The organism is Brevibacterium marinum (assembly GCF_011927955.1).
In the GTDB taxonomy this organism is placed as follows: Bacteria; Actinomycetota; Actinomycetes; order Actinomycetales; family Brevibacteriaceae; genus Brevibacterium; species Brevibacterium marinum.
This window is the reverse complement of sequence record NZ_JAATJN010000001.1, coordinates 2,016,457-2,477,829: the sequence shown is the minus strand read 5'-3', so window position 1 is coordinate 2,477,829 and position 461,373 is coordinate 2,016,457. Positions and strand designations below refer to the sequence as shown.

Annotated in this window: 400 protein-coding genes, 6 tRNA genes, 3 rRNA genes and 7 pseudogenes (2 of these 416 cut by a window edge); 128 read left to right on the top strand and 288 right to left on the bottom strand. The window is 64.0% G+C overall.

Annotated features, from left to right (window positions below; genetic code table 11):
- Both BKA07_RS10915 and ftsW read right to left on the bottom strand, forming a co-directional pair.
- A protein-coding gene (locus BKA07_RS10915) for a UDP-N-acetylglucosamine--N-acetylmuramyl-(pentapeptide) pyrophosphoryl-undecaprenol N-acetylglucosamine transferase (RefSeq protein WP_167950921.1) crosses the window boundary here: on the bottom strand, positions 1-547 show its 5' portion. It extends 554 nt beyond the left edge of the window; the window shows 547 of its 1,101 coding nt (coding positions 1-547); its start codon is at positions 545-547; its stop codon lies off the left edge, out of view.
- Position 548: 1 nt separating this feature from the next.
- A complete protein-coding gene (ftsW, locus tag BKA07_RS10910; RefSeq protein ID WP_342449035.1) occupies positions 549-1,775 on the bottom strand; it encodes a putative lipid II flippase FtsW in 1,227 nt (408 codons plus the stop codon).
- A gap of 118 nt (positions 1,776-1,893) precedes the next feature.
- Here ftsW and BKA07_RS19345 point away from each other — a divergent pair, with 118 nt between their 5' ends.
- Complete coding sequence (locus BKA07_RS19345) at positions 1,894-2,127, top strand: hypothetical protein (RefSeq protein WP_245161926.1); 234 nt, start codon at positions 1,894-1,896, stop codon at positions 2,125-2,127.
- Between the two features lie 78 nt (positions 2,128-2,205).
- Here the strand turns inward: BKA07_RS19345 and murD are convergent, their stop codons facing one another.
- The 8 genes from murD to mraZ all read right to left on the bottom strand — a co-directional run bounded on the left by murD (position 2,206) and on the right by mraZ (position 11,804).
- Complete coding sequence (murD, locus tag BKA07_RS10905) at positions 2,206-3,684, bottom strand: UDP-N-acetylmuramoyl-L-alanine--D-glutamate ligase (protein ID WP_167953129.1); 1,479 nt, start codon at positions 3,682-3,684, stop codon at positions 2,206-2,208.
- Positions 3,685-3,733: 49 nt separating this feature from the next.
- Positions 3,734-4,822 carry a phospho-N-acetylmuramoyl-pentapeptide-transferase gene (gene mraY / locus BKA07_RS10900; RefSeq protein ID WP_167950919.1) on the bottom strand — a complete coding sequence of 363 codons (1,089 nt, stop codon included), beginning with the start codon at positions 4,820-4,822 and terminating at the stop codon, positions 3,734-3,736.
- Complete coding sequence (locus tag BKA07_RS10895) at positions 4,819-6,285, bottom strand: UDP-N-acetylmuramoyl-tripeptide--D-alanyl-D-alanine ligase (RefSeq protein ID WP_167950918.1); 1,467 nt, start codon at positions 6,283-6,285, stop codon at positions 4,819-4,821. The genes mraY and BKA07_RS10895 overlap by 4 nt, the downstream gene beginning before the upstream one ends.
- A 1-nt stretch (position 6,286) precedes the next feature.
- Positions 6,287-7,849, bottom strand: a complete 1,563-nt coding sequence (locus BKA07_RS10890; RefSeq protein ID WP_167950917.1) for a UDP-N-acetylmuramoyl-L-alanyl-D-glutamate--2,6-diaminopimelate ligase — start codon at positions 7,847-7,849, stop codon at positions 6,287-6,289.
- The gene (locus tag BKA07_RS10885) at positions 7,849-9,630 is read right to left on the bottom strand and encodes a peptidoglycan D,D-transpeptidase FtsI family protein (protein ID WP_167950916.1); all 1,782 of its coding nucleotides are present in this window, start codon (positions 9,628-9,630) and stop codon (positions 7,849-7,851) included. Before BKA07_RS10885 ends, BKA07_RS10890 begins: the two co-directional genes overlap by 1 nt.
- 49 nt (positions 9,631-9,679) lie before the next feature.
- Positions 9,680-10,132 (bottom strand): cell division protein FtsL, encoded by a 453-nt coding sequence (gene ftsL, locus BKA07_RS10880; protein ID WP_245161925.1) that lies wholly within the window; start codon positions 10,130-10,132, stop codon positions 9,680-9,682.
- 110 nt (positions 10,133-10,242) lie between these two features.
- Positions 10,243-11,205, bottom strand: a complete 963-nt coding sequence (gene rsmH / locus BKA07_RS10875) for a 16S rRNA (cytosine(1402)-N(4))-methyltransferase RsmH (RefSeq protein ID WP_167950914.1) — start codon at positions 11,203-11,205, stop codon at positions 10,243-10,245.
- Between the two features lie 167 nt (positions 11,206-11,372).
- Positions 11,373-11,804, bottom strand: coding sequence for a division/cell wall cluster transcriptional repressor MraZ (gene mraZ / locus BKA07_RS10870; protein WP_167950913.1), 432 nt, complete (start codon positions 11,802-11,804; stop codon positions 11,373-11,375).
- Between the two features lie 485 nt (positions 11,805-12,289).
- Here mraZ and BKA07_RS10865 point away from each other — a divergent pair, with 485 nt between their 5' ends.
- From BKA07_RS10865 to BKA07_RS10855, 3 genes are read left to right on the top strand one after another with little or no spacing between them, the layout of a single operon-like run.
- A complete protein-coding gene (locus tag BKA07_RS10865) occupies positions 12,290-13,279 on the top strand; it encodes an AAA family ATPase (protein WP_167950912.1) in 990 nt (329 codons plus the stop codon).
- A gap of 4 nt (positions 13,280-13,283) precedes the next feature.
- Entirely contained in the window at positions 13,284-14,432 is a 1,149-nt protein-coding gene (locus tag BKA07_RS10860; protein WP_167950911.1) for a DUF58 domain-containing protein, read from the top strand.
- Positions 14,396-16,783 carry a transglutaminase TgpA family protein gene (locus BKA07_RS10855; protein WP_167950910.1) on the top strand — a complete coding sequence of 796 codons (2,388 nt, stop codon included), beginning with the start codon at positions 14,396-14,398 and terminating at the stop codon, positions 16,781-16,783. The genes BKA07_RS10860 and BKA07_RS10855 overlap by 37 nt, the downstream gene beginning before the upstream one ends.
- A gap of 509 nt (positions 16,784-17,292) precedes the next feature.
- On the opposite strand, the gene BKA07_RS10850 is transcribed toward BKA07_RS10855, so the two are convergent.
- Both BKA07_RS10850 and dinB read right to left on the bottom strand, forming a co-directional pair.
- Positions 17,293-17,703: a DUF3040 domain-containing protein gene (locus BKA07_RS10850; RefSeq protein WP_167950909.1), complete on the bottom strand. Its 411-nt coding sequence runs from the start codon at positions 17,701-17,703 to the stop codon at positions 17,293-17,295.
- A gap of 129 nt (positions 17,704-17,832) precedes the next feature.
- Positions 17,833-19,071, bottom strand: a complete 1,239-nt coding sequence (dinB, locus tag BKA07_RS10845) for a DNA polymerase IV (RefSeq protein ID WP_167950908.1) — start codon at positions 19,069-19,071, stop codon at positions 17,833-17,835.
- A gap of 87 nt (positions 19,072-19,158) precedes the next feature.
- On the opposite strand from dinB, the gene BKA07_RS10840 reads away from it, so the two are divergent.
- Both BKA07_RS10840 and BKA07_RS10835 read left to right on the top strand, forming a co-directional pair.
- On the top strand, positions 19,159-19,680 hold the full coding sequence (locus BKA07_RS10840) for a hypothetical protein (protein WP_167950907.1): 522 nt from the start codon (positions 19,159-19,161) through the stop codon (positions 19,678-19,680).
- Complete coding sequence (locus BKA07_RS10835; RefSeq protein ID WP_167950906.1) at positions 19,677-20,816, top strand: polyprenyl synthetase family protein; 1,140 nt, start codon at positions 19,677-19,679, stop codon at positions 20,814-20,816. Before BKA07_RS10840 ends, BKA07_RS10835 begins: the two co-directional genes overlap by 4 nt.
- 75 nt (positions 20,817-20,891) lie before the next feature.
- Here the strand turns inward: BKA07_RS10835 and BKA07_RS10830 are convergent, their stop codons facing one another.
- Positions 20,892-21,242: an Rv2175c family DNA-binding protein gene (locus BKA07_RS10830; protein ID WP_167950905.1), complete on the bottom strand. Its 351-nt coding sequence runs from the start codon at positions 21,240-21,242 to the stop codon at positions 20,892-20,894.
- Between the two features lie 128 nt (positions 21,243-21,370).
- On the opposite strand from BKA07_RS10830, the gene BKA07_RS10825 reads away from it, so the two are divergent.
- Together BKA07_RS10825 and pknB are read left to right on the top strand one after the other, a co-directional pair.
- Entirely contained in the window at positions 21,371-22,597 is a 1,227-nt protein-coding gene (locus tag BKA07_RS10825; protein ID WP_167950904.1) for a LysM peptidoglycan-binding domain-containing protein, read from the top strand.
- The gene (gene pknB, locus BKA07_RS10820) at positions 22,594-24,609 is read left to right on the top strand and encodes a Stk1 family PASTA domain-containing Ser/Thr kinase (protein ID WP_167950903.1); all 2,016 of its coding nucleotides are present in this window, start codon (positions 22,594-22,596) and stop codon (positions 24,607-24,609) included. Before BKA07_RS10825 ends, pknB begins: the two co-directional genes overlap by 4 nt.
- A gap of 85 nt (positions 24,610-24,694) precedes the next feature.
- On the opposite strand, the gene BKA07_RS10815 is transcribed toward pknB, so the two are convergent.
- Genes BKA07_RS10815 through gcvH form a run of 4 tightly spaced genes read right to left on the bottom strand, consistent with a single transcriptional unit; the run spans position 24,695 to position 27,944 of the window.
- Positions 24,695-26,089 (bottom strand): class II 3-deoxy-7-phosphoheptulonate synthase, encoded by a 1,395-nt coding sequence (locus BKA07_RS10815; RefSeq protein ID WP_167950902.1) that lies wholly within the window; start codon positions 26,087-26,089, stop codon positions 24,695-24,697.
- Between the two features lie 10 nt (positions 26,090-26,099).
- On the bottom strand, positions 26,100-26,543 hold the full coding sequence (locus tag BKA07_RS10810; protein WP_245161924.1) for a bifunctional nuclease family protein: 444 nt from the start codon (positions 26,541-26,543) through the stop codon (positions 26,100-26,102).
- 52 nt (positions 26,544-26,595) lie between these two features.
- Positions 26,596-27,540 (bottom strand): FHA domain-containing protein, encoded by a 945-nt coding sequence (locus BKA07_RS19805; protein WP_342449034.1) that lies wholly within the window; start codon positions 27,538-27,540, stop codon positions 26,596-26,598.
- A complete protein-coding gene (gcvH, locus tag BKA07_RS10800) occupies positions 27,540-27,944 on the bottom strand; it encodes a glycine cleavage system protein GcvH (protein ID WP_167950900.1) in 405 nt (134 codons plus the stop codon). The genes BKA07_RS19805 and gcvH overlap by 1 nt, the downstream gene beginning before the upstream one ends.
- A 232-nt stretch (positions 27,945-28,176) precedes the next feature.
- Between gcvH and BKA07_RS10795 the strand changes: the two genes are divergently transcribed.
- A tRNA-Pro gene (locus BKA07_RS10795) sits at positions 28,177-28,250 on the top strand.
- A 121-nt stretch (positions 28,251-28,371) separates the two neighbouring features.
- On the opposite strand, the gene BKA07_RS10790 is transcribed toward BKA07_RS10795, so the two are convergent.
- Positions 28,372-29,625, bottom strand: coding sequence for an MFS transporter (locus BKA07_RS10790; RefSeq protein ID WP_167950899.1), 1,254 nt, complete (start codon positions 29,623-29,625; stop codon positions 28,372-28,374).
- Positions 29,622-29,996: a hypothetical protein gene (locus tag BKA07_RS19020; protein WP_209043942.1), complete on the bottom strand. Its 375-nt coding sequence runs from the start codon at positions 29,994-29,996 to the stop codon at positions 29,622-29,624. Before BKA07_RS19020 ends, BKA07_RS10790 begins: the two co-directional genes overlap by 4 nt.
- Before the next feature lie 277 nt (positions 29,997-30,273).
- On the opposite strand from BKA07_RS19020, the gene BKA07_RS10780 reads away from it, so the two are divergent.
- Complete coding sequence (locus tag BKA07_RS10780; protein WP_167953127.1) at positions 30,274-31,674, top strand: sugar porter family MFS transporter; 1,401 nt, start codon at positions 30,274-30,276, stop codon at positions 31,672-31,674.
- A gap of 69 nt (positions 31,675-31,743) precedes the next feature.
- Here the strand turns inward: BKA07_RS10780 and BKA07_RS10775 are convergent, their stop codons facing one another.
- From BKA07_RS10775 to BKA07_RS10760, 4 genes are all read right to left on the bottom strand, one after another.
- Entirely contained in the window at positions 31,744-32,244 is a 501-nt protein-coding gene (locus BKA07_RS10775; RefSeq protein ID WP_167950898.1) for a DedA family protein, read from the bottom strand.
- A 154-nt stretch (positions 32,245-32,398) separates the two neighbouring features.
- Positions 32,399-33,613: a metal-dependent hydrolase family protein gene (locus BKA07_RS10770; protein ID WP_167950897.1), complete on the bottom strand. Its 1,215-nt coding sequence runs from the start codon at positions 33,611-33,613 to the stop codon at positions 32,399-32,401.
- 125 nt (positions 33,614-33,738) lie between these two features.
- Positions 33,739-34,419 carry a GNAT family N-acetyltransferase gene (locus BKA07_RS10765; protein ID WP_167950896.1) on the bottom strand — a complete coding sequence of 227 codons (681 nt, stop codon included), beginning with the start codon at positions 34,417-34,419 and terminating at the stop codon, positions 33,739-33,741.
- Positions 34,416-35,732 carry an MATE family efflux transporter gene (locus BKA07_RS10760; RefSeq protein ID WP_167950895.1) on the bottom strand — a complete coding sequence of 439 codons (1,317 nt, stop codon included), beginning with the start codon at positions 35,730-35,732 and terminating at the stop codon, positions 34,416-34,418. The genes BKA07_RS10765 and BKA07_RS10760 overlap by 4 nt, the downstream gene beginning before the upstream one ends.
- Before the next feature lie 321 nt (positions 35,733-36,053).
- On the opposite strand from BKA07_RS10760, the gene BKA07_RS10755 reads away from it, so the two are divergent.
- Positions 36,054-38,507: an HNH endonuclease signature motif containing protein gene (locus BKA07_RS10755; protein ID WP_245161922.1), complete on the top strand. Its 2,454-nt coding sequence runs from the start codon at positions 36,054-36,056 to the stop codon at positions 38,505-38,507.
- A 4-nt stretch (positions 38,508-38,511) separates the two neighbouring features.
- On the opposite strand, the gene BKA07_RS10750 is transcribed toward BKA07_RS10755, so the two are convergent.
- On the bottom strand, positions 38,512-39,711 hold the full coding sequence (locus BKA07_RS10750) for an acetyl-CoA C-acyltransferase (protein ID WP_167950894.1): 1,200 nt from the start codon (positions 39,709-39,711) through the stop codon (positions 38,512-38,514).
- Positions 39,712-39,789: 78 nt separating this feature from the next.
- Positions 39,790-40,533, bottom strand: coding sequence for an SDR family oxidoreductase (locus BKA07_RS10745; RefSeq protein WP_167950893.1), 744 nt, complete (start codon positions 40,531-40,533; stop codon positions 39,790-39,792).
- Between the two features lie 360 nt (positions 40,534-40,893).
- Between BKA07_RS10745 and BKA07_RS10740 the strand changes: the two genes are divergently transcribed.
- Positions 40,894-42,108: an ABC transporter substrate-binding protein gene (locus tag BKA07_RS10740; RefSeq protein ID WP_167950892.1), complete on the top strand. Its 1,215-nt coding sequence runs from the start codon at positions 40,894-40,896 to the stop codon at positions 42,106-42,108.
- Here the strand turns inward: BKA07_RS10740 and BKA07_RS10735 are convergent.
- Positions 42,101-42,244, bottom strand: coding sequence for a hypothetical protein (locus BKA07_RS10735; protein ID WP_167950891.1), 144 nt, complete (start codon positions 42,242-42,244; stop codon positions 42,101-42,103). The genes BKA07_RS10740 and BKA07_RS10735 overlap by 8 nt on opposite strands.
- A gap of 41 nt (positions 42,245-42,285) precedes the next feature.
- Between BKA07_RS10735 and BKA07_RS10730 the strand changes: the two genes are divergently transcribed.
- From BKA07_RS10730 to BKA07_RS10715, 4 genes are read left to right on the top strand one after another with little or no spacing between them, the layout of a single operon-like run.
- Positions 42,286-43,152 (top strand): branched-chain amino acid ABC transporter permease, encoded by an 867-nt coding sequence (locus BKA07_RS10730; RefSeq protein WP_167950890.1) that lies wholly within the window; start codon positions 42,286-42,288, stop codon positions 43,150-43,152.
- On the top strand, positions 43,149-44,165 hold the full coding sequence (locus tag BKA07_RS10725) for a branched-chain amino acid ABC transporter permease (protein WP_167950889.1): 1,017 nt from the start codon (positions 43,149-43,151) through the stop codon (positions 44,163-44,165). Before BKA07_RS10730 ends, BKA07_RS10725 begins: the two co-directional genes overlap by 4 nt.
- The gene (locus BKA07_RS10720; RefSeq protein WP_167950888.1) at positions 44,165-44,935 is read left to right on the top strand and encodes an ABC transporter ATP-binding protein; all 771 of its coding nucleotides are present in this window, start codon (positions 44,165-44,167) and stop codon (positions 44,933-44,935) included. The genes BKA07_RS10725 and BKA07_RS10720 overlap by 1 nt, the downstream gene beginning before the upstream one ends.
- Positions 44,935-45,639 carry an ABC transporter ATP-binding protein gene (locus tag BKA07_RS10715; RefSeq protein WP_167950887.1) on the top strand — a complete coding sequence of 235 codons (705 nt, stop codon included), beginning with the start codon at positions 44,935-44,937 and terminating at the stop codon, positions 45,637-45,639. Before BKA07_RS10720 ends, BKA07_RS10715 begins: the two co-directional genes overlap by 1 nt.
- A gap of 26 nt (positions 45,640-45,665) precedes the next feature.
- On the opposite strand, the gene BKA07_RS10710 is transcribed toward BKA07_RS10715, so the two are convergent.
- The 24 genes from BKA07_RS10710 to BKA07_RS19340 all read right to left on the bottom strand — a co-directional run bounded on the left by BKA07_RS10710 (position 45,666) and on the right by BKA07_RS19340 (position 71,471).
- Positions 45,666-46,286, bottom strand: coding sequence for an L-threonylcarbamoyladenylate synthase (locus BKA07_RS10710; protein WP_167950886.1), 621 nt, complete (start codon positions 46,284-46,286; stop codon positions 45,666-45,668).
- A 92-nt stretch (positions 46,287-46,378) separates the two neighbouring features.
- Complete coding sequence (locus BKA07_RS10705) at positions 46,379-47,809, bottom strand: AI-2E family transporter (protein WP_342449033.1); 1,431 nt, start codon at positions 47,807-47,809, stop codon at positions 46,379-46,381.
- On the bottom strand, positions 47,810-49,321 hold the full coding sequence (gene der / locus BKA07_RS10700) for a ribosome biogenesis GTPase Der (RefSeq protein ID WP_167950885.1): 1,512 nt from the start codon (positions 49,319-49,321) through the stop codon (positions 47,810-47,812).
- Entirely contained in the window at positions 49,318-49,977 is a 660-nt protein-coding gene (gene cmk / locus BKA07_RS10695; RefSeq protein ID WP_167950884.1) for a (d)CMP kinase, read from the bottom strand. Before cmk ends, der begins: the two co-directional genes overlap by 4 nt.
- Positions 49,974-51,074, bottom strand: coding sequence for a prephenate dehydrogenase (locus tag BKA07_RS10690; protein ID WP_167950883.1), 1,101 nt, complete (start codon positions 51,072-51,074; stop codon positions 49,974-49,976). Before BKA07_RS10690 ends, cmk begins: the two co-directional genes overlap by 4 nt.
- The gene (locus tag BKA07_RS10685) at positions 51,071-51,787 is read right to left on the bottom strand and encodes a pseudouridine synthase (RefSeq protein WP_342449032.1); all 717 of its coding nucleotides are present in this window, start codon (positions 51,785-51,787) and stop codon (positions 51,071-51,073) included. The genes BKA07_RS10690 and BKA07_RS10685 overlap by 4 nt, the downstream gene beginning before the upstream one ends.
- Before the next feature lie 162 nt (positions 51,788-51,949).
- Positions 51,950-52,582, bottom strand: a complete 633-nt coding sequence (gene scpB / locus BKA07_RS10680) for an SMC-Scp complex subunit ScpB (RefSeq protein WP_167950881.1) — start codon at positions 52,580-52,582, stop codon at positions 51,950-51,952.
- Positions 52,579-53,361, bottom strand: a complete 783-nt coding sequence (locus BKA07_RS10675) for a segregation and condensation protein A (RefSeq protein WP_342449144.1) — start codon at positions 53,359-53,361, stop codon at positions 52,579-52,581. The genes scpB and BKA07_RS10675 overlap by 4 nt, the downstream gene beginning before the upstream one ends.
- A 74-nt stretch (positions 53,362-53,435) precedes the next feature.
- Positions 53,436-54,305, bottom strand: a complete 870-nt coding sequence (locus tag BKA07_RS10670; protein ID WP_167950880.1) for a ParA family protein — start codon at positions 54,303-54,305, stop codon at positions 53,436-53,438.
- A gap of 39 nt (positions 54,306-54,344) precedes the next feature.
- On the bottom strand, positions 54,345-55,292 hold the full coding sequence (xerD, locus tag BKA07_RS10665; protein WP_167950879.1) for a site-specific tyrosine recombinase XerD: 948 nt from the start codon (positions 55,290-55,292) through the stop codon (positions 54,345-54,347).
- A gap of 10 nt (positions 55,293-55,302) precedes the next feature.
- Positions 55,303-56,022, bottom strand: a complete 720-nt coding sequence (locus BKA07_RS10660) for an NUDIX domain-containing protein (protein WP_167950878.1) — start codon at positions 56,020-56,022, stop codon at positions 55,303-55,305.
- Positions 56,023-56,066: 44 nt separating this feature from the next.
- Positions 56,067-57,749: a CTP synthase gene (locus BKA07_RS10655; RefSeq protein WP_209044211.1), complete on the bottom strand. Its 1,683-nt coding sequence runs from the start codon at positions 57,747-57,749 to the stop codon at positions 56,067-56,069.
- A gap of 8 nt (positions 57,750-57,757) precedes the next feature.
- Entirely contained in the window at positions 57,758-58,894 is a 1,137-nt protein-coding gene (locus BKA07_RS10650; protein ID WP_167950876.1) for a group 1 glycosyl transferase, read from the bottom strand.
- A gap of 33 nt (positions 58,895-58,927) precedes the next feature.
- Positions 58,928-60,160 carry a glycosyltransferase family 4 protein gene (locus BKA07_RS10645; protein WP_167950875.1) on the bottom strand — a complete coding sequence of 411 codons (1,233 nt, stop codon included), beginning with the start codon at positions 60,158-60,160 and terminating at the stop codon, positions 58,928-58,930.
- The gene (gene murJ / locus BKA07_RS10640; RefSeq protein WP_167950874.1) at positions 60,157-61,911 is read right to left on the bottom strand and encodes a lipid II flippase MurJ; all 1,755 of its coding nucleotides are present in this window, start codon (positions 61,909-61,911) and stop codon (positions 60,157-60,159) included. The genes BKA07_RS10645 and murJ overlap by 4 nt, the downstream gene beginning before the upstream one ends.
- Entirely contained in the window at positions 61,908-62,777 is an 870-nt protein-coding gene (locus tag BKA07_RS10635) for a hypothetical protein (RefSeq protein WP_167950873.1), read from the bottom strand. The genes murJ and BKA07_RS10635 overlap by 4 nt, the downstream gene beginning before the upstream one ends.
- A 1-nt stretch (position 62,778) precedes the next feature.
- On the bottom strand, positions 62,779-63,729 hold the full coding sequence (locus BKA07_RS10630; RefSeq protein WP_167950872.1) for a copper transporter: 951 nt from the start codon (positions 63,727-63,729) through the stop codon (positions 62,779-62,781).
- On the bottom strand, positions 63,722-64,960 hold the full coding sequence (gene steA / locus BKA07_RS10625; RefSeq protein WP_167950871.1) for a putative cytokinetic ring protein SteA: 1,239 nt from the start codon (positions 64,958-64,960) through the stop codon (positions 63,722-63,724). Before steA ends, BKA07_RS10630 begins: the two co-directional genes overlap by 8 nt.
- Before the next feature lie 15 nt (positions 64,961-64,975).
- A complete protein-coding gene (recN, locus tag BKA07_RS10620) occupies positions 64,976-66,679 on the bottom strand; it encodes a DNA repair protein RecN (protein ID WP_167950870.1) in 1,704 nt (567 codons plus the stop codon).
- Positions 66,680-67,621: an NAD kinase gene (locus tag BKA07_RS10615; RefSeq protein WP_342449031.1), complete on the bottom strand. Its 942-nt coding sequence runs from the start codon at positions 67,619-67,621 to the stop codon at positions 66,680-66,682.
- Positions 67,618-68,421, bottom strand: coding sequence for an SAM-dependent methyltransferase (locus BKA07_RS10610; RefSeq protein WP_167950869.1), 804 nt, complete (start codon positions 68,419-68,421; stop codon positions 67,618-67,620). The genes BKA07_RS10615 and BKA07_RS10610 overlap by 4 nt, the downstream gene beginning before the upstream one ends.
- The gene (locus BKA07_RS10605; protein ID WP_167949060.1) at positions 68,418-68,675 is read right to left on the bottom strand and encodes a hypothetical protein; all 258 of its coding nucleotides are present in this window, start codon (positions 68,673-68,675) and stop codon (positions 68,418-68,420) included. Before BKA07_RS10605 ends, BKA07_RS10610 begins: the two co-directional genes overlap by 4 nt.
- The gene (locus BKA07_RS10600) at positions 68,668-69,732 is read right to left on the bottom strand and encodes an HAD-IIA family hydrolase (RefSeq protein ID WP_167950868.1); all 1,065 of its coding nucleotides are present in this window, start codon (positions 69,730-69,732) and stop codon (positions 68,668-68,670) included. The genes BKA07_RS10605 and BKA07_RS10600 overlap by 8 nt, the downstream gene beginning before the upstream one ends.
- Positions 69,729-71,471: a hypothetical protein gene (locus BKA07_RS19340; RefSeq protein WP_245161920.1), complete on the bottom strand. Its 1,743-nt coding sequence runs from the start codon at positions 71,469-71,471 to the stop codon at positions 69,729-69,731. The genes BKA07_RS10600 and BKA07_RS19340 overlap by 4 nt, the downstream gene beginning before the upstream one ends.
- Positions 71,472-72,261: 790 nt before the next feature.
- Here BKA07_RS19340 and BKA07_RS10590 point away from each other — a divergent pair.
- Both BKA07_RS10590 and BKA07_RS10585 read left to right on the top strand, forming a co-directional pair.
- Complete coding sequence (locus tag BKA07_RS10590) at positions 72,262-73,740, top strand: aldehyde dehydrogenase family protein (RefSeq protein WP_167950867.1); 1,479 nt, start codon at positions 72,262-72,264, stop codon at positions 73,738-73,740.
- Between the two features lie 4 nt (positions 73,741-73,744).
- Positions 73,745-75,316, top strand: coding sequence for a GMC family oxidoreductase (locus BKA07_RS10585; RefSeq protein WP_167950866.1), 1,572 nt, complete (start codon positions 73,745-73,747; stop codon positions 75,314-75,316).
- A 91-nt stretch (positions 75,317-75,407) separates the two neighbouring features.
- Here the strand turns inward: BKA07_RS10585 and BKA07_RS10580 are convergent, their stop codons facing one another.
- The 5 genes from BKA07_RS10580 to BKA07_RS10560 all read right to left on the bottom strand — a co-directional run bounded on the left by BKA07_RS10580 (position 75,408) and on the right by BKA07_RS10560 (position 82,040).
- Complete coding sequence (locus tag BKA07_RS10580; protein ID WP_167950865.1) at positions 75,408-77,216, bottom strand: BCCT family transporter; 1,809 nt, start codon at positions 77,214-77,216, stop codon at positions 75,408-75,410.
- A 106-nt stretch (positions 77,217-77,322) separates the two neighbouring features.
- Entirely contained in the window at positions 77,323-78,108 is a 786-nt protein-coding gene (locus BKA07_RS10575) for an enoyl-CoA hydratase-related protein (RefSeq protein ID WP_167950864.1), read from the bottom strand.
- Positions 78,105-80,273, bottom strand: a complete 2,169-nt coding sequence (locus BKA07_RS10570; protein ID WP_209043941.1) for an acetate--CoA ligase family protein — start codon at positions 80,271-80,273, stop codon at positions 78,105-78,107. Before BKA07_RS10570 ends, BKA07_RS10575 begins: the two co-directional genes overlap by 4 nt.
- Entirely contained in the window at positions 80,270-81,430 is a 1,161-nt protein-coding gene (locus BKA07_RS10565; RefSeq protein WP_167950863.1) for an acyl-CoA dehydrogenase family protein, read from the bottom strand. Before BKA07_RS10565 ends, BKA07_RS10570 begins: the two co-directional genes overlap by 4 nt.
- 64 nt (positions 81,431-81,494) lie before the next feature.
- Positions 81,495-82,040 carry a thioesterase family protein gene (locus tag BKA07_RS10560; RefSeq protein WP_209043940.1) on the bottom strand — a complete coding sequence of 182 codons (546 nt, stop codon included), beginning with the start codon at positions 82,038-82,040 and terminating at the stop codon, positions 81,495-81,497.
- Positions 82,041-82,177: 137 nt separating this feature from the next.
- Between BKA07_RS10560 and BKA07_RS10555 the strand changes: the two genes are divergently transcribed.
- Positions 82,178-82,960: an IclR family transcriptional regulator gene (locus tag BKA07_RS10555; RefSeq protein WP_167950862.1), complete on the top strand. Its 783-nt coding sequence runs from the start codon at positions 82,178-82,180 to the stop codon at positions 82,958-82,960.
- Positions 82,961-83,068: 108 nt separating this feature from the next.
- Here the strand turns inward: BKA07_RS10555 and rrf are convergent.
- The 5 genes from rrf to tyrS all read right to left on the bottom strand — a co-directional run bounded on the left by rrf (position 83,069) and on the right by tyrS (position 90,919).
- A 5S ribosomal RNA gene (rrf, locus tag BKA07_RS10550) occupies positions 83,069-83,187 on the bottom strand.
- 172 nt (positions 83,188-83,359) lie between these two features.
- A 23S ribosomal RNA gene (locus BKA07_RS10545) occupies positions 83,360-86,475 on the bottom strand.
- Between the two features lie 405 nt (positions 86,476-86,880).
- Positions 86,881-88,410, bottom strand: a 16S ribosomal RNA gene (locus BKA07_RS10540).
- Together the 16S, 23S and 5S rRNA genes form the textbook arrangement of a ribosomal RNA operon.
- Positions 88,411-88,930: 520 nt before the next feature.
- Positions 88,931-89,332, bottom strand: a complete 402-nt coding sequence (locus tag BKA07_RS10535) for a YccF domain-containing protein (RefSeq protein ID WP_167950861.1) — start codon at positions 89,330-89,332, stop codon at positions 88,931-88,933.
- A 300-nt stretch (positions 89,333-89,632) separates the two neighbouring features.
- The gene (gene tyrS, locus BKA07_RS10530; RefSeq protein WP_167950860.1) at positions 89,633-90,919 is read right to left on the bottom strand and encodes a tyrosine--tRNA ligase; all 1,287 of its coding nucleotides are present in this window, start codon (positions 90,917-90,919) and stop codon (positions 89,633-89,635) included.
- Positions 90,920-91,113: 194 nt separating this feature from the next.
- Here tyrS and BKA07_RS10525 point away from each other — a divergent pair, with 194 nt between their 5' ends.
- Entirely contained in the window at positions 91,114-94,743 is a 3,630-nt protein-coding gene (locus BKA07_RS10525) for a DEAD/DEAH box helicase (protein WP_245161919.1), read from the top strand.
- Between the two features lie 50 nt (positions 94,744-94,793).
- Here BKA07_RS10525 and argH read toward each other — a convergent pair whose 3' ends face one another.
- The 7 genes from argH to argC form a co-directional block, all read right to left on the bottom strand.
- Complete coding sequence (argH, locus tag BKA07_RS10520; protein WP_167950859.1) at positions 94,794-96,215, bottom strand: argininosuccinate lyase; 1,422 nt, start codon at positions 96,213-96,215, stop codon at positions 94,794-94,796.
- Between the two features lie 120 nt (positions 96,216-96,335).
- On the bottom strand, positions 96,336-96,857 hold the full coding sequence (locus BKA07_RS10515; protein WP_167950858.1) for an arginine repressor: 522 nt from the start codon (positions 96,855-96,857) through the stop codon (positions 96,336-96,338).
- The gene (gene argF / locus BKA07_RS10510) at positions 96,854-97,777 is read right to left on the bottom strand and encodes an ornithine carbamoyltransferase (protein ID WP_167950857.1); all 924 of its coding nucleotides are present in this window, start codon (positions 97,775-97,777) and stop codon (positions 96,854-96,856) included. The genes BKA07_RS10515 and argF overlap by 4 nt, the downstream gene beginning before the upstream one ends.
- A gap of 27 nt (positions 97,778-97,804) precedes the next feature.
- Positions 97,805-99,085, bottom strand: coding sequence for an acetylornithine transaminase (locus BKA07_RS10505; protein WP_167950856.1), 1,281 nt, complete (start codon positions 99,083-99,085; stop codon positions 97,805-97,807).
- Positions 99,078-100,082: an acetylglutamate kinase gene (gene argB / locus BKA07_RS10500; protein ID WP_245161918.1), complete on the bottom strand. Its 1,005-nt coding sequence runs from the start codon at positions 100,080-100,082 to the stop codon at positions 99,078-99,080. Before argB ends, BKA07_RS10505 begins: the two co-directional genes overlap by 8 nt.
- Positions 100,079-101,257 (bottom strand): bifunctional glutamate N-acetyltransferase/amino-acid acetyltransferase ArgJ, encoded by a 1,179-nt coding sequence (gene argJ / locus BKA07_RS10495; RefSeq protein ID WP_167950855.1) that lies wholly within the window; start codon positions 101,255-101,257, stop codon positions 100,079-100,081. Before argJ ends, argB begins: the two co-directional genes overlap by 4 nt.
- Positions 101,254-102,363: an N-acetyl-gamma-glutamyl-phosphate reductase gene (gene argC, locus BKA07_RS10490; protein WP_167950854.1), complete on the bottom strand. Its 1,110-nt coding sequence runs from the start codon at positions 102,361-102,363 to the stop codon at positions 101,254-101,256. Before argC ends, argJ begins: the two co-directional genes overlap by 4 nt.
- A 44-nt stretch (positions 102,364-102,407) precedes the next feature.
- Here argC and BKA07_RS10485 point away from each other — a divergent pair, with 44 nt between their 5' ends.
- The 6 genes from BKA07_RS10485 (at position 102,408) to BKA07_RS10460 (ending at position 108,898) form a co-directional block, all read left to right on the top strand.
- Complete coding sequence (locus BKA07_RS10485; protein WP_167950853.1) at positions 102,408-103,385, top strand: quinone oxidoreductase family protein; 978 nt, start codon at positions 102,408-102,410, stop codon at positions 103,383-103,385.
- Between the two features lie 177 nt (positions 103,386-103,562).
- Entirely contained in the window at positions 103,563-103,880 is a 318-nt protein-coding gene (locus BKA07_RS10480) for a nucleotide pyrophosphohydrolase (protein WP_167950852.1), read from the top strand.
- Positions 103,867-105,585 carry a DUF2075 domain-containing protein gene (locus tag BKA07_RS10475; protein ID WP_167950851.1) on the top strand — a complete coding sequence of 573 codons (1,719 nt, stop codon included), beginning with the start codon at positions 103,867-103,869 and terminating at the stop codon, positions 105,583-105,585. Before BKA07_RS10480 ends, BKA07_RS10475 begins: the two co-directional genes overlap by 14 nt.
- Positions 105,586-105,630: 45 nt before the next feature.
- A complete protein-coding gene (locus BKA07_RS19950; RefSeq protein WP_425339330.1) occupies positions 105,631-105,885 on the top strand; it encodes a transposase in 255 nt (84 codons plus the stop codon).
- 734 nt (positions 105,886-106,619) lie between these two features.
- A complete protein-coding gene (locus BKA07_RS10465; RefSeq protein WP_167950850.1) occupies positions 106,620-108,224 on the top strand; it encodes an RNA-directed DNA polymerase in 1,605 nt (534 codons plus the stop codon).
- Complete coding sequence (locus tag BKA07_RS10460) at positions 108,221-108,898, top strand: hypothetical protein (protein ID WP_167950849.1); 678 nt, start codon at positions 108,221-108,223, stop codon at positions 108,896-108,898. The genes BKA07_RS10465 and BKA07_RS10460 overlap by 4 nt, the downstream gene beginning before the upstream one ends.
- Before the next feature lie 410 nt (positions 108,899-109,308).
- Here the strand turns inward: BKA07_RS10460 and BKA07_RS10455 are convergent, their stop codons facing one another.
- The 4 genes and pseudogenes from BKA07_RS10455 to BKA07_RS10440 all read right to left on the bottom strand — a co-directional run bounded on the left by BKA07_RS10455 (position 109,309) and on the right by BKA07_RS10440 (position 113,407).
- A complete protein-coding gene (locus BKA07_RS10455) occupies positions 109,309-110,613 on the bottom strand; it encodes an MFS transporter (RefSeq protein ID WP_167950848.1) in 1,305 nt (434 codons plus the stop codon).
- A 10-nt stretch (positions 110,614-110,623) separates the two neighbouring features.
- Positions 110,624-111,775: pseudogene (dgoD, locus tag BKA07_RS10450) on the bottom strand (galactonate dehydratase); the annotation flags it as partial.
- A 44-nt stretch (positions 111,776-111,819) separates the two neighbouring features.
- Positions 111,820-112,434 (bottom strand): 2-dehydro-3-deoxy-6-phosphogalactonate aldolase, encoded by a 615-nt coding sequence (locus BKA07_RS10445; RefSeq protein WP_167950846.1) that lies wholly within the window; start codon positions 112,432-112,434, stop codon positions 111,820-111,822.
- Positions 112,427-113,407 carry a 2-dehydro-3-deoxygalactonokinase gene (locus tag BKA07_RS10440; protein WP_167950845.1) on the bottom strand — a complete coding sequence of 327 codons (981 nt, stop codon included), beginning with the start codon at positions 113,405-113,407 and terminating at the stop codon, positions 112,427-112,429. The genes BKA07_RS10445 and BKA07_RS10440 overlap by 8 nt, the downstream gene beginning before the upstream one ends.
- Before the next feature lie 76 nt (positions 113,408-113,483).
- Between BKA07_RS10440 and BKA07_RS10435 the strand changes: the two genes are divergently transcribed.
- Entirely contained in the window at positions 113,484-114,257 is a 774-nt protein-coding gene (locus tag BKA07_RS10435) for an IclR family transcriptional regulator (protein ID WP_167950844.1), read from the top strand.
- Between the two features lie 27 nt (positions 114,258-114,284).
- Here BKA07_RS10435 and BKA07_RS10430 read toward each other — a convergent pair whose 3' ends face one another.
- Positions 114,285-114,593, bottom strand: a complete 309-nt coding sequence (locus BKA07_RS10430; protein WP_209043938.1) for a nucleotidyltransferase domain-containing protein — start codon at positions 114,591-114,593, stop codon at positions 114,285-114,287.
- Between the two features lie 111 nt (positions 114,594-114,704).
- On the opposite strand from BKA07_RS10430, the gene BKA07_RS19945 reads away from it, so the two are divergent.
- Together BKA07_RS19945 and BKA07_RS10420 are read left to right on the top strand one after the other, a co-directional pair.
- Positions 114,705-115,094, top strand: a complete 390-nt coding sequence (locus BKA07_RS19945) for an FAD-dependent oxidoreductase (RefSeq protein WP_167953113.1) — start codon at positions 114,705-114,707, stop codon at positions 115,092-115,094.
- Between the two features lie 23 nt (positions 115,095-115,117).
- Positions 115,118-115,426: a hypothetical protein gene (locus BKA07_RS10420; RefSeq protein WP_167950843.1), complete on the top strand. Its 309-nt coding sequence runs from the start codon at positions 115,118-115,120 to the stop codon at positions 115,424-115,426.
- A 199-nt stretch (positions 115,427-115,625) separates the two neighbouring features.
- On the opposite strand, the gene BKA07_RS10415 is transcribed toward BKA07_RS10420, so the two are convergent.
- From BKA07_RS10415 to BKA07_RS10360, 13 genes and pseudogenes are all read right to left on the bottom strand, one after another.
- Complete coding sequence (locus BKA07_RS10415; RefSeq protein WP_167950842.1) at positions 115,626-117,221, bottom strand: AbgT family transporter; 1,596 nt, start codon at positions 117,219-117,221, stop codon at positions 115,626-115,628.
- Between the two features lie 30 nt (positions 117,222-117,251).
- Complete coding sequence (locus tag BKA07_RS10410) at positions 117,252-118,412, bottom strand: NAD(P)/FAD-dependent oxidoreductase (RefSeq protein WP_167950841.1); 1,161 nt, start codon at positions 118,410-118,412, stop codon at positions 117,252-117,254.
- A 26-nt stretch (positions 118,413-118,438) separates the two neighbouring features.
- A complete protein-coding gene (locus BKA07_RS10405) occupies positions 118,439-119,143 on the bottom strand; it encodes a GntR family transcriptional regulator (protein WP_167950840.1) in 705 nt (234 codons plus the stop codon).
- Between the two features lie 416 nt (positions 119,144-119,559).
- Positions 119,560-120,828, bottom strand: a complete 1,269-nt coding sequence (locus BKA07_RS10400) for a PucR family transcriptional regulator (RefSeq protein WP_167950839.1) — start codon at positions 120,826-120,828, stop codon at positions 119,560-119,562.
- A 12-nt stretch (positions 120,829-120,840) separates the two neighbouring features.
- The gene (locus tag BKA07_RS10395; RefSeq protein WP_209043937.1) at positions 120,841-121,998 is read right to left on the bottom strand and encodes an acetyl-CoA C-acyltransferase; all 1,158 of its coding nucleotides are present in this window, start codon (positions 121,996-121,998) and stop codon (positions 120,841-120,843) included.
- Between the two features lie 70 nt (positions 121,999-122,068).
- Positions 122,069-122,479: a MaoC family dehydratase gene (locus BKA07_RS10390; RefSeq protein WP_167950838.1), complete on the bottom strand. Its 411-nt coding sequence runs from the start codon at positions 122,477-122,479 to the stop codon at positions 122,069-122,071.
- An 11-nt stretch (positions 122,480-122,490) separates the two neighbouring features.
- Positions 122,491-123,762 carry an MFS transporter gene (locus tag BKA07_RS10385; protein ID WP_209043936.1) on the bottom strand — a complete coding sequence of 424 codons (1,272 nt, stop codon included), beginning with the start codon at positions 123,760-123,762 and terminating at the stop codon, positions 122,491-122,493.
- Positions 123,759-125,198 carry an MFS transporter gene (locus BKA07_RS10380; protein WP_167950837.1) on the bottom strand — a complete coding sequence of 480 codons (1,440 nt, stop codon included), beginning with the start codon at positions 125,196-125,198 and terminating at the stop codon, positions 123,759-123,761. The genes BKA07_RS10385 and BKA07_RS10380 overlap by 4 nt, the downstream gene beginning before the upstream one ends.
- Positions 125,199-125,249: 51 nt before the next feature.
- A complete protein-coding gene (locus tag BKA07_RS19330) occupies positions 125,250-125,498 on the bottom strand; it encodes a Zn-ribbon domain-containing OB-fold protein (RefSeq protein ID WP_245161916.1) in 249 nt (82 codons plus the stop codon).
- An 18-nt stretch (positions 125,499-125,516) separates the two neighbouring features.
- Positions 125,517-125,708: pseudogene (locus BKA07_RS19940) on the bottom strand (zinc ribbon domain-containing protein); the annotation flags it as partial.
- 35 nt (positions 125,709-125,743) lie between these two features.
- Positions 125,744-126,823, bottom strand: a complete 1,080-nt coding sequence (locus tag BKA07_RS10370) for a thiolase family protein (RefSeq protein WP_209043934.1) — start codon at positions 126,821-126,823, stop codon at positions 125,744-125,746.
- Positions 126,824-126,894: 71 nt separating this feature from the next.
- Complete coding sequence (locus BKA07_RS10365) at positions 126,895-127,599, bottom strand: 3-oxoacid CoA-transferase subunit B (RefSeq protein ID WP_167950835.1); 705 nt, start codon at positions 127,597-127,599, stop codon at positions 126,895-126,897.
- Between the two features lie 29 nt (positions 127,600-127,628).
- Positions 127,629-128,408: a CoA transferase subunit A gene (locus tag BKA07_RS10360; protein WP_167950834.1), complete on the bottom strand. Its 780-nt coding sequence runs from the start codon at positions 128,406-128,408 to the stop codon at positions 127,629-127,631.
- 363 nt (positions 128,409-128,771) lie between these two features.
- Between BKA07_RS10360 and BKA07_RS10355 the strand changes: the two genes are divergently transcribed.
- The 7 genes from BKA07_RS10355 (at position 128,772) to BKA07_RS10325 (ending at position 137,321) form a co-directional block, all read left to right on the top strand.
- Entirely contained in the window at positions 128,772-130,199 is a 1,428-nt protein-coding gene (locus BKA07_RS10355; protein WP_167950833.1) for an MFS transporter, read from the top strand.
- Positions 130,200-130,271: 72 nt separating this feature from the next.
- The gene (locus BKA07_RS19800; protein ID WP_167950832.1) at positions 130,272-131,846 is read left to right on the top strand and encodes an FGGY family carbohydrate kinase; all 1,575 of its coding nucleotides are present in this window, start codon (positions 130,272-130,274) and stop codon (positions 131,844-131,846) included.
- A gap of 50 nt (positions 131,847-131,896) precedes the next feature.
- Positions 131,897-133,588 (top strand): glycerol-3-phosphate dehydrogenase/oxidase, encoded by a 1,692-nt coding sequence (locus BKA07_RS10345; RefSeq protein ID WP_167950831.1) that lies wholly within the window; start codon positions 131,897-131,899, stop codon positions 133,586-133,588.
- Positions 133,588-135,108 carry an FAD-binding oxidoreductase gene (locus tag BKA07_RS10340; RefSeq protein WP_167950830.1) on the top strand — a complete coding sequence of 507 codons (1,521 nt, stop codon included), beginning with the start codon at positions 133,588-133,590 and terminating at the stop codon, positions 135,106-135,108. The genes BKA07_RS10345 and BKA07_RS10340 overlap by 1 nt, the downstream gene beginning before the upstream one ends.
- A gap of 50 nt (positions 135,109-135,158) precedes the next feature.
- Positions 135,159-135,773 (top strand): glycerol-3-phosphate responsive antiterminator, encoded by a 615-nt coding sequence (locus tag BKA07_RS10335; protein ID WP_167950829.1) that lies wholly within the window; start codon positions 135,159-135,161, stop codon positions 135,771-135,773.
- Positions 135,774-135,787: 14 nt separating this feature from the next.
- Positions 135,788-136,108: a putative quinol monooxygenase gene (locus BKA07_RS10330; RefSeq protein ID WP_167950828.1), complete on the top strand. Its 321-nt coding sequence runs from the start codon at positions 135,788-135,790 to the stop codon at positions 136,106-136,108.
- 37 nt (positions 136,109-136,145) lie between these two features.
- Positions 136,146-137,321: an alcohol dehydrogenase catalytic domain-containing protein gene (locus tag BKA07_RS10325; RefSeq protein WP_167950827.1), complete on the top strand. Its 1,176-nt coding sequence runs from the start codon at positions 136,146-136,148 to the stop codon at positions 137,319-137,321.
- A 175-nt stretch (positions 137,322-137,496) separates the two neighbouring features.
- On the opposite strand, the gene BKA07_RS10320 is transcribed toward BKA07_RS10325, so the two are convergent.
- From BKA07_RS10320 to BKA07_RS10295, 6 genes are all read right to left on the bottom strand, one after another.
- Entirely contained in the window at positions 137,497-138,600 is a 1,104-nt protein-coding gene (locus BKA07_RS10320; RefSeq protein ID WP_245161915.1) for an S-methyl thiohydantoin desulfurase family protein, read from the bottom strand.
- Positions 138,597-140,147, bottom strand: coding sequence for a hydantoinase/oxoprolinase N-terminal domain-containing protein (locus tag BKA07_RS10315; RefSeq protein ID WP_167950826.1), 1,551 nt, complete (start codon positions 140,145-140,147; stop codon positions 138,597-138,599). Before BKA07_RS10315 ends, BKA07_RS10320 begins: the two co-directional genes overlap by 4 nt.
- Positions 140,148-140,293: 146 nt before the next feature.
- Positions 140,294-141,496, bottom strand: a complete 1,203-nt coding sequence (locus BKA07_RS10310; protein WP_342449030.1) for a purine-cytosine permease family protein — start codon at positions 141,494-141,496, stop codon at positions 140,294-140,296.
- 90 nt (positions 141,497-141,586) lie between these two features.
- Entirely contained in the window at positions 141,587-142,306 is a 720-nt protein-coding gene (locus tag BKA07_RS10305) for an aspartate/glutamate racemase family protein (protein ID WP_167950825.1), read from the bottom strand.
- 185 nt (positions 142,307-142,491) lie between these two features.
- Complete coding sequence (locus BKA07_RS10300; protein ID WP_167950824.1) at positions 142,492-143,997, bottom strand: helix-turn-helix domain-containing protein; 1,506 nt, start codon at positions 143,995-143,997, stop codon at positions 142,492-142,494.
- Between the two features lie 3 nt (positions 143,998-144,000).
- Positions 144,001-145,044, bottom strand: a complete 1,044-nt coding sequence (locus tag BKA07_RS10295) for an S-methyl thiohydantoin desulfurase domain-containing protein (protein WP_167950823.1) — start codon at positions 145,042-145,044, stop codon at positions 144,001-144,003.
- A gap of 298 nt (positions 145,045-145,342) precedes the next feature.
- On the opposite strand from BKA07_RS10295, the gene BKA07_RS10290 reads away from it, so the two are divergent.
- From BKA07_RS10290 to BKA07_RS10280, 3 genes are all read left to right on the top strand, one after another.
- A complete protein-coding gene (locus BKA07_RS10290; protein WP_167950822.1) occupies positions 145,343-146,434 on the top strand; it encodes a LacI family DNA-binding transcriptional regulator in 1,092 nt (363 codons plus the stop codon).
- A 343-nt stretch (positions 146,435-146,777) separates the two neighbouring features.
- A complete protein-coding gene (locus tag BKA07_RS10285) occupies positions 146,778-148,166 on the top strand; it encodes an MFS transporter (RefSeq protein ID WP_167950821.1) in 1,389 nt (462 codons plus the stop codon).
- A gap of 61 nt (positions 148,167-148,227) precedes the next feature.
- Positions 148,228-149,214, top strand: a complete 987-nt coding sequence (locus tag BKA07_RS10280; RefSeq protein ID WP_167950820.1) for a DUF2804 domain-containing protein — start codon at positions 148,228-148,230, stop codon at positions 149,212-149,214.
- Positions 149,215-149,315: 101 nt separating this feature from the next.
- On the opposite strand, the gene BKA07_RS10275 is transcribed toward BKA07_RS10280, so the two are convergent.
- Genes BKA07_RS10275 through BKA07_RS10265 form a run of 3 tightly spaced genes read right to left on the bottom strand, consistent with a single transcriptional unit; the run spans position 149,316 to position 152,147 of the window.
- Positions 149,316-150,575: an NAD(P)/FAD-dependent oxidoreductase gene (locus BKA07_RS10275; RefSeq protein WP_167950819.1), complete on the bottom strand. Its 1,260-nt coding sequence runs from the start codon at positions 150,573-150,575 to the stop codon at positions 149,316-149,318.
- Positions 150,568-150,732 (bottom strand): hypothetical protein, encoded by a 165-nt coding sequence (locus tag BKA07_RS10270; protein WP_167950818.1) that lies wholly within the window; start codon positions 150,730-150,732, stop codon positions 150,568-150,570. The genes BKA07_RS10275 and BKA07_RS10270 overlap by 8 nt, the downstream gene beginning before the upstream one ends.
- The gene (locus BKA07_RS10265) at positions 150,729-152,147 is read right to left on the bottom strand and encodes a sodium:solute symporter family protein (protein WP_167950817.1); all 1,419 of its coding nucleotides are present in this window, start codon (positions 152,145-152,147) and stop codon (positions 150,729-150,731) included. The genes BKA07_RS10270 and BKA07_RS10265 overlap by 4 nt, the downstream gene beginning before the upstream one ends.
- Positions 152,148-152,254: 107 nt before the next feature.
- Here BKA07_RS10265 and BKA07_RS10260 point away from each other — a divergent pair, with 107 nt between their 5' ends.
- The 6 genes from BKA07_RS10260 (at position 152,255) to BKA07_RS10235 (ending at position 160,167) form a co-directional block, all read left to right on the top strand.
- Positions 152,255-153,202: a LysR family transcriptional regulator gene (locus BKA07_RS10260; protein WP_167950816.1), complete on the top strand. Its 948-nt coding sequence runs from the start codon at positions 152,255-152,257 to the stop codon at positions 153,200-153,202.
- 272 nt (positions 153,203-153,474) lie between these two features.
- On the top strand, positions 153,475-154,371 hold the full coding sequence (locus tag BKA07_RS10255; RefSeq protein WP_167950815.1) for a universal stress protein: 897 nt from the start codon (positions 153,475-153,477) through the stop codon (positions 154,369-154,371).
- Between the two features lie 10 nt (positions 154,372-154,381).
- Positions 154,382-155,890: a MocR-like pyridoxine biosynthesis transcription factor PdxR gene (pdxR, locus tag BKA07_RS10250; protein WP_167950814.1), complete on the top strand. Its 1,509-nt coding sequence runs from the start codon at positions 154,382-154,384 to the stop codon at positions 155,888-155,890.
- A 157-nt stretch (positions 155,891-156,047) separates the two neighbouring features.
- Complete coding sequence (locus BKA07_RS10245; protein ID WP_167950813.1) at positions 156,048-157,439, top strand: aspartate aminotransferase family protein; 1,392 nt, start codon at positions 156,048-156,050, stop codon at positions 157,437-157,439.
- A 10-nt stretch (positions 157,440-157,449) separates the two neighbouring features.
- On the top strand, positions 157,450-158,568 hold the full coding sequence (locus BKA07_RS10240; protein WP_167950812.1) for a phosphotransacetylase: 1,119 nt from the start codon (positions 157,450-157,452) through the stop codon (positions 158,566-158,568).
- Between the two features lie 18 nt (positions 158,569-158,586).
- Positions 158,587-160,167 carry an APC family permease gene (locus BKA07_RS10235; RefSeq protein ID WP_167950811.1) on the top strand — a complete coding sequence of 527 codons (1,581 nt, stop codon included), beginning with the start codon at positions 158,587-158,589 and terminating at the stop codon, positions 160,165-160,167.
- Positions 160,168-160,272: 105 nt separating this feature from the next.
- On the opposite strand, the gene BKA07_RS10230 is transcribed toward BKA07_RS10235, so the two are convergent.
- Genes BKA07_RS10230 through BKA07_RS10220 form a run of 3 tightly spaced genes read right to left on the bottom strand, consistent with a single transcriptional unit; the run spans position 160,273 to position 163,803 of the window.
- Positions 160,273-161,937 carry a cobaltochelatase CobT-related protein gene (locus BKA07_RS10230; RefSeq protein ID WP_167950810.1) on the bottom strand — a complete coding sequence of 555 codons (1,665 nt, stop codon included), beginning with the start codon at positions 161,935-161,937 and terminating at the stop codon, positions 160,273-160,275.
- 53 nt (positions 161,938-161,990) lie between these two features.
- Positions 161,991-162,941 carry an AAA family ATPase gene (locus BKA07_RS10225; protein WP_167950809.1) on the bottom strand — a complete coding sequence of 317 codons (951 nt, stop codon included), beginning with the start codon at positions 162,939-162,941 and terminating at the stop codon, positions 161,991-161,993.
- Positions 162,942-162,978: 37 nt separating this feature from the next.
- Entirely contained in the window at positions 162,979-163,803 is an 825-nt protein-coding gene (locus BKA07_RS10220; protein ID WP_167950808.1) for an IclR family transcriptional regulator, read from the bottom strand.
- A gap of 239 nt (positions 163,804-164,042) precedes the next feature.
- On the opposite strand from BKA07_RS10220, the gene xsc reads away from it, so the two are divergent.
- The 8 genes from xsc to BKA07_RS19310 are packed head-to-tail and all read left to right on the top strand — an operon-like array spanning position 164,043 to position 174,151.
- Positions 164,043-165,863, top strand: coding sequence for a sulfoacetaldehyde acetyltransferase (xsc, locus tag BKA07_RS10215; protein ID WP_167950807.1), 1,821 nt, complete (start codon positions 164,043-164,045; stop codon positions 165,861-165,863).
- A gap of 30 nt (positions 165,864-165,893) precedes the next feature.
- Entirely contained in the window at positions 165,894-167,663 is a 1,770-nt protein-coding gene (locus BKA07_RS10210; protein ID WP_245161913.1) for an amidohydrolase, read from the top strand.
- A 3-nt stretch (positions 167,664-167,666) separates the two neighbouring features.
- The gene (locus BKA07_RS10205) at positions 167,667-168,707 is read left to right on the top strand and encodes a GTP-binding protein (protein WP_167950806.1); all 1,041 of its coding nucleotides are present in this window, start codon (positions 167,667-167,669) and stop codon (positions 168,705-168,707) included.
- A gap of 27 nt (positions 168,708-168,734) precedes the next feature.
- A complete protein-coding gene (locus BKA07_RS10200; RefSeq protein WP_167950805.1) occupies positions 168,735-170,384 on the top strand; it encodes an ABC transporter substrate-binding protein in 1,650 nt (549 codons plus the stop codon).
- 2 nt (positions 170,385-170,386) lie between these two features.
- Positions 170,387-171,427 carry an ABC transporter permease gene (locus BKA07_RS10195; RefSeq protein ID WP_209043933.1) on the top strand — a complete coding sequence of 347 codons (1,041 nt, stop codon included), beginning with the start codon at positions 170,387-170,389 and terminating at the stop codon, positions 171,425-171,427.
- Positions 171,424-172,332 (top strand): ABC transporter permease, encoded by a 909-nt coding sequence (locus BKA07_RS10190; protein ID WP_209043932.1) that lies wholly within the window; start codon positions 171,424-171,426, stop codon positions 172,330-172,332. The genes BKA07_RS10195 and BKA07_RS10190 overlap by 4 nt, the downstream gene beginning before the upstream one ends.
- Positions 172,329-173,255 carry an ATP-binding cassette domain-containing protein gene (locus BKA07_RS19315; protein ID WP_167950804.1) on the top strand — a complete coding sequence of 309 codons (927 nt, stop codon included), beginning with the start codon at positions 172,329-172,331 and terminating at the stop codon, positions 173,253-173,255. Before BKA07_RS10190 ends, BKA07_RS19315 begins: the two co-directional genes overlap by 4 nt.
- Positions 173,255-174,151 (top strand): ABC transporter ATP-binding protein, encoded by an 897-nt coding sequence (locus tag BKA07_RS19310; protein ID WP_167950803.1) that lies wholly within the window; start codon positions 173,255-173,257, stop codon positions 174,149-174,151. Before BKA07_RS19315 ends, BKA07_RS19310 begins: the two co-directional genes overlap by 1 nt.
- Positions 174,152-174,412: 261 nt before the next feature.
- On the opposite strand, the gene BKA07_RS10175 is transcribed toward BKA07_RS19310, so the two are convergent.
- Both BKA07_RS10175 and BKA07_RS10170 read right to left on the bottom strand, forming a co-directional pair.
- Positions 174,413-175,333, bottom strand: a complete 921-nt coding sequence (locus BKA07_RS10175; RefSeq protein WP_167950802.1) for a patatin-like phospholipase family protein — start codon at positions 175,331-175,333, stop codon at positions 174,413-174,415.
- 302 nt (positions 175,334-175,635) lie between these two features.
- Positions 175,636-177,651 carry an AarF/UbiB family protein gene (locus tag BKA07_RS10170; RefSeq protein ID WP_167950801.1) on the bottom strand — a complete coding sequence of 672 codons (2,016 nt, stop codon included), beginning with the start codon at positions 177,649-177,651 and terminating at the stop codon, positions 175,636-175,638.
- A gap of 175 nt (positions 177,652-177,826) precedes the next feature.
- Between BKA07_RS10170 and BKA07_RS10165 the strand changes: the two genes are divergently transcribed.
- Entirely contained in the window at positions 177,827-178,018 is a 192-nt protein-coding gene (locus BKA07_RS10165; protein WP_167950800.1) for a FitA-like ribbon-helix-helix domain-containing protein, read from the top strand.
- Positions 178,019-178,042: 24 nt separating this feature from the next.
- Here the strand turns inward: BKA07_RS10165 and BKA07_RS10160 are convergent.
- Positions 178,043-178,908: pseudogene (locus tag BKA07_RS10160) on the bottom strand (IS5 family transposase).
- Between the two features lie 104 nt (positions 178,909-179,012).
- On the opposite strand from BKA07_RS10160, the gene BKA07_RS10155 reads away from it, so the two are divergent.
- The gene (locus tag BKA07_RS10155) at positions 179,013-179,432 is read left to right on the top strand and encodes a type II toxin-antitoxin system VapC family toxin (protein WP_167950799.1); all 420 of its coding nucleotides are present in this window, start codon (positions 179,013-179,015) and stop codon (positions 179,430-179,432) included.
- Between the two features lie 135 nt (positions 179,433-179,567).
- Here BKA07_RS10155 and BKA07_RS10150 read toward each other — a convergent pair whose 3' ends face one another.
- Positions 179,568-180,518 carry a sugar-binding transcriptional regulator gene (locus BKA07_RS10150; RefSeq protein ID WP_167950798.1) on the bottom strand — a complete coding sequence of 317 codons (951 nt, stop codon included), beginning with the start codon at positions 180,516-180,518 and terminating at the stop codon, positions 179,568-179,570.
- Positions 180,519-180,637: 119 nt separating this feature from the next.
- On the opposite strand from BKA07_RS10150, the gene BKA07_RS10145 reads away from it, so the two are divergent.
- The 6 genes from BKA07_RS10145 to BKA07_RS10120 all read left to right on the top strand — a co-directional run bounded on the left by BKA07_RS10145 (position 180,638) and on the right by BKA07_RS10120 (position 187,094).
- Complete coding sequence (locus BKA07_RS10145) at positions 180,638-181,972, top strand: MFS transporter (RefSeq protein ID WP_167950797.1); 1,335 nt, start codon at positions 180,638-180,640, stop codon at positions 181,970-181,972.
- Between the two features lie 5 nt (positions 181,973-181,977).
- Positions 181,978-183,522, top strand: a complete 1,545-nt coding sequence (locus tag BKA07_RS10140) for an FGGY family carbohydrate kinase (protein ID WP_167950796.1) — start codon at positions 181,978-181,980, stop codon at positions 183,520-183,522.
- Between the two features lie 44 nt (positions 183,523-183,566).
- A complete protein-coding gene (locus BKA07_RS10135) occupies positions 183,567-184,565 on the top strand; it encodes an NAD(P)-dependent oxidoreductase (RefSeq protein WP_167950795.1) in 999 nt (332 codons plus the stop codon).
- Between the two features lie 38 nt (positions 184,566-184,603).
- Positions 184,604-185,239, top strand: a complete 636-nt coding sequence (locus BKA07_RS10130; protein ID WP_167950794.1) for a class II aldolase/adducin family protein — start codon at positions 184,604-184,606, stop codon at positions 185,237-185,239.
- Between the two features lie 65 nt (positions 185,240-185,304).
- Positions 185,305-186,237 carry a carbohydrate kinase family protein gene (locus BKA07_RS10125; RefSeq protein ID WP_167950793.1) on the top strand — a complete coding sequence of 311 codons (933 nt, stop codon included), beginning with the start codon at positions 185,305-185,307 and terminating at the stop codon, positions 186,235-186,237.
- Between the two features lie 89 nt (positions 186,238-186,326).
- Entirely contained in the window at positions 186,327-187,094 is a 768-nt protein-coding gene (locus tag BKA07_RS10120) for an SDR family oxidoreductase (RefSeq protein ID WP_167950792.1), read from the top strand.
- A 79-nt stretch (positions 187,095-187,173) separates the two neighbouring features.
- On the opposite strand, the gene dctP is transcribed toward BKA07_RS10120, so the two are convergent.
- From dctP to BKA07_RS19305, 5 genes are all read right to left on the bottom strand, one after another.
- Complete coding sequence (dctP, locus tag BKA07_RS10115) at positions 187,174-188,454, bottom strand: TRAP transporter substrate-binding protein DctP (protein WP_167950791.1); 1,281 nt, start codon at positions 188,452-188,454, stop codon at positions 187,174-187,176.
- Positions 188,455-188,593: 139 nt separating this feature from the next.
- Positions 188,594-190,108: a TRAP transporter large permease gene (locus BKA07_RS10110; protein ID WP_167950790.1), complete on the bottom strand. Its 1,515-nt coding sequence runs from the start codon at positions 190,106-190,108 to the stop codon at positions 188,594-188,596.
- Positions 190,108-190,644 carry a TRAP transporter small permease gene (locus BKA07_RS10105; RefSeq protein ID WP_167950789.1) on the bottom strand — a complete coding sequence of 179 codons (537 nt, stop codon included), beginning with the start codon at positions 190,642-190,644 and terminating at the stop codon, positions 190,108-190,110. The genes BKA07_RS10110 and BKA07_RS10105 overlap by 1 nt, the downstream gene beginning before the upstream one ends.
- The gene (locus BKA07_RS10100; RefSeq protein WP_245162163.1) at positions 190,638-191,558 is read right to left on the bottom strand and encodes a LysR family transcriptional regulator; all 921 of its coding nucleotides are present in this window, start codon (positions 191,556-191,558) and stop codon (positions 190,638-190,640) included. The genes BKA07_RS10105 and BKA07_RS10100 overlap by 7 nt, the downstream gene beginning before the upstream one ends.
- Complete coding sequence (locus BKA07_RS19305) at positions 191,522-191,662, bottom strand: hypothetical protein (RefSeq protein WP_245161912.1); 141 nt, start codon at positions 191,660-191,662, stop codon at positions 191,522-191,524. The genes BKA07_RS10100 and BKA07_RS19305 overlap by 37 nt, the downstream gene beginning before the upstream one ends.
- A gap of 114 nt (positions 191,663-191,776) precedes the next feature.
- Here BKA07_RS19305 and BKA07_RS19300 point away from each other — a divergent pair, with 114 nt between their 5' ends.
- Entirely contained in the window at positions 191,777-191,929 is a 153-nt protein-coding gene (locus BKA07_RS19300) for a hypothetical protein (RefSeq protein WP_245161911.1), read from the top strand.
- Between the two features lie 412 nt (positions 191,930-192,341).
- Here the strand turns inward: BKA07_RS19300 and BKA07_RS10090 are convergent, their stop codons facing one another.
- Positions 192,342-192,611 (bottom strand): MFS transporter, encoded by a 270-nt coding sequence (locus BKA07_RS10090; RefSeq protein ID WP_167950788.1) that lies wholly within the window; start codon positions 192,609-192,611, stop codon positions 192,342-192,344.
- 204 nt (positions 192,612-192,815) lie between these two features.
- Here BKA07_RS10090 and BKA07_RS10085 point away from each other — a divergent pair, with 204 nt between their 5' ends.
- Positions 192,816-193,586: a hypothetical protein gene (locus BKA07_RS10085; protein ID WP_167950787.1), complete on the top strand. Its 771-nt coding sequence runs from the start codon at positions 192,816-192,818 to the stop codon at positions 193,584-193,586.
- 654 nt (positions 193,587-194,240) lie between these two features.
- Entirely contained in the window at positions 194,241-194,516 is a 276-nt protein-coding gene (locus BKA07_RS10080) for a LysR substrate-binding domain-containing protein (RefSeq protein WP_167953078.1), read from the top strand.
- A 691-nt stretch (positions 194,517-195,207) separates the two neighbouring features.
- Here the strand turns inward: BKA07_RS10080 and BKA07_RS10075 are convergent.
- The 4 genes from BKA07_RS10075 to pheS form a co-directional block, all read right to left on the bottom strand.
- Positions 195,208-196,392, bottom strand: a complete 1,185-nt coding sequence (locus BKA07_RS10075) for an ATP-binding protein (protein WP_342449029.1) — start codon at positions 196,390-196,392, stop codon at positions 195,208-195,210.
- 355 nt (positions 196,393-196,747) lie between these two features.
- The gene (locus tag BKA07_RS10070) at positions 196,748-197,629 is read right to left on the bottom strand and encodes an SDR family NAD(P)-dependent oxidoreductase (RefSeq protein ID WP_167950785.1); all 882 of its coding nucleotides are present in this window, start codon (positions 197,627-197,629) and stop codon (positions 196,748-196,750) included.
- 10 nt (positions 197,630-197,639) lie between these two features.
- Positions 197,640-200,228, bottom strand: a complete 2,589-nt coding sequence (gene pheT, locus BKA07_RS10065) for a phenylalanine--tRNA ligase subunit beta (protein ID WP_167950784.1) — start codon at positions 200,226-200,228, stop codon at positions 197,640-197,642.
- 1 nt (position 200,229) lies between these two features.
- Entirely contained in the window at positions 200,230-201,273 is a 1,044-nt protein-coding gene (gene pheS / locus BKA07_RS10060) for a phenylalanine--tRNA ligase subunit alpha (protein WP_167950783.1), read from the bottom strand.
- A gap of 231 nt (positions 201,274-201,504) precedes the next feature.
- Between pheS and BKA07_RS10055 the strand changes: the two genes are divergently transcribed.
- Positions 201,505-203,160, top strand: a complete 1,656-nt coding sequence (locus tag BKA07_RS10055; RefSeq protein ID WP_167950782.1) for an acetolactate synthase large subunit — start codon at positions 201,505-201,507, stop codon at positions 203,158-203,160.
- Positions 203,161-203,216: 56 nt separating this feature from the next.
- Positions 203,217-204,239: a homoserine dehydrogenase gene (locus tag BKA07_RS10050; protein WP_167950781.1), complete on the top strand. Its 1,023-nt coding sequence runs from the start codon at positions 203,217-203,219 to the stop codon at positions 204,237-204,239.
- Between the two features lie 19 nt (positions 204,240-204,258).
- Here the strand turns inward: BKA07_RS10050 and BKA07_RS10045 are convergent, their stop codons facing one another.
- Together BKA07_RS10045 and BKA07_RS10040 are read right to left on the bottom strand one after the other, a co-directional pair.
- Complete coding sequence (locus BKA07_RS10045) at positions 204,259-204,918, bottom strand: pentapeptide repeat-containing protein (RefSeq protein ID WP_167950780.1); 660 nt, start codon at positions 204,916-204,918, stop codon at positions 204,259-204,261.
- 159 nt (positions 204,919-205,077) lie between these two features.
- Positions 205,078-205,614 carry a hypothetical protein gene (locus BKA07_RS10040; RefSeq protein WP_167950779.1) on the bottom strand — a complete coding sequence of 179 codons (537 nt, stop codon included), beginning with the start codon at positions 205,612-205,614 and terminating at the stop codon, positions 205,078-205,080.
- 449 nt (positions 205,615-206,063) lie between these two features.
- On the opposite strand from BKA07_RS10040, the gene istA reads away from it, so the two are divergent.
- The gene (gene istA / locus BKA07_RS10035) at positions 206,064-207,590 is read left to right on the top strand and encodes an IS21 family transposase (protein ID WP_167950410.1); all 1,527 of its coding nucleotides are present in this window, start codon (positions 206,064-206,066) and stop codon (positions 207,588-207,590) included.
- Positions 207,590-208,366 (top strand): IS21-like element helper ATPase IstB, encoded by a 777-nt coding sequence (gene istB / locus BKA07_RS10030; RefSeq protein ID WP_167950409.1) that lies wholly within the window; start codon positions 207,590-207,592, stop codon positions 208,364-208,366. The genes istA and istB overlap by 1 nt, the downstream gene beginning before the upstream one ends.
- Before the next feature lie 528 nt (positions 208,367-208,894).
- Here istB and BKA07_RS10025 read toward each other — a convergent pair.
- The 8 genes and pseudogenes from BKA07_RS10025 to infC form a co-directional block, all read right to left on the bottom strand.
- A pseudogene (locus tag BKA07_RS10025) lies at positions 208,895-209,107 on the bottom strand (TrmH family RNA methyltransferase); the annotation flags it as partial.
- A 49-nt stretch (positions 209,108-209,156) separates the two neighbouring features.
- A complete protein-coding gene (locus BKA07_RS10020) occupies positions 209,157-209,603 on the bottom strand; it encodes a MarR family transcriptional regulator (RefSeq protein ID WP_167950778.1) in 447 nt (148 codons plus the stop codon).
- Complete coding sequence (locus BKA07_RS10015; protein ID WP_167950777.1) at positions 209,600-210,493, bottom strand: alpha/beta hydrolase family protein; 894 nt, start codon at positions 210,491-210,493, stop codon at positions 209,600-209,602. Before BKA07_RS10015 ends, BKA07_RS10020 begins: the two co-directional genes overlap by 4 nt.
- A gap of 123 nt (positions 210,494-210,616) precedes the next feature.
- On the bottom strand, positions 210,617-210,886 hold the full coding sequence (locus BKA07_RS10010) for a hypothetical protein (RefSeq protein WP_167950776.1): 270 nt from the start codon (positions 210,884-210,886) through the stop codon (positions 210,617-210,619).
- 216 nt (positions 210,887-211,102) lie between these two features.
- Entirely contained in the window at positions 211,103-211,993 is an 891-nt protein-coding gene (locus BKA07_RS10005; protein ID WP_167950775.1) for a TrmH family RNA methyltransferase, read from the bottom strand.
- 128 nt (positions 211,994-212,121) lie between these two features.
- On the bottom strand, positions 212,122-212,511 hold the full coding sequence (rplT, locus tag BKA07_RS10000) for a 50S ribosomal protein L20 (RefSeq protein WP_167950774.1): 390 nt from the start codon (positions 212,509-212,511) through the stop codon (positions 212,122-212,124).
- 110 nt (positions 212,512-212,621) lie between these two features.
- Entirely contained in the window at positions 212,622-212,825 is a 204-nt protein-coding gene (rpmI, locus tag BKA07_RS09995) for a 50S ribosomal protein L35 (protein WP_167950773.1), read from the bottom strand.
- A 97-nt stretch (positions 212,826-212,922) separates the two neighbouring features.
- Entirely contained in the window at positions 212,923-213,552 is a 630-nt protein-coding gene (infC, locus tag BKA07_RS09990) for a translation initiation factor IF-3 (RefSeq protein WP_425339353.1), read from the bottom strand.
- Between the two features lie 324 nt (positions 213,553-213,876).
- Here infC and BKA07_RS09985 point away from each other — a divergent pair, with 324 nt between their 5' ends.
- Complete coding sequence (locus tag BKA07_RS09985; protein ID WP_167950771.1) at positions 213,877-214,248, top strand: DUF1844 domain-containing protein; 372 nt, start codon at positions 213,877-213,879, stop codon at positions 214,246-214,248.
- A gap of 222 nt (positions 214,249-214,470) precedes the next feature.
- Here BKA07_RS09985 and BKA07_RS09980 read toward each other — a convergent pair whose 3' ends face one another.
- The gene (locus BKA07_RS09980; RefSeq protein WP_167950770.1) at positions 214,471-215,124 is read right to left on the bottom strand and encodes a TetR/AcrR family transcriptional regulator; all 654 of its coding nucleotides are present in this window, start codon (positions 215,122-215,124) and stop codon (positions 214,471-214,473) included.
- 168 nt (positions 215,125-215,292) lie between these two features.
- On the opposite strand from BKA07_RS09980, the gene BKA07_RS09975 reads away from it, so the two are divergent.
- Positions 215,293-216,300: an NAD(P)-binding domain-containing protein gene (locus BKA07_RS09975; protein ID WP_167950769.1), complete on the top strand. Its 1,008-nt coding sequence runs from the start codon at positions 215,293-215,295 to the stop codon at positions 216,298-216,300.
- Between the two features lie 53 nt (positions 216,301-216,353).
- On the opposite strand, the gene BKA07_RS09970 is transcribed toward BKA07_RS09975, so the two are convergent.
- From BKA07_RS09970 to BKA07_RS09930, 9 genes are all read right to left on the bottom strand, one after another.
- Positions 216,354-217,991 carry an AbgT family transporter gene (locus tag BKA07_RS09970; RefSeq protein WP_167950768.1) on the bottom strand — a complete coding sequence of 546 codons (1,638 nt, stop codon included), beginning with the start codon at positions 217,989-217,991 and terminating at the stop codon, positions 216,354-216,356.
- Between the two features lie 105 nt (positions 217,992-218,096).
- Positions 218,097-219,443 carry a M20 family metallopeptidase gene (locus BKA07_RS09965; protein WP_167950767.1) on the bottom strand — a complete coding sequence of 449 codons (1,347 nt, stop codon included), beginning with the start codon at positions 219,441-219,443 and terminating at the stop codon, positions 218,097-218,099.
- An 84-nt stretch (positions 219,444-219,527) separates the two neighbouring features.
- Positions 219,528-220,337 carry an SseB family protein gene (locus BKA07_RS09960; RefSeq protein ID WP_167950766.1) on the bottom strand — a complete coding sequence of 270 codons (810 nt, stop codon included), beginning with the start codon at positions 220,335-220,337 and terminating at the stop codon, positions 219,528-219,530.
- A 3-nt stretch (positions 220,338-220,340) separates the two neighbouring features.
- Positions 220,341-221,078 (bottom strand): bifunctional 1-(5-phosphoribosyl)-5-((5-phosphoribosylamino)methylideneamino)imidazole-4-carboxamide isomerase/phosphoribosylanthranilate isomerase PriA, encoded by a 738-nt coding sequence (priA, locus tag BKA07_RS09955; protein WP_167950765.1) that lies wholly within the window; start codon positions 221,076-221,078, stop codon positions 220,341-220,343.
- A gap of 75 nt (positions 221,079-221,153) precedes the next feature.
- On the bottom strand, positions 221,154-221,783 hold the full coding sequence (gene hisH / locus BKA07_RS09950) for an imidazole glycerol phosphate synthase subunit HisH (RefSeq protein ID WP_167950764.1): 630 nt from the start codon (positions 221,781-221,783) through the stop codon (positions 221,154-221,156).
- Positions 221,780-222,382, bottom strand: coding sequence for a hypothetical protein (locus BKA07_RS09945; RefSeq protein ID WP_167950763.1), 603 nt, complete (start codon positions 222,380-222,382; stop codon positions 221,780-221,782). Before BKA07_RS09945 ends, hisH begins: the two co-directional genes overlap by 4 nt.
- Positions 222,379-222,975: an imidazoleglycerol-phosphate dehydratase HisB gene (gene hisB, locus BKA07_RS09940; protein ID WP_167950762.1), complete on the bottom strand. Its 597-nt coding sequence runs from the start codon at positions 222,973-222,975 to the stop codon at positions 222,379-222,381. The genes BKA07_RS09945 and hisB overlap by 4 nt, the downstream gene beginning before the upstream one ends.
- A 108-nt stretch (positions 222,976-223,083) precedes the next feature.
- Entirely contained in the window at positions 223,084-224,217 is a 1,134-nt protein-coding gene (locus BKA07_RS09935; protein ID WP_167950761.1) for a histidinol-phosphate transaminase, read from the bottom strand.
- Between the two features lie 9 nt (positions 224,218-224,226).
- Positions 224,227-224,559, bottom strand: a complete 333-nt coding sequence (locus tag BKA07_RS09930; RefSeq protein WP_167950760.1) for a LysM peptidoglycan-binding domain-containing protein — start codon at positions 224,557-224,559, stop codon at positions 224,227-224,229.
- 234 nt (positions 224,560-224,793) lie between these two features.
- On the opposite strand from BKA07_RS09930, the gene lexA reads away from it, so the two are divergent.
- Positions 224,794-225,549: a transcriptional repressor LexA gene (gene lexA, locus BKA07_RS09925; protein ID WP_167950759.1), complete on the top strand. Its 756-nt coding sequence runs from the start codon at positions 224,794-224,796 to the stop codon at positions 225,547-225,549.
- Between the two features lie 135 nt (positions 225,550-225,684).
- On the opposite strand, the gene BKA07_RS09920 is transcribed toward lexA, so the two are convergent.
- Both BKA07_RS09920 and hflX read right to left on the bottom strand, forming a co-directional pair.
- Positions 225,685-227,652 carry a helicase C-terminal domain-containing protein gene (locus tag BKA07_RS09920; RefSeq protein WP_167950758.1) on the bottom strand — a complete coding sequence of 656 codons (1,968 nt, stop codon included), beginning with the start codon at positions 227,650-227,652 and terminating at the stop codon, positions 225,685-225,687.
- Positions 227,649-229,124, bottom strand: a complete 1,476-nt coding sequence (gene hflX / locus BKA07_RS09915) for a GTPase HflX (RefSeq protein WP_167950757.1) — start codon at positions 229,122-229,124, stop codon at positions 227,649-227,651. Before hflX ends, BKA07_RS09920 begins: the two co-directional genes overlap by 4 nt.
- Before the next feature lie 110 nt (positions 229,125-229,234).
- Between hflX and BKA07_RS09910 the strand changes: the two genes are divergently transcribed.
- Entirely contained in the window at positions 229,235-229,849 is a 615-nt protein-coding gene (locus tag BKA07_RS09910; protein WP_167950756.1) for a methyltransferase, read from the top strand.
- Between the two features lie 8 nt (positions 229,850-229,857).
- On the opposite strand, the gene dapF is transcribed toward BKA07_RS09910, so the two are convergent.
- The 12 genes from dapF to BKA07_RS09850 form a co-directional block, all read right to left on the bottom strand.
- Positions 229,858-230,847 (bottom strand): diaminopimelate epimerase, encoded by a 990-nt coding sequence (gene dapF / locus BKA07_RS09905; protein ID WP_167950755.1) that lies wholly within the window; start codon positions 230,845-230,847, stop codon positions 229,858-229,860.
- Positions 230,848-230,893: 46 nt separating this feature from the next.
- Positions 230,894-231,826, bottom strand: coding sequence for a tRNA (adenosine(37)-N6)-dimethylallyltransferase MiaA (gene miaA / locus BKA07_RS09900; RefSeq protein ID WP_167950754.1), 933 nt, complete (start codon positions 231,824-231,826; stop codon positions 230,894-230,896).
- Positions 231,827-231,838: 12 nt separating this feature from the next.
- A complete protein-coding gene (locus BKA07_RS09895) occupies positions 231,839-232,357 on the bottom strand; it encodes a hypothetical protein (protein ID WP_167950753.1) in 519 nt (172 codons plus the stop codon).
- 136 nt (positions 232,358-232,493) lie between these two features.
- Complete coding sequence (gene miaB, locus BKA07_RS09890; RefSeq protein ID WP_167950752.1) at positions 232,494-233,990, bottom strand: tRNA (N6-isopentenyl adenosine(37)-C2)-methylthiotransferase MiaB; 1,497 nt, start codon at positions 233,988-233,990, stop codon at positions 232,494-232,496.
- Positions 233,991-234,066: 76 nt separating this feature from the next.
- A complete protein-coding gene (locus BKA07_RS09885; protein ID WP_245161910.1) occupies positions 234,067-234,867 on the bottom strand; it encodes a regulatory protein RecX in 801 nt (266 codons plus the stop codon).
- Positions 234,851-235,957 carry a recombinase RecA gene (gene recA, locus BKA07_RS09880; RefSeq protein WP_167950750.1) on the bottom strand — a complete coding sequence of 369 codons (1,107 nt, stop codon included), beginning with the start codon at positions 235,955-235,957 and terminating at the stop codon, positions 234,851-234,853. The genes BKA07_RS09885 and recA overlap by 17 nt, the downstream gene beginning before the upstream one ends.
- A 337-nt stretch (positions 235,958-236,294) precedes the next feature.
- On the bottom strand, positions 236,295-236,522 hold the full coding sequence (locus tag BKA07_RS09875) for a DUF3046 domain-containing protein (protein ID WP_167950749.1): 228 nt from the start codon (positions 236,520-236,522) through the stop codon (positions 236,295-236,297).
- Entirely contained in the window at positions 236,522-236,851 is a 330-nt protein-coding gene (locus tag BKA07_RS09870; protein WP_167950748.1) for a helix-turn-helix domain-containing protein, read from the bottom strand. Before BKA07_RS09870 ends, BKA07_RS09875 begins: the two co-directional genes overlap by 1 nt.
- 263 nt (positions 236,852-237,114) lie before the next feature.
- Positions 237,115-237,639 (bottom strand): CinA family protein, encoded by a 525-nt coding sequence (locus tag BKA07_RS09865; RefSeq protein ID WP_342449028.1) that lies wholly within the window; start codon positions 237,637-237,639, stop codon positions 237,115-237,117.
- A gap of 4 nt (positions 237,640-237,643) precedes the next feature.
- Positions 237,644-238,294 carry a CDP-diacylglycerol--glycerol-3-phosphate 3-phosphatidyltransferase gene (gene pgsA / locus BKA07_RS09860; protein ID WP_167950746.1) on the bottom strand — a complete coding sequence of 217 codons (651 nt, stop codon included), beginning with the start codon at positions 238,292-238,294 and terminating at the stop codon, positions 237,644-237,646.
- 106 nt (positions 238,295-238,400) lie between these two features.
- Complete coding sequence (locus BKA07_RS09855) at positions 238,401-241,169, bottom strand: DNA translocase FtsK (RefSeq protein WP_167950745.1); 2,769 nt, start codon at positions 241,167-241,169, stop codon at positions 238,401-238,403.
- A 256-nt stretch (positions 241,170-241,425) separates the two neighbouring features.
- Entirely contained in the window at positions 241,426-241,779 is a 354-nt protein-coding gene (locus tag BKA07_RS09850) for a hypothetical protein (protein ID WP_209043930.1), read from the bottom strand.
- A 44-nt stretch (positions 241,780-241,823) separates the two neighbouring features.
- On the opposite strand from BKA07_RS09850, the gene BKA07_RS09845 reads away from it, so the two are divergent.
- Positions 241,824-242,600 carry an MFS transporter gene (locus tag BKA07_RS09845; RefSeq protein ID WP_209043929.1) on the top strand — a complete coding sequence of 259 codons (777 nt, stop codon included), beginning with the start codon at positions 241,824-241,826 and terminating at the stop codon, positions 242,598-242,600.
- Here BKA07_RS09845 and BKA07_RS09840 read toward each other — a convergent pair.
- On the bottom strand, positions 242,547-243,203 hold the full coding sequence (locus BKA07_RS09840) for a response regulator (RefSeq protein ID WP_167953076.1): 657 nt from the start codon (positions 243,201-243,203) through the stop codon (positions 242,547-242,549). The genes BKA07_RS09845 and BKA07_RS09840 overlap by 54 nt on opposite strands.
- Complete coding sequence (locus BKA07_RS09835) at positions 243,203-245,008, bottom strand: ATP-binding protein (protein ID WP_167950744.1); 1,806 nt, start codon at positions 245,006-245,008, stop codon at positions 243,203-243,205. The genes BKA07_RS09840 and BKA07_RS09835 overlap by 1 nt, the downstream gene beginning before the upstream one ends.
- 142 nt (positions 245,009-245,150) lie before the next feature.
- Here BKA07_RS09835 and BKA07_RS09830 point away from each other — a divergent pair, with 142 nt between their 5' ends.
- Together BKA07_RS09830 and BKA07_RS09825 are read left to right on the top strand one after the other, a co-directional pair.
- Positions 245,151-246,653, top strand: a complete 1,503-nt coding sequence (locus BKA07_RS09830; protein ID WP_342449027.1) for a CitMHS family transporter — start codon at positions 245,151-245,153, stop codon at positions 246,651-246,653.
- Between the two features lie 13 nt (positions 246,654-246,666).
- A complete protein-coding gene (locus BKA07_RS09825; protein ID WP_167950743.1) occupies positions 246,667-247,128 on the top strand; it encodes a universal stress protein in 462 nt (153 codons plus the stop codon).
- A 127-nt stretch (positions 247,129-247,255) separates the two neighbouring features.
- On the opposite strand, the gene BKA07_RS09820 is transcribed toward BKA07_RS09825, so the two are convergent.
- The 4 genes from BKA07_RS09820 to aceB form a co-directional block, all read right to left on the bottom strand.
- On the bottom strand, positions 247,256-248,779 hold the full coding sequence (locus BKA07_RS09820; RefSeq protein ID WP_209043927.1) for a (Fe-S)-binding protein: 1,524 nt from the start codon (positions 248,777-248,779) through the stop codon (positions 247,256-247,258).
- Entirely contained in the window at positions 248,779-249,930 is a 1,152-nt protein-coding gene (locus tag BKA07_RS09815) for an FAD-binding oxidoreductase (protein ID WP_167950742.1), read from the bottom strand. The genes BKA07_RS09820 and BKA07_RS09815 overlap by 1 nt, the downstream gene beginning before the upstream one ends.
- On the bottom strand, positions 249,927-251,387 hold the full coding sequence (locus tag BKA07_RS09810) for an FAD-linked oxidase C-terminal domain-containing protein (RefSeq protein ID WP_167950741.1): 1,461 nt from the start codon (positions 251,385-251,387) through the stop codon (positions 249,927-249,929). The genes BKA07_RS09815 and BKA07_RS09810 overlap by 4 nt, the downstream gene beginning before the upstream one ends.
- A gap of 122 nt (positions 251,388-251,509) precedes the next feature.
- Positions 251,510-253,114: a malate synthase A gene (gene aceB / locus BKA07_RS09805; protein ID WP_167950740.1), complete on the bottom strand. Its 1,605-nt coding sequence runs from the start codon at positions 253,112-253,114 to the stop codon at positions 251,510-251,512.
- A gap of 222 nt (positions 253,115-253,336) precedes the next feature.
- Here aceB and BKA07_RS09800 point away from each other — a divergent pair, with 222 nt between their 5' ends.
- Positions 253,337-255,307, top strand: coding sequence for an L-lactate permease (locus tag BKA07_RS09800; RefSeq protein WP_342449026.1), 1,971 nt, complete (start codon positions 253,337-253,339; stop codon positions 255,305-255,307).
- A 168-nt stretch (positions 255,308-255,475) separates the two neighbouring features.
- Here the strand turns inward: BKA07_RS09800 and BKA07_RS09795 are convergent, their stop codons facing one another.
- From BKA07_RS09795 to BKA07_RS09775, 5 genes are all read right to left on the bottom strand, one after another.
- Positions 255,476-257,122, bottom strand: coding sequence for a ribonuclease J (locus BKA07_RS09795; protein WP_167953068.1), 1,647 nt, complete (start codon positions 257,120-257,122; stop codon positions 255,476-255,478).
- 34 nt (positions 257,123-257,156) lie between these two features.
- Positions 257,157-258,080, bottom strand: a complete 924-nt coding sequence (dapA, locus tag BKA07_RS09790; RefSeq protein WP_167950739.1) for a 4-hydroxy-tetrahydrodipicolinate synthase — start codon at positions 258,078-258,080, stop codon at positions 257,157-257,159.
- Between the two features lie 244 nt (positions 258,081-258,324).
- On the bottom strand, positions 258,325-260,067 hold the full coding sequence (locus tag BKA07_RS09785) for a sodium:solute symporter family protein (protein WP_167950738.1): 1,743 nt from the start codon (positions 260,065-260,067) through the stop codon (positions 258,325-258,327).
- 330 nt (positions 260,068-260,397) lie between these two features.
- Positions 260,398-261,042, bottom strand: a complete 645-nt coding sequence (locus BKA07_RS19795; RefSeq protein WP_167950737.1) for a TetR family transcriptional regulator — start codon at positions 261,040-261,042, stop codon at positions 260,398-260,400.
- Positions 261,039-263,042 carry an oxidoreductase gene (locus BKA07_RS09775; protein WP_167950736.1) on the bottom strand — a complete coding sequence of 668 codons (2,004 nt, stop codon included), beginning with the start codon at positions 263,040-263,042 and terminating at the stop codon, positions 261,039-261,041. Before BKA07_RS09775 ends, BKA07_RS19795 begins: the two co-directional genes overlap by 4 nt.
- A 147-nt stretch (positions 263,043-263,189) precedes the next feature.
- On the opposite strand from BKA07_RS09775, the gene BKA07_RS09770 reads away from it, so the two are divergent.
- On the top strand, positions 263,190-264,497 hold the full coding sequence (locus BKA07_RS09770; RefSeq protein ID WP_167950735.1) for a heparan-alpha-glucosaminide N-acetyltransferase domain-containing protein: 1,308 nt from the start codon (positions 263,190-263,192) through the stop codon (positions 264,495-264,497).
- Here BKA07_RS09770 and BKA07_RS09765 read toward each other — a convergent pair.
- The 7 genes from BKA07_RS09765 to BKA07_RS09735 form a co-directional block, all read right to left on the bottom strand.
- Complete coding sequence (locus BKA07_RS09765; protein ID WP_167950734.1) at positions 264,490-264,948, bottom strand: hypothetical protein; 459 nt, start codon at positions 264,946-264,948, stop codon at positions 264,490-264,492. The genes BKA07_RS09770 and BKA07_RS09765 overlap by 8 nt on opposite strands.
- On the bottom strand, positions 264,948-265,697 hold the full coding sequence (gene dapB, locus BKA07_RS09760) for a 4-hydroxy-tetrahydrodipicolinate reductase (RefSeq protein ID WP_167950733.1): 750 nt from the start codon (positions 265,695-265,697) through the stop codon (positions 264,948-264,950). The genes BKA07_RS09765 and dapB overlap by 1 nt, the downstream gene beginning before the upstream one ends.
- 320 nt (positions 265,698-266,017) lie before the next feature.
- Complete coding sequence (locus BKA07_RS09755; protein WP_135539373.1) at positions 266,018-266,644, bottom strand: superoxide dismutase; 627 nt, start codon at positions 266,642-266,644, stop codon at positions 266,018-266,020.
- Between the two features lie 243 nt (positions 266,645-266,887).
- Positions 266,888-268,054, bottom strand: a complete 1,167-nt coding sequence (locus BKA07_RS09750; RefSeq protein ID WP_167950732.1) for an acyl-CoA dehydrogenase family protein — start codon at positions 268,052-268,054, stop codon at positions 266,888-266,890.
- On the bottom strand, positions 268,051-269,781 hold the full coding sequence (locus BKA07_RS09745; RefSeq protein WP_167950731.1) for a thiamine pyrophosphate-binding protein: 1,731 nt from the start codon (positions 269,779-269,781) through the stop codon (positions 268,051-268,053). The genes BKA07_RS09750 and BKA07_RS09745 overlap by 4 nt, the downstream gene beginning before the upstream one ends.
- Entirely contained in the window at positions 269,778-271,916 is a 2,139-nt protein-coding gene (locus tag BKA07_RS09740) for an acetate--CoA ligase family protein (RefSeq protein ID WP_167950730.1), read from the bottom strand. Before BKA07_RS09740 ends, BKA07_RS09745 begins: the two co-directional genes overlap by 4 nt.
- Positions 271,917-271,920: 4 nt before the next feature.
- Positions 271,921-273,129 carry a glutamate dehydrogenase gene (locus tag BKA07_RS09735; protein WP_167950729.1) on the bottom strand — a complete coding sequence of 403 codons (1,209 nt, stop codon included), beginning with the start codon at positions 273,127-273,129 and terminating at the stop codon, positions 271,921-271,923.
- Between the two features lie 186 nt (positions 273,130-273,315).
- On the opposite strand from BKA07_RS09735, the gene BKA07_RS09730 reads away from it, so the two are divergent.
- Entirely contained in the window at positions 273,316-274,572 is a 1,257-nt protein-coding gene (locus tag BKA07_RS09730; RefSeq protein WP_209043926.1) for an integrase catalytic domain-containing protein, read from the top strand.
- Between the two features lie 92 nt (positions 274,573-274,664).
- On the opposite strand, the gene BKA07_RS09725 is transcribed toward BKA07_RS09730, so the two are convergent.
- The 14 genes from BKA07_RS09725 to BKA07_RS09660 form a co-directional block, all read right to left on the bottom strand.
- On the bottom strand, positions 274,665-275,297 hold the full coding sequence (locus tag BKA07_RS09725; protein ID WP_167950728.1) for a TetR/AcrR family transcriptional regulator: 633 nt from the start codon (positions 275,295-275,297) through the stop codon (positions 274,665-274,667).
- 178 nt (positions 275,298-275,475) lie between these two features.
- Entirely contained in the window at positions 275,476-276,738 is a 1,263-nt protein-coding gene (locus BKA07_RS09720; RefSeq protein WP_342449025.1) for a M16 family metallopeptidase, read from the bottom strand.
- Between the two features lie 68 nt (positions 276,739-276,806).
- The gene (locus BKA07_RS09715) at positions 276,807-279,020 is read right to left on the bottom strand and encodes a polyribonucleotide nucleotidyltransferase (RefSeq protein WP_167950727.1); all 2,214 of its coding nucleotides are present in this window, start codon (positions 279,018-279,020) and stop codon (positions 276,807-276,809) included.
- Between the two features lie 474 nt (positions 279,021-279,494).
- Positions 279,495-279,764 (bottom strand): 30S ribosomal protein S15, encoded by a 270-nt coding sequence (gene rpsO / locus BKA07_RS09710; protein ID WP_167950726.1) that lies wholly within the window; start codon positions 279,762-279,764, stop codon positions 279,495-279,497.
- 93 nt (positions 279,765-279,857) lie between these two features.
- Positions 279,858-280,796 (bottom strand): bifunctional riboflavin kinase/FAD synthetase, encoded by a 939-nt coding sequence (locus tag BKA07_RS09705; protein ID WP_167950725.1) that lies wholly within the window; start codon positions 280,794-280,796, stop codon positions 279,858-279,860.
- A 73-nt stretch (positions 280,797-280,869) separates the two neighbouring features.
- Entirely contained in the window at positions 280,870-281,241 is a 372-nt protein-coding gene (locus tag BKA07_RS09700) for a hypothetical protein (RefSeq protein ID WP_167950724.1), read from the bottom strand.
- Between the two features lie 2 nt (positions 281,242-281,243).
- Positions 281,244-281,825 (bottom strand): hypothetical protein, encoded by a 582-nt coding sequence (locus tag BKA07_RS09695; RefSeq protein WP_167950723.1) that lies wholly within the window; start codon positions 281,823-281,825, stop codon positions 281,244-281,246.
- An 80-nt stretch (positions 281,826-281,905) separates the two neighbouring features.
- Positions 281,906-282,823, bottom strand: coding sequence for a tRNA pseudouridine(55) synthase TruB (truB, locus tag BKA07_RS09690; protein ID WP_167950722.1), 918 nt, complete (start codon positions 282,821-282,823; stop codon positions 281,906-281,908).
- A 13-nt stretch (positions 282,824-282,836) separates the two neighbouring features.
- Complete coding sequence (locus tag BKA07_RS09685) at positions 282,837-283,703, bottom strand: VldE C-terminal domain-containing protein (RefSeq protein WP_167950721.1); 867 nt, start codon at positions 283,701-283,703, stop codon at positions 282,837-282,839.
- 210 nt (positions 283,704-283,913) lie between these two features.
- A complete protein-coding gene (rbfA, locus tag BKA07_RS09680; protein ID WP_167950720.1) occupies positions 283,914-284,339 on the bottom strand; it encodes a 30S ribosome-binding factor RbfA in 426 nt (141 codons plus the stop codon).
- Between the two features lie 222 nt (positions 284,340-284,561).
- Positions 284,562-287,582, bottom strand: a complete 3,021-nt coding sequence (gene infB / locus BKA07_RS09675) for a translation initiation factor IF-2 (protein WP_167950719.1) — start codon at positions 287,580-287,582, stop codon at positions 284,562-284,564.
- A gap of 132 nt (positions 287,583-287,714) precedes the next feature.
- Positions 287,715-287,990 carry a DUF448 domain-containing protein gene (locus BKA07_RS09670; protein WP_167950718.1) on the bottom strand — a complete coding sequence of 92 codons (276 nt, stop codon included), beginning with the start codon at positions 287,988-287,990 and terminating at the stop codon, positions 287,715-287,717.
- Between the two features lie 72 nt (positions 287,991-288,062).
- Entirely contained in the window at positions 288,063-289,025 is a 963-nt protein-coding gene (gene nusA / locus BKA07_RS09665; RefSeq protein WP_167950717.1) for a transcription termination factor NusA, read from the bottom strand.
- An 83-nt stretch (positions 289,026-289,108) separates the two neighbouring features.
- Positions 289,109-289,573: a ribosome maturation factor RimP gene (locus tag BKA07_RS09660; RefSeq protein ID WP_167950716.1), complete on the bottom strand. Its 465-nt coding sequence runs from the start codon at positions 289,571-289,573 to the stop codon at positions 289,109-289,111.
- A gap of 134 nt (positions 289,574-289,707) precedes the next feature.
- Here BKA07_RS09660 and BKA07_RS09655 point away from each other — a divergent pair, with 134 nt between their 5' ends.
- Positions 289,708-290,685, top strand: coding sequence for a hypothetical protein (locus BKA07_RS09655; RefSeq protein WP_167950715.1), 978 nt, complete (start codon positions 289,708-289,710; stop codon positions 290,683-290,685).
- Positions 290,682-291,701: an aminoglycoside phosphotransferase family protein gene (locus tag BKA07_RS09650; RefSeq protein ID WP_167950714.1), complete on the top strand. Its 1,020-nt coding sequence runs from the start codon at positions 290,682-290,684 to the stop codon at positions 291,699-291,701. Before BKA07_RS09655 ends, BKA07_RS09650 begins: the two co-directional genes overlap by 4 nt.
- Before the next feature lie 300 nt (positions 291,702-292,001).
- On the opposite strand, the gene BKA07_RS09645 is transcribed toward BKA07_RS09650, so the two are convergent.
- Together BKA07_RS09645 and BKA07_RS09640 are read right to left on the bottom strand one after the other, a co-directional pair.
- Positions 292,002-292,808 carry a TSUP family transporter gene (locus tag BKA07_RS09645; protein ID WP_167953062.1) on the bottom strand — a complete coding sequence of 269 codons (807 nt, stop codon included), beginning with the start codon at positions 292,806-292,808 and terminating at the stop codon, positions 292,002-292,004.
- Between the two features lie 13 nt (positions 292,809-292,821).
- Entirely contained in the window at positions 292,822-294,738 is a 1,917-nt protein-coding gene (locus BKA07_RS09640) for a proline--tRNA ligase (RefSeq protein WP_167950713.1), read from the bottom strand.
- A 198-nt stretch (positions 294,739-294,936) separates the two neighbouring features.
- On the opposite strand from BKA07_RS09640, the gene BKA07_RS09635 reads away from it, so the two are divergent.
- Both BKA07_RS09635 and BKA07_RS09630 read left to right on the top strand, forming a co-directional pair.
- On the top strand, positions 294,937-295,746 hold the full coding sequence (locus BKA07_RS09635; protein WP_245161909.1) for an NUDIX hydrolase: 810 nt from the start codon (positions 294,937-294,939) through the stop codon (positions 295,744-295,746).
- 112 nt (positions 295,747-295,858) lie between these two features.
- Entirely contained in the window at positions 295,859-296,275 is a 417-nt protein-coding gene (locus BKA07_RS09630) for an RNA-binding S4 domain-containing protein (protein ID WP_342449024.1), read from the top strand.
- A 169-nt stretch (positions 296,276-296,444) separates the two neighbouring features.
- Here BKA07_RS09630 and BKA07_RS09625 read toward each other — a convergent pair whose 3' ends face one another.
- On the bottom strand, positions 296,445-297,323 hold the full coding sequence (locus BKA07_RS09625) for a GNAT family N-acetyltransferase (protein WP_167950712.1): 879 nt from the start codon (positions 297,321-297,323) through the stop codon (positions 296,445-296,447).
- A gap of 59 nt (positions 297,324-297,382) precedes the next feature.
- Complete coding sequence (ispG, locus tag BKA07_RS09620; protein ID WP_209044190.1) at positions 297,383-298,510, bottom strand: flavodoxin-dependent (E)-4-hydroxy-3-methylbut-2-enyl-diphosphate synthase; 1,128 nt, start codon at positions 298,508-298,510, stop codon at positions 297,383-297,385.
- A 191-nt stretch (positions 298,511-298,701) separates the two neighbouring features.
- On the opposite strand from ispG, the gene BKA07_RS09615 reads away from it, so the two are divergent.
- A complete protein-coding gene (locus tag BKA07_RS09615; protein ID WP_167950710.1) occupies positions 298,702-300,159 on the top strand; it encodes a serine hydrolase in 1,458 nt (485 codons plus the stop codon).
- Positions 300,160-300,296: 137 nt separating this feature from the next.
- On the opposite strand, the gene BKA07_RS09610 is transcribed toward BKA07_RS09615, so the two are convergent.
- Together BKA07_RS09610 and dxr are read right to left on the bottom strand one after the other, a co-directional pair.
- Positions 300,297-301,850: a M50 family metallopeptidase gene (locus BKA07_RS09610; protein WP_167950709.1), complete on the bottom strand. Its 1,554-nt coding sequence runs from the start codon at positions 301,848-301,850 to the stop codon at positions 300,297-300,299.
- Position 301,851: 1 nt separating this feature from the next.
- Positions 301,852-303,105 (bottom strand): 1-deoxy-D-xylulose-5-phosphate reductoisomerase, encoded by a 1,254-nt coding sequence (gene dxr / locus BKA07_RS09605; RefSeq protein ID WP_167950708.1) that lies wholly within the window; start codon positions 303,103-303,105, stop codon positions 301,852-301,854.
- A 112-nt stretch (positions 303,106-303,217) separates the two neighbouring features.
- Here dxr and BKA07_RS09600 point away from each other — a divergent pair, with 112 nt between their 5' ends.
- Positions 303,218-304,405, top strand: coding sequence for an acyl-CoA dehydrogenase family protein (locus BKA07_RS09600; protein ID WP_245161906.1), 1,188 nt, complete (start codon positions 303,218-303,220; stop codon positions 304,403-304,405).
- Between the two features lie 400 nt (positions 304,406-304,805).
- Here BKA07_RS09600 and BKA07_RS09595 read toward each other — a convergent pair whose 3' ends face one another.
- The 10 genes from BKA07_RS09595 to BKA07_RS19295 all read right to left on the bottom strand — a co-directional run bounded on the left by BKA07_RS09595 (position 304,806) and on the right by BKA07_RS19295 (position 313,978).
- Complete coding sequence (locus BKA07_RS09595; protein WP_167950706.1) at positions 304,806-305,762, bottom strand: N5-glutamine methyltransferase family protein; 957 nt, start codon at positions 305,760-305,762, stop codon at positions 304,806-304,808.
- Positions 305,763-305,790: 28 nt separating this feature from the next.
- Positions 305,791-306,507, bottom strand: coding sequence for a hypothetical protein (locus BKA07_RS09590; protein ID WP_167950705.1), 717 nt, complete (start codon positions 306,505-306,507; stop codon positions 305,791-305,793).
- Positions 306,500-307,060 carry a DivIVA domain-containing protein gene (locus tag BKA07_RS09585; RefSeq protein ID WP_092107286.1) on the bottom strand — a complete coding sequence of 187 codons (561 nt, stop codon included), beginning with the start codon at positions 307,058-307,060 and terminating at the stop codon, positions 306,500-306,502. The genes BKA07_RS09590 and BKA07_RS09585 overlap by 8 nt, the downstream gene beginning before the upstream one ends.
- 83 nt (positions 307,061-307,143) lie before the next feature.
- On the bottom strand, positions 307,144-308,451 hold the full coding sequence (rlmN, locus tag BKA07_RS09580) for a 23S rRNA (adenine(2503)-C(2))-methyltransferase RlmN (protein WP_167950704.1): 1,308 nt from the start codon (positions 308,449-308,451) through the stop codon (positions 307,144-307,146).
- Positions 308,452-308,552: 101 nt separating this feature from the next.
- The gene (locus BKA07_RS09575; protein ID WP_167950703.1) at positions 308,553-309,575 is read right to left on the bottom strand and encodes a phosphatidate cytidylyltransferase; all 1,023 of its coding nucleotides are present in this window, start codon (positions 309,573-309,575) and stop codon (positions 308,553-308,555) included.
- Entirely contained in the window at positions 309,575-310,132 is a 558-nt protein-coding gene (gene frr / locus BKA07_RS09570) for a ribosome recycling factor (RefSeq protein WP_167950702.1), read from the bottom strand. Before frr ends, BKA07_RS09575 begins: the two co-directional genes overlap by 1 nt.
- Before the next feature lie 150 nt (positions 310,133-310,282).
- Positions 310,283-311,035: a UMP kinase gene (gene pyrH / locus BKA07_RS09565; protein ID WP_167950701.1), complete on the bottom strand. Its 753-nt coding sequence runs from the start codon at positions 311,033-311,035 to the stop codon at positions 310,283-310,285.
- A 175-nt stretch (positions 311,036-311,210) separates the two neighbouring features.
- A complete protein-coding gene (gene tsf / locus BKA07_RS09560; RefSeq protein WP_167950700.1) occupies positions 311,211-312,038 on the bottom strand; it encodes a translation elongation factor Ts in 828 nt (275 codons plus the stop codon).
- Between the two features lie 33 nt (positions 312,039-312,071).
- The gene (gene rpsB / locus BKA07_RS09555; protein ID WP_167950699.1) at positions 312,072-313,037 is read right to left on the bottom strand and encodes a 30S ribosomal protein S2; all 966 of its coding nucleotides are present in this window, start codon (positions 313,035-313,037) and stop codon (positions 312,072-312,074) included.
- Positions 313,038-313,591: 554 nt separating this feature from the next.
- Positions 313,592-313,978, bottom strand: coding sequence for a hypothetical protein (locus tag BKA07_RS19295; protein WP_245161905.1), 387 nt, complete (start codon positions 313,976-313,978; stop codon positions 313,592-313,594).
- Here BKA07_RS19295 and BKA07_RS09550 point away from each other — a divergent pair.
- Complete coding sequence (locus tag BKA07_RS09550) at positions 313,968-314,804, top strand: D-alanyl-D-alanine carboxypeptidase family protein (RefSeq protein WP_245161904.1); 837 nt, start codon at positions 313,968-313,970, stop codon at positions 314,802-314,804. The two genes, BKA07_RS19295 and BKA07_RS09550, sit on opposite strands and share 11 nt — an antisense overlap.
- A gap of 70 nt (positions 314,805-314,874) precedes the next feature.
- Here the strand turns inward: BKA07_RS09550 and BKA07_RS09545 are convergent, their stop codons facing one another.
- The 17 genes from BKA07_RS09545 to smc all read right to left on the bottom strand — a co-directional run bounded on the left by BKA07_RS09545 (position 314,875) and on the right by smc (position 332,194).
- The gene (locus BKA07_RS09545) at positions 314,875-315,837 is read right to left on the bottom strand and encodes a tyrosine recombinase XerC (protein WP_167950698.1); all 963 of its coding nucleotides are present in this window, start codon (positions 315,835-315,837) and stop codon (positions 314,875-314,877) included.
- 148 nt (positions 315,838-315,985) lie between these two features.
- Positions 315,986-317,221: a DNA-processing protein DprA gene (gene dprA / locus BKA07_RS09540; protein ID WP_167950697.1), complete on the bottom strand. Its 1,236-nt coding sequence runs from the start codon at positions 317,219-317,221 to the stop codon at positions 315,986-315,988.
- On the bottom strand, positions 317,218-318,768 hold the full coding sequence (locus tag BKA07_RS09535; RefSeq protein ID WP_167950696.1) for a YifB family Mg chelatase-like AAA ATPase: 1,551 nt from the start codon (positions 318,766-318,768) through the stop codon (positions 317,218-317,220). Before BKA07_RS09535 ends, dprA begins: the two co-directional genes overlap by 4 nt.
- Positions 318,765-319,163 carry a YraN family protein gene (locus tag BKA07_RS09530; protein WP_167950695.1) on the bottom strand — a complete coding sequence of 133 codons (399 nt, stop codon included), beginning with the start codon at positions 319,161-319,163 and terminating at the stop codon, positions 318,765-318,767. Before BKA07_RS09530 ends, BKA07_RS09535 begins: the two co-directional genes overlap by 4 nt.
- Before the next feature lie 212 nt (positions 319,164-319,375).
- The gene (locus tag BKA07_RS09525; protein WP_167950694.1) at positions 319,376-319,693 is read right to left on the bottom strand and encodes a DUF2469 domain-containing protein; all 318 of its coding nucleotides are present in this window, start codon (positions 319,691-319,693) and stop codon (positions 319,376-319,378) included.
- Positions 319,690-320,421: a ribonuclease HII gene (locus BKA07_RS09520; RefSeq protein ID WP_167950693.1), complete on the bottom strand. Its 732-nt coding sequence runs from the start codon at positions 320,419-320,421 to the stop codon at positions 319,690-319,692. The genes BKA07_RS09525 and BKA07_RS09520 overlap by 4 nt, the downstream gene beginning before the upstream one ends.
- Complete coding sequence (lepB, locus tag BKA07_RS09515) at positions 320,421-321,125, bottom strand: signal peptidase I (protein ID WP_167950692.1); 705 nt, start codon at positions 321,123-321,125, stop codon at positions 320,421-320,423. The genes BKA07_RS09520 and lepB (BKA07_RS09515) overlap by 1 nt, the downstream gene beginning before the upstream one ends.
- 106 nt (positions 321,126-321,231) lie before the next feature.
- Positions 321,232-321,855 carry a signal peptidase I gene (lepB, locus tag BKA07_RS09510; protein WP_167950691.1) on the bottom strand — a complete coding sequence of 208 codons (624 nt, stop codon included), beginning with the start codon at positions 321,853-321,855 and terminating at the stop codon, positions 321,232-321,234.
- A 34-nt stretch (positions 321,856-321,889) separates the two neighbouring features.
- On the bottom strand, positions 321,890-322,231 hold the full coding sequence (rplS, locus tag BKA07_RS09505; RefSeq protein ID WP_167950690.1) for a 50S ribosomal protein L19: 342 nt from the start codon (positions 322,229-322,231) through the stop codon (positions 321,890-321,892).
- Between the two features lie 174 nt (positions 322,232-322,405).
- Positions 322,406-323,209, bottom strand: coding sequence for a tRNA (guanosine(37)-N1)-methyltransferase TrmD (gene trmD / locus BKA07_RS09500; protein WP_167950689.1), 804 nt, complete (start codon positions 323,207-323,209; stop codon positions 322,406-322,408).
- 8 nt (positions 323,210-323,217) lie between these two features.
- On the bottom strand, positions 323,218-323,715 hold the full coding sequence (gene rimM, locus BKA07_RS09495; protein WP_167950688.1) for a ribosome maturation factor RimM: 498 nt from the start codon (positions 323,713-323,715) through the stop codon (positions 323,218-323,220).
- A gap of 416 nt (positions 323,716-324,131) precedes the next feature.
- Positions 324,132-324,362, bottom strand: coding sequence for an RNA-binding protein (locus BKA07_RS09490; RefSeq protein ID WP_167950687.1), 231 nt, complete (start codon positions 324,360-324,362; stop codon positions 324,132-324,134).
- 1 nt (position 324,363) lies between these two features.
- Entirely contained in the window at positions 324,364-324,777 is a 414-nt protein-coding gene (gene rpsP, locus BKA07_RS09485; RefSeq protein ID WP_167950686.1) for a 30S ribosomal protein S16, read from the bottom strand.
- A gap of 160 nt (positions 324,778-324,937) precedes the next feature.
- The gene (ffh, locus tag BKA07_RS09480; RefSeq protein WP_167950685.1) at positions 324,938-326,554 is read right to left on the bottom strand and encodes a signal recognition particle protein; all 1,617 of its coding nucleotides are present in this window, start codon (positions 326,552-326,554) and stop codon (positions 324,938-324,940) included.
- A 121-nt stretch (positions 326,555-326,675) separates the two neighbouring features.
- Positions 326,676-327,818: a signal recognition particle-docking protein FtsY gene (gene ftsY, locus BKA07_RS09475; protein WP_167950684.1), complete on the bottom strand. Its 1,143-nt coding sequence runs from the start codon at positions 327,816-327,818 to the stop codon at positions 326,676-326,678.
- A 190-nt stretch (positions 327,819-328,008) separates the two neighbouring features.
- Positions 328,009-328,410: a hypothetical protein gene (locus tag BKA07_RS09470; RefSeq protein WP_167950683.1), complete on the bottom strand. Its 402-nt coding sequence runs from the start codon at positions 328,408-328,410 to the stop codon at positions 328,009-328,011.
- A gap of 199 nt (positions 328,411-328,609) precedes the next feature.
- Positions 328,610-332,194, bottom strand: a complete 3,585-nt coding sequence (gene smc, locus BKA07_RS09465; protein ID WP_167950682.1) for a chromosome segregation protein SMC — start codon at positions 332,192-332,194, stop codon at positions 328,610-328,612.
- 86 nt (positions 332,195-332,280) lie between these two features.
- Between smc and BKA07_RS09460 the strand changes: the two genes are divergently transcribed.
- From BKA07_RS09460 to BKA07_RS19935, 3 genes and pseudogenes are all read left to right on the top strand, one after another.
- A tRNA-Asn gene (locus BKA07_RS09460) sits at positions 332,281-332,353 on the top strand.
- A 253-nt stretch (positions 332,354-332,606) separates the two neighbouring features.
- On the top strand, positions 332,607-334,379 hold the full coding sequence (locus BKA07_RS09455; protein ID WP_245161903.1) for a BCCT family transporter: 1,773 nt from the start codon (positions 332,607-332,609) through the stop codon (positions 334,377-334,379).
- A 572-nt stretch (positions 334,380-334,951) separates the two neighbouring features.
- Positions 334,952-335,415, top strand: a pseudogene (locus BKA07_RS19935) (multicopper oxidase domain-containing protein).
- A gap of 123 nt (positions 335,416-335,538) precedes the next feature.
- Here the strand turns inward: BKA07_RS19935 and mutM are convergent.
- From mutM to BKA07_RS09415, 7 genes are all read right to left on the bottom strand, one after another.
- A complete protein-coding gene (gene mutM, locus BKA07_RS09445; protein ID WP_167950681.1) occupies positions 335,539-336,441 on the bottom strand; it encodes a bifunctional DNA-formamidopyrimidine glycosylase/DNA-(apurinic or apyrimidinic site) lyase in 903 nt (300 codons plus the stop codon).
- Between the two features lie 43 nt (positions 336,442-336,484).
- On the bottom strand, positions 336,485-337,189 hold the full coding sequence (rnc, locus tag BKA07_RS09440) for a ribonuclease III (RefSeq protein ID WP_167950680.1): 705 nt from the start codon (positions 337,187-337,189) through the stop codon (positions 336,485-336,487).
- Between the two features lie 3 nt (positions 337,190-337,192).
- A complete protein-coding gene (gene rpmF, locus BKA07_RS09435; RefSeq protein WP_167950679.1) occupies positions 337,193-337,396 on the bottom strand; it encodes a 50S ribosomal protein L32 in 204 nt (67 codons plus the stop codon).
- A 2-nt stretch (positions 337,397-337,398) separates the two neighbouring features.
- On the bottom strand, positions 337,399-337,917 hold the full coding sequence (locus BKA07_RS09430; RefSeq protein ID WP_167950678.1) for a YceD family protein: 519 nt from the start codon (positions 337,915-337,917) through the stop codon (positions 337,399-337,401).
- A gap of 119 nt (positions 337,918-338,036) precedes the next feature.
- Positions 338,037-339,224: an MFS transporter gene (locus BKA07_RS09425; protein ID WP_167950677.1), complete on the bottom strand. Its 1,188-nt coding sequence runs from the start codon at positions 339,222-339,224 to the stop codon at positions 338,037-338,039.
- A 3-nt stretch (positions 339,225-339,227) separates the two neighbouring features.
- The gene (coaD, locus tag BKA07_RS09420) at positions 339,228-339,716 is read right to left on the bottom strand and encodes a pantetheine-phosphate adenylyltransferase (RefSeq protein WP_167950676.1); all 489 of its coding nucleotides are present in this window, start codon (positions 339,714-339,716) and stop codon (positions 339,228-339,230) included.
- Complete coding sequence (locus BKA07_RS09415) at positions 339,713-340,474, bottom strand: GntR family transcriptional regulator (RefSeq protein WP_167950675.1); 762 nt, start codon at positions 340,472-340,474, stop codon at positions 339,713-339,715. The genes coaD and BKA07_RS09415 overlap by 4 nt, the downstream gene beginning before the upstream one ends.
- Positions 340,475-340,589: 115 nt before the next feature.
- Here BKA07_RS09415 and BKA07_RS09410 point away from each other — a divergent pair, with 115 nt between their 5' ends.
- From BKA07_RS09410 to ehuA, 4 genes are read left to right on the top strand one after another with little or no spacing between them, the layout of a single operon-like run.
- Positions 340,590-341,474, top strand: coding sequence for a transporter substrate-binding domain-containing protein (locus BKA07_RS09410; protein WP_209043922.1), 885 nt, complete (start codon positions 340,590-340,592; stop codon positions 341,472-341,474).
- A 23-nt stretch (positions 341,475-341,497) separates the two neighbouring features.
- On the top strand, positions 341,498-342,289 hold the full coding sequence (gene ehuC, locus BKA07_RS09405) for an ectoine/hydroxyectoine ABC transporter permease subunit EhuC (protein ID WP_167950673.1): 792 nt from the start codon (positions 341,498-341,500) through the stop codon (positions 342,287-342,289).
- Entirely contained in the window at positions 342,286-342,945 is a 660-nt protein-coding gene (gene ehuD, locus BKA07_RS09400) for an ectoine/hydroxyectoine ABC transporter permease subunit EhuD (RefSeq protein ID WP_342449023.1), read from the top strand. Before ehuC ends, ehuD begins: the two co-directional genes overlap by 4 nt.
- Complete coding sequence (ehuA, locus tag BKA07_RS09395; protein ID WP_209043921.1) at positions 342,932-343,750, top strand: ectoine/hydroxyectoine ABC transporter ATP-binding protein EhuA; 819 nt, start codon at positions 342,932-342,934, stop codon at positions 343,748-343,750. Before ehuD ends, ehuA begins: the two co-directional genes overlap by 14 nt.
- 32 nt (positions 343,751-343,782) lie before the next feature.
- Here ehuA and BKA07_RS09390 read toward each other — a convergent pair whose 3' ends face one another.
- The 4 genes from BKA07_RS09390 to thiL are packed head-to-tail and all read right to left on the bottom strand — an operon-like array spanning position 343,783 to position 349,377.
- Positions 343,783-344,538, bottom strand: a complete 756-nt coding sequence (locus BKA07_RS09390) for an RsmD family RNA methyltransferase (protein WP_167950672.1) — start codon at positions 344,536-344,538, stop codon at positions 343,783-343,785.
- A 12-nt stretch (positions 344,539-344,550) separates the two neighbouring features.
- Positions 344,551-346,695 (bottom strand): ATP-dependent DNA helicase RecG, encoded by a 2,145-nt coding sequence (locus BKA07_RS09385; protein ID WP_167950671.1) that lies wholly within the window; start codon positions 346,693-346,695, stop codon positions 344,551-344,553.
- On the bottom strand, positions 346,692-348,332 hold the full coding sequence (locus BKA07_RS09380; protein ID WP_167950670.1) for a DAK2 domain-containing protein: 1,641 nt from the start codon (positions 348,330-348,332) through the stop codon (positions 346,692-346,694). The genes BKA07_RS09385 and BKA07_RS09380 overlap by 4 nt, the downstream gene beginning before the upstream one ends.
- Before the next feature lies 1 nt (position 348,333).
- Complete coding sequence (gene thiL / locus BKA07_RS09375; RefSeq protein WP_167950669.1) at positions 348,334-349,377, bottom strand: thiamine-phosphate kinase; 1,044 nt, start codon at positions 349,375-349,377, stop codon at positions 348,334-348,336.
- A 32-nt stretch (positions 349,378-349,409) separates the two neighbouring features.
- Here thiL and BKA07_RS09370 point away from each other — a divergent pair, with 32 nt between their 5' ends.
- On the top strand, positions 349,410-349,928 hold the full coding sequence (locus BKA07_RS09370) for a DUF3515 domain-containing protein (protein ID WP_167950668.1): 519 nt from the start codon (positions 349,410-349,412) through the stop codon (positions 349,926-349,928).
- 16 nt (positions 349,929-349,944) lie between these two features.
- Here the strand turns inward: BKA07_RS09370 and BKA07_RS09365 are convergent, their stop codons facing one another.
- The 7 genes from BKA07_RS09365 to leuC form a co-directional block, all read right to left on the bottom strand.
- Positions 349,945-351,060 carry a D-alanine--D-alanine ligase family protein gene (locus tag BKA07_RS09365; protein WP_167950667.1) on the bottom strand — a complete coding sequence of 372 codons (1,116 nt, stop codon included), beginning with the start codon at positions 351,058-351,060 and terminating at the stop codon, positions 349,945-349,947.
- Between the two features lie 54 nt (positions 351,061-351,114).
- Entirely contained in the window at positions 351,115-351,648 is a 534-nt protein-coding gene (locus tag BKA07_RS09360; protein WP_167950666.1) for a YbhB/YbcL family Raf kinase inhibitor-like protein, read from the bottom strand.
- Between the two features lie 44 nt (positions 351,649-351,692).
- Positions 351,693-352,706 carry an NAD(P)H-dependent glycerol-3-phosphate dehydrogenase gene (locus BKA07_RS09355; RefSeq protein WP_167950665.1) on the bottom strand — a complete coding sequence of 338 codons (1,014 nt, stop codon included), beginning with the start codon at positions 352,704-352,706 and terminating at the stop codon, positions 351,693-351,695.
- Positions 352,703-353,458 carry a lysophospholipid acyltransferase family protein gene (locus BKA07_RS09350; RefSeq protein WP_167950664.1) on the bottom strand — a complete coding sequence of 252 codons (756 nt, stop codon included), beginning with the start codon at positions 353,456-353,458 and terminating at the stop codon, positions 352,703-352,705. The genes BKA07_RS09355 and BKA07_RS09350 overlap by 4 nt, the downstream gene beginning before the upstream one ends.
- Positions 353,455-354,771, bottom strand: coding sequence for a UDP-N-acetylglucosamine 1-carboxyvinyltransferase (gene murA, locus BKA07_RS09345; protein WP_167950663.1), 1,317 nt, complete (start codon positions 354,769-354,771; stop codon positions 353,455-353,457). The genes BKA07_RS09350 and murA overlap by 4 nt, the downstream gene beginning before the upstream one ends.
- A 129-nt stretch (positions 354,772-354,900) precedes the next feature.
- Positions 354,901-355,500: a 3-isopropylmalate dehydratase small subunit gene (leuD, locus tag BKA07_RS09340; protein WP_167950662.1), complete on the bottom strand. Its 600-nt coding sequence runs from the start codon at positions 355,498-355,500 to the stop codon at positions 354,901-354,903.
- A 12-nt stretch (positions 355,501-355,512) separates the two neighbouring features.
- On the bottom strand, positions 355,513-357,003 hold the full coding sequence (gene leuC, locus BKA07_RS09335) for a 3-isopropylmalate dehydratase large subunit (protein WP_167950661.1): 1,491 nt from the start codon (positions 357,001-357,003) through the stop codon (positions 355,513-355,515).
- Between the two features lie 194 nt (positions 357,004-357,197).
- On the opposite strand from leuC, the gene BKA07_RS09330 reads away from it, so the two are divergent.
- The 4 genes from BKA07_RS09330 to BKA07_RS09315 all read left to right on the top strand — a co-directional run bounded on the left by BKA07_RS09330 (position 357,198) and on the right by BKA07_RS09315 (position 360,844).
- Entirely contained in the window at positions 357,198-357,914 is a 717-nt protein-coding gene (locus tag BKA07_RS09330) for an IclR family transcriptional regulator (RefSeq protein WP_167950660.1), read from the top strand.
- A 34-nt stretch (positions 357,915-357,948) separates the two neighbouring features.
- Positions 357,949-358,683, top strand: coding sequence for a DeoR family transcriptional regulator (locus tag BKA07_RS09325; RefSeq protein ID WP_167950659.1), 735 nt, complete (start codon positions 357,949-357,951; stop codon positions 358,681-358,683).
- A 164-nt stretch (positions 358,684-358,847) separates the two neighbouring features.
- On the top strand, positions 358,848-360,545 hold the full coding sequence (locus tag BKA07_RS09320) for a sodium:solute symporter family transporter (RefSeq protein ID WP_167950658.1): 1,698 nt from the start codon (positions 358,848-358,850) through the stop codon (positions 360,543-360,545).
- A gap of 17 nt (positions 360,546-360,562) precedes the next feature.
- Entirely contained in the window at positions 360,563-360,844 is a 282-nt protein-coding gene (locus BKA07_RS09315; RefSeq protein ID WP_167950657.1) for a hypothetical protein, read from the top strand.
- A 58-nt stretch (positions 360,845-360,902) separates the two neighbouring features.
- Here BKA07_RS09315 and galK read toward each other — a convergent pair whose 3' ends face one another.
- Together galK and galT are read right to left on the bottom strand one after the other, a co-directional pair.
- Positions 360,903-362,129 carry a galactokinase gene (gene galK, locus BKA07_RS09310; RefSeq protein ID WP_167950656.1) on the bottom strand — a complete coding sequence of 409 codons (1,227 nt, stop codon included), beginning with the start codon at positions 362,127-362,129 and terminating at the stop codon, positions 360,903-360,905.
- The gene (gene galT / locus BKA07_RS09305; protein WP_167950655.1) at positions 362,126-363,262 is read right to left on the bottom strand and encodes a galactose-1-phosphate uridylyltransferase; all 1,137 of its coding nucleotides are present in this window, start codon (positions 363,260-363,262) and stop codon (positions 362,126-362,128) included. The genes galK and galT overlap by 4 nt, the downstream gene beginning before the upstream one ends.
- Positions 363,263-363,443: 181 nt before the next feature.
- Between galT and BKA07_RS09300 the strand changes: the two genes are divergently transcribed.
- Both BKA07_RS09300 and BKA07_RS09295 read left to right on the top strand, forming a co-directional pair.
- Positions 363,444-364,370, top strand: a complete 927-nt coding sequence (locus BKA07_RS09300; RefSeq protein ID WP_167950654.1) for an aldose 1-epimerase family protein — start codon at positions 363,444-363,446, stop codon at positions 364,368-364,370.
- A 75-nt stretch (positions 364,371-364,445) separates the two neighbouring features.
- Positions 364,446-365,327: a DUF4282 domain-containing protein gene (locus tag BKA07_RS09295; RefSeq protein ID WP_167950653.1), complete on the top strand. Its 882-nt coding sequence runs from the start codon at positions 364,446-364,448 to the stop codon at positions 365,325-365,327.
- A gap of 231 nt (positions 365,328-365,558) precedes the next feature.
- Here the strand turns inward: BKA07_RS09295 and BKA07_RS09290 are convergent.
- The 5 genes from BKA07_RS09290 to BKA07_RS09270 all read right to left on the bottom strand — a co-directional run bounded on the left by BKA07_RS09290 (position 365,559) and on the right by BKA07_RS09270 (position 369,633).
- Positions 365,559-365,631: transfer RNA gene (locus BKA07_RS09290), tRNA-Glu, on the bottom strand.
- A 37-nt stretch (positions 365,632-365,668) separates the two neighbouring features.
- Positions 365,669-365,740 (bottom strand) — tRNA-Gln (locus BKA07_RS09285).
- 179 nt (positions 365,741-365,919) lie between these two features.
- On the bottom strand, positions 365,920-367,251 hold the full coding sequence (locus BKA07_RS09280; RefSeq protein ID WP_167950652.1) for an alpha/beta fold hydrolase: 1,332 nt from the start codon (positions 367,249-367,251) through the stop codon (positions 365,920-365,922).
- Entirely contained in the window at positions 367,248-368,660 is a 1,413-nt protein-coding gene (gene gltX, locus BKA07_RS09275) for a glutamate--tRNA ligase (RefSeq protein WP_245162155.1), read from the bottom strand. The genes BKA07_RS09280 and gltX overlap by 4 nt, the downstream gene beginning before the upstream one ends.
- A 166-nt stretch (positions 368,661-368,826) precedes the next feature.
- Positions 368,827-369,633 carry a fumarylacetoacetate hydrolase family protein gene (locus BKA07_RS09270; protein WP_167950650.1) on the bottom strand — a complete coding sequence of 269 codons (807 nt, stop codon included), beginning with the start codon at positions 369,631-369,633 and terminating at the stop codon, positions 368,827-368,829.
- A gap of 73 nt (positions 369,634-369,706) precedes the next feature.
- On the opposite strand from BKA07_RS09270, the gene hrpB reads away from it, so the two are divergent.
- The 3 genes from hrpB to BKA07_RS09255 all read left to right on the top strand — a co-directional run bounded on the left by hrpB (position 369,707) and on the right by BKA07_RS09255 (position 374,481).
- The gene (hrpB, locus tag BKA07_RS09265; protein WP_167950649.1) at positions 369,707-372,478 is read left to right on the top strand and encodes an ATP-dependent helicase HrpB; all 2,772 of its coding nucleotides are present in this window, start codon (positions 369,707-369,709) and stop codon (positions 372,476-372,478) included.
- The gene (locus tag BKA07_RS09260; protein WP_342449022.1) at positions 372,475-373,362 is read left to right on the top strand and encodes a 3-methyladenine DNA glycosylase; all 888 of its coding nucleotides are present in this window, start codon (positions 372,475-372,477) and stop codon (positions 373,360-373,362) included. Before hrpB ends, BKA07_RS09260 begins: the two co-directional genes overlap by 4 nt.
- Positions 373,363-373,428: 66 nt before the next feature.
- Entirely contained in the window at positions 373,429-374,481 is a 1,053-nt protein-coding gene (locus BKA07_RS09255) for a zinc-binding dehydrogenase (protein WP_167950648.1), read from the top strand.
- 51 nt (positions 374,482-374,532) lie between these two features.
- Here BKA07_RS09255 and BKA07_RS09250 read toward each other — a convergent pair whose 3' ends face one another.
- The 12 genes and pseudogenes from BKA07_RS09250 to BKA07_RS09195 all read right to left on the bottom strand — a co-directional run bounded on the left by BKA07_RS09250 (position 374,533) and on the right by BKA07_RS09195 (position 387,437).
- On the bottom strand, positions 374,533-374,985 hold the full coding sequence (locus BKA07_RS09250; RefSeq protein ID WP_245161900.1) for an HIT family protein: 453 nt from the start codon (positions 374,983-374,985) through the stop codon (positions 374,533-374,535).
- A complete protein-coding gene (locus tag BKA07_RS09245) occupies positions 374,985-375,563 on the bottom strand; it encodes a maltokinase N-terminal cap-like domain-containing protein (RefSeq protein ID WP_167950647.1) in 579 nt (192 codons plus the stop codon). The genes BKA07_RS09250 and BKA07_RS09245 overlap by 1 nt, the downstream gene beginning before the upstream one ends.
- Position 375,564: 1 nt before the next feature.
- Positions 375,565-376,350 carry an FAD-dependent thymidylate synthase gene (thyX, locus tag BKA07_RS09240; RefSeq protein ID WP_167950646.1) on the bottom strand — a complete coding sequence of 262 codons (786 nt, stop codon included), beginning with the start codon at positions 376,348-376,350 and terminating at the stop codon, positions 375,565-375,567.
- 100 nt (positions 376,351-376,450) lie between these two features.
- Positions 376,451-376,864: a hypothetical protein gene (locus tag BKA07_RS09235; RefSeq protein ID WP_167950645.1), complete on the bottom strand. Its 414-nt coding sequence runs from the start codon at positions 376,862-376,864 to the stop codon at positions 376,451-376,453.
- Between the two features lie 16 nt (positions 376,865-376,880).
- Positions 376,881-377,759: a Type 1 glutamine amidotransferase-like domain-containing protein gene (locus BKA07_RS09230; RefSeq protein WP_245161899.1), complete on the bottom strand. Its 879-nt coding sequence runs from the start codon at positions 377,757-377,759 to the stop codon at positions 376,881-376,883.
- Positions 377,760-377,805: 46 nt separating this feature from the next.
- A complete protein-coding gene (gene lplB, locus BKA07_RS09225; protein ID WP_167950643.1) occupies positions 377,806-378,894 on the bottom strand; it encodes a lipoate-protein ligase small subunit in 1,089 nt (362 codons plus the stop codon).
- Positions 378,895-378,988: 94 nt separating this feature from the next.
- Positions 378,989-381,208 (bottom strand): prolyl oligopeptidase family serine peptidase, encoded by a 2,220-nt coding sequence (locus BKA07_RS09220; protein WP_167950642.1) that lies wholly within the window; start codon positions 381,206-381,208, stop codon positions 378,989-378,991.
- A gap of 103 nt (positions 381,209-381,311) precedes the next feature.
- Positions 381,312-381,818: a GNAT family protein gene (locus BKA07_RS09215; protein ID WP_209043920.1), complete on the bottom strand. Its 507-nt coding sequence runs from the start codon at positions 381,816-381,818 to the stop codon at positions 381,312-381,314.
- Between the two features lie 6 nt (positions 381,819-381,824).
- Positions 381,825-383,372, bottom strand: a complete 1,548-nt coding sequence (locus BKA07_RS09210; protein WP_167950641.1) for an HNH endonuclease — start codon at positions 383,370-383,372, stop codon at positions 381,825-381,827.
- A gap of 131 nt (positions 383,373-383,503) precedes the next feature.
- Positions 383,504-385,023: pseudogene (locus BKA07_RS19930) on the bottom strand (MFS transporter).
- 180 nt (positions 385,024-385,203) lie between these two features.
- Positions 385,204-386,295 carry a branched-chain amino acid aminotransferase gene (locus BKA07_RS09200; RefSeq protein WP_167950640.1) on the bottom strand — a complete coding sequence of 364 codons (1,092 nt, stop codon included), beginning with the start codon at positions 386,293-386,295 and terminating at the stop codon, positions 385,204-385,206.
- Between the two features lie 104 nt (positions 386,296-386,399).
- Positions 386,400-387,437, bottom strand: a complete 1,038-nt coding sequence (locus BKA07_RS09195) for a 3-isopropylmalate dehydrogenase (RefSeq protein ID WP_167950639.1) — start codon at positions 387,435-387,437, stop codon at positions 386,400-386,402.
- Positions 387,438-387,626: 189 nt separating this feature from the next.
- On the opposite strand from BKA07_RS09195, the gene BKA07_RS09190 reads away from it, so the two are divergent.
- Positions 387,627-388,478, top strand: a complete 852-nt coding sequence (locus tag BKA07_RS09190) for an HpcH/HpaI aldolase/citrate lyase family protein (RefSeq protein ID WP_167950638.1) — start codon at positions 387,627-387,629, stop codon at positions 388,476-388,478.
- A 28-nt stretch (positions 388,479-388,506) separates the two neighbouring features.
- Positions 388,507-389,274: a phosphatase PAP2 family protein gene (locus BKA07_RS19790; RefSeq protein WP_167950637.1), complete on the top strand. Its 768-nt coding sequence runs from the start codon at positions 388,507-388,509 to the stop codon at positions 389,272-389,274.
- Positions 389,275-389,368: 94 nt separating this feature from the next.
- Here the strand turns inward: BKA07_RS19790 and serA are convergent, their stop codons facing one another.
- The 5 genes from serA to BKA07_RS09160 form a co-directional block, all read right to left on the bottom strand.
- Complete coding sequence (serA, locus tag BKA07_RS09180) at positions 389,369-390,961, bottom strand: phosphoglycerate dehydrogenase (protein WP_167950636.1); 1,593 nt, start codon at positions 390,959-390,961, stop codon at positions 389,369-389,371.
- 166 nt (positions 390,962-391,127) lie between these two features.
- Positions 391,128-392,420: a GNAT family N-acetyltransferase gene (locus BKA07_RS09175; RefSeq protein ID WP_167950635.1), complete on the bottom strand. Its 1,293-nt coding sequence runs from the start codon at positions 392,418-392,420 to the stop codon at positions 391,128-391,130.
- A gap of 197 nt (positions 392,421-392,617) precedes the next feature.
- Positions 392,618-393,649 carry a ketol-acid reductoisomerase gene (gene ilvC / locus BKA07_RS09170; protein ID WP_167950634.1) on the bottom strand — a complete coding sequence of 344 codons (1,032 nt, stop codon included), beginning with the start codon at positions 393,647-393,649 and terminating at the stop codon, positions 392,618-392,620.
- Positions 393,650-393,840: 191 nt separating this feature from the next.
- The gene (ilvN, locus tag BKA07_RS09165) at positions 393,841-394,353 is read right to left on the bottom strand and encodes an acetolactate synthase small subunit (RefSeq protein ID WP_167950633.1); all 513 of its coding nucleotides are present in this window, start codon (positions 394,351-394,353) and stop codon (positions 393,841-393,843) included.
- Positions 394,350-396,287, bottom strand: a complete 1,938-nt coding sequence (locus tag BKA07_RS09160; protein WP_209043919.1) for an acetolactate synthase large subunit — start codon at positions 396,285-396,287, stop codon at positions 394,350-394,352. Before BKA07_RS09160 ends, ilvN begins: the two co-directional genes overlap by 4 nt.
- 310 nt (positions 396,288-396,597) lie before the next feature.
- Between BKA07_RS09160 and BKA07_RS09155 the strand changes: the two genes are divergently transcribed.
- Together BKA07_RS09155 and BKA07_RS09150 are read left to right on the top strand one after the other, a co-directional pair.
- On the top strand, positions 396,598-398,418 hold the full coding sequence (locus BKA07_RS09155; RefSeq protein WP_342449143.1) for an ABC transporter ATP-binding protein: 1,821 nt from the start codon (positions 396,598-396,600) through the stop codon (positions 398,416-398,418).
- Positions 398,415-400,250: an ABC transporter transmembrane domain-containing protein gene (locus BKA07_RS09150; protein WP_167950632.1), complete on the top strand. Its 1,836-nt coding sequence runs from the start codon at positions 398,415-398,417 to the stop codon at positions 400,248-400,250. Before BKA07_RS09155 ends, BKA07_RS09150 begins: the two co-directional genes overlap by 4 nt.
- A gap of 76 nt (positions 400,251-400,326) precedes the next feature.
- Here the strand turns inward: BKA07_RS09150 and BKA07_RS09145 are convergent, their stop codons facing one another.
- Both BKA07_RS09145 and BKA07_RS09140 read right to left on the bottom strand, forming a co-directional pair.
- A complete protein-coding gene (locus tag BKA07_RS09145; protein ID WP_167950631.1) occupies positions 400,327-401,337 on the bottom strand; it encodes a DUF559 domain-containing protein in 1,011 nt (336 codons plus the stop codon).
- 148 nt (positions 401,338-401,485) lie between these two features.
- Complete coding sequence (locus BKA07_RS09140; RefSeq protein WP_167950630.1) at positions 401,486-402,091, bottom strand: protein-L-isoaspartate O-methyltransferase family protein; 606 nt, start codon at positions 402,089-402,091, stop codon at positions 401,486-401,488.
- A 54-nt stretch (positions 402,092-402,145) separates the two neighbouring features.
- On the opposite strand from BKA07_RS09140, the gene BKA07_RS09135 reads away from it, so the two are divergent.
- On the top strand, positions 402,146-402,664 hold the full coding sequence (locus tag BKA07_RS09135) for an adenine phosphoribosyltransferase (protein WP_167950629.1): 519 nt from the start codon (positions 402,146-402,148) through the stop codon (positions 402,662-402,664).
- Between the two features lie 724 nt (positions 402,665-403,388).
- Complete coding sequence (locus tag BKA07_RS09130) at positions 403,389-404,210, top strand: aldo/keto reductase (protein WP_167950628.1); 822 nt, start codon at positions 403,389-403,391, stop codon at positions 404,208-404,210.
- 135 nt (positions 404,211-404,345) lie between these two features.
- Here the strand turns inward: BKA07_RS09130 and BKA07_RS09125 are convergent, their stop codons facing one another.
- The 13 genes from BKA07_RS09125 to cysK all read right to left on the bottom strand — a co-directional run bounded on the left by BKA07_RS09125 (position 404,346) and on the right by cysK (position 419,762).
- On the bottom strand, positions 404,346-405,287 hold the full coding sequence (locus tag BKA07_RS09125) for a D-2-hydroxyacid dehydrogenase family protein (RefSeq protein WP_167953046.1): 942 nt from the start codon (positions 405,285-405,287) through the stop codon (positions 404,346-404,348).
- 35 nt (positions 405,288-405,322) lie between these two features.
- Positions 405,323-405,859, bottom strand: coding sequence for a hypothetical protein (locus tag BKA07_RS09120; RefSeq protein WP_167950627.1), 537 nt, complete (start codon positions 405,857-405,859; stop codon positions 405,323-405,325).
- A gap of 325 nt (positions 405,860-406,184) precedes the next feature.
- Positions 406,185-407,882, bottom strand: coding sequence for an ABC transporter family substrate-binding protein (locus BKA07_RS09115; RefSeq protein WP_167950626.1), 1,698 nt, complete (start codon positions 407,880-407,882; stop codon positions 406,185-406,187).
- A gap of 85 nt (positions 407,883-407,967) precedes the next feature.
- Positions 407,968-410,073 (bottom strand): dipeptide ABC transporter ATP-binding protein, encoded by a 2,106-nt coding sequence (locus BKA07_RS09110; protein WP_167950625.1) that lies wholly within the window; start codon positions 410,071-410,073, stop codon positions 407,968-407,970.
- Positions 410,066-410,983: an ABC transporter permease gene (locus tag BKA07_RS09105; RefSeq protein WP_167950624.1), complete on the bottom strand. Its 918-nt coding sequence runs from the start codon at positions 410,981-410,983 to the stop codon at positions 410,066-410,068. Before BKA07_RS09105 ends, BKA07_RS09110 begins: the two co-directional genes overlap by 8 nt.
- Before the next feature lies 1 nt (position 410,984).
- A complete protein-coding gene (locus BKA07_RS09100) occupies positions 410,985-411,968 on the bottom strand; it encodes an ABC transporter permease (protein WP_167950623.1) in 984 nt (327 codons plus the stop codon).
- A 600-nt stretch (positions 411,969-412,568) separates the two neighbouring features.
- Positions 412,569-414,281 carry a dihydroxy-acid dehydratase gene (gene ilvD, locus BKA07_RS09095; protein ID WP_167950622.1) on the bottom strand — a complete coding sequence of 571 codons (1,713 nt, stop codon included), beginning with the start codon at positions 414,279-414,281 and terminating at the stop codon, positions 412,569-412,571.
- A 138-nt stretch (positions 414,282-414,419) separates the two neighbouring features.
- Positions 414,420-415,367: a 2-hydroxyacid dehydrogenase gene (locus BKA07_RS09090; protein WP_167950621.1), complete on the bottom strand. Its 948-nt coding sequence runs from the start codon at positions 415,365-415,367 to the stop codon at positions 414,420-414,422.
- Between the two features lie 24 nt (positions 415,368-415,391).
- Entirely contained in the window at positions 415,392-415,856 is a 465-nt protein-coding gene (locus BKA07_RS09085) for a MarR family winged helix-turn-helix transcriptional regulator (protein ID WP_167950620.1), read from the bottom strand.
- A 2-nt stretch (positions 415,857-415,858) separates the two neighbouring features.
- Complete coding sequence (locus BKA07_RS09080; RefSeq protein WP_245161897.1) at positions 415,859-416,593, bottom strand: NAD(P)H-dependent oxidoreductase; 735 nt, start codon at positions 416,591-416,593, stop codon at positions 415,859-415,861.
- A complete protein-coding gene (locus BKA07_RS09075; protein ID WP_167950619.1) occupies positions 416,590-417,768 on the bottom strand; it encodes an LLM class flavin-dependent oxidoreductase in 1,179 nt (392 codons plus the stop codon). The genes BKA07_RS09080 and BKA07_RS09075 overlap by 4 nt, the downstream gene beginning before the upstream one ends.
- A 240-nt stretch (positions 417,769-418,008) precedes the next feature.
- Complete coding sequence (gene epsC, locus BKA07_RS09070; protein WP_167950618.1) at positions 418,009-418,692, bottom strand: serine O-acetyltransferase EpsC; 684 nt, start codon at positions 418,690-418,692, stop codon at positions 418,009-418,011.
- A 143-nt stretch (positions 418,693-418,835) separates the two neighbouring features.
- A complete protein-coding gene (gene cysK / locus BKA07_RS09065) occupies positions 418,836-419,762 on the bottom strand; it encodes a cysteine synthase A (protein ID WP_209043917.1) in 927 nt (308 codons plus the stop codon).
- A gap of 467 nt (positions 419,763-420,229) precedes the next feature.
- Here cysK and def point away from each other — a divergent pair, with 467 nt between their 5' ends.
- Positions 420,230-420,799, top strand: coding sequence for a peptide deformylase (def, locus tag BKA07_RS09060; protein WP_167950616.1), 570 nt, complete (start codon positions 420,230-420,232; stop codon positions 420,797-420,799).
- A gap of 76 nt (positions 420,800-420,875) precedes the next feature.
- Here def and BKA07_RS09055 read toward each other — a convergent pair whose 3' ends face one another.
- The 10 genes and pseudogenes from BKA07_RS09055 to BKA07_RS09010 all read right to left on the bottom strand — a co-directional run bounded on the left by BKA07_RS09055 (position 420,876) and on the right by BKA07_RS09010 (position 434,052).
- Positions 420,876-421,961 carry a hypothetical protein gene (locus tag BKA07_RS09055; protein ID WP_167950615.1) on the bottom strand — a complete coding sequence of 362 codons (1,086 nt, stop codon included), beginning with the start codon at positions 421,959-421,961 and terminating at the stop codon, positions 420,876-420,878.
- Positions 421,962-422,136: 175 nt separating this feature from the next.
- Entirely contained in the window at positions 422,137-423,618 is a 1,482-nt protein-coding gene (gatB, locus tag BKA07_RS09050; RefSeq protein WP_167950614.1) for an Asp-tRNA(Asn)/Glu-tRNA(Gln) amidotransferase subunit GatB, read from the bottom strand.
- Positions 423,615-425,117, bottom strand: a complete 1,503-nt coding sequence (gene gatA, locus BKA07_RS09045) for an Asp-tRNA(Asn)/Glu-tRNA(Gln) amidotransferase subunit GatA (RefSeq protein WP_167950613.1) — start codon at positions 425,115-425,117, stop codon at positions 423,615-423,617. The genes gatB and gatA overlap by 4 nt, the downstream gene beginning before the upstream one ends.
- On the bottom strand, positions 425,117-425,422 hold the full coding sequence (gene gatC, locus BKA07_RS09040) for an Asp-tRNA(Asn)/Glu-tRNA(Gln) amidotransferase subunit GatC (RefSeq protein WP_167950612.1): 306 nt from the start codon (positions 425,420-425,422) through the stop codon (positions 425,117-425,119). The genes gatA and gatC overlap by 1 nt, the downstream gene beginning before the upstream one ends.
- A 101-nt stretch (positions 425,423-425,523) precedes the next feature.
- On the bottom strand, positions 425,524-426,093 hold the full coding sequence (locus BKA07_RS09035; protein WP_167950611.1) for a hypothetical protein: 570 nt from the start codon (positions 426,091-426,093) through the stop codon (positions 425,524-425,526).
- Between the two features lie 128 nt (positions 426,094-426,221).
- Positions 426,222-428,435: pseudogene (gene ligA / locus BKA07_RS09030) on the bottom strand (NAD-dependent DNA ligase LigA); the annotation flags it as partial.
- Positions 428,432-429,658 (bottom strand): uroporphyrinogen decarboxylase/cobalamine-independent methonine synthase family protein, encoded by a 1,227-nt coding sequence (locus BKA07_RS09025; RefSeq protein ID WP_167950609.1) that lies wholly within the window; start codon positions 429,656-429,658, stop codon positions 428,432-428,434. The pseudogene ligA and the gene BKA07_RS09025, both read right to left, overlap by 4 nt.
- On the bottom strand, positions 429,651-431,636 hold the full coding sequence (locus BKA07_RS09020; RefSeq protein ID WP_167950608.1) for a prolyl oligopeptidase family serine peptidase: 1,986 nt from the start codon (positions 431,634-431,636) through the stop codon (positions 429,651-429,653). Before BKA07_RS09020 ends, BKA07_RS09025 begins: the two co-directional genes overlap by 8 nt.
- Positions 431,637-431,650: 14 nt before the next feature.
- Positions 431,651-432,844 (bottom strand): tRNA 2-thiouridine(34) synthase MnmA, encoded by a 1,194-nt coding sequence (mnmA, locus tag BKA07_RS09015; RefSeq protein WP_167950607.1) that lies wholly within the window; start codon positions 432,842-432,844, stop codon positions 431,651-431,653.
- Positions 432,841-434,052 (bottom strand): aminotransferase class V-fold PLP-dependent enzyme, encoded by a 1,212-nt coding sequence (locus tag BKA07_RS09010; RefSeq protein WP_167950606.1) that lies wholly within the window; start codon positions 434,050-434,052, stop codon positions 432,841-432,843. Before BKA07_RS09010 ends, mnmA begins: the two co-directional genes overlap by 4 nt.
- A gap of 124 nt (positions 434,053-434,176) precedes the next feature.
- Here BKA07_RS09010 and BKA07_RS09005 point away from each other — a divergent pair, with 124 nt between their 5' ends.
- On the top strand, positions 434,177-434,527 hold the full coding sequence (locus tag BKA07_RS09005; RefSeq protein WP_167950605.1) for a hypothetical protein: 351 nt from the start codon (positions 434,177-434,179) through the stop codon (positions 434,525-434,527).
- Complete coding sequence (locus BKA07_RS09000) at positions 434,524-435,003, top strand: hypothetical protein (protein WP_167953044.1); 480 nt, start codon at positions 434,524-434,526, stop codon at positions 435,001-435,003. Before BKA07_RS09005 ends, BKA07_RS09000 begins: the two co-directional genes overlap by 4 nt.
- Positions 435,004-435,009: 6 nt before the next feature.
- On the opposite strand, the gene BKA07_RS08995 is transcribed toward BKA07_RS09000, so the two are convergent.
- The 3 genes from BKA07_RS08995 to BKA07_RS08985 all read right to left on the bottom strand — a co-directional run bounded on the left by BKA07_RS08995 (position 435,010) and on the right by BKA07_RS08985 (position 439,413).
- A complete protein-coding gene (locus tag BKA07_RS08995) occupies positions 435,010-436,698 on the bottom strand; it encodes a hypothetical protein (protein ID WP_167950604.1) in 1,689 nt (562 codons plus the stop codon).
- Positions 436,699-436,751: 53 nt separating this feature from the next.
- Positions 436,752-437,696: a tetratricopeptide repeat protein gene (locus BKA07_RS08990; protein ID WP_167953043.1), complete on the bottom strand. Its 945-nt coding sequence runs from the start codon at positions 437,694-437,696 to the stop codon at positions 436,752-436,754.
- A gap of 124 nt (positions 437,697-437,820) precedes the next feature.
- Positions 437,821-439,413 (bottom strand): DUF8094 domain-containing protein, encoded by a 1,593-nt coding sequence (locus tag BKA07_RS08985; RefSeq protein ID WP_167953042.1) that lies wholly within the window; start codon positions 439,411-439,413, stop codon positions 437,821-437,823.
- 232 nt (positions 439,414-439,645) lie between these two features.
- On the opposite strand from BKA07_RS08985, the gene orn reads away from it, so the two are divergent.
- A complete protein-coding gene (gene orn / locus BKA07_RS08980; protein ID WP_209044170.1) occupies positions 439,646-440,215 on the top strand; it encodes an oligoribonuclease in 570 nt (189 codons plus the stop codon).
- Position 440,216: 1 nt separating this feature from the next.
- Here orn and BKA07_RS08975 read toward each other — a convergent pair whose 3' ends face one another.
- Positions 440,217-441,137 (bottom strand): SCO6745 family protein, encoded by a 921-nt coding sequence (locus BKA07_RS08975; RefSeq protein WP_167950602.1) that lies wholly within the window; start codon positions 441,135-441,137, stop codon positions 440,217-440,219.
- A gap of 10 nt (positions 441,138-441,147) precedes the next feature.
- Positions 441,148-442,023 (bottom strand): FadR/GntR family transcriptional regulator, encoded by an 876-nt coding sequence (locus BKA07_RS08970; protein ID WP_167950601.1) that lies wholly within the window; start codon positions 442,021-442,023, stop codon positions 441,148-441,150.
- A gap of 221 nt (positions 442,024-442,244) precedes the next feature.
- Between BKA07_RS08970 and BKA07_RS08965 the strand changes: the two genes are divergently transcribed.
- The 8 genes from BKA07_RS08965 to BKA07_RS08930 all read left to right on the top strand — a co-directional run bounded on the left by BKA07_RS08965 (position 442,245) and on the right by BKA07_RS08930 (position 449,648).
- Complete coding sequence (locus tag BKA07_RS08965; protein WP_167953040.1) at positions 442,245-443,240, top strand: (Fe-S)-binding protein; 996 nt, start codon at positions 442,245-442,247, stop codon at positions 443,238-443,240.
- Positions 443,237-444,766 (top strand): LutB/LldF family L-lactate oxidation iron-sulfur protein, encoded by a 1,530-nt coding sequence (locus tag BKA07_RS08960; RefSeq protein ID WP_425339324.1) that lies wholly within the window; start codon positions 443,237-443,239, stop codon positions 444,764-444,766. Before BKA07_RS08965 ends, BKA07_RS08960 begins: the two co-directional genes overlap by 4 nt.
- Complete coding sequence (locus tag BKA07_RS08955) at positions 444,763-445,521, top strand: LutC/YkgG family protein (protein WP_167950600.1); 759 nt, start codon at positions 444,763-444,765, stop codon at positions 445,519-445,521. The genes BKA07_RS08960 and BKA07_RS08955 overlap by 4 nt, the downstream gene beginning before the upstream one ends.
- Positions 445,522-445,570: 49 nt before the next feature.
- A complete protein-coding gene (locus BKA07_RS08950) occupies positions 445,571-446,299 on the top strand; it encodes an LmeA family phospholipid-binding protein (protein WP_167950599.1) in 729 nt (242 codons plus the stop codon).
- Positions 446,300-446,375: 76 nt separating this feature from the next.
- On the top strand, positions 446,376-446,525 hold the full coding sequence (locus tag BKA07_RS08945) for a hypothetical protein (RefSeq protein ID WP_167950598.1): 150 nt from the start codon (positions 446,376-446,378) through the stop codon (positions 446,523-446,525).
- A 113-nt stretch (positions 446,526-446,638) separates the two neighbouring features.
- Complete coding sequence (gene nhaA, locus BKA07_RS08940; protein ID WP_167950597.1) at positions 446,639-447,943, top strand: Na+/H+ antiporter NhaA; 1,305 nt, start codon at positions 446,639-446,641, stop codon at positions 447,941-447,943.
- Between the two features lie 46 nt (positions 447,944-447,989).
- Positions 447,990-449,249 carry a Zn-dependent hydrolase gene (locus tag BKA07_RS08935; RefSeq protein WP_167950596.1) on the top strand — a complete coding sequence of 420 codons (1,260 nt, stop codon included), beginning with the start codon at positions 447,990-447,992 and terminating at the stop codon, positions 449,247-449,249.
- A 66-nt stretch (positions 449,250-449,315) separates the two neighbouring features.
- Positions 449,316-449,648, top strand: a complete 333-nt coding sequence (locus BKA07_RS08930; protein WP_167950595.1) for an antitoxin — start codon at positions 449,316-449,318, stop codon at positions 449,646-449,648.
- Between the two features lie 32 nt (positions 449,649-449,680).
- On the opposite strand, the gene BKA07_RS08925 is transcribed toward BKA07_RS08930, so the two are convergent.
- Entirely contained in the window at positions 449,681-449,971 is a 291-nt protein-coding gene (locus BKA07_RS08925) for a hypothetical protein (protein ID WP_167950594.1), read from the bottom strand.
- A 175-nt stretch (positions 449,972-450,146) separates the two neighbouring features.
- Here BKA07_RS08925 and BKA07_RS08920 point away from each other — a divergent pair, with 175 nt between their 5' ends.
- Positions 450,147-451,466 carry a glutaminase gene (locus BKA07_RS08920; RefSeq protein ID WP_167950593.1) on the top strand — a complete coding sequence of 440 codons (1,320 nt, stop codon included), beginning with the start codon at positions 450,147-450,149 and terminating at the stop codon, positions 451,464-451,466.
- 160 nt (positions 451,467-451,626) lie between these two features.
- Positions 451,627-452,445: a siderophore-interacting protein gene (locus tag BKA07_RS08915; protein WP_167950592.1), complete on the top strand. Its 819-nt coding sequence runs from the start codon at positions 451,627-451,629 to the stop codon at positions 452,443-452,445.
- A 63-nt stretch (positions 452,446-452,508) separates the two neighbouring features.
- On the opposite strand, the gene BKA07_RS08910 is transcribed toward BKA07_RS08915, so the two are convergent.
- The 4 genes from BKA07_RS08910 to BKA07_RS08895 all read right to left on the bottom strand — a co-directional run bounded on the left by BKA07_RS08910 (position 452,509) and on the right by BKA07_RS08895 (position 455,086).
- Positions 452,509-453,432 (bottom strand): dihydrodipicolinate synthase family protein, encoded by a 924-nt coding sequence (locus BKA07_RS08910; RefSeq protein WP_209043916.1) that lies wholly within the window; start codon positions 453,430-453,432, stop codon positions 452,509-452,511.
- Positions 453,429-454,292 carry a ribokinase gene (locus BKA07_RS08905; protein WP_167950591.1) on the bottom strand — a complete coding sequence of 288 codons (864 nt, stop codon included), beginning with the start codon at positions 454,290-454,292 and terminating at the stop codon, positions 453,429-453,431. Before BKA07_RS08905 ends, BKA07_RS08910 begins: the two co-directional genes overlap by 4 nt.
- Before the next feature lie 98 nt (positions 454,293-454,390).
- A complete protein-coding gene (locus tag BKA07_RS08900; protein ID WP_167950590.1) occupies positions 454,391-454,819 on the bottom strand; it encodes an organic hydroperoxide resistance protein in 429 nt (142 codons plus the stop codon).
- Between the two features lie 194 nt (positions 454,820-455,013).
- Positions 455,014-455,086: transfer RNA gene (locus BKA07_RS08895), tRNA-His, on the bottom strand.
- A gap of 224 nt (positions 455,087-455,310) precedes the next feature.
- On the opposite strand from BKA07_RS08895, the gene BKA07_RS08890 reads away from it, so the two are divergent.
- The 5 genes from BKA07_RS08890 to BKA07_RS08870 all read left to right on the top strand — a co-directional run bounded on the left by BKA07_RS08890 (position 455,311) and on the right by BKA07_RS08870 (position 459,815).
- Entirely contained in the window at positions 455,311-456,960 is a 1,650-nt protein-coding gene (locus tag BKA07_RS08890; protein ID WP_167950589.1) for a hypothetical protein, read from the top strand.
- A 109-nt stretch (positions 456,961-457,069) separates the two neighbouring features.
- A complete protein-coding gene (locus BKA07_RS19785) occupies positions 457,070-458,683 on the top strand; it encodes a hypothetical protein (RefSeq protein WP_342449020.1) in 1,614 nt (537 codons plus the stop codon).
- Positions 458,684-458,693: 10 nt separating this feature from the next.
- Entirely contained in the window at positions 458,694-459,041 is a 348-nt protein-coding gene (locus BKA07_RS19780; protein WP_342449142.1) for an ASCH domain-containing protein, read from the top strand.
- A gap of 93 nt (positions 459,042-459,134) precedes the next feature.
- Positions 459,135-459,425 carry a DUF3618 domain-containing protein gene (locus tag BKA07_RS08880; protein WP_167950587.1) on the top strand — a complete coding sequence of 97 codons (291 nt, stop codon included), beginning with the start codon at positions 459,135-459,137 and terminating at the stop codon, positions 459,423-459,425.
- A 317-nt stretch (positions 459,426-459,742) separates the two neighbouring features.
- Positions 459,743-459,815: transfer RNA gene (locus BKA07_RS08870), tRNA-Lys, on the top strand.
- Positions 459,816-459,892: 77 nt separating this feature from the next.
- Here the strand turns inward: BKA07_RS08870 and BKA07_RS08865 are convergent.
- Positions 459,893-460,531 (bottom strand): GntR family transcriptional regulator, encoded by a 639-nt coding sequence (locus tag BKA07_RS08865; RefSeq protein ID WP_167950586.1) that lies wholly within the window; start codon positions 460,529-460,531, stop codon positions 459,893-459,895.
- Positions 460,532-460,734: 203 nt separating this feature from the next.
- Here BKA07_RS08865 and BKA07_RS08860 point away from each other — a divergent pair, with 203 nt between their 5' ends.
- Positions 460,735-461,373, top strand: the 5' portion of a protein-coding gene (locus BKA07_RS08860; RefSeq protein ID WP_167950585.1) for an NRAMP family divalent metal transporter. Its footprint extends 612 nt past the window's final position; 639 of the gene's 1,251 nt are visible here — the first part of the coding sequence; it begins with the start codon at positions 460,735-460,737; its stop codon lies beyond the right edge, outside the window.

Sequence of the window (461,373 nt, the reverse complement as noted above, 5' to 3'; positions counted from 1 at the left end):
CTCGCCACGCCTGCCGTTGGGTGGAGTCGCTGCGGTCGAGCGCGGTGATCTCCGTCGGCATCGGCATGCCGACAAGCGTCGAGTTGCGCAGCTTCGTGTCCGGGAAGGTGACGCCGACCATCCCCGGTTTCGTCAGGACCGCGCCGAGGCGGTTGGCCATCCCGGGCTTCGCGTTGGCTTCGTGGACGATCAGTGGGATCTTCGCCTGTTTGGCTGCGATGAAGGCCGGCGGGCAGACATAGCCGCCGACGCCGACGACGGCTTCGACGTCCCTGTCTGCGATGATCCGTTTGACGTCCGAAATGGTGTCGGCGAAGCGCTTGGGAAACTTCAGGGCCGAGGCACCGATCGATCGCGGCATGGGCACCTTGTCGATCGTGAGCAGTTCGAAGCCGGCCCTCGGGACGATATCGGCCTCGAGTCCGTCGGCGGTGCCGAGCGCGATGACGTCCCGGTCGAGGTGGGTCTCGCGCAGCTCGCGACCGATCGCCAACATCGGCGAGATATGGCCGGTGGTTCCTCCACCGGCAAGGAGGATGCTCGTCATCTCACTTCTTTCTCTTTCTGGCCAGTACTGCGAATGAAGATCTCATTCTGTCCTTGTGCACCCTGATGGCTGCCGCGGCACCATCCTCGGTTCTCGCGAAGGACAGGACGATCCCGATCGCCAACAGCGAGGCGATGATCGATGACCCACCATAGGATACGAACGGCAATGGCACCCCGATGACCGGCAGCAGTCCGGTCACCACACAGATGTTGATGGCGGCCTGTCCGATGATCCACGCGAACAGCCCGGTCGTCGCGACCTGGATGAACATGGATTCCGAGCGCATAATCACCCGGATCATCCCGTAGGCCAGGGCGGCGAACAACAGGATCACTGCCAGGGAACCGACCAGTCCGAGCTCTTCTCCGATGATGGCGAATATGAAGTCATTGTGCGCTTCCGGCAGCCAGGACCATTTCTCGCGACTCGCCCCCAGCCCGACTCCCAGCCAGCCGCCGGAGGCCAGTGAGAACAGACCATGGTTCGACTGCCAGGCTTGGCCGGTGATGTCGGAGGCGGTCTGGTCCGCATGACCGGTGAGTGCGGCCGTGATGCGTCTGAGGCGGTTCTCGGAGCTGAGGACGAAGAACACGGTGATCGCAGCGAGCGAACCGAAGAGCAGGAGGAAGTATCTCCACGGGAAGAAACCGATGAACAGACAGGCGAGAGCCATTGCCATGAGAACCAGCGCCGTGCCGAGGTCATTGCCGCCCACGATGAGGCCGATGGCGAGGGCGATGCCGGGGACGACGGGGATCATGGCATGGCCGAAGGTCGTCATCTTCCCGTATTTTTTGGCCAGGACGTACCCCAGCCACACGGCCAGTGCGATCTTGAGGAACTCGGAGGGCTGGACCTGGAAGCCTCCGAGCTGGATCCAGTTGGCGTTGCCCTTGATCGACCGACCGAGTCCGGGAACGAAGACGGCAGCCTGCATCGCCACGCCGATCCCCAGTCCCCACCATGCAAGCCTGCCCCACATGTACAGTGAGACGAATGTAGCTGCGACCATGAGGATGGCGCCCGCCGCCACGAACCCCGCCTGCTTGTTGAAGTAGGCGAACGAGGAGCCCTCGCCCCCGTCGTATGAAGTGATCGAGGACGCCGAGAGGACCATGACGAGCCCCAACGCAGTCAGCGCGAGGACGGAGACCAGAATCAGATAGTACGTCGTCAGCGGATAGTCGGAGACGCGGACGAGCTCTCGCCGCACCGACGACAGCACAGCCCGCGCACCGCCGGTGCCGGGCCGCCTACCGCCGGTGCCGCCTCGGGGCCGGGTTCGTGTCCCCGAGTTCCGGGGTGCACTCGTCGTCTTCTTCCGGCGGGATTCGCTACGCGCCGTGGCAGCAGTCCTCTTCGACGTGCTCGTCTTCGTCCTGGGCTTCTTCGTGCCGGGTCTCTTCGAGGTGCTCGTCTTCGTCGCCGACTTCGCTGTGCCGGGCTTCTTCTGCCCAGGTTTCTTCTGCCCGGTCTTGTTCGGCTCTGGTTTCTTCGGCCCGGTTTTGTTCGACTCGGGCTCCTCTTCACCGGTCTTCGACGCCGGAGTCCTCTTCGGTGCCGTGGTCTGCGCGTGACCGACGGCCGGTTCGGCCGATCTGGTCGAGCTCGGACGACGGCGTGATTGAGACCTCGCGGTTGTCTGCCGTCCCATCTCAGCTCTCCAGGTGGGAGTGGACAGCCTGAGTGAAGAGTTCACCTCGAGTGTTGTAGTTGAGGAACTGGTCCATGCTGGCCGCGGCGGGGGCCAGCAGCACGGTGTCTCCGGAGACTGCGATGCTCGCGGCCGCGTCCACCGCTGCCGCGACCACGGCTTCACCTCGGCGTCGGGGCACACCCGAGTCCACGGCGAGTGCGGGTTCGATCCTGATCACGTCAAGATCGGGCACGGTCGCCGCGACGGCCTCTCGGAACGCGGTGTCGTCGGCCCCGATGAGTACGAGCGCCCGCAGCCGATGGCCGTGATCGGAGAACAGCGGTGTGAAGTCAGCACCCTTCGGCAGCCCACCGGCGATCCAGATGATCGGATCGAAGCTGTTCAGCGAGGCATTGGCAGCGTGGGTGTTCGTCGCTTTGGAGTCGTCGACCCAACGGATCCCGTCGCGTTCGGCGACGGTGACCATGCGGTGGGCACCGAGCGAGTGGTTCTTCAGACCCTCGGCGATCGCTGGGCCGGGCACTCCGACACTGCGTGCCAGCGCGGCCGCGGCGAGGGCATTCGAGATCTGGTGGTCGGCCGGCCTCTGCCCGGCCACTCCGGTCGCGGTCGCCACATCGTCGAGGGAGGCGAGTTCGGCGGCCGAGGAATAGCGCTGCGGAATGAATGCGCGATCGACCAGCAGGTCCTCGACGACGCCCAGCTCCCCCGGTCGCGGGATTCCCGTGGTGAAGCCGATCGCCTTGGCGCCATCGACGACGTCGGCGTCCTCGACCATCCGCAGGGTCACCTCGTCGGCGGCGTTGTAGACGCACGCAGTCTTGGTCTGGTGATAGATCTTGGCTTTGTCGGCTTCGTAGGCGTCAGCGCTTCCGTGCCAGTCCAGATGGTCGGGTGCGATGTTGAGCACTGCCGAGGCATCCGCGCTCAGCGAGTCCTGCCAGTGCAGCTGGAAGCTCGAGAGCTCGATCGCGAGGACCTCGAGGCCGGGTTCGAGCACTGCCTCGAGCAGCGGTGCGCCGATGTTGCCGCAGGCCTTCGCCTTCAGACCGTGGGCCAGGAGCATGGATTCGAGCATCGTCGTGGTCGTGGTCTTGCCGTTGGTGCCGGTGATCGTCAGCCACTGGGCATCGTTGGTGCCCCGGATCCGCCACGCGAGTTCGACCTCGCCGATCACGGGAACTCCCGCCTGCATGGCGGCCAGCAGCAGCGGGTGGTCGGGCCGCCAGCCCGGGGAGGTCACAACCAGGTCGAGCGACTCTTCGGGCAGCGTCTCCACATGTTCGGGGCCGCGTCGGATGTCGACGTCGAAGACTTCGAGGATCTGCGCCTTCTCACTCACATCCGCTTGATCGTCGCCGTCGACGACGATCACGTCTGCTCCGCGTTCGCCGAGGTGGACGGCAGCGGGGAACCCCGTCACACCGAGTCCGGTGACGAGGATCCGCAGGCCGTCCAGAGACGAACTGGGTCCCATCAGCGCGGCCGGGATCGCATCGGCGTTCGGGTAGTCGGTGACGGGGTTCTCAGCCAATACGGGACACCCATTCCGCGTAGAAGAGGCAGATTCCGGCGATGACGAAGAGAGCCGCGATGATCCAGAAGCGGACCACAATGGTCACCTCGGCCCACCCCTTCAGTTCGAAGTGGTGCTGCAGCGGCGCCATGCGGAAGACCCGTTTGCCGGTGGTCTTGAACGAGACGACCTGGATGATCACGGACAGGGTGATGATGACGAAGAGTCCGCCGAGGACGAGGAGCAGAAGCTCTGTCCGGGACATGATGGCCAGTCCGGCGATCGCTCCGCCGATGGCCAGAGAGCCGGTGTCGCCCATGAAGATCTTCGCGGGCGAGGTGTTGAACCACAGGAAGCCGAAGCAGGCGGCGGCCATCGCGCCGGCGACCATGGCCAGGTCGCGTGGGTCGCGCATGTAGTAGCAGGCGCTGGTGGCCTCGGACATCAGGTTGCAGTTCTGCGTCGACTGCCAGGTGCCGATGACGACGTAGGCGGCGAACACGACCACGGATGCGCCCGCGGCCAGACCGTCGAGTCCGTCGGTGAGGTTCACGGCGTTGGACACCGCAGTGACGATGAGGTTGGCCCAGATGACGAACAGGACCAGACCGAGCACGGCGGACCCGAAGGCCAGGTCGAGGTTGGTGTCGCGGATGAAGGAGATCTTCGTCGACGCCGGGGTCTCTCCGAACGAGTTCGGGAACTGGAGACCGAGCACGGCGAAGGAGATGCCGACGAACGCCTGACCGATGAGCTTGGGCACCGGCCGCAGCCCGAGGGAGCGCTGCTTCTTGATTTTGATGAAGTCGTCGAGGAATCCGACCACGCCCAGTCCTGCGGCCAACCACAGGACGAGCAGGCCCGAGGCGGTCGGAACGGACCCGGTGAACAGGTGTCCCAGCAGGTAGGCGAGCAAGGCGGCACCGATGATGACGACGCCGCCCATCGTCGGGGTGCCGCGCTTCGTCGCATGCGAGGTGGGCCCGTCGTCACGGACGAACTGTCCGTAGCCGCGTTTGACGAGGACGCGGATGAACAGCGGTGTGCCGACCAGGGCGAAGATCAGTGCCAGGCATGCGGCAAGCAGTACGGCGATCATTGGCCCCCCGATACACCGGCGATGTCATCCCCGAGGTGCCGCAGGCCGGCGTCTCGGGAGGATTTGAACAGGACGATGTCGCCTGTGGTCAGTTCGGCGGTCAGCAGGTCCTTCGCCTCGGCGGCGGTAGCGACCCAGCTCGCCTCGTTGCCCCAGGAGCCTTCGAGGTTCGCCGCGTTGAAGATGGGCTTCGCGCCCTCGCCGACGACGATGGTGCGGGTGATGTTCAGACGCACGACGAGTTCGCCGATGTCGGAGTGTGCGGAGATCGAATCGTCGCCGAGCTCGAGCATCTCGCCGAGGACGGCGAAGGTCCGGCGCGGCCGGCTCTCCTCGTCGCCGCGGCCCATCGACGCCAGCGTCTTCAGGGAGGCGCGCATCGATTCGGGATTGGCGTTGTAGGCATCGTTGAGGACCGTCACACCAGACGGCGAGTCGATGAGTTCCATCCGCCAGCGGCTTGCCGCCGATGACGTCGAGAGTGTGGTCACGATGGACTTCACGCCCACACCGCAGGCGTGGGCGATGGCCGCCGACGCGAGAGCATTGCCGACGTGATGCTCGCCGATCAGCGCCAAGCGCACATCGCGTGCTTCCTGTCCCGGCAGGTTCAAGGTGAACGCCGCATGTCCCGAGGAGTCGGTGGTGATCGACGTTCCTTGGACCACGGAGTCCTCGGTCGTCACCCACTCGGGCAGCGATTCCCGCTGGGAGAACCACAGCGTGTCGACCCCGGGTGAGAGCACCTCGCGCATCGCGGACACCCGGGAGTCATCGGCGTTGAGGATCGCAACGGATCCTGCAGAAAGGGATTCGACGAGTTCCGCTTTGGCCCGGGCCGTGTTCTCGATCGAACCGAAGACACCCGAGTGGGCCGTGCCGACGGCGAGTTCGACGGCGATGTCCGGCCTCACGAGGCTCGTCAGGTAGGCCAGGTTGCCGATCGAGCGGGCGCCCATCTCGAGCACGAGGAAGCGTGTGGACTCTCCGGCCCGCAGCGCGGTCAGCGGGACGCCGACCTCATTGTTGTAGGAGTTCGGTGGCCACACCGTCTCGGCCTCACCTGCGAGCAGGTCGGCGGCGAGATCCTTCACGGTGGTCTTGCCGACCGAGCCGGTGATCGCAATGACCGTGATCTCACCGGCCTCGCGCAGCGCCTCGATGCTGTGCTTGGCCAATTGGCCAAGTGCCTCTGTGGCGTCGGAGACGAGGACGGTGGGCAGCGTCGCATCGTCGAGGGTGGGCACGGATTCGCCGATGATCAGCGCCGCACCCGCCTCCACGGCCGCCGCCGCGAATTCGATGCCGTCGAAGGACTCCCCTCGGCGGGCGATGTAGATATCGCCGGGGCCGATTTCTCGCGAATCGGTTACCACTCCGGCGGACAATTTGGTCTCGGGGTCGACGCCGTACAACTCGCCGGAGACGGCGGTTGCGATTTCGGCTGCACTCAGTTGCTTCATATCAACTGTGAACTTTACCTGTTTGTGTGCCGTCGAGTCGCGTCCTCAGCGCTGAGCGTGTCCTCGACCGGTCGTCGAAGTCCGTCACGGCACCTCCCGCTGACTGTCCCGTCTCGTGGCCCTTGCCTGCGATCAGCACGGTTGTGGAGGCTGCCGCGGACGCGATCGCCTCGTCGATGGCGGCCCCGCGTTCGGCCACTTCGATGACTTTCTTCACACGTGCACCGCCGGCCGCGCGCTCCGCATCGATGCCCTGACGAATCGCGGCCCGGATCGTGCTGGGGTCCTCGGTGCGCGGATTGTCGTCGGTGAGAACGATCACATCTGCTCCCCGAGCGGCCGCTCGGCCCATGCCGAAGCGCTTTCCCCGGTCGCGGTCGCCGCCGGCACCGAAGACGATGACCAGTTCGTCGCTGTCGGCGTCGAGTGACTCCAGGGCCTTCTCGAGCGCGTCGGGAGTGTGCGAATAGTCGACGATCGCACGCGGCAGCTGCTCCGGATGCGATTGACCCTCGGCGCGCGGGCCGCTGACGTCGATGATCTCCATCCGGCCGGGCACCGACGCCGTGAAGGAGCGCCCGATTGCGTTGATATCGGAAGCCGCGATCCCGGCCTCCAGCAGCATGGCCGCGGCCAGCGCGGTGTTCGTGACGTTGAAATCACCCGGCAGCGGAGAGCGCAGGGCGATGCCCTCGTCATCGGGTCCGTCGAGGTGGAGGATGAAATCGGACTCACCTGGAGTGTGTTCGATCCTCCAATCGCTGCGGTCATCGCGTCCGAGTGTGCGCACCGGCACCTGAGCAGCTTCGACCATCTTCTCGCCCCAATGGTCCTCGACGACGACGACCGCCGTGTCGGAGAAGGCCCGAGTGAACAGCATGGCCTTGGCCGCGAAGTACTCCTCCATCGAATTGTGGAAGTCGAGATGGTCCTGGGACAGGTTCGTGAAGCCGGAGACTGCGAAATGGGCGCCGTCGACGCGGTGCTGGCTCAGGGCATGCGAGGACACCTCCATGGCACAGGCATCGACATCGGCGGCGCGCATCTTCGCGAACAGCGCATGCAGCTCGGGGGCTTCGGGTGTCGTGCGCACACTCGGCTCGGTGACACCGGCGATGAGCGTCGCGACCGTGCCGATGACAGCTGTGCGGCGGCCGAGTGCCTCGAGCATCCCATCGGCGAGGTAGGTCGTCGTCGTCTTCCCGTTCGTTCCCGTCACGCCGATCAGCTGCGGGCTGCCCGAGGTCCCGTACACGGCGGCGGAGACGTAGCCGAGCACGGACCGGGGGTGCTCCACGATCAGCCCGGTCACCTCGGCGAGGTCCCGCTCATCGACCTGTGCCGAGATCATGTCCCAGCCGACCGCGTCCGTGAGGATCGCGTCGACGCCGCGCCCGATGAGATCGGCAGCGAACTGCGCCCCGTGGACGTTCGAGCCCGGAAGCGCAGCATAGAGCTGGCCGGGCGTGACCGTGCGCGAATCGTGAGAGACCCCGCTGACCTCGCGATCCGGATCTCCGTGGACGGTTCCTGGGGCTGCCGGCAGCAGCTGTGAGATACGCATTATTTCCATTCTCGAGCAGGTAGCTGGGGTTCCGCCGTCGACGGAGGGATCTTGAGGTGGCGCATGGCGAAGCCGGCGACGTCGGAGAAGACCGGGGCTGCGGCGCTACCACCGTAATAGCCGTTTCTGGGCCGCTGCAATGTCACGGAGATCGCGATCTGCGGGTCTTCTGCGGGGAGAACTCCGACGAATGAGGCGGTGTATCCATCGTAGCCTCCGCCCTCGGCGGCCGGAGCCTGGGCAGTACCGGTCTTGCCGGCGACCCGGTACCCGGAGACGGCCGCGGATTTTCCCGTGCCCTCGGCGACGACGCCTTCGAGCATGGTCAGTGTCTGGTCCGCCGCCTTCTCGCTGATGACTCGCTGCGGTTCGTCCGCCGGCTTCGGAATCGTCTTGCCCGACGGTGAGACCGTTCCGTCGACGAGCCTCGAGGGAACGTGGACTCCGCCGTTGGCGATGGTCGCGATGACGTCGGTGGTCTGTAGGGCATTCGCAGCCATGCCCTGTCCGAACATCACCGTGTATTTGGTTCGCCCGTCCCAGTCTTCGTAGCTGTTGAGGATGCCGGCCGTCTCCGCAGGGAAGTCGATGCCCGAAGTCGAGCCGAAGCCGAATTTGTCCAGGTACCCGTAGCGCTGCTTCACGCTGAGTGCGTTGCCGGCCAGGAGGGTCCCTGTGTTGGAGGATTCGGCGAGGATTCCGGCGAAGGTCAGCTTCTCGTCTGGGTGCGGGGCCGAGTCCCGAAATTCCTCACCATTGGGTGCCTTCCATTTGTCCGGGACGGTGAATTCCTGTTCCGGAGTGACAAGCCCCTGGTCGAGCAGAGCGGCAGCCGTGACCATCTTCGCCGTTGAGCCGGGTTCGAACACATCGGTGAAGATGCGGGACCCACGGTCGGTCCCATCCACCTTGCCCGGCGAGTTCGGGTCGACGCTGGGGGCGTCGGCCGCGGTGAGGATCTTGCCTGTCTTGATGTCTTTGACCACGATCGACGCGGATTCCGCCTCATGTTCTACCCGCTGTTCCTCGATCGCCTGCTGGGCGTAGTACTGCAGTGCGGGGTCGATCGTCGTCTGCACGCCCTGACCGTCGACGGCTTCGCGCATGTTGTTGTCGCCCAGGGGGATGATCTCACCGCGTGCCCCGCGCTCGTACTGCTGCTGGCCGTCGCGCCCACTCAGCTGTTCGTTGTAGGCCTTCTCCAGGCCCGCCTGCGCCTTTCCGTCCGAACTGATGAAGCCCACGAGGTTGCCCGCCACTCCTCCCGCAGGGTAGGAGCGCACAGCGTATTCCTCGGCTGAGATGCCGAGGATGTTGAGATCCTTCACGGCCCGCCAGGTCTCCGAGGTCACGCCCTCGGCAACAGGGTTCCACCGTTTGTCGCCGACGAGCTTCGGGTACAGGACTCCGGGGTCGGTGTGCAGCGGCTTCGCCAGTGCTTCGGCGGCACCCCAGGCGCCGACCAGTTCTCCGTCGACCTCGTACTGGGCCACGTTCTGCTGGTCGACGACGAGTCGGTATCGAGAGACGCTGTCGGCGAGGACGGTGCCGTCGTCGGCCAGGATCTGCCCTCGTGCGGCAGGCAGCGTCTTCGTCACCAGCCGATTCGACAGTGCCTTCTCGGCCAGTTTCATCGAGTCCATTCCCTGGATCGAGACCAGTCGTCCCGCGGTGACGAGGAGAACCAGGATGGACAGACTCGCGATCACTGCCATCCGCAGGCGGAGGTTGGGTTTGCCTCGTTCGCCCTTTTTCTTCACCCGAGTGGCTCGTGGGCCCATGTCACTGTCCTTGCTCTATGCTGATCGGCGAGCGGCTGGTGGATTCGCCCTATTCCGGAGCTTCCTGAGCCGGTGGGGCGATGTCCTCGCTGGGACTGCCGCCGACCACCGGAAGCTTCTCATCCGATCGTAGGTTGGGGCGCAGGTCTTCACGGGTATCGGCACGCGGGCCGGGCACAACTGTCGGCTTCTTTTCCCCGCTCACGTCGATCGGGGGCGCATCGATGATCTTGCCGGTCTTCGCATCGAGGAACTCGGGCGAGGAGTCGCGGACCAGACCAAGCTCTTCGGCTGCGATTGAGATGTTCTGCGGGGATTCGCGATAGGAGTTGTCCTCCACCAGTTGGTCCTTCTGCTCTGCCAGCTGCTGCTTCTCGGAGTTGAGCTGATCGATCTGGTAGGACGTGTGGGAGATGAAGATGTTGAGCAGCAGCACCGCGACGAGCGTGGCGACGAGGATCGCCACGCAGAGCATCGAGAACGGGACTCTGGCCTTCGGCAACTCGAATTTGAGGAGTCTGAGTCTCGGCGGCGCCTGCCGACCGCTGCTTTCGTCGAGGCGTCGCGTCCGTTCTGTGGCGCGGGGTTGGCGGACAGCTGCTTGAGCGTTCCTCACGATCTTGCCTCCCTGATCTTCTGTACTGCACGCAATCGCACGCTCTGGGCGCGTGGGTTCCTGTCTGCTTCGTCGCCGTCAGCCCGCTCCGCCCCGCGGATGATCTCGGACAGCCACGGCTGGAGCTCTTCGGGGACGACCGGCATGTCCGGCGGCGCCGAGGTGGTGGCCGCCGTGCGGAAGATCTTCTTCACGATCGTGTCCTCGAGGGACTGGTACGACTCGACGACCGCCACTCCCCCGAGATGCAGTGCCCTCAATGCCTCCGGGAGCGCGGTTCGCAGCACCCCGAGTTCGTCGTTGACTTCGATGCGCAGGGCTTGGAACGTCCGCTTGGCGGGGTGGGACCTCTTCTTCGTCTGGGGAAGGACCCGTTCCAGCATCGCTGCGAGCTGCTGCGAGGTCTCCCACGGTGCGTGCCCACGGTCGGCGACGATGATCTTCGCGATTCGGCCCGCCATCTTCTCCTCGCCGTACTCTCGCAGGATCCGGCGAAGTTCGGCTTCGGAGTAGGTGGCCAGCACCTCGGCGGCGGTCAGCGTCTGGGTCCGGTCCATCCTCATGTCCAGCGGCGCAGGTCGGGAATAGGAGAAACCGCGTTCGTCCTCGTCGAGCTGCAGGGACGAGACGCCGAGGTCGAGCAGCACTGCACTGATCGATTCGACTCCGAGGTCGTCGAGGATCCCGGGAATCTCGTCATCGACGGCGTGGACGATGTCCGTGCGATCGGAGAAGGGAGCCAATCTCCTGGTGGCGATGTCAATGGCCTGGGTGTCGCGGTCGACGCCGATGAGATGAGCATCGGGGAAGGCTGAGAGGACGGCTTCCGAATGTCCGCCCATGCCCAGGGTGCCGTCCACGACGATCGGTGTGTGGCCTCTGTCTCTGGCCGCCTGGACTCCGACTCCGATGAGCTCGACCACGCGCTCCAGGAGCACTGGCACATGCTGCTCGTTCATGGGGTGAGTCCTTCGTGGGTGGTTGTCGTGGGGTTGAACTGCTGGAGCCAGAACCTTGTCCGCCGCTGCCCTGGCACCGGGGAAGTGTGTCAGGACTGCCGAGCTTCGGAAACGGGGAAGTTCCCCGAAACTCGAACACGGCGGGCAAGGATCAAACCCGAGCAGAATCAGATCACTCCGGGGATCACCTCGCTCTCACGCTCAGCGAATGCCTGCTGAGCGCCGACCAGGTAGTTCTCCCATGTCGGTGAGTCCCAGATCTCAACGCGGTTGCCCATGCCGATCACTGCGACTTCCCGGTCAAGTGATGCGTACTGCCGCAATATGTTCGGGACCGTGATGCGCCCCTGTTTGTCCGGCTGATCCGCAAAGGCCGCCGACAGGAACACACGCTGGTAGTCGCGGGCTTCCTTATTCGTCTTCGGCGCGTTCTGGATTCGCTCGTGCTCGGCTTCGAACTCCGTGGTGGGGAACAGGGTGAGGCAGTTCTCCTGTCCACGGGTCAGTACGAGACCGGGCGAAAGCTCCTCCCGGAACTTTGCGGGCAGGATGAGCCGACCCTTGTCGTCGAGCTTCTGCATATGAGTGCCCAAGAACATGTCGTCTCACCCCTTTCGAAACCCGATCGGCTCCGATAGCAACCACAGTACTCCACTTCCCTCCACACAAGCTAGTACTTCGACTATCGGTCTCCCCTCAAGGCTATATAAGACCAGGTCAGATAGGTGGAGGAAAGTGGGGAAAATTTGCGTTCGGCGAGTCGCAAGCGGGATTCCGCGTCTTGTTTCGCGTCCTCCGTAAGGCGCCGTGCCACGTGCAGTCAGGGACGAACAGATGCCGAGAACCCCGAGTTTCCGGGCGAGAGCCCACTCGGAGAGCCGCATGGAGAAGAAGCTGGGGAGGAGAGTGGGGAGGGAAGTGGGGAGGGAAGTGGGGGTTTCCGGTGGAGCGATGTGGGGAGCGAAGTGGATGGGGTCCGCTGGCCGGGGCCGACAGGTGCCGGGGAGGCGAATGGGGGCGGGCTCGGAAGAGGCTGAACACGTCCTATGTGGATGCCGAGCGCGCGATAGGAGACAATGGGTTCATGTCGATCAGCCAAGAAGGTACTCAGACCAATTCCGTGATCGGTTCCGAGCACATCGAATGGGTGCAGCAACTGACCTCACGGGCACGTACGGCGATGAACGCCGTCCTCGAAGGCAAGGACGATGCAGTCGGCCTGTCGCTGATAGCACTCCTGGCAGGGGGCCATGTCCTCCTCGAAGATGTGCCCGGAGTCGGAAAGACCCTGTTGGCACGCGCCATGGGCAAGGTCGTGGACGGTTCGGTGAGACGGATCCAGTTCACCCCCGACCTGTTGCCCACAGATGTCGTCGGAGTCAACCTGTTCAACCAGGAGACCAAGCACTTCGAGTTCCGACAGGGTCCGGTATTCGCCAACATCGTCATCGCCGACGAGATCAACCGCGCCTCCCCCAAGACGCAGTCCGCGATGCTCGAGTGCATGGCAGAGGGGCAGGCCACAATCGACGGTGCGACGTATCAGATGCCCTCACCGTTCATCGTCGTCGCCACTCAGAACCCGATCGACATGGAAGGCACCTATGCGCTTCCTGAGGCACAGCGAGATCGCTTCATGACTCGCATCTCGCTGGGCTATCCCCACACTGCGGACGAGATCGACCTCCTGGACAACCAGATCGAGCACGATCCGCTCTCCAGTGCGACCCCGGTGACCAGCCTCGAGCAGATCAACCAGGCACGTGAGATCGTCCGACACGTCAGCGCGGCCCGGCAGCTGCGCGAATACATCGTCTCCATCCTCCACGCCACCCGCAACGACCAGACGATCCTCCTCGGCTGTTCGCCCAGGGGCGGCGTCCACCTCCTCCGGGCGGCCAAGGCCCGTGCCGCACTGTCCGGTCGGACCTTCGTGACTCCGGACGACATTCAGGCGCTCGCGCCCTCCATCCTGGCTCATCGCATCATTCCTCGCGACGGTGACGACTCCGAACTCGCGGCCGAGCTCATCGGCCGAGTGTTGGCCCGAATTCCCATCTCCACGGGTCAGTGACCACATGCGTCTGAGCACCTCAGGAATCATCTTCGTCCTCGCCGGGGCAGCGCTGATCGTCACGGCATACCGATTCGCGCTGCCCGGACTGCTGCCTGCCGGGCTCCTGCTGCTGGCCCTGGTGCTCCTGTCTGCATTGCTGATCACCTGGGGCACACGTCGCGTTTCGATCACACTGCGGACGGTCCTGCCGACGGTCGCCCTGCCTCAGTCCCGGGAGCGCTACCCCCTTGCCCCCGAAGGCAAGGAAGTCGAAATCGAGGCTCTCGTGACCAACACCGGACGTCTGCCGATCCCGGCGTCGACGATCGACTTCCTCGCCGCGGACGGATTCGGCGACTCGACCGTCGGCGAAGTGCCGCCGCTGGCCCACGGAGCGTCACAGACTGTGATGACGTCGTTCACTCCCAATCGTCGTGGCCTCAGCGGAGTGGAATCGGTGCTCATCACGGTGTCGGGACCGTTCGGCCTGGTGACGAGGAAGAAGAAGGTTCTCGCCGGTTACCCCATTGCGGTCTCCGTGCCGATCCTGCCCGCACGCATCCCCTCCGACTCGGCGGCCAGACCGGCGCGCCTGGACGACGGGAGAATCCGAGCGGGCCACACCTCACGGGACTTCCACACTCGTGAGTACGTTCCCGGCGACGATCTCCGGCACGTCCATTGGCCGAGCACCGCGAAGTCCGGTGAGCTCATGGTCCGGCACGAAGCGGATGAGGAGACGCTCTACGCGCTCATCGTCGTCGATCTCCACGGCGATGATGACCATCCGGACTCCGTCGAGGTGGAATTCCTACTGGCCGCGGCTGCCGCTGCGGCAACGGCATTCCTGCGTTCCGACTACGAGGTCTTCGTCGTCGCCCCCGGACATCACATCAGATTCAAAGGACAACGCGATATCGACAGACTGCGCCTGCTCACCGCCCTCGTCGAGGCCGGTCGAGTTCAGCTGCCCTCTCATGACAACCCCAACACCATCGTCATCTGCGCCGTCGACGAGGCTCGCGGCAAGGAACTGGCCGCCCAGTTCTCTCGGCGCGTGCCGGTGACCATCCGCAGCCTCGACGAGATCAACGACATGACGATGCTGGGGCTCAGCGAGGATCTGCCCGAATCATGGACGACCTTCGATTCGAAGCGGGTGAAGCGATGAGCGCGGACACACGCGAGGCCCCTGACGGGCGGTCACCGGTTTGGCTCGAGGCCTGCGCCGTATTCGTGGCAATGGTCCTGTCCGCCGTGGGACTGTCCGCCGTGTTCTCCGACTTCGCGTGGCTTCCATCCGTCCTCATCTCGATTCTGGTGATCGTGGTCGTGGGCGCGATCTTCCGCAGCGTGCCCACCCTCAGGGCCACCGGAGCCGCAGTGATCGCTCAATGCGTGGTCGGTCTCATCACGGTCCTCCTCCTGTGCGCACCGAGCACGCTGATCCTCGGTTTCGTTCCCACCGCAAGTTCATTCACGACGGTCATCGACCTTCTCTCGGAGGGCGTCAGCGACCTCTACGCCACGACTCCACCGGCACCGAGCACACCCGGTTTCACCGCGATGCTGACGATCGCGTTCACCCTCATCACCATCCTCATCGACGGGCTCGTCGCTGACCTCAAGGCTCCGAAGGTCAGCGGTGTTCTGCTCCTCATCCTGTGGATGATTCCCGTCTTCTTCGCTCCCACCCAGGTGCAGTGGTGGCACGTCGTCGCAATCTTGGCGGCCTTCCTCCTCCTCATACTCAGCCCGTACTTCCCGGCGGCGAAGTGGCGCAGTGGTCTCACCGCGACCGCGGCGGGGGCACTCGCCGTCGCCATCGGCATCGGCGCGCCCGTGCTGCTTCCGGAGGTGCCCACTCTTCCCGACCGCGCTGCCAGCGACAAAGGCGATCTCACGGTGACGAACCCGTTCCTCGACCTGCGAGCCGACCTCGGCGATCGTGACGATTCGGTCCTATTCGACTATTCCACCACCGATGACGAGGGACAGCCGATCAGGCTGACCTCGATCAATTCCTTCGACGGACAGACCTGGGCTCCGACTCCGTTCCCCCTCGACGCGTTCGCGATCGCGAACGAGGGCCTGCCCTGGCCCGAGGGGCTGCCACGGGACAAGAACTACAGTGAAGAGCGGATCAACGTCACTGTCAGCGATGAATACGATCAGCAGTACCTGCCGACCCCGTACGCACCTCAGCAGCCGACCGGACTGGACCGTCGGTGGATCTACGACGAGAAGTCGCTGACGATCGTCGGCAACGGTGAGAAGTCCGGTGGCCAGGACTATTCGATGGACTACCTGTCGGTGAATCCGAACGTCAGCGATCTGCAGAACTCGACACCCGTGGATTCCAGTGACTTCGAAACCGAGCTCGAGGTTCCTGAGAGCCTGCCGAACAGTGTGCAGGAGACCGCCGAGGAGGTCACCGCCGGCGCGGAGAATCAGTGGGAGGCCGCCGTTATGCTCCAGGCGTACTTCCGCGGCGGCGACTTCGAATATTCTCTCGACGCCCCGGAAAAGGCCAGCGGCGACGCGATCTCGGATTTCCTCGCCGATAAGCAGGGCTACTGTGTTCAGTTCTCCTCGGCGATGACGGTCATGGCCAGAACGATGGGCATTCCGGCACGCATCGGCGTGGGCTTCGGCGAAGGCACCGAGAACGGAGACCGGTTCGACGTCAGCATGCAGGACTCTCACGCCTGGCCGGAGCTGTACTTCGAAGATGCCGGCTGGGTCCGCTTCGAACCGACTCCCGGCGGACCCGCCGGCGAACCGCCGAAATGGACCGTCGCCAGCGGCAGCACCGGAGAGGACTCCGAAGAGGAGTCCGAGGAGACCTCCTCACCGTCCGATGAGCCCACAGAAGGCTCCGAGGAATCCGATGCCGGGGAATCCGAAAGCCCCTCCGAGGAAGAGACGACGGCGGCCGCCGAGCCTGCCGGGACGAACATCGGCACATATCTGTGGTCCGGGCTCATCGTCCTCGTCATACTCCTGCTTGCGGCCATCCCTGCCCTGTGGAGGCTCATCCTGCGTCGCCGTCGCACCCGAGATCCGGAGAATCTGGAAGCAGTGTGGACGGAAGTCAGGGCGCTGTCTACGGACTATGGGCAGAGTCTCGACCCGAGCAGAACGCTGCGGTTCAATGAACTCGTACTGGCGAACAAGGCCGGAGGCGCAACGGAGGAGTCGGAGGCTCCGTCCGAGGCTCCGTCCGGGGAGTCCGCGCCCGAGACGTCCGGGGCTGCTCGTGACACCGGTGACGGATTCACCGCGTTGCGCAGCCCGGCACCCTCGTCATCGTCGCACAGCGCGGACCGGGACACGCCCCTGGCCGCATTCATCGACGCCCTTGAGAACCGGCGGTACGGAGCCAGCGAGAAGGGGATCTCCGCGGTCGAGGTCAGCGCCCTCATCGACGAGGTGAGAACCGACCTCGCGGAGGACGCCTCCCCCGGGGCCCGCATCACCGCGAGGATCTGGCCGGCCAGCATCTTCAATCCGCCTCGCTGACGGCAGAACCACTCGGCCGACCTGGGCGTGTGCGTGTGCCCGGCGCATCTGCGCGTGCCCGGGGCGGTCTGCGCGTGCCCGGCTCAGCTGCGCCTGTCCGGCGCAACTGCGCGTGCCCCTGGCGCCCCGTTGTAAGGCTGGCCGTTCTCTGGTGCAGCTGACCTGAGCCTCGAGCCTCTTGTGTGCCGAATCTCGCCCTCGGGGCCGCTGCCGGTACTCGGCTGCATCGGATGTTCGCATTGCGTGGCGTCCCTCATCGCACCTGCAGAAGGGGGCCGCACAGATGGGACACGGGTTCGCAGCCGGCACGGCCGCGGAGCGGAAGGCGCTTGCCCAGCCGGCTCGCCGCTACCGGGGCTGCAAGGCCGAAGGCACCTGCCCGGCGGGCAGGTTCGGAGAGATCCTGGCAACGAAAAAGCGCCCTCAATGATGAGGACGCTTGGCTCCCGGGCGGGTGCAATGACAGAAGAATTCCTACTGCCACGGCGCAGACGCGGCTCAGGGTCAAATCATTCGCCGCGTTGGCGCTTCTCCCACCGGTCTTCGAGGCGGTTCATGAAACCGGACGGACCCTTCGCCTCGGACTTGGAACCGTTCGCGGACTGAGTGCGCTTCGACTTGTCGCCGATCTGGCGTGGGCGGCTGAACGCCCAGTACATCCCGACAACCATGAGACCGAAGCCGACGACGCCGAGGGCGATCCACCAGGCGCTGTTCGCCACCATCCAGATGGCGAAGATCGTCGCTGCAAGCCCCACCAGCGTGAGCAGAATTCCCACCACGAATCGCTTCGCGGAGAACCCCGGTCCAGTGGCTGCGGCCTGGGTTTCCGAGATATTGCGTGCGAAACGTGGGTCTTCACTGCGAAGCTGCTTCTCCAACTGATCGAGCAGCTGCTGTTCGTGATCGGAGAGTGGCATTTCGAACCCCCGTTTCCTTACTCTGGCCTGATGACACAATCATAGTCTCTGAACACTGAAAAAACATCTCGGGAGCCTGGCATCGCCCGGATTCCCACTGCGTCCTCAGACTATGGCGCACCTCACCGGCTATTCGGAATTCGGGTGCCTGCTGAGCAGTGAGGCCTGTGAGATCGCGGCCGTCCCGAATTTTCTCCGCACATCGTCGAGAGCCACCTCGGCCTCCCTGCCCGAATGTTCGGCCTCATCCAATCTCGCCTGTCTGCCGCTGACCGTGAAATCCATCAGACCGGCGGCTCGCACGCCCAGCAGGCGCACGCCCTTCGACCTCTGCGCCCGCAGATCCCTCATCGCCGGGCGCAGTGCCTCGTACATCTCCTGAGCCAGATCGGTCGGAGCCTCCAGGGTGACCGATCGCGACAACGTTGTGAAATCCCCCAACCTGTATTTGAGTCCCAGGGTCGTAGCGACCTTGCCGTCGGCTCTGACCCGGTGTGCGACCTTGTCGGTCAATCGCAGCAGTTCGTGCTCGAGCTGGCTCAGATCCCACACGTCTTCGCCGAAGGTGTGTTCGGCGCTGATCGATCGGTCCTTGACCTGTCTGTCCATCCCGTGCGAATCCCACCCGTGGGCGCCGCGCCACAGGTGATGGCCGTGTGCGCCGAAGACCCGCCCGGCCCAGGCCTCGTCGACGGCTGCCAGATCCCCGATGAGGCGGATCCCGTATCTGAAGAACGCCTCTCGGGTCTTCTCCCCGACCCCGGGAAGAGCCTCAATCGGCATCGGATCGAGGAACTCCTGAGTCGAGGCCAACGGAACCAGCAGCTGCCCATTCGGTTTGGCACGGGTCGAGGCGAGTTTCGCAACGACTCGACTCCCGGCGATTCCGACCGAGGCTCGCAAACCGGTCCGGGCAGCGATCTCCGCTCTCAGCTCGGATGTGATCAGGGCCGGAGACCCCAGCCTGCGCACGGCACCGGAGACGTCGATATAGGCTTCGTCGACGCTGACCTGCCAGAAGTCCGGAGTCACCTGCGCCACGAGGTCGAATACCGTCTGTGAAAATGTGGAGTAGAGACCGTGCGAAGGAGGGATCACCTCGGCGAAGGGACACAGATTCATCGCCCGCGCCATCGGCATGGCGGCATGGACTCCGAACTCGCGAGCCTCGTAGCTGGCCGACACCACGACTCCGCGTCCGCTCCGACCACCCACGATCACGGGACGACCGAGGAGTTCCGGACGGCTGAGAAGCTCGACCGAGACGAAGAATGAGTCCATGTCGAGGTGGAGCATAGTGGCACCGGTGTCATCCGCGCCGAGACGGCTCAGATCCCCTCCGGATCGTGCCAGCTGTTTACGACTCATCGAGCCCCCATCCGTTCGCGTTGGCCCCTTTCGGCTCCCGCCGGTCAGTCCGGGTAGTCTGTAGACATGGTATCGCGCGCCACTGTCATGACATTTCCACTCGCCGCAGCTCTCATCCTCGCCGGATGTTCGGGGCCGGGAGACGACACGGCAGGGGAAACACCTGCGGCCGAGCAGGCTCAGTCCTCGGCCGCTGCGTCGTCGTCCGCGCAATCGGAATCCGAAGACGGCGAACAGCCGAGCGAGAAGTCCGCGGCGGCCTCCACCGACGTCGAGGACCTGCCGAAGTACCTCAAGCCCTACCCGGACTCGACCGTACTGTCCAGCTCGCGTGCAAAGGCCGAGAACGGAGCCGATTCGGGCAAGCTCGAGCAGGTGAGCCTGGTCATGAGCGCCGAGGCCGAACCGAAGGACATCTTCGAGTACTACACGAAGGCCCTGAAGAAGGCCGGCTTCGAGTCGTACGGCGACGAGGTCAAGACGAAGAGCGCGCAGGTCGTGAACTTCCGCAACAAGGACGATGAAGGACTGCTCGTCGTCACGATTGCGAACGACCCCTCCGAGAAGAAGACCTCGATCGTCACTGTCGGCGGGAACATCGTTCCATGACGCACCTCATCGACGCTCTCGACTCACCGAGGACCATCGCTTCCACGGTATCGAGCAGGATCGAAGGGTTCCTCGACACGAAGGCAGACGAGTTCGCCGCGATCTCCCCCGACGCCGACGACATCGGTCAGGCCCTGTTCGAATTCACCAGGGGCGGGAAGATGGTGCGGCCGGTGCTCCTGTGGTGGGGTTTCCAGCTGGCCGTCGGCGACGACCCCGATTGGGAACGCCTCAAGCCAGGAGTCGCCGAGGCGGCCGGCTCCCTGGAGCTGCTCCACGCCGCCGCGCTCATCCACGACGACGTCATCGACCACTCCGACACGCGTCGCGGCCGACTCGCTCTGCACAGACAGTTCGAAGCACTTCACGGTCGACATCGCTACCAAGGCGACGACGAATCGTTCGGCGTCTCAGCCGCCATCGTCATCGGAGACATCTGCCTCGCACTCAGCGAAGAGCTGTTCGAGACATCGCAGTCGACGTTGGGCATCACTGCCCTGACACGGGAGCTTCGGGCCACACTCAGACGAGATGTCATGGTCGGACAGTACCTCGATGTCCTCGCCGAGGTCATCCCGCTCGAGGACGAACGCCTCGCTGAACGGGCATGGGAGGTGCTGAGCTTCAAATCGGCGAAGTACTCGGTCGAACAGCCACTCCTCCTCGGCGCAGCACTGGGCGGAGCAGACGAAGAACAGCTGAAGGAGATCTCCCGGTTCGGACTGCCCCTCGGCCAGGCCTTCCAACTGCGCGATGACGTCCTCGGCGTATTCGGCGACCCCGCTGCCACGGGAAAACCCGCCGGGGATGACATCCGAGAAGGCAAACGCACGGTTCTCATCGCGGAGAGCGTGAAGAACCTCTCGCGCGCTCAGGCACACATTCTGGCGAAGCGTCTGGGAGATCCGAACCTCTCGGACACCGAGGTCAGTGAATGCATGGCGATGCTCACAGACGCCGGTGGCCTCGAGGCCGTCGAGTCCTCAATTCGGGCCAAGCACGAAGAGGCCCTGTCGATCGTGCGGGAGTGGGCGACAGACGGGGCCGGCGCCCAAGCGAGCAGAACCAGGATCGGTCCCGCGGTGCAGCAGCAGCTCACGGAATTCGCGGAGACCCTGAGCTACCGCAAGAGCTGAAGCCCCTCGCAAGAGCCGAGGGGCCCGCACCTTCCGCCAGGCTCGAAGCCGAAAGGCGACAAGCGATAAGGTGATTCAGAACGCTAGTGCCTGTGCCCGACGCCTGACCTCTTTGCGATTGCCGACCCGCAGCAGATCGATGGGGCGACCTGGCAGCGATTCGTCCGGGGTGAACAGCCAGGCGATGGCCTCTTGGTCGTCGAAGCCGGCATCGCGCAATGTGCTCAGAGTCCCCTTCAGCGGAGTCAGCACCTCACCATCGACGAAGAACGCCGTCGGCACGCGCATGACCTTCGGCTCCCCGTGCTTGTAGCCGCAGATCGCACCATCCTCCATGAGTCTGCGCACCTGCGTGATGCTCAGACCTGTCGATTCCGCGATATCTGGCAGTGTGGCCCAATCCTGGACGAGTTCTTCCGTATTCACACCCTCAAGCGTAGCAATCTCTGAGAGAAACACCCCGCCATGCGGAGGTGAATGCTCGGGTGTGAGCCGGGCACTCGATACTCTGGGTGTGAAACTTCCCCATCCGATATGAAGCCAACAGGTGACAGATGACACGTACGCGACGGAATTCTCAGGTGCCCATCACCGCCGCTCCTGACATCCGTGCTGCTTCGAAGGTGAACTCCACCGGGCCCATTCCGGGCTTCGCCGACTCCGTCCCCACGGAACTCGACGACGCCGACTCCGGCGTCCCCGGGACCGCCTCCACTTCTTCGTCAACTGACCCTGTGACCGATGACGCGGATGGCAGCGGTCTCGTCGACTCCCTCCAGGCCGGACAGGATCCATCGCAGGCCGGCGAAAACCCACCGCGGGCCGGACAGTCCCCGCAGGCCGGACAGGTCCCACCGCGGGCCGAACAATCGGGACCGCAGTGGACGTCCGGCACCAATGGCGAAACCGTTCCGGTCACCCACGGGGGCCGAACCTACAAGACCCGGGATGGTGACACCCTGTACGGAGTCGCCAGCAGACACGGCGTCTCAGTGCCGGCACTGGCCGAACTCAACCGGATCTCGCCCCGGCAGAACCTGCATCAGGGCCAGGTGCTGTCCCTGCCGGAGAAGAACGACCTGCCCGACACCGATCCCTCCCATGTGGTGGCGCCGGGCGAAACGCTGCAGGGGATCGCGGCCCGGCATCAGATGTCGCCCGGAACCCTTCGCCGCGCGAACTCGATGGGAGACGATTCGCTCCTCAGAGTCGGCGAGCTTCTGCTCCTCCGGGACTCGACCGCACGCCCCCATCGCACTGCCCCCGAGCCTCCGGACAACATTCCACACGTGGCCACCAGCGCCCAGGTCGAAGACGTCCGGCCCGATGTGCTCAGGGCTGCCCGACTGAACAAATTCACTCTGCTCCAAAGACGTCACCAGGCTCCGGCACAGGCACGCCTGCTCGTCGCCTCGATCGCTGAGGATCTCGGTGCCGATCCTGGACTCATGCAGGCAGTCGCCGCGCAGGAGTCGGGGTTCCAGCACACAACGGTCTCTGCGGGAAACGCCGTCGGCATCATGCAGGTCGCTCCTCGGTCGGGACGGTGGGCCAGCGACATCGTCGGCCGCGCCCTCGACCTCCTCGACCTCTCCGACAACATCGTGGCCGGCACCGTCATCCTGGGATGGCTCGTCGAGACAGCCGAATCCGAGAACGAAGCACTGGCCGGCTACTATCAGGATCTGCGCTCGGTCAGATCTCAGGGTATGCTGCCCGAGACGAAGGCCTTCGTCCGTGCCGTGCAGATGCAGCGGCAGCGAATGCAGGACGCACCATGAGTGCCCGCAAGGACCCGCTCATCGGCACCGTCCTCAACGACAGGTACCGCATCGACGCGAAGATCGCTCGCGGCGGCATGGCGATGGTCTATCGGGGAACGGATCTGAGACTCGACCGTGAGATCGCGATCAAGGTCATGCATGAGCACCTGATCGGCGATGAGACCTTCGTCGAACGGTTCCGACGCGAAGCGATCAATGCCGGGCGGCTGACCCACCCGAACCTCGTCGCCATCCACGACCAGGCTCGCGACGGCGACACCGTCTACCTGGTGATGGAGTACCTGCCCTCGGTGACTCTGCGCCGCGAGCTCAAGCATCGGGCAACGTTCACTCCGAGACAGGCGATCGTCGTCCTCGATGCGATCCTCGCCGCTCTCGAGGCCGTCCATTCCACGGGAATCATCCACCGCGACCTCAAGCCCGACAACGTGCTCCTCGGCACCGACGGGCAGGTCAAGCTCGCGGACTTCGGTCTGGCGCGCGCCGTGACGACGGCGACCACGACGAAGACGCTGATCGGCACGGTCGGGTACGTGGCACCGGAGCTCGTCACTCGTACCGGGGCAGACGCCCGCACCGACCTCTACACCGTCGGCATCATGTTCTACGAGATGCTCACCGGGATGCAGCCGTACACGGACGACGTCCCCATCCAGGTCGCCTACCGGCATGTCCACGACTCCGTTCCTCCTCCCTCGGAACAGGTCACCGGCCTCAGCCCCCTCCTCGACGCCCTGGTCCTGTGGGCGACGTCGAAGGATCCCGAGGATCGCCCCGACGACGCCTCTCAGTTCCGCAATGCCCTCGCCGAGGCACACGCGGAGATGAACGAAAGCGAGCTCGATTTCGGCGACCCCGACGCGGAACCGGGTAAGCACTCCTCCGCGCTGACCGCGAGCATCGCCCTCGGAGCCGATGCTCCCAAGGAGAAGCGATCACGCACCGACGAGATCCCCTATCTCGATGATGACGATGAGGAGGAGGCGGCGGAAGAGGAGTCCGGCACAGCGGAGGAAACCGACGTGGTCGACGACGACACGGACGACGGTGCCGCGGCTGCAGGTGCCGGTGCTGGTGTCGGCCCGAACTCCGACCATGACACCGACGACGGACAGGACCACGACGAGGGCGACGAGAAACACAGCCACGACGACAAGTCTGCGACCGCGGCTGCCGCCGGCGCCGCCTCGGCGAGTTCGGCACCAGTGCGCAGGCGCCGACGGCGACTGGCGACGACCATCGGCGCGGGGCTGCTCGTCCTGGTCCTCATCGCCTGGCTGGTCATCGCGAATCTGCCGGCTCCCACGTCGATCGTGCCTGCAGAGCTTGCGGGCAAAGACTTGGACGAGGTGACCTCGCAGATCGAGGAGACCGGACTCGAGACGCAACCGAAGAAGGTCTACGACGACAGCGTCCCGGCCGGCACCGTCATCGGCACACAACCGGTCGGCGGGTCCGAACTCGCACCGGATTCGACCGTCACGGTCGTCGTGTCCAAGGGCGAAGAGATGTTCGAGGTGCCCAAACTCGAAGGCCTCAACACAGAAGACGCCGAGGCGGCGCTGAAAAAGGCCGATCTGGCAGTCGGGAAGGTCGATGAGCAGTACAGCGACTCGGTCGACCAGGACGTCGTCATTTCGGCTTCAAAGAAGTCCGGTGAGGAGCTGTCGAAGGACAGCGAGGTCGATCTCGTCGTCTCCAGGGGCGAAAAGCCCATCCCCGTTCCCAATGTCGAAGGGCTGACCTTCGACGCGGCCTATGCCACCCTGGCCAAGCGCGGATTCCGTGTCGGCAAGGACGAGGTCTTCTCCGACGACGTCCCGAAGGGGAAGATCGTCTCGCAGTGGCCGACGAGCTCGAAGTCGAAGCCGGACAACTCCCTCATCATCGTCCGCGTCTCCAAGGGCGAGGAGAAAAAGGACGAGGACAACGACGACAAGAAGGACGAGAAGAAGAAGGACGACGGCAAGGACAGCAAGAAGGACGAGGACAAGAAGAAGGACGACTGAGTCCCTCCGAGTCCGGAACGAACCGATGGCCCTGCGATCAGATCGCAGGGCCATCGGTTTCGGATCAGCCGGTGGTCATTTCGCCTCAGCTGCGGCGGGTGAGGTATTCGGCGACCTGGAAGGCCATCTCCAGTGACTGGTCGTGATTGAGCCGGGGGTCGACGAGGGTCTCGTAGCGGCGGCGAAGCCCCTCATCGTCGATCTCCGTCGCTCCGCCCATGATCTCCGTGACGTCATCGCCGGTGAGTTCGATGTGGAGTCCGCCGGGAACGGTTCCGGCATCCTGATGCGCGTTGAAGAATCCTTCGACTTCGGCCATGACGTCTTCGAACCGGCGCGTCTTGTACCCCGTGTTCGACGTGATGGTGTTGCCGTGCATGGGATCGCAGACCCAGGTCACATGCGGAAGACGATCCCCGATCCCGGAGAGCAGCTCCGGCAGCGCCTCGGTGATCTTTCCCGCGCCCATGCGAGTCACGAACGTCAGTCGCCCCGGCTCGGCGTCAGGGTCGAGCTTCTCGGCCAGAGTCAGAGCCTCATCCGCGGTGGCCGTCGGGCCGAGCTTGACGCCGATGGGGTTGCGGACCTTCGACAGGAAGTCCACGTGCGCACCATCGATGTCGCGGGTGCGCTCCCCGATCCACAGGAAGTGTCCGGACACATCGTAGGCCTGACCGGTGCGCGAATCGATACGTGTCAGCGCCCGCTCGTATTCGAGCAGAAGAGCCTCGTGTGCGGCATAGAACTCGGTCGTCTTCAGGGCGTCGAAGTCGGCCCCGCATGCGTCCATGAAGCGAATCGCACGATCGATCTCGCGCGCGGTCTGCTCATAGCGCTGGTAGCCGGGGTTGGATGTCAGGAACCCACGGTTCCACTCGTGGACGAGTCGCAGGTCTGCGAACCCGCCCTGGGTGAAGGCACGGATCAGATTGAGCGTGGAAGCGGAGACGTGGTATGCCTGCAGCAGTCGCGCGGGATCGTGACGGCGTGACGCCTCGGTGAATTCATAGCCGTTGACGATGTCGCCTCGGTACGAAGGAAGTGTGACACCCTCGCGGGTCTCCATGTCCGCGGACCGCGGCTTGGCGAACTGGCCCGCCATACGACCGAGCTTGACGACCGGCATCGAACCGCCGTAGGTGAGCACCGCTGCCATCTGCAGCACGGTCTGAACCCTGGCACGGATCTTATCGGCTTGAGCGTCGGCGAAGGACTCGGCGCAGTCACCGCCGGCGAGGACGAAGGCCTCACCGCGGGAAGCGGCAGCAATGCGCTGCTTGAGCACGTCGGCCTCACCGGCGAAGATCAGTGGTGGAGAGTCGCTCAGGCTGCTCAGCGCATCATCGAGCGCCGGCCCATCGAGATAGGTCGGCTGCTGTTGCGGATCCATCTCACGCCAGTCATCAAGACCGGTGAGATTGTTCGTGCCTGCCGGGGCACTGTCACTGTTGGCGAATACCGGATCGATATGAAGGCTCACAATCGTACTTTCATGGTGTTTCGGGGCCGCTTTCGAAGTCTTCGGCCGACACGTTGTCGAGGAAGTCCCTGAACTGGGCGACTTCCTCCTCGTCGGCTTCGGGCGCTTCGATTCCGGCTTCTTCGAGAAGTTCCGAGTCGACGTATACAGGACACGACGCCGTCAGCGCCAGTGTCACCGCGTCCGAGGGCCGAGCGGAGATCGACTTCCCATCGTTCGTATGCAGCTCGGCCAGGAAGATCTGCCCGTCCCGACCGGTGATCGTGACATCGGCCAATGACGCCTCATAGGCTTCGAGCGTATCGAGCAGAAGGGCATGAGCCATCGGACGCGGCGGGGTCAGGCCCCGCTGTGCGATCGAGAGTGCATTCGCTTCGATGGCTCCCACCCAGATCGGCAGGTAGTAGGCAGGCTCTGTTGCTTTGAGCAAAAGGATCGGCTGATTGGCGGGCATTTCGATGCGGACACCAACAACCTCAACTTCGACGTTTGACATTATCCCCCGGTCAGGAGCGCGGACGCTGCTGGAAAATCATCCGGAACTTGCCGATCTGCACATCGGCTCCGTTCTGCAGTTCAATGGAATCGATCAGCTGCCGGCCCACATATGTTCCGTTGAGTGAGCCCGTGTCGCGCAGCGTGAATCCGCTCGGAGTCCGAATGAATTCCGCATGCTTGCGCGAGACCGTGACATCGTCGAGGAAGATGTCGGCGTTCGGGCTGCGCCCCACTGTCACCACATCGGTGTCGAGCAGGATCTGCGAACCGGAGTCCGGTCCGGAGACGACGACGAGAAGCGCGTCGGTGTCCTGCAGACCTTCGAGGTCGGGAACCGGGTGGATCTCACCGGTGTGGGGGTCCAGAATGCCTTGGAACTGCTGGCTGCCGGAGTCGCTGGTGTTCGCCCCGTCATTGCCCTGCTGCTGACCCTGGCTGTTCGCTCCCTGCGGCGTCTGCGGCTGGTTGCCGTACTGCGGCTGACCACCCTGACCGTTCGCCCCCTGCGGGCCGTAGCCGCCTTGGGGCTGACCGTTCAGCGGGTAGCCGCCCTGTGGGCGTCCTCCCTGCTGCTGCGGATACTGGCCCTGAGGCTGCTGATGCCCTCGCTGATCACCGTTGAACGGCGCCTGTTGACCACCCGACTGCTGTGGGGCATTGGGGTACTGCGGCGCCTGCGGTCCGTTGTTGACCTGCTGCTGACCGTAGGGCGGTGTCTGCTGAGGGCTCGGTGCACCCTGCTGGCCAGGCGAGGCGAAGCTGTGCTGACCGTTGTCCTGACTGCCGCCATTATGCCCATAGGGGTCGACGATAGGATTGTGCCGCGTTTCGGGGCCGGTGCTTCCCTCGCCCGCGTCGGCGCCGAACGGGAACTTCTTCGACTGCGGCACCTCGCCATTGTCATACCAAGTCTGCGAGGGGTTGGGACGACCTTGATCGTTGTTCTGGGACATCATGCCTCCTCGCTCTGAATGAACTCTTCGTACTGCTCGCTGCTCAACATGGTTCCGACCTGCTCGGGGTCGCTGAGCTCGACGAGATACATCCAACCGTCCTCGTACGGGGAGGTATTCACGGTCTCCGGGGCGTCATCAAGCGCCTCATTGACCTCTGTGATCGAACCGGACACAGGTGAGACGAGGTCGGACACGCTCTTCGTGCTCTCAACCTCGCCACAGGATTCTCCAGCGGTGATCGCATCGCCGACGGCAGGAAGATCGACATAGACGACATCGCCCAGCTGCTCCTGGGCGAAATCGGTGATACCCACACGGACAACCGCCTTGTTCTCCGTCGTCTCGACCCATTCGTGGTCGCGCGAGTATCGCAAGGACGCTGGATTGCCCAGGTTTGCCATGTCGACTCCTCTTTGCTTGTTGGTCCTCCAAGCATAGCCGCCTGGGGTGCTTTCATAACAATCACGAAACAGAAATGTTACCGATCCTCGGACCTGACCCGGATTCGCGCTCGTCTTTCACGTGACTACCTGGGATGATACCTGTTTTTTCGAGGTCACGAAACGCAGTTTTGGTACTTGGCCGAGGATCGTTATAGGCTGGGTCTCGTTGCTCGACGATGCAGCAAGGCAACGGGCTATAGCGCAGCTTGGTAGCGCGCTTCACTGGGGGTGAAGAGGTCGTGGGTTCAAATCCCGCTAGCCCGACATTTGTGATGTCTCACGTCATCGTTCACTCGATGACGTGGGACATTTCTTATTTCTGACGCGGCCAGTTTCTGACCCGTGCATGTCGCTTTCTGATCCGGTTATGCAGCACGAGATCCGGTTAGGCGCAACGGCCGGCCGGACGGTCCAGCCGGCCCGAGAAGATCATCGTGACCACTCCGATGAGGATGAGCAATGACAGCCCCCAGCGCAGGTTCGCTGTGCTCGCGATGACTCCGATGAGAGGGCTCGTTCCCAGGAACCCGACCCTCATGATCCAGTTGACGAGCGTAACCCCTCCGGCCCTGCCCACTCCGGGAATGTGCGCCGCGGCACCGAGCGCACCTGGAACGAGTGTCGCCGATCCGTACCCCATCAGCGCCAGGCCCGCCAGCAGCACAAACGGCTCGCTCGCCGTGACGACGCCCACCCCGCCGAGAGCGATGCAGCCTCCACCGATGCGAGCGATTCGACTCGCGCCGAACCGCTGCACCAGGAGGTCCCCGCTGAACCGGCCGAGGCACTGACTGCCGATGACCACGCTGAAGGCGATTCCGGCCGCTGCTGCGCGAACACCGCCGAATTCGACGGCGGCGATCGCCGACCAGTTGTTGGCGATGTCCTCGACTGCAGTTCCGCAGATGGCCACTACGGCCAATGGCAGGGCCATCAGAACGACGGCGCGCTTCGAACGATGCTTCGCCCGATCCGAACTCGACTCACCGGAGGTCGTCTCGGTGTCGGTCCGCCCACCGGCCGCCGCCTCGGCGTCGGAATCGGTTCCGGAGTCCGCCAGTCGTCTGGCTCTCGCCGTGTCTCCGACCATTCGGCGGGCGAGAAGGATCACGATGATCGAGATCACCGCGATCAGCGCCAGGTGCACTCTCATATCCATTCCCTCGGCTGCCGCCGCGGTGGCGGCCGCACCGCTGACCAGCCCGCCCAGACTCCACAGTGCGTGCATGGACGAGAGAACGGTGCGGGACAGGCTCTCCTGCACCGAGATGCCGACCACGTTCTGCGCCACATCCACGATGGCATCGAAGAACCCCACGAAGAACAGGCAGGCTGCCATCATCCATCCGTTGACGGACCACGCCGTGGCGGCGGCTGCGAGTCCGAGGAGGACGGTGCCTGCCACGACGACGGCATTGGCTCCGAATCGGGAGATGAGGCGGGCCGGCACAACGGAGGAGACGATCGCACCGAAAGCGAATGAGGCCACGATGAGGCCGAATTGCCAATCGCTGAGGCCCAGTCGTTCGACCAAGAGCGGATACCAGGGAAGCAGCGCCGCGAACACGAGTCCGTTGCAGCTGAAGTAGAGTCCGACGCCGGCCACCGCACGGAAACCGGACCTCGGTGCCGCCGTCATTCGCCGCGCTCGCTCGCCCGATCGCCCGAGGCAGCTGCCATCTTCGCTTCGGCTCGCCCCGCGCGTACGTTCATACCTGCCTTCCCTAGCACGAGCAGGGCGGCGAGGACTCCGAGCTGCTTCCACCACACGCCTTCGGTCATGAACAGCAGCACCATCGACGCCAGTATCGAAACGAGGTGGGTCAATGACCACACGACATAGCCGCCGATGACGAACCACACGGCGATGGGAACACCGAGCACGAGGGCCACGACGAGCTTGACGAGATTGCGGTCCCAGATCTTCTCGGTCGCCGGGATCAACGGCAGAACCGCGATGCAGGCCAGCAGCAGGGCGAACGGGAGAATGCTCCACCAGGCAACAGCCATCCGGCGGTCCCTTTCTCACGATGGTGATGACGAGTTCCATCGAGCTCGTCGGCGTTGATGTGGGACCACTCTACTGACAATCGGGACCGAACCGCGCGGCGACTCGTCTGAGGGACGGTCGCGTGCTCAGCACTGCCGTGGTGGAATACGCTTGGTTCACATCGACATCACATTCGCGCCTCGCGCCGAATGGCACCCACTGGAGGAGACACCCTTGGCCCAGAACGACCCCTCGCCCGACGGCAGGCTGCACGGCAGGGAGCGGGTGAATTCCCGCATCGTGGGAATCTCGCTGGCCGCAGCACTCGGCGGTTTCCTCTTCGGCTTCGACACTTCCGTCATCAACGGTGCCGTTGACGCACTGGCCGAAGAATTCGCCCTCAACGCAGGCCTGAAGGGCTTCGCGGTCTCCTCGGCGCTGCTCGCGTGCGCACTCGGAGCCTGGTTCGCGGGCTCCCTGGCCAACCGGTACGGGCGGCTCCCGGTCATGGTCGTCGCCGCGATTCTGTTCTTCGTCTCTGCCGTCGGATCGGGCCTGGCGTTCGGAGTCACCGACCTCATCATCTGGCGGATGGTCGGCGGGCTCGGCGTCGGTGCCGCTTCCGTCATCGCTCCCGCCTATATCGCCGAGGTGTCCCCCGCCAGAGTCCGCGGACGCCTCGGTTCGCTGCAGCAGCTGGCGATCGTCACCGGCATCTTCGTCGCGCTCCTGTCGAATGCGCTTCTCGCCTCGATCTCCGGAGGAGCCGCAGATCCGCTGTGGTTCGGGATCGAGACCTGGCGTTGGATGTTCATGGTCGAGGCGCTCCCGGCTCTGGTCTACGGGCTCATGGCGCTGGGGCTCCCCGAATCGCCGAGGTTCCTCGTCGCCCGCGGCAGGGAGGAAGAGGCCGCACGGATTCTGCATGTCTTCACCGGTGTCACGGACACCGATTCCCTCATCGAACGGATCCGCGATTCGATCCGACGGGAAGACAAGGAGTCGTTCAGAGACCTCATCGGCAGACGGTTCGGCCTCAAACCGATAGTCTGGATCGGAATCCTCCTGTCGGTATTCCAGCAGTTCGTCGGCATCAACGTCATCTTCTACTACTCGACGACGCTGTGGAAGTCGGTCGGATTCGACGAATCCAGTGCCCTCCTGACGTCGGTCATCACCTCGGTGACGAACATCATCGTCACGATCCTGGCGATCCTCCTCGTCGACAAGGTCGGACGCCGGAAGATGCTGTTGGCAGGCTCGTTCCTGATGGGGATCTCCCTGGCGATGATGGCGGTCGCATTCTCGTTCGCGCAGCTGACCACACTCGCCGACGGCACGACGGATGCCCAGCTTGATGCTCCATGGTCGATCATCGCCTTGATCTCGGCGAACGTGTTCGTCGTCGGTTTCGGCACCACGTGGGGACCTTTGGTGTGGGTGCTCCTGGGCGAGATGTTCCCCAACCGCATCCGCGCCGGAGCCCTCGCCGTGGCCGCCGCGGCGCAGTGGATCGCGAACTTCGCCATCTCGACGACGTTCCCGGTCTTCTCCGATATCAGCCTGACCTTCGCCTATGGCTTCTATGCGTTCTTCGCAGTGCTGTCGTTCTTCTTCGTCTGGTGGAAGGTGCCCGAGACGAAGGGAATCGAGCTCGAGGACATGACCGAAGATCTCGAGACCCGTCCTCGGATCTGAGTCCGCCGAGGCGGCGCGTCGTCCGTTTCTGCCCCGAGGCGGTGCGTCGTTCGTTCCTGCCGAGGCGGTTCAGGCCCGGGGATTGACGACCGGTTCGGGCTGGTCGTCCTTCTTCTTCAGTCCGATGACCAGCCCGACGATCGCCAGCACGAAGCAGGCTCCGACTCCGACGGTCAGACCGGGGGCCGCTGCATAGGCCGTGACCAGTGCCTTGAATCCGATGAGTCCGACGGTCGAGTAGATGAGGGCCCACAGTGACCCGCCGACGGCGAGCGCGGGAATGTAGCGACGGTAGCTCATCCCGGTCGTGCCCGCAGCCAGGTTCAGCACGGTCTGCACTCCGACCATGAGGAAGCTGACGACGATCACCGGTGCACCCCATCGCTCGATCATGGCTTCAGCCTTGCGGTACTTCGGTCCGGACATGATCGTGTCGATGCGGTCGATCTTCCGGAACCCCCTGCGCGCCAACCGTCCCAGCAGGAAGGTTCCGCCCGCGCGGGCCAGAATGATGCCGAAGAGGATCAACCATGTGACGGCGATGGGAAACGACCAGTCCAGAGGATTCATCCCGAATCACTGACTCCGCCCTGGTACGGATGGCTTCTGATGCTCACACCGCAATTGTACGCCAGGTGAGGCCAGCCTTCCCTCACCTGGTTCTCGCGCAGCCGTGCACGTCGGCCTGCACAGACTCACGTACACGGCTGCGCGGCTGTCCGTCTCAGACGAGTTCTCCGCCCTGATACACGGAGTTCACGCGGTCCTCGATTCCTCTGACGTCCTCGGTGCTGAGATCGCCGTCGACCACAACGAGGTCGGCGAGCGCGCCCTCACCGATGCGACCGACCATGTCGTGACCGAGCAGATCGGCAGCGACGGAGGTGCCCGCCGCCAGTGCCTCTCCGGTGGACAGGCCGACCCCGGCCAGGAGGCTGATCTCCTCGAGGTTCTCACCGTGCGGCCCGACGCCGGCATCGGTGCCCAGAGCAATCCTGATGCCGGCCTCATGGGCCTTCGCGATCGACGCATAGTGCGCCTCGATGACGGCGTGGGCCTTGTCGACCACGGACTGGGGCAGCGCCGAACCCGCCTCGGCGGACTTGATCACTGCCTGGGGAGCCTGCAGGGTCGGGACCAGGTACGTGCCGTTATCGAGCATCAGGTCGATGGCTTCGTCGTCGAGGTAGATGCCGTGTTCGATCGAGCGCACACCGGCGCGGACCGCATTCTTGATTCCCGGTGCACCCTGGGCATGGGACATGACGTGGGCGCCCTGGGCCGCCGCCTCGGCGACGATGACGGCGATCTCCGCCTCGGTGAACTGGGAGTGCCGAGGATCGTCCCGGGGCGAGAGCACGCCTCCGGTCGAACAGATCTTGATGTGATCGGCACCTGCCCGCAGCAGTTCACGGGTTTTGCGCTGCACGCCCTCGAGTCCGTCCGCAACACCCGAGGGCCTGCCCGGGTGTGGGGCCATGAACGGTGAGTCCGCTCCCGAGACCAGGTGGAAATCTCCGTGACCGCCGGTCTGGGACATGATGTTGACCGCGATCGACATGCGTGGCCCGCGGACGACTCCCGTCTCGATCGCGACCTTGGCGCCGAGATCGGTGCCGCCCGCATCGCGGACGGTGGTCACACCGCCTTTGAGCGTCCTCTCCATCTGGGCCACGGAGTTGTAGAACTGCAGGGAGAACGGGTCGTGGAACGACGAGGAGTCGCTGGCGCCTGTGCTCATCAGATGCACATGGCAGTCGATGACGCCGGGGATGAGGGTCTTGCCTGCACAGTCGACGTAGTCTGCGCTGGCGTCGTGCGAGCCCTGACCACCTTCGGTGACCGCAGTGACCTCTCCCCCGTCGACGACGACGTCTCGCAGGCCCACCAGGAACCGGGTTCCGTCGAAGACCTTGGCATTCTTGAAAACTGTGACCATTGGCTCTCTCCTCGTCATTGAAAATCGTTCGGACCACGTGCGCGATGCCCGTGGCTCACCTCTATCACGGACGTCTGCGTCGCGTCATTCTGCCTCGGATGGTTCCCTCGGGCACCAACAGTCTTTCATCCGAGTCTTCTGACGAGCACGTCGGAGTCCCCGTTGCGCCCGACTGCGACGAAGCCGTGGTCGGCGTAGAGGCGCGCCGCCTCGTTGCCGTCCTCGACCGAGAGGCTGATCGCCTGGAAGCCGCTCATCCTCGCCAGGGTGCTCACGACGTCGAGGAGCATGCCGCCGATCCCCTGGGACTGATACCCGGGCAGGACCGCCAGCGACAGCTCGGGGATGTCCGCCGCCACCCAGCCGTAGCCGGTGAAACGCAATCCCGCCTCGGAGTCGGTGTCATCCGACTTCTCGATCACGCCCTCGATCGCTGCCAGACGCAGCCAGGCGAGGCCGACGACCTCCGGGCCTGATCTCGAGTCCGAGTCCGGTCCGGCGCTGTCGGCGGAGTTCGCGTCGCCGGGCCCCGGCCCGTCGGATGTGTCTGCACTCGGGTCAGGAGCATAGGCGGCCACGGCGATGTCGCCGTTGCGTCCCCAGTCCTTGAAGTAGAAGGCGGCGTCATCGCGCTCGATGAGTTCGGAGATTTCGACGCGCGGCTTGTCCATCGACCAGTTGAAGCACAGATCGAGGAACGGCAGGAACACCTCGTCGGGGGTCTCATCGCCCAGTGGACGGATCCGGGACCTGAGCTCGCTCCGGCGATCCGCTTCGGCGGCAGTATGGTTCTGACGTTCGTTCATGAGATTCCTTTCTCGACCGCACGATCGATCCAGTCGTGGTTGCGCACTCTCCATCCCAATGTCAGCGCCCGGAGACCGACGAAGCCGATGCAGAACGCGGCCCACAGCCACAGTGCACCGGGCAGGTACACAACGACGGGAATCAGCAGGACCGCGTATCCGCCGACTGCCGCCAATTGTGCCAGAGCGAGATATCGCGCATCTTCGGCGCCCATGAGGACTCCGTCGAGGACGAAGACGTAGCCGGCGATGGGCATGCTCAGCGCGAGGACGGGAAGGAGACTCGTCAACTGCGCGACGACGTCCGGAGCCGATGAGAATCCGCGTGGGATGATTCCGGCACCGGCGAAGAGAATGATCCCGATCGCGACCCCGAAGACGATTCCCCAGAGGCACAGCCGTCGGTTGATGGCGCCCACTGCGGTGACGTTCCGTGCTCCCAACTGCAGCCCGATCAGGGCCTGGCCTGCGATGGCCAGGGAGTCGAGGGCGAGCGCCAGAGCGAAGAAGAGGCTCTGGGCGACCTGGATCGCGGCGAGCTCGGTCGTGCCCATCGCCGTGGCGAGGAAGACGAGGATGATCAGGGCCGCGCGCAGGGAGGCGTTGCGGACCAACAGCCATCCGGAGGTCTTCGCCGAGGAGAGCACACCGGACCAGTCGGGGCGCAAAGTGGCGTGGAATCGCCGCGCCGCCCTGACCGAGATCAGCACGTAGACGGAGCACATGCCGGCTTGGGCGATGACTGTGCCGAGCGCCGACCCGGCGACTCCCATGCCGAGGCCGTAGATGAAGATCGCGTTGAGCCCGATGTTGGCGATGCATCCGACAGCCGCCACCACAAGTGGCGTCCGAGTGTCTTGGAGTCCACGCAGAAGTCCGGTGGCGGCGATGACGACGAGCATGAACGGCAGGCCCCACCAGGAGATGGCGAGGTAGGACTGCGCGCCCTGGGCGATGTCCGCACCGGGGTCGAACGCGGCGATGAGTGGCTTGAGCAGAGGCAGGCCGACGACGAGCAGCAGCGCCGAGGTGCACAGAGCGAGCCAGATCCCGTCGAAACCGGCGTTGATGGCACCCGACCGGTCCCCCGCTCCGATCCGCTTGGCCACTCGTGGGGTCGTGGCGTAGGCGAGGAAGATCATCAGGCCCAACACCGTCTGCAGAATCGTCGATGCGATAGCCAGCGATCCGAGCGCACCGGCGCCGAGGTGGCCCACCATGGCCGTGTCCGAGAGCAGGAAGACGGGTTCGGCGATCAGCGCCCCGAGAGCCGGAAGTGCCAACCAGAGGATGTCCTTGTCGATCGCTGCCACGAATCGAGTCTAACGAATCGTGCGCTGCGAGTCGCATGCCCCGTGTCATACCACTTGGTGGGCGCGTCGTGTCAGTGGCGAATGAGAGCATCTGAGAACAAACGAATTCGGACTATTCAAACTCGAATGGACATGCATTCAATGGGACTCGACGATACTCAATCGATCGATTGATTCGAGCTTTAGTACTATTTCAGTACTATTTGTATTCGGATTGTTATCAACTTAAGTCTACTTACCAGGTATGATTGGTCTAAGAGCAGGCACGATCGAGCAGAGCCACAGAACAGATCCACAGGGCAGTGGAGAGGAGGCCGAACGATGAAGCGAATGGACGATGGCAATGACGACAATTCACGTTCAGTTCCGCCTCCGGATGGATCCGCCTCGGCGGCACCCAACGGCCGTCGCCTCGACATCGACGAGGACTCTCCATTCGGCGATCTTCTGGCAGCCTACTCACACAGCGACCAGGCACAGCTCGCGGCTCTGGACGCCACCAGTGCGATCTTCGTCCGAGAAGTTGCGCATTACCTCGGCCTCGCAAGCCCCGACCTGACCGTTCCCTATGACTTCGCTACCGTCGCAGAGACTCTCCGTCGACACAGCGAAGGCGACAACCCCAGGCCCATTCCCCGCCCGAAGACCAGCCGCACGTCGAATGCGACTGACACGGCTGCAAAGCCCACCGTCGGACACTCCCCCAAATCGAAGCGGAAGAAGGACCGCGGAGCGGGACGCAGGCTGCGTCGTCAGCGGCGGCAGGCCAGTGAGAGTCGTCAGCGGCCAGCACCCCTGCCCGACTTCCCCGCTTTCGTTCCCACGTCGACCTTCAACGGCTGGACGCATCAATACGCGTGGCCCGACGACATCAGTGAGTACTCCGCGCTCCTCGGCGCCACCACTTCCGGGGCTTACAAACACATCACCTCCGCGATGACCTTGGTCCACGGCCTGCCCAAGTTCCATCAGCGCTGCAGCGACGGCGATTTCACCATCGAACACGTCGCGTTCGTCACCCGCCGCTGCCGCGACGTCGAATTCAGGCATCTGCCGAGCATCGACGACTATCTGGCCGACAGACGCGCAGACATCACCATCGAAACCTTCAAACGCTCGCTCGCCCTCAAGATCGAGTCGATCCAACCGGCACAGGCGACCCTGGAAAAGGTCGCAGTCCGTCGCCGAGTCGACATCAGCACGGGGGATGACGGTACCGCCTACCTCACCCTCACGGGTCCCTCGCCCGAGCTCCACGCATGCTACAGGCGGGTCGAAGCGTTCGCCCGCGCCGTCTACACCGGAAACGTCGGAGCATTCGGCGACCAGCTGCGTCCCAGCGACAGATTCGATGACGATCGCGGCATCGATGCGCTCATGCTCGACATACTCACTCGAACCCGACCCCAGCTGAAGCTTCGGATCACCAGCAACAACACCACGACCGGCGCCTCCTCGAGCACCGACTTCCCCATTGACGGCCTCTTCGTCGACCCGGACGGCGTTCCGGTGAGTCCGGAGGAGTCCCTGTCCGACTACATCGAACGGACATTCGGGCAACTGCACGACGAAGAGAAGCCGGCGGTCGCCTCCGAAGGTCAGGGGCGGGCAGTGTCCGAAGGTCAGATGCACGACCGTCGATTCGCTGATGCCATCATGAACAGCCACCCCTCACCCGGCAGCTCGTTCTATGGAAGTCCCGAAACCGATTCTTCATGCACAGACGACGGTGCGATGACCACAGTCGATTACGAGATCCTCCTCGACATGCCCACGAATGAGGCGTGGTTGTCCCGGCAGGCCCGAACGACCATCACCGTTCCGATGCTGAGCTTGCTCAATCAGACCCCGGGAGAGAACAACGACGATGTCGGCCCAGCCGATGCCGTCGGGCCTCAGACAGAGACGAAAGACGCTGCCGGTATCAACAATCTGGCCGAAACGGCCGCGGGATCGACAGCGAACCGGGCAGAAGAGGCGTCGACAGCGGCCAATGTGTGCGACTTGGCAGGCATGCTGCCTGACGGCTCACCCCTCCCAGCGGACATGGCCCGCAGGCTCGCCGGCTTTTCATCGACCTGGACGCGGATCCTCACCGATCCCGCAACCGGCACGCCCCTGGATGCGAAGGCGACCAGCTACACGATCCCGAACAGCATTCGACAGACCCTCGCCGCGCAGTGGATGAACTGCACGGCACCCGGATGCACCCGGCGTGCCGATGTCACCGAGGTCGACCACATCGTTCCCTTCGACCACGACAATCCTGACCAGGGCGGACCGACCCGGTTCGGCAACCTCCACAATCTCTGCCGACTCCACCACCAGGCGAAGACGGACCGAAAATTCTCGGTCAGAATGGCCGAACCCGGCCGGCTCGAGTACATCTTCAAGCACGGAGTCACCACCGAGGTGCTGCCACCCGACAATCCGATCAACGTCGAACATGCCAGGCTCTTCCTCAAATACTTCGCGACGTCACCGCCGGCTGCTCCCCCTGCCGACAGTCAGAAATATCTTCCGACCGCACCGACGAGACAAGAGAAGCAACCGACCGAACAGTCTCAAACCGGGCAGCCTACGACCGAACAGTCTCAGACCGCTCCGTCACCGACCGAACAGTCTCAAGCCGAGCGGCGACAGACAGCACCGCCGATGGTTGCTCCTGCCGAAGGCGCCCGGGCCCCCGGCTGGGTCGAATACATCGACCCCTTCTCCGGGCGCCCCGACCGGAAACGGTGGTTCTGGGACTCGGGCGAACCACCACCGTTCTGACGGCTCAGCAGACTTCGAACAGACCTGCCGCGCCCTGCCCGCCGCCGATGCACATCGTCACGACGACGTATTTGACTCCACGACGACGTCCCTCGATGAGTGCGTGACCGACCAAGCGGGCGCCGGTCATTCCGTACGGGTGTCCGACCGAGATGCCGCCGCCGTCGACGTTGTACTTCTCGGGATCGATTCCCAGACGTTCCCGGCAGTACAGTGCCTGAACAGCGAACGCTTCGTTGAGCTCCCAGAGTCCGATGTCATCGATCGACAGCCCCTGAGCCTTGAGCAGTTTGGGAATCGCGAAGACCGGGCCGATTCCCATTTCGTCGGGATCACAGCCGGCGACCGCCATGCCGCGATAGATGCCCAGGGGTTCCAGGCCACGTCGGCTCGCCTCCTCACCCGACATCAGAACCGAGGCCGAGGCACCATCGGACAGCTGTGAAGCATTGCCGGCCGTGATGCTCGGCACCTGCGAGGCGTCGCCGGGCTTGAGCACCGGGTTCAACCCCGCCAGGCTCTCCAGCGTCGTCGACGGACGGTTCCCCTCGTCACGGTCGAGCCTCACCTCCTCCTGTGACGTCGCCTTCGTCTCCTTGTCGACGACGATCTTCGTCGTCGGCAGGGGCACGATCTCATCATCGAATCGACCGGCCTCCTGTGCGGCTGCAGTCCGCTGCTGGGAGGACAGCGAATACTCGTCCTGCGCTTCGCGGCTGACGCTGTAGCGCTCGGCGACCACCTCGGCGGTGGCGAGCATCGGATAGTAGATCCCGGGAACACGCTCGACCAGCCATGGGTCCTGTGCCCGGTACATGTTCATCTTGTCGTTCTGCACCAGCGACACCGATTCGACGCCGCCGCCGACCGCGACCTCCTGACCATCGAAGAGGATCTGCTTGGCAGCGGTCGCGATTCCCATCAGGCCCGAGGAGCACTGTCGGTCGATCGTCATTCCTGGAACCGTCGTGGGAAGACCGGCCCGCAGTGCTGCCTGCCGACCGATGTTGGTCGACTGGCTGCCCTGCTGCAGGGCGGCACCGAGGATGACATCTTCGACTTCGCTTCCTTCAAGGCCCGCTCGGGAGACGGCGTTGGCAACGGCATGACCCGCCAATTCCTGAGCCTGGGTATCGTTGAAGGCCCCCTTGTAAGCTTTTCCGATCGGGGTTCTGGCTGTGGAGACGATGACTGCTTCGCGCATGACGAGCCTTTCTTCAGTGATGTGCGCCGGACCTGAGTTCGCCGCAGGAGTGGTAATGGGAGCAGTGAGTCGGACCGGTCAGGCCTTCGGCCCTCCGGCCACGTAGATGACCTGTCCCGAGACGAATCCGGCCCCCTCGGAGGCGAGGAAGGAAGCCGTATGGGCGATGTCATCGGGCTTGCCGGTGCGCGCCACCGGAATCTGGCCGACGCCGGCAGCGATGAAGTCCTCGTAGTTCACGCCCACTCGCTCGGCAGTAGCCTTGGTCATGTCGGTTTCGATGAGGCCGGGTGCGATCGCGTTGGCAGTGACGCCGAATTTGCCGAGCTCGATCGCCCAGGTCTTCGTGATTCCCTGGATCCCGGCCTTGGCCGCAGAGTAGTTGGTCTGCCCGCGGTTGCCCAGCGCCGAGGTCGAGGACATCGACACGATTCGTCCGTACTTCGCCTCGACCATGTAGGACTGGACGGCCTTGGTCATCAGGAACGCTCCGCCGAGGTGGACGGAGAGGACCTTCTGAAATTCCTCATGAGTCATCTTGAAGAGCAGGTTGTCTCGCAGAATTCCGGCATTGTTGACGAGGACGGTGGGAGCGCCGAGGGTGTCGGCAACGGTTTTCACGGCAGATTCGACGGAGGCTTCGTCTGAGACGTCCGTGTCGACGCCCAGCCCCTTGACGCCGGCGGCTTCAATCGCCCTGACGGTTTCGTCTGTCGAGCCCATATCGAGGATGGCAACGTTCATTCCATCACGGGCCAGGCGCTGGGCGATGGCGGCTCCGATGCCGCGGCCGCCTCCGGTGACGATTGCTGTCCGAGTCATGACGATGATCCTCCGAAACGGTGGTTCGTGGTGTGGTTGCGATCAGGTGGTGTGTTTGCGATCAGTGAGCTTGCAATCTCAGTGACTTGGATCTCACTCTCTACAGGTCCACCTTAGACCACAAATGCCGCTGAACGATTGTTTGCTCAGAAGCTGGACTAGCCGATCGATGCCGAACATACCCGAAGACGGCCGCCGCGGAATTCGCAAAAAAGCGATTGACATCACATTTGATGATGGATAGGTTCCTTCCTAAGCCTCAATCGAATATTCGTTCAGATGGTCTTCGGGCTCGCGCCTCGGCGCCCCGATAATCTCGAGGAGCAATGTTGCTCCGTCTCACTTTTCAAAGGAGAAAAGATGATCTCGTTCTCGCGAAGGGTCAGCCGACCCGTGCTGGCTGCGGCCGTCATCGGCACATTCGCACTGACTTTGGGTGCCTGCGGTTCAAGCGGTGATTCCGGCGGCGATGACTCAGTGGTCATCGGCTATACCGGTCCGTTGAGCGGCGGCGGGGCGGCCTACGGTGAGAACGTCCAGACCGGACTGCAGATGGCTGTCGACGATCTCAATGAGGACGGCCTCGAAGTCGATGGGAAGAAGGTCACCATCGAACTCGAGTCCCTCGACGACAAGTACGCACCCTCCACCGCAGCCAGCAATGCGCAGCGGTTGGCAGATCAGGACGAAGCCCCAGTCGTCGTGTCCCCCAACGCCGGTGCGATCAAAGCGATCCAGCAGATCAACAACGGGCGGTCGAAATTCCTGATCGCGGCCTACACATCGGATCCCGCGATCATGCAGGTCGACAATCCGCTGACGATGATGATCCCACCCAACTTCGAGTCCTATGCCGCGCCCTACACCGAGCAGGGCATGAAGCATGGCGGCGAGAAGTTGGCCCTGCTCGGGACTCAGAGCGAGTACGGTCAGCAGTGGACGGAGGCGATCACGGACGAATGGGAGAAGGCCGGAGGCGAGATCGGGTCGGACAACAGCGTCGACTACGCCACTGTCTCGGACTTCGCCGGCCCCGTGTCCAAAGCGCTGGCGGAGAAGCCGGACTCGATATTCGTCGGCGGCCCTTCACAGCCGACGGCTCTGATCATGGAACAAGCCCGGAAACAGGGCTTCGAAGGCAGTTTCCTCGTCATGGATCAGGCAAAGCTCGACGAGATGGCGACCGTGACCGAGATCGAGAACCTGACGAACTCCATCGGGGTGCTTCCGGTCAAAGAATACGATGACCCCGGTAATAGGGACTTCCTGAAGAAGTACGCGGACGTCGCGGGTGATGACAAGGTCGCAACCAGCGAGACCGCGCTGAACTATCAGAGTGTGGCCGTCATCGCCAAGGCGATGGAGGTGGCCGGCACAACCAGTGAGCCCGAGAAGATCCGCGCGGCGATCCCGGATGCGTTGAGCCAGGTCGATGACAAATACAAAGTCAATGGGTTCCCGACCGAGATCACCGGTCAGGGGCATCTGATGAACCCCGAATTGGAAGTCACCCACTTGGACGAAAACGAGAAGTACGTGAAGGTTCCTGTCGACCAGGTTTCCGACGTCAAGTGATCGCCACCGTCGGCACTTCCGGGGCCGCCACCGTCGGCACTCCGGGGCCGCCGCCGTCGGCGCTCCGGGGCCGCCGCCGTCGGCGCTCCGGGGCCGCCGCCGTCGGCGCTTCCTCGGGGTGGGGCCTGAGCGTCATGCCCCGCTCGCACCGTCCGACCCCCTGTGAGGATTCTCTTCATGACACTTTTCACCCAACAGCTCTTCAACGGTGTTGCGCTGGGCGGGGTCTATTGCCTCGCCGCGATCGGCCTGACCTTGGTCTTCGGAGTGCTGCGCATTCCCAACCTCGCACACGGTTCGCTGTACATGCTCGGCGCCTATGTCACCTACTTCTTTCTCACGACGATCGGAGTGCCCTACGTCGCGGCAATCGGCCTCGCGGCGCTCATTCTCTTCGTCATCGGTGTCCTGCTCGAACGCCTGGTCTTCCATCCGCTGCGCAATTCCCCGCACACCCACCATATGATCGCGGCGATCGGAGCGATGTTCTTCTTCCAGTCCGTCGCACAGGCGGTCTGGGGCGCTGATTTCAGACGGATGGAGACTCCCATCTCCGGGAGCCTGCACATTCTGGGCGCTGAGATCTCGACGCAGCGCATCGTGATCATCGTCACGGCACTCATCGTTCTCGGACTGCTGACGTGGTTCATCAAACGCTCGATCCATGGTCAGACCGTCGAGGCGATCGAACAGGATCGGACTGGCTCTGCCCTGGTCGGAATCAATCCTGCCATGGTCTCGATGCTGACCCTGGGACTGTCCGCTCTGTTGGCGACCATTGCTGCGGGACTCGTCGCCCCCATCAATCTCCTCTCCCCCACCATGGGCGAATCACTCAACCTCAAGGTGTTCGCGATCATCATCCTCGGTGGACTCGGGTCCCTGCCCGGTGCCATCGTCGGCGGCTTCGCTCTGGCGATCGCGGAGACGATGACCTCAACGTACATCTCTTCGGGCGTGGGCGAAGCCGTGGCCTTCATCGTGCTGGTGGCGGTGTTGGCGATCAAACCCACGGGTCTGTTTGCAAAGGCGGTGCAGCGATGAGCGCGCTGAAGAACCCCCGCGTCCTCGGAACTCTCGCCGTACTGGTCTTCGTCGCCCTGACACCGGTGGCCTTCGGCGACGAGAACTACATCATGCGAGTCATCACGGTCGGCCTGTGTTCGGCGATCGCGGTCTACGGGATGAACATCATCCTCGGCTTCACCGGTCAGCTGTCCCTGGCTCAGGGCGGCTTCTTCGGCATCGGAGCATATGCGGTCGGACTGCTGACCACCGACTTCGACTGGTCGTTCTGGCAGGCCTTCCTCGTCGCCGTCGTCGGCACGTCCGCGATCGGCTACCTCTCCGGACTGATCGCCCTTCGCACGAAGGACGAGTACTTCGCGATCTTCACCATGGCCATCGGCTTCATCATCTATCTGACCATCAGCCGCTGGGAATCGGTGACGCATGCTCACTCGGGGGTCAACAATGTGAAGTTCCCCGAAGCAGGCGACGTCATCGACTTCAGCAACCCGACTGCGATGTTCTATCTCGTCTTCGTCATCCTGCTGATCTGCGTCTACGTCACCTACGCGGTTCGCCGTTCCAGTGTCGGTCGCGCCCTGCTGACGATCAGAACGAGCGAAGACCTCGCCGACGCCATCGGCGTCAGTGTGGGACTGAACAAACAGCTCGCCTTCGCCGCATCAGCCTTCTTCGGCGGCATCGGCGGTGGGCTCTACGCCTCGGTGGTGGGATTCATCGGTCCCGACGCCGCTGCCGTGGACAAGACGTTCGAGTTTCTCATGTTCATCCTGGTCGGCGGCATGGGCACAGTCGCAGGCCCCCTGGTGGGCACCATGATCGTGACGTTCCTGTTCGAGCTCTTTCAAGACTTCCAGGCGTACCGGTTCATCGTCCTCGGACCCATCATCATCGCTCTCGTGATCTTCGCACCTCGTGGCATCGTGGGATACCTGGGCGGGTTCGTCGACAAGCGGAGACGGAAGCGACGGAAGCCTTCATCCCGCAGGGATACGGCGACCGTCACCACCACAGAGGAGGTGAAGTGATGCTGCTCGAGATTCGCGGCCTCGGGAAACGCTTCGGTGGGCTCGACGCCGTCAAGGACATCGATCTGGATGTGCGGGAGGGAAAGGTCACCGCCGTCATCGGTCCCAATGGTGCCGGCAAGTCGACACTGTTCAATCTCATCCACGGGTTCTACCGCCCGACCTCCGGGACTGTGGCCTTCAACGGCCGTGACATCACCCAATCGTCTCCACACAGTTCAGTGGTCGAAGGGATCGCCCGAACCTTTCAGACGACCCATCTCTTCGACGAGTCCACGCTGTTGGAAAACGTCTTGGCCGGTCGCATCGTCCGCTCGAAATCCAACGTCTTCGACGCCATCTTCCATTCTCCTCGTCATCGACGCGAGTCCAAGGTCAACCAGGATGCGGCCCTCGAGGCGCTCGAATTCTGCGGCGTCGCGGAGCATCGCCACGATCTCGCCTCCAATGTGCCTCAGGAAGTGCAGAAGCGCACCGCGGTGGCCATGGCGTTGGCGACACAGCCAGAGCTGATACTCCTCGACGAACCTGCTGGAGGGATCCCTGAGGAGGAGACCACAGACTTCGGCGATCTCATCCGATCGCTTCCCGGCCGAGGAGTGTCCGTGCTTCTGGTCGAGCATAAGATGTCGATGATCATGGACCTGGCCGATACGATCCTCGTCCTCGACCACGGCCAGAAACTGGCGGTCGGTTCGCCCGCGGAGATTCAGAGCAATCCCGCGGTGATACGCGCGTATCTCGGTTCGACCACATATGAGGAGGACTGATGCTCTCGCTGCAGAACATCAGCGTCGGCTATGACGTCGCAGACGTCCTGCACGGCGTCAGCATCGCGGCCAAACCCGGCGAGCTGACCGTGGTTCTCGGAGCCAACGGATCAGGCAAGACGACACTGTTCAAGACCATCAGCGGTCTGCTTCGTGCGCGCTCGGGAACGATCGAGTACAACGGTCGGGCGATACAGAGAGTCCGACCGAACACCATCGTCAAACGCGGCATCGCACAGTGTCCCGAGGGGCGACACCTGTTCGGGAAGATGTCGGTGGAGAAGAACCTGCGTCTGGGTACCTACCCGCACAGGAACAAGACCCGCAAAGAGGAGATCCTCGCCGAGGTGTTCGACCTGTTCCCTGTTCTGAAGGAGAAGTCTGCCCAGCCGGCAGGTTCGTTGTCGGGTGGACAGCAGCAGATGGTCGCGATCGGTCGAGCTCTGATGTCCGACCCCGACCTGCTGATCATGGACGAGCCATCCATGGGGCTGGCACCTCTGGTGGTCGAGCAGGTGCTCGATTCGATCGCCCAGATCAACAGAAACGGCATCGGCGTGTTGCTCAGTGAGCAGAATGCGAAGGCCTCACTGGCGATCGCCCACCGCGGCTATGTGCTCGCCGAGGGACGTGTGGTCCTCGAAGACGATGCCGACAGGCTCTTGGACGATCCCCAGGTGCAGGCCGCATATCTCGGCCTGTGACGATCGGGTGGGTGCACCACCTGTGCTCATTCGAACCGCGACACGTCTCCGGCTCCGACGCGTGCGACTTCCGGTTCCTTGCCGGTGAAGTCGATGACGGAGGTGGGAACGAGACCGGGCACTCCGGACTCGATGACGACGTCGAGGTCCTGACCGATCTCATCGACCACGTCTTCGGCCTGGTTCAGCGGATCCTCCGCACCGGGCAACAGCAGAGTCGAGGACAGAATGGGCTCGCCCATCGCCTCGACGAGGGCCAGAGCCGTCACATTCTGTGGGATCCTCGCGCCGACGGAGTGCTTCTTGGCGTGCATCATCCGACGCGGCACCTCCTTCGTCGCCTTCATGATGAAGGTATATGGTCCCGGAGTCATCGATTTGATGACCCGGAAGTCGGAGTTGTCGACGATGACGAATTGTCCCAATTGCGCGAAGTCGCGGCACATCAGTGTGAAGTGGTGCTTCGAGTCCAGCTGACGGATTCGAGTGATCCGCTCGATCCCCGCCTTGTTGTCCAACGCGCAGCCCAGTGCGTAGCACGAGTCGGTGGGATAGGCGATCAGTCCCCCATCCCGCAGGGTCTGCGCGGCTTTCTCGATCAGTCGGTTCTGTGGGTTCTCAGGATGAATATTCAGTAGTGTCACCATACCTCATGCTAACCACTCACAGCACCCGGTGGCGAGAGGTCGCTGTAAGTCCGCGGCGGAGGACCATCAGTTCGTCGCCGAGGAGAGAATCATCAGTTCGCCGCCGAGGCGGGGGCCTGCGCATCCGTCTTCATCCGCGCATTCGCCGTGTCAGGGTCCGAGGCGAGAATTATGTTCACCCATCTCGCTTTGGGATCCGCGTCGATGAGCAGCGCCTTGAGCAGAAGCGTCGCCGGCAGAGCAAGAAGCGCCCCGAGCCAGCCGAGGATCCAGACCCAGAACAGCAGCGACAGGAAGGACACCAAGGGGGTGACACCGACCGATTCGCCGGTGAACTTCGGTTGGATGATCGCCTGGATGACGAAGTTGAGCACGCTGTAGGCGACGACGACCCAGACGGCCGACTGCCATCCGCCGTCGACGAGTGCCAGGAGTGCCGGAGGCACGAGGCCGATGACGAACCCGATATTGGGGATGTAGTTCGTCAGAAATGCCAGCACGCCCCATACCCAGATCAGCGGCACGCCTATGATCGACAGGGCGATGACATCGAGTAAGGCGACGATGAGCCCGAAGATCGTCGCGACGATCCAATAGCGTCGCACACCGCTGGCGAATCCTCCCAGCGATGCCGACAGGGTGGGCTTGACGTCGAGGAGCATCCGCATCCGTCTGTCGATGCCCATGGAGTCCATCGCCACGAAGAAGACGGCCATCACCACTGTGGTCAGCAGGCCCGCGACCATCGACACGTTGGTCAGCAGCGGGTAGACGGCATCGATGATGGACCTGACGTTGAATTGCTGGAACTGCTCTTGGAGCACCGAGGAGGTCACCCCGATGTCGGAGAGGAACGCCAGAGCGTTCTGGTACATCGAGACCAGCTGTTCGCCGTAGCTGGGGATGAGGATGACGAGTTCGGCCAGCGACCACGCCGTGAGCCCGAAGAATCCCACGATCATGCACAGCACGAGGACGACCGAGACGCAGGCCCCGATGGCCCGCGGGATCTTCAGCCTGGTCAGATACTTCTGCAGCGGATAGACGACGATGTAGAAATTGAGCGCCAAGAACACGGGGGCGACGATGTCCTGCAGGCTCCTGAAGAACATGAGCGCATAGGTCAGTCCTGCGATCGTCAGTGCCACGACGAGCACCCTGGCAGGCGGTTTCGCATACCACGGTCGTGGTTCCGGGCTCAGTCCCGTGTCTCCGCCGGCAGACTCCGGGACCGCCTGTTCCCGAGCTGCATCTTCCGGCGGTGCCTGTTCCCCGACTGCTTGGTCCCGGACTGCCTGATTCTGAGGTGGCTGCCCCTGAGCTGCCTGCTCCTGGGCGGCTCTGTCCCGAACGGCGTATTCTTCGGCAGTCTGTTCCCGAACGGCGTCTTCCTCGGCAGTCTGTTCCCGAGCAGCGTAATCCTGGGCAGCCCGTTCCCGGGCGGCCCGTTCCTCGGCGGTCTGTTCAGATCGCTCATCGACTTCTCGCCTGGCCGCCCTGGGGATCTGACCGTCATCGCTCACTCAGCGTCCTCGCCGTTTCTCCCTGATCCGCATCGACACCTCGATGGGGGTTCCCGCGAACCCGAACGTCTCTCGCAGACGCCTGATGATGAAACGACGATACCCCGGATCGAGGAATCCGGAGGTGAAGAGCACGAACTTCGGTGGTCGGGACTGTGCCTGAGTGCCGAACAGGATCCTCGGCTGTTTGCCGCCGCGCACCGGGTGCGGGTTCGCCGCGACCAGTTCGCCGAGGAAGGCGTTGAGTCGCCCGGTGGGGATCCGCGTGTCCCATCCGGCCAGTGCGGTCTCCATCGCCGGGACGAGTTTCTCGGCGTGGCGTCCCGTCCTTGCAGAGATATTCACCCGCGGTGCCCAGGACACGTGTGCCAGATCCCGTTCGATCTCACGTTCGAGGTAGAAGCGGCGTTCATCATCGAGCAGGTCCCACTTGTTGAACGCCAGGACCACGGCGCGACCGGCCTCGGCAGCCGTCGTCACGATGCGCACGTCCTGTTCGCTCAACGGCTCCTGAACTTCGAGGAGGACGATGGCCACCTCGGCGCGTTCGAGTGCGGTCTGCGTGCGCAGCGCCGCATAGAAGTCGGCGCCGCTGGCCTGATGGGCACGGCGGCGGATACCGGCGGTGTCGACGAACCGCCACTGCTTCTCGCCGAGTTCGATGAGTTCGTCGACGGGGTCACGCGTGGTGCCGGCGACATTGTCGACGAGCACTCGGTCGGTGCCGATCAGCTGGTTGAGCAGTGAGGATTTGCCGACATTGGGTCGGCCCACCAGCGCCACGCGACGCGGTCCGCCCTCTTCCACTCGGGTTTCGACGGCGGAGACCTCGGGCAGGATGTCGAGGACCTCGTCAAGGAGGTCGGCGACTCCGCGACCGTGAAGCGCAGACACCGTCCAGGGCTGTCCCAGGCCCAGCCCCCAGAGCTCGGCGGCCATGAGTTCGCCGCGTTCGTCGTCGACCTTGTTCGCGGCCAGCAGGACCGGCTTCTTCTTGCGCCGGAGCATCTTCACGATCATCTCATCGGTCGAGGTCGGGCCGGTCGTCGCGTCGACGACGAGGACCACCGCATCGGCCATGTCGACGGCGACCTCCGATTGGATCGCAATACGGGAGGCCATGCCCTTCGTATCCGAGTCCCAGCCGCCGGTGTCGACGATGGTGAATTCCTTCGTGTTCCATTCCGCCCGGTAGCTCACACGGTCGCGGGTGACTCCGGGGACGTCCTCGACGACCGCTTCGCGGCGACCGAGGATCCTGTTGACCAGGGTCGATTTGCCCACATTGGGCCGACCGACGACGGCGAGGACGGGATCGGCCCCGCGGGCCTCCTCGGCCTGGTATTCGAAGCCGTAGGCGTCGAGCAGCGCCCGGTCCTCGTCCTCGAGGTCATAGCTGGCGAGGCCGGCTTCGAGAGCTGTCGCCCTCTTCTCCGCCTCCTCGTCGCTGATGCTCTCGAGACGTTCGCTCAGGTGTTCGTCCGGAGTCTCGTGGAATTCTGATTCAGTCATTGTGAGTCCTTCACCAGCTTCAGCACCGTCTCGACCACCTGGTCGAAATCGATGTCACTGGTATCGAGTGTGTACACGCCCTCGGAGGCTTCCAGGAAGCTAGTCGTCGCCGAGTCCTTGACGTCACGGCCGGTGACCTGGGTCTGGGTGGCGGCGACAGCCTCGGCGTCGGCGTTTCCGTGGAGCTCCTTGGCCCGGCGGGCCACACGGACCTCGTCCCGGGCGGTCATCAGGATGCGGACCTCGGCGTCAGGGGCCACGACGGTCGTGATGTCCCGGCCCTCGACGACGATCCCGTCCGCGGCCGCGACGATGATGTCGCGCTGCATGCCGATGAGCTCCTCACGGGCGTCGACGACGGCGGAGACGGTCTGCACGTTCTCGGACACCTCGGCCTCGCGGATCTCCTCGCTGACGTCGATTCCGTCGACGGAGACGAAGAACTCGTCCGGGTCGGTCGAGATCTCCAGGTCGACTCCCCGCACCTGTTCGAGGACGTCGACCGGATCGGTCACTCCCCGGTTGAGGCACAGCCAGGCCATCGCACGGTACATGGCACCCGTATCGAGGTAGTGGTAGCCCAATCGACGGGCCGTCTCCTTCGCGGTGCTCGACTTGCCGACTCCGCTCGGTCCGTCAATGGCGACGACGCTCATGCAATTCCCTCTTTCTCGATGGCGGATTCGGGAATCTGCCATCCCTTCGACAACAAACCGATTTCAAGTTCCTGCTGGGTGGCCGGCACCACGGAGACATCGACGATGCCGAGCTTCTGTCCCGGCGCATGGTCCATCCGGAAGTCCTCGACGTTGATGTCGAGGTCGCCGATGTCCTTGAACAGTGTGGCCAGGGTCCCCGGGGTGTCCGGGACCAGGATCGTGACCACAGCATATTTGGTCGGAGCCTGACCGTGCTTGCCGGGGATCCGATCGTGGCCCTCATTGCCCAGCGCAATGGCCTTGGCCAGGACACCGGTCGACCCCGCCCCCAGCTCCAAGGCCGTGATCACATCGTCGAGTTCGGTCCGCAGCTCCACGAGCACCGAACGGACCTCCTCGGAGTTGCCGGTCAGGATCTGCGTCCACAGACGAGGGTCGGAGGCGGCGATGCGGGTCACGTCCCGCAGTCCTTGACCCGCCAGCGCGACCTCTTCCAACGGAGCGTGACGCAGCTGCGAGGCGACGAGGGAGGAGATCACCTGCGGCACGTGCGAGACCCGTGCGACCGCGGCATCGTGGATGCGCGGGTCGAGATGGATGACCGACGCCCCGGTGGCCTCCGCCATCTCCACAACTTCGCCGAGGCGGTCCGACGGTGTGTCCTCGTCCGAGCAGACCACCCACGGCCGAGCCGTGAACAGATCCGAACGTGCCGCGATCGCCCCTGACTTCTCCCGCCCTGCCATCGGATGGCACCCGATGTAGCGGTCGAGGTCCGAGCCGTGGACCAGTTCGCGCACTGCTTCGAGCAGGCGGGTCTTGACGCTCGCGACATCCGTGACAGTGGCGTTCGGGTAGGTCACCAGGGCCGAGGCGATGACCGGGGCGGCGACGTCTGGCGGGGTGGCCACGACCACGATCTGCGGGTCGTTCGCCTGGTCACCGGTGGGCATGACCTCGCCGGCTCCCAGATCGGCGGCCAGCTGCTGGGCCGTCGGTGAGGTGTCTTCGAGGCTGACCCGGTGGTCCTGTTCGCTCAGTGCCAGTCCGAGGCTCGCGCCCAGCAGACCGGTGCCGATGATGTGGATTCTCACAAGCCGACGGCCTCGAAGAGTTCGCCGGTCTCGTCCGAGCGCAGGGGGCGGATCTTGCCCTGCTTCTGTTCGTCGAGCGTGATCGGACCGAATTTCGTCCGCACGAGGCGCTCGACGGGGTTGCCGATCTCTTTGAGCAGGCGACGGACCACCCTGTTGCGGCCCGAGTGCAGGGTCAGTTCGACCACCGACTTGCCGGGAGTCGAATCCACGAGCCTGAAGTCATCGACCTTGACGAAGCCGTCGTCGAGATCGATGCCGGCCTTGAGGCGGGCGCCGGCGTCCTTGGCCAGCTGTCCCTTGACCTGCGCCAGGTAGGTCTTGGGGATCTCGTAGCGCGGGTGGGCCAGCCGGTTGCTCAGTTCACCGTCATTGGTCAGGAGGATGAGTCCCTCGGTCTCGGTGTCGAGTCTCCCGACGTGGAAGAGACGGTCGACGCGATTCTTGACATAGTCGGCCAGGCAGGGACGCCCGTCCGGATCACTCATCGTCGACACGACTCCGGCGGGCTTGTTGAGCACCAGGTAGACCTTCTGGGTCTGTGTCGAAATTCTCATCGTATCCACGTACACGGACTGCGTCTCGGGGTCGATCCGCGTGCCCAGCTCGGTGACGACGGAACCATCGACTTCGACCCGTCCGTCGAGGATGAGCTGCTCACATGCCCGACGCGAGCCCAGGCCCGCCTCGGCGAGGATCTTCTGCAGTCGCACACCCCCGCTGACATGGGCATCCGATGTTCTCCCTGTCCCTGACTGCGCCCTTTGGGAGGCCTTTGCAGAGGTACTGGAACGCTGTTTTCGGGTCGGACGATTGTGGCGCCCGCCAGGCGCTCGGGGATCACGGTATGGACTCATGGAGTCCATTCTCTCAAATCAATCGTCAACTCGTGACATCTCGTCGTCGAGTTCGCCCATCTCGTCGTCGCCGGAGGCCAGAACCTCGGCACTGTCGCTGCCCAGCTCGGCGACATCGGCGTCCTCAGGCAGGTACGGAGCGATCTCCGGAAGATCGTCGAGGCTGTTCATGCCGAGCGCGTCGAGGAACTGGTGTGTGGTCGTGTAGAGCAGCGCCGAGGTGGTCGCTTCCTTGCCTGCTTCGACGATGAGTCCGCGCAGGAGCAGGGTGCGGATGACGCCGTCGACGCTGACTCCGCGGATGGCGGCTATGCGCGGTCGTGAGATCGGCTGTCGGTAGGCGATGACGGCGAGCGTCTCGAGCGCGGCCTGAGACAGCTTCGCGCTCTGTCCCGAGGTCAGGAAGTCCTTGACGATCTCGTGGTAGTCCCCGCGAGAGAAGATGCGGAACCCTCCGGCGACGAGGCGGATCTCGAACCCGCGCTGGCGTCTGTCCTCAGCGCCGTCGTAGTCGGCCTTGAGCTCGGCGATGGCCTCGGAGACCGTCTCCTCGTCGAGGCCGAGCGCGGTGGCCAGCTCACCGGCCGACACCGCAGAGTCGCTGATCATGAGGACCGCCTCGATGCCGGCCAGGATCTCGTCGTCGATCATTCGGGCCCCTCTCCCCTGTCGGTGCCGCTGTCGTCCTCGATGGTGCCGCCGTCCCACTCCCCCTCGGTGCGCAGGTCCACGCCGTCCTCGGTGGATTCGGTCCGGACGATGAGCAGCGGGCCCAGCGGCTCCTCCTGATCGAAGTCGCAGAGTCCGACCTTGAACAGCTCCAGCAGCGCCAGGAACCGGGCCACGACGACCAGCGAGTTCTCGGCCGTGTCGAGGAGTTTCTGGAAGTCGAGGTCCCCTGCCCTGAGCAGCCCGAGGATGTGCCCGCGCTGTTCGGAGACGCTGACCAGCGGCAGGTGGATGTGGTCGACGGCGACGCTCGGGGGCGTGTGGTCGCGTTGGAGCACCGTGGCATACAGGCCGGCCAGCTCGCCGGGGCCGATGTGCATCTCCAACGGCGGCAGCACGTCCTGGAACTCCGCCTCCAAGCCGACGCTGCGTGGCACCCTGACCGAACCGGCGGCCATCGCATCGGCGAAGTACCGGCTCACGGACTTGTAGGCCCGGTACTGCAGGAGCCGGGCGAAGAGCAGGTCGCGAGCCTCGAGGAGTTCGAGGTCGAGCTCCTCCTCCCCGTCCTCGTTGGGCAGCAGACGTGCCGTCTTGAGGTCGAGCAGGGTCGCGGCCACCAGCAGGAACTGGGAGATCTCGGCGAGGCCGGAACCGGCCTTGGCACCGACGCGCTCGCTCAGATCGGTCGTGTACGCGATGAACTCATCGGTCACCTCGGCGAGGGCGATCTCCGTGACGTCGAGACGACGCTTCGAGATCAGCCCGAGGAGCAGGTCGAAGGGACCGGAGAAGTTCTCCAGCTCGACCTGGAACCCTTCGCTGACGGACTCGCTCAGGGCGCGCCTCCACGGGCGATGAGCTCCCTGGCCAGACGGCGGTAGGCCTCGGACCCTGCGTGCTTGGGGGCGAAGCTCGTGATCGGTTCGGCAGCGACCGAGGCGTCGGGGAACTTCACGGTGCGGTTGATGACCGTGTCGAAGACCCTGTCGTCGAAGGCCTCCATCACACGCGACATGACCTCTTTGGAGTGCAGGGTTCGCGAGTCGAACATCGTGGCCAGGATTCCGTCGACGACGAGCGAGGGGTTGAGCCGGTCCTGGATCTTCTCGATGGTCTCGACCAGGAGGGCGACACCGCGGAGGGCGAAGAACTCGGTCTCGAGCGGAATGATGACACCGTGTGAGGCGGTCAGAGCGTTGACGGTGAGCAGGCCCAGGGAGGGCTGGCAGTCGATGAGGATGACATCGTACTCGTCGGCGACCTTGGACAGAACGCGCGAGAGGATCTGCTCCCGGGCGACCTCACCGACGAGCTGGACCTCGGCGGCCGAGAGGTCGATGTTGGCGGGAAGGACGTCGATGTCGTCGAAATCGGTGCCGACGATGACCTCATGCGGGTCCATGCGGGGGTTCATCAGCAGGTTGTAGACGCTGGTGTCGAGGTCGTAGGGGTTGATGCCGAGGCCCACGGACAGCGCACCCTGCGGGTCGAAGTCGACGAGGAGCATCTTGCGTCCGTAGGCGGCCAGGGAGGCGCCGAGGTTGATCGACGACGTCGTCTTGCCGACGCCGCCCTTCTGGTTGACCATGGCGATGATGCGGGCGGGCCCATGAGTGTCCAGCGGTGCCGGTTCGTCGAAGTCCCGCTGCTCGGGGTCAGCGGAAGTCGACTTGGGAATATCCAACGCCTGTTGCGTATTCATCACTCGGATGGCCACCTTTCGTTGCTCTTGGCTCCAACCCTACCGCGCCCGGGGGTGCGAGGTCGCGTACACTTCACGCAATGTTTCCTCCGACACCTTCGTATAGATCTGCGTGGTCGTGACCGAGGCGTGTCCCAGCAGTTCCTGGACGACCCGGATGTCCGCTCCGCCCTCGAGCAGGTGTGTCGCGAAGGAGTGTCGGAACGTGTGCGGTGAGACCTCCGCCTCCAGCCCTGCCAGCTCGCCCGCGTCCTTGACGATCTGCCAGGCGGTCTGGCGCGACAGGCGTGTGCCCCGCGCATTGAGGAAGAGCGCACCGGCGGGGGACGAACTTCTGGCCTTGGCCGCCATCGCGGGCCGCACCCGAGACACCCAGGCGCCCAGCGCCGCGGAGGCATGCGATCCGAAGGGAACGATGCGTTCCTTCCCACCCTTGCCGTAGAGACGGACGAGGCCGGTGTCGAGGTCGACATCGTCGAGGTCCACCCCCACGGCCTCGGAGATGCGTGCACCGCTGGCGTAGAGGAGTTCGAGCAGCGCCGCCGCACGGATCTGCGTCGGTTCCTCGCCGGCCGTCGTGGCCAGCATCGACTCGATGTCGGCCAGGGACAGGGCCTTCGGCAGGCGCAGTCCCTCCTGCGGTGGGCTGACTTCCGAGGCCGGGTCGCTCCCGCTCAGTCCCTCGCCGAGGGCGAAGCTGTGGAAGCGGCGGAGAGCGACCAGGGCTCGTGCACGCGTCCGCGGCGCCAGGTCCTCGTCGAGCAGGTGCAGGGCGAAGGCTTCGACATGTGATCGTTCGACCTCGCCGAGGTGGCCGATCCCCTCCGCGCTCAGCCAGGTCCCGTACCTGGCCAGGTCGCGGGCGTAGGCGTCGATGGAGTTCCGGGACAGTCCGCGTTCGAACCGCAGCGAGTTCAGGTAGGTCTCGATGGCCCGCGCCAGGGACTGCGGCAGCTCGGGAAGAAGTTCGGCACCGTGCCGGGCCATGCGCCGGTCCTCAGTCCTGCGGGTTGCCGGACGAGCCCGAGGAATCGGTGCGTGCGCCGCCGGCAGAGGCGGGTTCGCCGGAGGCAGCGTCCCCACGCCCGTCGATCAGCAGCCTCGGCGCATCGACGCTGCGGGTCAGGACGGGGCCCCCGGCGGCCTCAGCCCGCAGGATCCGAGCGACCTGCAGAATCGCCAACTGGGCGATGGAGTTCGTGATCTCACCGGCACCCACGGCGTCGAGCGCCTCGTCGAGACCGGCCCACCGGAATCTGAACCCGGCTTCCTCTTCGCTGCGTGCGTGACGGTCCTCGTCGGCGATGAGTTCGAGGTCTCTCGCCAGGTAGAGGCGGATCGATTCGCTGCTGCCGCCGGGAGTCAGACAGGAGTCGGTGAGGACCTCCCAGCGACCGGCCCGCAGATCGGCTTCCTCGGCCAGTTCGCGCTCGGCCGCATCGATCGGGGCCTCGCCGGGCACGTCGAGCAGACCAGCCGGGACTTCCCACAGCCTGGCTCGCACGGGGTGTCGGTACTGCTGGATGAGCAGGATCCTCTCCTGCTCATCCACGCAGGCGATGGCGACGGCGCCGTTGTGGGCCATCATGTCGCGCACCAGTCCGGGGGCTTCGGGCAGATCGAAGGTCTCGCGCCGAATGTTCCACACCGCCCCGTGGTAGACCACGTCGGATTCGGTGATTCTCGGTGTGTACGCCTCGTCTCGCAGATCGCTCATGCGAGTCCTCCCGTCGGTCGAACTGGTTGATCCCGAACTGCTGCCTAGTTCTCGGTGCGCAGTGCCGCGGCCACGAGTCCGGCGAAGAGCGGGTGCGGCTTCGTCGGACGTGACTTGAGCTCGGGGTGAGCCTGCGTCGCCACATAGTAGGGATGGACGGATTCCGGCAGCTCCACGAACTCGACGAGCTCGCCGCTGGGTGAGGTGCCCGAAAACCGGAGCCCGGCTTCGGCCAGGTCCTCGCGGTAGGAGTTGTTGACCTCGTAGCGGTGCCGGTGGCGTTCCGTGATGAGGTTCGAACTGTAGACGCCGGCGACGACGCTTCCTTCATCCAGCTTCGCTTCGTAGGTGCCCAAGCGCATGGTTCCGCCCAGGTCGCCCTCGCCGTCGACGATGGAGAGCTGTTCGGCCATGGTCGCGATGACGGGAACCTGCGTGTCGGGGTCGAATTCGGAGGACGAGGCGTCACCGATTCCGACGACGTGGCGTGCGTATTCGATGACCATGCACTGCAGCCCCAGGCACAGGCCCAGGGTCGGAATGCCATTGGTCCGGGCGTAGGCGAGTGCGCCGAGCTTGCCGTCGATGCCGCGGATGCCGAAACCGCCGGGCACGCACATCGCGTCGAGGCCCGACAGCCGCTCGCGCGCCCCGTCCTCCGTGTCACAGTCGTCGGACTGGATCCATTCGACCTTCACCCGGGCGTCATTGGCGAATCCGCCGTGACGCAGCGCTTCGGTGACCGAAAGGTAGGCGTCGGGGAGGTCGATGTACTTGCCGACGATGCCGATGCGCACCTGATGTTCGGGGTTGTGGACCCGCTCGAGCACCCAGTCCCACTTCGTCCAGTCGACGTCGCGGAAGGGGAGGTTGAGTCGACGGATGACAAAGACGTCGAGGCCCCCGTCGTGGAGGACCTTCGGGATGTCGTAGATGCTGGGCGCGTCGACGCAGGAGACCACGGCATCGGATTCGACGTCACACGAGGAGGCGATCTTCGTCCGGATGGCATCCGGCAGCTCACGGTCGGAGCGCAGCACGATCGCGTCGGGCTGGATGCCGATCGAGCGCAGCGCGGCCACCGAGTGCTGGGTCGGCTTCGTCTTCAGCTCACCCGAGGGCCCGAGGTACGGGACGAGGGACACGTGGATGAAGAACACGTTGTCGCGGCCGATGTCATGACGGACCTGCCGCGCGGCTTCGAGGAAGGGCTGGGATTCGATGTCACCGACGGTGCCGCCGATCTCGGTGATGATGACATCGGGTCGGTCCTCGACGGGGCGCTCGGCCTGGGCCCGCATCCGCGATTTGATCTCATCGGTGATGTGCGGGATGACCTGAACGGTGTCGCCGAGGTAGGCGCCGCGGCGTTCCTTGGCGATGACCGAGGAGTAGACCTGTCCGGTCGTCACATTGGCCGCGCCGTCGAGGTCGACGTCGAGGAAGCGCTCGTAGTGGCCGATGTCGAGGTCGGTCTCGGCACCGTCTTCGGTGACGAAGACCTCACCGTGCTGGAAGGGATTCATCGTTCCCGGATCCACATTGAGGTAGGGATCCAGCTTCTGCATCGCCACGGACAGACCGCGCTGAGTGAGCAGATGGCCGAGGCTCGATGCCGTCAGTCCTTTGCCCAGCGAAGAGGCGACGCCTCCCATGACGAAGATGTGCTTTGCCGTATTTGTGCCGTCTGGGCCAGTTCTGTTCACCACGGGATTCGATTCTATCAAAGCCGGGCTCACGAATCCGACGATTCGGCGACCTCGGCATAGAGATCGAGCAGCGTCGCCGAGATCGCGGCGCCGTTGCTCACGTCGATGACGCGCTTCTTCGCGGCCACCGCCTGCGAGCCGCGACCGGCGGGGTCGTCGAGAAGATGATTGATCTCACTCAGAAGCGCATCCGTGTCGTCGGCCGCAACGGGCTTCGCCGCCGCGCCCCAGATGCCTGCGCGTCGGGCGTTGCCGATGAAGACAGCCGGCTTCGACAGCTGCATGAGGTCTTCGTGGCTGAGCCCGGTCATGGATTCACTGGCGATGACGACGTCTGCGGCGGCTGCGACGTCGACGAGGTCGCCGGCCGGGGCGACGATGACGCCGCGGTCCGCGAATGCCTTCTCAATCGTGTTCCGGTCCTTGCCGGTGCCGGTGAGCACCGTGACCACGGGGCGCCCGGGCCTCCTCGTGTTGATCTGGTCGGCGGCGTCGAGGACCGTGGCCAGTGCGGTGTGGTCGCGCAGGGCGATGGGGCTGGCGATCATCCACGTGCCCTCATCGACTCCCAGCTCGCGGCGAACCTCGGCGCGCGGGGTCCTGACGGTGAGGTCGACGTCGATGTCGGGGTGGACCAGTTCGGCACGTTCGACGACGGGGACCTTCTCGCCGAAGTAGTCGACGACCGGTTCGGTGGTGCCCAGTATCGCCGTCGCGGTCCGGCCCACGATCTCGGCTCCGGTCTTCTCGATGACGTTGGCGGCGTCGAAGGATTCGATCGTCGCGACGACCTTCGGGTGGAATCGGGCAGGCAGACCGGTGAAGGCGAGTCCGGCCAGCGTTGCCGCGTGCAGTCCGTGGGCGTGGACGACGTCGACGTGCTGGTAGTACTTGTGCAGGGTGAACGCGGTGTTGGGATCGGCCAGGGTGAAGCGTCGTCGGGCCGCCAGCTCGATCTCGCGGAAGTTGTCCGCCAGTTCCTCCGGCACGCCGAACGTGCCCAGCAGCGACCGGTGGGCGGCGACTGCGACCTTGAACCCGGCGCGCAGATGACCGAGGACTGCGAGTTTCGCCACTTCGACGACGGGCCCCGTGGTTTCGGCGAGTACGTGCAGAATCCTCGTGTCTGCGCTGAGTGGGTGGACCTCGCCGGATTCGCTCATTTCCTCATCCTTTTCATTTGATCGACGCTGCTTCTACCCTACCTGGGAGGGCATGAGTTCCGTGTATATGCTCACCAGTTCTTTGCCCACATCTCTCTCATCGGGAAGTTGGGCACCGCGGGCCCGGGCGCGCCCGGCCAGCTCCTCCCGCCGAGGCGGATCGGCGGCCAGTTCGCCTATGGCTGCTGCCAGCGCCGAGTCGTCATCGTCGGCGATGAGAATGCCCGCGTCGCCGACGAGTTCCGTCGTCCCGCCGGTGCTGGTGGCGATGATGGCGCGACCGGTGATGAGCGCCTCCTGCAGCACCAGCGCACGGGCCTCCCACACGCTGGTGAGGATGTAGAGGTCGGCCGCCGCATTGAGTTCGGCGATGTCGTCGCGCGGACCGAGGAAATGCAGAGCCGGCACCGGCGAGGTGGCCGCCAGGTCCTGGTACTGTGCCCTCACCTCGGCGAGGACGTCCTCATCCGCGGCTCCGGCGATGAGGAAGACGAGTTCCGGTGGTCGTCGGTCCGCAGTCCGGGAATCGTCGAGGTGACCGGCCCCGCCGAGTCGGCCCGCCGCGCCCAGGTGCCCCGCCCCGCCGCGGTGGCCCGCCGCGCCGAGGTGGCCGAGGGCACGAATGAGCATCGGGTAGTTCTTCTGGGGTGCGACTCGACCCACGGCCAGCACGATGACGGCCTCGTCTCCGAAGCCGAACTCCTCGGCCAGGCTCGCGCGAGTGGCACGGGCCGCCTCGGCGGGAACGGGGTAGACCTCCGGGGCCGCGGCGGGCAGGAACCGGGCATCGGCGGCACCGAGGCCACGAGCTCGTGCCACCAGGTCGGTGCTCGCGCCCAGTGTGAGGTCGGCGCCCTTGGCCAGCAGGGTCTCGATGCCGACCTCGACACTGCCGCGCATTCCTTGGCCGCTGGCCCGATTGTGCAGGCTGACGACGAGGCGGGGACGGTGCCTGCTTGTGCGCACGGCCAACAGTGCGATGAGTCCGGCCCGGAAACCGTGGGCGTGGACGATATCGGGGCCGAAGCTGCGGATCAGTCCGCGCAGCCGGATGACCAGGGCCGCGTCCCGAGGCCCGAGTCCGGTTCCCATGTCGAGGGCCGCGAACCGGACCCCGGGCAATGTGGAGAAGCCGAAGTGTTCGTCGGTCCGGGCGGGGCCGATGATCCCGAGTTCGTGCCCTGCCGCGGCGAGGTCCCGGGCCAGCGCCCGCACATGCGTGCCGACTCCCCCTGTCGACGTTGCCAAAACATAGACGATTCTCATCTGTCGTCCTCATTCTCTGTCGAGCTTGGCTTCCCTGACGAAGTCGGATCCGCCCGGTCATCGGGTTCGGCTCGGTCATCGGGTTCGGCCCTGACATCTGGTCCGGGGCCGCCTCGGCGACTCGACAGCAGTCCGCGCACCTCGGTGAGATAGCTGCGGTCGAGGGCGAGGACGCCGACGAAGATCGCAACTCCGACGAGCGCGGAGACCACACCGTTGATCACGGAGGGCACGGCAGAGGTCCCCAGCGGATCGATCAGCCACCCGGACACGAGGACACCGGCGACCGAGGCGAGGGCCGCGCCCAGCAGGGACATCAGACCGCGGCGGACGACGCCGCGCAGACTTGCCGGTCCCACGACCCGACGCATCGAGATGAGCAGTGTCAGGCCTGCGACGCTCATTCCGAGGACATAGCCCGCACAGATTGCCACGAGGGTCAGACCGGGATCGCCGTCAGCGTTCGTCACCGCGATCGCGAGCACCATGCCGACGATGACGAAAAGCCAGCCGAGGGTGGTCGCCACGGCCGCGTAGCGGGAGCGTTCCATGGCATAGAAGACGCGTGTGCCCCAGGCGACGAATGACCAGCCGGGGACTGCCAGGGCCATGACCATGATCGCCTGGCTCATGGATCCGAAGGGCGCTGAGGCATCTTCGTCGGCGGCATCGATGGCTGTGAAGAACGTCTCCAGCGGACCGGCGGCAGACATCAGGATCACCGTGCCCAGCAGCCCGATGCTGACCATGACCGCCGAGGTCGTCGCGGTCAGTCGGTGCAACTGCAGCGTGGCGGCCCCTCTGTCCTCCACATTCGAATCGGGGTCCTTGGACCGGCCCGCCCAGCCAGACAGTGAGGGGAACATGACCGTGACCACGGGGATCGCCAGCACCCCATAGGGCAGAAGGTAGACCGCATTGATGTAGCTGAAGAGGACGTAGGTGCCTTCCCCGCCGGAGTAGTTCGCCAACCTCAGGGTCATCAGCACAGCGGCCTGCTGAGCGAGCAGCGCAGCCATTCCCGCGCCGGCCAACCGCAGTGCGCGGTGGGCGACTCCGGGTGGGAACGTCCACCTCGGCGAGATCTTGAGACCGGTCGAACGCATCGGCAGGGCCAAGGGCAGCGCCAGGGCCGCGACGCCGACCGTGGTGCCCCAGCCCAACCATCCGATGTGGGACTGCCAGGTGTCATCGGTGCCGCCGACCAGTCTGTACGAGACGTAGCAGCCGATGACGACGAGACTCGAGAGCAGCGGCGCGAAGGCCGGCCAGACGAACTTGCGGTGGGCCTGGAGCACACCGGTGAGCACGGCGCCGATGCCGTAGAGGACGAGCTGGGGCGCGAACATGAGCAGGAAGATCGCGGTGGCCTCGTGTTGCTCGCCCCCGTTCCTGATGAGCAGGTGGGCCAGCGGGTCGGCGAAGACCGCGAGGATGATGCTCAGCGGCAGAGTCACGGAGACCGCCCAGGTCAGCAGCGCCGAGGCGATCCGTCCCGCCGTTTCCCTGTCCGAACGGGCCAGTGGAATCGCCAGGAGCGGGATGACGGCTCCGGCCAGTGCGCCCCCGGCGACGACCTCGAAGAGGATGTTGGGAACCTGGTTCGCCGACTGGTAGGCCGTTCCGACGGTGCCCGCGCCCACCGTGGGTGAGAACACCATCCACCTGAGGAACCCGACGAGCCGGGTGAAGAGGGTGATGACCGAGACGAGCAGCGCCGCGGAGGCGAAGACCCGAACCAGCTTATTCACACGGCCTCGCGACCGAAGGCGTCGATCTCACGCAGTCCGGGGGTGGATTCGATGACCGAGGTGAAGGAGACCTTCTCACTCAGCAGGGTGAGGCCGACCAGGCCGGACAGGACCAGTGCACGCTGTGTGGCCGTCGAATTCTCGGCCAGGATCGTGCCCAGACCGGCACCGAGAGCGTTGGCGCCGGTATCGCCGAGCATCACTTCGCCGCCCAGATCGTCTGGCCATGCGGCCGCGCTGCTGCCGGCGATGGCCGCACCGGGTGCCCAAGTCAGACCGTGCTCGTGAGGCATGAAGGCCAATGTCAGCAGTCCCGCCTTGAGGGCGCGTCCTGGTCGCAGATCGAGCAGATTGAACAGGTTCGCCGTGCCGGCGATGACTCCCCCGGTGACGACGACGTCGACCGTGGAGGCACACCAGGTCTTCTCGGCCGCTGTTCGGTTCGAAGGGAACAGACCCTGGCTGCTTCTGCCGGTCCGCAGAATCGTCGCGGCGGCGATCGAGGCCAGGGGGATGCCGACGACCTTGATCCCACCGGTCGTGATCTGCCCTTGCGCCAGCGCGCTGAGGTGGCCGCGCAAGCCCTTCGAATCGCCGGATTCGAGGAAGTCGTCGACCGCACCCAGACCGCCGGCGACGGTGGTCACGAGCAGGGTCGCCGCACGCTGTCGCGGTGCTTCGATCAGGAGGCCGCCGGCGACCAGCCCTGCGGTGACCGCCGGGCCTTCGACGAGGGAGACGTCTCGGCCCGCATGGTTCGTGCGCACGACCTTCTCGTGGCTGCGCAGCTTCGAAGTCATCACGATCTTCGTCGTCGTGTACCCGACGAGGCCGGCGACGGCGGCGCTGATGAGTGAGCGGATCATCTCAGTCCTTCCCGGGCATGATCTCTTCGGCATCGTCGGAGAAGCCGTAGTGGCCGTGGATGCCGGCCTCACCGGCGGCGAGTGCACGAACGGTGATGACGGCGCCCGCTCCGAGGCCGAGGCCGTCCACCGTGCTGGCTCTCGACTTCTCCGTGCGGAGGACGGATACGAGCCCGTTCTGGGCGGAGCCGGCGTCTCCGGCCACGACGACGGACTTCGACTCCGAGGTCAGCGAATTGATGAAGTCGGTGATCAGGGTGCGGTTGCCCTTGTCGTCGCTGGCCTCCGGGCTGGGCTCGGTCTCATCGGCGAGAGTCGAGTTCTCGTTGTCGATGACGACGAAGAGGGAGGTCGGTTTGTGGTCGGTGTCAGTGCGCAGCCGACCCGCATCGACGAAGGCGTCGAAGATGTCGGAGGACTTCTTCTCCGCGGCGTCCCTGCTCTGGCCGCCTTCGAGCATCGAGGCTTCGCCCGTCAGGGCGATGACGAGCGCGGCGCGCAGTGCCGTCGAGTCGTCCGCGGGCAGGCTGGGCACGAGGTCCCGAAGAGTCGAGAGGAAGTCCGCGGCATCCGTCAGAGCCAGGGTGCCGTCGACGAACGAGACGTCGCCGCCGATCTTCCCACCGGCTTCCTTGATCCGATTGGTGACCTCTTCGACCTGCTCGGGGTCGGACTGGGGGGCGCCGATGATGCTGACGTCCTCGTTCTTCAGAGAGTCGCCGATGAGTTCGGGAGCGGCGGCGGTCACGAAGTCGTTCTGCTTGTCGATGTTGCCGCTGGCCGCGTCGATCTTCACACGCAGGTCGTCGCGGTCGGCACGCAGGGCGTCGACCTGGCTCTGCAGGGACTCGCCGATCGGCTCCTTCAGCGGTCCCGCGCCGAGGACGATGCCCACTGCCAGCGCGAGGAACACCGAGACGAGCGAGACGAGATGGTAGCGGAAATCAATCACTGGTCAGTCCTTGAATGATGCTGGAAGATTCTGAGGTTGCGGCAGGGTCGCCGCCGAACAGGGAACCGATCCAGCCGAAGAGCCCGTCGAGCTGGGCGCCGATGAGTCCGATGAGGGTCTGCCCGGCGGCGGTCGCGAACAGAGCCACGCCGAGGGCGACGAGTCCCGCGATGATCAGCACGCTCAGCTGCAAGCTGGAGATCCGCTGCCGATACAGCAGCGAGACGCCCTTGGCGTCGATGAGCTTCGAGCCCACGCGCAGTCGCGTGATGAATGTCGAGGCCATGCCCTTGCGTCCCTTGTCGAGGAATTCCATCACGGTGTCATGGGTGCCCACGGCCACGATCAGACTCGCCCCTTTGTCGTCGGCGAGGAGCATCGCGATGTCCTCACTGGTGCCCGAGGCGGGGAAGGCGACGCATTCGACGCCGAGCGAGTGGACGCGCTCGGTTCCGGGAGCATTTCCGTCCCGGTACGCGTGGACGACGATCTCGGCGCCCGAGGTCAGAGCCGTGTCGGAGACCGAGTCCATATCGCCGACGATCATGTCCGGCCTGTATCCGGCCTCGAGGATGGCATCGGCTCCGCCGTCGACGCCGACGAGGAGCGGTCGGTACTCCCTGATGTAGGAGGCGAGGATCGCGAGGTCCTCCTTGTAGTGGTACCCCCGGACGACGATGAGGGCGTGTCGCCCGTCGAACTTCGTGGCCACCTCGGGGACGACGAGTTCGGACGAGAGCAGGTCGGAGTCCTTGCGGATGTATTCGATGGTGTTGTCGACGAAGTCCACGAGCACCGAATTCATTCCGGCCTCGGCTTCGTGCATGTCCTCGGCGATGGATTCGGAGGTTTGGACGGTTCCGCTGGCGACTTCCCTGTCTCCGAGGAAGACGGTGTCGTCGACGAGGCTGATCTCGGCGTTCTCCTCGACGAGGTCGAAGATCTCAGGGCCGGTGCCGTCGATGAGGGGGATTCCGGCTTCGACGATGATCCCCGGGCCCAGGTTCGGGTACCGACCGGAGATCGACTTGTCGGCGTTGATGACGGCGATGGGACGGCAGGCGACCAGCGCCTCGGCGGAGACCCGATCGATGTCGGAGTGCTTGATGATCGCAATGTCACCGTCGTTCAGACGCTTCGTGAGGTCTTTCGTCCGCCGGTCGAGCCTGGCCGGAGCCGGCCCCCACCGGTTCGGAGCCGTGGGCTTCTCCCGACTTCTACGAACTTTCATGGTCCGCCCATTCTCTCATGTCAGCGCCGCCGCACCGGTCTTGACCTGCCGTGCCGAGTCGAGGAGTTCGGCGGCATGGGCCCTCGCGGAGGCGGAGTCCTCCATTCCGGCGAGCATCCGTGAGAGTTCGCCGACTCGTTCGTCTTCGCCCAGCTCTCGGACTCCGGACTTGACCGTCGCCGCCTCGTCGTCCTTGACGATCGTGACGTGGGTGTCGGCCCAGGCGGCGACCTGCGGCAGGTGGGTGACGACGATGACCTGAGCGTTCTGCGCCAGTTTCGCCAGCCGTCGTCCGATCTCGATGGCGGCCTTGCCTCCGACGCCCGCGTCGACTTCGTCGAAGACGTAAGTGGGGATCGACTCCCCTGCGGCGCGGACGACCTCGATGGCGAGCATGACCCGGGAGAGCTCACCGCCGCTGGCGACCTTTCCGATGTCATCACCGACCGAGGAATCGTGCGGGGCGAAGGTGAGACGGACGTCGTCGCAGCCGTGGGCCGCCGGCTCCCGTTCGGTCAGTTCGAACGTCACCTGCGCCTTGGGCATCGACAGCGCGGCAAGCTCTGCGCTGACGGCCTGAGAGAAGGACTCGGCCGTGGCGGTTCGGATCTCGGTCAGCTCCCGGCCGGCCGATTCCATGGTGGCGCGGGCCTCCTCCAGATCGGCGTCGAGCTGCCCGAGGTCGCGGTCCTCGGCTTCGAGCTCCGCCAGCTCCTGAGCGGATCGTGTTTCGAAGTCGAGGACCTCGCTCACGTCCTCACCGTAGGGGGCCAAGGATCCGAGTTCGGCCCGGCGGGCTTCGGTCTCCTCGAGCGAGGTCTCCCCCAGCTCGTCGAATCCGGTCAGATAGGAGCTGAGTTCGGCGGCCGAATCGGACAGTCGCAGCACGGCGTCATTGAGGGCGTCCTTGATCCGAGCCAGTTCGGGGTCGGCCGTGTCGACATCGGACAGGGCGCTGATGGCCTGGTGGACGTGGTCGACCGCGGCGCCGGCATCGTCGAGTTCACCACCGAGGAGGAGGTCGTGGGCGCTGCCGACGGCCTGGGTGATCTCGGCCGCGGCACCGAGCTTCGCGGCCTGCGCGGTCAGGGCCTCGTCCTCGCCCGGGATCGGGCGGACCTTGTCGATGGCCTCCAAGCATCCGTTCAGCCACAGGATCCGTTCGCGCCTGGCTGCGGTGCTGTCCTTGATCCGGGCGACTCGGGTCTCGGTCTCGCGCCAGTTCTCGAAGGCCTCGTGGTAGCGGGCCGCCGCGGCCTCGAGCTCGGGTCCGCCCGCACTGTCGAGGAGCTGCCGCTGCTGGGCCGCGCCCTTGAGGCGCAGCTGCTCGGACTGTCCGTGCAGGGTGATGAGGTCATCGGAGATCTCGGTCAGCACCGAGATGGGGACCGTGCGCCCGCCTGCGGTTGCCCGTGCCCGCCCCTTCTGAGCCACGGTGCGGGAGATGATCGCCTCGTCCTCGGCGCTGCCACCGGCCTCCTCGATGCGGGAGCGCACGGTGTCGGTGACGGACGAGAAGATGCCCTCGACCTCGGCCTTCTCGGCCCCTTTGCGGACCACTCCCGCCCCGACCTTGCGGCCCATGAGCAGACTCAGGGCGGACACGAACATCGTCTTGCCGGCACCGGTCTCGCCGGTGACGACGGTGAAGCCGGTGGAGAGCTCGACCTCTGCTTCGGCGATCACGCCGAGGTGGGAGATCCTCAGTTCGGAAATCATCTACGCCTCCTCGATCGGGCCCCGCCAACCGGAGACGGGCAGTCTGAACTTCGCCACCAATCGGTCGGTGAAGGGTCCGGTGTGCAGTCGGGCCAGTTTGATCGGGGACTGTGAGCGTCTGGCTTCGATCCGTGCCCCCGCCGGCAGTTCCATCGCCCGGCGTCCGTCGCACCACAGGACCGCTGAGAAGTCGGGGTTGCGCGGTGAGATCTCGACGCCGAGGCGGGAGTCGGGGTTGACCACGAGCGGTTCGGTGAACAGCGCGTGGGCGGAGATGGGGATGAGCAGCAGGGCTTCGACCTCCGGCCAGACGATCGGGCCGCCGGCGGAGAACGCGTATGCCGTCGATCCGGTCGGTGTCGCCAGAATGACGCCGTCGCAGCCGAACGATGACACCGGTCGGGCGTCGACGCCGAGGACGACGTCGATCATGCGGGATTTGGATGTCTTCTCGACCGTGGCCTCGTTGAGCGCCCAGGCATTGAAGATGGGTTCACCTTCGTGCCAGACGGTCACGTCGAGGGCGAGTCGCTCCTCGACGAGGTAGTCGCGCTGGGAGGCTCGGTGGACCGCCTCGGCGAGGTCCTCGCGTTCGCTTTCGGCGAGGAAGCCCACATGCCCGAGGTTGACGCCCATGAGCGGGACGCCGGAACCGTGGAAGCGTTCGGCAGCGCGCAGGATCGTCCCGTCGCCGCCGAGTACGATGACGAGTTCGCACTTGGATTTCCAGGCCGCGAGCTGAGCCGGGTCGATGACCTCGCAGCGCCCGAGCAGGTCCTGTTGGACAGCGGGGTAGGAGCTGCGTGCGGCGATGTCGATGACCTCTTCGTCGAGGACGACCGGGGTGACTCCGTCGTCGAGGAGCGCCTTCCACACGCTCACTGCTGCTACTGCTGAGTCCTCGCGCTGTGGATGCAGAAGCACCATGATGTGTCGGCTCACGGCTCTCCTCTCATGATCTGGTCCAACTGGTCTGCGATGTCCGCCTCGTTGAGCCTATCGGACTCGGTCCGTGATCTGCCTGGTCGAACACGCAGGAAATACTCCCTGTTCCCGCTCGGACCCGGCAGGACCGATGCCGCGATGTCGACCACGCGCGCGTCGTGTTCGGCAACGCCTGCGAGCACGGAGTCGAGGGCTCGGCGCCGCGTGCTCGCGCTGGTGACGACACCGTGTTTGTCCAGCGCGCTGCGGGCGAGTTCGAACTGCGGTTTGACCATGAGCAGCAGCTCACCGCTCGGGACTGTCGCCGCGAGCAGCGGGGCCAGAAGCAGTCGCAGGGAGATGAAGGACACATCGGCGACGACGAGGTCGACCTTCGGCACGTCCGAGCTCTCCAGATCACGCAGGTTGAGTCCCTCCCTGACGTGGACCCGTGGGTCGCGGCGGAGCCCGGCGTCGAACTGGTCGTGTCCGACGTCGACGGCCCACACCTGGCTGGCGCCCTCGTGCAGGAGCACTTGGGTGAATCCTCCGGTGGAGGCTCCTGCGTCGAGTGCGGTGCGGCCCGTGCAGTCATCGATGGAGAAGTTCTCGAGTGCCCCGATGAGTTTGTGTGCGCTGCGGGCAACCCAGGGGTCGGGTTCTGAGACCGTGAGCTCGTCTGCTTCGGCCACATTCTGTGCGGCCTTCGACGCGGTTCTGCCGTTGACGCTGACTCGGCCGGCCGCGATCTCGCGCACCGCGCGGGAACGCGATGCGATGAGGTCTCGGTCGACCAGTTCGCGGTCGAGTCGACTCACAATGAGCTCACCTGTGAGTCGAGCTCGTCGAGCAGGGGGGACAGGCGTGAGTGCCGTTCGGTGCTCGAGGCTGCGCTGATCTCGGCGAGGCTGGAGCGCCAGGTCTCGACCGGAACGTCGCCGTTGACCGAGGCCGGCGTCGGTGTGGGGCTCGGTTCCGCGGACTCGTTCGGTTCGGGCGTCGTCGGCGGCTGCGGTTCCGTCGGCTGTTGCGGTTCCGTCGGCTGCTGCGATTCGGGCGTCGTCTCAGTCATGGATCCTCCGTGGCAGGTTCCCCGGGCCCACGTCGTGTCCGCGGTCCATCGACTCCCATGCCGTGCGGAGTGCAGTGTGCACGGCGGAGGGCCCAGCGTGGTCGGCATCGTCGAGCCGCAGTTCACCGTCGACGATCCGGCAGTCTGCGGATGCGGCTGCAGAGTAAGCGCCCGAAGACTCGTCGGTGTCACGGGATTCGTGGGTGCTGCCGGATTCGTGGGTGGTACCGGAGATGAGTGCCGGCAGGCTGCGCAGGCTGGGCAGGATGTAGGTCGGGCGCAGTCCGGGGCGTGCGCGGAGGGCGTCGTGGATGTCGTGGATGCCGGTGAGGACGAGGGCGGTCTCGTATCCGGCGGCGTTGCCGCCCTCGATGTCCGTGTCGAGTCGATCGCCGATCATGAGGGGGCGTCCGGCACCGAGCCTGTGTGCCGCGTATTCCATCATGTGCGGAGAGGGTTTGCCCACGATGGTCGGCTGTGCGCCGGTGAGGCGGGAGAGCATGTCGATGAATGCGCCGTTGCCGGGGACCCTGCTTCGTGCTCCGACCATCGAGTAGTCGGGGTTGCTCGCCCACCATTCGAGTCCGGAGGTGATCGCTTCGGCGGCGCGCACGATCATCTGATAGGTGATGTCCGGGTCGAGACCCTGGGCGATGGCGACGGGGTTGTCCTCGAGGGTGTCGGTGACGGTCAGCCCCTCGGCCTGCAGCGCCGTGATCAGGCCGCGGGCGCCGACGACGTAGATCGGTGCCCCGGTTCCGAACTTCGCTGCCAGCCGTCCGGCGAGCACCTGCGCCGAGGTGGTCACCTCTGCCGGGGTCGTGCTGATTCCCAGCGTGGAGATGCGGTCGGCGACCGCCTCGGGGGTGCGCGTGGCATTGTTCGTCACATAGTTGACCGGGATGGATTGCTCGTACAGGAACTCGATGCTCTCGAGCGCACCCGGAATCGGCTCCGACCCGTGGTAGACGACGCCGTCGAGGTCGAACAGCACACAGTCGATCGGCGCGGTCTCACGCCGATCGATCGGTGCTGCTGCGTTCGCGGCTGATGTCACTGATTTCCGCTCAGCCGATACGAGGCGTCTACTTCGTCCAATGTCATGTCGCCGGACTCATGGTTCGACTCCGACGACTCCGCGGAGTCTCCCGCTGAGGGTGTGTCGGAATCGTCGGCGGTGTCGGCGTCGCCGGCGTCGGCGTCCTCGAGCAGTTCGTCGAGCTCGGCCTCGATCTCCTCATCGGAGACCTTGACCTTCTTCAGCTCCTTCTCCGAGACATGCGTCTTCGACTTCGCTGGAGCCCGATCCTCGACCGCGCCATCCTCAGCGACTTCATCCGCACCGACGCCAGCGGTTTCATCCGCAGAGACGTCGGCGGCCCCATCATCTGCTTCGTCGGCCTCTGCCTCTGGTTCGGCCGGCTCTTCGTCGGAGTGCTCTTCATCGGGGATCTCCTCGTCGGGGATCTCCTCGATGGTCTCGATCTCCACGCCGAGGTTGGGGTCCGGTTCCTCATCGCCGAAGAGGGTCCCCGTGGCCTTGGCGGTGCGTCGTGAGAGCTCCTCGTACTTGTCGGCCAACTCGGTCTCGCCGTGCAGGCGCAGCACCTCGGAGTAGGCAGCCATCAGTCGAACCAGGGCACCGCTGGGCTTCTGCGTGAAGTCTTCGGCTTCGATCAGCGCGCGTGCCGCATTGAGATCGCCGAGATCCGATTTCGCTCCGGCGGCGACGATGACCATTTCGGTGCGGGCGGCATTGTCGAGGTCGAGCTCTCCGGACGACTCGAACAGTTCGAGGGCCTTCTGCGGTTTCCCGCGCCCGCGCTCGGCGTCGGCGATGAGGGCGATGTTGTCATGCGAACCGGAGATGCGGCGATGTGTGCGCAGCTCGCGCACCGCCTCGTCGTACTTCTCCACGTGATACGCCGCGATGCCGAGGGCTTCGCGGACGAGGCCGACACGCCCCGCGCGGGCCATGGCCGCCTTCGCATGCTCGTAGGCACGTTCGGGGTCGAGGTCGAGGAAGCCTCCTGCTGCGACGAGGTGCTTCGCGACCGATGCGGCGTTCTCCTTGTCGAGGGAACGCAGCTGACCGCGCAGGTCCTTGTCGAGCTCCTGGCCGGTGACTCCTTCGGGAATCGGCGGCTCCTGGATTCGGGGACGACGCGCCCGCTGCTCGCGTGCGTAGTCACCGGTGTCGGTCGATCGTGTGGCTCTGCGGTCGTTGCTGTTCCGGCCCGCGCCACCACGGCCGCGGCCGCCGTCCTCACGACGCCCGCGCCCTCCGCGGTCATCACGACGATCACCCTTGAAGTTTCCCCGACGGTCATCACGACGGTCCCCACCGAAGCCCCGACGCTCACCATCGCTGCGGCGGTCTCCGTCCTGGCGAGGTCTGCCGTCATTGGGGCGGCCACTCCGGGACCCACCACGACGATCGTCGTCGCTGCGCCTGTTGCCCTGGTACCCACCACGACGATCGTCGCGTCGATCCCCGCCGAAGCTCCGACGCCCACCATCCTCGGGGCGCCTGCCCTGGTACCCGCCGCGGCCCTCACCGCCGCTGCCGCGACGCTCGCCGCCGTCGCCGTCACGACGATTGCCCTGGTAGCCGCCTCGGCGATCATTGCTGTTTCCGCCTCGGCGGTCATCGCGACGATCGGAGTTGCGTGACCCGCGCTCGTCCCGGGACCGGTGGGAGTCCTGTCGACGATTGTGATTGCTGCCGCGGTCTGAGCCTCGACCGCCGTCCGCGCGGCGGTTGTGCTGGCTGTCTCGCGAATCCCCTTGGGCCACGATTCTCCCTATAAAGTCATTTCAATGATTCGACCCCATTCTAGTCCACTCGAATGCGATGAGCCCTGTGTGCGAGAGCACGTCCGAACAGCGACGAGCCGAACGCGATGGCCGACGGCCCCGGTCAGTCATCGCCGTCAGGACAGAAACCGGGTTTGCCCTCCTGCCGGAACAGCCTCACTGAAACCCCTGAGGGATACCGCACAGGAACATCAGCGCCAGCCTCGGCCGCTCAGGAGAACCCTCAGTCAGCGATTAGGACGCGCTCTTCGCCATTGCTCGAATCGCAATCCGGAAGCGCATTCAACCGCTCTGTTAGAATCATGGCGGATCGTCTCCGCAGGCCATGGCCCGGCGAGACGGGAGGTCACCTCATCGCGGTCAGTAGGGGATTCATGAAACCTGGTGCGGAAGAATCGAGCGACGTGGTCAAATCCTCCTGCTTAACCGCATCGGTGATTCCATCGATCATTGTCACAACATCTGACGTTTCCCATAGCGTGAAATCGCATGGTGACATTCGCATGCCCACCCGACGGAGTCGTGGACTGTATCGCAGACAGCGCAATTGCACGGACTGTGCCCAGTCTCACCGCGCATACTTCGGCCGGCATTCTGTGATGTGCTTCATCCGATTGAGCATCGAGACACCGGGTTCGCATATCGTGGATTTCGGAAGCGTCGCCTTCGGCGGAATGGGAGGGCTCCTGACGACGAGCCCTGATCCGATGTGGACCGACCGGACAATCTCAACCTCAACGACGTTCACCAGCAACGAATAGGAGACAACGTGCCCAACACGCTTTTCATCGACGGACAGTGGGTGTCGGCCCAGAACGGCGGGACCAGAGAGATCCGCAATCCTGCAGACGGCAGCTTCGTCGCCGAGGTGGACGAAGCGAGTCCAGCCGACACCGAACTGGCGATCGCCGCCGCTCGCCGCGTCCATGATTCCGGTGTCTGGTCGAGTGTCCCCGCCGGCGAGCGGGGCGACCTCCTCCTCAAGTTCGCCGCCGTCCTGCGAGCACGCAAGGCCGAATTCGCTCGCGCCGAGTCCCTGGACACGGGCAAGCGCTATGTCGAGTCCGAGATCGACTTGGACGACATCGCTAACTGCTTCGACTACTTCGGCAAGCTCGCAGCCAACAACGCGGGCCGCGTCGTCGACGCCGGAACGGACACGGTCGTCAGCCGCATCGACCATGAGCCCGTCGGTGTCTGCGCCCTGATCACCCCGTGGAACTACCCGCTGCTGCAGGCCGCCTGGAAGATCGCACCGTGCCTGGCCGCCGGCAACACCTTCATCCTCAAGCCCGCCGAGCTCACCCCGCACACGGCGATCCTCACACTGCAGGTCCTGGAGGAGCTGGGGCTTCCGGCAGGCGTGGGCAACCTGATCCTCGGTGCCGGTGCAGACGCGGGGGCGCCGCTGTCGACCCATGACGACGTCGACATGGTCTCCTTCACGGGCGGACTGGTCACAGGGCGTCTGCTCGCGGCCAATGCGGCAGCGACCGTGAAGAAGATCGCCCTCGAGCTCGGCGGTAAGAACCCGAACGTCGTCTTCGCCGATGCCGACTTCGATGCTGCCCTCGACAATGCGCTCAATGCGGCGTTCGTCCACTCCGGCCAGGTCTGCTCCGCCGGTGCCAGGCTGATCGTCGAGGAATCGATCGCGGAGAAGTTCGTCGACCGCCTCGTCGAGCGTGCCCAGCAGATCCGCCTCGGCGGACCTTTCGATGACGAAGCCGAATCGGGCCCGCTCATCTCCGCAGCCCATCGCGACAAGGTCACCGCCTATGTCGAGAAGGGCATCGCCGAAGGCGCCCGCCTGCGCTGCGGCGGCACCTGGGGCGAAGGCGATCTGGCTGACGGCTTCTACTATCTGCCGACCGTCCTCGACCAGGTCGAGCGCGGAATGTCGGTCGTCACTGACGAGGCATTCGGCCCCGTCGTCACCGTCGAGACCTTCTCCACGGTCGATGAGGCAGTCGCCATCGCCAATGACACGCACTACGGCCTCGCCGGCGCCGTCTGGACGCAGCACGCGGGCAAGTCCCAGCAGGTGGCCCAGCGGCTGCGCCATGGAACCATCTGGATCAACGACTTCCACCCCTACCTGCCGCAGGCCGAATGGGGCGGATACAAGCAGTCCGGCTTCGGACGCGAGCTGGGTCCGACAGGGTTGGCCGAGTACCAGGAGGCCAAGCACATCTATCAGAACCTCGAGCCCGCCGTCACCGGTTGGTTCCCCGACCACAGTAAATAAGGAGATGTCGAACGTGGAAACTACTCATAGCTTTGACTATGTCGTCGTGGGTGGCGGCTCTGCCGGAGCTGCCGTCGCGGCTCGGCTCAGCGAGGACCCCGGCACCAGCGTCGGACTCCTCGAAGCGGGCCCGAGCGACGTCGGCGAAGACGTCGTTCTGCGCCTCAACCGCTGGATGGAGCTGCTCGAATCCGGTTTCGACTGGGACTATCCCATCGAGAAGCAGGAGCATGGAAATTCCTTCATGCGCCACGCCCGAGCGAAGGTCCTCGGCGGCTGCTCCTCGCACAACTCGTGCATCGCCTTCTGGGCGCCCCGGGAGGATCTCGACGGCTGGGAGTCGAAGTTCGGTGCCACCGGGTGGGGGTCGAAGGACACCTTCGGCCTGTACAAGAAGCTCGAGACCAATGAGCTGGCCGGCGACCACCACGGCCATGACGGTCCCGTGCACCTGATGAATGTTCCGCCGGTCGACCCCTGCGGCGTCGCCCTGCTCGATGCCTGTGAGCAGGAGGGCATCCCCCGCGTCCAGTTCAACGAGGGCGAGACCATCGTCAACGGGGCGAACTTCTTCCAGGTCAACCGCAGGGCCGACGGCACCCGTTCGTCCTCCTCGGTGTCCTATCTGCACCCGATCCTCGACCGTGAGAACCTCACGGTCCTCACCGACACTCAGGCCAAGGAGCTCGAGTTCGATGACGAGGAGAACTGCACGGGTGTCTTCGTCGTCAACAACGCCTTCGGTCACACCAAGCGCATCGAGGCGAAGCGGGAAGTCATCGTCTCCTCCGGTGCGATCAACACTCCGCAGCTGCTGATGCTGTCGGGCATCGGCCCGAAGGATCACCTCGCCGAGGTGGGTGTCGATGTTCGCGTCGATTCGCCGGGTGTCGGTGAGCACCTCCAGGACCACCCGGAAGGTGTCATCGCCTGGGATGCGAAGAAGCCGATGGTCGACGATTCCACCCAGTGGTGGGAGGCCGGCATCTTCACTCCCACCGAGGAGGGCCTGGATCGTCCCGACCTGATGATGCACTACGGTTCAGTGCCGTTCGACATGCATACTCTGCGTCAGGGCTACCCGACCTCGGAGAACACGTTCTGCCTGACGCCGAACGTCACGCATGCCCGATCGCGGGGAACCGTGCGTCTGCGCTCGCGTGACTTCCGCGACAAGCCGCACGTCGACCCCAGGTACTTCACCGATCCCGAGGGCCACGACATGCGTGTCATGATCGCCGGCATCCGCAAGGCCCGTTCAATCGTGTCCCAGGACGCCATGTCCGAGTGGGCCGGCGACGAGCTGTTCCCCGGCAAGGACGTCCAGACCGACGAGCAGATCGCCGACTACATCACCCGCACCCACAACACGGTCTACCACCCGGTGGGAACGTCGCGCATGGGAGCTGCCGATGATGAGTCTTCACCGTTGGACCCTCAGCTGCGGGTCAAGGGTGTCAATCGTCTCCGCGTCGTCGATGCCTCCGCGATGCCGGAGATCACGACGGTCAACCCGAACATCACGGTGATGATGATGGGTGAGAAGTGCGCCGAGATGATCAAATCGGGCAGCTGATCTCAAGCGGCTGACTTCTCAAGCTGCCGCCGAGAACGACCGAGGAAGGGGCTGATGCGGATTCGCATCAGCCCCTTCCTCGGCTCTGTCTTCAATGATGTCGAGGCAACGGGTCGGTCCCGGGATCGCCGACCTTCCCTTTGCTGCCTGTGCGGCTGGCGAGGGTGCCATGCCTCCGCGACTTGTGCCCTCCCTCTTCGACATAGGGGTCACGGAATTCCGGTGCCGGTTCGACCGCCTCGGGGGCGGTGACGACTTCCTCTTCATCATCGTAGGCGTGGGCGAACTCGTCGCCGTCGCCGTCACGACGTTCGACTTCTTCGGGCGGAAGCACCTTCTTCCACCGGCGCATCCGAACCCGCGGCAACTCTCCGGCGTCTTCTCTCAGTGCCCGCATGAGTGCGTAGATCTGGAAGTAGGCGATGATGAAGAAGGGCAGTCCGACGAGGATGATGGTCGACTGCAGTGCTTCGAGGCCGCCCGAGCCGGAGAACACCAGCAATGCCGCGGTGACCAGCGCCACGGCCAGAGCCCAGAAGATGCGCTGAGGCAGAGGGTTGAAGTCCTCGTGCCCGTTGTTCATCGTGTCGACGACGAGGGCCGCGGAGTCCACGGAGGTCACGAAGAAGATGATCACGAGCACGATCGCGATGACCGACATGGGCCCGGACAGCGGATAGTGTTCCAGGAATGCGAACAGGGCTCCTGGAATGTCGCCCTCCCCGACCACGCGATCGACGAGTCCCCCACCTTGGTTGAATTCGATGTCGAACGAGGCGAAGCCGAAGACGCCGAACCAGAGAACGGAGAACGCCGAGGGGATGGCCAGGACGCCGATGACGAACTGTCGGATGGTCCGTCCCCGGGAGATGCGGGCGATGAAGATCCCGACGAAGGGCGACCAGGTGATCGTCCAGGCCCAGTAGAAGACGGTCCACGTGTTCTGCCAGCCGGTGTCGGCGAAGGTGTCGTTCCACAGGGCCAGCTCCGGCAGCGACTGGATGTAGGAACCGAGAGACTCGAAGATGCCGCGGAACATGAACAGGGTCGGGCCGAGTGCGACGATGAAGATGAGCAGCAGCACGGCGATGACGATGTTGATGTTCGAGAGCACCTTGATGCCCTTGTCGAGCCCCAGGGAGACCGAGACCGTTGCGAGTCCGCAGACGACGCCTATGATGATCAGCTGCCACAGCGCGTTCTCGGGAATGCCGATGACCTGGGCCAGACCGCCGTTGATCTGGAGCGTTCCGAGACCGATGGAGACGGCGATTCCGAAGACGGTGCCGATGATCGCGACCACGTCGATGGTCTTGCCGATGGGTCCGTGGATCTTCTCACCGAGGATGGGCTGGAAGATCGAACTCACGCGTGGCGGCAGATTGCGCTTGTGGATGAAGTAGGCGAAGCACAGTGCCGGGAGAGTGAAGATCGTCCACGTGTGCAGGGTAAAGTGGTAGTAGGTGAAGTTCATCGCATCGGCGGCGGCTTCGACCGTGCCGGGTTCGATGCCCATGGATCCGCGAGGAGGATCGCCGAGGTGGCTGACGGGTTCCGCGACGCCCCAGAACATGAGGATGGATCCGATGCCGGCGGCGAAGAGCATCGCGAACCACGCACCGTTGGAGTGTTCGGGCGCTTCGTCTTCGGGTCCGAGCTTGGCCCGACCGTATCGGGATGCCGCAATGTAGATGAGGAAGACGAGGAAGACCGTCACGCCGAGGATGTAGAACCACCCGAGGTTCGTCAGCAGCCAGTCCGATGCCACCGAGACACCGGCGTCCAGGGCATCGGTGAAGAAGATCGTCCCGAGGACGAAGAGAATGATGACAGCAGCCGACGAGAAGAAGATGGCCGGGTTCGTGCGAAGCCTCAGCGCATCGTGCAGTCGATCAAGCATTTGCGGAACCTTCCGTAGTGATGTTCCGCCCACCATACCCACGAGCGACGCGGTTTGGTGCGATTTCAGTCAAGAAACATGGTGTATGGTCAGCTGAGCTGCACCCTCAGCGGCCCTGCCAGACCGGCTCGCGCTTCTCTGCGAAGGCGCGTGAGCCCTCGAGCGAATCGGCCGACTCCAACATCGCTCGGTAGCCCTCCAGCCGACCTGAGCGCATGAGGGCGAAACCGTCCTCGACGCTGAGGGTCTGTGTCGCAGACACGACTTCCTTGATCGCGCGCAGAGACAGGGGCGCACCGCGTCCGATCTGCTCCGCCAACTGAAGAGCAGCGCTGACGACGTCTGCCGGCTCGGCCGTCCGGTTCGTCAGGCCCCAGCGTTCGGCCTCGGCAGCGGTCATTCTGCGTCCGGACATGAGCATCTCCATGGCCACGGCCTGCGGCAGGAGCCCGGGCAGGCGCAGGACTCCCCCGGAGTCGGCGATCATGCCCAGCTGCACCTCGGGCAGAGCGAATTCCGCCTCCGAGGAGGCGACGATCAGGTCGGCTGCCAGAGCGAGTTCGAACCCACCACCGAGCGCCAGACCGTTGACCGCGGCGATGACCGGCTTCGTTCGGTCGAAGTACTCGGTGAGACCGGCGAAGCCTCCCGGTCCGTGATCGGCGTCGACTGATTCGCCCTCGGCGGCGGCCTTGAGATCCCATCCGGCGCTGAAGAAGCGAGTGCCGGCGCCGGTGAGCACTGCCACCCGCAGCTGGGGGTCCGATTCGAACTCGGAGAACGCTGCGAACAGCGCTTGGCTGGTGGCCACGTCCACGGCGTTGGCTTTCGGTCGGTCGAGCGTGATGAGCGCTGTCGTGCCGATGGTCTCCATGTTCACTGCTTCTGTCATCTCAGCTCCTTCACTGGTTTCTCGGCTGGTTTCTGTGCTGCTCCGGCGTATCGCAGGAGCACGTCGACCGCCACCGCTCCGCGCGCGTCGACGGCTTCGGTCGGTTCGCCGTCGGCGGTCCCGGGCGGGGCTGCGCGGAGGATGAGCGGGTTGATTTCGAGTTCGGACACCGTGGCCTCTGCGGTCGCCCAGTCGATGATGGCGGTGATCGCTCGCACGGCGGCATCGACATCGGCTCGGGGTCTGCCGCGGGCGCCGTCGAGCACGGGCCACAGCTGCAGCGTTCGGAGTGCCTCATAGAGTTCTTCCGGTCGCACCGGCAGCAGCAGGGAGACGAAGTCTCGGACCACTTCGACGAGAGTTCCGCCCACACCGAGGGTGAGCACCGGGCCGAAAGTCGCATCCGTGCGCAGCCCGACGACGAGTTCGGCCACCCCATCGGTGACCATGTGCTCGATGAGGAACTGGGTGCCGGTGCCCTCCATCGCACTGACGGCCCCGATGACCTCGTCTTCGGTCATCAGCCCCACGCGCACTCCGCCGTGGTCGGACTTGTGGGCCAGGACCGGTTGGACGACCTTCGCGACGACCGGGAAGCCGAGCGCCCCGGCCGCGTCACCGGCATCGAACGCGCTGTCGACGACTCGACCGGCGGGAACCGACACACCGAATTCGGCGAGCATCCGCTTCGCACTGTCCTCATCGGTCTGAGCCACTCGCGCAGACTTCCGGTCCGCATGATCGGGCGAGGTATCGGATTCGCGGTCCGGCAGCAGCGGCAGCGCAGGTCTGGCACGGGCTTCGGCGATGCTTGCTGCGATGCGTATGGCCGCCATGGCTTCCCGGACTCCGTGCAGTGGCGCGATGTCGTGTTCGACGAGTTCGATGGCATGCTCTTCCGGCAGGCCCTCGGACAGAGAGGTGATCACGGCCGCCGGTGCAGGGTGTTCGGTGTGGGCGGCGATGAACGCCCGCAGAGTCCCCCGCCAGATCTCCGGATCGGCACGGTCCTCGCGAGGAACGTCCACGGCGAGTGCGTGCAGGTCCGAGCCGGCGGTGAGCAGCTGGGCGAAGCATTGCTGCTGTGACAGCTCATCGCCCCAGATGAAGGTCTGGTAATCCAAGGGGTTGCGGACGTGCACGCGAGGTCCCAAGGCCTCCCGCAGCCCCAGAGCAGTGGACCCGGGAAGTTCGGGCATGCTCACTCCGGCGGCCCCGGCCGCATCGGCCAGCAGCGCCGCTTCGCCTCCCGAACAGCTGGCCGAGGTCAGAGTCGGCGCGGCCAGCGGACCGTGGACGTGGAGCAGGGTGAGGGTTTCGACGAATGTGGGCAGGTCGTGGGCCCGGCCGATTCCGAGTCGGGTGAAGAGAGCGTCGACGAGCACATCGGGACTGCCGAAGGAATTCGTATGGCTGAGATTCGCCTGCTCACCGAGGACCGAGGTGCCGGACTTGAACGCGAGGATCGGCACATTGCGCTCACGGGCTTTCCTCGCCAGAGCTTCGAGTTCGTGGACGTCGCCCAGAGCCTCGAGGTGGAGACCGATGGCGCTGATGCGCTCATCGGCGAGCAGGCCCGAGGCCAGGTCGGCAGCGGACAGCGCCGCGCTGTTGCCCAGCGTGGCCAGAAATGCCACCGGCAGGCCCCGACGCTGCATGCTGATGTTCTGTGCGATGTTCCCACTCTGGGTGATCACGGCGACACCGGTCTCGACACGGCGTCCACCGTGTTCATCGGGCCACAGGGCGGCCCCGTCGAGATAGTCGATGATTCCGATGCAGTTGGGCCCGATCAACGGCATATCGCCGGCGGCGGCAATCAGCTCGGTCTGCAGCCGGGCGCCGGCATCGTTGTCCTCGGCGAATCCGGACGCGTGGCAGATCGCGCCTCCGGCGCCAGCCTCGGCGAGTTCACGCACGATCGTCGGTGCGGCGGCTGCGGGCACGGCGACCAGGGCGGCGTCGGGCGCACCGGGCAGATCTGCCACGGAAGGATAGCAGGGCAGTCCGCCGAGGGTCTCTCGGCCGGGGTTGACCGCCCAGATCGGTCCGTCGAAACCGATCTGCAAGCTCTGTTCGATCGCTGTGGCGGCGGTCTGCCCGCCGATGACGGCGATGCTGCGTGGTTTGAGGCAGCGTTCGAGTCTGCTGTGGTCGACCATCATGCGCCCAGAGGCCGCAGCAGGGACCGGGAGATGATGTGCCGTTGGATCTCGCTGGTGCCGTCCCAGATCCGTTCGACGCGCGCATCGCGCCAGAAGCGTTCGATGGGAAGCTCGTTCATCAGGCCCATGCCGCCGAAGATCTGCACCGCCTGATCCGTAATCCGCCCGAGTGCTTCTGAGGCGAAGAGCTTGGCCATGGCGGCATCCCTGTTCGACATGCGGCCGTGCTGGAGGCGGCTGGCGGCCTGCATCGTCAGCAGCTCCGCGGCTTCGACGTCGGTGGCCATGTCGGCCAGCTGGAATCCGACGCCCTGGAACCGTCCGATCGTTTGTCCGAACTGTTCGCGTTCGGCCGCCCAGCGGACGGCCATGTCGAGGACCCGGCGGCTGCGGCCGACGCTGGTGGCGGCCACGCTGAGTCTGCTGGCTCCCAACCATTCGTCCATGAGGTCGAAGCCGTGCCCTTCCTCACCGAGACGCTGAGCCGCCGGGATGCGGCAGTCGACGAATGAGAGTTCGCATTGGTGGTAACCGCGATGGGACACGCTCGCAGAACCGCGGGTGATCTCGAAACCGGGGGTGTCCTTGTCGACGAGGAATGCTGTGATCAGATTGCGCGGTCCCCGCGGAGTCTCCTCGGTGCCGGTGGCGGCGAAGAGGATGACGAAGTCGGCGGCATCGGCGTGGCTGATGAAGTGCTTGGTGCCGTTGATGATGTAGTCGTCGCCGTCGCGTACGGCGCGTGTGCTCATCGAGCGCACATCCGATCCCGCACCCGGTTCGGTCATGGCCAGGCAGTCGTGGCGTTCACCGCGGACCGTGGGCAGCAGGTAGCGTTCGCGCTGTTCGCCCTCGCAGGCTTCGAGGATGTTGCTCGGTCTGGCCACGAGCATCTGCAGGGCGAAGCTCGTCTTGCCGAACTCGCGTTCGGCGAATGTGAGGCTGATGGGGTCGAGCCCACCGCCTCCGAGCTCCTCGGGCATGTTCGCCGCATAGAGCCCTGCGTCCAGCGCCCGCGTGCGGATCTGTTCGGTCAGTCCTTCGGGCAGTTCGTCGAGTCGTTCGACTTCGTCTTCATAGGGCATGAGTTCGCGTTCGACGAACTGTCGGACGGTGTCTGCCACCGCTTGCTGTTCGATGTCGAGTGAGAAGTCCATTCTCTTGTTCTCCTGGCAGTGTGGTCGGTGGTTGCTGTCTCTGCAGCCGGGGGCCGAAATCGGGTCAGCCTCGGCGTATCCCCATAGCTCGTCCGACGAAGGCGGGGCGGTCGAGGTGGGCATGTGCTTCGCACAGCCGGCTCAGACGCTCGCCCAGCCAGTCGGGCACGGCTGAAGAGCGGCCGACCTCGGTGTCCACGTGGACGAGCAGCTGCTCGCCGGCGGCCACGATCTCTCCGCTCACGGAGTTCCGCATTGTGTGCAGGATGTGCACCCGTTTGGCGTCACGGTCGAGAACCGCCAATGACAGCTCGAGTGGATCGTCCTTGCGGGCCTGGGCGATGTTGTGGATATGGGTTTCGACGGTGAAGAGCGAATGACCGGCGTCCCGGTAGTCCTCGTCGATGCCGATGAAGCGGAAGAAGGCATCGGCGCTGTGGCCGAACGCGAGCAGGTAGCTCGATTCGCTCATGTGGTCGTTGTAGTCGACCCAGGACTCGGGAACCTGGGTGCGGTAGAGGACGAGCGGGACCGGCAGTTCCCGGTCCTCTCGCCATACCGGACTCCCCGTCCCTTCGAATGGTGTTCTGATTCTGGCCTCATCAACCACGGCACGCTCCCCCTACTGCACATCCTGCAATTGCATTACATATTCTGCAAACACAGCGCGAGAGTTGTCAATCCCCATACGAACAGGCAATCCTGATACGGTGCTAGAGCGCGAGGCGCGGAACCAAGGGAGTGTGAATGGCTCAGCAAGCAGGTGCGGGCACCCCGGAGCCCACCGGTCGAATCCAGTCCGTGGAGCGGGCGATCGGCCTCATGGAGGCCATCGCCGCCGGTCCCGAGCACGGATCCACCGTCGCCGAGGTGGCCGATGCCTGCGGTCTCAATCGAGCGACAGCCTGGCGCCTGCTGGCCACGCTTGAGTACAGCCATTTCGTCGATAAGGATCCCTTCACGCACCGCTACACCATCGGCTTTGCCGTGAATCGACTGGCCAGGAGCGCCGGCATCGACCAGCTGATCAACCGCTGTCATCCGATCCTCACCAGATTGAGTCAGGAGACAGGTGAGACAGCCAGCCTCGCCGTGCCCAGGGAGCTCGGGCTCACCTACGTCGACGAAGTCGTTCCGCCCAGTCTGATGACCGTCCGCTGGATCGGCCGCCAGGTCTCTCTCCATGCAACGTCAGCAGGCAAGGCGATGCTGGCGTGGCTGCCGGAGAACGAGGTCCACTCGGTTCTCTCTGCGCCGTTGCCCGGTCACACCGAAGCCACACACACGGAGACCCGAGAACTCGAAGCAGAACTCGAGGAGATTCGTGCCCTCGGGTACAGCATCGCCGCGGGGGAGCTCGAACACGGAGTGCACGGCGTCTCGGCTGCCATCCGCGATCGTCAGCGCTCCCCCATCGGAGTCATCAGCATTTGGGGACCACAGGAGCGCATCCCCGATGAGCGTTTCGCGGAACTCGGCGAACTCGCCGGTTCGGCCGCGCTGGAGGCAATGGGAAATCCAGCGGACTGACGATGCGCAGAAGTGCCCGGCTCGCCGGCCTCCGCCAGTGTGCGGAATAAGAAACCAAAGAAGGAGGGGCCCCGTCCATACGGACAGAGCCCCTCCTTCACAAATTTATTGCGGCGGCAACCTACTCTCCCACAACCACCAAGTTGCAGTACCATCAGCGCGCATGGGCTTAGCTACCGGGATCGGAACGGTTAACCGGGCGTTTCCCCACCACTATCACCACCGCAAAACCACCAGACCACCACTCATCCGAACAACCACATGCTCAAAGAATGAAAGTAGCAGTCCAAGAACCGCACAGCGAACGCGAACACCACCATGCAACATGACCGTCACACATGACTCTCGTACAAACCTCAAAGCATTACCCGCACACACCACCCCCACAAAAGAAAAGGGTTATGTGAGTGATCGGCGTATTAGTACCAGTCAACTCCACACCTCACAGTGCTTCCATACCCGGCCTATCAACCCCATCATCTATGGGACACCTCACCCCAACAAAGGGCTGGAAATCTCATCTCGAAGCAGGCTTCCCGCTTAGATGCTTTCAGCGGTTATCCATCCCGAACGTAGCCAACCAGCCATGCACCTGGCGGTACAACTGGCACACCAGAGGTTCGTCCGTCCCGGTCCTCTCGTACTAAGGACAGGCCTCCACAAATTTCCTACGCACGCAGCGGATAGGGACCGAACTGTCTCACGACGTTCTAAACCCAGCTCGCGTACCGCTTTAATGGGCGAACAGCCCAACCCTTGGGACCGACTACAGCCCCAGGATGCGACGAGCCGACATCGAGGTGCCAAACCATGCCGTCGATATGGACTCTTGGGCAAGATCAGCCTGTTATCCCCGAGGTACCTTTTATCCGTTGAGCGACCACGCTTCCACAAGCCATGGCCGGGTCACTAGTCCCAGCTTTCGCTCCTGCTCGACACGTCCGTCTCACAGTCAAGCTCCCTTGTGCACTTACACTCGACACCTGATTGCCAACCAGGCTGAGGGAACCTTTGGGCGCCTCCGTTACTCTTTAGGAGGCAACCGCCCCAGTTAAACTACCCATCAGGCACTGTCCCTGAACCCGATCAGGGTCCGAAGTTAAGGAATCCAGAATGGTCAGAGTGGTATTTCACCGATCGACTCCACCCCAACTAGCGTCGGAGCCTCATAGTCTTCCACCTATCCTACACAAACCACACCGAAGCCCAATACCAAACTATAGTGAAGGTCTCGGGGTCTTTCCGTCCTGCTGCGCGTAACGAGCATCTTTACTCGTAATGCAATTTCGCCGAGTTCGTGGTTGAGACAGCAGAGAAGTCGTTACGCCATTCGTGCAGGTCGGAACTTACCCGACAAGGAATTTCGCTACCTTAGGATGGTTATAGTTACCACCGCCGTTTACTGGGGCTTAAATTCTCCGCTTCACAGGAAACCTGTTAACGGGTCCTCTTAACCTTCCAGCACCGGGCAGGCGTCAGTCCGTATACATCGACTTACATCTTCGCACGGACCTGTGTTTTTAATAAACAGTCGCTTCTCTCTGGCCTCTGCGACCACCACCAGCACATCCCACCGCTCAGGGTGGTTCACCGGGATGGTCCCCCTTCTCCCGAAGTTACGGGGGCATTTTGCCGAGTTCCTTAACCACGATTCTCTCGATCACCTTAGTATTCTCTACCTGACCACCTGTGTCGGTTATAGGGTACGGGCAACACACACCCTCACGCCGATGCTTTTCTCGGCAGCATAGGATCACCAGATCACCCCACCACTGTGGGGCGCCCATCAGCTCTCACACCACATGCGGGGACGGATTTGCCTACCCCCACGTGCTACAACCTTAGACCACGACTACCATCGCGTGGCCTGGCTACCTTCCTGCGTCACACCTCGCGCTTACCGACTCCACACTCAGGTCCCACCCCACACACCAACCAGACATCCGAAGACGCCACGGGTGAGTGAGGAAGTTAGTTTCGTGTGTTTTGGTATTGTCGGTTGTGTGTCGGTACCAGAATATCAACTGGTTGTCCATCGACTACGCCTGTCGGCCTCGCCTTAGGTCCCGACTTACCCAGGGCGGATTAGCCTAGCCCTGGAACCCTTGGTCATCCGGTGGACGGGTTTCTCACCCGTCTTTCGCTACTCATGCCTGCATTCTCACTCGTACCGGCTCCACCACTCGTTCACACGGCAACTTCACAGCCAGCACGACGCTCCCCTACCCAACACCCCACCATTACGGCTTATTCGGGATGCTGCCACAACTTCGGCGGTGTACTTAGCCCCGCTACATTATCGGCGCTCAATCACTTGACCAGTGAGCTATTACGCACTCTTTCAAGGATGGCTGCTTCTAAGCCAACCTCCTGGTTGTCTTCGCAACTGAACATCCTTTCCCACTCAGCACACGCTTAGGGGCCTTAGTTGATGGTCTGGGCTGTTTCCCTCTCGACAATGAAGCTTATCCCCCACTGTCTCACTGCCACGCTGAACCTTACCGGCATTCGGAGTTTAGTTGACGTCAGTAACCCGGTGGGGCCCATCAGCCATCCAGTAGCTCTACCTCCGGCAAGAACCACGCAACGCTGCACCTAAATGCATTTCGGGGAGAACCAGCTATCACAGAGTTTGATTGGCCTTTCACCCCTAACCACAGGTCATCCCCTCCATTTTCAACTGAAGTGGGTACGGGCCTCCACGCGCTCTTACACACGCTTCACCCTGCCCATGGCTAGATCACTCCGCTTCGGGTCTAGGACACGCGACTATACCGCCCTGTTCGGACTCGCTTTCGCTACGACTACCCCACAACGGGTTAATCTCGCCACGCACCGCTAACTCGCAGGCTCATTCTTCAAAAGGCACGCCATCACCCCAACAACGGGGGCTCTGACGGATTGTAAGCACATGGTTTCAGGTACTCTTTCACTCCCCTCCCGGGGTACTTTTCACCATTCCCTCACGGTACTATCCGCTATCGGTCATCAGGAAGTATTTAGCCTTACCAGGTGGTCCTGGCAGATTCACACGACATTCCACGAGTACCGTGCTACTCGGGCACGCACGCAACGCCGGCGCCACATGTTTCGCCTACGGGACTCTCACCCACTCCGGTCCTGGATCCCACCAGATTCGACTACACGCACCACACTCAACGTCTCGGCCATGCTGGACCGAACCACGCACACCCCTACAACACCCAGCCAGCAACACCAGCACGCTTGACACTGACAAGGTTTAGGCTCATCCGGTTTCGCTCGCCACTACTCCCGGAATCATTCTTATTTTCTCTTCCTACGGGTACTGAGATGTTTCACTTCCCCGCGTTCCCTCCACACATCCTATACATTCAGATGCGGGTCACCACCCTCACGAGTGGCGGGGTTTCCCCATTCGGACACCCTCGGATCACAGCCCGTTTATCGGCTCCCCGAGGCTTATCGCAGATTTCCACGTCCTTCATCGGCTCCTGATGCCAAGGCATCCACCATGCGCTCTTACACACTCACACACCCCCTCTAGAGGGTTGTATGCGTATGCGCGAAAAAACACTCTAAGATTTCACAAGAAAAATCACATTACATCACAACCCACGAATGGGTTGTGGATGCTCGCGTCCACTATACGATTCTCAAACCACTACCAAACACCACCCCAGACCACACAACCATCGGCTGCCGGACCAGGACGGGTCGGTCCTGTTGGAAGAAACCACACCCACACACACAGTGCGGGGCTTGTGATTCCAGGACCCAATAACGTATCTGCTCTAGCCCACCCCCGAAACCTCGTCGACAGGGCAGGTACCCCAACGACGCTGGTAGGTGTGAGCGATAATAGTGATGTTCCACCCATGAGCTCCCACCAGACAACACGAACGGCTGCCTCGATGGGGTTCTAAATGTGCGCTCCTTAGAAAGGAGGTGATCCAGCCGCACCTTCCGGTACGGCTACCTTGTTACGACTTAGTCCCAATTGCCAGTCCCACCTTAGACGGCCCCCTCCACAAGGGTTGGGCCACCGGCTTCGGGTGTTACCGACTTTCGTGACTTGACGGGCGGTGTGTACAAGGCCCGGGAACGTATTCACCGCAGCGTTGCTGATCTGCGATTACTAGCGACTCCGACTTCACGTAGTCGAATTGCAGACTACGATCCGAACTGAGACTGGCTTTAAGGGATTCGCTCAAACCTCACGGTCTCGCATCTCTCTGTACCAGCCATTGTAGCATGCGTGAAGCCCAAGACATAAAGGGCATGATGATTTGACGTCATCCCCACCTTCCTCCGAGTTGACCCCGGCAGTCTCCTATGAGTTCCCACCATCACGTGCTGGCAACATAGAACGAGGGTTGCGCTCGTTGCGGGACTTAACCCAACATCTCACGACACGAGCTGACGACAACCATGCACCACCTGTACACCAGCCCAAAAGGGAAAGACTGTTTCCAGCCCAATCCGGTGTATGTCAAGCCTTGGTAAGGTTCTTCGCGTTGCATCGAATTAATCCGCATGCTCCGCCGCTTGTGCGGGCCCCCGTCAATTCCTTTGAGTTTTAGCCTTGCGACCGTACTCCCCAGGCGGGGCACTTAATGCGTTAGCTACGGCGCGGAGAACGTGGAATGTCCCCCACACCTAGTGCCCAACGTTTACGGCATGGACTACCAGGGTATCTAATCCTGTTCGCTCCCCATGCTTTCGCTCCTCAGTGTCAGTTACAGCCCAGAGTCCCGCCTTCGCCACCGGTGTTCCTCCTGATATCTGCGCATTTCACCGCTACACCAGGAATTCCAGACTCCCCTACTGCACTCTAGTCAGCCCGTACCCACTGCACGCGCAACGTTAAGCGTTGCGTTTCCACAGCAGACGCGACCAACCACCTACGAGCTCTTTACGCCCAATAATTCCGGACAACGCTTGTACCCTACGTATTACCGCGGCTGCTGGCACGTAGTTAGCCGGTACTTCTTCTGCAGGTACCGTCACCGTCAGGCTTCTTCCCTGCTGAAAGCGGTTTACAACCCGAAGGCCGTCATCCCGCACGCTGCGTCGCTGCATCAGGGTTTCCCCCATTGTGCAATATTCCCCACTGCTGCCTCCCGTAGGAGTCTGGGCCGTGTCTCAGTCCCAGTGTGGCCGGTCGCCCTCTCAGGCCGGCTACCCGTCGTCGCCATGGTAGGCCATTACCCCACCATCAAGCTGATAGGCCGCGAGCCCATCCCCAACCGAAAAACTTTCCAGCACCACCCATGCGGGCCATGCTCATATCCGGTATTAGACCCAGTTTCCCGGGCTTATCCCGAAGTCAGGGGCAGGTTACTCACGTGTTACTCACCCGTTCGCCACTCATCCACCCCGGTGCAAGCACCAGGGCTTCAGCGTTCGACTTGCATGTGTTAAGCACGCAGCCAGCGTTCGTCCTGAGCCAGGATCAAACTCTCCATAAAAAATATGTTCCAGTACTAATCCCAGCAAGACAGCCAACCAAGCCACGGGGTGACCCAGCTGACCACAAACCACGACCCAACCCACGAACCAACCCCACCACAAAAGACGGGGACCAGGCTCACCAGGTTGAACCGTGTGATTGTCTCACCAGAAAACAAATCATTCTGGCATCACTATCTGTTCAAACAAATACGCTATTGGATTCTCAAACCACAAACACACACCCATCACCACAACCGCACAAACGATCACGTTCACTGGGGGCGCCAGTTTCAAATTATCGCTCCCCGACCGCGTGTAAACCAGTCAACCAAAACCCTGTTTGTGCTGGTCACACCCGGTGAAAACCAATCTCGAAGAACTCGTTTTCTGCGGGGCAACGAGATACAACTCTAGACCAGACGAACAGCCACGTGCAACTCCAAACCGACTCTTACGCTGTGACGCCCGTCACTAAGGCTGCAGTTACGCGATTTCGCCCCGGATTTCCGGGGCTCGCGGATGTTTGACGGTGGCAGATCAGGCTCCGCGGTAGCCGGGCATCAGGGAGTCGCTGTTGACGATGTCCTTGCCCAGAGGCATGAGGGAGACGGGGATGAGTTTGATGTTCGCCCACCCCAGTGGGATGCCGATGATCGACACGAACAGCGGGATCGAGGTGACCACATGTCCGATCGCCAACCAGATTCCCGCCACGATGACCCAGATGATGTTGCCCAGCGTGGTCGCGATTCCTGCCGGCCTCGTCTCGATGACCTCGCGTCCGAAGGGCCAGAGGGCGTAGTTGCCGATGCGGAATGAGGCGATTCCCCACGGGATGGTGACGATGAGGATGCAGCAGATGATGCCGGCGAGGTAATAGCCGAGCGCCAGCCACAGTCCGCTGAAGATGAACCAGATGATGTTGAGCAGTGTTCTCATTGTTGTGACCTCATTTCGTCGGATCGTTCATTCCAGTCTGGGCCATGGCGACTGTCAACACCATGAGGCTTGCCGGAACCATGGTGTCGGTCAGCACCATGACCTCGTTCGGTACAGCCGTACACACTCTGCCCGTGTAATCGGCCAATACAAGCCCCTCGCTTGTCCTTCGACGCAGACCATTCGCGCGGGGCCGCCCGTCTCCGCTGTCGCCCCGCATCCGACGACACTCGCCCCGGATACAACGACACCGTGCCCTCGAACTGGTCAAGGACACGGTGTCGGCGGAATTCACGGAGCTCAGCTGACGATGTCAACTGCTCCCAGTGTTTTCTTTCCCCGGCGCAGGAGGATCACTCCCCCACTCTCGGTGGGAAGCACCTCGGCGGGGGTGAGGGTTGGGTCTTCACCGGAGACTTTCACGTTGTTGACATAGGCGCCACCGTCCTTGATGGCACGCCGAGCTTCACCCTTGGATTTCACGATGCCGGCGGCGACGAACGCATCGGCCACGGGGAGTCCCTCGGACAGCTGGGTGGTGCTGACATCGCCACGGGGCAGTTCGGCAGTGGCTGCTCCGAGGGTTCCGGAGTCGAGGCTGACGAGTTCTCCCCCGCCGAAGAGCGCTGCTGCGGCGGCGATCGCCTGGTCGTAGTTCTCCTTGCCGTGGACGAGCGTCGTGACGTCCTCGGCGAGAGTCTTCTGAGCCATTCGCGTGTGCGGAGCCGCAGTGAACTCCGCCTCGATCGCAGCGATCTCCTCGAGAGAACGGAGTGAGAACACCTTGAGGTACTTCACGGCGTCACGGTCGTCGGCATTGAGCCAGAACTGGCAGAACGCGTACGGACTGGTCAGGTCGGCGTCCAACCAAACGGTGCCGGATTCGGTCTTGCCGAACTTTGTGCCGTCGGCCTTCGTGATCAGCGGAGTCGCCAGCGCGTGGACGCTCTGTGATTCGACGCGCCGAATGAGGTCGACGCCGGAGGTGAGGTTGCCCCACTGGTCCGAACCGCCGGTCTGCAGGGTGCAGCCGTATCGGCGGTAGAGCTCGAGGTAGTCGTTGCCCTGCAGCACCTGGTAGGAGAACTCGGTGAAAGAAAGACCGCTCTCGTTGCTCAGCCGTGCCGAGACCGACTCCTTGGCCAGCATCCGGTTGACCGGGAAGTGCTTGCCGACGTCGCGGAGGAAGTCGATGGCCGAGAGCTCGGAGGTCCAGTCGTAGTTGTTGACGACCTGGGCCGCATGCGGGCCGTCGAAGTCGAGGAACTTCTCGACCTGAGTGCGGATCTTCGCCAGCCACTCTTCGACGACCTCGCGCGGGTTGAGCGTCCGCTCCCCCGACATCCGCGGGTCACCGATGAGTCCGGTGGCACCCCCGACGAGGGCCAAGGGGTTGTGTCCGGCCTGCTGCAGGCGAGCGGCCGTGATGAGCTGGACCAGGTTGCCCATGTGCAGGCTCGGCGCCGTCGGATCGAAACCGACATAATAGGTCAGCGATTCTTCGTTCAGAGCCTTTCGCAGCGCGGCTTCATCGGTCGATACCGCGATGAGCCCGCGGGCCGTGAGATCGCTGAATATGTCGGTCACAGTATTCCTTTCAAATGTGTTGTCAATGTCGACGCTTGGCCGACTGAAGCAATTCTACGTGCTCGCCGAGGTGGGTGTGCCATTGGCCGCGGCAGCGAAGATGTGGGCTGTCTCCGACACTTCCTCAGATTCTCAGTGTCGTCAGTTGCTCAGCTTCGAGTGAAGCTCGGGGGAGAACTCGGTGAGGTACGGCAATGCCTTCAACTCATCCGCGCTCACCGCTGTCCCAACTCGCGGTCACTCCCCGATCCCAGCGCATCGAGACCCGCGAGCCATCCGATAAATCCGGGAACTCGTCAATGAGTCAATCGGGCGCGCTCACACACAGCATTGCTTCTTCGGAGATACGCCGCAACTCATCAAGGTTTGTTGCTAACGCTACGTTCTCACTATCAGAACACGATGTCGACTTTCATCTATATCGATTACCGACAAGTGAGGAGAGGTGTCGCGGTGCCGAAAGCTCTCTCCGGATGCCGAAACGGACAAGACCGGATGTCAATAATGTGCAGAATGGAGGCATGAGGAGTCGACGGGCAACGGACGAACAGCTGCGAATACTCAAGTTCTGGTGGCTGCTGGAACTTTTCAGTCCACAGAAGGTGCCGGCTGCGAAATCGTTGACGCTCGACTCGCCACACGAACAAGTCGTGTCCTGGCGTCCAGGCAATGACTTGCCCTGGAACAGCCTCCAGCCGCCACCGAAATTCGGCAGTACGAAGATGGTCTGGGCGCATACGGTCTACCTCGGAGTATATTCACTGGCCGACATTTACGAGTCCTTGCACAAGGTCTTTCACGATGATGCTGATGTCTACGACGAACGACAGCCGGGAAAAAGCGCGTGCGCGGGCCTCCTCATCGACGACCGCGGGCAGCTCATCAATGAGTCTCAGATATTGTCATCGGCGCTCTGGGCTACCGGACGTGCCACCAACCGAGGTCCGTCCGACCCGAACTGGGCAGAGGGATTCGACACCGCGCGCACTTCTTTTGCCAAGACTGTTGAGAACCGAGAAGAACAGCGAATCGAAGAATTCACGAGGACCCTAGATCACCATCACCCGACTGCGGAGAATGAAACTCCTCCCCCGCCGCCCATCGGCGGAGACTTCATCCAGGAGCTCCTCAAGGTGGCTCATCGATGTTCGGGAATCAACGGACTCAATGATCTGGCAACCGACGAGATCGTCATCGAAAGCAGAGCAGTCTCGGCGAAGAGAGCCGAGGAAACCGCCGAGACAGACTTCCTCAACAGCTTCTTCCTCGAGGACCTCAGTCGCGTTCGCAAGCAGACTGCCCAAGGCGAACTGGGCGCGGCATTGAATAGCTATCTCACCCAAGATGAAGCACTTCCATTGAGCCACCGCATCGACGTCAGGGATTCTCCGTCCACGGTTGACGCTGCGGCTTCGGTGAGACATCTGCCGAAGGGCCGTTGGCCATCCGATCCGTCGCACCACCTCGCACTCAGTCAGCAGTTCGCTGTGAATCAGGCTCTGGGAAGCTTCTCGACCACGCAGGGGATCATGGGAGTCAACGGACCTCCGGGAACCGGGAAGACAACCATGCTCCGCGATGTGCTGGCTGGAAACATCGTAGAACGCGCACGCCGACTCGCGGCCCTGCCAAAAGCCGCGGACGCGTTCACCGACACGGTCCATACCTGGAACGTCGGTGAGAAATATGAGTCCAAAGTTCCCCAGTTGAGGCCCGAACTCACCGGGTTCGAAATGATTGTTGCCTCAGCGAACAACTCTGCCGTGGAAAACATCTCGTTCGAGGTACCGGCGACAGAGGCCATCGCGAAACAATGGCACGACACAGCCGACTATTTTTCCGACATCGCTACTTTTCTCCTGCAGCGCGATTCAAAGAAGAAGGCTTCAGAGACCGAGACCTCTGCCTGGGGCACAATTGCGGCCCGTCTGGGGAACAAGAGCAACCGCAAGGGCTTCCGCAGTGACTTCTGGTTCGGCGAACGCGACCCCAAAACATGGAAGCTCGTCGAAGGCGGCTGTCTCGGCCTCGATGAGACTCTGCGTCAGCGCCACGAAGACAGGACACAATGGCCGTCCTGGGCCGACGCGAAGAACTCGTTCTTCCAGGCCGAAAGACGGGTCGATGACCTCATCGCGCAAGCAGAGGCTGCACAAGAACGTTTGGAAGCCTTGGAATCGACCCACTTCAATGTTCAGCGTCTCGAACAGCGGTTGGAGCACAATCAGGTCCAATTGGACCAGGTTCAGCAGTCGCTGAGTCAAAGCCTGCGAAGCGAACGTGAGGCCGCGGGACGGCGCGACCATGCATTCTCTGGATACAGCCAGCACATAGAAGCGAAACCGGGGGTTTTCGAGATCATCTTCTCTTGGGGACGGGCACTGCGTCCCTGGAGAGAGACTCTGGATGAGTTCTCTCGCACGCTTCTTGCCGCCGAAGAACAGCTGTCAGAGATCAGTCGGCAACGTGAACAGCTTCAGATCACGTTTCATGACAAGGCAGAGAATCTGACTCGCACGGAGTCCGAGCTCAACCGTGCCAGGGCCGAGTGTCAGCGACTCACTGCTCACTGTGGTGATGACGAGGCAAGCTATGGCAATTCGTATCCGGGCGACGGCTGGACTGGCGAGACGCGAGAACTGCAGGCTCCGTGGCTCAACGAAAAGCTGGATGAGGCACGGTCCGAACTCTTCTTCGAGGCACTGAAGCTCCATGAGAACTTCATGGTCTCTGCCGGCAAGAAGTTGCGCAACGGACTTCGTGCCGCCGTGTCAGTCGTCGGTGCCGAGCATCCTGCCAAGCTCGAGCCCGAGAAGATACTTGCGGCGTGGCAGCTGTTCTTCCTCGCGGTCCCCCTCGTGTCGACGACCTTTGCTTCTGCCGGTCGCATGTTCGATGCTCTCGGCAAAGACTCCCTTGGTTGGCTGTTCATCGACGAGGCCGGACAAGCAGCCCCACAGTACGCAGTCGGTACAGTCTGGAGAGCACAACGAGTCGTTGCTGTCGGCGATCCGCTGCAACTGCAGCCAGTCGTGACCATCCCCAATAAGGTCCAGGGGGACATCGCGACAACGCTCGGGGTCTCAGACTCATGGCGCCCGCCGGCAGCTTCCGTCCAGACGCTCGCAGATCGCATTTCCATCCATGGGACAACACTCGTTCAAGAGGGCGAAGACGTTTGGGTGAGTGCGCCCCTTCGTGCGCACCGTCGGTGCGATGACCCGATGTTCAGCATCAGCAATCAGATTGCGTACGAAGAGATCATGGTCAATGGAGTCCACCGCAACATCAATGATCCGGAAGAACTCGACCTTTTCGACCGTCCTGATGGTTATCGCATCTATCCCAGCTTCTGGGCCCATGAAGCCGCGCCGGTGTCCGGGAATCACCTTCAGCCCAATCAGGTCGATCGGTTGCGAAACGCCCTCGATCATCTGCAGAAGATGGGGGTCGACTGTTCCGAAGTCATTGCCATCTCACCGTTCAGAGCAGTCGCCGATAAACTCAGCACTCTCAAGTATCACTATCCCGGTCTCACGGCAGGAACCATCCATACCGCGCAAGGTCGAGAGGCATCAGTGGTGTTCTTCGTCCTTGGAGGAGACCCCAGCAAACCGGGTGCACGGTCCTGGGCCGCGAAGTCGGTCAACCTCGTCAACGTGGCGGTCAGCCGAGCCCAACGACGACTTTATGTCATCGGTGACGAAGCAGCGTGGGCGAAGAACAACTATTTCAAGCAGTTGTCCCACAGCCTCGGCCAGCACAAGGACCACGCCCGGAAATCATCCGCCGCCCAGATCACTGAAAGAACCGAGCGGCGCTGATTGGTTCCCCGGCGAATAACCGGAGCAATGCTTTCGTTAAGCCTTGAGCTTCACACGCTCCGAGCCGAATCGGCGAACTCGCGCAGGCGGGCCACCTCGGCGCGGGCGTTGTCGATCTGCTGACCCACAGCGGACCGGGCGGTGCCGCCCTTGGCGTTGCGGGAGTCGATGGAACCGAGCGTGGTGAGCACTTCGCGCACGTCCGGGGTGAGGTGCTCGGAGATCGAGGCGAAATCCTCATCGGACAGATCCCAGAGCTCGACATCACGGGATTCGGCGAGCTGCACGCACTCACCGGCAACCTCATGGGCCACCCGGAACGGCACACCGGATCGCACCAGCCATTCGGCGATGTCCGTGGCCAGGGCGAATCCGCGCGGGGCGAGGTAGGCCATGCGATCGGTGTTGAATTCAAGGGTCGCGATCATGCCGGTGAACGCCGGGAGCAGCAGCTCGAGGGTGTCGGTGGCGTCGAAGATCGGTTCCTTGTCTTCCTGCAGGTCGCGGTTGTAGGCCAGGGGCAGTGCCTTGAGCGTCGAGAGCAGACCGGTGAGGTCCCCGATGAGGCGGCCGGACTTGCCGCGGGTGAGTTCGGCGATGTCGGGGTTCTTCTTCTGCGGCATGATCGACGAGCCGGTCGAATAGGAGTCGTGCAGGGTGACGAAGGAGAATTCCTTGGTCGCCCAGGCGATGACCTCTTCGGACAGGCGTGAGAGGTTGATGCCGATCATCGTGGTGATGAACTGGTATTCGGCGAAGACATCCCGGCTGGCGGTCCCGTCGATGGAGTTCTCGACCGAGTCGTTGAAGCCCAGGTCCGCGGCCACGGCCTGTGGGTCGAGGCCCAGCGATGATCCTGCCAGTGCGCCGGAGCCGTAGGCAGACACCCCTGCCCGTGAGTCGAAGTCGACGAACCTACCCACGTCGCGCAGCAGCGGCCAGGCGTGGGCGAGCAGGTGGTGGGCCAGCAGCACGGGCTGGGCGTGCTGGAGGTGGGTCCGACCGGGCATCGGCGCCTCACGGTGGGCGTCGGCCTGGGCGATGAGGACGTCGACGGTGTCGAGGACGAGTCCGGCGACCTCGCGGGCATGGTCGCGCAGGTACATCCGCCCCATGGTCGCGATCTGGTCATTGCGGGACCGGCCGGCGCGCAGTTTGCCGCCGAGCTCGGGACCGGCGATCTCGATGAGGCCGCGTTCGAGTGAGGAGTGGACGTCCTCGTCGGATTCGGCTGCGACGTATTCGCCCGTTTCGACGCGGCGGGCGAGTTCGGTCAGGGCATCGGTCATGCCGGCCAGCTCATCGTCGCTGAGCAGCTGCGATCGGTGGAGGACCTTTGCGTGTGCCTTCGAACCGGCGATGTCGTAGTGGGCCAGTCGCCAGTCGAAGTCGGTGGACTTGCTCAACGCGGCCAGGGCATCGGCCGGGCCGTCCGAGAATCGTCCGCCCCACAGGCTCAGTCGTTCGCTCACAGATCGTCCTTTCCCACCGTCATCGCGTGCGCTCTGGCGGTCAGTTCTTCGTGGTTCGTTGATTTTCGTTTCATTGTTGCAGGTCTCGACCCGCGCCGAGGTGGATTCCACCGAGGCGGCTCACCCCTCGGTCAGCCCGCCGGCCGCGTATTCGAGAAACGTCCCCGCCAGGGCCGCGCCACCGACGGTGGAGTCGGCGAGGACGAGGACCGTGTCGTCGCCGGCGATGGTGCCGAAGATCCCGGTCATCGAGGAGCGGTCGATGGCCGAGGCCAGGTATTGGGCGGCGCCGGGTGGGGTGCGCAGGACCACCATGTCCTTCTGCGCGGCCGCGGAGACGAGGAGCTCTTCGAGCAGTCGGGGCAGTTTTGCATCGAGGCTGTCGCCGGTGGACTGCTGCAGGCTGCGGTCGCCTCCCTCACCGGGGACGGCGTACACGGATCCGGAGGTGGACCGGATCTTCACGGCACCCACCTCGGCGAGGTCGCGCGACAGGGTCGCCTGGGTGACGGTGATGCCCATCGTCGCCAGCGCATCGGCCAACTCGATCTGCGAATGCACGGACCGGCGGGTGATGAGATCGATGATCTTCTGCTGCCGGGCCGTCTTCGTCAGCGGGGCCGAGTTCGTGTTCTCGCTCATCGGTTCTCCAGGAGGAAGGCCATGAGCGCCTTCTGCGCGTGGAGACGGTTCTCTGCTTCGTCGAAGACCGCCGAGGCGGGGCCGTCGATGACCTCGGCCGTGACCTCTTTGCCGCGGTAGGCGGGCAGGCAGTGGAGGAACATCGGATCGTTGCCCAAGTCCATGAGCTCCTGGCTGACCTGGTATTTCACGAAGGGTGATGCCTCGTCGTCGCGGCCGGTCGAGTCCTGTCCCATGGACACCCAGGTGTCGGTGACGAGGACGTCGGCGCCGTGCGCGGCGGCCACCGGGTCGTCGGTGACAGTGACGGATCCGCCGGTGGTCTTCGCGAGTTCGTTGGCCTCGGCGACGATCGCGGAAGCCGGCTGGTAGTCGGCCGGTGCTGCGATGCGCACGTGCATGCCGGCAGTGACGCCGCCGAGGAGGTAGGAGTTCGCCATATTGTTCGCGCCGTCGCCGTAGTAGGTCATGGTCTGGCCGGCCACGTCGCCGCGGTGTTCGCGGATGGTGAGCAGGTCGGCCAGGATCTGGCAGGGGTGGAAGTCGTCGGAGAGCGAGTTGATGACCGGCACCGTTGAGTGTTCGGCCATCTCTTCGAGACCTGATTGGGCGTAGGTGCGCCAGATGATCGCCGAGACCATGCGCGACATCACCTGGGCGGTGTCGGCGATGGATTCCTTGTGTCCCAGCTGCGCCTCACCGGGGTTGATGATGAGCGGCTGTCCGCCCAATGCTGCGATGCCTGCGGCGAAGGAGACACGGGTCCGCGTCGAGGTCTTGTCGAAGATGACGGCCGCGGTCTGCGGTCCGGCCAGCGGGGTCCGCGCATACGGGGCGGCCTTGAGGTCGAGTGCGAGGTCGAGGACCTGAGCCTGTTCGGCCGGGCTGAGGTCGGTGTCCTTGAGGAAATGGCGGGTCATGGTGGGTCCTTGGGATCGGTGGAGGGTTCAGCCGGCGATGAGCCCGGGCAGTGCGTCGAGGAACGGGACGAGGTCCTCACGCGTGACGATCAGCGGCGGGGCCAGGCGCAGACGGTCGGGCGTGACGGGGTTGATGATGAACCCGGCCTCGAGTGCCCGGGCGGCGACCGCCTTGGCGTCGTGTCCTTCGGAGAGCTCGATGCCCAGCAGCAGGCCCGTGCCGGTGACGGCCTTGACGCCGTCGACAGCGGTGAGCTGTTCGGCCAACCATGATCCGGTCTCCCGAGTGTGGGTGAGCAGGTTCTCGGTCTCGATGGTCTCGAGCACGGCCAGTCCTGCCGCGCAGGCGATCGGGTTGCCGCCGAAGGTCGTCCCGTGCTGTCCGGCTTCGAGGAGTTTCGTGTTCGCATCGCCGACGGTGATGGTCGCCCCGATCGGCATGCCTCCGCCCAGGCCCTTCGCCGAGGTGATGATGTCCGGGACGACTCCCTCGCCGATCTCCGGGTCCTGGTGGGCGAACCAGGAGCCGGTGCGGGCGACACCTGATTGAACTTCGTCGAGGACGAGGAGTGCCCCGGCGTCGCGGGTGAGTTCGCGGGCGGCGGTGAGGTAGCCGGCCGGATGGGAGCGCACGCCCACTTCGCCCTGGATGGGTTCGATGAACACGGCTGCGGTGGTGTCGTTGATGGCTGCGGCGAGAGCGTCGACGTCCCCATAGGGTACGTGGACGACTCCGGGCACACCGGGGGCGAAGGGTTCGCGGTAGGCGGCCTTCGCCGTCAGCGCCAGGGACCCCATGGTCCTGCCGTGGAAGGCGCCCTCGACGGCGATGATGATCGGGCGGCCTCCACCGGCGGCGCGGCGGGCCATTTTGAAGGCGGCCTCGTTGGCCTCAGTGCCGGAGTTCGAGAAGAACACGGCGGACCCGGCCGGCAGGTCGAGGACCTCGTGGAGTTTCGTGGCGAGGTTGATCTGTGGCGGTGAGGTGAAGAAGTTCGAGATGTGTCCGAGCGTCGCCGCCTGTTCGGAGAGGGCTTTGACCCAGTTGGGGTGGCAGTGGCCGAGTGCGTTGACGGCGATGCCGGCGAGGAGGTCGAGGTACTTCTTGCCCGAGGCGTCCCAGGCGTGCACGCCCTCTCCGCGGACGAGGTCGAGCTGAGGTGAGCCGAAGACCGGCGAGAGGACACGGGAGAAGTCATCGCGCCAGGTCTGGGCCTGGGCGTTCTGGGGCTGGGCGTTCTGGGGCTGGTCGCTCTGGGGCTGGTCGCTCTGCACGGCCGGTGTCTGGCTTGCCTGTGTGTCACTCATCGTTGTCGTCCTCCTGTGGTGTTTCGTGTCCCTCGCCCTTGTGTCCGTCACCCAGAGGTGCGGGTTCGACGACGGTGTCTTCGACCATGGTGCCGATGCCCTCCGAGGTGAAGACCTCGAGCAGGAGCGAATGCGCCATGCGGCCGTCGATGATGTGGGCCTGCTGCACCCCGTGTTCGATCGCTTCGAGGGCCGCGGTCATCTTCGGGATCATGCCCGCGTCGAGGCTGGGCAGCAGTTCGCGCAGCTTCTTAGGTCCTATGCGCGAGATCAGCGAGGACGTGTCGGGCCAGTTCGCGTAGAGGCCGGGCACGTCGGTGAGCATGATGAGTTTGTCGGCCTTCAGCGCTTTCGCCACCGCGGAGGCGGCGAGGTCGGCGTTGATGTTGAGTGGTTTGCCGGCCTCTCCGTCGATCTCCGAGGCGATCGAGCAGATGATGGGCACCCGCCCGGCGTCGAGGAGTTCGGTGAGCACGGTGGTGTTGACCTGGGCGATCTCGCCCACCCGGCCGAGGTCGATGAGTTCGCCGTCGGCCTCGGCGTGGGTCTTGTGCGCCAACAGCAGGTCCGCGTCCTCACCGGAGAGCCCGATGGCGGCGTTGCCGTTGCGGTTGATGCGGGAGACGATGTCGCGGTTGACCTGGCCGGACAGGACCATGCGGATGACCTCGGCGGCCTCCTCGGTGGTCACGCGCTGCCCGGCCTTGAACTCGGACTCGATGCCCAAGCGGGCCAGCATCGAGGTGATCTGCGGTCCTCCGCCGTGGACGACGACGGGGCGGATGCCGGCGAAGCGGAGGAACGCGATGTCATCGGCGAACGACTGCTGCAGCTCCTGGGAGATCATCGCGTTGCCGCCGTACTTGATGACGATCGTGGCACCGGCGAAGGTCTTGATCCACGGCAACGCCTCGGTCAGGGCCTCGGCCTTGACCTGGGCGGCGGCGAGCCGGGCGGCCGTGGACTTCGTGGACATGTCGTGGGGGTTGCTGCTCATGTGGAGTAGGCGCTGTTCTCTTCGACGTAATCGTGGGTGAGGTCCGAGGTCCAGACCGTGGCGGTGTGCTCGCCCGCATGGAGGTCGATGACGACGTCGACCTCTCGGCCGAACTGCACCTTCTCCGGGTGTTCGTAGGGTCCGGAAGCTCGGCAGACCTCGACGCCGTTGATGCTCACGTCGATCTGTGTGGGATCGAAGGTCGCCGAGGTGGTCCCCACTTGAGCGACGACGCGTCCCCAGTTCGGGTCCTGGCCGAAGATCGCGGCCTTGAACAGGGCGGAGCGGGAGACCGAGCGGGAGACTTCGACTGCCTCGGCCTCGCTTGCCGCACCCTGGGTGGTGATGGCGATGTCGTGGTGGGCGCCTTCGGCGTCGATGTGGAGCTGGTGCATGAGGTCGAGGCAGACTTCACGCAGCAGGCTGGTGAATTCCTCGGTATCCACGGTTGCTTCGTGGGCTCCGGAGGACATGAGGATGACGGTGTCGTTCGTCGACATGCAGCCGTCGGTGTCGAGACGGTCGAAGCTGCGGCTCGTGCCACCGCGCAGTGTTTGGTCGAGTACGGTCTGGTCGACCTTCGCGTCGGTGGTAATGACGACGAGCATGGTCGCCAAGCCAGGGGCGAGCATGCCCGCGCCCTTCGCCATGCCGCCGATCGTGTACCCGGAGCTGCCCTCACGGGTCGCGGTCTTGGCGACGGTGTCGGTGGTCATGATCGCCTCAGCGGCGTGTTCGCCGCCCTCCACCGAGTCCTCTGCCGCGGCCACGAGTGCGGGGAGGTTGTCGACGATGGAATCGCGGAAGTCCTGACCGCCGACGCCGATGAGTCCGGTCGAGCAGACGAGGACGTCTTCGGCGGCGGCATCAGTACCGTTCTCGGTGAGGGCCTCGGCGGTGGTCTGGGCCGTCAAGGTCGTCGTCTCGTACCCGAAGTCACCGGTGTAGCAGTTCGCTCCCCCGGAGTTGAGGACGACGGCGCGGGCCTGCCCGTTGGCCGAGGCTTTCTGGGACCACAGGACGGGGTTGGCCTTGCAGCGGTTGGAGGTGTAGACGGCGGCGACAGCAGCGTCGGGGCCGGTGTTGACGACGAGCGAGAGGTCCTTGGTGCCGGACGGTTTGAGTCCGGCGGTCAATCCTGCTGCACTGAAGCCGAGTGGTGCGGTCACGCTCATGGGGCGACTCCTTCGAGGGGAAGTGCGGTGGTCTCGTCGAGACCAAGCGCCAGGTGGATGGATTGGAGGGCCTGGCCGGCGGTGCCGCGGACGAGGTTGTCCAGTGCCACGACGACGAGGATCTTCTCGGCCCGTTCATCGACGGTGTATTGGATGTGGGCCATGTTCGACCCGGTCGTCGCCGAGGTGCGCGGCCATTGGCCCTCGGGCAGGACGCGGACGAAGGGTTCATCAGCGTAGGCCTGCGCGTAGGCCTCGGTTAGTTGCCTCTTGAGCGCTTCCGCGTCGAGGAGCCCTTCGGCGGTTTTCGGAGCGGCTTCCCCTGCATCGGTCGTGATGGTCGCGAGGATTCCGCGGGCCATGGGCACGAGTGTCGGGGTGAAGGAGATCCGGGTGGGACCTTCTGCGGCATCGGCGCCGAGGACGCCGTTGAGATTCTGTTCGATCTCGGGCACATGCCGGTGTGTGCCGCCGGTGCCATAGGGCGAGGCGTCGCCGAGGACTTCGGCGGCGGTCAGGTGCGGCTTGAGCGCCTTGCCGGCCCCGGAAACTCCGTTGGCGAGGACTGCGTTGAGCCCGGCCGGTGCGGCAAGGCCTGCCTGAATGAGTGGGGCGAGCCCAAGCGTCACAGCGGTGACGTTGCAACCGGGCACGGCGATGCGCATTGTGTCCTTGAGTTCCACTCGCTGCTTCGTGCCATCGGCAGTCAGCAACTCGGGCAGACCGTAGGTCCAGGTGCCCTGGTGGTCGGAGCCGTAGAACTTCTCCCAAGCGGAGACGCTGATGAGGCGGTGGTCAGCGGCCAGGTCGACGATGAGGGTGCCCGGGCTCGTGGATTCGAGTTCGGCGGCAATCTGTCCGGACTGGCCGTGTGGGAGGGCGAGGATGACGACATCGTGGCCGGCGAGCACCTCGGCGGTGGACTCCTGGACCACGAAATCGGAATATCGGGCAAGATGGGGTTGATGTCGGCCGAGCTTCTCACCCGCGGTGGAATGTCCGCACACCGTTGTGACGTTCAAGTGGGGGTGAGTGCTCAGCAGCCGGAGGACCTCTCCCCCGGCGTATCCGGTGGCACCGGAGACGGCAACCGTAAGATCATTCATATGTATAACTATACCAGCGCATTAAATTATATGCAGGAGGCGTGATGAGCCAGGCTATTCAGGCGATGCGAGCAGGTGGACCAGAGGTTCTCGAGTTCAATGAGATCGACACTCCTCGGCCCGGTCCTGGCGAGGTCCTCGTCGACGTCGCGGCCGCGGGTGTGAACTTCATCGACACGTACCGTCGTTCGGGCACGTATCCCATGAGCTACCCGCACATCGTCGGATCTGAGGGCACCGGGCGCATCGCCGAGGTGGGCGAAGGTGTGGCGAGTTGGTCCGTCGGCGATCGCGTCGCCTGGCACGAGGGCCCGGGTTCCTATGCGACCCAGGTCGTCGTCAAGACCGACAATCTGCTGCGGGTGCCCGAGGGCGTGAGTACCGAGGTCGCTGCCGCCATGCCGCTGCAGGGGCTGACAGCCCAGTACCTGGCCACGAGCTCGCACGAGATCAAGCCCGGCCACACCGCACTCGTCCATGCCGGTGCCGGCGGCGTCGGGCTGCTGCTCACCCAGATCATCAAGCACCTGGGCGGCAACGTCATCTCGACGGTGAGCACCGAGGAGAAGGCAGAGCTGGCCCGCAAAGCCGGAGCCGATGAGGTCTTCCTCTACGGCGAGGGTGTCGACGTGACCGCGAAGGTGCGCGAGTTGACCGATGGAGAGGGCGTCGAGGTCGCCTATGACGGCGTCGGCAATGACACCTTCGATGCCTCGCTGGCGTCACTGAAGCCGCTGGGCTCGATGGTGCTCTTCGGCGGAGCCTCCGGTCAGGTGCCGCCTTTTGATATTCAGCGCCTCAATGCTTCCGGCGGAATCTTCCTGTCACGCCCATCGCTGGCGTGGTTCGTCCGCTCGTCGGAGGAACTGGCGAAGCGCTCGTCAATGCTTTTCAACGGCATCGAGCACGGCTGGCTGAACTTCCGGGTAGGTGCGACATTTGCGTTGGCTGATGCTGCTGATGCACATCGTGCACTTGAGGGACGTGAGACCACGGGCAAAGTAGTGCTGACGACAGCCTGACTTAGCGAACACAGCTTGAGCCCGGAGTTCCTGTCTATAGTTGGGAACTTCGGGCCCAAACTGTTGTGGCGCTGACGTCGGCCAGGACTCTCCCAGATTTCCACTCACTTGGTCCTCGAGTATTTGAGTTGAGCCCCATTCCGTCCCGTCGCCGTAAGTCGCTGATACCTTAAAGTCATGTACGAAGATTCTGTTCCCGACACAGTGCGCCAGTTCATGGCCGAACGAGATTGGCAACAGTTCCACACCCCCGAGAATCTCGCAAAGAGTATTTCCATAGAAGCAGCAGAGTTGCTCGAATGTTTCCAATGGGGAGATGCAGACCTCGAATCCGCGAAGGACGAGCTGGCAGATGTGCTGACGTATTGCATGCTGCTCGCCGATAAATTGGAACTGGATCCCGACACCATCATTCTTGAAAAGCTTGCGAAGACTCGCGAGAAGTATCCAGTGGACAAGGCGCGAGGCACGAGCGTGAAATATGACCAGCTTTAAGGTCGAACGCTTCCCACTCGAGCCAGACAGGGTCAAGGCGTGGGGATCCGTCGACCCGCGTCACCGGAACTGGCCAGTCGTTTACGTCATGAACAATAAGAATGAGGTCTACGTCGGCGAATCCCTCAACGTCGAGGGACGCATGAGGCAGCACCTCGAGTCCGACTCAAAACGAAGTCTCCAGTCGGTGAGAGTCGTTCTCGACGACACGTTCAACAAATCGGCGTGTCTGGATCTGGAGTCGTTCCTCATCCGAATGTTCCATGGTGACGGCAGTCGGCAAGTTCTCAACCTCAATGCAGGTATCACTGATGCGGACTATTACGACCGCGAAAACTACAATAAAACATTTCGGCAGATCTTCGAGGAACTGCGATCTCAGGAAGAACTATTCCAGCGCACCGTCCCAGAGATCATCAACAGCGATCTCTTCAAGCTCTCACCCTTCAAGGCGCTGAACCATGATCAGGCCATCGCGGTCGATGACATACTCGAAGGCTTCTTCGCGGATCTCGAAAGTGGCGTCGACAACACTGCCGTAGTCGAAGGAAACCCTGGTACCGGCAAGACCGTTGTTGCCATATATATGCTCAAGTTGCTCGAAGACATCCGGCGGCATAATTCGGAAGAGCCGCTGGACATCGATTCCATCTTCAGCGACTACTTCACAGCTGGACATGCCGAGCTGCTAGAGAATCTAAAATTCGCGATCGTAGTCCCCCAGCAATCGTTGCGAGACTCAATCGCCAAGGTGTTTAAGCTGACGCCCGGACTACGCAAAGACATGGTCTTGACGCCGTTCCAGGTGGGCGAGAGCTCAGAACCGTTCGATCTTCTTGTAGTTGATGAAGCTCATAGGCTTAACCAGCGCGCGAATCAGGCGGCGGGGCCGCTCAACAAGAAATTCACTGAGATCAACGAGAAGCTCTTCGGCTGGGACGATCCGCAGAAGACGCAGTTGGATTGGATCAAGAAGCAAAGTAGACAATCGATCCTCATGCTTGACGTCGGCCAGACTGTTAGGCCAGCCGATCTACCGGCAACCAAAACAAAGGAGCTCGCAACGCAAGCCAGAACCGCTGGCAGGCTCTATCCTCTTCAAACCCAGATGCGAATCTCGGCCGACAAGGACTACGTTGGGTACATCAGATCGATTCTCAGCGACAATCCGCCGACCACCCGGGAGGACTTCGGCGACTACGATCTCCGCATGTTTACAGATCTCGGCGAGATGCGGCGAGAGCTAAGCAAGCGTGAAACAGACCATGGCCTCTCTCGACTCGTCGCAGGATACGCCTGGCCATGGAAGAGCAAGAACGACAAGACTGCGTACGACATCGAACTCGATGGACAGCGGATGCGCTGGAATTCGACCACGACAGATTGGATCAACTCACCGAAATCAACCGACGAGGTTGGATCGATTCACACTGTGCAGGGCTACGACCTCAACTACGTCGGAGTCATCATCGGCAAGGATCTCCGCTATGATCCCGACGCTGGAAAGCTGGTCTTCGACCGAGAAAACTATCACGATAAAAAGGGACGCGAGAATAATCCCAAGCTCGGTATCACCTACTCAGATGCAGATCTTCTCCGATACGTAGAGAACATTTACAGCGTGCTGCTCACACGAGGAATTCGGGGCACTTATGTTTACACCTGCGACCCTGCTCTGCGAGAACGTCTGAAAGAGTTCTTCTGAATCGCTCGGCGTCTCGATTCCTCACCGACATCTCACAAACTATTATTGAGAGCCCGACAGCGAGAATGGCGCGAAAGTATCGACGTTTTCCTCATTGACGGGTTCTCCGGTTTCAAGACCGCGGCGCCCGAGCAACCGTCCGATGCCGTGGAAGTCAGCGACCCCTTCCACGTCTTCAAACTCGCCGGTGATGCGCTCGGCGAGGCGCGTCGCGGTTTTCATCAGGAGTACACAGGCCGCCCACCCCAGTCGGGTAAAGCGCCCGTTGTATCGGGCGCGGCGGACCCCGCATACAGTTAGCATTCTGCTCATGAGAAAGCAGCAGGAGAGGATCGCGAAACTCGACGACAGCAGATCCGAATTTCACCGAAGTCGAAGTCACCTGGACTATCTGCCAAGACATCGTGATCGCCTATTGAACCGCCGAACGCGGCGAAGGCAAGAAGAAACTATTGCGAACGGCCGTTGACACCCTGACAACCAACCTGGCGACCGAGCTGGTCGAGCTCAAACGGCTGGGAGGGCCGCTGAAGCAAGGCACCGCCGAAGTAGCGGGCCTTCTTCACCCGACTGGGAACCTCGAACGGCCCGATTGAGACCAACGACAGACCTGGACAACTACATAGATCAGTGCTGGGCATTCGCAACCGCACAGACTAAAGCGCCAGGTCCCCCTCGGGCGAGCAGCGCGCGAGTTCCGACTCGCCCATAGAGACTGCCGCACACCCCCATCACCAGATCCAGTGAAAGCCCGGACAGGACCAGCGCAGTGTCGAAGTATGGCGGGGACAAGTTGCGCAAGAACGACTCTGAGTCGCAACGGTGTATTCAACAGTTACATCGCGTTAGCCACTGACCTGAAATCTCTCGACTTCGGCAAAAGGCTACTACACGCCCAATCCACGCAGGCCCCACACGAAAGCACAGAGTAGACGCACGTGGGTAATATCATTGTAGTATGATTAAATCTATAGTGGACAGCAAGTATCGAACAGTTGAGTCAATTGAAACTTATGAAAACGAGCGGAGAGAAGATGCCCGAAGTAACGAGATCTACAATAGAACGAGCACTAAATAATATAAAAGTTCATTCTGATACTGACGTTTTCCCGAGAAGCTTCGACTACAGATTGGCCGAATATTCCGAAAATAGCCGGAACAAAATGATCGATAAAGTAACAGAAATTCTGTCATCAAAAGAATCATTCGAGAGTGCCCTAAATACCGTTCCTCCGGTGAATCAATCTTGCATTTCACCGGCAGGCTATCACGGATATCGGTGGGTTACAAAGATTGATCCGCTTTGGAACCTAGTCTATCTTTCGTTGGCAATCCATATCGGCAACCACGCGGAACAGCAACGCCTCACCTGCGACGAGAAGATAGTATTCTCGCATCGATTTGTCCAGGACGATAGCCACCATGATCTATTTTTAGTCGGAGGTTGGGGGCAGTTTCTTGATGCGGCGAGAAGCAGCGCGAATGACCATAAATATGTTCTGATGCTAGATCTCGCTGATTTTTACTCACGAATATACCTACATCGCATGGAAAATGAAATTAAATATGTTTTGCCGGGTTCTTCAATACCGGGCATGCTGAACTCGATGCTAATGCAATTCAACACAGGCAGATCTTTCGGGATACCAATCGGTGGCCCTGCTTCCCGGATTCTGTCCGAAGTTCTGCTGATGGCCGCAGATCAATACATGCTTAACCATTTGAATTTGAAGTTTACTCGGTATGCCGATGATTACCGAGTATTCGTAGATTCCGTGGACGAAGCCAATCACATTACCGCGATTTTGTCAGAATACTTTTTTGAAACCGAAGGCTTAAGTCTACAAAAACATAAAACTAATCTCGTTCCAGCACGTGAGTTTATTGATTCGTTGGACTATTCCGGGGCAGAGACGGGGTCCGCCCAACATTTTCTAGGAATTAGACTATACTATGATCCCTATGCTCCAGACGCTGAAGAAGATTATGAAAAGCTGAGAAGCGCACTTGACCAGTTCAATCTGATGGAACTGCTAGCAACAGAACTGTCTAAGGGTCGTTCTGACCTAAGTGTTGTGGCTAAAATCGCAAGATCGTTACACGCGATGCCGGCAAACGTTCAAGTTCAAGCTTGTCAAACTATGCTATCGCACACGAATAAATTGTATCCAGTTCTTCCCAAAGTGCTCAGATCGCTACTTTACGTCGTCGAGAAGCTTGTAGCTGATGGAGATCGAGATCAGGTGGTGCAATTAGTCGATCAAGTACGTTCTTTGGTCGATCGTGACCGATATATTTCCGACTCTGAAATCAACATGGTATATTGCATTCGTATCATCGGTGCGTGCAAATCGAGGGCGAATGAGCAGTTGTTAAACCACATATACACACGAACCTATGGAGCATCAGGCGGGCCCTCGGCTTTAGTTCAGGCCGAAACTATGAAGGTTTTCTCTAGTTGGGGGCTTGCATACTGGCTACGGGTCAAGAAGACTCATTTTGGTTCCATGCATCCGAGATTGCAAGAGGAATTCGTCCGAGCGTCTTATGTGTTGGGCGATGAGGGTAAACACTGGCGAAAAAGTGCGCTAAAGACGCTTCCAAGAGTGCGCCATCCATTTGTCCAGGAATCGCCATGAAATTCACTGTCGAGAAAATCGCCTCCATGCCGATGTTCTGGCGGACTCTAACTCCGTTTGAATCCGCATTTATCGGACAGCAGCAAATCGGAAGTGTCGATGAGGAGAGTGGCGGTCCTAGCGAGGGCTGGGATCTGATTTCTGAAACTGCTTTCATGCTCGCGACCGAAACCCTGCCGGACGATCAAGCGTTCGCAGTTGCTAAGGAGAAGATTGCTCGGCTCGACAACGTGAAGAACTCGCCGATTTCGAGCGCTAATAGGCGTGTTGTTTACCAGCTACGGGACGCAATCTTGTCTAGTATTGAATCTTTCGATCAAGAAACCCGCAAGTGGATGCCCGTTGTTCCGGGCTTTGCGGCGCTGAGAGCGTCTGAGGCTGATCTATTGTGCGGCGATCTGCTCGTCGAGTTCAAATGCGTATCTAGAAACTTTTCACCGAGAGATGTGAGGCAAGTCCTACTGTATTCCGCGATCTTGGCAGAGACCGGGAAGGATGTATCATCGTTCGCGATACTGAACCCGCGAATGGGTTGCTCGATTCGAGCAAAACTTCAAGATGCAAGTCTTCAGCTGAGCGGACGTCCGTGGGTTGATACTCGCCTGGAAATTCTCAGTAGTATCGAATCGTATAGCCGAATTTTTGTGCCTAACAGATTCGAATCACCAAATTGACTTCGTAAATTGCGGATTGCCACATCATTTATGCGTGTCGTTTGATAACGCGACTAATCCCGCTCCTGCGTTGCTCAGGTGAGATGAACTTTACTACTAATAGGCTATGGTGCCGGCGAAGCCAACTGAACCTGGTCACAGGCCGCGAAGGTCCTCGTGATGTGTGGCAAAGTCATACGGATTGCCAACGACTCCGCGGTATCATCTCAGCGGCCTGGATCGACGACAATATCGACCTCGTTAAAGAAGCCATTTTCGATATTAAACAAAATGAAACGGAACCAGGGGTGATGCTAATCACCTCTGTGGCGAAGGCGGATCGTAACCACGGGTAACCCAAAGGCAGCGCGAAGCTCACAAAGCTGCTCAGCCCAGGGGGTTGACTAACTTGTAGCTTTCAAATTAGCCAGTCATTCCTCCACACGTTCAACCTTCCCAACGAGGAACACGTATGACAGCACACCGACAATGGTGATCGCAGCCATGTATATAAACGCAGGCGCGAAGTCGATGTCGGTGACGAGGAAGCCGATGACGATCGGGGTCGCAATCGAGGACAGGTTGCCGATGAAATTGAACATGCCTCCAGTCAGACCCAACAGTCGCTCGGGAGCGAGAGCGGACACCAGCGACCAAGTGATCGAAGCAAAGCCATTGCCGAAGAAGGCGATTGACATGAACACGATGACCAACGCAGTCGAATCCGTGTAGTTCGCGCCGAGCATGAACACCGTCATCGCCAAGCCGATGATGATCGGCAGCTTCCGCGCGGTGCCCAGTGACAGTCCCTTTTTCACCATTAAGTCGGAGACCCACCCCGAAAGCAGTACCCCGACGAGGGCGGCGATGAACGGTAGTGAGGCCATGAAGCCCGACTCGATGTAGTCCATCCCTCGGTAGTCGACGAGGTAGGTCGGGAACCATGTGAGGAAGAACCACAGGGTCGAAGTCAGGCAGAACTGGCCGAGGTAGATGCCCCACAGCTTCCGTCTGGAGAGCACTACCTTCACATCCGACCATTTGAGCTTCGGCTTGGTTTCCTTCGTCGCACCGGATTCAATATCGACTAGTCCCCCGCCCGAGGCGATGAGGTCGATCTCGGGCTGGTTGACTCCCGACTTGTCACGCGGCTCGCGGTAGACGAACCACCAGATGGACGCCCAGATGATGCCGACGACCCCGGTGAGGATGAAGACCCAGTGCCACGTGAGCACCGTCTGCAGCCAGGACAGTACGGGGGTGAGCAGCGCGAGGCCGATGAACTGCCCCGAAGTGTAGAAGGCGATGACCCGTCCGCGCTCACGCTCGGGGAACCACGCGGTGGCCACCTTGTTGTTGATCGGGTAGGCGGGCGCTTCGAATCCGCCGACCAGGAGCCGGAGGATGATGAGGGCAATGAACCCGCCGGAGATTCCCATGAACAGTGTGGCCAGGGACCACAGCACCAAGCAGGAGGCATAGAGTACTCGAGGTCGCACTCGGTCGACGAGCCATCCGCCGGGCAGCTGCATCGCGGCGTAGGTCCACCCGAATGCCGAGAGCAGAAGTCCCTGCTGGCCCGTGGTGAGATCGAACTCTTGGGACAGCGCCGGCATCGCAATGGACAGGTTGGCCCGGTCCATGTAGTTGATGACGACGGTGATGAAGAGCAGGAGCGCGATGATGTAGCGCATCCGAGTCGGGCGCGTGGTCATCTGCGTTTTCAGCTGAGTCATTGTTAGCTCCTCACCATTCCGCAAACGAGCCGTCGTCGTGACGCCAGATGGGATTGCGCCACCGGTGCCCCTCGGCCGAGCGTTCGATGACGTAGTCCTCATTGACCTCAATGCCGAGCCCGGGCCCGGACGGGATGTCGATCATGCCGTCGTCGTAGTTGAACACGGAAGCGTCGGTGACGTAGTCGAGCAGGTCGTTGCTCGTGTTGTAATGGATGCCCAGGCTCTGTTCCTGGATGAACGCGTTGTAGCTGCCGGCATCGACCTGCAGACAGGAGGCGAGCGCGATCGGCCCCAGGGGACAGTGCAGCGCCAGCGCCACATCGTAGGCTTCGGCCATCATCGCGATCTTCCGCGTCTCGGTGATACCGCCGGCGTGGGAGACGTCGGGCTGGATGATGTCGACCGCACCGGAGGCGATCACTTCGCGGAAGTCCCAGCGGGAGAACAGTCGCTCCCCCAGTGCTATCGGCGTCGGGGTGTTCGCCATGACGTCACGCAGCGATCCGAAGTGTTCGGAGAGCACAGGTTCTTCGATGAAGAGAAGTCGATAGGGTTCGAGTTCCTTGATGAGGACCTTGGCCATCGGCTTGTGCACGCGACCGTGGAAGTCGATGCCGATGCCGAAGTCGTCGCCTGTGGCTTCCCGTACAGCCTGCACGTTTTCGATGACCTGGTCGACTTTGGTGTAGGAATCGATGAACTGCAGCTCTTCGGTCGCGTTCATCTTCACGGCGGTGAACCCGCGGTTCTTCGTCTCCAGTGCTGCCGCAGCTGTGTCGCCGGGTCGGTCGCCGCCGATCCACGAGTACGTGCGGATCCGATCCCTGACCTTCCCACCGAGCAGCTGGTGCACTGGCTGGCCGAGTGACTTGCCTTTGATGTCCCACAGCGCTTGGTCGATACCTGAGATCGCACTCATGAGGATCGGCCCACCGCGATAGAAGCCGCCGCGATACATGATCGTCCACAAATCCTCGATGTTCGCGGGGTCCTTGCCGATGATCAGGTCGGAGAGTTCATCGACGGCGGCGGCAACCGTGGCGGCCTTGCCTTCGATGATCGGCTCGCCCCAGCCGACGATCCCTTCATCCGTCTCGATCTTGAGGAACAGCCACCTCGGCGGCACCGTGTACGTCGTCATCGACGTGATCTTCATTGGTCTGGCCTTTCGTCTGGTGTAGTCATCTGCTTGTCATCGTTGGGTCAGTGGGCCTGGGCCCACGCCGAGGCGATCGCCTCGGCCCGGTCATGTACGACTTCAGGGCGGTCGCCTCGGCGATAGAGCGAGGAACCGAGGCCCAGGCCGGCAGCACCGGCGTTGCGCCATTCGGCAGCGTTGTCGGCTCCCACTCCCCCGACGGGGAAGAGTTCGGTGCCGGCAGGAAGAACCTCGCTCCACGCCTTCATCCCGCTGATTCCGACCGCCGAGGATGGGAAGAGTTTGACCTTGGTGGCGCCTGCTTTGATGGCAGCGAACGCCTCGGTCGGGGTCGCGGCTCCCGGGTACGGGGTGAGCCCCATCCCGAGCGCGGTCTGGATGACTTCGGTATCGGTGTCGGGGGCGACGATGATGCGGGCACCGGCTTGCTTGCAGTCGCGGACCTGCCGGGCGGTGAGAACCGTGCCGGCACCGATCTCCACCTCATCACCGAATCGGTTGACCAATGCCTCGATCGAAGCCACGGGGTCCGGTGAGTTGAGCGGGACTTCGATGGCGGAGAACCCTGCAGCGACGATCCCCTCGGCGATGTCGAGGACCTCGTCAGAGCGAACCCCGCGGAGGATGGCGATGAGGCCGGTGGGAACAGTGTCAGTCATTTGTGGTCTCCTTGGTCGGCACGAGGCCGGATTGTTCGGCGATGCGGAAGAGTCCGGTGGCAGCGGCCCGCGGATCCGCTTCTGTCGTCTCTCGCCCGTGTCGGCGGAGGGCGCGTGAGTATCGCATCGTGAGGTCCGCGGTTCCACAGACGATGAAGGGGGCGGCAGAGTCGGCTTTGGTCGTGAGTTGGCTGGCGACCTCGGCGCCGATGAGCATTCCCGAGAGGTAGTCGTTGATTGCCTCGGCGTGCAGTCGTCCGTCGAGGGCCCAGGTGCGTGCGGAGAAGATCGAGGAGGTGAGTGCGGCGGGATCGTCAGCGCCGACGCTCAGCCCCCAGTCGAAGGCGTCAAGGTGGAAGTCATCGGTGGGTTCGGCCAGACGGCTGAGGATCGACGAGGTGCTCAACAGTCCGAAGACTTCTCCGCTCATGGAAGTGGAGAAGTCGGTGACCCGAGTTCCTTCACAGCTCACCCATTTGGTGTGCGTACCGGGGAGGACTACCGTTGTCGGTTCTGTCTGGCCGGCGGAGAGCAGACCGAGCAGTTCGGTCTCTTCACCCCGGATGACATCGGGGGCGGTCGCGTCTGTCGAAGTCTTCTGCAGTCCGGGAACGATGTGGAGTTCGCCGATGGTCAGTTCAACCGTCATCAGTTGGCCGCCAACGGCACCGAGGTCGGTGGGCAGATCGAGGTATCCCGCCTCGGCGATTCCCTGGGTCGAACCGATCATTCCGCATGCCAGGAGCGGAAGAGAACCGTGGGCAGGCAGCCAGTCACCGATAGCGGTCTGAGCGATACGAGAGAATTCACCTCGGAGGTCGGCTGCGTCCGGGCTGACGGCCATGATCCCGTCGGAGCCGTTGCGTTCGGCGAGAACCGTTCCGTCACTGCCGATGAGGAAGGCTCGCAGCGAGCTCGTTCCCCAGTCGAGGCCGATCATCTGCGGGTCCCCGGGTGGTGCCTGTTTTGCCATAAGTGCCACTATGGGCAGAGGTTCCATTATGCGCCACCACTGTCCCTATATGTGGGATTCATGACATAGTGGTGCCATGCCTGACGACGACACATTTGCGAATTCCGCTATCCCTCAGGGCACTCAGACGCTGGCTCGTGGGCTGCAGATCGTCAGCGCTGTCGCTGGTGGATCGACGACGCTGAGAGCGATCGTTGAGACCACGGGCGTGGGTCGGTCAAGTGCCCACCGGATGATTCAGCTGCTGGTACAGATGGGGTACCTGCGCCACGGTTCGCCTGGAGAGTTTCGACTCGGGCCCACGCTCATCGAATATGGTTTCACCGCGCTCAATCAAGACCCGCTGCCGGTGGTCGCCAGGGATAGCCTCGAGGCGCTGGCCGAACGGACTCAGGACACCATCCACCTCTCGGTCGAGGACGGCGAGTCCGTACTCTACCTCCACAAGATTCCCGGCACGCGAGGGGCCGAGATGCGCTCGCGTATCGGTCACCGTATGCCAATGACCCGCACCGGAGTCGGAAAGGCGTTGCTGTTGGGGCAGGAAGAGCGTTGGGAACAGCTGTTCGTTACAGAGAGTCCAGGGGCAGATGCCTCAGCGGTGGAGGCATTCGTCAAACGGATGGTCGGCTACACGCAAGATGGGGCGACATTCGACCTGGAAGAGAATGAACCAGGAATCAGGTGCGTAGCCGCGCCGGTTCAAGACGGCAGCGGGGAGATTGTCGCCGGCATCTCACTGTCGGCCACGCGCCCCTACATGCCGAAGGATCGAATGCAGGCACTGGTGCCAGTAATGAAAGCGACGGCACGGGAGATTTCAACGAAGCTCGGGTACAAGCAGTCGTAGGCAAAAGCTGGTCAGGTAAGAGGATAGCTAAAGTCGGTATTCGTCCAACAACGCAGCTTCCAACACCTCAGCTTTTAAGTCGCGCCGAGGAATTACGTCGACTTTACGCCCCAGTATCTGTTCAGCAACAGCCCGCATTTCCAGCAGTCGGAAAAGCCCGACAGACTCGTCCAGGTCGACCAACAGATCGACATCGCTGTCGGGACCGTCTTCGCCGCGCGCTACGCTGCCGAACACTGAGATATCGCGACCACCCAGTTCGGCAAGACTGTCGATGAGCTCGGATGCGTGAGAACGCACCAAGCGCAGCATTTCCGATTCCGCCTCGGATCTCACTCTGCGACCATAGCGCTTCCTCGCTCCTTGCGACAGCCTTCGGCCTCGGGACGTGCAATTTGCGGTCGAAGAATATTCGCTCTCAGATATGGACTCTCCGTTTGATGTCGAATTCGGTTTCCGCACCGGCACTCCTCCGGGCAAAGACGCCGACTTGTTGAGTCCTACGCTGCGCGAATATCACCCGCGGCGCTGAAGACCGGAGTCGAACTCGATGTCCTCGTCGTCGGGGCCGGTGGAGCGGGGCTGTCAGCGGCGAACTTCGCTGCGATCGCAGGTCTGCGGATTGCCGTCGTCGAACGCTCCGAGCACGTCGGAGGAACGGCCGCCTTCACCGCCGGAACCACGTGGGTGCCGGGCACCCATCGGGCAGAGGAGATCGGAGCCGTCGACACGCGGGCCGAGGCGCTGGCTTTCCTCGACGCCTCGATCGGCTCCCATTCACCCACTCACCCACGCGCCTGCGGGCGAGATTCCTCGACCTCGGCCCCGAAGCGGTAACCGTCCTCGAGACCGGATCCCGAGTGACCTATCGCGCGCGGGCGATGCACCCCGATTATCACACCCAGCTGCCGGGCTCGCGTCTGTCCGGCCCCGCCCTCGAACCATATCCCTTCGACGGGCGGCTGCTGGGCGAACGGCACGCTCTCGTCCGTGCCCCGCTGCACGAATTCACGATGTTCAACGGAATGTTGATGGGCGCGGTCTATCACGCCCCCGGGATCACAATCGGGCCCGGGCTCGTCTTCGCCTACGCCGCCGTACGCGATATTCTCGGCCGTGCGCTGCCCGGAGCCGAAGCGACACGCACCCTCACCGGCTGGAGTCAGTAGAGACGCAGCGGTCCGAGTACTCTCGGAATTTGGCCTCCCACAATTGTGCGGCCGCCGCCACGGATCTTCCTTGGCCACCGCGCAGGGGACCTGAGCGACGAAGCCACCGGCGATCACCTCGGCGACGGGATTGCCCTTAGACACCAGCTAGTTCCTGACTACTGTGGCAAGAACCGGGCACTCATCAGTCACACGGCTGTCAATGAAGCACGACACCAGGGCCAAGCGGAATGCCCAGCAGGTACCAAAGGCAGAAGAACAGGCCCCAGCCGATGAGGATCGCGACCGAGAGCGGAACCGTGAAGGCCATGAGTGTGCCGATCCCCGCGTCCTTGCGATATCGCTGTACGTATCCGAGCGCGAGGACGAAATAGGCGCTCATCGGTGTCACGGCGTTCGTCACGGAATCTCCGATCATGAACGACACCATGGCGGCCTCGGGACGAACACCGTAGTACATCATCATCGGCACGAGAATGGGTGCGAAGATCGCCCACATCGCCGAACCGCTCGTCACGATCATGTTGATGAACGCCACTCCGACGATGATGACGATGAGCACGACCAGGTGCGGAGCCTCGAGTCTCTGGAGCAGATCTGCGCCGTTGACTGTGAGCACGGAGCCGATTCCCGTCCAGCTGAAGTATGCGAGGAATTGGGCCACGGCAAAGAAGAGGACGATGACAGGCGCAAGATTGACCACACCAGCGATCATCGCCTCCGGAACAGCTCTGACAGTGGTGAAGGCCCTGGTGCTGTACCCGTAGACCATTCCTGTCAGAGTGAAGAACAGCGAGATGAAGATCGCGATGTTGTCGAGGACCATCGATTCGACCAGGGACTGGCCGGGTTCGATGAACGGTGAATCCGGCAACAGCAGGATGACGACGACTGCGACGATGAAGACCACTCCGGCCGCCGTTGCCCGGAGCAAACCGCGAGTCTGACTGTCGTCGAGTGTCATCGACTCGGCGACGTCGGTGTCGTCCTCCCCAGGTCGACCGGGTGGGGTGACTCCGCTGGCGTTGGCCGATTCTTCAGCAGGAACCTTGAAATCCTCTCGCCGAGCGAGCACGAGTTCCACCACCAACGTGATGATCACGGCCAGGAGCATCGACGAGGTGGCCGAGAAGAAATAGGTTGCCACCGGTGTGATCGAAGCGCTCGAGTCCACCGTCTGGGCCGCAGCCGATGCCAGCGAAGAGCGGATCGCATCGGAGGGAGTGACGAGCGGACTCGCATTGAACCCCGCGGATACCGAAGCGTAAGCCACCATTACACCGAGAACGGGACTCCGCCCCGCAGCTTTGAAGGACATCGCTCCCAGCGGGATCATCACCAAGTAGGCCGCGTCGCCCATGATGTGGGCGATCATTCCGCTGAAGGCGATCGCGAAGGTCACCCACCGTTTCGGCAATCTGATGATCGTCAGCCGGATGAGGGCTTCCAGCACGCCGCTCTTCTCAGCGACGCTCACACCGAGCAAGACGACGAGCACGACCGCCAGGGGCGGAAAGGATGCGAAGTTGTCCAACGCCGATTCGATGGCGTACTTGAGACCATCGGTCGACAGCAGGTTCTTGACCTCGACGACCTCATCGGACTCGGGCAGCGTCACAGAGACGCCGGCTGCTGAGAGCACCCAGCTGATGACGCCGAGCAGCCCAGCCATGATCCAGAACAGCCAAAACGGGTGCGGAAGCAGATTGCCGATCCGCTCGATGAAACCGATCGCCCGGTACAGCAGTGGGAGCCGTTCGGGAGCAACGGGGCCGGCGGTGGTTCGTGTAGTCATCGGTCTCCTTTGATCGACGTGAGAGTCGTGTTACTGATCGCCGAGCTGCAATGGCAGGTCTACGCCGCCAGCTGTTGCCGTGGCATGTTCGAATCGGGTCGGCCGGAATTTGTCGAGCAAGTCCTGCTGGCTGTCGGCGATGAGCTCCTCGGCAACCAGCCGGCCGAGAAGTGGGCCAAGCGTGATTCCGCTGTGTGTGACGAGGCAGTAAGTTCGAGATAGGCCCGCAGCGAATCCGGCGATCGTGAAACCGTCCGCAGGCAGCGACCGATAGCTCACGCGCAGGTCGATCAGGTCCGGCGGTGCGTCCTTCGTCACTGCAGTGAATCTCGTCGCCATCTCCTGGGCAAATGAACCTTCGTTCGTTGGTGGGGCCGCGGGATCGACTCGCGGGTTGAGGTCGAGAGCCTGAACGACGATCGCTCCGTCCTCCCCCGGTCGCAGATTCAGCTCGGGCGTGTGCACGACCGACTTCACCTGCGTCGAATTCGTCCTCACATAGCCGAGAAGACCCGTCACCGCAGACCCCAGACCGATCTCGTCGTTCATCGGAGTCTCGAATCCTGAGGCTTGAGCGAGCGCCTGAGTCCAGCGTCCCGTGGCGAGCACGACACGATCTGCAGAGAGCACACGTCCATCGCCGAGGTGGACCGCGACCTGAGCGCCACCTTCTTCCACCTCCGTGACAGTCCCCCTGATCAGCTTCGCGCCATGTTCGACAGCGTGTGCACGAAGGTTGCGCAGCAGCTGTTCGGTGAGCACATATCCTTCTGATGGAAAATGCGCGATCAGTTCGATGTTCTCGGGAACTGAGATGTCTCCGGCGATCTCGCCTACGCGGTCGGCTGAGAGCAGCTCGGATGGATATCCGAGCTCGCTGAGGCGAGCGATCCTTTCCTCCAGTTGCGGTGCCTGGTGCACATCGGCCATCTGCAGTCCGCCCGATCGATGGTACGTGCGCGGCCCCGGCAGAGTGCTAGCGAGTCTGGAGTGCTCGTTCATCCCGGCGATGTTGAGTTCGTGATACGCAGGGTCGAGCTTTCCATTGGCGTTCGTCCAGGCGAAGCTCGTGCCGGAAGTGCCGGCGCCCAGGTCTCGGGCATCGACGAGCGTGACGTCGGCTCCTGACATGACCAGACTGTCGGCGGTGCTGAGCCCGAGCATCCCTGAGCCGATGACGATGATGTGCATATGAGGTCCTCTGTGGTCGTTCGTTGTCAGTTGGCGGGCAGTTCGATGTAGAACTCGGAGGTCCCTGGTCGGACCAAGGTTGCTGTCGTCTCCAGTACCTGGTCGTCCGGTGCACGTAGCTCACGGCGACGCCTCAGCGCTGGTGTGCCCGTCTCGCACGTGAGCAGTTGGGCTTCACGGTCACTGACGAGTGTCGGCTCCAAATAGACGCGAATGGTATCCACATCGACATCATTGGACTTCAGATGGTCGAGGATGACGAGGTCTTCGAGCTTCTGGCGGAGGATCGTCGGTGCGGTGGAGAACAGGATGACGTGTGTCTCGAGCGCATGCGGACGATCGAGAGCATCGAACTTCAGACGGACGATTTCGGTGACGGCGGTCTCGGCGGCAGCTCCAGGGAGCGGTAACAGGGCGTCGGAAGCGACAGTCACCTGGGCCGAGAGCACTTCGTGCCGCCCAGGACCGCCGTGACGGGCTACGGCCGGGTTGGTGAATGACAGAAGGTTGATCTGCTGCCGCGAGGTTGCCACGAATGTCCCGCGGCCCTTCTGGCGCACGACGGCCCCCTCGGCGGCAAGCTCGTTGAGTGCGCGTTGTGCCGTCGGCCGACTCACCGAGTACCGCGCGCAGAGTTCATTCTCGCTGGGGAGTTTCGCTCCTTCGGGAAGTTCTCCTGAGCGGATCTGCCGTTGAAGGTCGCGCTGGATGCTCCGAAACAAATCGTCCATAGGTTGACAGTACAGCTGCCCACTTGTCCTATCAAGTTGGAAATTTGAGACGTAGTGAGGTTCGGTCGGACAAATATGAGCTGCTCAAGGCCCACCACTGGCATCGGTTGACATGGCGGCGTGACAGCAATTGGTTACGAGCAGGCGTGGAACGTCGCAGATCGGTCTTCTGAGAGCAGATCGATCACTTTGAAGGGAGCATGGTCGCTTCACTTGGCGCCGTTCGCATCGTAGTACGCGCTGAGGCAAACTTAGTTCAGGACAGCCGACGGCTAGCAGACCAGTGCGATTAAGATAAACGCACTCGAAATGATCGCCTCAATACCTGCCTCGACCATCGACACGAACGTGTTCTTGATCTCGGAGATGTTGAATCCACTCGTCTCGATTCTCAGGAGATCTGAACGCTGTAACTCTCACTCGAATATCCGGTCATGCGTCTCTCCTGCAGTGCGGCTCGTGATTTTCGCACCGAGCGCTAAAAGAACCAAGTCATCCGACTGGTTCGCGTCTCTGCCCGAGACCTCCTTGATTCGCTCAAGGCGGTAGCGAACGGTATTCGGTCTCACATTGAGCTGTTCAGCGGTCCTCGTGAGATTGAAACGATGGGAAATATAGGTCTGCAGTGTCTGCACAAGGTCCGAGCTATGTCGACGGTCATACTCAGCAAGCGGATCAAATGTCTCGCTGAGAATCGCACCACTGAGTCCAGACTTTTCAATCACAGTTTGCAGCAGGACATCGGTATAAAAGAACGCTCGACGCTCGCTCTGAAAGTCAGCTACGCGCACAGCATCCGCAGCTTCACCATAGGCCAGCGAGATGCCCTGCTCGCCACCACGCACCCGGCTGACCCCGACCACTAGACCTTCAAGTTCTGCCGCCAAAGTGTTGGCCACTTCGCGAATATCGGTTCCATGTGGACCTGAAGCATGAAGGACGACCACGATTTCTTCCTCCCGCATTCCGACCAATGGGCGCTGTGACGGTGCGTTCGGGAGCAAACGACGCACGGCGGATAGGCTATCGCGAGTCGAATGCGGTTCGGCAACAGCCGAATGACGCCTACGCAGAAGGACAACGCAATGCTGTTGGCCCAACCTCATCCCGAGACGTGAAAGGTAACTGTTCACCCGTGCCGATAGCGGAGATCCGGAAATGAGTTCTTCGAGCACATCACGCTCGGCCAACTGCCGGTCTTGGATGACGTTCTCCGATTCCTCGAGATAGGAATTCGCCACCGCCAGCGACACGCTATTGACGTAGCGCATTATTTCCCCAGCGACGGCGAATCCGGTTGAGGGAGAAGCCTGACATTCTGGCAACTGAGAGATTTCGCTCCAAACCACCTGCCCCCATACTCGATATGCATGGAGAAGTGATTGGACCGACACACCCTGACGGAAGCGGCGCACCGCGCTATTGCGAAACTCTTCTAGGCTGCGCTTCTCGTCAACCTCTCCCGACAGCCAGCTCAGAAGAGTGAGCAGATTCCGGCGCGCCATCTCGGCCACGTCTCTATCGATGAACCCCTCCGGGAGAGATCGATAGTCGACGATCTCTGCCTTGTAGGCGTCAACCAGGAGCGCGCCTATCTTCTCGGCCTGAGTCTGCAGGTAGTCGACGACAGTAGCCGTCAATGAGTCATCAGCCAATTGCCATGAAGCACCTTCCCCTTCAGTCATAGAATCATCTTCTCATCGCAGTCGCAATAGGATCGCCTGCCCCTGACCACCTCCGCCGCACATCGTCGCGATACCGTGATCGACGCCTCTCCTTCGCATCTCAAATGCCAAGCTCATCGTGATGCGGAACCCTGACGCGCCCAGCGGATGACCGATCGAGATGGCGCCTCCATTGACGTTAACGATGCCCAAGTCGACCTCGAGGTCATGTGCGGTGGCGAGGGCGACACCGGCGAAGGCTTCATTGACCTCCCAGAGTCCGATATCGCTCACGTGCAGTCCGGTCTTCTCAAGAAGCTTCCGAGCAGCAGATGCCGGTTTGAGGTGCAATGACGGATCCGGCCCTGCCACCGTGCTGGTGCCCACGAATTCGACAATGGGTTCGAGTCCGTGAGCTTGGGCGAGTGCTTCGGTCATGATCAAACCTGCAGAACCGGCATCCGACATCTGCGATGCGTTTCCCGCCGTGACTGTGCCGCCCTCAGTGAAAGCCGGCCGCAGCCGTTGCAGGCGGTCTGTTGATGAGTCGTGACGAATTCCCTCGTCTGTCGCAAGTTCGTTTAACGCCACGATCTCATCGGCAAGACGTCCGGCTTCAGTCGCAGAGTGGGCACGACGATGACTCTCGACGGCGTACTCGTCCTGGGCAGCTCGTGAAATGCCGATATCGGCATTGGCCCGGTCCGCGATCGGTCCCATCCCGGAGTCGGATACGGCACACCACAGCCCGTCCTTCATCAACAGATCGACAGCAGGCTCATCGCCTACCGCTCGTGCTTGCCGCAGCTGCACAGCATGTGGAGCGCGGCTCATGGAGTCGAAACCGCCGACGATTGCCGCGTCCATCTCACCGGACTTGATCAGATTGGACGCCATACCAGCCGCATACATGCTCGCCAAGCACACATTGTTCAGTGTGATCGCAGGAACCGTCGTCTCCACGCCTCCTCGCAGCCCTGCTGAACGAGCCGGGTTCTGACCATTTCCGGCCTGAACGATGTTGGCCATGATGACATGGTCGAGGACGATTTCTCCGGAGCTTCTCATCACCTCGGCGACGGCGGCGCCCCCGAGGTCCAGCGGGTCGACGGTCTTCAGTGCACCGTTGAATTTTCCCACAGGTGTCCGTGCGGCGCTGACGAGCACAGGTTTACGTGCTGTTGTGGACAATATCTGCTCCTTGTTCGTGTCCTGGCCAATTGATCTGGCCTAGTAGTGCGGTGGTTAACGCTCGAGTCACTCAGTCGAAAGACATCGTGTAGCACACGGCCGTACCGTCAAGGGCGATCGTTCCGTCGCCGCGGACGACCTGGGTCTTGAGCTTCGTCACGGGCTTATCGGACCGTGCTTCGATGACCTCGACTCGTCCGGTGATGGTGTCGCCGGGGCGCACCGGGGCTTTGAAGTCCCAATTGACGCTGAGGAAGACGGTTCCGGGACCAGGCAGTTCCTCTGCTACAACGGCGTTGAGGATGGCACTGGTGATTCCGCCTTGGACGACGATCTCGCCGAACTTCGAGGATTTGGCGGCGTTATCGTCGTAGTGGAGGGGGTTCCTGTCCCCGCTGATGTCGGTGAATTTCACGATATCGTCACGGGTGACGGTCCGAGTGAGTTCGGCAGTCTGTCCGGCTACTGGGTTGTTCGTCATGAGTGGTTCTCCTATTCGTTCTGCTTAATACTTCTTCTGGTGGTGCCGACGATTTCGCCGACGGGTTCGTCTTCTGTACGGCTATCGGGCTGTTCGCGACGTCGCATATGCATGGCAATCGCACCGACTATCGGGCCCGGCAGCAGAATGAGGAACGCAAACTGCCAACTGGAGAGGTTCGCCGTCAGCGGTACAAGTTGGATAGTGATGACGGTGATGAGGTAACCGATGGTGGTCTGGGCAGTCAGGGAGGTACCGACGTAGTTCGGATCGACGCTCTCACTCAACGCAGTGGAGAAGACACCGGAATCGGCGATGACCGAGGCGCCCCAGACGATGAGGAACACGAGCAGCAACGGCTCGGCGACGGAGAACATGACCGGTGAGAGCAGGCAGCACATGCCGCTGACGACCAACGCAGACACCGCCGCCGCGCTGCGGCCGAATCTGTCGGCGATCCACCCTCCGATCAGACAGCCGGCCAGTCCTGCTGCTCCGATTGCGATGAATGCCCACAGGCCGATCTGACCGGAATTCGTTGCCTCGCCCATGTTCTTCTGGCTGAAGAGCAGGTAGGTCGGCAACCAGGTCCATAATGCGTACAGCTCCCACATGTGTCCGAAGTAGCCGAGATTGGCCAACAGCGGAGCCCGTGTTCTGAAACCCTCCCAGGCATATCGAATCTTCGGTCGTGCAGTCGTCCCGCCTCCATGCTCTCCTGGACGAATCCACATCACCGCGATGAAGCCAGCGACGATGGCAATGCAAGCTGCGATGACCATGATCATTCTCCATGGCAATCGGTCACCCAGCCCGGAGATCAAGTGAGGCAGTCCCGATCCCACGGTCAGTGCTCCCAATAGGAGCCCGAACGCGATGCCACGCTGACGCGGCGAAGCCCATGTCGACATCACTTTCATACCAATCGGATACACCCCGGCCAAGAACATCCCGGTGAGGAAACGCAGTACGATCGCGGGCCACAACCCGTCTGCCGCAATCGCGAGCATGACTGTGGACAGACCGGCACCGAAAGCGGCTGAGCCGATGACGAAGTGCGGTGGAAACCTATCACCCAGCGTCAGCAGGGCGGAGGTGACCCCGCCCGCGACGAATCCCAGCTGAACGGAGGCCGTGAACCAAACTGCGCCAAGCGAATCGATCGACCATTCGTCCTGGAGTGACGGCGATACTGCTGTGGCAGAGAACCACACTGTCAGCCCCATGACTTCAACAGCCGCCAGCAGCAGCATCTGTCGCCACTTCCGCGCTGCGGTCGTCACTGCGGCTCAGTTATCTTCTGCTCGGTTGAACGGACTGCCGAACGTGCAGTTGAAGCAGTTCGCCCCAGTGCGGCCGAGTTATCTGAGTGATCGGCAGTGGCCCCATTAGACGCATCGCCCGTTTGCGGCTTGCGTCGGTTGCCCCGGTGAGTTTCTGGAGCCATCAGTGTCGCAAGGACACTGATGATGCTGGCACCGATCATGTAGACGGCCACCAGCCATGGACGCCCACCGGCGACCTGCAGCAGATACACTGCCAACACTGGTGAGACGGCACCGGCAATGGTGGACGCCAGCTGGTAACCCAACGAGGTACCGGTGTAACGGACTTTCGTGTCGAACATCTCTGACATGAATGCCGCCTGCGGACCGTACATCGAGTCATGGAACACGAATCCGATGACAATCGCCAACGCGATGAGAATGACGTTGCGAGTGTCGAGCAGAGCAAACATCGGGAAGGCGAAGAGGCCGGAGGCCACCGCACCAAACAGATAGGTCCGGCGGCGACCGAACTGGTCCGAGACCCAACCGAACAGCATGAGCGTGAACACGCTGATTACGCAGGCGACCATCACTCCGCCGAGGGCCACGTCGTCAGACATTCCCAGCGATTCGCCGACATAGGTAAGGGTAAAGACCGTGAGGATGTAGAAGATAGCGTTCTGGGAGATCTTCACTCCGGTTGCCAGGAGCAGCCGACGCCATTGGCTGCGAAGCATATCCGCGACAGGGAACTTCGCGATGTCGTCTTTCTCTTTAGCCTGGGCAAAATCAGGAGTCTCTTCCATCTTGAGCCGGATGATGAGCCCGGTAGCGATGAGCAGTGCCGAGCCGAGAAAGCCGATTCGCCACCCCCAAGCGACGAATGCCTCGGAACCGATAATGAAGTTTGTGATCATGAAGACGGCGTTGGCCATGAAGAGCCCGACGGGCACTCCGACCTGCGGCCAGGACCCGGCGACCCCCTTCTTCGTCTTGGGCGCGTGTTCGACAGCGACCAATACTGCGCCACCCCATTCGCCCCCGACTCCGAACCCTTGGATGACACGAAGGACGACAAGCAGGATGGGTGCCCAAACACCGATCGTCGCGTATGTCGGCAGGAAACCAATCAGCGTAGTTGCGCTGCCCATCATCATCAGCGAAAGAACGAGCATCGATTTGCGTCCGATGCGATCACCGAAGTGACCCATGACGATGCCGCCCAGTGGGCGTGCGACGAATCCGGCTGAGAATGTCATGAGAGACAGCAGCGTTCCGGTGGGGCCGTTGAAGTCTGTGAAGAAGACTTGGCTGAAGACGAGTGCCGCGGCAGTTCCGTACAGGTAGAAGTCGTACCACTCGATAGCCGTGCCGATGAAACTACCCCATTTGGCGCGCCGCACCATTTCCGGGGATTGTGCTGGCAGGTTTGATGAACTCGCATTTGTCATTTCCTGACCTCCTTGTCAGTCGGGAGCTCGTAGTCCCTGTCGGATGAGCTTCTACACAGCAGTGGGTGCGAAATTGAGGAGCGTCTGATTGAGCTGGTCGTCCCAGGTGGGACGGAGCGAGACTGCCATTCCCACAGCCACCTCATTGGTGGGGCAGTCGAGGATCCGGGCCGTAAGTCGCGGACCTTCTTCAAGTTCGACCAGAGCGATCACATACGGGGTCTCGGCCGCCCACGCCGGATGCCCGGGCTTTTCGACGACAGTGAACGTCCACACTGTTCCCCTGCCGGATGCAATCATCCAGGTGAGATTCTCCGACCAGCAAATGGTGCAGAGATTTCGCGGATAATGCTGCCGATGTCCGCAGTCGAGGCAGCTCTGCATGAGGAGCTCACCGTCGTTCGCCCGATCCCAGAACGGCTTCGTTAGGGGCGTCGTGACGAGTCCTGGTCGCGGGATCTCAGGGGTAGTGTATCTAGTCGTTGTGGTTACCGGACGGTTGCCCGTCATCGTCGTATCTGGTGGCATATCATTTGCTCCAATAGTCATGATTTCGAGCTGCTGAGAATCAGTGCGACTTCTTCACTGAGGGTCGCGCCGTTGCCTGTGACCAGAGCCAGTTCGGGGTCTGCGATCTGACGCCCGGTGGCGCTTCCGCGCAGCTGGAGAACAGCCTCGACGACGTGGCCCATACCCCCTGCCAGGTCAGACTGCCCGGTCGAGAGCTGTCCCCCGTGAGGATTGATCGGCAGTTCGGATCGGATCGAGAAATCGGCCTGCTCAAGCCAGGGGCCGGCCTCACCCTTCGGGCAGATCCCAGCGTCTTCGAGGGTCTCTGCGACAACGATTGAATAGCAGTCGTAGATCGATAGGAAATCGAGATCCGAGGCGGAGACAGAAGCCATGCGGTAGGCATGGCTGATTGCCGGTGCCAGGGGCGAAGTTGTCAGCTGTGGTGCCTGAGAAAGCGCCCGATGCGTCACCATCTCACCTGCGCCGAGCAGGTGGACCGGATCGTGGGGTAGGTCAACCGCCCGTTCGGTCGAAGTGACGACGACTGCCGCTCCGCCACCACAGGGCATAACCACCTCGAGCAGGTGGAGGGGCGACATCACCATTGGTGAGTCCATCACATCATCGACAGTGATCTCCTTTCCATGGAAGACAGCGTGCGGGTTGAGCATCGCGTTCGCCCGCTGTTTGACCGGAACCTGTGCCAACTGCTCGGCAGTGGTGCCGAATTCAGCAATATGAGCCTGGGCAACCATCGCATACGCCTGGTTGGCGCCACTGGCACCGTATGGCACGTCGAACTCGCGGATCGGATTGCGATTTGGCGAGCGGGGCGGACGTTCGGGATCTCGGGCATTACCGAGGACGCATAGCACCGTGTCTGCCATCCCGGCGGAGACGGCCGCTGCCGCTCGCCAGACCATGCCCGGCCCCGTGGCTCCACCCAGGTCTGTGATATCGGCGAATCGAGGCTGGAGGCCGAGGTACTCGGAGAGTGCGGCCGGGGCATGTTGGGGAGTCTCTCCCACTTGAGGACCGATCATCAGTCCATCGATGTCTTGAGGAGTCAGACCGGCATCGAAGACAGCTGCCCGACTGACGCGTGCGATCATCTCGAGGGTTGTCACACCTGGCGTAGTGCGTTGGGGCGGGAGCTCGTGCGCGCCTACGATCGCCGCGCCCCTCATACCAGCTCACCGTCGCGGTCCATTGTGACGTCCGCAGCACGATCACCGTTGGCGATGCCCAGGAGTTCAGGGGCAATAGTCAAAGGCGCACCGGTGGCGTCGACGACTTCGTCGACGGTCAGTCCTTCAGCGATCTCACGCAGGATGAGCCCTTCGCGAGAAACGTCCATGACGCCGAAGTTGGTGATGAGCATGGACACCACCCCGCAGCCGGTCAGCGGCAAAGTGCATTCCTCCAGGACGCGGTGGTCCCCGTCCTTGGTCAGATGTTCCATTAGAATGATGACTCGTTTGGCGCCGTGCACCAGATCCATCGCTCCACCGGGTCCCTTGATCATCTTTCCGGGAACGGTCCAGTTGGCCAGGTCTCCATGAGCGGAGACCTGCATACCGCCGAGAACCGTAACATCGAGTTTGCCGCCGCGCACCATGCCGAAACTCATCGACGAATCGAAGTAGGCCGCTCCGGGCAACACCGTCACAGTCTCCTTACCCGCGTTGATGAGTTTGGGGTCCGCCTCCCCCTCATACGGATAGGGTCCGACACCGACAATTCCGTTCTCGGAATGCATAATGATTTCACGGCCATCGGGCAGGAAGTTCGGAATGAGGGTAGGCAATCCGATTCCGAGATTGACATACCCGCCTGCAGGAAGTTCCTTCGCCGCACGCGCGGCCATATCGTTGCGTGTCCAAACCATGGTGAGTCCTTTCTGTGATCGGTGGAGTGTCAAGCAGCCGTGCGCGGACGAGTTCTGAGCTTCTCTATCGGAAGCTCATTGCGTACCTCTGCCGTTTGGGCGATAACCCGATGCACGTAGATTCCTGGAACGTCGACTTCATCGGGATCGATCTCTCCCGGTTCGACAAGTTCTTCTACTTCGGCAATCGTGGTCCGGCCGCATGTGGCGACGACTGGGCTGAAAGATCGTTCCGCCTTCTCGAACACAAGATTGCCGTGTCGGTCACCCTTCGCCGCGCGCACAAGCGAGAAATCGGGGACGATAGCTTCTTCGAGCACGTAGGTGAGGCCCCGACCGAAATGATCGAATTTCCGAGTTTCCTTCGCCGGCGACTCGACGATGACGTTCCCCCGCGAGTCGTATCTCCAGGGCAGGCCGCCATCAGCCACAACAGTGCCTACTCCGGATGCGGTGTAGAAGCCGGGGATGCCAGCGCCTCCGCAGCGCATCCGCTCCGCCAGCGTTCCCTGCGGAGCGAACTCGAGTTCGAGCTCACCACCGAGATAACGACGCGCGAACTCGTGGTTCTCGCCCACGTACGAGGCAATCATTCTTGTGATCTGACCAGTGCTGAGCAGCTCTCCGAGCCCCCAGTCGTCAACTCCACAGTTATTGGAGATGACTTCAAGATCTCCGACGCCGTGGTCCCGCAGTGCCCTAATAAGGGTTACGGGGACGCCGACCAGTCCGAAACCTCCGACGGCGATTGAGGCACCAGCGAGAATGTCACCAATGGCCTCAGCCGACGAAGTGTGCACCTTATCCATTGCGTATGATCTCCTTTTGTCATCGTCTTTGATTCGACTGGAGACGACACTACGAACTTGGAATGCCCTAGGTCACTACGCAGAAACGCAGTCTTCACCACAGGCGGTTTGCAAAAAATGCAAACTCGCAGGTAAAGCCGATAAGACGCTTTCACTCCTTGGACTTAACCATCTGTGCGAACCAGGCCGACCGCAGTCAGGAGAGGCGAGGCACGCCGCGAGGTTTACAGTAAGTCACGCTTCCTTTACAGTGGCTTCTTGTAGGGCAAGAATCTTAGACCTCCTACCTGTGGTCGGATTCTGTCCTTTTTTGTTTCCTCTGTCCTTGTCCGGCCCTGTGGAGGTCCGACAAGGAGGTCATTTATGGAGGTTCCAGTCCGTGGGGTCGGCGATGTTGCCGACTATATTGATTCACGACCCGGCATTCGGGGTCGCGCAGGGATCATCTGGTGGTTGCTGCTGGGCGGCTTGTTCCTCGAGGCACTCGCCAATTCGGCGATGAGTGCGGGCTTGAACCCGATGACTGAAGACTTAAGTCTCAGCGCGGGAGAGGTGGCATTGCTGACCTCACTGTCATCTTGGGTCGCATTGTTCTTCAACCCGATCGGCGGCGCGATCGCCGATCGTATCGGCCGCGTGCCGCCGCTGATCGCGGCAAAGGTCCTTGCAGTGCTGGGAGCCGTGCTGGCCTGCACGGCCACCGGCGTAATCCAGGTGGCGTTCGGTCGCGCGTTCGTAGGAATGGCCTATGGAATCGACTTCGCGATCGCCATGGCGATGCTGGCAGAGTTCACTCCCAAACGTTACGCGGCACGGCTCAATACGTGGCAGGGCATCTGGTACACAGCAGTCTCGCTCAACCTGGTGTTGGCCATAATCTTCTATCAGCTCGGCACTGGTGACTCGATCTGGCGGTATCTGTTGGGGGCCTGCGGCGTTGTCGCCCTGGTCCTGCTCATTCTGCAGTCGCGGTACCTCGTGGAATCACCGACGTGGCAGGCCCGCAAGGGGCGCCTGGTCGGCGCGGCGAAGTCGATGTCGCGGATCTACAGTGAGAAATTCGTCGCCGAGGAGACTCCCACCGACGAGGCGCAGGGGCCGGCCACCGCGAACAAGGGTGTGAAGAACCTGGGTCTGATCTTCCGGGGCACATACCTCCCGCGCACGATTCTCGCCTCCACCGTGCAGCTGGTTCAATCGATCCAGTACTTCGGCGTGGGCTGGTACCTCCCGATCATCGCGGTAGCCCTGTTCGGGACCGACTTCGTCTTCAACACAGTCGGTTCACTGGTATTCAACGTGTTCGGCATCATCGGCGGCTTCGCCTCCGCCTGGCTGTCGACCAAGATCGGTCAGCGCATCGCCTCGAAGTGGGGCTTCCTGATTGTCTTCGTCGTGCTGGTGGTGTTCGGTCTCGCCTATGACAAACTGCCGCTGTGGTTGGGCTTCTTACTGCCGTCACTGTTCATCCTGTGTCACTCCGTCGGCCCGGCCGCGAACGGGAAGAGCTTGTCGTCTCTGTCGTTCCGATCCGAGTTGCGCGCCACGGCCAATGGATTCATCGGCGCGATCGGAGCGTTCGGCGCGGCCCTCGGCCTGCTGATCTTCCCGTTGCTTCAGGATGCCGTCGGTCTGGGGCCCACGTTCCTCATCGTCGCGATCTTCCCATTCGCCGCGTTCATCGTGTGCACCGTCATCAAATGGGAACCGACCCGCGCCGAGGTGAATGTCGATGAGGAGACCGACGCGCCACAGTTCGCATCGCCGCCGCAACAGGCTCCACTGCACTAATCCAGCACACTCCACCTAGTGAACCCGGTTCCGGAGGAAGGTCTCCGGAACGGGAGGAAGTCAGGTCAGACCGTGACAACCGCACCGATCCAGCGCGGGATCCTCGCGATCGACGAAGGCACAACAAGCACCCGAGCCGCCATCGTCACCGAATCCGGAGACGTTCCTTTCATCTCCTACCGGGAGTTGGAGACTTGCAGCCCGACTCCAGGCGTGGTCGAGCAGTCCTTCGAACTGCTGTGGGAATTCACTCTCGAGGTTCTGCGGGAGGCCCATGCTAACGCTCGCGAACTCGGCATCACGACGGTGGCGGTGGCGATCGCAACCCAGCGGGCAACAGCCGGACTGTGGGAATCTGCGACCGGCCGACCATACGGCCGCGGCATGGTCTGGCAGGACACCCGCTACGCGGAACAATTGTGCCGACTGTCCGGCGACTGGGACACACGACTGCGAACTCACACCGGTCGGACCGCCGGCGTCCGCTCCCCCTACCTCTGGGCAGCCGAGCGCATCGCAGCCGAAGCCGATGTGTCCCAGGCCCACGAACGAGGCACCCTGAGGTTCGGCACCGTCGACACATGGCTGGCTTGGAAGCTTACCGGTGGCCGCACCCACATCACCTCACCTACGAATGTCGCAGCCTGCGGCGGCTACGACGTGGAGACTGGCGGATACTATGCCGAGTGGATCCGCACGCTCGGATTCCCTGAGGAACTGCTGGCCGAGATCCGAGACGATGGCGGCGAGGATCTGGCCGTCCTCGATCCTGACATCCTCGGCGTCGAGCTCCCGATCCGGGCTCTCATCGGCGACCAACATGGGGCGATTCTGGGGCTGGGGTGCTTCGACGCCGGCCAATCCACCTGCATCCACGGCACTGGCAGCTTCATCGATCAGATCCTCAGCGATCGGATCCCGATGGACACGACGGTTCCCGAAGCCGTCACCGGCACGGTGGCCTGGCGCAGCGGCACGACCGTGCACGCGGTCGAGAACTTCACCGCCGCGACAGGGTCGGCCCTCGGCTGGCTGTGCCGACAGATGCGGATGTTTGCCGATCCTGTCGAGATCACGGAACTCGCATCGCACGAGACGCTGTGGTCAGGGCCCGTACCGCGTTTCGTCCCGGCTTTGACAGGAACTCGCCTCCCGGTCATCGATACACGCGTGCGAGCATCGATCTCCGGCATGGGCCTGTCGACTACACGTGGACAGGTCGCCGTCGGGATGCTCGAGGGGATCGCCCAATCCGTCGCCCAGAGCGTCGACGCCAACATCGCGGTAGCCGGAGACCGGCCCGCACAGTTGTGTGTGGGCGGCGGTCTGTCCAAGTCGGACCCGTTGGTTCAGATGCAAGCGGACCTGACAGGGGTGCCGATGCTCCGATATTCGGACACCGATAAGGCCACATTGCGCGGCACGTCATACCTGGCAGGACTGGGCCTGCTCTGGGGCTCCCTACAGGAGGCAGCGCAGACCATGGGCACCCCGGAGGTCTTCGAACCAAAGCTCACCCAGAGACAAGCCTCCGAACATACGGGAGCCTGGCGGGCGGCGGTGGCTGCCGAGCTGAGGGACCTCGATACGTCGGAACCTCCCGTTCGCAGGCAACCGGACGCAACCTCGGCGGTCAGCTCGACATGATCGCGTGCCCACCAATCCAGAACCACATCAGCAAGAGTTAGGAGACTCGGATGGTTTCCCTTCCGGGCAGAAAGATCAATGACGCGCGGGCCACGATGGTCTTGGAGAACCCGCAGGGCTTCTCGCGACGCGAGATGCTGGACGAACTGGACTCGACCGTCTACGACCTTGTGATCGTCGGCGGCGGCATCACCGGTAGTTATGCGGCTCTCGACGCCGCTCAGCGAGGATTCAGAGTCGCGCTCATCGAAAAAGACGACTTCGCTTCCGGCACCTCTTCCAAGTCATCGAAGATGGTCCACGGCGGACTGCGCTACATCGAACAGGGGAACCTGCCGCTCGTGAGGCATTCGCTTCTGGAACGCCAGAGGCTTCGCAAGAACGCTCCGCACCTCATCCAACGGCTGCCGTTCCTGTTCCCCGTGCTCAGTGAGAACGGAGTGTTCGATCCGCGCCTTGCGGCCGGCTTCGAAGCACTGCTGTGGACCTATGATCTGGCAGGCGGCTGGCGCGAAGGCGTGCTGCACCAGAAGCTGGCCCCCAACGAGGTGCTCTCCCACTGCCCGACATTCAAGACTGAGCGACTCAAGTACGGCCTCATGTACTACGACGCCAGAGTCGACGACGCACGCCTGACTCTGACCATCGCGCGTACGGCGGCCCACTTCGGGGCAACGGTCGTGAACCACACGAAGGTGGCTGACATCCGCCGGGACAGCGGCCGAGTCTCCGGTGTCGAGGCGGAGACGGTCGAGGGACGCTCGCTGAGCATACGTGCCAAGTCCGTGGTCATGGCGACGGGTTCGTGGCTGCGCGACTGGCACGGCGCCCACCCCGATGCAGACGTGCCGCCGATCCGTCCTGCCAAAGGTGTGCACATCGCCGTACCGTGGTCCAAAATCCGCAATGACTGCACCGTGACGATCCCCGTGCCGGGCCGTTCGCGCCGAGCCACCATCACCCGCTGGGGTGACATCGCGCTGCTGGGCACGACCGACGACGACTATCAGGCCGATCTGGACGAGGTCCACTGCACGGCTGACGAGCGGGACTTCCTCATCGACGGCACACGCACCGCGCTCAACACCGACCTGGACGAGAACGACGTGCTGGGGTCCATCGCAGGGACTCGTCCGCTGACGGCAGCTCCGGGCGGGAAGTCAGTGGACGTCAAACGCAACCACGAGATCCGCGTGGATGCAGATGGCCTGGTGACTGTGGTCGGCGGAAAACTCACGACCTCGCGTCACATGGCCGAGCAGACCATCGACGCCGCCGCCCAGGTGCTGGGTTCGAAGTCACGATGCGCGACAGCTAAGCAGTCGCTGCTCGGCGGTGCCGGATACGATGCCCAATCGACCACTGCCACAGGCGGTCTCGTCGCGCATCTGGGCGAGCGTTACGGCAACGAGAGCCACTTCGTCGCCGACATCATCGAGAACGAGCAGAGCGCCGACGAACCCCTGGTCGACGGCCTCCCCTATCTGACCGGCGAGGCCGTGTACTCGATCCGCCGGGAGATGGCCACAACGATCTCGGATGTCCTGGACCGCCGGACCCGATCGCGTCTGCACGCCCGTGAAGCAGCAGCCGCTGCAGCCCCCAAGGTCGCCGATCTGCTGGTAGCGGAGGGAACGACCGACCGGGCCGCCGCAGATGCCCAGCTCGCGGACTACCTCGACGACATCGCCAAGGAAACCACAGCTCTGAACACCTACACCAACGACAAGGAGTACGTCTGATGCTCAGCAAGGAAGCCCTCAAACGCAAGTACAACCGCGGTGACTACACCGTGGGAGGCCACACCATACCGAAGTTCGCGAAAGCCGGCGCTCCGGAGGCCCGCGAGCCACGCTTCCCCGGCGCAACAGCACTGCCGACAGGGTTCGCCGATTCGTTTGCCGGGATCGCCGGGATCGACGAGATCATCACCGACCAGCAAGCCGTGACCGAAGGCGTGCGCGACTGGTGGGCGGACACGATGATCGCTGAGACGGACCATCGCGGTCAGTATCCTGAGACGCTCATCGTCAGAGTTTCGACCGTCGCAGCCGTTCAGGCTGTGATGGCCGCCTGCAACGCAGCGAATGTCCCGGTGACGACCTCCGCAGCCCGTTCGAACGTCACGGGATCCGCGCTTCCCACTGCCGGTGGCGTCGTCCTCGACGTGCTCAGTCTGCAGGGGGTGCTCGACTTCGATGCGGACAGTCAGATCATCACTGTCGAGCCGGGCATCTTCGGCGACGTGTTCGAGCAGTGGCTCCAGGACCGTGGGTTCACTGCAGGAAATTGGCCCTCCTCATTCGGCATCTCGACCGTCGGAGGCTGGGTGGCCTGCCGTGGAGCCGGACAGCTCTCCACACGCTATGGAAAGATCGAAGACATGGTCGTCGGTCTCGACGTGGTACTCTCCGACGGAACCCTCGTCACGACCGGTGGCAGCCCACGTGCGGCCGTGGGGCCCGACCTCAATCAGGTGTTCGTCGGTTCCGAAGGCACCCTCGGTGTCATCACCTCGATCAGCCTGCGCGTGCATCGGCTGCCCGACTACACGAAGGCGCAGGCGTTCGGATTCCCCAGTTTCGCCGCCGGCCTCGAGGCCTGTCGAGAGATCCTGCAGCGCGGGGCGAATCCTGCCGTGCTCCGTCTGTACGACGAACTCGAGTCCGGGGTGCAGTTCGACCACGGAGAAACGAACGTGCTCCTGATCGCCGACGAAGGCAATCCGGTGATGGTCGACGCGGTCATGACCGTGGTCGCCGAAGTCTGCCAGGATGCTGTCGAACTCGACCAGGATGCAATCCTCGAGCGGTGGCTCGACACCCGTTATCTCACAGGCAAATCGGCCGAAGGGTTCAAAACCGGTGCCGGATTCGTCGCCGACACCCTGGAGATGGTCGCGCCCTGGTCCGTGCTCCCCCAGGTGTACGAGCGAGTGGTCAAGGCCATCAATTCGGTGCCCGGAACCAACGCGGGATCGGCACACCAGTCGCACGCATACGTGGATGGCGCGTGCCTGTACTTCTCGCTTCGCGGCACCGTCGAGGTCGACGCGAGGCAGGGCTGGTACGACCAAGTGTGGCAGACAGTCAACAGTGTGCTGATCGAAGAGAATGCGACCATCAGCCACCACCATGGGTGCGGTTTGCTGCGGGCACCGTACGTGGCAAACTCACTGGGGACGGGCTTCAGGGTGCTCAAAGATCTCAAGCAGTCGCTGGACCCGAAGTCGATCCTCAACCCGGGCAAACTCGGACTCTGAGACAACCACGGCAGAAGGCAGTTGGCGGCGAGGCCAACGAGGGAGATGTGATGACACTCGAGAGCACTTTGCGGGACAATCCCGTGATCGGCACGCTGTTCGGCGAGGACGACATGAAACAGTTCTGCGCACGTCCGACTCGATTCAGCTTCGTCGCCAATCTGCCGTTGGTCCGCGTCGGCGCCGTCATCGAACGATTGTCGGCGGCCACTACGCTGCCGATGCTGAACGTGGACTCGGTGCAGGGGCTGACCGCCAATGCTGACGGCCTCGAGTATCTCAAAGGCATCGGAGTGCCCGGCATCGTCTCCACACACACCCAGGCTGTGAGCCGCGCAGCGGACTTGGGACTCTTAGCCGTGCAGAAGGTGTTCGTCACCGACCGATCGAACCTGCGACGGGCGGCAGCAACGGTCAAGTCCAGCCACGCCCACTTCGTCCAGCTCATGCCCTGGCCGGTGGTGCCTCACCTGTCCCCTGAGTTCCTTCGTGAGCTGGGCCCGTTCATCGTCGCCGGATTCGTGAGCACCGAGGACGATATCCGTTCCGCGCTCAGCCTGGGTGCGCTGGCCGTGTCGAGCAGTCAAAAGGAACTCTGGGACTACCGACCGTTGAACCGACATACCGGCCGAAACGTTTCACCGCGAACCACACAATCCCGCTGAGGAGCAGAACGCAGATGACCCAACAGACGAATTCCGATTCCGCCCAGTGCGCGCATCATCTGGTGCTCGCCCATTACCACCCTGCGCAGGGAAACGAAGCCAGAGTACTGGAGTTGCTCCGCGATTTGACCACCGCCAGCCGGAGCGAAGAGGGCAATGTCGGCTATGACTTCTACGCACCCGGTTTGATCCCTGGGGAGATCCTCATTGTGGAGCGCTATGTCTCGGCCGAGGCATTCGCCGTGCACCGAGAGTCCGAGCACTTTCGAACCATCGGCAAGGAGCAGATCATTCCACTGCTCGATGACCGCAGGATCGAAGAGTTCGAGATCTGAGAACTGTGTATCTGAAGACGAAAGAAGGGGACATCGCATGAGGATTCGCGGAGCAGTGCTGCGCACGATGGAGCCATCTCGCCCGTATGCGGAGTCCAAGCCGTTGGACATCGTCGACATCGAGCTGGACGAACCCGGTCCAGGCGAGGTGCTCATCAGAATGACTGCTGCCGGTCTATGCCATTCCGACCTGTCGGTCGTCGACGGCAATCGCCCACGACCACTGCCCATGCTGCTGGGGCACGAAGGCACCGGCATCGTCGAACAGGTGGGCCCAAACGTTGACGGCCTGGAGCTCGGCGACCATGTCGTGACCGTCTTCCTACCGCGGTGCGGCAAATGCGACCACTGCCGAACGAACGGCAAGTTGCCATGTATTCCCGGAAGCACGAGCAACAATGCCGGATACCTCCCCGGATTCGACATTCCGGAGACGTCATCTGTTCCGCGGACAGACGAAGGTGTTGCCAGGCTATCCCGCCTCCACGAGGTCGATGCCGATGGTCAGAATTCCGGCGAACTGTTCCACCACCTCGGCGTTTCCGTGTTCGCCGATCATGCTGTGGTCAATCAGGCCTCGGTGATCAAGATCGGTGACGATGTACCTCCCGAGGTGGCCGCGCCCCTGGGATGTGCAGTGCTCACCGGTGGCGGTGGCGTCATCAACGCCGGCAAGCCGCAGCCGGGTCAGGACGTGTTGATCGTGGGCCTCGGAGGTGTCGGCATGGCCGCGCTCATGACTGCGCTGGGGCTGGAGACCGGCAGAGTGATCGGTGTGGACGCCAATCCGGAGAAGCTGAACCGAGCCAGAGAGCTCGGTGCGTCAGAGGCCTACACCCCGGCCGAGGTCGAGGAGCGCGGCATCAGCGCTCCGATCGTCATCGAGGCGGCCGGCCACCCGCGCGCATTCGAGACGGCATTCTCCGCGACAGCTCCGGGAGGGACGACCGTGACGGTGGGCCTCCCGGCACCGACCGCGGAGTCCACGATCCATCCTGTCGTGCTCACCAGCGAGGCGCGCACGGTAATGGGGTCGTACCTGGGGTCTGCCGTCCCAACCCGCGACATTCCGACCTATGCCCGACTGTGGCGCGAAGGCAAGCTGCCAGTCAGTGAACTCGTCTCATCGACCATGCCGCTCAAGCAGATCAACAAAGCACTCGACACCCTCGCTGAGGGCAAAGCCGTCCGGCAGATCATCCTGTTCGACTGATCAGTAGACGGTTTTGTCAAAGAGACATGGTGAAGCGGCCGTTTCCGAGCCAAGGCCACAGCTGGCTCGGTCGCCACCACTTTGTTTCCGGCCCTCACGCAAAAACATCTTACCGTTCGGCTTCACCAGCGTGAGCACATTGCTCTCGGGAACAAGCTGAGACTCAACCGAGTCATCACCGTCTGAACTCGACCGGACGGACTGGATCGGTGTCGTACCCGAAATACCGGGGGCCAGCCAATTCCAAGCCGCCCGCTGAATGCCAGCGCTCATCGGCCGGGGAAACAATCAGACTGATCCGAGTGCCGAAGCGCAGCTGCTCCGTCGTCACCGCCTCACCGGTATCGGTATCGAGCCCGATGATGAGGTCAGGAGTCGTCGCCACCACGTCGCCACCTCGGCGAACGAGAAGGTTTTCGTTCTGAAACTCGATCTCAACAGTCCCCTCCGCCGTCGTCAGTTCGGCCCGGCCACGGGCGAATCCCGATGTCGTCCGGCGTTCGACGTCGCTGATCTTGCCCTCGGCAATCTGCACCGCGCCAAGTCGTGAGATCACAGCATCCTTCGCGGAACCCGCATGATGTCGAGAATAGGAGATGCACGCACCGAGTTCTCGGCACAGACTCAATGTTCCCGGGACGAAGGCGTTCTTCACCTGTGCGCCGGTCATCGCGTAGAGACTGACGATCGTCGAACATCCCATCTCCACAGTGGCGGTACGCGCCAAACGCTCGGCCCACTTGTTGCTCACAGTCTCCAGGACTATCGAATTGCCCTTCTCGTCACTGATCGACATCGGCGCCGCTTGCACTCCGCACAAGGTTGCAAGCACCATCTGGAGCTCAGGGAAAGCTCTCCCCATGCCGTCAGCGTCGATCAGCGGCAGCCCGAGCTCAGCGGCCGCGGCCATCGGGATCATCGAGTTGACCCCGCCGGCCTCCATACAGGCAATGTGAGTAGGTTCGACACCGAGATACTTTGCGATGGATCGAATCGACTCGACGAATTGCTCGGCCGACGCGAGCTTCTCCACCATCACCGTCGGAGCTCCCATCATCGCAATGGGAAGAACGACAGCATCATCGGGAACATCCTCGAGCTTCACCAAGTCGGCCGGACCGTGCTTGTCCAAAGCGGCTTGAGCCATGAGCATTCCAATGTGCGGGTCTCCTCCGCCTCCCGTGCCGAGGATTGCAGCACCGGCTGCGAAGTCTGGGCAGTCTTCCGGCCGGACCATGAGAGTCTGTGGACCTGGTGTGTCAGTTGCAACTGTGCTCATCGTGCCATCTCCTTGATACCGAGATCTCCTACTGCCTTGGCTCGTATCCGCGTCGCGTTTCCCGGCAGATACGGAATCGGGAACTCATCGAACTCGACAACCTCGACGTTCTCCGCCGATGCACCGGCCGCAATCGCCTTCTCCGTCGCTTCAGCTTTCGCCTCATCGATGACGGATGAGCGGCTTCGCGTCGCCAGAGAATAGACTTTGTCAACCTCACCGCTGACCTGTGCGATCGCAGCTCCGATTGCGTTGGCAACTCCGGAATTCTGCGGCAGGTGGATCTCGGCGAGGCCCGGCAGCGCCTTCGGCAGAATGACCGAACCGCCTCCGACTGCCACGACCGGCAGAGGAGCCGAGGACGTGCGCATTCGCTCCACAGTATCCGCGACGCGTGTTCCGATCTGATCGACCATGGCTTTGACCATCCCGCTATCCAGGTGAGCCACCGCAGAGGCGTCTCCCAGGTCGACGAGACCCGCTGCCACAGCGATGTCGGTTGCAGTGACGGTTGCGCCGCCGAAGACCAGCGCGTCCGAGGTGAGACGGTAGCCGACGGAGGCCGGACCAACGTATCCATCGTGGACGATCGACCCGCCGCCTATTCCCATGGACAGGACATCGGGCATACGGAAATTGGTGCGCACTCCCGCCACGTCGACGACGGTGGTCGCTTCGCGGGGAAATCCGTTGGTGAGGACTCCGACGTCCGACGTGGTGCCCCCGACGTCGACGACTGCACATGTTTCCAAGCCCGATGTGATTGCCGCGCCCCGCATCGAGTTCGTAGGGCCCGAGGCGAACGTCGCAACCGGATACTTTCGGGCGTACTCGACGTCCATCAGCGTTCCGTCGTTCTGGCTCAGGAAGAGTGGACAGCTGTAACCCTCGGCATGGATCACCTCGACGAGTCGCCCGATGATCTTATCCGCCAACTCTCGAAGCGCGGCATTGATGATCGTCGCGTTCTCCCGCTCAAGCAAACCAACTCGGCCGATCTCGTGCGACAGTGACACAGCAACACCCGACCCCAGCTCAGCGCGGATGATTTCTGCCGCGCTCTCCTCGAATTCATCGTTGATCGGCGAGAACACCGAGGAGATTGCAATCGAGCGTGTTCCTGCAGCTTCCATATCATGAGCGATCCCGCGAATCTCGTCGGGTCGCAGGGGCGATATCTCCTGTCCATCGAACTCATGTCCGCCATGCGCAAGATACGACTTTCCTCGGGCCGCGGTCGTGAGACGTTCGGGCCACCCCACCATGGGTGGCAGCGACGCAGTGGCTGGCAGCCCCAGGCGCAGCGCCGCCGTGGGGGCAAGATCTCGCCCCTCGACGAGCGCGTTGATGAAATGTGTGGTGCCGAGCATGATTGCTTCGACATCGGCAGGCGCGAAATCATGCTGTGCCTTCAACGACTTCAGGGCTTGCACGATGCCAGTCGTCACATCCTCGCTTGTCGTCTGCTTGACGCTAGCAAGAACGGTCCTGCCCTCCAGTGCCACAGCATCGGTGTTTGTACCACCGACGTCGATTCCAATTCTCATACCTGACCTTCCAAGTGGTGTGTGCTGGCGTCTGTGTTGTCGGATGCATTGACATGGTGGGTGCCATAGCCGCGGATGAGGCCCAATTTTCCCAGAATCAGGTAAAGGAGAAAGGCCGAAGCCACGGCATTGATCGACGGGATCCCTCAGGTCACAAAGTACGCTCCGACCGACGCCACGACCCAAATGATCAGGGTTACCGGCACGAAGCGCGGCGCTGTACGAGGGAACTCGTCACCCTTCGTGGACTCAAGGTCGTTCCGCCACCTCTTCACAAAGAAGTATTCGGCAATCATGATCCCAGCGACCGGCGGGAATGCGACACCGAGAATGGTCAGGAACCCGACAAGCTTGCCGAGAATACCGGCGGCAGCCAAAAGCGAACCGGCCACGCCGAGGACTCCGGTGACCACTGCACGATTCATCTTCCGCCCAAATATCGTGTCGATGAAGTTCACGACGCCCAAGCCGGAGCTGTAGAGGTTCCAGTCGTTGATCTTGAAGGTGCCCAACACAATGATGAGCACACCGACCCATCCAACCGAGGAGATGATGATCTGTGTGATGTCAGCGGTTTTGAGCGCGTGAGCGAGCAGAACGCCGGACATTCCGATGACGTACTCGCCGAGAGTGAATCCGAGAATTGTCTGCTTGACGACGTCGCCGATGGTGCGATTGAACCGGCTCATGTCGGGACAGATGACGGCACCGACCATGAAGCTGCCCGCCACAATGGTGGTGCCAGCCACGAGACTGATCGGTTCGCCGGCCGGAGCAGCGGCGATCATGTCGGATATCGCATGCGTACTCAGCTCAGAGATCACAGCCCATCCGACGAGTGCCATAAAGATCGGCACTGTGATGTTCGCGATCCACTGCATCGATCCGATACCGCGCACGACGACGAGAGTGATGAGGATTCCGAAGATCAGCGACCAGGCCCAGCTCGGAAGGAAGGGCATGATGAGGGCGAGACCATCGGCAGAGACCCCTGACTGGATACCGAACCATCCGACGGCACTGACACCGATGGCAAGGCCGATGATCGCAGAGCCCACAGTTCCGAAGCCAGTCCAACGAGTGACCACCGAGGTGCTCATTCCCTGCTTCATACCGATGACGCCGGTGAAGATCGTCACCAGTTCCAGAATTACAGCGCCGAAGGTGAAAGCCAGGAATGCGTTCCAGAATGACATTCCAAAACCGAGTGTGGCACCGATCAAAAACTGGGACAGTGCGGACAGTTGACCGAAGCGTTGCACCGCAATGAGAAACCAATGGTATCGGGCGGACCGTGGGACTCTGCTCAACGAGTAGTCGTCGGCATCTCGGGATGTCGTCTTTGACATAGTATTTTTTCCTTCTGATGATCAGCAAGTCCTGCTGAAGCCTTTGCGCATGCGGGGGTGGGCGAATGTATTGCAGCGGCCAATCTGTGATCAGATTGAGCGTTCTTTCGCCGGCGGCGGCATGTAGGTGCTCCGGCTCGGGAAAATGCCCAGTCGGTGACTGCCTTCAAGCCACGTGATCGCCGCACCGGTGGGGTCGACAACCGGAACCCTGTGACCGGCTTCGGTAAGTCTGTTCATCAGTTCCTGCACCACTCCCAGCATTCCCGTGCAGCCGAGGACAAGTACATCAGCATCGTTCGATTCGATGGCGTCGAGTGACTGTTCGTACAGCCGATCGACCATCGTCTGTCGATCTTCTAGGCCCAGCACCGGCAGATCGATGACACGTATAGCACCAACACGGTTGTCGATGCCGTATCGGCGGGAGAGACTGTGAAGCATGGGAAGGACATTCGGCAGCACTGTGACGATGCCGATCTTCTCGCCGAAGCTCATTGCGGTGAGCATGGCCGGCTCATATCCGCCCACCACTGGAACATCGATGATCTCCCGGGCCGCGTGGACGCCGGGATCGCCGAAGCAGGTGACGAAGACTCCGTCGACTCCATCAACCTTGGCCTCGACGATGCGGTCGAGAATTCCGGGTGCGGCAAGTGCCTCATCGTACTCGGATTCGATGCTGGCCGTGCCTCGTTTCAGAGAAACCGCATCAACGGTAGTTCCTGGGCCTGCCCAGCCTTGAACCTCCTCGATGACGCGGTCCAGGAGGTCATCGCCGATGACAGGAACGATCACTCGAATATGCATGTCTGCTCCATTGCTCGCTTGCGTACTTTCCTCATCACGCTACGACCAGATGTTCACCCGAGCTATGTGCAGTTTGCCTTCGTTGACCACCTTCATCGTGCAAAGTGCCCAGAACTGAACAATGAGGATGCCTGATTTATCGAAGAGCTTTCCCTGTCCGTCTCAATCAACCATTCGCTCCGACATCAGTATGCCAAGGCACGGCAGGCGAGCTGGAACGCCAAGCGCTGACTGGGATCGTCGAGGTCCACATCCAACCGAGCACGAATCTGCTGCACACGAGCAGCTACGGTATTGCGATGAATTCCCAGGGCACTTGCGGTTGTCGACGTCGATCCCCCGCTTTCCAAGTAGGCCTGCAGAGTTTCCAGCAGCTGCGGTGAGTCCATGAGAGGGGCGAGAGCGGACTCGGCAAAAGCTCGGGTGACCTCTGAGCGCTGCCACGTGGCGAGCAGACGAGCGACGCCCAACTCGTCGACGTGTTCAACAGCAGGTCGAAATCTATGGCTGGCAGCCAAGTCGGACGCGTCTCTCGCCTCATGCACCGTGTCGGAGAGGCCCCCGGGACCCTTGCGGGGTCGTCCGATCCCTGCGATCACGCACTCTCGACGGTCCAGCTGCAGGACCGCCTGCCGCACGTGGCGGAGCATTTCTCGGCCGTCTTCAGCGCTCGGCTCCGCAGCTGTCGTCACCCACATCACGTGACCGTCGCCGCGAGGGATGCTGGTGGTGACCCCGATACCCCGGTTCGCCAGCTCGCTTCGCAGCTGGTCCGCCGTCAACTGCGATTCATCGACCTGATCCCCCGCCCAGATATGCAGTCCGGTGTGCCAGTCCTGCAGTCGCCAACCGAGGGACAGAGCCGATTCGACGTAGTCGCGGCTGATCGTGTCCCTGGCCGCCACGATCTCGGAGAACAGCTGAGCTCTGATCACCTGACTCTTCTCCGTCTTAGCCCGTTGAGTCGACAGCCACGAACGAAGGAAGGGTTCGACGATCAGCAGCCCAAATTCAAGGATGTCAAGACGAGCAGAGGACGTCTGGCCGAAAGGAGCGATCAGCCAAGCGGCCGGACGGGTATCGTCCGGGTCGAGCACGGGATGAATCAGCGTGCGTCGGCCCCGCTGTGTGACAGCCCGGTCAAGGTGCAGATCCTCGTCGAGGATCAAATGCGCGCCGAGAATGCTCGACCCGTCGGGCGCGGCCAGGCCGAGATTCGTCTGCAGCACCGAATTCGCCGCTGTGAGGATCTCCTCCCCTGTGCGTCGTGAACTCAGCTGTCGCGACAGGCTCACCACGGTCGCAGACTGCACCAGTTGAGGCGCCCGGACCATAGTGATCAGCTGCGGCACCACCACTGCCGGGTCCGCCTGCATCGTCTGCATGACGGGGAACCTCAAACGGTCAGCCAACCGGACCGTCGACAATAGCGGCGAACGATCATCGGCGAAGATGAGCAGTCCGGAGGCGCCGGCATCGTGAGCCTTCCTGACCAAGGAGTCGAGCTTGTATGAGGGAACGCTGAATTCTCGAGCGCAGACCAACACCGCACGGTCCACGGCGCTCAGGTCCCCGGCGAACCAGACGACATCGTCCATGTCATCGTCGAGTCCCTCCTCACCGGCAACGACTCGAGCACCATGCAACACCGGGTAGGACAACAGATCTCGGACCTGCACTGATTCGACCATGTCTCAGTCCTCCCCCATGTCCATGCCGAAGGCTTCCGGACCCACCAGTGACAGCGCGCCCTCGGGCCACTCGTGAATAGTTGGCAGTGTCGACACCACCACCGACAGTCCACGGGTGACCTCGTCGCATCTCAATGGGCGGTTCGTCGTCCGGTCCACGACGATGATGATCTTCGGGGTACTCGCCACCGACGTACCATCGACAGTGACTGCAAGGAACTCATCCATGAAGTCGATTCTCGCCGCACTCCGTCGCAGATCATTCACTACTGTCAGAGAGCTGAGATCCCCATTGCGCACCTCTTCAACGACTCCTTCAGCAACGAGCTGACCGCCGATGAGTTCAGTCAACTCAGTGGTCTTGCGGTGCATATTTCTCCGGAATGCTCGACCGATGTCCAAACAGTGGCTCAGGCTCGATCCCATTCCGATCTGCCGGAGCTCCGCCGCGAGTACGGGATAGACGGCCAGTGCGGCTGCTCCACCCATCGAACTCACGATCGCCGACAGCATCGCCTCGAGCCGCCGAGGTGACCCGTCCTTGAGAACTGCAACATCCCTACTGGGACTCACCAGAGACAAGGGGGTGCTCCTTCGTCCATGGGCTGACAACAACGTCATGTGGATTCGCGGAAAGGCACGGCCCATCAGATCACCGTCGACGATGGGCACGCCGATGTGCGCGGACACCAACACACTGATGAGTGTGTTGAGACCACCGATTTCAATACAGCCGATCGCGTCAATGTCACGTCCCACCAGGTCAGCGACTGTTTCGGCGGCTCGAGCAAAGTCTGCAGGATCGAGCAGACGTTCGCTGACGACGTCCGGCGAACCGACCGTACCCACGTGGACAACACCGGCATCGCATGGAAGCTCTTCGGCCGACACCACAGTGACGCGAGTTTCGGGTGGGAGGATGCTCAGAAGATTCTGGCCGATTCGGCCATCGCCTCCGCCTCCCGAGCCGAGGAGCGCAGCCCCGGCGGCGAGAGAATCGAAGTCATCCGGAGACAGGCTCCACGATGAAGGTCTAGAAGAGTTCACAGCACCATGATCTCGCACCAAGTGCCCATTTCACCGCTGTGATCAGATCTCGAGCCATCTGACCGAGAGTCAACACCCAGCACGAAGCCCCACACCACGCTGCTGTTCCCATGAAAACACCCCGCACACACTGCGGGACGGCGATCGAAACAATGGGCCGCCCCACCTCGGCGATGGGGGGCGAATAGCACAATGACCAGGCGGATGGATCTGGAAGTCAATCGGTCGCATGTTTTCCGATTGCCTGAACCCTGTGAAACTATGATGGCTTGAGGAGCGCACACGGAGAAGTGGTTTTATGACGGATGAGGCTGGGACCAGACGTGACAAGCCCCGCCCCAGCATCAAGGACGTGGCAGCCTTGGCCGGAGTGTCATGGCGCACGGTTTCCAACGTCATCCACGGGCATCGTTACCTGAGGCCGGAGACCAAGGCCAAAGTGGAGAACGCGATCGCCGAACTGGGCTACAAGCCCCAGACGGCGGCACGGCAACTGCGCACTGGACGCAGCAATCTCATCACTCTCGCGATCCCGTACATCGATCATCCGTACTTCGCCAGCCTGGCGCATGCCGTCGTCGAAGCGGCCAAGGCGTATGACTACACCGTGCTGATCGACGAGACACGTGGACTGCCGGAGAAGGAAGAGCAGGTGGCCCACGGATACCAGAACAGCCACGCGGACGGCATCATCTTCAGTCCCTTGGCTCTGCCCGTCGACTCAATCCTCGCCGCCCGCGACAAAACACCGCTCGTGCTGCTCGGGGAGCATACGCTCGATCCCAGAATCGACCATGTCACCGCCGACAACGTCGAATCGACACGCGAAGCGACCGAACACCTCATCTCACTCGGTCATCGCCGAATCGCATTCCTCGGTTACCTCACCGAAGGCACGCTCGGCACAGGCGATCTCCGGCTCGAAGGCTACCGTCGCGCCCTCACCGCTGCCGAGATCGACGAGGACCCGGAGCTCATCATCGGCGCCGTCACCCAGACCGCCACTTCCGCTCCCGTCAGTGCAGAGAGCGACTACTCCCGCGAGGAGGGCTACGCCCGCGCCCAACAGATTCTGCAGCTGCGGCAGACGTCTCAGATCGATGCGGTGGTTTGTGCGAATGATCTTCTGGCAATCGGCCTGCTCCGGGCGTTCAGGGAGGCCGATGTGAACGTACCGGGCGACATTGCCGTCACCGGCTGGGACAACACCCCGGAAGGCGGCTTCTCAACCCCCACCCTCACGACGGTCGCGCCGGATATGAATGCAATCGCGCGGTTCGCCGTCGAGGCGGTACATCGACGCATCCTGGGCTCAACGGAGGCCCCGGTCGGACGGGTCGCTCCTCATCGTTTGATGGTCCGCGAGTCGACAGCGGGCGGTTTGCCCTAGCCGCTCATACCCCGAACGAGCCGCTGTTTTGTCCCCGACAGTTCGGGGCTGACTACCTCGCGTTGCCTGACTTCGCCTCGACGACGACTCCACATCTTGCCGACGGCTCCCCCTCTCACCGCCTTTATGATCTGAGTATTGCAACGTTGCAATACTCTCGGTGATCTGTTTAGATTTCTCTACAGAGCACCTTCGTAGGGCCCCATAGACTCGCCGACTCTGCTCAGACTTGTCTGCCTGTCTTCACGATCGGCGAGCACATCGTGTGGATCGTGAACAGCACAACCGCCGAAAAGTGCGTCAGAAGTGAGAGCGCTGACGCCTGGAATGACCGAGGAAGCTCATGCCTGTGAACAGCACCGACACACCGATCAAGCAGCAGGATCCGGAGAAGCCGGGTTTCGTCGAGAAGCTCGGCTACGGAATGGCAGGAGGCGCCAACAACGTCGTCTGGACCGGGATCTCGACGTTCCTCGTGTACTTCTACACCGATGTCGTCGGCGTCGCCGCAGGACTGATCGGAACGATCTTCCTCTTCTCCCGCCTCATCGACGGCGCCAGTGACGTGGCGATGGGTGTCGTCCTCGACAAAACTCGCACACGCTTCGGCAAGGCACGACCCTGGCTGCTGTGGTTGGCGCTGCCCTTCGCTGTGGTCGCCACCGCTCTCTTCGCAGTCCCCGATGCCAGCACCACCGTGCAGATCATCTACATCATCATCACATACAACATTGCGCTGCTCGTCTACACCGCTGTGGAGATTCCGCATGGCACGCTCGGTGCGCTGATCACCTACGACCAGCACCAACGTTCGGTGCTCAACGTAGCGAAAATGGTCGGCGCATATGTTGCCATCATTGCGATCACCAACATCACTCTGCCGATCGTCGACTTCCTCGGTGGCGGCCAGACCGGCTGGGTCTACACATTCATCGTCTTCGGACTCGTTGCCGCAGCCACGTACTTCTTCACGTTCTGGTCCACGAAGGAGCGGACGGACCCGGTCGGTACCAAGCAGGGCAAGGACAGGCCGACGGTCAAAGCCAGTCTGATCTCACTGATGCGCAACAAGTATTGGTTCATCGCGACCCTGGTGCTGCTGCTCATGTACATCTACAACGCGATCACCGCCGGAGTCGCGATCTTTTACTCCGAGTACGTGCTCGGGAATCCTGCTCTCGTCGGCCTCGTCGCTACTGCGCTGACGCTGGCCACCTTGGGCGGAATGCTCATCGTCGTGCCCATCACCCGCCGATTCGGCAAGCGCAACACCGCAATCGTCGGCTGCCTGATCGCAGTCTTCGGATCTCTCATCATCTTCCTGGTTCCCGACAGCACTGCCGTCGTCGTCATCGGACAGATCGTCCGCGGGATCGGCAAGGCTGCGATCATGGGCGTCATCTTCGCCATGCTCGCCGACACGATGGAATACGGAGAGTGGAAGACCGGCATCCGCATCGAAGGACTCATCTACAGCGGAGCCAGCATGGGGATCAAGGTCGGCACCGGACTCGGCAGCGCACTCATCGGATGGGGTCTTGCTGCCAGCGGATACCTCGGCGGCCAGGATACGCAGTCCGCGGAAGCCGTCACGATGATCTCGAACCTCTTCATCTGGGTTCCGACTCTCGTCAGCGTCCTCATGGCAGTGCTCCTCTATTTCTTCAAGCTCGACAAGCAGTATCCGCAGATCCTTGAGGAGCTTCAGGCCATGAAGAGTGCGAAGGCCTGAGACAGTCATCGCCGATGAGCGACCGGAAACAATCACCAATCAGCCAGATCAAAGGAAACAAATGGAGAAGGAACTTCACCAGCCCGTCGACATGTGCCTGAAGAACGGGACACTCAACCAGGCCGCCGTCGGATGGAGCCGATTCCCGCTGCACCGGGCCAACCTCAAGGGGTGGGGACGCCGGAAGCGATTCGACTACTGGTGCATCGTGTCACCCGAAATGATCCTGGCATTTTCCATCTCGGATACGGACTACAAATCCGCCACGTCCCTCTTCTTCCTCGACAGAAGGACACAGACCGAGACCACGGCGAGCGCCATGGACTGGTTCAAATCCAATCCCACCTCGCGCGCGCCGTGGGGCACACAGCAGATTCGCTCCGGCGACAAGAACGTCGACATCTCAATCACCTTCGGCAATCAGATCGTCGCACTCAACGTCGTTACGGCGAATGTGAACGCCGAGGTGGAGGTCAGCGTTCCCAACGATCACCAGTCGATGGGCGTGCTGGTTCCGTGGAGCAGCCGACGCTTCCAATACACCAGGAAAGACAACTGCCTGACCGCAAGCGGACGTGTTCGGGCCAATGGTGTCACCTACCGATTGGATGAGAAGACAACGACGGCAACGATGGACCATGGTCGTGGCAAGTGGCCCTACGACACCCTGTGGAATTGGGCCTCTGGCAGCGGGACGACTGACGGGGAAGAGATCGGCCTGCAGTTCGGTGCCAAGTGGACGGCGGGGACTCCGTCGACCGAGAATGCGCTGCGCTTCAATGGTCAGATCGAAAAGATCAGCGAAGAGCTCGAGTGGACTTACGACACTGAGGACTGGATGGCACCGTGGACGATCAAGGGCGAACGAGTCGACCTGATCTTCACCCCCGAGTACCATCGCCATTCCGGGTTCGACAAGAAGATCGTCAGCAGTCGCGAGGAACAGGTCTTCGGCCATTTCTCCGGGACCGTCTGGTCCCTCGAAGGCCGCGCGTATCGAGTGACAGAGGTCTTCGGATGGGCCGAGGAAGTTCATCGGCGGTGGTGACCTGACTGCGATTTCCAAGGCGGGGAGGCGTGATGGCTATTGTAGAAGTGCCTCCCGACTCACGGCACGACAGACCGGGCTATGAACAGTCTGGCGTGACTTCAGCGCTTTCGGAACCGTTCCGGACTGATTGCATGGGGGTCGACCCCGGCTGGTGTCCCCGGTTGCCCCTGCAGCTGGGCTTGGACAATTGCCGAAGTGATGGGCGCCAGAACCAGACCTTGCTGGCCGTGACCGGTTGCCACCGATAGTCCAGGATCGTGGGTGCGTCCAACAGCAGGCAGACCGTCGGCAATGCACGGGCGAAGTCCCGCCCAAGATTCCAGGATGTCGCGCGAGGAGAGCCCGGGGAACACGCTTTCGCCCGCTGTGATCATCGCACCCACCCGCGTGGCATCGACAGAGTCGTCAGATCCGGTCAGCTCCATGACTCCGGCGAGCCTGAGGCGATCGGGATAGGGGGTTGCGACGATCATCTCGTCTTTGATGCCGATGGGGAATCCCGGGTCACTCGAGCTCTTGGCCAGGTCCACGACATAACCTTTTCCATTGATCATCGGCAGGTGCAGACCAGTCGGTTTGAGCAGACGCTTCGATGGTTCGGCTGCCGCTACGACCGTATGATTCGCACTCAGGTCTCCAACAGAGGTGCTCACACCTCGTGTGACAGCGTTGCGGCGGAGCAGAGCCCCGGCGGGTGCATTGAAGCGGAAATCGACTCCGAGCTCGGCTGCGCGCTCTGCCACGGCATGTACATATCGGTATCCGTCACAGTGCGCGTCATCTGTGGTGAACACTCCGGCTTCCAGACCGGCTGCCGTCGGAATCTTCTCCATGATCTGTGCTGCGCTCAGAAGGGAAAATGCAGGGCGCAACGGGTGGTTCTCGAGGTCGTCAGTCGTCGCCTGTGCGGCCGTGAGGTTCCGATAGACATCGAGCAATCCGTTCTGTCGAAAGCCTGTGTCGAGCCCCGATCTGGCCATAGAACGGTGCATCGCGGTGCTCGCCCCGCTCAGTCGTCGTTGAGTGTCGATCGCTTTGTCGTGCTCCCGCGGCAAAGACGCAAGCAGAAAGCGAGGTATCCAGCTGATGTTCTCCGCACTGGGATCGAGCTTGAAGGGTCCGTAGGGGTTTGCGATATTTCGCAGTCCGGCCCTGACGTTGCCGAACCCTGTCAGCGGATGCGCATGGCTGGGAGCGAGAAGACCGGCATTGGCGTAGGAGCAGCCCATCCCAGGTTCGGCACGCGCTTCCACGACGGCTGTTGAAAGTCCTCGCTCGGCAGCATTCATAGCGATTGTGACGCCGATGGCACCTGCCCCGATGACCATGAGGTCGTAGTCCACGGATCGCTCACTCATCGGCTGGGCTCTCGGTGCTGGCAGTCTCCGCGAGCTCCATTTCGGAATATCTGAAGAGCATGTTCCAACAGAACCGGAGACCGAGGACCCCCACGTATGCCACCCAGATGATGATGGCGATAGGGATGACGATGAATGCTGCTGCGAGGACGATCATGATGTGACTACCTTTCCAACCTGAGTCTGCAAGTTCTTCGGCCTGTCGATCAGCATGTAGGCGCAAGCCAGGACAGCGATGTTCACAGGCAGAGCCACGATGATGGCGTTGATGTCATTCGGTGTGCCGAGTACGAAGGTCCACACGATCGCGACCGTGACTCCGGCCAGCATCGAGGCGACGATTGCTACGGGGGCTCGGCGCCTCGACATGATGGCGAAGACGAATGGCGCGACGACGGTCGGACCCCACAGCCCGTAGGTGAGCATAAGGGCATCGACGATGGTCTCTGCATTGAGAGCGAAGAGCAGGGCCCCGAAGCCGATGAGGAAGTTGCTGGACCGTTCGACCCACAGCAGCTGTCGTCCACTGATGTTGCGCGCGATGAAGCCTTTGACGAGATCGTTGGACAAGATCACCGACGCTGAGTTGAGCAGCGAATCAGCCGTGGACATGATGACTGCGACGAGTGAGGCGGCAACCAAGCCAGCGATGCCGAGGGGAAGCATATCGATGATGATCGTCGGAATCGCATCGTCGGGCCTGATGTTCGGGTAGAAGACGAGGGCGACGACGCCGAGGCTGGCGCTGACGAAGTAGAAGACCAGGCCGAAGGCACCGGCACGTGCGTACCCCTTTCTGGCCGACAGCGGGTTCTGTGCAGCCAGCGCCCGCTGCGCATAAGGCGGAATGAGAGCCTCCCCGAGAGCGAAAGCGATGAAGATGGCAGCGAATTCCCAAAAGCCGTACGTGCCGAAGAAATCGAGGTGGGTGTCCGGGATCCTCTCGATGAGGTCCATCGGACCGCCGGCACGGAAGACGCCGATGAGAAGTGCTACCGGCAAAAACAGGCCCAGGAGCACGAATTGGAACACGTCGGTCTGCACATCTGCCCAGATGCCGCCGGCAGTCGAGTAGACGAGCACGACACCCATGCCGATGACAATCCCCACGGTGGAATCGATGCCGAAGACAACCTGGAAGATCGATCCCAGTGCGAGACCCTGAGCCCCAAGAATGCCCACTGTCACCAGCAGTCCGAGGACGCCGACGATGAGCCGAGCGAGCTTTCCCGAATGAAGGTCGAACACGTCGCCGATCGTCACAGACGTGGTGTAGCTGTTGAGTCGCGGAGCGATGAACCAGCCGGTGATCACCGTCTGTACGGGAAAGGCGATGGCGGCAACCATGAACGCATATCCGACCTCATAGGATTCGCCGGCCCGTCCGAGTGTGGCTCCGCCGCCGAGGAAGGTTGCAGCCAGGGTAGAGAAGACGACCGGCCAGATCAGGCGACGACCGGCGACCGAGAAGTCATCGGCACTCTTGATGCGGCGTGCGGTCTGGAAACCGATGAAGAGTATTACTAGAAAATAGAGGCTGACGATGATCAGGTCGAGGGGCGAGAGGTTCATGTGTCGCCTTTCTTGCAACGCTGGAAGATTCGACTTGCTCACCACTCTCGAACGACGACTATGATAAGTCCAATACCGTTTTTTGATGATTCTCATAGGAGAGAGTTATGTCGGAACTGACGCTGAAGCGCCTTGAATACTTCTCCACGGTCGCCGACGAGGGGAACGTCACTCGCGCTGCGCGGCGACTGCACATCTCACAGCCGGCCTTGAGTCTTCAACTCAAGATGCTTGAGGAAGCGATCGGTCGCCCCCTGATGACGCGCACTCCCCGAGGCATCATGCTCACATCGGCCGGGTCCGCGCTCAGAAGCGAAGCGGAGATCTTGCTCCATCAGGCCCAGTTGCTGCGAAGCAAGGTGGATACCGCTGGAGAACGGGGGCGCGGGACCCTGACGGTCGGAGCGAGTCCGGTGGCATGTGAGCGATTCCTCCCCTTTGTCCTCGGACGTTTTCGTCGCAGGTTTCCAGGTATCGATGTCCGTGTATTGGAAGGTGATGCGGCCACTCTTGCCGACCAGCTCGACGCGAAGACGATCGACCTCGCACTGACAAGGCAGCGTCACGAGATCGTAGGAGGGAAAAACGACTCCGACCTTGAGACGACGGTGTTGCTCGAAGAGAAACTCATCCTCGCTGTGCCTCAGAACAACCGTCTGGCAGCCAGACAACGGGTGCATCTTGCTGACCTGGCTGACGAACGGTTGATTATGTACGGTCGCAGGCGAGGCGCTCGGTACTTCGATGCTCTGGTGACTGCCTGTCGCGACAAGGGAGGCTTTGATCCGACCGATATCGTTGAGGCTGATTCCATTGGGGCTCAGATCGCACTCATCGCGGCAGGCTACGGTATCGGGTTCGTCACCGATCTCAGCGCCCTTCGAACTGGCGAAGACGTGGCTTTCATCGACTGTCACGATCTCAATATCGAGTCACCGACCGTGATGATCTCGCGAAGAACAGTATCGACAGCCAGCGCCTTCGGCGAGGTCGCCCTTGGCGCTTCATCAGACTTCACCGACGCATTCGGCCCACAATTGATCGGCGATCTCTGACACGCTCAATGCCACGAGACTAAGCTGCCTCTCGTTTACGAACCCCCGCTGGACTACGACATACTCGACCCACGCTCGTCGAGAAAGCGGGATCCAGCTCCCAGCAGCACACCGAAGCCAGCAGCAAACAGAACGAAATGCTGGAGATTTCGACCATTTCCGAGATCGCCGACAACGGCGGTCTCGCAAATGAACCAGTCTTTGTTCGCCTTCGTCCGACTGTCCTATAGTCAACGGGAAGCCCCAGTCAGCCGCAGGTCAAAGGAGACTGTATGCGCTACGTCGTCGGAATCACCATGGACAAACGCGGACGCGACGCCGTGTCACTTGCGCTCACGCTTGCCCAATCGACGCTGACGTCCCACCCTGTCGAACTCGACCTGGTCCATGTGATCCGCGGTGTCCCGCCGGAACAGGCAGTGTCGAAACCGGAACGCGAATTCCAGAAGCTCTGCCTCGAGGAGGCTCAGCAATGGATGGCGAAGACACACGATCTCATTCCGAAGACCATCCATTCGACGACATCGGTCCACTTCTCCGATTCCATGGCAACGGGGCTGATCGACAAGGCCACGGAACGTCCCTGCGACCTCATCGTCGTCGGCGCGGCCAGCCACGGTCCGCTGCGACGCTTCACCGTAGGATCGGTGGCCAACGCACTCCTCCATTCTTCCCCCGTTTCGGTCGCTTTGGCCCCGTCCGGTTATCTGCCGCCCAGTCGTCTGACCCGGCTGACATGTGCTCTGGGCATGCGCCCCGGCGCCGAGGTGGCCCTCAACGTCGCGACCCAATCCTCAGTTCTCCATGACGTACCCCTGCGGCTGATCTCGCTCATCGCTTTCGACGCACGCTCTGGGGCCGCTGAGACGACCGACGCTGCCAGCGACCATGCGAAGAAGCTGCTCGTGCGCGCCTCCCAGTCGGTCGACAACGCCACCGAGGTCATGGTCGACGTCGCGCATGGCCGATCCATCGAATCCGCCATCGACACACTCACCTGGGATGAGGGCGAGATCGTCCTCATCGGTTCGAACAGACTGGCCCGCAGACAGTCGATCTTCCTCGGGACTACGGCCAACAAGATGCTCCGCAGTCTGCCGGTTCCGATGGTCGTCGTCCCCCGCTTTCCCGCGCCCGAGTCCACCGCTGACGACGATATATCGATCTGAAGGTGCAGACATGACGTCCCACGACGACCACTCAGAATCCACACTCAGCCCACCGGCCCTGTCCCCGATCGAGATCTCGATGGACTCGAGCGAACCGCTCTATCGGCAGCTGCGTCGGGCCCTGGAACATCAGATCCTCTCCGGTGTGATGAATCCGGATGTCGCCCTGCCTTCGTCACGCGCTCTGTCACACGAACTCGGGCTCTCACGCAATACGGTCAATGCCGCAATCCAAGAGCTCGTCGCCACCGGTCTCATCGAAGCGCGCGCTCGCAGCGGACACTTCATCAACACCAATCTGCTCGACAACGGATCGGAGAAGCACCACAGTGCCCGACTCTCCGACGGGTCCATCGATTGGGAATCCAAAATCCGTGCGATCCCGGATAGGAATCTTCCAGAGATCACCAAGACGAAGAACTGGCAGTCGTACCCCTACCCATTCGTCGCCGGCCAGATCGACCCTGACGAGTTCCCCAGGCTCGCCTGGGCCCGGGCCTTGCGCACGGCCATGGATCCTAAGCACCTGCCGTTCTCCGTCCGCGACGCCATCGACGAGGACGACCCGCTGCTCACAGATCTGCTGTGCCAACGCGTGCTCCCGAGCCGCGGCATTCACGTGAGCCCTGAGAATGTGCTCATCACCGCAGGATCCCAACAGGGACTCGACCTTCTGGCCCAACTGCTCGTCGGCCCCGACACCACCGTCGGCGTGGAGGACCCAGGCTATGTCGATGCCAAACACGCCTTCACCCGTGTCGGCGGACAACTGATTCCCCTGCCCGTCGACTCTCAGGGAATGATCCCACCCGATGATCAGCTCGACATCGTCTACGTCACCCCCAGCCATCACAGCCCCACCAATGTCACACTCGACCCCTCACGCAGACTGCAGCTGCTGACACGCATGCGAGAGACCAATTCCCTCATCATCGAAGACGACTACGATTCAGAGTTCCGATACCGGGGCAAACCCACCCCTGCGCTCAAGGCCCTCCCCCACTCCGATCACGTCATCTACCTGGGTTCGTTCAGCAAATTCCTCGCCCCCGGACTCCGGCTGGGCTACATCGTTGCGGAGCCCGAACTCATCGAGCGCATGCGCACCCACCGCCGCTATTCCATCCGCCACGTCCCGGGCCACACCCAACGCGCCATGGCGCTGCTCATCGACTCCGGACAGTTCCATCGCACGATCTCACGCCGACGAACCCAGCTGCGGAAGAAATGGGAGACACTGACCAGCGCGCTCGAGGAGCACCTGCCCTGGAGAGTGCCGTTCCCGGCCGGAGGTGTCAGCGTGTGGATCCAGGCCCCACCGGAACTCGACTGCCGCGAACTGGCCGAAGAATGCCTGCGCCGAGGCGTCGTCATCGAACCCGGAGACCCGTTCTTCCTCTCGCCCGAAACCAATCGCAACTTCTTCCGCCTCGGCTTCGCCGTCATCGACCTCGACTCCATCACCCCCGGAGTCCGCCACCTCAGCGAAGCCATCGACTCGGTCCTCTCCCAAGCCTGACCGCTCGAACCCTCTGGTACCAAAGAACTCGTAACGGACTGGGACTTCAGCGGGAACCAGATTGCCGAGAGAGTGATGACAAGCACACCAAAGACGGAGTGCCGGAGTCGGGACGCCTCGACGTACCGACCCCAGAAAGACCGATTGGAGGGTTCGCGTGACGATCTCGGATTATGCAAATCGTGCCCAGCAGCACCTTTTTCCCCACTTCACAACGGGCAAGGTGTGGAATGACGAAGATCTGCCGATCATCGTCGAAGGCAAGGGCAGTTACCTCATCGACGAGCGAGGCGATCAGCACCTCGACGGTCTGGCCGGGCTGTTCTGCGCGAACATCGGTCACGGACGGCAGGACATCCCCAAAGCCGCCTACGAACAGATGAGCAAACTCGCGTACTGGACGAACTGGGGCTCCGCTCATCCGGCGGCCGTGGACGCGGCTACTCTCATCGCCGGCCACGCTCCCGGTGACCTCGACACGGTGTTCTTCGTGAACTCCGGTTCGGAGGCCGTCGAATCGGCCGTCAAGTTCGCCCGCCAGTACCACCGATCGCAGGGGCAGCCGCAGCGCACGAAGATCATCGCCCGGGATATGGCCTATCACGGGACCACACTCGGTGCTCTCGCAGTCACCGGCATCCCGGCCTACAAAGAGCCCTTCGGCGACCTCATGCCGGGAGTCTTCCACGTTCCCAATACGCTCGGCGAAGCGGTCCCGGCAGGCGGAACCGCTGCGGATCTGCCCTCGATCCAGGCCATCAGGGAACTCATCGAACGCGAAGGCGGCGACACCTTCGCAGCCCTGTTCGCCGAACCCGTCCAGAACTCCCGCGGCGCCCTTGTGCCTCCGGAAGGCTACTGGCAGGAACTGCGGAAGATCTGCGACGAGCACGGAATCCTCCTCGTCGCAGACGAAGTCATCACCGGCTTCGGACGGTTGGGCGAATGGTTCGGCTCGATCAAGTTCGATGTCGTCCCCGACCTCATCACCTTCGCCAAGGGCTCCACCTCGGGCTACCTGCCCCTCGGCGGAGTCATCATCCGCAAGCCCCTGGCCGAAGCCCTGCTCGACTCCCCCGACGCAGGAGCGTTCACCCATGGTGCCACCTGGGGCGGCCATCCCGTGGCGACTGCAGTGGCCACAGCGAACCTCACGGCTCTCGCCGACGAGAACGTGCCGGGCAATGTCCGCAGCCTCGAACCCTATTTCCAGAACGGGCTCGATCGGATCACCGACTCCTACCGGTGCATCAAGGAATACCGCGGTGCCGGGTTCTTCTACGCCATCGAGATGATGGCCGACCGGGACACCGGAACCGAGCTGTCTCCCGAAGCGTCCAAGGCAGTCCTCACCGAGGTGCTCCCCCAAGCGATGAAGGAAGTCGGACTCATCACCCGTCCGGACAACCGCGGAGCGACGATGCTCGTCCTCTCCCCGCCGCTGGTGGCCGACCAGGCCGTCCTCGACGACCTGCTCGACAAGGTCGATCACGTCATGGGAGCTGTCGACGAGCGCGTCGGCGTCTCGGCACTGTCGGCGGCAGTCTGAGGATCGGCCCATGTTGAAGACACCGGCAGCACGCAGTCAGACGAACACTCTCACGGCCCAGCCCGTGCCCTTTCCCGACGAGGTCGAGGTCGACCCGATGCTGCTCGAGCGGGTGCTCGGGTTGTGTGGACGCGGAATGCGTCCCAGAGTGGTTCTCGCGGAATCCCACGATGACCGCATCCTTCGTGCTGCCGGTGTCCTCGCCGAGGCTGGACTGAGTCCCGTCCTCATCGGCGACCGGGAAGAGGTCCTGCGTCGCGGTGAGAGGCTCAGCATCGCGGGAGTCGACGAGTGGAGTGTGGAAAATCCCTCAGATCTCGCAGCCGGAGCCACTGGTGCACGGATTCGACGCAGAGCGGAGAGAAAGCATCGCCATCTCACCGAACAGTGGCTGAAAGATCCCGTCTGCCTCGCCGCCGCAGCAGTCGCAGAAGGTGCCGCCGACGCAGCCGTCGCCGGTGCGGATCGCCCGACCGCCGATGTCATCCGGGCAGCCCTGAAGATCGTCGGGCTGGCTGCGGATTCGACCGTGCTCAGTTCATCGTTCCTCATGAAGCTGGCCGATGGGCGGTATCTGGGGTTCGGCGACTGTGCCGTCATCCCCGTCCCCGATGACGAACAGCTCGCCGCCATCGCCGTGGCCACAGCGCGGACCTTCGCCGCGATCACCGGAACCTCTCCCTCGGTGGCGATGCTCTCCTTCTCCACGGCCGGATCCGCACAACACACAGACATCGACACGGTCAGGCTCGCAACACAGCGGATCCGCAACACTCGCCCCGAACTCGATGTCGACGGCGAGCTGCAGTTCGATGCCGCGATCGTCGAATCGGTGGCGAAGTCGAAGGCTCCGGACTCTGAGGTCGCAGGGCACGCCAATGTGCTCGTCTTCCCGAACCTGGCCGCCGGCAACATCGGATACAAGATCGCCGAGCGCCTCGCCGGAGCCCACGCCTTCGGGCCGCTGCTCCAAGGTCTGGCGGCTCCGATCAACGACCTCTCCCGCGGGGCGAGTGTGTCCGACATCGTCAACGTCGCCCTCATCACGTGCCTGCAGGCGCTCACCCCGACCACGGCGACTCAGCAGCCGCTCCGAGAACCCACCACTGAACCCACGTTCACAGAGTAGTGACGAAAGTTAGGTGCCATGTCGAAATCAATAGAGAACCCAACTCCGAACGTCGCGACCACACCGTCAGATCCCGGTCACGGCGAACAACCCGAGAGGATGGCGAAGACGCTCAAACCGCGTTGGGTCTTCGCCATCGCACTCGGCTCCGCAGTCGGCTGGGGTGCCTTCATCCTCCCGACCGATTGGCTGGCGATGGGAGGCCCGCTGGGAACCCTTCTCGGATTCTCCATCGGCGCCTGGCTGATGCTCATCATCGCCGTCAGCTACGGATTCCTCGTCCGCACGTTCCCGGTCTCCGGAGGCGAACTGGCCTATGCCCTCATCGGCTACGGACGAGTCCATGCGTTCTTCGCCGGGTGGTTTCTCACACTCGGCTACGTCTGCATCGTCGCGCTCAACGCCTCGGCGCTGGCATTGCTGTTCCGCAAGATCATGCCCTCGGTCATCGAACAGGGCTATCTCTACTCCGTGGCCGGCTGGGACGTGTATCTGCCAGAGATCCTCATCTCGGTCACGGCGCTCGTCGTCTTCGCAGTCCTCAACATCCGCGGCACCGCACTGTCCGGACGGATCCAGTTCTGGGCCTGCGTGCTCATGATCATCGCCGTCGTCGCAATCATCATCTCAGTCATCGCCAGCCCGACGACGCATTTCGGCAATATGTCACCAGCGCTGCCCGACGGGGTCAACCCGGTGGCTGCGATCATCGCGATCGTCGCAATCGCTCCCTGGGCCTTCATCGGCTTCGACAATGTCCCGCAGGCCGCCGAGGAGTTCGACTTCTCCCCTGCCAAAGCACTCCGCCTCATCGTGCTCGCGATCGTCACCGCCGCAGCCCTCTACATGGCGATGCTCGTCTCGGTGTCGATGGCCGAACCTTGGCAGGCACTGGCGAACTCGGGGTCGGCATGGGGCACGGCCGATGCAGTCACCGGCGTCATCGGTGGCTCAGGACTCTTCCTGCTTGCCATCGCTATCACAATGGGAGTGAGCACCGGCCTCAACGGCTTCTACGTCTCCGCCAGCCGAGTCCTCATGGCCATGGGCCGTGCACAGATGATCCCACCCATCTTCGCTCGGCTGCATCCGAAGTACAAGACACCGCATATCGGGATCATCGCCGTCCTCATCGTCTGCCTCATCAGCCCGTGGTTCGGGCGTGCGGCACTGACCTGGGTCGTCGACATGTCGTCGATCGGTGTGACCATCGCCTACCTCTACACCTGCCTGTGTGCGTTCAGGATCTTTCGTCCCACCCGTGAAGCGCAGGATCCTGAGGCTCTGCCGGGCATGTACTCGACGACGAAGAAGGTTCTGTCCGGTGTGGGCGCGGTGATTGCGATCATCTTCATGCTCCTCTTGCTCATTCCGGGCTCTCCCGGTGCGCTGGGCAAAGAATCGCTCATCGCCCTGGCCGTGTGGATCGTCATCGGTGTCGTCTTCTTCCTCTCACGCATTCGCCACAACAGGAAGCTCACCGACCACCAGGTCGATCGCCTAGTCCTCGGTGACATCCGTCCAGCAGTCACCCGGTTCAGCGAGCGCGCAGAGATGCGACGCGATGGGACGCTGACAACCGAGAACCGAGGCTTCTGAAGGGATAGACACCCCAGCAATTAGAGATCGGCCCGCTGCTGACGGCAGCGGGCCGATCAGCTCAACGCCCGAAGACTCTGAGCTCAGCGGTCGAGAGCTCCGCGCTCAGCGCCCGAGGACCCTGCGGAGCGCGTCTACGAGTGCGCGCACCGATGCCGCGTCTCCCACGTCCTCGGGGGCAACCTCGACGCCGACGGGATAGATGAGGCTCGGATCCGTGTCAACACCGATTCCGATCACTCCGATGTCCCCGGCTCGGCGCAGACTGGCCACCGTCGCCTGGAGGTCGCGGGCCAGGAAGTGCTCGTCGTTGGCCTCACCGGTGGCTGAATCGGCAGGCAGTCCGTCGCTGATGACGACCACAGCCGACTTCGCCGCTTGCTGGCTGCGCAGCCGGTCGACGGCCCACCGCAGGCCCTCGGCATCGATGCCTTCGCGGAACAGCGAGGTCTTGAGGATCCCGCCCAGGTGGGTCCGCGAGCGGCGCCATGAGGAGTGTGCGGCCTTGAGCACGATGTGATGAACCTCGTTGAGGCGGCCGGGACCGGCGGGAGATCCCGCCTTCTTCCAGTTCTGTCGCAGGCGACCGCCGTTCCACGCATTCGTGGTGAACCCGAGGATCTCCGTGCTCACGTCCAGCCGGTCGAGGGCCGTGACGATGACGTCGAGGAGCGCACCGAGCCGGGACGCATACGGTTTCATCGACCCTGAGAGGTCGAGCAGGAAGGTCACGGCGCAGTCCGTCTGAGCCCTCTGCGAGCGTCCGCGGAACACCCGGGGGTCTCCGGGAGAGGTGAGCAGCCGTGTCAGTCGTGAGGAATCCAGAATGCCTTCATCGGCATCGACGGCCTCGTGGACATCGGTGTCATCGTCGATGACGCTGTGCAGGCGGGTGACGACGGGAGCCAGCGGCACCGCGAGTCGGGCAGTCTCCTCGGCGATCGTGCGACGCCCGCTGCTCAGGCTATCGGCCCTGACCAGGTCGGTGATATGGGATGTCCTGTCGAAGCTCGTGTCCCAAATGCGATATCCCTGGGCGAGGTGGAGGCGTCCACCCATCGAATCCGAGACGGGGGCGAACAAGTCCTCGCTGACGTCGAAGACCAGAGGCAGGCTCGCCGTTGCTCGACGTTGGCGGGCTCCGGTCCGTGTGCTCTCCCGATCTTCGAGCGCAGTGATGCGACCGGCGATCGTGCGCGCAAGGTCACGGGCCACCTCGGCGAAGGCATGCTGATCGTGCCGTGCCGCTTTCAGGAACGGCAAGAACGGACCCAGATCGGCAGAGATCTCGAAGCGGGCCTCTTCGATCAGATCGGACTCGGCGGGGGTGATCGGCTCGCGGGTCAGTGCGGCCCGGGTGACGAGGATGACCGTGAACAACAGCATGCCCAGATGCGTCTCATGGAGTCGGCTGCGAAGGTATTCGCTGCGCCAGTCGGCATGGCGCAGCGACAGATTGGCCCGGACTCCCGCGTGCGGGGCCAAGGACTCGCACCGGCACTGTTCGAGGATCTCGACGAGGAGTCGTTCCTCTCTGGCCTCGGGCAGCATTACACGGTGCACCTCCAGGTCGCTGAACTTGCGGCGCATGGCCATCGCATCCGTGGCTCCTCGCAGCGAACCGAGACCGGATGTGCGGGGGTTCGGGTAGAGGTGAGGGGCGTTCATCGGCAATGTCCCGCGGGAGTCGATGGGCCGGTGCGCCCACAGGTCGACTCCGGGATCGCCGCTCAGTGCCCTGAATACCGAGGCCAGACGCCTCTCCAGCATAGCCTCCTCTCGGTGGGAAGAGTGCTGCGATGACAGCGATCCGAGGCCGGTCATCAGCTTGCCTTCACGATCTCACTGACGCTGAGTTCATCGCCGAAGCAGCGCTGATAGTATTCCGCGACGAGAGGATGCTCGGAGGGATCACAGCGGTTGAGGAAGGAGAATCTGAAGGCGAGTTCGACGTCGCCGAAGATCACCGAGTTCTGGGCCCAGGAGATGACCGTGCGCGGCGACATGAGTGCAGAGACGTCACCGGCAGCGAATCCGCTCCTCGTCAGCGCCGCTACCTCGATCATCGTCCGTACTCCGTCGGTGCCGACGGTATCCGCGGCTTCGGGCACTTGCCCGGTGACGACGAGGAATTCCTCTTCGGGGTCGAGGTAGTCGAGTGAGGCGATGATGTTCCAGCGGTCGAGTTGAGCTTGGTTGAGCCGGTTGACTCCGTGGTAGAGACCGTTGATGTTGCCCAGCCCGACGGTGTTGGCCGTGGCGAAGAGGCGGAAGTTCGGATGCGGGCGGATCACCCGGTTCTGCTCTGTGAGGGTGAAGTGCCCATCGCGTTCGAGCAGGCGCTGGATGATGAACATGACCTCCGGTCGGCCCGCATCGTATTCGTCGAAGACCAGAGCCATCGGTCGGCTCAGGGCATAGGGGATGACTCCCTCTTCGAAGGCTGTGCGGGGCTGACCGTCTTCGATGACGACCTGGTCCTTGCCCACGAGATCGGCGCGTGAGATCTGGCCGTCGAGGTTGACGCGCATGACCGGCCAGTTCAGACGGGCCGCGATCTGCTCGATATGAGTCGACTTCCCCGTCCCGTGCAGTCCCTGGACCAGCACTCGCGAGCCATGGGCGAACCCGGCCAGGACGGCTCGGGTCACCTGCGGATCGAACCGATAGTTCTCATCGATGGTCGGGATCAGGTCACTGTCGTCGTCGAGAACGGGCACCGGCATGTCTGCATCGATGCCGAACATGTCTCGAATCGTTGTATCGTCGGCCATTTGCGCCGTCCTTTCGCAGTCTGTGTGAGTCGGTGGTTCAGGCCGAGGATGCGGTCGCATCGTCGCGATCGATCTCGTTGAGAACGGCCATGCGCTTCGCGGCGGCGCGAACCACTGGCAGGAGTTCGACGAGGTCGTCGATCGACTTGCGGATCACGGGAGCCTGGACCGCCAGAGCTTGGTTCGAGCGGCCGATGTCCGTGGGGATGAGCACCGCCAAGCAGACGAGTCCCTCGAGGTACTCCTGCCGGTCCAGGGCATAACCGACCTGACGGACGGAACCGAGTTCTTCATCCAGCACATCCGGGTCAGTGACGGTGTTCGAGGTGAAGGCTCTCAGCTGCGCACTGGTGAGCAGCCGACGACGGGGGGTGTCTCCGTACTGCGAGGCGATCATCTTCCCGCTCGCCGAGGCATGGATGGGCACACGGCTGCCGGCCTCGAGATGCACTCGCAGCGGGTGGGAGGTCTCGACGCGATCGAGGTAGATGACGTCATTGCCGGAGACTGCGGTGAGGTTGCAGCTCTCGCCGACCTCTTCGGCCAGCTGCGCCAGGGTCATCCTCCTTGCCCCCTGCCGAGAATCATTGAGCAGAACGTCCTCGGCCATCCGTCTCAAACGGGCTCCCGTGCCGTAGTGGCGTCCATCGCTGTGCCGAGTGAGCAGACCCGCACCCTCGAGCTGCTGGAGCATGCGATGCAGGGTGGGTTTCGGCAGGCCCGTCTGCACGACCAGGGACTGCAGCGTGAAGATCTGGTCTCGGGTGGAGATGAACTCCAATAGAGACACCATCCTCAGTGCAGGAGTCTCACCAGCAAGCGAGAGACCCTCGTCGGTTGTCGGCTCTGCTGCATCGTCCATGATCCTCGTCCTCCCATCCCCCGCGGGCATCGTTGTCTTGGAATCGTCATCGAATCCGGGCATCGCCGCCCGGAATCTCAGTGTTCCGAATTATCGTATCAAATGAAATCTTTTTCGGAACTCTGTTGACACGACGAGGCCCGCTCACTAACGTCAAACATGTTCCGCTTTTCAAAGTGATATGAACACAAATCCGAGACCACAAAGCAGTGGTCGCACGACGAACAGGAGACGTTGCAATGACGGAACTGGCCGATCGAACCGAAAAGACGGCACTCAGCGATGCTGCGAAACCACAGAAGATCACATCGTCCGAAGCATTCGTCGAAACGATGGTCGCCAACGGCGTCACCGACATCTTCGGCATCATGGGTTCGGCATTCATGGACGCGATGGACATATTCGCCCCCGCAGGCATCGACTTCATTCCCGTGGTCCATGAACAGGGTGCGGCGCACATGGCGGACGGCTACGCCCGCGCTTCGGGCCGACACGGTGTCGTCACCGGACAGAACGGACCGGGCATCTCGAACTGCGTGACGGCCATCGCGGCCGCCTTCTGGGCGCACTCACCGGTGGTCGTCGTCACCCCGGAAGCGGGGACGGGCTCCATCGGACTGGGCGGATTCCAAGAGGCCAATCAGCTGCCGATGTTCCAGGAGTTCACGAAGTACCAGGGACACGTCAGCAACGCGACCCGCATGTCCGAGTTCACCGCCCGCTGCTTCGACCGGGCGAAGTCCGAGATGGGCCCGACCCAGCTGAATATCCCCCGCGACTACTTCTATGGGGAATGCTCTCCCGAGATTCCCCAGCCGCAGAAGATCGATCGCGGCACAGGCGGAACCGAAAGCCTGGAGGAAGCGGCAGCGCTGCTCGCCTCGGCGAAGAATCCCGTCATCGTCTCCGGAGGCGGCGTCGTCATGGCCGATGGAGTGGATGAGTGCATCTCCTTGGCAGAGCGCCTCGGATCCCCGGTGGTCAACAGCTATCAGCACAACGACTCGTTCCCGGCCAGCCACCCGCTGTGGGCAGGACCGCTGGGCTACCAGGGGTCGAAGGCCGGGATGACCCTGATCAATCAGGCCGATGTGGTCCTCGCACTCGGCACCCGCCTCGGGCCATTCGGCACACTGCCCCAGTACGAATTCGACTACTGGCCCACGAATGCCAAGATCATCCAGGTCGACGCCGATCAGAAGATGCTCGGTCTGGTCAAGAAGATCGATGTCGGCATCTGCGGCGATGCCAAGGCCGTCGCCCAGGAGCTCCTCGCCCGGCTCAACGATCGCGACGTCGCCGGCGATGCGACGAAGGAGCAGCGCGCAGAGCTCATCCGTGCCGAGAAGGAGGCCTGGGAGGCCGAGCTCGATTCGTGGACCCATGAGCGCGACGAGTTCTCCCTCGACACCATCGACGAGGCGGCGAAGGAAGAGGGCAACTGGCTCCATCCGCGACAGGTTCTCCGGGAACTCGAGAAGGCGATGCCCGCCGATGTCATGGTCTCGACCGATATCGGCAACATCAACTCGGTCGCACACAGCTATCTGAGGTTCGAACGCCCCCGCAGCTTCTTCGCCCCGATGAGCTTCGGCAACTGCGGCTACGCTCTGCCGACGATGATCGGAGCCAAGCGCGCCGCTCCGGAACGTCCCGCCATCGCCTACGCCGGCGACGGCGCTTGGGCCATGAGCATGGTCGAGGTCCTCACCGCAGTCCGACACGACATCCCGGTCACCGCCGTCGTCTTCCGCAACCGGCAGTGGGGAGCGGAGAAGAAGAACCAGGTGGAATTCTACGGCCGTCGCTTCATCGCTGGTGAACTGGACAACGGTGAGAGCTTCGCCGCGATGGCCGAGTCGATGGGTGCCGACGGACTCGTCGTCGACCAGCTCGACGAGGTCGCGCCCGCCCTCCAGAAGGCCGTGGAGGCCCAGATGACCGATGGCAAGACCACCGTCATCGAAGTCATGTGCACCAAGGAGCTGGGGGATCCCTTCCGCCGAGATGCTCTGCGCAAGCCGGTTCGCACACTCGATAAGTACAAGGACTTCGTGTGAGTCCTCGATACTGGTGAACGCCGGTCGCCGATGGTGGTCGGGTCCGTCCCGACCACCATCGCCGGCGACTCCGGTGTCGCCTCACGCACGACACAATCGAACAGCGGCCCGTCGACGACGACACTGCCGCAGAAAGCTGGCGCTCACGCGATGAACTCGCCCGAACAGATCATCTACCCAGCCCGAACCGTGAGGACCCTCGATCCCGCACGACCCTCCGCCGAGGCGGTCATGGTCCGCGGATCACGGATCCGAGCCGTCGGTTCTCTCGACGAGCTCAAAGCCTACGGTCCCTCCCGCATCGACGACCGCTACGCCGAGGCCGTGATCTTCCCCGGAATGGTCGAAGCCCACGCGCATGCGGGCAGCGGAGGGATGTGGGAGAACACCTACGTCGGCTTCTATACGCGCAAGGATCCCGACGGCCGAATCTGGCCCGGCTGCACGAGCATCGACGAAGTGCTCGATCGGCTGCGGGACGCCGACGCCCGCCTCGGCGACGGTGAGCTCCTCATCGCCTGGGGACTCGACCCGATCTTCTTCCCCGGCGAGCGCCTCGACAAACGCCACCTCGACTCGGTGTCGACGACTCGGCCGATCTTCGTCAGCCACCAGAGCGGGCACCTGGCCACCGTGAACTCGGCGATGCTGGCCCATGAGGGCATCGATCGCGACTGCCCTGTCGAAGGCGTCGTCCGCGGTCCTGACGGCGAACCCAACGGCGAACTGCGGGAGCCTCCGGCGATCGCGCTGATCTCCAGCGCTTCCTCCCTCCTCGGCGGTCCATTCGATCCGGCCGCCCTGCGCGGTTTCGCCGCCGACGCTCGCAACCACGGGGTGACCACCTCGGCGGATCTCGGCAATCCCTACATCATGACCAATGCCCTCGACGAGCATCGAAGCATCATCGACGACGATGACTTCCCGGTCCGGCTCTCGCTCTTCCACCTCGGCGGAGGTATGGGTGCCGGCGGCGACCCGGACACAGCGTCGCGGACTCTGGCGGATCTGGCCGAGACCGGCAGCGAGAAGATGCACCTCGGCGGGGTCAAACTCTTCCTCGACGGGTCCATCCAGGGCTTCACCGCCCGGCTTCAGGCCCCCGGCTATCTGTCCGAGGACGGCAACGGCATCTGGCTGTCCTCACCCGAGGAGTTCTATCGGGCCTTCCGCGCTTACCATTCGGCCGGGTCGGTCATCCATGTCCACTGCAACGGCGACGAAGCCACCGAGCTCTTCCTCGACACAGTCGAGCGGGTGCTGGCCGAGGTCCCCCGTTGGGACCACCGGCACACGGTTACCCACAGTCAGCTGACCACTCCGGCGCAGTACCGGAGGATGAAGGCTCTGGGCATGTGCGCGAACATCTTCTCCAACCACATCTGGTACTGGGGCGACCAGCACCGCGATGTCATCCTCGGGCCTGATCGCGCCGAGCGGATGAACGCCGCGGCCACCGCCCTGCGCATCGGGGTGCCGATCTCGCTGCACTGCGATACACCCGTGACTCCTCTCGACGCGCTGGCCACGGCTTCGTACGCGGCCGAACGGGCCACACCCAGCGGCCGCGTGCTCGGCGTCCACGAGAGGATCAGTGTGCCGGAGGCTCTCGACGCGGTCACCCTGGGAGCGGCCTATATGCTCAAGCTCGACCATCTCGTCGGGTCGCTGGAATCGGGGAAGTTCGCCGACTTCGCGATCCTCGACCGGGATCCCTACGACTGCGAACCCGCCGAATTGCGAGACATCACCGTGCACGGATCGGTCGTGGCCGGAAGGCACTTCCGGGCGGCAGGCTGAGCGATGATCGAGCTGACTGTGATCGGCGGCTACCTCGGGGCGGGCAAGACCACTCTGCTCAACGAGATCCTCGATCGGACCGACGGTGAACGCGTGGCGGTCATCGTCAATGACTTCGGTACGGTCAACATCGACGCGGAGATCATCTCCAGCGATGACGGCCGAACGTGGGACATCGCCAATGGGTGCATCTGCTGCGATCTCTCGGACGGGATGGCCGCCGCGATCGAGAGCATTCGGACCACTTCTCCCCCGGTCTCGCGCATCTTCGTCGAGGTCAGTGGGGTCGGTCAGCCCGAGGTCGTCGCCCGTTGGGGCGATCATCCCGGCTTCGTCCGTGGTGGAGCGCTCGTCTGCGCCGATGCCACCTCCATCCGCCGGGACGTCAACCGGAAATGGGTGGGAGAGACGGTGCTGTCGCAGCTGCGCGGTGCCGACCGGATTCTGTTGACGAAGACGGATCTGGTCGATGGCCAGCAGAGGCGTGAGGTCCTCAATTGGCTGGCTGCGCACCCGGGCATCGACGCGGAGATCATCAACCGGGACGACGTTCTGGCCGGTGGTCAGGTGGAGCGATCGGAAACGGCGACGCCCAGTGCGGATGACGCCGTCGCCGAGCCCGTGCCATCTGTCGACGACGGCACAGCCTCCCGTGCCCCCGCACGAGTTCACAGCTCGTGGTCGATCACGGCCACCTCGGCGATCGACCCGGAGCAGCTGTGCAATCTCATATTCGACCTGCCGGAGACCGTCGTCCGCGCCAAAGGGATCCTGCCCGACAGTCGGAAGTCCGGCCGCCGGTTCCTCGTCCAATATGACGGAAAGAGGTGCAAGACCAGCGAACTCGAATCGGACGGAGAGACCGTCACGGAGGGCAGCACCGTCGCAGACGGCGGGGTCGCACGAGAGTCCACGGCCTCGGACGGCGTGACGGTCTCGGACGGCGTCGGCCGCCTCGTCATCATCGCGGCCGGCGACCATGCCGGAACTCCCGAGGCCGTGGCCTCACTGGCCCAGGCACTTCACGGGTGGGTCGGCGACTAGCCGGCCCCGATCTTCGGAAAGGGAACAATGAAGTTCACCCGCAGAAAGAACGACGCGGACCGTCCGCGACCGCCCAAGCGGCAGACGGTCCGCCTGCTCACCCCGGTCATCGCGATCGCAGCTGCACTGGGTCTGGTGCTCAGCGGATGCGCGGCACCGTCCGCGCTCGTCGGCAGCAGCGATGACACACTCATCTTCGGCACGGGTTCGGTCCCTCGCGTGCTCAATCCTGCGGTCCAGTCAGGGCTCGCGACGGCGACGCCAGGCGCACAGCTCTTCGCCAGCCCGGTCCGTCTCAACAGCGATATGGAACCGGAACCCTACCTTGCGAAGTCATGGGACGAGTCGAAGGACGGGAAGACAGTGACCCTTCACCTCGCCGATGATGCGAAGTTCCACGACGGCCGACCCGTCACTTCCGAGGACGTGGCGTTCTCACTCGGAGTCGTGAAGCGGGAGCATCCGTTCGGAGCCAATCTCTTCGGCCCTGTCACCAGCGTCGACACGCCCGATGACCAGACCGTGGTGATCAATATGTCCCGCAGGCATCCGGCACTCATGACCGCGATGAGTCCGCCGTTCCTGCCAGTCATGCCCAAACACGTCTACGGCACCGACGACTCCGTGGTCGACCATCCGCAGAATGCGCACGACGTCGTCGGTTCGGGGCCGTACAAACTGAGCAGCAATCTTGAAGGAAAGCGGATCGTGCTCGACAAGGTCGATGACTTCTTCATGCCCAACCAGGAGGCACCGCAGCAGGTGCTCATCGAGATCATCTCGGATGAGAACACCCTGGCTCTGGCCACGGAGAAGGGCGAGATCGACATGATGCTCTCGAACACTCCGTCGATCCTCTCGCGTATGGAAGCCGTCGACGGAGTCACGGTCGCCGACGAGGGCTACGAAGGGCTGGGAGCCCTCACCTGGCTCGGATTCAACGTCAAGAGCGACAACGTCTCGGACAAGCGGGTGCGACAGGCGATCGCCTATGCGATCGATCGCGACTACCTCGTCAACAAGCTCCACCGCGGGCAGATCGAGCCGGCGACGAGCCCGATCGCCAACGGCAGCCCTTACTTCGACGATTCGCTGCCGCGCTACGACCGCGATCTCGACAAGGCCGCGGATCTGCTCGACGACGCCGGGTACCCGGTCGACGAGCAGGGCAACCGCTTCACCGTCCAACTCGACTATGATCCGCTCAGCGCCGAGATGTCGTCGAGCATCGCAGAGACCATCAAAGCCAACCTCAAGGATGTCGGCATCACCGTGCGGATCCGCAGCTCCGCCGACGAACCGACCTGGGGCAATCGAGTGGCGAACTACGACTACGACATGACCCTGGACAACGTCTGGAACTGGGGCGATCCAGCCGTCGGAGTCGAACGCACCTATCTCTGCGACAACATCAAGAAGGGCGTGCTCTGGGCGAACATGTCCCAGTACTGCAATGAGGACGTCGATCGACTCTTCAAGAAGGCGGCTGCTGCTCCCGACGAGAAGACGCGGACAGCCGATTATGCGAAGGTCCAGAAGATCCTCACCGATGAGCTGCCCGTGTTGCCGCTGGAGAACCAGCAGTACCGCAACATCTATTCGGACTCCGTGAAGAACGCCTCCAACGGCCCGTTCGGCATCATGTCGCCGCTGCTGGACACCTCGATGGAAGGTTGACCATGTCACTGACAGCTCCACCGAAGATCAAGCTCAAAGGGCGCAGGAGCATGGCCCTGGCGAGGATCCGCTCGATCGCCTCACGCATCGCCCAGGCTGTCCTCCTCCTGCTCGCCGTCATCATCTTCAATTTCGTGCTCATACACCTCGCCCCCGGAGACCCGGCGACGGTCATCGCCGGTGAGTCGGGCGGCACCACCCCCGAGCAGCTCGAATCGATCAGGGAGGCCTACGGACTCAACGACCCGCTCCTCGTCCAGCTCTGGCACTACCTCGTCAAGATCGCACATTTCGACCTCGGTTACTCGTTCTACTTCGGTCAGGACGTCACAGCGCTCATCGGCGAGCGCCTGTATCCGACCGTTCTTCTCGCCGGGACCGGCATGCTCGCCGGGCTCGTCCTCGGCACGCTGCTCGGAGTCGTCGCCGCTATCAAGCCGAAGGGGCTGCTGAGCTACGTCGTCACGGTCATCGCGCTGGTCGGCTTCGCCGCACCGGTGTTCTGGACCTCGGTGCTGCTGCTCCTGGCGCTGTCGATCACCCTTCCGATCTTCCCCGTTCAGGGGATGAATTCGATCATCGTCTCTCCTCACACGCTCCCGCAGATGTGGGACACGGTGATGCATCTCGTCCTCCCGGCCACGGCCTTGGCACTCATCTACGTCGCGCTCTACAGTCGCACCGCGCGGACGAGCATGCTCGAGGTCCTCGACTCCGACTACATCCGCACAGCGTGGGCGAAGGGTCTCGGAGGCAAGGTCGTGATCTTCAAGCACGCGCTGCGCAATGCAGTGCTTCCCGTCGTCACGCTCTTCGGCCTCCACGTCGGCGCCCTGCTGTCGTCCGTCGTGCTCATCGAGGTCGTCTTCAACTGGCCTGGGCTCGGTTCGCTGCTGCTCGAGTCGATCCTCCGCAGGGACACTCCCGTGATCCTCGGGATCCTCTTGGCCAGTTCCGTACTCGTCATCATCGCCAATCTGGTCACCGATGTGGCCTACCGCATCATCGATCCGCGGATCGCCATCTCAGGAGGGCAGCAATGACCGACACCATGTCACTTTCGGGCGCCGGACAGGAGCGGGCCGAGCCAGGACGTAGGAAGGCCCCGAGAGAGCGCCCGACGACCGCGTGGACGCTGTTCCGCCGCAACCGGGTCGCCCTCATCGGACTGTCGCTGCTCGTGGCGATCCTGCTCGCCATCACCTTTGGCCCAATGCTCTATCCGAACAATCCCTTCGAGATCGTCGGCATCCCGATGGAGGCACCCGAAGAGTCCTCGGTGCTTCTGGGCACGGATGCCCTCGGCCGGGACCTATTCGCCGAGCTTCTCTACGGCGGGCGGGCGACGATGCTCGTCGGTGTGGTCGCGGCCATTCTGTCCACGGCGATCGGCATCATGCTCGGAGGACTGGCCGGGTACCACCGGGGCTGGGCCGACTCAGTGGCCGTGCGGATCACGGAGTTCTTCCAGGTGCTGCCGCCCCTGCTGCTGGCCATGGTGCTGGTCACCCTGTTCACTCCTAGCCTGATGACGATCACGATCGCCATCGGCGTCGTCAGCTGGCCCGCGACGATGCGCATCACCCGAGCCGAGTTCCTCCGCATCCGCGAGCTCGACTACGTGAAGAACGATCGTGCCGCCGGCGCCGGCGACTTCTGGATCATCATGAAGACGATCCTGCCGAACGCTCTACCGCCGATCGTCGTCATGTCGACCCTGGTCATCGGTCAGGCGATGCTCTTCGAGGCAGGACTGAGCTTTCTCGGCCTCGGCGACCCCAACACGATGAGCTGGGGCCTGATCCTCGGCAACAATCGCGAGCAGATGCTCACTGCCTGGTGGCCCGTGGCCTTCCCGGGATTGGCCATCTTCCTGGCCGTGCTCAGCGTCAGCCTCTCCGGCGACGGACTCAACGACGCCCTCAACCCCAAAGGTCGTGAACGATGAACACTGCAACGATCAATTCGACTGCCACCGACGAAGCCGAGCGAGGACCGGAGCCTGTGGGAGCCGACGAGTCCCCGATCCTGTCGGTGAAGAACCTGTCGGTGAAGTTCCAGGACAACACCGCTGTCGATGACGTCTCCTTCGACGTCAGCCCGAGAGAGGTCCTTGCGATCGTCGGGGAGTCCGGGTCGGGGAAGTCGGTGACCTCTTTGGCGATCATGCGCCTGGTCGAACTCTCATCCTCAGGCAAGGTCACCGACGGTCAGATGCGCTTCACTCGCGCAGGCGGAGAGGTCGTCGACCTGCGCACGGCCCCGGAGGCGAAGATGCGCACGATTCGGGGCAATGACATCTCGATGATCTTCCAGGAGCCGCTGACCTCGCTCAACCCGGTGTATTCGGTGGGCAATCAGCTCGCCGAGGTGCTGCGCGTGCACAAGGGGATGTCCCGCCGTGAGGCGAAGAAGGGCGTTATCGAACTCATGGAGAGGGTGCGCATCCCCGAACCCGAACGCCGTGCCAGACAGTACCCGCACCAGATGTCCGGTGGCATGCGGCAGCGAGTCGTCATCGCCATGGCTCTGGCCTGCCAGCCGCGGATCCTCATTGCCGACGAGCCCACCACGGCACTGGATGTGACGATCCAGGCGCAGATACTGGCACTGCTGCGAGAACTGAAGAACGACCTCGACGCCGGCATCATCTTCATCACCCACGACATGGGCGTCGTCGCCGAGATCGCCGATCGGGTCCTCGTCATGCGGAAATCGCAGGCGATCGAGACGGGCCAGGTCGGCGACATCTTCGCCCGCCCCAGACAGCCCTATACGAAGAATCTGCTCAGCGCGGTGCCGAAACTGGGGGCGATGAACGGCACCGACTCACCCGCACTGTTCCACCTCGATAGGGAAGAGGCCTCCTGATGACGAGAATTCTCGATGTCGAGCACATGGTGAAAGGGTTCTCCCTCTCGGGCGGGATGAGAGTGCATGCCGTCGAGGATGTGACTTTCCATGTCGACAGGGCAGAGACTCTCGCACTCGTCGGCGAGAGCGGATGCGGCAAGACCACGGTGGCGAACCTGGCCATGCGACTGCAGAAACCCGACAGCGGAACGATCAGACTGCTCGACACCGATATCACAGAGCTGAGAACTCGCGAGCTGCGAGCCCATCGCCGGCACCTGCAGATGATCTTCCAGGACCCGTTCGCCAGCCTCAACCCGCGCAAGACCGTGGGAAAGATCGTCGGCGATCCGATGCGACTCAATCGCACGGCCTCGAACAGCGTCATCGACAGCCGTGTTGCCGATCTGTTCGAGCTCGTGGGCTTGAGCGCTGACGACATGAGGAAGTATCCCCATCAGTTCTCCGGCGGACAGCGACAGCGCATCTGCATCGCCCGCGCGCTCACGCTCAACCCGAGCCTCATCGTCGCAGACGAGGCCGTATCTGCCCTCGACGTGTCCGTGCGCGCCACGGTACTCAATCTGATGATCGAACTGCAGCAGGAGCTCGAACTGTCGTATCTCTTCGTCAGCCATGACCTGGCCGTCGTCGAGAGGATCGCGCATCGGGTGGCCGTGATGTACCTGGGACAGATCGTCGAGATGGGCCCGAGGCGTCAGGTGTTCGAGAACCCGCAGCACTCATATACGCAGCGCCTCATGGACGCGGCTCCGATCGCGGATCCGGGGCAGAGACGCGAACGGGTCCTCATCGCCGGTGAGATCCCCAGTCCGGTCTGGCCCGAGGACGAGGGGCCTCAGCGGGTGAGGCTGCGCGACCTCGGCGACGATCATCTGGTCGCGGTCGAGTAGGAAACTACTTGCTGCATCGCCAGCTGTTCGACGGTTGACTTGAGCTGGTTCTTTTTCATCGAAGTGTTCAGCCCACTTGTGCCGACATCGACTGTGACGGCCTGCAAATGTCCGCCGATGGGTGAAAGCTAACAGGAAAGGGCGCGGGCTTCGAAGGCACTGCCGCTCCTTAGAGTGCTATCTGCCGATCGACGTCCGTTCCCCGGCTTGGACGAACACAATCAACCTGACAACCCAGTTCGTCAGACCCGGTGCACCTCATTACGTTGAGTCAACTCCGAGGAACTCCCGAATCATCGGCAGCTCGCGTCGCGACTGTGACAGCCCCAGCCGGTGAGCGGCCGCGAGGCGAGAAAGGTCGCGGGTGCCGTTGTCGACCGGCATGCGCTCCGGAGCGAACACGTGTGCCTTCCCCTCCGCTTCGAGAGCGAAAATGCGTTCCCGCGTCTCGTTGTAGCGCTTCCACCTGGTCAACAGCGCATCGGCCAACGCCGGGTAGCGGCGGAAGATGCTGCGGTAGACGGCAGGGAACCTCTGCGGCACCTTTCGATATGACCGCTCCTGCGTGAGTACGATGACGAACTTCTCGAAGCCCTCGCGCTGAGCCTGACTCAGTGCGATTCCGCCATCTTCGCCCATGGCCCCGTCGACGTACACGTGCCCGTCCAGGTGAACAGGCGGCATGAGTCCAGGCATCGTCGAGGACGCACGAACGCGAACCATCAGATCCTCGATATTCGGAGTGTCTTTCCGCGACCACACGACCTCATCACCGGAAACCGCATCGAACGCGACGACCCTCATGTCTGCGGGAGAAGACTGGAACGAATCCCAATCGAATGGCAGAGCTTCCTCGGGCCCTCCCGCCTGCTGGTAGATGTACTCCGCGTTGAACATTCCCTGCCCGCGAACGAAGTAGCGCAGACCGCCGAACTGCTCATCGGCGGCGAAGTCGACGAACGACCGGCGAGCCCGACGCGCGTCGCCGGACAGATAGTTCACCGCGTTCGACGCACCGGCGCTGATGCCGGCGACCCAGTCGAAGTCCAGATCGGCACCGAGCAACGTGATGACCATCCCGCTCGTCAGGGAGGCCCGCATACCGCCGCCTTCGAAGATGAGAGCAGTGTCGCTGATTCGTGTCGAGTTCGCTGTCGTCGTCACCTGGTCTGCATCTGTCATGTTTGCCATCTTATCGATTGGCCTTCGCCCCTCTGACAATGCGACTCCTCTTCGCAGCATCAGCAACACCGCTTGTAGCGTTGACTCGATGACAGATCCCCAATTGCCCTCACCATCGACGGTATAGAACACCTGCAGATCGCGCTGATCACATTACCCGCGTTCTCGATCAGCCGGTCGAATCTCGAGCGTCGAAAGAGACATCTCGAGCGCTCGGAATCGGGATCGATTGACCACGACGAAGCGAACTGAGCGCTGATGCTCTACGCACTCCGGGCAGCGCCAAGGTCGCAGCTTTGCGCCTACTCCAGCCCTTCCCACGCCATGCGTTGCCGTAGAGCAGGTGCCAACACCAGTGCGGCGATGACGCTGCCGACCAGCAGCACCCACGCCCCGAAGTAGGTGAATAGTTTCAGCTCGGGAGCCAATGCCGGACCGAAGTCGGCGGCCATGAGGATGACTCCACCGAGGATGAGGGCCGTCGCCACGATCACCTGGATGAACTGGTCCACCGTCGACACGAGCAGATTCTTGATCATCGAAATATTCAGACCACTCGTCCCGACGTCGAGGGTTCCGTCCTGCAGGTGCCCGGCGATGCGGGAGAGTTGGCCGGGAAGCTCCGCGATCTGTGGGGCTGTTGCCGCGGCGTAGAGAGTCAGCTCCTGCCTGTCGACGCCGAGCCCCCCGATCTCCCGCAGCAATGTCTTGCCGTTGTGGGTGACCAGAGTCAGCAGGTCCATCTCCGGATCGAGCCGCATAATCGAGCCCTCCAGCGTGCTGATCGCACGGAACGCCGTGGCCACCGACGCCGGCATGGGGAATCCGAAGTCGACGACGAAGTCGATGAGCTCACCGAACAGCGCCGCCGAGGTCGACCCTGGCAGGCCGTCTCCGTATTTGAGCATGATCTGCCCGATCTCCCGCTGAAGCTCGCGCAGATTGACGTCACTGGGGTTGCCCAACAGTTCGAGGATCGCCGCTGTCGCGGCCTGTGAGTTCTGGGAGTCGAATGCCATGAGCAGCAGAGCGATCGCTCGGCGATCACGTTTGTCGATGCGACCCACAGCACCGAAGTCGACCAGGCCCGCACGGCCCGCCTTCGAGACCACGATGTTGCCCGGGTGCAGGTCGGCGTGGAAGATGCCCTTGCCAAGCACCTGCCGCACAACCATGAGGAAGAGATCCTCGGCGATCTCTGTGCGCGCCAGCTGTGACAGACCGTCGACCACCTCGGGGGCGTGGGACAGCGGCGCCCCTTCCACGAGGTCCATCACGATGACGTACTCCCCCGAGTACTCCCGGTACACACCCGGAATGCTCACCATGGAGTCCGTACCGGCGGCCTTCCGACCGGACTCATCGGCAGTGCGCAGAGCCTCGATCTGGGCCAGCTCACCGCGGTAGTCGAGCTCGCCCTGCAGAGAGGAGACAAAGCTGTGGGCCAGCTTGCCGATGCCGACCTTCTTCGCCCAATCCGTGGACCGTTCGAGTCTCGCAGCCAGCGTAATGACGATGTCGCAATCGGCCTTGACCTGCTTACGGATCTTCGGGCGCTGCACCTTGACGGCGACCTCACGACCTTCCCAGGTCACGGCCCGATGGACCTGGGCGACCGAGGCGCCCGCGAAGGGGACCTCGTCGAACTCCGCGAACACCTCGGCGACGGGCTTGCCCCATTCGTGCTCGAGCTGGTCCCGGACCTCACTGAACGGCACGGGTGCCACACCGGCTTGCAGGGTCGAGAACTCCTCAACGAACTCGTGCGGAATCATGTCCCCGCGGGTGGCGATGAACTGCCCGAGCTTGATGAATGTGACGCCGGAGGCGGCGAGTGCATCACGCGTGGTTGCCGCGATCTCCCGCAGAGATACCCTCAGGGTGGGGATCCGGGGTTTGAGGTACCGGGAGAGCCCGAATTTGATGAGGATCTTCTGGATCTGGGCCAGCCTGCTGACTCGGCGATACCAGGTGGGAATCTTGGGCGCCGAGCGGATGAGTGCGCTGAGTGTGCCTGAGGGCATGATGAGTTCGATGGCCAGCAGGATGAACATCTGGATGACGATGAACCAGGCAAAGAGCAGCAGGAAGACCATGATGGCTGGGAAGCTCATGTCCAGGCTCGGGTACTGATCCGATTCGGAGATGCCGAGGAGTCTGTAGGCCTGGAGGGTGATCGGCCAGATCGAGAGTCCCATGATGAGGGAGACGACTGTGTTGCGGGCGGCGCCGGTGCCGGTGAACATCATCCGCCGGACAAGGAAACCCACGATGAGCGCATTGATGAGACCCAAGCCGATGGAATAGAGGATTGTCACCCGTCAAGCCCTTCTGTCGTTCGATCAGATACGCAGATCGGCGCTGGCGTGCGCCGTGTCCAGCCTAATTGATCTGACCGGTGCTGCGAGTGAAAGTTCGCAGTGCCAGGAGGGAGCAGTCTTCCTCTCTGGCTCAATTATAGATTTCATCGTATTGATATCACTGGAGACCGTGATGGAACAGATTCTCATCCGAAACTTGCCTGAAGGAACGAAAGCGATCCTGCGTCAGCGGGCCGCCGAGCATGACTCGAGCATCGAGGCAGAAGCCCGCGCGATACTCGCTGCGGGACTTGCAGTCGACACGCCCACGCTCGTCGATCTGATTTCAATGAGGGCGGATGCCGATGTCGACTTTGAGCCATAGCGACTAGCGCGTGTCCTGTAAGTGTCATCTGAGGCGGAGGACGAGGCTGGCGATGATGATCTCACTGGTGTAATAAGCGGCACGTTTGGCATAACGAGTCGCCAGGTCACGGAACTGCTTGAACCGGTTGAAGCACCTCTCAACCAGGTTCCGACGCTTGTATTCCTCCCGGTCGAAGGCAGGTGGGCGGCCACCGGCCGGGCCTTTCGCCTGACGACGGCCGATCTGATCCGACCGCTCCGGACAGGTGAACCTCACTCTCTTTGCCCGCATCGCCGCTCTGGTCGACGGGTGCGAATACGCCTTATCGGCCAGTACCGCATCCGGGACAGTGCGTGCCCGGCCCGGACCTTGGCGGCGAACACTGATCTTGTTCAGCAACGGCAGCAGTTGCGGGTTGTCTCCGACTTGGCCGTCGGTGAGGATGATGCTCAGCGGTATCCCCGCTCCATCAACGGCCAGGTGGATCTTCGAGGTCAGTCCTCCGCGGGATCGGCCGAGGCATTCTCCGGCCACAGCGAGGGCCTCGACCGGATCAGTGCAGCCCCCTTTTTCCGGGCACCAGCCGCGTGCTGGTGTGCCCGAACGGAGGTCGAGTCCACTGACAGCACCCACTCGAGGTCGCCGGTAGCGTCGTCCTTGACGACGGCTTCGTCGAGGATCTTTGCCCAGGTGCCGTTCATGGTCCAGATCCTCAACCGCTCGTGACAGGTCTTCCACGGCCCGTACCTGTCGGGGACATCTCGCCACGGTGCTCCGGTGCGCAGTTTCCACAGGATTCCATTGATCACCTGGCGGTGGTCGCGCCACCTGCGGCCTCTACCGTTGGCCGGTAGCAGTGGAGCGATGGCCTCCCATGCCTTGTCCGTGAGTTCTCCGCGTCCAACCATGTCCTCTAGGTGAGCAGAAATCAGGACCCATGAATAGCAGCCACGCCGCCGGTCCGAACACTTACAGGACACGCGCTAGGCCTGCAGGCACGTACGCCTGAACTGTGAACTTCCTGCTGGACACAAACACGGTCTCTGCACTTCGCATTCGCGGTCGTCACCCCGAAGTCGAGAAGCGGTCCGAAACTGTGCCACTCACCGCGCAGTTCATTTCCGCACCAACCCTTGCCGAGATCGAACGCGGAGTTACGTCGAAAGAGCGGCAGGGCTCGTGTCAACGATTGGTTCTCCGTGGGTGGCTCGAGGAGCGATTGCTTCCAGGGTTTGCCGGCCGTATTCACGTTTTCGACGTTTGGGCCGCGCGCGTCTTGGGCTTGTTCCGAGTTCCTGAGCACGTTCCGCTCGACGACGTGCTGATCGCATCGATTGCGGTAGCCAAGGGCATGACCGTCGCTACCCGCAACACGAGACATTTCGAGCCTCTTGAGGGCGTTCGGCTGGTCAATCCATGGGTCAGTCACTGACAGTTCTGTGCTGTCAGACTCCGGTTGGCACCGGCCACCTGGGAATCGTCAGACTCGTGGAATTCTGCCACCTTGGTGCTCGGGTCGGATTCATGACGAAAGTTCAACTGCCAAGGCGAACTCGTGTCGTGTGACCTATTCCGGGTCTCGGAGCAGAGCCTGAGCACATGCCAAGTCAGTTACCAGATAGTTGATGAGCCCGGACACAACTGCCCCACGTACGGCATCGACCTTGGCTAGGCCGCCCGCGATCCCCAACCTATGGGAGATCCGTCCCATCTGGGCCAGAGACAGACCGATCACCCGGCTGTCCAGATCTTCCTCCAGGGCTTGTCCTGCAGCATCGAAGAACCGGGCGGATATGTCTCCGACCGCGGCAGAATGGGCGATCTCCTCGAGATCAGTCTGACTGACCTGTTGACGGAACACAGGAGCCACCTTCTGAGAAGTGCCCACACCGACGATGAGAAGGTCCGCCTGTGCCGCCTCATCAAGGACAGCTGCGCAGCCCGCCATGTCCATGAGCGCCTCATAGACACGGGAATCTGCGGCGATCAAAGGGGCTGGCAGCTGAAACCCCTGACCTCCAGTCGCAGTTGCCACTGTGGCTACCAGTTCCTGGGGGTTCGAGCCGCTTGCTCGACCTGCTCGTCCACCGGCCAACGGGAATATCTCCAATTCAGGAGCCGCGAACTCCGGCAGATGCTGTGCACTCGAGCTCACTGCGGCACTCAGCCCGATCACCACCCGTTTGGCTTGCCCGAGCATAGTCTGCATTGCTTCGGCACCGGTAACGCCGAGCACTCGCCCGTCAAGAGGCTGATTGCTGCTATCCGCCGACTCGATTGGAGGCGAGACCCAGACACCTTTGAGCCCAAACCGATCTGCCAACGCCTTCTCGACTTCAAAAAAGGGACGTTCATCAGAATGGACCGTGATCTCCACGATGCCTGTTTGCCTCGCTTCCGCCAACAGTCGGGTGACTTTGACTCTGGAGAGGTTGAATAGCTTGGCGATCTCCTGGTGAGTGAGACCATTCTCGAAATGCAGCCGGGCCACTCTCCCGACTACCCGCCTGTCACTCATCTGCGAACCACTCCTTCGAAACGACGCGTCCACAGTCTTGACATCGCGCCGGCAATGCCTATCCTACCCTTACGATTGTTCATCTAGTCGAACAAATGTTCACGCTCAAAGGAGAGACGATGTCCGGACCCACTGCCGCACCACAGACAAGCGGCTTCTCCCGATTCCTCACCAGTCAGGGAATCTCGGCAAAGATCGCCTGGGGTTTCCTCGCGCTGATGCTCTTCATGGTCGGCGACGGCATCGAGCTGAGCTTTTTGTCGAATTACCTCACCGGCCAAGGGTTCGGAGCCGGAAGTATCGCCACCCTATTCTCCGTCTACGGCTTCATCGTCGCCATCGCAGCATGGTTGGCCGGCGCCTTGGCAGAATCGTGGGGGCCCCGCCGGGTAATGATCATCGGAGGCTCTATCTGGATCGTCCTCGAGGTCGTCTTCCTCGTCGGTGGTGTTATACCCGGCAACTATACGATCATGATCATCTCTTACGCGGTCAGAGCGATCGGCTACCCCTTCTTCGCCTATGGCTTCCTTGTCTGGGTGACCATGGAGACTCCGAACGAGGTCATGGGCAAGGCAGTCGGCTGGTATTGGTTCTTCAACGCCATGGGCCTCGGGGTCATCAGCGGCTACTTCGTCTCTGCAGTCGTCGAGCCCTTCGGCGCTCTAGGTACGCTATGGTCCGCCATAGTCTTCGTCATCGTGGCGACCGTCATGGTGGCAGTCCTCGTCAAATCTCAGAAGAGTGCGCGACGGCCGACCAGGAAGGAGACTCTCGACGGACTCGTCAAGTCCGTGTCGATCATGGCTGAAAAACCCAAAGTCGCCGTCGGTGGCATCCTCCGCCTGATCAACACCATGTCGTACTATTCCTTCGCTGTATTCCTCAACGTCTACATGGTGCAGACCATCGGCTTCAGCCAGTCCGAATGGTCATCGATCTGGGGCACCATGCTCTTCGCGAACGTGCTTGCCAACCTCATCTCGGGTTATGCGTCCGACCTTTTCGGTCGGCTCAACGTGATCGCCTGGGGCGGAGGTCTCGCCACTGCCATCACAATTCTCGGCTTCTACTATGTTCCACAGGGCGTCGGTGCGAACTATCTGATCGTCATAATCATTGGCATCATCTACGGCCTCGCCCTCGGTATGTACGTTCCGCTGTCGGCAGTCGTGCCGCTCCTCGCCACAGAGCACAAGGCAGCTGCCGTCGCGGTGCTCAATCTCGGAGCCGGAGCGTCGAACTTCGTCGGCCCGGTGATCGCAGGATTGGTCCCCATTATGGGGGTCGCACCGGTGATATGGGTGCTCGCAGCTATCTACATCATCGGACTGTTCCTCACCTACCTGCTTCGCGCACCGGGAATCGAACCAGAGAAGATCGAAACACGCAGAATTGCACGCGCTGCCAGGCAGACTGAGCTAAACGGCGCAACCGCGGCCGAGGAGAGCTGATTGTTTTGAAGACACAGGCAGTATTGGGTATTGACGCCGGCACCACCGCCGTGAAGTCCGTCGTCCTATCGACGACCGGGACGGTGTTAGGCTCCGCACGGGCCGAACTGTCGGTCCAGCGCGCTACACATACGTACGCAGAACAGGACATGATCGACGTATGGGAATCTGTCTGCCGCACTGCCATCGCCGCTCTCAACCAAGCCGCCTCAGCCGAAGTCATCGCCGTATCCGTCACCGGTCAGGGCGACGGCGCATGGCTGGTTGACGCGAACGGTCGCCCGACAGGTCCGGCACTGCTCTGGTTGGACGGTCGAGCGAGCGATCGGGTCGACAAATGGCAGCTCGACGGCCGCGCCGATTCTGTCCGGCGAATCACGGGTTCGGCCCTCTTCCCCGGGGCACTACAGGTCCTGTTGGAGGAGATCGAAACGACTGAACCCGAGAAGATCGAGGCCTCTGCACACCATCTCAACTGCAAAGATTGGATCCGCTTTCGCCTGACGGGCGACATCGCTACGGATCCGACCGAGGCAAGCCGAACCTACCTCGACGTCGGTACCGGGAACTACTCGGGAGACCTCATCAAAGAACTCGGCCACGAACGCTTCCAACGGTTGTTGCCTCCGATCAAACCCTCGACTGACATCGCAGGTACAGTCACCGCCGAAGCCGCTGCCGCCACCGGCCTCCCAGTCGGTCTGCCCGTCGTGACTGGCATGGTCGACACTCCGTTAGGTGGAATCGGACTGGGTACCGCGAAGCCAGGACAGGCTTATGCGATTATGGGCACAACAAGTTTCGTGGGAGCTATTCACGACCACCGGATCGCGGCGTACCACCAGCCGGTCATCACTCTTTCATTCGATGGCAAGGGCAAAGTGCTCGAGTGCTTCGCCCCAATGAATGGAACCCCCAATCTCGACTGGGCTCGCACAGTGCTGGGGCTGGCCGATCTGGATTGGGACGACATCGAAGCCCTCGCACACACGGCACTGCCAGGTGCTGGCGGCGTCATCTACCTCCCTTACACCAGCACCAGCGGGGAGCGCGCGCCCTTCGTTGCCCCCGCCGCCTCCGCGAGTTGGATGAACCTCTCGGTTAGCACAACGGTCGCCGAGATGATCCGAGCGGTGTACGAAGGACTCGCACAATCATTGTGCGAGTGCATGGACGAGCTTGGCATCGGGTCCTCCTCCGTCGTACGACTCAGCGGCGGCGGTGCTCGATCTGACACCATCTGCCAAGTTCTCGCCGATGTCTCCGGCAGGGCGATCGAACGGTCGGACGACGCTGAGCTCGGCGCACGCGGTTGCGCGGCTCTGGCGCTTGTGGCCACCGGTACCGTCGAAAGCATCGACGTTGCGATGAATGTGCTCTCCATGCCGGTTCGGCGGTTTGAACCCGATGATGACCTCTACAAATTCTATTCCACGCAAGCGACGACGTTCCGACAGGTGCGAGATGCGCTGAGACCACAATGGCCGGGACTGCGTCAGCTTCGGGCCGATTCGCATCGACAGGTCACAGCACCCGCCCCCTCGATTTGACCCACTGTTCCAGCTTCAAACCGACACCCATCAGAAGGGACCTCATGAGCATCAAACCCCACCTCGTCATCACAGCAGCGTTCGACCGCACTCGGGTCGAGGAGCTTCGTGGCCACTTCACCGTCCACATGGTCGTACCCTCGATCGCCGGCGAATCTCTGAGCGACAGAGGTATCGACGAACTCCTGGATATCGCGGAAGTGATCATCACCGAACTCGACAGAGTCGATGAGGCGACTTTGGCCAAGACGGCCAACCTTCGCGCTGTCGTCTCGTGCCGGGCAAATCCGGTCAACGTCGACGTCGCGGCGTGCACCTCCAGAAGCATCCCAGTGCTGACCACCCCTGCCAGAAATGCGGAAGTCACAGCGGATCTCGCGTTTACGCTCCTGCTCATGACAGTGAGGCAGTCAAGCCAGGCTGAACGTTGGCTGCGCGCCGGAAATTGGAGTGCCGACGATGTCTTCGCTCCATATTCACTCTTCCGAGGAATTCAGCTCTCCGGGCGGACGCTGGGCATTCTGGGCGGCGGAGCAGTCGGACGGGGAGTTCTCAAACGTGCCCGCGGGTTCGGAATGTCTGTCATCGTCTACGACCCTTTCCTGCCCGAAGACGCCTTCGGCGACGAGGCACGGGTCGCGCCTCTCGATGAAGTACTCGCCAGTTCCGACATCATCACTCTCCATGTGCCTCTCATGGACGAGACCGTCGGCCTGCTGGGGGCACGTGAGCTGTCCCTAATCCGACCGGATGCCTATCTCATCAATGCCGCTCGCGCCGCGTTGATCGATGAAGAGGCTCTTGTAAAGGCTGTGACCAATCATGAACTCGCCGGTGTTGGACTCGACGTCTTTTGGCAGGAGCCGGTGTCATCCGACCATCCGCTGTTCAGCTCGGACATCGTCACTGCCACTCCGCACATTGCCGGGGCTTCCGACGATGTGATCAGAGAACACTCTCGAATCGCTGCGGAAGGAATAGCGGAATGGCGAGAGGGCCGACGACCGGAGACCTTGAAGAACCCTGAAGTCTGGTCCGCCTGACTCACAAAGCCGCCGATCTACGAACAGAAAGAGCACTCATGAACGATCAGCTGCTTAAACTCGTCTCCGAACTCAGCCGAATCGGCCAGGACGCCGTGCAGAAAGGACTCGCCCTCGCCAGCGGAGGCAATCTATCGGTACGGGTACCGGGAGCCGACGAATTCGCCGTCACCGGAGCAGGGACCTTCCTCGACCGTCTGACAGTCGACACGTACGCTGTCGTCGACCTCGAAGGAAACGTCTCCGACGACGAATCGTCCACTCGCCCTTCCTCCGAGTGGAAACTCCATCAGCGCACGTACCAAGCACGACCCGATGTCAATTGCATCATCCATCTCCACCCTCAGTATGCCGTGCTGCTCGACGCCTTGGGACATAGAGTCCGCCTCTTTACGCTCGATCATGCGTTCTATGTGAAGTCGATCGGTCGAACAGATTTCTACCCGAATGGTTCTGAGGAACTCGCCGACACCGCAGCGACACAAGCGGCGAGCCACAACTGCATCATCATGGGCCATCATGGTTCATCGGCGATCGGCCCAGACATCGAAATGGCCTACCGCAGAGCGGTCAACATGGAACAGGCTGCAGAAGCAACGTATCGAGCCCTGCTCCTGGGAGACACGGACAGCGAGTTTCCACGCGCTCATTGGGAGGAGCTACATCACGCCTGAGTTGCTACCAGACACCACCACGCAGGAAGGGAATACCCCGGATGCCACGTGTACTCACTGTTGGAATGCACCTCGCCGATGTACTTGGACGGTACGTAGAATCCATTCCGGACGGACAAGGAATTCAGCTCCTCGAAGAGATCCGCCTGACCGTCGCGGGCACCGCGGCGGCAACCGCCGTGAACCTTGCCCACCTCGGCGAGGATGTATCGACAGTGGGAGTCGTCGGCGATGACGCACTCGGCACATTCATCACGACCCGTATGAACGATGCCGGTGTGACGACGAATCATCTGCGCGTCGATCGAGGCCTTCCCACATCTGCGACGATGCTTCCAATTCGGCGAGACGGGAGTCGACCTGCGCTGCACGTCGTCAGCACTAACGGTCGGTTGGACCATCAGGATCTCCAGGCCGAGTTGCTCGACGAAGTGTCGCTTGTCCATCTTGGTGGCACCTGCCTCCTCCCCGGAATCGACGGGAGGCCCAGCGTGGACTTCCTTCGAACAGCCAAAGAGCGAGGACTCACGGTGGCAATGGACTTCATTCCCAGCAGAACATCTCTAGACCGTGATCGTCAGGCCATTGAACCGTGTCTGCCTTTCGTTGACTACTTGCTTCCAAGTGACGACGACGCCTACTACATCGCCGATGCCGGGGGCGATCGCCAGAAGGCGATTGACTACTACCTCGAATCTGGGGTCCAGAACGTGCTGATCACTATGGGAGCCCAGGGGGTGAGTATCAGCAACACGAGGGAATGTGACGTGCGACTGTCTGCCTTCGACGTCGAAGTTGTTGACACGACAGGGTGCGGAGATGCCTTCTCGGCAGGATTCATTTCCGCGCTCCTACGCAGTGCTGATGTACGCGAAGCGGCCGAGTTCGCATTGGCTTGCGGGAGTCTCATGGCCACCGGCCTGGGCTCCGATGCCGTCGATCTCACGCGAACTCAAGTTGAGACCTTCCGCACAGCCAAGAGTCGGCTCTTGCTCTAGCGCGATTGCGCCTGAGGATTCAGATCCGTCATTGCGCGGGGACCAGACAACCTACCCAACACCAGATCAGAAATCAGAAAGGAACAATCATGAGCAGTCTGTTCGATCTCAAGGGAAAGACCGGCCTCATCACCGGCGCAGGCCAGGGAATTGGTCACGCGGTCGCCCTGGCGTGGGCGAGGGCCGGGGCAAACGTGGCAGTTCTGGATGCGAACGCTGAGAATGCCGCTCGCACCGCCGATGAGCTCGATTCCATCGGCGTGCGGAGTCTCGCGATTGCCGTCGACGTCAGCGACGAGATCGCTGTCCACGAGGCTGTGCAACAGGTGGACTCCGAGCTCGGAGATTTGGACATCGCTTTCAACAACGCCGGAATCGCCCGAGGCGAGGTGCCCTCGGTCGATATGCCGGCCGAGTGGTGGAGGAGCGTCATCGATGTCAACCTCTCTGGCGTCTTCTACAGTGCACAGGCGGAAGCCAGAGTTATGTTGCCACGCGGACGTGGTGCCGTCCTCAACATGGCATCGATGTCAGGAATCATCGCCAATAGAGGCCTACTCCAGCCCAACTACAACGCGTCGAAGGCAGGGGTCGCCCATCTGACACGTTCGTTGGCCGTCGAATGGGGGCTCCAGGGTGTCCGTGTGAATTCGCTGTCCCCTGGGTACATACTCACTCCCCTCACGGAACGAGACGAAGTCGCGGATAAGCGAGCAGAGTGGATTTCGGGCATCCCGCTGGGCCGTATGGGTACGGTCGACGATCTCACGGGTCCGGCGACATTCGCGGTCAGCGACTCGTCGGCCTACATGAACGGACATGATCTCGTCGTCGACGGTGGCTTCGTCTGTTGGTGACGACGAGGATGCCACCGAATTCGAACCGGATCGGCTCAGCCTTCGAGCTCGGGCTGCCGAACTCTGACCTCTCCCCCACTCACTCCGGCCGGTGCTCAGCCATGACCTTGTCGAAGAGCTCGTCGCCCAGCTCGTCGTAGTTCACGTCCTCCGGATACCACTCATCAAGCTCGGCGAAGTCGCCCTTATCGTCGAAGCCGAGGTCGGTCACGCTTGTCTGCCAATCGCTCGCCGCAGCATTCAGCGTCTTCGGGGCATCAGGCACCCCGGCTTTCTCAGCAGTCTTGTCCGACAGCGTGTTCGCGTAGGTCGCCATCTGCTTCTGCACGTCGTCATCGAAGGGTTCGACCGAACCATCGTTGTCCTTCGCCTGCTCGACTGCCATCGCCTTGGCACCGATGACGACCTCCATCATCGTGCTGAACGTCGTCGACATCGAGTCGAAGATGACCTGCTGGTAGGCCACCGGCAGCTCGGAGTACTCCTTTCCGGCGGTGATCGCACCGGCAGACCGCGCGATTCCTGCGTCGGCGGCGACTCCGATGTTCGGAGCGACCTCGAACGTTCCGGCCTCGACGTTCGGAGCAAGCTGGCCGAGGTCGCAGTCGACGGTTCCGCGCTGCAGCGCCTCATAGGTCTCCGGGAACGACAGTGACACCGGGGTGGCCCCGAGATCCGTCACCTGTTTGCCGGCGGCAGCCGAACCGACGCGGATCTGATTGCCCTTCCAATCCTTAGCCGAGCTCATCGGCTCGGAGCACATCGTGGAGTACCCACCGGCCGCGAGCATCGGGATGAGCGGAACCAGACCCTTGTCGTCGAACTCGGCGAGCACCTCGGGCGTCTCCCACGCCGCCTGCACACCGGCCGCATTTGCTGCCAGATCACTGGCCACCGGTGAGGAGGGCAGTGTCGACATGGCCGTACCGAGCGCATCGAAGGCCGGGTATTCGGCAGGCGTGTAGGACGGCAGAGTGAATGCGAGGTCGACTCGTCCGTCGGCCAGAGCATCATCGACGTCGGCGTAGCTGGCGATCGCCTGGCCCCACACGATGTCAACGGTGATCTTCCCGCCCGAACGTTCCTCGATCGCCTTCTTCACATCGAGCCCGTTCGGCGCGAGGATCGACTGCTCCGACATCGCCGACGGTTGGAACTTCAAAGTGATCGGGTCGAGATCGGCCAGAGCCTCATCGATCTCATCCTGCGAGGACTCATGAGCGAACCCCTCCCCTGCGGAGGCGTCCGAGTCCGAACCGCTGCCGCCGATGGACCCCGCACACCCGGCGAGCAACGCCAGAGAGGTGAACACTGCGGCGGCTTGCGCCGGGCGGACTGCCGCCGTAGGGATGCGATTCATGGGACTCCTTTGAACAACGGCTGAGAGTTTCCTTCGATCATAGATCCGAATGAGCCCACCCTGTTATGACTCCCCTCACACCGCGCAGAAGCCACGCGACGGCACAATCGACGGAAAAGCGGGGCCACCTCGGCGAGGGTCAGCCGGACATTCCTCCGCTGGTGCGTTCGATGAGATCGGGCAGCCATTCGGTCATGCCGGGGACGGCGACCATGAGGACGAGGAAGACCACGGCGACAGGCAGGAACCACAGGAGTGAGATGAAGATGTCGCGCAGGGTGATGGTGTGCCCGAGGTTGACGTTCTGGTCCTTGACGATGCTGTGGATGATGTAGGGAATGATGCCGACCGGCGGGGTGATCATCCCGAATTCGCCGAGGAGGACGACGAAGACACCGAACCAGAGTGGGCTGACCCCCATCGTCTCCAGCGTCGGTAGGAGGATCGGAATGGTCAGCAGCATCATCGACATGGTGTCGAAGAACATGCCCATGACGATGTAAAGGACGATGAGCACGAGCAGGAAGCCGATCGTGGACAGCCCCAGGTCGGTGATGAGCCCGGTGAGGATCGGGGCGAGCCCCGTGATGGCGAGCAAGCTGGTGAGCATCGTCGCGCCGATCATGATGAAGAAGATCGCCGAGGTGGCCGAGACCGTGGCCATGGCTGAGTCCGCGACATTGCGCCACGGATGGTCGTCCCTCTTCTCCCACAGGCACAGCAGTACCGAGCAGAGAGCTGCGGCGGCCCCGGACTCGGTGGGGGTGAAGATTCCGGAGAACATGCCGCCGAAGAGCACGACGAGGATGATCAGGAAGCCCCAGACGCCGGCAAGCGAGCTGAAGCGCTGACGCCAGGTTGGGGTAGAGCGTGCGGCGGCGGCCGGTCTGCTTGTGGCCTGGCCTCGGCCGACGAGCTTCGGGGCGATGACACCGATCCCGACGATGAAGGCGGCGAAGCAGAAGGCCAGCAGGATCCCTGGCAGGGCGCCGGCCATGAGAGCCGGGCCCACGGGCACCGAGGCGATGCCGGCGTAGATGACCATGAGGATCGACGGTGGGATGAGGTTGCCGGTCATCCCGGAGACCATGATCGTGCCGACGGCCATGCGTTTGTCGTAGCCGGCCTTGAGCATCTCGGGGATGCCGGCACGGCCGAGCGCATAGGTCATGCCGATGGTCGAACCGGTCACTGCGGAGAGGCCGGCCCCGGCGAAGTTCGTGCCGATGCCGATGCCGCCGGGCAGCCAGGAGAACCAATGATCGGCCACCCGGTAGATCTTCGTCGAGAGTCCGGATTGCGTCAGCAGCATGCCCATGAAGATGAACATCGGCAGCACGCTCAGCGTCCAGTCCGAGACGGCGCTGAATGGTGCCGTCGAGAGGATGTTCATGGTCGCGGGAATGCCGCTGACCGCGTAGACGCCGATGATCGAGGGCACGGACAGTGCGATGGCCACGGGGACTGAGAGGAACAGCAGGACGAGCATCATCGCGATGCACCAGGTTCCACCGACGGCCGCCGAGGGGCTGGTGAAGAGCCCGATGAGGCAGACGGCGACGAGTCCGAAGCCGATAGTCAGAGCGCGAGCACTAGGCCTTTGGCGTCGGGAGCCGGATGGGAAGAGCGTGTTGGTGTGAGTCGGCTGGCTCATCAGTATGTGCGGTCTTCCCAGTCGGTTTCGGTCGGTTCACCGGGGTCGAGATCCGGGTCGGGCCGTCCTGTGCGGGCGATGACGACGGCGTCGAGGATGTAAAGCACGGCGAGCAGCACGAAGACGATGGGTACGAGGTAGTACACGGGCCAGGTGATGATGGCGGAGACGTCGGCGGTCGAGCCGATCGCTGTGTTCTCAAGTGCCTTCATGAGACCGAACCAGGCGAAGGCGAGTGACACGAGTGCCCCGAGGATGCACGCGAAGATCTTCAACACTGCGGCGGTGGCCGACCGGGCTCGGTCGACGACCATGGTCACGGTGATGTGTTCCTTTTGCAGTTGGCCAGCCGGGATGCCGAGCAGTGCCACGATCGGCAGATACCAGTATTCGACGATCTCGTTGGTGCCGTAGATCGGAGCGTCGAAGAGGGAACGTGCGAGAGCGTGCACGACGATGTGGACCATCATGACGATGATCGCCGCGGCCGTGGTGATCGTCAGCCACCGGTCGAGCACGCGGTTGAATCTCAGCATTCCGCGTCACCTACGCTCTGGTACCGGTTGATGTCGTCTGCTTCCGGCGGGTTCATCGGCGCGTCAGCAACCGAAGTCTCTGTCATGCCCTCCCCTAGCCGCAGCGCAGCGAGTAGGTCCTCGACCTCCGAGGCGGTTCTCAATCCGTCCGGGACCATCGCGGTGACTCGGCGGGCTCCAGCTTCGGCGACGACGATCGAATCGATGCCGGCGACCTGAGAGTAACGCCGGGCGCTGCGCAGCAGCAGGGCGACACCGAGTCCGTTGGAGACGAGAGATTGGATAGCTCCCGGGTTGTCGGTGATATGCCGAGTGCGCGGCTCGAACCCGGCACGCCGGCAGAGACGCTCGGCGGTCGAGCGACACCTCACGCATCCCATGATCCATGGCAGGTCAGCGACGTCGTCGAGGTGGGTGATCTGTCCGGTACGGTTCCTCCGTTCGGGGACCAGGAGGTCAAGGTGGTCGGCCCCGAGGTCGACAGTGTCGTGAGCCGACAGTCTCGGGGCTTCTTCGTCTTCGTGATGGAACAAGAAGGCCATGTCGATTTCGCCGTTTTGGAGCATCGACAGCGCCTCCGGCGGTTCTGCTTCTGCGACCTCGTAGGAGTGGTGGGCGGTGTCGCTGCCTGTTCCCGTCGTTGATGCGAGAGTACCCAGTTCCGCAGCGAGTGGGCCGACGACGAAGCTGGGGAATCCGGCCAGTCGGACGTTGCGCCCGCCAAGGCCGAATGCCCTGGCCAGGTCCCCACGAAGCTCCGTCACCGAGGTGGCTATTTCGTTCGCACGGATGCGGGCCAGCTGTCCCGCGGTGGTGAGGACGATGCCCCGGGGAGTGCGCTCGAAGAGAGTGACCCGCAGGTCCTTTTCGAGGGCGTTCATGTGCTGTGAGAGCGCCGGCTGTGACCATCCCAGTTCGCGCGCGGCTGCTCCGATGCTGCCGCCTCGGCGATGGCACCGAAGATCAGCAGCCGCTTCGGCTCCCCGACGTCGAGAGCCTGCTCAAACACATTTGCCATAAGTCCAGGTTATTCCAGAGCAAAGGGATCTGGGTCTACCGGGTCTCGTCGACTCGGACCAGACTTAGTGGTGACAACAATTGACGACAGTTTTGCGGAACGAGGAGACGAACTATGCGCTCGGTCGACGTGCCGGTCATCCACATCGTCGACTCGATCACCACGATGGTTCGCGATCGGGAATATTCGACCCTGGCGGTGCTCGGCACGAAGTGGACGATGTGTGACGGCTTCTACACCGAGCGCCTCGAGGAGCAGATGCCGTGACACTGTCATGCACTGAGATCGGGTTGCTGGTTCCACCGGAGACCGCTCCCCTGCCGGCCATCGATTCGGTGGATGCTCACGTTGCAGCGATTGTGGAGTGCGTGATTCCGGAGGAACTCGCTACCGTCTGACGCCACGGGGAGGCTCTCCGGTGTGAGTACCTCTCTAGATACGTGCGATCGTCGGTGATGTCGCTGCGTGAGCGATCCTTGAGCAGCTTCAACGCGATCAATGTGATCACCGCGGAAATGCGGATGTACACCGAAACTGCATAGCCGGTGCCGAACTGATGGATGAGCCACGTTGCGACCAGCGCCGCCGGCCCACCGGCGATGATCGACGAGAGCTGGTAGCCCAGGCCAGCACCGGTGTAGCGGAGGTTCGTCGGGAAGCTCTCGGCGATGATCGATGCCTACGGTCCATAATGCATCGCGTGAGGAATGAGACCCAAGCAGAGCGCGACGAACGCGAGCCAGGTGACTCCGCTGTCGAGGAGTGCGAAGTAGATGAAGCCCCACACTCCCATGACTGCTGCGCCCCAGGCGTAGACCTTCTTCCGCCCGATCGTGTCGGAGTACATCCCGAATACTGGAACCAGGACAAGCTCGACAGCTGCTGCGATAAGTGTGCCGATGAGGACGAAGTTGTACGAGTAGTCATACCCATGTTCGCCGGAGGTCATATACGACAGGACGAAGACACGTTACAGGAAGGCCTTGCTGGTTCTCTCCAACTCCCATTAGGCGACGGGCCTAATGCAATATGTGACAATATCGCTAAATTGCCGTTATCGAATCGTGATAATACTTATACAACGAGGCTGATTATGGAATGTATTGTGATCGTGTCCAAATGAATCGATATACATTTATCCTGAGGAGTATAGATGCGTATCATTGGTAAAAAGTTGGCGACTGTAGTGGCCACTGCGGCCCTGACTGCGGGTAGTCTCGGGGCTGTGGTGGGACCTGCGCAAGCATCGACAGACAGTGCAGTTGCCGAGCAGGGAAGTTGCTCCAAGGCCGAGTCCAGTCGGAACTCCACGAACATGAAGCAGATAACCGGCAATAGCGCTGAAGGACTTATCCGGACCGTCTCTAATGGTGTTGACGATGGAACCTTCAATAGTCGCGCGGGTTCATCGGAACTGGATTTCGGCAAAGGCAAAGTCTACAAAGTGTCTTCCGGTGACGATCAATTCACCTCGGTCACCATCCCAGTTGACGGAAAATACGCTACAACAAGCAACCTGACCGTGTTATTTGATGATGATGGAAATAGGGTCAATTATAGTGAAGTCCTCTATACTCATGGCGCCGAGGGGAAATTTCACCTTGCCAAGTACGAGAACGGTAAGGTAACTGAAGATCGCGACACCGATATTCCTTACAAGACCGACTCTCAGATCAGCCAAGAGAGCAAGCAGGGAGCCCCGGGAGAGGTCGCCAGTCAGAAGAGCACCGGAGATAAGGTAGCTTGTGTAGCGAGCGTCCTGGGCGTGTCTGGTACTGTGGGGTATTTGATTGTTGGCGCATGTGCAGGTGCTTGTGCTGCTAGCGAAACTGGTGTGACTATTCCTGTTTGCGTCGCATGCATTGGCGCGTACGCGACTGTGGGTGGTGCGTCCGTGACAGCGGTAGCCAGCTGCTTCAACTGATAGTGAGGTTGACATGTCAAAGCCGTATGCGCTGGCTGGTCTCATAGCTGGTCTTGCAGTGTTTTCAGGTATCTTCATCTTGTTGCTTCCGGGCCTGTTCGACAATGTCTCATCCGGGCGAGCCTGGGCCACTTGGGTGATCTTCGGCATTGCCGTCATGTTTGGGTCAGGATTGATCCTGGCGCGACGGCAGTCCAAATAGCTCGGACAGCAACTGTGTGATGGATCTATCCGCCGTTGTGTAGGGCGTTTACCTTCCTATGACAGGCACTTCTGCTTTGATGGGACGCGATCTATAGTGTTCATCCGCATCGCTGAGCATGGCGATGCGGATGAACTTGTGCGGAGATGCACGATCGGACGATGTCAGGCCGATTACGCAGAGAGCCGGTGTCCGTCCTGGGGCTCCGATATGGGTAGTATCAAATAGCGGGGCGCAATGCTCCGTCTGCTCGTCCCAGAATCACCGCCAAGAATCGAATATTTTCCAGAAGATGCAGACGGCCTTGTCAGCGCTTGTGCTTCATCTCTTTCAGCCTGTAGGTGCCGAAAGCGGCGAGGCGACCTCGACGACGGGACGGTTGCCTATATTGGTGAAGGACTGTCCCTTCATCTGCGCGTACTCGCGGGCGATGCCGTTCTACCTCCGAGCGACTGTGCCGACGTGCTGGTTTCGAACCACGCACGCGACACATCACGGGTAAGCCGGGTGCAATCCAGTCGCTCGTCTCCAACGGACTGGGCGTTGCACTTCTGCCGGGCAGCACCCGCCGCCATTCTCAAGTGGTCGGCATCGATCCGATCATTCTCGACGAGGCTGGTGCGCGCCGAGTCACCGCAATGATCCCCAAAGGGCTGAGAACGGCGTCCGAGGTCGAGGATGTGTTCGACGTGGAAGACACGACTGCGCCTCAGGCGGGTGACCTGTGATGATGGTACTCGATCAGGACCTCATCCGGTGTCTGACGATCACCACTGCTGCCGCGGTCATCGTCAAGTATTTGCCGAGGGCCTCACTGAATTTCGACTTCAGGAGTCAACCATAGTCCTCGACTGCAGTCGGGGCACTATACAGCCATCGCAATGCCGTCGGGTCCGACTGGATGGCTCGACGGCTCTGGAGGTTGCGCGTTCAGACAGGATGCAGACGGCTCAGTGACTGATCCCTCGTTCATAGGTCTCGTCCTTCGTGATGTCGCTGCGTGAGCGATCCTTGAGCAGCTTCAACGCGATCAATGTGATCACCGCGGAAATGCGGATGTACACCGAAGCTGCATAGCCGGTGCCGAACTGATGGATGAGCCACGTTGCGACCAGCGCCGCCGGCCCACCGGCGATGATCGACGAGAGCTGGTAGCCCAGGCCAGCACCGGTGTAGCGGTGGTTCGTCGGGAAGCTCTCGGCGATGATCGATGCTGCGGCCCGTACTGCATCGCGTGGGGAATGAGGCCCACGGTCCGGACGACACCATAGCCGTGGTACTCCCGAATTGGGACATCAGGATACTGTGACCGGATCTGGTCTCTTGGTGTCTACCGAGCCATCCGGGCTTGAGACTCTTATTGGATCGTCAGGCTGCGGTGCCTGCGAGATTGCGGTCTCCGGAACCTGCATCAGCCCTTTACCCTACGTTTGGCCAGTCGCTTGAAAGGTATGCCTCAATCGCACGGTTGCGGAAACTGTAGAGGCGTCCGCGCGCGATGATCTTTCGATTCGTATCTAGGCGCTGCGCAATGGGGCCAATCTGGCTTGAACTCTCAAGCCCCATAGCGTGTGCGATGTTCTTCAAACTTCGGTCTTCATCCGGCAGTCCGATCATGGCGTCGAGTAGTTGCCGTTCCCTGCCTGGAAGACGTTCGAGAATTCGCTCTACATGTCCTGCCGCCTCGTCGCGGGCTGACTGCTTCCATCCTGTGATTACCTGCTCTCGGGTTATCACATCAGTGCTTCCGGCATACCAGGCCTTCTCACCAGCAAGCTGGAAGAGAAACGGCTCACCCTTGCACAGTTCGAGGATTCCATCTCGAGCACCCGGCTCCATTGTCACGAGACGTCTCCCGCCGAGCTCGCCGGGGACTTCCCATCCTGAGAGGACGAAGGGCTGCAGCGCTGCTTCAAGGTCATCGTCACCGAACGTCTCAAGAGTCGTCGTTGCGAAACGCCTAGCAAAGGTGGCGCCGCGTCGGGCCGAGCTCATGTCAGCGAAGTCGGGCAAGCCCGTGAGATATACGGAGATCGGCAGGAGGCGGCCGACGAGGTACCCGCCTGGCGCCTCAACTTGAATCTCATGAGACATCGCATCTCCGAGAGCAATGAGCAACTGCGAGAGCATATGCTCATCCGTGATGTTCTGCACCTCGTCAATGTGAATCAGTACCACCACGTCGCCCTGGTGAATTGCGGCCATGCCTATCTCGACTAACAGTTCGGTGAGAGAGGTAAACGGCTCAGGTCCATCAGCCTCGCGAAGACTCAGCCCATACCCTTTGATGGAGATCTGCGAGACACGCGCAATCAGATCGCCGAGGCGCTTCTCTCGTGCTGTCGACAATCCAGCCATGTCCGCAAGCTTGAGGACAGCGGCGGCGACGACCTTCAGCGGATCGGACTTAGAAGGGATACGCAGTTGCTTGGTAACCCAGTCGCCGTGGTTGGCTGCGTCGCCTGCGATCTTTGAAAGAAGGCTCGACTTGCCGAGACCAGGTTCGCCAAGGATAGTGCGTCCTCGCTCGGGCAGGCCAGCAAGCCGCCGCGGCCTAACGACGTCACTCCAATCTCGAAGCTGATCCTCGCGTCCGGCCCACACGGGAGGTACTACATCGGCATGGGGACTGAATGGGCAATTCGTCGAGGTACGCACGTTGTTAATATTAACAGAGCGTGGGCTTCTTGTTAATATTAACAGCGGCCGAGCGTCTGGTTAACTTTAACAGCGCCGACCGTCCGCTTCTGTCAGCGGACTGACGACCCGCACCGCATCTGCACGATCGCAGGGATCACGGGCCAGCTCCGCAGTCTCTATACGAACCTCGCTTCGGGTGCACCACGCAACGGCTTCAACAAGGCTTTGCGTATAACGGTGGACACTGTAGCCTCGTCAGACGTCACTTCATCGAACGCGAGTTGGGCGTCATCATCAGTCCGGGTGCAAGGTCCGCAACTTATCCCAGCACAAGCCGTCGATTCGACTTGTCCAACCCAGCGCCCACCTCATCGAGCAGGGACTCTTTGCTGTCGGCCCCCGCGCGCACATACCGTCCGGTGAACACATCGAGCGTCCCCGAGGACAAGGCCAACGCCAGATCGGTGACCTGTTCCGGTGAAGTCCAATCTCCTTCGCCGCGGAAGTCGTGGACGGGCATCGACTTCGTCATCGCCGTCTCGACGACACCGGGCGCCATCTCGAAAATCCGCAGGCCCTTATCGTGGCCGAAGTGGACAACAGAGTCGGCGAGGCGGAACAGGGACGCCTTCGATGCCGAGTACACCGCGTAGGCCGGCGTGCCCTGCGCACCCGAGCCCGAGTTGAGGTCGATGATGCGGCTGGGACCACCGGTCGCCTCGGCGTTGTCGATGAGCACTGGAGCGAAGGAATTGATCATCAGTGCGACACCGAGCACATTGGCGTCGACGACACTCTTGATGCTCTCGGGATCGGCCTCCCACAGCGGTCCTTCTGTCGACTCGATGCGGCCGGCGTTGTTGATGAGCACTTGCAGGCGACGTCCGCTTTCGGATTCGAGTGCGGCGATCGCCCTTCGCAGTGCTGACACCGAGTCGATGTCATCGGCGCGCAGCTCCAACCCGGTGACCGCTCCCCCGGTGGCGTCGACGATCTCCGCCGCCGCTTCCTCAGCCTTCGACGCCGAGGTGGCCGTGACGACGACATGGTAGCCGGCCGTCGCGAACGCTTCGGACAGGTAGCGGCCGATGCCGCGGGCTCCTCCGGTGATGACGGCGATGGTCTCGGCGGGCACGGCGTTGGCCTCCCCTGCCGTCGAATCGGTGGGCAGGTTGGTTCCGTAAGGCAGCTTCTCGCTCATCAGTTCCTCCTCAGCTTCTTACTTCGGCGCCGTGGCGCTCGGCGGCCAGCTTCGTCGCCGCCTCACGCATCGCCGAGGCCTCATCAGCCTTGAGCGTACGATCCGCAGCGCGGAACGTCAGGCGGAACGCCAGGGACTTCTTGCCCTCGGGCAGCTGGTCGCCGGTGTAGAGGTCGAATGTCTCGAGCTGTTCGAGCTCGTCACCTGCGCCCTCACGCAGGGTCGCGGCCAGGGTCTGCGTGGGCAGATCCGCATCGACGATGAGCGCCACGTCCTGACGCGAGACCGGGAACGTCGACAGGGCGCCGGCCCAAGTCCGCAGGTCCTCCTGGACCAGCAGTGCGTCGAAGTCGATCTCGAACGCGACCGTCCGGGCCGGCAACCCGAGGTTCTCGCACACCTTCGGGTGGAGCTCACCCGCATGACCGAGTTCCTGCCCGTCGGCGAGGACGAATTTCGCCGCACGACCCGGATGCCAGGGTGCGATCTGGTCGGCTTCGGCGGTGACCTCGAGCCCATTGACCGCCGCGATCCGACGGACGGTGTCGATGACGTCGGCGGCCTCGGCATTTCGCCCCTTGCCCCAGACCCCGGGGAGTTCTGCATTGCCCGCGATGATGCCCGCATAGTGGTAAGGCTGGTGCGGCACCGAGGCGTAGATGTCCTCAAGCTCGGCATCGCTCGGATGGTAGCCGGGCAGGTGGCGCGGCCCCGGTCCGGCAGGCAGTCCCGCCGAGGTGGACACGAGTCCCGCCTCGAACAGGGCGACGTCCTTGGAGCCGCGACCGAAGTTGCGGACCACCAGTTCGACCAGGGTCGCCAGCAGGGTGGTGCGCATGAGCGGCAGGTCCTCGGACATCGGATTCGCCAGACGGATGTGCTTGCGACGGACGTCATCGGCGTTGAGACGCAGCTGATCATCGCGCTTGTCCGAGGTGAACGGGTAGGACAGCACCTCGGTGAAACCGTCGGCGGCCAGAAGGTTCGAGATCCGACGACGTGTCTTCTGTGCCTCGGTCAGTCCCTGTCCGGCTCGAGCGGCCGGCTGGATCGAAGGGATCCGGTCGTAGCCGCCGGTGCGGGCGACTTCCTCGATGAGGTCGACGTCGGCGGTGATGTCCGTACGCCAACTGGGCACGGTCACGGCCAGACGGTCCTTGCCGATGACGTCGATGCCTGCACCGATGCCTTCGAGCAGTCCGGTCACCTCGGCGGTGGTGTAGTCGATGCCGACGAGGGAGCCGACACGCTCGACCGGGAGTTCGATGACCGTGGGCTCCGGTGTCTCACCCACCTGGGTGGTCGCCGGGCTCAGCGTTCCCCCGGCGAGTTCGACGAGCAGGTCGGCGCAGCGGCGTGCGGCCACTGGTCCGAGCTTCGGGTCGACACCACGTTCGAAACGACGCGAGGCCTCCGAAGTCAGTCTGTGCCGCCGCGAGGTCCGGGCGATGGAGATCGGGTCGAAGTGCGCGGACTCGATGACGACGTCGGTCGTTCCTGAGTGGACCTCGACGGCCGCACCGCCCATGACTCCGGCGAGGCCGATGATCTTGCCACCGGTGCTGCCCGAACCAACAGCACCGCGGTCGGTGATGAGGAGATCCTCGGCATCCAGTGTGCGTTCGACGTCGTCGAGGGTCGTGAACTTCTCACCGGCCTCTGCGCGGCGGACGACGATCTCCTCGCCGAGCAGCGCCGTGTCGTAGGCGTGCAGCGGCTGACCGAGCTCAAGCATGACGTAGTTCGTGACATCGACGATCAAGCTGATGGGACGCATGCCCGCCTGCTGCAGCCGGCGCTGCATCCAGAACGGAGTGGTCGCGGTCGGATCGATGCCGGTCACCTGCAACGCGGTGAACTGGTCACACCCGACCTTGCCGTCGATGGGGTTGGAGTCCTCGACCACGACGGGGAAGCCGTCAGCGGTGGGGGCGTTCACCTCGGCGACGGTGGGGCTGCCGATGTCGTGGAAGGACTGGCTCTTCATCTGCGCGTATTCGCGGGCGATGCCGCGCATGGACAGCTGGTAGCCGCGGTCGGGGGTGACATTGACGTCGAGGGTGACCTGGTCGAGGCCGAGCAGGGCGATCGCGTCGTCCCCCGGTTGCCCGGTCAGGCCGAGGTCGGTCAGCACGATGATGCCGGTGTGGTCCTCCCCGAGGCCGAGCTCCTTGGCCGAGCAGATCATGCCATCGGACTTGTGTCCGTAGGTCTTGCGCGCAGCGATCTGGAAGTCACCGGGCAGGACGGCTCCGGGCAGGCAGGCGACGATGAGGTCACCGGGCACGAAGTTGTGGGCTCCGCAGATGATGCCGCGGCTGGGCACTTCCGGGCCGGGCTGCGGATCCTTCGGATCGTCGAGAGCCTCATTGTGGTCGTCTCCGACGTCGACGCGGCACCAGTTGACGGTCTTGCCGTTCGAGTGCTCTTCCTTGGTCAGTTCGAGCACCCGGCCGACGACGAGGGGCCCGGTGATCTCGGGTCCGAAGAAGTCCTCTTCTTCGAGTCCGATCGCGGCGAATTCGGCCGCCAGGGCATGGGGATCCGTCTCGGCTGGGAGATCGACGTAGTCGGCCAGCCAGTTCAGTGGGACGCGCATATCAAGCCTTCATTCCGAAACGAGCCGAGAAGCGCACGTCGCCCTCGACCATGTCATGCATATCGTTGATTCCCTCGCGCAGCATCAGGGTGCGCTCGATGCCCATGCCGAAGGCGAAGCCCTGGTAGACCTCGGGATCGATGCCGGCGGCACGCAGCACATTGGGGTGGACCATGCCGCAGCCGCCCCATTCGATCCAGCCGGGGCCGCCGACCTTGTTGGGGAACCAGAAGTCCATCTCCGCGCTCGGTTCGGTGAACGGGAAGAAGCTGGGACGCAGGCGGGTCTTCGACTCCGGTCCGAACATCTCGCGGGCGAAGCCGTCGAGGGTGCCCTGCAGGCTGGCCATGGTCAGACCCTTGTCGATGGCGATGCCTTCGATCTGGTGGAAGACCGGAGTATGGGTGGCATCGAGCTCATCGGTGCGGAAGGTCTTGCCCGGGCACACCACGTACAGGGGCACACCGCGTTGCAGCAGCGAACGGGACTGGACCGGTGAGGTATGGGTGCGCAGGACGAGGCCGGCGTCGGCGGGGTCGACGAAGAAGGTGTCCTGCATCTGGCGGGCCGGGTGGTCGGGGCCGAAGTTGAGGGCATCGAAGTTCAGCCACTCGGATTCGATCTCCGGGCCCTCTGCGACCTCCCAGCCGAGGCCGACGAAGTAGTCCGCGGCCTGTTCCTGGATGAGGCTCAAAGGATGGCGAGCGCCGAGGCGGTTCCGGTCCGTGGGCAGGGTGACGTCGATGGACTCTTCGATGAGCACCGCGGCGTCACGTTCTGCCTCGAGCTCGGCCTGACGGGCGTCGAGGGCCTTCTTGACCGCTCCCCTGGACTTGCCGACGATCTTTCCCGCGGCTGCCTTGTCGGCCTTGTCGAGACCGCCGATGGCACGGTTGGCCAGGGCCAGCGGGGACTTGTCGCCCGTGAACTCGATCTTCGCGGCCTTGAGGTCCTCGAGAGTGTGAGCGCCCGCGAATGCTGATAATGCCGTGTCGACGGCCTGCTTCACGGCCGACTCGTCCAATGGGTCGAGCTGGTCAGTCATCAATGTCCTTCATGTGCCTGCGTTGGTGCCGTACTTCTACCGCACTTCTACCGCGAACAAGTCTATCGCCTGTGAAACCGCTCCTGGTCACGCGTCCGGATGATGTCGACCCCCGAGGTCTGCGGCCGGGTTGCCGAGGGCTGCGGCCGGGTTGCCGAGGGCTGCTCTCAGGTGTGGACCTCTGTGATCTGTGCCATCGAAGCGCGATGGCAAAAGATGTAGTGTCGAAGGATGACGACTCAGCGAGCTTCCGATGTCATGGTCAGGGCCTTGGAGAACGAGGGAGTCGAACGCATCTTCGGCATCCCCGGCGAGGAGAACATCGACTTCGTCGATTCTCTGCGCCAATCGTCCATCGACCTGATCCTCACCCGCCACGAACAGGCTGCCGCCTTCATGGCCGCGACCTACGGGCGTCTGACCGGCAAACCAGGCGTGTGCCTGACGACGCTCGGGCCCGGTGCACTCAACCTGGCGACAGGGGCGGCCTATGCCCACCTCGGCGGGATGCCGGTCATCATGATCACCGGACAGAAGGGGATCCGCACCTCGGAGCAGGCGCGGTTCCAGATCGTCAACACCGTGGCCACGATGAGACCGCTGACGAAGGTCAGCCAGCAGATCACCTCGGCGAGGATGATCCCTACGATGATCAGGGAAGCCTTCCGCACCGCCCGGGCCGAACGGCCGGGACCCGTCCACCTCGAGCTTCCCGAAGACATCGCCGCTATGCCGGTCGACCGGTACGAACTCGTCCAGCCTCACAGCATGGGACGGGCAACGGCCAGCGACGATGCCGTCGAGGCCGCCGCTGCGGTGATCCGCGGTGCGAAGAGACCGCTGCTCATGCTCGGAGCAGACGCCGCGCGCTCGGACTGCACCGATTCCCTGTCGAAGTTCGTCTCCCGGGTGCGGGTCCCCTACTTCACCACCCAGATGGGCAAAGGATCCGTCTCCGGGTCCTCCGACCTGTACCTGGGAACAGCGGCACTGACGAACCGCGACTACATCCACGATGCGATCGAAAAGGCCGACGTCATCGTCACCATCGGTCACGACACGACCGAGAAGCCGCCGTTCACCATGGACGATGACGGACCCACTGTCGTCCACATCGGCTACCGGGCGGCCGTCGTCGAACAGGTCTACTTCCCACAGGTGGAGACCGTCGGCGATCTGGGGCCCAGCCTCGAACGCCTTGCCGTGGAACTGGTGGGTCGTGTGCCCAATGCAGGGGCACTGCTGCCGATGCGTGAAGGAATCCTCGCCAAGATCGAAGAGAACTCCGATGACGAACGGTTCATCCCGCAGCGCATCGTCACCGAGGTTCGCAAGGTCATGCCTGTGGACGGCATCGTCACCCTCGACAACGGTATGTACAAGATCTGGTTCGCCCGCAACTACCGCACCACCAGGGCCAACACCCTCCTGCTCGACAATGCGCTGGCGACCATGGGGGCCGGGCTCCCCTCGGCCATCGGCGCCAAGCTGACCCACCCGGACCGACGCGTGATGACGGTCGTCGGCGACGGCGGGTTCATGATGAACAGTCAGGAGATGGAGACGGCGGTGCGGCTGGGCCTCGACCTCGTCGTCCTCATCCTCGAAGACAGCTCCTACGGCATGATCCGATGGAAACAGGCTGTCGACGGCATGCCCGACTACGGACTGACCTTCGGCAACCCCGAGTTCGTCGCCTACGCCGAGTCGTACGGGGCGACCGGGCATCGGCTGGAGAACCCCGATGAGATGCACGAGGTGCTCGAGTCGGCGTTCACGGCCGGCGGCGTGCACGTGGTCGTGGCGCCCGTCGACTACTCCGAGAACGAGCGGGTGCTCATCGATGAGCTGAGTCAGCGGGCACATGCCTCGCTGGACGAACGGTAGGGTGCAGGGACCGCCGACGAAGATGTCGACCTGCTCAATGAAGGCTGGAGAGATCAGTGAAAACACTGCGAGTGGCCATCACCGGCGTCGGAAACGTGGGGTCCAGGATCGGCGGTGCCCTCGAGGAAAGAGCCCCGGAGTTTGCCCGTCGCTTCAATGCCGATGTGCGGGTGGTTGGGGTGAGCGCCAGCACAGAGGGACTGATCGATGGCAGCGGTATTTCCGGCGAACGGATTGCGGGACGCACTGACTTCGTATCCGGGCTGACCGGGCAGAGATTCTTCGACGAGCTCGAAGCGGACGTCTTGATCGAGGCAGGGCCGAGCAACTATGTCGATGGCGCTCCCGGACTGTCTCACCTCGAGGCGGCTCTTGAAGGGAGTATGGACGTGATCTGCGTGTCCAAGGGCGCTCTCGTCGTCGCCGGCGATGACATCTATCGTCGGGCCGCCGAGGCTGAGCGCCAGGTCCGAGTCAGTGGAGCTGCTGCCTCAGCGATGCCGACCGTCGACTTCCTCACGTATGACCTCGCAGGGGCCCAAGTCACGCGCTTCGAGGCTCTCCTGACCGGCACCACGACCTTCGTCCTCGACACCATGTATCGCCACGGGTGGGATCTGGATGACGCCGTCGCTGAGGCTCAGGAAAGCGGCATCGCAGAACCTCAGCCGGAATTCGACGTCGACGGCTGGGACACTGCCGCCAAACTCGTCGTCATAGCGCGTGCCGTATTCAACGCCGGCATTCCCATCGAATCGGTTCCGCGGCAATCGGTAAAGAATGTGAATGAAGAGCAGATTGATTGCTGGAAGCAGCACGATATCGTTCCACGCCTGGTCGGGATCCTCGAACTGGACGATTCGGACCGCGTCACCGCGAGTGTGCAGGTCAAGTGCTATCCGAAGAGCCACCCGTTCTCGCTGGCTGAAGGAAGCATGAAGGCTGTCAATGTCAGCACGAAACGGATGGGTGACTATTCGCTGCTCGGAGGAGCTTCATCTCTGGATGCCACTGCGGCTGCCGCGATCAAGGATCTTGAGCACATCCTGACCTGCCGGATGAGCTCCTCCGTTCAATAGCGTCGATTCATGTCGACCGTCACTCCACCGTGATACCGAGTTCGCGGGCGAAGAGTTCGGCGAAGAGCATCAGCTGCATCTCATCGATCGTGGCACCGCGCAGCGAATGGATACCGGAGATCCGGTGGGGTTGCAGACCGCGCAGGTCCACACTGCCCAGCATCGCATCTTCGCACTGGAACACTCCCACCGTGGAGCCGGGAAACGAGACCCTGTTCGCTTTGGCACGGTCGAGGTCGATCTCGTCGATGACGCAGTCGCGGAATTCGACGTCGGTGAGTTTGGCTCCGCGCAGGTTGAGGTACGAGATGCGGCAGTTCTCGAACCGCACCTTCTCCCACACACTGTCGTGGACGATTCCCGCACCGACCCGGGTTCCGGTGATCTCCGTGTGAACAAGGTTGGCTCGGGGAATGCTCCACGTGTCGGCTCTCGAATCCGCGATCGTCGTGCCCGAGAGTCGCGCACCGGTGAAGTCTGCAGGTGCCTCGGCGAGGCCGAAATTGATCCGGTTCAAGGCGCAGTCGAGGAACGTGGTCTGGGCGGAATCCACCTCGGCGGGGTCGAGGTCGGAGAACTCCATGCCTTCGAGGAACTCTTCGGGCCCGATATCGCCGAGGTAACCGGTCATCGGCGTGCCCATGGTGATCTTCGGTGGGCGTGGGGAATGTGTCGTCATGGGGTCACCGTATCGGGTGCCCGTGACATGCCTCCATTTCCTCCACCAACCGCTGATTCGCTGTCGTTCAACCCTGGGCCAGGTTTGCCCTGTTGCCTCGGCGGGAAAACCTGTCTCGGTGTTGAACGAGCAGCCGCAGACGAGCAGCCGCAGACTGGGTCAGGGTGTTTTCGCTGTGGCTCTCGTGACGCGTTCTTTGATCCGTAGGAAGACATCTGCCGAGAAGAGGTCCTGCCAGCGGAGGCGAAATACCGAGTACCCGAGATTCCGCAGCTTGTACTCACGTCGACGCTCAAATTCGAGTTCTTGCCGCGGGTCTCTGCCAGGCAAATGGTACTTTCCAGCACCATCGAACTCGGCGAGAACTTTCGCCAGCTTGTTGGCGAAATCGGTCCGAGCAACGAACTTCCCGCTCTCATCGCAGATGGTCACCTGTGGTTCGAATCCAGGAATGGCGAACTCGACGAATCGCACAGCACAGATGGATTCAGCGACCGATTCGCGACGACCGTCAGCAAGCGCCAACGCCTGATCGATCTGACGCTGGCGCGTGCGCACCGGGTGTGCTTCGCAGTACAGCCTGATCTGAGGCCAAGTCACCAGAGAACTGTGGATGGCCGCGTCGAGAACAGCGACCGCGAACGTTAGCGGATAGTCGCGAGAGATGTCAGACAATGTGCGCAACAGGGAGGTCACTCGCGCTCCGTCGATCTCGCACACATCGGATGCCCCGTATTCTCGACGCCTCATCAGGAGGGTCTTCCGGCGGACTCCGTGCGCCGGATGAACAACCTCGGCGACTACGGACTCGTTTCTGTCGAAATAGGGGATCGGCAACCCATGCACAATGAGGGCGCTTCTGTGCGACAGGACCGCGCTCGGCGGAAGGTCTCCCACGTACGATCTGACGAGAACGCGCAGGTCTTCATCGCGTTTCCGTGTTAGCGGCCATGGAAAACTGCCCATAGGCGGACAGTAGAATCGCCCACTCCTGGCCAGTAGAACTGCCCAGTGGCGGCCATATTTTCTGCCCATCCGACTCACGAAGAAGCCCTTGTGACAAGGGCACGGCCCCGAACCGTTTCTCGGAGATGATGACGGTGTCTAATCGATCAGCATCACCACGGGAGGGGCCGGGGCCGCATATGAAGTCTGACGGAGAAATCATGGAAATTCTAGAAGCGTTCGACACGACAGGGTCGTACCGGGCAGCCGCGGAACTGGCGGGATGCTCTCATCACACAGTCAAAGCCCACGTGCAGGCCCGTGACCGGGGCCGGCCCGTGGCAACACCAACCCGACGTGAGCGTGTCACCGATGCGTACATGGACAAGGTCATCGAACTCGTGACTCGTTCAGGAGGAAGAATCCGAGCCGATAAGGTCCACCAGCGACTGGTCAAGCTCGGCTACCCGGGGTCGGAGAGGTCGACGCGTCGGGCGGTCGCCGAAGCGAAACGCACCCATGAGAAGGCCGGGCGGCGGGTGCATCGGCCCTGGGTGGCAGAGCCCGGGCTATGGCTGCAATACGACTATGGTGACGGGCCTGTCGTCGCGGGAGTCAAGACGGTGTTATTCATCGCCTGGCTGGCGTTTTCGAGATTCCGAGTCGTGATCCCGTTGCGGGACAAGACGCTGCCATCGGTGTTCATGGCCCTGGACCGGACGTTTCGGCTCATCGGTGGCATCCCGACTTATGTCCTCACGGATAACGAGAAGACGGTCACGACGATGCACATCGCCGGGGTGCCGGTGCGCAATCGCGACACGGTTTCGTTCGCCAAGTACTACGGGGCCACGGTGCTTACGTGTGAACCGGCTGATCCCGCGTCGAAGGGCGGGGTCGAACGGTCAGTGCAGATCGCGAAGGCAGATCTGGTGCCCACAGCCACGAATCTCCTTCACGGCTACGATTCATTCGCCGAGCTCGAAGCCGCCTGCCAGGCATTCATGACCGAAGTCAATGGGAAAGAGCATCGGGTGACGAAGAGACGCCCGATCGATCTGGTCGATGATGAGCGGTCGGTGATGCATGCGGTGCCCGGGCGGGCACACACCATCGCGTTCGGCCTGTCGCGGAAAGTGCCGACCAATACGCCGATGGTGGCCTTCGAATCGGGCCAGTACTCGGTACCGCATGCGCTGATGGGCAGCGAGGTCTTCGTCCGGGTGCAGGGAGTCGCTGATGGTGAACAGATCGTCATCGTCGCACCAGGATCCGATGGGTTTGAGGAAGTGGCTCGCCACGGGCGAGCCCGGCCAGGATCGCCGAAGATCAATGACCGGCATTTCCCGACCGATGCCACCCAGAAAGTGCCGGGAGTCTACGCGATCAGGGCGAAGAATCAGGACGAAGAAGAGTTCCTGGCCATTGGGCATGGCGCGCATGAATGGTTGAGAGAGGCTGCCGCGGTTGGAGCATCGCGGATGCGGCAGAAGATGACAGAGGCGGTGGCGTTGTCCCGGTTGCACGGCGGTGACGTTGTCGACGAGGCGTTGGGCACTGCTGCCGCCTATGGACGATTCGCCACCGGTGATGTGGCATCACTGCTGGTCAACCGGGTCGATGCGCATGCCCGAAGTGCTGATGAAGAGTCCTCCCTGGCTCAGGGCACCGGCGGGTGGCAGGCGATGGGCAATCAGCGGGTCAGCGCCGATGGCGGGGAGGTGTGATGGCGATCATTCATGAAACGCCCGTGTTGGATGCTGAGGTCGAGGCGCTGATGCGGCGGCTGAAAATGCCGTATGCGCGCACCCTGGCCCCGGAGCTGCTGGCCACGGCGAAAGCTCAACGGTGGGAGCCTGTCGAAGTGGTGCGGGCCCTTCTGGTTGAGGAGTCTCGTGGCCGGTCGGCGGCGATGCTGGCCAACCGGCGCAAACAGGCCGGTTTCCCCACGGGCAAGACGTTTGAATCCTGGGATGAGGACGTGTCATCGATTCCGACACCGACGCAGCAGGCACTGTCGACACTGGAGTGGGTGGCCCGGAAGGAGAACCTGGCGGTGTGTGGGCCGGCCGGGACGGGTAAATCGTTCTTCCTGGAAGCGCTGGGGCACAAGATCATTGATGAGGGCGGGCGAGTGTCCTGGCTGAGGTTGGAGGACTTGGGCGCGCTGATCCGTGCTCATCGTCCCGATGATGCGGTGACGAAGACCGTGGAGCGGTTGCTGCGAGCCGATCTGGTCGTCGTTGACGATATCGGGTTGCTGCCGGTCAGCGAGGATGCTGCCGAGGGGCTGTATCGGCTTGTCGATGCTGCTTATGAGAAACGCTCGATCGCGATCTCATCGAATCTACATCCGGCGGCATTTGACCAGCTGATGCCCAAGACCGTAGCCACAGCCACCGTCGATCGCCTCCTTCATCATGCTCACCTGGTTCAGACCAGTGGCGAATCGATTCGGTTGAGCCAGGCTGTTTCTGGTGCGGGGGTGGTCGCCTTGAACTGAGGGTGATCGAGCCCGGTGGCCACGACCAGACACGAGTTTCGGATGGGCAGAAATCGTGGCCACCTATGGGCAGTTCTGCTGGCCGCCCATGGGCAATTCCCACTGGCCGTTGACATTTCCGCATTCCAGCGGTTTCCACCGGAAGATGAATAATGTCGGAACCGGCGATCCGAGCGATGTGCTCGTGTAGCGGATTCCGGCACTGTCGTGCGACGAGATATCGCCCCGACCGCACTCGTCGAAGGCAGCAGGCCAGCGCACTGTCGATCTGATAGGTCGACCAGCCGGCTGCTTTGAGTTCTGCAGTGCTCAGGCAGACGAACATGTCACCAGCATCTGCGATGCCGCACACCGTCGCAAGACAAGCCGATTCGCTTGTGGAAAACTCGCCACTTGCCCTCACAGGCAGATCGCCGATGGCGGCGCAGGCACCATTCGACGCTGTCGTTCAACCTTGCGTCAGGTTTTCGCGCCGAGGCAATAGGGAAATGCTGACTCGGGGTGGAACGATACAGACCGCAGGACCCCTCACATCCGCTGGTTGCGAGCACTCTCGTAGATGCACACGCCTGCAGCAGTCGCGAGGTTGAGACTCTCTGCCCTCCCGTAGATCGGCACGGCGGCCGAGGAGTCGCAGAGTTCGAGGTCCTTCTCATTCATCCCCCAGGCCTCGTTGCCGAAGACTCAGGTGGTGCGGGCGGAGAGATCAAGCCCGGTGCCCCAGGGGTGGTGGACATCGTGGGGAGTGCGTCGTCATGGGGTCACCGTATCGGGTGCCCGTGACTCAGCCTCAACCTTCGGTGGAGTCTTCTGTGTTGAGAACGCTTGATGCGTGGTCGAGCCACCGGGCGACGGTGGCGAGTTCCTGCTCGTCGAAACCGTCTGTCAGCTGCGCGTTGAGGTCGTTGATCGCGGCCTTCGTCTCCTTGGCGACCCGAGCTCCACGCTCTGTGAGAGTGACCCGAGTGATGCGCTGATCGGCCACATCAGGAGCACGAGACACGAGACCGCCTGATTCCATCCTCGCCAGCAGACCACTCGAGCCTGCTAGAGAGGCGCGCAGTGCGCTCGAGAGCTCGCTCATCGTCGCCGCGGGGTTCTGCCTCAGGTACATGAGTACCCCGCCCTTCGCGGCTGTCATCCCATACGCGTTGCCGCGTGCGTCGATCCACCGGCGAACGGCACGTTCGGCACCGCTGAGGAGGAATATCAGGCGCGGTGCACGGGACGGACTCACGACAGGGGCTCCGCATGCTGCTGCAGCCACGCACTGACTTCGGGCCAGAGCCGCTCGCAGTTCTCGCGCCGGAAGAATCCCATATGACCGATCTTCGCCACTCCCACGGATCGGGGATCAACGGTGCGCCGCTCCACCTCGGCGTTGCTCAGATGCTCGGTGATGGCGTCGATCTGCTGGGACGTCGCCCACAGATCATCGGTGAATCCGATCGCCAAGACATCCTGCGTCACCCGCGCCGCCCGAGCTTTCGCGGCCATCGTCGAATCGTCGAAGAAGTAGCCGGGAAGTCTCGACCACTTGCTCCATTCGAGCATCGACGCCCCGGGCATGTCTTCGCCCAGGCCGATTCGGCGGCCGGGGACGTAGCCCAGGACCCTCGCCGTGAGGGGACCGAGTACGCGCAGCACAAATCCCACTTTCAGCCGTTCCGAGAACGTCGGAATGGTGGCGGTGACACCGGTGTGGGAAGCAATCGTGACGAACCCCTGCAAATGTGACGAGCCGTTGTCCAGGGCAAGGGCGTGGCCGCCGATGCTGTGGCCGACCGCCAGGTGCGGAATATTCGGATACCGATCGTGGGCCCACTGGGCGACTGCCGGAACGTCCTCGGTCATCCAGTCGCGCATCCGGATGCCACGGTTCTCACTCGGCACGCCGGAGCTGCCGGTCCCCCGGTAGTCGTAGGTCACAACGGCGAACCCCTCGCCTGCCAGGTATTCGGCGAAGCCCCTGTAGAGTCGCTCGGGAACTGCAGTGGCCGGGTGCAGGACGACGGCGGCGACGACGTTCTCCGGTTCTTCCGGGGTGATGTGGTGTCCTCGCACCGCCCCTGATGGCGTAACGATGCGGACACTGTCGACGCTGATCTCGTCAGTATTACTTCGCATGCAAACTAATCTAGCGCAGATCGCGCGTGGGGCACAGGGATTTCTACTGGACGGTAATTCTGAGCTTTCGCCCGAGCTCGCCGGTCGATATGACGTGGGAGGCTTTCGGCGGCGTCGAACAGTTCAGGCCGCCGACTCCCGGGCGGGCAGCTGCCCGGGGAAATCGACTGTCCTCTTCGCGCGCAGGTAGGTGATGCAGTCCCTGACGATGAATGCAGGCAATGTCACGGTGACGAGAAGATGCGGGACCGAGGGTGAGGAGCCGGTCCCGAAGCCGATGGACCAGAACAACGTGGCAACTGCAATACACACGATGACCGAGCTCAGCGCATCCTTGACGAACTTCGCGCGCATTTCTGGAAGAGTCTGCGGCCGAAACTTCTTGCCGGTCATTGCTCCACTCCGTCCTGCACCTCATCGTTTAACGAACAGCTACCTTGCTCTCACAATAACGGGACCGGCGTCATTTGGAAATGAGTCTTGCTCATTTCGACGGGGTCAGCGAAGTTCCTGCCGCATTGTCCCGGGTGAAAACGGCTGCTGAAGTCACTCCCGCAATCAGATCCGGAGTGTTCCAACTGTCCGGCAAGTTTCAGTGGTCGTCCTGCCTCACATCCGCTGGTTGCGAGCACTCTCGTAGATGCACACGCCTGCAGCGGTCGCAAGGTTGAGGCTCTCTGCCCTCCCGTAGATCGGCACGGCGGCCGAGGAGTCGCAGAGTTCGAGGCCCTTCTCGCTCATCCCCCAGGCCTCGTTGCCGAAGACCCAGGTGGTGCGGGCGGAGAGATCAAGCCCGGTGTCCCAGGGATGGTGGACATCGTGGGCGCGCTCATTCGCATCGGCGGCGAGCACCTGCAGGCCACGGGCACGGGCGAGTTCGGTCACCTCGGCGAGGCCGACACCGGTGACCACGGGAACATGGAACAGGGACCCGGCGGTCGAGCGGACGGTCTTGTCGTTGTAGATGTCGACGCTCGAGGCCGTCAGAACCACGGCGTCGGCACCGGCGGCGTCGGCGAGGCGGATGATCGTGCCGGCGTTGCCTGGGTCGCGGACCTGGGAGAGGACGACGATGAGCTGCGCCTCCGTGTCGATGACCGAGGTCAGCTCGACGTCGAGGCGTTCACAGACGGCGACGACACCCTGCGAATTGACCGTTGCGGACAGTTCGGTCAGCACCTCGGGTGTGATGATGTTCCAGTGGATGTCGCACGTCTTGACGGTCGTGACGAACTCCGGGTGCGCCTCGGCGGCTTCCTCGGTGATGAAGAGTTCGACGACGGCTCCCTGCGGATCGGCGACCGACCCCACCCAATCGGGGACCCCGGGCGACTGCCCTGGAAGATCGAGCTCGACATGGCGCTCCAGTGCCTCACGCACGGCCTGCGGACCTTCGACGAGGAACTGCCCCATCGTCTTGCGGCTGTGGCGCTTGAGCAGCTTGACCGCGTTCTTGACCCGCTTCGAGTTCGGTGAGGAGATGGCGTCTGGAAGTTTCATGGAGTTCGCTGACCCGCATTCTTACTGTAGGAACTGGCTGTGACTGGAGCGGCTTTACCGCGTGAGACAAAATCAACGGCCCCGAACCATAGAAGTTCGGGGCCGTTGAGAGCGTGAGGGCCGGCAGATCAGGCTGCGGCGGTCTTCGCTGCGTTGACGTCGGTCGGCAGGGCTTCCTTGGCGACCTTGACCAGGTGCGCGAAGGTGGCCGAATCGTTGACGGCGAGCTCGGCGAGCATACGGCGATCGACCTCGACTCCGGCGGCCTTCAGGCCCTGGATGAAGCGGTTGTAGGTCATGCCGTTGGCGCGTGCGCCGGCGTTGATGCGCTGGATCCACAGGCGACGGAAGTCACCCTTGCGGGCGCGGCGGTCACGGTAGCTGTAGACGAGCGAGTGAATGACCTGCTCTTTGGCCTTGCGGTACAGGCGCGAGCGCTGTCCGCGGTAGCCGCTTGCCCGGTCAAGGATGACCCGGCGCTTCTTGTGAGCGTTGACCGCTCTCTTAACACGTGCCACGTGTTACTCCTTAGAAAATGTCGTTCGACCGGCGGTACCGGTATCTGGATTTAGCTGGGAGGGATGGACTCGTTCGGGCGACCCGTGTTCGGGTCGGATCCGAGTGGGTCTCAGCCCTTGAGCTTGCCCAGAAGCTTACGGGCCTTGACGCGATCTCCGCCGGTGATGACCTGGTCAGTGGCAACGCGACGCTTACGAGCCGAGTTCTTGCCCTCGAACTTGTGCTGGTTGTTCACGCCTTCGCGCATGATCTTGCCAGTGCCGGTCACGCGCATGCGCTTTTTGGCACTGCTGTTCGTCTTCTGCTTCGGCATCGTGCCGTTCTCCTTTGCAATTTCGTTGTCACCGGCGAACCGGCTGACAACTACTTCACACGCACAGGCCACGGAGGTCTGCGACGCTACTTATTTCTCACGCGTCGGGCGCTGCGTTGTTCTTCTCGGCAGCGACGCGATCGCGCCTGGATTTCACCTCGGCGTTGCGGCCCTTGGCACCTGACGATGCCTTGCGAGCCTCCGCCTTGGCATCGGACTTAGATTTCAGTGGGGCGACGACCATCACCATGTTGCGCCCGTCGACTCGCGGGGAGGATTCGACGGTGCCGAGGTCGGACACATCTTCGGCCAGTCGGTTGAGCAGCTTGATGCCCATTTCCGGGCGCGACTGCTCACGGCCGCGGAACATGATCATGACCTTGACCTTGTCGCCCGCCTCCAGGAAGCGGGTCACGTGCCCCTTCTTCGTCTCATAATCGTGTTCATCGATCTTGAGACGGAAGCGGATCTCTTTCAGCGCAGTGTTCGCCTGGTTCTTCCGGGCTTCTCTGGCCTTCTGAGCAGATTCGTATTTGAATTTCCCGTAGTCCATGAGTTTGGCCACGGGAGGTTTCGCCTGCGGTGCGACCTCGACCAGGTCGAGATCTGCCTCGCCAGCGAGATCGAGTGCCTTGCGAATGGCAACGATACCGACCTGTTCACCGTTGGGTCCGACCAACCGGACCTCGGGAACCCGAATCCGGTCATTGATGCGCGTCTCGCTGATGTGTTCACTCCTTTTTAGCTCAATGATGTCGTGGCAATGAAAAAGGCTCCCATTGACACACATGCCAAGGGAGCCTGCACACACCAGAGCAACGGCCTAGAAACCGTTCCACGTCACGTGAATACACCTCGATCTGCAACCTGCGCTTCCGAGCGTGCGCTCGGACAGCCGATCATCAGATCATCGGACCCGATCGCTCTTCGCGATCCAGGTGGGAGTCAGACTCCGCTTCGCACCACACCCCAGTGTACTACGCTTCATGACTCTACGCACATCGACGCGGATCGTGCAATCATCGGCCCGATCATATGTCAAGCTTGTTCCATGAGTTCTGAAAATCCTGTCCCCGCCGAGGCGGTTGCCGATGTCACTCGCGACATCGCCGAAGTGCCCGCGGTCGAGATCGTCACCTCCGCAGCAGTGCACCTGATGTCCGCCGCCGCCGTCAAATGCGGCCTGGCCGAAGACTCCACTCAACAGTCAGCGGCAGAGCTGCAGGACCTCGACGAGGCACGCAAACTCATCACCGCCCTGGCCGGCCTGGTCACCGGAGCCGCCACGGTCATCGGTGACCACCACGCTCGCCCTCTGCGCGACGGACTGCGGAGCCTGCAGCTGGCCTTCCGTGAAGCCTCGACGGTTCAGGACGAACCCGGTCAGGGCCCCGGGGAGAAATTCACCGGCCCCGTTCGCTGACATTCACCACCGAGTGCGCCGACAATTTCGCCGGACGCCACCACCATCATTCGCTGCGGCCCCCGACCACTGGTCGGGGGCCGCTTCCGCTATGGCCGCCTCGGCGACGGGCGGCGTCAGTTCCGAGCAGCGTCGGCGACGGGCGGCGTCAGTGCCGAGCAACGTCGGTGCTGGGCCGCTTCTGCTATGGCAACGTCGGCGCCGGGCCACCTCGGCGACGGTTCAGTACCCCAGGGTCGACACGAGACCGCCCATGAGCTCGTCCTCGGCCGATTCGATCCCGGGGCCGAACTGACCGAAGCGGAATGCGTTGATGAGACCGATGATCGCCACCCACACGGTCACACACTGCATGATCACCGCATCATCAGCCTCGACCCTCATCTCCCGCAGCCCTTCTCGCAGCGCATCGAAGGCGTGCGCCGGCGGAACCTGCAGCTCGTCCTTCGCCCCGGGAGTCTTGGCGAGGAGGGTCGCCAGCCGCACTGCGATCCGGGTCCCGGGAACCACGGTCTCATCGCGCGGGGCCTGATAGTCGGGGATCGGAGTGCCGTAGATGAGTGCCCACCGATTGGGATGCCTGCGTGACCAGTCGAGCATGATTGCGCCGACGGTGAGAACGGACTCGTCGGCGTCGAGCGCACTGTCCACCTCGTCGGCGATCGAGGTGTAGGCGTCGCGGATGAGGATTGTCAGCAGCTCGTCCCGGTTGCGCACGTATCGGTAGATCGCGCTGGAGACGATTCCGAGCTCCCTCGCGATCGCGCGAAGCGACACCCCCTCGAGACCGTCCGCATCCAGCATGCGGTTCGCGATTCGGGTGATCTGCGCTTCGGTTTCCTGCCGTGCTCGCTCACGCGGTGTCGTATTCGCCATGGCCTCACCTTAGATCGAGAGAGCGAAGATAACAATAGCGAGCACTGCTCTTGCATTGGCACGTGCATCGCTCTATGCTGATTTCAGAGAGCACCGCTCTCGAATGTTCAGCACTCCGGCGTCCATACGCGCCGCGGTACATCACCGACTCTCGCAAAGGACACCACCATGAAATCAGCACTCATCATCGGCTACGGGCAGATCGGCGCGGAGATCGCCTCCCAGCTCTCGGCGGCTGGGGTCCACACCACGGTCGCCACCAGGTCGGGCCCTGAGCGCGCACCGTCTGCCGCAACGACCCCCATGACCGCATCGACTGCAACGGCCTCGGCATCGGGTGCGTCTTCAGCGACGACCGCCTCCGCCCCAGGCATCGGTGGCGCACAGGTCAGCCATATTCGCACGGACGCCTCCGATTCCGCGCAGCTGCTCCAGGCGGCCGAGGGCGTCGACGTCATCTTCGCCTGCGCGCATGCCGCCTATGACAGCAGAGTGTGGGCGCGTCTTCTCCCCCAGCTCGACTCAGCGGTCATGGACACCGCGGCGAGCCTCGGCATCCCGGTCGTCTTCCCCGAATCCGTGTACGCCTTCGCGGGCCTGCGCGGAGCGATCACCGAAACTTCCCCGTTCGCTCCGGTTGAGGACAAGGGCCGGATCCGTCAGAGCCTCATCGAAGCTCGCCAGGCACACCCGGCCACCTCGGCGAGTGTCGTTGCCGGGGACCTGCTCGGCACGACAGCACAGCAGTGGTCGTCGGTGGTGCGGATGTGCATCACGGATCCGATCGCCAAGGGGCGTCGGGCCTTCGTTCCCGCTCGTACAGACGTCGCCCATGGAATCACGGTCATCGGGGATCTCGCGGCCGCGATGATTCGCGCGGCACACACCCTCGCCGACGTCCCTGCGAACTCGCATCGCCTGCACATCGCCCCCTCGTCGAACCCGACTCTGGGTGAGCTCGTGGAGTTCACCCACCGGCACCTCGGTTCGAAGCCGAAGCGGCCGCTGGTCCTCCCCCGCTGGTCGACACGTGTGGCGGGGGTCGTCGAGCGCTCGATGTTCGAACTCAACCAGCTCGCCCCGATCTGGTACTCGCCCTGCGTCATCGAGCCCGGAGAGCTCGGGGCGAGCCTCGGCACGACCGACTGGCGCCAGGGCGTGCAGCAGATGCTCTGAAACCGCCTCGGCGAAGGGCTCGGGTTGCGGCGTATCCGACGTCCACCGTCGTCTTACTCGAGGAAGACGCCGTTGCCCGGCCCCAGCGGCAGATCGAAGAAGAACCAGATCGCCAGCAGTCCCGCCCAGGCCAGCCAGAACGGAATGACGAACGGGACCATCCTCGAGATGATCGTGCCGAATCCGGCATTGGGTTCGTAGCGACGCACGAGTCCCAGGAGGACGATCATGTAGGGGTTGAGCGGGGTGATGACCTGCGTGGCGGAGTCGCCGACGCGGAATCCGGCCTGGATGAACGCCGGCTCGTAGTCGAGCAGCGTGAACAGCGGCACGAACACCGCTGCCATGAGCGTCCACATCGAGGACCCGGAGACGATGAACAGGTTGAGCACACTGGCAAGGAGCATGAAGCCGAGGATCGCCGCGAAGCCGGTCAGCCCGATGGCCTGGAGCCCTTCGGCACCGGCGACTGCGATCCACGATCCGATGCCCGTCCAGTTGAACAGGGCGATGAACTGGCCGAGGATGAACGCGAGGATGAGGAAGGACATCATGTCGACGATCGACTGGCTCATCATCCGCACCAGGTCGTTCATCGACCGCACGGTGTGCACGACGAAGCCGTAGACGACGCCCATGAGCATGAAGTAGGCGAAGACGATGAACACGATCGAGGACAGCAGCGGAGACTTCGGCAGGAATCCGCCGTCGTCGTTGCGCCAGGGCGAATCGGGGACGAGAAAGGCGAAGAGCAGCACCGCGGTGAGCAGCAGGGCCGCGGCCATCGACCAGATCAAGCCCCGCTTCTCCTGGGGTTCGAGCTCGGCCTTGACCTCCTTCTGCGACTCCTCGACTTCCTCGGCGGACACCGAGTCCTCGCCGTAGGGGTTGTCCGTCGCCCGGTACTCCTTGGCCAGACCGGATGACGTGGTGTCCGCATATTCGCGCGGCACGCCTTTGCGGATCATGTTCGGTTCGATCAGCTTGTCGATGATGAAACCGGCGATGGTCGCCAGCACGATCGAGGCGACGATGTTGAAGAAGTAGTTCGACACCGGGTTGACCGCCGTGTACTCGGTGCCAGGCAGGGTGTCCATCACCGAGGTGGTGATGCCGGCGAAGAGCGCGTCGAGGCTGGTCGGCACGATCGAGGTCGAATAGCCGGCGCCGGTGGCGGCGAAACCGCCGATCAGCCCTGCCATCGGGTGCCGTCCGGCCGCTTTGAACACGAGTGCAGCCAGTGGTGGGATGATGATGAAGGCGGAGTCGGCCATGATCGATCCGACGACACCGACGAAGCCGACCGCATAGGGCAGCAGCCACTTCGGACTCTTGCCGAATGCGATGCGCACGGCCGCAGCGAGCATGCCCGACTTCTCCGCCACACCGACGGCCAGAAGGATCGGCAGCACCGTGGCCAGCGGTGGGAATCCGATGTAGTTGTCGCCCATCGTCGTCGTCAGCCAGGACAGACCCTCGCCGGTGAAGAGTCCCTTGATCGCCACGGTCTCGTCGCTGCCGGGAATGGAGACCGAGACGTCGGCGATCGCCATGGCCGTGGAAATCGCCCCGGTGATGAGGAACAGTCCGAGGAAGAGGGTGAACGGCTCCGGCAGTCTGTTGCCGATCCGTTCGATTCCGTCGAGGACGCGCTGACCGATTCCGACTTTCGCTGATGTCGTCGTTGACATGATGCTTCCTTCTCTTGAGTGGGCCCATTCCGCGCGGGTGGCCCCGGTGCGCGGGCAGGCCCGGTGTGTGGGTAGGCCGAATGCGCGGGTGGGCCCGGTGTGTGGTCAGTTGAAGTAGTTCTCCACATCGACGGCTCCGCCTGCACGGTCGAATTCCGCAAACACCTCGGCTGCGAGTTCGTCGTCGACGAGGAAGTCCAGGGCCGTGCAGGCCAGCCCGTAGCCGGCATCGTGAGCGGCGGCCTCGGCTTCCGGTGTGATCGCGGCCTCGGCGAATTCGCGGGTGTGCAGGGCCACCTCGGCGTCGGCGGTCTTGATCAGCGGGTGGATGCCGGGGATCCGGTAGGAGACGTTGCCGAAGTCTGTCGACGCAGCGATCGATTCGTCAAGGACTCCGGCGGGAAGGGGGCTGCGCCCCTGGGCCTCCTCATGCTTCGCCCAGCGTCGCGTGAGCGCGGAGTTCGTGCGCACCGGAAGGGAGGGAGGGTGCTCGTCCCATTTCACCTCGACCCCGGTGCCGGTCATGAGCGCCGCCCCCTTGGCCGCATCCTCGACCCGGTCCGAGAGCTCCTTGAGCGTGTCGGGGTACTTCGACCGGACATAGCACTCAACCGTGGCGGATTCGGCGATGATCGAGGGCCGACTCCCACCGTCTGCGATGACGGCATGCAGACGGGAGATCGGCGGCATCTGCTGACGGATCAGGCCCAATCCCTGGTAGAAGAGGTTCGCCGCATCGAGGGCATTGCGCCCCATGAACGGCTGCGCCGAGGCGTGGGCGGCGACCCCGGAATAGGTGACCTCGAGCAGCCGCCGGCCCAACCACACCTGTTCGGCGCAGTCGTACCCGTAGCCGTGGACCATGATCGCCGCATCGATCCCGTCGAAGGCACCGTTGCGGGCCATGACCTCCTTGCCGGAGTGCCCCTCCTCTGCAGGTGTGCCCAGCAGAACCACGGTTCCGGGGACGGCGCCGGGGTTCTGACCGTGGAGGTCGTGGAGTGCCAGAAAGGCTCCCACCGCCGAGGCGGCGATGAGGTTGTGCCCGCACGCGTGCCCGATCTCCGGCAAAGCGTCGTACTCGGCGAGGATCGCGATCGTGCGCCCCTGCCCGGATCCTGTCGTTGCCCGCAGGGTCGTGTCGGCACCGAACAGTCCGGTCTCGACATCGATGCCCCGGCCCCGCAGCAGAGAGGCGATGGCGGCGACGGACTCGTGTTCGACGAAGGCGGTCTCTGCGAGGGTGTGGATGGTGTGGAGCAGCTCGGTGAGGTCCGACTCGGCGTCTGCGAGGCCGGCGGCGATGCCGGCCGTGCTCGACTCGGGAGCTCCGGCGAATGCAGAGCTCCACGCTCCGGCTTGCTCGCTGCGTTCACGGGTCCGGGCGGCGATCTCGTCGAGATAGCTCTCGTCGGGGGCGGTCGGGCGACTCAGGTCGCGAATCTCGTTCATGGAGACCCATGATAAGAGAAACGGCGCAAGCGCACATGTCCCTTCCGGCTATCCGGCACTCGGCCCGGGTGGTGATTCGTCCTGTCAGGCGTCGGCGAGCTGGATAGCCAGCGAATCGACCTTTTCGACGATCGTCTCGTCGGAAGCCAGCGCCGCCTGGAATCGCTGCATCTCCTCGGTCGGCACCTGCGAGCGAACCCCGAGTCGGATGCCGACCTCGGGCCCCTCGACGTGGACGCGGGCGCTTCCCGGGCTGAGACTGACCTGGGCCAGCCAGGGGAATCCTTCGGCGATGGCGACCAGGGCGCGGCCCACCTCGGCGTCGGCCCAGGCCGGAGTCCAGGGCAGGCCCTGCGCGAACGCGAACATTGCGGGACGACGCAACAGGAACGAACTCGCGGCCCCGGGGTCGAGGACGACGAGCTGCGAATCGGCCTCGATCGCCCCGAGGACCAGCCGCTCCGATTCGATCGGCACGGGCCGGGCGTCCGGGTGCCATTCCGTCAACGGCGGGATCGAACTGAACCCGGGAGTGCATTCGCGTCCGTCTTCGGCCTGGAGACGGACCATGGCCATCTCCGAGGAGTTGTCGGACATGAGCCCGTTGTCCCCGACCTGCTGGTCGACGGCCATCGGCACGATCGGCGCGTAGAGCCGGGCACCTGCCAGCGACGAGAACACGCTGCGGTGCGCATTCGGATCCAACGGCTCCCGCCCCACCCGACCGAGGGCGTCGAGGAACCCGGCATCGGCAAGTCCGGAGTCGCTCGAGAACGGATTCGGTCGCAACTCACGACCGGACCAGGACTGTCCGGCGGAGTCCGTCCGACCGGACGGCGAGGGTTGCTCGGACCGATTGGGGGTCTCGGGCCGATCGGGCGAATCGGATGACACCACTCAGCCTCCGGCGACTTCGAGCGCTTCTTCCAAGGTGAATTTTCCGGCGTAGAGGGCCTTGCCCACGATCGCCGAATCGACTCCGAACGGCACCAGTTCGCGCAGGTTCCTCAGGTCGTCGAGGCTGGAGACTCCCCCCGAGGCCACGATCGGCTTCTCGGTCCTCTCCGCCAAGGACTTCAGCAGCTCCACATTGGGCCCCTGCAGTGTGCCGTCCTTGCGGACGTCGGTGACGACATAACGGGCGCAGCCGGCCCGTTCCAGGGTCGAGAGCACCTCGTAGAGGTCTCCCCCCTCCTTGGTCCAGCCGCGAGCGGCGAGTGTGGTTCCGCGAACGTCGAGGCCGATGGCGACCTGATCGCCGAACCGGGAGATCATCTCGGCGGTCCATTCCGGGTTCTCCAGCGCTGCTGTGCCGATGTTCACCCGTTCCGCTCCGGTGTCGAGAGCACGCTCGAGGCTCTCGGTGTCACGAATTCCGCCGGAGAGTTCGACCTTGATCCCCACGGCCTTGACGACCTGATTGAGCAGATCCGAATTCGATCCTCGGCCGAAGGCGGCGTCGAGATCGACGAGGTGGATCCACTCCGCTCCCCTGCCCTCGAAGTCGTGGGCGGCGTCGATCGGCGAACCGTAGTCGGTTTCGGTGCCGGCTTCACCCTGGACGAGGCGAACGGCCTTGCCGTCGGCGACGTCGACGGCGGGAAGGAGGACGAGCTTATCGGTGGTTTGAGTCATTGTGACCTTTCTCAAGAGACTGACGAGACTGAGCGGCAGGGGCTGAACTGACGGGGCTGAAGCGTGTGGACAATGCTAGTGGCGAGCCTTGCCGCCGTGGGGAAACGAGCCCACCCAGTTGCGCAGCAGGCGTGCACCCGCCTCGGCGGACTTCTCCGGATGGAACTGGGCGGCCCAGGTCGTTTCGTCCTCAACCGCGGCAACGAAGCTGGCACCGTGGTCAGCTGTGGTCACCAGCGCGTTCGCAGGAGCGTGGACCGCCGCATACGAATGGACGAAGTAGAAGCGCTCATCGCGCACGCCTGCGAACATACGAGACCCCTCCGGCGGGTTCACCCGGGTCCACCCCATGTGCGGGACGACCGGGGCATCGAGAGCCGTCACTGCTCCGGGCCAGATACCGATGCCCTCGGTCTTGACTCCGTGCTCGTCTCCGCGGGAGAAGAAGACCTGCAGTCCGACGCAGATTCCCAGCAGCGGTCTCCTTTCCTCATGCCATGAGCGGATGAGTTCGACACCGCCGACCCGATCCAGCCCGGCCATCACCGCGGAGTAGGCGCCGACGCCGGGAACCAGCAGACCGTCGGCTGCGTCGATGACCTTGCGATCGGCGGTCAGCACGGTTTCGGCGCCGGCGGCAGCGGCCGCGCGCACCGCCGACCGCACGTTGCCTGCCCCATAGTCGAGGACGGCGACGGTGCTCACTGCTTCGCCCCCCTGGTCAGGACCCGATAGATCCTCCACAGGGAGAAGCCGAGCACGATCGCTCCGAAGACAGCGACGACCCATGCCATGGTGTTCCCGCTCATTCCGAGGGTGATGCCGAAGGCGGTGATGAGCCCGGCGAGCACGGCTACGACGATCCACAGCAGGGCGGTTCGAGCCACGGCCGCCCGCCCAGGTGACATGGTCGCGGCACTGGCCTGCATCTTCGTCATCGACGAGGTGGGGATGCTGCCGTCGACATCGTCTGCCGAGACGATTTCGAGCAGCAGCTGCTCGAGCACGTCCGGAAGGTTCTTCAGCGCCAGGCCCGCAGGGACATCCGATTCACGGCTGCCGTGCCGGTAGTGACCGGCATCGATCTGCTCCTCGCTGCGCACGAGGAGCAGGACCTCGTGTTTGCCGGCGAGCTTGGAGATCGCCGCGGCCGCCTCGTTGCCTGCCTGGACGTCCGTGTCGGCCAGGACTATTCCGGTGAACTCTCCGATCGGGACGATGGTGCCCTTGATGTTCGACAGCACACAGGCCGCGGCCAGCTGCGAAGCGACACCGAACGGGGTCACGACGACTGTTGTGCTCACAGGACTCCCTTGGTGCTCGGGACCGACTGATTGCGCTCGTCCGGTTCCACCGCTTCACGCAGGGCACGGGCGAAGGCCTTGAATTCCGCCTCGGCGATGTGGTGCGGGTCTCGCCCGCGCAGCAGGTCGAGGTGAACGGTGAGCCCGGCATGGAACGCGATCGACTCCAGAGCATGCGAGGTCATCGAGCCGGTGAAATGGCCGCCGATGAGGTGGTACTGCTGCCCCTCGGGCTCACCTTCGTGAACGAAGTACGGGCGCCCCGCCACGTCGACGACACAGCGGGCCAACGCCTCGTCCAGGGGGACGGCGGCCAGCCCATAGCGACGGATGCCGGTCTTGTCCCCGAGGGCCTCGCCCATCGCCTGACCGAGCACGATCGACGTGTCTTCAACGGTGTGGTGGACATCGATGTGCGTGTCGCCTTCGGCCTTGACCTCCATGTCGACGAGCGAATGCTTCGACAGTGCGGTCAGCACATGGTCGAAGAAGGGAACGCTGGTGGAGATGTCCGACCGGCCGGTCCCATCCAGGTCGATGGAGACGGTGACCGATGATTCCGAGGTCGCGCGGGAGCGTTGTGCCTGCCTCATGGATTGCCTTTCGTATGAAGGGGTGTGACGCTTGGGACCCATTGTCCCCTGTTCGGGTGTCGGTGTGTCGGCCCGGCCTCGATGACCGAGTCTCAGATGACCGGGGTCTCAACCGGCGGGCAGCAGGATGCCGGGGTCCTCGCCCAGGATCTCGTCGATGGCGCGAAGGAATGCCGTCGTCTCGACCTCGGTGCCCGCGTTGACTCGAGCATGATGGGTGATGCCGATGTCACGGATGAGTATTCCGCGGTCCAGCAGCCGCTGCCACAGCGTCTGCGGCGAGGAGATGTTGCCGAACAGGACGAAGTTCGAATCGCTGGGAAAGACGGTGAACCCGACGTCACGCAGGTGCTGGGAGATTCGGTCGCGCGAGTCGATGAGTCTGTCCACGTTGTCGAGCAGAACATCCGCGTGCTCGAGTGCGGTGCAGGCGAGCACCTGAGTGATGTCCGACAGGTGGTAGGGCAGTCGAACCAACCGCAGGACGTCGATGAGCTCGGGCGCGGCGATCGCATACCCGAGACGCAGCCCGGCGCAGGCGAAGGCCTTGCTCATGGTTCGTGACACGACGAGCCGTGGGCGACCGGCCAGCAGCGTCATCGCCGAGGGCCTCGCGGGCCGGGAGAATTCGGCGTAGGCCTCGTCGACGATGACGATTCCCGAACAGTTGTCATAAGCGGCCTCGATGACGTCGAGACCGATCGACGTGCCCGTCGGATTGTTCGGCGTGCACAGGAAGACGATATCGGGGTCGACGTCGGCCACCTCGGCACCGACGGCGTCCGCGTCGAGTGCGAAGTCGTCGTTGCGGGCCGAGGACTGCCAGGAGGCTCCGGTGCCGGTGGCGATCAACGGGTGCATCGAATAGCTCGGAGTGAATCCGAGGACTGTCCTGCCCGGCCCACCGAAGGCCTGCACGATGTGCGAGAGCACTTCGTTGGACCCATTGCCGGCCCAGATCATCTCCGGGCTGAGGTCGACCGCTCCCCCGGCCCGCCGGTTGACTCCGTCCAGATAGGAGACGAGGTGGCCGCGCAGATCTTCGAACTCTCGGTCCGGATAGCGGTTGAGGCCGGCGAAGTGCCCGTCGACCGCCGAGCGCATGCTTTCGACGACGACGTCCGGGATCGGATAGGCGTTCTCATTGACGTTCAGCTGCACCGGCACATCCAGGTGCGGAGCACCGTAGGGCTTGAGGCCGACTAGGTCCGAACGCACTGGCAAAGACTCGAAATTTCCCACCGCATCAGTTTAGCGCTGAGGCACATCCAAGGTCTGACCCGGGTGCACCACCGGCGATGACAGATGGTTGATGTCGACGATGTCGGCGACGACATCGCGAGTGTCCCGGTCCAGGCCGAGGCCCACGGCCACGGCCCACAGGGACTCCCCTTCACCGACGACCACTGCTTCGGCGTCGATGCCGACTGATTCGGCCTCCGACCCGGCAGCGGCGGAGAACGACTGAGTGGCGACGAAGAACGCCCCTCCGACGATGGCAACAGCGCACAACAGGGTCCGGAGCAGGCGCATCGCCTGGCGTCCACGTGCAGTGAAGCGCAGGTCCTGAATCTGTGCAGTCATCGCATTACCTCTTTCCTTCGTACGAATCCACCCTCAATAGGTAGAACGCCTGTTCTATTCAACATGCCAATCGAACATATGTCCAGTCCAGCTCGAACATTTATGCGACAATGAGAGAGAACCAGCGTTGTTGATTGATCTGAAAGAACCATCTCAGTCGGCACTGACACGAGAATTCTCGACGCGAGGATCAACGCGTGACGCCGGCGGGAATAGAACGAAGGGGAACGAGCAGTGGTTCAGAACAAACGAGGGAGAGGTCGTCCCCGCAATGAGGACGTCGCCAGCGAGATCAAAGCCGCCCGTGATGACGACGAAGAGGTGTCGATCCCGGATGGTTCCACCGGCGAAGGCGATTTTCGCCTCACGCCCCGACAGCGACTGGTCCTCGAAACGATCGAGCGCGCAGTCGTCTCCAACGGATACCCACCGAGCATGCGCGAGATCGGCAAGGCCGCCGGACTCGCATCGCTGTCCAGCGTGGCCCACCAGCTCTCACAGCTCGAACGCCTCGGCTATGTTCGCAGAGATCCGAAGCGCCCACGTGCCATCGAAGTGGTCAACCCGTTCGAAGAGGAAGAGGCCGAGCGAGCCAAATACGAAGAGCTGGCCAACAACACCGTCCAGGTCCCCGTGGTCGGCCGCATCGCCGCGGGCGGTCCCATCCTCGCCGAGCAGGAGGTCGACGATGTCTTCTCGCTGCCCGCCCAGGTCGTCGGCTCGGGCGAAATGTTCCTGCTCAAGGTCGTCGGCGATTCGATGATCGAAGCCGCCATCTGCCACGACGACTGGGTGGTCGTGCGCAAACAGCACACGGCCGACAACGGGCAGATCGTCGCGGCCCTTCTCGACGGAGAGGCGACCGTGAAGACGCTCAAACGCAAGGCCGGCCATCAGTGGCTGCTTCCTCAGAACAAGGACTACGAACCCATCGACGGGTCCTATGCGCAGATCATGGGCCTCGTCGTCGCAGTGGTCCGACGCCTCTGAGCCGAGGCAGACCCCGGCACCTGACAGTGCCGAACGGTCTCAGCCAGGTGCAGTGCCCACGATCGCCGCGGTCGTGGGCACCGCGTGTCTCGGGCGCCGGGATCGGTTGCGCACCCCGTCAGCCGAGCGTGCGTGTCAGTCGTCCTTCTCTGCCAGACGTCCGAGGCTGGCCTTGACGAGTGCCGAATCGGTGCTCGGCCACATCGACGGCATCGAATTCACGAGGTACCCGGAATAGCGCGCCGAACGCAGACGAGAGTCGAGGACGGCCACGACGCCCTGGTCCGACGTCGAGCGGATCAGCCGGCCCGCTCCCTGCGCCAGCCGCAGCGCGGCGTGGGTGGCACTGACGGCCATGAACCCGTTGACACCACGGCTGTCGGCATCGCGGGATCTGGCCTGCATCAGCGGATCGTCGGGGCGTGGGAACGGGAGCCGGTCGATGATGACGAGACGATTGGTCCGCCCCGGCACGTCCACTCCCTGCCACAGCGACATGGTGCCGAACAGGCACGCCTCCTCATCGGCGCTGAACTGGGAGACGAGGGAGGGCAGTCCGTCGTCGCCTTGGAGGAGGATCGGAACGTCCAGCGTCGACCGCAGGTGCTCGGCAGCGGCGTTCGCGGCGGCGCGAGAGGAGAACAGCCCCAGGGCTCCCCCGTTGGATGCCGTCACGAGTTCCTCGAGCTCTTCCAGCGCCTGCTCGCTCAGTCCGCTGCGGCCGGGCCGCGGAAGGTGGGCGGCGACGTAGAGGATGCTCTGCCTGCCGTAGTCGAAGGGCGAACCGACATCGAGGCCGTCCCATTTGGGCGCATCGGGTCCGAAGAGTCCCAGCGATGCCGCGACGGCGTCGAAGTTTCCGCCCAGGGACAGCGTCGCCGAGGTGGCCACCACCGTTGATTCCTCGAAGATCCCCGACCGCATGGTGCCCGCCACGCTCAGCGGCGCAACCACGAGGTTCGTGGTCTCACGTTCACGAAAGGTGCTCCGGCTCAGCCACACGACGTCGTTCTTCCCCGGCGAGCAGAATCGCTCGGCCAGGTCGAACACCTCTTGGCACCGGGCTTTGGCCATCTGTCGTCCAGCGTCGGACTCCTCGGTCTTGCCGCCGATGTCGTTGATGATCTGCCGAGAGGAGTCGCGAATCTGAGCCAGGGCCAACGACAGCGTCTCGCTCATGTTCATGACCAGACCTTCGCTGACACCGCTGAGGGCTCGCTCCAGGGCCGCGGCCGCCGAATCGAGCAGTGCGACGACTCCGTCTTGGACGACCGTGTGCTTGCGCACGGAGGAGGTGGCGGCTGAGAGCATGCTCATGTTGATCTGACCGGACAGGGCGTTCGTGACTCGATCTTTGAGCTCGTGGGCCTCATCGATGACGATGACGTCGTGTTCGGGCAGAACGGTGTTCTCTCCGAAGGCGTCGATGGCCAGCAGAGCGTGATTTGTCACGACGATGTCGGCCTCGGCGGCATTGTTGCGCGCCAGCTCCGCGAAGCATTCGGTGTAGAGCGGGCAGTTCGACCCGAGACAGTCGAAGGCGTTGACGGAGACCTGCGACCAAGCTCGGTCGCTGACCCCGGGGAGGAGGTCGTCGCGGTCGCCGGTCTCCGTGGTCTTCTCCCACGTCCGGATCCGCTGGATCTCCTCGCCCAGACCCGAACGGTCGCTGGGTTTGCGTCCGGCCTCCGCATCGGCACCGAGGTCGAAGAGCATGCCTTCGCCCTCATCCGGGTACCCGCCGGAGAGCTTGTGCTTGCACACATAGTTGCGACGGCCCTTGAGCAGGGCTGCACGTGGCAGCGGGTCGAGCGTCTTCTTCACGGCCTTGAACAACCGGGGCAGGTCACGATGGATGATCTGCGTCTGCAGCGCCAAGGTCGCAGTCGAGACGATGACACGGCCCCCGGTCCGGCTGGAGTATTCGGCCGCAGGGACCAGGTACGCCAAGGACTTTCCGGTGCCGGTCCCGGCCTGGACCAGCAGGTGAATGCCCTTGTCTACCGCCGAGGCGACCGCTTCGGCCATTTCCGTCTGTCCTTGTCGGGTCGAGCCGCCGATGGCGCCGACGGCCGACTCGAGCAGATCTTCGACCTTGCTCACTCGCCGGAGACCAGGTCCGGACGTCGGAATTCCTCGAGCTCCGCGGCGAGGTCGGCCGGGACCTTCGCCTGCAGCCCGGTTCCGGCGGCGCTGTGCTCTTCGTGCTCGACCACGCCCAGGGCGTAGATCTTCGACACGAGATCGCCTCGTTCATAGGGGATGAGCACCGTGACCTCGATGTCGGGCGAGGGCAGCATCGTCTCGATCGTTTCGACGAGTTCGGGAACGCCTTCTTTCGTCGCGGCGGAGACGAAACAGGCGTCCGGATACTCTGTGCGCAGACCGGTCACGACGGCTTCATCGGCGATGTCTGATTTGTTGAACACGAGGAGTTCGGGGATGTCTCCGGTGTCAACGTCCTTCAGAACCTCCCTGACAGCGTGGATCTGTCCGTGCGGATCCGGGTGGGAAGCATCGACGATGTGCAGGAGCAGATCCGAGCCGGAGGCCTCTTCCAGGGTCGATCGGAACGCTTCGACGAGCTGGTGGGGCAGGTTCCGGACGAAGCCGACCGTGTCGGTGTAGGTGAAGGTGATTCCGTCGGCGGTGCGTGCTTGTCTGACTGTGGGATCCAAGGTCGCGAAGAGCGCGTTCTGCACCATCACCTCGGCGTCGGTGAGGCGATTGAGCAGGGACGACTTGCCGGCGTTGGTGTATCCGACGATCGCCACCGACGCGATATGGTTGCGTGCCCGGTTCTTCCGCTTCGTCGACCGCGAGGGTGCCATTCCCGCAATCTGTCGGCGCAGCTTCGACATTCTGGCCCGAATCCGACGCCGGTCCAGTTCGATCTTCGTCTCACCCGGACCGCGCGACCCGATTCCGGCGCCACCGGCGACACGACCGCCTGCCTGGCGCGACAGGGATTCGCCCCAGCCGCGCAGGCGCGGCAGCAGGTACTCGAGTTGGGCCAGTTCGACCTGTGCCTTGCCCTCACGTGATTTGGCGTGCTGGGCGAAGATGTCGAGGATGAGTGCGACGCGGTCGATGACCTTGACCTTGATGACGTCTTCGAGCCCGCGCCGTTGGCTGGGTGCGAGCTCGGAGTCGATGATCACGGTGTCCGCCCCGACGGAGGCCACGATCTCGGCGAGCTCTGCGGCCTTGCCCTTGCCGAGGTAGGTTCCCGGGTCCGGGTTCTCGCGGCGTTGGATGAGCGCGTCGAGGACCTCGGAGCCGGCTGTCTCCGCGAGTGCCGCGAGCTCCCTGACCGAGTTCTCCGCCTCGGCGAGCGTCGTGTTCCACACCCCGGCGAGGACGACGCGCTCCAGGCGTACCTGCCGGTATTCGACTTCGGTGATGTCTTCGAGTTCGGTGGACAGTCCGGCGACGCGTGTGAGGGCGGCCCTTTCGGCCAGGTCGAACTGCGAGTCGTCGTCGACTTGTGAATCGTTGTTGCTCAGCGCCTGGGCGCCTCGTGCGAGAACGCGATCGAGCATCGCTTCCCGACGTTCTTTGTCAGTGGACGTCATTCATTCCTTTGTTCGCTTCCACTCCCGACGCGGCTGCCGCGGTGCGGAGAGTTCCCTCTCAGTTCTGAGAGGTGTCCATCAATTCTCCCACAGCCGTCTAAACTGTAACGGTGTCAGAGCACTATTTCAGCGAATCGCCGAGCAGCGAGGTCCGAACACGCGAACTCACGCTTGATCTCGCCGGCCGCGAGGTCACCGTCGAGACCGTCTCGGGGACCTTCTCTCCCACCCGTCTGGATCTGGGGACCGCGGTCCTCCTGCGTCATCTGCCGCCCCCCGAGCCCGGCGATGTCCTCGACCTGGGATGCGGATGGGGTCCCATCTCCGTGGACGCGGCGCTGCGTGCCCAGGACGCCGAGGCGGATGTCCGTGTGTGGGCGCTCGACGTCAATTCCCGGTCCCTCGATACGACACGGAGGAATGCTCAGCGTCTCGGTCTGCATGCGATTCGTCCCGTCACCGCCGAGGAGGTCCCGGCCGATCTGCAGTTCAGCGCCATCCGGTCGAACCCGCCGATCCGGGTCGGCAAGGAAGCGCTGCACGAGTTGCTGACCACATGGCTGCCGCGATTGGCCCCAGGCGGGCGAGCCGACCTCGTGGTGTCGAAGAACCTCGGCGCGGATTCGCTTCACAGATGGCTCGTCGAGACGCTGGGCGAGGGTTTCGCCGTCGTGCGCACCGGATCGTCGAAGGGCTACCGGGTGCTCACCGTCACTCGCGACTGACCGGTCTGTCAGCTGATGGTTCCCTCGGCCACCAGAACGGCCGGTCCCGAGAGCGTGACGCTGCCCCGGGTGCCCTCTTCGTTCGGTGTGATGCCGACGCGCAGCTGACCGCCGGGCACATCCACGCGCCATTGCAGCGGTGAGGCCCGACCGGCCCAATGGTGAGCGGCGATCGCTGCGGCGCAGGCCCCCGTGCCGCACGAGCGGGTCTCACCGACCCCGCGTTCGAACACCCGCATGCGCAGAGCGCCCTCTCCCCCGGCTACATCGCTGCGAGCCGGCTCCATGACGATGTATTCGACGTTCGATCCCTGTGGCGGGACCGGGTCGAGGACGGGGGCCTCGCGCAGCTCGGCACCGTCGAGTTCGGTCCCCTCCGCAAGAGCGACCACGGTGTGGGGGTTCCCGGTGTCGACTCGCATGCCCGGGCGAGGCACCTCGATGCCGGACGTCGAGACGATGACGTCGTCGCCGTCGTCGAGCGACCAGTCTCCCATGTCGATCGTGTACCAGGCGTCCTCCGCCGACCCGGGAGTCTGCCGGCGTCTCCCGCTTGTAGCGTCTCCGGTCTGCGTGCCGAGCGCCGGATTGAGAACGGTATTGACCGTCTTGACGCCGTCTCGTGTGCCGACGCGGATCTCCTTCGCGTCGGTGGGGACGCGGCCGGTCGTCGCGAGCACATGGGCGAAGACCCGGACTCCGTTGCCGCACATCTCGGAGAGACTGCCGTCGTGGTTGTAGTAGTCCATGAACCATTCGGCGCCGGCCTCAGCCTGTTCGTCGGCGCCGGGGATTCCGCTCTTCGCCGAGCGCACGATCCTGATGACGCCGTCGCCGCCCAGGCCCGCACGGCGGTCGGCCAGCAGCGCGACGGTTTCGGGATGGATCTCCAGGTCGCCGTCATCATCGGCGAGGAGAACGAAGTCGTTCTGTGTGCCGTGGCCCTTGATGAAAGGGGTGCCTGCGATATCAGCGAACGGTGCCTGGGAGGAGCTCATGGCGCCATCCTATCGGTGCGGGTCCGGGCACCGATACAGTCGACATTCAGCTCTCGGGGAATATCGCATCGGTGTCTGCTTTCAGCGCCCGGGACGCATTGGCGTCGTGGTCACCGGCGGTCCCGTCGATCCAGACGATGCGCGGATCTCGGCGGAACCAGGTGTCCTGTCTGCGGGCGAACTGTCGAGTTCGGATGATCGTGTCCTCTTGGGCACGGTCGCGGTCGAGCTCTCCCGCCAGGTGGCGTTGGATCTGGGCGTATCCGATCGCACGGGATGCGGTCTTTCCCTCGGCGAGACCGCGATCGAGCAGCGCCCTGACTTCGTCGACCCAGCCGTGCTCCCACATGGTCGCCACACGTTCCGCGATCTTCTCGTGGAGGCTCTGACGTTCGACGCGCAGCCCGAGGTGCAGAGTCGGTTCGATGGCCTGATAGTCGGGCAGCTGGGCGCTGAAGGGTCGGCCGGTCAGCTCGATGACCTCGAGGGCACGCACGATGCGTCGCGAATCGTTGGGGGTGATCTTCGCGGCGGCTGCGGGGTCGAGGTCCTGCAGGTGCCGATGTCTGCCCCATCGGTCGGCTTCGACCTCGGATTCGATCCGTGCTCTGATCTGCGGATCGGTGCCGGGGAATTCCATCCGGTCGGTCGCCGCACGCGCGTACAGCCCCGATCCTCCGACGAGGATGGGGCGTCTGCCCCGAGCCCGGATGGCGGCGATGGCCTCACGTGCCCGGAGCTGGAAGTTCTGCACGTTCGCGTCTTCTCGCACATCGAGGATGTCGATGAGGTGGTGCGGGATCCCCCTCCGGCTGCTGACCGGAAGTTTGGCAGTGCCGATGTCCATCCCCCGGTAGAACTGCATCGAATCGGTGTTGATGATCTCCCCGCCGAGGTGTTCGGCGAGGTTGAGGGCGAGATCCGTTTTGCCGGTGGCTGTCGCACCGGCAATCGTGATGATCGGATCGTCTGCGCTCACGGCAGCCTCATCTCAGTAGGTCCCGGTTCCGCACAGCGAACGCACCTCGTGGACGCGCTCATCGAAGACGGTCCGAAACGCGTAGGCCGACGGCTCCCGAGCCATCATGAGACCGGCTGCGGCGTCGAGGAGTTCGAGATCAGCGTGGACGTCCTCAGCGGCGGCGATCGCAACACCTACGTCCGCGGCATCACCTGTGGTGATGCCGCGGACGAGCTGTCCGTCGACTGCCGCAGCGCCGGGCACGGGCGCCAGTGGCGAATTCTCAGCAGAGGCGGCCGAGAGATCGATGGGAATCAGCAGATCGTCGCTGCTGCCCGACGGTCGGATCTGCACTCCGGCGGCGTGGGCGTGCAGGAGTCCGACGGCGATTGCCGGGTGTGCGGATTCGCAGGCGGCCCGGTCGGCGGGGGCGAGCTCACCCACCGCCCGCACCCAGTCCTCCCCCTCGAGCAGTTCGCCGGTTCTCGCGTCGATGCCGCGATCGATTCCCCAGCCGCCGAGCCCCGCCAGCGGGGGCAGTTCGTCCACGGGCAGGGACCACGTGGCGTGTGTGCTCAGACAGGTTTCGATTGCGGCTCTCAGAAACGCAATTCGCTCGGCTTCTGCCAGGTCGACATCAGCCAGAAGGATCGGTGCCGCCGGAATGATCGCAAATGCCGCCATCTCAGCTGCGGGTGCGGATGGTCGGCATGCCCAGGTTGGTGGACCCGCCGCCCGACTGGCCGGGAGTCGGTGCTGCACAGCTGTCTGCCTGTGCGCGATCGTAGGCGTCTCCTGCCCGTGAGGGTCGAACCGCGTAGCCGGAGTCGGCGAGGAGGAAGTAGGGTTTGGCCTCCGTCACGGTCGCGGTGACGAAATCACCGGGGCGCGGCATCTCCTCGCCGTCGGGGATGCCGACGTGGACCAGACGGTTGTCGGCCGAGCGACCGGTCAGTCGTGGCGAGTCTCCGTGGGGCCTGGTCGTGACCAGCACTTCGACCTCGCGGCCGATCTGCGCAGTGTTCTCCTCCCAGGAGATCTCGTCTTGGAGCGCCGTCAGCCGTTCGAAGCGTTCCTGCACGACGTGTTTGGGGATCTGATCGTCCATCGTCGCGGCGGGGGTGCCGGGGCGGATCGAGTACTGGAAGGTGAAAGCCTGTGAGAATCGAGCACGGCGGACGATGTCCATGGTGCCGAGGAAGTCCTCTTCGGTCTCACCGGGGAACCCCACGATGATGTCCGTGGTGATGGCTGCCCGCGGGATCTTCTCGCGCACCGAGTCGAGGATGCGCATGAATCGGCTGGTGCGGTACGAACGTCGCATGGACTTGAGGATGGAGTCCGACCCGGACTGCAAGGGCATGTGCAGCTGCGGCATGACCGTTGGGGTTTCGGCCATGGCGTCGATGACGTCGTCGGAGAACGACGCCGGATGCGGGCTCGTGAATCGCACGCGTTCGATGCCGTCGACATTGCCCACGGCTCGCAGCAGTTTGGCGAATGCGCCCTTGTCCCTGAATTCCGTGCCGTAGGAGTTGACGTTCTGGCCCAGGAGCGTGACCTCGACGACTCCGTCGGCGACGAGTGCTTCGACTTCGGCGAGGATGTCGCCGGGCCTGCGGTCCTTCTCTTTTCCGCGCAGGCTGGGGACGATGCAGAACGTGCAGGAGTTGTTGCATCCGACTGAGATCGAGACCCATCCGGAATGCTGTGACTCTCGTCTGCTGGGCAGGGTCGAGGGGAAGACATCCAGGCTCTCGAGGATCTCGACTTGGGCCTCCTGATTGTGCCGCGCACGTTCCAACAAGGCGGGCAGGGATCCCATGTTGTGGGTGCCGAAGACGACGTCGACCCAGGGGGCCTTCTTGACGATGGTGTCGCGGTCCTTCTGGGCCATGCAGCCGCCGACTGCGATCTGCAGATCTGGGTGGCGTTCCTTGACCTGAGCCAGCTGACCGAGGTTTCCGTACAGTCGGTTGTCCGCGTTCTCGCGCACAGCGCAGGTGTTGAAGACGACGACATCGGCTTGATCGTCCGTGCTCGCAGGCACATAGCCGGCGTCGTCGAGCAGGCCGGACAGCCGTTCGGAGTCGTGGACGTTCATCTGACAGCCGTAGGTCTTCACCTCGTAGCTGCGCTGTGAGGGCTCGGTCGAGGTGGGTGTGTCAATCAGTTCAGTCATGGCGAGACCATTCTAGCCGTTCCGGCACTTCTGCAATCCTCAGTCCTCGGTGAGGACCTCGTCGTCGGTCGGAATCTCAGTCCTCGGTGAGGACCTCGCGTGTGACCTTGAGGCAGACCGAGGAGGAGAATCCTCGCCGTGCGAGCATGCCCAGGATCCGGCGCTCACGAACCTCGTAGGCCAGTCCCCGGCTCGATGCGGCCTTCTTCTCCGCGACCTGCCGGGCAAGATCCTCTTCCCCGTCCACGTCATCGACTGCGCCTGAGATGATGTCGGCCGACAGACCCTTCTTCGTGAGCTCTCGTTTGAGGGCACCGCGCGAGAGCTTTCGACGTTCCCTGTGCGCGCGCACATACCGGTGCGCGAATTCCTCATCGTCGAGCAGCCGTGATCTCTGGAGTTTGGCGATGAGTTCGTCGACGGCTGCAGGCAGGAAATCGCGTTTGAGCAGTTTGTCCCGCAGTTCGACACTGGCGTGGTCACGCATGGCCAGCATGTTCATCGCAGTCTTCTTCGCCTTCGCGTAGGAGGTGTCGAAGTCATCGGCCGCGTCGTCGAATGACAGCGCATCACTCAGGCCTGACGCAGCACTCAGGGCCGGGGCGTCGTTCAGGGCCGAGTCGTCCGCGTCTGAAGCTGCTTGGTGTGCGGCTGCGGGGCGACCGTCGCGCTCGAGAGCTGACCGCGGATCGGAGGTGTCCGAGGCCGACAGACCCGAGAGGTATCCCGAGTCCCCTTCGGCATGACGCTGGTCGATCTCGCTGATGGCCTCACGCAGTCCGGCCAGCGTCGTCGCCGATGCATCCGATCTCGTCGTGTCCCCGCCGATGGGGGCCGGATCGCTGACTCGATCCTGTGAGTCAGGAGACTTCGACATCATCCGATTTCGAGTCCTCTGCTGATGTGTCTTCTGCCTCGTCGCCCTCGTCCTCGGGCTCGTCGACCTTGATCAGACCCATTTTGTGTTTGATCTTGAGTTCAATCTCTTCAGCCAGCCCTGGGTTGTCGCGCAGGAAGTTCCGCACATTCTCCTTGCCCTGGCCCAGCTGATCCCCGTCGTAGGTGAACCATGATCCGGACTTGCGAATGATGCCGTTGTCGACGCCCATATCGATGAGGCTGCCTTCGCGGGAGATTCCCTGGCCGTAGATGATGTCGAACTCGGCCTGCTTGAACGGCGGGGCGATCTTGTTCTTGACGATCTTCGCGCGGGTGCGGTTGCCGACGGCATCCTGGCCTTCCTTCAGGGTCTCGATGCGTCGCACGTCGATGCGCACGGAAGCGTAGAACTTCAGCGCCTTGCCACCCGAGGTGGTCTCCGGTGAGCCGAAGAAGACGCCGACCTTCTCGCGCAGCTGGTTGATGAAGATGGCCGTGGTCTTCGACTGCGACAGGGCGCCGGCGATCTTGCGCAGTGCCTGGGACATCAGTCGAGCCTGCAGGCCGACGTGGCTGTCGCCCATCTCGCCTTCGATCTCGGCCTTCGGCACGAGTGCTGCGACAGAGTCGATGACGATGACGTCGAGCGCTCCGGAGCGGATCAGCATATCGGCGATCTCGAGCGCCTGCTCACCGGTGTCCGGCTGCGACACGAGGAGCTGATCCGTGTCAACGCCCAGCTTTTTCGCGTACTCGGGATCCAGAGCGTGCTCAGCGTCGATGAACGCCGCGATTCCGCCCGTCTTCTGGGCGTTGGCCACGGCATGCAGGGCCACCGTCGTCTTACCCGAGGATTCCGGGCCATAGATCTCGACGACGCGACCGCGCGGCAGGCCGCCGATGCCCAACGCGATATCCAGGGCGATGGAACCGGAGGGGATGCAGGCGATCGGTTCGCGGACTCCTTCGCCGAGCCGCATGATCGCGCCCTTGCCGTAGTTCCTGTCGATCTGGCCGAGCGCGGCGTCGAGCGCCTTTGATTTGTCTCCGCCGGTCGGGATCTGCACATTCTTCGGGGTACGAGCCATGATCTCTCCTAAAAGTATCGTTATCCGTTGAGACCAAGGCTAGAAGGTGGCACTGACATAACAACAGGGGAACGCAATCCCCCGTGGATAACCGGCCACTCATGGTCACAGGTCCCGTGATTTCCTACCAGCATAGCCGACATGGGAACAAGTGTTCTATATGTCGGGGCGTGTCGCAGGATTTTTCGCACCGTTGAGATGCGCAACAATTCGTACCGTCGAGATGACTATCAAGCAACGTCGTCACCCGCCATGCTGTTGACCGCCGATTCGAACAGCGATCCGCGAGCCGACCGGTGAACCGCTCGGGTCGAATCGCGAGCCGAAATGGCCCCCTCTAGAACGGACGTGAGCGCGGCTTCTCTTTGCCCAGGCGGTGTGATTCGGGCACTCCCATCGCATCACAGACCGCGATCCAGATGTCCCGAGGTTCGATTCCGGCACTGAATGCCTCTTCGGCCGTTCGGGAACCCAGACTGCTCAATGCCAGGTCGGTGTGCAGCGATGCGGCACGTGCCTCGCCGAATTCCTCATTCATGAGAACCCAGTAGAGGGTGTGACGCATTAGGGCTTGGCTGCCAATCGTGGCACCGAATATCCACCGGGGCGGCCCAGGATCTTGTCGGAGAGCTCCTGCGGAATGGTGTCGGGAATCTCGACTCCCTCGTCCAGGGCGAAACGATCCGAGACCGATGACAGCAGTGCCGACAGCGGCAGGTCCAGAGCCTCACAGATCGCAGACAGCAGTTCCGACGAGGCTTCCTTCTGTCCGCGTTCGATCTCACTGAGGTAACCCAGTGAAACGCTGGCCCCCATCGAGACGTCGCGCAGAGTCCTTCCTTGGACCCGACGAGCGGAACGCAGCGCGTCGCCGATTTCAACTCTCAGTAACATCTTGCGTCCCTCCCTTTGAATCCGTGGATCCTCGCGACCGTAGTCTCAACTTTACAGCCAGGGCGCGACCGAGCGCCAACCTGGGTGCGTGACCTGATGGTATTGCCAGTCCTTTCGAAGGTACCGGTGCACGTTCGTCCATATGTCAGTCCATGTGCCATTACCTGCTCAACTTCCCCCGGGTCGAACTTATTCCATGCGCACAGCGGTATGTCACGCTCCAGCAGGCGTCGTTCGCGACTGCAGCTGGGAACCGGTGACGGTCATCGCCGACCGTGCTCGTTCACTTCGGTGCCGTACGCCAAGCGGCTGGCGAACTCATCGAGGCCGACGATCATGGCGGCCACGGTCTGGCTGCGGATCGCATTCCGGTCTCCGCCGAAGTGGTGCTCACTGACCTGCGCCTTCCCGGCGAAGGCGATTGCGGTGTAGACGAGGCCGACGGGCTGGCCGTCCTGCGGCTGTGGGCCGGCGACTCCCGTGCAGGCGACACCGATGTCGGCCACGCATTCCCTGGCGGTTCCGGCCGCCATCTGCGCTGCGACGAGCTCATCGACCGGTCCTGTCTCCTCGAGCCGGTCGGCGTCGACCCCGGCGAGGCGGGATTTGAGGTCCGTGGCATAGGTGATGAGCCCTCCGCGGACCACTGCGGATGCTCCCGGCACGTCGACGAGCGTGGCCACGAATCGACCGCCGGTCAGCGATTCGGCACCGGCCACCGAGAGGCCCACCTGTGCACAGGTGGTGATGAGATGTTGGGTGCGGGAGAAGAGTTCGGACTCGTTCACTGGCTCACTTCGTGTCCGTGTCATCCGAGCCGTCGCCCGCGTTCGCACCTTTGGCAAGCTTCGCTGCCTGAACGCAGTAGTCGACTCCGGTCACGACGGTAACCACGATCGCCGCAGTCATCACCACCCACGCCAGAATCATCAGCGCGAGACTCACGCCCCCGGGGATGAATTGAGCCAGCGGAGTCACCAGCAGGAACAGTCCGATCGCAACGGTCTGCAGAACGGTCTTGATCTTGCCGCCTCTGGAGGCGGGCATGACGGCGATGCGGATCATGAAGAAGCGCAGCACCGTGATGCCCAGTTCACGAACGAGGATGAGGGCCGGGACCCACCAGGGGAGCTCCGTGATCGCGGCCAAGCCGATGAGCGCGGCCGCCATGAGCGATTTGTCGGCGATCGGGTCGGCGATCTTGCCGAAGTTCGTGATGAGATTGTATTTGCGGGCCAGGTCACCGTCGATCTTGTCGGTGGCCATCGCCAACAGGAACACCGCAAGAGCCCACCATCGCATGGTCACGTCCTGTCCCCCATCGACCAGAAGAAGGATGAGGAAGACGGGGACGAGCAGGATCCGGAGCACGGTCAGAGCATTGGGAACATTCCATGGGCTCGGCTCTGACGGTACATGGCCTGGGGCGGGTCGATCATTCACGTATCAACCCTATCCGAGGCACATGTGAATGGCGTGGAGCCGTCCGTTCGTTTCAGCGCGCGGCTCCACCTCTTACAGCCGCCGCGGGTGCGTGCAGCTACCGGGATCAGCGACCTGTGAGCGACCAGGCGTCCTCGTCGCTGGCTTCGACGACTTCCAATCCCGTCTCGGGGTCGACGTCACCGACGTGCAGGTCTGCGGCATGCCCGACGCCTGACGAGTAGCGGTCGCCTCCACCGGATCCCCCCGATGCGGCCGAGGAGCTGCCGTTCGAGGCTCCGAAGTCTTCGAACTCCTCGTCGTAGTCACCGGCCGCCGACGCTGTGCCGGACGTGCCGCCGGCCTGTCCGCCGGTCGATCCGCCGCCGGTCGATCCACCGCCGTTCGCGGGTGCCGAGTCGGGTTCCTCGTCCGGTGGGGTCTCGCCCTTGATGATCGCCAGGGTCGCGGGCAGATTCTCGGGACGGACCAGCACGTCGCGAGCCTTCGAGCCTTCGGAGGGGCCGACGATTCCGCGTGACTCCATGAGGTCCATGAGGCGGCCCGCCTTGGCGAATCCGACTCGCAGTTTGCGCTGCAGCATCGACGTCGAACCGAACTGCGTGGTCACGACCTGTTCTGCGGCCTGGAGCAGCAGTTCGAGGTCATCGCCGATCTCCTCGTCGATCTGTTTCTTTGGCGCCTCGACGGCAACGTCCTCGCGGTAGTTCGGGGTGAGCTGGCCCTTGACGTGTTCGACGACCTTCTCGATCTCGGACTCGTTGACCCATGCGCCCTGGACACGCATCGGCTTCGCGGCACCCATGGGCAGGAACAGCGCATCCCCCTGACCGATGAGCTTCTCCGCGCCCGGTTGGTCGAGCACGACCCGCGAGTCGGCCAGGGACGAGGTCGCGAAGGCCAGACGCGAGGGAACGTTGGCCTTGATGAGACCGGTGACGACGTCGACGCTGGGGCGCTGTGTGGCGAGTATGAGGTGGATGCCGGCCGCACGCGCCAACTGGGTGATGCGCTGGATCGACGCTTCGACGTCTCGCGGCGCGACCATCATCAGGTCGGCGAGCTCGTCGACGACGACCAGCAGGTACGGGTAGGGCTGGAGGACCCGCTCGGAGCCGGCGGGCGGCTGGACCCGCCCCTCCCGGACCGCCTTGTTGAATTCCTTGATGTGCTTGAACCCGTACTGGGCGAGGTCGTCGTAGCGGGTGTCCATTTCGCGCACAACCCATTCGAGCGCCTCGGCGGCCTTCTTCGGGTTGGTGATGATCGGGGTGATCAGATGGGGAATGCCCTCGTAGATCGTCAGCTCGACACGCTTGGGGTCGACGAGGATCATGCGCACCTCGTCGGGGGTCGCACGCATCATGATCGAGGTGATCATGGAGTTGACGAAGCTCGACTTACCGGCACCGGTGGCACCGGCTACGAGCAGGTGGGGCATCTTGGACAGGTCGGCGACGACGAATCCGCCTTCGACGTCCTTGCCCACGCCCATGACCATGGGCTGCTCGGTCTTCCGCGCGGCCTTCGAGCGCAGGACATCGCCGAGGGCGACGTTCTCCCGGTCCGAATTCGGGATCTCGATGCCGATCGCCTTCTTGCCCGGAATCGGCGAGAGGATGCGGACATCGGCGCTGGCCACCGCGTACGCGATGTTCTTCGACAGCGCGGTGACCTTCTCGACCTTGGTGCCCGGACCGAGTTCGACCTCGTATCGCGTGACGGTGGGACCGCGGGAGAACCCGGTGACCTCCGCAGCGATCTTGAATTGTTCGAGGACGTCGCGCAGCGCTTCGACCACGCGGTCGTTGGCCTCCGAGCGCTCCTTCGCAGGAGGCCCCGGCACGAGGTTGTCCGAGTTCGGCAGCGTGTAGGTCACGTCCCCGGCCAGAGTCAGCTGCTCCACGCGTTCGGGCAGCTGCTCCGTGGGTGGGGGCGTCGGACTGTTCGAGGCTGCCACCGGCGCCGAGGCGGCTCCCGAGTTGGTCTTGTTCGCCGAGGTGGCATCATCGTCCATGCCGATGGTCTTCTTCAGCGCCGCCGTTTCACGCTCGGCCTTCGTCGGCCGACGCTCACCGGGCTTGAACTGTGGCCGCTCGATGACCGTGGTGTCGGCATCTTCGTCGCTGACGTCGTTCTCATGGATGTAGGCCTTGTCATAAGCCTTCGTCGCGGTGTCGTCGTCCTTCTTCGCAGCCTCGGCGTCCGTCTTCTTCTTCCGCGACCGGCGTTTGGTTCCCATGACCGGTTTGAGATCGGAGGTGTGCTCGTTGTCGGCGACCAGATCGGTCGAGGACGCGTCCGAATCGGAGTCCCGAGCCGGGCGTGCTCCACCGGTCAGCCGCTGATACAGCGCAGTCAGACGTTGGGGAATCGAACGCACCGGTGTCGCGGTGATGACGAGAACAGAGAAGGTGCCGAGCAGGACGAGCAGCGGCACCGCCACGTAGACGGTCATCGCGACGACGAGGGGCGAGGAGATGACGAACCCGAGTGCTCCGCCGCCGTTGGCCATGGCATCTCGGGAATTGACGAATCCCGGATTGCCGGCGGCGATGTTGGCCAGACCGGAGGCCGAAAGGAGCAGGAGAATGATGCCGATGAGGATCCGGTTGTTGCCGCGATTGTCCTCTCCGCGAAGGAACAGCCTGATCGCATAACAGGTGAAGATCACCGGCAGGGCCAGGGCCACGCGCCCGAAGGTGCCCTCGACGACGCCCCTGACGCCTTCGCTGATCGCACCCGGGATGTTCCACCATTCGAACGCGGCGATGACGATGGACAGGCCGATGAGGAAGAAGGCTGTGCCGTCTCTCTTCGTCGGTGAATCGGTGGGTTCGTCGCTGAGGATCTTGCGGGCACGGTTCCCGGCCATGTGGGACACTCCCCTCCACGCACCGGTGACAACGTTTGTCCCGGGGTCTTTGGTCCCCGCTTGCCCGGTCCGACCAGTGCTCTTGCGCGCTGTGCCTTTTCGAGTACCAGAAGCGGGGGAAGTCGTTCTGGTCGCCATGGACCTCATCTTAGGGCGATTATGCGCTCCTGCCCAGCAAATCCGCAGGCTTCGGCGTGCCGAATCCACCTCGGCGCGAGTGCTGGACGTGACGGACACACGGGGAACGCAGCTGAGATCAGAGGTCCGGGTCGGTGCCGTGCTGGTGGCTGGCGTGCATGGCGGTGAAGAGGGCCCACTGCTTCGTGTCCCGACCGGACCGCCGTGACCTGAATTCCTCGAACAGGGCGTCGATCCGGTCTCTGAATTCGTCGACCTCGTCCGCGGTCAGCATTGCGGCCATGCGCCGCAACGTCCGTTCTTCGTGCGGTGCGGAGTCGAATTCGGCCACGAAGGCATCGATCATCGGATGTGTCATATCGCCGGCGTTGAGGTACCAGCTCTTGCCGGTGGCTCTGTCGGGGATCTCTCGCGCTCCGCGCCTGCCGCGACGCGCCTCCTGAGCCTCGAGGAACCCCGTATTGACGAGCATCCTTCCTCGTCATCAGCCTGCCCGCGGGCGCATGGGTCGACAGGATGCGGAAGAAGGCCGTCATCGTCGCAGGTGACCTGGTGCGTGCGGCCCTGCTGCTGACGGTCCCGGTCGCTTGGATGTGTGACCTGCTGACCATGCTCCAACTCTGCATCGGTGGCGCCTGCGTCGGCGTCGTCACTGTCTTCTTCGACGTCGCCAACCAGTCTTTCCTGCCCGAAATAGTCATGAGCGAGCAGCTCGGCGATGGCAATCGAAAGCTCCAGGCGAGCCAGCAGACAGCATGGGTGGCGGGCCCTTCACTCGCCTCCGGCTTGGTCGGAGTCATCGGCGGTCCGCTGACGATCGGGGTGACGATGCCGACTCTGCTCGTCGGCTGGTCCCTGCTCTCCTGGGCTGTCGTCGTCTACAACGTGGCTCAGGTCAGCTTCCGCCAACGGCTGTGCCCGAAACCTCTTCTCGGGCGCATGAATGCCTCGATCCGGTTCCTCGTCTGGGGTCCGATGCCCATCGGCGCCTTCCTCGGCGGCACGATCGCACACGCGATCGGAATCGTGCCGACTCTCTGGCTCTTCGCCTCGGCGGGGGTCCTCTCGTCACTGCCCGTCCTCATCTCCCCGCTGATCACCATAAGAACCCTGCCGAACGAGCTCAGTGCTCTCGACCGAGGAATCTCGCCTCCATCAGCTCCCCGAACCTGCAAAAGCGCGGTGCAGGCGGCGCGCTCTTGCCGGTTCGGGTTGCCGGAGGCCGAGGACATGTCGAACTCAGCCCAGTCCGTAGAGATGCTCGGGCCGACCGGTGCTTCCGTATTGGAGTGAGACGGTGACGGCGCGTGATTCGGCCAGCTTGGCCAAATGGCGCTGCGCCGTCGCGCGCGAGATGCCCACCGCTTCGGAGACCTCCAGCGCCGTCAGCGGACGATCAGCACCTTCGAGCGTCGCATAGATCCGACCGCTGGTCGACGAGCCGGAGCCGCGAACCGGCGCACTGCCGGGCGAAGCGACGTCGTGCAGGCTGCGAAGCTGCCGCTCGAGATCCGTTCGACTCACTTTCTCCCGCTCCCAGTAGCGGCGGAAGCGTGCATATCGCCTCAGAAAGTCCTGCAGCTCCTCGGCCGCGAAGGGCTTGAGGATGTACGTCATCGCCCCTGCGCGCAGGGCCGAGCGCACCACGTCCGCATCGGCCACGGCCGAGAGCACAATGGCGTCGACGTCGGTCTCGCGGATGAGGTCGACTCCGTTGCCCTCGGGCAGGACATAGTCGACCAGCAGCAGGTCGACTTCCTGCTCGGCAATGACCGTGCGTGCTGTGGGCAGATCCCTGACCGGTTCGAGTGCGTGGAATCCCGCGACCTCATCGACGTAGCGGCAGTGGATCTGCCCCACATAGAAGTCGTCGTCGAGCACCAGTACGTTGACCATCATCTCTCCTCATCGTCCGTATGGCTATCGTTCGCGGTGATCTCGTCCTCGTCGCCATCGCTGAGCACATCGGGCAGTCGCATCGCGAATCCCGCACCGCCCAGGTCCGGATCGTGGCCGACGAGCAGCCACACCCTGCCGCCGTGTCGTCGTGCAACCCGTCGGCACAGAGCCAGACCGATGCCATGCCCATGATCGGCATCGAGACCATCGCCGGTGCTGACCCCCTCGGCGAAGATGTCATCCGCGTCCTCGTCCGCAACTCCTCCGCCGGTGTCGGTCACGACGGCGTGCAGCTCCGGTCCGGAGCCGAGCAGCGTCACCTCGACCCTGCCGGAGGCGTCGTCGGCCGAGTCGACCCTGCCGTCACGAGCCACGTCTGCGCTCGCGACAACCGCCCTCACAGCATTGTCGATGAGGTTGCCCAGGATGAGTGTGATGTCCTCGGGATCCGACACACGACCCAGCACCAACGAATCCGGGGTGACGGCTAGGGACACCCCAGCCTCGGCGGCGGTGGTGCCCTTCGCTTCGAGAAGGGCACGCAGGTACGGATCGGAGATCACCTCGATCCCTTCGACTGGTGTCGCGATCGGACCGGTTCGCAGGATCTTTGCGAGATAGGTCTTCGCCTCATCGGTCGCTCCGGTGTCGACGAGCCCGAGAACGGTGTGGAGACGATTGGCGAACTCGTGCCGCTGCGTACGCAGCGCCCCGGCCATCGAGGTCACGGACTCCAGCTGTCGGGCCATCGTCAGCACCTGGGTCTCGTCCCGCAGCGTGACGACTCCTCCGATCGAGACTCCCCCTCGGCTGACCCTGACGGCGGTGGCCAGGAGGATCCGATCGCCGACGTTGATTCGGCGCCGTAGGGCCCCGTCCACGGGCGCATCGAGCATCATGAGACGGATCTGTTCGGGCACTTCTATGATCGAGCGCGACGCGTCCGCTCCGTTCGAATTCGACGCCTCCGCTCCGTCCGAGCGCGATGCGTCCACTCCGTTCGAGCCGTCGGTCCCGACGGCCGCGATACCCAACAGGTGCTCCGCCGTGGAATTGCTCAGGGTCGGCTCTCCGGACGAGCTGAAGGCCAGGACCCCGTCGTCGAGTCCACGCAGGACCGCCCCCTGGTCACGAGCCATCTCCGCAAGTTCCTCGGGTCCCACGCCGAGGGTCTCCCGGCGCAGGCGCCGTCCCAGGGCCAGAGACGCGACGACTCCGATCGCAAGGGCCAGGACGGCGACGGAGCCGAGAGCGAGGAACTCACGGCGAAGATCGGCATCGAGCACCGAGGCGTGGATGCCCACAGAGACTTCACCGACGACCGTCTCGTCATCCGAGGTGGAATAGATCGGGACCTTGGCCCGCACGGTCTCGCCGAGGGTCCCCCGCTCGTGACTGATGTTCTCCCGTCCGGCCAAGGCCTCGTCCGGCGAGGTCGAGACCCGGTGTCCGATGTTGTCCCGATCGGGATGGGTCAGTCGGATGCCGCGATCGTCTGTGATGACGGCGAACACGATGCCCGAGGAGGCCCGCAGGTCGTCGGTGATGGCGAGCAGCGGACGGGTGATCGCATCATCGGGCACCGCCGCGTGCTCGGCCGAGGCCCGGGTCGCCCCCTTCCTCACCTCAGGATCGATCGCCAGCGTCCGCGCGGTCGCCAGCGCCTTGGTCTCGGTGACATCGGTGACCGCTCGCGCTCCCATCCAGGCGAAGACTCCCGTCACCAGGGCCAAGGTCACGACGACGACGGCGAGCTGGCTGAGCAGCACACGGCGGGAGAACGGTCTGGTGGGTCGAGTCACCCGCTCAGGCTAGCCGTGCATGAGCGAAATGCGCAAAAGGTGCCAAACAGGCAGAACGTGTTCAGTGCACACAAACGCGCGCCGCTTTCGGACGCGACCTAACGTGTATCGGGCATCACATCCGCCTTCGAGGGAGAAGTTCGTGCTCGTTATACTCGGTTTCGCAATGATCATCGTCTTCATGACACTGATCATGACGAAACGACTCTCACCGATCCTGGCGCTGATCATCGTCCCGACCATCTTCGGGCTGTTCACCGGCGCAGGGCTGGGAATCGGCGAAATGGTCATGGACGCCATCGCCGACATGTCGTCGACGGCAGCGCTGCTGCTCTTCGCCATCATCTACTTCGGCATCATGATCGACGTGGGCCTGTTCGACAAGCTCGTCGCATTCATCCTCAGGGTGGCCGGTCATGACCCCGTCAAGGTCGTCATGGGCACCGCCCTGCTGACAGGAGCGGTCTCCCTCGACGGCGACGGATCGACGACGTTCATCGTCGTCACCGCCGCGATGCTGCCGATCTACCAGCGCTTGGAGATGTCGCCGGTCGTGCTCACCTGCGTCGCCGGCCTGATCAACGGCACTCTCAACATCGTCCCCTGGGGCGGTCCGACGGCACGTGCCTCGTCCGCCCTGCAGATCGATGCCAACGAGATCTTTGCCCCGATGGTCCCCTCCCTCATCGCAGGTCTGCTGGTGTGCTTCGTCTTCGCCTACTTCCTCGGTATCTCAGAGCGTCGCCGCCTGGCCAAGAACGATGTGGCCTGGCCCGAGGAGCGCCAGTCGAGTTCGGGGCGCTCCGATCTGGTCGGCGCGGTCGCGCGGTCGTCCTCCGCGTCCGCTGCGGGAGTCGACGCTGCTGCAGGCGCAGGTGCCGGCTCGGGCGCTGCAGATTCCGATCGGGGTGCGGGAGCCTCGGCGGGATCGACGGCCACGGGCATCACGGGCGGACGGCCCGAACCCGCCTCGGGCAGTGGTTCGGCGCTGACCGGGACGGCGCTCGATCCCAACCGGTCGACTCTGCGGCCCAAGCTCTTCTGGTTCAATCTGGTCCTCACCGTTGCCGTGATGGTCATGCTGATCGCCGATCTGCTGCCCCTGCCGTACCTGTTCATGATCGCCATGGTCATCGCGCTCTTGGTCAACTTCCCCAACATCAAGGCGCAGCAGGAGGAACTGGCTTCCCATGCGGGTGCGATCATCTCCGTCGTCGCCATGGTCATGGCCGCCGGTGTCCTCACCGGCATCATGAGCGGGACCGGCATGGTCGACGCCATGGCCTCCTGGCTCGTCGACGTCATCCCGTCCTCGATGGGCCCCTACATGGCCGTCATCACCGGTCTCCTCTCGATTCCGATGACCTTCTTCATGAGCAATGACGCCTTCTACTTCGGCATCCTCCCGGTGCTCGCGGAGACCGCGGGACACTTCGGGATCTCCGCGGCCGACATGGCCCGCGCTTCGATCACCGGACAACCGGTGCACATGCAGTCACCGCTGGTTCCCGCGATCCTCCTCCTCGTCTCACTCTCCGGAGTCGAGCTCGGCGACCACCACAAGAAGGTCCTGTGGCGAGCGCTGATCGTGGCCCTGGTGATGCTGACCGTCGGCGTCCTCGTCGGCGTCATCGCGATCGGATAGGAGAGAGACCCATATGACTGATTTCTACTCGACGCCGCAGCACAGATACCCGGCGCCCTCGTTGCGGATGGCGGCCTCGGCCGGCATCGACGATGCCCGGCGCACGATCGTCCTGGCCTACCGCGCCGATTCGTCGCCCGCGGTCCTCGACCAGGCGATCGCCGCCGCCCGCCGGGAGAACGCGGCCCTGCGCGCCGTGCACTTCGACACCGACACGACGACTGCCCCATCGACCGGCGCCCTGTCCGACACGAGGGAGTTGGCCGAGCAGCTCACGGCGGCGGAGGTCGAATTCGAGATCCAACGAGCCGATTCCGATGTCGCCTCGCAGATCATCGACCTCGCCGAGCATTCGCAGGCGGAACTGATCGTGGTCGCCTCCAAACGCCGTTCACCCGTGGTCAAGCTGCTTCTGGGCTCGAGCACCCAGCGGGTGATCCTCGAAGCCGAATGCCCGGTGCTCATCGTCAAGTAGCGTTCGGCGCCACCGACTCACCGGCCCGGCCCCTGCTACGACCGGTGGCTCATCGCTTCAGCGCCCGGCCCCTGCTACGACCGGTGGCTCATCGCTTCAGCGCCCGACCAGCTCCCGGACCGGTGGCTCATCGGTCCAGCAGCTGACCGGCCCCCGCCCCGGTCAGCGACGCATCGAGGAGTTCGATCGTATGGGCGGTCGGCAACGTGTCCTCCCCCTGTCTGCGCAGGGCGTCGGTGACCTGCAGCAGGCATCCCGGATTGCCGGTGACGACGAGTTCCGCTTCGGTGGCGGCGATGTTCGTCGCCTTCTTGTCCCCGAGTTCGCGTGCCGCCTCGGGACGCACGAGGTTGTAGATGCCGGCCGAGCCGCAGCAGGTGTCGGCGTCCTTGATGGGAGCCAACTCGATCCCGGGGATCTGACCCAACAGCTCGCGCGGCGGGTTGCGCACCCCCTGGGCATGCGAGAGATGGCAGGCGTCGTGGTAGGCCACACGCAGCTCGCCGTCGGTGACCGGGTGTCGCGGCGCGTTGGGCCCGAGCTCGGCGAGGATCTCCGTCACGTCTCTGACCTTGTCGGACAGAGCCTCGGCGCGCTGTGCATAGGCGGGGTCATCGGAGAGGATGTCCGCATACTCCTTCATCGTCGATCCGCATCCCGCGGAGTTCACGACGAGGTAGTCCACCTGCGCCGAGGTGAAGGTGTCGACGATCCTGCGCGCGAAGTCCTCACCTTCCTCGCTGCGTCCGGCGTGGACCGACAGCGCACCACAGCACCCCTGCGACTGCGGCACCACGACCTCGCAGCCTTCCATATTGAGCACCCGCACCGTCGCCGCGTTGACCTGAGGGTAGAAGGTCCGCTGCACACAGCCGAGCAGCATCCCCACCCGTGCCCTGACCGGCAGGCTCTCCCCCTCCACCGATCGCGGCGGGTTCGACTCGGGAACGCTGACCTTCTTGGCCACCGGCGGTGCGATGGCCTCCATCGTGGCCAGGGTCGGTGAGAGCTTCTCGAGGACCTTGGATCTGCGGATGACCGTGGACAGGCCGCTCCGCTGGTAGAGCTTGAGCGGGGCCAGCAGGGCATTGAGACGATCCGGGTACGGGAAGAGTTGGAAGATCGCCTCCCGCAGCACCACCTCGGCGCGGCTGCGATGTTCCCTGCCGTTGCGTTCGACCTGTCCTCGGGTGGCTTCGATGAGCTTGTCGTACTGGACGCCGGAGGGGCACGCGGTCACACACGCCATGCAGCCCAGGCACGCGTCGAAGTGGTCGACCATGGCCGCGTTCATCGGCCCGTTCTCCAGACCCTCCTGCATGAGGTGGATGCGTCCGCGCGGCGAGTCCTCCTCCCGGCCCCAGAGCTGGTAGGTCGGACAGGCGGGCAGACAGAAGCCGCAGTGGACGCAGTCGGCGATGAGTCCCGCATCCGGCGGGTTGAACACGTCAAAGGCCGAATGGTCCATGGTCGGGGGCTCCATCAGCATCGTCGCCTGTCCGGCGCTCGCCACGGTCTCTTCCAACGAGGTCGGCCCACGAGAGGCTGCCGATCCCGAGGCTGCGTTCCAGACAGGCGTCTCCTTCGGCGTCGAGGCTCCGCTCGGCCCGCCGCCCTGGCAGCCTCCTGAGCCACCGCAATCGCATGACATCACAGTCCTCCTATTCCACGTCCGGGTGAGAGCAGACCGTCCGGGTCGAACTGGTCCTTGATGGTGCGCATGAGTCCGAATCCGGGGACCTCGCCCCAGGCGTCGACTTCGTCCCACACTGCTGCCGGGGCGCAGAGCAAGGTCGCCGAAAGCTGCCTCCGGCTCCATGAGCGCAGATGTTCGAGAACCACCCGGGTCGCGATCGTCGGGTCCGCGTCTGCTGCGCCGATGCCGAGGTCGAAGACCCCCATGGCGGACCCCCGCAGCTGGATCGGGTGCCCGATGGTGTCCTCGAGCTGGGAGATCTGAGCCACCAGCTCGGGTACCAGCGCCGGTGAGACCGAGGCCCTGATCGTCACCGGTGCCTGGGCGCGCCTGGACCACCAGCTCGGCCGGACCCCGGGCGCTGCTCCGGGAAACGTGTCGACCATCCGAGCGGTTCTCGACTCCACCGATTCGGGGAGTCCTTCGACCATGACCACGGCCGATGCCCGACCGCCCGGCGACCGGTCGATCTCCACGGCCGACGGAGCCACTTGAGAGCCGAGGACCTCGAGGGCGGCCTCTGCGCCCGGGAGTTCGACGAAGCCTTCGGTCTGCGGTTTCGGGTACAGCCTGATCGCGACGTCGGCGATGATGCCCAGCGTGCCCCAGGAGCCGGTCATCAGCTTGGCGAGGTCGTAGCCGGCCACGTTCTTCACGACCTTGCCTCCGGCCCTTGCGATAGTGCCGTCGGCGAGGACGACCGTGACGCCGAGGACGACCTCACGCAGGGGCAGGCGACCGATGCGACGTGGCCCCACGGCGCGGGTGGCGATGGCCCCGCCCAGCGTCGCCCCGGAGTCGGTCCGGTCGGCGGGGAAATCCGGGAGGAGCTCTTGGCCGCCCGTCCCGGCGACCCGGTTGAGCTCGGAGATCGCGGCACCGGCTCCGGCGACGAGGATGAGGTCTCCCGGGGAATGTTCGATGACCTGGTCGAGTCCACCCATGTCGATGAGGAGGTTCGGGGTGCGTCCCGGTGGGTGGTCGTCGAACGCGGTGCCGCCGCCGCAGACGGCAACGCTGCGACCGTCGCGATGAGCTCCGGTCATGAGTTCGGAGAGTTCTTCGACGCTGTCGGGTCGAGCGAATCCGGGACGTGCCTCGGTCAAAACAGCTCCGCCTTTCCTGCCGTCTGCAGGGGATGTTCCCCCGATGTTCGCCGAGGTGGTTCTCCGCAGAGCCGTGGTGTCGGGAAGACCTTGCCCGGATTGGACAGATGACTCGGATCGAAGGCGCACCGCAGGATCTGCATCGTGTCGAGGTCCTCGTTCGTGAACATGCGGGGCATGAATTTGGCCTTGTCCGATCCGACTCCGTGTTCGCCGGTGATCGAACCCCCTTCGCTCAGGCACAGGTCGAGGATCCGGCCCGAGGCCGTCTCGGCCAGCTCGGCCTGTCCCTCGAGAGCACCGTCGAAGAGCACGAGGGGGTGCAGGTTACCGTCGCCGGCGTGGAAGACGTTGGCAACCCGCACACCGCACTCTTCGGCGATCGTCGAGATCGAGGCGAGCACGGGTCCCAGCCGCGAGCGCGGGATCACACCGTCCTGGACGATGTAGTCGGGACTGATCCGACCGACCGCTGCGAAGGCCGATTTCCGGCCCTTCCAGATCAGCCCGCGTTCGACGTCGTCGACGGCGACTCGGATCTCACCGGCATGGTGGTCCCTGGCCCTGGCGATGACCGTCTCCCGCTCGAGTTCGACGTCGATGGCCGGTCCGTCGAGTTCGACGACGAGGACCGCGCCGGCGCCCTCGGGGTAGTTGCAGGCCACGGCCTTCTCGGCGGCCTCGATCGCCAGCGCGTCCATCATCTCGATGGCGGCGGGCATGATGCCCGCCGAGATGATGTCGCTGACCGCCTCCCCCGCCGCATCGGTCGAGTCGAATCCGATGAGCAGCGTCTCTACGGCTTCGGGCAGGCGGGTGAGCCGGACGGTCACCTCCGTGACGATCCCGAGTGTCCCTTCGGACCCGCAGAGCACGCCGAGGAGGTCGTAACCCGGATATTCGGGTGCCTGTCCCCCGATCTCGACGATCTCGCCCTGGGCCGTGACGAGGGTGCAGCCGGTGACGTGGTTGGTGGTGAAGCCGTATTTGAGGCAGTGGGCGCCGCCGGAGTTCTCGGCGACGTTGCCGCCGATCGAGCACACGCTCTGGCTCGAAGGGTCCGGGGCGAAGTAGTAGCCGTCCGGGTTGGCTTCGTTCGACAGGTCGAGGTTGATGACTCCGGGCTGGACGACGGCGCGCTGAGCGATGAGATCGATGTCGAGGATGTCGCGCATTGTCGCCATGACGATGAGCACGCCCTCCGCGTGCGGTTGTGCTCCTCCGGACAGGCCGGTGCCGGAGCCGCGGGCGACGAAGGGGACGTCGAACTCATGGCAGGCACGCACGGCCAGGGCCACCTCGGCGGTGGAGGTGACGCGGACGACCAGAGCCGGAACGGTCCTGTGCACGGCCAGGCCATCGCACTCATAGGTCTTGCGCTCGGTCTCGTCGGTGACGATCGCCCCGGCCGGCAATCGTGGTTCGATGTGCTCGAGAACCGACTCGATTCTGCTCATGTCCACTCCTGCCTCCGGTGCATCGTTGGTGCCGAGCTTAGCGAAGAACGCCGCCGAAAATGTGCGATGAAGCACATTTTTCGACGGCGTTCTACTTGGTGAGACTCCTGAACCGTGTGGACTCAGGGCATGCGGGCGTACGCAGGCAGCGTGAGGAAGTCGACGTATTCATCGGCGACGGCCACCGACAGGAAGGCGTCGGTGGCGTCCTTCCAATCCGCCTCCTCCCCCGGGAGCTTCGCGACCTCCTCGGCCACGACCCGGCGCACCAGATCCGCGGTGACGGTGACCCCGGTGTCGAGCTCGACCTCGGCGTCCATCCACTGCCAGACCTGGGACCGTGAGATCTCTGCCGTTGCCGCGTCCTCCATGAGTCCGTTGATGGCCACAGCACCGTTGCCTTCGAGCCAGGCCCGCAGGTACTGGATGCCCACGGAGATGTTGGTCCGCAGACCCTTCTCCGTCATGGAGCCCGGTGTCGACTTCACGTCGAGGAGGTCGGCGGCGGTCACGGAGACGTCCTCGCGCTTGTTCTCGATCTGGTTGGCGTTCTCACCCAGCGTCTCGGTGAAGACCTCCTTGCACAGGGCGACCATGCCGGGGTGGGCGACCCACGAGCCGTCGAAGCCCTTGCCGGCCTCACGCGACTTGTCCTCGCGGACCTTGTTGAAGGCGGCCTCGTTCTCTTCGGGGTCCTTCGAGGGCACGAAGGCGGACATGCCGCCGATGGCGTGGGCCCCGCGTTTGTGACAGGTGCGTACGAGGAGTTCGGTGTAGGCGCGCATGAACGGCACCGTCATCGTCACGTCCGAGCGGTCGGGCAGAAGGTAGTCGGAGCCGCGGGCGCGGAAGTTCTTGATCACGGAGAAGATGTAGTCCCAGCGGCCGGCGTTGAGGCCCGAGGAGTGCTCGCGCAGTTCGTAGAGGATCTCCTCCATCTCGAAGGCCGCGGGGTAGGTCTCGATGAGCACGGTGGCGCGGATGGTTCCGCGGGCCAGGCCGAAGGAGTCCTCGGCGTGGTCGAAGACCTGGTTCCACAGGCGTGCTTCGAGGTGGGACTCCATCTTCGGCAGGTAGAAGTAGGGGCCCTTGCCCTTCTCGATCTGCAGCTGACCGGCGGTGGCGAAGTAGAGGGCGAAGTCCACGAGGGACCCCGAGGCCTCCTCACCGTCGACGAGGATGTGCTTCTCGGGCATGTGCCAGCCGCGGGGGCGGACGACGATCGTCGGCAGCTCCTCATCGGGGACCAAGGTGTAGGACTTGCCCTCCGGAGAGGTGAAGTCGATCTCACGGTTGAGCGAATCGAGCAGGTTGAGCTGGCCGCCGATGACCGAGTCCCACTGCGGGGTGTTCGCATCCTCCTGGTCGGCCAGCCACACCTTGGCCCCGGAGTTCAGTGCGTTGATCGTCATCTTCTTGTACGTCGGACCGGTCATCTCCACGCGCCGATCCTCGAGACCCGGAGCCGGCGGTGCGACCTGCCAGCTCGGGTCGTTGCGGATCTCGGCGGTCTCGGGGAGGAAGTCGAGATCGGCGCCGGCCGCGATCTCGGCCTGACGCTTCTTGCGGGCCTCAAGACGTTCGAGACGCTCATCGTTGAACTTCCGCTGCAGTTCAACGATGAGTTCGAGGGCCTTCGGGGTGAGCACCTTCTCTGCTCGGTCCGGCAGTTCGCCGGTGATCTCCATGCCTGCTGGAACGTCCAGATTCTCGATATGAGCAGTCATCGGTGGTTCTCCTTAGTCAGCACCTTGGATGGTGCATCAGTCAGCACCTGTGGCGGTGCGTCGCTTGTCGCTGGCAGCGGGGTTTGAGCTGCGAAACTTTCACATCGTGAAATTTATTGTTCACACAACGAAAAGGATAGGAGGTGATGCACCTCTCGTCAAACGCCATCCTCCTCGTGAGACGCGGAAATCCCTTGACGGTATGACAGCCCACCGGGCACGATGAACGCAGGTACTTCGTCAGCGGAGACGACACCGTGTCAACTGTCCACCAGCTGGTGGCAGACGATGGGTCTCGGACTCCTCGACCAAGCGGCAAGGACGCCGCGGATCGGAATCACGATGGACAACCTCGCTGTCGCAGCGCTTCTGGCGCTGACACCCATTCTCCTGGCAGGAATCCTGCTCATCGGCTTTCGCTGGCCGGCGAAGTACGCGATGCCGATCGGCCTGGTAGCGGCCGCCCTGATTGCGAACTTCGCATGGCAGATCGAGTGGGTGACGATCGGCGCCTCCGTGGTCCAAGGCCTGTTCACCGCAGTCGGACTGCTGTGGATCGTGTTCGGGGCGCTCCTCCTCCTGGCCACGATCACCCGCTCGGGAGCGATTCAGACGATTCGTGCCGGATTCGTCTCGATCTCACCCGATCGGCGCATCCAAGTCATCATCATCGCCTGGCTCTTCGGCTCCTTCATCGAAGGCGCGGCCGGCTTCGGCACCCCTGCCGCGGTCGTCGCCCCGCTCCTGCTCGCGCTCGGCTTCCCCGCCATCGCCGCGGTGCTCGCCGGTCTCGTCATCCAGTCCACTCCCGTCAGCTTCGGCGCCGTGGGCACCCCCATGGTCGTCGGGATCGGCACGGGGCTGTCCCAGGAGGATGGCAGCATGTCCTCCGATGTGGCCGCCCGAGCGGCGGAACTCGGACTCGACCAGAGCGAATTCGTGGCGCACACCGCCGCCCAGGTCGCGCTCATGCACGGCGTCTGCGGAATCCTCATCCCTCTCCTGCTGTCCTGCCTGCTCACCGGATTCTTCGGTCGCAATCGACGCTTTGCCGACGGCCTGGCGGTGGCCCCGTTCGCGCTCTTCGCGGCACTGGCCATGATCGTGCCCTACCTTCTCGTGGCGAACCTGCTCGGACCCGAGTTCCCGTCCCTCATCGGCGGCCTCGTCGGTCTGGCGATCGTGGTCTCCGCGAGCAGGGCCGGCTTCCTGATGCCGAAGGAGACATGGGATTTCGCTCCACGCGAGATGTGGCCCAAGCACTGGATGGGCACCGTGGACCCAGCCGAAGAGGCGGCCGAGATGACGAAGAAGATGTCGCTGCTGCGGGCCTGGTCGCCTTACCTCGTCGTGGTCGCCCTCCTGCTGTTCACACGCAATGTGCCTTCGGTCAAAGAGTTCCTCACCGGCCCCGCGGTCCTCACCATCGAGGAGATCTTCGGCACCCCGATCAGCTCCGACATGGACCTCCTGTGGTCGCCCGGCTTCATCTTCGTCATCGCCTGCCTCGCCACCTACTTCATCCACCGGATGACCGGTGGCCAGATCACCGGCTCGTGGAAGATCGCCGGTTCGCAGATCGCCGGTGCCGCCGTGGCCCTTCTGTGTTCGCTGCCGTTGGTTCGCGTGTTCATCAACTCGGGCAGCGACTACAACGCCTCGGGCCTGGACTCGATGCCCGTGACCTTGGCCGAAGCCGCCGCCAGCACGGTCGGCAGCGGTTGGCCGCTCCTGGCCCCGTTCGTCGGCGCCCTGGGCGCGTTCGTCGCGGGATCGAACACCGTCTCGAACATCATGTTCTCGCAGTTCCAGTTCTCCACCGGCACGGCCATCGGGGCGGCCAGTCCCGAGACGATCGTCGCGGCGCAGGCGGTGGGTGGTGCCGCCGGAAACATGGTCGCTGTGCACAATGTCGTGGCCGCGTCGGCCACGGTCGGCCTCGTCGGACGTGAAGGGGAGCTCATCAGACGCACCTCCATCCCGATGCTCGTCTATTCGCTCACCGCCGGTGCCCTGGCATTCATCGGCATCAACGGCCTCGGGTTCAACGCGGGAACCGTCGTCTTCGGGGCGGTGCTCGTGGGCCTGATCGTGGCCGTCGTCCTCGCTCGGAGGGCGCCCGGGAAGCCACTCGTCGCGCCGAGCAGCGACATCGAGGAGCCGACGCCGAAGGCCCAGTCGCCGGAGTCCTGATACACCAGCACGCCGACACCTGCGGCGGCGCCGTCACCTCACCGCTTCGGCACCCTGAACCTGCAAAAGCACCCCGCGTGCGGGGTGCTTTTGCAGGTTGAGGTAGCTGAAGAAGACTCGACGCTCGCCGCAGCGGCACTCGGCGGTCGCCGCAGCGTGAAGACGAACTCAGACGATGACGACCATGGGCACGATCATGGGCTTGCGGCGCAGCTTCGAGGACGCCCAACGTCCCACGGTGCGGCGCACGACCTGCTGCAGCTGGTACTGGTCGGTCGTTCCGTCCTTGAGCGCATCCTCGACGGCCTTCGTGACCTTCGGCCGGATCGAGTCGAAGACGGAATCGGACTCGGCCACGCCGCGAGCATGGATCTCGGGGCCGGCTAGGAGGGACTTGGACTGGCTGTTGATGGCCATGAAGATCGTGACGAAGCCTTCGCCGGAGAGCACGAGACGGTCCTTGAGGTCCGCCTCGGTGATCTCACCGACCGAGGATCCGTCGACGAAGACGTAGTTGCAGTCCACGGCACCGACCACCTCGGCGCGGCCGTCCTTGAGGTCGACGACCCAGCCGTCGTCGGCGAGGACGATGTTCTCCGGATCAACTCCGGTCGCCTCGGCGTGCCTGGCATTGGCCAGCATGTGCCGCCATTCGCCGTGCACGGGCAGGACACCGCGGGGCTTGACGATGTTGTAGCAGTAGAGCAGCTCCCCGCCGGAGGCGTGGCCGGACACGTGGATCTTCGCATCGGCCTTGGAGATGACGTTGGCGCCCAGCTTCATCAGCCCGTTGATGACCTTGAACACGGAGTTCTCGTTGCCGGGGATGAGCGACGAGGCAAGGATGACGGTGTCGCCGTCGCCCACCTCGACGCGATGGCTGCGGTTGGCCATCCGCGACAGTGCCGCCATCGGCTCACCCTGCGAACCGGTGCACATGAGCACGACCTGATCGTCGGGGAGGTTGTCGACCTCCTTGATGTCGATGAGCGCGCCACGCGGAACCTCGAGGTACCCGAGCTCCTCGGCGATCTTCATGTTGCGCACCATCGAACGGCCGACGAGTGCGACCTTGCGACCGTGTGCGTCCGCGGCGTTGAGCACCTGCTGGACACGGTGGATGTGCGAGGAGAACGAGGCGACGATGATCCGGCGCTCGGCGTGGCCGAAGAGGTTCTCGAGGACGGGCCCGATGTCCTTCTCCAGGGCGGTGAACCCGGGGACCTCGGCGTTCGTCGAGTCCGTCATGAACAGATCCACGCCTTCCTCGCCGAGGCGGGCGAAGGCGCGCAGGTCCGTGATCCGGGCGTCGAGCGGGAGCTGGTCCATCTTGAAGTCGCCGGTGTGGAGGATGTTCCCTGCCCCGGTGCGGATGAAGACCGCGAGGGCATCGGGGATCGAGTGGTTGACGGCGACGAACTCGAGGTCGAAGGGACCGAGCTGATCGAGGTCGTCTTCCTTGACCACGCGGGTGATCGGCTTGATCCGGTGTTCCTTGAGCTTGGCCTCGATGAGCGCGATCGTCAGCTTCGATCCGAGGATCGGGATGTCGGCCTTGCGGCGCAGCAGGTAGGGCACGGCCCCGATGTGGTCCTCGTGTCCGTGTGTGAGGACGAGTCCGACGATGTCGTCGAGGCGGTCGTCGAGATAGGAGAAGTCGGGGAGGATGAGGTCGACGCCGGGCTGGTCCTCTTCGGGGAAGAGGACGCCGCAGTCGACGATGAGGAGCTTGCCGTGGTATTCGAACACGGTCATGTTGCGTCCGACTTCGCCGAGGCCGCCGAGCGCGACGATGCGGACCGCTTCTCGGTCCATCTTCGGCGGAAGCTTGAGCTCTTGGGTCAATGCATTATTCACTGAGGTAACCACTCCTGGTCAATTGGGCGGTCACGAGCGCCATCTGCTCCTCATCTGCTGGGAGCAGCGGCATTCGCGTTCCGCGGTTGTCGAGTATTCCTTGGGCCTGCAATGCGGCCTTCGCCGAGATGACACCCGGCATGTGGTTCATGAGTGCGTCGACCATGTCCCCCGTTTCGAGGGCGATCGCGCGAGCGGTGGCGAGGTCGTTGTTCACCACTGCCGCGACCATGTCGGCGAACTGCGGGGTGCAGACGTGACCGGCCACGGAGACGACGCCCAGGGCGCCGAGTGAGAGCAGCGGAAGGTTGAGCGCGTCCTCGCCCGAGTAGTAGACGAGGGAGCTGCGGTTCATCACCTGCGCTGAGGCGAAGAGGTCGCCCTTGGCGTCTTTGACCGCGAGGATGTTGGGGTGATCGGCCAGCCCGAGGAGCGTCTCCGTCCTGATGGGCACGCCCGCACGTCCCGGGATGTCGTAGAGCATGACGGGAAGGTCCGTCGAGTCGGCGGCCGCCCACATATGCGCGGCAATGGCCGGCTGGGTCGGCTTCGAGTAGTAGGGGGTGACGACGAGGATGCCGTCGGCTCCCGCCGCCGCCGAGCGCTTGGACAGATCGATGGTGTGTGAGGTGACGTTGTTGCCGGTCCCGGCGATCAGCTTGGCACGGTGTCCGACGACGCCGCGGACGACCTTGAGCAGCTCGATCTTCTCGTCGTCGGTCGTCGTCGGCGATTCGCCGGTGGTTCCGGACACGACGAGCATGTTGTTGCCGAGGTCGACGAGGTGGGTCGCGACCTTCTCCACGGCAGGATAGTCGATGGTTCCGTCGTGCTTGAACGGCGTGACCATCGCCGTGCCGACCGTACCGAACGCATCAATCGCAGCGGCTGCTGCGCTATCACCGAGAATCGCCATACGAAAAGGATACCGCGCACAGCTCACGACTGCGGCAGCGGCCGTGCGCGTGCCACGGATGCGTTTCCGCCCGGCTGGCCACCACCCGTCGCCGCATGCCGCTCATCGGCGGCATGCGCCGCGTTCACCCGGAGCGTTCGCGGTCGCCGCGGCACTGAGAGACAGATCACAGACTCGGGTGCTGTCGCCGGAGACGGTCCGGTGCATTTGCCGTCGATTCCTTGGCCAGCAGAAGGTGTGGCCTTCAGGAGGCACCGCTGTATGGAATTGCATACAGCACCACCATGACGACCGAGCAGAAGACGAGGCCGATGCCACAGATCGCCATGATGATCTTGGTCAACTTGAGGTCCTTCGGATCGCGATCTTCGTCCGGCACCGCGAGCAGTGTCCGCCGAAACGCGTTGCCCGCCTCGGATGGCACCTGGCCGATGTTTCCCGCCCACGTGCCCACGATGCTGGCGAGGAATCCGAGGATGACAGGATCGAGAATCGTCGGAAGTGTCAGTCCGGCGAACTCCGTGGCGCTGTTGAGCACCCCGACAACGAGAAATCCGCAGATCATTCCAACGCCGGCGCCTCGAGCGGTCAGACGCTCGCTGCGGACCGACCAAAAGGCGATCGGGCCCCATGAGGCGGCAAACAGGGTGGCTGCGAAGTATCCGATTGTCAGAACGGCAGGGCTCGCAACTGCGGTGATTGCCAGAACGATCAGACCGACGACGAACATGGTGATCCGAGAGGCCCACAGACCGCGTGTGCCTTCGTCTGCTGCGAAGCTTTCTGCCTCTGCCGACTCGGACCCCCTGACCGTCTCACCGGATACGTCGGCTAAGTCATGCGAGGCATATCCATTGTGCGAAGCCGTCGTGGCTGCGACAGCCGAGACGCTCTCCGCGCTCGTCGTGCCACGACGCAAGAGCACGGGAAGTATGTCATTGGCGGTGCTGAACCCGATAAGCGACAGAAACGATGCGGCAGACGAGAGCCCGGCCGCCACAATTCCGGTGACAGCGATGACTCCGACAACCGGAGGCATGACATTCTGGGCCGTCCAGATGAAGGCGACCTCCGACGGATCGATCGCAGGGTTGAACGCATTGATTGCGAAACCGCCGAACGTGAGAAAGAGGTAGATGGCGGCCAGCACCGCCATCGAAATCACGCCCGAACGTATGCACACGTGTTCGTTCTTCGCCATGAGGAAGCGACTCGACTGCCACGGACTGACTGCAACGACCGTGGCCCAGACGAGTCCGAGCGTCACACAGTACATGACGATATCCGCGTGGGAGCCCATATAGTTGGCTTCACCAGTCATCCCATGCCAGGCCAGGCCGTCCGGCTTCGGTGCCAATGCGGAGAGCTTCTCAATCGCCGCCCCCGGGCCACCGGCCTTGATGAGGACATACCCCATGCCCAGAACAGAGGCCACAGTGAAGACGAAGAACATCAGAGTGTCATTGACGAGGACTCCCTGGGACCCCGACAGCATTGTGAATAGAGTGTAGCTGGCCCACACGATGACGAGCAGCAAGGTCTCGTTCAGCCCGGTCAGCTGCACAAGCACGAGGACGAGCCCCTGGGTGACCGCCACGAGGTAGAGCCCGATGCCGACAACGACCATGGCCCCTGCGATGGCCTGGACTGCTTTGGAATCGAACCGCTTACCGAAGTATTCCGGAACTGTCAGAGCTTGGGAACGCCGCAGGTATCGGCCGAAGAACAGCACGCCGACAACGTAGCCGCACACATTGAACAGGGTCAGGAACAGCATCGGCACGGGATAGCCGTCGTAGGAGAAACCGAGCTCCCCCATGAACGACACCGTCGACAGGAAAGATGCGACCAATGTACCGGCTATGAGCAGGGTTGGGGCCGCTCGGCCGGCCACATAGTAGTCGGAGGTGTTCTTGACTTTCCGCCCGACGACTGCGCCGATGACCAAGTAGAGGATGAACGAGCCGAAGATTGCGAATGTGAACATCATCGTCCATCACCGCTCTGCTCGGAGCGTGGTTGCCGATTGCGAGTCTGTGTGGTTTTGACGGACGATTCGCCGACTCCCTTAGCTCCATAGTCTCGACTTGCTCCATAATCTCGACGGACGATGAGCCAGCCGAACATAATGATCGCTGCAGGAACCAACCCGTAGCAGATCGATACCAGGTATGTCCCTATCATGAGTTCTCCTTTGAACAACTTGTCTGAGTTCCATTGAGATTGTGTGAGATCTCTGGCCACGCAGAGTCTTCATGGGTGGAGGTCGCTGACCGCAGCCGCTGACGAATAGGAGCTGACTTGGTCACGCACCGGGTCACCTGGCCGATTCTCGTGCACGCGGGCGTTCCGAGCTCACGCCCAGCAGCGCCGCGGCCGTGAGTACGAGAGACTCCGCGATCCGGTCGGACGAGGCTGGAGCCCGACCGGCGACCGCCACGATGTCGAAGCCGTCGATGGCTGCGATGAGACTGTCGACGATGAGGTCCGCTTCTGCCGCCGGCCGGAAGCTGCCATCGCGGATGCCGGTGTCGAGGAGGGCGCGGAAATGCGACTTCCAACCGTCGAAGACCTCGTCGACCGAGGCCCGCAGGAAATCGTTGCGGCTCGAGACTGCGACGAGTTCCACCCAGACCTGCGAGCGTCTCCGGTAGTCTCCGATCGTCGGCACAGCGTGCAGACTGGACCGCAGTTTCTCCCACGCCGATCCGTGTGTCTGCGACAGGCCCGCAATGGCCTCGACGACCGAGCGACTGTGGGCCGAGAACGCCTGGACGATCAGGTCCTCCCGTGACCCGAAGTAGTACTGCAGCGTTCCTACGGAGACCCCTGCCGCCGCGGCGACGTCCTTCATCCGCAGGGATTCGGGACCGCGCTGCGCGATCTGGTCGAGCGTCGATTCGAGGATGGCCCCGCGCCTGGCCGTGACCTCCTCCGTGGAGTAGTGAGGACGGGGGGTCACGAGGCTGTCGCCACACTGCTCGCGGACTGCAGCCCCTCGAAGACCGCTTCCTCCACCGTCCGGGGCGCCAGAGCGTCCCCGATCACGCGCACGATCGCGGCACCGAAGTCGAGATCGGGGACGACCGACTTGGGCGCACCGGAGACGATTGTCGCCGCGACTCCATCGACCTCGTGGACGATCTCGCACAACGTCGACTGCAGGTATCCGGTCTCGCCGTCGACACCGACCAGCCGGGCGTCGTTGACGAAGTCGACTCCGGCTCGCAGTGCCTGGGCCACGAGCAGCGTGCGCGTGTACTGCTGGATCGCGGCTCCCGCGAAGTTCGCCGCCGTCGCCAGGGTCACCGGAACCCGGGCCTCGGCCAGACGCAGGGCGACGCCGAGCCCGATCCAATCGCCTTTCCAGTCGGTGACGAGCACACGCCCCGCCGGCAGTGTCGCTCGGCTGCTCAGATAGTCGCGGGCGCCGATGACAAGGGCTTCGTCGGCGATCTCGATGTCCGGCATGCGCTGGATCGCACCGCTTGCCACGATCACGTGATCGGCAGACAGCCCGTCGACCAGTGCCTGAGTCACCGGCGTCGAGGTGCGGATGTCGACGCCGGCGCGCTGCGCCTCGGCGCTGAGGTTCGTCGCCGCTCCCCCGAATTCGGCTCGGTAGGGCAGTTCCTGGGCCAGCAGCACGGCCCCGCCGAGGTGGGGCTCCCTCTCGCACAGAACGACGTCATCGCCGGCTTCGGCTGCCACCGCTGCCGCCTTGAGTCCGGCCGGGCCTCCCCCGATGACGAGCACGCGTCGGCGGGTCCTCACCGTCGGCCGGGGCAGGAAGGCCAGTTCTCTGCCGGATTCGGGGTACTGGATGCAGGAGATGGGCACACCCTGTTGGAAGTGACCGATGCAGGCCTGATTGCAGCCGATGCAGGCTCTGATCTCATCGACGGCATCACGCTGCGCCTTGCCTGCCATCGCGGGATCGCTGATCATCGCCCGCGTCATGATCGCCATGTCGGTGCGCCCCTCGGCGACGGCCTTCTCCGCCTCGTGCGGTTGGTTGATCCGACCCGCCACCATCACGGGGCGGTCGGTGATCTTCTTGACCTGTTCGGACAGGTTGGCCGCATAGGCCGGGTCGATCTGCATCGAGGGCGCGATGTGCGCCGCGCCCTGCAGGGTCGACGAGTCTCCGGCGGTGATCGAGAAGTAGTCGAGGCAGTCCACGCCGTCTGCTCCTCCGGTACCGGAGCCTGTCTTCATTCCGTCGAGATACTCGATGAGCTCGAGGACCTCGGTGGCGACCAGCCCGTCCTCGGTCTTCTCCTCCCCCGAGATCCTCAGACCCACCACCACGTCGGGCCCCACTGCTTCGCGGACCCCGGCGACCACCTCGGCGAGGAAGCGACGGCGGTTGACCGGACTCCCGCCGTATTCGTCGGTGCGGGTATTCACCCGTGGGCTGAAGAACTGGATGGGCAGATAACCGTGGCTGGCGACGATCTCGACCCCATCGATGCCGCTGTCGGTGATCCGTTTGGCGGCGCTCGCATACCCGGCGATGATCTCCTTGATCGCGGTCGTGCTCAGCGCCTCGGGGACGACCTTGAACCGCTCCTGCGCTTCATCGCTGGGCGCGACTGCGCGCGGGGCCATACCACGCTCGCCGTCCATGACCTCACGGCCGGGGTGGAAGAGCTGAGCGAAGATGGTGGCCCCGTGACGATGGACCGCATCGGCGACGGCCCGGTAGCCGGGCACCGAGGAATCGTCGGTGGCCATGAGCACGTGGTTGGTGTAGCGGGCGGTCTCGTGGACGCCGGAGACTTGGAGGACGATGAGTCCGCAGCCGCCTTCGGCGCGTGCTTCATGGTAGGCCACGAGGTCGTCGCCGATCATCCCGTGATCGTCGAGCACGGTGTCGTGGCCCGAGGACACGATGCGGTTGCGGATGGTCCGCCGGCCCAGCGTGATGGGGTCGAAGAGGTGCGGGAACAGTGAAGACATGATCATCCTTGATCCATGCGGGTACGAGCTGATCCATTATTCATATCACGATATTTATAACAGGGGAAGTGCCCGGCCCCCGGGCAGAGAAGCCCCCGCACCCGGACAGTGAATCGGCACTGGACCCGACCATGTGAGAATCGATGCATGAGCACTCACCGCTCCCCTGCCTCGGCGACGGCTACCGGTCGGACATTCCTGGAACGTCTGAGCCCCGCCGGTCGTCTCCTCGGGCTCGATGCCGCACGCGGGATCGCCCTGTTCGCGATGATGGTCACGCACATCTTCGAACTCTCGGACCTCGCGGGCTTCCCGACCTGGGCGGCGGTGTTCGCGGGGCGCGCCTCGGCCCTGTTCGCAGTCCTCGCGGGCTGCTCGCTGGTGCTCTCGACCCGGTCACGGATGGCCGAGTCCGGAAGACTGCTCGATGCTGTGCCCAGTGTGCTCATCCGTGCGGGTTCGATCATCGTCATCGGTCTGTGTTTGGGGTCGGTGTCGACGCTGCTCGCAGTCATCCTCGTCAACTATGGAGTCATGTTCGCGATTGCGATGCTGTTTCTGCGGCTGCGTGCGAGGATCCTCTTCCCCATCGCCTTGGGATGGATGCTACTCAGCCCGGTGCTCTCGATGCTCATTCGCAGCGAGTTCGGGCTCGAGTCCATGTACCATGCAATGTCGTGGTTCGAGCTGACGACTCCGCTGAGCATGCTCCAGGACCTTGTGCTGACCGGCTACTATCCGATTCTGCAGTGGCTGTCCTACATCCTGTTGGGGATGGCCGTCGCCAAGATCGACATCGGCAGACACCTCATCTCCCTCTTCGCCCTCGGGTTCGGGCTGCTTCTCGTGGGCAAGGGAGTCTCCTGGCTGCTGATCAACGTCGCCGGCGGCGGGACTGCTCTGGTTCGGGTGTCCGAACTGTACGGAACCGATCTCAACGCAGCGCTGTTCACCGGCAGCTACGGGGTGACGCCGCCGACGTCCTGGTGGTGGCTGGCGATCGCCGGGCCGCACTCGGGAACGCCGTTCGACATGACCTCAACCGCCGGTACCGCGCTGCTGACGATTGCGGTCTGTCAGTCGCTGGCCGTGCTGCTGGGTCGCCGCGCCTGGGCGTTGGCACCGCTGACAGCCGCCGGGTCGATGCCGCTGAGCGTGTACTCGGCCCACGTCGTCCTGCTCGAGATCACTCGGCCCTGGATTCTGGCCAATCCGATGCTCGGCGGTGAGATGTTGGGCCCCCGGACCGTCGAGTTCTGCCTGCATGCCATCATCTTCATCGGCTTCGCGCTGGTGTGGAAGCTGACGATCGGGACGCACGGGCCGCTCGAAGGGGCAATCGCCGCGATCATCCGCTCGGCGTCACCGGGCCCCGGGCAGGCGCAGGGCCCCGGGCCGGTGCCGGACTCAGGGCCGGCGCCGGGCTCCGGGCCGGTGCCGGGCTCCGTCAGGTAGTCTGTTTCGCGCCCGCCCGAAACAGACTGATCGCGTGGCGCATCGTCGACCTGGCGCGCTTGCGATCTCCGCATGCGTCGTAGGCACAGGACAGTCGGAACCATGACCGCCAATCCTCGGGAGCTGCCTCGGCCTCCGACTGGTACTGACCGAAGGCCTCATCTGCGGATTCGCGAATGATCCGTCCGCCCGGGGTGCGCGGCAGGTCGTCGACGGGCAGCCCGCCCTCGGATGCGAGGATGCGTGCCAGCTTCTCCGACCGGGCACCGAACATCAGCTCCACCACCAGGGTCCAGGCACCGATGATGGGCAGGACGAAAAGGGCGATGCCCATGATCCGGGGAACCAGATCGGGTTCTCTGACCAGAATCCACGCCCGCTGTCCCATCAGAACGAAGTAGAAGACGAGCAGGACGGAGACGATGATCGCCCCGATCTTGGCCTTCGACATCAGAGGTCGAGCATGTTCTCGAGGCCGTGCACCAGGCCGGTGTACTCAGAGATCGACCGCACGGCTGTGACGATTCCCGGCATGAACGCCGAGGTGGACAGCGAGTCGGTCCGGATCGTCAGCGCTTCACCGCTCGAGCCGAAGTGGATCTCCTCCGAGGCGGTCATGCCCTGCTGGCGGATCGCGTGCACGTGGATGCCATCGACGACGGCACCCCGGGCGCCGTCGGGATCCATCTCCGTCGCGTCGGGAACGTCAGGCAGCCCTGCGTCCTTCCGGGCAGCGGCGATCCGCTGGGCGGTGTGGTTGGCGGTTCCTGACGGGGCGTCGAGCTTGCGGGGGTGATGGATTTCGACCACCTCGGCGGAGTCGAAGTACGGTGCGGCCAGCTCCGCGAAGCGCATCGCCAGGACCGCGCCGATCGAGAAGTTGGGAGCGATGAGCACAGCCGTGTCCGAGTGGTCCTTCAGCAGGTCTTCGAGCCCGGACAGCTTCTGCGCGTCCCAGCCGGTCGTGCCCACGACGGTGTCGATCTCGTGCTCGACGAGGAAGCGCACATTCGCCTCGGTGGCTGCGGGGACGGTGAGTTCGACCGCGACGTCGATGTCCTTGTCGAGCACGCCCTCCAGCGAGTCGCTGCTGCCCAGGGTCGCGACGAGTTCGAGGCCTTCGGCCTCTGTGATGGCGTCGACGGCTTGGGCACCCATACGGCCCTGTGCTCCGATGACGGCTACTCGAATCGCATTCATAAGTTCGTAACTCCTTGCTCGACGATCTCCGCAGGCCAGTCTAACGACTCGGCACCCTGCGGTCGTCATCCGGTGATGTGGCCAACAGCGTCGATGCCCTCACCCACCTCGCCGATTCCGGCAACCTTCTGGGCGCTCAGCAACCTGTCGACGGGTTGCTGAGCGCCCAGAAGGATGCTGGGATTTCGCTGGCGCTCACGGGAGGGTGGTCGTGTGATCGGAGTTGTGGACACACGAGGCGGCCCGGGAACCGTCCGCGAGGTTCCCGGGCCGCCTTGAAGGGGTTATGCAGCTGCAACAGCTGCGATCAGTTCAACCGATCAGCCGAGCAGGAGGCCCTTGGTCTGAGCGACGGCACGGTCGAAGCGTGCGCCTGCATCCGCCCAGTTGACGATGTTCCACCATGCCTTGACGTAGTCAGGCTTGACGTTCTGGTAGTCGAGGTAGAAGGCGTGCTCCCACATGTCGAGCTGAAGAACCGGGGTTCCGCCGAGCTGGATGTCCGACTGCTGGTCCTTGAGCTGCTCGATGAAGAGGTTTCCACCGAGCTGATCGTAGACGAGCACGGCCCAGCCGGATCCCTGAATCGTGGTGGCTGCCGTGGTGAAGTGCTCACGGAACTTGTCGAAGGAGCCGAACTGGTCGTCGATGGCCGCTGCGAGTTCGCCGACGGGCTTGTCGCCGCCGTCCGGGGACATGTTGTTCCAGAAGATCGAGTGGTTGACGTGTCCGCCGAGGTTGAACGCGAGGTCGCGGGTCAGCTTCGGCACGTTGGCGAGGTTGCCGGACTCGCGGGCTTCGGCCAGCTGTTCAACGGCGGTGTTCGCACCCTTGACGTAGGTTGCGTGGTGCTTGTCGTGATGCAGCTCCATGATGCGAGCCGAGATGTGCGGCTCGAGAGCGGAGTAGTCGTAGGGCAGTTCCGGAAGTGTGTACTGCTCAGCCATGAGATTCCTCCTGATGAGAATTGATGTCCGCCAGAGTCGGCGGCTTGTTTTCGACCCTATATCAGGGTCTCACTAGGGACAACAGGGCTACGGCACGCCCTATTCCAGATGACGAGAAGTGATCTCGGAAAATGTCGCGCCACTTCAGAGACGAATGCGCCGCCTCACAACCGATTGTGCCGTCCCACAACCGATTGCGCCGTCTCACGGCAGATTTCGCCTTCCCACGACGGATCGCCCGCCTCACGGCAGGTTGCGTGAGATGAGCAGCCGCATGATGTCCGAGGTGCCCTCCTCGATCTCCTCGAGTTTGGCATCGCGCATCCACTGCTCGACCGGGTGTTCGCGGGAGTACCCCCAACCTCCCAAGGTCTGGACTCCAGCCCAGGTGCAGAACATCGCCGTCTCGGAGGCGCCCAGCTTCGCCATCGCCGCCGAGGCGGTGACCGTCTCCCGTGGCACGTCACCGCCCGCATCGATCATCCGCGCCGCGTTGAGGACCTGCAGCCAAGCAGCGTCGATCCGCGACGCCATGTCCGCCAGGCGGAAGCCCACGGCCTGGTGATCGATGACCGGTGAGCCGAACTGTGTGCGATCCCGTGCATAGTCGCGGGCGTATTCGTAGGCGGCCCTGGCCGTGCCCAGTGCCGCAGCGCCGAGGACCACACGGGAGATGTCGAAGGTGCGCATAAGCCCGTAGAAGCCCTGTCCCTCCTCGCCGAGGCGGTTGTCCGTGGGCACGAATGCATCGTCGAAGAAGATCTCGCGACACACGATCGCGCGCTGGCCCATCTTCTTCATCGGTGCCCCGAAATCCATGCCCGAGGTCTCGCGGGGCAGGAGGAAGGCGCTGACCCCGCGGGAGCGCTGCGAGGGATCCGTCTTCGCGAAGACGACGTAGCTGTCGGCCAGCCCCGCGTTCGAGATCCAGGCCTTCTGCCCGTTGAGGACGTACCCTCCGTCGACGGCTGTCGCCCGAGTGGTGATCGAGGCCGAGTCGGATCCGGAACCCGGTTCGGTCGTTGCCAGCGCGGTGAGGTTCGGGTCGGGCCCGGTCAGCGGACTCAGCCACATCTCCTTCTGGTCCGTGGTTCCCAGCGCGAGGATCGGATCGGCGAAGAACCCGTTGGAACACAGGAGATTGCCGATGCCGGGGTCTCCGAAGCACAGCTGCTCCTGAACGAGGCATTGGGTGAAGACGTCGGTGAATCCGCCACCCCCGTACTCTTCGGGGATCATGAAGTCGGTGATGCCCACGCGTGCCGCCTCACGGAACAGTTCGACCGGCGACTGGGTATCGGCTTCGTCGACGGCTCGCGCTGCCGGACGAATCCTGTCTTTCGCGAAGGTCCGACACAGTTCGATGATGTCGTTCTGCTCATCGGTCAGCGGCCAGGGTGTGTAGCTCATGTCAGATCGCTCTCCTCGTTCTTCCGGGGCCGGTCGTGGGCGTCTCGGGGTCGGTCGTGCTGCCGGGATTCGTCGTTGTCCCGGGACCGGCCCAGCATGTCGGTCGCGGCTCGTGAGTCCTCGGTCATGTGGATGAGGCTCGGTCCGGCGAAGTCCTCCGCGTCCCTCAGCGCCGACAGCAGCTGAGCGCGCGTATCGATGTGGTGGCCGCGAGCGCCCATCGATCTCGCCAAGGCGGGGAAGTCGGGTCCCAGCAGTGCCACACCCGCAGGAGTGTCACCGCGATCGGCCATCTCGTTCCGGATCTCGCCGTAGCCGCCGTTGTCGACGATGATGAGGGTCAGCGACACCCGCGCCTGCACCGCGGCGGCGAGTTCGGTGATCGTGAACATCGCACCGCCGTCGCCCTCGATCGCCACGACCGTGGACTCGGGGACGGCGAGTTTCGCCCCGATCCCGGCCGGCAGACCGTAGCCCAGTGTTCCGGCTCCCGCAGGGTAGAGGAAGCGGTCGCCTCGGCGGGCGTTCCATCCGGTCTGGACTCCGTAGTAGCAGCACATCGTGGAATCCGCGGCAACGATGACAGTCGATTCCGCCGAGGCGGTGTAGTCGTTGAGTGCTCCGCTGAGAATTGCCCAGGGTGTACCGTCGTTCGCGGCTGCCGCAGCGATCGTCTCCTGCCGACTGCGCAGCCACTCGAGTGCCGACTGTGAGAGGCTGGGCGATCTGGTCTGCTGCAGTCGGTGTGTCAGGGCGGTCGTCGAGTCCTTGGCGTGGGCCGGGATCGGGTGGGTGACGCGGGCGTTGCGCAGCATCTGGATCTCGTCGAGGTCGATGCGCACGACCGTGTGCGGCAGCGGCAAGGGTTCGGGCCAGAAATCGCTGGGCGCGAGTTCCGTGCCGATGGCCACGACTGCGTCGGCGGCGCCGAGCAGGTCGGGCAGCTCCTCGAGGACTCCGATGGCGCCGAGGCAGTTCTCGAACCCGTCGTCGATCGTGCCCTTGGCATTCGAGGACAGGATCACCCCGGCTCCGAGCGCCTCGGAGAGCTCTTCGATCTCCGGTCCGGCACTGCGGGCCCCTGCACCGACGATGAGGAGGGGGCGCTGGGAGCCCGCCAGCGCCTCTGCGGCGGATCTGATGGCCGAGGGTTCGGGTGCCGGGACACCTCGGGTCACCGCCGGGTGCAGCCATCCTGGTCCCTCCGTCTCGATGAGGTCGAGCGGAATCTCGATGTAGGCGGGGCGGGCGCGACCGGTCCGCATCGTCGACAGGGCCTGCCCGAGTGCCAGCGACACCTCGCCGGGACTCGTCACCCGGTGGCTGTCGCCGAGGATCGCTTCGATCGCCTGGCTCTGATTGCGCACCTCATGGAGGAGCCCATTGCCCCGCCCGGGGTGGGTCAGGGGCATGCCGGGGCCGATGAGCAGGACGGGGACCGAGTCGGTGAAGGACTGAAGCAGCGCGGTCAGGGCGTTGAGCACAGCCGGCCCCGTCGTGGTGACGACGACCTGCACTTCGCCGGAGGCGCGGGCGGCGCCGTCTGCCATGAACCCGGCGCCCTGTTCGTGTCGAGGCGTGATGATCTCGATGTCCTCGGCCGCCAGCTGTGCGAAGATCTCGAGGTTGTGCGTCCCTGGGATCCCGAAGACCCGTGTGATTCCCTCGGCTCTCAGCGCACGGGCCAGGTGTGCGCCACCGGTGATCTCGGCCCGTTCCTCTGTCATTGTGGCTCCTTCTCGTCGTCACCGCGGTCGTCGGTCTCGGTCGCGGCATCACCGCGGCCGCCGCTGTCGTGACTGCAGTCGTTCTCGTCATCGCTGTCGGTCTCGTCACTGCCGCGGTCGGTCACGACGAGCGCGTCGACCGCGAGTGCTCCGGCGGGGGTGACCCGGACCGGGTTGATCTCGATCTCCTGGATCTCATTGTGCCCCGCGATGAGGCGGGAGACGGAGACGATGATCTCGGCCAGCTCGTCGAGGTCCGCCGCCGTCCTGCCCCGCCACCCGGTGAGGAGCCGGTAGCAGGTGAGTCGGGAGATCATATCGAGGGCTTCCGCGTGCGAGACCGGTGCCAGTTCCAGCCACGTGTCTCCGTAGAGTTCGGTCTCGGTCCCGCCCGCACCGACCATCACGATCGGCCCGAATTTCTCGTCCCGTCGCCCGCCGACGAGGATCTCGACGACCTCGTCGCGGGTGTCCATCTCTTCGACGATGTACTCGCCCTCGCCGAGTCGGCCGATCATCTCCCCATGGGCGTGCTCGAGCGCTGCGGCATCGCCCAATCCGAGGGCGATGGCCCCGAGTTCGGTCTTGTGCGCGGGCCACCCGGCCTTGAGCACGAACGGCGGGGTCAGTCCGGACTGTGCCAGCGCCTCGGCGAGTTCGGTTCCGCGATTCAGGGTCATGGCTCGCGGCATCGGGACCCCGGCCGCCGTGAGCGTGTTCCGGGCAGCGCCATAGCCGGTCCCCCATGGGGTGACCGGCCCCGACTGCTCCAGGGCCTCGGTGATGCGGCCCGAATGCGCGGCGTAGAAGCCGGCGCGCGCGATGACTCGCATGGCCGATTCGATCGAGGTGTAGACGGGTATCGAGTTCTGCCACAGCGCCGCGACGGCCTGGGAGTCGGCACTCATCGAGTGGACGATGAGGGGTTTGCGGTGAGTTCGCACGACCTCGCCCAGCCGATCGACCTCGGCCAGCTCCGCGTCCAGAAGAGCAGCGACGTCCTCGCCGTAGCAGCCGAAGTAGCCGCTGAGGACGACGGCGTCGATCGTGTCGTCGCGCAGGAGGGCGTCGACAAGTGAGGAGTGGACCGACAGATCCGCTTCCCCCGCCCCGTCGAGATCGATCGGATTGTCGATGTGCCCGGCCTGTGGCAGGTGCTCTTCGACGCGCAGGCGGGTGGGTGTGGAAAGGACGTCGACGCTCAGCCCGTGGCTCTCGGCCCGGTCCGCGGCGATGGCTCCCTGCCCGCCGGAGTCCGAGATGATGGCGAGTCTCCTGCCTGCGGGCAGCCAGGATGTGGCGAAGTATCCGGCGAGTTCGACGGCTTCGACCGGCGTATCCAGTCGGATGGCGCCGGCGGCGCGACAGGCCGCATCGACGGTGTCCCTCGCCGAGGTGAGCGAGCCGGTGTGTGAGCGGGCGAGCCTGGCACCGGCGTCCGATTGGCCCGTAGTCAGTATCATCGTGGGCTTTCCGGCCGCACGCAGTCCCTGCATGGCGGTAACGAGTGCGCTTCCGCCGGTGAAGGACTCGAGGTAGATGACCACCTGGGTGGTGTCGACGTCGTCGACGAGGGTGTTGAGGACCTCTGCGGCCCGAACGTCGGACTGTCCCCCGATGGAGGCGAAGCGGGAGATGCCCAGCCCGCTGCGCGCGGACAGGGTCGCGATCTCCGTTCCCAACTGGCCGCTCTGCGTCACGACGGCCAGGGACCCGGGGGTGAAGTTGCCCCAGGCCAGAAGCAGATCGTTGCCCGAATCGACGATGCCCAGCGATGACGGGCCGATGAGGCGGGCACCGGCGGAGACGATGCGGGCGGCAAGATCGGCGGCGTCGGGGACCCGGGCCGAGACGATGAGGAAGGCCCCGACCCCGGCATCCAGCGCTTCCGTGACGACCGAGTGGACCCCGCTGCCGGGGATCGAGACCACCAGCAGCTCCGGAACCTCCGGCAGATCGCCGAGGCTCGCGTAGGTGGGTTGGGCCTGAATCGAGGCCACTCGTGAGTTGATGAGGTGCACCCGGCGCCTCTCGGCACCTCTGAGGGCACCGGCGGAGAGCCAGAATCCCCATTTCGCGGGGTCGTTCGACGCCCCGAGGATGGCCACGCTGGAGGGGTCGAAGAACCGATCCATGATTCTAGGGTCCGACCATCGTGTCGGCCACCTCAGCAGCGGCCCCGGCTTCGGGGCCGGCCGGCGCCCGCAGCCGTTCGAGATTGGCATCGACCCGTGCCTGAGCAGCCTGCCTGACGGAGATATGTCGCCGATCGGCCTCTCTCAGCACGTCTTCCGTGAGCTCACGCAGAGTCGTGGTCACCAGCCGGCGGGTGTCCTCCCAGCCGCCGTCGACGTCGCCGAACGTCACCCACCACCACCAAGCGTTCGTGCCGGAGTTCGCGAGGAAGTCGGGCACCACCGTCACCCCGCGGTCTCGCAGCCGAGACTCGGCCGCGGGCAGCACGGGCATGTTCGCGGCTTCGACGATGAGCCCGGCATTGACGGCATCACAGTTCTCGGCCGTGATCGCGTAGCTGACCGCGGCGGGCACGAGCACATCGCAGTCGGCACTCAGCCAGCCCTCGCGATCACCGTCGCTGTCGCCGGGACGCAGGGCCGAGCGGTCGATGCCGCCGAAGGGATCGCGGGTCGCCAACAGGGTCTCGACGTCGAGGCCGGCCGGGTTGGTCACGAACCCGTCGGCGTCGGCGATGCCGACGATCCGCACCCCCGCCTCGGCGAGGAACCGGGCGCTCGCCCCACCCATCGATCCGAATCCCTGGATCACTGCGGAAGCGGTTGCCGGATCCGACCCCTGGGCCGCAAGTGTAGTGATCGCCGAGGTGGCCACGCCGAGTCCGCCGACGAGTTCGTCCTGGGACAGGCCGTCGACGACGGTGCCGAATGCCGCGGCGGTCCGCTCGGCGGCCGCACTCGGATCAGTGAGCAGCTTCTCGATCGCCGCCAGTGCACTGCCGAGCCCGCGGGAGGAGACGATGTCGTCGATGTCGCTCTGGCGGACTCCGAGGTCCTCACCGAGTGCCCAATAGCTGCGCATGATCGGATTCACGGCGATGAGGAATCGTTCGAGGACGTGCTTGGCCCTCGGGTCCCGTGGGTCGAAGTCGATGCCTCCCTTCGCACCTCCGATCGGGACGTAGGCTCGACCCGGTCGGAAGTGGATCGCCTCCTTGCGGGTCATCGCCTGCGCCAGGCCCCGCACCTCCTCCAGGGTGCATCCCTCACGCATCCGCAGCCCTCCGGAGGCGGCCCCTCGAACGAGAGTGTCGATGACGACGAATCCGTGTGCTCCGGTGCCCGGATCCTGCCAGGTGATGTCCATGAACATGTCGCTCCCAAGGATTTAACTGAACCGCTGTTCAGTACAAGTCTGCTCCCAGTCTGGCGTCCCGCGCAACATGCGTCAAGAGCGCGACAAGACTCAGATAAACAGCCCGGATGCCACCCTCGGTGCCTCATATACTTTTGCCCGCGAAATGGTGGATCCTCGGAAGCTATGGGGAGTGAACTGTCGATGGCGACTCGTACAGAGATCACCACGAAATACGCCAGGCAATACAAGAAGGCTTCGAAGAAGAACAAGGGCGCCGTGCTCGACGAAGTCGTGGCAGTCACGGGGTGGACCCGCGACAACGCTCGACGGCGTCTGACTCAGGCAGCTAAACATCCGCCAGGGCCCGGCCGGCAGGTCGCCAAACAGCCTCGGAAGCCGCGTGCGAGGAAATACTCCTACGACGCGGTCAAGGTTCTCCAGCGCGTGTGGGCGATCTCGGGCGGCCAGTGCGGCAAATACCTTCACGCCACGATGCGCATCCTCCTTGACCTCCTCGAAGCCCACAACGAGCTCACCACCGGCCAGGACCGCTACGACAAGCACGTGCGCAAGGAGCTATTGGCGATGAGTCCGGCCACGATCGACCGGTACCTCAAACCTATGCGAGCCAGGGACGCGATCAATGGGATCTCAACAACGAAGCCGGGTTCTTTGCTACGCTCGGCGATCACGATTCGGCGGGCCGGTGACGAGGTCGAAGACGAACCCGGCTTCTTCGAAGGCGATACCGTCGCCCACTGTGGTCCTGTCGAGTCTGGGGAATTCGCACGCACGCTCAACCTCACCGATTTCCATACCGGGTGGACGTTCTCGCGCACGGTGCGTAACAACGCGCATACGAACATTCTGGCCGGATTGAAGACTGCGGCTCGTGAGATTCCGTTTGAGATTACTGGTCTGGACTTCGATAACGGGTCGGAGTTCCTCAACCAATACGTCATCGAGTGGGCCGGATCGAAGGGTATCTACTTCACCAGGTCCAGGCCGTATAAGAAGAACGATCAGGCCACCATCGAGTCGAAGAACAATCACGTCGTGCGCCGGTACGGATTTTACTATCGCTACGACACTGATCTGGAGCGACGAGCATTGAACCGGTTATGGCATCTGGTCAATGATCGGGTGAATTATCTGATGCCCACGGTCAAACCGACTGGGTATGGGTCGACGAAGAATGGGCGGCGTAAACGGATCTATGATGCTCCGCGAACACCGTTCGACAGGCTCCTCGAGGCCGGCGTGCTCTCGCCAAAACAGGTCGAGGAGATGACGGCGTATCGCGATGGTCTCAATCCGGCGAAGATCGCTGCTGAGATCGCTCGGGTCCAGGACCGGTTGCTGGTGCTATCGAGCAAGAAGACTGAGCAGCTCTATCTAGCGTCGTTCCCGTCAGCGTTGCCGGATGTGCGCAAGGGTGTGCGAGTCAAGACGGGGTAAGTTTCGCGGGCAAATCTATGTGAGGCATCGGAAACTTTTCGCGGGCATATTGACATGAGGCATTACGGAGCGCGCCGAGGCGCCCGCGACATTCATTCGAGCTCCCGGGCGACGAAGGCCTCGACCCATCGAGACAGGGCCGCCGGGGAGACGGATTCGGGGTTGAAGATGAGCTGGACCGCCAACCCATCGAGGTAGGCGAGAATCCGCGTCGCACAGGCCTCGGCCGCCTCCGTGGATGTGGCCTCCGCCACCCCTGCGGATGTAACCTCCGCAGTGCCAGCGCACCGGAACTCTCCGGCTTCGAGGCCTTCGACGATGAGTCCCGAGAGGATCGTCTTCCAGTCGCGGTCGAGCGCGGCGAACGTCGACCTCACCTCGGCGTCGAAGAGCCCGGCCGACCAGCCGTCGATCCAGATTTTCCAGCTTCGCGTCGACCCGGTCGGCATGTACCACCGGACGACGTCGCTCAGCCTTTCCGTCGCCGGCCTGCGACCGGTGGCGAGGCGACGCGCGCGATAGAGGTCGTTCTCCCCGGCATGCGCGAAGGCCGCAGCGACGAGCGCTTCCTTCGTCACGAAGTGGTAGATGACCAGGCTCGGACTCAGGCCCAGCCGGTCGGCGACATCGGCGACTCGGAGGGTGCGCAGGCCCGTGCTCTCGATCTCCTCGACGGTCGCGGCCAGGATCTCCTCCCGGCGATCCGATGCACTCTTCCTGGGCATTCAGTCCCTCTCCCCCACAGACTCAAATGGCTGTACAGCAGGGAATCTGCTGTACAGCCATTCTAAGCGCCCGCATTGCGAGCAGGGCGGCCACGCTGCGAGCAAGTCGACCACACTCCGAGCAGGCCGACCACACTCCGAGCGGGCCCAAAGCCCTCGGTGCGGCGGTGCGGAGGACTCAGGGCAGCGCGATGTCGGTCGTCGGCCCGACGAGGGACAGGGACTTCGGGCGTTCCATGAGCTGGCCGGCCATCGCGGACACCTGCGCGGAGGTGACCGAACGGACGCGTTCGATGAGATCGAGCGGAGATTCGAGGGGCACCCCGAAGATCTCCGATCGGGCCAGTCGATTCATGCGCGCGGCCGAGGACTCGAGCCCGAGGACCATCGACCCCGACAGCTGGGACACGATCGCATCCAACTCGGCCCGGCTCGGCTCCTCCTGTGCGAGACGGTCCCATTCGGCCAGCGCCAGATCGACCACGGACTGGCCGTTCTCCGGCGCACATCCGGCATAGATGCCGAACGTTCCGAAATCGGTGAACTGGCTCGCCATGCAGCTGACGGCGTAGGCGAGGCCGCGGTCTTCGCGCACGCTCTGGAACAGGCGGGAGGACATGCCGCCGCCGAGCATCGTCAGCAGCACCGAGTAGATGAAGCGATCCTCGTGCCCTTCCTCGAGGCCCTCACAGCCGAGGAGGATCCCCAGCTGTTCGTTGTCCTTATAGGTGTGGGAGCGGCCCGAGTGGAACGTGGGAGTCTCTCGCGCTCCCCGCCCGTCGGCGTCGGCCCCTCCTGCGGATGCATCGGCGCCGGTCGACTCGGCCCACGAGCGGGGCCCGGAACCCGAGTTCGCCTCGTTCAGAGCTTCTTCGACCATTGTCACGACCTCGTCGTGGGTGGCACCGCCTGCGGCGGCGATGACCAGACGCGGTGGGACATAGGTGGACGAATAGTGCTCGAGCAGCGTGTTGTGGTCGAGCATGCGGATCTGGTCCTTGGTCGCGCCGACCGGCCGTGCCAGTGGGTGGTCTCCGAAGATGAGCTCGTCGAAGTCGTCGAACAGGACGTCACCGGGGTCGTCGGCGGACATCGCCAGCTCTTCGATGATGACTCCGCGCTCGCGTGCGAACTCCTCGGCGTCCAGATTCGAGTTCGAGACCATGTCGACGAGCAGCGAGGTGATGTCGGCCAGGTCGGTGACCAGGCACCTCGAGTAGTAGCAGGTGAGCTCCTTGGCCGTGATGGCGTTGGAGTCTCCCCCGGTCTTGTCGAAGGCCGCGGCGATCGTCCTCGCGTCCTTCGTCGCCGTTCCCTTGAACAGCATGTGCTCGAGGAAATGGGTCGAGCCGGCGGTCTCTCTCGATTCGTCGCGCGATCCGGCCGCGACCCAGATGCCGATGGTCTCCGATGCCAGTCCGGGCATGTGTTCGGTGGTCACCGTCAGACCACCGGGGAGGACGGACCGATCAATCGGTGCGTCCTCCCCGGTGTGGGAATCCTTGAGTATCAGTTGTCTGATCCCTCTTCTTCGTCCTCATCGCCGACGGGTGAGAGCGAGAGCTTGCCCCGGTCGTCGATCTTCGTGATCTCGACCTGGACCTTCTGTCCGACTCCGACGACGTCTTCGACGTCCTCGACGCGTTTGCCATCGTTGAGCTTGCGCAGCTCGGAGATGTGCAGCAATCCGTCCTTGCCCGGTGTCAAGGAGACGAATGCGCCGAAGCTCATCGTCTTCACGACGGTTCCGAGGTAGCGTTCGCCGACCTCGGGCACCTGCGGGTTGGCGATCGCGTTGATCATCGAGCGGGCGGCCTCTGCAGCCGGTCCGTCGGCGGCGCCGATGAGCACGGTTCCGTCGTCTTCGACGCTGATGTCGGCGCCGGTGTCTTCCTGCATCTGGTTGATCATCTTGCCCTTGGGCCCGATGATCTCACCGATCTTGTCCACGGGGATGTTCACGGAGATGATGCGCGGAGCGGTCGGAGCCATCTCTGCCGGCGCGTCGATGGCCTCGGCGATGACGTCGAGGATGACCATGCGGGCTTCGCGAGCCTGCTTGAGTGCGGCACCGAGCACCGAGGCGGGCAGCCCGTCGAGCTTGGTGTCGAGCTGGATCGCCGTGATGAAGTCGCGCGTGCCGGCGACCTTGAAGTCCATGTCGCCGAAGGCGTCTTCGGCACCGAGGATGTCGGTCAGTGCCGCGTATGCGGTCTGGTCGCCGGTGTCGGTGGAGATGACGTCGGAGACGAGGCCCATGGCGATGCCGGCGACCGGAGCCTGCAGCGGCACACCGGCCGAGAGCATGGCCAGCGTCGAGGCGCAGACCGAGCCCATCGAGGTCGACCCGTTGGATCCGAGTGCCTCCGAGACCTCGCGGATGGCGTAGGGGAAGTCCTCGCGCTTGGGCAGAACCGGCACGAGCGCACGCTCCGCCAGGGCGCCGTGACCGATCTCGCGGCGCTTCGGGCTGCCCACACGACCGGTCTCACCGACCGAGTAGGGCGGGAAGTTGTAGTGGTGCATGTAGCGCTTCGAGGTCACGGGCGACAGCGAGTCGATGTGCTGTTCGAGCTTGAGCATGTTCAGCGTGGTCACACCGAGGATCTGCGTCTCTCCGCGCTCGAAGATCGCCGAGCCGTGTGCCCGTGGAATCACGTTGGTCTCGGCGGTCAGCGGACGGATGTCCTTGAGTCCCCGTCCGTCGATGCGGATCTGGTCGGTGAGGATGCGCTTGCGCACGACCTGTTTGGTCAGGGCGTTCAGCGCTCCGGCGATCTCCTTCTCGCGGCCTTCGAATCGCTCGCCGAGCTTGTCGAAGAGCTCCGAGAGGAGGACTTCTCCTGCGGCTTCGCGTTCCTGCTTGTCCGCGATCTGGAAGTTCTCGGTCTGCTTGGCTTCGGCGAGCTCTCGCACAGCTTCGTAGACGTCTTCTTCGTAGTCGTGGAAGACCGGGAATTCGACGGTCGGCTTGGCGGCGCTGTCGGCCAGCTCCTGCTGAGCACGGCAGAGTTCGCTGATGAAGGGCTTGGCCGCTTCGAGTCCCTCGGCCACGACTTCTTCGGTCGGTGCGGGCGCGCCGGTCTTGATCCGGTCCACGGCGTTGTCCGTGGCTTCGGCCTCGACCATCATGATGGCGACGTCGTCACCGACGACACGTCCGGCCACGACCATGTTGAACACGGCGTCATCGAGCTGCGAATGGTTCGGGAACGCGACCCACTGTCCGTCGATGAGTGCGATCCGCACACCGCCGATGGGGCCGGAGAAGGGCAGTCCGGAGAGCTGGGTCGACATCGAGGCCGCGTTGATGGCCAGGGCGTCGTAGATGTGGTCGGGGTGGATGGACATCACCGTGACGACGACCTGGACCTCGTTGCGCAGCCCCTTGACGAAGGATGGGCGCAGGGGACGGTCGATGAGTCGGCAGGTGAGGACGGCGTCGGTCGACGGGCGTCCTTCCCGGCGGAAGAACGATCCGGGGATGCGGCCGGCGGCGTACATGCGCTCTTCGACGTCGACGGTCAGGGGGAAGAAGTCGAAGCCCTCACGGGGGTTCTTGCCGGCCGAGGTGGCCGAGAAGAGCATGGTTTCGTCGTCGAGGTAGGCCACGGCCGAGCCGGCGGCCTGTTGTGCGAGCCGTCCTGTTTCGAAACGGACGGTGTGTGAGCCGAAGCTGCCATTGTCGATGTGCGCTACGGCGGATTCAGGGTTGAGTCCCACGTATTCTCCTTGTTCGTTGCCGACACGAGGGCGGGCACCTTCGAAGAGCGAAGGCGCAGAGCCCGCGTCGATCCGGCGGATATTGGCTTGGACATCCCATGGATCCAAGCCGGTCATCGATCGGGGCCCACGGAACCGGCGGGATTGTGCGCGTTCCTCCGGAGGCCACTACCGAGGACCGAAACGTCCATGGCATGATTGTCCACTTCGAAGTCTACCGCAGTTGCCGCAACGAGCGGTCGAGACGCACGCCACCCGTTCGACGCGGCAGATGCCGGCCCGTCTCGGGCTCTCGGTCGCGGAGCATGCCTGGAATCGCGAAGCGTGCCCGTGCGAAGCATACCCGCGCGGAGCATGCGCGGAAACGCGAAGAAGCGCCCCGCATGATGCGGGACGCTTCTCGTCGCCTGGGGCGCTCATCGGCAGAGCCGCTGTCGGCTCGCCCGGCTCGCGCTCAGTGGAGCCGTGTCGGTCTCAGCGACGCAGACCCAGGCGCTTGATGAGCGAACGGTAACGCTCGATCTCCACGCGCTGCAGGTACTTGAGCATCCTGCGGCGCTGGCCGACGAGGAGCAGCAGGCCGCGACGCGAGTGGTGGTCCTGCTTGTGATCCTTGAAGTGCTCGGTGAGCTCGGTGATCCGGCGGGTGAGCAGCGCGACCTGAACCTCGGGAGAACCGGTGTCGCCCTCGTGAGTTGCATATTCCTTGATGACCTCTTGCTTTTCAGCGGAACTGAGAGCCATGGGTGTCTCCTTTGCGATCATTGCGCGGCGCCAGGACAGGTCAGTCTCAGCACTATGGAACCGCGGCCGGTGAAAACGGCAGCGTTCAGCTTATCAGGTGTGGAGGACCTCGCGCACATCGGCAGTGTCCTCATGCATCTTGACGACGAGCTCATCCATCCCTGTGAAAGCCACCTGTCCGCGGATCCGAGCTACGAAGTCGAGGTCCATGTGTCTGCCGTAGACGTCGAACTCGCCGAACTCCTTGTCGAGCACATGAGCCTCGACCCGCCGAATATCGCCTTTGAACGTGGGGTTGGTGCCCACAGAGATCGCCGCGGGGTAGGCCTGGTCGTCGTCGGAGAACGTCGCCCATCCGGCGTAGACGCCGTCGGCGGGAACGAGGCCCTGGCCGTCCTCGGCGAGATTCGCGGTCGGGAATCCGAGATCGCGGCCGCGGGCATCGCCGTGGACGACCGTCCCTTCGACCCGGTGGTAGCGCCCCAGCTGATCGGCCGCCTCGGCGACATCACCGGCGATGATCTGATCGCGGATGCGTGAGGAGGAATAGCGTCCGCCGCGCCCGACCTCTTCGATCGTCTCGGTGCTGAATCCGTATTTCTCGCCGAGGCTGCGCAAGGTGTCGATGGTGCCTTCGTTGTCCTTGCCGAACCGCACATCGTCGCCGACGACGACGGTCTGACAGTGCAGGGCATCGACGAAGTACCTGCGGACGAACTCCTCTGCCGTCTGGTTCGCGAAGTCGAGATCGTAGTGCTGGACGAACAGGGCGTCGATGCCGGTCTCTGCCAACAGCGCCGCCTTCTGATCGGTGCTCGTGATCATCAGGGTGGGCTCATCCGGGCGGTGGACGGTGCGCGGGTGCGGGTCGAAGGTCATGGCCACGGAGCGCAGGGAACGTTGCCTGGCCAGGGCGGCGACTGCCTGGAGGACGGTTTGGTGTCCGCGGTGGACACCGTCGAAGTTGCCCAGGGTCACAACGGTGTCGACACCATCGGCCCCGACCTCATTCAGTCCGTGATACAGCTCCACTCGATGTTCGCTCCTTCCGTGCACCGAATCAGGTTATCTCAGAGATGTTCCGAGGCGCTAACCCGGGCGCGCATCAGGTGATGACGGCCCAGCCGAGGATGCCCATCAGCGAAGCGATCGTGATCGAGACGAACGTTCCGATGATGAATCGTTCACCCGCGGCCGCCGAGGATTTGATCTCCGCGAAACGGCCGAGTCCCTTCACGGCGACGACGACGGCCATGAGCTCGGGGCGTCCCAGCACGATGGCTCCGGCCACGAGGGCACGCTCGACGATGCCGATCCACATTCCGCCCCGCAGCACCTCGATGTCTTCGCTTCCGGTGCGGCTGGGCTTCGAGCCCGGCCCGACGTGGGTCATCCTCAGGAACAGCGGGACCAGCGGATACCCGCCGGCCGCGGCCACGATCGCCGTGAGGACCGCGATGAGCACATCAAACCACATGGTCACCTGCTTTGCGAGAGATGGAAGGCGGACAGCGTGAGGGCGCCTGCGATGAGTTCCACCCCGCCCGGTGAGAGGACACGCGATACAGCCTGCTGGGAGACGTCGAACTCCGCGGCGATGTCCGCCTGGGTGGAGTCGGGATGATCGAGCCGATGCTCGATGTAGCGTCTGGATCGGGGATGGATGTTCTCGATCGTCCAGACCATCAGGCGCAGAGCGCTCTCGGCGAGATGGGCCTGTGCGGCCGCCGCGTCGACGACGAGATGGGCGGGTGCACCCTTCGCCGCTTCGACCGCCCGCCTCGCGGCGTAGAAGGCCTCTCCCCTGCCTTCGGCCGTGGAGTCCGGCAGCGGGACGTCGACCGGTCCGATCCCGATGCCGATGTGCCACCCCGTCCGACCGGCCAGCAGACGCACGGCCAGGCTCACCTGCTCGGGCGAGTCGAGGACACCCTGGACCTCGTCGCCGATGGTGCGTGTGAAGCCGCGTGCCGTCTCGACCCGCTGGAGCATGTCGAGCGCCTCGGGCACCTCATCCGCACGGTCTCTCGAGCCACGCTGATCGATGGTCATGACGTACATGTCCCAAGTACACCAAACACCGCCGGAGCAGACAAGTGTTCAAGTTGTATTTATCAAATACAAGCGAATGAGTTGTTGGATCAGGCGAGGTCGATGGCGAAGGCGGTCAGAGACTTCAGCCCTCCCCCGGGACGCACCTCGGCGATGGAGACGAGGTCCTCACCGCAGGTCACCGCGATCTCGTCGTCCGCAGACGGAGCGCGGTCGGTGGTGATGGTCTTTCCCTGCATGAGGGCTTGGGCCTCGGCGGCATCGACGCTCATGTTCGGCAGCAGCGTCCGTGCCACCTCGGCGAGGGTTCTCAGCCGGGGCGGATCGATGTCGAGGTCCTCAGGGATCGTCACCGCCTCGTCGATGTCGAATGCGCCGACGCGGGTGCGCCGCAGAGCGGTGAGATGACCATGGACGCCGAGGCTGTCCCCGAGATCGCGTGCCAGGGCACGCACGTAGGTGCCCGAGGAGCAGTCGACCTCGACGTCGACGTCGACGTGGCCCTCCGCAGCCCTATAGCGGGTCTCGCGAATGGCGAAGGTCGAGACTTCGACCCGGCGGGCCTTGAGAGAGACGTCCTCGCCCGCGCGGACACGGGCATAGGAGCGCTGGCCGTCGACCTTGATCGCGGAGACCGCGCTGGGCACCTGGTCGATGGAGCCCGTGAGTGCGGAGACCCCCTCGGCGATCGCGGCGTCGGTGACGGCGGCAAGGGCCGAGGGGTCGGCGAAGAGATCCGGTTCGGAGTCGGCGTCGTCGGTGGGCGTGGCCGCGCCGAGTCGGATGGTCGCCCGATACGTCTTGGAGACGCCGGTGAGGTAGCCCAGCAGTTTGGTCCCGCGGCCCAGGCCGAGAACGAGCACGCCCGTGGCCATGGGATCGAGGGTCCCGGCATGCCCGACCTTGCGGGTGCCGTACCAGCGTCGAATCCGGGAGACGACGCCGTGGGAAGTCAGGCCCTGGGGCTTGTCGCAGACGAGGACGCCCTGCGGCGAGGTATCACTCACGTGGCCGATGCGATCAGTTGAACGACGCGTGCACGTGGTCGAAGTGGTTGTCCGTCGGTGAGCCTCGGTCTTCCATGCTGCTCCAGCCGCTGCCCGGCTGCCAGATGCGCTGCTCCCAGATGATGTACTTGACGTTGAGCGCGCTCTGGTTCTGGATCAGGTACTCGGCGATACGGTCGCCGGTGGACCCGGTGATCATGATGTCGACGGCGGCACCGGTGTAGTGGTCTGAGCTGCCCGACCCTGGCCGAACGCCACCGTAGGTCTTGACCTCGGGGAACTTCGCGCAGACCGCGCGGTAACCGTTGACGGCGTTGGGCTGCAGCCCGGATTCGATGGAGGACGAGACCGAGCAGGGCTCGTTCGAGATGCCCTCTGGGGTGTCTCCGCCTTCGGATGACTTCTCGTCCGAGGCCTTCGCGGTGCCGGACTCCGCCTCGGCCTTCTCCCTCGTCGGCGACGGCTTGGGGGACTTGACGTCGAGCGTCGTCTTCGAAGTCTTGTTCTTGTACTTGGGATCGTCCTTGACGTCCTCGAGGTACTCTTCGCCGGCCTTCTCACGCTGGGCTTCGATCTGGTCCTGGCTGACTGCAGAGGGGCTCGTCTGCTCTTCCTGCTGTGACGTGTCAGCGGCCTCGGTCGTGACATTGCCGGTATCGGGGGGTCCCATGGCGACGGTCGAGCCGACGACGGCGGCGGTGGCCGCGGCGGGAACGGCGATCGCGGCAACGACGGGACGCTGCCTGACGGTGGCCAGCACGGAGGTGGCCGTCGACGGCGCATCAGCGGAGTGCCGACCCGCAGAGCGTTTGCTGGCAGGGGTCAGGTCCCGTACCAGCTGCTTAGCGAAGCCAGGCTTTGGCGAAGAGTGCTTACCCAATGCAGAAATCCCTTAACAGAGTCGTAATCATTTCGTTACCGGAAAAAGTCTAGACCAGATCACAAAGATAACAAAACTGTTACGTGAAGTTTTTTCGCAAAGGTGATTGAGATCGCGTTCGCACCGGCAGGGCCGTTTGTCGCCCGCGTGTCGGCAGTGTCGATACGTCGACTGCGTCTCGTCGGTCGTCGTCGCGTCGACTGTCTGTCGTCAGTCGTCGTCGCGGGTCTTATAGGGATCTTCGTCCCCGGCAGGCTCGGCGTCCCTGGCCAGGTCAGCGATCCTGGCATCGTTGGCTGCGGCTTCGGCCAGGAGTCCGTCCAGATGGGCAGCGGCCTCCGGGACGGAGTCCGCGATGAATTCGAGGCTCGGTGTGAGACGGATCGTCAGCCCCTTGCCCACCTCGGAGCGGATGAAGCCCTTCGCCGACTCCAGCGCCTTGCCCGTGGCTTCCAGGTCCTGATCGTCACCGAACACGGTGTAGAAGATCGAGGCGTGCTGCAGGTCTCCGGTCACACGCACATCGGTGACCGTGACGAATCCGAGACGGGGGTCTTTGAGTCTGCGTTCGATCGTGCCGGCGACGATGACCTTGATCTGGTCGGCGATCTTACGCGGCCGAGTTGCATCTGCCATTGTGTCTTCCTTCTTCATGAGCTGGAACCGAGTGTGTGCGGCGGTGACCGTATGTATTCGTCGGTGACTCTATCTGTATGTCTCGGCCGGATCGGGCCGAGCGGGATTGCGGTGTGCGACAAGAGCAGACCGGGTCCTGCCCGAGCAGTGTGCAGGCGAGGCGGCTCATGCCGCCCGCTCGCACACGGCCCGCGCAGAACCCGGTGTGACAGCCATCGCTGATCAGTCGCGAGGCTTCTCGCGCATCTCGACGGTCTCGATGATGTCGCCGACCTTGAGATCGTTGAAACTGCCCAGTCCGATACCGCACTCGAATCCTTCGCGGACCTCGGTGGCATCGTCCTTGAAGCGACGCAGGGACTCGATCTTGACCTTGTCGCCGACGACGACTCCATCACGTGTGACGCGAGCAGAGGCGTTCCTGGTGATGTGCCCATCGCGGACGATGGAGCCGGCGATGTTGCCGAACTTCGAGGACCGGAAGACTTCGCGGATCTCCGCGGTGCCCGTCTGGACCTCTTCGTACTCCGGCTTGAGCATGCCCTTGAGCGAGCTCTCGATGTCGTCGATCGCCTGGTAGATGACCGAGTAGTACCTGACGTCGACCCCTTCGCGGTCGGCCAGGTCGCGAGCCTTCGCCTCCGGCCGGACGTTGAAGCCGATGACGATCGCATTGTCGACCGTGGCCAGGTTGATGTCGTTCTCGGTGATCGCACCGACTCCGCGGTGGATGATGCGCAGGTCGACCTCGTCGCCCACATCGATCTTGAGCAGCGAGTCCTCCAGCGCTTCGACCGCACCGGACACGTCGCCCTTGAGGATGAGGTTGAGCATGTCGACCTTGCCCTCCGCCAGTGCCTTGGTGAAGTCCTCGAGGCTGATCCGCTTGCGTCCGCGAGCCTGAGCCGCGTTGCGCTCGATGGCGTCGCGCTTCTCAGCGATCTGACGGGCCGTGCGATCGTCATCGGTGGAAATGAACGTATCACCGGCGCGCGGCACGGACGACAGCCCCAGCACCTGGACGGGACGCGATGGGCCCGCCTCGGCGACCTGATTGCCGTTCTCATCGAACATCGCACGCACGCGGCCATAGGCCGTGCCGCACACGATGGCGTCTCCCTGGTGCAGGGTGCCGGAGTCGACGAGGACGGTGGCGACCGCACCGCGACCCTTGTCCAGCTTGGCCTCGATGGCGATGCCGCGAGCGGACTTGTCCGGGTTGGCCCGCAGGTCCAGCGCGGCATCGGTGGTCAGCAGCACGGATTCGAGCAGCTGGTCGATGCCCTCGCGCTTGAGCGCGGAGATCGGGACGAACATGGTCTCGCCGCCGTACTCCTCGGCCACCAGGTTGTACTCGGTCAGCTGCTGCATGACCTTGGCGGGATTCGCGCCTTCCTTGTCGACCTTATTCACCGCGACCACGATCGGCACATCCGCCGCCTGCGCGTGGTTGAGCGCTTCAACCGTCTGCGGCATGACGCCGTCATCGGCTGCGACCACGAGGATCGCAAGGTCCGTCGACTTCGCACCGCGGGCACGCATGGCGGTGAACGCCTCGTGACCGGGGGTGTCGAGGAAGGTGAGTTTGCGATCGGCATCGTCGTGTTCGACCTCGACCTGGTAGGCACCGATGTGCTGGGTGATCCCACCGGCCTCGCGGCCGGCGACGTTGGCCGACCGGATCGCGTCCAGAAGTTTGGTCTTACCGTGATCGACGTGACCCATGACCGTGATAACCGGTGGACGGGCAGCCAGGTCCTCATCGTCCTCTTCCGCGGCTTCGGCGTCGAGGTCGATGTCGAAGGTCTCGAGCAGCTCGCGGTCCTCGTCCTCGGGCGAGACGATCTCGATCTTGTAACCGAGTTCCTCACCGAGGACCTCGAACGTCCCCTCGTCCAATGACTGGGTGATGGTCGCCATCTCGCCGAGGTGGAACAGCACCGTCACGAGGTTGGTCGGATCGGTGTTGATCTTCTCGGCGAAGTCTGCCAACGAGGATCCGCGGCGCAGACGCAGCGGGGTGTTGCCGTCACCGCGTGGAACGGAGACGCCGCCGACGGACGGCGTCTGCATCTGCTCGAACTCGGCGCGCTTGGCCCGCTTCGACTTGCGTCCCTTCTGACGGGGACCGCCGCCGCGGCCGAATGCACCCTGAGTGCTTCCACGACCCCGGCCCGAGCCGCGTCCACCGGGACCACCCGGTCCGCGACGTCCGCCTGGTCCTCCGCCCGGGGCGCCGCCTGGACCGCCCGGACCGCCGGCCGGCGCGTTGCCGCGACCTCCGCCACGGCCGCGACTGGGCGCCGGCTTGTTGAGCGCGGAGTTCTTCAGCATCGACGGGTTGGGACGGGGCGCGCCAGGACGCGGTCCCGGACGTGGTCCGTCCGAGCTCTCCTCGCCGGCTGGGCGAGGCTTCTGGCCCGGCTTGGGCATACCCTGCGAGTTCGCGAACGGGTTGTTGCCCGGACGCGCGCCCGGGCCTCCCTGACCACCGGAGCGGTTACCGGACTTGGAGCCTCCGCGGCCGCCGGACTTGGGCATCCCCTGGGCGGAAGCGAACGGATTGTTTCCGGGACGGGCCGACGAACGACCGCCCGGTTTGGGTGCAGCACCCGGCTTCGGGCCGGCACCAGGTTTGGGCGCAGCACCGGGCTTCGGTGCGCCGCCCGGCTTGGGAGCCGCCCCCGGATTCGGAGTCGGGGCTCCCGGCTTCGGTGCGTTCGGCTTGGCTGCCGGCTTGGCCTCGGCCGAGGAGTCGGCTGGGCCGGTCTCGGCAGCGTCGGCTGCGGCGCCGGATTTGGGCCCCGCAGCCGGTTTGGCAGCAGGCTTCGCCTCGGTCGACTCGGGTACGGGCTTCGTTTCGGTCGACTCGGTCGCCGACTGCGCCGCTGCGGAGTCGGATTCGGCCGCATCGGTCTTCGCCGAAGGGGCCTTCGGGCCGGGCTTGGCTCCCGGTTTGGCCTGGGTCTTAGCGCCGGGTTTGGGGGCTCCGGGCTTCGCCGCGGGCTTGGCTCCGGGCTTGGCCGCCGACTTCGAGCCACCGGATGCGCCGGAGGTCTTGTCGCCGCCGGGTTCGGCCGGAGCGGAATCGGCGAACGCTTCCCTCACCTTGCGCACGACAGGTGCTTCAAGGGTCGAGGAGGCGGAGCGAACGAATTCGCCCTGGTCCTGCAGTTTCTCGAGGACGTTCTTGCTTGTAGTGCCGAGCTCCTTCGCGAGCTCATGGACACGGGGCTTTGCCACAGTTCTCCTGTCCGGGTTCTTTCCCGGTCAGGAAAGAACCTCATCAATGAAGAGCAGTTCTCATTTCACTGCTCTCTCGAATTCCGATAGCGGTGTCATCGCACGACACTCACAACTTGTCATCCATTCGGGCTACCCGCTCTTCTTGGGTTCGGTATCCATCCTCGGCAGATCCGAGGCGGTGACCTTCGTTCGAAAGGCTCGAGCAAAGGACGCGGATGTCAGTGCCCTCTTCAGGCACGTGGCATCCGGGTGCACCCAGGCTCCTCGCCCGGGCAGTGTCGCTGACACGTCGTGGACGATGGCCGGATGCTGATCGGGGCGAATCACGAATCGTGTGAGCTCGTCCCGGTCGGCCTTCTGCCTGCAGGCGATGCACGTCCTTCGGGGTGCGGCGCCTACATTCACAGTTCTTAATTCTACAGCACTTCCACCCTCGCCCGCGCCATCCCCCTGCGTGGTTCAGATCACGCCTGACGCCTACTCGCCGGCGATGATGTCGATCTTCCAGCCGGTGAGTTTGGCTGCCAGACGCGCATTCTGACCCTCTTTGCCGATGGCCAGGGACAGTTGGTCGCGCGGGACGAGTGCACGTGATTCCTGCATATCCGCATCGATGATGTCGACCTGCGACGCCTTGGCCGGTGACAGGGCGTGTCCGATGAACTGGGCCGGATCGTCGTTGTAGTCGACGATGTCGATCTTCTCCTGGCCCAGCTCATTCATCACGGCACGGACGCGGGAGCCGAGTTCGCCGATGCAGGAACCCTTCGCATTCACACCGGGCTTCGTCGCACGCACCGCGAGCTTGGTTCGGTGACCGGCTTCACGGGCCAGGGAGACGATCTCGACGGTGCCGTCGGCGATTTCGGGCGTCTCGTGCGCGAACAGTTTGCGCACGAGGTTCGGGTGCGTGCGCGAGACGGTCACAGAGGTGCCCTTCGGCCCCTTGTGGACATCGGCGATATAGACGCGGAGGCGTGTTCCGTGCCGGTAGGTCTCACCGGGGACCTGCTCGTGCGGAGGCAGCACCGCTTCGACATCGCCGAGGTCGACCTGGACCATCTGCGGGTCCCTGCCCTGCTGGATGGTGCCGGACACGATCTCGCCTTCGCGGCCCTTGAAGCTGCCGAGCAGCGATTCGTCCTCGACGTCGCGCAGACGCTGGTGGATGACCTGGCGAGCGGTCTGCGCCGCGATGCGTCCGAACCCGGCGGGGGTGTCGTCGAATTCACCGATCGGGTTGTCGTCATTGTCGAACTCGACGGCGAGGATCCGGACCTCCCCCGAAGACTTGTCCAGCTCGGCGCGAGCATCGGGCCAGGCGCCTTCGGTTTTCTGATAAGCGAGGTAGAGCGCCTGTTCGATGAGTTCGATCAGCGTCTCGAGCGGAATCTCCCGCTCTCGCTCGATAATGCGCAGAACACTGAGGTCGATATCCATGGCCTATATCCTCTCCGGCTCCCTCGAGCATTGAATTGTCTGTCTTCATTTATGCAGGCGTGACATTCTATCGCAGTTTGGACTCACCGGAACTTGAGTTCGACCTGCGCCTTGACGATGTCTGGCAGCGACACCGTCCGCTTCTCACGACTGGCGGGGTCGGTTCCCGAAATTGAGTTCTCGCCCACATCGGCGAGATCGAGCTTGAACGAGTCCTTCTTCGTCGTGATCTCGAGCCTGCGGCCGAGCACACGTTTGAAGTGCCGGGGGCACTCGAGCTTCCTCGTCGCCCCCGGGCTGGTCACCTCGAGCTGATAGGGCTTGTCCCGAAAGATCTCGACCTCGTCGAGGGTGTCTCCGACCAGACGGCTGGATTCGGCGATCTTGTCCATCGACATCGCCTCCGTGCTGGATTCGTCGAGGTCGACGACGACCGTCAGCGTCCGCCGCGGTCCCGCGGCGACGGCCTTGACCGATTCCAGGTGAAATCCGGACGTCCTGAGCGGTTCCCGCAGCAGCTCTTCGATCCGAGCCACGTCCTCGTCCATATCTCCTCCAGTCCTCGTCCCGATCGCGGGGTCTGCTCCCCGCTCCTCGGACGATCTCGATGCCCTGCTGATTGCCTATGCTCAACCCTAAGCGACTCCCCTGACCGAGGTTAAGCATCCGCTAGGATTGGGCTATGCGTTTTCCCGTCAGCCGTCGTTCTCTTCTCCTCTTCGGTGCAAGCGGGGCGAGCCTGAGCCTGCTGTCGGGCTGCGGTCTGAGACTCGACACCGGGCCTGACGTTCCGACGCTGGATGACACGGATCGGCTGCGCAACAAGGTCGCCCGGATCCTGGACGCCACCACGCCGGACGGCTCCGACACCGACACGGCACGCGAGGATCTGCAGAAGCTGCGGAAGGCGATCGGACCGATCTGGTCACCCCCGAGTCAGATGGCCACCGATCCCCCACCGACCGAGAAGTCCCGCACCTACATTCAGGCCGCCGAGGCGGTCACCGAGGAGGTGTTCAGTGCCCTCCCGAGCCTGTCCCCACCCCTCATCCCCGTCCTCGTGGATGCGGCCACCGGGTTGGCGGTGACGGCGGGAGCCGAGGACTCCGGGATTCTCCGCAGCTGCGAATCCCTCATCCGCGACTCACGTGCCTCCGTCGGCGGGTCCCCTGCCGACCGCGCTTCCGAACAGTCCACTGAGACCGCACCGTCAGCTGAGACCCCACAGCCTGCGGGTGCCCCAGGGCCACAGGTGTGGAATGCGATCCTCGACCGGGCTCGGGCAGCCTCCTACGGCTACGAGCGTCTGACCGTGATGTTCGATGCAAAGTCGCCCCAGCGCCGACGCGGTGTGGCTCGACTGGAGTCCCTGGGCTCGCTGGCCGGAGAGATGCTCGAGAAACTGGGCGAGACCGATGCGGACCCGGGCGCGCCCGCTTGGAACCTCGACCCAAGCCCCACCGATCCCGCGACCGCCGAGGAGCTGGCCCTGAACCTCGAAGACGGCCTGGCGGCGGCGCTTCTGCCCTGGCTGCGCAGCGATGGGTCGGCCGCGCTGCGGCTGTGGGAATCGGCACGTGCACGGACGGTCTTCACGATTCCGCAGGTGCTTCGGTACTCCTATCCCGGGGAGTCCGGTGAGGCGGAGGCGAAGAAGTGAAGGTGCCGCCGGTTCTGTTCAACTCCACTCGCGACATCATCGGCGAGTTCCGCACCTCCTCCTGGACCGCCGCACTGGATTTCATGGCCAATGAGCTCAGCGACCGGTGGCAGCTGAGTTTCGACGACGTCCCCGGCGCGCCCTGGGCCGGCTGCGAGAGCCTCGTCATCCCGGTCCTGACCCAGGAGAACTATCAGGGCGTTCTGCGGTTCGCTGCCCCCACCTCGGCGCATACGGCCGCACATGCGCAGGCGCTGCGGGCACTGAAGATGTGGAACGGCCACGGCGCGGTGAGGGTCATCAGAGACGATCACAGCTTCCGGGTGACGCTGCAGGAGCGATTGCGAACGACGGACAACCTCTCCGTACTGCCGCTGGCCGATGTGCCCCCGGTCTGGGGAGCCCTGCAGCGCTCGCTCGAGGTTCCGGCGGACGCGGACTTCCTGCGCGTTCAAGACGTCGCCGCAGGATGGCTGAGCACCTTCGACGCCGATGCGAGTCTGCTGAGCGGATGGTCGGAAGCCGGGCCGGGTGATTCTCTGCTGCTCTCGTTCGCCCGGAACTGGATGCACACGCTCGCCGCATCGGACGAGAATTGGCTCATCCACGCCGATCTGCACTACTACAACATCCTCGCCGGCAACCCGGATTCCGCCGGGATCTCGACGTGGAAGGCCATCGACCCGCTGCCGCTCTCGGGCCCCACCGCATACACTCTGGCACCGGTGCTGTGGAACCGCCTGGTCGAGATCCCGTCCCAGCATCCGCAGGCCCAGGCCGCCTGGCTGCGCGGATTCGCCACCGATCTCGCCCTGTGTGCCGGCATGGATCCGCAGTACGGGATGGGCGCCGCAGTCGCCCGAGAGATCACGAACATGTTCTGGTATCTGCGCTCGGCCCGGGGCGGAGCGACCGGACCACTCGCCGATGCTGCGAGGTCGCTGTGGGTCGCACGTGCGCTGTCGGGTGCCGACGTCGCCGGCGTCAACGCCCACGCCCTCAAGCCCATCGGCTGACTCAGCCTTGTCCCAGCAACCCCCACCGCCGCTGTGCAACCCCACCGCCACTGAGCAACCCCTTCCGCCACTGAGCGACACCTTCCGCCACTGAGCGACACCTTCCGCCGCTGAGCAACCCCTAGCGGCCTTGGCAACCCCGCGGTCACCGAGCAACCCCGCGGTCGAGGCCAGCAACCTTCCGGTCGCTGAGCAACCCGGCGACAGGTTGCGCAGCGACCGAAAGGTTGCTGAGACGTCTTCATCCTCCAGCGCCGGGTGGCTGAGCGACCTGAAGGATCCTCACAGTTGCCGGGAGCCTCAGTGGATGAGGCCGGCGATCACGTCGTAGCCGAGTTTGAGGATCATCGCTGAAACCACGACGACGAAGACGACCCGGACGAACCCGGAGCCCTGCTTCAGGGCCGTGCGTGCTCCGAAGATCCCGCCGAGGACGTTGCCCACGGCCACGACGAGACCCAGTGCCCATACGACCTGGCCGTCGGGGATGAAGTAGACGAGTGCGCCGAAGTTCGTCGCCCAGTTGATGACCTTGGCGGTGGCGGAGGCCTGGAGGAATGAGAATCCGATGAGGGTGACGAAGGCGATGACAAGGAACGATCCCGTGCCGGGCCCGAGCACGCCGTCGTAGACGCCGATGACGAGGCCGATCAGCCATGACAGACCGTGGTGGCGTTTCGAGGATTCGCCGAACCGCAGACTCGCATCGGCGCCGAGGCTGGGGTTGAGGACCGTGAAGAGTCCGACCCCGATGAGCGCCAAGAGGATGATCGGGGTGAAGAGATCGCTGGGGATGAAGGTCGCGAGTTTCGCTCCGAGGACCGCACCGAGAAAGGCCGTGGCCGCGGCCGGGATCGTCGCCGATCGGTCGGGGGTGATCTTGCGCAGATAGGTCACCGCCGAGGCGGTCGTGCCCGCGATCGATCCCACCTTGTTCGTCGCGACCGCTTGGACCGGTGTCATGCCCGGGACCAGCAGCAGCGCCGGAAGCTGGATCAGTCCGCCACCGCCGACGACGGCGTCGATCCAGCCGGCGAGTGCTCCTGCGGCCAGCAGCCACAGGAGCATGGCGAGCGTGACATCGATGCCGCCGGTGAGAGCCTCCATCACCTCGGTGTGCTCATCGTGCCGAGGCCGACGAGTCTGCACGGATCGACTCCGTGAGCTCGGCATCGTCGGCGATCGCGGCATCGGCCGCGGCTCCCTCGGCGATCGCGGCATCGGCCGCGGCATCGGCCGTGGCGTAAGCGGCACGGATCGTGGCCACGGTGGAAGCGACCACCTCGGCGACGGGCTGGTCCGACTTCTCATCGCTGAGACGATTGCGGACCTCGACCTTGCCCTCGGCGAGTCCGCGGCCGACGACGATCACGGTCGGAATGCCGATGAGCTCGGCATCGGCGAACTTGAAGCCGGGTGAGACCTTGTTGCGGTCGTCGAGGAGGACGGTGATGCCTTCGGCCTCCAGTTCGGCGGTCATCTTCTCCGCCGCCTCGGCGATGTCGTCGCCCTTGCCCGCGGCGATGATGTGCACATCGGCCGGAGCCAGGTGCTGGGGCCAGAGGAGACCGGACTCGCTGTGGTACTCCTCGGCGATGCAGGCCATGACGCGGGTGACGCCGAGTCCATAGGAGCCCATGGTCACCGTCGTGGCCTTGCCGTTGGCGTCGAGGACCTTGAGGTCGAGGGAGTCGGCGTACTTGCGGCCGAGCTTGAAGATCTGACCGATCTCCACGCCACGGGCCAGCTCCAGCGGGCCGGAACCGTCGGGTGCCGGGTCACCGAGGACCACCTCGGCGGCCTCGATGGTGCCATCGGCGGCGAAATCACGACCCGCGACGAGGTCGAAGACGTGACGTCCGGGTTCGTTGGCTCCGGTGATCCAGCGGGTGCCGTCGACGACGCGGGGGTCGAGGAGGAAGCGGACCTTCGAGGTGCCCTCGAGGCCCAGGACCTGATCGTCGAGGTCGACCCCGGGACCGATGTAGCCCCTGATGAGCTCCGGGTGGGCGGCGAGATCCTCGGAGGTGGCTGCTTCGAGTTCGACCTCGCCGTTGCCCAGCATCCCGGTGCCGGCGGCGCGGTCGAGATCGACTTCACGGTCACCGGGCAGACCGATGACGATGATCTCGCGGGTGCCATCGGGGTGGGTGACGGCGCAGACGACGTTCTTGAGTGTGTCGGCCGCGGTCCAGGCGCGGTCTTCGCGGGGGTGGTCGGCGTTCGCGGCGGCCACGAGGGTCTCGATCGTCGGGGTGTCGGGGGTGTCTTCGACGTGGGCCGCGGGTGAGAGCGAGTAGTCGATGGGTTCGGGCACGATCGAGGTCACGGCCTCGACGTTGGCCGCGTAACCGCCGGAGGAGCGTACGAATGTGTCCTCGCCGACCTCGGAGGGGTAGATGAACTCCTCGGTGCCGGATCCGCCCATGGCCCCCGGAGTGGCCTTGACCGGCAGGCAGGGCAGCCCGAGGCGGGCGAAGGTGCGCTGGTAGGCCACCCGCATCCTTTCGTAGGAAGCATCGAGTCCGGCGTCGTCGATGTCGAAGGAATAGGCGTCCTTCATGATGAATTCCCGGCCGCGCAGCAGACCGGCGCGGGGACGGGCTTCGTCGCGGTACTTGTTCTGGACCTGATAGATCGAGAGCGGGAGGTCCTTGTAGGAGGAGTAGAGATCCTTGACGAGGAGGGTGAAGACCTCCTCGTGGGTGGGCGCGAGGATGTAGTCGTTGTCCTTGCGATCCTTGAGGTGGAACAGGTCGGGGCCGAAGGCCTCCCAACGCCCGGACTTCCGGTACGGGTCGGCCGGCAGCAAGCCTGGGAAATGGACCTCTTGAGACCCGGCACGGGCCATCTCTTCGCGCACGATCGCTTCGATCTTGCCCAGGACCTGCAGTCCCAGCGGCAGCCATGTGTAGATCCCCGGGGCCGATCGGCGGATGTAGCCCGCACGGTGCAGCAGTCTGTGGCTGGCGACCTCGGCGCCGACCGGGTCCTCCTTCTGGGTTCGCACAAACAGGGACGACATGCGCAGGGTCATGGGTGATTCTCCTCAACTTGTCAGGACTCAGATCGAACACTATCGCACGCGAGTAGGCGCACGGCAATCATAAGAGTATGCGTGCGGTGATCACCGGGCGTGGATTCGTCACCAGGTGGAAGCGAATTAGACTGGTGGGCACAGACGTCCACTCGGCCCCGATCGTTTCGGGCCGACTCGCACATCGATACGAAGAGCATGCCTGATTCCACTCAACTGACGCAGTTCCCGCGCCCCTCGGTCGCGGTCGACACCGCGGTCCTCTGCCCCGTTCCCAGGCGTGGACTGCACGTGCTCCTCACCCATTCCGGTGACGGCATCTGGCAGCTGCCGGGTTCGATCCTCCGACCCCAGGAGCGACTCGCCGAGGCGGTTGCACGGTGCCTGCGCGAAAAGGCGCGGTTGATCGACCGTGCGCCCGTCCAGCTTCATGTCTTCGACCAGCCCGATCGTGACGATCGCGGGTGGGTGATCTCGGTGGCCCACCTCGATGTGCTCTCGGCCGCCGATGTGGGATTCGACGATGCCAGCTCGCCGGAGACCGAAGACGACTCCCCCGATTCCCGCCGTCGCAAACTGACACCCGTCCACACGGTCCATGAACTCAGCGCCGAGCATCAAGAGATCGTACGGGTCGCGGTACACCGTCTGCGGTCGCTGCACGAGCGCACCCCGGATCCGTTCGGACTGCTGCCCGATGAGTTCTCCCTGCGTGAGCTGCGGGAGCTGCACGAGATCGTCTCGGGTGAGAGTCTGCAGGCGGACACGTTCCGCCGCACGATGCTGCCGCTGCTCTCGCCGACCGGTCAGGCCGTCTCCCAGGGGCGCGGTCGGCCCGCTCAGACCTTCACCCGCCGGTCCGAGATCGCCCTGTGGCAGGACACCCGTGTCACGCCCCCGCATGTGCGCGCGGCCGGTGACGACACAGCGACCGGCACCGGAGAAGGCGCAGCGACCGGCACGGGAGAAGGTGCAGCCACGGGCACCGACGACGACCGCAGACGATGATGGTGGCACTGACCGCTACGTCGACGATGACAGCGCCACCGGCCGCGGCATTGACGATGACAGTGGCGCCGGCCGCGGCATTGACACGGGGATTCAGTATTGGAGGCTGACTGTGGATATTGATCGCTCACCCGACAAACAGATGCGCGTCGACGTCTGGCTGTGGACGACGCGCATGTTCAAGACCCGGAATCTGGCGACTCAGGCCTGCAGGGGCGGCCACGTCAAGGTCGACGGTCAGCGCGCGAAGGCGGCGCAGAAGGTCGGCGTGGGCCAGGAAGTGCGCGTGCGCAAGGCGGGCACCGAGTTCATCTGGAAGATCACCGGCTTCGTCCCCACACGTCTGCAGGCCTCGATCGCCGTGCAGTGCTACGAAGATCTCACTCCTCCACCCGACCCCGCCCTGCGTGGATTCGTCCCCCGCCGGGACAAAGGACTGGGCCGTCCGACGAAGAAGGACCGCCGGGAGATGGAGAAGTTCCTCGGCGACATGGCCAAACCGAAGGACCGGAACCGCCGACGGTCCTGACCTGCGCGCAGTCTCATCCCGGTTCGCCTCCTCGCCGATCGCAGACTTCAGCGCCGAAAGCAGACTCCCTGTCCTCGCCTCCCGACGCTGGGGTCTGCTATCGGCGCGGAGTCGCGCGGCGGCGCGTTGCGCGGGAGGACCGGGAGGGCCGAGAGCGGTTTGATACCGGTCAGTACATGACAGTGGCGAAGGTCCCGACCTGTTCGAAGCCGACGCGTGTGTACATGCGCAGAGCCACCTCGTTGTAGTCATTGGCGTAGAGGCTGACTGTCGTATGCCCGGCCGCGCGGGTCTGCGCCACGACCGCAGCCATTCCGGCGGCACCCAGTCCCTGCTGCCGCACCTCGGGGTGGACCCAAACGCCCTGGACCTGGACGATGCGCGGAGCGCGGATGCCGATATCGGCCTTGAACAGGACCTGCTCGGCCTGGTTCGTCGCCGGCCACCGCCCCACCGCTCCCCCTTGGGGCAGGGACTCTGAGATTCGAGCGAAGCAGTTCTTGCCCCTGATGATGCTGCGCACCCGGGCCATGTAGCTCGACTGGCCGCCCTCGATCGGAGAGAAGCCCACCTCGTTGGTGAACATGTCCACACTGGCAGAGAAGACAGCCGGAAGCTGGTCGAGCGTGACCAGCTCCACATCCTCGTCGGGTTCGACCAGCGGGTCGGAGCTGATGGCCAGCAGAGGCTGCCGGTCGCGGACTCCACGAGGCCTCCCCCAGTTCAGACGGCTCTGCAGATCGAGGATGACCTGCCGGGTCCCGATGAGGGAGCAGGAGTAGCGTCCGTCGGAGTTGAGCTTATCGGCCAGGACCTGGTTCGTCCCGGCAGTGGCGGCCACGGGGATGATGTTGCCGCCCACCCAATAGGCGGCGACCGGTCGGTCACCATCGAAGACACCCAGCAGAGAACCGGCCGGCGACCCCATCTGTGCCGTGCCAGTGACCTCGAGCAGCGCGATGAGGTAGACGTTCTCACAGGGGTTGAGAGTGAGCAGGTTCTTGAGCCAACCGGTGTGCTGATGCCCCAGGCGAGCAACTCTCAGCACGAGAGAGCCTCCTTGGTCTGATCGTCACGCACCGGAGAACTTTCGTCAGAGGTCAGGTCTCAGCCGACGACGACGTCGGGCGTTCCGGACGGCGTGCCGGATTCCTCGGCGATGCGGTTGGCCTCTTCGATGAGGGTCTCGACGATCAGGTCTTCGGGCACGGTCTTGATGACCTCGCCCTTGACGAAGATCTGACCCTTGCCGTTGCCGCTGGCCACACCGAGATCGGCCTCACGGGCCTCACCGGGGCCGTTGACCACACACCCCATGACGGCAACCCGCAGCGGAACCTCCATGCCTTCGAGGCCGGCCGTGACTTTGTCCGCCAGGCTGTAGACGTCGACCTGGGCACGTCCACAGGACGGGCAGGAGACGATCTCGAGTTTGCGTGGCTTGAGGTTGAGGCTCTCGAGGATCTGATTGCCGACCTTGATCTCCTCGACGGGAGGAGCCGACAGGGACACGCGGATCGTGTCTCCGATGCCCTGCGACAGCAGGGTGCCGAAGGCTGTGGCGGACTTGATCGTGCCCTGGAAGGCGGGCCCCGCCTCGGTGACTCCCAGGTGCAGGGGCCAGTCGCCGCGCTCGGCGAGCAGCTCGTAGGCACGGACCATGACCACGGGATCATTGTGCTTGACGGAGATCTTGAAGTCGTGGAAGTCGTGCTCTTCGAACAGCGAAGCCTCCCACACTGCGGACTCGACGAGGGCCTCGGGCGTGGCCTTGCCGTACTTCTCCATGAGGCGTTTGTCGAGGGATCCGGCGTTGACACCGATCCGGATCGACGCTCCCGCGTCCTTCGCGGCCTTCGAGATCTCCTTGACCTGATCGTCGAATTTGCGGATGTTGCCGGGGTTGACGCGTACCGCCGCACAGCCGGCGTCGATCGCGGCGTAGACGTACTTCGGCTGGAAGTGGATGTCGGCGATGACCGGGATCTGCGACTTCTGCGCGATGGCCGGCAGTGCCGCGGCGTCATCGCCCGTGGGGCAGGCGACGCGAACGATGTCGCAACCGGCGGCTGTCAGCTCGGCGATCTGCTGCAGAGTGGCATTGATGTCGGTGGTGGGAGTCGTCGTCATCGACTGCACGCTGACGGGGTGATCGGAACCGACGCCGACCTTTCCGACCTGAATCTGCCTCGTCTTCCGACGCGGCGAGAGGACAGGAGCTGGTGGGGCGGGCATTCCGAGGTTGACCGATGTCACGAAGACAATCCCTTCATCGACGACTGTTGACCAGCCTGAACGTTCGAGTCATTCACATTGTAGAACTTCACACCGTGTCCCGGCTCACCGACCACGGTGTTATCGCTCACCAAGGACCGTTTTCGCAGGTAGTGTGAAGGGGACTTGCCGTGCGAACCGAGGAGATGTCAGTGAGCAGTCGAGCTTCCGCGGGTTTCACCCAACCCGACGCCGAGGTCGTCGTCAGTTCCCTTGAGGCCGCCGCGGACTCCCTGGCCGCTCAGGGCGGGGCACTGGCGTGGGGCGTCTTCCGCCGAGGCGGCGCCGGGCAGACCGCCCACAGCGACGTTCCGTACCGCATCGCATCGATGACGAAGTCGTTCACCGCCGCGACGATCGGCGTTCTCGCGTCCGAAGGCCTGGACTTTGACATGCCGCTCGTTCGGATCCTCGCCGATCTTGAGGGCACGTCCATCGCCGATCGCACGTGTCGGCAGGCGCTGACCATGGGCACCGGGTTCACGAAGGACGATCCCTGGGCCGATCGGATGGAGTCGATGACCGCCCCCGAGCTCATCGCCTATCTCAAGCGCGGCGCCATCCCCATCGCACCTGCGGACACCGGCTACGAGTATTCGAATCTCGGCTACGCCCTCCTCGGGCTCGTCGTCGAATCCGTCACCGGTCGTTCGTTCATCGACACCACCACCGCCGAGGTGCTCGACCCCCTGGGTCTGACTCGCACAGGATTCGATGTCGCCGACTTCCCCGATCTGGCTCCCGGCATCCGTCTCGACCGACACGGCCGGGGCCATCCCGCCGAGCTCACCGGCCCCGGCGTCTTCTCCCCCATCGGCGGAGTGATCTCCACGGTCAACGACATCGGTGTGTGGATGGGCGCCCATATGGACGCACTGACGATGGATGCTCCGGCCGGAGCCGAGGCGTTGCCAGATGGGTCGTGGGCGAGGATCCTCAGCGACAATCAGCAATCGCACCGCCTCATCGAAGTCCAGCGCAGCGAACACCATGCCGAGTCCGTCAGCTACGGCTTCGGCCTGCAACCTCGTCTCGATTCCCGCTTCGGCCGCGTCGTCTGCCATTCCGGCGGGTATCCCGGATACGGATCGCATATGCGCTGGTTCCCGGACCTCGGGATGAGCATCGTCGTCCTCGGCAACACAACGTACTATCCGGCCGAGCGCGTCGTCAGGGAGGCCGTCGACGCCGGGTGGGCGTCTGCCGCGGGCAAACCGGAATTGCGGCCGACACGCACCTCCACCGCGGCACCTGCACCCCGCTTCCCGGTCGCGAAGCGGCAGTCGGAGACCGCGCTGCGAGCGGCGAATCTCGTCATCGACTTCGATGAGGCAGTCGCCGATGAGCTCTTCGCACCGAACATGGACCTCGACGAGCCCCGCACCGAACGTCGTGAGCGCTTCGCAGCCTGGCGGAAAGGGTTGGCCTCACACCGTGACCTGCAGCTCACGGCCGCCTTCACCTACGGTGATCTCGTGATGCGGACGCCGCTGCTGGGGACGGTCACGGTGCCCGACTCGTATATCGATGCTGAGGACACACCGTCGGCCACGATCACGGTGAGTTTGGACCACCTCGGCGCGGTGCAGACGATCACATTGAGCGACTGAGGAGGTCACCCGGATGCCGAGGCGTCGGTCCTGCAACCGCTGCTCGACCCTGCTGGCGACGCTCGAGCCTGCAGCCGCTGCTCGGACGTCGCTGGCCCGAACTGACAGACGTTCTTGAACTGCCCGAGCTTCTCGAACTACCCGGAGTTGAAGATCGCGTCGAGGGTGACCGGTTTGACGAGGTCGACGTAGACGAGCAGTGCCGTCATGCACAACATCAGGCCGATGACGACGTAGGTCAGCGGCAGCAGCCGAGCCGTGTCGAAGGGGCCGATCTTGCCGCGTCCGCGGAATCGGTTGATCTGGCGTCGGGCGCCTTCGTAGAGGCCGACCGCGATATGCCCGCCGTCGAGCGGCAGCAGCGGGATCATATTGAACGCGAAGAGGAAGATGTTGAGCGAGCCCAGCATCCCCAGGCCCACTTGGGCCTTCTCCACGATCTGGAGTTGATCGGTCGATACGATCTCGCCGGCGATCCGCCCGACGCCGACCATCCCGACCAGGCCCTCGGCGTCGCGTTCCTTCGAACCGGTGGCCACCTCGGCGATGTCGACGAGCTTGACCGGCAGAGTCACGATCGCATGGAACACGCCGCTGACCTGGTCCCAGACCGCGCCTGGGAATTCGTCGAGCGGCAGCGGACGGCGCTCCTGGACGGGACCGACGCCGAAGAAGCCCTCGGTCACGGTTTGGGGCGTGCCGTCGGCATTCATCTGGGGCTCGCCACGGTCGTCGACCACCGCCCGCTCATGCGCGATGATCGGGACGCTGACGCTGTGCGCCTCGCCGTCGCGGGTGAACTCGACGTCGACGCGCTCGCCGGCGTGGTCCTTGATGACCGATGACAGTTCGTCCCAGCCGTCGGTGGAGATCCCGGCGACCGAAGTGATGTCGTCACCCGGTTTGATCCCTGCTTCCCAGGCGGGGGTCAGCGGGTCGTTCTCCTGGCAGGATTCCTTCTGGTCCGCGGGACGCTGGGCCGCCTCGGAGGCGGGCACCGCACATTCGACGACGGTCTGCACCGTGGTCGTCGGCGCCATCACTCCGATCCCGATGAGCGAGATCGCCATGATGATGATCCCGAGCACCAAGTTGACCACAGGACCCGCGAACATGACGACGAGGCGCTTGGGCACGTTCAGGGCGTAGAAGGTTCGGTGCTCCTCCCCCGGTTCGATCTCCTGGTTGGAGAAGTCCCGGGCGTCGGCCATCGTATTCTCGAACAGACGACCGCGCCGCTGCTGACGAGGGCGATGAGACGCTTCGGTCGCGACACCAGCGTCGACGTCGCCGGATTCACGGGCGGCTCTGGCCTCCCCGGAGGAGCCGGACTCAACGGAGGCACCGGCTTCCCCGAAGGCTCCGGCCTCTCCGGAGGCACCGGCTTCGTCGAGGTCTCCCGCCGAGGCGCCGGTCTCCGAAGAGGCTCCGACGCGCTTCTTCGTCGCACCGACAGGCGGGTACATTCCCGGCATCGCGATGAATCCGCCCAACGGCAGGGCCTTGATACCGTACTCGGTCTCACCGCGGCGGAAGGAGAAGACCGTCGGGCCGAAGCCGACCATGTAGTGGGTGACCTTGACCCCGAACTTCTTCGCCGGAGTCAGGTGACCGAGTTCGTGGAGGCCGATCGAGATCGAGATGCCGACCAGGAACAGAACGATCCCGATGATGTAGAGGACGACTGTCATATCAGGAGCCGCCGGAGGTCTTGCCCTGTGCGGACTCGGCTAGGTGTGCGGACTGTGTCACCAGCTCCCGGCGAGCGAAGCCACGGGCCCAGGCATCGGCGGCGAGGACGGTCTCGACCGTGTGCTCGGCCGCGGGCTCATGGGCTCTCAGCACCCGCTCGATGCCCTTGTCGATGCCGGTGAACGGTATCTCGCCGCCGACGAAGGCTTCGACGAGGACCTCGTTGGCCGCGTTGAAGACGGCCGGGTAGCTCTTCCTCCTGCGGCCGGCTTCGACCGCCAGCCCCAATGCGGGGAATGCCGCATGGTTGACCGGCTCGAACGACCAGTGCATGGGCTGACCCCAATTGTTCGCCACCGCGCCGGAGGTCAGCCTGCGCGTCTGACCGTCTGACTGGGTGCCGAGTGCGTAGGCGATGGGCAGCTTCATGTCCGGTGGGGAGATCTGCGCAATGGTGGAGGCATCGCTGAATTCGACCATCGAGTGGATCTGGGACTGGGGATGGACGACGACCTCGATATGGTCGAAGTCGATGTCGAAGAGAAGATGCGCTTCGATGACTTCGAGCCCCTTGTTGACCAGAGTCGCCGAGTTGATGGTGATCATCGACCCCATCGACCACGTGGGATGTTTGAGCGCCTGTGCCGGTGTGACACGACGCAGAGCATCGCGGGTCATGCCGCGGAACGGTCCGCCGGAAGCGGTGATGACGAGCTTGCTCACCTCGCCGTGGGTGCCCGAGCGCATCGCCTGCGCGATCGCGGAGTGCTCGCTGTCCACGGGGATGAGCGCGGCACCGTTGCGTGCGGCCGCGTCGAGGACGATCGATCCGCCGATGATGAGCGACTCCTTGTTCGCCAGCGCCACATCGCTTCCGCGTTCGAGCGCGGCCAGTGTCGCACCGAGTCCGGCGGCTCCGGTCACCGCATTGAGGACGATGTCCGCCGCGGCCCCAGCGACCACCTCGGCGGCGTTGGGGCCGACATGGATCTCACGGACGGGATCGGTGACGCCGCGCTCAGCGGCCAGCTGCTGCACTCGCTGTCGAATCTCGGACTCTCCGCCGCCGGGTGGCCTGGTGAGACCGATGACGGGGACCGAGAACTCGAGCGCCTGTGATACCAGTGCATCGAGTTGGGTGCCTGCGGCGAGGCCGATGAGTTCGAAGTCCGCTGCGTTCTCCGCAAGGACATCGAGGGCCTGGGTGCCGACCGAGCCGGTCGAGCCGACTACAATGATTCTACGTTTGCTCACGCCTACCGATGATGCCAAAGTTCTCTGAGAAATGACTCGACACCGGCAGCATCGTCCGACGTGAGATATGCAATGCGATTCAAAGGCGAGAGAGGTTTGTATGAGTGCAGCGATGAGTCCCGACGACATTCTGGGACTGGATTCGGTCTTCGAAGACGATGACCTCGAATTCGCGTCGGTCGTGAGGAGATGGCTCGATGAGAACGTCCGCGAGAAGATCGGCGACTACTTCCTCGACGGCACTATCCCCGCCCGGGAGCTCGCGGAGGGACTCGGTGAGCTCGGCGTCCTCGGCATGCACCTCGACGGCTACGGCTGCGGCGGATCCACCGCCACCCAGTACGGTTTGGCCTGCCGCGAGCTCGAAGCCGTGGACTCGGGCCTGCGCTCACTCGTCTCCGTCCAGGGATCGCTGGCCATGTTCGCCATCCACCACTTCGGCTCCGAGGCCCAGAAGGAGGAATGGCTGCCGAAGATGGCTGTCGGCAAGGCCATCGGCTGCTTCGGGCTGACCGAACCGGATGTCGGTTCCGACCCCTCGGGCATGAAGACGACCGCGAAGAAGGACGGGTCCGACTGGATCCTCAACGGCGCGAAGATGTGGATCACGAATTCGCCCGTCTCCGACGTCATGGTCGTCTGGGCCAAGACCGAGGAGACCGATGACAAGGGCAAGCAGATCGTGCGCGGATTCGTCGTCCCCTCCGACGCCGAAGGTGTCCAGACTCCGGAGATCCACCGCAAGATCTCCCTGCGGGCTTCGATCACGGGCGAGATCGTCCTCGACAACGTTCGCCTTCCCGAAGACGCCATGCTGCCCGATGCCAAAGGCCTGAAGGGCCCGCTGTCCTGCTTGTCCGAGGCCCGCTACGGGATCGTCTTCGGCGTCACCGGTGCCGCTCGCGATGCCCTTCTCTCTGCCCTCGACTACACCGGCACCCGTGTCCAGTTCGACCGTCCTCTCTCCTCGTTCCAGATCACGCAGCAGAAGCTGGCGAAGGCTTTGGGCCAGTATTCGCAGATCACTCTGCTCGCCGCTCACCTGGGTCAGGTCAAGGACTCGGAGAAGGGTGTCCGCCCGGAGCAGATCAGTCTCGGCAAGATGGTCAACGTCGACAGCGCGATGAATATCTGCCGCGACCTGCGTGCGCTGTTCGGCGGTTCCGGCATCACCAGCGAATACCCACCGCTGCGTCACGCGGTCAATCTCGAGACGGTGCTCACCTACGAGGGCACCCACGAGGTCCATCAACTCACGCTGGGTCGCAGCCTCACCGGCATCAACGCCTTCGCCAACTGAGGTCCCGCACAACGCAACACGGCACCGGCAGCGTGGCGGCACCGGCGTCGCGGCGGCCCCGTGACCCAACGGCAACCGCTAGCCAGAAGTGTGGGCGTAGAGCAGAAGCGCTCTACGCCTGCACGTTTTGCAAGCGGTTGCTGTCGGTCTTCACGGTTGCCGGTGCCGTGGGCCATTCCAGCGCTGGTCCCACATCCCTAGGGCAATCGCTTGCTATATGGCAATCGCTTGCTATGAGTGTGTACGTAGAGCACTAATGCAGCACCCCTGCACGTTTTGCAAGCGGTTGTTTCCAGTCATCGCGGCTGCGGCTGCCGTGCGCTGCTGGCAGTCATCGCGGCTGCGGCTGCCGTGCGCTGCTGGCAGTCATCGCGGCTGCGGCTGCCGTGCGCTGCTGCCGTCAGTCACGGCTGCGCAGCTCGAGGACGACGGTCTGCCCATCCTCGCCGAGGATGCTGCTCACGGCGAATCCCTTGGCCGTTGCAAACTCAACGGCCGTGTGTTGCTGATCGCTGCCGAGTTCGATGAGCACGACGCCACCGGGCGCCATCCACTTACACGATTCGCAGATGAGACGGCGGATGAGGTCCAGCCCGTCGGCTCCTCCGAACAGAGCGGTCTGGGCCTCATAATCCACCGCCTCATGTGGCAGGAACTCGGCAGCAGAGTCTGGGACATAGGGCGGGACCGCGGAGATGACGTCGAAGCCGCCGGTCAAGGTCTCCGGCAGACCCGTCAGACAATCGAGCAGGTCGAAATGTGCTTGCGGTCCGGCATTCATTCGCGCACAGTCGAGCGCCGTTTCATCATGGTCGCCGAGGTGGATTCGCGTTCCCGGGACTGCCCGTGAGACGGTCGCCGCGACCGGCCCCACGCCGCAGAATGCTTCGAGGAAGCGAACCTCCTTATCGCCACGATTTGCCGACTTCGCGACCTGCACCGACTTCGCGGCTTCCCCCAAATTCGCAGCCTCCGCCGACTTCAAGGCCTCCGCCACCCTCGCAGCCTCCGCCGACTTCGCCGATTTCGCAGCCTGCACGGCCAGAATCGATTGCTGCGCCAACAGCGCGGTTCTCTGCCGGGGCACGAAGACGCCGGGCGCAACCGCGATTCGCTGACCCGCGAACTCGACCCATCCGACGATCTGTTCGAGAGGCTCCCCGGCGACACGGCGAGCCAGGAACTCGCCCAGGAGCTCGGACGGGGCACCGTGACAGCTTGCCGCTTCATGCGCACAGGAGTGTGTCGCCTCGTGTTTGCAGGAGTCCTTCGCCGCGGCCAAGAGAATGTCGGCCTCCTCCTCGGCGAAGACGCATCCTGCTTGCCGCAGTCTGGCCACCACCGTGGAACGGTCCATCCGCGCAGCTCCGTGCGTCGCGGCGCCCTCAGGCTCCAGGAAGTATCTCCCGGGACAGCCATTCGAGGCTCGCACGGGCGTCGAGCAGCGTCTCGTCGGTGAGGATCAGCGGGTGTTCCGGTGCCAGCGCAACGACCGCGACGGATTCGACGCGTGAGTCCCGCATTGCCTGGTCGAGGTTCGCCGACTCCCCTGCGATCGCAATACCCACACCTTCGAACCGGGAGCGGACGACCTTGACGGAAGCCCTTCCGGAGTCGACCGGGGGCGCGTCGATCGCGTGGACCAGAACCGAGACGGCGGCCCCGTCGTCGGCATCCGAGGAAGATGCCTCAGCAGAATCGGCCGAGGTCGCACCGGCACCAGAGCGCACATCCACGCTCAGCCCGATCCGGATTGCACCGAGGATGCTCAGCGCCCGCGACATCGGAGGAACATCCTCGGCGATGGAGATTCGCTCGTCGGCACCGCCGGCGATGCCCATGGCACGCAGAACACCGGCGAATTTGGCGCTTCGATCAAGCACCTCGGCGCGATCGATCTCAACGGGCTTCGACAGTGCTTTGACCAGGCGCGGGTCGGTGACCTCTCGGCCGTCGACCAAAGGCTTGTCCGGGCTCGGGCCGGTCAGCACGATGTCATCGGCTCCGCCCATGACGATCGGGAAGTCGAGCAGCTCGAAGACGGGGTTGAGCGTGCCCGAGGACGTGTCGCTCGGCTGCTGAAAGAAATGGAAGTCAGTCAACTGAGGCCATCACTTCGACGACGCGATCGATGAAGGCATCCACCTGATCCTCGTCGTAGGCCTTGTTGCCCTTGGCAGTCTTGAACAGGACACGGCGAACCTGGTCGACGCTCATCGCCACGCCCTGCGTGAAGTAGGCATTGACCTTCTCACACATGTCATCGACCTGGTCGATGTCGTAGCCGATGACTCCGGGGGCCGGGTTGTCGAAGTGCTCCCCCGGTTCGCGGACCAGGCGTCCCCGCAGGGACGCGGCAACACGGGTCAGCTCGGACACCCAGGCATCCTGGCCCGACTGCGCGATGAGGCGGTCGCGTGCCTGTTTGGCGAAGGCGTCTTCGAGGCGATCGAGGGCGGCATCGACGACGGCGACGTGGTAGCCCTTGCGCACGAGGTCGAAGCCGACGGTGCGCACGGCACGGGAATCGAGGTCACCGGGCTGAGGGGTGGGACGTTCGAAGGATTCGCGTGCACGTTTGAAGAAGCTGTCGACCTGTTTCGGGTCGTAGCCGTTCTTCCATCCGGACATTCGGGGGAAAGTCGTGTCCGCCATGTTGCCTCCAGAAGCGAATCGTACGTAACTGTCAGTTCCACCATGATAAATGGCGGACGCCGAAAATGCGTGTTCGCGCCTTCTCAGTCGGCGGCGGCGAGCTGCCCGCAGGCTCCGTCGATGTCCGAACCGCGGGTGTCGCGGATGGTCGTCGGGATCCCCTGGTCGACGAGCCTGCGCACGAATTCGTCCGCGACCTCTGGTTCCGAAGCGGTCCAGACGGAGCCGGGTGTCGGGTTGAGCGGGATCGGGTTGACGTGGACCCACCCGCCGCCGCGAGCATTGAGCTTCTTCGCCAACAGCTCCGCGCGCCAGGGATGATCGTTCATGTCCTTGATCAGAGCGTATTCGATGCTGACTCGCCGACCGGTGGTCTGGTAGTAGTTGAACGCGGCGTCGATGGCCTCATCGGCCTTCCACCGGGTGTTGACCGGAATCATTTCGTCGCGCAGCTCGTCATCGGGCGCGTGGAGGCTCAGCGCAAAGGTGATGGGGATGTCCTCGGCGGCGAGTTTGTTGATGCCCGGGACGAGGCCGACCGTGGAGATGGTGATCCGCCGCGCCGACATGCCCAGTCCCTGCGGCGCCGGCTCGACGAACCGCCGCACCGCGTTCATCACGCGCTTGTAGTTGGCCAGGGGTTCGCCCATGCCCATGAAGACGATGTTGGAGACCCGTTCGGGCCCCGTCGCCGAGGCGGTCGCCTCCGAGTCGTCGACCGTGGCCTCGGGGGCCTCGCCCTGATCGTCGTCGGCTTCGGCGCCGAGTGCGGTCTCACCGTCTGCCGGCATGTCGTCCGAGGGTGCGGGTGCGAGCTCTCCGGCGGCGATGACCCGGTTGGCGCGGACGACTTGCTCGACGATCTCAGCGGCGGACATGTTGCGTGTCAGACCCTGTTGGCCGGTGGCGCAAAATGGACAGTTCATTCCGCAGCCGCACTGGCTGGAGACACAGAGGGTGACGCGGTTCCGATAGCGCATGAGCACCGATTCGACGAGTGCACCGTCGTAGAGGCGCCACAGGAACTTGATCGTGTCGGCGTTGGCTGTCCGCAGACGGCGGACCTCGGTCAGCAGGTGAGGGAAGAACCGCTCCTGCAGGTCGGCACGCAGGTCCTTCGGCAGGTCGGTCATCGACTCGACGTCGGTCTGGTAGTGCGAGAAGTAGTGGGTCGAGATCTGTTTGGCGCGGAACGCGGGCAGACCCATCTCCTTGACGGCCTCGATGCGTTCGTCCATCGTCATATCGGCCAGATGCTGCTTCGGCTGGGCGGCTCGCGGTGATTTGAAATTGAGCAGGGGACGACCGTCGCGCGTCGGAGTCTTCGATGTCGTGCCGTCCGCATGTTCGACGACGGGCCGTGTCTGCCTGCTACCTGCTTGAGAACTCACGCCCCCATTGTCTCATGAGTCCAAAACTCGTGGGATGTGCCAGCGACCACGTCTGCGAGGTGTGCGCAGCCACCGGAAGACCGGCCCGACTGCGGCGGACCTCAGAAATAGCCTGGCAGGACCGAGAACATCACCAACGCCACCGGGGCCGTGGGCAGGATCGAATCGAGACGGTCCATGACCCCACCGTGACCGGGCAGCAGAGTGCCCATGTCTTTGAGCTCGAGATCGCGTTTGATCATCGATTCGCTGAAGTCGCCGAGGGTGGCGAAGGCGGGTATGACGACGCCGATGACCAGGCCGGTCCAGAACGGTGCGTCGAAGAGGGTCAGCGCGAGGACGGTCGCGACGGCTGCGGCGAAGATCACCGAACCGGCGTAGCCTTCCCAGGACTTCTTGGGCGAGATCCTCGCAGCGATCGGATGTTTGCCCCACAAGACGCCGAAGACGTAGCCGCCGGTGTCGGAGGCGACGACGCTGGAGAGGAACAGGATGACGTAGAAGTTTCCGTCGGGCTGTGTCAGCAGATATACGACGAAGCAGGCCATGAGGCCGACGTAGGTGAGGGCGAACAGGGACAGCGAGACGTCTTTGACCGCGTTCTTGCGCCGCTCGACCATGGTGAAGAGCATGACGGCGCCGGCGCTGGCCGCGAATGTCACCCACAGGGCTTCACGACCGCCGACGAATGTCGCCAACACCATGCAGGCGGCAGAGACCATGGTCGGGAACCGTGACACGAGTGAACCGGAACGTGACAGCGCATTGGCCAGTTCCCACATCGCAGCGACGATGGCGACGAGGATGATGAAGAGGAAGGAGATCGGGAAGAAGATGAGGGAGGCGAGGACGATGCCGCCGATGAGCAGCCCGATGCCGATCGCCGCGGGGAGGTTGCGGCCGGCCTTGCCGTAGTCCTTCTCTGCCGGGGCGGGGGCATCCTCCCCGCTCTCCGCGACTGTTTCCGTATCCGGTTCGTCCGGCGAATAGGTCTTGCCGGAGTTGCGCAGATCCCTGCGCTTCGGGAATGGGGCCTCAGAGCCTGCCGCATGGGGATCCGCATCCGGCTCCCCGGAGGGAGCCGGATCGGATGCGGGACTGCCGGGACCGGTCAATGAAACCATCAGACCTCGAGGAGCTCAGCTTCCTTCTTCGACAGCTGCTGATCGACGTTGTCGACCTTCTTCTTCGTCAGGTCGTCGAGCTCGGAGATTCCGCGTGTGACTTCATCTTCGCCGGCGTCTCCGTCTTTCTTGATGCGCTCAAGGGTCTCTTTGGCATGACGACGGATGTTGCGGATCGAGACCTTGCCGTCTTCGGCCTTGCTCCTGACGATCTTGACGTATTCCTTGCGGCGCTCCTCGGTGAGTTCCGGGAGCACGACGCGGATGACGTTGCCGTCATTGGCCGGGTTGGCCCCGATGTCCGAGTTGCGCAGGGCGGTCTCGATCTCTCCCAGCGCCCCACGGTCGTAGGGTGTCACGAGGATCGTGCGGGCTTCCGGGGTCTGGAACGAGGCCAGCTGCTGCAGAGGCGTCGGTGCGCCGTAGTATTCGATCTCGATATTCGCGAACAGTGCTGGGTTGGCACGGCCGGTGCGGATGGACGAGAAGTCCTCCTGCGTGAATTCCACGGCCTTGTCCATCTTCTCTCTGGCCTCTGCCAGTGCTTCTTCAATCACGGCTCACTCTTTCCGTCGGTGGGAGCTTTGGATTCATTCTATGGGCCATAGGTCGCAAATGCCGCACTCGATCGGCCCAGGGAGCTTCCTGGGCTTCGTGTGGGCAGATGTTTCCGCTTGTGTATGGCCTGGCGGCAAGCCGCCCTGAGTCTATTTGACCACTGTACCGATCTTGTCGCCGACGATCGCCTTGCGCAGATTTCCTTCGCCCTGCATGCCGAAGACGTGCATCGGCTGCCTATTGTCCATGCAGAGGGAGAATGCGGTTGCGTCGACGACTTTGAGGCCCTTCTGCAGCGCCTCCTCGTAGGTGATCTCGGCGATCTTCTCCGCGGTCGGATCGATGTGCGGGTCGGCGGTGTAGACGCCGTCGACACCGTTTTTGGCGATGAGGACCTCATCGGCGTGGATCTCGAGTGCACGCTGGGCTGCAACGGTGTCGGTGGAGAAATAGGGCAGGCCTGCACCCGCGCCGAAGATGACGACGCGGTTCTTCTCCATGTGACGCATTGCCCGACGTGGGATGTAGGTTTCGGCGACCTGCGACATGGGGATCGCGGTCTGCACGCGGGTGTCGACGCCGAGCTGTTCGAGGAAGTCCTGCAGCGCCAGACAGTTCATCACGGTTCCGAGCATGCCCATGTAGTCGGCACGGGTGCGGTCCATGCCGCGCTGGGACAGTTCGGCTCCACGGAAGAAGTTTCCGCCGCCGACGACGATGCTGACTTCCACCTCGTCGACGGTGGGGGCCACTTCCCTGGCGACCGAGGCGACGACATCGGGATCGACGCCGATTCTGCCTCCGCCGAACACCTCCCCCGAGAGCTTGAGCAGCACGCGGCGGCGGTGGGTGCGGACAGGTCTGCTGGCGTAGCTGGATTCGTGAACCGGGGTGGATGTCATTTAGTCCTTCTTCCGTCTGGGCAGGTGGGAGCCCGGATGAGTCGTCGGTGTCAGTGTAGCGAAAAACGGGGCCGGACCGATTGGTCCGACCCCGTCACTCGCTTATGAATTGACTCTCAAGCGAGACGACTGCTGCGCGGGTCGGAATGCGACTCGCTGGGCGGTCAGTGGTGTTTCAGGCTCCGACGCGGTAGCGCAGAAATCCGCTGGCGGTGACGCCGGCTGCTTCGAGGACATTGCCCACGGACTGCTTGGGATCCTTGGCGAACCCTTGGTCGAGCAGGCAGTTCTCCTTGAAGAAGCCGTTGACGCGGCCTTCGATGATCTTGGGCACAGCCTTCTCAGGCTTGCCTTCGTTCTTCGCAGTGTCCTCCGCGATGCGACGCTCGTTCTCGACGAGTTCGGCGGGGACGTCTTCGCGGGAGAAGTACTTCGGGCTCATCGCAGCGATGTGCACGGCGACATCGTGTGCAATCGTCGAGTCGTCACCTTCGTACGCGAACAGAACGCCCACCTGAGGTGGCAGGTCCTTGTTCGTGCGGTGCAGATAGGACTCGACCTTCGCGCCTTCGATGCGTCCGACACGGCGGAGTGCAACCTTCTCGCCCAGAGTCGCACCGCTTTCGGTGATGTACTCCGAGACCGGCTTGCCGTCCTTGGTGGATTCGAGGACAGCCTCGGCCGAATCGGCATTGCTTTTCACAGCCAGGCTGAGAACTTCGTCGGCAAGTGCGACGAAGGGATCGGACTTCGCAACGAAGTCGGTCTCCGAGTTGAGTTCGATCATCGTTCCGACGCCGCCGTCGACCTGTGTGGCCACGAGGCCGTCCGATGTCGAGCGGCCTTCGCGCTTGGTGGCGCCCTTGAGGCCCTTGACGCGGAGGACCTCGATGGCTTTCGCCTGATCGCCGTCGGCCTCATCAAGAGCCTTCTTGACGTCCATCATTCCGGCGCCGGTCTTCTCGCGCAGCGCCTTGATATCAGCGGCAGTGTAGTTTGCCATTCTTTCTCCTCAGGATGGTGGAGTTATGGAAAATCAGGACTCGGTCGACTCGGTGGAGTCTGCGGCAGGTTCTGCGGCGGGTGCTTCGGTCGCCTTGTCAGCGGCCGCCGCAGCTGCCTCAACCGGAGGCTCGTCGGTCGCCTCTTCAGCCGCAGCAGCGGCGTCAGCGGCCGGCTTCTCAGAGCCGTCGGCGGCAGGAGCGGCAGCTTCCTCAGAGGCAGGAGCGTTGCCTTCGAGCAGTTCGCGTTCCCACTCGGGCATCGGCTCGACAGCCGAGACGTTCTTCTCTCCGCCCTCGTCGTCCGAAGAGTGACGGGCGATGAGGCCCTCTGCCACTGCGTCGGCGATCACGCGGGTCAGGAGGGAGACCGAGCGGATGGCGTCGTCGTTGCCCGGGATCGGGTAGCTGACGTCGTCAGGATCGCAGTTGGTGTCGAGGATCGCGATGACCGGGATGCCCAGCTTGCGTGCTTCGTCGACAGCCAGGTGCTCCTTCTTGGTGTCGACGATCCAGACGGCCGACGGGGTCCGCTGCATGTCGCGGATACCGCCGAGGGTCTTCTCCAGCTTGTCCTTCTCGCGACGCAGAATGAGCAGTTCCTTCTTGGTGTGCGAGGAACCTGCAACGTCATCGAAGTCGATCTCTTCGAGTTCCTTGAGGCGACGCAGACGCATGGAGATGGTCTGGAAGTTCGTGAGCATACCGCCGAGCCAACGCTGGTTGACGTAGGGCTGGCCCACGCGCTTGGCCTGTTCGGCGATCGATTCCTGCGCCTGCTTCTTGGTGCCGACGAAGAGGATCGAGCCGCCGTGGGTCACGGTCTCCTTGACGAATTCGAATGCAGTGTCGATGTAGCCCAGCGACTTCTGCAGGTCGATGATGTAGATGCCGTTGCGCTCGGTGAAGATGAAGCGCTTCATCTTCGGGTTCCAACGACGGGTCTGATGTCCAAAGTGAACGCCGCTGTCGAGCAGCTGGCGGATGGTGACGACGGCCATGCCGACGCCCTCCTTTCTCTTGCGCCCGAAGGCGCTTTTACGTCATTGCTCGCCGAGGGCATGGACCCGCCGGAAGCCGTGACATTTTCGGTTGATTCCTGGTATCCGGTTCATCCGCCCCACAAATTCGCCCAGTCGGGCCATTTGCACCATGGGATGGAGAAGAAATCGGATACGCGTAGTCAGAAGACACGCTTCTGCTGGTGCCAGTCTATCCCGGTTGCCCAAGCCATTTCCAATCGTTCGGGCACTCCGAGGATGGGGTGCCTCGCGCCCACACGCTCGGGTGGGGTCGCCGGTGACCGGTGGTGTGCGGACTTGAGTTCGATGCCGTGTGGACGACGGGCCACGGCGCCGATCGGTCACCGACGACACCGACTGAGCGCCCGCACGTTCAGCAGGTCGATCGTCTTCTGACCAGGCGGCGCGCTCGGACACTTGCGGGCGATGTCCTGTGAATCGATATGCGACTCGTGTTCACATCGTCTGTGGATCCAGCGGCCTCGTCCACAGGCGCTTCTCCGAAGCCTGACATCCCGTCCGCGACTGCGCTTTCATCGACCCATGGACCTCTTCGCCCCTCTCCCGAGCACCTCACCTTCACTGTTCTCGACCACCCCTGGAGGTGGGAGCCGGAAACGGCCCTCGTCTGCCGTGAGCCGTGCGCACGCCATCGTGGCGGTGGCTTTGGGAGTCCTCGCTCTCACCTTCGCCGAGGCGGGAGTGGCGTCCGCGACGACCGCCGCCTCCCCCGTCGCCTCGTTCGCCTCGTCTGTGTACTCTTCGTCTGAGTCTGCCTCTGCGTCGTCTTCGTCTGCGTCGTCTGTGTCCTCATCGGCTGCGTCGCCTGCCTCAGCTGCGTCGTCTGCGTCCGATGATGCGCGATTGTCGCCCGGGGCGAGGCCCACGTGGGCGTCGCCCGTTCCCGCGATGGAGATCATCGAGGCATTCGATCCGCCCGAGGAAGCATGGTTGAAGGGCCACAGGGGCATCGATGTGGCCACCGTCAGCGGTGAACCGCTGCGGGCGCCGGCCGCCGGTGCCATTCGGTTCCGCGGGTCGGTGGCCGGCACCCCTACGGTGAGCATCGAGACGGATTCCGGACATGTGGTCTCGTTCCAAGCCGCAGAGACAAATCTGAAGAAGGGTGAGAGGTTCTCCGCGGGTGCGAAGATCGGGACGGTCGCCGAGGGCTCTCACTGTGACAGGTCATGCCTGCATATCGGCGTCTGGGCCGCCGAAGGCGTCAAGAAGTACATCGATCCCGCCGGATTCTTCGGGCACGAGCAGTCGATCCTCCTGCCGCTGTCTCAAAAACCCGCGGAGGAACCCACCGGCGGCGGCACGACCTCAGGAGCCGGTGCCTGGGGCGGACACAGCAACGGGAGGATTCCCGCGGCGGCGATGTGCACGTTGGCCTCGGCGCCTGGACACATGCTGCGCTGCGATGCACAGGCGGCTTTCGATCGGATGTCGCACGCCTATGAAGCCAGATTCTCGACGCCGATCTCCGTCACGGACGCCTACCGAGACTACGCCACTCAGGTGATACTCAAACGGCGCAAGGGGCGCATGGCGGCGACTCCCGGAACGTCGAATCACGGTTGGGCTCTTGCGGTCGATCTGGGTGGCGGAATCAACTCCTTCGGCAGTGCCCAACATCGATGGATGCGTGCCAACGCACCGAAGTTCGGGTGGGTCCACCCCGGTTGGGCGCGCCAGACCGGTTCCCTGCCTGAGCCGTGGCATTGGGAATTCCGGGCGTGAAGGCGATCCCGGGGGCCTGATGCCCGGACATCGTTCGGAGGCTTCGCCGTTGACTGGCACCTCCCCGGCCTCAGGCCCGGGGATGGGCCTGGCGATAGGTCTCCTGCAGCCGCTGCATAGAGACATGGGTGTAGATCTGAGTGCTGCTCATGGTCGAGTGCCCCAGCAGCTCCTGGATCTGCCGCAGATCCGCTCCCCCGTCGAGCATGTGAGTCGCGGCCGAGTGTCGGAGACCGTGCGGGCCGATATCGGGTGCGCCGGGGTCGTCGGAGCCGTAGCGGTGGACGATTTCCCTCACCTGCCGGGCACCGATGCGACCGCCTCTGACACCGAGGAAGAGCGCATCACCGCTGCCGGCCGAGACGAACGTCTCCCGCAGGCCCAGCCAGTGCTGCAATGCCGACTGGGCGGGCTTGCCGAACGGGACCCGTCGCTCCTTGTCCCCCTTGCCCAGGACTGTGATCATCGATCTCTGATGGTCGACGTCGCTGCGGTTGAGCCCGGTCAGTTCCGACACACGCACCGCTGTGGCATAGAGCATCTCGAGGACAGCGGCGTCCCTGGCCGATTTGGCCACCGCAATGGGATCGGTGCCTTCGTCCGCGGTGCGGTCTCCTTGTCGGTCCGCACCCACCAAGTCGGCGGCCTGCTGCGGTTTGAGCACGGTGGGCAGTCGGGCATCCTTCTTCGGGGTGCGCAGACGCGCCGCCGGGTTGTTCTTCACCCCCTGATTGTTCACGCAGTAGGCGAAGAATGACTTCACGGCTGCGATCTTCCGCGCCACCGTCGACTTCGCCGCTCCCGCATCGTCGAGAGTGATCAGCCACGAGCGCAGATCATCGAGTCCGATGTCATGGACACTGGACCCGTCACCGACTCTCCCGGTGCGAGGCGCGGGCATGTGGGCCGCGTGCTCGAAGAAGTCCGTGACATCGGCAATGTAGGCCCGGCAGGTGTGCACGGAGACGTCACGGGATCTCAGATGGTCGGCATAGCCTGCGACCACCTCGACGATGGACGGGGGAAGGGTCATACCGTCAGGGTACGCGATCACAAGGACTCGACGGCAGACCCTGCCGCAATCTCGAGCAGACCCCGCCGCAGTCTCGTGCCGACCCGTCACAGCCTCGTGCCGACTCCGCCGCTGTCTCGTGGCGACCCTTCCACGCCGGCCCGCCGGATCATGTCGCCGGGCGCAGTTTGACCCATCCCGATTCACGGCGGGCGCCGAGGCCGGCAAGCTCGAGAACGGCGAGCGCGGACAGTGTGTCAGGCACCGTCAGCCCGGCGCGCCCGGCCACGGTGCCGACGTCAAGGGACTTCGTCGCAGAGAGCACGTTGAGACAGATCTTCTCCCGTTCGGCGAGGTCGTCGACCGGATCGGCGGAGGGGAGCTGCCGCTGTCCGGAGGTGAGGTCTCCCTCGTCGAACAGTGCCGGATCCTCAGCGGCAATGAGCCCGACAACGTCCTCACAGCTGGTGACCAGCTGGGCCTCCTGGAAGCGGATGAGCCGGTGCGTTCCCGTCGAGGAAGCCGAATACACCGACCCCGGGAATGCCGCAACCGCACGAGAGAGTTCGAGGGCGTGCCGAGCCGTGTTCAGCGCACCGCTGCGCCAGCCGGCCTCGACGATGACGGCCACCTGCGACGAGGCTGCGATCAGGCGGTTCCGGAGGAGGAAGCGATGTCGCATCGGGGTCATTCCGGGAGCCGTCTCGGACACGATTGCGCCGCAGTCGAGCACCTGGTGGAGCAGTTCGGTGTTCGCCGCCGGGTAGAATCTGTCGACTCCCCCGGCCATGAACGCAAGGGTGGTGCCCTCCCCTGCGACGGCCGCCCGGTGGGCTGCCGCGTCGATGCCGAAGGCACCGCCGGAGACGACGGTGAAACCCTGGGCTGTCAGATCCCAAGCAAGGTCCGAGGCGCATTTCGTCCCGTAGTTGCTGGCCGCACGCGCACCGACGACGGCGACGGACCGGCGCAGTGCTGTGCTCAGGCGGGCCTCGCCTCGGACCCACAGCCCCAAAGGGGCCGCCGGTCCGAGATCGTTCAGCGCGGCCGGCCATTCGTCGTCGCTGGGGATGACGAGCCGTCCGCCGAGTCTGGATACGCTCTCGAGGTCGCGGACACCGTGCGCCTGTTCTCCACGCACGGCCCAGCGGTCAAAGGCCCGATCCAGCTGCGCCCCGCCGGCGACCATGACCCCGATCGACGACAGGCTCTGGGCCGCCTCCGCCGCCGATGACTTCCCGGCCGCGACGGCGCTGATGAGTTCGAGTACAGTGATCGGCCCGACCTCGTCGACGAGGCCCGTGAGCAGACCGTCACCGGGCTCGCCGATACGCAGCAGAGCCGCCACCGCACTCCGTGGCCCATCACCGGTGAGCTCGTTCGTGCACCGTGTCGGCGCGTTCATGAGTCCTGAGTCCTCAGGGCGAGTGCCGTAGTGATCCGTTCCGGGGTCGGGGCCGGTGCTCCTTCAAGGTCGGCCAGGGTCGTTGCCACTCTCAGCACTCTGTCGTATCCGCGCATGGTGATCCTTCCGGTTTCGAGCGCACGATCGAGATCGCGCAGACTGGTCGGGCTCATGGAGAAGTGTTCGCGCAGCCATGCCCCTGGAGCGTTGGAGTTCGTCGTCCAGTCGCAGTCGACATATCGATCGACCTGTCGTTGTCGTGCCAGTCCGACGCGTCCGGCAACCGTCGAGCTGTCCTCCTGGCTCCCACCGAGGCGGATGTCTGCCGGGGAGACAGGGAACAGCTCGAGCTGCAGGTCGACCCGGTCCAGGAGAGGGCCGGAGAGTCTGTTGCGGTATCGGCGCTTATCCATCGGAGTGCAGCGGCAGGTGGTGTCTCTTCCGCGCATTCCGGCTCCGCACGGGCAGGGGTTCGCCGCCATCACCATTTGGAACGACGCCGGAAGCACCATGGACCCCCAGGCCCGGTGGATGTGGACCTGCCCCGCTTCCATCGGCTGGCGCAGCGCTTCGAGGACGTCCCGGGAGAACTCCGGCGCCTCGTCCATGAACAGCACCCCTTGGTGGGCCCGGCTGAGGATTCCGATCGACCCCGGTTTCCGTCCGCCGATCAGCGCCGAGGCGGTACTGCGGTGATGGGGTGCTTCGAACGGGGGTCTGTGGTCGAGTCCGTCGCTGCCGTTGAGCTCGCCGCGCAAGGAGCGAACCGCAGCCGCCTCCGCCGCTTGGCGGTCGTCCAGCGGTGGAAGTATCCCGGGCAGACACTGCGCCAACAGCGTCTTCCCCGCCCCCGGTGTGCCCCGCAAGAGCAGATTGTGCCCGCCGGCGGCTGCGACTTCGAGGCCGAATCGGGCTTCGGCCTGACCTTGGACTTCGGCGAGGTCGTGCAGCTCGGTTGGACTCGCGGCCGCGGTTTCGATGTCGACGACCGGCGGCAGCGGTGGAACGTCGAGAGCACCTCCGTAGAAATTGATCAGTTCTGCCAGTGAGGCGATTGCCCTGACTCTGGCCCCACCGACCAGTGAGGACTCCTCCTCGTTTCCGGCCGGAACGACGAAGCGGTCGAATCCGGCCTGCAGACCGCTGTGCAGGATCGGCAGCACGCCGTTGACGGGGCGGATGCGCCCGTCGAGGCCGAGTTCGCCGCAGTGGATGATCGATTCCGTGTCCGGCTGTGCGATGACACCTTGGGCTTTGAGCACGGCAACTGCGATTCCGAGGTCGAAGCCGGTGCCGATCTTCGGTACGGTCCCCGGGGTGAGGTTGATGGTCAGATGCTGTGTTGCCACGGGGATCCCCAGATATGCCAGTGCCGCCCGGAGTCGTTTCCGGGATTCGCTCACCGAGGCATCCGGCAGGCCGACGATGTCGATTCCCGGCAGGCCCGCACTGACGCAGGCTTCGATGGACACGATCTTGCCGGCCAGTCCCCACAGGGCGACGGCCGACGACCGTCCGATCACGTTGAGTCTCTGTTCTTCGCTCACGAGTCGACCTGCACGTTGCGACGGTGGGCAAAGCCGGGTACGGGTTCCATGACGATGCCGAGAGCATCGATGCGGATGCTCGCGTAGTACTCGGTCTGTGCGCGCAGCCAGATCCCCGACAGCATTCTGAGCCGTCTCAGCTTCGCTCCGGTCACGGCCTCGAGAGGAGAGCCGAGTGCCAGGTTCCTGCGGGTCTTGACCTCGACGAAGACGATGGCGTCACCGTCTCGAGCGATGATGTCGATCTCTCCTCGGGGGCAGGTGAAGTTGCGTTCGACGATCACCATTCCCTGCCGCTGCAGGAACTCGGCCGCAAGGTCCTCACCGGCCCGGCCCAGTGCGCGCTGGCGCAGGCCCGAGGTGCTTGTGCTCCGTTTCCCAGTTGTCGGTCTCATGGGAGACAGACCACCAGCGCTCATCATTGCACGGCAAGAGCGAAGCCTCGGCCTGTGGACGACGCTTCTCCGTCCACAGGCCGATCATGCGCGAGTCGGGGCGCAATCCACAGACGAATCTCTGTCGAGTCGTCCGCTCTCCCGACTGAACTTCCGCCTCCCTTGACCGATGGCAGTCCCTGCCTCGGTTCCGGTTGCAGGGACCGGCCTGCTCAGCCCCCGATCGACGTCGGCGGTTCCAGATCGCTCTTGGCGATCTCTTCGATGTTGACGTCCTTGAATGTCAGCACGTGCACCGTTTTGATGAATCTCGCGGACCTGTAGCTGTCCCACACCCACGCATCACGCAGGGTGAGCTCGAAGTAGACGTCGCCGGCATCGTTGTGTGCCTTGAGGTCGACATGGTTGGCGAGGTAGAAGCGCCGTTCCGTCTCTACGACGTAGGCGAAGAGCCCGACGACATCGCGATATTCCTTGTAGAGCTGAAGCTCGAGCTGGGCTTCGTAGTCGTCCAGATCATCTGTGCTCATGACGATCCCTCCTTCGCATCGTGCCTCGCGTGCAGGCGGAAGCTTCTCCGGTGGTGAATGCTGGGGCCGAAATCGACGATGCCCCGACGGTGCCTGCTCGTGCCGTATCCGACATTCGACTCCCAACCATACTGGGGATGCGCCTCGGCGAGTGCGATCATCGCCTCGTCGCGTGCCACTTTGGCCACGATGCTCGCTGCGGCGATGACGGGAACGCTGCCGTCGCCCTTGATCACGGTCCGCACTGCAGGCAGCTCGAGATCGGCCGCCGACCCGAATATCCTCAGGCAGTCGAGCGTGAGTGGGGCCGAGAGCCAGTCATGTCTGCCGTCGAGGAGGACGATCGTGCGGGACGGCAGGACCGCTGTTTCCGTGCTGGGCATGAGCATGTCGTTGAGGGCTCGTCGCCCGGCGAGGTTCAGCGCCATGGTCATTCCGAGTGCGTCGAGTTCGCTGGGAGACGTCGAGCCCACGGCTGCGGCCCGCGCCCAACCGTGGACACGGTCGGTGGCGGCTTGCCGCGAGGGCGCGCTCAGCTGCTTCGAATCGTGGATTCCAGCGGGCACCTCGGCGTCGGTGAGCTCTCTGAGGTCGAAGAGGGCGACGCCGACGCTGACCGGGCCCGCCAATGCGCCACGGCCGACCTCGTCGACGCCGATGACGTGGTCGAAGCCCTCTGCCAGCAGGGCGCGTTCACGACTGAGGTCGTGCAGTCCTGTCCGTGCCATCAGCCGCCGGTGATCCCTTCTGGGGCAGGCACGTCGGCGAAGACCGCTTCCGGGTTGGACACCCAGGTGAAGTGCTTGAAGGGCCAGTTGATGAGGAAGACGGTGCCCACGACATGGTCCTCGGGGACAAAGGGTTCGGTGTCCTGGTGGTAGCGCGAGTCCGCGGAATTGCCGCGATTGTCGCCCATCACCCAGTAGTGGCCCTCCGGGACGGTGACGTCGAACTCCACCTCCGAAGCTGCTGTGCCCTCGTCGAGGTACGTCTCGTCGATGGGTTCGCCGTTGACGAGGATGCGCCCTTGCCCATCGCAGCATTCGACGGTGTCACCGCCGACCCCGATGACGCGTTTGATCAGCTGTTTGCCTCCGTCTGCCGGAGCCAGGCCCACGAACTCGAGGAGCGGGTTGGGCTGATATTCGGAGACCTCCTCCGGTGACAGCCAATGATCGGGGTCGTCGAAGACGATGATGTCGCCGCGCTCGGCCGGCCCGAATCGGGGTGCGAGTTGGTTGACGAGGACCCGGTCGTCGATCTGCAGGGTATCCATCATCGAGCCGGAAGGGATGTAGAACGAACGGACGACCCAGGTCTTCAGCGCGGTCGAGATGAGGATGGCGACGAGGATGATCGCTGCGGTCTCGAGCAGGCCGCGGAGGAATCTCTTCGAGGCTGAAGGTGGGGAAGCTTCTGTTTCGGCTGACATTCGTTCGCTTTCGCATCGGACCTTGTGTCCCGCAGAGGGACTGAAATGAGCGTACCAGCACCTCGTCGAGGTTCCGCTCAGGCAGTGAACAACTCTACGGGGTCGCTCAGTCGACCGAGGAGCCGTGTCCGATCACTGGCCCGATCACGCGGTCGAGGGGGATGAATCCGCCTCCGGGCTTGCCCAGCAGCGCCCGCGAATCGGCGGAGTCGTCTCTGTTGTCACCCATCACCCACATGGTGTCGGCCGGCACTTCGATGGAGAATTCGGAGGCGGATGCGGGATGCGGCGCGTAATCCTCTTCCAGTGGTTCCTCGTTGAGCAGCAGTCGTCCTTCGGCGTCGCAGCATTCGAGCGTATCTCCTCCGACTGCGATGACGCGTTTGACGTAGTAGACGTCGCGACTGCCGAGACCGATCCAGGCCCCTGCCTTCTGCAGCGGCGTCGGCAGGGGGTCGTCGATGAACGACCCACGACCGTCGAAGACGACGATGTCTCCGCGTCGGATGTCCGAACTCAGCGCATCGGGGCGCCACACGGTGATGTCGTCGCCGACGTCCAGAGTCGGCTGCATCGACGCACTGGGGATGGTGAACCGTTGGATGACGAATCCGCGGACCGCCCCGCCGACGACGAGGATGACGATCGCGATCGCAGCGATGAACTTCCAGAAGCGCGCTGAGTACAGAAAACGCGACCCGAAGGTCGCGTTTTCGTGGTTCTTCGGCACGGGGTGGTCATCGCCCACAGTGCCAGGCAACGAATCAGGCCTTTTCGCGGATGCGTGCCGCCTTGCCGCGCAGTTCGCGCAGGTAGTACAGCTTGGCGCGACGAACGTCGCCGCGAGCGGTGACCTCGATCTTCTCGACGATCGGCGAGTGGACCGGGAAGGTGCGCTCGACGCCGACGCCGAAGCTGATCTTACGGGCGGTGAAGGTCTCGCGGACTCCGTCGCCCTGGCGGCGGATGACGATTCCCTTGAACGCCTGGATACGCGAGCGGGTTCCCTCAATCACGCGAACGTGGATGTTGAGGGTGTCACCGGGGCGGAAATCAGGCACGTCGGACTTCAACGAGGCCGCATCAACAACATCAAGCTTCTGCATTGTGTCTCTCCTGTGTCCCCTGCTTCAGGTCGAGGACACGCATATCGGACCGGTCGAACCGGTGATTGGATCGTCTGTCGGGATCGCTCCCCGGCATTCCCCGGTGTCGATACCCGAGAATGGTTCTGGGCATCCAGCCCCCTGAAGCAGGTGAATGCCAACAAACGCGACGTTCTATTCTGTCATGGATTCGTCTCCGGACTCAAACCGTTCCAAAACGGCACGATCGTGCTTGTCCAGTTCGCCCAATTTCGCGATCAGATCGGGTCTGACCTCCGCCGTGCGTTCGAGTCGTCGGTCGCGTCGCCACCGTGCGATCGCACCATGGTTTCCGCTGAGCAGGACCTCGGGCACGTCGCGCTGCCTCCAGCTGGCGGGCTTCGTGTAGATCGGGTACTCGAGGAGGCCGTCCTCGTGGCTCTCCTCGGTCAGCGATTCGGGGTTTCCGATGACTCCGGGAACGAGCCGACTGACGGCTTCGATCATGGCCATCGAGGCGACTTCTCCCCCATTGAGCACATAGTCTCCGATGCTCATCGGCCGCAGATCGAAGTGCTCCCCCGCCCAGTCGATGACCCGCTGATCGATGCCCTCATACCGCCCGCACGCGAACACCAGATGCTCGGCGCCCGCGAGGTCTTCGGCCACACGCTGGTCGAATACGCGGCCCGCCGGGCTGGGCACGATGAGGATCGGCTTGGGCTTCTCGCCATCGTGGTCACCGACCGATGCCGATGCCCCGCGGGGCCCCTCGCCGAGGATGTGCTCGAGTGCCAGCGCCCAGGGCTCGGCCTTCATCACCATTCCGGCTCCCCCTCCGTAGGGAGAATCGTCGACCGTGTTGTGGCGGTCGAACGTGAAATCTCGCAGGTCGTGCACGTTGAGGTCGAGCAGTCCTTGTTCGGCGGCCTTGCCGATGAGGGAGAGCTTCAGCCCTTCGAGGTATTCCGGGAAGATGGAGACGACGTCGATGCGCATGGACGGGCTCATTCGGCGTCGAAGAGACCGGCCGGAGGCGTGACCTGAATCCACCCGGCTTCGACATCGACCTCGGGCACGATGGCGGCGACGAAGGGAATGAGCACTTCGTGGCCGTCGATGTGGTTCATGTGGAGCAGATCCTGTGCCAGTCCGTTCGTCACATCGACGATCTCACCGACTCGCTCCGGTCCTTCGAAGACACCGAGTCCGACGAGATCCTCGAGGTACCACGCATCGTCGTCCTCGTCGTCGGACTGGCTGCTGAGGATGAGTGTATTGCGGATCTCCTCGGCCCGGTTTCGGTCGGAAACCTCATCGAACGTCAGCAGCAGCCGGTCCCGATGCCACCTCGCCGACTTCAGCGTCAGCTCACCGATGTCGGGGTCGGTGGAGTAGATACTTCCGGGAACGAAGCGCTCGTCCGGCCGGTCGGTGCGCACCTCGACGGTGAATTCGCCTCTGATGCCGTGCGGTTTCCCCAACCGTGCGATCACCGTGTCCATGCTGCTCCTCGTGCTCGTGAAAATGTTTGCCCCAGTGCCCGTGGGGCTGCTTGTGTCGTGCCCATGGAAGTGTTCGTGCTCGCGCCCGTGAAAGGCGCGGGCGCCTTGCCTGTGCTACCGACTGTGAGACTGCCTGTGCTCAAGTCCGCGCGGGTTCTCGTTTGCCTCACCCATTCAGTTTAGACGGCTCTCTCGCTCATGTTTCGCCCCTCCCGGGACACTCGCACCGCCCGCCCGAAATCGCCCCGCCCGAGCCCCACTCGGACCACCTGGGTGCGATCGGGTCGCCCGCCTGACATCTGGCCACGGCCGCCGAACCTCGGCCCACGGCCGCCGGACCTCGGCCCACGGCCGCTGAATACAGGAATGGGGGACACGGCGATGATTCGCCGCGTCCCCCATTCCCGATGAAGGTGTTACGCCTCGATGAGGTCCACTCGCACCGACTCACGGCCGGCGAGAGAGTTGATCACGGTGCGCAGAGCCTTTGCGGTTCTCCCCGCACGACCGATGACACGGCCGAGGTCTTCGGGATGGACCCGGACCTCGAGCGTGCTCCCGCGCTGTGACGAGCGGGATCGAACAGCGACATCATCGGGATGATCGACGATGCCGCGGACCAGGTGTTCGAGCGAATCTGCCAACATCTCAGGCTTCAGCACTCTCTTCGGATGCGTCCGCAGCCGCGTCATCGGCCTTGTCCGAGCCCTTCGGAGTGATGGCCTCCTTGATCACCGATCCGGCGGAGGGAGCCACGAAGGCCTCCTTCTCCTGCTGCGGCTTGACGGTGTTCACTGCTTCGCCTTCGCCGGTCTGCTTCTGCAGGTCGCCGGTGAGCTTGAGCAGGGCCCGAACCTGATCGGTCGGCTGAGCACCAACGGAGAGCCAGTACTGAGCACGCTCCGAGTTGATCTCGACGACCGAGGGCTCGCGGGTCGGGTGGTAGATGCCGATCTGCTCGATGGCCTCGCCATCACGACGGGTGCGTGAATCGGCAACGACGACGCGGTAGAACGGTGCACGGATCTTGCCCATGCGCTTCAAGCGAATTTTGACTGCCACTTCAGTGGTGTCTCCTTTTGTCTTTTTGTTGCACAGACGTTCCAAAAGAATCGTGGGGTTGACCTCGCGGAGTCTGTGACCTGGACGATCACCTCGGCGCAGAAGAGAGGGCCCACGCCGGAAGCAAAAGTACAGTAGTCAATTGTGCCAGAAAGGACTGCTACTTTCCACCTGGGAACATCCCTCCGAAGCCCTTCGGAAGATTCTTCATATCGAACTCTTCGTCGTTGTCGAGATCGACTCCCCCGAAGGCGGACCCGACCGGGTCCTTCGTCTTCCCGGCCTTCTTATCGGCAAGCTCCTGAGCCTGCTGGGCGCGCTTGGCCGGGTTGCCCGACTGACCGCCCTTGCGGCCCTTCTTCTTCCCGGTGGTCTTCTTCTTGCGGTTCGGGGCTCCACTGGGCAGACTGCCCATGCCGGGCATACCTCCCATACCGGGCATCCCACCGCCTCCACCGGCCCCGGGCGCACCGCCGCCCCGGGTCATTCCGCGCATCATCTTCTGCGCCTGGGTGAAGCGCTCCATCAGCTGGTTGACCGCGCTCACCGTCGTGCCGGCACCCTTCGCGATGCGGGAGCGCCGCGAGCCGTTGAGGATCTTCGGATTCGTGCGCTCGGCCGGGGTCATCGATCTCACAATGGCTTCGACGCGGTCGACTTCACGTTCGTCGAAGTTCTCCAGCTGATCCTTGTACTGGCTCATACCGGGCATCATGCCCAGCATCTTCTTCATCGAGCCCATCTTCTTCAGGCCCGACATCTGGGTCAGGAAGTCATTGAGGTCGAAGTCCTCACCGGCCTCGACCTTCTTCTGAAGCTTCGCGGTCTCCTTCTCGTCGAAGTTCTTCTCGGCCTGCTCGATGAGGGTGAGGATGTCGCCCATGTCGAGGATCCGATCGGCCATCCGGTCGGGATGGAACTGCTCGAACTCCTTCATCGACTCACCGGTCGACGCGAACATGATCGGCTTGCCGGTCACCTCGGCGACGGACAGCGCGGCACCACCACGCGAATCGCCGTCGAGCTTGGAGAGCACGACACCGGTGAAGTCGACTCCTTCGAGGAACGCCTCGGCGGTCTTGACGGCATCCTGGCCGATCATCGCGTCGATGACGAACAGAACTTCGTCCGGGGAGACCGCGGTGCGGATGTCGGCGGCCTGCTGCATGAGCTCTTTGTCGATGCCCAGGCGCCCGGCGGTGTCGACGATGACGACGTCGTGGAGCTTCGACTTCGCAACCTCGAGCGAGTCCGTGGCCACCTGCACCGGATCACCGATGCCGTTGCCCGGCTCCGGAGCGTAGACGAATGCGCCTGCACGCTCTCCGACGATCTCGAGCTGATTGACCGCGTTGGGACGCTGCAGATCGGCCGCGACGAGCATCGGGCGGTGGCCTTCGGACTTCAGCCAGTGGGCGAGCTTGCCGGCCAGGGTGGTCTTACCCGCACCCTGCAGGCCGGCGAGCATGATGACGGTGGGAGGACGCTTCGCGTAGTTCAGTCGCCGGGTCTGCCCGCCGAGGATGTCGACGAGTTCCTCATTGACGACCTTGACGACCTGCTGGCCCGGGTTGAGCGCGCTCGAAACCTCTTCGGACAGGGCTCGCTCGCGAATCCGGCCGGTGAATGCCCGGACGACGGGCAGAGCGACGTCGGCGTCCAGAAGTGCACGCCGAATCTCGCGGATGGTGGCATCCACATCGGCTTCGGACAGCCGGCCCTTGCCGCGCAAGTTCTTGAACGTCGCGGTGAGCCTGTCGGAAAGAGAGTTAAACACGTGCAAGCCTTCTTCACGATGAATTGGTCGACTCTCTAGACTAACAACTCACCCATGTCCGACTGAAACCGACAGAGCTGGGAATGCGCCGACAAGCGGCTCGCCTCGCGGCGATGCGGGGTCAGTCCAGCAGTGCGTCGACGAATCCTTCGGCGGTGAACGGTGCCAGATCGTCGGCGCCCTCGCCGAGGCCGACGAGCTTGACCGGAACTCCGAGTTCTCGCTGGACGGCCACGACGATGCCGCCCTTGGCCGTGCCATCGAGTTTCGTGAGCACGATGCCGGTGATGTCGACTGCCTCGGCGAAGACCTTGGCCTGCTGCATTCCGTTCTGACCGGTCGTGGCGTCCAGGACGAGGAGCACCTCGTCGATCTCGTGGCCCTCCCCCAGGGGGCGGGTCGCCACGCGCTTGACCTTGCCGAGCTCGTCCATCAGGCCGATCTTGTTCTGCAGTCGTCCGGCGGTGTCGATGAGCACGACATCGGTGTCCTCGGCCCTGCCCCGTTCGACGGCCGAGTAGGCCACGGAGGCGGGGTCTGCTCCCTCCTCACCACGGACGGTCTCCACGCCGACCCGGCCGCCCCAGGTGGACAGCTGTTCGGCGGCGGCGGCGCGGAACGTATCGGCCGCACCCAACAGCACGCTCTGGTCCTCGGCGACGAGCACGCGGGCGATCTTGCCCACGGTCGTGGTCTTGCCCGATCCGTTGACCCCGACGACGAGCATCACGGCCGGGTCTCCTTCGGTGCCGGCCGTTGCGAGGCTGCGATCCATCGTCGGATCGACGATGTGGATGAGCTCTTCGCGCAGCAGCCCTCTGACCTCTTCGGGTTCGCGGGTGCCGAGGACCTTGACGCGCTCTCGCAGTCTGTCGACGAGCTCGGTGGTCGGGTCGACGCCCACGTCGGCGAGGATGAGGGTGTCCTCAATCTCCTCCCACGTCGATTCGTCGAGCGTGTCCCGGGACAGGAGGTTGAGCAGTCCCCGCCCCAGACCGGAGTTCGACTTCGCGAGTCGCTCACGCAGGCGAACGAGGCGGTTCGCCGGTTCGGTGGGGACCTCGGACCCGCGGGCCGTGGCCTTCTCCTCGACCACGGCCTCGGCGATCTCGTCGATCTTCAGTTCGCCGGTGACGTCGGCATCGATGCTGCGCTCCTCGCGCAGCCCCTTCTTCTTGGCGTTGACGCGCAGGGTGAACCCCAGCCCGACGACGAGTATGAAGACGATGGCTGCGACGATGAGCAATATGATCGGCTGATCCATTGACGTGCGTCCTCCTTTGCTTACCTTCGCAGGCCCCGCGTTGGTCCGCGGAGACCGCTGGTCAGGGGTGCCGACCCTCGTTCATGGGCTTCGCGCTCATCGACCCGAGTCCGACTGAGTGCGCTCCGTTGGCCTGCACCCGTGCACCCCGCTGTCCTTCGGGTGCTCGTGATGATTGTGCGTGGTCCGGTCACGAACCTCGACTGCCGAAGAGCAGCCCGGCCGTGGTTCTCCAACCGGTTCCGGATTCCGGGATCTTCCAATGGCGAGTGCGCGGCCTCACCGTCAGCAGCGAGGGCGCTGCGTGCCGACGCGGCTGCGGCCTGAGTACGTAGGAGTGGTCTCGGATCGCTGTGACCGCGGCCTGCTCCCGGGTCGCCAGATGTGAGGTGCCGTCATCGTGGCCGAAGAATTCGTGGACCTCGTCGTCGTAGCCGGTCCACTGCCCGGGCAGTCGAAACCGCTGCACATCGGATGAGTACCGCAGGCGGCCTTCGGCTCTCAGACCCGGCAGAGCGACGAGGAGGACGACGACGAGGGCGAGCGCGAACGATACGGCGAGTCCGACGATGACGACGAGTACTGCACTCATGCTCTCGAGTCACCTCGCGATTCAGCCGACTCGGCCATGGACGTCCCGCTCCTCAAGGTCTTACGACAACACTTCCTCGGCCCCAAGTCTATAGTCCCGAGCCGCAACATTCGTGCTCCGGGGTCATGCGCCTGTTGGAGAATTCCCTGGGACTCCCCTGGGCATCTCTGCCGAATCGGCATCTGAGTTCGAGGCCGAGTCATGGGATCCGCTGGGAAATCACCTTCGACACACCGTCGCCGTGCATCGTCACCCCGTAGAGGGCGTCGGCGATCTCCATGGTCCGCTTCTGGTGGGTGATGACGATGAGCTGGGACGAGTCCTGCAGCTCTTCGAACACGGTCAGCAGGCGGGACAGGTTGAGGTCGTCGAGTGCCGCCTCCACCTCGTCCATGACGTAGAACGGGCTGGGCCTGGCCTTGAAGATCGCCACAAGCATGGCGACGGCGACCAGTGACCGCTCCCCACCTGAGAGCAGGGACAGTCGTTTGACCTTCTTGCCCGCCGGTCGGGCGTGGACGTCGACTCCGGTCGTGAGCATATCGGCGGGATCGGTCAGGCTCAGCGAGCCCTCGCCACCGGGGAACAGGCGGGAGAAGATGTCCTCGAACTCTCTCGCTGTGTCCGCATAGGCCTCGGCGAAGACCCGTTCGACGTGCCGGTCGACCTCCTCGACGAGTTTCATCAGGTCCCGTCTCGACGATTCGATATCGGCGATCTGCTTCTCGAGGAACTGATGTCTCTCCTTGAGCGCTTCGTACTCCTCGAGCGCCAGAGGGTTGACCGTTCCGATGCGTTTGAGTGCGGCATTGGCCTGCTTCTGGCGCTTCTCCACCTCGGAACGCACATACGGACGCTCCTCCTCGCCCTCGTCGAAGGCAGGAACGGGAGTCTGGGGACCGTAGAGTTCGACCAGGCGTTCGAGGCCGAGCCCGGTCTCCTCCCCCGCGCGGGTCTCGATCTCCTCGAGCTTGAGCCGGTATCGCTCCTTCGCAAGTTCTGCTTCGGCCGCAGCGTCCTTGAGCCGCTGCAGCTCCGCGCGCGTCGTGCCCAGTTCCTCGCCGAGGTGGCCCTTCTCCTCCCGCAGCTGCCCGCGCTCCTCGACGCGGACCTGGATCTGGGAGCCGAGTTCGCCCACTGTTGTCTCCGCGATGCCCGCCGCGGTCTGCGCGGTCTCGGCGATGTGCACCGCCGAGGTCGCCGCCCGGTTCTTGCGCGTGATCGTCCGCTGCGTCTGTTCACGGGCAGTCTCCTCCGCCGCGGCCGAGCGCATCAGGGAGTCGACCCTGTCGGACAGGAACCTGGTCCGGTCCGTGGCCGCCTTGTGGCTGATCCGGGTTTCGATGACGTCTTCGGACGACTGCGACACCTGTCGGCTCAGCTCATCGCGTTCGGTGGTGTCGACGACCTCGTCGACGTCCTCCGTGCCGGCGAGCGCGGATTCGGCCGTGCGGGCATCGCGTTCGGCCGTCTCCAGTCGTTCCGCGAGCTCGACTTCGTTGTCCTTGGCCCGCTGCAGTCGTGTCCGGGCCGTGTCGATGTCGCCGGTGATCCGGGACACCTCTTCACCGGCGGCCATGATCTTCGCGTCCGAGGAGTGCAGCTTCTCAAGGGCTGCTGCGGCCGTCGTCTTCGCCTCGGTCAGTGTTGCGTCGACCCTGTCGATGTCGGCGTCGATCCGGGTCCGTGCCTTCTGCAGCTCGGTGATCGTGGTGCGGGTGTCCTCGAGCGCGGTCTGCGAAGCCAGGCGGGTGCCCGAGGCGGTGCGAGCCCGGCTGACCCGCGTTGCGGTGAGGACCTCACCGTGGACGGTGACGGCTGTGAGTTCGGGATGGTCCTCGATGATCGCCAGTCCGCTCGCCGCATCGTCGACGCACACGACCGGTGCCAGCGTCGTGTTCAGCAGTGCGTCGAGTTCTGGGATGTCGCTGCTGACGATCTCGGTCAGCCAGCGCACCGATGAGGCACCGCCGACCGTCCCGTCGAGCGTGGGCAGGGCTTTGGTCGCGTCCGTCCCTTTTCCCGCGCCGGATCCGGGGTGGGCTCCGGCGCCCCGGCCCGCCGTGGCCCCTGCAGGGATCGTGAGGTGGACGTTCGTCTCCTCGCCGAGGTGGTTGAGGACGTCCAGCGCCGCCCGGCCTGAGTCGACGAGCACTCCGGAGATCGTATTCGACAGGGCCGCGGCCACGGCCATCTCGAATCCGTCGACCACGCTCAGACGTTCGGTCACGGCCGAGCCGACGCCCGGCAGGTCTGCGTTGACGATGTCCTCGAGATCGGCTTCCAGAGCCGTGCCCAGTGACAGTGCCTCGGCACGAGCCTCGGCCGAGGCCAGCTCCGAGGCGGTCGTGGCCCTCTGTGTCCGGAGTTCTTCGAGTTCGGCCTCAAGATCGTCCTGCGCGTCCTTGGCCGATTCGTACTCCCGGTCGAGTTCGCTCTCTCCCGCCTCGACGCCCTCGACGGCGGCCTCGGCGCTCGTCAGCTCCGCGGTGCGTTCGGCAATGCGGTCCGTCACCGTCTCGATCTCTGCCCGGTTGGCTTCGATCCGGGAGCCGAGGTCCTTCGCCCGTTCGGCGGCCTGCGATCTCTTCGACTGCAGCGTGGACCGGTTCTTGATCGCCTCGGTGATGGCCACCTGCGCGGCCTTGACCTCGTCTTCGGCTCTCTTCAGTGCCAGAGTGAGCTCGTCCTTGCGCGCCTGTGAGCGATCCAATGCCGCCGCGGATTCGTCGACGGCCTCCTGCGCGGTGCCGAGCTCACCCTTGAGGTGTTCGGCCTGGGACCGGAGTTCCTCCGGCGACTTCGATTCCCGTCTGCCCAGACTCGCGACCTCGGAGAGCAGGTGGGAGCGTTTGTCTTCGGCCCGCTGGGCGACTCCCCTCGCCCGCACGATCTGGGTCTGGGTCCGTGACTCCGCGCTGCGCAGATCCTCCACTTCGGCGTCGAGTCCTCCCAGGCGCGTCTCGATCTCCTGCAGGCGGTCCTCCGTGCGCGCCCGTCGATGTTCGAGATCGCCGATGCGATCACCGCCGTCCTCGCCCTCAGCGCCGACGGTCGAGGCCAGCGAGGCCTGCAGCCGCACGGTGTCGTCGGCCAACAGCCTCGCCGTCGCATCGCGCAGTGTGGCTTGGACGGTGGCGGCCCTCTGCGCGGCCTCGGCCTGACGACCCAGAGGCCCCAGCTGCCGGTTGAGCTCGGTGCGCAGATCGGAGAGACGGTCGAGGTTCGTCTGCAGACCGGTGAGTTTCCGCACAGCCTTGTCCTTGCGCCTGCGGTGTTTGAGGACGCCTGCGGCCTCTTCGATGAAGCTGCGGCGCTCGATCGGGTCGGCGTGGAGGATCGCGTCGAGGCGTCCCTGCCCCACGATGACGTGCATTTCCTTGCCCAGCCCCGAGTCGTTGAGCAGCTCCTGGATGTCGAGGAGCCTGGCTGGTGCGCCGTTGACGGCGTACTCGCTCCCCCCGGTGCGGAACAGGGTGCGCGAGATCGTGACCTCGGTGTAGTCGACGGGAATGGCTCCGTCGGTGTTGTCGATGGTCAGGGCCACCTCGGCGCGGCCCAATGCCTGACGTTTGGAGGTGCCGGCGAAGATGACGTCGTCCATCTTGCCCCCGCGCAGATTCTTCGCCCCCTGCTCGCCCATCACCCATGACAGGGCGTCGACGACATTGGACTTGCCGGAGCCGTTGGGGCCGACAACGCAGGTGATGCCCGGCTCGAACTTGAGTGTCGTGGCCGAGGCAAAGGACTTGAATCCTCGCAGGGTCAGGCTTTTCAGATGCATCGTCTCACCAGCATATCCCGGGTGCCGACCTGCATTTCCGGAATCTTTTGGTAGAGTGTCTCCTCGTGCGCCGATTTCGGCGTCTTTCCTCCGTAGCTCAGTTGGCAGAGCATTCGACTGTTAATCGAAGGGTCGCTGGTTCGAGCCCAGCCGGGGGAGCTGGTCAAGGCCCCGTCGTTCGCGGCGGGGCCTTGGGCATGTCCCGGGCATTTGTCCCGATAGTGCCCCGCAGTGTCTCTCAACTGAGAAGATCAACGGCGCGAACCCACGGAGATCTGTCAAATCGGGCTGAGTCCATCTGTGTACGACACTGTCGTCTGATGAACGCTCAATGCCGTCCATGAGCAGGAAGGAGCGCCGATCACGACTGTCTGCAGAACGACTGCGGCCGCGCTGACCGGCAAGCATCGCTATGAGCAGTGATACCACCAAGACTCAGGAGCTGATCCGGCACCTGAAGAATCCGACCACACGGCAGAGGCCGCTGATCCGCAAGGGTGTCGACAAGGTCGTGTTCTCGGCCGCAGGCATCCTCGCCGTGGCCTTCGTCGTCTGGGGCTTCGTCTCCCCGGACAGTCTCGGATCCGTCGCGGGAACTCTGCTGAACGGCGTCATGGACAACTTCGGCTGGCTCTTCGTCATCGCCGCCACGATCTTCACGATCTTCGTCATCATCGTCGCCATGTCCAAGTTCGGGCGGATCCCGCTGGGCACCGATGACGAGAAGCCGCAGTTCAAAACCTCCTCATGGATCTCCATGATGTTCGCCACGGGGATGGGCATCGGACTCGTGTTCTCCGCGGTCGGTGAACCGCTGTTCTTCTACATGTCTCCCCCGCCGGCGACCGTCGACGGGTCCACGCCCGAGGCGATGGGCACCTCGATGGGCACGACGCTCTTCCACTGGACCCTCTACCCCTGGGCCATGTACGCCATCGTCGGTCTCGGCGTCGCCTACGGTTCGTTCCGCCTCGGCCGGTCCCAGCTATTCTCGTCGATGTTCACCCCGCTGTTCGGTCAGCGCGCAGTCAACGGTGTCGGCGGCAAGGTCATCAACATCCTCGCGATCCTCGCGACGCTCTTCGGCTCGGCCTGCTCGCTGGGCCTCGGCGCGATCCAGATCGGCGGCGGCATCGAGTCGGCGGGCATCATGTCCGACGTCACCTCGCCGATCCTCGTCATCATCATCGCGATCCTCACTGCTGCCTTCGTCGCCTCGGCCGTGTCCGGTGTCGAGAAGGGCATCCAGTGGCTGTCGAACATCAACATGGTCCTTGCCGTCATCGTCGCGCTCATCGTCTTCATCGGCGGACCGACGCTGTTCATCCTCAATGTGATCCCGTCCTCGCTCGGTTCGTTCATCGAGGATCTGCCGCAGATGGCTTCACGGACCTCGGCCAACGGTGAGGACGTCAATACGTGGCTGTCGTCATGGACCGTCTTCTACTGGGCCTGGTGGGTCTCCTGGTCGCCCTTCGTCGGCCTCTTCATCGCCCGCATCTCCCGCGGCCGCACCGTGCGCCAGTTCATCACCGGCGTCCTCATCGTTCCCTCCGTGGTCTCGACCATCTGGTTCGCGATCTTCGGCGGCGGCGCCATCGGCATCCAGGAGCGCGCCGAGCGCGGCGAGGGCACGGTCGAAGCACTCGCGAAGATAGTCGATGGTGAGCCGGACATCAACATGGATACGATCCTGTTCGACCTCCTCGGCTCGCTGCCTCTGCCGAACGTCATCGCCATCGTCCTGATGGTCGTCACGGTGATCCTCATCGCGATCTTCTTCGTCACGGGTGCCGACTCGGCCTCGATCGTCATGGGCACGCTGTCCGCCAACGGTCGGGAGGAACCCGGCAAGCGTCTCGTGCTGTTCTGGGGTATCGCCACCGGTGCTGTGGCCGCGGTGATGCTCTTGGCGGGCGGTTCCGATCCCGCCGAGGCGCTCGAGGGACTGAAGAACATCACGATCGTGGCCGCATTGCCGTTCGTCATCGTCATGCTCCTGTTGTGTGTGGCCCTATGGAAGGACCTGTCGAGAGATCCTCTGATCATTCAAGGTCAGCTGGCCAACCACGTCCTCGAGCAGTCGGTGGCCACCGCCGTCGACGAGTACGACGGCGAGGTCTTCGGGCTCGAGACCTCCGAGCTGCCTGTGGAGAACCACGACGAGGACAGCCCCACGAGCTGACCGTCGAATCTCGACTCCGGGCCGAGGGCCGGGCACTGCTTCCGACCGAGCGGGCCCGGCCCTCGTCGCCTGTTTCAGATCTCTGACCGCCGTCGACGAGGAAGCCATGACATGAACCCAACCATCAGAGCACATGGGAAGGTGTCGAAGTTCGTCGGCGGTCTCTCGCATGGGCCGAGGTACGGCCGAGCCGAACACATCGTCGAGGTCGCGGACTCGAAGCCAGGTTTTGATGACCAAGCGTCCATCACGTGCTCGGCGACGTCATCCTGGTCAACGGACGCGCGTGGCCGCGTCACGAGGTCGACACCGCGCTCTATCGATTACGTTTCCTCAACGCATCCAACGCACGCAGGTATCGCCTGCGATTCGAGGCAGACGGCGCAGGGCCCGATTTGCCGATTAGACAGATCGGGTCCGATCACGGTCTGCTTGCCCGTCCGGTACGTCATCACTCGCTGGCACTCGCCCCGGCCGAGCGTTTCGACGCACTCGTCGACTTCCGGGATCTGACACCAGGGACCAGCGTTCGCCTCGTGAACGGCCTCGGCTCCGCGAGCACCACCGCCGTCATGCGCTTCGACATCGCGAGGCGCGTCACCGACGGTCCAACGATCCCTGAGATCCTCAGCGGAGAGATCGAGCGATTGCACGAAGCCGATGCCGTTCGCACTCGACAGATGTCCTTCCGTTCGCAATCCATCGACGGCATGCATGGTTGGACCGTTAACGGCCGACCATTCGATCCGCACGTGGCGCAAGCGACCGTCGCGCTTGGCAGCACCGAGATCTGGGAACTCACCACCGACTTCCACCATCCGGTTCATCTCCACCTTTCGCCCTTCCAAGTCTTGGGGCGCGGCACCGGCGGCCCGGACCGTTCGACAGTGGGTGGAAGGACACCATCGACCTGCGCCCCGCCGAAACGGCACGCATCATCGTGCGGTTCGACGGGCATCGCGGCCGCTATGTCTTCCATTGCCACAACCTCGAACACGAAGACATGATTATGATGGCGAACTTCGATGTGATCTAACCACAACGGCATTCGGTCCTGGTTGGGACAGAACCGCGCAATAGGGGCAATCGGCCTGATCGACGGACATCTCGCCTATCTGTCCCGCCGGTGACTTCACGGGCGTTGCTGGGTCGGCGACCCTCAACGGTAACGCGGCGGGCGTTGGCAGTTCGGGCAGAAGTGGGTCCCGCGGCCCCCGATCGTCAACTTCTCGATCCGGCCTCCGCAGCGCACGCATTCCTGCCCGCTGCGGCCGTAGACCAGCAAGGCCCGATCGAAGTAGCCGGATTCGCCGTTGACGTTGACATAGAGCGCATCGAAGCTCGTCCCGCCCACGGCAAGTGCATCGGCCATCACTGACGACGCGGAGTCGAGGCCCGCAGTGAGTCGGGAGCGACGGGTCCGGGCAGGGATCGCCAGGGGATGGATTCCGGCGCGGAACAGGGCTTCATCGGCATAGATGTTGCCGATGCCGCTGACAAGCGTCTGATCGAGCAGAGCCGCTTTGATCGCCGTGCGCTTGAGCGCCATCTGATTGACCACGGATTCCGGGTCGAACGACGCCTCCAAGGGGTCGGCTGCGATGTGAGTCGCCGAGGCGGGGACGAGCCGGCCGTAGGCGTGCACGAGAGGCTGGACTCCCAGATGACCGAAGATCCGTTGGTCGACGAAGCGCAGGTCCAGGCTCTCATCGCCTCGCTCGAGACGAAGAGCGGCGCGGGTATGGCGGTGAGCCTCATCCTCGGCCCGGTGGACGCGCAGTTGGCCGCTCATGCCCAAGTGGACGAGCAGACTGAGCTCAGGGGCCAGGCTCGGGCCCTCCCCCAGCGTCAGCCACATGAACTTCCCGCGGCGTTCGGCGGCGATGATCCGACGTCCGGTCACCGCAGTGATGAACCCGTCGACTGCGGAAGCATCGACGTGTCGCCTCGACGTCGTGCCCAGAATTCGGGGGTCGATCACCTCGGCGCCGGTGATGGTGGCACCGGCAGTCCATTCGTGGACGCCCGCGCGGACGCTTTCGACCTCGGGCAGCTCCGGCATCAGGTGTTCCTCACAGCGACGGTGCCCGGCACCACACGGCTGCTCAGCGGCTGTAGTCCGGGTAGATGGTGCGGATGGCCTTGACGGCGACTTCCGCAGCTGCGGCTTCGGCGGCCTTCTTCGACGAGCCGTCGCCGCTGCCCCAGCCGTTGGCGCCGAGGCGTGCTGTCGCGGTGAAGACCATCGCGTGGTCGGGGCCTGAGGAGACGATCTCGTAGCTCACGGCGCCCAGATCCAGGTCGGCAGCTGCTTCCTGGAGGGTGGTCTTGAAGTCCATCCCGGCACCCAGGTTCACGGCGTCGGACAGCATTCCGTCGATGAGCCGGTGGACGAAGGCGAAGGCCTCCAAACGCCCGCGGGCGACGAAGGTGGCGCCGATGAGGGCTTCGACCGTGTCGGCGAGGATCGAGTCCTTGTTGCGGCCTCCGGTGAGTTCTTCGCCCTTGCCCAGAAGGATGTGGGGACCGATGTCGTGCTTGCGGGCGATCGCCGCCAGTGCTCGGGTGTTGACCACGGCGGAGCGCATCTTGGCCAGTGACCCTTCGGCCAGATCCGGGTTGTCGTAGTACAGCGATTCGGTGGCCACGAGCCCGAGGACCGAGTCGCCGAGGAACTCGAGTCGCTCGTTCGTGGGGATCCCACCGGCTTCGAAGGCGAAGGAGCGGTGTGTCAGGGCGAGACGAAAAGTCTCGGGATCAATATCGATCCCGAGACTCTCCTGCAGTTGTGCTGTGGTGTCTGTGTCCACAGGTCAGACGTCAGCGACCTTGCGTCCCTTGTACTCAAGGAACAGCGGGGTGCCGGCCGAGTCTTCGACAACTTTGGCCTGGTGAGGGCGCGAGTACACAACGCGACCGTTCTCCACAGTCTTGACCAGGTTGGGAGCCTGGGCCTTCCACTGCGAACGACGGTGGCGGGTGTTGCTGCGCGACATTTTACGCTTCGGAACAGCCACGTCTAGCTCTCTTTCTTCTCATCCAACAAACTCTGCAATGATGCGAACGGCGACTCGGATTCGCTCTCGTCGGCTTCGAGATCCTCACCCAGGGTGAAGCTGAAGTCCTCGCTCCGGTCCTTTGACGGACTGAAGGGCAGGGCCATCACGACAGCGTCTCTGATCACGGGTTCCAGGTCGAGCTGATCCCGGTCGATGACATAGGAGTCCTCGTCGCCCTCGGCCCGCTCGTAGACATACATCTCATTGATGTCGACGTCTACAGGCAACTCGATGGCGTCGAGAGTCCGCATGTCCTCGCCGTGGGCCGTTGCCGAGACCGTTCCCGACACGTAGATCCCCTCCGACACGCTCTCGAACTTCAGCTCGAGCGTCAGTGGTGAACCTTCCGCGACCCCGATCACTTCGATCCTGAGATCCGCCGGAGCAGGCAGGGTGGTGTTCACCCGTTCCCACTCACCCGGATGACCGAGCAATCCCATTGACCTGAGATCATAGACGAATTCAGATCGATTCTTCATGCCCCGTCCTCCTATCGTGATTGAGGATGCTGCCCCTGCGTTCACACGCGAGTCACCATTCTAGTCATCATCGCCGGTCATTGCCAATCGAGCCCTCCGCACCACTGAGGGGCTTCCGGTCACCATTTCTCGTACTGATTGCGCAGCGTGACTCCGCCCGCTCCCAGCAGCAGAGCACCGGCGATCGTGAACACGATGCCCGAGGGCGCGATGAGGGTGAGCAGGGACGCCGCCGAGGGTATCGCCACTTGGCTGAGTCGGTTGCCGGCCAAGCGGATCGAGAGCACGGCGGCCCGGTTCGCCGGATCCGACAGCGTCGAGACCCAGGTCATCGTCAGCGGCTGCGTCAGCCCGAAGCAGAAGCCCGCCGTGGCCAGCAGGATCGCCAGCATCCACGGTTCGACGAACACCGGGATGCCGATGATGCAGGCCCCGGCCAGCACCGAGGCGGTCCACAGCAGGGAGAGGTTGTTCCACTTGCGTGTGAGCACCCCGATGATCAGCCTGGAGACCACCGAGGCCAGGGTGCGCAGGGTGAGCAGCCAGGTCACGGTCGTCACCGACAGCCCGTTCTGCTGCCCGATGAGGGGAAGGTAGGCGGTCATGAGGTCGACCGCGGCCAGCGTCGTCATCGAGGCGAAGATCGCGGGCTTCATTCCCCGGATCGAGAGCAGGCTCAGCGGTGTGCGGGCGTCCTTGGCCGCCTCGGCGCGGGAGACATGAGGGGTGTGGCCGCGGAGCATGACGACGACGGCCGCGACCAGGGTCAGTGCGGAGACCGCGGTCATGAACCACAGCGCGGTCACGATCTGCGGGGACCCGGAGGTCGCTCCCGCGACTGCACCGGCCACCGGCAGACCGATCGTCTGCCCGATGGAGACCCCGAGGGTGAGGTAGCCGAACTTCGACGTCAGCGCCGAGGCGGGGAAGCTCTGCGGGATCAGCGCCTGGGATGCCACCGTGGTCAGCATCTGCCCCAGCCCCAGACACATGGTGGCGATGAGGAGCACGCCGAGGTTGGGTGCGAGCGCCGCGAGCGCGACGGGCAGAATCGACAGGGCCGTTCCCGTCCACAGCACCGCGGTGGCGTAGCCCCGGTCGACGAGACGTCCGATGAACAGCGCCGTGAACAGCGGTACGAGGGAGTAGCAGGCGGTCATGAGACCGAGGACGACTCCGCTGCCGCCCAATTCCAAGGTTCGGTAGGAGATGAGAACGCGGACACCGTTGTACGTCGCCTGGGCGATGACGGTGTGGAGGACGAGGCCGAGGAACCACGGCCGGAAGGGGGAAGAGGGAGTCGGCATGCCTCAGTGCGCAGCGTTCAGCGCATCGAGCACCGCGGTCGGCACGAGACCCTCGATGTCTCCCCCTCCGGCGTGGACCTCTTTGATGAGCGAGGAGGAGACGTGCTCGAATTCGGGATTGCCGGGAACGAAGATCGTCTCGAGTTCGCTCAGGTGCTTGTTCATCAGCGCCATCGGCAGCTCGTAGGCGAAGTCGGTGCCCGAGCGCAGTCCCTTGACCACGGCGGGTGCGTCGATCGAGGTGCAGTAGTCGACGAGGAGCCCGCCGGCGACGGTGTCGATCGTGACGTTCTCCGCCCGCCGGGTTCGCTCGTCCTCGTCCAGGCAGCGACGAATGAGATCGGCGCGCATCTGCGGATCGAAGCGTCCAGACTTCTTGGGATTATGGACGACGGCCACGACCACCTCGTCGAAGAGGCGGGCACTGCGGGCGATGACATCGAGATGACCCATGGTGATCGGGTCATAGGATCCGGGGCAGACAACCTTCATGACTTCATCGTATCCCGCAGCGCCGACCACTGGTCATCGGCTGGTCCGTCGCGGTCACCGGCCCTGACGATGACGGCCTGTGATTCGGCCACGGTGTCGCGCAGCCGCGCGGCGGCACTGTCCATGACCCGACCGACGATCTCCAGGGACTTCGACTCGTCTCCCGCAGCGATCGCCTCGGCGAGTTCCCTGTGCGTCTCGATGAGATCGCACCTGACCTCATAGCCGCGGCGGTCGGACAGCGACAGCAGCCGGGTCTGGACCATCGAGACCTTCATCAGATCGCTGAGGCGGTCCGAGCCGGAACTGGCGACGATCGCGTGGTGGAAGTCGAGATCTGCGTCGCCGATGACGCGGGCGGTGTTGTCCTCGATCGCAAGTTCGAGCCTGTGCAGTGACTGCTGGATGCGGGCGATCGGCTTGTCCGTCCGGAGGACGATCTTCACGGCCTGCGCCTCGAGGGCCTCCCGGACCGGATAGACGTCGTCGACGTCGCCGAGCCTCATCCGCTTGACCCGGACTCCGCGGCCGGGGGCATGGCTCATCACCCCCTCACTGACGAGCCTCTGCAGGGCCTCACGCAGTGAGGGTCTGGACACGACGAGGAGTTCGGCCGTGCGGACCTCATTGATCGACTGCCCCGGAGCCAGGGATCCACTGTAGATGGCATTCCTGATCTGGTCGGCGATGAGGTCGATCGTCGATGATCGGACGACCTTGCGCAGAACCGGAAGCTCCGAAGTCGGGGATTGAGGCATATCACGATCATATAACTTTGTCTGACAGTGTGACATCCGGACAACAAAAGTATTGAATAGTGTCCTTGAGACGCATGTCACGAAGATGTGTCGACTTACTACGAAAGGGACAGCTATGAAAGCCATCAAGGGGCTAGCCGCCGCGACCTCGATCATCGCCCTGACACTCGGCCTGGGGGCTTGCGGCGGAAGCGATTCCGATGAGAGCACACTCCAGAAGGCAGTCGACGCGGGCAAGATCTCCGTCGGCTTCGCCGGTGAGGCACCGTACAGCTTCGAAAAGGACGGGGAGCTCCAAGGCGCATCGGTTGCCATGGCCAAGACGATATTCAAGGAGCTCGGCGTCGAGGACGTCGAGGGAGTCAACACCGAATTCGGTTCGCTGATCCCCGGTCTCAATGCCGATCGCTTCGGCGCGATCTCCGCCGGCATGTCGATCCTCCCCGATCGCTGTGAACAGGCCGCCTTCGGTGATCCCGAGTTCATGTACACCACTGCCCTGATGACCAAAGAAGGCGAGGGCAAGGGCATGAAGGACATGCAGGACGTCAAGGACGAAGGTCTCAAGCTCGCGACGATGAGCGGAGCGATCGAAACCACGGTCTACGCCAAGGAACTGGGCATCGACACGCAGGAAGTCGGCACTCCGCAGGACGGCATGGATGCTGTGACCACGGGTCGTGCCGATGTCTTCGCTCTCACCGGCATCTCGCTCAACTGGATGGCGAAGAACAACCCGGATGCCGGTGTCGAGGTCAGCGAGTCCTTCGTTCAGGAGATCGACGGAGTGCCGCAGGTCGGTGCCGGTGCCACTGTGTTCCGCACCGACGATTCCGAACTCAAGGAGGCCTGGAACAAGGAGCTCGAGAAGATCGTGTCCGATGAGGACAAGTACCTCGACGTCGTCGGCGACTACGGCTTCACGAAGGAAGAACGTCCCACCGGCGAGATCACGACCGACCAGCTGTGCAAGGGCGAGCTCCCCACAGCTGAGTCCTGATCGGCTCCTGGGCACCTCCGGTCATGACTGACAATTTCACCACGTTGCTGAATTTCCTCCCACAGCTGTGGGAGGGAATTCAGACAACACTCATCCTCACTGTCGTGGGGTCGATCGGCGCGGTCGTCGTCGCCATCGTCCTGGGCCTCACGATGACCTCGTCCCGCGCTTGGCTGCGCATTCCCGCGCGGATCATCGTCGAGTTCTTCCGCGGCACCTCGCTGCTCGTGCAGCTGTTCTGGCTCTTCTACGTCTTCCCCCTCCTTGGGGTCGACCTCGATCCCATCGCCTGCGGCATCGGTGCGTTGGCGCTCAACTATGGTGCCTATTCCGCCGAGGTGGTCCGCTCCTCGATCAAGACCGTCGCGCCCGGGCAGTGGGAGGCGGCGATCGCCCTCAGCCTCTCGCCGACCCGGCGCATGATCCGGGTCATCTTCCCGCAGGGCTGGGCACTGATGATCCCGTCCTTGGCGACGCTGCTCATCCAGCTCCTCAAAGGCACAGCAGTGGTCTCCTTCATCACCCTGCAGGATCTCACCGAGAAGATCACGCAGCTGCGCCAGTCGACGAACGACACGTATTTCGCATTCACGGTCGGACTCATCATCTATTTCATCATGGCTTGGCTCCTCCAGGAGGGCATGAACTTCCTCGAACGCAAGGCCACAGCACGACTGGGCCGCAGACGACCGAACTCACGCGCCGACCGCCGTGTCGCACGCCGAGACGCTCGGGAGGACAGGAAGCATGAGCCCGGCTCCACATCCATCGCCGGACCGAACTCCGGAAACATCGGATATGGGGGCCCACTGTGATCTGGAATTGGGAATTCGCCGCCGAAGCGCTGCCGCTCCTCCTCCGGGGATTCGTCAACACGCTCATCGCCACCGGCGTCGGCACCGTAATCGCCACCATCCTCGGCCTCATCATCGCCGTCACGATCCGCTCGCTGCCACGCTGGATCAATTGGGTGGTCCGACTGCTCGTCGCGTTCGTCAGGAATACTCCTCTGGTCATGCAGCTGATGTTCGTGTACTTCATCTTCGCCGGGATACCGGGCCTGGTGGACGTGCCGGCCCTTGTCATCGGCTTCATCGTCATCGGCATCCACTACTCGACCTACATGTCGGAGAGCTACCGTGCAGGCATCGACTCGGTGCCACCGGGACAGCACGAGGCAGCAACCGCACTCTCACTGCCACCGGTCCGCAAGTTCACCGCAATCGTGCTTCCGCAGGCATTGCGCGCCACGATCCCGTCCCTGGGAAACTACGCCGTGGCGATGTTCAAGGACACCCCGTTCCTGTTCGCGATCTCGGTGGTCGAACTCGTCACCTCGGCGCAGCAGTTCGGTGCGGCGAAGTTCGCCTACACGGAAGCCTTCACCCTGGCCGGCCTCATCTTCCTGGCCGCCAGCTACCCGACATCCCTACTCATCCAACGAATGGAGAAGCGCCTTGCCACCTACTGAGAGCACCTCATCGACTCCGACTGCGAATCCCCCGGGCTCGGCCACACCAGCCATCGAGTTCAAGGATGTGGAGAAGAGATTCGGGAAGACGACGGTCCTCAAGGACCTCAACTTCACCGTCGCTCCCGGAGAGCGCGTCACCCTGATCGGGCCCAGCGGTTCGGGGAAGACGACGATCCTCCGCCTCGTCATGACCTTGGAGGAGCTGACCGGCGGCTACATCTATGTCGACGGCAAGCCGCTGACCCATACAGAGAAGAACGGCAAGAGAGTCGAACTGCCGTCGAAGACCACCCGTGCCATGACGACACGGATCGGGATGGTCTTCCAGCAGTTCAACCTCTTCCCCAACATGACGGTCATCGAGAACATCATCGAAGCGCCCGTCCATGTGCTCGGCCGGTCCAAGAACGAAGCCGTAGAAGAAGCGAAGTCGCTGTTGGAGAAGGTCGGGCTCGCAGACAAGGCCGATGAGCATCCCACTCGACTCTCGGGCGGTCAGCAGCAGCGCGTGGCCATCGCGAGAGCTTTGGCGATGAGCCCGGAGATCCTCCTCCTCGACGAGGTCACGTCCGCACTCGACCCCGAGCTCGTCGGAGACGTCCTCGAAGTCCTCCGCGACATCGCGGAGACGACGGACATCACGATGCTCCTGGTCACTCACGAGATGCAGTTCGCGCGTGAGGTCTCGCATCGGGTGATGATGTTCGACGGTGGTCAGGTCCTCGAAGAGGGCGCACCCGACCAGCTGTTCAACGACCCGCAGCACGAGCGCACGCGCTCGTTCCTCTCGAGCGTGCAGTAACCGGCAGACAGTCCTGGCTCAGATGACCCGACTCAGACGGCTTGGGTCACGTCCTCGGTTGTCGCCGTGAGCTGGACGAAGTGCAACGTGGTCTCGCCGAAGGTCTTCGTGCGAAAGACTTCGAGGGTCGACGGCATCATGGGCTCGGGTGCCCGCGAAGCACGTTCCACGACGACGATGGATTCCATGTCGAGCAGCCCGGAGAGCCTGCTGAGGATCTGTGTCACTGCGTCCTCGCCGAGCGGATAGGGCGGGTCCATGAACACCAGATCGAAGATGCGGCCCTCGTCGTCGCTCCTGGCCTCGAGGACACCGCCTTCCTGCTGGACGTCCAGTCCCCCGAAGCTCTCCGATCCGTGCTGTTCGAACGTCAGCTGTACCGGATCGTGCTGTTCGGGCGTCTGATCATGCTGTTCGGGCGCCTGACCGTGCTGTTCGGGCGCCTGCTGTTTTGAACCGTGCTGCGAGGCGAGGAACGACACGACGTCCGCGGAGTGGATTCGGGTCGAATGGCCGATTCCCAGCTTCTTCGCGTTCGCCTCGACCGCGCGGGCAGAGGACCCCGACGAATCGACGAAGTCGACCTCGGCCGCTCCGCGTGACATGGCTTCGAGCCCCAGCCCGCCGGAACCGGCGAAGAGGTCGAGGACGTTCGCCGCTTTGAGAACCCCGTAGCCGTCGAGCATCGAGAACAGCGATTCCTTGACCCGGTCCGAGGTCGGTCGCGTGTTCGACCCGCTCGGGGCGACGAGTCTGGACCCTTTGAATGCACCCGCGATGATCCGCATTGCGCCGCCTCCTCAGCTCGCCTCGATGAAGTGCGCCGATTCCGCCGGCAGCACCCGATTGATGAATCTGCGCAGCGCAGGCAGCGAGCGCAGCCCGGGATCGACTGCGATGATCTTCTCCGCATACTCCCTGGCCGCTTCGACGATGGCCGCGTCTCGCAGGATCGCCAGATGGTGCAGGGAGGACCCTCCCCACTGTGAGGCTCCGAGGACATCGCCTTCGCCGCGGTTGTCGAGATCGTACTCGGCCAGTTCGAAACCGTCGAGGGTCCCGGCCACCGCTCGCAGGCGGTCGAAGCTCTCATCGGTCTCCGGCCGGTTGCTGATGAGGAAGCAGCTCGCGGGACGCCCGTCACGACCGACCCGTCCCCTCAGCTGATGGAGTTGGGCGATGCCGAAGCGCTCCGCTTCGTGGATGATCATCATGGTGGCACGGGGAACGTCGACGCCGACTTCGATGACGGTCGTGGCCACGAGGGCGTCGATGGCCCCCGTGACGAAGTCCTTCATGATCCGGTCCTTCTCCGCCGTCGGCATCTTCCCGTGCAGGAGCCCGATGGTCAGTGAGCTCAGCTCCTCGGCGTTCTCCATCTTCTCCTTGAGCTCTTCGACTCCGATCCGGTGTTCGACCTTCTCCGTCTCCGGGTCCTCGACGTCGCTGGATTCGATGCGCGGTGCCACCACGAACCCTCCTTCGCCGCGATCGGCGGTCTGGGCGAGGAGTTCGTGGACCCGGCCCAGCCACTGAGGATGATCGGCCAGTGACACGGTGTGCGTCGTGATGTCCTTGCCCCCGGCAGGCATCTCCTTGAGCGTGGAGACGTCGAGGTCGGCGAAGACGGTCATCGCCACGGTGCGCGGAATCGGGGTTGCCGACATCACCAAGGTGTGCGGAACCCTGGTCCCGGCCTTCGCCCGCAGCGCCTCGCGCTGTTCGACGCCGAATCTGTGCTGCTCGTCGACGACGATGAGGCCGAGCTCGTCGAACATCGTCGAATCCGACATCAGCGCATGCGTGCCGACGACGATGTCGATCTGTCCGGTGGCCAGGTCGAGGGCCAGCTGTTTGCGTTCGCGGGCAGGCATGGACCCCGTCAGCAGTGCCACCCGCACCTGGTCGTCACCGGACAGGAGCGGGCTCAGGGCCATCTGGTCGCCGAGGAGACGCTCGATGGAGTCGAAATGCTGACTGGCCAACACCTCGGTGGGGGCCAGCATCGCGGCCTGGGAGTCGGAGTCGACGGCCTTGAGCATCGCGCGGAGGGCGACGACGGTCTTGCCGGAGCCCACATCGCCGTGGAGGAGCCGGTGCATGGCCGTGTTCTGTCCCAGATCGTGGGCGATCTCCTCACCGACGGTGACCTGCGAGGGCGTCAGGGCGAAGGGGAGATCGCGGTCGAATCTCTCACACCTGTCTCCGACCTTGAGCAATGGGGTCGCCTCGAGTTGGGCGTAGTCGGCCTTGCGGGAGACGAGCTCGGTCTGCAGGGCGAGCGCCTCCTCCCACTTCCACCGCTGCTTGGCCCGGTTCGTCGCTTCGGCCGAGCGCGGTCGATGCATGTCGTTGAGTGCGGTGCGCAGGTCCGGCAGGTCCAGGTGCTCGCGCATGGTGGCCGGGATCGGATCCTCGAACTCCTCGGGGTCGGCGACGTCGAGGAGGACCTTGACGGCCTTCCACAGTCGCGTCTGTGCGATTCCCTTGACTCGCGGGTAGACGGGGAAGGGGGAGTTGAGGTCTTCCGGGGTCCACTTCTCGTCGTGTTCGTCGCGATTGAGCCAGGTGGGCGAGTTCAACGTCAGCTGTCCCCGGTATTCCTCGACCTTCCCGGCGAAGACGACGGTCAGTCCGGGCACCAGCTTATTGTCCAACCAGCGTTGGTTGAAGAAGGCGATCTTCATCGACTGGCGTCCGTCATGGACGACCACATCGGTGATGGTGCCACGCCGTTTCTGCATGCGTCTGGTGTCGACGGAGATGACCTCGGCCTGCAGGATCGCGGTCTCGCCCAGCGGGAGACCGCCGAGGGGCGTCTTCTCCCCGGGGATGAGGAATCTGCGGGGGAAGAAGCGGAACAGATCCGCCACCGAGGTGATTCCGCGCTTCTTCAGCGCCCCGCGGTCCCGTGCGGTGAAGTAGTCGTCCAGGCGGGCGCTCATTCGACTCCCATGATGATCAGCGTGGCCCGGTCTCTCGAGTCGATGTCCTGGAACCGCACCTGTGCGTGTGACTTGCGTATCCATTCGCGCAGACTGTCGAGGACATCGGGTGGACAGCCGGGACCGTGGACGAGGGTCAGCAGCTCTCCCCCGGCACCCAGCAGCCGATCGGCGAGCTTCTCGACGAGGGTCGTCAGCTCGGTGCTCTGGGTCTTGACCTTCCCGTCGATGAAGACCCGGTAGAACTGGGAGGGGTGGGAGCGCGGAATCCTTCGCGAATCGTCGATGGTCGGCAGAGCCTCGGTGTGGGGGTCGAGCGCCAGCTGCTCGAGCGAGGCGATGGTTCCGACTCGGGTCCCGGCGGCGGCCTCGGTCATGTCGGCGAAGATCTCCCCCGCCGGGGCGAACGGATCATAGACCGCGAGCGCCGACAGCAGGGTCGCAACGTTGCGGGAGCGGACGACGCGTCCGCCGGCCACCGACCCCAGTAACCTGAGTGCGGTCGTCGAGCTGGGGATGACGAGAACCTCACGTTCCTCCTCGGCGATGATGTCGTTGGTCACGCGCACGACATCCCCGGAGCCCGGTGTCAGCGCCGTCGCCCCGTTGAGTGCGCAGTGCATGAGCAGGCCAGTGCCCTGCACGATGGCCACCAGGTGCGTCTCGCCCTCCTCCTCGTGCAGGCGCAGGTCCTCCATGTCCAGCCGGACGATGCCGAAGCCGGCGAGGTGGTCGAGGACCGTCACGGCGGTGGCTTCGTCGGCGACGTGGACATGGACCTTGGCGCCGTTGATGACGATCGATGTCCCGCCGAGCGCATCGAGCGCCTCGGCGAGGGGGGAAGCGGGTCCCTCGGCAGCGGCCGATCCTGGGGCGACGGATACTGGGGCGATCGATGCCGGATCCGTGGCGAGGGTCGCGACGATCTCGAGCTCATCGGCACCGGCCTGGTGGACGATCCGCGGGGAACCGGTGATCTCGCCGAGCATCGAATCCTGCGGTGTCCGTCCTGTGACCGTGGCGTAGAGGAGGTCGAAGAGCTCGACGATCCCGGTCGAGCCGGCATCGACGACCTCCGCCTCGCGCAGCACGCTCAGCTGCCCCGTCGTCTCTCGCAGCGCCGAGCGGGAGCGCAGGCGCACCGACGAGATGAGTTCGATGAGGTTCGCACCCGACTCGGCCATCTCCCGCGCCTGGGTGGCCATGGCGTCGAGCACGGTGAGCATGGTGCCGTCGACGGGGCGGCCGACCGATTTCCGCGCCCGTTCGGAGGCGAGTTCGAGGGCGGCGGCCATGGCATTCGGCGTCGCCACGGTCACCCCGTCGAGCGCATCGGCGACGCCTTGGAGTGCCACGGCGAGGATGAGCCCCGAGTTGCCGCGAGCTCCCCGTCCTGCCCCGTCTGCGAGAGCGGCAACGACCTGCGGCAGGGTGACGAGCCCGGTGAGCTCCTCCACGGCCAGATAGGCGCTGCGCAACGTGTGGTACATGTTCGTGCCGGTGTCGCCGTCGGGGACGGGGAAGACGTTGAGTTCGTCGATCTCGACGCGTTCCTTGCGCAGACGATCGACGGCCCGGCGCGCCCATCTGGCTGCCAGACGTCCGTTGAGGCCGATGGCCTGATTGGCGGTGCTCATGTCACTTCCCGAAATGGCTGAAGCCGCTCGTCGGCACCGGTTCGCCGTCGAGGCTGACCCCGTGGCCTGCTCTCATCTCTCCGATTCTCCGCCAGCCTACCGGAGGCGTGTCGAACGGTGCCGACGACGCGACGAAGCCATGGTCCTCTCCCCCGTTCAACACCCAGCCCAGTGCCAGCTCCTCGGCGCCCGCTGCGTCGTCCCCGAGGAGGTGACGTGCCGCAGGCAGCACCGGATCGATGAGATCCTGCAGGTCGGCGCGGTCGATGCGAGCATGAACTCCCGACGCCGAGGCGACCCGTCCCAGGTCCGTGCTCAGCCCGTCGGAGACGTCGATCATCGCCGAGGCGGCCCGCATCCGCCCGGCGGCGGCATAGTCCGGCTGGGGTGCCAGCTGCGTGTCGATGAGGCGTGCGAGTTCGAGGTCGGTCCCAGACATGTCGGGGGCGGTCCCAGACATGTCGGGGGCGGCCCGGGACGTGTCGTGCTCCGCTCCGGCCCACAGCAGGTCGAGTCCGGCGGCTGCGCGGCCGATGGTCCCGGCCAGATAGATCGCATCGCCCGGCCTCGCTCCGGACCGGGTGATCGCCGCATCCTTGCCGATGGCTCCCAGTGCGGTGATCGCGACGACGATGAGTTGCGACGAGGAGAGGTCGCCGCCGATGATCGGGACCTCGCAGCCGAGTTCGACGCCCGCACGGCCCGCCTCGGCGACGATTCCCGCGAAGAGCGCCTCGAGGTCCTCGATGTCGGTCGAGTTCGGAATCGCCAAGGACACGAGCAGGCCATGCGGCTGGGCGCCCATGACGCACACGTCGGAGAGATTCTGCGCCGCGGCCTTGACGCCCAGCCGAGACCAGTCGAGCCATGTCCGGGTGAAGTCCTCGTTCTCGACGAGCATATCCGCCGTGGAGACGAGGTCGGCGTCGACCGCCGTCACGGCGGCATCGTCGCCGGGTCCGATGATCACCTGCGAACCGCTTCGATAGTGGGAGAGGATGCGTTCGAGCACGTGTGATTCGCCAAGTTCGGACAGTCGGGTCATCCTCCAAGGTTATCGGGAGATACGGTGGTTGTATGAGATCTCGCCGCCTCCGCCAGTCGCATCGACCATCGGCCGGGACGACGCGCACCTTCGCCCTCGCCGCAGTTGCCACGGTGTTGGTCGGGCTGAGCCTGGCAGGGTGCTCCCGGACGGTCGTCGTCGAACCCGCCCAGGACGCGCAGAATCCCGATTGCGCCGACATCATGCTCCGCCTGCCGGACGAGATCTCGGGTGAGAAGGAACGCACGACATCATCCCAGGGCACGAAGGCCTGGGGGGACCCGAACATCGCGGTCGTACGCTGCGGAGTCGCTCCGCCCGGACCGACCACCGATCGCTGTGTGAGCGTGAGCGACGTCGACTGGATCTCGAAGGCCTCCGAGGAGAGCGATACGTGGGTGTTCACCAGCTACGGTCGCACACCCGCCGTCGAAGTGCTCGTCAACCGCAAGGCTGAGTCGGGAAATGATGTGCTCGCTGCCATCTCACCGGCACTGAGCGCCGTCAAGCCCGAAGCGAGATGTGTGGGAGCCGAAGACCTCGACAGCTGAGCCGTCGGCCGGGCCCTCAGTGAGTGCGGGCGTGATCGACCAGGGCGATGGTGATGAGTTCCGAGATGAGCGCCGGGTATTCGATGCCCGAGTTCGACCACATGAACGGGTACGCCGAGGTGGGGGTGAAACCGGGCAGGGTGTTGATCTCGTTGATGAGCACCTCACCCGAGTCCGTGACGAACGTATCGACCCGGGACAGACCGGTGCAGTCGAAGAGGCGAAACACCTTTGCGGACAGTTCCCGGATCCGCGCCGTCGTCTCATCGTCGACACGTGCCGGGCAGGTCAGCTGCGCATCGGCGAGGTCGAGGTACTTGGCCTCGAAGTCGTAGAACGAGTGCTCCCCGGAGACCTCGATCTCCCCTGGGAACGAGACTCGAACCTCACGGTCGTGCACGGAGCCGAGCACCGCACACTCGATCTCACGGCCGACGACCTGTGGTTCGACGATGACCTTGGAATCGTGGACGAAGGCCGAGCGCAGCGCCTGGTCCAGGCCCTCGACGGATTCGACGCGGCTGACCCCCATGGATGATCCCGCCCGGGCAGGTTTGACGAACACGGGCAGCCCCAGGCCGGCGATCCGCTCCTTGGCCTCTGCCTGTTCGGTCTCCCACATGGTTTCGGTCACGAGCTCCCACGGGCAGGTCGGGAGCCCGGCGTGGGCCATGAGTGACTTCGTGTAGTGCTTGTCCATGCTCGCCGCCGAGGCGAAGACGCCCGAGCCGACGAAGGCCGTGTCGCTGAGTTCGAACAGACCCTGCAGGGTCCCGTCCTCCCCGTACTGACCGTGCAGGAGCGGGAAGAAGACGTCGACGGACCCGAGTTCGGTGTACCGGCCCTCCGCGTCCCGGCGCAGCAGGGGCGAACCCTGAGCGGAGATCGGCGGTATGATCTCGGTCCCGTCATCGACGACCTCGGGCATATCTGCCGGGTCGAAGGCCATCGTCGACCAGTCATCGACGATGCGCCAGACCCCGGCCTTCGTGATGCCGATCGGCAGGACACGATAGGCATCTTGGTCGACGGCCCGGATGACCCCGGCAGCGGTGACGCAGCTGACGGCGTGTTCGCTCGATCGTCCGCCGAAGAGGACTGCGACGAGTGGCCGGTGATCATTTTCAGGCATGGAGATCCTTGGTCGTATGCGCGTGACCGTTTGTACGGACTGGAAAACTCTAGCTCACTTGAGCTCGAACGTGCATTCCAGCCATGCACGGGCGATGCCCTTGAAGAACATGTTGAATCCGGCGAAGGCCGGCGACGCCGACTCGTCGAGGCCCAGCGGTTCCGACAGAGCGGTGACGATGAAGAAGTAGCGGTGCGGTCCATGTCCCTGAGGCGGCGCTGCGCCGACGAAGCGCGGCTGGCCGGCGTCATTGCGCAAGGTCACGGTCCCGGCCGGCAGAAGGTCCGCCGAGGGGTCCCCGGCATTGGCCGGAAGGCTGGTCGTCGAGGCGTCGAGGTCGGTGACGACCCAGTGCCAGAAGCCGGATCCGGTCGGTGCGTCCGGATCGAAGCAGGTCACGGCGAAGGCCTTCGTCTCCTCGGGGAAGCCCGACCACGACAGCTGCGGCGACACGTCCTGGCCGCCGTCGACTCCCATCGCACCGGAGAGCTGGGCGCCGGCCAATTCGGCACCGCTCTCGACGTCCGTGCTGGTGAGGGTGAACGTCGGAAGATCGGAAAGATTGTAGAACGGTGAGTTTGCGCTCATGTCTGCTCCTTGTCGTGTGAAGTGCCGTGTGGTCGTGGAGGCGGTCAGGCCGGGGGCCCCTCGTGCTTACGCTTCCGAGACAACAGCAAACCGGCGAGTTCGTCAACCCGCAGCCGTCCGCCGAGGACGGCACACACGGATTCGGTGATCGGCAGATCCACCTCGTACCTGCGCCCCAGGGCGAGAACGGCGGGAGCCGACTTCACTCCCTCAGCGGTCTGCGAGGTGTGGGCGATGACGTCGTCGAGGCTCATGCCCTCGCCGAGGTGGCGACCGAACGTCCGGTTCCGCGACAGCGGCGATGCGCAGGTGGCGACGAGGTCGCCGAGTCCGGCCAACCCGGAGAGAGTGTGGGCCTCGGCGCCCATGGCCGCAGCCAGCCGGGAGGTCTCGGCCAGTCCGCGGGTGATGATCGAGGCCTTCGAGTTGTCGCCGAGCTTCTGGCCGTCGGCGATGCCGACGGCCAGGGCGATGATGTTCTTCACCGCACCGCCCATCTCGACGCCGACGACGTCGGTGTTCGTATAGGGCCGGAAGTACCCGTTCGCGCTGATCTCGGCGACCACCTCGGCGGTGTCGATGCTCTCGGATGCGACGACGGTGGCGGTGGGTTGGCGGTCGGCGATCTCCCGGGCGAGGTTCGGCCCGGACACGACCGCGATCTGGGCCGGATCCACCTCGGCGACTTCTGCGACGACCTCTGACATCCGCTTGCCCGTGTCGACCTCGATGCCCTTCATCAGGCTCACGAGCTTGACCCCGGGGCGCAGGTGCTGCTTCCACCGGCCGAGGTTGACCCGGAGGGACTGCGCGGGCACGGCGAGGACGATGACCTCGGCGTCGGTGACGGCGGCGATGTCGTCGGAGGTGGCGGCGAGCAGTTCGGGCAGGACCCGATCCCCCAGATACCGCTCATTCGTGTGGGAGGCGTTGATCTCCTCAGCGACCTCGGGCCGGCGAGCCCAGAGGGTGACGGGGAATCCGGCGTCGGCGACGACGGCGGCGTACGTGGTCCCCCACGATCCTGCGCCCAGCACTGCGGTCTTCTCGACGCTCATTCGCCTGCCTCCTCGTTGTGGAATCGTGCTGGCAGCTCCCGACCCGAGAGCTGCCCGACCATGGTCGCGATGGTGTTCGTCAGTCGTTTCGTCAGCAACGCCTTCGAGCGTTTCTCGTCTCGATGATCCCACAGATCGGTGTAGTCCAGCGGCGGCCCGAAACGGACGACCGATGTGTGGCTCAGCGGCTTGAACGTCGGGACCTTCGCCCCACGGGGAAAGACCCCGTTGAGCCCCCAGTGGGCGACCGGAATGACCTGGGCCCCGGTCTCGAGGGCCAGGCGCGCGGTCCCGGACTTGAAGTGCTGGGGCCAGAACGCTTCGTCCTTCGTCAGCGTGCCCTCGGGGTAGATGACAACGGTCTCTCCCTTGGCCAGGGCTTCCTTCGCGTAGTCGAGGGAGTCACCGGCCTGCGCCGAGGCCCGCAGCACCGGGATCTGCCCGAGACCCTTGAGGATGAGGCCCAAAGCGCCCGAGAACAGGGTCGATTTCGCGAGGAAGTGAGGGACCCGACCGTTGCGCCACACGGCGAGGCCGACGAGGATCGGATCCAGATGGTTCGCATGATAGGCCGCGACGATGGCGCCGGTGCCCTTGGGCGGCAGATTCTGCGAGTCCTCGACGGTCATGCGCGTCGCCGTTCGCATGAGCCCGTAGGCCGAGGTCGCCGCGAAGAAGGCCACACGCCTCTGGGAGCGCACCGAGGCCGGGTCGAAGGAGACGAGCTCCCTCTCGGCTGTCTCCTCGCTCATGCAGAGACCTCGGCACCGAGGCCGGTGAGCTTGTCGAGGAAGTTCTCGTATCCGCGGTTGATGAGTTCGATGCCGTGGACCTCGCTGGTCCCGCGTGCGGCCAGGGCCGCGATGAGGTGGCTGAATCCGCCGCGCAGGTCGGGCACGTCGATGCGGGTTCCCTTGAGTTCGGTGGGTCCGGACACCACTGCCGAATGCTGGTAGTTGCGGCGCCCGAACCGGCACGGCGTGCCGCCGAGGCACTCTCGGTAGAGCTGGATCTGGGCGCCCATCTCCCGCAGGGCCTGGGTGAAGCCGAAGCGATTCTCGTACACGGTCTCGTGGATGATCGACAGCCCCTCGGCCTGGGTCATCGCGACGACGAGAGGCTGCTGCCAATCGGTCATGAAGCCCGGATGGACGTCGGTCTCCAGGGCGAAGGAGGTGAGCCTGCCGCCCGGATGGCGGAAGCGGATGCCGGTCTCCTCGACCTCGAATTCGCCGCCGATGCGACGGAAGACGTTGAGGAAGGTGATGAGCTCCGGCTGGGAGGCTCCCTCGACGAAGATGTCGCCGCCGGTGGCCAGTGCGGCCGAGGCCCACGAGGCGGTCTCGTTGCGGTCGGGCAGCGCCCGGTGGATGAAGCCGCGCAGGGACTCCACGCCCTCGATGCGCACGACCCGGTCGGTGTCGACGGTGATGATGGCGCCCATCTTCTGCAGCAGGGCGATGAGATCCATGATCTCGGGCTCGATCGCCGCATTGCGCAGTTCGGTCACGCCTTCGGCACGGACTGCGGTCAGCAGCACCTGCTCGGTGGCGCCGACGGAGGGGAAGGGCAGTTCGACCTTGGTGCCCTGCAGACGGCCACGTGCGGTGAGCATGATGCCGCCGGATGTCTTGTCCACCTCGGCGCCGAACTGGCGCAGCACGTCGAGGTGGAAGTTGATGGGCCGGTCACCGATGTGGCAACCGCCCAGGTCGGGGATGAAGGCCTGTCCCAGGCTGTGCAGAAGGGGCCCGCAGAAGAGGATCGGGATCCGGGAGGACCCGGCGTGTGCGTCGATGTCGACGATCGAGCCCTGTGCCATCCGGGCGGGATCGAGTCGAAGTTCACCGTCGGGCTGCTCTCCGTCGGCTCCGGATGTGACCCGCACCCCATGGAGCTCGAGCAGACCCGTGACGATCTCGACGTCCCTGATCTGCGGCACCCCTCGCAGCACGGAGGGCGTGGCCCCCAGCAATGAGGCGACCATGGCCTTGGGAACCAGATTCTTGGCTCCTCTGACCTGAACGGTTCCACCCAGCGGATTGCCGCCGCGAACTTCGAGCATGTTCCTCCCTGCGTCACACGTGCGCCCGGTGGGATCCGGACGTGTCCGAGACAAGTCCGGACTCGTCCAAGACTAGCGCAGTCGACGCATGCGACTCCTGCGGGAAGGCTCAGACTTTCGCGGGACGACTCAGACCTTCGCCGGCAGCGTCTTCGGTTTGAACTCCTGGCGCCGGGACTCGAAATCGGCGATTTCGGCCTCCTTCGCCAGGGTCAGGCTGATGTCGTCATGACCCTCGAGCAGACGCCAGCGTGTGTAGTCATCGATCTGGAAGGACACGGTGACCGAGTCACAGGTCACGGTCTTCTCATTCAGGTCCACGGTGATCGAGGTCCCCGGGTGGTTCTCCAGGATCTTCCAGATCAGCTCGATGTCGTCCTGCTCGAGCTGAGCGGCCAACAGCCCCTCCTTGCCGGAGTTGCCGCGGAAGATGTCACCGAAGCGGGAGGAGAGGACGACGCGGAATCCGTAGTCCTTCAGCGCCCACACCGCATGTTCGCGGGATGACCCTGTGCCGAAGTCGGGGCCGGCCACGAGCACGGTGCCGGCCGCGAAGTCGGGGTCGTTGAGGACGAAGTCGTCGTTGCTCCGCCACCGGTAGAACAGGGCGTCTTCGAATCCGGAGCGGGTGACCCGCTTGAGGAACTTCGCCGGGATGATCTGGTCGGTGTCGATGTTGGCGCGGCGCAGCGGAACGCCGATGCCGGTATGTGTGCTGAAAGCCTCCATGAGTCGGACTCCTTAAGCGTTCGCCGAGGTGGGGGTGGGGGTCAGTGTCAGCGTGGGCTTCTCCTCGGTCCACGCCACCGGCTCGGCGTCACGGGGCAGGTCCGTGACGTCGCCGGGCGAGGACAGGGTTCCGCGCACCGCGGTGGCCGCGGCCACGAGCGGGGACACGAGGTGGGTGCGCCCGCCCTTGCCCTGACGGCCCTCGAAGTTGCGATTCGAGGTCGAAGCGCAGCGTTCGCCCTCGGCCAGCTGGTCCGGGTTCATGCCCAGGCACATCGAGCAGCCGGCGAAGCGCCACTCTCCCCCGAAGTCCTTGAAGATGACGTCGAGACCCTCGTCTTCGGCCTGCAGGCGGACCTTCGCCGAGCCGGGGACGACCATGAAGCGGACGTTCTCGGCCTTCTTCCGGCCCCGGACCACCTCTGCGGCGGCCCTCAGGTCCTCGATGCGCGAGTTCGTGCACGATCCCAAGAACACGGTGTCGACCTCGATCTCGCGCAGCGGGGTGCCCGGTGTCAGCCCCATGTAGGTCAGGGCGTTGGCGGCCGAGGCCTTGTCGTTCTCGTCGGCGAAGTCATCGGGTGAGGGCACGGAGGCCGACAGCGGCAGGCCCTGGCCCGGGTTGGTCCCCCAGGTCACGAACGGTTCGATGTCCTTGGCCTCGAGGACGACCTCGTGGTCGAATTCCGCGCCTTCGTCGGAGTAGAGGGTCTTCCAGTATTCGACGGCCGCATCCCAATCTTCGCCCTCCGGAGCGTGCGGACGGCCCTTGACGTAGTCGAACGTGGTCTCGTCCGGGGCGACCATGCCTGCCCGGGCGCCGGCCTCGATCGACATGTTGCAGATGGTCATCCGCGCTTCCATCGACAGCGCCCGGATCGCCTGGCCGCGGTATTCGAGCACGTAACCCTGCCCGCCGCCGGTGCCGATCTTCGCGATGATGGCGAGGATGATGTCCTTCGCACTCGACCCTTCGGGCAGTTCGCCGTCGACGGTGATCGACATCGTCTTGAAGGCCTTGAGGCTCAGCGTCTGGGTCGCGAGCACGTGCTCGACCTCGGAGGTGCCGATGCCCAGTGCCAGCGCGCCGAAGGCGCCGTGCGTGGAGGTGTGGGAGTCACCGCAGACGACGGTGGTGCCCGGCTGGGTCAGGCCCAGCTGTGGGCCCACGACGTGGACGATCCCCTGATCGGCATCGCCGAGGCTGTGCAGCCGGACACCGAACTCCTCGGTGTTCTTGCGCAGAGTCTCGATCTGCGTCGCCGAGGTGGGTTCGGCGATGGGCTTGTCGATATCCCAGGTCGGAGTGTTGTGATCCTCCGTGGCGATCGTCAGGTCCGGGCGGCGCACCGGGCGCCCGGCGAGTCGGAGTCCGTCGAATGCCTGCGGGCTGGTGACCTCGTGGACGAGGTGGAGGTCGATGTAGATGAGGTCGGGCGCACCGTCTTCGCCCAGGGATACGACGTGGTCGGCCCAGACCTTCTCGGCCAGAGTGCGTGGCATGGTTCCTCCCGCTGGTACAGGGGTCGCCTGTACGTGCTGACTGCTGCGACGGCCCTGTTCGGGCCTTCGTGACATTCGATATGGTCTCTCGACAGGCCACGATGTGGCCTCAACGAGTGCGTACAGGCAACTTACTCCTCCGTATCGCATTTCGAACTTGCATCTCGCCCACTGAGACGGGCACAATGGTGTCTATGACAAGCAATGGTAGCGGCGTCGGAGTCATCGACAAGGCCGCAATGGTTCTGTCCGCCCTTGAGGCCGGGCCCGCTTCACTGGCCGAGCTGGTCTCACTGACCGGACTGGCAAGACCGACAGCCCACCGCCTGGCCGTTGCACTCGAATTCCATCGCATCGTCGGTCGTGATCTGCAGGGCCGCTTCGTCCTCGGACCGCGCCTGGCAGAGCTCTCCTCCGCCGCCGGCGAGGACCGCCTGCTCGCCGCCGCCGGACCCGTTCTCGGGCAGCTGCGCGACCAGACCGGAGAGTCCGCCCAGCTCTTCCGCCGCCAGGGCGATCTGCGCCTGTGCGTGGCAGCGGCCGAACGGCCCGTGGGTCTGCGCGACTCGGTGCCGATCGGCGCCACCCTGAGCATGCGCGCCGGCTCCGCCGCCCAGGTCCTGCTGGCCTGGGAGGAACCCGACCGACTGCACACCGGACTGCGCGGTGCGCGCTTCTCCGCGACCATGCTCTCCGGCGTCCGTCGCCGAGGCTGGGCGCAGTCCATCGCCGAACGCGAACGCGGCGTCGCCTCCGTCTCGGCACCCGTACGCGGACCGAGCAATCGCGTCGTAGCCGCCGTGTCGATCTCCGGGCCCGTCGACCGCCTGACCCGTCAGCCCGGACGGCTGCACGCGAAGTCCGTCATCGATGCCGCACGCACGCTGACCGAAGCTCTCATCAGGGGCTGAAGACGACTCCATGATCGCCGCGCAGAGACGAAACGTGATCATCGAGACGATCGAACGAGACGGTGCGGTCTCCATCTCCGCCCTCTCCGATCTGCTGAGCACCTCGGCGGTCACGGTCCGTCGCGATCTCGACCAATTGGCCGACGAGGGCCGCCTGACTCGCACCCACGGGGGCGCCGTCCTCTTCTCCAGCGCCCGCGAGTCGACGTACGCGGAGAAGCTGGAACAGGCGCTGGCGGAGAAGACAGCGATCGCGCGGGCCGCGGCCAGACACGTGCGCAACGGTGACGTCGTGGCGCTCGGCCCCGGCACCACGACCGAGCTGCTAGCCAAGGAACTGCGCGAACGCTCCGGCATCCGCATCGTGACGAACTCCCTCCTCGTCGCCGAGGCGATGGTCTCCTCCCCCGACATCGAAGTCATCGTCGTCGGCGGAATCCTGCGACATTCGATCCGCGCCTTCGTCGGCGGCGGCACGGTCTCGCAGCTGATCGGGCTGAGAGCGGACACGGTCTTCCTCTCGGGCAATGGGCTGGCCGCGGACTTCGGACTCTCCACTCCCGCGTTCCCCGTCGCCGATACCGACCGGGCCATGGCGGCCGGAGCCGGGCGGGTCACCGCGCTCGTCGACCATACGAAGGTCGGTCTGCGCTCCTCGGTCCTCACGGTCCCCACCGAGGAGATCGATCAGCTCATCACGGACTCGACGAGCGAGGGCGCCGAGCTGGAGGCGATGCGCAGCGCGGGTGTCGATATCGAGGTCGTCTGAGCCTCCGACGACCGGATCGCCGCCGAGGCTGCGCAGCGACCGATCATAAACAATCAAAACTTTTCAGGTTCGTTCACTAGCGATCAGCCGATCTGTCCTCTAGAGTGTCCGTTTGAGGTGGCTTTCATCACAAGGGGCCATTCGCCGAAGACGTTGGAGGACCCGTGGAAGATATCCGCTTGGACGCCCAGTGGATCGACTATCTGCTCATCGCCGTCTACTTTCTCTTCGTCCTCGGCATCGGCTGGTTCGCCAAGCGCGGCGTGTCCTCGAGCATCGAGTTCCTCCTCTCCGGGCGCAGCCTTCCGGCGTGGGTGACGGGCCTGGCCTTCGTCTCGGCCAACCTCGGTGCCGTGGAGATCATGGGCATGTCGGCCACCGGCGCTCAGTACGGCATGCCGACGATGCACTATTTCTGGATCGGCGCCGTCCCGGCCATGCTCTTCCTCGGCGTCGTCATGATGCCCTTCTACTACGGATCGAAGGTCCGATCCGTCCCGGAATTCATGCGCAGGCGCTTCGGGACGGGTGCGCACCTGGTGAATGCGCTGTCCTTCGCCTTGGCACAGATCCTCATCGCCGGTGTGAACCTCTTCCTCCTCGGCACCATCGTCAATCGCCTCCTCGGCTGGCCGCTGTGGATCGCGCTGATCGTCGCCGCCGCCATCGTCCTGTCCTACATCACGTTGGGCGGTCTCAGCGCAGCGATTTACAACGAGGTGCTCCAGTTCTTCGTCATCGTCGCGGCACTGCTGCCGCTGACCATCATCGGCCTCAACCGTGTGGGCGGCTGGGACGGCCTCGTGGAGAAGGTGAGCAATGACGGCATGCTGGGTGCAGAGCAGCTGAGCAGCTGGCCGGGTGAACAGCTCTCCGGATTCGACAACCCTGTGCTCTCGGTAGTCGGTATCGTCTTCGGGCTCGGCTTCGTGCTCTCCTTCGGCTATTGGACGACGAACTTCGTCGAGGTCCAACGGGCCATGGCCTCGAAGTCCATCAACGCCGCGCGATTGACTCCGATCATCGGCGCATTCCCGAAGATGCTCATCCCATTCATCGTGATCATCCCCGGTATGATCTCCGCGGTCCTCGTCACCCAGATGAGCCAGTTCAAGCAGATAACGAACAGCGCCGGTGAGGCTGCCGCGCAAGCTCAGACCGGCGTCACCTACAACGACGCGCTCCTGCTGCTCATGCGCGAGGTCCTGCCCAACGGGCTCCTGGGCATCGCGATCGCCGGCCTCCTCGCCGCGTTCATGGCCGGAATGGCGGCGAATATCTCCGCATTCAACACGGTCTTCAGCTACGACCTGTGGCAGCAGTACGTGGTCAAGGACCGCGAAGACGGGTACTACCTCAAGGTCGGCCGCTACGCGACGGTCGGTGCCTGCGTCGTCGCGATCTTCACCGCCCTCATCGCCGGCAACTTCGCCAACCTCATGGACTATCTGCAGACGCTGTTCGGCTTCTTCAACGCGCCGCTGTTCGCCACATTCATCCTCGGTATGTTCTGGAAGCGCATGAGCGCAGCCGCCGGCTGGGTCGGCCTGGTCGGTGGCACCCTCTCGGCCGTCGTCGTCTTCGTCCTCAGTGAAACCGGCGTACTCGATCTGCCCGGGCAGGGGACGGCGTTCCTCGCCGCCATCACGGCCTTCGTCGTCGATATAGTCCTCTCGGTGATCGTCACCTTCAGGACCGCACCGAAGCCCGCCCATGAGCTGCGGGGGCTCGTCTATTCGGAGACGCCGAAGGCCGACTTCGAGGACCTGAACGAGCCGAAGCCCCCGATCTGGAAACGCCCGGTGCCCGTCGCGGGTCTCGCACTGGTGCTGGTCATCATCCTCAACGTGGCCTTCGGGTGAAGGAGCAAGTGAGAACAATGAGCAAAGCGAACAGACCGACCGCGGGCGCATTCGACATCCGCAATGTCATCGGCGTGCTGCTGGCGATCTTCGGGGTCGTCCTCACGATCGTCGGCATCGTCGGCTACACCCCCGACGAGGCGGAGCGGACCGGCGGAATCGACGCCAACCTCTGGACCGGAATCGGCCTGATCGTCGCCGCGATCGTCTTTCTCGTCTGGGCCAGGCTGAGTCCGATTCCCATCGTCGACGACGAGGCGACCGGGACCGCCGACGAAACCGGCGATGCCCGAGCTTAGAGTCCCGGTCGGAGCCTGACACGCAAGGTCGGAGCCGCTCGGCGGTGTGCTCCCCCGGTCAGTCGATTCTGCCGGCGCCCGCGCCCGCGCTGACTGCGAAGATATCGGGCGTGGCATACCCGTGATCGGCGAACGCCGCACGGACCGCCCCACTGACCTCGTCGACGCTCGCGGCCTCGACGAGTGCGATCGCCGATCCCCCGAAGCCGCCGCCGATCATCCGCGCCCCGATCGCTCCTGCCGATGTCGCCGCCGCGACGGCGGTGTCGAGCTCGATGCAGGAAACCTCGTAGTCGTGGGCGAGGGAGTCGTGGGAGGCGAGCAGCAGTTCGCCGATCCTGCGAATCCGATGCTCTTCTGAGTCGCCACTGTCCAAGAGTTCGACGGTGGCCCGGACCCGGGCGTTCTCGCTGATGACGTGCCGCACCCGCTTCTGCTGCTCCCCGGTCAGCCGACCGAGGTCGTCGTCCTTCTCGAGTTCTCGCAGACTCTCGGCTCCCAGGATCCCGGCGGCCTCCTCACAGGTGTGCCGCCGATCGCCGTACCCGCTCTCGCTGTGGGAGTGGGACACGCGGGTGTCGAGGACGAGCAGCTGCAGGCCCTCGGCCTCCAGATCGAACGGGATCTGTCGAGTGCGAAGATCCCTGCAGTCGAGGAAGAGCGCGTGTCCGGCCTCGGTCATGATGGAGGCGGCCTGGTCGACGATTCCGGTCGGAGCCCCGACGAAGTCGTTCTCGGCTCGCTGGGTGAGCAGCACCTTCTCCCGGTCGTCGAGGCCGAGGCCGCAGATCTCATCGAGGGCGATGAGGACCGCCACTTCGAGGGCATGGGAAGAGGAGAGCCCGGCCCCGACGGGCACGGTCGATTCGATGTAGAGGTCGATGCCGCCGACGGCTGTGCCGGTCGACTTGACGATCTCGTCGACGACGCCCGCCGGATGGCTGAGCCAGCCTCGGAGGACTCCGGGTACGAGCTCCTCGGCCGTGAACTGTCCTGCCAGTCGCTCACCCGACTCGTCCCTGTGGTCGGTGACGATCCGGATGCTGTCCTCCCGCCGAGGCTGCGCCACGGTGCCATCGTCATGGGCGTGAGGACGTCGGCCGATGGCCACGTGGACGGCCCGGTCGATGGCGATGGGCAGCACGAAGCCATTGTTGTAGTCGGTGTGTTCGCCGATGAGATTGACGCGTCCGGGAGCGCGGAAGCAGCCGAGCGCCGGGTAGCCGAAGAGCGCTTCGAACTCGCGGCGCAGGCTCGGGCCCGTCGGACCGGGAGCCGCGCTCATCGACGACCGTCTTCGTGCGCAGGCGATAGTGCGCGCAGCCGCGCCGCGGTCTCCTCGGCGGAGACGTCGCCGACGAAGGCCCCCATGGCCGCTTCGGATCCGGCGAGGAACTTGAGCTTATTCTCGGCCCGCCTGGGGCTGGTGATCTCCAAATGCATCCACTCTGCCGATCGATCCTCACAACTGACCGGCGCCTGATGCCAGGCGGCGATGTAGGGGGTGGGACTCGAGTAGAGGCCGTCGATGCGCCGCAGCACCTCGGGATAGATGCGGGCGAGGTCATCGCGTTCTGCCTCGTCGAGTTCGTCGATGCCGAGGACCTGCCGATGCGGAACGAGGTGGACTTCGATCGGCCACCTGGCGGCGAAGGGCACGAAGGCGGAGAAGTGTGCGGATTCGAGGATCATCCGCTCCCCCGAGCTGCGTTCGAAGGCGAGGACGTCGCCCATCAGCGGCCTGCCCGTCTCACGTCGATGCCGCGCCGCCCTGGACGAGGTGAGGGCTGTGTGCGGAGTGACATACGGGTAAGCATAGATCTGGCCGTGGGGATGGTTCATCGTCACGCCGATCTCCTCTCCCCGATTCTCGAACACGAAGACCTGTTCGATCCCCTCGCGCGCGGCGAGTTCGCTCGTCCGGTTCGCCCAGGCATCGATGACCGTGCGTGCACGCGCGGGTTCGAGGTCGGCGAAGGAGCCGTCGTGCTCAGAGGAGAAGACGACGACCTCGCAGCGCCCATGGGCCGGGGCCGTCAGTGCGGACTCGGATGCCGCCTCGACGAAGGCCTGCCGCGGATCAGCAGCCACCGTGCCGAGCCCGGGTCCCAGCGAAGGGAACCGATTCTCGAAGACGACGACTTCGTAGTCGTCGGCAGGGATCTCTGTGGGCCGGCCCGGTGTCGAGGGACAGAGGGGGCATTCGGCGGCGACGGGAAGATGCGTCCTGGACTGACGATGGGTGGCTATGGCCACCCACTGGCCGGTCAGCAGGTCGAAGCGCAGCTGTCCGTCGGTGGGACGCGGCTGCGCGGGACGGTGGTCCTCGGCAATCGCGGCCGGGGGCGAATCGGCGTCCTGGAAGTACAGGACCTCCCTGCCGTCGGCCAGTTCGCCGCGCCGGATCCGCGTGCTCACCGAGCACCCGTGACGTCGACGGCTCGACTGTGGAATCGAGCGAAGCGACGCTGGCTCATCAGACCCTCCCAAAAACGATCATTTTCGATCATAATACTAACATTTGATGGAAGCAGAGCACAGATCTCGCGTAGAATCCCGGGGTAGGGCAACATTCGCCGATCAATCGCACAGGAGGGGCATGGCCGCCTTCATCGAACTCGCCCACGACGAGGATTGCGCGATCATCTCGCCCATCGGCGCCGCCCTGCTCGACTACACCGTCGGCGGTCGACCCGTCGTCGTCGGGATGGACGCCTTCGACGGAGCGGTGCTCGCACCCTGGCCCAACCGCATCGCCGAGGGACGCTATGACTTCGACGGCGTCAGTCATCGGCTGCCGATCACAGAACCGGCCCGCGGCACCGCCCTGCACGGCCTCGTCGCGACTGCGGAATGGGACATCGCCGAATGCGCCGAGGCATCGGTGACGCTGAGGACCGACATCGAACCGAGCCGGGGGTACCCGTTCCGGCTCTCACTGATCGTGTCCTACACGCTCGATGAGGGTGAGATCAGGATCGCCGCCCATTCCCGCAATCGCGGGAGCGGGCCGGCCCCCTTCGGCTTCGGCTTCCACCCCTGGATCCACCCCGGCGCGGCCACGGTCGACGAGGCTCAGTTGGCCATCGCGGCCCAGACCTGCTTCTCCGTCGACGACAGGCTCATCCCGGTCGACGAGAAGCACTTCGACACCGCCTCCCTGATTCCCGCCGATCATGACCAGGACGAGGCGTCGTGCCTTGCCTGCAAGGACTTCCGCGCGCTGCGCACCCTGGGCGACACCGTTCTCGACGATGCCTTCGGATCCCCCGGACGCGACACCGCGGGGTGGGCGTGGGCACGGATCAAGGGCGCCGATGATCGCACCGTCGTCATCGGCATGGACTCAGGCTTCCGGGCATGGCAGGTATGCACCGGGGACGAACTCGCTCCGGACCGTCGACGAACGGCCATCGCCATCGAACCGATGGCCTGCCCGCCCAACGCCTTCGCCACAGGATTGCAGTACGACGTGCTCGAACCCCAGGCTGAACTCGGCCTCGAATGGAGCATCGCCCTGCGCTGAGACGCGGTGGGGCGAAATAGTCACCCCGCCCTGATAGGTTGCGACTATCGGCTACCACTCACGCGAAGGAAGATCATGTCGACACCACAGAACCCGAACTCCGAGTCGGATGCAAACAACGATCAGAACGACCTGACAGATCAGCAGACGCCTCATCCGAACGACCCCCAGGCGTCTGCGGCCGAAGAAGGGCCTGATGCCGATCAGTCATACGCCGGCTCCGCACAGTACGGTCAGGGCTCTCAATTCAGCCCGGCCGAGCAGGACAACCAGCGGGAGAACCAGCCGCATCTGTACGACCAGCAGCAACAGCAGGCACGAGGGGGTCAGTACAACCCACAGGATGAGTACAACCCGGGTCAATACGACCAGAGTGTCTACCAGGGCCAAACTCAGTACGACCAGGGAGCACGGTACGACCACGGGGGTCAGTACAATCCGCAGGGCCAGTACTTTCAGCCGGGCTCTCAGGATCAGTTCGGACAGCCGACGCAGCAAGGTCAGTTCTACCAGGGCGCTGACTACGCGCAACCGAACCAGGGTGTCTACGCGGGCTCACAGCATCCTCAGTTCGCAGCCTACGGGCAGCCGGGTTCACCAGGAGGGCAGCCGCGCAACAGCGGTTTCTTCAGGTCGCTCTTCGACTTCCGCTTCGACAACTTCATCGCCGTGAAGTGGGCGGGCTTCATCTACATCATCGCCATCGTCGTTGCCGCGTTGTCGTGGCTGGGGTCGATCATCGGCGGAATCCTCACAGGAGCGGCTGCCGGTGCCGCGGCCGGATTCTACAGCGACGCCCCGAGCTTCAGTCCGTGGCCGCTTCTGCTGGCCATCATCTTCGGCTGGATCCTGCCTGCCCTGTGGGTGATCTTCGTCCGCCTGGCGCTTGAGCTCATTGTGGCCAACGTCAAGACGGCCGAGAACACGAAGCGGATCGCGGACTCGGTCGGTCACTGACCGCTGCGGGCAGCAGGCATCGTGCGCTGCCAGGCCGATCGGTGCCGGCATTTCGCTCTGAGTCTCAGGGATCGACTGCGAGTCGAGCTCTGCGGCTCAGGGCGATTCGGTCCTGCAGATCGGAGCGATCTGGCTCTGGGGCTCGGAGCGAGCCGCTTGAGCAGGACCTCGGAAGAATGCCTGTGAATTAGAGCGAGCCCCGCACCGATTTGCCGATGCAGGACTCAACCGTACCCCCGAGCAGATTCGAACTGCCGTTACCGCCTTGAGAGGGCGGCGTCCTAGGCCACTAGACGACGGGGGCGAAAGACGCATCAGAATTTGATTCCCGACGCTGTCCGCTGGGGTACCAGGACTTGAACCTAGACTAAATGTACCAGAAACACTCGTGCTGCCAATTACACCATACCCCAATGTTCTTCAGGCCAATCCCCGAGGAGATTTCCCTGAGCAACGAGATATAACTCTACACAAGCTCCCGTCCGACTCCAAATCTCGAAGGCGCATTTTCGGTGTGACCTTCTTAACAATCACCCTCGCGCCCGTGAGCTCGGTCCGCAGCTCTCGTTCTCACTCTCGAGCTCGGTCCGGCTCACTCCCGAGCCAGACCGATGAGGCGATCGAGCACTCGGTAGCCGTCGGCCCGCAGACCGTTGTGCTCGTACTCGTTCGTCACCCACGACTTCACGCCCTCGAGCAGATCGGCCGTGGCCAATGAGTACTCGGGGGGAACGTAGGCATCCTCGAAGTAGACCGCCGCCGCACCGCGCACGTCTGCGGCCCGCAGCGCATCAGCATCGTAGAGTCGGGGCCAGTCGCGCGCCGCGACGAGCTGTCCCACCTCGGCGAATGGTGCGAGCTCCGGATCCTCGGTCAGCGACTCCGGTCCTGCGTGCTCACCGGCCAGCAGCGTCGGGTCGGCGCTGACGTCTGCCGGCATCGCTCGGCGGGCCGCCCAGTTCGTGACGCCGCCATCGGCCCAGCAGGATTCGTGGACGACGGCGTAGAGCGGGTTTCGTCCCGAGAACGGCAGTGCCGCAGCCAGATCATGACGGAATGCCGCCGAGGCGGGGTCCAGGTCCAGCAGATAGTGCAGCTTCTCGGGCCCGTCGGAGGCTCCGAGGAAGTGCCCCAGCAGGCGGATGCGCTCCGTCGTGGCGCGCGCCCCTCCGGGGAGCGCGATGCCCCCGCCCGTCTCGGCGAGGTCGACGAGACGGGCGAGCTTGTCGCGGTCGCCCGGGAATGCACGGTAGTACTGCTCCGATTTGTCCTTCATGCCCTCCCACGTCGTGGCATAGACGGTCGCCGGGTCCGTGCCGATCGCCGGCAGCCCGCCGGTGAAGTAGACCTCGTTCAGCGACTCGGAGTGGGCGGACACGTAGCGCAGCGCGGTGAACCCGCCGAACGACTGTCCCAGCAGCGACCAGGTGTCGATGCCGAGCCCCTGGCGCAGGACCTCCGCGTCCTCGACGATCGCGTCCGCCCGATAACGACTCAGCGCCTCGGCGATGTCGGTCGGGTCGTCCCCGACCCCGTCGAGGCCGGTGATGCGTCCGCTCACGGATCCGATGGGGCTCGATCTGCCTGTCCCGCGCTGGTCGAGCATGACGACCTGGAAGTCCTCGAGTGCCCGCGCCAACCAGGTGGACCGGCCGACAGGTGTGATGGGTCGGGGCGCTTCGACACCGGGCCCGCCCTGCAGGAACACGAGGTGGGGTTTCGTGCTGTCCGTCTCGGTGGCGATGATCCGGGCGAAGACCTCGATGCTCGCCGGTGCCGCTGAACTCGCCGAGGCGGCTCCGGGCAGTGCCGCTCCCCCGTCGAAGTGATCGAACGGAGCATCGAAGGTCACGTCCCGCAGATGCAGTCCCCCACGCGACCAAGTTCGCTGGTTCAGGCCCGTGGCCCGGTTCGCGTCGGTCACAGCCGGGCCGCCAGGGCCCGCAGGCGGGTCAGCGAGGACTCCTTGCCGAGGATCTCCATCGACTCGAACAGCGGTGGGGAGACCTTGCGCCCGGACACGGCCACGCGCAGCGGACCGAAGGCCAGTCGCGGTTTGATCTCCATCTCGTCGACGAGCTTGGCCTGCAGCACACTGTGAAGAGTGTCGGTCGTCCAGTCCTCGACCCCTGCGAGGACCTCGATCGAGGAGGCGAGGACATCGGGAGCGGAGTCCTTGAGCGTCTTCAGACCGTCCTCGGCCATGGCCAGCTCCGCGTCGGGGGTGAACAGGAACGCGAGCAGCCCGGGCGCCTCGCCGAGGAGGTTCATCCGCGTCTGCACGAGCGGCGCCGCCTGGTCGAGGACGTCCAGCTGAGCCTGCGACGGCTCCTCGGGGAGCACCTCGGCGGCCTGGAGATAGGGCACCAGACGGTCACGGAAGTCGCTGACGTCGAGGAGTCGGATGTGGTCGGCGTTGATCGCGGTCGCCTTCTTCACATCGAAGCGGGCGGGGTTGGGCAGGACATCGTGGATGTCGAAGGCATCGACGAATTCCTTGACGCTGAAGATGTCCCGATCCGGTGCGATGGACCAGCCGAGCAGACCGAGGTAGTTGATCATGCCCTCGGGGATGAAGCCGTTGTCGCGGTGGAGGAACAGGTTCGACTCCGGATCGCGCTTGGACAGCTTCTTGTTGCCGGCACCCATGACATAGGGCAGGTGACCGAACTCGGGCGTCGCCGTCGCAACCCCGATGTCCTTGAGCGCTTCATAGAGCACGACCTGACGCGGGGTCGAGGACAGCAGGTCCTCACCGCGCAGCACATGGGTGATGCCCATGAGAGCGTCGTCGACGGGGTTGACCAGGGTGTACAGCGGCTCACCCGTAGCGCGGACGACGACGTAGTCGGGGATGGTGCCGGCGCGGAAGGTGATCTCTCCGCGGACGAGGTCGGTGAAGGTGACGTCCTCGGCGGGCATGCGCACGCGCCAGACCGGTTCGCGTCCTTCGGCCCTGAAGCCGGCGATCTGTTCGGGGGTGAGGTCGCGGTCGTAGCCGTCGTAGCCGAGCTTCGGGTCGCGGCCCGCTGCCTTGTGCCGGGCCTCGACCTCTTCATTGGTCGAGTAGGACTCGTAGATGTGGCCGGCTGCCTTGAGCTTGTCGATGACGCCTTGGTAGATCTCGCCGCGCTGGGACTGACGGTAGGGTCCGTCGGGTCCGCCGACGTCGATGCCCTCATCCCAGTCGAGGCCGAGCCACTTCATGGCTTCGACGACCTGCCCGAAGCTCTCCTCTGAATCACGGGCTGCGTCGGTGTCTTCGATGCGGAAGACGAACTGTCCGCCGGTGTGCTTCGCATACGCCCAGTTGAACAGGGCGGTGCGGACCATGCCGACGTGCGGGGTGCCGGTGGGTGATGGGCAGAAACGAACTTTGACGCTCACGGGGTTCCTTCGGTCTTTGAGTGCTGCGAGTTGTGTGGCGGTGCTGTGCGGCCGCGATGCTGCGCTGAACGCTGTGCGGTGCCGATCCGCGTGTGGGGTCGGTCCCCGGACCTCAGGCGTCCATGGCCATATTGCTGAGCACGCCGAGTCCGTCGATCGCGATGTCGACGCGATTGCCGGCCACGATCTGGCCGACTCCTACCGGTGTGCCGGTGAGGATGACGTCACCGGGCAGCAGGGTGATGGTTTCGCTGAGGTGTTCGATGAGGGTCGGGATGTCGAAGATGAAGTCGGCGGTGTTGCCGTCCTGTTTGAGGTCGCCGTCGACCCAGGAGCGGATGCCCAGGCTGTCGACGTCGAGTTCGGTTTCGATCCACGGGCCCAGCGGGCAGGAGGTGTCGAAACCCTTCGCACGCGACCACTGCTTGTCGGACTTCTGGATGTCACGCATGGTCACGTCGTTGCCGCCGGTGTAGCCGAGGACGTGGTCATAGGCGTTCTCCGCCTTCACTCCCTTGGCGACGCGACCGATGATGACGGCCAGTTCGGCCTCATAGGAGACGTATTCGCTGATGTCGGGCAGGCGGATCGGATCGCCGGGGCCGATCACCGAGGTGTTGGGTTTGAAGAATGTCAGCGGGCTGACGGGAACTTCGTTGCCGAGTTCGGCGGCGTGGTCGGCGAAGTTGCGTCCGACGCCGACGACCTTCGATCGCGGCAGGATCGGGCTGACGAGGCGAACGTCGTCGAACTTCAGCCGCTCTCCCGTCGATTGGGCCGGTGCGAAGAACGGGTCCTGGTCCAAAACGGCGAGTTCGAGGCCGGACGTGTCCCACGTGCCGTCCTCGATCGGGGGAACTTCGCCTTCGACGACTCCGTATTTGGGTTCATCCTGATGCACAAATCTGGCAATACGCATGTGCCCCAGTCTAGTCAGGTGCGCGGGGCCCCGACACACGGGCTTTCTGCGCTTGGGCTGAGACACTTGGGACATGCCCGATTCTCGTCCGCCGCGTTCTGACCACTCACCACATGGGGCGCCCTCGTCTCGCGGGTCTGCCCCGTTCGATCTGACGAGCATCGCCGCCGGGCTGCCCGGGGCAACGCTCATCGACCAGATGGCGAACTCCCCCGTCGGCACGTTCCCCCGACTGGTCGTCGAGGCCCCGCCCGGAACCGGGAAGACCACCCTGGTGCCGCCGCTCGTCGCCGATCATCTGGCCCGGCACGCGGTCTCGTCGACCGGCGCGTCCGGTGGCCTGGGCCGTGTCATCGTCACCCAGCCGCGACGGATGGCGGCTCGGGCCGCGGCCAGGCGGCTGGCGACGCTGACCGGGACCCGCCTCGGCGAGGACATCGGGTTCAGTGTGCGAGGCGAATCGCGGACTTCGGCGCGAACGAGAATCGAGTTCGTCACCACGGGGGTGCTGCTGAACCGACTGCTGCGTGATCCCGAGCTGGCCGGCGTCAGCGCCGTGATCCTCGACGAGGTCCACGAACGACACCTCGACACCGATCTGAGCTTTGCCATGTGCCGCGAGCTCGCCGATCTGCGCGATGACCTGGGACTGGTCGTGATGTCGGCAACGCTCGATGCCACGATGTGGGCGAAGCGTCTGGGCTCCGGCGAGGTCACCGCCGATTCCGCCGGTGGTGGCGAGGCACCTGCCGTGGTTGTCTCAGCGGCCGCCGAGGCTCATCCTCTCGAGGTCCGATGGGCGCCGCCGAAGCACAGGCCCTTGGACGCCCGCGGGGTGACGCGGGACTTCCTCGATCACGTGGCCCGCACGTGTGTCGACGCCCTGTCCGACCACGACAGCGGCGACGTCCTCGTCTTCGCCCCGGGTGCTCGGGAGGTCGAGGAGATCGCCTCACGGATCGGCCTGTCCCTGCCGGCCGGTGCAGACACCGAGGTCGTCACTCTGCTCGGTCGCACTCCTGCCCGGGAGCAGGATGCGATCCTACGCCCTCATTCCGCCGAGGTGGGCCGTCGTCGCGTGATCGTGTCGACCTCGGTCGCGGAGTCGGCGCTGACGGTTCCCGGTGTGCGCATCGTCGTCGATTCCGGTCTGGCCCGGGGTCCGCGCTTGGACACCCGCAGGGGCATGTCCGGTCTGGTCACGACGCGCGAGTCCAAGGCCTCAGGAGTCCAGCGCGCCGGACGCGCCGCACGGCTCGGCCCCGGTGTCGTCCACCGGTGCCTGTCGGAGTCGGAGTGGGCGGCCCTGCCCGAGCAGACTCCCCCGGAGATCGCGACCTCGGACCTGACATCGGCCGTCCTCTCCCTCGCCGTCTGGGGCGGGGACCCGGACCTGCTGCCCGAACCGATGCCGGCGGGACCGCGACGCGTCGCCGTCGAGAATCTCCTGGCCCTCGGCGCGATCGAAGACGAACCGATCAGGGTCACCGAACTGGGCCGGTCGATCGCCCGGATTCCGGCCTCAGTGTGGTCGGCGCGCGGACTCTTCGACGGTGCCGCGCTGCTCTCCCCGAATGCTGCCGCCGAGGCGGTGGCCGTCATCGAATCCGAGCAGCGATCACCGGGAGCCGACCTCGTCGCGACCCTGCGCGAGCTGCGACGCAGCAAGGACCGTCGATTCGTCCAGGACGTCAAGCGCTTCGCCGACTTGGCCTCCGAGTCCGCAGACGCTGACGGCGTGAGGAGCCCGCCGACGGCCGCTAACCCGAGGGCGAGCCCGAACCCGACGACGACCCTGACTCCCGAGGACCTGGGGCTCGTGGTCGCTCTCGCTCATCCTCTCCAGATCGGCAGACTGCGCAGCTCGTCCTCGACCGAATATCTGCTGGCCTCCGGCACTGCGGCGTCCCTGCCGCGCAACTCGTCGCTGCAGGGCAGCAGGTGGCTGGCGATCTCTGAGGTCGGCCTCGTCGGCGGGCGCGCGGTCATCAGAGCCGCCGTGGCCATCGACCAGGACACCGCGGAGCTCGCAGGTGCCGGGCTCATGGCGACCGAGGAGACCGCGAGCTTCGACCGGGGGAAGGTGCGTGCGGTGCGCAGGACCCGCCTCGGCGGCATCGAACTCTCCGCCACACCGATCAAGACGAGTCCGGAGCTGGCGCGGTCGGCGATCGCACGCTCGGTGCGCGAGCGCGGAGCCCGTGAGGTTCTGCGACCGAGCGAGGCCTTCGAAGGGCTGCGGTCCCGTCTGGGGCTCCTGCACGCCGTATACGGTTCGCCGTGGCCGGACGTGACCTGGTCGCAGCTTTCGGCGACCCTCACCGATTGGTGCCCGGCCGCCCTCGATCGGATCGCACGAGGTTCGGACCCGGGCCGGGTCGATCTCGTCTCTGCGCTGCGAACTCTCCTGCCCTGGCCGCAGGCCGCCCGCCTCGACGAACTCGTGCCGGTGAGCATCGAGGTGCCCAGCGGTTCGCGGATTCGCCTCGACTATCCCGATCCGGATCACCTCGACGGCGAGGACGAGCGTGCTGAGGCAGGCCACGAGCCGCAGAGCCCGCACGGGCTGCAGGGTCCGGTGCTCGCGGTCAAACTCCAGGAGTGCTTCGGGTGGCGCGATGTCCCGTATGTGTGCGAGGGCAGAATCCCTGTCGTCGTCCACCTCCTCTCCCCCGCACGTCGGCCCTTGGCGGTCACCAGCGATCTCGCTTCGTTCTGGGCCAATGCGTATTTGCACGTGCGGGCCGAGAATCGTGGACGATATCCCAAACACCCATGGCCCGAGGATCCTCTGACGGCACCGCCGATGCGCGGGACCAAACGGTCTGGGACAATGAAGCGGTGACTTCCGCTCTCCCAAGCCCCGACTGGCGAGCCCTGCGTGACGCACACGCCGCCAGGATCGCCGAGCGGACCGATGCCCACATCGCCCGTCGCAAGGCCGGGAAGAAGCACCCCGTCGAGGATTTCCTCTTCACCTACTACCCGTTCAAGGCGGGGCAGCTGGCCAAGTGGAACCCGGGCCCCGGGATCCGTCTCGAGCTGGAATCGGACTCCGACCGCAGATATTTCGATCGCCGCTGGTACATGGGCGATGCCGCAGGCACGGTCGCCGAGGTGGACGTCGAGTCCTGGATGGCCGATCGTGGCGACGGTGCGAAGTTCATCGCCTCGCTGCTACGCTCGACGCTGCATCGTGAGGCGAATTTCGGGTGCTTCGGCCTCCACGAATGGGCGATGGTCTACAGGCTCAGCGAGGAGCAGCGACGCCACCAGCAGGTTCCGCTGAGATTGAGCCGTGAGGCCACCGACGCCGTGGTCGAAGGCCATCGGATCCGATGTTCTCACCACGACGCGTTCCGTTTCTTCACCGAACCCGCCCGGCCGCTCAACACCATGCAGCCGAGCCGCGAATCCATGGTGAGAGATGAGCAGCCCGGCTGCCTGCACGCGGGGATGGATCTGTACAAATGGGCGATGAAGATCGGCCCCGTCGCCGACTCCGACCTCGTCGTCGACTGCTTCGATCTGGCCCTGGACATCCGCACCCTCGATATGGAGGCCTCGCCCTACGATCTGCGGGGGTGGGGCTACGGCGTCGTCGCCGTCGAGACCGCCGAAGGCAAGGCCGAGTACATGGCCCGACAGCGTGCCTTCTCCGAACGTGCACAGTCCCTTCGGCAGCGACTCCTCGAGGCTCTGTCCGCCGTCGGAGTCCACGCTGCATAATCGCCACACGTGATGCACATGTGGACGGTCCTGAGCAACGGGAGATGTTCTGCATAGGATGAGTGTGTGCGCGCAATCGTCTATGAACAGTTCTCCGTCCTGCCCCGGTGCAGAGACATCGAGCCCCCATCCGCTCCCGCATCCGGTGTCGTCATCGACGTCGAAGCCACCGGAGTCTGCCGCAGCGACCACCACGCCTGGTCGGGCCACGATGCGACGATCACACTGCCGCACGTGCCGGGACATGAGCTGGTCGGCCGGATCGACTCGGCGGGGTCAGAGGTCACGGACTTCCAGGTCGGTCAGCGCGTGACCGTGCCATTCGTGTGCGGCTGCGGTCGCTGCCGGTGGTGCTCGAGCGGCAAGGCCCAGGTCTGTCCCGATCAGACTCAGCCCGGGTTCACGCATTTCGGCTCCTGGGCGGACCAGGTGGTCATCCACAACGCCGATGCCAACCTCATCGCGGTCCCGGACGACCTTCCCGCCTCGGCGATGGTGGGGCTCGGCTGTCGATTCGCCACCGCCTTCCACGGACTGCGGATGCGGGCGAAGCTGCAGGCAGGCGAGACGGTTGCCGTCTTCGGCTGCGGCGGGGTCGGCCTATCGGCGATCATGATCGCCCGTGCCGTCGGCGCCGAGGTCGTCGCGATCGATGTCAGTGATTCTGCCCTCGCCCGTGCCCGAGAACTCGGGGCGGCGTGGACCGTCAACGCCTCGGGCCTGAGCCCGGATGATCTGTCCGCCGAGGTGGTCGCCCAGTTCTCGGATCGGTGCCCCCATGGTGTGGCTGTGACCGTGGAGGCCCTGGGCCGCGAGGACACGATCGCCGCCGCGGTCTCCTCGTTGGCGCCCCTGGGGCGTCACGTGCAGATCGGCCTGCTGCCTGCGGCGCCGGTCGTCGACATGTCGCGGGTCATCGGCCTCGAACTCAGCGTGCTGGGCTCCCACGGGATGGCCGCAGCCGAATACCCGGAGATGCTGGATCTCGTCGCTGCGGGCAGTCTGCGGCCCCAGGAGCTGGTGACGGACGTCATCGGACTCGAGGACGCTCCCGAGGCGTTGGGGGCCGTGGGGACGAACACCGGTTCGGGAATGACGATCATCGACATGAGCCGGTGACGCTGATGCTGAGACGCCGTGGACTCAGCCGACGTCTGAGACGTCGCGGACTCAGCCGACGTCCAAGGCAGATCGCATCGACGTTGCCAGCTGATCGTTCAGCTGTCCATCTCCACGAACGCCGGGTTCGAACGGCAGCCTGAGCCGATCCTTGACCTTGTCGCGGTAGCGCGGGATGACGTGCATGTGGAAGTGGAACACCGTCTGCCAGGCGTCCTTGCCGCAGCAGTTGAGCAGGTTGACCCCATCGGCACCCCACGCATCGAAGACATGATTCGCGATGCGCTGCGATTCGATCGCCACATCGGCGAGATCCTGTTCTGGGATGTCGCGCAGATCGGTGCTGTGACGTTTCGGGACGACGAGCAGGTGCCCGTCGGAGCCCGGGTGGATGTCCATGAACGCGAAGGTCGTCTCCGTTTCCGCGACCATCGCGCTGGGCGTCTCACCCGCCACGATCGCGCAGAAAAGGCAGTCGGCGCGCATCGAAGCGTCCGTGTCCATCAGATCATCCGGGCGAGGACGACCGGTGTCTCCTGACCGTCCCAGGTTCCGATCAGCAGACCCTGCTGGGTGGTATCGGCGGCCTCGTTCAGATCGAGTTCGTCGACGACCTGGACCGAGGGCGCGCCCGGGAGGGGCCCGGTGCCCACGACCCGGGCCACCTCGGTGATCTCACCGATCCGATTCCCCTGGTCATCGACCTGGTGTTGCACGGCCGAGGATCCGGCGTCGGCGATCGTGGCGTCGAGCTGCTGTTGGAAGACCGGATCGCCGATTCCCGCGTAGACGTAGCGCGTGCCGAGGATCGAGTGGCTCATCTCGGAGATGAAGACGTCATCGGCACCTGCCAGCGGCTCGCCCCGGTAGGTCAGGGGGACCTGGAAGACACGATCGTCGGCGGCGACGATGTGGATCTCCACCCCCACGTCGCCGGCAGGGTCATCGAAGCGGTAGGAGGTGACCGCCGTCAGGGAATCCGGTGCCACATCGGCCCCGGCCGTCCACTCCTGCCTGCTCAGCCAGGCCGAGACGACGTCGAACTTGCCGGGGTCGAGTTCTGCCTTGAAGATGTCAGCCATGTCATGCCTTTCGGGTCCCGGGGATCCATTCCCCGTCGACCACTTCGTAGTCGGAGAAGACCGCTGGAGCCTCTTCGAGCATGGCTTCACCGATCTTGTTGAACACGAGACGGATCTCCTCCTCTGCGCCCTTGGCGGTGCGCATCTCGATGACGTGGCGCAGGGAGCGGAGGTTGGCGGTGTAGACGATTCCGGTGGCCAGGCCCTCGGGTGCGAAGCGACGCATGAACGAGGTCATGTGCTTCTTATGGGAGAATTTGGTTCCCTCTTTGTCGAGTTCGAAGTGCTCGGTCATCCACTTCTGGTGCTCTTCGAGGGTGTCGAGGACTGTGAGAGAACGTTCCATGAGCTCCGAGTCCTCGCGTGCCCACTCTGGGAACCAGAACGGAATGTCGGCCAGGCGCACAAAGCGCAGCGACTCCTGTGAGAACGCGGACCCGGCACGGTGACGGATGAGTTCGTGGGTGAGCACCCGGGAGACGTTGTGGAGGACGAAGGTGAAGTTCGCGTGCTCGAGCACCGAACCGTGCTGGGAGGCGATGACATTGCCCAGGTACTGAGCCGAATCCGCGCGCACGCGGGACACGTTCGGGTTCAGCCCCGGCTCCCACGAGCGGTAGCACATGCGCCCGGAGAACTCGACGATGTCCTCGGCGTCGGGAGAATCGGCCTCTTCGACACGATCCGCCCAGTTAGATCCGCCCACCTCGTCGAGATATGTCCTCATCGAGTCCCAGTCGATGCTGGGCTTGGCGAGCAGTTCTACTGACGGTTCGACCTGGCGCATGGCTCTCCTTGTGCAGGGTATGGCTTGATTGATTCCCAATCCTACAGATCAGATCGTGAAGCTGGTCGACAGTCTGCGAAGAATGCTCGCACAGATGCGATCAGCGCCTCCGAACCCAGCGGACGAGGAGGACGACCGATCCGCCTCCGAAGAATACGAGACCGACGACCGCGGCGATCGTGGCGACAATCTGCGAATGTCCGGGCGCGTCGACGATGACGCCTGTCAGCGTCAGCACGATGAGGATGGTGCAGGCCGCGGTCAGCAGCAGCGCGGCGCAGATTCCCAGCAGCAGCGCGGGTCTCGTGTGCATGCCGACTAACTGCATGATACCGGCGACGATGCCGGCGGCGAAGAACACCGAGACGAAGAGTCCGATGATCTGGCCCGCGCCGATGAGCATGATCAGCCCCACAACGATGAACAGGGCGGAGACGAGGATGAGCAGTTTCGCGTCACGTCGTTGCTTCCGGTACGCGCGGTTGAATATCGCCTGCAGCTCGTCGTCGTTCATTGCAGCACCTGACCATTCATTGCAGCACCCGCCTGAGGAGGTTGCGAGGCAGAGTGTCGGACGCACTGCCGGGCACACTGGGATCATCGGATGCAACGTCAGAATCGCCGTCGATGCCGAGTCGCGTTTCGCTCCAGCCGTCAACGAGGTAGGCGTTGGCTTCAGGTCTTTCCACCAGCACCGAGGTGGCAGCGCAGTTTTCAAAGACGACCGCGGCATGGTCATCGATGGCAAGCCCCGGGCCAGGCAGCCGACCACTCGTGATCCAACCTCGGAAGGAATCGGCACGCCCCGGTTCACCGTGATAGTGCGGGCAGACGCTGCCGGGGATGAATCCGAGGCCGTCATCCAACGGCGCCAGCGGGCCGAAGGAATCGGTCGATGAGGCCTCGAACCAGCAGTTGGCACCGGCGCTGATCCCGGCCAGGATTGTGCCGTTCGCCGCGGCGTCGCGCATGATGTCGTCGACGCCATGGCGGCGCCACAGTGTCAGCAGGTTGGCGGTGGATCCGCCGCCGACGTAGATGAGGTCCGTGTCCAGAAGCATCTGTGGGTCCTGGTACCCAGAGGGACCCTGTCCGAACAGCGAGAGCACGGACGTTTCGGCCCGTCCGGCGAAGGCCGCTTCGAAGCGGCGAATGTAGTCGGGGTCGTCCCCCGACGCTGTCGGGACGAAGCACACGCGAGGAAGCAGTGGAGCTTTGCCACCGCCTCGGCGACGGTGAGTCTCTGTGCTGCGTACGCCTGCACTGGGTGTGTCTGTACTGGGTGCGTCCCGCACAAGCGATGCGCGCTCGAGCAGGTGATCATCGATCGCCGACTTCCCCGTCTCTGACATCGAGAACCCGCCCCCACCGAGAGCAACGATCGTAGAATGTGCCGCTGCCGCGGTCATGATCGGCCCGCCTCCCACCATGGGACGCGGTCATCGGGGCGCATGCTCACGGCACTCTGTGCGTCCATTTCTCGGTTCCGAACTTCTCGGTCACGAGGGCACGTGCCTTCTCCAGCTCGTCGGCGGTGAAGGTGTCGAAGCTGGCTCCGTATCGGTCGGCGAAGGTGTCGGCCATGACGTCGATGATGTCCTTGCGGGCCTCACCGGTCTGGCTGCGCAGGGGGTCGACGCGCTTCTTCGCGCTGGAGACGCCCTTGTCGGAGATCTTCGCCTCACCGATGCGCAGGACCTCGACCATCTTGTCGGCGTCGATGTCGTAGCTCATCGTCGCGTGGTGGAGCAGGGTGCCGTCGCGCATTCTCTTCTGTGCCGCACCGCCGATCTTGCCGCCCGTCGAGGAGATGTCGTTGATCGGCTTGTAGAACGCCTCCACCCCGAGGGTCTTCAGAGCCGCGAGCACCCATTGGTCGAGGAACACATACGAGTCCTCGTAGTCGAGTCCGGCGACCAAGGAGGGCGGGACGAACATCGAATAGGTGATGCAGTTGCCGCCTTCCATGAACATCGCTCCCCCGCCCGAGATGCGGCGCACGACCTGTACTCCGTGCTTCTCGACGCCTTCCGGGCGGAGTTCGTTGACGTAGGACTGGAAGGCTCCGATGACCGTGGCGGTGTCGTCCCACTCCCAGAACCGCAGCGTCGGCTTCCGCCGTCCTGCAGCGACCTCCTCCAACAGCACCTGGTCGAGGGCGACATTGACCGGTGTCGGCAGGACCTCGCCGCGGATGACCTGCCAGTCGAAGTCGGTGAAGTTCGCTGCCGACCCCAACGCCCGTCTCACCACTGTCGCGATGTCGGAGGTGGAGAATCCGTGCATCGCGAGTTCGGTGCCGTAGCCGGCAAGCGCCGCGTCGAGGCGCTGCCGCAGATTCGCGTTGTCCGCGGTGACGACGGCGCCGACGAGAGCGGGCCCCAGTTCGAAGTAGGCTTCTTCGGGTTCGAGGAAGAAGTCGCCGGAGATCGTGACCTCGGTGATGGTCTTCCCGTCGGTCTCCACATCGGCGACCACGAGTTTCCCACCGATGACCTTGTACTCTGCGTGAAAGCGCTGGGGTTCGCGCGTGTCGTTCGTCATGGTGACAACGCTACTCTCAGGTTCTGTTCAGAAGCTATGAGCCTGCTCACTCCCCTGTCGGCTCACCCCCGTGTCGGCCCACTGCCCTGCCACCTCATTCCCCTGTCAGCGAGTTCCACAGGAACCGGTAGCTCAGCGCACGGGTGAAGGCGGCCTGCCTGTTGTCCGATGCCGCCGAGTGTCCGCCTTCCGTGTCTTCGAAGAACCAGACATCGACGATGCCGTGATTCTGCATCCGCGCTGCCATCTTGCGTGCCTGGACCGGCCCGACACGATCATCGGAGGTCGCCGTCCAGAACAGCACGGGCGGATAGTCGGCGTCTTCGTCGATCAGATGGTAAGGCGAGAACGTCTGTATGAACGCCCAGTCCTCGGCCGCATCGGGGTCACCGTATTCGGCCTTCCACGAATAGCCTGCGCTGAGTTTGGTGTAGCGGCGCATGTCCAGGAGGGGCACCCCGCACGAGATCGCGCCGAAGAGCTCGGGATGCTGTGTGAGCATGTTCCCGACGAGCAGACCACCGTTCGAGCCGCCGGCACATGCCAGATTCTTCGCCCTCGTGACTCCACGATCGATGAGATCTGCGGCAACGGCGGCGTAGTCCTCGTAGGCCCGCATCCGGTTCTCCCGCATCGCCGAGGTGTGCCACCGTGGCCCGTATTCTCCGCCGCCTCGGATGTTGGCGAGGACATAGACCCCACGACGTCTCGCGGGGATCGAGCCGTCGCCGGGCCGGCCGTGTGATGGCCCAGTGGTCATGCGGCCCAACCACCCGATGCCCATGACCGGCGAGTACACCGGCGTCCGGCTGAGCTCGAAGCCGCCATATCCGTCCAGGAGTGTCGGATTGCTCCCATCGAGGACGAGTGCGCTGTCGGCGATCTGGAAGTAGGGGATCCGCGTTCCGTCCTCGCTTGTCGCGAAATGCTGCTCGACTGAGAATCCTTCACTGGGAAAGAGCGCCGGAGCGGATTTGATGATGTCGGGAACGCTGAAGGCCCCACCTCGGGAACCGGTGGGACCGTTCGAACGTTCGAGACTGCCGTAGGACAGCGTCGATGGGGTGAGGAAACCGGTGCTGAAGAGCCAGTAGTCGTTGGCGGTCGCGTCGTCGTGCCTGTCGACGGCTCCCAGCCCGACCATGTGATTGGCGGGGACCCCGGGCAGCCGTGTCGACGAGAAGTCATGTTTCGGATCGAGAACCACAAGCTCGGACTGCACATCGGCCAGCAGCTCGAGGACGAGGCAGTCCCGGGTCCATGTCCACGACTGCAGTGCGGTACGCGCGTCCGGGGTGAAGATGACTCTCGGCGCGATGGTCCCGGCCCTCACCTCGGCGATGTCCGCCACGGCGAGGCCACCGGCCGGCACCGACAGATCGTTCCGATGCCAATCGGATTGAGGTCGGAAGAGGACGAATTCTCTGTCGACGTCGACCTCCACGTCTGTCGGCACGTCGACGACGATCCACGCACTCTCCCACGCCGAGGCATCGGCTGAGATCGTCCCGGATCCGTCCCTGAGCTCGTCGAGGTCGATGAAGCTCAGACATGTATTGAAGAAGTCGATGGCGTCGATGACGAAGACCCTGTCGGCCTCGGCCTGCGTCGGGTCCACGTCGCTGCCGACGAATATGGCGACGTGGTCGCGGGGGACCTCGGCGACGATCGGGGCGTCGGAGACGGCCTGTCCACGTTTGAGCGCTCGCGCCTGACGCGGGTATGACGAGGTCGTGAGCGAGTCCTCGTCGGTCTCGGTGGCGACGAGGATAGTATCGTCGTCGAGCCAGGCGAAACGAGTCTTCGCAGTGGGAAGGTCGAAGCCGCCGGTGACAAAGCTTTTGGTCACCAGATCGAATTCTCGCACCCGGTGTGCGTCTCCGCCGTCGGGCGACAGGGAGATCAGAGCACGGGCATAGTCTGACCGACGCACCGCGGCTCCGGCCCATACCCAGGGCGTGCCCTCTGCTGCGCCGAGCTCGTCGACGTCGATGAGGGCCTCCCACTCCGGGGAATCGGAGACGTAGCTGTCCCACGTGGTTCGTCGCCACAGACCTTTGGGGTTCGCTGTGTCGCGCCAGAAGTTGAAGTAGTGCTCTCCGCGTTTGGCCACCATCGGGATCTTGCCCTCGGAATCCAATGCGGTCCGAATGTCACCGGCGATCGAGTCGAACAGCTCGTCCTGGAACCGGTCGATGGTCTTCGCATTCTGGTCCTTGACCCAGGCCATCTGCTCGGCGCCGTGGATGTCTTCGAGCCAGAGGTTCTCATCGTGTGGCGTGGGAGCAATGTCCGTCGGAGGTTCTTTTCGCATGCCACCCATCCTATGGGTCTCCTGTTTGGGGTCCCCTGTCGGTTTGGGATCTACCCCTGTTTGTTTCCGAGAATGCTCTGACGCTCCCCGTGATCGATTCGTTTCAGGTCGGTGGCCTGAACAAGACGAGTCCCGGATGGCCGTTCGGTGCCTGCGGTCCGTGTCCGAGCGCCGAGAAGCCGAGGCTTTCGTAGAGCCGGCGGGCGGGGCTGTCCATATCGCTGGTCTGGAGCCAACAGCTGTAGCCGCCGATGCCTGCCAACCACGTCTCGAGCGTCTCTCTCCCGAGACCGGAGCTTTTCAGATGAGGATCACGTGCCAGAAGGTTGAGGGCGAATGACGATTCGATCGCCTGAGCCTCCGGCCCCAGCGTGGAGCGGAGTTCGTGTGCCCAGTCGTAGTCCTGTTCCAGCCATGACCAGAAATGGCCATAGGCGATTGAGCGCAACCGGCCGCCGAAGCGCGACGCTGCCACAAGGACCTGACCGTTGCGGACGCAGAGATCGTAGACATTGCCGAACACCGCTGCGTGCTTCGGGTCTTCACTCAGCGGCGGCTTTGCTGCTGCAGCGGCATAGAGCTCCTCCACCTCGAGAGGCGGCGGCAGCACTCCCCCTCAGGTCGTCGAGATGAACTCGGATATTCGTCCCAGCAGACACCTTTCCACTGAACTCGACTTCGAAGTGCACGGATCCGCAGCCCGCGCCTCCACAGCACGCGACTCCACGGTACGCGACTCCGCAGGCCTCGACGGCTCCTCCCTGCTCGCCCACATCTCCATTCCAAGCGATTCGAATTCTCCGCACGGCGCCTTCACTTTTCGAAGAGGAGGAATTCTCACATTGATGAGATTGGGGTCATTCGTCCCACCCGACGCCTGCTGTTCTGTGAGGTTCGATCGCGGAAGCTCACCGACGTTCGATGTCGGCTTCCCGATCGGTTTGGTGCTGATCTGGTATCTGTGGCCGGTGGGAGTCCGCACGGTCAGTTCCTCAGCGGTCGCCTCGTGCCGCCACCCGGGCAGTTCCTTGAGGAAGTTGCACGCCGCGCATAGTCCGGAGGCATTGTCCCAGCCGGTTTCACCACCGGCCGCGTAGGCTTGAGCGTGGTCAGCATGTTTGATCTGGGCATCGCACCACGGCGATCGGCAGACATCATCGCGGATAACGACCATCCGTCGAAGCAGACCGGAGAATTCGCGGCGTTTGGAGTCCATCCGGACAAGCTGTCCGTCTGAAGGACGTGTGTACAACCGGCGAAGGAAGACTTCCGCTTCGTTGTCGGCCGTGAATTTGCGAGCCGTCTCAGCGGGAATCGGTCCGAAGCCGGGAAACCATGCGGGCATCTCGCCCGAGTCGAAGAGGCTGTCGTCATTCATCAGCAGATGAATCTCGGTGGGAATGGCGCCAGCGTTCTCCTGGCCAGTGGACCTCTCCACCAGCAGATCGGCCATGACCTGGCTCTGAGATCGTCCTTCAGACTGACCTGTACCGACCATCGTCTGTGCGGACTTCTTGAGGTTCGTATAGACAGCTACGGCTTGCGGCAATGGCAGGAGGGCTGTCAGATACGCCATGTTCCCCGGCGCTGGGCGAACGGTGACCGCGCGTTCTTCCACGCACCGATCCAAATGGTCGACAGCCGCTTTCTGGTCAAGCTGCTGCGCGAGAGCGCGCACCTCGTTGCCCAGCCGGACGACTCCGACCTGGGCGAATCGATCGGCCATACGCTCGTCGACCTGATGCCGCTTGTCCCTCGGCAGCCAGTCCGTTTCCTTGGCGACGACCCTCGCCTTCTCCTCGGAGATGTCTCCGTTCTTCAACGAGGCGTAGGCATTGGGCAGATCCATCAGCAGCGTACGGGCGAAACCGAGCAGGTTGCTTCCCCTGGCACGTGAAACCTTCCGTGCCAACCCGATCTCTGCGCCGAGGCCCTTGCCCTGCCTGCTGCTGGGCACGCCAGCTTCGGCCTCACGATTTCGCCGGTGCATGTCGAAGGTCAGTGTCTCCCTGGCCTGAGCTGCCGCGCTCACAGACGTCAGCTCCTCCAGCGCAGTGATCCTGTCGACGGCTTCATCTTCCGTGTTCGCCGGGGGCAGATCGGACAGCACCTCGCGCCACCGGTTGATCTCGGTGATCACGTCTGAAACCGTCTCTGCTTCCATAACAAACACGGTATCGTCCGGCACTGACACGAGAACTCCGACGCCCGTCGCTCCAGGTCAGAGGAGTTTGAGTGAGGAAGAAGCAGATTCTTGACACGGTGCCGAGATGCTCCGCGGTCCGGTCCGGTTCTTCAGCTCAGCGCTTCGCCCGTGGTCTCTCGGGCGAGCAGGCCCATCAGGACAACTGCCACAACGACGAGCAGCCCCGTGAGGATGAATGTCAGGGTCAGTCCGAGCACGGGCCACATGAACGCACCGAACACAATCGGAGCAATTCCGGTCGCAATTCTCGAGGCGGCCGACGCCCATCCGAATCCGGATCCCCTCAGACGAGTCGGATACAGCTCGGAGACGTAGGTGTAAAGGGTGGGAATTGCTATCTGCACGACGAAGCCGAAGCCGATGATGCTGGCCTTGGCCACGAATGTCAGTTCCGAATCCGAGGCTTCGATGAACACTGCAGCGCCGACAAGCAGGACGACAGAGACGATCGAGGTCACTCCGAGCACCCATTTTCTGCCCAATCTCTCGACGATCAGGGCGGAGACGATGACGCCGAGGATGCCCACCGCTGTCATCGATCCGGTGACCATGAACGCCGACTGGTCACCCAGTCCCTGCTCCTTCAGGATGTCAGGCAGCCATGTCAGGGCCGCGTAGTAGACTAACAGCACGGGATGAAGAGGGACCAGGAGACGAAAGTCGTCTTTGCCGAATACTGCCACAGCTGCACCAGCTGTCCGCTGGCGGCGCGGAGCTGTTGATTGACGGAGGTGGTCATTCCTGCAGGTTCGGGGGTGGTCGAGCCGGCAGTGTCAGCACCGCCGGAAGTGCAGGAAGTGCCGGCAGTGCTGGAGGTGCCGGCAGTGTCGGCAACGCCGATGTCGGCGCCCGAATGCCTTCGATCCCCGTTCGGTGATTCATGGGTCCATGTCGTCACCTCGGCGCCGGTGCGCTCGACGAGTCTGGAGATGATGGCGTCGGCTTCTGCATAGCGTCCTACGGAAGCGAGATAGAGCGGTGATTCGGGAATTCCGAATCGCACTGCAACGGTCAGCAGTGCAGGCACGATCATGACGAGCATGATAAGGCGCCAATCCCCCACATTCAGCAGTGAGGCGGACACGAACGCACACAATGAGGCTCCGATCGGCCACCAACCGTCCATTGCAGTCAGAACGCGCCCGCGATGCTTCTTGGGAGTGAATTCCCCGACGAGGGCATAGTCGACGGGGATGCATCCACCGAGTCCGAAACCGGCGAGGAATCGGAACAGGATGAACCAGCCGAATGCCGGCGAGAAGGCCCCTGCGACCGTGAAGACGGAGAAGACGAGGAGCGTGAGCGTGAATGCCTTCTTTCGCCCGATCACGTCGGCGATGCCGCCCCAGACGAAGGCGCCCAGTGCCATTCCGATCAGGTTGGCGGTGGCGATCCAGGCGGCCTGACCAACGCTCAGGTTCCAGTAGTCGCTGAGGAGCGGGATGAGGAAGCCGTTGAGAGCAACGTCCCAAGCATCGAACATGAATCCGAGCCCACCGATGACGAAGATGGCCCCTTGGGTTCGCCACCGCCATGGGAGGTTGGCGACGACTTCGGAAGCGGTCGGCACGGACGCCGAGGGTGCAGCAGACACGAAGACAGAATACATCGTTTAGCGCACAATTGCGCAAAATCGTCCGAGTGTTGCGCGTCAACCTCTCCGAGTGCGTCGAGCCTCGGGTAAAAACGCCCAGGATCCGACCCCGAACACGACGATCCCCGTCGGCTTCGGCAAAGGAAACCGACGGGGATCGTCAGTGAAACAGCCGCAGCCTGCGGCTCGGACCGATCAGGCCAGACGAACCATCCAGTTGTTCTTGTCTTCAATCCGTCCGTACTGGATGTCGAGCAGAGTCCTGCGGAACTCCATGGTCTTGGCTCCCGGCTCTTCACCGTGATCGATCGTGAAGTCATTGCTGACGACGCGGCCGATCGGTGTGACGACCGCCGCGGTGCCACAGGCGAAGGCTTCGACGATGTCGCCGTTGGCAGCCCCTTCGCGCCACTCTTCCACAGTGATCCTGCGCTCCTCCGGCTCGAGACCCAACTGCGGAGCCAGGTCGAGGAGCGACCGGCGAGTGACACCATCGAGGATCGAGTCGCCGAGTTCCGGCGTCAGGAGGCGGCCGTCCTTCGTCACGAGCATGAGGTTCATGCCGCCGAGTTCATCGATGTACTTGTTCTCCGCCGCGTCGGTGAACAGCACCTGCTGGCAGCCCTGAGCAACAGCTTCGTTCGTCGGTACGAGCGAGGCGGCGTAGTTGCCACCGCATTTCGCGAAGCCGGTGCCTCCAGCGCCCGCACGATTGAGCTTCTGCGACAGCCAGATCGAGACCGGCTTGATGCCGCCCGAGAAGTACGGTCCGGCCGGGCAGGAGATGACGTAGTAATCGACTTCATGGCTTGAGCGCACGCCGAGGAAACGCTCGGTGGCGATCATGAATGGCCGCAGATACAGGCTCGACTCGTCGGCCGCCGACTCGGGAGTGGGCACCCACTGCTGGTCGAGAGCGACCAGGGCCTTGAGCGACTCGATGAAGTCCTCTTCCGGCAGCTGCGGCAGTGCGAGCCGTTCGGCGGACTTGTTGATGCGAATGGCATTCCGGTCGGGGCGGAAGGTCCAGATCGAACCATCGGCGTGACGATAGGCCTTGAGGCCCTCGAAGATCTCCTGCGCATAGTGGAACACGGCCGCCGCAGGATCAAGCTGCAGCGGCGCATACGGCTGCACCTGGTGTGCGTGCCAGCCGTCATCCAGGGTGTACCGGACGTGCGACATATGATCCGTGAAGTAGAGCCCGAATCCGGGGTCCTTCTTGATGTTCTCGCGCACCAGCTCGGGTTGCGGCTGCATGTTCTTGAGAACGGCAAAGTCAGTCATTAGAACTCTTTTCTCATTTGTGATGAGTGACACTCTCAGCGTAGTCCATCGCCCCGATGCTCACCGCACCGGGGTGATGGCTGCGAAGCCACTCGGCCGCGCCGTCAGCTCAGGCGGGCAGCGATCGCGTCGCCCACCTCGGCGGTGGATCGCTTGGTCCCGTCACGATCGGCCAGATCGGCCTCGACGGCGGCTTCGATCGACTTCGCCACGACCTCGAGCCCCAGGTTCGAGGCCATGAGAGCGCCGGAGAGGATCGAGGCGGTCGGATCGGCGATCTGCTGGCCGGCGATGTCCGGAGCCGATCCGTGGATGGGCTCGAACAGACTGGGCGCGGTGCCTTCGACATTGAGATTGCCCGAGGCCGCCAGACCGATGCCGCCGGTCACAGCCGCGGCAAGGTCGGTGAGGATGTCGCCGAACAGGTTGTCCGTCACGATCACGTCGTAGCGCGAGGGGTCGGTGACCATGAAGATCGTGCACGCGTCCGTGTGCTCGTAGTTGAACTCGACCTCTGGGTATTCGGCGCCGACCTTCTCGACCACTCGGCGCCACAGGTGACCGGCATGGACCATGACGTTGTGCTTGTGGACGTAGGTGAGCTTCTTGTTCCGCGCCTGCGCACGTTCGAAGGCATCGCGGACTGCTCGTTCCACGCCGTACCAGGTATTGACGGAGACCTCGGTCGCGACCTCGTAGGGCGTATCGGTGCGCACGGATCCGCCCATTCCGGTGTACGAGCCCTCGGTGCCCTCACGGACGACGACGAAGTCGACCTTGCCCGGATCCGCCAGCGGACTGGAGATCCCGGAGAAGAGCTTCGAGGGGCGCAGGTTGACGGCGTGGCTGAGCCCGAAGCGCATCTTGAGGATCACGCCGCGCTCGAGGACGCCCGATGGTACGCTCGGGTCTCCGCAGGCGCCGAAGAAGATGGCATCGTGGCCACGCAGCGATTCCAACTCCTCGTCCGTGATCGTCTCGCCGGACTCATGCCAGCGGCTGGCGCCGACGTCGTAATCGGTGAGATCGAGTTCGACCGGTTCTCCGGACACCTCGATGGCGCGCTTGAGGACCTTGAGTCCTTCGGGGACGACCTCGTTGCCGATTCCGTCGCCGGGCATGACCGCAATTGAGAACTTCATAGTCACAGATTAGAACTCATCTCACCATGCAACCAGCCCGTCCTACGATACGGACAAGGGTCACGTCTCGGCGCCGACGGATCCCGCCATCCACAATTTCACGTCTCAATCTTCGTTCCTGACTACAATTTCCGACTCAGAGAGCCGAAGATGGGAGGAGCACTTCACGCCCCGAGAGAAAGTCGATCATTGACAGATACGATCCGCAATGCCCGAGCCGCCGCACTTCCCGCGAAGCTCTCCCGATCCTGGCTGCTGGTCAATGCGGCCAAGGAGGAGATCTTCACTGCGGCGCAGGTCTCCGAAGCGGATTCCGTCATCTTCGACCTCGAGGCCTCGGTCTCCGATGACCAGAAGCTCATGGCCCGCGACAATGTCGTGCGTGCCCTCGAGAACGGCATGTCAGCCTGGGTCCGGATCAACAAGATGGACTCGGAGTTCTGGGACGACGATCTCGCCTCCATCGCAATGCTGCCCGGGCTGCGTGGCGTGATGCTGCCCGAGACCGAGCGCCCCGAGCAGGTCTCCTACACTGCAATGCGCGCCAAGGCGGGCCTGCCAGTCATCGCACTGCTCGAGTCCGCGATGGGCGTGGAGAATGCCACCAAGATCGCCGAGGCGCCTGGCACCTTCCGCCTCGCCTTCGGAACGAACGACTTCCGCAAGGACACCGGCTTCTCCGGGGACTCGATGGCGCTGGCCTACGCCCGGTCGCGACTGACCATCGCCTCGCGCATGGGCGGGCTGCCCGGAGCCATCGACGGCCCTTCCGCGGCCGGTGCCGACGATGAGCAGGTCAGCAATGACGCCGAGGTGACTCACATGATGGGCATGACCGGAAAGCTCGTGCTCAACGTCGATCAGGTCGTCACCCTCAACGAATCGATGAGCCCGAGCGAGGACGAACGCGACTGGGCCCGCCAGATGCTCGCGGAAGCCGAGGGCGGCTCCGAGATCACGGATGGCTCCTACCTCCCGCGTCTGACTCGCGCGAAGAAGATCGCCTCCCTGGCCTCGACCTACGGTCTCTGGAACGCCTGAGCCGCAGACAGCTTGAGGTATACCGACAGTGGCGGTCCGTCAGCCGGCGTGGCTCCTCTGGTCGACCCTGCCCGCAGTCCTACTCGTCGTCGCCTTCGGCCTGTGGCTGCACAGCAACGTCTCGGGTCCCACCTCCATCGATCAGGGTTGGCTGAACCTCGTCGGGCTCGAACCCGACACCGTCCCGTACTGGATGGCGGTCACCCTCGCTGAGGTGGGTGGGGGCACCGGTGCGGTCGTCTGCACCGGCCTGCTGGCTGTGATCTTCGTCCTGCTGCGACGGTTCCGTGCCGCCGGTGTCCTCGTGACCACCATGCTCTTCGGGATCGCGCTGTCCGAAATCCTCAAAACGGTGGTCACCCGGGTACGACCCAGTGAACAGCTCTATGACTCCCTGGGCTATTCGTATCCCTCCGGCCATTCCATGGGCGCCGCGGCGTTGGCCGTGGCGCTCGCGTTCATCTTCTCCCGCGCGCACATGCTCCGGTTGGCTCATGTGGGCGCGGTTCCGCCGCTGGCGATCCCGTCCGAAGACGAGGACGACCCCGCTCCTGTCAGCGCCGGCCTCGACGACTCGGCCCTCACTGATGATTCCGGGGCCGCTCCGACCGAGATCGCTCCCCCGCTCGAACCGGTGCGCCTGAGGTTCCACTGGTCGATGGTCCTCGCATGTGCGTGGGTCCTGCTGATGATGTGGTCACAGCACTGCAGGTGCACTGGCTCTCCGACACGATCGCCGGGGCACTCATCGGCATCTCGGCCGCGGTCCTGGCCGACGAGCTGTGGACCTGGGTGACGCTGAGGACCCGTTCACCTCAGCTTCAGGGGTGAACGGGCAGCTGCAGAAGCTTCAGAACGGGTCCTGTGCGATCTGCTGTTTCCAGTCGAGCTCAGTCCTCGCTCAGCGACACTCCGCTGAATGCCGAGGCGTTGACCGCTCCCGCCACGGCCTTGACGACTTCCTCGGACACCGCCGAGTCGACCGCCAGAACGGACAGCGCGTCATTGTCGGTCGCCGAGGGCGAGACCTGCATGCCGGCGATGTTGATCTCATTGGCGCCCAGCGCCTGGCCCAGCTGACCGATGATGCCCGGACGGTCCTCGTAGCGGAAGATGAGCAGGTTGTCGGTGAGTTCGATCTCGAGGTCGAAGCCGTTGACCTCCGTGAGCTTCTGCACGAGCTTCGGTCCGGTCACTGTCCCCGAGACCGAGATCCTCTGCCCTTCGCTCGTCGTCGCCGTCAGCCTGGTGACGTTGCGGAAGGCCTCGCAGTACGGGTCGGTGACGAGTTCGACGCCGATGCCGCGCTCCTCCGCCAGCAGCGGTGCATTGACATAGGACACCTGATCGGACACGACGTCCTTGAACAGACCCTTGAGCGCCGAGAGCTTGAGGACGGACACATCCTTATCGGCGATCTCGCCGTTGACCTCGACCTTGAAGTGTGTGACCGAGGAGTTCGCGAGCGAGTTGACGACACGGCCGAGCCGTTCGGCCAGAGGTATGCCCGGGCGCACGTCCTCGTGGATGGCTCCGCCGGCGACGTTGACCGCATCGGGAACGAGCTCCCCGGCCAGTGCCTTGCGCACAGACTTGGCGACGGCGACGCCGGCCTTCTCCTGTGCTTCGGCGGTCGAGGCGCCGAGGTGGGGCGTGACGTTGACGGCATCGAGTTCCATGAGCGCCGAGTGCTCCGGGGGTTCGGTGCTCCACACGTCGATGCCGGCACCGCCGACCTCACCGGCCGCGACCGCCTCGGCGAGCGCGTCCTCGTCGATGATGCCGCCGCGGGCGACATTGATGAACCTGGCGTCCTGCTTCGCGGCTTTGAATTCCTCGGTGCTGATCATGCCGATCGTCTCAGGAGTCTTGGGCATGTGGACGGTGACGAAGTCACTCACGGCCAGCAGACCCGGCAGGTCGACGACCTCGACGCCCATCTGCGCGGCCCGTGCCTGGGTGATGTAGGGGTCGTAGCCGACCAGCCGCATGCCGAAGGCCTTCGCGCGTTCGGCAACGAGACCGCCGATGCGTCCGAGCCCGACGATGCCCAAGGTCTTCTCGTAGACTTCGACGCCTGTGTACTTCGAACGCTTCCACTCCCCCGCCTTGAGGGAGGTGTTGCCAGCTCCGAAGTAGCGTGCGGAGCCGAGGATGTGGGCCATCGTGAGCTCGGCCGCGGAGACGACGTTCGAGGTCGGTGCGTTGACGACCATGACTCCCGCCGAGGTGGCTGCCGGGACGTCGACATTGTCAAGTCCGACGCCGGCACGGGCGATGACCTGGAGCTTCTTCGCGACGCCGATCGCCTCGGCATCGACCTGAGTCGCGGAGCGAACGAGAATCGCGTCGGCGTCGACGATGTCCGTGAGCAGCGCAGATCGGTCAGCGCCGTCGGTGTGACGGATCTCGAAGTCCCCTCCGAGGGCATCGATGGTGGCCGGTGACAGATTTTCGGCGATGAGCACGATGGGCTTGGGCACTGAGTTCCTCCTGAAGCGTGTGGGACGCGTCCATCTTATGAGACTTTGTGAATGTCTTCACAAGGTCTCAAACTCTGGGAAGTAGGTCTTCGCGTATGCCTTGTCCGCCACAGCTGAGGTGCTCGCTGAAGTGCTCGCGAATTCTGTGTGATGAGGAGTTCGCTGTTCAGAATCCGTTGGGCGAATACGGCATCCGGCCCAAGTTGAACATCGAGCTGGCGCGCACTGCGGCACCGGGTACGTTCTCGTCGATGCGTCCGGCCCGGGCGAGGATCACGGGATCGGCTCCGCCGAAGTAGAGGGACCCGAGTTCGGCGATGCCCAGGCCCAGGTCGGCGGGCGTCGAGCCCGAGGCGACCTCGACCACGGCGTTCTCGCCATCCGAGGTGATCGTGTACCGGCCGCCGGCCAGATCGAGGGAATCATCGATCTCGAGTACCAGGGTGCCGGGCACATACCAGGGTCTGGCCTCGAGCGCCGCCTTGACGTCGAGGATCCGGATCCAGATGTTGTCCTCGGTGGACACGGTGCGCACTCGGCGAGAGTCCGTGAGCAGCCACGGCAGCGGCGAGTCCTCTGCCGACTCGCCGAAAGTCACCCGCGTCGAGAGGTCGATCGCGGCCAGGAATGACCACAGTGAAGCGTAGGCTGCGTCGGTGACCGCGACGAAGTCGACGATCTCGATCGTCGGCGGGCTCTTCGACCACCCCGCGAATTTGTAGGAGACATAGCCGTCGGGTTCGCCCTGTTCGTCGAAATGCAGCGCCGCGCGCACACCGCGGTCGGCTTCGCCGGTGTCGGTGTTCAGCGCTCCGGTGGCGCGTTCGATGTAGGTCTGCTGCCGCTCCATCGCGCCCGGTGAGGTGCGCATGAACTCGCCGTAGATCTTCGGCGCCAACTCGCGCAGCTCGCTGGGCAGGCACATCTCCACCCGACGGTCCGGTTCGTGGAGCATCTTGAATCCGGGTGAGGTGTCGACCTCGATCGCGTGCGCCCAGGTGGCGACGCCGAATCCGAAGCGGGAGTAGATCCCGCCTTCCGTCGCGGTCAGTGCCGCGAAGGGGTACCCCTCGGCCTTCGCCTCGGCGAGGTCTGTCGTCATCAGCGACCGCAGGAGTCCGCGCCTGCGGTGGGTCGGCCTCACGGTCACCCAGGTGATCAGGTGCCCGGGAACCAGGCGTCCTCCGCCCACATTGACCAGCTTCTCGAACCACGCGAAGGTTGCCACGGGGACGCTGGAGTCAAGGGCGTGCGCATACTCCTGCCGGGCGTAGACGGCGGTGAGGTTCCGACCGTCGGCGATGGCGCGCCGGACACGGTTCCTCAGTGCATCATCGGTCGACCTGGAATCGTGGAATCCCACACTCGTCGACGCGAAGTAGGCCTTCGTACGCTCGTCGGGGGCGCCTGTCGACTCGTCGAAGGCGGGCTGGAAATTCTCGAACCTGTAATTCGTCACGCCTCCCACAGTAATTCACATCACTGACGTTGCGTGCGCGACTGCGGGCGCACTCGAACACAGACCAGCCCGCCGAGGCGGTTCCCACGAACGGCGAAAAACCCCGAGAACCGTGTGGTTCCCGGGGTTTTTCGGCTCTGTGCCCACCTCGGCACAGGCGATGATCCGCGCCTGAAGAACGAGGCGTCGGTCGCAGATCAGCGAGCGGCAGTGCCCTCGGTGTAGTCGTCCTCGGAGTCCTTGAGCCAGGCGAACATCTTGCGCAGCTCACGACCGGTCGACTCGATCGGGTGCGTCTCCTCCTTCGAGCGCAGCTCCTTGAATTCCGAGGCGCCGTTCTTCTGATCGTTCATGAAGCGCTCGGCGAATTTGCCGTTCTGGATGTCGGCGAGGACGGCTTCCATGTTCTTCTTCACGTCAGGGGTGATGACGCGGGGCCCGGAGACGTAGTCGCCGTACTCAGCGGTGTCCGAGATCGACCAACGCTGCTTGGCGATGCCGCCCTCGACCATGAGGTCGACGATGAGCTTGAGCTCGTGGAGCACCTCGAAGTAGGCGATCTCCGGCTGGTAGCCGGCCTCGGTGAGAACTTCGAAGCCGTACTGCACGAGGTGGGAGGTGCCGCCGCAGAGCACGGTCTGCTCGCCGAAGAGATCCGACTCGGTCTCCTCGGTGAAGGTGGTCTTGATGCCACCGGCGCGCAGTCCGCCGATTCCCCGGGCGTAGGAGAGCACCAGGTCCCAGGCCTTGCCTGAGGCGTCGGCCTCGACAGCCACGAGGACGGGCACGCCGCGGCCGTCGACGTACTCGCGACGCACGACGTGGCCGGGGCCCTTGGGTGCGACCATGATGACGTCGACGCCCTCGGGAGGCTGGATGTAGTCGAAGCGGATGTTGAAGCCGTGGGCGAAGAGCAGAGCATTGCCGGGTGTCAGGTTCGGCGCGATCTCCGAGTTGTAGATGTCGGCCTGGATCTGGTCGGGTGCGAGGATCACGACGAGGTCGGCCCATTCGGAGACCTCGGCGGGAGTTCCCACTTCGAGGCCTTCGGCCGCGGCCTTGTCGCGGCTGGCGGAGCCTTCCTTGAGTCCGATGCGGACCTCGACGCCGGAATCGCGCAGGCTCAGCGAGTGCGCGTGGCCCTGGCTGCCGTAGCCGATGACCGCGACCTTCGTGCCCTGGATGACGGACAGATCTGCGTTCTCGTCGTAATAGCGTTCTGCTGCCATGGTTCTTGCTCCTTCAGAGGTTCGGGGTACTCCCATTGTTTCACAGTTCGGTACTGCTGTTCATTTGTTGAGACGGATCTCGTTCCACGAAGTGGAACGCCAGCCGTCCGGGTCGCGAGTGCTCAGTCGCGTAGCTTGCGAGTACTCGGCCGTGCGGTCCGCGAGGGTTCAGTCGCGCGGGATGCGTGCGCTCAGCCGCGCAGGGCTCGATCGGTGATCGACTTCGAGCCGCGGCCGATGGCCACGGTGCCCGACTGGACGATCTCCTTGATTCCGAAAGGCTCGAGGACCTCGCGCAGTGCTTCGACCTTGTCGAGTTCGCCGGTGGCTTCGACGCTGACGGAGTCAGGTCCGACATCGATGATCTTGGCCCGGAACATCTCCACCGCCGCCGCTACCTGGGGACGGGTCGTGGCATTGGCCTTGACCTTGTAGATGATGTGGGCTCGGCGCACAGACGAACTCGGTTCGAGCTCGACGATCTTGATGACGTTGACCAGCTTGTTCAGCTGCTTCGTCACCTGCTCCAACGGCACATCCTTGACGTCGACGACGACCGTGATGCGAGAGAGTTCATCGTGTTCGGTCACACCGACGGCGAGGCTGTGGATGTTGAAGCCGCGGCGGGCGATGAGGCCGGTGAACCGGGTCAGGACACCCGGCTTGTTCTCGACCAGGACTGAGAGTGTGTGCCGGTTGTTCATTCCAGGCCTCCTTCGATCTGGGCCACGGAGCGAACCGTGCCGTCTTCTTCCGTGCCGGCGTCCGTGATCTGACTCTCGGCCTGTTCGTCGTCCTCACCGTCGAAATCGGGACGGATGCCGCGTGCGTATTCGATCTCGTCGTTGGAGACGCCTGCGGCGACCATCGGCCACACCATGGCGTCCGGCGGGACCGTGAAGTCGAGGACGACCGGCCGGTCATCGGTCTCGAGCGCCGTTGTGATCGCGGCGTCGACGTCGTCGTTGCGCTCCACGCGCAGGGCCTTGCAGCCGTACGCCTCGGCGAGCTTGACGAAGTCCGGGACCCGGGTCGTCTCGTGTCCCGTGTTGAGGTCGGTGTTGGAGTACCGGCCGTCGTAGAACAGGGTCTGCCACTGGCGGACCATGCCCAACGACGAGTTGTTGATGATTGCGACCTTGATCGGAATGTTGTTGAGCGCGCAGGTGGCAAGCTCCTGGTTGGTCATCTGGAAGCAGCCGTCACCGTCGATGGCCCACACCACGCGGTCCGGTTCCGCGACCTGCGCACCCATGGCTGCGGGCACCGAGTACCCCATGGTGCCGAGCCCGCCGGAGTTCAGCCACGATTTGGGGCGCTCGAACTCGACGAACTGAGCGGCCCACATCTGGTGTTGGCCGACCCCTGCCGTGTAAACGGCATCGGGTCCGGTCAGTGCCGAGATGCGCGAGATCACGTACTGCGGATCGCAGAGTTCGCCGTGCGTGTCGTAGCCGAGAGGGTAGGTCGCCCTGAGACGGTTGAGGAAGCGCCACCAGGGTTCGCGCTGGCGTTCCAGGGCCTTGGGGAACTTGTTCCGCAGTTCGGTGAGCATCTCGGCGAGGACTTCGCGGGCGTCGCCGACGATGGCGACCTCGACCTCGCGGTTCTTCCCGATCTCCGCCGGATCGATGTCGGCATGGATGACCTGGGCGTTCGGCGCGAAGGAGTCGAGGTTGCCGGTCACCCGGTCGTCGAACCTCGCCCCGATGGTGATGAGCAGGTCCGACTTCTGAAACGCAGTGACCGCGGGCACGCTGCCGTGCATTCCGGGCATTCCGATGTGGAGCTGGTGCGAGTCGGGGAAGGCCCCACGGGCCATCAGGGTCGTGACCACGGGAATGTTGGTCGCCTCGGCGAGTTTGAGCAGCTCCTTCTCCGCCTGTGAGCGGATGACGCCGCCGCCGATGTAGAACACGGGCCGCTGGGCCCCGGAGATGAGCCGGGCGGCCTCACGGATCTGCTTCGCGTGGGGCTTGAGGATGGGACGGTACCCGGGCAGCTGCGGCTCTTCGGGCCAGACGAAGGGCGCGGTGCCGGTCTGTGCGTCCTTGGTGACGTCGACGAGCACCGGTCCGGGCCGCCCCGTGGTGGCGATGTGGTGGGCGTTGATGATGGCCGAGGGGATGTCCTCGGCCTTGGTGACGAGGAAGCTGTGCTTGGTCACCGGCATCGTCATGCCCACGATGTCGGCCTCCTGGAAGGCGTCGGTGCCGAGCAGCTTCGAACTCTGCTGACCGGTGATCGCGAGCATCGGGACCGAGTCCATGTGTGCGTCGGCGAGCGCCGTGATGAGGTTTGTCGCGCCCGGGCCCGAGGTCGCGATGCACACGCCCAGCTTGCCCGAGGCGGCGGCGTAGCCCTCGGCCGCGTGTCCGGCGCCCTGCTCATGGCGGACGAGGATGTGGCGGATCCTGTCGGTCTCGAACAGCGGGTCGTAGGTCGGAAGGATGGTGCCGCCGGGAAGGCCGAAGACCGTCTCGACCTCGAGGCGCTCGAGGCTGCGGACGATCGCCTGCGCGCCGGTGAGGACCTCAGGGGTCGTATTGCGTCGAATGCTGGACGGGGTCGCGGTCACCGGGGGTGCGCTGGGCACGGTGCCGGCTGCCGCTGACTGGGCCGAGGGCGTGGCTGCCATCGTTTCGTATCCTTCCTAGTGATCCTCTTTGTCTCCACATGAAAAAAGCCCCTCCGGTTTCGGTAGGGGCGCGCGGAACGTGTCGTGTTGACAGGCTACGGATGATCCGCGCGCTGGCTAATAACGACGACAAGAAGGTGAGTCATGGGTCAATAGTTCACCTCCCGCAATCAGCGTGTCAAACGATGCAATGGATCGTCTCGGTGTCTGAGACCGCAGCGGCTTGAAGCGTGAGACCTATCCGGGAGGAAGGCAAAGCTTGTTGCGCGAACCATGGACTGGGACACGCGGCCCGACTAGGCTCTTGAAGGTGCGTCCCCTCTTACGATTCTGGCCCGATCTGCGCTCCCGCATCGGCGTGTACATTGCCGTACTCGCGCTGACTCTCCTGGCCAACGCCATCCAACTGGTCATCCCCCTCATCACCGGCCACATCATCGACGGACCCATCGCCGACCGTGAGCTGTCGGGCCTGTGGCTGCCCGTGCTCGGCGTCCTCGCCATCGGTATCGCCGAGGCGGTGGCGCTGTGGGGTCGCAGAATCCTCGTCGCACCGGTCGTCGCACAGTGGGAGATCACCTGGCGCTCACGCCTCTTCGAACGCCTGCAGTACACCTCGGTGGCCGTCCACGACTCCTGGGAGTCGGGACAGCTGCTCTCGCGCGCGATCAACGACCTCTCTCAGCTGCGCCGCTTCTTCGCCTTCGGGATCCCCTTCCTCGTGGCGACCCCGCTCGTCATCATCATCGGCACCATTGTCCTCACCGTCCTGCAGCCGGTCTTCGGGCTGATCATCCTCATCATGGCGGTGCCGACCGTGGCCACCGTGACGGTCTTCGAGAAGAGGTACCGCACGGTCTCCAGGCGCTCCCAGGACACCGTCGGCGAGATCACCACCGAGGTCGAGGAATCGATCCAGGGGATCAGAATCCTGAAGTCCTTCGGCCGCTCCCCCTGGGCGGCGCAGCGCTTCTCCCGCCTCTCGCGGAGATTCCAAGGACTCGAGGTGCGCAAGGCGAAGCTCGACTCCTGGTTCTGGAGCGTGCTCATCCTCCTGCCGACTCTCGCCCAGGCCGCCATCGTGGCGGTCGGCACCTGGGGCGTCGTGCAGGGGTGGACCACGATCGGCACCGTGGTCGCGGCGGTGACCATCTCGATGGTGCTGAGGATGCCGATCGAGATGCTCGGCTTCCTCCTCGCCGATGCCCTCATGGCCCTGACCGCCGCGGCCAGGTATTGGGAGGTCATCGACATCAGGCACGACATCACCGACGCCGACGGCCGGATCGAAGACACACCCGATGTCGGGCGCTACACGGGGGAACTGGACTTCGCGGATGTCGACTTCCACTTCGCCGATACAGACCGCGACACCCTGCGCAGTCTCGATCTGCACATCGATCCCGGCCAGACCGTGGCGATCGTCGGACCCACCGGATCGGGCAAGACGACGCTGGCCTCCCTCATTCCCCGCCTGCAGGACGTCACGGGCGGCAGTGTGCGCATCGACGGAACGGACATCCGGGACCTGCCCGTCAACGAGGTGCGCAATCTGGTCTCCGTCGCGTTCGAGGATCCCATCCTGTTCTCCACCTCGGTGGCCGAGAACGTGAGCATGGGCGCGCCCGGGGTCGACGAGGATGCGATCTGGCAGGCCCTGGAGATCACGGCTGCGAGGGACTTCGTCGAACGCCTGCCGGAGGGACTCGACACTCAGGTCGGCGAGCAGGGCCTGTCCCTGTCCGGCGGCCAACGTCAGCGCTTGGCCCTGGCTCGGGCGGTGATCGGCCAACCCCGCATCCTCGTCCTCGACGACCCACTTTCCGCGGTCGACGTCGATACGGAGGATCGGGTCCAACGTGCGCTGCGGGAGATTCTGCCCGATTCGACGACGCTCATCATCGCCCACCGCCCCTCCACCTCGGCGCTGGCCGATGCGGTCGCGGTCCTCGACGGCGGACGGATCGTCGCGCTGGGCACCCACGAGGAACTGCTCGAGTCCTCGCCGCTCTACCGCGAACTCATGGGCGCGTCGGCTGTGACACAAGGACGCACAGCGGCCGTGCCAGCCGGACGTTCCTCGGCCGGGCCCGCTGCGACCGGACAAGCCACGAAAGGAGGTGCGCAGTGAGCACTCCACGCCTCGATGAGGATGAGCTCGAGCAGCTTCCTCCGGACATCGCGAAGAAGGCTCGGGCACTGCTGTTGTCGCTCGTCCGCCCGCACCTGCCGATGGCGATCTTCCTGTTCGTCATCGTCGTGCTCACCGCGCTGTTCCTCGTCATCGGCCCGATCTTCATCGCACAGGCTCTCGATGAGGGTGTCCCACAGGCCGTAGACGGTGACCCGGGACCGCTGATTCGGGCTGTGTCCGCCTTCGTTCTCTCGGCCGTCGGATCGGCGGTGCTCGCATTCACCTCGACGAGGCTGGTCGGCATCACGGCGCAGAAGGTGGTGTACCGGCTTCGGTCGAGGCTCTTCCGCCACATCCAACGTCTCGACCTGGGGTATCACGAACGGTCGACTTCGGGTCGGCTGGTGTCACGTCAGACCTCCGACATGGAATCGGTGCAGCAGTTCCTCAGCTACTCGCTCTTCGACACAGCCCTCGGGCTGTTCGAGATGACGTTCATCGCCGTCACCCTCATCGTCCTCGATGTGCCTCTGGCGATCGTGGTCTTCCTCGGGTTCATTCCGCTGTTCTTCATCACGAGGGCCGCGCACAGCTCCCAGCGCAGCGCCTACCGAAGGACCCGGACGTCGATCGCGAAGGTCATCGTCCACTTCGTCGAGACCATGGGCGGCATCCGCGCGGTCCAGGCCTACCGCAGGCAGCCCGATCGCCGCGGAACACTCAGGGACGAGGACACTCAGTACCGTGATGCCAACACCGATGCCCTGCGCGGCGTCGCCTGGTTCGCGGGCTGGACACGGCTGGTCGGCAACGTCACGCAGACGGTCATCATCATCGTCGGCGCGTGGCTCGTCATCGAGGACTGGACTCAGATCGGCGTGCTCGCGGCATTCATCCTCTATCTGCGCCGGTTCTACGGACCACTCGACGAACTCGTTCAGTCATTCAACCTCTACCAGTCCGCGTCGGCCGCGCTGGAGAAGATGGCCGCCGTCCTCGACACCGACCCCGAGGTGGTGGAACCGGTCCGGCCGAAGACTCTGCCCGCGCACGCCTCGGGCCAGTCGGGGAGCTCCTCTGGGCAGCCGGGGAACGGGCGCTCGATCGACCTCAATCATGTCCGCTTCTCTTATCCGGACGGGCCCGATGTCCTCCCCCGGTTCGACCTGCGAATCCCCGCGGGCCAGATCGTCGCGCTGGTCGGTGCCACGGGAGCCGGCAAGTCGACCCTGGTCAAACTGGTCACCCGGTTCTACGACCCCACCGAGGGCAGGATCACCATCGACGAGGTGGACCTGCGTGACCTCGACGATGCTCAGCTGCGTTCGAGCATCGTCATGGTCACCCAGGAGTCGTTCCTGTTCGCCGGCACGATCGCCGACAACATCCGAATCGGCAATCCCGACGCCCGCGATGACGAGGTCGTCGCCGCCGCCGCTGCCGTCGGACTCGACGAATACATCCTCAAGCTGCCCGAGGGGTACGAGACGGATGTGAAGAAGCGCGGCGGCCGGCTGAGCTCAGGGCAAAGGCAGCTCGTATCGTTCGCGCGCGTGTTCCTGGCCGATCCTGACATCGTCGTCCTCGACGAGGCGACCGCGCACCTCGACATCCCCTCCGAACGCCTGGTCCAGAAGGCCCTGGCGACGGTCCTCGAGGGACGCACCGCGATCATCATTGCCCACCGCCTGTCCACCGTCGAAATCGCCGACCGTGTCCTCGTCATGGACTCCGGGCGGATCATCGAGGACGGCTCCCCCGAGGACCTGATCTCCGGGACGGGAAAGTTCGCGCAGCTGCACAAAGCGTGGCGGGACTCGCTGGTGTAGGGGCACCGCCGTGAGCAGATGACTTCTGCTACCCCAACCTGCGAAACGACTCCACCTGCACGATGCTTTTGTGGGTTCACGTATCCGATGACTGCGCGACTCGCGCATTGACCAGTCGGGCAAGCTCCGTGAACTTCTGCCGCCGGAAGAGATCCTTCCAGAAGATCCTCACCACGTGGTATCCGAGAGACCTCAGTTGCCGCTCACGTTCGCGCTCTCTGTCGAAAGCCGTTCTGTGGTCACGATCGTTGAGGAAATATTTGGCTCGCCCGTCGAACTCGACGATGATCATCGCCTGCCGATGGAGAAAGTCAACCCGGGCCACGAATCTCCCCTGAGCATCCCTCACGTCGACTTGTGGCACGAAGCCGAGGATCTGGTTTTCGAAGAACCGCACCGCGACCATCGACTCGGCCGGTGACTCCCTGAGCGGATCCATCAAATCGATCGCAGTGATCAAACGGTTCTTATTCCTCATCTCATTTGCCGTTTCCATGACGTTGAGAAGTTCCCCGTTGGTCACAAGATTCCGGCGCAGTGCATTGTCGAGCATCGGAACACTGACATCTAGGCTGTAGTCACGAGCGATGTCAATGAGAGTCCTTGCAAGGGAAGTGACGGCGACATCTCCGATTCTGTCGACGTGTTCAGGCGGGAGCTTCCGCTTCCGAACGAGCAGATTAGTATGACGCCGACTGATTTCCGGTCGCATCACCTCAACACGTTCGTCGACCGGACGAGAGACCTCCAACTCCCAGAGGAGGGCTGCGGAGATATGAGAGAAGACTTCACTGCGCAAATTGCCACTCGCAACCTGCCTCAGGCTGTTGACCCTGTTAGCCCGTGCCCTGATGAGAATCTTCAGTCTTTCGAAGACGTCGCGGAAGTCGTTCTTCAGCTCAAGCAGGCTCGATTCTTCTTGGTCTATTGATTCCCAAATTCGTCGGTGACGTTCGTCTTCACACCTGCGCCGGACTGCAAACCGACCGCGGGCTACGCGCTCCAAGCAGCAGTCGGCCGCCCTACGAACCTCACGATCTGAGAATCCGAGTCTGAGCAGGCTGGCTGTGTCGAATACTTGGTACATGCACCAATAATGCATCTATTAGCATCAAATGACAATAAACATCGCTACAAAGGTTTGCTTCGGCTACCCCAACCGGCAAGACGACTCCACCTGCACGGTGCTTTTGCAGGTTCGGGTGCCCGACGACTGGCTCGGCCAGTGCGAGCCTTCAGCCGCGGACCAGTGGGACGAATCGATACCAGCCGTGCCGCGTGATGGCGACGTCGTCCTCTTCGGTGCCGGAGCGCTCGACCCTCAGCATCTCACCTTGAACCGGGATGACCATGACGCCGCCCAGCGCCAGCTGGCCAACGAGCTCCGCCGGCAGAGTCTCTGCTCCGGCGGAGACGAGGATACGGTCGAAGGGAGCAGCCTTCGGCAGGCCCAGGACGCCGGCGGTCGCGGCCATGACCTCAACAGTGCCCAGGTCATTGAGGTCCGCGCTCGCCAGGCTCAGTGACTTCCGGGCACGCTCAATGAGCGGCTGCTGCCTCTCCACCCCCGTTACATGACCGTTGCGACCGACGAGGACGCCGAGGAGTGCGGACGTCCATCCGGATCCCGAACCGATGTCGAGTACGCGATCACCAGGCTGCGGATCCAGGAGCCTGAGCATGTCGGCAACCGTGCTCGGCTGCGAATTCGTCTGACCGTGTCCGATCGACAGCGGCACGTTGCTGGAGGCGGAATCTCGCTCTTCCTCCGGCAGAAACAACTGCCGGGGCACCTGGGAAAAGGCCTCTGTGACCGAGACCTGTGGATGTGCTGGTTCCATGGTGACCTCCGATCCGGTGGTCTCCACATTACTCCCACCGAGTATCGTTGTCCCGTGACGAATACAGATCTTGAGCGCGCGAAGTCCCTCATCACTTCGATTCCCGACTACCCGGAGCCGGGTGTGAACTTCCGTGACATCTCTCCCCTGCTTGCCGATGGTGCCGCAATGCGTGCCGTCACCGAGGCGCTCATCGCACCGTTCGAGGGACAGTTCGACATCGTCGGAGGCCTCGAAGCCCGCGGATTCCTCTTCGCCGGAACCATCGCAGCGATGACCGGAGTGGGCATTCTGCCCATTCGCAAGGCCGGCAAGCTCCCCAGACCGGCGGCAGCGGCGTCGTACTCACTCGAGTACGGGACGGCCACGATCGAAGGGCCCGACGTGCTCAATGAGGGCGAGCGCGTTCTGCTCGTCGATGACATCCTGGCCACGGGAGGGACGCTCACGGCCGCTCAGGCGCTCGTGGCCGACCTCGGTGCACGCGTCGTCGGCTCGGCCGTCGTCCTCGAACTCACCGACCTCGGCGGCCGGTCACTGACCGGTGATGTGCACGCCGTCTTCGCCGACTGACCGCAGCTGATCCTGCACGTCGATTGCGGCCTGAGTCATGTGCCCAGCAAGCTCACTCTCCCGCGGACTGTCCTCTAAGTATTCGCACGTTCCGACGCTGACTCTTCCCCCGGTTGCCACGTTGTTTCGCCCCGCCGGTGCCTGACCTGCTGACCACATGAAGGTCCACGGTCCGGAGGTTCCGCTGTCGACTCGGTCGATGACGGCCATAAGCCGTATCGCAGCATTCGCAGTGTCATCGAGGCGCGAATGGACCTCAGCCACTCGGTCGCCGTCGATGCTGATGCTTGACAGCTCCTGAGACAGCGGCCGAAGCGCGGAGGCGAGCCTGTTCTGTGCATGCGCCGAGTAGGGAACGCCGCATCCCAGGCGAGCGTCTGTACGCAGTCGCAGCTCTCGACGTCCGGCTCACCCTTGAGAACCACCAAGAGGTCTGGCGAGTTCAACATCAGCTGTCGGTGGTAGTCATCGAACCCGTCCCCGACGTCGCGGTTGAGCGTCGATGGACCGCTCAGCTCTTACACCGTTCGACTGCTCTCCGGCCCGGCATGGGTCGACTGCGCCACCGAAATCCGACCGACATCGTCTCGGTCACACCTGGGAATACTGGTCTTAGGCCATGGCGTTGTAGGCTCGCATAGGCACCACTCCTGCGGTGGCCGGCAGTCCGGACCATGGAAGCCGGCATCCCGAGAGAACACAACCCGTGACGAAAGGCGGCACCATGACGGTTCCCACACTCACACTCAACGACGACAAGACCATCCCACAGCTGGGCTTCGGCGTCTTCAAGGTCGATCCCGAGGAGACCGAGCGCATCGTCACCGACGCCCTCGAGGTCGGCTACCGTCATATCGACACGGCCGCTGTCTACGGCAACGAGGAAGGTGTCGGGCGCGCCATCGCGAAGTCCGGCATCGCCCGCGATGAGCTCTTCGTCACCACGAAGCTGTGGAACGACCGCCACGGTGCCGAGGAGTCGAAGCGCGCCCTGGGCGAGAGCCTCGAGAAGCTCGGCCTCGACCATGTCGACCTCTACCTCATCCACTGGCCGACTCCGGAGAACAACAACTCCGTCGAGACCTGGGAGGCCTTCCCCTCCTACCGCGATCAGGGGCTGACCACCTCGATCGGTGTGTCGAACTTCGACCACCGCTACCTGCCGGCGATCCTCGACACCGGGATCATCCCCGCCGTCGACCAGATCGAGTGCCATCCGCAGTTCCAGCAGGTCGAGACCCGTCCGCTGCTGACCGAGCACGACATCAAGGTCGAGGCCTGGGGTCCCCTCGGGCAGGGCAAGGTCGACTACGCGGACACGGTCATCGGTGAGATCGCATCGGGCCACGGCAAGTCCTGGGCCCAGACCATCATCCGCTGGCACCTGCAGCGCGGACATGTCGTCTTCCCGAAGTCGAACAATCGCGACCGCATGGCCCAGAACTTCGACGTCTTCGACTTCGAACTCACCGACGCCGAGGTGACGGCCATCGATTCGCTGGAGAACGGCGGTCGCGTCTCCGGTGATCCCGCCGGCGTGAACTGACATGCACTGTTCAAGGCCCGCCGAGGAGCATCATCGCTCGCCGGCGGACCTTGTCATTGCCACGGGCCGGGCCTGTCGTTCCCACCGGGCCTTGTCATTGCCACCGGGACCTGTCATTGCCACCGGGCCGGACTGTCAGCTCAGCTGACGGATCGGCTCCCCCGCCATCCACGCGGCGATGGCTTCGACCGCCTGAGTGAAGAAGATCCGATAGGTCTCGTCGGTGACGTAGCCCAGGTGCGGGGTCAGCACGGTCCTCGGAGCGCTGCGCAGCGCATGGTCGGACGGCAGAGGTTCGGTGTCGTACACATCGATCCCCGCGCCCCGGATACGACCGGCCTCCAGCACGGCCACCAGAGCCTCCGTATCGACGAGGCCCGCCCGTGAGGTGTTGACGAGGATGCTCGTCGGCTTCATCAGCGACAGCTCCTCGGCAGCGACGAGTCCGCGACTGCGTTCGCTGAGTTTGTAGTGCACGGTGAGGACGTCGGATGTCGCGAAGAGTTCCTGCTTGCTCACAGCTTCGACTCCGACCTCCGCGGCACGGGCCTCGTCGAGGTTCTGGCTCCAGGCCACGACGTCCATGCCGAAGGCGGCCCCGACCCGGGCGACCTGGGCGCCCAGCCTGCCCAGACCGATGACGCCGAGGCGATGGCCGAGCAGGTCACCGCCGACGGTGGACTGCCAGCCGCCGGAGCGCACTGCAGCGTCTTCGGTGGGGATGCTGCGCAGCACGGAGAGGATGAGTCCCCATGTCAGCTCGGGAGTCGCCGAGGTGGTCGACTCGGTCCCGCAGACCACGATCCCCTGCGCTCGTGCCGCGTCCAGATCGATGGACGCATTGACTCGGCCAGTGGTCACGAGCAGTTTCAGATCCCGCAGCTGCGACAGCCGGGCCGCGGAGAAGAGGGTGCGCTCACGCATAGCCACGACAACCTCGGCGCCGGAGACGACACGCATCAGATCCTCGGTGTCGCGGATCGGGCGGGAGACGAATTCGACCTCGGCCCCAAGCGTGTCCCACTCCGCATATCCTGATGCCACACTCTGGTAGTCGTCGAGCACAACGATGCGCATGCCTGCCCCTCCTCGGACGCCGTGGGAATCGGGAGTCATCCCTGACGTCCATCGTATAGCCGATAGGCTGGGCCGGTGAGTGCACCGATCATCCTCAGACAACGCGGCGGTCCCGTCATCACCATCATCGTCTGGGCGTTCCTCGCACTGATGATCCTCGACGCGATCGTGCGCGACGCATGGGACACGGTCGGCACGTTCCTGCCACCACTGGCGCTGATCGGATGGCTCGTCTTCGTCCTTCTGTGGCGCCCGGCCCTCATCGTCGGAACCGAGCAGATCATCATCCGCGAGATCCTCCGCACCACCACCGTGCCCTTCGCCGCCATCAGAGACATCAGGCTGAGCACTGTCGTCTCGATCATGGCCACGGCACCCGACGGGGCCACGCGCACCCACCGCCCGTGGAATGCTCCCGGGATGCCGCGCCGCAAGATCGACTCGGGCCTGACCGGAGGCACACGACCGGAGTCGATCGACAACCATCCGGCCGTCGAACTGCTCCGACGCTGGGAAAACCACGGCTCGGCCACGGGCACGGGCACGGCCACGGGCAGCGCGGTCGAAGGCACAGTCGATGGCGATGCCGGTGCTGGGGCCGGCGCTGGTGGTGATGTCGGCGCCGGGAGTGATGTCGGCACTGGTGGTCAGGGACCTGAGACGACGACAACGGTGTGGAACCTCGGCGTCGTCGGTGTCACCCTCATCCTCGTTCTGCTCGTCATCCTCGGCAGTCTGCAGCACCTTCACAGAGCAGACCCCGACCCGGAGCGCACAGCAGCCGCCGACTCCGTGCACACGGCAGAAGCCGACCCCGTGGGAGAACGTGAGTCCACGGGGCCGGCGGCTGAGGGGGATCGTGTCGATCACTGCAATGGGATCAGTCGAGTATCAGTCTCACTTCTTGAAGCCGATGCTCGTCCAGTCCGGGGTCTCGAGCTGACGCGGCCCGAGGTTCATGACGTCGTCCTTGACGCCCCAGACGTAGGGGGTCGGGTAGAGCGGGATCAGAGGCTTGAGCTTGAGCACCTCGGCATCGCCTTCGTTCGCCAGCTTCTTGGACTCCGCGGGGTCGAGTGTCTCCGTCGCGGCCTCGAACTTCTCTCCGATCGCATCGCTGGAGATCTTCGAGTGGTTCTGCTCCGAATCGGCCGGGTAGAACAGGTTCGACCCCGATGAGATCGGGAAGGCCGTGCCCTCCCAGGTGAAGGTGGCCATGTCGAAGTTGCCGTTGAGCACGTGATCGGCGAAGTACGCGGCGACCGGCACTGTTTCGAGCTTGATCTTGAAGCCGATCTCGTTGAGGTCCTTCATCACCTGTTCGGCGCGCTGGGCGTTCGACGCGGTGTCGGCGGGAACGACGATGTTGAACGTGAGCTTCTCGCCGTCCTTCTCACGGACGCCGTCGTCTCCTTCGGTCCAGCCGGCGTCGTCGAGGATCTTCTTCGCGGCTTCCGGATCGAAGTCCAGGCTGCCGTTCGTATTGTCCTGATAGCCGTCCTGGCCCGGCATGAAGGTGACGTTGTTGACCAATGTCACGGGTGCCTCGACGGGGCCGATGGCAGCCTGGGCGATGGCCTCACGGTTGATCGCGTGGCCGATTGCGTCGCGGACCTCCTGCTCGGCCAGAGCGCCCTTCTCCGCATTCATCGTCAGATGCGTCCACTGCATGCCCTGCGATTTGTAGATCTTGCCGTCCTCGCGCTGTCCGGCCGTCTCGTACGAATCGCCGTCGGTGCCGATATCGACGAGGTCGATCTCCTTGTTCGCATAGGCCTGAGCCTGCTGGGCCTGCGAGACGACCTTGAAGATCACCTTGTCCAGCCTCGGCTCCTGACCCCACCACTTGTCATTCTGGACCATCGTGATGACGCCGGCCTTGTTGTCGACGGACTCGGCCTTGAACGGGCCGTTCGAGGGCAGGACGTCCTTGACGTAGTCCTTGTTGAATGCCTCGGCGTCTTCTGCGATCTCGTTCGGGACGAATGCGCCGATGTAGTTCGGCCAGTCGATGTTCGGGGTCTTGAACGTCACATTGAGGTCGTACTCGTCCTCACCGGATTCGATGCTCTCGATGTCCTCGTACCCTTTGGTCGAGGCGACCTCGAACTCCTCGTTCTCACCGTTCTGCGTCTGCCAGAAGGCCTTGTAGTCTTCGACGTCGATCGGGGTGCCGTCCTCCCAGACGGCGTCCTTGTTGAGCTTGACGTTGATGACGAGGGGGTCCTCGCTGGCGATCTCGACGCTCTCGGCGTAGTTCTCGTCGACTTCCCAGGTGCCGTCGGCCTTGATCTTGATAGGACCGCCCAGAGACGTGCCGTAGAGGTTGTTGTTGTCCACGTGCGCGCCATCGGCGTGGTAGTAGTTGAGGCTGGTCGGGATCTCCGTCATGGGATACGTGAGGGTTCCGCCGTCGTCGATCTCGTCGTAGTCGGCCTTCTGGTAGTCGATGGACGGCAGGCCCGCGATCTCCTCGTTCGCCTTGTCGCTGTCGACCCCTTGGGAGTCCGTGTTCGCCTGCTGGCAGCCCGAGAGGGCCAATCCCAGCGCAGCGGTTGCGGCGACGACCATTGTCGCCGTGTTCCTCATCTTCATGAGTTCCTCTTTCCTGTTCTCTGTGTGGTGATCGGTGGGTGGCTTCGGTACCGTGTCCGCCCTGGCGCAACGATGCCGGGCGTGGTCAGTTCGAGTGTTCGAGTTCGCTGATCCGCTCGGAGAAGTGGCAGGCCACGAGGTTGGACGCCGCCGGTCGAGGCTGTGGGTCCTCTCGGAAGCATCTGTCCTGATCGTGCTCGGGCAGCAGAGAGTACAGCGGACATCTGGTGCGGAATCGGCATCCGGAGATCTCGTCGGTCGGACTCGGAAGGTCACCGGAGAGCAGCACCCTCTCGCGTGATCTCTCGACCGCGGGGTCGGGCACGGGGATCGCCGACATCAGTGCGCGTGTGTACGGGTGCGCCGGACTGTCGTAGAGCTCTTCGGAGGCACCGAATTCGACGATCCGGCCCAGGTACATCACCGCCACGTGATCGGCGATCTGTCTGACGACGGCCAGGTCGTGGGCGACGAAGAGATACGACAGTCCGAGCGTGTCGCGCAGATCCTCGAGCAGGTTGATGACACCCGCCTGGACGGACACGTCGAGGGCCGATACCGGCTCGTCGAGGACGAGCAGCTTCGGGTTGGTCACGAGCGCTCGGGCGATCCCGATGCGCTGACGCTGGCCGCCGGAGAACTCGTGCGGATACCGGTCCGCCATCGAGGCGTCGAGGCCGACGAGTTCGAGCATCTCCGCGACAGTGTCATTGCGCTGCCCGGTCGGAACCTTGTGGACTGTGAGGGGTTCGGCGATCACCTCGCCGACGGGCAGCCGGGGATCGATCGCGGCCATCGGGTCCTGGAACACGACCTGGACGTCCTTGCGCATGGCCAAACGATCTCGCTTGGACAGGTCGGACACATCGATTCCGTTGATGACGATCGAGCCCTTCTGCGGGGCGACCATCTCGAGGACCTCGCCGATCGTCGTCGACTTGCCGCAGCCCGACTCTCCGACGAGCCCGAGGGTCTGTCCCTCTCTGATCTCCAGGTCGATGCCATCGACTGCTCGCACGGTTCCGATCTGGCGCTTGAAGACGGCACCCTTGAGCAGAGGGAAGTGCTTCTGCAGTCCCGTCACCTCGAGGATGCGGTCGGCGTCGTCGCTCTTCGCCCGCTTCACGACCGGTTCGGGTCGCGGGAAGATGCTGCCGGCAGTCAGCTGCCCCGAAGCGATCTCACCGGCCCGGTGGCATGCCGCGGCCACTCCCGGAGTGCCGTGTCCGATGAGTTCCGGTTCGACTTCACGGCAGGTGTCGACGGCGATCGGACAGCGCGGGGCGAACGGGCACCCCGGTGCCATGTTCGACAGCGAGGGCGGTTTGCCCTCGAGGGGAACGAGTCGCTGGGTCCCGGCGGTGGCCAGGTTCGGCACGGACCGCAGGAGACCGGTCGTATAGGGCATCTGCGGGCGCTCGAAGACCTGATCCACGGGTCCGGTCTCGACCAGGCGACCGGCGTACATGACCGCGATGCGATCCGCGTTTCCCGCCACCACGCCGAGGTCGTGGGTGATGAGCACGATCGCGGCTCCGGTGATCTCGCGTGCCCTCTGCAGGACTTCGAGGATCTGGGCCTGGATCGTGACGTCGAGAGCGGTGGTCGGCTCATCGGCGATGATGAGGTCGGGATCGTTGGCGATCGCGATGGCGATCATGGCGCGCTGTCGCATTCCGCCGGAGAACTCGTGGGGGTAGGCCCTGACCCGACGTTCGGGCCCGGGGATCCCCACGATCCGCAGCAGTTCGATCGCGCGCTCGTGCGCGGCCTCCTTCGACATCATCGGATCGTGGATGATGAGCCCTTCGGAGATCTGTTCGCCGATCGTGTAGACCGGGGTCAGTGCCGACAGCGGGTCCTGGAAGACCATGGCGATGTCGGAGCCGCGCAGCTCCGACATCGCGTGATCGTCCATGTCCAGCAGCGAACGCCCGCGGTACCTGATCGATCCGTCGATTCGGGCGGTGGAGGGCAGCAGGCCCATCACCGCCATGGAGGACACGGACTTGCCGGAGCCCGATTCGCCGACGATCCCGAGGAACTCGCCGGGCATCACCTCGTAGTCGACGCCGCGGACCGCCTTCACATCGCCTTTGGGGTTCGGGAAGGTGACGTTGAGGCCCCTGACTTCGAGGATCGGCGCCTCGGCGGGCGGTTGGGACTGGTCGGTGCTGAGTGTCTCAGTCACGGTTGACTCCTGAGGTCGGATCGATGGCGTCGCGCAGCGCATCGGCCATCAGGCTGATGGCGAAGAGCATGAGGACGAGGACGCCGGCGGGAAAGACGAAGAGCCACGGACGGGTCACGGCGGCACCGGACCCTTCGGCCAGGAGCGTGCCGATGGAGACATCGGGCTTCTGGATTCCGAGGTTGAAGTAGCTCAGCGAGGTTTCGGTCAGGATCGCGGAGACCACGCCCAAGGTGGCATCGACGATGAGGATCGAGGCGACGTTCGGGATGATGTGCCGGCTCAGTATCCGTGGGGTGGAGACACCCATGTATCGCGCCGCCTTGACGAAATCACGGTCCTTGATCGCCTTCGTCTGGTTCCTCACGACCTGGGCCATGATCATCCAACCGAACAGGGCCAGGAAGACGACGATCGCCATCCACGACAGCTGGCGCAGCATCGGCGCCAGCAGGACGAGGATGAAGAACGAGGGCAGGACGAGCAGGAGATTGATGAACCATACGATGACGGTCTCGATGCGCCCGCCGAAGTACCCCGCCGTCGACCCGATGATCGCAGCCAAAATACTCGCCGCCGGTCCCGCGATGATGCCGATGAGCAGGGACTTCTGCAGACCTGCCACGGTCTGGGCGTAGATGTCCTGGCCGATGGTGTTCGTGCCGAACCAATGCTGGACGCTCGGTGCTTCGTTGAGTGCGTAGATGTCCTGGTCCGTGGGCGAGTACATGTTGATCGTGTTGCCGAACACCGCGAACAGGACGAAGAACCCCAGCATGATTCCGCCGACCCAGAAGCGCGGAGTCGATCGCAGCCGACGCCAGATCAGGGTGACACGCGATGTGGGCTTCGATCGACGGGCCACGACCTCTGTGTCCGCAGTCGTGGAGATCGGAATATCGGTCGCCATGTCAGATCCTCACTCTCGGGTCGAGGGCAGCGTAGAGGATCTCCGACAGGGTCGAGGAGATCAGCGTCAGCACTGCGATGAACAGGACGGATCCGGCGGCCGCGTTGATATCGGACTGCAGGATCGAGTTGATGGTGAATTCCCCCATTCCGTGCCAGGAGAAGACCACTTCGAGCATCGCCGATCCGGCCACGAGCGTGCCGAAGGCATAGGCGAAATAGGTCGACATCGGGATGAGCGCGACCCGAACGCCGTGTTTGACCAGGGCGGTCTTGCGCGTGCGCCCCTTCGATCTGGCCGTGCGGATGAAATCGGAGGCCAGCACGTCGAGCATGACCGAGCGCTGGTAGCGCGAATAGGTGGCGGCGCCCATCATCACCAATGCCAATGTCGGCAGCAGCATGTGCGAGAGCTGATCGGTGAACCAGGGGAAGAATCCCGGAGGTATATCCGCCGTGTATTCACCGGAGAAGCGAATGAGATTTGTGCCGATCATGCCGTTGAACGCCGTTGCGATGATCATCAGCACTACTCCGATGACGAAGGTAGGGGTGGCGATGATCAGATAGGACGCATATGTCACCGTCTGGTCAGAGGTCTTGTATTGCCGGACCGCGCCCCAAACTCCGAGGACGACTCCCAGGATGGCGCCGAGGACGGATCCGATGAGCAGAAGTTTGAGGCTGACTCCCGCACGGGCCATGATCTCGTGGAAGACCGGATTGTTGTGGACGGTCGTGCTGAAGTCCCCGTGCAGGAAGATCTTCGTCAGCCACGTCCACGTGCGCTCGAGGATCGGAACGTCCGGGTTGGTCCCATGCCCGTTGAGGATGGACTTGATCGAGGACTCGGACAAAGGCGGATTCTGTCCCCGGTACCGTGCGGCCGGATCCATGAATGCGCTGGAGGTGATGTAGGCGGTCACCGTGGCGATGAACGCCAGGATGAAATAGTTGACGAACCGGCGGAGAACGTACTTTCCCATGCCGCGACCTAAACAGCTGCGACGCGACCACTTCCGTGATTCTTCTCTGAATGATGCATCGGCCCGGGGATGAGGCTATAGATCTCTTGGCGAATTTCGAGGGTGAGACGAAGTGTCGGTTTGCGAATCATCAGCAGTCAGATTTCCTTTGCTCAAAGTACCGTCAGCCCAGCCGATTCGCCCGGAACCTCAATGAACCATCACAAACGACTGAACGTAAGTTGTACTGTATCCACGTGTGACGCTCCGCACAAAGAAGCTTGCTCATTTTCCTCGGCGACACCGGCTGCTTCCCCAGAATTCCGCGCGACACGCCGCAGTTACATTTCGGTAACAACGAACGCTGTTTCGGTTCTGCGGCCCCTATGACACCACCCCGTACGAGCGATCGCTCACCGACGACGTGATTCGGACACACACGAAAGACCTCGGGCACGAACGAAATGCTTCGCGCACACTAGAAACGACGGGCACACACGGACCGAGGCGGTGCGAACATCGGTTCGCACCGCCTCGGCGATGGATCGCTGTTCCACCCTGCGGTGGATCGGCTCCTGTCTGTTCAGGGCAGCGAAAGGTGACTGCTCAGAGGCAGACGACTCAGAGGCAGACGGCTCCGGTGGAGGCCGACCGCACGAGCTTCGCGTACTTTCCGAGCACGCCGGTCAGCCGGTGATTCTCCGGCAGCGTCCAGGTCTTGCGGCGCTCGGCGAGGACATCCTCGTCGACGTGGAGCTCGATCGAACGCGCAGCGATGTCGACGGTGATCTCGTCGCCGTCCTCGATGAATGCGATGGGCCCGCCGTCGACGGCCTCGGGAGCGACGTGACCGATGCACAGTCCGGTGGATCCGCCCGAGAACCGGCCGTCGGTGATGAGCAGGACATCCTTGCCGATGCCCGCGCCCTTGATCGCGCCGGTGATGGCGAGCATCTCACGCATGCCCGGGCCGCCCTTGGGTCCTTCGTAGCGGATGACGACGACGTCGCCCTTCTTCAGCTCCCCGTTCAGGACAGCGTCCATGGCCGGCTGCTCTCGGTCGAAGACGCGTGCGGTGCCTTCGAAGACATCGGCGTCGAAGCCGGCCGACTTCACGACCGCGCCCTCGGGAGCCATCGACCCCTTGAGCACGGTGAGTCCGCCGGTGGCGTGGATCGGGTTGCTCAGCTCACGCAGGATCTTTCCGTCGGGGTCCGGCGGATTGATCTTCTCGAGGTTCTCCGCCACAGTCTTGCCGGTCACGGTCATGCAGTCGCCGTTGAGCAGGCCGGCATCGAGCAGGGCCTTCATCATCACCGGCACGCCGCCGATCTTGAACACGTCGTTCATCACATACTGCCCGAAGGGCTTGACGTTGCCCAGGTGCGGGACCTTGTCGCCGATCCGGTTGAAGTCGTCGAGTCGCAGATCGACATTCGCTTCGTGCGCGATCGCCAGGAGGTGGAGCACCGCATTGGTCGAGCCGCCGAAGGCCATGACCACGGCGATCGCGTTGTGCAGCGATTCGCGGGTGATGATGTCCCTGGCGGTGATTCCCTGGCGCAGCAGGTTGACCACGGCATCGCCGGACTGGCGTGCGAAGAGCGTGCGGTTGCGGTGGATGGCCGGAGGCGCGGCCGAGCCCGGCAGGGACATGCCCATCGCCTCCGCGGCCGAGGCCATCGTGTTCGCGGTGTACATGCCTCCGCATGCGCCTTCGCCGGGGCAGACGGCGCGTTCGATGGCGTCGACGTCATCGCGGGTGATGGTGCCAGCGCGGCAGGCTCCGACCGCTTCGAAGGCGTCGATGAGCGTGACTTCCTTCTCGCTGCCGTCGGACATCTTCGCGGTGCCCGGCATGATCGAGCCGTTGTAGAGGAAGACACTGGAGAGGCCGAGGCGGGCGGAGGCCATGAGCATGCCCGGGATCGACTTGTCGCAGCCGGCCATGAGGATCGATCCGTCGAGACGCTCGGCGCTCATCACGGTTTCGACGGAGTCGGTGATGACTTCGCGGGAGACCAGCGAGTAGTGCATGCCTTCGTGGCCCATGGAGATTCCGTCGGAGACGGAGATCGTGCCGAACTCCAGCGGGAAGCCGCCTGCTCCGTGGACGCCTTCCTTGGCGGCCCCGGCCAGTCGCTGCAGCGACAGGTTGCAGGGAGTGATCTCGTTCCAGGAGGAGGCGACGGCGATCTGCGGTTTGCTCCAGTCGTCATCGCCCATGCCGACGGCCCGCAGCATTCCACGGGAAGCGGTGCTCTCAAGCCCGTCCGTGACATCGCGAGAGCGAGGCTTGATGTCCGGATTGGTGGTGTCTGTATCAATGCTCATGCAGGCACTCTACGCCTGAGTCCACGATGCGCCGGCCAAGTTCTCGCATGTTGGAACTTGATTTGAGCAGTTCCTCGGAAGCTGCCGCGCGCCAGTCGTCGGCAACTGCCGCGCTCCTGTCGTCGGAAGCTGCCGCGCTCAGTCCGTCGAGACGAGGTTGAGCGGCTGCTCGCCGTCGTTGAGTCGGCGGACCTGCTCGGCCAGGACCTGCACCACCCGCGGTTCGAACGCCGAGGTGTCTCCTCCCTCATGTGGGGTGATGAGGGTGTTGGGAGTCCCCCACAGCGGGTGGTTCTCCGGCAGGGGTTCGGGATCCATGACGTCGAGGGCGGCGTGCAGGCGACCGCTGCTCAGCTCAGCCACGAGCGCGTCGGTGTCGACGACCTTTCCCCGGGCGACATTGACGATGAGTGCGTTGTCGGGCAGAGCGGCGAGGAAGTCCTTGTCGACGAGCTTGTTCGTCGATTCGGTCAGGGGCGTGATGAGCACGACCACCTCGGTGTGGGGAAGCAGCTTCGGCAGTTCGCCGACACCGTGGATCCGGCCCCGATCGTCTTCACGTGCGGTCGTGGCCACCCGCGTGAGGTCGACCTCGAAGGGCTCGAAACGATCGGCGATCGCTGACCCGATCTCTCCGGCGCCGATGATCATGACGCGGCGGTCCTGCAGGGAGCGGTTGCGCTTGTGGTTCCAGATCCTCGCGCTCTGCGCGCGAACGGCGTCGTCGATGCCGCGCAGGCTCGCCAGGGTCAGAGCCAGGGCAAGCTCCGCCGTTCCGCCGGTGTGCACGCCCGAGGCCGTGGCCACCTCGATGCCGCGCTCGGGCAGATGCGCGACGGGATCGTAGCCGGTGGTCTGGGTGATCACCAGACCCAGGTTCGGCAGCTCGTCGAGGAGCTCGATGGTCGGTCCCGAGTCGAGATACGGGAGCACGACGACGTCGACGTCGTCTCGGCTGAGCTTGGTCGACTTATCGGCATCCGAGTAGACGACCAGATCGACGTTGGCGCGCTGATGCGCCGGAATCCGGGCGATGACGCGGTTGCGGAGTTCAGAGTCCGGGAAGGCAATGGTCTTGATCGACATAGTCACATTGTCACACGAACGGGCTCACTCCGGCAGCGCCCTGTCGATTCGGGCGAAGACCCTCTCGATGACCGCGAGCTCTTCGTCGTCGACATGGGAGAGGAAGACGTCTTCGATGTTCTCCCGGTGCTGACGTCCCGCGTCGAGGAAGGCCTGGGCACCCGCTTCGGTGAGGTCGACGTTGTGTGCCCGCTTGTCCTCCGCACATTCCGTCTTCGTCACCAGGCCGGCGTCTTCGAGTACCTTGATCCGGTAGTTGAGCCGTGACGGTGAGAACACGAGTCTCTTCGCCAGGACGCTCATCGTCAGCGTATGGGTCGGCTCCTCCCACAGCAGCAGCAGCGTGTTGTAGTCGCTGACGGTCAGGCCCGCCCGGTCCTTGAGATTGCCCTCGAGGTTCTGTCGGATGCGCTGCGAGGTCTCGAAGTACAGCCGCCACGACCTCTGCGCGAGCGCGTCACGATCGCGGCCGAGTTTGATCTCGACCATGGTCATCCCTCGAGCAGCTGGGCGAACGGAGTGATGAGCTCGGGGTTGAACTCATCGTCGACGCTCGGGCTCCGCCGCGTAGTGGGACGGCCGAATTCGCCGGTCGTCTCGGCGCTGGTCGCCTCGGTGCTGGTCGCCTCGGTGCCCGACGAGGGAGCACCACCCGGGGCGGTGCCTGCATTCGCGCCGGCACCGCTCAGGCTCGTCGCCAGGCCGATCAGCTCAGCGCTGGCCTGGCCGACCCGTGCATTGAGCGCACGGCCGCCCTCGACGCTGCCCCAGTCGTCGGTCGCGGCGAAGACCGTGGTCGGCACGACGATGCCCTTCAGGTAGGACAGCATCGGACGCAGGACGGTCTCGGCTGCCAGCGAGTGCCGCGGTGTGCCGCCGGTGGAGCCGATGAGCACCGGCTTGTTCGCCAGTGCCTTTTCGTCGATGAGCTGCCAGAACAGGGTGTGCAGGCCCACCGGTGCGACCTTGTACACGGGTGCGACGGTGACGATCACATCCGCCTCTGCGAGCGTGGCGAATGTCGCTTCGAGGTTCTCCGAACGGAACCCGGTCAGGGCCATATCGGTGAGGTCCGAGCCCAGGTTCCGCACGTTCACGTGATCGGTCTCCATGCTCAGACCCGCATCTTCTGCCGCCGAGGTGGCCGCCGCGATGATCTTGTTCGACAGTTTCAGTGTGGTCGAGTCCTCGCTCAGCGAGGTTGTGATGCTGAGAATGCGCATCATCGATCAGCTCCTTGGGTGTCGTTCTGCTCTGCGGCCCGGGCCTGACGGTCGGCGTAGGCACGCGATCCTTCTCCGCCTCCCGGGATGGGGTCTCGGCCTTCGCGGTGACGGACGACGAGCGATTCGTGTGTCGGGGCGTCGGGCACATCGGCCGGGCGGTCCTTCGCGAATTCCTTGCGCAGGACGGGCACGACTTCCTCGCCGAGGAGGTCGAGCTGTTCCAGCACGGTCTTCTGGGGCAGTCCGGCATGGTCGATGAGGAAGAGCTGGCGCTGGTAGTCGCCGGCCCAATCGCGGAAACTCAGGGTGCGTTCGATGACCTGCTGAGGCGAGCCGACGGTCAGCGGTGTCTGGGTCGAGAAGTCCTCGAGGCTGGGGCCGTGGCCGTAGACCGGTGCGTTGTCGAAGTACGGCCGGAACTCGTTGACGGCGTCCTGCGAGTTCTTGCGCATGAACACCTGCCCGCCGAGTCCGACGATCGCCTGGTGGGCTGCCCCGTGTCCGTAGTACTCGTAGCGCTGACGGTAGAGCTGGACCATGCGCGCGGTGTGCGACATCGGCCAGAAGATGTTGTTGTGGAAGAATCCGTCACCGTAGTAGGCGGCCTGCTCGGCGATTTCAGGGCTGCGGATCGAACCGTGCCACACGAAGGGCGGGACATCGTCGAGTGGTGTCGGTGTGACGGTGAACCCGTTGAGGGGTGTGCGGAACTTGCCCTCCCAGTCGATGTTCTTCTCGCGCCAGAGGCGGTGGAGCAGGTTGTAGTTCTCGACCGCCAGCGGAATGCCCGAGCGGATGTCCTTGCCGAACCAGGGGTAGACGGGGCCGGTGTTGCCGCGGCCCATGATCAGGCTGATCCGCCCGTCGGAGAGGTGCTGCGCATAGGAGTAGTCCTCGGCGATGCGCACCGGGTCGGTGGTGGTGATCAGGGTCGTCGCCGTCGACATGCGCAGAGTCTCGGTCTGTGCCGCGATGTTCGAGAGCAGGACCGGCGGATTCGCCGGGGCGACGAACGGCGGGTTGTGGTGCTGGCCCGTGGCGAAGACGTCGAGACCGACCTCTTCGGCCTTCTTGGCGATCTCGACCGTGTTCTTGATCCGCTGGTGCTCAGACACCGTGGTGCCATTGGTGGGATCGGTGGTGACGTCTCCAATGGTGAAGATTCCCAATTCCATGTCTGCTCCTTCTGCTCGCCGTTCGCGAACCTCCATCGAACCGAATTGCTTCAGTTTTGAAGTATCTAGTTGAAAGTTTAACAGAGAGTGGTGCGAAAGTATTCCCGGGAGTCCGGACACAGCAATCGCCGGGCCTTGCCAGTCGACATCCTCGAGGGTGTCGGCTGGCAAGGCCCGGCGAGAGGCGGCCCGTCCGAGGTGGAGCGAGGCCGTCCGCTCAGGTTCCGGCAGCGGAGCTGCTCAGATCCAGATGGCAGGATCGATCAGGTCGAAGTCGGCGTCCTTGGTCCGTTTGCCGTCGTATGCCTCCGGTCCGTCCGCCTCGGGGCTGGTGGGCTTCTTGTAGGGCCTGACTTTGGCGGGAATTCCTACGGCGCTCGAGTCCGCGGCGACATGCTTGACGACGACCGCATTCGCCCCGACCGAGGAGTTGTCGCCGACGACGACCGGCCCGAGGATCTTCGCGCCGGCCCCGACGAGCACATGATTGCCGATGGTCGGGTGCCGCTTCGCCTGCTCCATCGACGTGCCGCCCAGGGTGACCTGGTGATAGAGCATGACGTCGTCGCCGATCTCCGAGGTCTCGCCGATGACGACTCCGTTGGCGTGGTCGATGAAGAAGCGCCGTCCGATCGTCGCACCGGGATGGATTTCGACACCCGTCAGGGTTCGCACGGCCTGGGACATCAGCCGGGCCGGGACCTTGGCGGAGTCGTTCTGCCACAGTCGGTGCAGGCCGCGGTGGGCCCAGATCGCGTGCATACCCGGGTAGGAGACCAACGAGACGAAGTCATTCCTCGCAGCCGGGTCGCGTCTGCGAACGGTATCGAGGTCCTCACGCAGGGTTGCGCGCACCCCCGGTCGGCTCAGCCCATAGGCTGCCACCCCGATCGCCGCGGCCGCCGCCGTCCACAGTGCCTTCATCTCAACAGTCCTTCGTGCTCGTGCTGGTGTCCATGTTCGTGTTCATCGGCCGACAATGCCGCGAGGGCGCCAAACCTATGCTTGACGCCCTCACCGCAGAGCTGGCAGCCGCCTTCGGCAGTGCGCAGTCGAATGTGCTCTGCTCAGTCCATGTACTCGGCGAACAGCGGAGTCGACAGGTAGCGCTCACCGAAGTCGGGCAGGACGACCACGATGCGCTTGCCGGCGTTCTCAGGGCGGGCGCCCAGCTGCTCGGCGGCGATGAGTGCGGCACCGGAGGAGATTCCGACGAGCAGACCCTCTTCCTTCGCGACCTCGCGGGCGCGGGTGAAGGATTCGTCGTTCTCGATGGTGACGACCTCATCGTAGATCTTGGTGTCGAGGACACCGGGGACGAAGTTCGCTCCGAGTCCCTGGATCGTGTGCGGGCCGGCGTCTCCACCTGAGAGCAGCGGGGATGCGGCGGGCTCGACGGCGACGATCTTGACGTCCGGGTTGGCCTCACGCAGAGCGGCTCCTGCCCCCGTGATGGTTCCTCCGGTGCCGATTCCGGAGACGAAGATGTCGACCTTGCCGTCGGTGTCTTCGAGGATCTCCGGCCCGGTGGTGCTGCGGTGGATGTCGGCATTGGCCTGATTCTCGAACTGGCGAACGAGGACTGCGCCTTCCGCTGCGAGTTCCTCGGCCCTGTCGACGGCGCCCTTCATGCCCTGGGCCTTGTCGGTGAGGACGAGCTCGGCACCGAAGGCGCGCAGCAGCGCGCGGCGTTCCTTCGACATGGACTCCGGCATGGTCAGCACGACCTTGTATCCGCGGGAGGTGCCGATCATCGCCAGGGCGATGCCGGTGTTGCCGGACGTCGCCTCGACGATCGTCCCGCCCGGCTTGAGCTCACCCGAGGCCTCGGCCGCGTCGATCATTGCGACACCGATGCGGTCCTTGACCGAATTCGCGGGATTGTAGGATTCGAGCTTGGCGACGATCTCTGCGCCCGAGCGCTCACTGGCCTTGTTCACGCGGATGAGTGGGGTGCGACCGACCAAGTCGGAGACATTGTTGAAGATGGTCAAGACATGTCCTTTCAAGCTTGTTGTTCGCCCGATGCGGGGGTGTGACGAAACCGTCACGCAACCACCAGCCAAAGGCTTCAGCTGCTGATCTCGTCTCGTGGATCGAGACGGCTCATGACCATCATAACCACGCGGCATTCGAGGTTGTTCCCACGGTGGTTGCTCAACAATCGATGTTCGCTGCCGGCGAAATAGAATGCGCAACTGACTGACGCCCGACGAAGCACCCGCATTTCACAGTGGCCGCAGGCGTGAGAACTGGGCGAACCGCTGAACAATCACTGCTTGCCAACTGCATACGGCTCTGCTCCGGGACATCGCCACCGCTTTGGGACCACCGCAGGAACGACCCCGATCTGAGACGTCGAGGCGACCGCGCACTGAGACGCCGAGGCAGCGGCCCCCACGACGCCGAGGCGCCTGTGCCCTGGATGATCGCCGTGTCGAAAGCCGATAGGATCGTCCCCATGCCCATTCATCCCATCGCCATCTACGGCGAGCCTGTGCTGCATCGTCGTGCAGAGAAGATCACCGAATTCGACGACGAGCTCACCACCTTGGTCGCCGACATGCATGAGACCCTCGACGCCAGCAATGGGGTCGGTCTGGCCGCTCCTCAGATCGGGGTAGGAAAACGCATCTTCGTCTACAACGCCGACGACGAGGGAGTTCGACGACGCGGTGTCTTCATCAATCCGCTGCTCATCGCCTCGAAGGTCCCCGACACCCGCCCGGACCCCGACGATGAGACCGAAGGCTGTCTCTCGGTGCCGAGCCTCGACTTTCCGCTCAAACGCGCCGACCGTGTCACTGTCAACGGCGTCGACGAGACAGGTCAGTCGGTGTCGCTGACTGCCGAGGGCTGGTTCGCCCGTATCATGCAGCACGAATACGATCACCTGCAGGGCACGCTCTACGTCGATCGCCTCGACCGACGCTGGGCGAAGAAATGGAAGAAGGAACAGATCGCCAACGGCTATGACGTTCCGGGCCGCTCCTGGATGCCGGGGGTCGATCCCGACCCCTTCGGTCACTGATTCGGACAATCGGTCCCGGTTTGCGGACTCAGTCCGTTTCAGACTCAGTCAGTTTCGGGCTCAGTCAGTTTCAGACTCAATCCGAGGGGCGATCGTCCTTCTGCCGCGACGGCGCGGATGAAGGCGTGGGCTCCAACTCGTCGAGCGTTTCCTGCGCCGCTGCCAGACGCGAGTCGAAATCGTCGAAGTCATCGGCGGTCTGTTCGAGCTCGGCGACGAGGCCGGAGATGACCGATGATTGAGACTCCGCATCGATCCGCAGCTCCCTGAACTGCCAGTCGGCAGAGTCATCGGCTGCCGTCCGTGACAGGACATCGAGGACGCGGTCGCCGAGCTCACGGGAGCGTTCGGAGTTGTGCAGAAGCATGAGCTGCTGGTCGAGTTCGGTGAGACGCTCGTAGTACTCGTGCATGGACAGCACCCGATCGGCCATCGAGGTGAAGGCCAGGGCGAGCTTCGACAGATACGTCTCGACCGACTTCTCGGTTCCCGCGTCCCTGATGCTCTCGATCTCCTCACGCAGTTTCACCAACTCGGTGAGCCGTACGCCGATCGAGGCGACTGCGTGGTCGAGGTCGACGCGTGAGACGTGATCGCGCAGGATCGGGTGGGTCCAGGCACGTGTGCGCACGATCTTTCGCGCAATCGTCACAGCCAGGTGGAACAGGCGCTGTTCGTCGGTGTCGCGTCCTTCCTTGCGGCCGGGAAGGAAACCGAGGGCAACGGGCGTGATCCATTGCGCCTGACCGACCTTCCGGCGGTTCTTCCGACTCAGCCGTTTGGGATCACGCAGATACTTCGGTCCGGTCACGGCGGCGAAGACACCCGTACCGACGGCGGTGACCCCTCCGAATGCGCCGAAGGTCAGTGCCGCATCGGCGAAGCCCGACAGCAGCGCCAGGCCGCCCGGAGCGGCGAAGCCCGCGGTGACGGCGGCTCCGGCTCCCGTGCCGCCCTTGAACAGCACACTGGAGCGGAAGAAGTTCCGACGCATTCCCCCGGTGAGCATGATCGCGCTCGGGGCACCGGCCGTGTAGCGGTAGCCTCTGGCGTTCCACGCTCTGATGACGCCCTGATTGACGCTTTCGGGCACGAGGACCCGGTAGATCGGGATCGACTTCCCACATTCGGACTTCCACAACGACTTCCACGACTGGGACACCGCATTCACCTCCACACACGGATGACTCGCTCACGTCGATTCGACCGAGTCCGTCTCCGGCTGAGTCGACGTCAGGCCCGGGGCATGCGAAGAGCCGCACCCTCCGGACTCGTCTGAATGTCAAGTCTAGAGGGTGCGGCTGGATCAATCCTGAGTTCTGCTCAATTCAGCCGATTCAACCATTGATCTTGGCGAGGATGAGCTCCTTGGCCTGTCCGGCGTCGGCCTGGCCGCGGGTTGCCTTCATGATCGGTCCCATCAGGGCGCCGATGGCCTGCATCTTTCCGCCCTTGATCTTCTCGACGACATCGGGGTTCGCCGCGATCGCCTCGTCGACGGCCGCCTCGAGGGCCCCCGTGTCCTCGACGATCTCGAGACCACGGGCACTCATCACATCGGCGGGTTCGCCTTCGCCCGCGGCGACCGCCGCGAGGACGTCCTTTGCGAGCTTGTCATTGAGCTTGCCGTCGTTGATCAGTCCGATCAGGGCCGCGACCTGGGCCGGCGCGACCAGCTCGGTGGGGTGCTGGTCCTTCTGATTGGCCAGCCTGGCGACCTCACCGGTCCACCATTTGCGTGCCGCCGCGGGAGTCGCGCCGGCGGCCGAGGTGTCCTCGATGGCTTCGAGCAGACCGGCGTTGACGACGTCTCGCATCTCCAGGTCGGAGAATCCCCAGTCGGCGATGAGACGGCGACGCTTCTGTGCCGGCAGCTCGGGCAGGCCCGCCCGCAGCTGCTCGACCCAGGCGCGGTCGGGAACGAGCGGCACGAGGTCGGGTTCCGGGAAGTACCGGTAGTCATCGGCATCGGACTTCGGACGGCCCGAAGAGGTCTCCCCCGTCTCCTCGTGGAAGTGACGGGTCTCCTGCACGATCGTCTCGCCGGCTTCCAGGCGGGTGGCCTGACGGGCGATCTCGTAGCGGACTGCGCGTTCGATCGACCGGAAGGAGTTGACGTTCTTCGTCTCCGTGCGGGTCCCCATGGGGGCGTCCGGACTCTCACGCAGGGACACGTTGACGTCGGCGCGGACGTTGCCCTGTTCCATGCGCGCTTCCGAGACCTCGAGGGCGCGGAAGATGTCGCGCAGTGTCCGCACATAGGTCGAGGCCACCTCGGCGGCCCGCTCACCCGTCCCGGTGATCGGGTGGGTCACGATCTCGACCAGCGGCACACCGGCGCGGTTGTAGTCGACCAGGGAATGGTCGGCTCCGTGGATGCGTCCGGTCGCGCCTCCCACGTGGGTGTTCTTGCCGGCGTCCTCCTCCATGTGGGCACGCTCGACGGGCACGGTGACCATCATTCCGTCCTCGAGCTCGATCTCGAGTGCGCCCTCAGCGGCGATGGGCTCATCGGACTGGCTGGTCTGGAAGTCCTTGGGCACGTCCGGATAGAAGTAGTTCTTCCGGGCGAAGCGGCAGGATTCGGCGATCTCGCAGTCCAGGGCCAGACCGATCTTGATCGCGTACTCGACGCCCTTCTCGTTGACCACGGGAAGGGAGCCGGGCAGCCCCAGGGAGGTGGGCGTGATGTTGGTGTTCGGTCCCCCGCCGAAGGTGTTGGGGGCGGCGTCGAACATCTTGGTCGCGGTGCCCAGTTCGACGTGGACCTCGATGCCGATGACCGGATCGTATTTCCGGATCGCGTCTTCGTATTTCACTTGGTGGTCAGTCCTTCCGCGAGGGTATCGAGCACACGGGATCCGGAGGCCTCCAGGGCCGCTTCGAGCGGGCCGGCCACCTCGTACATCTTCACGTCCTCACGTGCCGGGGCGAGGATCTGGAATCCGACGGGAAGACCGTCGGCCAGACCCGCGGGCAGGGACATGCCGGGGATTCCGGCGAGGTTGGCCGGGATCGTCGCGACGTCGCCGAGGTAGAGGGCCATCGGGTCGGAGGCCGCCTCGGCGCCGAACTTCAGTGCCGTCGTCGGCGCCGTCGGTGAGACGAGGACGTCGCAGGAGGCGAAGGCCTTGGCGAAGTCGTTCTGCACGAGGGTGCGGATCTTCTGCGCCGAACCGTAGTAGGCGTCGTAGTAGCCGGCGGAGAGGGCGTAGGTGCCGAGGATGATGCGGCGCTTGACCTCATCGCCGAATCCGGCTGCGCGGGTGGCCGCCATCACCGTCTCGGCGGTGACGGGACCGGTTTCGGGTTCGATCCGCAGGCCGTAGCGCATGCCGTCGTAGCGGGCCAGGTTCGAGGACACCTCGGAGGGCATGATGAGGTAGTAGGCGTCGAGGGCGTAGGAGATCGACGGGCAGTCGACCTCGACGATCTCGGCACCTGCCGCGGCGGCGACGTCGAGGGCGGCGGAGAACGCGTCGCGGACACCGTCCTGGTGTCCCTCGCCGCGCAGCTGCTTGATGACGCCGAGCTTCTTGCCCTTGAGGTCGGAGGTCTGAGCCGCTGAGACGTATCCTGCCACGGGGTCGGGCAGGGAGGTCGAATCGAACGGGTCATGGCCGGCCAGCAGTTCGTGCAGCACCGCGGCATCGGCGACGGAGCGCCCCATCGGACCGACCTGGTCGAGACTCGAGGCCATCGCGATGATGCCGAAGCGGGAGATCGAACCGTAGGTCGGCTTCACACCGACGGTGCCGGTGAACGCGGCGGGCTGGCGCACCGACCCGCCGGTGTCCGTGCCGACCGACAGCGGAGCCTGGAACCCGGCGAGGGCGGCTGCCGCGCCGCCCGAGGATCCGCCGGGCACGTGCTCGAGGTTCCAGGGGTTGCGGGTGGTGCCGAAAGCCGAGTGCTCGGTCGTCGATCCCATGGCGAACTCGTCGAGGTTGGTCTTGCCGAGGACGGGGAGTCCAGCGGCTTTGATCTTGTTGTGCACGGTGGATTCGTAGGGTGGAACCCAGTTCTCGAGCATCGTCGAACCGGCTGTAGTGGCCACGCCTTCGGTGACGACGAGGTCCTTGAGCGCCACGGGCACTCCGGCCAGGGCGTGGACGTCTTCACCGGTGCTGCGCCTGGCGTCGACGGTCTTGGCCGTCTCCAGTGCGAGATCGTCGGTGACGGTGATGAAGGAGCCGAACTCGTCTTCGGTGGAGTGGATGCGATCGAGGTGGGCGTTCGTCACCTCGACGGAGGAGAACTCGCCGGCTTTCAATCCTGCGGCGAGTTCGAGGGCGCTCTTGCGTGTCAGTTCGCTCATCATTCCTCCCCGAGGATCTGGGGGACGAGGAATTTGTCGTCGGCCGAGGCCGGGGCCGAGGCCAGAGCCTGCTCGTTGGTCAGGGTCTCACCCACGACGTCGGGGCGCAGCACGTTCGACAGTGCGATCGGATGGCTGGTCGCCGGGACGTCGTCGCCGGCCACTTCGTTGACCCTGGCGACGTTGCTCAAAATGGTGCTCAGGTCACCGGCGAGCGACTTCAGCTCGTCTTCGCCCATGGCGATCCGAGACAGCGAAGCCAAATGCTCGACTTGCTCGGGGGTGATTGCGGAGGACTCCGTCATTCCCTGCCTTTCATCGTCTCTGTTTACTCGTCAGCCAGTCTAGTCTCTTTGCGGGACCGGTTCTGATGAGACCGATGTGAGGTTCGCCGAGGCGGGTGCGATCAGGCGACGGTGCGTTCGGGCCAGGTGCGTTCGCCCTTGATGTAGCCCGAAAGGTCGCCGAGGACCCGGTCCGCGTCTGCCTGGGAGAATTCTCCGGCCTCGACTCCCGACTGCAGGTCGTCTGCCAGATCCGAGACCCGTGATCGGGCGTCGGCAGCGGTGTGGGCCACCAGTCCCGCTGTCTGCGCGGCCGAGGCAGCCAGATCAGAGGTATGCGAGACGGTATCGGCCGCTGTGGTCTGCGAGCCGGTGTCGGCCGCTGTGGTCGTGCTGCCCTGTGTGCGACTCCGGTCATCCGATCGATCGTCACCGCCGACGCGTTCGTCATCACCAGTGACGCGTTCCTCGTCACCGAGCTGCTCGTCGTCACGTGTACGGTCATCGTCGCGGTCCCTGACCGGTGCAACCGAGGTCGAGGCGGAGCCGGTCAGCGCGGGCGCGGCTCGCTTGGTCGGCTGCTGCCCCTGGGTGAGGACGAAGTCGGCGATGCCTGCTGTCACCGGTGCAGTCGTGAGGACCGCGGCGAGGACAACGGCGGTGCCGGCGACCAATCGGGGGATTGATTTCATGCCTTCACTCTTCCAGACCAAACTGTCTTCCCACTTCATTGCCGCTGTGATGATCCTTGACATTCGATGACGAATCCGTGGCAGCAGTGCCTCAGATCACAGCCGAACCCCCGCAATCAGTCAAGCCTGCCTGTCTCCAGCAACGCGCGGAACGAGTCCTCGTCGATGACCTTGACCTCCAGCGATTCGGCCTTGTCCACCTTCGAACCGGCGTTCTCGCCTGCCACCAGGTAGTCGGTCTTCTTCGACACCGAGCTCGATGCCTTGCCTCCGGCTCCGAGGATCGCCTCCTTGATTCCGTCACGGGTGAAAGTGCTCAGCGACCCCGTGGCGACGATCGTCAGACCTTCCAGGGTCTGAGCACCGGATTCCTGCTCCTCGTCTTCCATCCGCACTCCGGCCTTCGCCCAGGCATCGACGATCTCGTTGTGCCAGTCGACGGCGAACCAGTCATGGATGCTCGCAGCGATGGTCGATCCGATCCCGTCGACGGCCGAGAGCTCCTCGAGTTCGGCGTTCCGGATCGCGGCGAGGGTGCGGAAGTGAGCGGCCAGGGTCCGTGCGGCGGTCGGTCCCACGTGCCTGATCGACAGGGCCACGAGAACTCGCCAGAGGTCCTGATCCTTGGCTTTGTCGAGTTCGTCGAAGAGCTTCTTCGTGTTCGCGCTCGGCCCGCTCGGCTTCTTCGCTGTTGCGCGCGTGTAGAAGTAGGGAACGAGTTCCCTCTCCCCCGTCTCCACACCCTTGACCTTCTTGTCGCGCCAGATCTTCACATCGGCGAGGTCCTCGGCCGTCAGGTCGAAGAGGAAGGCCTCCGAGGTCAGCGGCGGCTGTTCGGGCTCGGTCGGCGCGGTCAGGGCCAGTGCCGCCTCCTCGCCGAGGGCTTCGATGTCGAAGGCGGCACGGGAGGCGAGGTAGAAGATGCGGTTGGCCAGCTGGGCCGGGCATGAGCGCGAATTGGGACACCGCAGATCCTTGTCCCCCTCCTTCTGCTGTCCGAGCTTCGTTCCGCACGAGGGACAGCGGTCGGGCATGACGAATTCGCGTTCGCTGCCGTCGCGAAGGGCTGCGACCGGGCCGAGCACCTCGGGGATGACGTCGCCTGCCTTGCGCAGGGTCACGGTGTCGCCGATGAGCACACCCTTGCGTGTGACTTCGTGGGCGTTGTGCAGTGTGGCCCGTTCCACGGTGGATCCGGCCACGGTGACCGGTTCCATCACAGCGAACGGGGTGACGCGACCGGTCCTGCCCACCTGGACCTGGATGTCGATGAGCTTCGTCGTGACCTCTTCGGGCGGATACTTGAAGGCCGTCGCCCACCTCGGCGCGCGTGAGGTGTAGCCGAGGGTCTCCTGGACGGCGATGTCGTCGATCTTGATGACGATGCCGTCGATCTCGTGGGTGACGTCGTGGCGGTGCTCGCCGTAGTGGGTGACGAAGTCCTCGATCTCGTCGATCGTCTCCAGAACCTGGAAGTATTCGCTGATCGGCAGGCCCCAGGACCGGAACTGCTCATAGACCTCTGACTGGTGGGCGGGCTCGGGGTGCGAATCATCGGCCGGAGTCCACACGGCGATCCCATGGACGAGCATGTGCAGCGGGCGCACTGCCGTGACGGCGGGGTCCTTCTGGCGCAGGGATCCCGCGGCCGAGTTGCGCGGGTTCGCGAACGGAGACTTGCCCTCCTCGACCAGTGCCGCGTTGAGCTCGGTGAATTTCTCGAGCGGGAAGAAGACCTCGCCGCGGATCTCGACTTCGGCGGGCGGGTGGTCCGTGTCGAGGTGGACGGGGATGTCTGAGATGGTGCGCACGTTCGCGGTGATGTCCTCGCCGATGCGTCCGTCGCCGCGAGTGGCCGCGCGCACGAGTTCGCCGCCCTGGTAGAGCAGGTTGACCGCGAGACCGTCGATCTTGAGTTCGCAGAGGAACTTCGACCTCGCCGAGGTGGCCGCCCGCACCCGGTCGTACCATCCCCTCAGCTCTTCATAGTCGAAGACGTTGTCGAGGCTGTACATCCGACCGATGTGCTCGACCGGGTCGAAGGTGGACGTGTCGACGCTGCCGCCGACGGTCTGTGTCGGAGAGGAGTCCGTGACGAGTTCCGGGAACTGCTCCTCGAGGTCTTCGAGGCGGTGGACGAGCTCGTCGTATTCGGCGTCGGCGACGAGCGGAGAGTCGTCTCCGTAGTAGGCGGCTCGCTGCTCTTCGATCTGGTCCACGAGTTCCGCATGCGCCTGAGCACGGGCAGTGGCATCCGAGAGATTCGAGCTCGTTGCAGCCTCGGCGCTCTCAGTCAGGTCGGCGGCCTCTGACCGGCCGGAATCGTCGGGCGTTGTGGTCATTCGATCTCCTCAAAGGCACGCCGCAGACCGGCGGCGATCATCATCGTTCCCGTGCTGAAGTTCCTGCCGCTCGGTGCGATCCCCGCGCGAGTCTCTGCCGTACCGCCGTCCTCGGCCTCCGACTCGGCACCGACCGAGGTCAGCAACGGCGGATGGGCCATCGGGAGCTCTTCGCCGGCGAGGACTCCGAAGTCACGCAGGCTGCTCGCGCCCATGCCGATGCGCGTCCATGGCGTCACGATCCGATTGAGCCAGTGCTTGACCTCCTTCGGTCTCGATCCGGAGGCCGGCGGCAGTCCCAGCCATGTGCCGATCCCGGCTTCGGCGATCATGGCCAGCTGCTCCCAACCGTGTGCCTTCAGGCTAGCCAACGGCACTGACACGGAGGTGACACCGGAATCGCGGACCACCTCGGCGGCGGTGATCTCCTTGCCCTGCAGCCGCAGACGGTCGAAGTCGGGGAGGCTGAGCAGCGTCGGGGGCAGGTGACGCAGGGTCGACTGCAGCCCCGCGTAGACCTGCGCTTCGGGGATCGCCGGCAGCGTGGCCCAGCCGGAGACGGTGGGCCAGGTGCCGGTGAGCACCGGATGCAGGCGAGTCTCGACGAGCCGGATCACCGGCTGCATCCCCAGCGAGGAGAGCCTGTCGGCAAATTCTGCGATGCCGAACGCATAGGCCTGAATAACGTCCCGGCGGGCACCGAAGTCACCGAGCACAGACGCACCGGAACTCAGGCTCAGCGCGGTCACCAAGGTCCATGGCCCCGGCAGGGAGATCTGGACCCGACCGGTGTAGCCCTCGCCGTATTCGGCGATGGCGTCGAAGGCCTCGTACAGTGCCGAGGTCTCGAGCCGCTCGTCCCGGCCCGATGCGCTCGTCAGACGCCAGCCGAAGGAAGCGCGGTCGACGTGGAGTTCCGTCAGCAGCGAGACCGCTCTGCCGATCGCATCGGCGCCCCACCGGTCCTCGGATCGGTGGGCGTTCAGCGGCACCGGCGGCAGGTGCTCGCCGAGGTGGGTGAAGGCTGCGGCGGCCGCCTCACGGACGGGACTGCCCGCGATATACCCGGTTCCACCGGCCCCGGACTCAGGTCGGGGGCCGGGAATCCAGATTCCGGTGGTCGTGCCCGCCGGTTCCAGGGACCTCGCCGGCTCCGTCACCGCCGCGGGGTCCGCAGCCGCCGCGGGGCTCGCAGCAGTCTGCGATGTGAGGGATTCACCCATGCTTGCGGCTGCGTGGGATTCCGAAGACGTCGGCATAGAACGCGAACTCGCTTTCCAGGGAATCGATGATGGTCTCGGCTCGGACGAAGCCGTGGGATTCGCCCTTGTACAAACGGTAAATGTACTCCACTCCGGTCAGTTCCAGGGTATCGACGAAATCCTGGGCCTGGCTGGGAGGCACGATCGGGTCACGGTCTCCCTGCATGATCGCGACGGGGACGCTGATCTCGCTCGTGCGTCGAATCGGTGACCGGGTGATGTACGCGTCCTGGGCCTCCGGCCAGGGACCGACGAGCCCGTCGATGTAGTGCTTTTCGAAATCATGGGTGTCGACGACGAAGCGCATGAGGTCGGTGACCCCGAAATAGGAGGTTCCGCAGGCGAAGGCATCGCACGAGGCCAGTGCCGAGAGAACGGTCCACCCGCCGGAGGAGGCCCCGGAGATGGCGATGCGATCGGGATCGGCGAGCCCCGCTGCCACCAGTGCCTCGACCGCGGCGAGGGTGTCGGAGACGTCGACGAATCCCCACTGCCCCCGCAGTCGATTGCGCCAGTTCCGGCCGTAGCCGGTCGAGCCCCCGTAGTTGACCTCCATGACACCGATCCCGCGGGAGGTGAAATAGCTGGAGCGCACCGACATGTCCGGAGTCGCCTGGCCGGTCGGTCCTCCGTGGATCGAGATCACAAAGGGAGGCAGCTCACTCTCGAGGGAGGCGAAGCGCGGATTGTGCGGCGGGTGGATGACGACGGGGACTCCGCCGAGCTCGTCGGCGTACGGTCGCGAGCAGTAGTCGTGATGGGCGTCGAGGCGTTCCTGGGCGATCTCGATGAAGACCCCGGTGACCCTGTCGACGGCGTACAGTGCTCCGGTCGAATCTGCGGATTTCGCGGTCAGCAGGACGTGGGTCCGATTCAGGTCGAGAAGTTCGAGGCTGCCGAACCTCTCCCCCGCCGGACTGATGTCCTCGATGCCGCCGCCGAGTCTCGCCCGGATCAGGGAAGCCGATTCCGCCTGCGAATGGGCCCAGATCTCCTCCCCATCGCCTACATGCCAGCGCGTTCCCAACTGCCAGAGGGGACCGCCGATCTCACCGCTGGTGTCGAGGACCGGACTCAGATCCGCGATGACGAGTTCCTCCGCGGTCTCGCTCGCCTGCCCGGAGCCCGTCGCGGCAATGCGTCTGTCGCGAGCCAGGCAGTCGATCGGCTCGAAGTCCAATGCGTACAGGCTCCAGCGCCCGCTGTGGTCGGAGCTGACGATCAGTGACGAGTCCGAGGTGAATTCGGGTTGCAGGAGTGAGACGTCGTGTCCGGCCAGGACTGCTGCCGCAGGAGTGTCCGGGGTCCGCACGTCGATGAGCCACAGATTCGTCTGGTCCCACGGCATGTCGGGGTGCTCCCAGCCGATGAATGCCAGTGTCGACCCGTCCGGAGACAGCCTCGGCCAGGCCATGAAATGGGAATGACGTGAGAGCACATTCGTCGTCCCGTGCCTGGTGATCAGCACGATCGCACGTTCCCTGCGGGTGGACCGGCAGTCCTCGCGCACGCACAGCAGCCCCCATCGGGTCATGTGGAGGTCCCCGTGGCGGATGCGGCCCGAGGTGTCGGGGGTCAGCGCGTGGGGCGATCTGCCCGGGATGATCTGCCAGACCCGCTGGTCGGAGGCATTGACGAAGTAGATGACCTCGCTGTTGGGATCCAGCGCCCATGCCGCTCCGCCGTATTCGTGCACGGAGGATCGGATGTTGAAGTCCGCCGGCAGAACCTGCTCCTTGAGCCCCGGATGCGACAGCGAAGTCCGGATCAGTCCTGTGCGGGAGTTCTCCGCGGGGACCTTCGTCGAGAAGTAGATGTGCTCAGCGCGGAATGCGGCGTCGAATATCGGTGCGGAGCCCGCGGCCACCTCCGCAGCGCTCAACGGTGATGACCAGGTTCCGAAAGGTGCCGTGACGACATCTTGGGGAAATTCCTTCATATCCCCAGGCTATATCAGACGCCGAGGCGGTCCTTGGCCGTGACGTCGATCGTGGCCTGGCCCAGCACCCGGGTACCGCGGTAGATCACCATGGTCTGTCCGGGGGCCACGCCGGAGAGCTCCTCGTCGACGTCGATGTGCATGAGCTGACCGGCGGGGCGGGCGGCAGGCACCTCGACCTCGTCGACGACCGGGTTCACTTCGTGCTCCGGTGCCTCGGAGACGAAGTCTCCGAGCCAGGCCCGAGCCGAAACCGGATCGCTGTGGGCCCGGATCTGAACCTCGCAGTCGATTCCGCTCTCGGGCTCGGTGCCGATGTCGGTCGGTGCGGGTCCGGCCCAGGTGGTTCGAATCCCCGTCAGATGAGACACCGCGAGATCACCGCGAGAGCCCACCGTGACCGTGTTCGAGGCCGGGTCGAGTCCCGTGACGAATCGCGGTTTGCCGTCCGGGGCGGGCTTCTCGATGCCCAGGCCCTTGCGCTGGCCGATGGTGTACGTCATCGCACCGTCGTGTTCGCCCAGGGTCTCACCCTCGGCGTCCTTGATCAGACCCGGGCGCATCGGGATCTTGTCCGCCAGCCACGCCTTCGTGTCGCCGTCGGGGATGAAGCAGATGTCGTAGGAGTCGGGCTTGTTCGCCACGGAGAATCCGCGTTCGGCCGCCTCGGCACGCACCTCGGCCTTCGACGCGGTGGCGCCGATCGGGAAGTAGCAGTGCTCGAGCTGATCGCCGCTGAGCACGCCGAGGACATAGGACTGGTCCTTCGCCAGGTCCTCCCCGCGGTGCAGCTCGGGCAGACCGTCCGCGTCGCGGATCACCTCGGCGTAGTGACCGGTGGCGATGGCATCGAAGCCCAGCGCCAGGGCTCGGTCGAGGAGCGCCGCGAACTTGATGCGCTCATTGCAGCGCATGCACGGATTCGGTGTGCGCCCGGCGGCGTATTCGGCGATGAAGTCATCGACGATGTCCTCTTTGAAGCGTTCGGAGAAGTCCCACACGTAGAACGGGATGTCGAGCATCCCGGCCACACGGTGGGCGTCGCGGGAGTCTTCGATCGTGCAGCAGCCGCGTGAACCCGTGCGCAGGGTCCCGGGCATGCGGGAGAGGGCCAGATGGACGCCGACGACTTCGTGGCCGGCATCGACGGCGCGTGCGGCGGCGACCGAGGAGTCGACTCCGCCGGACATGGCGACGAGAATTTTCATGATGCTCCTTGCATCCAGCGTGGAGTGGCCGAGACCATTCCGGCACGGCGTGCTTGTTCGACGACCTCGGGCAGGACCTCGAGGAGACGATCGACCTCGTCTTCGGTCGAGTCGTGGCCGAGGCTGAATCGTTGGGCCGATCTGGCGACGTCCTCGTCCATGCCGCATGCCAGCAGCACGTGGGAGGGACGTGAGACCCCGGCCGAGCAGGCCGAACCCGTCGAGGTCGCCAGTCCCCTGGCGTCGAGGCCGAAGAGCAGGGAGTCGCCCTCACACCCGTCGAACGTGAAGTGCGCGTTCGCGGGGAGCCTGCCCCCGCCGCGGCGACCGGACAGGGTGGCGTTCGGGATCGTGTCCTCGATGCCGGCGATGAGGCGATCGCGGAGGACGGAGAAGCCCGCGGCGCGGGCGTCGATGTCACCGGTTACGAGTTCGACGGCCTTGGCGAAGGCCACGGCACCGGCGACGTCGAGCGTACCGGAACGCACCCCGCGTTCCTGTCCGCCGCCGTGGAGGATCGGGGACGGGGCGGATCCGCGATCGAGGAGAAGGGCGCCGATGCCCACCGGTCCCCCGATCTTATGGGCAGTGATCGACATGGCGGTCGCTCCGAGCTCGGCGAAGTTCAGCGGGACCTGGCCCAGTGCCTGGACTGCGTCGATATGGAAGGGAACGCCGACGTCTTCGGCCGCGGCACCGATTTCGGCGATCGGCTGCAAGGTCCCGATCTCGTTGTTCGCGGCCATGACGGAGATGAGAGCGGTGCGCTCCGGGGCGCGGCGCAGTTCGGTCACGGCCGCGTCGAGGTCGAGGCGCCCTTCCTCGTCGACGTCGAGATAGATGACCTCCGCGCCGAGGCCGGCCAGCCATTCCACCGAGTCGAGGACCGCATGGTGTTCGACCGTCGAGGTGAGCACGCGCGGGCGCGAGGGTGAGTCGAAGGTGCCGTGGTTGCGCGAGAGGTAGAGACCCTTGAGCGCGAAGTTGTCCGCCTCGGTGCCCCCGGAGGTGAAGATGACTTCGGAGGACGTTGCGGCACCGACGTCGCGGGCGATGTCCTCGCGGGCGGTCTCGATGCGCATCCGTGCGGCCTGGCCGACGGCGTGCAGAGCCGAGGGATTGGCCCGTCTGCTCAGCTCAGCGGTGTAGACGTCGAGCACCTCGTCGGGCATCGGCGAGGTCGCTGCGTGGTCAAGGTAAATCGGCACTCTCCCGATTTTAGGCCGTATCCCAGGCTGCGGCCAGGATCAGTGCCGAATCTCACCCGGGCCCGATCCTCTTGCGTACCTTCCCGAGTTCCGGGGCCGGGACGGGGCCGACTAAACTGGCCCGGTGTTCACCGTTTTCACCATCGTGCTCTGCGCCGTGGCCGCCGTCCTCGCCGTCTGGTCGATCGTCGAAGCCATCCGCAACAAGCCTGCCGGCCCGCTGCTGCTCGGGGCGACTGCACTGCTTCTGGTGCTGCTCATCGTGCAGCTGATCCTCTCGATCGCCACGTTCGGTTCGGCCCACGACGTCGATCCACTCCTGTACTTCGGCTATGTCGTCACCGCGATCCTCGTCATCGCACTGGCCGGCTTCTGGGCGTTCGCGGAGCTGAGCAGATGGGGACCGGGAGTGCTGGCAGCGGCAGGACTGACCGTGCTCGTCATGATCGAGAGAATGGACCAGATTTGGCAGTGAAGAAGCGACACGAAACCAGCTCGGCGAAGAAGGACCGGGCAGCGGGGACGAACCGTTCGGCCTACTCGGCGATGCACACCGGACCGGGCCGGGCGCTGACGGCGATCTACGGGGTCTTCGCCCTGTCGGCCACCGCGCGGGCCGGCTACCAGGTCATCCGCGAATTCGACGTGGCACCGATCGCATATTCGCTGTCGGTGCTCGCAGCCGTCATCTACATCGTGGCGACGATCTGCCTGGTCATCGGCAACCGCACTTCCCACCGGATCGCAATCGCGTCATGCCTCATCGAGTTCGTGGGCGTCATCGTCGTCGGCATCCTCAGCTTCACCCACCCGGAGGACTTCGCAAAGCCGTCCGTGTGGTCGACCTTCGGTATCGGCTACGGATTCATCCCGCTCATCCTGCCGCTCATCGGCCTCTGGTGGCTGGCTCTCGTGGGACGCAGGGTCCGCACCGGCTCAGACGCCGCCTGACTCGCGTCACTCGATGCGTGAGGTCAGCACGTCCCAGTCGGTGGCCACGGCGCTCAGCTCGTCGCCGGTCTTCATCAGCACGTAGGGGTGGGCGGTCGCGACCTTGACGGTGCCGCCCTCCTTGTCGTTGGTCTTCACCGCTTCGATGGTGTCGCCCAGGTCGACCGAATAGTCATCGGGGACTTCGATCGTCAGGGTGCAGCGGACCTCGCCCATCCCGATGGCTCCATGCTCGGTGCTCAGAGTCATCGACGTGAAGTCGAACTTCTCATAGGGCTTGCAGGAGACGTCGACCTTGTCGAATCCGGAGTCCTCACCGCGCAGATCGCCCAGGTAGCCCCTGAACGCCTTGAAGCCGCCCTCCTTCAGACCGTTGGCATCGGCGCCATCGGCCTTGCCGTCGGCGAGGAACGTCGAGACCTGGTCGGCGGTCTTCGTCATCCCGTCTGTGAATTCCTCCGGTCCGGGTTTGACTGCCCCGTGCCCGTCCGCCATGAGAGTCGGCATCTGATCGGCCGGAATGTAGGAAGCGGTGCGCACGATCGGATCGGTCGACGCCGATTCCCGAGTCGCCAACTGCACCTGAGTGAGCTTCTCGTCGCCCTTTCCACCGGTGGTGCCGAATGCGTAGAACCACATCGGGTACTCCGTGAAGCTCGGACTGCCGGCGACGACCTCGGTGAAGTTCGGTGCCCGCAGCTTCTGCTTCGCCTTCTCCGCGATCTGGATCTGGGCACGTGTGCGTTCGATGAGGGGCTCACCCTGGATGGTGTCGAGGTCGGTGCCGCCGTCCTTGAGGACGGAGTCGAGCGACTCGGTGTAGTCGGTCATGAACTCCCCTGCTTCGCCCGCTCGGATCGCGGTGCGCTCGTAGGGAGTGATGTCGGGACTGTTCGGCTGTGCAATCGGCACCGCGGAACATCCGCTCAATGCCAGACCGGTCGTCAGCGCCGTGGCCGTGAGAGTGCGCAGGGATCGTGTGCTTCGCGCAGAACCTCGCCGAGGCGGTCGTGCCCGGGCGCTGTCAGTGCTGCCTGGGGTGACCGTGCTGTCGGTGCCGCCTGTTCCGTCGGTGCCGTCTGTTCCGTCGGTGCCGTCTGTTCCGTCGGCTCTCAGGCGTTTCCTGTCAGGACGGATGCGGCCGTTGAACCATTTGAGGAAGAAGAAGGCCGCGAATCCGGCCAGGATGATGCCCAGGGCGATTCCGATCAGGCTCAAGGCGAAGACTCCTGCCACATGCATCTTCATCGTGACCGAGGTTCCGTCGAGATTCTCATCCGCATCGGCGGCAGAGATGACGAGCACCTGCGGGTCGGCGTCGAGATCGAAGGTCTTCGACACCTTCTCTCCCGAGTCCTGGCTGATCCACCAGTCCATGTCGGTGATCTCGGCTTCGGGCGCATCATCGCCGGGGATGAACCGGTGCTCGACCGAGCTGGGGAACGAGACGTCGCTGATCTGTTCCTGTGCCACTCCGTCGAGCATGCTGTCGGTGTCGACGCCGTTGGCCGTGCCGACGAACAGTTCAGTACCCTCGGAGTTGTCCGCCTCGACGGTCACATCGGTGCCCGAATAGGGAACGATCGCCTCGTCGAGGACGACGGCGTAGGCGCCGTCCTCGACCTTGAAGGGTTCGGTCTCGGTCACCTCGTCGGTGCCGACGACGGACAGAGCGGACACAACCAGGACTGCCACGATCACCGCGGCGACCGCGAACAGAATGGCTGTGGCGAGGCGGATTCTCTGGATCAGAACAAGGCCCTCATCAATGCGGTGCGTGCCTTGGTCACGGCGGGATCGTCCGTGCCCAGGACGTCGAAGAGTTCAAGGACCCGCAGGCGCAGCGCTTCCTTTTCGTCACCTGCGCTGACGCGGATCAGCGAGATCAGTCGGTTGAATGCGCTGCTCGGGTCGCCGCCGACGACCTCGGCGTCGGCGGCGGCCTTGGCCGCCTCGACGTCCTTCGGATCCGCGTCTGCGGCGGCGATGAGCTGCTGGGGGTCGGCGTCGATGAGTCGACGTCCCAGCCCTGCCCGGGCCAGACCGAATTTGGCCTCCTCATCGGCAGGGGACTCCGACAGGGCGGTCTTGAACAGGGATTCGGCGGTGTCGAAGTCGCCACGGCTCAGAGCCTCTTCGGCCTCCGGGTGCGCTGGTCCGGCAGGTTCCTGATCGGCACCGGCGACGACGGCATGGCCGGTGACGCCGTTCTCCCCGGCGAGCTTGAGCAGCTCGTCGAAGTAGGCCCGGACCTGCTGTTCGGGCAGCGCGCTCTGGAACAGTGGCACGGGCTGGCCCTTGACGATGGCGATGACGTTCGGAATCGACTGGACGCCGAAGGCCTGCTGCAGGCGCGGGTTGGCGTCGACGTCGACCCTCGCCAGGACCAGGCGGCCCCCGTACGATTCGACGACGCGTTGGACGACAGGTGAAAGCTGCTTGCCCTGCTCACTCCAGTCGGCCCACAGGTCGATGACGATGGGGACCCGATCGGACATCGCGACGACGTCGTTGAAGGTGGCTTCGTCGACGTCGAAGACCAGCGATCCCACCGCCACCGCATTCGGGTCGCCGGCACCTCCGGCGGCCTGAACCGGCGCTGCGTGCTGTTCATCATGGGGCAGGTTCTTGCTGCGAACCGCGGACAGGTCGAGCCCTTGGTTGGGCTGCGTGCTGTCCTGCGAGGGATCCATTGACACGTGGTCTCCTTTGTTGCGGGAAGTGCGGAATCGTCCGCCGCCTCACGGTGCGGACGGTGCTGATGACATCCAGGTCAGAACATATCAACACCGCCCGGCTCGCGACTATTTCGGCTGCCTATTTCAGCTTCGCGCCGCTGAGAGTTTCGAGTCCGCCGATGAGACGGACCTTGCCGTCCTTGGGCACGAGGAACGTCAGCACCTGCGTGGTCGTGGTCGTCACCGACTTCTGTGTGCTGTCGGTTCCGGTCAGCTCCTTCTGCGGAGTCGACAGCGTCAGTGTGCCGGTGCGGCCCTCGACGTACTGGGGAGAGATCGTCGACTCCGCCTCGACGACTCCGGTCACGACAGCGGCATCGCCGGCAGTTCCCTGCGCGACGATCTCCTTGCCCGGGGTGTACTTGTAATCGACCTCGGCCTTGCCGTCCTCCGCGCTGTCCTTCTGGGCATTCTGGTTCTCCCAGATCGACTTCGAGAAGTCATCGGCCTCGAACTTCTTCGCCTCCTTCGAGTCCTTGCCCGAGCCCAGCGCCTTCGCATAGTCGGCGATGGCCTTCTCCGGTGTGACGACGTAGTCCTCGGTCTTCGAGTCGAGCAGCGCTGAGCCCTGCCTGGCATCGGGGATGTCCGGCAGCTCGGTGCCCGCAACCAGCTGGGTCTGCGACCACAGTTTGTAGTCTTCCCGCGGTCCCTCCTGAGTGAGGACGAGCAGCTGTGTGTCACCGCCGGCCGAGGTGATGAGACTGGTCATCCGCGGCCACGTGTCGGTGGCCGCGGTGTAGTTGACGACGACCTCCTCATTGGCCACGGCAGGGGGCAGCTTGTGCTTCTCGATCTTGTCCTTGACCTTGTAGGCATCTTCGCGCTGTTTGAGCGCAGGTCCGGTGGCCCGCTTCTTCAGCTCGGATGCGTCGGTGTCGTCATCGGCGGTCTTGATGGTCTCGGACACAGAATCGAGGATGCGCTTGGCCTGGTCCTCGCCGACCCCGGCCGCGGGTGAGCTCGGAGCCTCGGAGGCTTCCGGCTTGGGCAGCTCTTCAGGTCCGCAGGCGCTCAGGGCCAGGACGGGGACGATGGCGAAGGCGGTTCCGTATTCGGCCAATTTGCGGCGGCGTTCCTGACGGGCCTTGCGCCGGTTGCTCTCCTTCTTCGCGCTGTTGCGGTTGAAGAAGAGGAGGACGACGCCGCCGACGACCAGTGCACCGCCGATGGCCATCAGCGGAATGGCCCAGGGAGTCTCGGCGTGGTTGGGCCAGGAGATCGTGACGGTCTTGACGTCGCCCGGTTCACCGCTCCCGGCGATGAGGAAGCCGGTCCGGTTCGCCTCGTCGGTCCAATCCAGGGTCACGGAATCCTCTCCGGTGACTTCGGACTGCCAGAGGTCGCCTCCGGCCGGATTGGGCACTTCGCCCTTGCCGTCCTCCGACTCCATCGTCAGTCCGCCCTCGGGGGCCAAGCCGGTCACCCGGGTGACCGCGGAGTCTCCGATCCAGGCGTCGACGTTCTCGATGGGAGCCTGGGCGATTGTGAGGTCGCCCGATCCCTCGACGGTGAGAGTTGCAGGCGTCTCGTAGAGATTGAGCATTCCAGGGTCGACGACGACGGCCGGTGCCTGCGCATCGACCTGTGCGGTGGCGGTGATCTGGTCATCCGGCGCCCACAGGGTCTTCTGCAGAATTCCGAGGCCTCCGACAACGACACCCACCACCATGAGAATCACAGCAAGTGTGTAACGCACGTACGAACCCTTCCCTCAACAACGCTTCTTCTCGCCCCACGTCAAAATATGGAACAGTCCAAGTTTAAGTCACTGCGCAGACATTGCTTCTGTGCGTCTGCTCAGCGTGTGTCGGCGCGCACAGCCGACGGAAATGCTCAACCTCGCCCTCCTGCCTTAAGCTGGATCGGTGAGCAACGACAAAATTGTGTGGATCGACTGTGAGATGACCGGCCTCGACGAAGTCAAGGACGAACTCATCGAGGTCGCGGCCGTGATCACCGACTTCGACCTCAATCCCCTCGACGAAGGCATCGACATCGTCATCAGGCCCTCCGCTGCGGCGCTGGAGAACATGAACGACTTCGTCACCCAGATGCATACGAGCTCGGGACTCATCACCGAACTCGACGCGGGCACGACGGTCGCCGAGGCGCAGGTCAAGGTCCTCGAGTACATCAAGCAGCACGTCCCCGAACCGGGCAAGGCGCCGCTGGGCGGCAATTCGGTGGGCACCGACAAGGTATTCCTGACCAAGCAGATGCCCGAGCTCGTCGACCACCTCCACTACCGGATCATCGACGTGTCCTCGATCAAGGAGCTGAGCAAGCAGTGGTTCCCCCGCGCCTATTTCCAATCTCCGGAGAAGCACGGCGGACACCGCGCCCTCGGTGACATCCTCGACTCGATCGTCGAGCTCAAGTACTACCGGAGGGCCGTGTTCTCCGCCGAGGGCCCCACCTCGGACGAAGCCAAGTCCATCGCCGCCGAAGTGAGCTCGAACATCTCCCGCTGAGTCAGCTCGTCTTCTTCGCCGGTTGGGCGAACACCGACGCGGGAAAGGCTCCCGACTGAGCCAGTACTTTGATGAGGGTGCGACTCGGGGACACCAGCGCCTCGATCTCCTCATCGGCCAGCGCCGACCAGGCGGCGGCAACGGTGCCGTCGGTGAGCTGCTCGACCTGCTCCCTGAGGTCTCGGCCCGCGTCCGTGATGGCAGGCAGATCGAATCCACGGTCGTCCTCACCCACGGTGATGAGACCGGCTGCGGCCAGTCGGGACTGAGCGCCCTTCCACTCCTCATCGGTGTATCCGCGGGTCTTCTGCGCCGCGCGCGGTTTGAACGAGGCACCGGTGGCGACGTCGAGCATGAGCGCGTCGATGCCGGGGACTCCGGCCGTCACGAGCGATGACACGTGACCGTCGCCGCGGAACTCCCGGGCGATGGTGGCCACATCCCACAGCTGCTCGAAGGCCGTATTCGGCTCATGGCCGGCCAGGGCGTCGGCGGTGGCCGCGGCCAGCGGTCGCCCGGAGAAGTCCATGTTCGCCAGGACCGGCGCCGTGGCCGTGGCCAGTTCGGTGGCGGCCTCGGTGAGCAGTGCGATGTCCTCACGGTCATCGAAGAGTTCGGACATGAAGGCCGATACCGCCTCGAAGCGGGCGCGGATCATGTCCTCGGGCGACACCGTCTCCCACAGCTTCGGGATCAGGGAGGCGACGAAGGAATGCGAGTAGTTGTAGTAGGCGGCGCTGACGACTCCCGCGTTCACGCGGCCCATCGGAGCCGAGCGTGCCGCGAGATTGCCTTCGACCCCCGGCTCGAGTCCGTACTCGGCGTATTTCCGGCCCACCGTCTCGGAGAAGTACATAGCCGAGTGGAAGGAATTGAGGCGGGCAGAGACGGTCCTGATGTTCTGTGTGCGCTGCGAGTCCATGAGGACAATCCTATGGTCGGGCGTCCGCGACGTCGACACCATCCGGTGCAGCGTCGGTCCCGGCGGTCACACCATCCGGCGTGGCGTCGGTGCCGGCAATCGCGGCGTCGGCGCTGATGTCCGCTGTGACGATGCCCGTGGTCGCGGCGAACCAGCGGATGTGCGCGGCACATCCGCGCCGCGCGCGCTCGGAGTCCCCGGCAAGGACGGCTTCGAGGAGTCCGGCGTGCTGTCGTGTGAGCTCGCTGCGCACACTCGGCCAGTCCCCGGTCGTCTCCGCCGCCGCTGACACATAGTCGAGGATGCTGCTGGACAGCGAGGCGAGGATGATGTCGGTGACCGGGTTGCCGGCCGCGGCACAGAGCTCGCGGTGGAATCGCGCATCGAGGCTGTGGAAGGCCTCCTTGGAGATGTCGGCGTCGCACATCTCCTTCAGCAGCTCGCCTGCCCGCTCGAGGTGGACGCCGCCCGGTCCGGCACCGGACCGGGCGACACCGGACGACCCGACACCGGACGGGGCGGTGGCATGATCACGCAGCTGCGCCTCGGCGGCGGTGGCGACGGCATCGGATTCGAGGACGACGCGCGTGGTGAGCACGTCTGCGGGGGCGATGTGGCGTGCGGAGACGTGCAGCTTCAGCGCACGAGACAGACCTGCAGCGGGCTCGGAGACGATGACGGAGCCGGCGTCGGGACCCGATCCGACTCCCGCACGGATGAGGCCCACGGCGTCGAGGATGCGAATGGCCTCACGCACGCTCGAGCGGGAGACGTCGAAGCGCTCGGCCAGGGCCCGCTCCCCCGGCAGCCGATCGCCGAGGGTGAGGCTGCCGTCGAGGAACGATCGCTCGATTCCGGCGAGGACCAATTCATAAGCCTTATTCATCGTAATTGCCTCCTCGGACCCGAAGTTTCGGCACGACGCCCGGTTTCGGCCCGATCGTCACAGCCACAGGCGGCGAGGTCTTTGCGGGAACATCCCCCTATGTTAAGGTCTGACCACACTTGTGACAAGAACCACTTCCGTCGCGTTCGACCGGTCTCCACGCGGGGATCGTGCCCCGGATCCGATTCTTGGCACTGCAGGCAAATCGGCTTGGAGGTCAGATGAAGATTGCACTGTTCGCCACGTGCATCGTCGATGCCATGTACCCGGAGGTTGCGCAGGCGACCGTGACCATCCTGCGCAGGCTGGGCCATGAGATCGTCTTCCCCAGCGGTCAGACCTGCTGCGGTCAGATGCACATCAACTCGGGCAAATTCGCGCAGGCGGAACCGGTGATCGCCGCCCACGCCCGCGCGTTCTCCGACACCGATTGGGACGTCGCCGTCGCACCCGCGGCATCGTGTGTGGCCTCGCTCGGGCATCAGCAGCCCATGGTCGCCAGACGGATGGGCAACGACGCCCTGGCCGCCGAGGCCGCCGACATCGCCGGCCAGACCTACGAACTCTCCCAGCTGCTCACCGACGTCCTCGGCATCACCGACGCGGCAGCCGACCTCGGCTCGTACTTCCCCCACAGAGTGACCTACCACCCGTCCTGCCACGGCATGCGCCTGCTGCGCCTCGGCGATCGCCAGAGCGATCTGCTGCGGTCCGTCGAGGGGATCGACTACGTCGACCTGCCCCTCGCCGACGCCTGCTGCGGATTCGGCGGCACCTTCTCCGTGAAGAACCCCGAGGTCTCATCGGCGATGCTCGCCGACAAGATTCGGACCGTCCACTCGACCGGCGCCGAGGTGTGCACCGGCGGAGACGCCTCCTGCCTGCTCCACATGGGCGGCGGATTGTCACGGTTCCAAAGGACCGGCAGCTTTGAGGGCACCCCGGACGTCACCGCGGTGCATGTGAGGCAGACGAGTTCGACCGACGTCGGCGACGACAATGTCGACCATCTGACAGCAGTCGTCGGAGCCGACGATGACGACCACCTGACACCGGGTGAGAAGGGGACGAGCCCCGCCGAGCCGAGTCGGATCCAGTCCGGCTTCAGGGTCGGACAGTCGGCGGTCCATCTGGCCCGCATCCTCGCCTCGACGAAGGAGGACCCTCTGCGGGTCCAGAGCGAAGGAGCAACCGTGAGCGGAGGGAGTCTGCGATGACTTTTCTGGGAATGCCGCTGCTGCCGTCCACACGCCGGGACCGTCCCACGATTCCCGGCGGGCAGGGCAACATCGTCGAAGACGAGTCCTTTGCCGAGGTCTCGCATCAGCATCTGTCGAACCAGCAGCTGCGCAACAACATCGGACATGCCACCTCGACCATCCGAGAGAAGCGAGCGGATGTCGTCGCGGAACTCGATGACTGGGAGGAACTGCGGGAAGCAGGCTCTCGGGCCAAGAACCATGTGATGGAGAACCTGCCCGAATACCTGGCCGAGTTCGAGGCGAACTTCACCGCTGCCGGAGGCGTCATCCATTGGGCCCGTGACGCCGACGAGGCCAACGCCATCGTCACCGAACTCGCCGAGGCCAACGCACCCGTGCTCGACTCCGGGCGCCGCGAGGTGATCAAGGTCAAGTCGATGGCGACCCAGGAGATCGGGCTCAACGAGCATCTCGAGACCCAGGGCATCGACGCCTTCGAAACGGATCTGGCCGAACTCATCGTCCAGCTCGGCGACGACAAGCCCAGCCACATCCTCGTCCCCGCCATCCATCGCAATCGCGACGAGATCCGAGACATCTTCGAGGAGAAGATGCCTGACGCCGGAGACCTCACGAATGATCCCACGGAGCTCGCCGAGGCGGCCCGAAGGCACCTGCGCCACAAGTTCCTGACCACGAAGGTCGCGGTCTCGGGAGCGAACTTCGGCATCGCTGACACCGGTTCGCTCGGGGTCGTCGAATCCGAGGGCAACGGCCGCATGTGCCTGACCCTGCCGGAGACGCTGATCACGGTGATGGGCATCGAGAAGCTGCTGCCCAGCTTCGACGACCTCGAGGTGTTCCTGCAGCTGCTGCCGCGCTCCTCGACCGGCGAGCGGATGAACCCCTACACCTCGTTCTGGACCGGCAGCACACCCGGTGACGGACCCCAGAACGTCCACCTCGTCCTCCTCGACAACGGACGCACACGCGCTCTGGCCGACGAGCACGGGCGCACTGCTCTGAACTGCATCCGCTGCTCGGCCTGCATGAACGTCTGCCCCGTCTACGAACGCACCGGCGGCCATGCCTACGGTTCGACGTACCCGGGCCCGATCGGTGCGATCCTCTCACCCCTGATGACCGGCGTCGAGGCCGAGGAGAACGGTTCCCTGCCCTACGCCTCGAGTCTGTGCGGAGCCTGCTATGACGTGTGCCCGGTCAAGATCGACATCCCCAGCATCCTCGTTCATCTGCGCAATGAGGATGCCGAGGCCAACCACTCCCCCGTCTCCTCACAGCTCGACACCGCCCTCACGGGAGCTTCGTGGATGATGAGCGAGGGCAAGAGGATGGCGACGGCCGAATCCGGTCTGCCCATCGCCCACGCGGTCACCGGCGGCGAGCAGATCAATTCCCTGCCCGGCATCGCCGGAGCCTGGACCTCGAGCCGGGACATCCCCGCGCTGCCGGAGAAGAGCTTCAGGCAGCTGTGGGCCGAGGACGAGGCCCGCGCAGAGGAAGAGGACGACGAATCATGACCGACACCGCACGCGAAGAGATCCTCGGACGCATCAACCAGGCCCTCGGGCGCCGAGGCGGGGGTGAATACGTCTCATCCGTTTCGGGAACCGTCCCCGCCGGTGCACCCGCAGCCGGTCCGCCCGCGGCCGGTGCGCCCGCTGAAGCGCCGCATGCGCAGCCGGGGGCTCCCGCGGCAGGCGGGGGCACCGTCGATCAGAGCGCGGACTATCTGCGCACGGGCACGCATGAGGGCGAGGACCTCATCGAAGTGCTCATCGACCGCCTCGAGGACTACAAGGCCAATGTCCACCGCGTCAGCGGCGACCCGGCGGAGACCATCGCCGGACTCCTCGAATCGGGGTCGAAGATCGTCGTTCCCCGTGGGCTCGACGACTCCTGGCTGAACGCCTTCACCGGTGACGTCTCGGTCGACGCACCCGGTCAGGAACTGAGCGTCCCCGAACTCGACACACAGGCGGCGGTGGTGACCGCCTCGGCGGTGGCGATCGCGCAGACGGGGACCATCGTCCTCGACGGGTCCCCGGAGTGCGGCCGGCGGGCGATCACACTCGTGCCCGACCACCACGTGTGCGTCGTGCGCGTCGAAGATGTCGTCGACATCGTTCCCGAGGGCATCGCACGCCTGACGCCGAGTGCGGCGCTGACGTTCATCTCCGGGCCATCGGCGACGAGCGACATCGAGCTCAAACGCGTCGAGGGCGTCCACGGCCCCCGCACCCTCGACGTCATCATCCTCGGTTCGGCCCCGTGAGAGAGGGGCGGCGCAAAGCAGGCGCCAGCGATGCGAGAGACTGGTGTCCATGACGACGGCCAGAACCCTTGAGCATCCGCACGAACCGCCTCGACGGAGATCGCTGCCCACGAAATTCGCGGTCTCGTCGATCATCATCGTCCTCACCCTGGTCATCGGCGCCATCGCGGCCGACAGGATCGTCGACTTCACCACCGAGCAGAAGATCGCACAGAGCCTCGAACCCTACGGTGACGCCGACGTCGACATCGAGGGGTTCCCCGTGCTCACGCAGATGGCCGGAGGGGAGCTCGACACGGTCCACGTCACCGCCGATCGGGCACGGTACGAGAACGTGGACTTCACCGACGTCGACGTCAAGCTCTTCGACGCCCCTGTGGACACCTCACGGCCGATCGGCACGGTCGAGGCGAGCGCTGTCATTCCGCTGTCGACGGTCGATTCCCTCGCATCCGAACACGCCTCCCTGCCCGAGGGCATGTCGTTCACCACGATCGACGGCGAGCTGTTCCTCAAGGGCTCCCTGCTCGGCCAGGACCTGCTCATCGGCATCGAACCGAAGGCGGACTCACGACGGGTCGTGGTCGACGCCACGACGATCAGGCTCGGATCCGGCGAGGTCTCCGTGGATTCGCTCCCCTCGTTTCTGACCTCGTCGCTCTCCGACATCGTCATCGACCTCGACTTCCTGCCTGCGGGCCTCGAGCTCACGAACATCGACGCCACGGACACAGGTCTGGCCATCGACCTCCACGGCACCGGAGTCACGCCGAACTGAACCGCCCAAGCCGGAGTGGCCCGATCCGGGCACGCCGAGCTGGGCCGAACCGAAATGAGACGGTAGACTGACGGCGATGATTCCCACGAAACCCGATGACGTATTCACACCGAAGGTGTGGGTCCTCGGGCATCCGGGCACGAACGGCTACATCACCTCGTGGGGCATGATGCTGTCGGGCACGGCCCCCTTTCCCGCCGGAGATCCACTCCGGTCCCCACCCTGAGCAGACACGCTCGATCACAGCCGCCTCGGCGCACGATCACTGACCTGACAGGGAGATCACACACGCATTTCGGGCCGGAGAAGCACATCCTCCGACAACGAAACGGTTCCATCGTGACTTCGACTTCTCTGACCAGCACACCCGGATCTCACCTGTACGCAGCTCTGCGCAAGGACACAGTCGGCGGCGGGCTCCTCGTCATCGCCGCCCTCGCCGCACTCGTCTGGGCCAACTCCGGCTTCGCACATTCCTATTTCGCGCTCAGGGACGTCGAGTTCGGCTTTGCGCCCTGGCACCTGGAGCTGAGCGTGGGGACGTGGGCCGCCGACGGTCTGCTCGCGATCTTCTTCTTCCTCGTCGGGGTGGAGCTGAAGACCGAATTCACGCATGGCGATCTGCGCAGCTTCCGCACCGCGATCGTCCCGATCACTGCGGCCATCGGCGGTGTCATCGTCCCGGCCCTGATCTTCACGGCCCTCCTCGTCTCCCACCCGGAGATGCTGCGCGGCTGGGCCATCCCCACAGCGACCGACATCGCATTCGCCGTCGCGATCCTCGCAATCGTCGGCTCCCACCTGCCCAAGGCTCTGCGCATCTTCCTCCTGACACTCGCCGCTGTCGACGATCTCGTGGCGATCGGCATCATCGCTGTCTTCTACACCGAACGCATCAACTTCGCTCCGCTCCTGGGGGCATTCGCCGTCATCGTCGTCTACGGGGTGATCGCCGGCAGGTTCAGAGCCTTCTTCGTCGAGCGCGCCTGGTCGACATGGGTGATCCTCCTGCCCCTCGGTCTGATCGCCTGGGCGCTCATGCACTCCTCCGGTGTCCATGCGACGATCGCCGGGGTCCTGCTCGGATTCACGATCCCCGCGGTGACCGGGCGAGAACGAACCGCTCCCACCGATGACCACGACGGCCACGATCGCCCCAACCTCGCCGAGGTGCTCGAGCACCGCCTCCGGCCCCTGTCAGCGGGATTCGCCGTGCCCGTGTTCGCCTTCTTCGCCGCAGGAGTCGCCGTGGGCGGGCTCGACGGCCTGGCTACGGCATTCGCCCAACCTCTGACCTTTGCGATCATGGCCGGCCTGGTGCTCGGCAAACCGCTCGGCATCCTCGCCTCGACCTGGCTGGTCGGAAGGTTCACCTCTGCCGGGCTGGACCCGAGCCTCAAGTGGTGGGATCTGACGGGCATCGGCCTGCTCGCGGGAATCGGCTTCACGGTCTCGCTCCTCGTCGCCGAGCTCAGCTTCGCCCCCGGCTCCCCCGCACACGACCATGCGAAGGTCGCGATCCTCAGCGCCTCCCTCATCGCGGCCGCCCTGGCGGCGACGGTGCTCAGCATCCGGAACCGCAGGCACCGTCGTCTCTCCGGACGATACGCTGGACGCGCATCACCATCCGCACACCGCCGATGAACGTACCTCGGCCACCGACGAGGAGCATCGGCAGAAAGGCTCGACGATGAGCACGATCACCCCTGTCGGCGAACGCTTCCACGCAGAGCTCACCGAACTCTCCACCCTCGTCGACTCGGACCGGCCCGGGTGGACGAGGCGAGCCCTGAGCGAGGTCGACATCGCCGGCCGCGACTACGCCCGCAGGCTGATGAAGCAGGCCGGACTGGCGACCCGAGTCGACGGTGCCGGCAATGTCATCGGGGTGCTTCCCGGTCGCGTCGGAGGGCGGGAGATCATGCTCGGCTCCCATACAGACACCGTCGACGGCGGCGGTCGCTTCGACGGGATCACCGGCGTTCTGGGCGCCATAGAGGTCGTACGACTGCTGCAGGAGAACAATGTGGGACTCGACCACGACCTCGTGATCGTGGTCTTCTTCAACGAGGAGCCCAATGACTTCGGCTTCTTCTGCGTCGGGTCGCGGGCGATGACCGGAATCGTCGACCGCACCACCCTGGCCACCACGGACCTCGCCGGACGCAGCCTCGCCGAGACTCTGCCCGATTCGGGCATCGACCCCGAGGCCTTCCTCGACGCACGCTATGACTTCTCGAAGGTCACCGCCTTCCTCGAACTTCACATCGAACAGGGTCCCGAGCTCGAACGGATGGGCAAGCAGATCGGCGTCGTCGAGACGATCACCGGAATCAACCACTTCAAAGCCCTCTTCACCGGCCGACAGGACCATGCGGGGACGACTCCGATGGACGTGCGCGCCGACGCCGGATGTGCCGCGGCAGGCACCGTGCTGGCTGTCGAATCCATCGCCGAATCCGGCACCAACACCCGGGGCACGAGCGGGCATATCCAGTTCACCCCGGAGGCCGTCAACGTCGTGTCGGCCAATGCGAGCGTCGAAGGCGAGTTCCGCGGTCCCGACGGTTCGTGGCTGAACGAAGCGCAGCGGAGGCTCACCGACGCCGCCGACGACCAAGGCGCCAAGCGCGGTGTCCGGGTTGAGATGGAGTGGACGACGGATGACGCCCCCGTGCCCCTGCACGAACCCATCACCTCGACCATCGCCGAGGTGGCCGATGACCTCGGACAAACACGCGCCACAATGTTCTCCGGTGCCGGTCACGATGCCGGAATCATCGCCGCCGAGACCCAGGTCGGCATGATCTTCGTCCCCTCACACGACGGTCGCAGCCACTGCCCCGAGGAATTCACCGAGCTCGACGACATCCTGCCCGGGATCGAGGTCCTCCTCGAATCCGTGCTGCGCATCGACGCTGCTCCGCGGTCAGGTGCGCCATCACGTTGAGGCGGAGCACAGCCAGAGCGACTAGTGTCTGCGGTGACACGACCATCTGCTGAGAAGGGCCGCATCATGTCATTCGACAAATTCGTCAACAAAGCCAAGAACCTGGCCAATGATCCGAAGGTCCGCGAGAAACTCAACTCTGAGAAAGCGGAGAAGGCCAGCGATTCGATCCTCGACAAAGCCGCTGGAGTGGCCGAGTCGCTGACCAACGGCAAACACAGCGAGAAGATCCAGAAGGCACGTGACGCCGCCGACCGCGCCATCGGCACCGATGGGCAGTCGCAGGACGACGCGTCCGAAGACGAACGACCCGAGGGCGACGCGACCGGAGATGAACGGCACGAAGGCAACGCGTCCGGAGATGAACGACCCGAGGGCGACAACGGGCCGCGTTCCTGACACGCGGGCGATGAGCACCCTCATCCGTGATGTCAACGGGGATGAGCGGCCGCAGACAGACGGTCACGCCCTCGCCTGCCCTCGCGTTGAGATCGGCGCGTGCGGATGCTCCCGGACTCGCCCGTGCCATCGGGGGAGCGGGACAGCACGAAATACTGCACACCCTCGCCGACTCCGCGTTCCCAGCCGATCGGCTCTGCGCCGATATACCAGGTCAGCGGCGTCCCCCTGCCCTCGGGGAGTCTGTCCCTGTCCGGTGGTTCATCGGGCAGGTGTATGAGAATCGCTGACACGATGACGGTGATCCTGGTTGACCGGCGCATGCTCTCACCGTATGTTCCGATGCCGGCGCCTTCGATGATGATCAGACAGCAGATCCGGCACATTCGCAGTCCGCTCTTCGCGCCCCACCTGGGACGGAAGGTGTGTGAGAATAGCAGTCGGGCGATTGCCGCCCATCCCCCGATCAACCGAACGTCACATGCTGCAGGAGGTGCAATGCGATCCCCGATTCCCGACTTCTTGGACGAGACGCTCGATCGTCACAGGTCCGACCGGTCCGGTGCCAATGCGGACTACATTCCGGACCTGGCGTCCGCCGATCCCGAGAAGTTGGGCATCTGCATCTCCACCCTCGACGGGATCGAATACACCTCCGGCGATTCGGACTTCGAGTTCTCCATCCAATCGATGTCGAAGCCCTTCATCTACGGCATGGTCCTCGAGCAGGAGGGCATTGCCGCGGTCATCGATCAGGTGGGAGTCGAACCCAGCGGAGAGGCCTTCAACGAACTCTCCCTGGACAAGAAGTCCGGCAAACCGCTCAATCCGATGATCAATGCCGGGGCCATGGTCGTGCACGCGCTCCTGGGCGAACCGGGTGTCTCGTTGGCCGAGCGGATCGAGATCGTGCGTGCCGGACTGTCCGAGTTCGCCGGACGAGAGCTGCGCGTCGACGATTCGGTGGCCGAAGGCGAATGGGGTGAGGCCTACCGCAATGTTGCGATCGCCAATATGCTCCGCTCCTACGGCGTCTACACCGACCAGCCCGATGAAGTGGTCCAGGGATATATCGCGCAATGCTCGATCCTCATCACCACACGCGACCTGGGAATCATGGCGGCCACCCTGGCAGCCGGCGGAGTCAATCCCCTCTCCGGAAGACAGGTGCTCTCCCCACGTGTCAACCGGCAGGTTCTCGGCGTCATGATGACCTGCGGGATGTATGACGCCGCGGGTGACTGGATGACGGAGGTCGGGGTGCCCGCGAAATCCGGCGTCTCCGGCGGCGTGTTCGGCGTCATGCCCGGCCAGGTCGGCATCGCCACCTTCTCGCCGCGCCTGGACAAGCACGGGACGAGCGTGCGCGGAGCCAACATCTTCCGGACCCTGTCCCGTGAGCTGAGTCTGCACATCATGGACGCACCCGAACCGGCTCGCTCGATCATCCGTCGTGACCGGCGCTTCGTCGATTCGCAAGGCGTCATGGTCCGCATCTGCAGCCTGCAGGGCCTCATCCAGTGGAGCGGTGCCGAGAACGTCATCCGGACCATGGACGCGCCCGAGTCCAACGTCGAAGCCTTCGTGCTCGACCTGCGCCGCGTCAACGAGGTCAACGGGGTGGCCAGGCGCATGCTCACCGAGGCGATGAGTCGGCTCGAAGAGGACGGCAAGCGGATCGCACTCATGGATCCCGACGACATGCTCCTGTGCAAGAGTCCGAGCTCTTCGCTGCCCGACGTCGAATACATCGACTCCCCGAAGGCGCTCAAGGGCCTGCGAAGGCTGCGTGAGGATTGGACCCAGAGAGCGGTCTGACGCCATGGTCGTTTGCTAAGGTGAGACTGACCGACCGTCACGCCAACGCAGTGCCGTGCAGAGGCAGTGCCATGCAGAGGCAGTGTGCGGCCATCGCCGAGGCGGCCGACCCGAACCGCCCGGCTCCGACGCATCCCAGCGCATTCCAGGAAGGCTACCCATGTCGACGTCACCCACCGTGCCGAACCGGGCAGCTCGTCCGCCCCGCCCGCAGGCCGTCCTCAGCGTGCAAGAGGTTCAGGACCTCACCCCGAGCCTCATCCGAATCACGGCCGGCGGCGACGGCTTCGACGCACTGTCGAGCAATGAGGCCACGGACAAGTACGTCAAACTCATGTTCGCCGACCCCGAACACGGATTGACACCGCCCTACGATCTGGCCGACCTGCGCGAGAACTCTCCGGAGAAGCTCCCCAGCAACCGCACCTACACAGTGCGTGAGATCAACGAGGACGAGAAATGGCTGACCTTGGACTTCGTCATCCACGGCGACGAGGGCATCGCCGGGCCCTGGGCCAAGTCGGCTCGCCCCGGCGACACCATCGTCATGGTCGGCGCCGGAGGCAAGTACCGGCCCAGCCCCGAGGCCGCCTGGCACCTGCTCATCGCCGACCTGACCGCGATTCCTGCTGTGAGCACTGCCCTCGAGGCCATGGACGAGGATGCGCAGGGAATCGTCATCGCCGCCGTCGACGACGAAGAGGACCGGCTGCTGCCGGAAGCGCCGTCAGGCGTCACCGTGGTCTGGGTCGACAACGACGACGAACTCATTGCGAGCGTCGACGGGCTCGACTGGCCGGAGGGAACCCCACAGGTATTCGCCCACGGCGAGCGAGAGACGATGAAGTCGATCCGCAAGATCCTCAAGGAGCACGAGGTGCCACGCGAATCACTGTCGATCTCCGCCTATTGGGCGCGCGGTCGTGCCGAGGACCAGTTCCAGGCCGAGAAGCGCGAACCCATCGGCAAGATCGACTGATCTGCCGGGCCGGTCGACCCGACCGGCTGGTCAGTTGACTGCCGACTGCCGGTCGACGATTGCTCAGGTGAGTCCGAGGCGTTCGACCACCTCGGCGACCTTGCCCTTCTGGGCATCGGTGAGGCCGAGGATCGGCAACGGCAGCGGCTGTGGGGCGACCAGCCCGAGGTGCTCTGCGATGGCGGCCGTGACCCTGAGGCTGCCGCCGAATTCGGCGAAGAGATCCCACAGCGGCCGAAGTTCGGCGGAGAGGTTCGAGGCACGGTCCGCCTCGCCGTTCGATGCGGCTCGGGTGATCGCGAGAGTCGGGGCCGGCAGGGTGCCGCCGACTGCCGTGTACCAGGCGTCGCAGCCGGCGTTGAGCCCTGCCGCCCCGAAGGCGTCACCGGAGATCCCGATCGTCACCTCGTCTCCGGTGGCGGCCCGGATCCGTTCGACGTGGGCGGTGAAGTCCGTCGGCGACATCGCCGAGCCGGGGATCTTGATCGAGGCCACACCGTCGAGCTTCGCCAAACACGCGTAGAGGTCGGTGGTGAACGTGAAGTGTGTGGTGCCCGGATTGTCGTAGACGACGAGCGGGAGTTCGGTCGCCGAGGTGACCGTGCGGAAGAGTTCGAACACGTCGTCCTCGTCAAGCGGCTGATAGCTGACGGGGGCGAGCAGGAGGCCCTGTGCTCCTGCGGCCTCAGCGGAGCGGACATTGGACATCACCTCCCGCGTGCGCAATGCGCCGATGCCGACGAACACGGGAGTGCCGGCGGCATGGTCGACGGTCAGCCGCGCGACTCGGGCCCGTTCGTCCGGGGTGAGGTAGGCATAAGATCCGGTCGATCCCAGTGCGGTGATCGAATCGACTCCGGCCTCGACGAGGCGGCCGATCAGTCCTGCGTAGGCGGCTTCGTCGATCGCCTCATCGCGGATCGGAGTCAGGGGGAAGGCGCTCAGGCCGGTGAACAAGGTGCTGTAGGGGCTGCTCAGATCCGTCATGTCTCAGTCTCCGTGGAACTCGTCGATCGCAGGTAGTGCTCAAGTGGTTGGTACTCCGGTTGCGCCGCCGGGTCCATCACGGCTTCGGCCCCCACTGCGTTGGCCACCGCCAGTGACCGTTCGCGGGTCAGTCCTGAGGACAGGGCGATGGTCAGCGCTGCGCAGAAGGCGTCACCGGCACCGACCGTGCTGACCGGTCTGCGCGGCTGAGTCTTCGCGAACGCCACCTGTCGGCCGTGTTCGTACAGGGCGGAGCCCTTCGCCCCATAGGTGATCGCCACGAGCTTGGCCTCCCGCAGCTGCGGGAGCAGATCGTATTCGGTCTCGTTGACGATGATGAGATCTGCCCGTTCGACCACCTCGGTGGGCAAAGGCAGCGCAGGGGCGGCGTTGATGACGAAGCGCCCCGTCACGGAATGTGACAGTTCTGTCATCAAGTCGAGGGAGATCTCGAGTTGCGTGAGCACCGTCTCCCGTTTCGGGAACTCACGGTCCGGAAGGCTCACGTGTGCGTTGGCTCCTTCGCAGACCGCGATCTGGTTCTCGCCGTCGGCGTCGACGACGATCAGGGCGGTTCCGGTCTCCGAATCGACGACAGCGACATCATCGGTGCCCACGCCTGCCCGGTGCAGAGCCTGCCGCATCGCCGTGCCCGCGGCATCGGAGCCGATGGCACCGACCATGTGGGTCCGGGCGCCCAGTCGGGCCGCGGCCGCGGCTTGATTGGCGCCCTTGCCTCCGGGACTGTGCACGAGCCGACCGCCGCCGACCGTCTCCCCGATCGCGGGCAGGCGGTGGGTGACGGCGGTGATATCGGCGTTGATGCTGCCGACCACGGTGAGATCGACGTCGATGGTCATGCGGTCTCTCCCTGTGGTCTCATCTCAGCGGTCGCTGCCCGACAGCAGGCCGGCACCCGAGTGACTCCCCGAATGCCGGCCTGTCCGGTCCTGCCGTGTCAGGCGCCGACGGCGACGACCTCGACCGGGATGTTTCCGCGTGTGGCCTTCGAGTAGGGGCACAGCTCGTGGGTGCGATCGACGGCCTTCTGCGCCGTGTCCTGGTCAACGCCGGGCAGAGTCACGGTGAGCTTGACGCTGAGTCCGAAGCTCTCGCCCTCCTTGCCGATTCCGACCTCGGAGTTGACGACGGACTTCGATGTGTCGATTCCGAGTTCCTTGCCCGCCAATGCGAGTGCGCCCTGGAAGCAGGCGCCATATCCGACGGCGAAGAGCTGCTCGGGGTTGGTGGCACCGCCGGGGCCGCCCATCTCCTGAGGAGAGCGCAGATCGACGTCGAGTGCCTTGTCGTCCGTGGCTCCGTGGCCGTCACGGCCTCCCGTGATCTCGGCCTTGGCTGTGTAGGCGATGCTCTCTGGGGTGTTCATAACACGTCTCCTGTTCGTCGAATCGTGATCTCACAGATCGGGTTCCTCCACGCGGGAGGCACCTGTGACCGAGTATCGTCACTTCGGCCGCCGAAGTCCAGACTGAGGCGCTGCGGACTGAGCCTGCGGGATACGAGATGCGATGAGCCCCGGAATCCTCGATCTCTCTCGGACTCCGGGGCTCATCGGCTCGGGGTGAGTAACGGGACTTGAACCCGCGACATCCGCGACCACAACGCGGCGCTCTACCAGCTGAGCTATACCCACCACATGCGCTGCAAACAGGTGCAGACAGCAAGATACATCTTAACCTCACGACGACACCCGGGCAAACTCACAGCCTCGATGGTGCACAATGAGACACAGATCTCCTGACGTGCAACGATTCAGTAGCGATGTATAACGGTTTCGGAAAAACGGTAGGAGCACTTGATCGTATTCAATAGTATTGTCTCGGCCCCATCACCGATACTGCCCAAGGAACCCTGTAAATGGCTCGTGCGCTGATCTCCGTCTCAGAAGACGGGTTCACCTACCTCACCCTCAATGGGGCGACGAGTCGCTACTCCGACACCGGGCAAGCCATGACCTATCTTGGCGACTACGCCAGGGAGACCGCGACTTCACTACCCGTGACGATCGATGACGGCAATCAGGAAGTCGAGGTCCTCCTCGACGAAACGGGCAAGATCGCCCCCGCCTCCTCTTCCTCCTCTTCCTCCTCTTCGCCCGCGACCGAGGACGCATCCGAGGATGAGGCCACAACCGCCTCGGCGATGGACAGCGCCGCTGCCGAAGCGGAAACCGCAGGACACGGGGACGAGGCCGAAACAGCAGGGTACGGCGATGAGGCCGGGACCGAGGCGGGCAGCGCGGAGGACTACCCCCTGGGAACACCGTTCTCCGGACCCGCCGCATCGGCGCCGGCGGTGAAGAAGAAGCGGGTGCGCAAGCATCCCCGGCAGAGCAGACCCCAGAGGCTGAAGAAGATCACCGTCCCCGGCCTCGTGCTCATCGGAATCGCGATCCTGATGATCGGCGCGTTCGTGATCCCGAACATCGTGCCTGTCGGATCCCAGGACTCGCCCCAGACGATCGAATCGGATGAGCAGATCAATCCGGCCTCCGAACTCTCCGTCGAGACGACCGAGGACGTCGTTCCCGGCTTCGAGAACTCACCGACGTGGGAGACGAAGATCCCCAAAGACGCCTCGGTGACCGCTTCGGACCGCGGTGTCCTCGTCGTCGACGAGGGCAAGCTCCAAGTGCTCGACGCGAAGACGGGAAAGACCCGCTACGAGGGGAAGACTCGCGAGGCCCCGACCTTCGCGGTGGACACGATCATCGACGGCAAGCCCGCGCTCCTGTGGCAGTCCGGCAACACGGCCGAAGCGCTCATCGACGGCGAAGAGGAGCCCCACACCTACGAACTGCCCGAGGATGCTCGCATCACTTCAGCCGGCAAGAGCGTCCTCGTCAAGTCCGGCAACCAACTCTCGACGTTCGGCAGTGACGGCCTCGTCGACGTGCCCACGCCGGAACCGGGATCGACGCCGATGGCGATCGAGAACGACGAGCTCTTCAGCTCCGACTGGAACGGTCCGGTCAAGGCCAAGAACATCGAGTCGGGCGAGGAGCGCTCCATCGACCTCGAGGCCCCCTCCGATGGTCTCCAGATCATCAAATGGGTCTCCACCGGCCACGGCAAGGCGATCACGTTATGGGGAGAGCAGGGCGCATCGACGAACTCCGGGCACCGGATCCAGCTCGTCGTCCATTCCCTGGAAGACGGTTCGATCCTGTCCACCGTGACCACGACGACCGACATCGTCGGAGAGATGTCGTGGGTTCGCGGCCAGGGCGGGAAGAGGGCCTACATCGGCCCGTACCTGTTCAACCTCGAAACCGGACTGCTGCTCATGGACACCTCCAGCAAGGACATCCACCTGTCCGAACCGCGCGGCACGATCGTCCCCTGCACCGTCGACAACGACGACTCGTGCCTGCTGGCCGGCAAACACGCCTACCGCACCGACACCAATCTGCTGGCTCTGACCGATGACGGAAACAACGCCATCGTCGACGGCTCCGATTCCACGATTCGCGCCTATGCGAAGAAGTCCGAGAAGAGCGAGAAGTAGGCCGTGACTTTATCCGCCTCGGCGTAGCCATTAGGATGGACTGCGACGTGTCTGACCGTCATGTCCCCTTGCAAGATTGATGTCGGAGTCCCCACCGCGAAGGAACACAGTGCCAGTTACACTCGAGCTCAGCCGCAGAGCGGCCGCCCTCGGCACTGCCCTTGCCCTACTGATGCTTCCGATCACGGGCACGATGGCCCCGGCGAACGCGAGCATCATCCCGTCTGCCGATGCCGACGGCGCGAATACCCCTGCCGCCGATTCCGACCCCGACGGATCCGTCGACGGGCCGGATGCCGCCTCTGCGGATTCGAGTGGTTCGGAGTCCGCTTCGGATGATTCCGGCTCGGAGGACGCAACAGCATCCACATCTGGCGCCGGTGGCAACGACGAAGCCGCCGAGGACGGTGGCGATGATTCTGCGTGTGAATCCAGCACAGACGGTGACGATGAGTCCGATACGGGCGGCGACAAGGACAAGCCGTGCGCAATCGACGGCTCGCTGGATTCGCGGTGGTACCCCATCCGCCACAAGATCAAAATACCCGCTTCGGAAGATATGCCTGAGAGCTGGGTCAACGTACCATTCGAGGGCCCCGGGGCCGGCGACCGCGGCTCGGTTCCTACCCAGAGTTCATCGGAGTCGGCGTCAACGTCCGATTCAACAGCTGACGGCGCCGAGCCGGAAGGCGAGACCGACGACAGCGGAAACCCCGTGCCGTCCGCGGCCGATGAAGACGTGCCCACTACGTTCATGCTCAATGAAGACGGTGTAGTCGTCGATGCCGAACATCCGGACGACGAGATGGTCTTTGAGAACTTCGATGAGGATCCGGGATGGACGTTCACTTCCGACGGAGACAAGATCATCGTCAAAGGTGATGAGTACACAGAGGACAACGACGACGGGGCCACAGCCGGCACAGATTCGGAGGGTGATCCTGATGGCGGTCCCGACTCTGCTGGTGCTGACGGCGGGGACGAAGACTCTTCCAATGACGCGGACATGAGCGCCGCGAACGACGGCACAGACACCGACGCAGCCTCGAAGAGCAACGCCGGTTCCTCTTCCGACAGCGAGTCGGAATCCGACACTTCCTCGGATTCCACGAACGAGTCGTCATCGGAGGCGTCTTCCGATTCCAATTCCTCGGAGTCCGCGGACGCCGATTCGAAGGAAGCTGACACCTCGGCGTCTGCTGATCCCGATTCTGCCGAGGAGGATTCGGATTCCGACTCGTCGTCGGAATCGGATGGCTCCGATTCCGCAAGCTCGGACAAAGAAGGCAATTCGGACAAGGACGATAAGGCCTCAGCCGACAAGGACGGCTCCGGAACAACGTCGGGCGATGACGGGCCGGATGGCGATGACTCCACACCGGACCCGGCAACCGGCAACGGTTCGTCGGATACGCGCGATGAGATCCCCGGAGACATCGGCGATGAGTGGATGCCCGGCAACGACGAGTCTTCGCCTCCCCCGGACTACTCGGACCCGGTCCCGCAGAATCCGGACACGCCCGTGCCCGACGACGACACCGACCTCATCACCGGAGGCAACTCGCCCGAGCCGCGCAGCGACAAACCGCCGTCTCCTTCGTTCGGGGAGTCCTTCGTGTCGACGATCGCGAGTTCGTGGCCGATCTTCATCCTCGCGGCATCCGGCATGGCCGCGGTCGGGTTCATCATCTGGCTCGTCGGCCGCCGCAACAAGCAGGGCTGAGTCCGCGTCACTGTCTCGCGTCGCGGATACCGCAGCCCAGCGCCTCCTGAGGTTCCACGAACGGTATTTCGACGCGGTCGCCTCGGCGAGGAAGACTCTGACCGTGCGGTGGAACGAATCCCACACGACCGGTACCGCTTTGGCCTATTTCGAACACGCCGACCGCACCACGCTTCCCGTCGACATCACGTCGGTCGAAACCCATCGGCTGAGCGAACTGACAGCGCAGACTCTGCGGCTGAAGACGGACTCCGGCCTGCTCGGCTATGTCTCGAACCTGCGAGACCGCTACCCGGGAATGCCCGAGGACGCGCAGGTCGACGTCGTGACTTTCCGGCTCTCCGCAGTCAATATCTGACACTGAGAGAAACAAGCGGTTAAGCTTGACACGAGGCACCGTGGCACCCCGTCACGTGCATGAATGTATTCTCGACCCGGAGGACATGCCCCGATGACTGACAATGTCTACACCTCAGATGTGACCGTCGACTCAGCGACACCTTCACAGCTGGCAGAATCGATTCGACTGCGCGAAGAGCGCATCGCCGACAACATCGATGAACTCGTCGGTCGCGTCCACCCGAAGGTCCTTGCGACTCGTGCCGTCAACCGCGCGAAGTCGACCGTCATCGAGGAAGAGAGCGGCTCGGTCAAGCCCGAGGCGATCGCCCTAGGCGTCGGCTCCGTCCTCGGCGTGGCCGCGCTGATCGTCGGCCTCTCCGGCCGCGGCAAGCGTGGCTGAATCCGCACTGCCCATCCGCATGCTGCACGACCGAATCCTCCTCGATCCGGGTGAGGAGGCGGGGCCTCGGCGACACCGTCCTCTACGACCTTGAGGGCCTCGCCGAGGTGGAGCTTGAGGGTCCAGGCATATGTGCTCCTGCGTGAGCGGGACGTCCATGCCATCACCGATCCGGCGGAGCAGTCGACGTCCGTGATGCACCTCTGACCTGGGAACTTGCGACGTTCGTCACAGAACTTCGGAAGATGCGCTCTCGGTTTGCATGAACGCTGTGAACCTGAGTAATATTGACTCTCGTTGCGCAGGATGCGCGGCACGCACCTCTAGCTCAATTGGTAGAGCAACTGACTCTTAATCAGTGGGTTCCGGGTTCAAGTCCCGGGGGGTGCACAGTTGGAAAAGAACCGCCATTCGGATGATCCGGGTGGCGGTTCTCTTCATTCACCCACGGATCCGAACCGGTCCGCTCAGTCCTCGCCGGCGCGGGCGTACGCGCCGAGGACCTGACGCTCGGAGTCGCCGAGGTAGGCGCCGAGTTTCGCAGCCGCGGCCCCGGGGCTGTCGCCGAGGTAGGTGTCGAGAACCTCCTGATTGCGGTCGACGAACGGGGCGTGGAGGAAGTCGAGGACCTCGACCTTGAGGAAGGCCAGCCGGAGCTCGGCGAGGACATTGCCGAACGACCGCATCAGTCGTGAACTGTCGGAGAGGGAGACCACGGCATTGTGGAAGGCCATGTTCAGCGTCCCCACCTGCAGCCAGTCATCGGCAGCTGCGGCGGTGTGCGCGGTCTCGACCGCCCTGCGCATCTGCTCGGCAGCCGGATGGTTCAGCGGAGCGTTCGCCAGCACCGAGCATTCGATGTGGCGGCGCACCCGATAGATGTCGATGACATCAGAGGTATTCGGCGACGCCACCGACACCCCGCGGTGCGGGATGTGGTTGACCAGCCCCTGCTCCCCCAACACGCGGAACGCCTCACGCAGCGTGTTCCGAGAGACGTCGAACTCCTTCGCCAGCGCGGCTTCCGACAAACGGGCACCGGGACGAAGCTCACCGGCGATGAGACGGTCGGTGAGCTGATTGACCAGGGACGATTCGTGATTCACGGTTCCATCCTAGTGATCGGCGCAATAGATGGCTCACACACACGTGAACAGCTCGTGTACCGAAAAGTGACCCAGGTCTATTCTTGTTGAACAATCCATGCTAGATTGTCTAACGTTTCACGATGAGTGATCCGGACCACCACAGTGGCTGTTCCGACATCACGGTGGGAAGCTGACCAGATACCAGGCAACTTGGAGACCCCATGTCACAGCCGCAAGACCAAGACACGAAACCACCGGGGAAAGTCAGTCGCAGCGCGATCCTCGGCGCCATCTTCCTCATGGCCACCTCGGCGATCGGCCCCGGATTCATCACGCAGACGGCGACGTTCACCGCGCAGATGGGCGCGGCCTTCGCCTTCGCCATCTTCGTCTCGATCCTCATCGACATCGCCATCCAGCTCAACGTCTGGCGCATGATCACGTCCTCGGGCAAGCGCGCGGCCCAGCTGGCCTCCAGCGCAGTTCCGGGGACGGGCATCCTCCTGTCCGTCCTCATCGTCATCGGCGGCCTCGCCTTCAACATCGGCAACATCGCCGGCGGCGGACTGGGACTCAACGCCCTCCTCGGCGTCGACCCGAAGCTCGGCGGACTGGTCACCGGTGTGCTGGCCATCGGCATCTTCCTGTTCAAACGCGCGGGCAGGGTCGTCGACACCGTCGTCATGGTCCTCGGCCTCGGCATGATCATCCTCACCGTCATCGTCGCGGTCGTCTCCGAGCCACCGGTCGGCGAGGCGATCCGACAGAGCTTCCTTCCCGATACGGTCAACTTCGCCACCGTGACGACCATCGTCGGAGGCAGCGTGGGCGGCTACATCACCTACTCGGGCGCTCACCGC

Bases quoted from the DNA above. Each gene is read 5' to 3' on its own strand.
- murD (WP_167953129.1), bottom strand. From the start codon at position 3,684: ATGGGACCCAGTTCGTCTCTGGACGGCCTGCGGATCCTCGTCACCGGA.
- mraY (WP_167950919.1), bottom strand. From the start codon at position 4,822: ATGATCGCCGTACTGCTTGCCGCATGCCTGGCACTGATCTTCGCCCTG.
- BKA07_RS10895 (WP_167950918.1), bottom strand. From the start codon at position 6,285: ATGAAGCAACTGAGTGCAGCCGAAATCGCAACCGCCGTCTCCGGCGAG.
- BKA07_RS10890 (WP_167950917.1), bottom strand. From the start codon at position 7,849: ATGCGTATCTCACAGCTGCTGCCGGCAGCCCCAGGAACCGTCCACGGA.
- BKA07_RS10885 (WP_167950916.1), bottom strand. From the start codon at position 9,630: ATGGGCCCACGAGCCACTCGGGTGAAGAAAAAGGGCGAACGAGGCAAA.
- rsmH (WP_167950914.1), bottom strand. From the start codon at position 11,205: ATGAACGAGCAGCATGTGCCAGTGCTCCTGGAGCGCGTGGTCGAGCTC.
- mraZ (WP_167950913.1), bottom strand. From the start codon at position 11,804: ATGTTCTTGGGCACTCATATGCAGAAGCTCGACGACAAGGGTCGGCTC.
- BKA07_RS10865 (WP_167950912.1), top strand. From the start codon at position 12,290: ATGTCGATCAGCCAAGAAGGTACTCAGACCAATTCCGTGATCGGTTCC.
- BKA07_RS10860 (WP_167950911.1), top strand. From the start codon at position 13,284: ATGCGTCTGAGCACCTCAGGAATCATCTTCGTCCTCGCCGGGGCAGCG.
- BKA07_RS10855 (WP_167950910.1), top strand. From the start codon at position 14,396: ATGGACGACCTTCGATTCGAAGCGGGTGAAGCGATGAGCGCGGACACA.
- BKA07_RS10850 (WP_167950909.1), bottom strand. From the start codon at position 17,703: ATGCCACTCTCCGATCACGAACAGCAGCTGCTCGATCAGTTGGAGAAG.
- dinB (WP_167950908.1), bottom strand. From the start codon at position 19,071: ATGAGTCGTAAACAGCTGGCACGATCCGGAGGGGATCTGAGCCGTCTC.
- BKA07_RS10840 (WP_167950907.1), top strand. From the start codon at position 19,159: ATGACATTTCCACTCGCCGCAGCTCTCATCCTCGCCGGATGTTCGGGG.
- BKA07_RS10835 (WP_167950906.1), top strand. From the start codon at position 19,677: ATGACGCACCTCATCGACGCTCTCGACTCACCGAGGACCATCGCTTCC.
- BKA07_RS10825 (WP_167950904.1), top strand. From the start codon at position 21,371: ATGACACGTACGCGACGGAATTCTCAGGTGCCCATCACCGCCGCTCCT.
- pknB (WP_167950903.1), top strand. From the start codon at position 22,594: ATGAGTGCCCGCAAGGACCCGCTCATCGGCACCGTCCTCAACGACAGG.
- BKA07_RS10810 (WP_245161924.1), bottom strand. From the start codon at position 26,543: ATGCCCGCCAATCAGCCGATCCTTTTGCTCAAAGCAACAGAGCCTGCC.
- BKA07_RS19805 (WP_342449034.1), bottom strand. From the start codon at position 27,540: ATGTCCCAGAACAACGATCAAGGTCGTCCCAACCCCTCGCAGACTTGG.
- gcvH (WP_167950900.1), bottom strand. From the start codon at position 27,944: ATGGCAAACCTGGGCAATCCAGCGTCCTTGCGATACTCGCGCGACCAC.
- BKA07_RS10790 (WP_167950899.1), bottom strand. From the start codon at position 29,625: ATGACGGCGGCACCGAGGTCCGGTTTCCGTGCGGTGGCCGGCGTCGGA.
- BKA07_RS19020 (WP_209043942.1), bottom strand. From the start codon at position 29,996: ATGGCTGTTGCCTGGTGGAGCATTCTCCCGTTCGCCCTGCTGCTGGCC.
- BKA07_RS10775 (WP_167950898.1), bottom strand. From the start codon at position 32,244: ATGAATCCTCTGGACTGGTCGTTTCCCATCGCCGTCACATGGTTGATC.
- BKA07_RS10770 (WP_167950897.1), bottom strand. From the start codon at position 33,613: ATGGTCACAGTTTTCAAGAATGCCAAGGTCTTCGACGGAACCCGGTTC.
- BKA07_RS10765 (WP_167950896.1), bottom strand. From the start codon at position 34,419: ATGAACGAACGTCAGAACCATACTGCCGCCGAAGCGGATCGCCGGAGC.
- BKA07_RS10755 (WP_245161922.1), top strand. From the start codon at position 36,054: ATGAAGCGAATGGACGATGGCAATGACGACAATTCACGTTCAGTTCCG.
- BKA07_RS10750 (WP_167950894.1), bottom strand. From the start codon at position 39,711: ATGCGCGAAGCAGTCATCGTCTCCACAGCCAGAACCCCGATCGGAAAA.
- BKA07_RS10745 (WP_167950893.1), bottom strand. From the start codon at position 40,533: ATGACTCGGACAGCAATCGTCACCGGAGGCGGCCGCGGCATCGGAGCC.
- BKA07_RS10740 (WP_167950892.1), top strand. From the start codon at position 40,894: ATGATCTCGTTCTCGCGAAGGGTCAGCCGACCCGTGCTGGCTGCGGCC.
- BKA07_RS10735 (WP_167950891.1), bottom strand. From the start codon at position 42,244: ATGACGCTCAGGCCCCACCCCGAGGAAGCGCCGACGGCGGCGGCCCCG.
- BKA07_RS10730 (WP_167950890.1), top strand. From the start codon at position 42,286: ATGACACTTTTCACCCAACAGCTCTTCAACGGTGTTGCGCTGGGCGGG.
- BKA07_RS10725 (WP_167950889.1), top strand. From the start codon at position 43,149: ATGAGCGCGCTGAAGAACCCCCGCGTCCTCGGAACTCTCGCCGTACTG.
- BKA07_RS10720 (WP_167950888.1), top strand. From the start codon at position 44,165: ATGCTGCTCGAGATTCGCGGCCTCGGGAAACGCTTCGGTGGGCTCGAC.
- BKA07_RS10715 (WP_167950887.1), top strand. From the start codon at position 44,935: ATGCTCTCGCTGCAGAACATCAGCGTCGGCTATGACGTCGCAGACGTC.
- BKA07_RS10710 (WP_167950886.1), bottom strand. From the start codon at position 46,286: ATGGTGACACTACTGAATATTCATCCTGAGAACCCACAGAACCGACTG.
- der (WP_167950885.1), bottom strand. From the start codon at position 49,321: ATGACTGAATCAGAATTCCACGAGACTCCGGACGAACACCTGAGCGAA.
- cmk (WP_167950884.1), bottom strand. From the start codon at position 49,977: ATGAGCGTCGTCGCCATTGACGGACCGAGCGGAGTCGGCAAGTCGAGC.
- scpB (WP_167950881.1), bottom strand. From the start codon at position 52,582: ATGATCGACGACGAGATCCTGGCCGGCATCGAGGCGGTCCTCATGATC.
- BKA07_RS10670 (WP_167950880.1), bottom strand. From the start codon at position 54,305: ATGAATACGCAACAGGCGTTGGATATTCCCAAGTCGACTTCCGCTGAC.
- xerD (WP_167950879.1), bottom strand. From the start codon at position 55,292: ATGGCCCGGCACGGTGCCGAACTTCTTCCCGAGCTGCCGCAGTCCCTG.
- BKA07_RS10660 (WP_167950878.1), bottom strand. From the start codon at position 56,022: ATGAGCGATCTGCGAGACGAGGCGTACACACCGAGAATCACCGAATCC.
- BKA07_RS10650 (WP_167950876.1), bottom strand. From the start codon at position 58,894: ATGAGCGAATCCGGCGAGGTCCACCCACTCAGCGCAGACACGAGGATT.
- BKA07_RS10645 (WP_167950875.1), bottom strand. From the start codon at position 60,160: ATGAGAATCGTCTATGTTTTGGCAACGTCGACAGGGGGAGTCGGCACG.
- BKA07_RS10635 (WP_167950873.1), bottom strand. From the start codon at position 62,777: ATGATCCGCTCACTCATCAGCGCCGCCGTCGCCGGCCTCGTCGGGTAC.
- steA (WP_167950871.1), bottom strand. From the start codon at position 64,960: ATGAAAGTTCGTAGAAGTCGGGAGAAGCCCACGGCTCCGAACCGGTGG.
- recN (WP_167950870.1), bottom strand. From the start codon at position 66,679: ATGATTTCCGAACTGAGGATCTCCCACCTCGGCGTGATCGCCGAAGCA.
- BKA07_RS10605 (WP_167949060.1), bottom strand. From the start codon at position 68,675: ATGACTGAGACGACGCCCGAATCGCAGCAGCCGACGGAACCGCAACAG.
- BKA07_RS10585 (WP_167950866.1), top strand. From the start codon at position 73,745: ATGTCGAACGTGGAAACTACTCATAGCTTTGACTATGTCGTCGTGGGT.
- BKA07_RS10580 (WP_167950865.1), bottom strand. From the start codon at position 77,216: ATGCTTGATCGACTGCACGATGCGCTGAGGCTTCGCACGAACCCGGCC.
- BKA07_RS10575 (WP_167950864.1), bottom strand. From the start codon at position 78,108: ATGACAGAAGCAGTGAACATGGAGACCATCGGCACGACAGCGCTCATC.
- BKA07_RS10570 (WP_209043941.1), bottom strand. From the start codon at position 80,273: ATGATGGTCGACCACAGCAGACTCGAACGCTGCCTCAAACCACGCAGC.
- BKA07_RS10565 (WP_167950863.1), bottom strand. From the start codon at position 81,430: ATGGACTTCTCACTCGACATCGAACAGCAAGCGGTGGCAGACACCGTC.
- BKA07_RS10555 (WP_167950862.1), top strand. From the start codon at position 82,178: ATGGCTCAGCAAGCAGGTGCGGGCACCCCGGAGCCCACCGGTCGAATC.
- BKA07_RS10535 (WP_167950861.1), bottom strand. From the start codon at position 89,332: ATGAGAACACTGCTCAACATCATCTGGTTCATCTTCAGCGGACTGTGG.
- BKA07_RS10525 (WP_245161919.1), top strand. From the start codon at position 91,114: ATGCCTTCAACTCATCCGCGCTCACCGCTGTCCCAACTCGCGGTCACT.
- BKA07_RS10515 (WP_167950858.1), bottom strand. From the start codon at position 96,857: ATGAGCGAGAACACGAACTCGGCCCCGCTGACGAAGACGGCCCGGCAG.
- argF (WP_167950857.1), bottom strand. From the start codon at position 97,777: ATGACCCGCCATTTCCTCAAGGACACCGACCTCAGCCCGGCCGAACAG.
- BKA07_RS10505 (WP_167950856.1), bottom strand. From the start codon at position 99,085: ATGAGTGACACACAGGCAAGCCAGACACCGGCCGTGCAGAGCGACCAG.
- argB (WP_245161918.1), bottom strand. From the start codon at position 100,082: ATGAGCAGCAACCCCCACGACATGTCCACGAAGTCCACGGCCGCCCGG.
- argJ (WP_167950855.1), bottom strand. From the start codon at position 101,257: ATGAGCGTGACCGCACCACTCGGCTTCAGTGCAGCAGGATTGACCGCC.
- argC (WP_167950854.1), bottom strand. From the start codon at position 102,363: ATGAATGATCTTACGGTTGCCGTCTCCGGTGCCACCGGATACGCCGGG.
- BKA07_RS10485 (WP_167950853.1), top strand. From the start codon at position 102,408: ATGAGCCAGGCTATTCAGGCGATGCGAGCAGGTGGACCAGAGGTTCTC.
- BKA07_RS10480 (WP_167950852.1), top strand. From the start codon at position 103,563: ATGTACGAAGATTCTGTTCCCGACACAGTGCGCCAGTTCATGGCCGAA.
- BKA07_RS10475 (WP_167950851.1), top strand. From the start codon at position 103,867: ATGACCAGCTTTAAGGTCGAACGCTTCCCACTCGAGCCAGACAGGGTC.
- BKA07_RS10465 (WP_167950850.1), top strand. From the start codon at position 106,620: ATGCCCGAAGTAACGAGATCTACAATAGAACGAGCACTAAATAATATA.
- BKA07_RS10460 (WP_167950849.1), top strand. From the start codon at position 108,221: ATGAAATTCACTGTCGAGAAAATCGCCTCCATGCCGATGTTCTGGCGG.
- BKA07_RS10455 (WP_167950848.1), bottom strand. From the start codon at position 110,613: ATGACTCAGCTGAAAACGCAGATGACCACGCGCCCGACTCGGATGCGC.
- BKA07_RS10445 (WP_167950846.1), bottom strand. From the start codon at position 112,434: ATGACTGACACTGTTCCCACCGGCCTCATCGCCATCCTCCGCGGGGTT.
- BKA07_RS10440 (WP_167950845.1), bottom strand. From the start codon at position 113,407: ATGGCAAAACAGGCACCACCCGGGGACCCGCAGATGATCGGCCTCGAC.
- BKA07_RS10435 (WP_167950844.1), top strand. From the start codon at position 113,484: ATGCCTGACGACGACACATTTGCGAATTCCGCTATCCCTCAGGGCACT.
- BKA07_RS10415 (WP_167950842.1), bottom strand. From the start codon at position 117,221: ATGACTACACGAACCACCGCCGGCCCCGTTGCTCCCGAACGGCTCCCA.
- BKA07_RS10410 (WP_167950841.1), bottom strand. From the start codon at position 118,412: ATGCACATCATCGTCATCGGCTCAGGGATGCTCGGGCTCAGCACCGCC.
- BKA07_RS10405 (WP_167950840.1), bottom strand. From the start codon at position 119,143: ATGGACGATTTGTTTCGGAGCATCCAGCGCGACCTTCAACGGCAGATC.
- BKA07_RS10400 (WP_167950839.1), bottom strand. From the start codon at position 120,828: ATGACTGAAGGGGAAGGTGCTTCATGGCAATTGGCTGATGACTCATTG.
- BKA07_RS10390 (WP_167950838.1), bottom strand. From the start codon at position 122,479: ATGACGAACAACCCAGTAGCCGGACAGACTGCCGAACTCACTCGGACC.
- BKA07_RS10380 (WP_167950837.1), bottom strand. From the start codon at position 125,198: ATGACAAATGCGAGTTCATCAAACCTGCCAGCACAATCCCCGGAAATG.
- BKA07_RS19330 (WP_245161916.1), bottom strand. From the start codon at position 125,498: ATGATTGCATCCGGCAGGGGAACAGTGTGGACGTTCACTGTCGTCGAA.
- BKA07_RS10370 (WP_209043934.1), bottom strand. From the start codon at position 126,823: ATGATCGCACGCGTCAGTCGGGCAGCTGTCTTCGATGCCGGTCTGACT.
- BKA07_RS10365 (WP_167950835.1), bottom strand. From the start codon at position 127,599: ATGGTTTGGACACGCAACGATATGGCCGCGCGTGCGGCGAAGGAACTT.
- BKA07_RS10360 (WP_167950834.1), bottom strand. From the start codon at position 128,408: ATGGATAAGGTGCACACTTCGTCGGCTGAGGCCATTGGTGACATTCTC.
- BKA07_RS10355 (WP_167950833.1), top strand. From the start codon at position 128,772: ATGGAGGTTCCAGTCCGTGGGGTCGGCGATGTTGCCGACTATATTGAT.
- BKA07_RS10345 (WP_167950831.1), top strand. From the start codon at position 131,897: ATGGTTTCCCTTCCGGGCAGAAAGATCAATGACGCGCGGGCCACGATG.
- BKA07_RS10340 (WP_167950830.1), top strand. From the start codon at position 133,588: ATGCTCAGCAAGGAAGCCCTCAAACGCAAGTACAACCGCGGTGACTAC.
- BKA07_RS10335 (WP_167950829.1), top strand. From the start codon at position 135,159: ATGACACTCGAGAGCACTTTGCGGGACAATCCCGTGATCGGCACGCTG.
- BKA07_RS10330 (WP_167950828.1), top strand. From the start codon at position 135,788: ATGACCCAACAGACGAATTCCGATTCCGCCCAGTGCGCGCATCATCTG.
- BKA07_RS10325 (WP_167950827.1), top strand. From the start codon at position 136,146: ATGAGGATTCGCGGAGCAGTGCTGCGCACGATGGAGCCATCTCGCCCG.
- BKA07_RS10320 (WP_245161915.1), bottom strand. From the start codon at position 138,600: ATGAGCACAGTTGCAACTGACACACCAGGTCCACAGACTCTCATGGTC.
- BKA07_RS10315 (WP_167950826.1), bottom strand. From the start codon at position 140,147: ATGAGAATTGGAATCGACGTCGGTGGTACAAACACCGATGCTGTGGCA.
- BKA07_RS10310 (WP_342449030.1), bottom strand. From the start codon at position 141,496: ATGTCAAAGACGACATCCCGAGATGCCGACGACTACTCGTTGAGCAGA.
- BKA07_RS10305 (WP_167950825.1), bottom strand. From the start codon at position 142,306: ATGCATATTCGAGTGATCGTTCCTGTCATCGGCGATGACCTCCTGGAC.
- BKA07_RS10300 (WP_167950824.1), bottom strand. From the start codon at position 143,997: ATGGTCGAATCAGTGCAGGTCCGAGATCTGTTGTCCTACCCGGTGTTG.
- BKA07_RS10290 (WP_167950822.1), top strand. From the start codon at position 145,343: ATGACGGATGAGGCTGGGACCAGACGTGACAAGCCCCGCCCCAGCATC.
- BKA07_RS10285 (WP_167950821.1), top strand. From the start codon at position 146,778: ATGCCTGTGAACAGCACCGACACACCGATCAAGCAGCAGGATCCGGAG.
- BKA07_RS10280 (WP_167950820.1), top strand. From the start codon at position 148,228: ATGGAGAAGGAACTTCACCAGCCCGTCGACATGTGCCTGAAGAACGGG.
- BKA07_RS10275 (WP_167950819.1), bottom strand. From the start codon at position 150,575: ATGAGTGAGCGATCCGTGGACTACGACCTCATGGTCATCGGGGCAGGT.
- BKA07_RS10270 (WP_167950818.1), bottom strand. From the start codon at position 150,732: ATGATCGTCCTCGCAGCAGCATTCATCGTCATCCCTATCGCCATCATC.
- BKA07_RS10265 (WP_167950817.1), bottom strand. From the start codon at position 152,147: ATGAACCTCTCGCCCCTCGACCTGATCATCGTCAGCCTCTATTTTCTA.
- BKA07_RS10260 (WP_167950816.1), top strand. From the start codon at position 152,255: ATGTCGGAACTGACGCTGAAGCGCCTTGAATACTTCTCCACGGTCGCC.
- BKA07_RS10255 (WP_167950815.1), top strand. From the start codon at position 153,475: ATGCGCTACGTCGTCGGAATCACCATGGACAAACGCGGACGCGACGCC.
- pdxR (WP_167950814.1), top strand. From the start codon at position 154,382: ATGACGTCCCACGACGACCACTCAGAATCCACACTCAGCCCACCGGCC.
- BKA07_RS10240 (WP_167950812.1), top strand. From the start codon at position 157,450: ATGTTGAAGACACCGGCAGCACGCAGTCAGACGAACACTCTCACGGCC.
- BKA07_RS10235 (WP_167950811.1), top strand. From the start codon at position 158,587: ATGTCGAAATCAATAGAGAACCCAACTCCGAACGTCGCGACCACACCG.
- BKA07_RS10230 (WP_167950810.1), bottom strand. From the start codon at position 161,937: ATGCTGGAGAGGCGTCTGGCCTCGGTATTCAGGGCACTGAGCGGCGAT.
- BKA07_RS10225 (WP_167950809.1), bottom strand. From the start codon at position 162,941: ATGGCCGACGATACAACGATTCGAGACATGTTCGGCATCGATGCAGAC.
- BKA07_RS10220 (WP_167950808.1), bottom strand. From the start codon at position 163,803: ATGGACGATGCAGCAGAGCCGACAACCGACGAGGGTCTCTCGCTTGCT.
- xsc (WP_167950807.1), top strand. From the start codon at position 164,043: ATGACGGAACTGGCCGATCGAACCGAAAAGACGGCACTCAGCGATGCT.
- BKA07_RS10210 (WP_245161913.1), top strand. From the start codon at position 165,894: ATGGTGGTCGGGTCCGTCCCGACCACCATCGCCGGCGACTCCGGTGTC.
- BKA07_RS10205 (WP_167950806.1), top strand. From the start codon at position 167,667: ATGATCGAGCTGACTGTGATCGGCGGCTACCTCGGGGCGGGCAAGACC.
- BKA07_RS10200 (WP_167950805.1), top strand. From the start codon at position 168,735: ATGAAGTTCACCCGCAGAAAGAACGACGCGGACCGTCCGCGACCGCCC.
- BKA07_RS10195 (WP_209043933.1), top strand. From the start codon at position 170,387: ATGTCACTGACAGCTCCACCGAAGATCAAGCTCAAAGGGCGCAGGAGC.
- BKA07_RS10190 (WP_209043932.1), top strand. From the start codon at position 171,424: ATGACCGACACCATGTCACTTTCGGGCGCCGGACAGGAGCGGGCCGAG.
- BKA07_RS19315 (WP_167950804.1), top strand. From the start codon at position 172,329: ATGAACACTGCAACGATCAATTCGACTGCCACCGACGAAGCCGAGCGA.
- BKA07_RS19310 (WP_167950803.1), top strand. From the start codon at position 173,255: ATGACGAGAATTCTCGATGTCGAGCACATGGTGAAAGGGTTCTCCCTC.
- BKA07_RS10175 (WP_167950802.1), bottom strand. From the start codon at position 175,333: ATGACAGATGCAGACCAGGTGACGACGACAGCGAACTCGACACGAATC.
- BKA07_RS10165 (WP_167950800.1), top strand. From the start codon at position 177,827: ATGGAACAGATTCTCATCCGAAACTTGCCTGAAGGAACGAAAGCGATC.
- BKA07_RS10150 (WP_167950798.1), bottom strand. From the start codon at position 180,518: ATGAGTGACAGGCGGGTAGTCGGGAGAGTGGCCCGGCTGCATTTCGAG.
- BKA07_RS10145 (WP_167950797.1), top strand. From the start codon at position 180,638: ATGTCCGGACCCACTGCCGCACCACAGACAAGCGGCTTCTCCCGATTC.
- BKA07_RS10135 (WP_167950795.1), top strand. From the start codon at position 183,567: ATGAGCATCAAACCCCACCTCGTCATCACAGCAGCGTTCGACCGCACT.
- BKA07_RS10130 (WP_167950794.1), top strand. From the start codon at position 184,604: ATGAACGATCAGCTGCTTAAACTCGTCTCCGAACTCAGCCGAATCGGC.
- BKA07_RS10125 (WP_167950793.1), top strand. From the start codon at position 185,305: ATGCACCTCGCCGATGTACTTGGACGGTACGTAGAATCCATTCCGGAC.
- BKA07_RS10120 (WP_167950792.1), top strand. From the start codon at position 186,327: ATGAGCAGTCTGTTCGATCTCAAGGGAAAGACCGGCCTCATCACCGGC.
- dctP (WP_167950791.1), bottom strand. From the start codon at position 188,454: ATGAATCGCATCCCTACGGCGGCAGTCCGCCCGGCGCAAGCCGCCGCA.
- BKA07_RS10110 (WP_167950790.1), bottom strand. From the start codon at position 190,108: ATGAGCCAGCCGACTCACACCAACACGCTCTTCCCATCCGGCTCCCGA.
- BKA07_RS10105 (WP_167950789.1), bottom strand. From the start codon at position 190,644: ATGCTGAGATTCAACCGCGTGCTCGACCGGTGGCTGACGATCACCACG.
- BKA07_RS19305 (WP_245161912.1), bottom strand. From the start codon at position 191,662: ATGGCAAATGTGTTTGAGCAGGCTCTCGACGTCGGGGAGCCGAAGCGG.
- BKA07_RS19300 (WP_245161911.1), top strand. From the start codon at position 191,777: ATGCGCTCGGTCGACGTGCCGGTCATCCACATCGTCGACTCGATCACC.
- BKA07_RS10090 (WP_167950788.1), bottom strand. From the start codon at position 192,611: ATGACCTCCGGCGAACATGGGTATGACTACTCGTACAACTTCGTCCTC.
- BKA07_RS10085 (WP_167950787.1), top strand. From the start codon at position 192,816: ATGCGTATCATTGGTAAAAAGTTGGCGACTGTAGTGGCCACTGCGGCC.
- BKA07_RS10070 (WP_167950785.1), bottom strand. From the start codon at position 197,629: ATGAGCGAGAAGCTGCCTTACGGAACCAACCTGCCCACCGATTCGACG.
- pheT (WP_167950784.1), bottom strand. From the start codon at position 200,228: ATGCGCGTCCCACTGAACTGGCTGGCCGACTACGTCGATCTCCCAGCC.
- pheS (WP_167950783.1), bottom strand. From the start codon at position 201,273: ATGACTGACCAGCTCGACCCATTGGACGAGTCGGCCGTGAAGCAGGCC.
- BKA07_RS10055 (WP_167950782.1), top strand. From the start codon at position 201,505: ATGACGACTCAGCGAGCTTCCGATGTCATGGTCAGGGCCTTGGAGAAC.
- BKA07_RS10045 (WP_167950780.1), bottom strand. From the start codon at position 204,918: ATGACGACACATTCCCCACGCCCACCGAAGATCACCATGGGCACGCCG.
- istA (WP_167950410.1), top strand. From the start codon at position 206,064: ATGAAGTCTGACGGAGAAATCATGGAAATTCTAGAAGCGTTCGACACG.
- istB (WP_167950409.1), top strand. From the start codon at position 207,590: ATGGCGATCATTCATGAAACGCCCGTGTTGGATGCTGAGGTCGAGGCG.
- BKA07_RS10015 (WP_167950777.1), bottom strand. From the start codon at position 210,493: ATGCGAAGTAATACTGACGAGATCAGCGTCGACAGTGTCCGCATCGTT.
- BKA07_RS10010 (WP_167950776.1), bottom strand. From the start codon at position 210,886: ATGACCGGCAAGAAGTTTCGGCCGCAGACTCTTCCAGAAATGCGCGCG.
- BKA07_RS10005 (WP_167950775.1), bottom strand. From the start codon at position 211,993: ATGAAACTTCCAGACGCCATCTCCTCACCGAACTCGAAGCGGGTCAAG.
- rpmI (WP_167950773.1), bottom strand. From the start codon at position 212,825: ATGCCGAAGCAGAAGACGAACAGCAGTGCCAAAAAGCGCATGCGCGTG.
- BKA07_RS09985 (WP_167950771.1), top strand. From the start codon at position 213,877: ATGAGTTCTGAAAATCCTGTCCCCGCCGAGGCGGTTGCCGATGTCACT.
- BKA07_RS09980 (WP_167950770.1), bottom strand. From the start codon at position 215,124: ATGGCGAATACGACACCGCGTGAGCGAGCACGGCAGGAAACCGAAGCG.
- BKA07_RS09975 (WP_167950769.1), top strand. From the start codon at position 215,293: ATGAAATCAGCACTCATCATCGGCTACGGGCAGATCGGCGCGGAGATC.
- BKA07_RS09970 (WP_167950768.1), bottom strand. From the start codon at position 217,991: ATGTCAACGACGACATCAGCGAAAGTCGGAATCGGTCAGCGCGTCCTC.
- BKA07_RS09965 (WP_167950767.1), bottom strand. From the start codon at position 219,443: ATGAACGAGATTCGCGACCTGAGTCGCCCGACCGCCCCCGACGAGAGC.
- priA (WP_167950765.1), bottom strand. From the start codon at position 221,078: ATGACTCAAACCACCGATAAGCTCGTCCTCCTTCCCGCCGTCGACGTC.
- hisB (WP_167950762.1), bottom strand. From the start codon at position 222,975: ATGAGGCAGGCACAACGCTCCCGCGCGACCTCGGAATCATCGGTCACC.
- BKA07_RS09930 (WP_167950760.1), bottom strand. From the start codon at position 224,559: ATGACTGCACAGATTCAGGACCTGCGCTTCACTGCACGTGGACGCCAG.
- hflX (WP_167950757.1), bottom strand. From the start codon at position 229,124: ATGACGTCCACTGACAAAGAACGTCGGGAAGCGATGCTCGATCGCGTT.
- dapF (WP_167950755.1), bottom strand. From the start codon at position 230,847: ATGAGCTCCTCCCAGGCACCGTTCGCTGATATCGCAGGCACCCCTTTC.
- miaB (WP_167950752.1), bottom strand. From the start codon at position 233,990: ATGACTGAACTGATTGACACACCCACCTCGACCGAGCCCTCACAGCGC.
- BKA07_RS09885 (WP_245161910.1), bottom strand. From the start codon at position 234,867: ATGTCGAAGTCTCCTGACTCACAGGATCGAGTCAGCGATCCGGCCCCC.
- recA (WP_167950750.1), bottom strand. From the start codon at position 235,957: ATGGCTCGTACCCCGAAGAATGTGCAGATCCCGACCGGCGGAGACAAA.
- BKA07_RS09875 (WP_167950749.1), bottom strand. From the start codon at position 236,522: ATGCGTCACACCCTCTACTGGGTTCTCATGAATGAGGAATTCGGCGAG.
- BKA07_RS09870 (WP_167950748.1), bottom strand. From the start codon at position 236,851: ATGTTACTGAGAGTTGAAATCGGCGACGCGCTGCGTTCCGCTCGTCGG.
- BKA07_RS09855 (WP_167950745.1), bottom strand. From the start codon at position 241,169: ATGGCCGGGAACCGTGCCCGCAAGATCCTCAGCGACGAACCCACCGAT.
- BKA07_RS09850 (WP_209043930.1), bottom strand. From the start codon at position 241,779: ATGCTCGTCAATACGGGGTTCCTCGAGGCTCAGGAGGCGCGTCGCGGC.
- BKA07_RS09845 (WP_209043929.1), top strand. From the start codon at position 241,824: ATGCGGAAGAAGGCCGTCATCGTCGCAGGTGACCTGGTGCGTGCGGCC.
- BKA07_RS09840 (WP_167953076.1), bottom strand. From the start codon at position 243,203: ATGGTCAACGTACTGGTGCTCGACGACGACTTCTATGTGGGGCAGATC.
- BKA07_RS09825 (WP_167950743.1), top strand. From the start codon at position 246,667: ATGACTGATTTCTACTCGACGCCGCAGCACAGATACCCGGCGCCCTCG.
- BKA07_RS09820 (WP_209043927.1), bottom strand. From the start codon at position 248,779: ATGTCATGCGATTGCGGTGGCTCAGGAGGCTGCCAGGGCGGCGGGCCG.
- BKA07_RS09810 (WP_167950741.1), bottom strand. From the start codon at position 251,387: ATGAGCAGAATCGAGTCGGTTCTCGAGCACATCGAACCACGATTGCCG.
- aceB (WP_167950740.1), bottom strand. From the start codon at position 253,114: ATGACTGCTCATATCGAGAATCTGGACGTTCCAGCAGGCATGGAGATC.
- BKA07_RS09800 (WP_342449026.1), top strand. From the start codon at position 253,337: ATGAACGCAGGTACTTCGTCAGCGGAGACGACACCGTGTCAACTGTCC.
- BKA07_RS09795 (WP_167953068.1), bottom strand. From the start codon at position 257,122: ATGGACCGAGAAGCGGTCCGCATCGTCGCGCTCGGCGGCCTCGGCGAA.
- dapA (WP_167950739.1), bottom strand. From the start codon at position 258,080: ATGGCGATTCTCGGTGATAGCGCAGCAGCCGCTGCGATTGATGCGTTC.
- BKA07_RS09785 (WP_167950738.1), bottom strand. From the start codon at position 260,067: ATGTTCACATTCGCAATCTTCGGCTCGTTCATCCTCTACTTGGTCATC.
- BKA07_RS09775 (WP_167950736.1), bottom strand. From the start codon at position 263,042: ATGTCTTCACTGTTCCCGCACCTCTTCGACCCCATCACGCTGGGCCGG.
- BKA07_RS09770 (WP_167950735.1), top strand. From the start codon at position 263,190: ATGAGCACTCACCGCTCCCCTGCCTCGGCGACGGCTACCGGTCGGACA.
- BKA07_RS09765 (WP_167950734.1), bottom strand. From the start codon at position 264,948: ATGTCGAAGGCCAAGATCGGGGCGATCATCGTCTCCGTCCTGCTCGTC.
- dapB (WP_167950733.1), bottom strand. From the start codon at position 265,697: ATGAATGCGATTCGAGTAGCCGTCATCGGAGCACAGGGCCGTATGGGT.
- BKA07_RS09755 (WP_135539373.1), bottom strand. From the start codon at position 266,644: ATGGCTGAGCAGTACACACTTCCGGAACTGCCCTACGACTACTCCGCT.
- BKA07_RS09750 (WP_167950732.1), bottom strand. From the start codon at position 268,054: ATGAGCTACACACCCTGGCCGCTGACCGATGAGCAGAACGACATCATC.
- BKA07_RS09745 (WP_167950731.1), bottom strand. From the start codon at position 269,781: ATGACAGAGGAACGGGCCGAGATCACCGGTGGCGCACACCTGGCCCGT.
- BKA07_RS09740 (WP_167950730.1), bottom strand. From the start codon at position 271,916: ATGGATCGGTTCTTCGACCCCTCCAGCGTGGCCATCCTCGGGGCGTCG.
- BKA07_RS09735 (WP_167950729.1), bottom strand. From the start codon at position 273,129: ATGTTCATGGACATCACCTGGCAGGATCCGGGCACCGGAGCACACGGA.
- BKA07_RS09730 (WP_209043926.1), top strand. From the start codon at position 273,316: ATGGCGACTCGTACAGAGATCACCACGAAATACGCCAGGCAATACAAG.
- BKA07_RS09725 (WP_167950728.1), bottom strand. From the start codon at position 275,297: ATGCCCAGGAAGAGTGCATCGGATCGCCGGGAGGAGATCCTGGCCGCG.
- rpsO (WP_167950726.1), bottom strand. From the start codon at position 279,764: ATGGCTCTCAGTTCCGCTGAAAAGCAAGAGGTCATCAAGGAATATGCA.
- BKA07_RS09700 (WP_167950724.1), bottom strand. From the start codon at position 281,241: ATGTGGTTTGATGTGCTCATCGCGGTCCTCACGGCGATCGTGGCCGCG.
- BKA07_RS09695 (WP_167950723.1), bottom strand. From the start codon at position 281,825: ATGTACGTCATGACCATCGATCAGCGTGGCTCGAGAGACCGTGCGGAT.
- rbfA (WP_167950720.1), bottom strand. From the start codon at position 284,339: ATGGCAGATGCAACTCGGCCGCGTAAGATCGCCGACCAGATCAAGGTC.
- nusA (WP_167950717.1), bottom strand. From the start codon at position 289,025: ATGGATATCGACCTCAGTGTTCTGCGCATTATCGAGCGAGAGCGGGAG.
- BKA07_RS09660 (WP_167950716.1), bottom strand. From the start codon at position 289,573: ATGGACGAGGACGTGGCTCGGATCGAAGAGCTGCTGCGGGAACCGCTC.
- BKA07_RS09655 (WP_167950715.1), top strand. From the start codon at position 289,708: ATGCGTTTTCCCGTCAGCCGTCGTTCTCTTCTCCTCTTCGGTGCAAGC.
- BKA07_RS09645 (WP_167953062.1), bottom strand. From the start codon at position 292,808: ATGGAGGCTCTCACCGGCGGCATCGATGTCACGCTCGCCATGCTCCTG.
- BKA07_RS09640 (WP_167950713.1), bottom strand. From the start codon at position 294,738: ATGACCCTGCGCATGTCGTCCCTGTTTGTGCGAACCCAGAAGGAGGAC.
- BKA07_RS09635 (WP_245161909.1), top strand. From the start codon at position 294,937: ATGCCTGATTCCACTCAACTGACGCAGTTCCCGCGCCCCTCGGTCGCG.
- ispG (WP_209044190.1), bottom strand. From the start codon at position 298,510: ATGCCCGCCCCACCAGCTCCTGTCCTCTCGCCGCGTCGGAAGACGAGG.
- BKA07_RS09610 (WP_167950709.1), bottom strand. From the start codon at position 301,850: ATGACAGTCGTCCTCTACATCATCGGGATCGTTCTGTTCCTGGTCGGC.
- BKA07_RS09600 (WP_245161906.1), top strand. From the start codon at position 303,218: ATGAGTCCCGACGACATTCTGGGACTGGATTCGGTCTTCGAAGACGAT.
- BKA07_RS09595 (WP_167950706.1), bottom strand. From the start codon at position 305,762: ATGGACCGTTCCACGGTGGTGGCCAGACTGCGGCAAGCAGGATGCGTC.
- BKA07_RS09585 (WP_092107286.1), bottom strand. From the start codon at position 307,060: ATGGCGGACACGACTTTCCCCCGAATGTCCGGATGGAAGAACGGCTAC.
- BKA07_RS09575 (WP_167950703.1), bottom strand. From the start codon at position 309,575: ATGGTTTCATTGACCGGTCCCGGCAGTCCCGCATCCGATCCGGCTCCC.
- pyrH (WP_167950701.1), bottom strand. From the start codon at position 311,035: ATGACATCCACCCCGGTTCACGAATCCAGCTACGCCAGCAGACCTGTC.
- tsf (WP_167950700.1), bottom strand. From the start codon at position 312,038: ATGGCAAACTACACTGCCGCTGATATCAAGGCGCTGCGCGAGAAGACC.
- rpsB (WP_167950699.1), bottom strand. From the start codon at position 313,037: ATGGCCGTCGTCACCATCCGCCAGCTGCTCGACAGCGGCGTTCACTTT.
- BKA07_RS09550 (WP_245161904.1), top strand. From the start codon at position 313,968: ATGGAGATCATCGAGGCATTCGATCCGCCCGAGGAAGCATGGTTGAAG.
- BKA07_RS19295 (WP_245161905.1), bottom strand. From the start codon at position 313,978: ATGATCTCCATCGCGGGAACGGGCGACGCCCACGTGGGCCTCGCCCCG.
- BKA07_RS09545 (WP_167950698.1), bottom strand. From the start codon at position 315,837: ATGACCCTTCCCCCGTCCATCGTCGAGGTGGTCGCAGGCTATGCCGAC.
- dprA (WP_167950697.1), bottom strand. From the start codon at position 317,221: ATGAACGCGCCGACACGGTGCACGAACGAGCTCACCGGTGATGGGCCA.
- BKA07_RS09530 (WP_167950695.1), bottom strand. From the start codon at position 319,163: ATGAGACCGACAACTGGGAAACGGAGCACAAGCACCTCGGGCCTGCGC.
- BKA07_RS09525 (WP_167950694.1), bottom strand. From the start codon at position 319,693: ATGAGCACAGATGATCTGGACGACTACGAAGCCCAGCTCGAGCTTCAG.
- BKA07_RS09520 (WP_167950693.1), bottom strand. From the start codon at position 320,421: ATGGCACGGACAGGACTGCACGACCTCAGTCGTGAACGCGCCCTGCTG.
- lepB (WP_167950692.1), bottom strand. From the start codon at position 321,125: ATGTCAGCCGAAACAGAAGCTTCCCCACCTTCAGCCTCGAAGAGATTC.
- rplS (WP_167950690.1), bottom strand. From the start codon at position 322,231: ATGCAGAAGCTTGATGTTGTTGATGCGGCCTCGTTGAAGTCCGACGTG.
- trmD (WP_167950689.1), bottom strand. From the start codon at position 323,209: ATGCGCATCGACGTCGTCTCCATCTTCCCGGAATACCTCGAAGGGCTG.
- rimM (WP_167950688.1), bottom strand. From the start codon at position 323,715: ATGGACACGGTGATCGCACGGTTGGGGAAACCGCACGGCATCAGAGGC.
- BKA07_RS09490 (WP_167950687.1), bottom strand. From the start codon at position 324,362: ATGTTGGCAGATTCGCTCGAACACCTGGTCCGCGGCATCGTCGATCAT.
- ftsY (WP_167950684.1), bottom strand. From the start codon at position 327,818: ATGGATCAGCCGATCATATTGCTCATCGTCGCAGCCATCGTCTTCATA.
- BKA07_RS09470 (WP_167950683.1), bottom strand. From the start codon at position 328,410: ATGAGTGCAGTACTCGTCGTCATCGTCGGACTCGCCGTATCGTTCGCG.
- smc (WP_167950682.1), bottom strand. From the start codon at position 332,194: ATGCATCTGAAAAGCCTGACCCTGCGAGGATTCAAGTCCTTTGCCTCG.
- BKA07_RS09455 (WP_245161903.1), top strand. From the start codon at position 332,607: ATGAGCAGTGATACCACCAAGACTCAGGAGCTGATCCGGCACCTGAAG.
- mutM (WP_167950681.1), bottom strand. From the start codon at position 336,441: ATGCCGGAGCTGCCCGAGGTCGAAAGCGTCCGCGCGGGCGTCCACGAA.
- BKA07_RS09430 (WP_167950678.1), bottom strand. From the start codon at position 337,917: ATGAAGAATCGATCTGAATTCGTCTATGATCTCAGGTCAATGGGATTG.
- BKA07_RS09425 (WP_167950677.1), bottom strand. From the start codon at position 339,224: ATGCCGACTCCCTCTTCCCCCTTCCGGCCGTGGTTCCTCGGCCTCGTC.
- coaD (WP_167950676.1), bottom strand. From the start codon at position 339,716: ATGAAGGTTGTCTGCCCCGGATCCTATGACCCGATCACCATGGGTCAT.
- BKA07_RS09415 (WP_167950675.1), bottom strand. From the start codon at position 340,474: ATGCCTCAATCCCCGACTTCGGAGCTTCCGGTTCTGCGCAAGGTCGTC.
- BKA07_RS09410 (WP_209043922.1), top strand. From the start codon at position 340,590: ATGAAAGCCATCAAGGGGCTAGCCGCCGCGACCTCGATCATCGCCCTG.
- ehuC (WP_167950673.1), top strand. From the start codon at position 341,498: ATGACTGACAATTTCACCACGTTGCTGAATTTCCTCCCACAGCTGTGG.
- BKA07_RS09390 (WP_167950672.1), bottom strand. From the start codon at position 344,538: ATGCGGATCATCGCGGGTGCATTCAAAGGGTCCAGACTCGTCGCCCCG.
- BKA07_RS09385 (WP_167950671.1), bottom strand. From the start codon at position 346,695: ATGAGCGCCCGCCTGGACGACTACTTCACCGCACGGGACCGCGGGGCG.
- BKA07_RS09380 (WP_167950670.1), bottom strand. From the start codon at position 348,332: ATGAGCACCGCCAATCAGGCCATCGGCCTCAACGGACGTCTGGCAGCC.
- thiL (WP_167950669.1), bottom strand. From the start codon at position 349,377: ATGACCCGACTGTCCGAACTTGGCGAATCACACGTGCTCGAACGCATC.
- BKA07_RS09370 (WP_167950668.1), top strand. From the start codon at position 349,410: ATGAGATCTCGCCGCCTCCGCCAGTCGCATCGACCATCGGCCGGGACG.
- BKA07_RS09365 (WP_167950667.1), bottom strand. From the start codon at position 351,060: ATGCCTGAAAATGATCACCGGCCACTCGTCGCAGTCCTCTTCGGCGGA.
- BKA07_RS09360 (WP_167950666.1), bottom strand. From the start codon at position 351,648: ATGAGCGCAAACTCACCGTTCTACAATCTTTCCGATCTTCCGACGTTC.
- BKA07_RS09355 (WP_167950665.1), bottom strand. From the start codon at position 352,706: ATGAGCGTCGAGAAGACCGCAGTGCTGGGCGCAGGATCGTGGGGGACC.
- BKA07_RS09350 (WP_167950664.1), bottom strand. From the start codon at position 353,458: ATGAGCGAGGAGACAGCCGAGAGGGAGCTCGTCTCCTTCGACCCGGCC.
- murA (WP_167950663.1), bottom strand. From the start codon at position 354,771: ATGCTCGAAGTTCGCGGCGGCAATCCGCTGGGTGGAACCGTTCAGGTC.
- leuD (WP_167950662.1), bottom strand. From the start codon at position 355,500: ATGGAGGCTTTCAGCACACATACCGGCATCGGCGTTCCGCTGCGCCGC.
- leuC (WP_167950661.1), bottom strand. From the start codon at position 357,003: ATGCCACGCACTCTGGCCGAGAAGGTCTGGGCCGACCACGTCGTATCC.
- BKA07_RS09330 (WP_167950660.1), top strand. From the start codon at position 357,198: ATGACAAGCAATGGTAGCGGCGTCGGAGTCATCGACAAGGCCGCAATG.
- BKA07_RS09315 (WP_167950657.1), top strand. From the start codon at position 360,563: ATGAGCAAAGCGAACAGACCGACCGCGGGCGCATTCGACATCCGCAAT.
- galK (WP_167950656.1), bottom strand. From the start codon at position 362,129: ATGAGCGCGGCTCCCGGTCCGACGGGCCCGAGCCTGCGCCGCGAGTTC.
- BKA07_RS09300 (WP_167950654.1), top strand. From the start codon at position 363,444: ATGGCCGCCTTCATCGAACTCGCCCACGACGAGGATTGCGCGATCATC.
- BKA07_RS09295 (WP_167950653.1), top strand. From the start codon at position 364,446: ATGTCGACACCACAGAACCCGAACTCCGAGTCGGATGCAAACAACGAT.
- gltX (WP_245162155.1), bottom strand. From the start codon at position 368,660: ATGGTCCGCACCGCCCTGTTCAACTGGGCGTATGCGAAGCACACCGGC.
- BKA07_RS09270 (WP_167950650.1), bottom strand. From the start codon at position 369,633: ATGCGTATTGCCAGATTTGTGCATCAGGATGAACCCAAATACGGAGTC.
- hrpB (WP_167950649.1), top strand. From the start codon at position 369,707: ATGCCCGATTCTCGTCCGCCGCGTTCTGACCACTCACCACATGGGGCG.
- BKA07_RS09250 (WP_245161900.1), bottom strand. From the start codon at position 374,985: ATGGACACGGACGCTTCGATGCGCGCCGACTGCCTTTTCTGCGCGATC.
- BKA07_RS09245 (WP_167950647.1), bottom strand. From the start codon at position 375,563: ATGGCTGACATCTTCAAGGCAGAACTCGACCCCGGCAAGTTCGACGTC.
- thyX (WP_167950646.1), bottom strand. From the start codon at position 376,350: ATGCGCCAGGTCGAACCGTCAGTAGAACTGCTCGCCAAGCCCAGCATC.
- BKA07_RS09235 (WP_167950645.1), bottom strand. From the start codon at position 376,864: ATGAACGACGACGAGCTGCAGGCGATATTCAACCGCGCGTACCGGAAG.
- BKA07_RS09230 (WP_245161899.1), bottom strand. From the start codon at position 377,759: ATGACCGCGGCAGCGGCACATTCTACGATCGTTGCTCTCGGTGGGGGC.
- lplB (WP_167950643.1), bottom strand. From the start codon at position 378,894: ATGACGAACGACACGCGCGAACCCCAGCGCTTTCACGCAGAGTACAAG.
- BKA07_RS09220 (WP_167950642.1), bottom strand. From the start codon at position 381,208: ATGCGAAAAGAACCTCCGACGGACATTGCTCCCACGCCACACGATGAG.
- BKA07_RS09210 (WP_167950641.1), bottom strand. From the start codon at position 383,372: ATGGAAGCAGAGACGGTTTCAGACGTGATCACCGAGATCAACCGGTGG.
- BKA07_RS09200 (WP_167950640.1), bottom strand. From the start codon at position 386,295: ATGACTGACTTTGCCGTTCTCAAGAACATGCAGCCGCAACCCGAGCTG.
- BKA07_RS09195 (WP_167950639.1), bottom strand. From the start codon at position 387,437: ATGAAGTTCTCAATTGCGGTCATGCCCGGCGACGGAATCGGCAACGAG.
- ilvC (WP_167950634.1), bottom strand. From the start codon at position 393,649: ATGGCAGCAGAACGCTATTACGACGAGAACGCAGATCTGTCCGTCATC.
- ilvN (WP_167950633.1), bottom strand. From the start codon at position 394,353: ATGAACAACCGGCACACACTCTCAGTCCTGGTCGAGAACAAGCCGGGT.
- BKA07_RS09160 (WP_209043919.1), bottom strand. From the start codon at position 396,287: ATGGCAGCCACGCCCTCGGCCCAGTCAGCGGCAGCCGGCACCGTGCCC.
- BKA07_RS09145 (WP_167950631.1), bottom strand. From the start codon at position 401,337: ATGTACCAAGTATTCGACACAGCCAGCCTGCTCAGACTCGGATTCTCA.
- BKA07_RS09140 (WP_167950630.1), bottom strand. From the start codon at position 402,091: ATGGAACCAGCACATCCACAGGTCTCGGTCACAGAGGCCTTTTCCCAG.
- BKA07_RS09130 (WP_167950628.1), top strand. From the start codon at position 403,389: ATGACGGTTCCCACACTCACACTCAACGACGACAAGACCATCCCACAG.
- BKA07_RS09125 (WP_167953046.1), bottom strand. From the start codon at position 405,287: ATGCGCATCGTTGTGCTCGACGACTACCAGAGTGTGGCATCAGGATAT.
- BKA07_RS09115 (WP_167950626.1), bottom strand. From the start codon at position 407,882: ATGAAGATGAGGAACACGGCGACAATGGTCGTCGCCGCAACCGCTGCG.
- BKA07_RS09105 (WP_167950624.1), bottom strand. From the start codon at position 410,983: ATGGCGACCGATATTCCGATCTCCACGACTGCGGACACAGAGGTCGTG.
- BKA07_RS09100 (WP_167950623.1), bottom strand. From the start codon at position 411,968: ATGGGAAAGTACGTTCTCCGCCGGTTCGTCAACTATTTCATCCTGGCG.
- ilvD (WP_167950622.1), bottom strand. From the start codon at position 414,281: ATGAGCATTGATACAGACACCACCAATCCGGACATCAAGCCTCGCTCT.
- BKA07_RS09090 (WP_167950621.1), bottom strand. From the start codon at position 415,367: ATGTCGATCAAGACCATTGCCTTCCCGGACTCTGAACTCCGCAACCGC.
- BKA07_RS09085 (WP_167950620.1), bottom strand. From the start codon at position 415,856: ATGGTCGAGATCAAACTCGGCCGCGATCGTGACGCGCTCGCGCAGAGG.
- BKA07_RS09080 (WP_245161897.1), bottom strand. From the start codon at position 416,593: ATGATGCGCATTCTCAGCATCACAACCTCGCTGAGCGAGGACTCGACC.
- BKA07_RS09075 (WP_167950619.1), bottom strand. From the start codon at position 417,768: ATGGAATTGGGAATCTTCACCATTGGAGACGTCACCACCGATCCCACC.
- epsC (WP_167950618.1), bottom strand. From the start codon at position 418,692: ATGAAGGCACTGTGGACGGCGGCGGCCGCGGCGATCGGGGTGGCAGCC.
- def (WP_167950616.1), top strand. From the start codon at position 420,230: ATGCCCATTCATCCCATCGCCATCTACGGCGAGCCTGTGCTGCATCGT.
- gatA (WP_167950613.1), bottom strand. From the start codon at position 425,117: ATGAGCGAACTGACACGCAAGAGCGCCCTCGAACTCGCCGCAGGATTG.
- gatC (WP_167950612.1), bottom strand. From the start codon at position 425,422: ATGACGGAGTCCTCCGCAATCACCCCCGAGCAAGTCGAGCATTTGGCT.
- BKA07_RS09035 (WP_167950611.1), bottom strand. From the start codon at position 426,093: ATGAAATCAATCCCCCGATTGGTCGCCGGCACCGCCGTTGTCCTCGCC.
- BKA07_RS09025 (WP_167950609.1), bottom strand. From the start codon at position 429,658: ATGGGTGAATCCCTCACATCGCAGACTGCTGCGAGCCCCGCGGCGGCT.
- BKA07_RS09020 (WP_167950608.1), bottom strand. From the start codon at position 431,636: ATGAAGGAATTTCCCCAAGATGTCGTCACGGCACCTTTCGGAACCTGG.
- mnmA (WP_167950607.1), bottom strand. From the start codon at position 432,844: ATGAAAATTCTCGTCGCCATGTCCGGCGGAGTCGACTCCTCGGTCGCC.
- BKA07_RS08990 (WP_167953043.1), bottom strand. From the start codon at position 437,696: ATGGATCCCTCGCAGGACAGCACGCAGCCCAACCAAGGGCTCGACCTG.
- BKA07_RS08985 (WP_167953042.1), bottom strand. From the start codon at position 439,413: ATGGTGGTGGGTGTCGTTGTCGGAGGCCTCGGAATTCTGCAGAAGACC.
- orn (WP_209044170.1), top strand. From the start codon at position 439,646: ATGACCGGCCTCGACGAAGTCAAGGACGAACTCATCGAGGTCGCGGCC.
- BKA07_RS08975 (WP_167950602.1), bottom strand. From the start codon at position 441,137: ATGGACTCGCAGCGCACACAGAACATCAGGACCGTCTCTGCCCGCCTC.
- BKA07_RS08970 (WP_167950601.1), bottom strand. From the start codon at position 442,023: ATGAATAAGGCTTATGAATTGGTCCTCGCCGGAATCGAGCGATCGTTC.
- BKA07_RS08965 (WP_167953040.1), top strand. From the start codon at position 442,245: ATGAAGATTGCACTGTTCGCCACGTGCATCGTCGATGCCATGTACCCG.
- BKA07_RS08960 (WP_425339324.1), top strand. From the start codon at position 443,237: ATGACTTTTCTGGGAATGCCGCTGCTGCCGTCCACACGCCGGGACCGT.
- BKA07_RS08955 (WP_167950600.1), top strand. From the start codon at position 444,763: ATGACCGACACCGCACGCGAAGAGATCCTCGGACGCATCAACCAGGCC.
- BKA07_RS08950 (WP_167950599.1), top strand. From the start codon at position 445,571: ATGACGACGGCCAGAACCCTTGAGCATCCGCACGAACCGCCTCGACGG.
- BKA07_RS08945 (WP_167950598.1), top strand. From the start codon at position 446,376: ATGATTCCCACGAAACCCGATGACGTATTCACACCGAAGGTGTGGGTC.
- BKA07_RS08935 (WP_167950596.1), top strand. From the start codon at position 447,990: ATGAGCACGATCACCCCTGTCGGCGAACGCTTCCACGCAGAGCTCACC.
- BKA07_RS08930 (WP_167950595.1), top strand. From the start codon at position 449,316: ATGTCATTCGACAAATTCGTCAACAAAGCCAAGAACCTGGCCAATGAT.
- BKA07_RS08925 (WP_167950594.1), bottom strand. From the start codon at position 449,971: ATGCGCCGGTCAACCAGGATCACCGTCATCGTGTCAGCGATTCTCATA.
- BKA07_RS08920 (WP_167950593.1), top strand. From the start codon at position 450,147: ATGCGATCCCCGATTCCCGACTTCTTGGACGAGACGCTCGATCGTCAC.
- BKA07_RS08915 (WP_167950592.1), top strand. From the start codon at position 451,627: ATGTCGACGTCACCCACCGTGCCGAACCGGGCAGCTCGTCCGCCCCGC.
- BKA07_RS08910 (WP_209043916.1), bottom strand. From the start codon at position 453,432: ATGACGGATCTGAGCAGCCCCTACAGCACCTTGTTCACCGGCCTGAGC.
- BKA07_RS08905 (WP_167950591.1), bottom strand. From the start codon at position 454,292: ATGACCATCGACGTCGATCTCACCGTGGTCGGCAGCATCAACGCCGAT.
- BKA07_RS08900 (WP_167950590.1), bottom strand. From the start codon at position 454,819: ATGAACACCCCAGAGAGCATCGCCTACACAGCCAAGGCCGAGATCACG.
- BKA07_RS08890 (WP_167950589.1), top strand. From the start codon at position 455,311: ATGGCTCGTGCGCTGATCTCCGTCTCAGAAGACGGGTTCACCTACCTC.
- BKA07_RS08880 (WP_167950587.1), top strand. From the start codon at position 459,135: ATGACTGACAATGTCTACACCTCAGATGTGACCGTCGACTCAGCGACA.